This is a genomic window from Bacillus massilinigeriensis, from assembly GCF_900111815.1.
Lineage (GTDB): Bacteria > Bacillota > Bacilli > Bacillales > Cytobacillaceae > Mesobacillus_C > Mesobacillus_C mediterraneensis.
Genome location: NZ_LT630004.1, coordinates 113,920 through 493,966 on the forward strand (window position 1 = coordinate 113,920; position 380,047 = coordinate 493,966).

At 43.3% G+C, this 380,047-nt stretch carries 376 protein-coding genes, 4 tRNA genes, 3 rRNA genes, 1 other RNA gene, 14 pseudogenes, 6 riboswitches and 2 other annotated features (1 of these 406 cut by a window edge); of the genes and pseudogenes, 287 read left to right on the plus strand and 111 right to left on the minus strand.

Going from position 1 to position 380,047, the window contains the following annotated elements; genetic code table 11:
• The 6 genes and pseudogenes from arsC to BQ5796_RS00645 form a co-directional block, all read left to right on the plus strand.
• Positions 1-175, plus strand: partial view of an arsenate reductase (thioredoxin) gene (arsC, locus tag BQ5796_RS00620; RefSeq protein ID WP_071458499.1) — the 3' portion only. 242 nt of this gene lie to the left of the window's left edge; 175 of the gene's 417 nt are visible here — the last part of the coding sequence; its start codon lies off the left edge, out of view; it ends in the stop codon at positions 173-175.
• 182 nt (positions 176-357) lie between these two features.
• On the plus strand, positions 358-681 hold the full coding sequence (locus BQ5796_RS00625) for a nitrous oxide-stimulated promoter family protein (protein ID WP_071458500.1): 324 nt from the start codon (positions 358-360) through the stop codon (positions 679-681).
• Positions 682-899: 218 nt separating this feature from the next.
• Positions 900-2,342: an N-acetylglucosamine-specific PTS transporter subunit IIBC gene (gene nagE / locus BQ5796_RS00630; RefSeq protein WP_071458501.1), complete on the plus strand. Its 1,443-nt coding sequence runs from the start codon at positions 900-902 to the stop codon at positions 2,340-2,342.
• Positions 2,343-2,445: 103 nt separating this feature from the next.
• Complete coding sequence (locus BQ5796_RS00635; RefSeq protein WP_071458502.1) at positions 2,446-3,153, plus strand: DNA alkylation repair protein; 708 nt, start codon at positions 2,446-2,448, stop codon at positions 3,151-3,153.
• 297 nt (positions 3,154-3,450) lie between these two features.
• Positions 3,451-3,654, plus strand: a complete 204-nt coding sequence (locus BQ5796_RS00640; RefSeq protein WP_071458503.1) for a ChaB family protein — start codon at positions 3,451-3,453, stop codon at positions 3,652-3,654.
• Between the two features lie 310 nt (positions 3,655-3,964).
• Positions 3,965-4,421, plus strand: a pseudogene (locus tag BQ5796_RS00645) (ASCH domain-containing protein).
• A gap of 115 nt (positions 4,422-4,536) precedes the next feature.
• On the opposite strand, the gene proC reads toward BQ5796_RS00645, so the two are convergent.
• Complete coding sequence (proC, locus tag BQ5796_RS00650; RefSeq protein ID WP_071458505.1) at positions 4,537-5,343, minus strand: pyrroline-5-carboxylate reductase; 807 nt, start codon at positions 5,341-5,343, stop codon at positions 4,537-4,539.
• 132 nt (positions 5,344-5,475) lie between these two features.
• Between proC and BQ5796_RS00655 the strand changes: the two genes are divergently transcribed.
• The 8 genes from BQ5796_RS00655 (at position 5,476) to BQ5796_RS00690 (ending at position 14,708) form a co-directional block, all read left to right on the plus strand.
• Positions 5,476-5,889, plus strand: a complete 414-nt coding sequence (locus BQ5796_RS00655) for a YbaN family protein (RefSeq protein WP_071458506.1) — start codon at positions 5,476-5,478, stop codon at positions 5,887-5,889.
• Between the two features lie 537 nt (positions 5,890-6,426).
• Positions 6,427-7,023, plus strand: coding sequence for a CalY family protein (locus BQ5796_RS00660; protein WP_071458507.1), 597 nt, complete (start codon positions 6,427-6,429; stop codon positions 7,021-7,023).
• A 137-nt stretch (positions 7,024-7,160) separates the two neighbouring features.
• Positions 7,161-7,964 (plus strand): amyloid fiber anchoring/assembly protein TapA, encoded by an 804-nt coding sequence (gene tapA / locus BQ5796_RS00665; RefSeq protein WP_071458508.1) that lies wholly within the window; start codon positions 7,161-7,163, stop codon positions 7,962-7,964.
• A gap of 6 nt (positions 7,965-7,970) precedes the next feature.
• The gene (gene sipW, locus BQ5796_RS00670; protein WP_071458509.1) at positions 7,971-8,546 is read left to right on the plus strand and encodes a signal peptidase I SipW; all 576 of its coding nucleotides are present in this window, start codon (positions 7,971-7,973) and stop codon (positions 8,544-8,546) included.
• A 30-nt stretch (positions 8,547-8,576) separates the two neighbouring features.
• Positions 8,577-9,203 (plus strand): LPXTG cell wall anchor domain-containing protein, encoded by a 627-nt coding sequence (locus BQ5796_RS00675; RefSeq protein ID WP_071458510.1) that lies wholly within the window; start codon positions 8,577-8,579, stop codon positions 9,201-9,203.
• Between the two features lie 144 nt (positions 9,204-9,347).
• Positions 9,348-10,868, plus strand: coding sequence for a SulP family inorganic anion transporter (locus BQ5796_RS00680; protein ID WP_428839305.1), 1,521 nt, complete (start codon positions 9,348-9,350; stop codon positions 10,866-10,868).
• A 513-nt stretch (positions 10,869-11,381) separates the two neighbouring features.
• Positions 11,382-13,199, plus strand: coding sequence for an AMP-dependent synthetase/ligase (locus BQ5796_RS00685; protein WP_071458512.1), 1,818 nt, complete (start codon positions 11,382-11,384; stop codon positions 13,197-13,199).
• Positions 13,200-13,478: 279 nt separating this feature from the next.
• Positions 13,479-14,708 (plus strand): ATP-binding protein, encoded by a 1,230-nt coding sequence (locus tag BQ5796_RS00690; protein WP_071458513.1) that lies wholly within the window; start codon positions 13,479-13,481, stop codon positions 14,706-14,708.
• A 158-nt stretch (positions 14,709-14,866) separates the two neighbouring features.
• Here BQ5796_RS00690 and BQ5796_RS00695 read toward each other — a convergent pair whose 3' ends face one another.
• Entirely contained in the window at positions 14,867-15,928 is a 1,062-nt protein-coding gene (locus tag BQ5796_RS00695; RefSeq protein ID WP_071458514.1) for a M20 family metallopeptidase, read from the minus strand.
• A 304-nt stretch (positions 15,929-16,232) separates the two neighbouring features.
• On the opposite strand from BQ5796_RS00695, the gene BQ5796_RS00700 reads away from it, so the two are divergent.
• Complete coding sequence (locus BQ5796_RS00700; RefSeq protein WP_083413151.1) at positions 16,233-18,266, plus strand: bifunctional 2',3'-cyclic-nucleotide 2'-phosphodiesterase/3'-nucleotidase; 2,034 nt, start codon at positions 16,233-16,235, stop codon at positions 18,264-18,266.
• 661 nt (positions 18,267-18,927) lie between these two features.
• On the opposite strand, the gene BQ5796_RS00705 is transcribed toward BQ5796_RS00700, so the two are convergent.
• Together BQ5796_RS00705 and BQ5796_RS17210 are read right to left on the minus strand one after the other, a co-directional pair.
• Positions 18,928-19,356, minus strand: coding sequence for a DUF3139 domain-containing protein (locus BQ5796_RS00705; RefSeq protein ID WP_071458515.1), 429 nt, complete (start codon positions 19,354-19,356; stop codon positions 18,928-18,930).
• A gap of 55 nt (positions 19,357-19,411) precedes the next feature.
• Positions 19,412-19,540 (minus strand): 5'-nucleotidase C-terminal domain-containing protein, encoded by a 129-nt coding sequence (locus BQ5796_RS17210; protein ID WP_083413004.1) that lies wholly within the window; start codon positions 19,538-19,540, stop codon positions 19,412-19,414.
• 498 nt (positions 19,541-20,038) lie between these two features.
• Between BQ5796_RS17210 and BQ5796_RS00710 the strand changes: the two genes are divergently transcribed.
• On the plus strand, positions 20,039-22,465 hold the full coding sequence (locus BQ5796_RS00710; protein ID WP_074033850.1) for an immune inhibitor A domain-containing protein: 2,427 nt from the start codon (positions 20,039-20,041) through the stop codon (positions 22,463-22,465).
• A gap of 131 nt (positions 22,466-22,596) precedes the next feature.
• On the opposite strand, the gene BQ5796_RS17930 is transcribed toward BQ5796_RS00710, so the two are convergent.
• Positions 22,597-22,839, minus strand: a complete 243-nt coding sequence (locus BQ5796_RS17930; RefSeq protein ID WP_141769915.1) for a hypothetical protein — start codon at positions 22,837-22,839, stop codon at positions 22,597-22,599.
• 102 nt (positions 22,840-22,941) lie between these two features.
• A complete protein-coding gene (locus tag BQ5796_RS18005; protein ID WP_159430966.1) occupies positions 22,942-23,163 on the minus strand; it encodes a hypothetical protein in 222 nt (73 codons plus the stop codon).
• 287 nt (positions 23,164-23,450) lie between these two features.
• Here BQ5796_RS18005 and BQ5796_RS00715 point away from each other — a divergent pair, with 287 nt between their 5' ends.
• The 3 genes from BQ5796_RS00715 (at position 23,451) to BQ5796_RS00720 (ending at position 25,596) form a co-directional block, all read left to right on the plus strand.
• Positions 23,451-24,593 carry a DEAD/DEAH box helicase gene (locus BQ5796_RS00715; protein WP_071458517.1) on the plus strand — a complete coding sequence of 381 codons (1,143 nt, stop codon included), beginning with the start codon at positions 23,451-23,453 and terminating at the stop codon, positions 24,591-24,593.
• Between the two features lie 64 nt (positions 24,594-24,657).
• Complete coding sequence (locus BQ5796_RS18630) at positions 24,658-24,792, plus strand: hypothetical protein (RefSeq protein WP_282956846.1); 135 nt, start codon at positions 24,658-24,660, stop codon at positions 24,790-24,792.
• Positions 24,793-24,879: 87 nt separating this feature from the next.
• Complete coding sequence (locus BQ5796_RS00720; protein ID WP_234969283.1) at positions 24,880-25,596, plus strand: CBS domain-containing protein; 717 nt, start codon at positions 24,880-24,882, stop codon at positions 25,594-25,596.
• A 33-nt stretch (positions 25,597-25,629) separates the two neighbouring features.
• On the opposite strand, the gene BQ5796_RS00725 is transcribed toward BQ5796_RS00720, so the two are convergent.
• The 3 genes from BQ5796_RS00725 to bioD are packed head-to-tail and all read right to left on the minus strand — an operon-like array spanning position 25,630 to position 28,266.
• Complete coding sequence (locus tag BQ5796_RS00725; protein ID WP_200792853.1) at positions 25,630-26,211, minus strand: biotin transporter BioY; 582 nt, start codon at positions 26,209-26,211, stop codon at positions 25,630-25,632.
• Complete coding sequence (gene bioA, locus BQ5796_RS00730) at positions 26,204-27,586, minus strand: adenosylmethionine--8-amino-7-oxononanoate transaminase (protein ID WP_071458518.1); 1,383 nt, start codon at positions 27,584-27,586, stop codon at positions 26,204-26,206. Before bioA ends, BQ5796_RS00725 begins: the two co-directional genes overlap by 8 nt.
• Positions 27,583-28,266 (minus strand): dethiobiotin synthase, encoded by a 684-nt coding sequence (gene bioD / locus BQ5796_RS00735; protein WP_071458519.1) that lies wholly within the window; start codon positions 28,264-28,266, stop codon positions 27,583-27,585. The genes bioA and bioD overlap by 4 nt, the downstream gene beginning before the upstream one ends.
• A 139-nt stretch (positions 28,267-28,405) precedes the next feature.
• Here bioD and BQ5796_RS00740 point away from each other — a divergent pair, with 139 nt between their 5' ends.
• From BQ5796_RS00740 to BQ5796_RS00775, 8 genes are all read left to right on the plus strand, one after another.
• Entirely contained in the window at positions 28,406-29,575 is a 1,170-nt protein-coding gene (locus BQ5796_RS00740; protein WP_071458520.1) for a trans-sulfuration enzyme family protein, read from the plus strand.
• An 82-nt stretch (positions 29,576-29,657) separates the two neighbouring features.
• On the plus strand, positions 29,658-30,323 hold the full coding sequence (locus tag BQ5796_RS00745) for a YflT domain-containing protein (RefSeq protein ID WP_234969284.1): 666 nt from the start codon (positions 29,658-29,660) through the stop codon (positions 30,321-30,323).
• A 526-nt stretch (positions 30,324-30,849) separates the two neighbouring features.
• On the plus strand, positions 30,850-31,455 hold the full coding sequence (gene safA / locus BQ5796_RS00750) for a SafA/ExsA family spore coat assembly protein (RefSeq protein ID WP_071458521.1): 606 nt from the start codon (positions 30,850-30,852) through the stop codon (positions 31,453-31,455).
• 260 nt (positions 31,456-31,715) lie between these two features.
• Positions 31,716-32,060 carry a lmo0954 family membrane protein gene (locus tag BQ5796_RS00755; RefSeq protein ID WP_071458522.1) on the plus strand — a complete coding sequence of 115 codons (345 nt, stop codon included), beginning with the start codon at positions 31,716-31,718 and terminating at the stop codon, positions 32,058-32,060.
• Positions 32,061-32,081: 21 nt separating this feature from the next.
• Positions 32,082-32,729: a PspA/IM30 family protein gene (locus tag BQ5796_RS00760; RefSeq protein WP_071458523.1), complete on the plus strand. Its 648-nt coding sequence runs from the start codon at positions 32,082-32,084 to the stop codon at positions 32,727-32,729.
• 121 nt (positions 32,730-32,850) lie between these two features.
• Positions 32,851-33,582 carry a cell wall-active antibiotics response protein LiaF gene (gene liaF / locus BQ5796_RS00765; RefSeq protein ID WP_071458524.1) on the plus strand — a complete coding sequence of 244 codons (732 nt, stop codon included), beginning with the start codon at positions 32,851-32,853 and terminating at the stop codon, positions 33,580-33,582.
• Positions 33,579-34,628, plus strand: a complete 1,050-nt coding sequence (locus tag BQ5796_RS00770; protein WP_071458525.1) for a sensor histidine kinase — start codon at positions 33,579-33,581, stop codon at positions 34,626-34,628. The genes liaF and BQ5796_RS00770 overlap by 4 nt, the downstream gene beginning before the upstream one ends.
• Complete coding sequence (locus BQ5796_RS00775; RefSeq protein ID WP_071458526.1) at positions 34,621-35,253, plus strand: response regulator transcription factor; 633 nt, start codon at positions 34,621-34,623, stop codon at positions 35,251-35,253. Before BQ5796_RS00770 ends, BQ5796_RS00775 begins: the two co-directional genes overlap by 8 nt.
• 189 nt (positions 35,254-35,442) lie before the next feature.
• On the opposite strand, the gene BQ5796_RS00780 is transcribed toward BQ5796_RS00775, so the two are convergent.
• On the minus strand, positions 35,443-35,652 hold the full coding sequence (locus BQ5796_RS00780; RefSeq protein ID WP_071458527.1) for a hypothetical protein: 210 nt from the start codon (positions 35,650-35,652) through the stop codon (positions 35,443-35,445).
• 480 nt (positions 35,653-36,132) lie between these two features.
• On the opposite strand from BQ5796_RS00780, the gene BQ5796_RS00785 reads away from it, so the two are divergent.
• Positions 36,133-37,452, plus strand: a complete 1,320-nt coding sequence (locus BQ5796_RS00785; RefSeq protein ID WP_071458528.1) for an oligosaccharide flippase family protein — start codon at positions 36,133-36,135, stop codon at positions 37,450-37,452.
• 88 nt (positions 37,453-37,540) lie between these two features.
• The gene (locus tag BQ5796_RS00790; protein ID WP_071458529.1) at positions 37,541-38,005 is read left to right on the plus strand and encodes a DUF1284 domain-containing protein; all 465 of its coding nucleotides are present in this window, start codon (positions 37,541-37,543) and stop codon (positions 38,003-38,005) included.
• Between the two features lie 2 nt (positions 38,006-38,007).
• On the opposite strand, the gene BQ5796_RS17215 is transcribed toward BQ5796_RS00790, so the two are convergent.
• From BQ5796_RS17215 to BQ5796_RS18770, 4 genes and pseudogenes are all read right to left on the minus strand, one after another.
• Positions 38,008-38,181: a TrkA C-terminal domain-containing protein gene (locus BQ5796_RS17215; RefSeq protein WP_083413005.1), complete on the minus strand. Its 174-nt coding sequence runs from the start codon at positions 38,179-38,181 to the stop codon at positions 38,008-38,010.
• Between the two features lie 117 nt (positions 38,182-38,298).
• A protein-coding gene (locus tag BQ5796_RS17220; protein WP_097677971.1) for an IS1182 family transposase occupies positions 38,299-39,650 on the minus strand; the annotation gives its coding sequence in 2 pieces (ribosomal slippage) (positions 38,299-39,086 and positions 39,086-39,650; 1,353 coding nt in all).
• Positions 39,651-39,684: 34 nt separating this feature from the next.
• A complete protein-coding gene (locus BQ5796_RS00805; RefSeq protein ID WP_071458532.1) occupies positions 39,685-40,296 on the minus strand; it encodes a hypothetical protein in 612 nt (203 codons plus the stop codon).
• Positions 40,297-40,357: 61 nt separating this feature from the next.
• A pseudogene (locus BQ5796_RS18770) lies at positions 40,358-40,471 on the minus strand (hypothetical protein); the annotation flags it as partial.
• Positions 40,472-40,811: 340 nt separating this feature from the next.
• Here BQ5796_RS18770 and BQ5796_RS00815 point away from each other — a divergent pair.
• On the plus strand, positions 40,812-41,750 hold the full coding sequence (locus BQ5796_RS00815; RefSeq protein ID WP_071461088.1) for a magnesium transporter CorA family protein: 939 nt from the start codon (positions 40,812-40,814) through the stop codon (positions 41,748-41,750).
• Positions 41,751-42,390: 640 nt separating this feature from the next.
• Here the strand turns inward: BQ5796_RS00815 and BQ5796_RS00825 are convergent.
• The 7 genes from BQ5796_RS00825 to BQ5796_RS00860 form a co-directional block, all read right to left on the minus strand.
• Complete coding sequence (locus tag BQ5796_RS00825; protein WP_071458535.1) at positions 42,391-42,723, minus strand: DUF3243 domain-containing protein; 333 nt, start codon at positions 42,721-42,723, stop codon at positions 42,391-42,393.
• Between the two features lie 372 nt (positions 42,724-43,095).
• Positions 43,096-43,731, minus strand: a complete 636-nt coding sequence (locus tag BQ5796_RS00835; protein ID WP_071458537.1) for a Bax inhibitor-1/YccA family protein — start codon at positions 43,729-43,731, stop codon at positions 43,096-43,098.
• A 259-nt stretch (positions 43,732-43,990) separates the two neighbouring features.
• Positions 43,991-44,377 (minus strand): large conductance mechanosensitive channel protein MscL, encoded by a 387-nt coding sequence (mscL, locus tag BQ5796_RS00840; RefSeq protein WP_071458538.1) that lies wholly within the window; start codon positions 44,375-44,377, stop codon positions 43,991-43,993.
• Between the two features lie 86 nt (positions 44,378-44,463).
• Entirely contained in the window at positions 44,464-44,736 is a 273-nt protein-coding gene (locus BQ5796_RS00845; RefSeq protein WP_071458539.1) for an acylphosphatase, read from the minus strand.
• A gap of 150 nt (positions 44,737-44,886) precedes the next feature.
• Positions 44,887-46,119 carry an aminopeptidase gene (locus BQ5796_RS00850; protein ID WP_071458540.1) on the minus strand — a complete coding sequence of 411 codons (1,233 nt, stop codon included), beginning with the start codon at positions 46,117-46,119 and terminating at the stop codon, positions 44,887-44,889.
• A gap of 56 nt (positions 46,120-46,175) precedes the next feature.
• Positions 46,176-47,444, minus strand: coding sequence for an MDR family MFS transporter (locus BQ5796_RS00855; RefSeq protein ID WP_071458541.1), 1,269 nt, complete (start codon positions 47,442-47,444; stop codon positions 46,176-46,178).
• A gap of 359 nt (positions 47,445-47,803) precedes the next feature.
• Positions 47,804-49,897, minus strand: coding sequence for a DNA topoisomerase III (locus BQ5796_RS00860; RefSeq protein ID WP_071458542.1), 2,094 nt, complete (start codon positions 49,895-49,897; stop codon positions 47,804-47,806).
• A 257-nt stretch (positions 49,898-50,154) separates the two neighbouring features.
• On the opposite strand from BQ5796_RS00860, the pseudogene BQ5796_RS17610 reads away from it, so the two are divergent.
• Both BQ5796_RS17610 and BQ5796_RS17615 read left to right on the plus strand, forming a co-directional pair.
• A pseudogene (locus BQ5796_RS17610) lies at positions 50,155-50,586 on the plus strand (NUDIX hydrolase); the annotation flags it as partial.
• A 165-nt stretch (positions 50,587-50,751) separates the two neighbouring features.
• Positions 50,752-51,069 (plus strand): annotated as a pseudogene (locus BQ5796_RS17615) (GNAT family N-acetyltransferase); the annotation flags it as partial.
• A gap of 123 nt (positions 51,070-51,192) precedes the next feature.
• Here the strand turns inward: BQ5796_RS17615 and BQ5796_RS18230 are convergent.
• Positions 51,193-51,354: a hypothetical protein gene (locus BQ5796_RS18230; protein ID WP_200792854.1), complete on the minus strand. Its 162-nt coding sequence runs from the start codon at positions 51,352-51,354 to the stop codon at positions 51,193-51,195.
• Positions 51,355-51,500: 146 nt separating this feature from the next.
• On the opposite strand from BQ5796_RS18230, the gene BQ5796_RS00875 reads away from it, so the two are divergent.
• The 8 genes from BQ5796_RS00875 to BQ5796_RS17620 all read left to right on the plus strand — a co-directional run bounded on the left by BQ5796_RS00875 (position 51,501) and on the right by BQ5796_RS17620 (position 58,769).
• Positions 51,501-52,112 carry a peroxiredoxin gene (locus BQ5796_RS00875; protein ID WP_428839281.1) on the plus strand — a complete coding sequence of 204 codons (612 nt, stop codon included), beginning with the start codon at positions 51,501-51,503 and terminating at the stop codon, positions 52,110-52,112.
• 237 nt (positions 52,113-52,349) lie between these two features.
• Positions 52,350-53,702 carry a cytochrome ubiquinol oxidase subunit I gene (locus tag BQ5796_RS00880; RefSeq protein WP_071458545.1) on the plus strand — a complete coding sequence of 451 codons (1,353 nt, stop codon included), beginning with the start codon at positions 52,350-52,352 and terminating at the stop codon, positions 53,700-53,702.
• Complete coding sequence (cydB, locus tag BQ5796_RS00885; RefSeq protein ID WP_071458546.1) at positions 53,692-54,720, plus strand: cytochrome d ubiquinol oxidase subunit II; 1,029 nt, start codon at positions 53,692-53,694, stop codon at positions 54,718-54,720. Before BQ5796_RS00880 ends, cydB begins: the two co-directional genes overlap by 11 nt.
• A 121-nt stretch (positions 54,721-54,841) precedes the next feature.
• Complete coding sequence (locus BQ5796_RS00890) at positions 54,842-55,216, plus strand: DnaJ family domain-containing protein (protein WP_071458547.1); 375 nt, start codon at positions 54,842-54,844, stop codon at positions 55,214-55,216.
• A 429-nt stretch (positions 55,217-55,645) separates the two neighbouring features.
• Positions 55,646-56,440, plus strand: coding sequence for a flagellar motor stator protein MotA (motA, locus tag BQ5796_RS00900; RefSeq protein ID WP_071458549.1), 795 nt, complete (start codon positions 55,646-55,648; stop codon positions 56,438-56,440).
• The gene (motB, locus tag BQ5796_RS00905) at positions 56,433-57,188 is read left to right on the plus strand and encodes a flagellar motor protein MotB (RefSeq protein WP_071458550.1); all 756 of its coding nucleotides are present in this window, start codon (positions 56,433-56,435) and stop codon (positions 57,186-57,188) included. The genes motA and motB overlap by 8 nt, the downstream gene beginning before the upstream one ends.
• A gap of 211 nt (positions 57,189-57,399) precedes the next feature.
• Positions 57,400-57,738, plus strand: coding sequence for a DsrE family protein (locus BQ5796_RS00910; RefSeq protein WP_071458551.1), 339 nt, complete (start codon positions 57,400-57,402; stop codon positions 57,736-57,738).
• A gap of 772 nt (positions 57,739-58,510) precedes the next feature.
• A riboswitch (cyclic di-GMP riboswitch) is annotated at positions 58,511-58,595 on the plus strand.
• Positions 58,596-58,625: 30 nt separating this feature from the next.
• Positions 58,626-58,769 carry an anti-repressor SinI family protein gene (locus tag BQ5796_RS17620; protein ID WP_083413009.1) on the plus strand — a complete coding sequence of 48 codons (144 nt, stop codon included), beginning with the start codon at positions 58,626-58,628 and terminating at the stop codon, positions 58,767-58,769.
• Positions 58,770-58,812: 43 nt separating this feature from the next.
• On the opposite strand, the gene BQ5796_RS00920 is transcribed toward BQ5796_RS17620, so the two are convergent.
• Both BQ5796_RS00920 and BQ5796_RS00925 read right to left on the minus strand, forming a co-directional pair.
• Complete coding sequence (locus BQ5796_RS00920; protein ID WP_071458553.1) at positions 58,813-59,139, minus strand: helix-turn-helix domain-containing protein; 327 nt, start codon at positions 59,137-59,139, stop codon at positions 58,813-58,815.
• 141 nt (positions 59,140-59,280) lie between these two features.
• Entirely contained in the window at positions 59,281-59,589 is a 309-nt protein-coding gene (locus BQ5796_RS00925; RefSeq protein WP_234969286.1) for a late competence development ComFB family protein, read from the minus strand.
• Positions 59,590-59,781: 192 nt separating this feature from the next.
• On the opposite strand from BQ5796_RS00925, the gene BQ5796_RS00930 reads away from it, so the two are divergent.
• Positions 59,782-60,297 (plus strand): type 1 glutamine amidotransferase domain-containing protein, encoded by a 516-nt coding sequence (locus tag BQ5796_RS00930; protein WP_071458555.1) that lies wholly within the window; start codon positions 59,782-59,784, stop codon positions 60,295-60,297.
• Positions 60,298-60,462: 165 nt separating this feature from the next.
• Positions 60,463-61,221 carry a type I methionyl aminopeptidase gene (gene map / locus BQ5796_RS00935; protein WP_071458556.1) on the plus strand — a complete coding sequence of 253 codons (759 nt, stop codon included), beginning with the start codon at positions 60,463-60,465 and terminating at the stop codon, positions 61,219-61,221.
• Positions 61,222-61,471: 250 nt separating this feature from the next.
• Here map and BQ5796_RS00940 read toward each other — a convergent pair whose 3' ends face one another.
• Positions 61,472-61,696 (minus strand): DUF1128 domain-containing protein, encoded by a 225-nt coding sequence (locus BQ5796_RS00940; RefSeq protein ID WP_071461090.1) that lies wholly within the window; start codon positions 61,694-61,696, stop codon positions 61,472-61,474.
• Positions 61,697-61,913: 217 nt separating this feature from the next.
• Between BQ5796_RS00940 and BQ5796_RS00945 the strand changes: the two genes are divergently transcribed.
• From BQ5796_RS00945 to BQ5796_RS00970, 7 genes and pseudogenes are all read left to right on the plus strand, one after another.
• Positions 61,914-62,381, plus strand: coding sequence for a low molecular weight protein-tyrosine-phosphatase (locus BQ5796_RS00945; RefSeq protein ID WP_071458557.1), 468 nt, complete (start codon positions 61,914-61,916; stop codon positions 62,379-62,381).
• 23 nt (positions 62,382-62,404) lie between these two features.
• Positions 62,405-62,758 carry a YtxH domain-containing protein gene (locus BQ5796_RS00950; RefSeq protein ID WP_071458558.1) on the plus strand — a complete coding sequence of 118 codons (354 nt, stop codon included), beginning with the start codon at positions 62,405-62,407 and terminating at the stop codon, positions 62,756-62,758.
• A 25-nt stretch (positions 62,759-62,783) separates the two neighbouring features.
• A complete protein-coding gene (locus BQ5796_RS00955; RefSeq protein ID WP_071458559.1) occupies positions 62,784-63,602 on the plus strand; it encodes a YihY/virulence factor BrkB family protein in 819 nt (272 codons plus the stop codon).
• A 134-nt stretch (positions 63,603-63,736) separates the two neighbouring features.
• Positions 63,737-64,303: a dihydrofolate reductase family protein gene (locus tag BQ5796_RS00960; protein WP_071458560.1), complete on the plus strand. Its 567-nt coding sequence runs from the start codon at positions 63,737-63,739 to the stop codon at positions 64,301-64,303.
• A gap of 48 nt (positions 64,304-64,351) precedes the next feature.
• Positions 64,352-64,619: pseudogene (locus tag BQ5796_RS17230) on the plus strand (2-thiouracil desulfurase family protein); the annotation flags it as partial.
• Between the two features lie 175 nt (positions 64,620-64,794).
• Positions 64,795-65,010 (plus strand): helix-turn-helix transcriptional regulator, encoded by a 216-nt coding sequence (locus BQ5796_RS00965; RefSeq protein ID WP_071458561.1) that lies wholly within the window; start codon positions 64,795-64,797, stop codon positions 65,008-65,010.
• Positions 65,001-65,423, plus strand: a complete 423-nt coding sequence (locus BQ5796_RS00970) for a hypothetical protein (protein ID WP_083413010.1) — start codon at positions 65,001-65,003, stop codon at positions 65,421-65,423. The genes BQ5796_RS00965 and BQ5796_RS00970 overlap by 10 nt, the downstream gene beginning before the upstream one ends.
• A gap of 148 nt (positions 65,424-65,571) precedes the next feature.
• Here the strand turns inward: BQ5796_RS00970 and BQ5796_RS00975 are convergent, their stop codons facing one another.
• The 3 genes from BQ5796_RS00975 to BQ5796_RS00985 all read right to left on the minus strand — a co-directional run bounded on the left by BQ5796_RS00975 (position 65,572) and on the right by BQ5796_RS00985 (position 70,012).
• Positions 65,572-66,402 (minus strand): STAS domain-containing protein, encoded by an 831-nt coding sequence (locus BQ5796_RS00975; RefSeq protein WP_071458562.1) that lies wholly within the window; start codon positions 66,400-66,402, stop codon positions 65,572-65,574.
• Positions 66,403-66,635: 233 nt separating this feature from the next.
• On the minus strand, positions 66,636-68,546 hold the full coding sequence (locus BQ5796_RS00980; protein WP_071458563.1) for a heavy metal translocating P-type ATPase: 1,911 nt from the start codon (positions 68,544-68,546) through the stop codon (positions 66,636-66,638).
• A gap of 278 nt (positions 68,547-68,824) precedes the next feature.
• On the minus strand, positions 68,825-70,012 hold the full coding sequence (locus tag BQ5796_RS00985; protein ID WP_071458564.1) for an MFS transporter: 1,188 nt from the start codon (positions 70,010-70,012) through the stop codon (positions 68,825-68,827).
• A 189-nt stretch (positions 70,013-70,201) separates the two neighbouring features.
• Between BQ5796_RS00985 and BQ5796_RS00990 the strand changes: the two genes are divergently transcribed.
• The 11 genes from BQ5796_RS00990 (at position 70,202) to pdaA (ending at position 81,105) form a co-directional block, all read left to right on the plus strand.
• A complete protein-coding gene (locus tag BQ5796_RS00990; protein WP_071461092.1) occupies positions 70,202-70,600 on the plus strand; it encodes an OsmC family protein in 399 nt (132 codons plus the stop codon).
• A gap of 18 nt (positions 70,601-70,618) precedes the next feature.
• Positions 70,619-71,677 carry a calcium/proton exchanger gene (gene cax, locus BQ5796_RS00995; RefSeq protein WP_071458565.1) on the plus strand — a complete coding sequence of 353 codons (1,059 nt, stop codon included), beginning with the start codon at positions 70,619-70,621 and terminating at the stop codon, positions 71,675-71,677.
• A 69-nt stretch (positions 71,678-71,746) separates the two neighbouring features.
• A complete protein-coding gene (locus BQ5796_RS01000) occupies positions 71,747-72,364 on the plus strand; it encodes a YczE/YyaS/YitT family protein (RefSeq protein ID WP_071458566.1) in 618 nt (205 codons plus the stop codon).
• Between the two features lie 80 nt (positions 72,365-72,444).
• Positions 72,445-73,239 (plus strand): YfkD famly protein, encoded by a 795-nt coding sequence (locus BQ5796_RS01005; RefSeq protein ID WP_071458567.1) that lies wholly within the window; start codon positions 72,445-72,447, stop codon positions 73,237-73,239.
• Positions 73,240-73,349: 110 nt separating this feature from the next.
• Entirely contained in the window at positions 73,350-74,066 is a 717-nt protein-coding gene (locus BQ5796_RS18235; protein ID WP_071458568.1) for a YtxH domain-containing protein, read from the plus strand.
• 103 nt (positions 74,067-74,169) lie between these two features.
• Positions 74,170-75,855 carry a gamma-glutamyltransferase gene (gene ggt / locus BQ5796_RS01015; RefSeq protein ID WP_071458569.1) on the plus strand — a complete coding sequence of 562 codons (1,686 nt, stop codon included), beginning with the start codon at positions 74,170-74,172 and terminating at the stop codon, positions 75,853-75,855.
• Positions 75,856-75,986: 131 nt separating this feature from the next.
• Positions 75,987-76,190: an SE1561 family protein gene (locus BQ5796_RS01020; protein ID WP_428839282.1), complete on the plus strand. Its 204-nt coding sequence runs from the start codon at positions 75,987-75,989 to the stop codon at positions 76,188-76,190.
• Between the two features lie 176 nt (positions 76,191-76,366).
• The gene (locus tag BQ5796_RS01025) at positions 76,367-77,329 is read left to right on the plus strand and encodes an NAD(P)H-dependent flavin oxidoreductase (protein WP_071458570.1); all 963 of its coding nucleotides are present in this window, start codon (positions 76,367-76,369) and stop codon (positions 77,327-77,329) included.
• Positions 77,330-77,487: 158 nt separating this feature from the next.
• Positions 77,488-77,781: a hypothetical protein gene (locus BQ5796_RS01030; RefSeq protein WP_071458571.1), complete on the plus strand. Its 294-nt coding sequence runs from the start codon at positions 77,488-77,490 to the stop codon at positions 77,779-77,781.
• A gap of 232 nt (positions 77,782-78,013) precedes the next feature.
• Positions 78,014-79,576 (plus strand): fumarate hydratase, encoded by a 1,563-nt coding sequence (locus BQ5796_RS01035; protein ID WP_071458572.1) that lies wholly within the window; start codon positions 78,014-78,016, stop codon positions 79,574-79,576.
• Between the two features lie 722 nt (positions 79,577-80,298).
• A complete protein-coding gene (gene pdaA, locus BQ5796_RS01040) occupies positions 80,299-81,105 on the plus strand; it encodes a delta-lactam-biosynthetic de-N-acetylase (protein WP_071458573.1) in 807 nt (268 codons plus the stop codon).
• An 86-nt stretch (positions 81,106-81,191) separates the two neighbouring features.
• Here the strand turns inward: pdaA and dsdA are convergent.
• A pseudogene (dsdA, locus tag BQ5796_RS01045) lies at positions 81,192-82,452 on the minus strand (D-serine ammonia-lyase).
• A 112-nt stretch (positions 82,453-82,564) separates the two neighbouring features.
• Here dsdA and BQ5796_RS01050 point away from each other — a divergent pair.
• The 3 genes from BQ5796_RS01050 to BQ5796_RS01060 all read left to right on the plus strand — a co-directional run bounded on the left by BQ5796_RS01050 (position 82,565) and on the right by BQ5796_RS01060 (position 85,542).
• A complete protein-coding gene (locus BQ5796_RS01050) occupies positions 82,565-83,431 on the plus strand; it encodes a DNA-3-methyladenine glycosylase family protein (RefSeq protein ID WP_071458574.1) in 867 nt (288 codons plus the stop codon).
• 78 nt (positions 83,432-83,509) lie between these two features.
• Positions 83,510-84,874 (plus strand): 23S rRNA (uracil(1939)-C(5))-methyltransferase RlmD, encoded by a 1,365-nt coding sequence (gene rlmD, locus BQ5796_RS01055; RefSeq protein ID WP_097678011.1) that lies wholly within the window; start codon positions 83,510-83,512, stop codon positions 84,872-84,874.
• 155 nt (positions 84,875-85,029) lie between these two features.
• Entirely contained in the window at positions 85,030-85,542 is a 513-nt protein-coding gene (locus BQ5796_RS01060; protein ID WP_071458576.1) for an AAA family ATPase, read from the plus strand.
• Here BQ5796_RS01060 and BQ5796_RS01065 read toward each other — a convergent pair.
• On the minus strand, positions 85,505-86,866 hold the full coding sequence (locus BQ5796_RS01065) for an IS4 family transposase (RefSeq protein ID WP_071458495.1): 1,362 nt from the start codon (positions 86,864-86,866) through the stop codon (positions 85,505-85,507). The two genes, BQ5796_RS01060 and BQ5796_RS01065, sit on opposite strands and share 38 nt — an antisense overlap.
• 161 nt (positions 86,867-87,027) lie before the next feature.
• On the opposite strand from BQ5796_RS01065, the gene BQ5796_RS17235 reads away from it, so the two are divergent.
• From BQ5796_RS17235 to tnpB (BQ5796_RS18775), 6 genes are all read left to right on the plus strand, one after another.
• Positions 87,028-87,618, plus strand: coding sequence for a ParA family protein (locus tag BQ5796_RS17235; RefSeq protein WP_074033855.1), 591 nt, complete (start codon positions 87,028-87,030; stop codon positions 87,616-87,618).
• The gene (locus BQ5796_RS01075) at positions 87,599-88,030 is read left to right on the plus strand and encodes a hypothetical protein (RefSeq protein ID WP_071458578.1); all 432 of its coding nucleotides are present in this window, start codon (positions 87,599-87,601) and stop codon (positions 88,028-88,030) included. The genes BQ5796_RS17235 and BQ5796_RS01075 overlap by 20 nt, the downstream gene beginning before the upstream one ends.
• Complete coding sequence (locus tag BQ5796_RS01080; protein WP_071458579.1) at positions 88,030-88,791, plus strand: hypothetical protein; 762 nt, start codon at positions 88,030-88,032, stop codon at positions 88,789-88,791. Before BQ5796_RS01075 ends, BQ5796_RS01080 begins: the two co-directional genes overlap by 1 nt.
• A 57-nt stretch (positions 88,792-88,848) precedes the next feature.
• Positions 88,849-89,394, plus strand: a complete 546-nt coding sequence (locus tag BQ5796_RS01085) for a hypothetical protein (RefSeq protein WP_141769917.1) — start codon at positions 88,849-88,851, stop codon at positions 89,392-89,394.
• 486 nt (positions 89,395-89,880) lie between these two features.
• Positions 89,881-90,075: a hypothetical protein gene (locus tag BQ5796_RS01090; RefSeq protein ID WP_071458581.1), complete on the plus strand. Its 195-nt coding sequence runs from the start codon at positions 89,881-89,883 to the stop codon at positions 90,073-90,075.
• 17 nt (positions 90,076-90,092) lie between these two features.
• Entirely contained in the window at positions 90,093-90,215 is a 123-nt protein-coding gene (gene tnpB / locus BQ5796_RS18775; protein ID WP_428839306.1) for an IS66 family insertion sequence element accessory protein TnpB, read from the plus strand.
• A gap of 18 nt (positions 90,216-90,233) precedes the next feature.
• Here tnpB (BQ5796_RS18775) and BQ5796_RS18335 read toward each other — a convergent pair.
• Together BQ5796_RS18335 and istA are read right to left on the minus strand one after the other, a co-directional pair.
• Positions 90,234-90,470: pseudogene (locus tag BQ5796_RS18335) on the minus strand (ATP-binding protein); the annotation flags it as partial.
• Positions 90,407-91,372 (minus strand): annotated as a pseudogene (istA, locus tag BQ5796_RS01095) (IS21 family transposase); the annotation flags it as partial. The pseudogenes BQ5796_RS18335 and istA, both read right to left, overlap by 64 nt.
• Before the next feature lie 151 nt (positions 91,373-91,523).
• Here istA and tnpB (BQ5796_RS17250) point away from each other — a divergent pair.
• The 5 genes from tnpB (BQ5796_RS17250) (at position 91,524) to BQ5796_RS01115 (ending at position 94,209) form a co-directional block, all read left to right on the plus strand.
• The gene (gene tnpB, locus BQ5796_RS17250; protein ID WP_074033861.1) at positions 91,524-91,787 is read left to right on the plus strand and encodes an IS66 family insertion sequence element accessory protein TnpB; all 264 of its coding nucleotides are present in this window, start codon (positions 91,524-91,526) and stop codon (positions 91,785-91,787) included.
• 81 nt (positions 91,788-91,868) lie between these two features.
• A complete protein-coding gene (gene tnpC, locus BQ5796_RS01105) occupies positions 91,869-93,455 on the plus strand; it encodes an IS66 family transposase (RefSeq protein ID WP_234969287.1) in 1,587 nt (528 codons plus the stop codon).
• 69 nt (positions 93,456-93,524) lie between these two features.
• Positions 93,525-93,665 (plus strand): hypothetical protein, encoded by a 141-nt coding sequence (locus BQ5796_RS18010; RefSeq protein WP_159430967.1) that lies wholly within the window; start codon positions 93,525-93,527, stop codon positions 93,663-93,665.
• Between the two features lie 38 nt (positions 93,666-93,703).
• Positions 93,704-93,943 carry a hypothetical protein gene (locus tag BQ5796_RS01110; RefSeq protein WP_071458584.1) on the plus strand — a complete coding sequence of 80 codons (240 nt, stop codon included), beginning with the start codon at positions 93,704-93,706 and terminating at the stop codon, positions 93,941-93,943.
• Positions 93,940-94,209: a hypothetical protein gene (locus BQ5796_RS01115; protein ID WP_071458585.1), complete on the plus strand. Its 270-nt coding sequence runs from the start codon at positions 93,940-93,942 to the stop codon at positions 94,207-94,209. Before BQ5796_RS01110 ends, BQ5796_RS01115 begins: the two co-directional genes overlap by 4 nt.
• A 180-nt stretch (positions 94,210-94,389) precedes the next feature.
• On the opposite strand, the gene BQ5796_RS01120 is transcribed toward BQ5796_RS01115, so the two are convergent.
• Positions 94,390-95,238 carry a nuclease-related domain-containing protein gene (locus BQ5796_RS01120; protein WP_071458586.1) on the minus strand — a complete coding sequence of 283 codons (849 nt, stop codon included), beginning with the start codon at positions 95,236-95,238 and terminating at the stop codon, positions 94,390-94,392.
• Between the two features lie 136 nt (positions 95,239-95,374).
• The gene (locus tag BQ5796_RS01125; RefSeq protein WP_071458587.1) at positions 95,375-96,592 is read right to left on the minus strand and encodes an ISL3 family transposase; all 1,218 of its coding nucleotides are present in this window, start codon (positions 96,590-96,592) and stop codon (positions 95,375-95,377) included.
• A gap of 120 nt (positions 96,593-96,712) precedes the next feature.
• Between BQ5796_RS01125 and BQ5796_RS01130 the strand changes: the two are divergent.
• The 5 genes and pseudogenes from BQ5796_RS01130 to BQ5796_RS01150 form a co-directional block, all read left to right on the plus strand.
• A pseudogene (locus BQ5796_RS01130) lies at positions 96,713-97,081 on the plus strand (FCD domain-containing protein); the annotation flags it as partial.
• 6 nt (positions 97,082-97,087) lie between these two features.
• Positions 97,088-98,059, plus strand: coding sequence for a DMT family transporter (locus BQ5796_RS01135; RefSeq protein ID WP_071458588.1), 972 nt, complete (start codon positions 97,088-97,090; stop codon positions 98,057-98,059).
• Between the two features lie 290 nt (positions 98,060-98,349).
• Positions 98,350-98,508 (plus strand): IS66 family insertion sequence element accessory protein TnpB, encoded by a 159-nt coding sequence (gene tnpB, locus BQ5796_RS18780; RefSeq protein ID WP_071458589.1) that lies wholly within the window; start codon positions 98,350-98,352, stop codon positions 98,506-98,508.
• 135 nt (positions 98,509-98,643) lie between these two features.
• Complete coding sequence (locus BQ5796_RS01145; RefSeq protein WP_071458590.1) at positions 98,644-99,426, plus strand: class I SAM-dependent methyltransferase; 783 nt, start codon at positions 98,644-98,646, stop codon at positions 99,424-99,426.
• A 144-nt stretch (positions 99,427-99,570) separates the two neighbouring features.
• Positions 99,571-100,086 carry an anti sigma factor C-terminal domain-containing protein gene (locus BQ5796_RS01150; protein ID WP_083413014.1) on the plus strand — a complete coding sequence of 172 codons (516 nt, stop codon included), beginning with the start codon at positions 99,571-99,573 and terminating at the stop codon, positions 100,084-100,086.
• A gap of 134 nt (positions 100,087-100,220) precedes the next feature.
• Here BQ5796_RS01150 and BQ5796_RS01155 read toward each other — a convergent pair whose 3' ends face one another.
• On the minus strand, positions 100,221-100,430 hold the full coding sequence (locus BQ5796_RS01155) for a hypothetical protein (protein WP_141769918.1): 210 nt from the start codon (positions 100,428-100,430) through the stop codon (positions 100,221-100,223).
• Positions 100,431-101,192: 762 nt separating this feature from the next.
• Between BQ5796_RS01155 and BQ5796_RS01160 the strand changes: the two genes are divergently transcribed.
• The 3 genes and pseudogenes from BQ5796_RS01160 to BQ5796_RS01165 all read left to right on the plus strand — a co-directional run bounded on the left by BQ5796_RS01160 (position 101,193) and on the right by BQ5796_RS01165 (position 102,227).
• Positions 101,193-101,831, plus strand: coding sequence for a Vat family streptogramin A O-acetyltransferase (locus BQ5796_RS01160; RefSeq protein ID WP_071458592.1), 639 nt, complete (start codon positions 101,193-101,195; stop codon positions 101,829-101,831).
• A 29-nt stretch (positions 101,832-101,860) separates the two neighbouring features.
• A pseudogene (locus BQ5796_RS18785) lies at positions 101,861-101,953 on the plus strand (hypothetical protein); the annotation flags it as partial.
• Positions 101,954-102,032: 79 nt separating this feature from the next.
• Positions 102,033-102,227, plus strand: a complete 195-nt coding sequence (locus tag BQ5796_RS01165) for a hypothetical protein (protein WP_071458593.1) — start codon at positions 102,033-102,035, stop codon at positions 102,225-102,227.
• A 988-nt stretch (positions 102,228-103,215) separates the two neighbouring features.
• Here the strand turns inward: BQ5796_RS01165 and BQ5796_RS01170 are convergent.
• A complete protein-coding gene (locus tag BQ5796_RS01170; RefSeq protein ID WP_071458594.1) occupies positions 103,216-104,091 on the minus strand; it encodes a LysR family transcriptional regulator in 876 nt (291 codons plus the stop codon).
• 213 nt (positions 104,092-104,304) lie between these two features.
• On the opposite strand from BQ5796_RS01170, the gene BQ5796_RS01175 reads away from it, so the two are divergent.
• From BQ5796_RS01175 to BQ5796_RS01205, 6 genes are all read left to right on the plus strand, one after another.
• A complete protein-coding gene (locus BQ5796_RS01175; RefSeq protein ID WP_071458595.1) occupies positions 104,305-105,441 on the plus strand; it encodes an MFS transporter in 1,137 nt (378 codons plus the stop codon).
• Positions 105,442-105,625: 184 nt separating this feature from the next.
• The gene (locus tag BQ5796_RS01180) at positions 105,626-106,174 is read left to right on the plus strand and encodes a GNAT family N-acetyltransferase (RefSeq protein WP_071458596.1); all 549 of its coding nucleotides are present in this window, start codon (positions 105,626-105,628) and stop codon (positions 106,172-106,174) included.
• Between the two features lie 286 nt (positions 106,175-106,460).
• Complete coding sequence (locus BQ5796_RS01185; RefSeq protein WP_071458597.1) at positions 106,461-107,441, plus strand: tRNA dihydrouridine synthase; 981 nt, start codon at positions 106,461-106,463, stop codon at positions 107,439-107,441.
• Between the two features lie 299 nt (positions 107,442-107,740).
• Complete coding sequence (locus BQ5796_RS01190) at positions 107,741-108,277, plus strand: DUF3916 domain-containing protein (protein ID WP_071458598.1); 537 nt, start codon at positions 107,741-107,743, stop codon at positions 108,275-108,277.
• A gap of 443 nt (positions 108,278-108,720) precedes the next feature.
• Positions 108,721-109,638, plus strand: coding sequence for a DUF5655 domain-containing protein (locus BQ5796_RS01200; RefSeq protein ID WP_071458600.1), 918 nt, complete (start codon positions 108,721-108,723; stop codon positions 109,636-109,638).
• Positions 109,639-109,668: 30 nt separating this feature from the next.
• A complete protein-coding gene (locus BQ5796_RS01205; RefSeq protein WP_071461095.1) occupies positions 109,669-110,013 on the plus strand; it encodes a hypothetical protein in 345 nt (114 codons plus the stop codon).
• 170 nt (positions 110,014-110,183) lie between these two features.
• On the opposite strand, the gene BQ5796_RS01210 is transcribed toward BQ5796_RS01205, so the two are convergent.
• The gene (locus tag BQ5796_RS01210; RefSeq protein WP_071458601.1) at positions 110,184-110,486 is read right to left on the minus strand and encodes a hypothetical protein; all 303 of its coding nucleotides are present in this window, start codon (positions 110,484-110,486) and stop codon (positions 110,184-110,186) included.
• A 376-nt stretch (positions 110,487-110,862) separates the two neighbouring features.
• The gene (locus BQ5796_RS01215) at positions 110,863-111,156 is read right to left on the minus strand and encodes a hypothetical protein (protein WP_071458602.1); all 294 of its coding nucleotides are present in this window, start codon (positions 111,154-111,156) and stop codon (positions 110,863-110,865) included.
• A 68-nt stretch (positions 111,157-111,224) separates the two neighbouring features.
• Here BQ5796_RS01215 and BQ5796_RS01220 point away from each other — a divergent pair, with 68 nt between their 5' ends.
• Together BQ5796_RS01220 and BQ5796_RS01225 are read left to right on the plus strand one after the other, a co-directional pair.
• Entirely contained in the window at positions 111,225-111,878 is a 654-nt protein-coding gene (locus BQ5796_RS01220) for a Tle-like phospholipase domain-containing protein (RefSeq protein ID WP_071458603.1), read from the plus strand.
• Positions 111,879-111,927: 49 nt separating this feature from the next.
• Positions 111,928-112,605, plus strand: a complete 678-nt coding sequence (locus tag BQ5796_RS01225; protein ID WP_071458604.1) for a DUF6431 domain-containing protein — start codon at positions 111,928-111,930, stop codon at positions 112,603-112,605.
• Between the two features lie 1,343 nt (positions 112,606-113,948).
• On the opposite strand, the gene BQ5796_RS01240 is transcribed toward BQ5796_RS01225, so the two are convergent.
• Together BQ5796_RS01240 and BQ5796_RS01245 are read right to left on the minus strand one after the other, a co-directional pair.
• Positions 113,949-114,254, minus strand: a complete 306-nt coding sequence (locus BQ5796_RS01240) for a hypothetical protein (protein WP_071458607.1) — start codon at positions 114,252-114,254, stop codon at positions 113,949-113,951.
• Positions 114,251-115,300 (minus strand): alpha/beta hydrolase family protein, encoded by a 1,050-nt coding sequence (locus tag BQ5796_RS01245; RefSeq protein ID WP_071458608.1) that lies wholly within the window; start codon positions 115,298-115,300, stop codon positions 114,251-114,253. The genes BQ5796_RS01240 and BQ5796_RS01245 overlap by 4 nt, the downstream gene beginning before the upstream one ends.
• A 68-nt stretch (positions 115,301-115,368) precedes the next feature.
• Here BQ5796_RS01245 and BQ5796_RS01250 point away from each other — a divergent pair, with 68 nt between their 5' ends.
• Positions 115,369-115,674 (plus strand): hypothetical protein, encoded by a 306-nt coding sequence (locus tag BQ5796_RS01250; RefSeq protein ID WP_071458609.1) that lies wholly within the window; start codon positions 115,369-115,371, stop codon positions 115,672-115,674.
• Positions 115,675-115,821: 147 nt separating this feature from the next.
• Here the strand turns inward: BQ5796_RS01250 and BQ5796_RS01255 are convergent, their stop codons facing one another.
• Positions 115,822-116,025, minus strand: coding sequence for a hypothetical protein (locus BQ5796_RS01255; RefSeq protein ID WP_200792855.1), 204 nt, complete (start codon positions 116,023-116,025; stop codon positions 115,822-115,824).
• Positions 116,026-116,087: 62 nt separating this feature from the next.
• On the opposite strand from BQ5796_RS01255, the gene BQ5796_RS01260 reads away from it, so the two are divergent.
• Together BQ5796_RS01260 and BQ5796_RS01265 are read left to right on the plus strand one after the other, a co-directional pair.
• Positions 116,088-116,294 carry a hypothetical protein gene (locus BQ5796_RS01260; RefSeq protein ID WP_071458610.1) on the plus strand — a complete coding sequence of 69 codons (207 nt, stop codon included), beginning with the start codon at positions 116,088-116,090 and terminating at the stop codon, positions 116,292-116,294.
• Between the two features lie 219 nt (positions 116,295-116,513).
• A complete protein-coding gene (locus BQ5796_RS01265; protein ID WP_071458611.1) occupies positions 116,514-117,521 on the plus strand; it encodes an IS1595 family transposase in 1,008 nt (335 codons plus the stop codon).
• Between the two features lie 27 nt (positions 117,522-117,548).
• On the opposite strand, the gene BQ5796_RS01270 is transcribed toward BQ5796_RS01265, so the two are convergent.
• Together BQ5796_RS01270 and BQ5796_RS01275 are read right to left on the minus strand one after the other, a co-directional pair.
• Positions 117,549-117,749 carry a hypothetical protein gene (locus tag BQ5796_RS01270; protein WP_071458612.1) on the minus strand — a complete coding sequence of 67 codons (201 nt, stop codon included), beginning with the start codon at positions 117,747-117,749 and terminating at the stop codon, positions 117,549-117,551.
• A gap of 110 nt (positions 117,750-117,859) precedes the next feature.
• A complete protein-coding gene (locus BQ5796_RS01275; protein ID WP_071458613.1) occupies positions 117,860-118,429 on the minus strand; it encodes an AAA family ATPase in 570 nt (189 codons plus the stop codon).
• Positions 118,430-118,751: 322 nt separating this feature from the next.
• Here BQ5796_RS01275 and BQ5796_RS01280 point away from each other — a divergent pair, with 322 nt between their 5' ends.
• From BQ5796_RS01280 to BQ5796_RS01290, 4 genes and pseudogenes are all read left to right on the plus strand, one after another.
• Positions 118,752-119,003, plus strand: coding sequence for a hypothetical protein (locus BQ5796_RS01280; protein WP_200792856.1), 252 nt, complete (start codon positions 118,752-118,754; stop codon positions 119,001-119,003).
• Between the two features lie 114 nt (positions 119,004-119,117).
• A pseudogene (locus BQ5796_RS17900) lies at positions 119,118-119,316 on the plus strand (IS1595 family transposase); the annotation flags it as partial.
• 165 nt (positions 119,317-119,481) lie between these two features.
• Entirely contained in the window at positions 119,482-120,033 is a 552-nt protein-coding gene (locus BQ5796_RS01285; protein WP_083413016.1) for a hypothetical protein, read from the plus strand.
• Positions 120,034-120,115: 82 nt separating this feature from the next.
• A complete protein-coding gene (locus tag BQ5796_RS01290; protein ID WP_071458614.1) occupies positions 120,116-120,436 on the plus strand; it encodes a hypothetical protein in 321 nt (106 codons plus the stop codon).
• 173 nt (positions 120,437-120,609) lie between these two features.
• Here the strand turns inward: BQ5796_RS01290 and BQ5796_RS01295 are convergent, their stop codons facing one another.
• Positions 120,610-120,909, minus strand: a complete 300-nt coding sequence (locus tag BQ5796_RS01295; protein ID WP_071458615.1) for a hypothetical protein — start codon at positions 120,907-120,909, stop codon at positions 120,610-120,612.
• A 328-nt stretch (positions 120,910-121,237) separates the two neighbouring features.
• Between BQ5796_RS01295 and BQ5796_RS01305 the strand changes: the two genes are divergently transcribed.
• Positions 121,238-122,358 (plus strand): IS3 family transposase gene (locus tag BQ5796_RS01305; protein ID WP_200792857.1). Its coding sequence is split into 2 segments (ribosomal slippage): positions 121,238-121,487 and positions 121,487-122,358, totalling 1,122 coding nucleotides; the frame shifts between segments, so codons are not numbered across the junction.
• 218 nt (positions 122,359-122,576) lie between these two features.
• Here the strand turns inward: BQ5796_RS01305 and BQ5796_RS01310 are convergent.
• Both BQ5796_RS01310 and BQ5796_RS01315 read right to left on the minus strand, forming a co-directional pair.
• A complete protein-coding gene (locus BQ5796_RS01310) occupies positions 122,577-122,882 on the minus strand; it encodes a hypothetical protein (RefSeq protein ID WP_071458618.1) in 306 nt (101 codons plus the stop codon).
• Positions 122,879-123,928, minus strand: coding sequence for an alpha/beta hydrolase family protein (locus tag BQ5796_RS01315; RefSeq protein WP_071458619.1), 1,050 nt, complete (start codon positions 123,926-123,928; stop codon positions 122,879-122,881). Before BQ5796_RS01315 ends, BQ5796_RS01310 begins: the two co-directional genes overlap by 4 nt.
• A gap of 68 nt (positions 123,929-123,996) precedes the next feature.
• Between BQ5796_RS01315 and BQ5796_RS01320 the strand changes: the two genes are divergently transcribed.
• Entirely contained in the window at positions 123,997-124,296 is a 300-nt protein-coding gene (locus BQ5796_RS01320) for a hypothetical protein (protein ID WP_071458620.1), read from the plus strand.
• 197 nt (positions 124,297-124,493) lie between these two features.
• Here BQ5796_RS01320 and BQ5796_RS01325 read toward each other — a convergent pair whose 3' ends face one another.
• Together BQ5796_RS01325 and BQ5796_RS01330 are read right to left on the minus strand one after the other, a co-directional pair.
• Complete coding sequence (locus BQ5796_RS01325; protein WP_071458621.1) at positions 124,494-124,682, minus strand: hypothetical protein; 189 nt, start codon at positions 124,680-124,682, stop codon at positions 124,494-124,496.
• A gap of 394 nt (positions 124,683-125,076) precedes the next feature.
• The gene (locus BQ5796_RS01330; protein ID WP_071458622.1) at positions 125,077-125,652 is read right to left on the minus strand and encodes an AAA family ATPase; all 576 of its coding nucleotides are present in this window, start codon (positions 125,650-125,652) and stop codon (positions 125,077-125,079) included.
• 135 nt (positions 125,653-125,787) lie between these two features.
• On the opposite strand from BQ5796_RS01330, the gene BQ5796_RS01335 reads away from it, so the two are divergent.
• Positions 125,788-126,117, plus strand: coding sequence for a YnfA family protein (locus BQ5796_RS01335; protein WP_071461097.1), 330 nt, complete (start codon positions 125,788-125,790; stop codon positions 126,115-126,117).
• An 85-nt stretch (positions 126,118-126,202) separates the two neighbouring features.
• Here BQ5796_RS01335 and BQ5796_RS01340 read toward each other — a convergent pair whose 3' ends face one another.
• Entirely contained in the window at positions 126,203-126,394 is a 192-nt protein-coding gene (locus BQ5796_RS01340) for a hypothetical protein (protein ID WP_071458623.1), read from the minus strand.
• A gap of 353 nt (positions 126,395-126,747) precedes the next feature.
• Between BQ5796_RS01340 and BQ5796_RS01345 the strand changes: the two genes are divergently transcribed.
• Positions 126,748-126,954, plus strand: a complete 207-nt coding sequence (locus tag BQ5796_RS01345; RefSeq protein ID WP_071458624.1) for a hypothetical protein — start codon at positions 126,748-126,750, stop codon at positions 126,952-126,954.
• 24 nt (positions 126,955-126,978) lie between these two features.
• Positions 126,979-128,658: an SWIM zinc finger family protein gene (locus BQ5796_RS01350; protein WP_071458625.1), complete on the plus strand. Its 1,680-nt coding sequence runs from the start codon at positions 126,979-126,981 to the stop codon at positions 128,656-128,658.
• Positions 128,659-128,819: 161 nt separating this feature from the next.
• On the opposite strand, the gene BQ5796_RS01355 is transcribed toward BQ5796_RS01350, so the two are convergent.
• From BQ5796_RS01355 to BQ5796_RS01370, 4 genes are all read right to left on the minus strand, one after another.
• Positions 128,820-129,122: a hypothetical protein gene (locus tag BQ5796_RS01355; RefSeq protein ID WP_071458626.1), complete on the minus strand. Its 303-nt coding sequence runs from the start codon at positions 129,120-129,122 to the stop codon at positions 128,820-128,822.
• Positions 129,123-129,506: 384 nt separating this feature from the next.
• On the minus strand, positions 129,507-129,797 hold the full coding sequence (locus BQ5796_RS01360; protein ID WP_071458627.1) for a hypothetical protein: 291 nt from the start codon (positions 129,795-129,797) through the stop codon (positions 129,507-129,509).
• Positions 129,798-130,597: 800 nt separating this feature from the next.
• Complete coding sequence (locus BQ5796_RS01365) at positions 130,598-130,822, minus strand: hypothetical protein (RefSeq protein ID WP_071458628.1); 225 nt, start codon at positions 130,820-130,822, stop codon at positions 130,598-130,600.
• Positions 130,823-131,207: 385 nt separating this feature from the next.
• Positions 131,208-131,507: a hypothetical protein gene (locus BQ5796_RS01370; protein WP_071458629.1), complete on the minus strand. Its 300-nt coding sequence runs from the start codon at positions 131,505-131,507 to the stop codon at positions 131,208-131,210.
• A gap of 122 nt (positions 131,508-131,629) precedes the next feature.
• On the opposite strand from BQ5796_RS01370, the gene BQ5796_RS01375 reads away from it, so the two are divergent.
• From BQ5796_RS01375 to BQ5796_RS01430, 13 genes and pseudogenes are all read left to right on the plus strand, one after another.
• Positions 131,630-132,622, plus strand: coding sequence for an alpha/beta hydrolase family protein (locus BQ5796_RS01375; protein ID WP_159430968.1), 993 nt, complete (start codon positions 131,630-131,632; stop codon positions 132,620-132,622).
• Entirely contained in the window at positions 132,619-132,939 is a 321-nt protein-coding gene (locus tag BQ5796_RS01380) for a WXG100 family type VII secretion target (RefSeq protein ID WP_071458631.1), read from the plus strand. The genes BQ5796_RS01375 and BQ5796_RS01380 overlap by 4 nt, the downstream gene beginning before the upstream one ends.
• 397 nt (positions 132,940-133,336) lie before the next feature.
• The gene (locus BQ5796_RS01385; RefSeq protein WP_071458632.1) at positions 133,337-133,966 is read left to right on the plus strand and encodes a TetR/AcrR family transcriptional regulator; all 630 of its coding nucleotides are present in this window, start codon (positions 133,337-133,339) and stop codon (positions 133,964-133,966) included.
• Between the two features lie 25 nt (positions 133,967-133,991).
• On the plus strand, positions 133,992-136,202 hold the full coding sequence (locus BQ5796_RS01390) for an ABC transporter ATP-binding protein (protein ID WP_097678013.1): 2,211 nt from the start codon (positions 133,992-133,994) through the stop codon (positions 136,200-136,202).
• A complete protein-coding gene (locus BQ5796_RS01395; protein ID WP_071458634.1) occupies positions 136,199-138,079 on the plus strand; it encodes an ABC transporter ATP-binding protein in 1,881 nt (626 codons plus the stop codon). The genes BQ5796_RS01390 and BQ5796_RS01395 overlap by 4 nt, the downstream gene beginning before the upstream one ends.
• Before the next feature lie 144 nt (positions 138,080-138,223).
• Positions 138,224-138,712 (plus strand): hypothetical protein, encoded by a 489-nt coding sequence (locus tag BQ5796_RS01400; protein WP_071458635.1) that lies wholly within the window; start codon positions 138,224-138,226, stop codon positions 138,710-138,712.
• Between the two features lie 110 nt (positions 138,713-138,822).
• Positions 138,823-138,957, plus strand: coding sequence for a putative holin-like toxin (locus tag BQ5796_RS18635; protein WP_282956847.1), 135 nt, complete (start codon positions 138,823-138,825; stop codon positions 138,955-138,957).
• A gap of 582 nt (positions 138,958-139,539) precedes the next feature.
• A pseudogene (locus BQ5796_RS01405) lies at positions 139,540-140,297 on the plus strand (methyltransferase domain-containing protein).
• A 154-nt stretch (positions 140,298-140,451) separates the two neighbouring features.
• Positions 140,452-141,540 carry a hypothetical protein gene (locus BQ5796_RS01410; protein WP_071458636.1) on the plus strand — a complete coding sequence of 363 codons (1,089 nt, stop codon included), beginning with the start codon at positions 140,452-140,454 and terminating at the stop codon, positions 141,538-141,540.
• Positions 141,541-142,029: 489 nt separating this feature from the next.
• Positions 142,030-142,404, plus strand: coding sequence for a sigma-70 family RNA polymerase sigma factor (locus tag BQ5796_RS17630; protein WP_083413017.1), 375 nt, complete (start codon positions 142,030-142,032; stop codon positions 142,402-142,404).
• On the plus strand, positions 142,398-142,592 hold the full coding sequence (locus tag BQ5796_RS18790; protein ID WP_428839307.1) for a sigma factor-like helix-turn-helix DNA-binding protein: 195 nt from the start codon (positions 142,398-142,400) through the stop codon (positions 142,590-142,592). Before BQ5796_RS17630 ends, BQ5796_RS18790 begins: the two co-directional genes overlap by 7 nt.
• A gap of 211 nt (positions 142,593-142,803) precedes the next feature.
• Entirely contained in the window at positions 142,804-143,643 is an 840-nt protein-coding gene (locus BQ5796_RS01425) for a DUF4030 domain-containing protein (protein WP_071458638.1), read from the plus strand.
• A gap of 443 nt (positions 143,644-144,086) precedes the next feature.
• The gene (locus tag BQ5796_RS01430) at positions 144,087-144,644 is read left to right on the plus strand and encodes a GNAT family N-acetyltransferase (protein ID WP_071458639.1); all 558 of its coding nucleotides are present in this window, start codon (positions 144,087-144,089) and stop codon (positions 144,642-144,644) included.
• A 706-nt stretch (positions 144,645-145,350) separates the two neighbouring features.
• Here BQ5796_RS01430 and BQ5796_RS01440 read toward each other — a convergent pair.
• Complete coding sequence (locus tag BQ5796_RS01440; protein WP_071458641.1) at positions 145,351-145,857, minus strand: 2'-5' RNA ligase family protein; 507 nt, start codon at positions 145,855-145,857, stop codon at positions 145,351-145,353.
• Between the two features lie 291 nt (positions 145,858-146,148).
• On the opposite strand from BQ5796_RS01440, the gene BQ5796_RS01445 reads away from it, so the two are divergent.
• The 7 genes from BQ5796_RS01445 (at position 146,149) to BQ5796_RS01475 (ending at position 151,061) form a co-directional block, all read left to right on the plus strand.
• Positions 146,149-146,475, plus strand: coding sequence for an NUDIX domain-containing protein (locus BQ5796_RS01445; RefSeq protein ID WP_234969288.1), 327 nt, complete (start codon positions 146,149-146,151; stop codon positions 146,473-146,475).
• A gap of 466 nt (positions 146,476-146,941) precedes the next feature.
• Positions 146,942-147,202 (plus strand): hypothetical protein, encoded by a 261-nt coding sequence (locus BQ5796_RS01450; protein ID WP_071458642.1) that lies wholly within the window; start codon positions 146,942-146,944, stop codon positions 147,200-147,202.
• Positions 147,199-147,531 carry a retropepsin-like aspartic protease gene (locus BQ5796_RS01455; protein WP_071458643.1) on the plus strand — a complete coding sequence of 111 codons (333 nt, stop codon included), beginning with the start codon at positions 147,199-147,201 and terminating at the stop codon, positions 147,529-147,531. Before BQ5796_RS01450 ends, BQ5796_RS01455 begins: the two co-directional genes overlap by 4 nt.
• Positions 147,532-147,625: 94 nt before the next feature.
• The gene (locus tag BQ5796_RS01460; RefSeq protein WP_071458644.1) at positions 147,626-148,516 is read left to right on the plus strand and encodes an aminoglycoside phosphotransferase family protein; all 891 of its coding nucleotides are present in this window, start codon (positions 147,626-147,628) and stop codon (positions 148,514-148,516) included.
• A 138-nt stretch (positions 148,517-148,654) separates the two neighbouring features.
• On the plus strand, positions 148,655-149,194 hold the full coding sequence (locus BQ5796_RS01465) for a sigma-70 family RNA polymerase sigma factor (protein ID WP_234969289.1): 540 nt from the start codon (positions 148,655-148,657) through the stop codon (positions 149,192-149,194).
• On the plus strand, positions 149,187-150,605 hold the full coding sequence (locus tag BQ5796_RS01470) for a DUF4179 domain-containing protein (protein WP_071458645.1): 1,419 nt from the start codon (positions 149,187-149,189) through the stop codon (positions 150,603-150,605). Before BQ5796_RS01465 ends, BQ5796_RS01470 begins: the two co-directional genes overlap by 8 nt.
• Before the next feature lie 75 nt (positions 150,606-150,680).
• Complete coding sequence (locus BQ5796_RS01475) at positions 150,681-151,061, plus strand: YkvA family protein (protein WP_071458646.1); 381 nt, start codon at positions 150,681-150,683, stop codon at positions 151,059-151,061.
• Positions 151,062-151,091: 30 nt separating this feature from the next.
• On the opposite strand, the gene BQ5796_RS01480 is transcribed toward BQ5796_RS01475, so the two are convergent.
• Complete coding sequence (locus BQ5796_RS01480) at positions 151,092-151,811, minus strand: nucleotidyltransferase domain-containing protein (protein ID WP_071458647.1); 720 nt, start codon at positions 151,809-151,811, stop codon at positions 151,092-151,094.
• Positions 151,812-151,864: 53 nt separating this feature from the next.
• The gene (locus BQ5796_RS01485; RefSeq protein WP_071458648.1) at positions 151,865-153,457 is read right to left on the minus strand and encodes a putative polysaccharide biosynthesis protein; all 1,593 of its coding nucleotides are present in this window, start codon (positions 153,455-153,457) and stop codon (positions 151,865-151,867) included.
• A gap of 539 nt (positions 153,458-153,996) precedes the next feature.
• Between BQ5796_RS01485 and BQ5796_RS01490 the strand changes: the two genes are divergently transcribed.
• From BQ5796_RS01490 to BQ5796_RS01500, 3 genes are all read left to right on the plus strand, one after another.
• Positions 153,997-154,434, plus strand: coding sequence for a hypothetical protein (locus BQ5796_RS01490; protein WP_071458649.1), 438 nt, complete (start codon positions 153,997-153,999; stop codon positions 154,432-154,434).
• Between the two features lie 260 nt (positions 154,435-154,694).
• Complete coding sequence (locus BQ5796_RS01495) at positions 154,695-155,816, plus strand: YibE/F family protein (RefSeq protein WP_071461099.1); 1,122 nt, start codon at positions 154,695-154,697, stop codon at positions 155,814-155,816.
• On the plus strand, positions 155,813-156,589 hold the full coding sequence (locus BQ5796_RS01500) for a YibE/F family protein (RefSeq protein WP_071458650.1): 777 nt from the start codon (positions 155,813-155,815) through the stop codon (positions 156,587-156,589). The genes BQ5796_RS01495 and BQ5796_RS01500 overlap by 4 nt, the downstream gene beginning before the upstream one ends.
• Before the next feature lie 172 nt (positions 156,590-156,761).
• Here BQ5796_RS01500 and norA read toward each other — a convergent pair whose 3' ends face one another.
• Positions 156,762-157,961, minus strand: coding sequence for a multidrug efflux MFS transporter NorA (gene norA / locus BQ5796_RS01505; RefSeq protein ID WP_071458651.1), 1,200 nt, complete (start codon positions 157,959-157,961; stop codon positions 156,762-156,764).
• 34 nt (positions 157,962-157,995) lie between these two features.
• Positions 157,996-158,577 carry a TetR/AcrR family transcriptional regulator gene (locus BQ5796_RS01510; RefSeq protein WP_071458652.1) on the minus strand — a complete coding sequence of 194 codons (582 nt, stop codon included), beginning with the start codon at positions 158,575-158,577 and terminating at the stop codon, positions 157,996-157,998.
• A gap of 174 nt (positions 158,578-158,751) precedes the next feature.
• Between BQ5796_RS01510 and BQ5796_RS01515 the strand changes: the two genes are divergently transcribed.
• The 3 genes from BQ5796_RS01515 (at position 158,752) to murB (ending at position 162,236) form a co-directional block, all read left to right on the plus strand.
• Positions 158,752-159,195: an OsmC family protein gene (locus BQ5796_RS01515; protein WP_071458653.1), complete on the plus strand. Its 444-nt coding sequence runs from the start codon at positions 158,752-158,754 to the stop codon at positions 159,193-159,195.
• A 368-nt stretch (positions 159,196-159,563) separates the two neighbouring features.
• Positions 159,564-161,069, plus strand: a complete 1,506-nt coding sequence (locus BQ5796_RS01520; RefSeq protein ID WP_071458654.1) for a malate:quinone oxidoreductase — start codon at positions 159,564-159,566, stop codon at positions 161,067-161,069.
• A 291-nt stretch (positions 161,070-161,360) separates the two neighbouring features.
• Entirely contained in the window at positions 161,361-162,236 is an 876-nt protein-coding gene (murB, locus tag BQ5796_RS01525; protein WP_071461100.1) for a UDP-N-acetylmuramate dehydrogenase, read from the plus strand.
• Between the two features lie 30 nt (positions 162,237-162,266).
• Here murB and BQ5796_RS01530 read toward each other — a convergent pair whose 3' ends face one another.
• Positions 162,267-163,064 (minus strand): GNAT family N-acetyltransferase, encoded by a 798-nt coding sequence (locus BQ5796_RS01530; protein ID WP_071458655.1) that lies wholly within the window; start codon positions 163,062-163,064, stop codon positions 162,267-162,269.
• A gap of 167 nt (positions 163,065-163,231) precedes the next feature.
• Between BQ5796_RS01530 and BQ5796_RS01535 the strand changes: the two genes are divergently transcribed.
• The 3 genes from BQ5796_RS01535 (at position 163,232) to BQ5796_RS01545 (ending at position 164,677) form a co-directional block, all read left to right on the plus strand.
• On the plus strand, positions 163,232-163,564 hold the full coding sequence (locus BQ5796_RS01535) for a rhodanese-like domain-containing protein (protein WP_071458656.1): 333 nt from the start codon (positions 163,232-163,234) through the stop codon (positions 163,562-163,564).
• Between the two features lie 15 nt (positions 163,565-163,579).
• Positions 163,580-164,071 (plus strand): YehS family protein, encoded by a 492-nt coding sequence (locus BQ5796_RS01540; protein ID WP_071458657.1) that lies wholly within the window; start codon positions 163,580-163,582, stop codon positions 164,069-164,071.
• A gap of 150 nt (positions 164,072-164,221) precedes the next feature.
• On the plus strand, positions 164,222-164,677 hold the full coding sequence (locus tag BQ5796_RS01545; RefSeq protein ID WP_071458658.1) for a YhfM domain-containing protein: 456 nt from the start codon (positions 164,222-164,224) through the stop codon (positions 164,675-164,677).
• A gap of 219 nt (positions 164,678-164,896) precedes the next feature.
• Here the strand turns inward: BQ5796_RS01545 and cobT are convergent, their stop codons facing one another.
• The gene (cobT, locus tag BQ5796_RS01550) at positions 164,897-165,985 is read right to left on the minus strand and encodes a nicotinate-nucleotide--dimethylbenzimidazole phosphoribosyltransferase (RefSeq protein ID WP_071458659.1); all 1,089 of its coding nucleotides are present in this window, start codon (positions 165,983-165,985) and stop codon (positions 164,897-164,899) included.
• 80 nt (positions 165,986-166,065) lie between these two features.
• Positions 166,066-166,232, minus strand: a riboswitch (cobalamin riboswitch).
• 87 nt (positions 166,233-166,319) lie between these two features.
• Entirely contained in the window at positions 166,320-166,622 is a 303-nt protein-coding gene (locus BQ5796_RS01555; protein WP_071458660.1) for an RsiV family protein, read from the minus strand.
• Positions 166,623-166,837: 215 nt separating this feature from the next.
• Here BQ5796_RS01555 and BQ5796_RS01560 point away from each other — a divergent pair, with 215 nt between their 5' ends.
• Complete coding sequence (locus BQ5796_RS01560) at positions 166,838-167,374, plus strand: glycerol-3-phosphate acyltransferase (protein WP_200792892.1); 537 nt, start codon at positions 166,838-166,840, stop codon at positions 167,372-167,374.
• 9 nt (positions 167,375-167,383) lie between these two features.
• Positions 167,384-168,943, plus strand: coding sequence for an aminotransferase class V-fold PLP-dependent enzyme (locus BQ5796_RS01565; protein ID WP_071458662.1), 1,560 nt, complete (start codon positions 167,384-167,386; stop codon positions 168,941-168,943).
• 21 nt (positions 168,944-168,964) lie between these two features.
• Here BQ5796_RS01565 and BQ5796_RS01570 read toward each other — a convergent pair whose 3' ends face one another.
• Positions 168,965-170,206 carry an MFS transporter gene (locus tag BQ5796_RS01570; RefSeq protein WP_071458663.1) on the minus strand — a complete coding sequence of 414 codons (1,242 nt, stop codon included), beginning with the start codon at positions 170,204-170,206 and terminating at the stop codon, positions 168,965-168,967.
• Between the two features lie 511 nt (positions 170,207-170,717).
• Between BQ5796_RS01570 and BQ5796_RS01575 the strand changes: the two genes are divergently transcribed.
• The 7 genes from BQ5796_RS01575 (at position 170,718) to BQ5796_RS01605 (ending at position 177,727) form a co-directional block, all read left to right on the plus strand.
• The gene (locus BQ5796_RS01575; RefSeq protein ID WP_071461101.1) at positions 170,718-171,785 is read left to right on the plus strand and encodes a nitric oxide synthase oxygenase; all 1,068 of its coding nucleotides are present in this window, start codon (positions 170,718-170,720) and stop codon (positions 171,783-171,785) included.
• Between the two features lie 160 nt (positions 171,786-171,945).
• Positions 171,946-172,302 carry a nuclear transport factor 2 family protein gene (locus tag BQ5796_RS01580; protein ID WP_071458664.1) on the plus strand — a complete coding sequence of 119 codons (357 nt, stop codon included), beginning with the start codon at positions 171,946-171,948 and terminating at the stop codon, positions 172,300-172,302.
• A complete protein-coding gene (locus BQ5796_RS01585) occupies positions 172,299-172,862 on the plus strand; it encodes a histidine phosphatase family protein (protein WP_071458665.1) in 564 nt (187 codons plus the stop codon). Before BQ5796_RS01580 ends, BQ5796_RS01585 begins: the two co-directional genes overlap by 4 nt.
• Positions 172,863-172,934: 72 nt before the next feature.
• The gene (locus BQ5796_RS01590; protein WP_071458666.1) at positions 172,935-173,612 is read left to right on the plus strand and encodes a response regulator transcription factor; all 678 of its coding nucleotides are present in this window, start codon (positions 172,935-172,937) and stop codon (positions 173,610-173,612) included.
• A complete protein-coding gene (locus tag BQ5796_RS01595; protein WP_071458667.1) occupies positions 173,609-174,988 on the plus strand; it encodes a HAMP domain-containing sensor histidine kinase in 1,380 nt (459 codons plus the stop codon). Before BQ5796_RS01590 ends, BQ5796_RS01595 begins: the two co-directional genes overlap by 4 nt.
• A gap of 102 nt (positions 174,989-175,090) precedes the next feature.
• A complete protein-coding gene (locus tag BQ5796_RS01600; protein ID WP_071458668.1) occupies positions 175,091-175,480 on the plus strand; it encodes a hypothetical protein in 390 nt (129 codons plus the stop codon).
• Positions 175,481-175,540: 60 nt separating this feature from the next.
• On the plus strand, positions 175,541-177,727 hold the full coding sequence (locus BQ5796_RS01605; protein WP_071458669.1) for an MMPL family transporter: 2,187 nt from the start codon (positions 175,541-175,543) through the stop codon (positions 177,725-177,727).
• Between the two features lie 496 nt (positions 177,728-178,223).
• Here BQ5796_RS01605 and BQ5796_RS18795 read toward each other — a convergent pair whose 3' ends face one another.
• Together BQ5796_RS18795 and BQ5796_RS18800 are read right to left on the minus strand one after the other, a co-directional pair.
• A complete protein-coding gene (locus tag BQ5796_RS18795) occupies positions 178,224-179,171 on the minus strand; it encodes a methyl-accepting chemotaxis protein (RefSeq protein WP_428839308.1) in 948 nt (315 codons plus the stop codon).
• Positions 179,166-180,212, minus strand: a pseudogene (locus BQ5796_RS18800) (HAMP domain-containing protein); the annotation flags it as partial. The gene BQ5796_RS18795 and the pseudogene BQ5796_RS18800, both read right to left, overlap by 6 nt.
• A 234-nt stretch (positions 180,213-180,446) precedes the next feature.
• Here BQ5796_RS18800 and BQ5796_RS01615 point away from each other — a divergent pair.
• Positions 180,447-181,610 carry an SEC-C metal-binding domain-containing protein gene (locus BQ5796_RS01615; RefSeq protein WP_071458671.1) on the plus strand — a complete coding sequence of 388 codons (1,164 nt, stop codon included), beginning with the start codon at positions 180,447-180,449 and terminating at the stop codon, positions 181,608-181,610.
• A gap of 7 nt (positions 181,611-181,617) precedes the next feature.
• A pseudogene (locus BQ5796_RS18350) lies at positions 181,618-181,716 on the plus strand (peptide-methionine (R)-S-oxide reductase MsrB); the annotation flags it as partial.
• 70 nt (positions 181,717-181,786) lie between these two features.
• On the opposite strand, the gene BQ5796_RS01620 reads toward BQ5796_RS18350, so the two are convergent.
• Entirely contained in the window at positions 181,787-182,704 is a 918-nt protein-coding gene (locus tag BQ5796_RS01620; RefSeq protein WP_071458672.1) for a TetR/AcrR family transcriptional regulator, read from the minus strand.
• A 190-nt stretch (positions 182,705-182,894) separates the two neighbouring features.
• Here BQ5796_RS01620 and BQ5796_RS01625 point away from each other — a divergent pair, with 190 nt between their 5' ends.
• Entirely contained in the window at positions 182,895-184,409 is a 1,515-nt protein-coding gene (locus BQ5796_RS01625; RefSeq protein ID WP_071458673.1) for a DHA2 family efflux MFS transporter permease subunit, read from the plus strand.
• A gap of 107 nt (positions 184,410-184,516) precedes the next feature.
• Positions 184,517-185,128 carry a methyltransferase domain-containing protein gene (locus BQ5796_RS01630; RefSeq protein WP_071458674.1) on the plus strand — a complete coding sequence of 204 codons (612 nt, stop codon included), beginning with the start codon at positions 184,517-184,519 and terminating at the stop codon, positions 185,126-185,128.
• 411 nt (positions 185,129-185,539) lie between these two features.
• Here BQ5796_RS01630 and BQ5796_RS01635 read toward each other — a convergent pair whose 3' ends face one another.
• Complete coding sequence (locus BQ5796_RS01635) at positions 185,540-187,225, minus strand: methyl-accepting chemotaxis protein (protein WP_071458675.1); 1,686 nt, start codon at positions 187,223-187,225, stop codon at positions 185,540-185,542.
• 108 nt (positions 187,226-187,333) lie between these two features.
• Positions 187,334-188,101, minus strand: coding sequence for a MerR family transcriptional regulator (locus BQ5796_RS01640; protein ID WP_071458676.1), 768 nt, complete (start codon positions 188,099-188,101; stop codon positions 187,334-187,336).
• A 156-nt stretch (positions 188,102-188,257) separates the two neighbouring features.
• Between BQ5796_RS01640 and BQ5796_RS01645 the strand changes: the two genes are divergently transcribed.
• The 3 genes from BQ5796_RS01645 to BQ5796_RS01655 are packed head-to-tail and all read left to right on the plus strand — an operon-like array spanning position 188,258 to position 190,582.
• The gene (locus BQ5796_RS01645; RefSeq protein ID WP_071461102.1) at positions 188,258-188,500 is read left to right on the plus strand and encodes a FeoA family protein; all 243 of its coding nucleotides are present in this window, start codon (positions 188,258-188,260) and stop codon (positions 188,498-188,500) included.
• Positions 188,497-189,231, plus strand: coding sequence for a FeoB small GTPase domain-containing protein (locus BQ5796_RS01650; RefSeq protein ID WP_071458677.1), 735 nt, complete (start codon positions 188,497-188,499; stop codon positions 189,229-189,231). The genes BQ5796_RS01645 and BQ5796_RS01650 overlap by 4 nt, the downstream gene beginning before the upstream one ends.
• Complete coding sequence (locus BQ5796_RS01655; protein ID WP_083413022.1) at positions 189,185-190,582, plus strand: nucleoside recognition domain-containing protein; 1,398 nt, start codon at positions 189,185-189,187, stop codon at positions 190,580-190,582. The genes BQ5796_RS01650 and BQ5796_RS01655 overlap by 47 nt, the downstream gene beginning before the upstream one ends.
• A 41-nt stretch (positions 190,583-190,623) precedes the next feature.
• On the opposite strand, the gene BQ5796_RS01660 is transcribed toward BQ5796_RS01655, so the two are convergent.
• The gene (locus tag BQ5796_RS01660; RefSeq protein WP_071458678.1) at positions 190,624-191,454 is read right to left on the minus strand and encodes an undecaprenyl-diphosphate phosphatase; all 831 of its coding nucleotides are present in this window, start codon (positions 191,452-191,454) and stop codon (positions 190,624-190,626) included.
• A gap of 290 nt (positions 191,455-191,744) precedes the next feature.
• Between BQ5796_RS01660 and BQ5796_RS01665 the strand changes: the two genes are divergently transcribed.
• The gene (locus BQ5796_RS01665) at positions 191,745-192,662 is read left to right on the plus strand and encodes a DUF1002 domain-containing protein (RefSeq protein ID WP_428839309.1); all 918 of its coding nucleotides are present in this window, start codon (positions 191,745-191,747) and stop codon (positions 192,660-192,662) included.
• 160 nt (positions 192,663-192,822) lie between these two features.
• Here BQ5796_RS01665 and adhE read toward each other — a convergent pair whose 3' ends face one another.
• Together adhE and BQ5796_RS01675 are read right to left on the minus strand one after the other, a co-directional pair.
• On the minus strand, positions 192,823-195,426 hold the full coding sequence (gene adhE / locus BQ5796_RS01670; RefSeq protein ID WP_071458680.1) for a bifunctional acetaldehyde-CoA/alcohol dehydrogenase: 2,604 nt from the start codon (positions 195,424-195,426) through the stop codon (positions 192,823-192,825).
• A gap of 62 nt (positions 195,427-195,488) precedes the next feature.
• Positions 195,489-195,716 (minus strand): hypothetical protein, encoded by a 228-nt coding sequence (locus tag BQ5796_RS01675; RefSeq protein ID WP_071458681.1) that lies wholly within the window; start codon positions 195,714-195,716, stop codon positions 195,489-195,491.
• A gap of 303 nt (positions 195,717-196,019) precedes the next feature.
• On the opposite strand from BQ5796_RS01675, the gene BQ5796_RS01680 reads away from it, so the two are divergent.
• The 3 genes from BQ5796_RS01680 to BQ5796_RS01690 all read left to right on the plus strand — a co-directional run bounded on the left by BQ5796_RS01680 (position 196,020) and on the right by BQ5796_RS01690 (position 198,586).
• Positions 196,020-196,565, plus strand: a complete 546-nt coding sequence (locus BQ5796_RS01680; protein WP_071458682.1) for an NfeD family protein — start codon at positions 196,020-196,022, stop codon at positions 196,563-196,565.
• Positions 196,562-198,118 (plus strand): flotillin lipid rafts scaffold protein FloT, encoded by a 1,557-nt coding sequence (gene floT, locus BQ5796_RS01685; protein WP_071458683.1) that lies wholly within the window; start codon positions 196,562-196,564, stop codon positions 198,116-198,118. Before BQ5796_RS01680 ends, floT begins: the two co-directional genes overlap by 4 nt.
• Before the next feature lie 168 nt (positions 198,119-198,286).
• Positions 198,287-198,586 (plus strand): hypothetical protein, encoded by a 300-nt coding sequence (locus BQ5796_RS01690; protein WP_428839310.1) that lies wholly within the window; start codon positions 198,287-198,289, stop codon positions 198,584-198,586.
• A 30-nt stretch (positions 198,587-198,616) separates the two neighbouring features.
• On the opposite strand, the gene BQ5796_RS01695 is transcribed toward BQ5796_RS01690, so the two are convergent.
• Positions 198,617-199,108, minus strand: a complete 492-nt coding sequence (locus BQ5796_RS01695; protein WP_071458684.1) for a QueT transporter family protein — start codon at positions 199,106-199,108, stop codon at positions 198,617-198,619.
• A 7-nt stretch (positions 199,109-199,115) separates the two neighbouring features.
• Positions 199,116-199,160, minus strand: a riboswitch (PreQ1 riboswitch).
• Positions 199,161-199,603: 443 nt separating this feature from the next.
• Between BQ5796_RS01695 and BQ5796_RS17905 the strand changes: the two genes are divergently transcribed.
• The 6 genes from BQ5796_RS17905 (at position 199,604) to BQ5796_RS01720 (ending at position 204,776) form a co-directional block, all read left to right on the plus strand.
• A complete protein-coding gene (locus tag BQ5796_RS17905) occupies positions 199,604-199,732 on the plus strand; it encodes an FbpB family small basic protein (protein ID WP_099421380.1) in 129 nt (42 codons plus the stop codon).
• A gap of 34 nt (positions 199,733-199,766) precedes the next feature.
• Positions 199,767-200,207, plus strand: coding sequence for a sporulation protein (locus BQ5796_RS01700; protein ID WP_071458685.1), 441 nt, complete (start codon positions 199,767-199,769; stop codon positions 200,205-200,207).
• Entirely contained in the window at positions 200,191-200,475 is a 285-nt protein-coding gene (locus BQ5796_RS01705; RefSeq protein ID WP_071458686.1) for a YkvA family protein, read from the plus strand. The genes BQ5796_RS01700 and BQ5796_RS01705 overlap by 17 nt, the downstream gene beginning before the upstream one ends.
• Positions 200,476-200,589: 114 nt before the next feature.
• A riboswitch (cobalamin riboswitch) is annotated at positions 200,590-200,789 on the plus strand.
• Positions 200,790-201,046: 257 nt separating this feature from the next.
• A complete protein-coding gene (locus BQ5796_RS01710) occupies positions 201,047-203,233 on the plus strand; it encodes a ribonucleoside-diphosphate reductase subunit alpha (RefSeq protein ID WP_428839311.1) in 2,187 nt (728 codons plus the stop codon).
• A gap of 34 nt (positions 203,234-203,267) precedes the next feature.
• Positions 203,268-204,314 carry a ribonucleotide-diphosphate reductase subunit beta gene (locus tag BQ5796_RS01715; RefSeq protein WP_071458688.1) on the plus strand — a complete coding sequence of 349 codons (1,047 nt, stop codon included), beginning with the start codon at positions 203,268-203,270 and terminating at the stop codon, positions 204,312-204,314.
• A complete protein-coding gene (locus tag BQ5796_RS01720) occupies positions 204,315-204,776 on the plus strand; it encodes a flavodoxin domain-containing protein (RefSeq protein ID WP_071458689.1) in 462 nt (153 codons plus the stop codon).
• A 476-nt stretch (positions 204,777-205,252) separates the two neighbouring features.
• Here the strand turns inward: BQ5796_RS01720 and BQ5796_RS01725 are convergent, their stop codons facing one another.
• A complete protein-coding gene (locus BQ5796_RS01725) occupies positions 205,253-206,458 on the minus strand; it encodes an MFS transporter (protein ID WP_071458690.1) in 1,206 nt (401 codons plus the stop codon).
• A 298-nt stretch (positions 206,459-206,756) separates the two neighbouring features.
• On the minus strand, positions 206,757-208,484 hold the full coding sequence (locus BQ5796_RS01730; RefSeq protein WP_071458691.1) for a hypothetical protein: 1,728 nt from the start codon (positions 208,482-208,484) through the stop codon (positions 206,757-206,759).
• 288 nt (positions 208,485-208,772) lie between these two features.
• On the opposite strand from BQ5796_RS01730, the gene BQ5796_RS01735 reads away from it, so the two are divergent.
• Complete coding sequence (locus BQ5796_RS01735; RefSeq protein ID WP_071458692.1) at positions 208,773-209,558, plus strand: arylamine N-acetyltransferase family protein; 786 nt, start codon at positions 208,773-208,775, stop codon at positions 209,556-209,558.
• Between the two features lie 120 nt (positions 209,559-209,678).
• Here BQ5796_RS01735 and BQ5796_RS01740 read toward each other — a convergent pair whose 3' ends face one another.
• Positions 209,679-210,191, minus strand: coding sequence for a hypothetical protein (locus BQ5796_RS01740; RefSeq protein ID WP_071458693.1), 513 nt, complete (start codon positions 210,189-210,191; stop codon positions 209,679-209,681).
• 371 nt (positions 210,192-210,562) lie between these two features.
• Between BQ5796_RS01740 and BQ5796_RS01745 the strand changes: the two genes are divergently transcribed.
• On the plus strand, positions 210,563-212,347 hold the full coding sequence (locus BQ5796_RS01745) for an alpha/beta hydrolase family protein (RefSeq protein WP_071458694.1): 1,785 nt from the start codon (positions 210,563-210,565) through the stop codon (positions 212,345-212,347).
• A 59-nt stretch (positions 212,348-212,406) separates the two neighbouring features.
• On the opposite strand, the gene trhA is transcribed toward BQ5796_RS01745, so the two are convergent.
• Positions 212,407-213,054, minus strand: a complete 648-nt coding sequence (gene trhA, locus BQ5796_RS01750) for a PAQR family membrane homeostasis protein TrhA (RefSeq protein WP_071458695.1) — start codon at positions 213,052-213,054, stop codon at positions 212,407-212,409.
• A gap of 140 nt (positions 213,055-213,194) precedes the next feature.
• Between trhA and BQ5796_RS01755 the strand changes: the two genes are divergently transcribed.
• The 5 genes from BQ5796_RS01755 to BQ5796_RS01775 all read left to right on the plus strand — a co-directional run bounded on the left by BQ5796_RS01755 (position 213,195) and on the right by BQ5796_RS01775 (position 217,120).
• Entirely contained in the window at positions 213,195-213,764 is a 570-nt protein-coding gene (locus BQ5796_RS01755) for a DUF1836 domain-containing protein (protein ID WP_071458696.1), read from the plus strand.
• Between the two features lie 325 nt (positions 213,765-214,089).
• Complete coding sequence (gene alaP, locus BQ5796_RS01760; protein WP_071458697.1) at positions 214,090-215,487, plus strand: alanine permease AlaP; 1,398 nt, start codon at positions 214,090-214,092, stop codon at positions 215,485-215,487.
• A gap of 381 nt (positions 215,488-215,868) precedes the next feature.
• A complete protein-coding gene (locus BQ5796_RS01765) occupies positions 215,869-216,099 on the plus strand; it encodes an excisionase family DNA-binding protein (RefSeq protein ID WP_071458698.1) in 231 nt (76 codons plus the stop codon).
• Positions 216,100-216,240: 141 nt separating this feature from the next.
• Entirely contained in the window at positions 216,241-216,732 is a 492-nt protein-coding gene (locus BQ5796_RS01770) for a flavodoxin domain-containing protein (protein ID WP_071458699.1), read from the plus strand.
• A gap of 151 nt (positions 216,733-216,883) precedes the next feature.
• Positions 216,884-217,120: a hypothetical protein gene (locus BQ5796_RS01775; protein ID WP_071458700.1), complete on the plus strand. Its 237-nt coding sequence runs from the start codon at positions 216,884-216,886 to the stop codon at positions 217,118-217,120.
• A gap of 138 nt (positions 217,121-217,258) precedes the next feature.
• Here BQ5796_RS01775 and BQ5796_RS01780 read toward each other — a convergent pair whose 3' ends face one another.
• The gene (locus BQ5796_RS01780) at positions 217,259-218,929 is read right to left on the minus strand and encodes a PAS domain-containing sensor histidine kinase (RefSeq protein WP_071458701.1); all 1,671 of its coding nucleotides are present in this window, start codon (positions 218,927-218,929) and stop codon (positions 217,259-217,261) included.
• 304 nt (positions 218,930-219,233) lie between these two features.
• Here BQ5796_RS01780 and BQ5796_RS01785 point away from each other — a divergent pair, with 304 nt between their 5' ends.
• The 3 genes from BQ5796_RS01785 to BQ5796_RS01795 are packed head-to-tail and all read left to right on the plus strand — an operon-like array spanning position 219,234 to position 221,418.
• A complete protein-coding gene (locus BQ5796_RS01785; RefSeq protein ID WP_071458702.1) occupies positions 219,234-220,049 on the plus strand; it encodes a transporter substrate-binding domain-containing protein in 816 nt (271 codons plus the stop codon).
• Positions 220,049-220,699 carry an amino acid ABC transporter permease gene (locus tag BQ5796_RS01790; RefSeq protein ID WP_071458703.1) on the plus strand — a complete coding sequence of 217 codons (651 nt, stop codon included), beginning with the start codon at positions 220,049-220,051 and terminating at the stop codon, positions 220,697-220,699. The genes BQ5796_RS01785 and BQ5796_RS01790 overlap by 1 nt, the downstream gene beginning before the upstream one ends.
• Positions 220,696-221,418, plus strand: a complete 723-nt coding sequence (locus BQ5796_RS01795; protein WP_071458704.1) for an amino acid ABC transporter ATP-binding protein — start codon at positions 220,696-220,698, stop codon at positions 221,416-221,418. Before BQ5796_RS01790 ends, BQ5796_RS01795 begins: the two co-directional genes overlap by 4 nt.
• Positions 221,419-221,490: 72 nt before the next feature.
• Here BQ5796_RS01795 and BQ5796_RS01800 read toward each other — a convergent pair whose 3' ends face one another.
• A complete protein-coding gene (locus BQ5796_RS01800) occupies positions 221,491-223,146 on the minus strand; it encodes a glutamine--tRNA ligase/YqeY domain fusion protein (RefSeq protein WP_071458705.1) in 1,656 nt (551 codons plus the stop codon).
• 225 nt (positions 223,147-223,371) lie between these two features.
• Between BQ5796_RS01800 and BQ5796_RS01805 the strand changes: the two genes are divergently transcribed.
• Positions 223,372-224,517 (plus strand): acyl-CoA dehydrogenase family protein, encoded by a 1,146-nt coding sequence (locus BQ5796_RS01805; protein WP_071458706.1) that lies wholly within the window; start codon positions 223,372-223,374, stop codon positions 224,515-224,517.
• 499 nt (positions 224,518-225,016) lie between these two features.
• Here BQ5796_RS01805 and BQ5796_RS01810 read toward each other — a convergent pair whose 3' ends face one another.
• Positions 225,017-226,672 (minus strand): M20/M25/M40 family metallo-hydrolase, encoded by a 1,656-nt coding sequence (locus BQ5796_RS01810; RefSeq protein WP_071458707.1) that lies wholly within the window; start codon positions 226,670-226,672, stop codon positions 225,017-225,019.
• 384 nt (positions 226,673-227,056) lie between these two features.
• Between BQ5796_RS01810 and BQ5796_RS01820 the strand changes: the two genes are divergently transcribed.
• The 8 genes from BQ5796_RS01820 (at position 227,057) to BQ5796_RS01855 (ending at position 236,060) form a co-directional block, all read left to right on the plus strand.
• Entirely contained in the window at positions 227,057-227,815 is a 759-nt protein-coding gene (locus tag BQ5796_RS01820) for a threonine/serine exporter family protein (RefSeq protein WP_071458709.1), read from the plus strand.
• Between the two features lie 13 nt (positions 227,816-227,828).
• The gene (locus BQ5796_RS01825) at positions 227,829-228,269 is read left to right on the plus strand and encodes a threonine/serine exporter family protein (RefSeq protein ID WP_071458710.1); all 441 of its coding nucleotides are present in this window, start codon (positions 227,829-227,831) and stop codon (positions 228,267-228,269) included.
• Between the two features lie 245 nt (positions 228,270-228,514).
• Positions 228,515-229,687 (plus strand): MFS transporter, encoded by a 1,173-nt coding sequence (locus BQ5796_RS01830; RefSeq protein ID WP_071458711.1) that lies wholly within the window; start codon positions 228,515-228,517, stop codon positions 229,685-229,687.
• Positions 229,668-231,803: a formate dehydrogenase subunit alpha gene (fdhF, locus tag BQ5796_RS01835; protein ID WP_071458712.1), complete on the plus strand. Its 2,136-nt coding sequence runs from the start codon at positions 229,668-229,670 to the stop codon at positions 231,801-231,803. The genes BQ5796_RS01830 and fdhF overlap by 20 nt, the downstream gene beginning before the upstream one ends.
• A gap of 6 nt (positions 231,804-231,809) precedes the next feature.
• The gene (locus BQ5796_RS01840; protein WP_071458713.1) at positions 231,810-232,355 is read left to right on the plus strand and encodes a 4Fe-4S dicluster domain-containing protein; all 546 of its coding nucleotides are present in this window, start codon (positions 231,810-231,812) and stop codon (positions 232,353-232,355) included.
• Positions 232,356-232,391: 36 nt separating this feature from the next.
• A complete protein-coding gene (locus BQ5796_RS01845; RefSeq protein ID WP_071458714.1) occupies positions 232,392-232,919 on the plus strand; it encodes a Rieske 2Fe-2S domain-containing protein in 528 nt (175 codons plus the stop codon).
• Entirely contained in the window at positions 232,912-233,109 is a 198-nt protein-coding gene (locus tag BQ5796_RS01850; RefSeq protein WP_071458715.1) for a hypothetical protein, read from the plus strand. The genes BQ5796_RS01845 and BQ5796_RS01850 overlap by 8 nt, the downstream gene beginning before the upstream one ends.
• A gap of 209 nt (positions 233,110-233,318) precedes the next feature.
• Positions 233,319-236,060 (plus strand): dynamin family protein, encoded by a 2,742-nt coding sequence (locus BQ5796_RS01855; RefSeq protein ID WP_071458716.1) that lies wholly within the window; start codon positions 233,319-233,321, stop codon positions 236,058-236,060.
• 53 nt (positions 236,061-236,113) lie between these two features.
• Here the strand turns inward: BQ5796_RS01855 and BQ5796_RS01860 are convergent, their stop codons facing one another.
• Complete coding sequence (locus tag BQ5796_RS01860) at positions 236,114-236,896, minus strand: formate/nitrite transporter family protein (RefSeq protein WP_071458717.1); 783 nt, start codon at positions 236,894-236,896, stop codon at positions 236,114-236,116.
• A 195-nt stretch (positions 236,897-237,091) separates the two neighbouring features.
• Here BQ5796_RS01860 and galE point away from each other — a divergent pair, with 195 nt between their 5' ends.
• Positions 237,092-238,078, plus strand: a complete 987-nt coding sequence (gene galE / locus BQ5796_RS01865) for a UDP-glucose 4-epimerase GalE (protein ID WP_071458718.1) — start codon at positions 237,092-237,094, stop codon at positions 238,076-238,078.
• A 186-nt stretch (positions 238,079-238,264) separates the two neighbouring features.
• Here galE and BQ5796_RS01870 read toward each other — a convergent pair whose 3' ends face one another.
• Positions 238,265-238,681 (minus strand): hypothetical protein, encoded by a 417-nt coding sequence (locus BQ5796_RS01870; protein ID WP_071458719.1) that lies wholly within the window; start codon positions 238,679-238,681, stop codon positions 238,265-238,267.
• A gap of 260 nt (positions 238,682-238,941) precedes the next feature.
• Between BQ5796_RS01870 and BQ5796_RS01875 the strand changes: the two genes are divergently transcribed.
• On the plus strand, positions 238,942-240,132 hold the full coding sequence (locus tag BQ5796_RS01875; RefSeq protein WP_071458720.1) for a M14 family metallopeptidase: 1,191 nt from the start codon (positions 238,942-238,944) through the stop codon (positions 240,130-240,132).
• 40 nt (positions 240,133-240,172) lie between these two features.
• Here BQ5796_RS01875 and BQ5796_RS01880 read toward each other — a convergent pair whose 3' ends face one another.
• Together BQ5796_RS01880 and BQ5796_RS01885 are read right to left on the minus strand one after the other, a co-directional pair.
• Positions 240,173-240,505: a PqqD family protein gene (locus BQ5796_RS01880; RefSeq protein ID WP_071458721.1), complete on the minus strand. Its 333-nt coding sequence runs from the start codon at positions 240,503-240,505 to the stop codon at positions 240,173-240,175.
• Entirely contained in the window at positions 240,495-242,387 is a 1,893-nt protein-coding gene (locus BQ5796_RS01885; RefSeq protein ID WP_071458722.1) for an OPT family oligopeptide transporter, read from the minus strand. Before BQ5796_RS01885 ends, BQ5796_RS01880 begins: the two co-directional genes overlap by 11 nt.
• A 518-nt stretch (positions 242,388-242,905) precedes the next feature.
• Between BQ5796_RS01885 and BQ5796_RS01890 the strand changes: the two genes are divergently transcribed.
• Positions 242,906-244,429, plus strand: coding sequence for an amino acid permease (locus BQ5796_RS01890; protein WP_083413025.1), 1,524 nt, complete (start codon positions 242,906-242,908; stop codon positions 244,427-244,429).
• Positions 244,430-244,460: 31 nt separating this feature from the next.
• On the opposite strand, the gene BQ5796_RS18355 is transcribed toward BQ5796_RS01890, so the two are convergent.
• The 4 genes from BQ5796_RS18355 to BQ5796_RS01905 form a co-directional block, all read right to left on the minus strand.
• Positions 244,461-244,637: a sulfurtransferase TusA family protein gene (locus tag BQ5796_RS18355; protein WP_282956869.1), complete on the minus strand. Its 177-nt coding sequence runs from the start codon at positions 244,635-244,637 to the stop codon at positions 244,461-244,463.
• A 72-nt stretch (positions 244,638-244,709) separates the two neighbouring features.
• Positions 244,710-245,936 (minus strand): selenium metabolism membrane protein YedE/FdhT, encoded by a 1,227-nt coding sequence (gene yedE / locus BQ5796_RS01895; RefSeq protein ID WP_071458723.1) that lies wholly within the window; start codon positions 245,934-245,936, stop codon positions 244,710-244,712.
• Between the two features lie 150 nt (positions 245,937-246,086).
• Complete coding sequence (locus BQ5796_RS01900) at positions 246,087-246,446, minus strand: hypothetical protein (RefSeq protein WP_071458724.1); 360 nt, start codon at positions 246,444-246,446, stop codon at positions 246,087-246,089.
• 378 nt (positions 246,447-246,824) lie between these two features.
• Positions 246,825-247,193, minus strand: a complete 369-nt coding sequence (locus tag BQ5796_RS01905; RefSeq protein ID WP_071458725.1) for an HsmA family protein — start codon at positions 247,191-247,193, stop codon at positions 246,825-246,827.
• A 356-nt stretch (positions 247,194-247,549) separates the two neighbouring features.
• On the opposite strand from BQ5796_RS01905, the gene BQ5796_RS01910 reads away from it, so the two are divergent.
• The 5 genes from BQ5796_RS01910 to BQ5796_RS01930 all read left to right on the plus strand — a co-directional run bounded on the left by BQ5796_RS01910 (position 247,550) and on the right by BQ5796_RS01930 (position 253,829).
• Entirely contained in the window at positions 247,550-247,834 is a 285-nt protein-coding gene (locus BQ5796_RS01910) for an autorepressor SdpR family transcription factor (RefSeq protein WP_071458726.1), read from the plus strand.
• A complete protein-coding gene (locus BQ5796_RS01915; protein ID WP_071458727.1) occupies positions 247,834-248,466 on the plus strand; it encodes an SdpI family protein in 633 nt (210 codons plus the stop codon). The genes BQ5796_RS01910 and BQ5796_RS01915 overlap by 1 nt, the downstream gene beginning before the upstream one ends.
• A gap of 159 nt (positions 248,467-248,625) precedes the next feature.
• Positions 248,626-250,356 (plus strand): ABC transporter ATP-binding protein, encoded by a 1,731-nt coding sequence (locus BQ5796_RS01920; protein WP_071458728.1) that lies wholly within the window; start codon positions 248,626-248,628, stop codon positions 250,354-250,356.
• Entirely contained in the window at positions 250,353-252,143 is a 1,791-nt protein-coding gene (locus BQ5796_RS01925; RefSeq protein ID WP_071458729.1) for an ABC transporter ATP-binding protein, read from the plus strand. Before BQ5796_RS01920 ends, BQ5796_RS01925 begins: the two co-directional genes overlap by 4 nt.
• 96 nt (positions 252,144-252,239) lie before the next feature.
• Positions 252,240-252,352, plus strand: a riboswitch (SAM riboswitch).
• A gap of 65 nt (positions 252,353-252,417) precedes the next feature.
• Positions 252,418-252,529: riboswitch (SAM riboswitch) on the plus strand.
• A gap of 88 nt (positions 252,530-252,617) precedes the next feature.
• Positions 252,618-253,829, plus strand: coding sequence for a homoserine dehydrogenase (locus tag BQ5796_RS01930; RefSeq protein ID WP_071458730.1), 1,212 nt, complete (start codon positions 252,618-252,620; stop codon positions 253,827-253,829).
• A gap of 2,014 nt (positions 253,830-255,843) precedes the next feature.
• On the opposite strand, the gene BQ5796_RS01940 is transcribed toward BQ5796_RS01930, so the two are convergent.
• Together BQ5796_RS01940 and BQ5796_RS01945 are read right to left on the minus strand one after the other, a co-directional pair.
• Complete coding sequence (locus BQ5796_RS01940) at positions 255,844-256,767, minus strand: response regulator (RefSeq protein WP_071458732.1); 924 nt, start codon at positions 256,765-256,767, stop codon at positions 255,844-255,846.
• A 5-nt stretch (positions 256,768-256,772) separates the two neighbouring features.
• Entirely contained in the window at positions 256,773-258,041 is a 1,269-nt protein-coding gene (locus BQ5796_RS01945; RefSeq protein ID WP_071458733.1) for a sensor histidine kinase, read from the minus strand.
• 409 nt (positions 258,042-258,450) lie between these two features.
• On the opposite strand from BQ5796_RS01945, the gene BQ5796_RS01950 reads away from it, so the two are divergent.
• The 5 genes from BQ5796_RS01950 (at position 258,451) to sdhB (ending at position 264,505) form a co-directional block, all read left to right on the plus strand.
• On the plus strand, positions 258,451-259,764 hold the full coding sequence (locus tag BQ5796_RS01950) for an anaerobic C4-dicarboxylate transporter family protein (protein WP_071458734.1): 1,314 nt from the start codon (positions 258,451-258,453) through the stop codon (positions 259,762-259,764).
• 96 nt (positions 259,765-259,860) lie between these two features.
• Positions 259,861-261,309 carry an aspartate ammonia-lyase gene (gene aspA, locus BQ5796_RS01955; protein WP_071458735.1) on the plus strand — a complete coding sequence of 483 codons (1,449 nt, stop codon included), beginning with the start codon at positions 259,861-259,863 and terminating at the stop codon, positions 261,307-261,309.
• A gap of 33 nt (positions 261,310-261,342) precedes the next feature.
• Positions 261,343-261,957 carry a succinate dehydrogenase cytochrome b558 subunit gene (locus tag BQ5796_RS01960; RefSeq protein WP_071458736.1) on the plus strand — a complete coding sequence of 205 codons (615 nt, stop codon included), beginning with the start codon at positions 261,343-261,345 and terminating at the stop codon, positions 261,955-261,957.
• A gap of 23 nt (positions 261,958-261,980) precedes the next feature.
• On the plus strand, positions 261,981-263,744 hold the full coding sequence (gene sdhA / locus BQ5796_RS01965) for a succinate dehydrogenase flavoprotein subunit (RefSeq protein WP_071458737.1): 1,764 nt from the start codon (positions 261,981-261,983) through the stop codon (positions 263,742-263,744).
• A gap of 2 nt (positions 263,745-263,746) precedes the next feature.
• Positions 263,747-264,505, plus strand: coding sequence for a succinate dehydrogenase iron-sulfur subunit (sdhB, locus tag BQ5796_RS01970; protein WP_071458738.1), 759 nt, complete (start codon positions 263,747-263,749; stop codon positions 264,503-264,505).
• 621 nt (positions 264,506-265,126) lie between these two features.
• Here sdhB and BQ5796_RS01975 read toward each other — a convergent pair.
• The 4 genes from BQ5796_RS01975 to BQ5796_RS01985 all read right to left on the minus strand — a co-directional run bounded on the left by BQ5796_RS01975 (position 265,127) and on the right by BQ5796_RS01985 (position 267,405).
• Positions 265,127-265,378, minus strand: a complete 252-nt coding sequence (locus tag BQ5796_RS01975; protein ID WP_071458739.1) for an alpha/beta-type small acid-soluble spore protein — start codon at positions 265,376-265,378, stop codon at positions 265,127-265,129.
• 624 nt (positions 265,379-266,002) lie between these two features.
• Positions 266,003-266,179: a YfhD family protein gene (locus BQ5796_RS01980; RefSeq protein ID WP_071458740.1), complete on the minus strand. Its 177-nt coding sequence runs from the start codon at positions 266,177-266,179 to the stop codon at positions 266,003-266,005.
• 113 nt (positions 266,180-266,292) lie between these two features.
• Complete coding sequence (locus tag BQ5796_RS17265; protein WP_074033871.1) at positions 266,293-266,418, minus strand: YfhE family protein; 126 nt, start codon at positions 266,416-266,418, stop codon at positions 266,293-266,295.
• A gap of 69 nt (positions 266,419-266,487) precedes the next feature.
• Entirely contained in the window at positions 266,488-267,405 is a 918-nt protein-coding gene (locus BQ5796_RS01985; RefSeq protein WP_071458741.1) for a TIGR01777 family oxidoreductase, read from the minus strand.
• Between the two features lie 96 nt (positions 267,406-267,501).
• Between BQ5796_RS01985 and recX the strand changes: the two genes are divergently transcribed.
• Positions 267,502-268,314, plus strand: coding sequence for a recombination regulator RecX (gene recX / locus BQ5796_RS01990; protein WP_071458742.1), 813 nt, complete (start codon positions 267,502-267,504; stop codon positions 268,312-268,314).
• Between the two features lie 234 nt (positions 268,315-268,548).
• Here the strand turns inward: recX and BQ5796_RS01995 are convergent, their stop codons facing one another.
• Positions 268,549-269,223 carry an SDR family NAD(P)-dependent oxidoreductase gene (locus BQ5796_RS01995; protein WP_071458743.1) on the minus strand — a complete coding sequence of 225 codons (675 nt, stop codon included), beginning with the start codon at positions 269,221-269,223 and terminating at the stop codon, positions 268,549-268,551.
• 88 nt (positions 269,224-269,311) lie between these two features.
• On the opposite strand from BQ5796_RS01995, the gene BQ5796_RS02000 reads away from it, so the two are divergent.
• Entirely contained in the window at positions 269,312-269,647 is a 336-nt protein-coding gene (locus BQ5796_RS02000) for a YfhH family protein (RefSeq protein WP_071458744.1), read from the plus strand.
• A 33-nt stretch (positions 269,648-269,680) separates the two neighbouring features.
• Here the strand turns inward: BQ5796_RS02000 and BQ5796_RS02005 are convergent, their stop codons facing one another.
• Positions 269,681-269,857 (minus strand): small, acid-soluble spore protein K, encoded by a 177-nt coding sequence (locus BQ5796_RS02005; RefSeq protein WP_071458745.1) that lies wholly within the window; start codon positions 269,855-269,857, stop codon positions 269,681-269,683.
• A 119-nt stretch (positions 269,858-269,976) separates the two neighbouring features.
• Here BQ5796_RS02005 and BQ5796_RS02010 point away from each other — a divergent pair, with 119 nt between their 5' ends.
• A complete protein-coding gene (locus BQ5796_RS02010; protein WP_071458746.1) occupies positions 269,977-270,246 on the plus strand; it encodes a YfhJ family protein in 270 nt (89 codons plus the stop codon).
• A gap of 42 nt (positions 270,247-270,288) precedes the next feature.
• Here BQ5796_RS02010 and BQ5796_RS02015 read toward each other — a convergent pair whose 3' ends face one another.
• Positions 270,289-271,269 (minus strand): metal-dependent hydrolase, encoded by a 981-nt coding sequence (locus tag BQ5796_RS02015; RefSeq protein ID WP_071458747.1) that lies wholly within the window; start codon positions 271,267-271,269, stop codon positions 270,289-270,291.
• A 169-nt stretch (positions 271,270-271,438) separates the two neighbouring features.
• Here BQ5796_RS02015 and mutY point away from each other — a divergent pair, with 169 nt between their 5' ends.
• Positions 271,439-272,530, plus strand: coding sequence for an A/G-specific adenine glycosylase (gene mutY, locus BQ5796_RS02020; protein ID WP_071461106.1), 1,092 nt, complete (start codon positions 271,439-271,441; stop codon positions 272,528-272,530).
• A 216-nt stretch (positions 272,531-272,746) separates the two neighbouring features.
• Here mutY and BQ5796_RS02025 read toward each other — a convergent pair whose 3' ends face one another.
• Positions 272,747-272,971, minus strand: coding sequence for a hypothetical protein (locus BQ5796_RS02025; RefSeq protein WP_071461107.1), 225 nt, complete (start codon positions 272,969-272,971; stop codon positions 272,747-272,749).
• A 111-nt stretch (positions 272,972-273,082) separates the two neighbouring features.
• Here BQ5796_RS02025 and fabL point away from each other — a divergent pair, with 111 nt between their 5' ends.
• From fabL to nikC, 10 genes are all read left to right on the plus strand, one after another.
• A complete protein-coding gene (fabL, locus tag BQ5796_RS02030; RefSeq protein WP_071458748.1) occupies positions 273,083-273,829 on the plus strand; it encodes an enoyl-[acyl-carrier-protein] reductase FabL in 747 nt (248 codons plus the stop codon).
• Positions 273,830-273,904: 75 nt separating this feature from the next.
• Positions 273,905-274,081: a gamma-type small acid-soluble spore protein gene (locus BQ5796_RS02035; protein WP_071458749.1), complete on the plus strand. Its 177-nt coding sequence runs from the start codon at positions 273,905-273,907 to the stop codon at positions 274,079-274,081.
• Between the two features lie 153 nt (positions 274,082-274,234).
• Positions 274,235-274,489: a YgaB family protein gene (locus BQ5796_RS02040; RefSeq protein ID WP_071458750.1), complete on the plus strand. Its 255-nt coding sequence runs from the start codon at positions 274,235-274,237 to the stop codon at positions 274,487-274,489.
• A gap of 204 nt (positions 274,490-274,693) precedes the next feature.
• Complete coding sequence (ntdP, locus tag BQ5796_RS02045; RefSeq protein WP_071458751.1) at positions 274,694-275,224, plus strand: nucleoside tri-diphosphate phosphatase; 531 nt, start codon at positions 274,694-274,696, stop codon at positions 275,222-275,224.
• A gap of 94 nt (positions 275,225-275,318) precedes the next feature.
• Entirely contained in the window at positions 275,319-277,070 is a 1,752-nt protein-coding gene (locus tag BQ5796_RS02050; RefSeq protein WP_071458752.1) for an ABC transporter ATP-binding protein, read from the plus strand.
• Between the two features lie 308 nt (positions 277,071-277,378).
• Complete coding sequence (locus tag BQ5796_RS02055; protein ID WP_071458753.1) at positions 277,379-278,371, plus strand: ABC transporter ATP-binding protein; 993 nt, start codon at positions 277,379-277,381, stop codon at positions 278,369-278,371.
• On the plus strand, positions 278,364-279,332 hold the full coding sequence (locus BQ5796_RS02060; protein WP_071458754.1) for an ABC transporter ATP-binding protein: 969 nt from the start codon (positions 278,364-278,366) through the stop codon (positions 279,330-279,332). Before BQ5796_RS02055 ends, BQ5796_RS02060 begins: the two co-directional genes overlap by 8 nt.
• Before the next feature lie 94 nt (positions 279,333-279,426).
• Positions 279,427-281,010: an ABC transporter substrate-binding protein gene (locus tag BQ5796_RS02065; RefSeq protein WP_071458755.1), complete on the plus strand. Its 1,584-nt coding sequence runs from the start codon at positions 279,427-279,429 to the stop codon at positions 281,008-281,010.
• Positions 281,011-281,090: 80 nt separating this feature from the next.
• Positions 281,091-282,095 carry an ABC transporter permease gene (locus tag BQ5796_RS02070; protein WP_071458756.1) on the plus strand — a complete coding sequence of 335 codons (1,005 nt, stop codon included), beginning with the start codon at positions 281,091-281,093 and terminating at the stop codon, positions 282,093-282,095.
• Between the two features lie 11 nt (positions 282,096-282,106).
• Positions 282,107-283,006, plus strand: coding sequence for a nickel transporter permease (gene nikC / locus BQ5796_RS02075; RefSeq protein ID WP_071458757.1), 900 nt, complete (start codon positions 282,107-282,109; stop codon positions 283,004-283,006).
• Positions 283,007-283,997: 991 nt separating this feature from the next.
• On the opposite strand, the gene BQ5796_RS02080 is transcribed toward nikC, so the two are convergent.
• Both BQ5796_RS02080 and BQ5796_RS02085 read right to left on the minus strand, forming a co-directional pair.
• The gene (locus BQ5796_RS02080; protein ID WP_071458758.1) at positions 283,998-285,080 is read right to left on the minus strand and encodes an FUSC family protein; all 1,083 of its coding nucleotides are present in this window, start codon (positions 285,078-285,080) and stop codon (positions 283,998-284,000) included.
• A 378-nt stretch (positions 285,081-285,458) separates the two neighbouring features.
• Positions 285,459-289,919: a glutamate synthase-related protein gene (locus tag BQ5796_RS02085; RefSeq protein ID WP_071458759.1), complete on the minus strand. Its 4,461-nt coding sequence runs from the start codon at positions 289,917-289,919 to the stop codon at positions 285,459-285,461.
• Between the two features lie 122 nt (positions 289,920-290,041).
• On the opposite strand from BQ5796_RS02085, the gene BQ5796_RS02090 reads away from it, so the two are divergent.
• Complete coding sequence (locus BQ5796_RS02090; protein ID WP_141769919.1) at positions 290,042-290,221, plus strand: hypothetical protein; 180 nt, start codon at positions 290,042-290,044, stop codon at positions 290,219-290,221.
• Between the two features lie 12 nt (positions 290,222-290,233).
• Here BQ5796_RS02090 and BQ5796_RS02095 read toward each other — a convergent pair whose 3' ends face one another.
• Positions 290,234-291,529: a glutamate-1-semialdehyde 2,1-aminomutase gene (locus tag BQ5796_RS02095; protein WP_071458761.1), complete on the minus strand. Its 1,296-nt coding sequence runs from the start codon at positions 291,527-291,529 to the stop codon at positions 290,234-290,236.
• A gap of 148 nt (positions 291,530-291,677) precedes the next feature.
• Here BQ5796_RS02095 and BQ5796_RS02100 point away from each other — a divergent pair, with 148 nt between their 5' ends.
• The 4 genes from BQ5796_RS02100 (at position 291,678) to BQ5796_RS02115 (ending at position 294,759) form a co-directional block, all read left to right on the plus strand.
• Positions 291,678-292,682, plus strand: a complete 1,005-nt coding sequence (locus BQ5796_RS02100; RefSeq protein ID WP_071458762.1) for an ABC transporter ATP-binding protein — start codon at positions 291,678-291,680, stop codon at positions 292,680-292,682.
• Positions 292,682-293,473, plus strand: coding sequence for an ABC transporter permease (locus BQ5796_RS02105; RefSeq protein ID WP_071458763.1), 792 nt, complete (start codon positions 292,682-292,684; stop codon positions 293,471-293,473). The genes BQ5796_RS02100 and BQ5796_RS02105 overlap by 1 nt, the downstream gene beginning before the upstream one ends.
• Before the next feature lie 3 nt (positions 293,474-293,476).
• A complete protein-coding gene (locus BQ5796_RS02110) occupies positions 293,477-294,262 on the plus strand; it encodes an ABC transporter permease (RefSeq protein WP_071458764.1) in 786 nt (261 codons plus the stop codon).
• A gap of 92 nt (positions 294,263-294,354) precedes the next feature.
• Positions 294,355-294,759, plus strand: coding sequence for a potassium channel family protein (locus tag BQ5796_RS02115; RefSeq protein ID WP_071458765.1), 405 nt, complete (start codon positions 294,355-294,357; stop codon positions 294,757-294,759).
• Between the two features lie 142 nt (positions 294,760-294,901).
• Here BQ5796_RS02115 and BQ5796_RS02120 read toward each other — a convergent pair whose 3' ends face one another.
• Positions 294,902-295,453: a hypothetical protein gene (locus BQ5796_RS02120; protein ID WP_071458766.1), complete on the minus strand. Its 552-nt coding sequence runs from the start codon at positions 295,451-295,453 to the stop codon at positions 294,902-294,904.
• A gap of 311 nt (positions 295,454-295,764) precedes the next feature.
• Here BQ5796_RS02120 and bcp point away from each other — a divergent pair, with 311 nt between their 5' ends.
• From bcp to perR, 4 genes are all read left to right on the plus strand, one after another.
• Entirely contained in the window at positions 295,765-296,226 is a 462-nt protein-coding gene (bcp, locus tag BQ5796_RS02125) for a thioredoxin-dependent thiol peroxidase (RefSeq protein WP_428839283.1), read from the plus strand.
• 205 nt (positions 296,227-296,431) lie between these two features.
• Positions 296,432-297,268 carry a D-2-hydroxyacid dehydrogenase gene (locus BQ5796_RS02130; protein ID WP_428839284.1) on the plus strand — a complete coding sequence of 279 codons (837 nt, stop codon included), beginning with the start codon at positions 296,432-296,434 and terminating at the stop codon, positions 297,266-297,268.
• 107 nt (positions 297,269-297,375) lie between these two features.
• Positions 297,376-297,924 carry a cob(I)yrinic acid a,c-diamide adenosyltransferase gene (locus BQ5796_RS02135; protein WP_071458768.1) on the plus strand — a complete coding sequence of 183 codons (549 nt, stop codon included), beginning with the start codon at positions 297,376-297,378 and terminating at the stop codon, positions 297,922-297,924.
• Positions 297,925-298,040: 116 nt separating this feature from the next.
• Positions 298,041-298,478, plus strand: coding sequence for a peroxide-responsive transcriptional repressor PerR (gene perR, locus BQ5796_RS02140; RefSeq protein ID WP_071458769.1), 438 nt, complete (start codon positions 298,041-298,043; stop codon positions 298,476-298,478).
• A 252-nt stretch (positions 298,479-298,730) separates the two neighbouring features.
• On the opposite strand, the gene BQ5796_RS02145 is transcribed toward perR, so the two are convergent.
• A complete protein-coding gene (locus tag BQ5796_RS02145) occupies positions 298,731-299,081 on the minus strand; it encodes a YgzB family protein (RefSeq protein WP_071458770.1) in 351 nt (116 codons plus the stop codon).
• A 149-nt stretch (positions 299,082-299,230) separates the two neighbouring features.
• Between BQ5796_RS02145 and BQ5796_RS02150 the strand changes: the two genes are divergently transcribed.
• Both BQ5796_RS02150 and BQ5796_RS02160 read left to right on the plus strand, forming a co-directional pair.
• Positions 299,231-300,106, plus strand: a complete 876-nt coding sequence (locus BQ5796_RS02150) for a nucleotidyltransferase-like protein (RefSeq protein WP_071458771.1) — start codon at positions 299,231-299,233, stop codon at positions 300,104-300,106.
• 271 nt (positions 300,107-300,377) lie between these two features.
• Positions 300,378-300,844 (plus strand) — a sequence feature (most likely nonfunctional fraction of RNA operon).
• Between the two features lie 176 nt (positions 300,845-301,020).
• Complete coding sequence (locus tag BQ5796_RS02160; protein ID WP_071458772.1) at positions 301,021-301,236, plus strand: hypothetical protein; 216 nt, start codon at positions 301,021-301,023, stop codon at positions 301,234-301,236.
• A gap of 645 nt (positions 301,237-301,881) precedes the next feature.
• Here the strand turns inward: BQ5796_RS02160 and BQ5796_RS18640 are convergent.
• Together BQ5796_RS18640 and BQ5796_RS02165 are read right to left on the minus strand one after the other, a co-directional pair.
• Positions 301,882-302,010, minus strand: coding sequence for a hypothetical protein (locus BQ5796_RS18640; RefSeq protein WP_282956849.1), 129 nt, complete (start codon positions 302,008-302,010; stop codon positions 301,882-301,884).
• A gap of 85 nt (positions 302,011-302,095) precedes the next feature.
• Positions 302,096-303,067 (minus strand): YaaC family protein, encoded by a 972-nt coding sequence (locus BQ5796_RS02165; RefSeq protein ID WP_234969291.1) that lies wholly within the window; start codon positions 303,065-303,067, stop codon positions 302,096-302,098.
• A gap of 111 nt (positions 303,068-303,178) precedes the next feature.
• On the opposite strand from BQ5796_RS02165, the gene guaB reads away from it, so the two are divergent.
• From guaB to BQ5796_RS02195, 6 genes are all read left to right on the plus strand, one after another.
• Positions 303,179-304,645 carry an IMP dehydrogenase gene (gene guaB / locus BQ5796_RS02170; protein ID WP_071458774.1) on the plus strand — a complete coding sequence of 489 codons (1,467 nt, stop codon included), beginning with the start codon at positions 303,179-303,181 and terminating at the stop codon, positions 304,643-304,645.
• 204 nt (positions 304,646-304,849) lie between these two features.
• On the plus strand, positions 304,850-306,127 hold the full coding sequence (locus BQ5796_RS02175; RefSeq protein WP_083413156.1) for a D-alanyl-D-alanine carboxypeptidase family protein: 1,278 nt from the start codon (positions 304,850-304,852) through the stop codon (positions 306,125-306,127).
• A 160-nt stretch (positions 306,128-306,287) separates the two neighbouring features.
• Entirely contained in the window at positions 306,288-307,169 is an 882-nt protein-coding gene (gene pdxS, locus BQ5796_RS02180; RefSeq protein ID WP_071461108.1) for a pyridoxal 5'-phosphate synthase lyase subunit PdxS, read from the plus strand.
• A gap of 12 nt (positions 307,170-307,181) precedes the next feature.
• Complete coding sequence (gene pdxT / locus BQ5796_RS02185; RefSeq protein WP_071458776.1) at positions 307,182-307,772, plus strand: pyridoxal 5'-phosphate synthase glutaminase subunit PdxT; 591 nt, start codon at positions 307,182-307,184, stop codon at positions 307,770-307,772.
• A 55-nt stretch (positions 307,773-307,827) separates the two neighbouring features.
• Positions 307,828-308,051, plus strand: a binding site (T-box leader).
• Between the two features lie 52 nt (positions 308,052-308,103).
• The gene (gene serS, locus BQ5796_RS02190) at positions 308,104-309,387 is read left to right on the plus strand and encodes a serine--tRNA ligase (protein ID WP_071458777.1); all 1,284 of its coding nucleotides are present in this window, start codon (positions 308,104-308,106) and stop codon (positions 309,385-309,387) included.
• Positions 309,388-309,555: 168 nt separating this feature from the next.
• Positions 309,556-309,648, plus strand: a tRNA-Ser gene (locus BQ5796_RS02195).
• A gap of 118 nt (positions 309,649-309,766) precedes the next feature.
• Here the strand turns inward: BQ5796_RS02195 and BQ5796_RS02200 are convergent.
• The 4 genes from BQ5796_RS02200 to BQ5796_RS02215 all read right to left on the minus strand — a co-directional run bounded on the left by BQ5796_RS02200 (position 309,767) and on the right by BQ5796_RS02215 (position 313,225).
• The gene (locus BQ5796_RS02200; RefSeq protein ID WP_071458778.1) at positions 309,767-310,438 is read right to left on the minus strand and encodes a deoxynucleoside kinase; all 672 of its coding nucleotides are present in this window, start codon (positions 310,436-310,438) and stop codon (positions 309,767-309,769) included.
• Positions 310,435-311,076: a deoxynucleoside kinase gene (locus tag BQ5796_RS02205; protein ID WP_071461109.1), complete on the minus strand. Its 642-nt coding sequence runs from the start codon at positions 311,074-311,076 to the stop codon at positions 310,435-310,437. Before BQ5796_RS02205 ends, BQ5796_RS02200 begins: the two co-directional genes overlap by 4 nt.
• 245 nt (positions 311,077-311,321) lie before the next feature.
• A complete protein-coding gene (locus tag BQ5796_RS02210; protein WP_071458779.1) occupies positions 311,322-312,608 on the minus strand; it encodes a glycoside hydrolase family 18 protein in 1,287 nt (428 codons plus the stop codon).
• 56 nt (positions 312,609-312,664) lie between these two features.
• Positions 312,665-313,225 carry a cysteine hydrolase family protein gene (locus BQ5796_RS02215; protein WP_071458780.1) on the minus strand — a complete coding sequence of 187 codons (561 nt, stop codon included), beginning with the start codon at positions 313,223-313,225 and terminating at the stop codon, positions 312,665-312,667.
• A 78-nt stretch (positions 313,226-313,303) separates the two neighbouring features.
• Here BQ5796_RS02215 and tadA point away from each other — a divergent pair, with 78 nt between their 5' ends.
• The 12 genes from tadA to BQ5796_RS02280 all read left to right on the plus strand — a co-directional run bounded on the left by tadA (position 313,304) and on the right by BQ5796_RS02280 (position 325,081).
• Positions 313,304-313,810, plus strand: coding sequence for a tRNA adenosine(34) deaminase TadA (tadA, locus tag BQ5796_RS02220; RefSeq protein ID WP_071461110.1), 507 nt, complete (start codon positions 313,304-313,306; stop codon positions 313,808-313,810).
• A 92-nt stretch (positions 313,811-313,902) separates the two neighbouring features.
• Positions 313,903-314,167, plus strand: an RNA gene (gene ffs / locus BQ5796_RS02225) — signal recognition particle sRNA large type.
• 149 nt (positions 314,168-314,316) lie between these two features.
• The gene (gene dnaX, locus BQ5796_RS02230) at positions 314,317-316,002 is read left to right on the plus strand and encodes a DNA polymerase III subunit gamma/tau (protein WP_071458781.1); all 1,686 of its coding nucleotides are present in this window, start codon (positions 314,317-314,319) and stop codon (positions 316,000-316,002) included.
• Positions 316,003-316,021: 19 nt separating this feature from the next.
• The gene (locus BQ5796_RS02235; RefSeq protein WP_071461111.1) at positions 316,022-316,345 is read left to right on the plus strand and encodes a YbaB/EbfC family nucleoid-associated protein; all 324 of its coding nucleotides are present in this window, start codon (positions 316,022-316,024) and stop codon (positions 316,343-316,345) included.
• A 69-nt stretch (positions 316,346-316,414) separates the two neighbouring features.
• Positions 316,415-317,011, plus strand: a complete 597-nt coding sequence (recR, locus tag BQ5796_RS02240) for a recombination mediator RecR (protein WP_071458782.1) — start codon at positions 316,415-316,417, stop codon at positions 317,009-317,011.
• 19 nt (positions 317,012-317,030) lie between these two features.
• A complete protein-coding gene (locus BQ5796_RS02245) occupies positions 317,031-317,255 on the plus strand; it encodes a YaaL family protein (RefSeq protein WP_071458783.1) in 225 nt (74 codons plus the stop codon).
• A gap of 93 nt (positions 317,256-317,348) precedes the next feature.
• On the plus strand, positions 317,349-317,612 hold the full coding sequence (locus tag BQ5796_RS02250) for a pro-sigmaK processing inhibitor BofA family protein (RefSeq protein ID WP_071458784.1): 264 nt from the start codon (positions 317,349-317,351) through the stop codon (positions 317,610-317,612).
• Positions 317,613-318,040: 428 nt separating this feature from the next.
• A 16S ribosomal RNA gene (locus BQ5796_RS02255) occupies positions 318,041-319,590 on the plus strand.
• 112 nt (positions 319,591-319,702) lie between these two features.
• Positions 319,703-319,779: transfer RNA gene (locus BQ5796_RS02260), tRNA-Ile, on the plus strand.
• A 122-nt stretch (positions 319,780-319,901) separates the two neighbouring features.
• Positions 319,902-322,837: ribosomal RNA gene (locus tag BQ5796_RS02265) — 23S ribosomal RNA — on the plus strand.
• A gap of 114 nt (positions 322,838-322,951) precedes the next feature.
• A 5S ribosomal RNA gene (gene rrf / locus BQ5796_RS02270) occupies positions 322,952-323,067 on the plus strand.
• The 16S, 23S and 5S rRNA genes sit together here with 1 tRNA gene alongside, the layout of an rRNA operon.
• Before the next feature lie 1,798 nt (positions 323,068-324,865).
• Complete coding sequence (locus BQ5796_RS02280) at positions 324,866-325,081, plus strand: hypothetical protein (RefSeq protein ID WP_071458786.1); 216 nt, start codon at positions 324,866-324,868, stop codon at positions 325,079-325,081.
• 158 nt (positions 325,082-325,239) lie between these two features.
• On the opposite strand, the gene BQ5796_RS02285 is transcribed toward BQ5796_RS02280, so the two are convergent.
• Complete coding sequence (locus BQ5796_RS02285; RefSeq protein WP_071458787.1) at positions 325,240-325,443, minus strand: sigma factor G inhibitor Gin; 204 nt, start codon at positions 325,441-325,443, stop codon at positions 325,240-325,242.
• 281 nt (positions 325,444-325,724) lie between these two features.
• Here BQ5796_RS02285 and BQ5796_RS02290 point away from each other — a divergent pair, with 281 nt between their 5' ends.
• From BQ5796_RS02290 to rsmI, 10 genes are all read left to right on the plus strand, one after another.
• Complete coding sequence (locus BQ5796_RS02290) at positions 325,725-327,152, plus strand: aminotransferase class I/II-fold pyridoxal phosphate-dependent enzyme (protein WP_071461112.1); 1,428 nt, start codon at positions 325,725-325,727, stop codon at positions 327,150-327,152.
• 23 nt (positions 327,153-327,175) lie between these two features.
• A complete protein-coding gene (gene tmk, locus BQ5796_RS02295) occupies positions 327,176-327,817 on the plus strand; it encodes a dTMP kinase (RefSeq protein ID WP_071458788.1) in 642 nt (213 codons plus the stop codon).
• 138 nt (positions 327,818-327,955) lie between these two features.
• On the plus strand, positions 327,956-328,285 hold the full coding sequence (locus tag BQ5796_RS02300; protein WP_071458789.1) for a cyclic-di-AMP receptor: 330 nt from the start codon (positions 327,956-327,958) through the stop codon (positions 328,283-328,285).
• A 19-nt stretch (positions 328,286-328,304) separates the two neighbouring features.
• The gene (locus BQ5796_RS02305; RefSeq protein WP_071458790.1) at positions 328,305-328,745 is read left to right on the plus strand and encodes a YaaR family protein; all 441 of its coding nucleotides are present in this window, start codon (positions 328,305-328,307) and stop codon (positions 328,743-328,745) included.
• A 46-nt stretch (positions 328,746-328,791) separates the two neighbouring features.
• Complete coding sequence (gene holB, locus BQ5796_RS02310) at positions 328,792-329,799, plus strand: DNA polymerase III subunit delta' (protein ID WP_071458791.1); 1,008 nt, start codon at positions 328,792-328,794, stop codon at positions 329,797-329,799.
• Positions 329,792-330,622, plus strand: a complete 831-nt coding sequence (locus tag BQ5796_RS02315; RefSeq protein WP_071458792.1) for a PSP1 domain-containing protein — start codon at positions 329,792-329,794, stop codon at positions 330,620-330,622. The genes holB and BQ5796_RS02315 overlap by 8 nt, the downstream gene beginning before the upstream one ends.
• Before the next feature lie 13 nt (positions 330,623-330,635).
• On the plus strand, positions 330,636-331,001 hold the full coding sequence (gene yabA / locus BQ5796_RS02320; RefSeq protein WP_071458793.1) for a DNA replication initiation control protein YabA: 366 nt from the start codon (positions 330,636-330,638) through the stop codon (positions 330,999-331,001).
• A 54-nt stretch (positions 331,002-331,055) separates the two neighbouring features.
• Positions 331,056-331,793 carry a tRNA1(Val) (adenine(37)-N6)-methyltransferase gene (locus BQ5796_RS02325; RefSeq protein ID WP_071458794.1) on the plus strand — a complete coding sequence of 246 codons (738 nt, stop codon included), beginning with the start codon at positions 331,056-331,058 and terminating at the stop codon, positions 331,791-331,793.
• Positions 331,786-332,079, plus strand: coding sequence for a GIY-YIG nuclease family protein (locus BQ5796_RS02330; protein ID WP_071458795.1), 294 nt, complete (start codon positions 331,786-331,788; stop codon positions 332,077-332,079). Before BQ5796_RS02325 ends, BQ5796_RS02330 begins: the two co-directional genes overlap by 8 nt.
• The gene (gene rsmI / locus BQ5796_RS02335; RefSeq protein ID WP_071458796.1) at positions 332,057-332,932 is read left to right on the plus strand and encodes a 16S rRNA (cytidine(1402)-2'-O)-methyltransferase; all 876 of its coding nucleotides are present in this window, start codon (positions 332,057-332,059) and stop codon (positions 332,930-332,932) included. The genes BQ5796_RS02330 and rsmI overlap by 23 nt, the downstream gene beginning before the upstream one ends.
• Positions 332,933-332,979: 47 nt before the next feature.
• Here the strand turns inward: rsmI and abrB are convergent, their stop codons facing one another.
• Positions 332,980-333,264 carry a transition state genes transcriptional regulator AbrB gene (abrB, locus tag BQ5796_RS02340; protein ID WP_071458797.1) on the minus strand — a complete coding sequence of 95 codons (285 nt, stop codon included), beginning with the start codon at positions 333,262-333,264 and terminating at the stop codon, positions 332,980-332,982.
• Positions 333,265-333,680: 416 nt separating this feature from the next.
• On the opposite strand from abrB, the gene metG reads away from it, so the two are divergent.
• The 26 genes from metG (at position 333,681) to BQ5796_RS02470 (ending at position 358,877) form a co-directional block, all read left to right on the plus strand.
• Positions 333,681-335,627 carry a methionine--tRNA ligase gene (gene metG / locus BQ5796_RS02345; protein WP_346190270.1) on the plus strand — a complete coding sequence of 649 codons (1,947 nt, stop codon included), beginning with the start codon at positions 333,681-333,683 and terminating at the stop codon, positions 335,625-335,627.
• A 255-nt stretch (positions 335,628-335,882) separates the two neighbouring features.
• Entirely contained in the window at positions 335,883-336,650 is a 768-nt protein-coding gene (locus tag BQ5796_RS02350; RefSeq protein ID WP_071458799.1) for a TatD family hydrolase, read from the plus strand.
• A 237-nt stretch (positions 336,651-336,887) separates the two neighbouring features.
• Positions 336,888-338,081, plus strand: a complete 1,194-nt coding sequence (locus tag BQ5796_RS02355) for a resuscitation-promoting factor (RefSeq protein ID WP_071458800.1) — start codon at positions 336,888-336,890, stop codon at positions 338,079-338,081.
• Between the two features lie 194 nt (positions 338,082-338,275).
• Positions 338,276-338,836, plus strand: coding sequence for a ribonuclease M5 (gene rnmV / locus BQ5796_RS02360; protein WP_071458801.1), 561 nt, complete (start codon positions 338,276-338,278; stop codon positions 338,834-338,836).
• Positions 338,829-339,722, plus strand: a complete 894-nt coding sequence (gene rsmA, locus BQ5796_RS02365; RefSeq protein ID WP_071458802.1) for a 16S rRNA (adenine(1518)-N(6)/adenine(1519)-N(6))-dimethyltransferase RsmA — start codon at positions 338,829-338,831, stop codon at positions 339,720-339,722. Before rnmV ends, rsmA begins: the two co-directional genes overlap by 8 nt.
• 134 nt (positions 339,723-339,856) lie before the next feature.
• Complete coding sequence (gene yabG, locus BQ5796_RS02370) at positions 339,857-340,729, plus strand: sporulation peptidase YabG (RefSeq protein ID WP_071458803.1); 873 nt, start codon at positions 339,857-339,859, stop codon at positions 340,727-340,729.
• Between the two features lie 329 nt (positions 340,730-341,058).
• Positions 341,059-341,322, plus strand: a complete 264-nt coding sequence (veg, locus tag BQ5796_RS02375; RefSeq protein WP_071458804.1) for a biofilm formation stimulator Veg — start codon at positions 341,059-341,061, stop codon at positions 341,320-341,322.
• Between the two features lie 142 nt (positions 341,323-341,464).
• Positions 341,465-341,644, plus strand: coding sequence for a small, acid-soluble spore protein, alpha/beta type (locus BQ5796_RS02380; RefSeq protein ID WP_071458805.1), 180 nt, complete (start codon positions 341,465-341,467; stop codon positions 341,642-341,644).
• Positions 341,645-341,859: 215 nt separating this feature from the next.
• Complete coding sequence (gene ispE, locus BQ5796_RS02385) at positions 341,860-342,729, plus strand: 4-(cytidine 5'-diphospho)-2-C-methyl-D-erythritol kinase (protein ID WP_071458806.1); 870 nt, start codon at positions 341,860-341,862, stop codon at positions 342,727-342,729.
• A 56-nt stretch (positions 342,730-342,785) separates the two neighbouring features.
• Entirely contained in the window at positions 342,786-343,607 is an 822-nt protein-coding gene (purR, locus tag BQ5796_RS02390; RefSeq protein ID WP_071458807.1) for a pur operon repressor, read from the plus strand.
• A 20-nt stretch (positions 343,608-343,627) separates the two neighbouring features.
• Positions 343,628-344,002 (plus strand): RidA family protein, encoded by a 375-nt coding sequence (locus BQ5796_RS02395; protein ID WP_071458808.1) that lies wholly within the window; start codon positions 343,628-343,630, stop codon positions 344,000-344,002.
• Between the two features lie 259 nt (positions 344,003-344,261).
• Positions 344,262-344,552, plus strand: coding sequence for a septation regulator SpoVG (spoVG, locus tag BQ5796_RS02400; protein WP_071458809.1), 291 nt, complete (start codon positions 344,262-344,264; stop codon positions 344,550-344,552).
• Positions 344,553-344,779: 227 nt separating this feature from the next.
• Positions 344,780-346,153, plus strand: coding sequence for a bifunctional UDP-N-acetylglucosamine diphosphorylase/glucosamine-1-phosphate N-acetyltransferase GlmU (glmU, locus tag BQ5796_RS02405; RefSeq protein ID WP_071458810.1), 1,374 nt, complete (start codon positions 344,780-344,782; stop codon positions 346,151-346,153).
• A gap of 16 nt (positions 346,154-346,169) precedes the next feature.
• Positions 346,170-347,126 carry a ribose-phosphate diphosphokinase gene (locus BQ5796_RS02410; RefSeq protein WP_071458811.1) on the plus strand — a complete coding sequence of 319 codons (957 nt, stop codon included), beginning with the start codon at positions 346,170-346,172 and terminating at the stop codon, positions 347,124-347,126.
• A gap of 140 nt (positions 347,127-347,266) precedes the next feature.
• On the plus strand, positions 347,267-347,902 hold the full coding sequence (locus BQ5796_RS02415; RefSeq protein WP_071458812.1) for a 50S ribosomal protein L25/general stress protein Ctc: 636 nt from the start codon (positions 347,267-347,269) through the stop codon (positions 347,900-347,902).
• Positions 347,903-347,967: 65 nt separating this feature from the next.
• Complete coding sequence (gene pth, locus BQ5796_RS02420) at positions 347,968-348,534, plus strand: aminoacyl-tRNA hydrolase (protein ID WP_071458813.1); 567 nt, start codon at positions 347,968-347,970, stop codon at positions 348,532-348,534.
• Positions 348,535-348,625: 91 nt separating this feature from the next.
• Positions 348,626-348,856, plus strand: coding sequence for an anti-sigma-F factor Fin (gene fin, locus BQ5796_RS02425; RefSeq protein ID WP_071458814.1), 231 nt, complete (start codon positions 348,626-348,628; stop codon positions 348,854-348,856).
• A gap of 110 nt (positions 348,857-348,966) precedes the next feature.
• A complete protein-coding gene (mfd, locus tag BQ5796_RS02430; protein ID WP_071458815.1) occupies positions 348,967-352,506 on the plus strand; it encodes a transcription-repair coupling factor in 3,540 nt (1,179 codons plus the stop codon).
• Positions 352,507-352,750: 244 nt separating this feature from the next.
• Entirely contained in the window at positions 352,751-353,287 is a 537-nt protein-coding gene (gene spoVT / locus BQ5796_RS02435; RefSeq protein WP_071458816.1) for a stage V sporulation protein T, read from the plus strand.
• A 264-nt stretch (positions 353,288-353,551) separates the two neighbouring features.
• On the plus strand, positions 353,552-355,174 hold the full coding sequence (locus tag BQ5796_RS02440; RefSeq protein ID WP_071458817.1) for a putative polysaccharide biosynthesis protein: 1,623 nt from the start codon (positions 353,552-353,554) through the stop codon (positions 355,172-355,174).
• Entirely contained in the window at positions 355,171-356,637 is a 1,467-nt protein-coding gene (yabN, locus tag BQ5796_RS02445; RefSeq protein WP_071458818.1) for a bifunctional methyltransferase/pyrophosphohydrolase YabN, read from the plus strand. Before BQ5796_RS02440 ends, yabN begins: the two co-directional genes overlap by 4 nt.
• 21 nt (positions 356,638-356,658) lie before the next feature.
• Positions 356,659-356,925, plus strand: a complete 267-nt coding sequence (locus BQ5796_RS02450) for an RNA-binding S4 domain-containing protein (RefSeq protein ID WP_071458819.1) — start codon at positions 356,659-356,661, stop codon at positions 356,923-356,925.
• Between the two features lie 86 nt (positions 356,926-357,011).
• Positions 357,012-357,314: a sporulation protein YabP gene (yabP, locus tag BQ5796_RS02455; RefSeq protein WP_071458820.1), complete on the plus strand. Its 303-nt coding sequence runs from the start codon at positions 357,012-357,014 to the stop codon at positions 357,312-357,314.
• A gap of 47 nt (positions 357,315-357,361) precedes the next feature.
• Complete coding sequence (gene yabQ / locus BQ5796_RS18805) at positions 357,362-357,943, plus strand: spore cortex biosynthesis protein YabQ (RefSeq protein WP_428839312.1); 582 nt, start codon at positions 357,362-357,364, stop codon at positions 357,941-357,943.
• A 15-nt stretch (positions 357,944-357,958) separates the two neighbouring features.
• Positions 357,959-358,351: a septum formation initiator family protein gene (locus BQ5796_RS02465; RefSeq protein ID WP_071458822.1), complete on the plus strand. Its 393-nt coding sequence runs from the start codon at positions 357,959-357,961 to the stop codon at positions 358,349-358,351.
• A gap of 85 nt (positions 358,352-358,436) precedes the next feature.
• Entirely contained in the window at positions 358,437-358,877 is a 441-nt protein-coding gene (locus tag BQ5796_RS02470) for a S1 domain-containing RNA-binding protein (protein ID WP_071458823.1), read from the plus strand.
• Between the two features lie 144 nt (positions 358,878-359,021).
• On the opposite strand, the gene BQ5796_RS02475 is transcribed toward BQ5796_RS02470, so the two are convergent.
• Together BQ5796_RS02475 and BQ5796_RS02480 are read right to left on the minus strand one after the other, a co-directional pair.
• Positions 359,022-359,093, minus strand: a tRNA-Glu gene (locus BQ5796_RS02475).
• A gap of 43 nt (positions 359,094-359,136) precedes the next feature.
• Positions 359,137-359,210, minus strand: a tRNA-Met gene (locus BQ5796_RS02480).
• A gap of 249 nt (positions 359,211-359,459) precedes the next feature.
• On the opposite strand from BQ5796_RS02480, the gene spoIIE reads away from it, so the two are divergent.
• The 19 genes from spoIIE to lysS all read left to right on the plus strand — a co-directional run bounded on the left by spoIIE (position 359,460) and on the right by lysS (position 379,393).
• Positions 359,460-361,934 (plus strand): stage II sporulation protein E, encoded by a 2,475-nt coding sequence (gene spoIIE / locus BQ5796_RS02485; protein ID WP_071458824.1) that lies wholly within the window; start codon positions 359,460-359,462, stop codon positions 361,932-361,934.
• Between the two features lie 147 nt (positions 361,935-362,081).
• Positions 362,082-362,819: a VWA domain-containing protein gene (locus BQ5796_RS02490; protein WP_071458825.1), complete on the plus strand. Its 738-nt coding sequence runs from the start codon at positions 362,082-362,084 to the stop codon at positions 362,817-362,819.
• On the plus strand, positions 362,788-363,885 hold the full coding sequence (locus tag BQ5796_RS02495) for a protein kinase domain-containing protein (RefSeq protein WP_071458826.1): 1,098 nt from the start codon (positions 362,788-362,790) through the stop codon (positions 363,883-363,885). The genes BQ5796_RS02490 and BQ5796_RS02495 overlap by 32 nt, the downstream gene beginning before the upstream one ends.
• 261 nt (positions 363,886-364,146) lie before the next feature.
• On the plus strand, positions 364,147-365,580 hold the full coding sequence (gene tilS / locus BQ5796_RS02500) for a tRNA lysidine(34) synthetase TilS (protein ID WP_071458827.1): 1,434 nt from the start codon (positions 364,147-364,149) through the stop codon (positions 365,578-365,580).
• Entirely contained in the window at positions 365,561-366,109 is a 549-nt protein-coding gene (hpt, locus tag BQ5796_RS02505) for a hypoxanthine phosphoribosyltransferase (RefSeq protein ID WP_071461113.1), read from the plus strand. Before tilS ends, hpt begins: the two co-directional genes overlap by 20 nt.
• A 115-nt stretch (positions 366,110-366,224) precedes the next feature.
• The gene (ftsH, locus tag BQ5796_RS02510) at positions 366,225-368,186 is read left to right on the plus strand and encodes an ATP-dependent zinc metalloprotease FtsH (protein ID WP_071458828.1); all 1,962 of its coding nucleotides are present in this window, start codon (positions 366,225-366,227) and stop codon (positions 368,184-368,186) included.
• 155 nt (positions 368,187-368,341) lie between these two features.
• The gene (locus BQ5796_RS02515) at positions 368,342-369,109 is read left to right on the plus strand and encodes a type III pantothenate kinase (RefSeq protein ID WP_071458829.1); all 768 of its coding nucleotides are present in this window, start codon (positions 368,342-368,344) and stop codon (positions 369,107-369,109) included.
• A 21-nt stretch (positions 369,110-369,130) separates the two neighbouring features.
• Entirely contained in the window at positions 369,131-370,009 is an 879-nt protein-coding gene (hslO, locus tag BQ5796_RS02520; protein ID WP_071458830.1) for an Hsp33 family molecular chaperone HslO, read from the plus strand.
• 15 nt (positions 370,010-370,024) lie between these two features.
• Positions 370,025-370,183 (plus strand): hypothetical protein, encoded by a 159-nt coding sequence (locus BQ5796_RS18015; protein WP_159430969.1) that lies wholly within the window; start codon positions 370,025-370,027, stop codon positions 370,181-370,183.
• A 158-nt stretch (positions 370,184-370,341) separates the two neighbouring features.
• Complete coding sequence (gene cysK / locus BQ5796_RS02525; protein WP_071458831.1) at positions 370,342-371,268, plus strand: cysteine synthase A; 927 nt, start codon at positions 370,342-370,344, stop codon at positions 371,266-371,268.
• Positions 371,269-371,821: 553 nt separating this feature from the next.
• Entirely contained in the window at positions 371,822-373,279 is a 1,458-nt protein-coding gene (locus BQ5796_RS02530; protein WP_141769920.1) for an anthranilate synthase component I family protein, read from the plus strand.
• Entirely contained in the window at positions 373,276-373,863 is a 588-nt protein-coding gene (gene pabA, locus BQ5796_RS02535; RefSeq protein ID WP_071458833.1) for an aminodeoxychorismate/anthranilate synthase component II, read from the plus strand. Before BQ5796_RS02530 ends, pabA begins: the two co-directional genes overlap by 4 nt.
• 14 nt (positions 373,864-373,877) lie before the next feature.
• On the plus strand, positions 373,878-374,747 hold the full coding sequence (pabC, locus tag BQ5796_RS02540) for an aminodeoxychorismate lyase (protein WP_071458834.1): 870 nt from the start codon (positions 373,878-373,880) through the stop codon (positions 374,745-374,747).
• A gap of 5 nt (positions 374,748-374,752) precedes the next feature.
• Complete coding sequence (gene folP, locus BQ5796_RS02545) at positions 374,753-375,598, plus strand: dihydropteroate synthase (protein ID WP_071458835.1); 846 nt, start codon at positions 374,753-374,755, stop codon at positions 375,596-375,598.
• Positions 375,591-375,953, plus strand: coding sequence for a dihydroneopterin aldolase (gene folB, locus BQ5796_RS02550; protein ID WP_071458836.1), 363 nt, complete (start codon positions 375,591-375,593; stop codon positions 375,951-375,953). The genes folP and folB overlap by 8 nt, the downstream gene beginning before the upstream one ends.
• Positions 375,953-376,468 (plus strand): 2-amino-4-hydroxy-6-hydroxymethyldihydropteridine diphosphokinase, encoded by a 516-nt coding sequence (gene folK / locus BQ5796_RS02555; protein ID WP_071461114.1) that lies wholly within the window; start codon positions 375,953-375,955, stop codon positions 376,466-376,468. Before folB ends, folK begins: the two co-directional genes overlap by 1 nt.
• A complete protein-coding gene (locus tag BQ5796_RS02560) occupies positions 376,420-376,647 on the plus strand; it encodes a helix-turn-helix domain-containing protein (protein ID WP_071458837.1) in 228 nt (75 codons plus the stop codon). Before folK ends, BQ5796_RS02560 begins: the two co-directional genes overlap by 49 nt.
• Before the next feature lie 26 nt (positions 376,648-376,673).
• Entirely contained in the window at positions 376,674-377,666 is a 993-nt protein-coding gene (gene dusB / locus BQ5796_RS02565) for a tRNA dihydrouridine synthase DusB (RefSeq protein ID WP_071458838.1), read from the plus strand.
• Positions 377,667-377,908: 242 nt separating this feature from the next.
• The gene (gene lysS / locus BQ5796_RS02570) at positions 377,909-379,393 is read left to right on the plus strand and encodes a lysine--tRNA ligase (RefSeq protein WP_071458839.1); all 1,485 of its coding nucleotides are present in this window, start codon (positions 377,909-377,911) and stop codon (positions 379,391-379,393) included.
• Positions 379,394-380,047 lie beyond the last annotated feature (654 nt).

Genomic DNA, 380,047 nt, shown 5'->3' on the forward strand with positions numbered 1-380,047 from the left:
CGGCCATGCGGATGACCATTGTCCCGCAACACCGCCGCATGTAAAAAGAGTGCACTGGGGCTTTGATGACCCAGCGAAAGCTGAGGGCACAGAAGAAGAAAAATGGAGCTTTTTCCGGCGAGTAAGAGATGAAATCGGCGAGCGGATTCGACTATTTGCGGAAACAGGAGAGTGAAACCAGCCCTTTGTTTGGCGTTTGGGAAGAGCTTGTGCGGAAAAATCATATTACAAAGATGGAAAAAAGGTTGGAATATAAAGAGTGTCATGCCAGCTCTTAAACTTCACCTTGTTGTAACATTTTTAATATTGCCTCATACAAGGACGATGTTACAATCAACTTGAAAAGAGGGATGTAACATGGGACGCGCTAAGAGGGAACCTAATGATGGTCCTGTTATCAGAAAGGAAAAAGAAATGGTTTCGAAAATGATTGACCTTTACTGCAGGAAGAAGCATCACTCCGCAGCATTGTGCCAGGAGTGCAGCCAGCTGAAGGAATACGCGCATCTTCGCCTGTCGCTTTGCCGTTTTGGGGAAGAAAAGACAGCATGCTCGAATTGTTCTGTCCATTGCTATAAGCCCGTTTTTCGGGAAAAAATGAAATCGGTCATGCGTTATTCCGGCCCGTGGATGCTGCTGTATCATCCTATTTACTCCATCAAACACTTGCTGAACAAATAAAATGTTTAATATCGGGGACAGCAAATCAAGATATTAGAAGCATTGTCTGTCTCCCTTAATCACTATAAATATGAAATCGCTTTCCCGCTGCTTTTCAAAATAGTATTGTCCTATTCGTTTTCTTAAGCAAAAATGTCAGCAAGGGGGCCGGATTGTAAAGATTGTGCCAGTGTCGCTGTCCAAAGGGTTAGAAATTAAATGTATGGGGGAATGCCATTATGATGAAGTTTCTTCAAAACCTTGGCCGATCGCTAATGCTTCCGGTCGCCGTTCTTCCAGCCGCTGCCGTTCTTATGGGAATCGGTTACTGGATCGATCCTTCTGGCTGGGGCGGAGGCAATGCGGCAGCTGCTTTCTTAATCAAGGCCGGCAGTTCCATCATTGACAATATGGGGATGCTTTTCGCACTTGGTGTCGCGCTTGGGATGTCAAAGGAAAAGGACGGCTCTGCCGCACTGAGCGGACTTCTCGCATTCCTTGTTGTGACAACATTGCTGTCGCCAGCATCTGTTGCGATGCTGCAAGGTGTGGATGTGGAAAGTGTAAATCCTGGTTTTACAAAAATAGAAAACCAATTTATCGGTATTTTATCGGGTATCATTGCTGCTGCGATGTACAATCGTTTCAGCCATGTGAAGTTACCGGATGCACTGGCGTTCTTCAGCGGAAAGCGGCTCGTTCCGATTATGACATCTGTAGCGATGATGCTCATTTCCGTTGCGTTGTTCTTTATCTGGCCAGCGGTATTCAGCTCGCTTGTATCGTTCGGGGAAGCGATCAGTAAGCTGGGAGCGGTTGGCGCAGGTCTTTACGGTTTCTTCAACCGGCTGTTAATCCCGACAGGACTCCATCACGCTTTAAACTCTGTTTTCTGGTTTGACGTTGCCGGCATTAACGACATCGGAAACTTCTGGAGCGGAAAAGGGGTAAAAGGAGTTACCGGAATGTACCAGGCTGGCTTTTTCCCGATCATGATGTTCGGATTGCCTGCTGCTGCGCTAGCGATGTACCATACAGCGAAGGATAAACGGAAGAAGCAGGTATACTCTCTTATGCTCGCAGCAGGAATTGCCGCATTTTTCACAGGGGTAACAGAGCCGCTTGAATTCGCCTTCATGTTCGCAGCGCCGCTTCTCTATGTGGTTCACGCTGTTCTGACAGGGATTTCTCTCTGTATTGCGGCAACCTTCCATTGGACAGCGGGATTCGGCTTCAGCGCTGGCTTTGTTGACTTGTTCTTGAGCTCAAGGCTTCCGCTTGCAAACGAGCCGTATATGCTGATTGTTCAAGGCCTTGTATTTGCGGTTATTTACTACTTCATATTCCGCTTCTTGATTATCCGCTTCAATCTTGCGACACCAGGCCGTGAAAAAGAAGAAGAGGGCGCAGTAGAAGAAAACGTGGAAAAGGGCGATAACAAATACGCTGCGATGGCTGCGAAGATTTATGACGGCCTCGGCGGTGATGAAAACGTAACAGCAGTCGATTACTGTGCGACAAGGCTTCGCGTCGAAGTGAAAAGTATGGACGGGGTCGATCAGCAAAAAATCAAGAGTACTGGCGTTCCTGGCATCAATGTCGTCGGAGCGAACAATATCCAAGTCATCATTGGACCACATGTTCAATTTGTGGCGGATGAAGTGGAAAAACTTCGCAAATAATGGGAGGAGCAGCGCAATGTAATCGGTGCTGCTCCTTTTTATTGCATAAGAGGAGCTGAGGCACTTTCGTTTATAAAAGTCATTCAGAAGGAAGGGTTAATCGATGGATTTAAATACAGTTATGCAGGAGCTTGAGGCTCTCGGCAAGGAGCGGACGAAGAAAATGTACATATCAAACGGCGCCCGCGAGCCGCTTTTTGGCGTTGCTACAGGCGCAATGAAGCCAATCGCTAAAAAAATCAAGAAAAATCAGCCTTTGGCAGAGGAGCTATACGCAACAGGAAACTACGATGCCATGTACTTTGCAGGCATTATAGCAGATCCTGAATCTATGGCCGAGACAGATTTTGACCGCTGGATGGATGCAGCTTATTTTTACATGCTGTCAGATTATGTGGTGGCTGTTACATTAGCTGAAACTGATATTGCACAGAAAGTTGCAGATAAATGGATTGAAAGCGGGGAAGAGCTGCGAATGTCAGGGGGCTGGAGCTGCTACTGCTGGCTTTTGGGTAATCGCCCGGACGCTGAATTTTCAAAAGAGAAGCTATCCAAAATGCTGGAAAAAGTAAAAGGCGCCATCCATGATTCTCCAGAACGTACGAAATCCGCCATGAATAATTTTGTTACCACGGTTGGTGTATCCTATTTGCCCCTCCATGAAAAGGCGCTAGAGACCGCAACAACGATAGGGCCTGTAGAAGTGAAGCGCGACAAAAAGAAAAGCAGTTTCCTGCGGGCATCAGAAAATATCCAGAAGGAGGCTGATAGAGGGAGGATTGGCTTTAAACGGAAATATGTTAGATGTTGAGCGATCCGTAGTATGGGCTGTACGGGACAAGGACCCTGTCCATTTGTCCCTGGCCCATGTTATATATTGAGGAATTTAGGAAACATGTGTGTGTTCATACTGCCAAGAAGAGCGTCTCGCATAGTAAGCAAAGATGGACGTGCAAAAGTTCATATGGCAGTGAGTTTGAAAAAGAGTTTTAATGGCGGGCAGTTGAGTGTTATTTCTGCACATGGGGCTATATTTCCAGGAATTATGCGTTTCAAAACTGTATAATCAGGAAAATACTCAAATGAACATGTGTAGGGAGGAAACGCTATGCCATATGATAAACTAAGTGATCTGCCGGATTCTGTCAAAGACAATTTGCCTCATCACGCACAGGAAATCTTTAAAGAAGCATTCAACTCTGCAAGCGAAGAGTATGATGAGGAAGAGACTGCCTTTAAGGTTGCCTGGAGTGCAGTGAAGAAAAAGTATGAAAAAAATGAAGATGATAAATGGGTGGAGAAGGAAGGTTAGCCAGGAGTTTTATTGAGTTGTAAGAAAAGTTATCCCAGCCAGGGCGCCGCTGAAATATCTAAAATGATAAGAGGCAGTTGAAAGTTCATTCATTTGGACTCTTAACTGCCTTTTTCCTTGTCTTCTTCCTTGTTTTTTCGGTTTCTATAATATTTGTTGGGGTTCTTACACAATTTGAACATAAAAAATGCACGTAACCATCCAATCTTTTATTCTTGAGTTGCTGAAAAATAAGTATGAATGAGAGGTACGTGCATAATTTTAGCTAGTTTTAAAGAAGTACTTATTGCTTTTAAAGGGGGAGAAAAATTTGAATGAAGCGTCGAAAGTATATTGGGATAGATATTGGGATTCTCAAAGTAAAGAGAAACCCAAAAAAGTAGATGCATGGCAATTCGGAGCAAGTCCAGATTATTTGGATCAATTAGTTATAGATGGAGTAAAAACAGCTACTTGTTCAGGACCGATTTTTTATGGAATGGAAAACGAGCCAATGCCTTCCGTTGGAGATTACAGCATTATTTTGAATAGTAAAGATGAGCCTTTGGCGATTATTAAAACAGTAGATGTGCAGATCATGCCATTGAATAAAGTTCCAGAGGAGTTCGCTATTGCAGAAGGTGAAGGAGATATAACTTACCAATACTGGAGAGAAACCCATGAAAAGTTCTTTTCTGAAGAATTAAGTGCTGTCGGACTTGAATATTCGGAAGAAATGATGCTCGTTTTTATAACGATTTAAATTGGTGAATGTAAGAAATAAGTAAAAAACGCTTGGAATTATTCCGAGCGTTTTTGAATGCGATATAGTTGCTGCTTAAACGTATGAATATGGTTCGTCTTATAATTAAAATGGACCACCAATCACCGATGTATATTACCCTACTCGTCCATCTTTTTCGCTTTGCTGATTGCTGCCCCGAGTCCCTTGATGACGGCTGAGCGGAAGCCGTTTTCCTCGAGTGCTGCCACTGCTTTGATTGTTGACCCGCCGGGAGAGCAGACATGGTCCTTGAGTTCTCCAGGATGCATGCCTGTCTCCAGCACCATTTTTGCCGCTCCGAGAAGCGCCTGCGATGCCAGCATATATGCCTGTTTGCGAGGAAGGCCATGGAGGACGGCGCCGTCGGCAAGCGCCTCGATAAAGAGGAATGCGTAGGCAGGCGACGAACCGCTTACTCCGCTGACTGCATCTATCATGCTTTCTTCCACAAGTTCTGTACGGCCGAATGCTTCGAAAAGACTTATCAGCTCGTCTTTTTCCTTCTCCGTGATTTCGCTGTTAACGCTGAATGCTGTCATACCTTCTCCAACCAGAATGGGAGTGTTAGGCATCGCCCTCACAAGTTTGACTTTCCGACCGAACCGGAGTTCATTTCGAGCAATTGTCTGTCCGCCTGCAATCATGATGATGATGGAATCTTCCTTAATAATGTCTTTGATTTCCTCTATTACTGTCTCATACACCTCTGGTTTGACAGACAGGAACAGAAAGTCACTCTGTTGTGCAACCATTTTATTATCTTGTGTTATTTCAATTTTGAAAGCTTGTTGCATTTTTTCCAGGTTCTCACGCGTTCGGTTCGATGCGATAATTTCGTTTCCGCTTGCAAATCTTGAACGGACGATACCGCCAATCATCGCCATTGCCATGTTGCCGCATCCGATAAAGCCGATTTTTCGTGTCATGGAAAGACATCCTTTCTATGTACAAAAGTAACTCTTGCCGCGATTATAACATGCATCCAGCTTTTGACGGCTGAAAAAAATGCTTATTCTATTAAAAGAATCGTGAAAGTGTAGTAAAATATAGGCTGATGGATGACAAAGGAGTGGAACACTATTATAAATTTAGCGAAAATCGTTTATGTCTCCCTCGGTTTTCTTTTTATGGGGCTCGGAATTGTTGGGATTGTCGTCCCGCTGCTTCCGACAACACCGCTGTTACTGTTGGCATCGTTCTTTTTTGCTAAGGGGTCGAAGCGGTTTGAAATATGGTTTAAAGGAACTGGTGTATATAAAAAGTATTTGGAAAGCTTTGTGAGGGATAGGGCGATGACGCGTCGCCAGAAGATTACAATCTCCCTGATTTCCGATACGATGATGGCTATTCCTTTTATTATGAACGATAATTTAATGTTGAGGCTCACATTGCTTCTCATCGTTGCCTACAAATATTATTATTTCATTACGAAAATTAGAACGATAACGCCAAATCTAAAACCGCAGCCGTAACATGGCTGTGGTTTTTTAACGAAATAAAGTGTTAAAGCGTGCCTGACCCCCGGCGCTGTACAGTGTTAAAGAGAGGATGGGTAACCGATTACACGTTCAATTTTCTCATGCTGGATGCTGTTCCAATTATGATATCTACGGTAATTCCCCATTTATCTCCGGTAAACCACAAAACATCTGCAGTAGATTCCATGTAGTCCTATATTAGCTTTAATCTGTAAACCAAAAACAGCTCACCAACCATTTCTTTTAGAAAGCATAACATCACTTGAACGAAGCGAATTTTGGAGAATTAATCAGATTAATGTCACTTCTCGCTGCGGTGGCTTATAAAGAACAAAAAATTCTTTTTAAAGAACGAAATAGAGAGAAAACAGAAGTAAACAGGAGCATTTTCACAATAAGTATTCTTTATATAGAAAATATGCCTGATTTGCCCGTTTTCAAAAAAGAACAATACGTACTATAATCACGTTGTAGGGTTCGTTTTAAAGAACGAGTCTGAAAAACTGACCAGGGAAAGAGGAGGAAACGAATATGAGTCTTAAAAAGAAATTGGGCATGGGAGCTGCATCAGCTGCGCTAGGTCTTACATTAATTGGTGGAGGTACATACGCATTCTTCAGCGACAGCGTGGAAACAAGCGCGAACTTCCAAGCGGGTACACTCGACTTGAACGCGAATCCAACAACGATTATTGATGTGAAAGACATCAAGCCTGGCGATACAATGACACGTTCGTTCGAGCTTGTTAACGGAGGCAGCCTCGACATTGCAGAAATCCTATTGAAAACAGACTATACTGTAACGGATGCAAAAGGTGACAATACCGTCGAAGACTTCGGCGAGCACATTAAAGTAAACTTCCTCTATAACTGGGACAAAACTGAAGGGGTTATCTGGTCTACAACGCTTGCAGACTTGAAGAATATGACTCCCGATGCATTAAAAAATGAAATCTTCATTCCTTGGTTGGATGAGAAGGGTGGAAACCTTGAAGCAGGTACTTCTGACGAGTTATTCGTTCAATATGAGTTCGTTGAAAACGACCAAGATCAAAACGTCTTCCAAGGGGACAAGCTTGAGCTAAAGTGGACTTTCGAAGGCAAGCAAGGCGCTGGCGAAGAGAAGTAATAGACAACAACAGCGGGAGGGCGGAGTTTTGCCGCCCTCTTTCTTCCATGAATGATGTTCTTCACGTTTTATAAAAAAGGTTTATAACAGGTGAAGAGGATTATTCCTTCTTATACCATGCCAAGGAGATGAGGGGTGTGCGTCAAGCTCAGGACGGTAGGATCAAGAAATTTGGCAGAAAAAATCAGCCGGTGAAAATTGCAGCCCGGCTCCTCGGAATCGGCTATGGGCTATTTTTTACGCTTGTTTTGCTATCAGGCAACACGCTAGCCTTTTTCCATGATGCTTCGGAAGTGTCAGGCAGCATTACGGCAGGCACATGGCAGGAGGAGTGGGACAAGAGTTCGCTAAAGTTTATCAACGGATCACACGAGCAAACGGTGAACAGCTGCCCGCCTGCAGAAATAGCGGTTGAGGTGAACAACGGCGGCAGTGATATGAAGGGCCAGACAGAATACGAGGTGTACTTTGCGCCAAGCGGGAATCCGAAAAAAGGAACAAAAGTGGGAGAAGGGAAAATTGAACCGATTCTCTCAGGGAAGACTGCTTTGCTGAAGTTCCAGGCAACGAAGGCAGGCAATTATAAATTTAAAGCGTATCAGCGCCCAGGTCATGCTAATAAGTACGAATCAAGAGGAGAGCTTTGGAGCGAAACCGTAACGGTTAAGTGTCAGAAAATTGCTCCTCTGAAGGAAGAGAAGCAACAGCCTGAGGCGGAGAATCCGACATCTCCACAACCTGCACAAGAAACGAAACCGGAACAAGGTGCAACTCGTGACGGCGAGCAACAACAGCCTGAAAAAGGTTCAGAACCGCCAAGTGTCGAGCAGCCTGTAAAAGAAGCGCAGCCTCCGGCAGGGCAGGAGCCTGAAACAACCAAAAGCCAGCAAATAACATGGAGCACAAAAGAAGAAGCTCGGGCAGCAGAGAAAGGGAGGTAAAGTGATATGAATTTTAAAACGGTGGGAAAAGTGTTGAACCATCTTGTCACAGTCGTTTTGTTTGCCATCATGGCGGTGCTGATCTTTGTCGTTGTTTCCACTAAGCTGTCAGGCGGGGAGCCGCAGATTTTTGGATACCAGATAAAGAGCGTTCTTTCCGGTTCGATGGAGCCGGGAGTCAAGACAGGTTCAGTGATTGCTGTGAAGCCAGGTGGAGATATGAAGAGGTTTAAAAAAGGCGATGTGATCACTTTCAGGGCGGAAGGCAACAAACTCATCACCCACAGAATTACGAAGGTAGTGGAAAGCGGCGGAGAGATCATGTATCGCACGAAAGGTGATAACAATAAAAAGGAAGACAGCGAACTAGTCCTTTCGAGCAATGTAGTGGCTGAGTATACAGGACACACCCTCCCTTACGCAGGATACTTCATTGATTATGCCAAATCGAAAAATGGCAGCGCCCTGCTGCTTATTCTTCCAGGCGTCCTGCTCCTTTGCTATTCTTTTTTCACTATCTGGCAGGCAGTTTCTCAGCTGGAAAAAAAGCATGCTGCAAGCGGTGTGGAAAAAACGGTTTAACATGCTGTAAATAGACGGAGGGGGATTGGGGTGCGGTTATTTAATCAGAAAGCACTTGCTGCATGCTGTGCATTACTGCTCCTGCTAGCGGCGGTCCTGTCCACTGGGAGTACAGCAGCAACGCCGGACAGCCAGGAAATCGATATTTCTACGGATGCGGGAAAAGTACTGTTTGACCTTGGTAATATCAAGCCAGGCGATTGGGCGGAGCGTGACATCACACTGATGAACACCGGGCGCCAAGACTCCACTTACATCACCTCAGTAGAACTCGAATCCGGATCGCAGAAGCTGTACGATAACCTTGTGCTCAAGGTGTATGGCAAGGGCGGAAAGGTGTTTGAAGGGACGCTTGGCGAGTTTAAGAAATTAAATCCTCGAATGGTGAAAAGCAGAGAAGCAGAGAATCTCATCCTCAAAATGGAGATGCCTTGGGAGCTAGGGAATGAATACCAAGGCTTGGGCTGTAATGTTGCAATCAAGTTTAATGTAGAAGGCACGATGGGCGGAATGCTGCCACAGGACGGAATGAAACTTCCGAACACAGCGACAGGAATTTTTAATATGCTGGCAGCCGGAATATTGTTTAGCCTTGGTGGAGGTGCCATGTACCTTTACTATCTTCGAAGGAAAAAACAAGCGATTAGCCTCCTATAAAAATTAGTCTGGCCAGGCGGCCGGGCTTTTCTTTTTCCAGGAAAGCGGAAAAATCCATAAAACGTTCATTTCTCGCTGTTGAATCGCGAGGGTAGCGGCATTATAATTGAATCTGTTATTTTATAGGAAAGAAGGCGCATGGAAATGATTCAAATGCTCAGGCGTGAGCTGCTCGCGGGGATTACCGTTTCTGTAGTGGCCCTCCCGCTTGCATTGGCGTTCGGTATCCAGGCTGCCGGCGGTTCGCAAGGTGCCATCATTGGGTTGTATGGCGCGATTATTACAGGTTTCTTCGCCGCGCTGTTCGGTGGGACGAAGGGGCAGGTGACAGGCCCGACAGGCCCCATTACGGTTATTTTCACGGGAATTGTCGCGAGCCATGGATTAGAATATGCTTTTCTTGCCGCTTTTTTAGGCGGGCTTATACAAATTGCTTTCGGACTATTGAAGGCGGGCAATTATCTTAAATTTATTCCGCTTCCTGTTGTAAGCGGGTTCATGAACGGTATTGCTATCATCATCATCGTGGGCCAGCTCAATCATGTTACGGGAAGTTTTTTCATTGTGATGATCACGATTGTGTTCATGCTTTTTTCGATGAAGGTGATCAAGACGATTCCGGCTAGTCTCATGGCATTGATTGCCGGTACGGCGGCGGTATTTTTCCTCGAGAAGATCATGCCGTCGATTTCTTTTCAGCTTCCATTCATCAAGGAATTTGTTCTATTCGGTGATGTGGCGAAAATCGGCGAGATTCCGAAAGGCTTGCCGGAGTTCCATATGCCGGTCATGGACCTCACTGCGATTGCCTCGATCCTGCCTGCTGCTTTGAGCATTGCGGTGCTTGGTTCAATCGATTCGCTGCTGACTTCTGTCGTAATGGATAATATTACGGGCACGAAGCACAAAAGTAATAAGGAGCTGATTGGACAGGGTATCGGAAATGCGCTTGCGGGGCTGTTTGGCGCCATGCCCGGTGCCGGGGCGACTGTTCGGTCCGTTGTCAACATCAGAAGCGGCGGTTCGACGATGCTGTCCGCCATGGTGCATAGTGTGGCGTTATTGCTGTTCATGATGGTTCTTGGTTCGTTCGCCAGCCAAATTCCGCTGGCGGTGCTTGCGGGAATTCTGATAATTACAGGAATGACGATGTTTGATTACGAAAGCTTCAGAATCCTGAAGGACGAGCCGCGTTCGGATGCGGCGCTGATGCTTGTTACGATGGTTTTGACAGTCGCGGTCGATCTGATGGTGGCAGTTGGTGTCGGTGTCGTAATGAGTGCCTTCATCTTCATGAAGCGGATGAGCGAAGAAGGTTTCCGGATTGGCGGCGGCCGAGAAGACGGCTTGAAGGTGTTCGAGCTGGAGGGACCACTCTACTTCGGATGTACGGATAGGCTGGCTGCAGCGATCAATGGCGCAGTGTCCGAGAAGGCGATTGCGGTCAGCTTGGAAAAAGTCGATTATATCGATGCATCCGGCGCTGCTGTCCTGCTGCAGCTGCATGGGCAGCTTGCTCAAAAGGACCGAAAGCTGTTCGTGTTCGGCGCTTCTGGCGAAGTAGCGGGTAGCCTTGCGAAGATGAAAATCTTAGAGCGGCTCGGCAAAAGCTATTTTCCCGGACGGAGCGAGCTCCAAGAATATTGGAAAGAGAGAATCGTATAGGCACAGTATGCTGCTGGTTCGTGAAGCCATTAAGCCGCACTCCTTATTGACTTAAATGAGGAGTGTGGCTTTTTTTGTTTTGACCGTAGAAGGTGATTGCTGTTCAGTCGCTATAATTTTCTGGACGGAATTCAAGGTAATATTCTATTTTCCGTTTCGGCTAGTTTATTGTCCAACCCGTTCTGTTTGTTGTCCTAAAATCACCTTATTTTGCCTTAACCACCCTATTTATTTGTGAAACAAATTAGAGCATCCTATTTTTGTCCAGCCCGCCATTCAAAATACAATGTTGGAATTGCGGTAGTATCAAGACGAAAATAGGAATGTCTCCGTATGTCCCAACCATAAATATATATAAAGGAGCAACGGTGCCTGACCCCCGGCGGGGCGGAGCGATACCGCGTTAACAAGACCCCCCCCTAAAGCGTGCCTGACCCCCGGCGCGTTAATGCGTCACCGCGCCGGGGGTCAGGCACGCTACAGGAAGTTAATTCTTTAATGGGGTGGTGCGTAATGATTAGGAATAATTTGCTTGCTGCTGTTTACCATTCTGTTTCAAGGTTTGCTGATAAAGATGCTTTGAGGTGGAAGGAAGATGGCGTTTATATCGGCATGAGCTACAAAATAATGTGGGAGAATATCCGCCACTTGGCAGCTGGGCTTGCACGCCTTGGTATCGCTAATGATGATAAAGTAGCCATCCTTTCCGAAAACCGTCCGCAATGGCCAATAGCAGATTTAGCCATTCAGAGTCTTGGTGGAGTTACTGTCCCTGTCTATCCTTCCCTTCCCGCTGATCAAGTGGAAGCAATCCTGCAGAATGCAGAGGTCAAAGCCATCTTCGTGGAAGACGAGCACCAGCTGGGGAAGGTGCGAGAGACAGCACAAGAAGGTCTCCATGCCATTGTGATCAATACATCTGCTGCTTTCTCCTATCAAGACAAGTCATTGCCATTATCTGAACTCATTTTTGCAGGCAAGAGCCACCCGCTCTCGTCATGGGAGGAAGGGTGGAAATCGATTGACAGCGACCACCTGGCAACGATCATCCATACTTCCGGGACGACAGGCAAGCCGAAAGGGGCAATGTTGACCCATGGCAATTTTCTCTCCAATATCAACGCCATCCAGTTTTGGTGTATAGAAGCAGGACCGAGTGATACCTTTCTCAGCTATTTGCCGCTCTCCCACGTCCTTGAACGAATGGCTGGGCAGTTCACGCCGCTTTCACTGGGAGCGACCATTGCCTACGCAGAGAGCATTGAAAAGATTCCAACAAACCTGCTCGAAGTAAAGCCTACCATCATGACAACGGTTCCGCGTCTTCTCGAAAAAGTATACGCCAACATTCAAGGCCAAATCAGAACGAGCAGCCTTTTAAAAAAGAAGTTGTTCCACTGGGCGGTCACTGCCGGAATGGACCGCTATGACTTTCTTTCAAATACAAGAATAGACGAACTGATATTGAAAGGCTTGCCAAAGCGGCTCGCACGAAAATACGCGCTTGCAGATCGGATTGTATTTAGCAAAGTGAAAGCTAATCTCGGCGGGAGGCTCCGCGCGCTTGTCTCGGGCGGTGCCGCTTTGAATCCGGAAATAGCCTCGCTTTTCTGGTCGATGGGCATCCCGGTGCTGGAAGGATACGGGCTGACCGAAACTTCCCCCGTCATTGCCTTGAACCCTGCGGTAAGCCCTAAAGTGGGAACAGTAGGACGGGTGCTCGCCAATTTAAATATCAAGATTGCAGAGGATGGAGAAATTCTCGTCAAAGGTCCGAGCATCATGAAAGGCTATTATCGCAATCCTGAAGCGACCGCGGAAGCATTTGCCGACGACTGGTTCCGGACAGGGGACATCGGAAGCTTAAGCGTTGACGGCTACCTGACAATCGTTGACCGGAAAAAACGCCTCCTCATTCTCTCGACAGGAAAAAATATTGCTCCTCAGCATATTGAGAATGCGATGAACCAAAGCAGTTATATTGAAAATAGCGTAGTGGTCGGCCATGGGGAAAAGTACATCATTGCCGTCTTGTCGCCAGATGGGGAAAGCTTGCGCGAATGGGCCCGAAAACAGGGAATAGAGGCGCAAGGCAGAGCGGAACTTATTTCAAATCCACTAGTCAAAAGGATGCTAGAAAAAGAAGTGAAATCGCTTACATCAAAGCTTGCTTCCTTCGAACAGCCGAAAAATATCATCATCGCTCCTGATCAATGGACAGTAGAGAATGGCTTCATCACCCCAAGCCTGAAGGTAAAGAGCCACCTTGTGGAAAATCATTATAAAGCGAGCATCGCTGCTGCCTATGAAGAGAGGAGTTTACAGCTATGACGGAACGAGCAGAGTAACGATGCTCCGTGAGTGACTTTTAAGGGTAAATCGTCCCGGGTACTTCATTATGGGTCATTTACCCTGTCTCAATCTAATAATCGTAAAAAAATGACAAAATAACTGGTTATTTTGTATGATATAGTAGTCGGAGGTCATTCCAAAAACAGCCATCTCAAAAAGATTTTTCAAGGAAAGTGGCAATATCGAACATTTCCCAATAGGAATTCTGGTATAATCAGGGTGAAGAAAGCCTTTTCACACCAAAGGAGTACATAAAAAGTGAACCCGTATGAAAAAGATACATTATTAAGCTATGAGGAAGTAAAAACGACCAAATTCTTTCTCTGGATCTTTTATTTTTTACTATATTTCTATGATACCTTTCACTATTTTCTTGTTCCTTATTACAGCAAAATGGAATATGGATTGCCAAGGGACGGAATAGGCATATACTATCACGTTTTTCTCACTGCGCTGCTTCCTGTGGCTACGTTTCTTTTTATCAAAAACAAAGTGTATATCATTAAATACCTCTATATCTTTGCCTTTATCCTGATTGATGCCGTAAACATCATGATGATTTATTATGGCACGGATAAGCAATTTACAGCATGGCATATTGAAGAAGCTTTCTTCATCCTGTTTTGTCCTATATTTTTAAATAAAAAGTATTATTGGGTAGTTTCAGTGGGCCTGATTGCGAAGTATATTTTCACAGGGTTGATTCTCGATAGTACTGCTGTTGCACTCCCCTTATTCCTAATCCTCTTTCTCTCTTTCATTTCCTGGGTGTTTCTGAGTCGCTCTATTTCGTATATGAACACGCTAATTACGGTGAACGAAAACATGCGCAGGCAGGAAAAGCTCGCCGTAATTGGAGGAATGGCAACAGCGATCGCTCATGAAATCAAGAACCCTCTTTCCACGCTAAAAGGGTTCACCCAGCTGCAAAAAGAACAGGAAAAGGATAGTGATAGTTTCTATTCGATCATGCTGAAAGAAATTGATAGGATCAATGCCATCCTGAATGACCTGCTTTTCTTAGGGAAGCCAAGTCATTTGCAAAAAACAGAAACGAGTATGGAGAATATCCTCAAATACGTAATTTCTGCCATGAAATTTCAGACGGGTGGGAAGGCTATCGATTTCACCCTAGATATACCTAGCGATATGCCCAAAATCAATTGTGATGAAAACCAGATGAAACAAGTGTTCATCAATTTGATTAAAAACTCTATTGAAGCCATTCCAGTAAAAGGAAGCATCAGCGTATCCGCAGCATTGTACGGAAAAAAAATGAAGATCACGATACAGGACAGCGGAGACGGAATACCAAAGGATGAACTCTCTCGTTTATTCGATCCCTTTTTTACTACGAAGGAAGATGGCACAGGCCTCGGTCTCATTGTTACGAAGAAAATTATCGAAGAGCACCAAGGTGAGATTTGCTTTGAAAGCGAGGAAGGACGAGGGACGACAGCAGTAATCACGCTTAACGTCAGAGAATAATCTGCTAAAAGAAACTAATTTCGCCGGAACAAAAATCAAGTAGAAAATCAACTAGCCCCCTTAGCGATAGAAGGGGGCTTTTTGCCTTTAGGACGTTAACAACAATCGAATCAAAGGTTTTGTGAACACAGTGAAACCGGTTTTTTTGCCTCTAAGGATTAAAAACCTCTCACAAAGTCTTCTAGCATTCTTGCATAAATTTCAACCGATTCCATTTCTACATATTCATCGTCTCCGTGCCAGTTCAAACCGCTTGGACCGAATTCGATGGCGGGGATTCCTTTTGATGCGAAAAAGTGGGTGTCTGCGGAGCCGTGCTGCCCAAAGTAAGTGACGGGTGCCCCTGAATGTTTTTGAATTACGCTGTCGAGTATTCGAACATAGCGATTATCCCGCTTTGTGGCCACAGGAGGACCGGCTACTTTTACCGTGACTTTGCCGCCGGCAATCTCGGAAATCTGCGCAGCGATTTCCTCTTGGTCCTGGCCTGGGAGGTAACGGATATCAAAGGAAAGCTGGCAATAATCGGGGACTTTATTATACACATCGCCGCCGTTTATTTTTGCAAGATTGACAGAGGGATAAGGATAGAATTCCGACCGCTCTTTTAAAAAGGGAAGCTGGCAGATTTGATCATACAGCCGCCATGCTTTCACGATCGCATTTTCTCCCTCCCATGGGCGGCTCCCGTGCGCCGCTTTTCCATCCACTTCAATATCGATGTGGAGGACGCCTTTTGCTTGAAGCGCAACGCCAAGCTGGGTCGGCTCCGAACAAATGACGAAATCACCGACATGCCCGTTCTCTACGAGATAGCCAGTGCCATGAAAGCCCCCGATTTCCTCATCCGATACGATTTGCAGCTGGACCCGGGCACCGAGAGGCTCAGCCATCAGGCGTGACATAGCGTACATCATCGCTGCTACTCCCGCTTTCATATCTGCTGCACCCCGCGCGTATAGCCTTCCGTCTTTTTCAGTGGGAAGAAATTGCGTTTCCTTGCCGCTGACCACATCCACATGGCCATTGAAGATAATCCTTTCCGGCCCATTGCCAATTTCGCACAGCAGCATCCGAAATCCATTGTTTTCTAAGGACGTAACGTTAAATCCGTGATCTTCCAGCCATGACGCACAAAAGTTGACCGCGTGATTCGCTCCTTGTTTTGTCGAACTGTTGATGAGCAAAAGTTCCTTCAGCAAGTTTTTTAAAGAATCCATGGACGAAGCCTCCTGAAAAATTTCTATACTACCGTACTTACCACAACTGCCTTTTAATCAATCTTTCCTAGCCTATTCTTGTCCATTAGTACTATATTGTATTTTCCTTGTTTATCATGATGGAAAAATGTTTAGCAGGTAATTGCAATTTTAACAAAAATTTACGAAAATTAATGATTATCATCCTATTAAAAATGAGTATTTTAGACATATAATCTTGATATATTGCCAAAATAACCAAAGGGAGCTGATACTCTTGAGGAAGCCTTTTCGTAAAATAGGAAAATCGGTTGTGGCAACGACGATGGCGCTTTCCGTCTTCTCCGCTCCGCTGTCATGGAAGATTGTGTCGGCAGCAAAGCCGGATAAGCCGGGGAAGCATGAAGTCGAGCTGCGCATTCTCGGCACAACGGATATTCATACGCATTTATATCATTATGATTATTACAAGGATGCCACAACGCTTGAATTTGGCCTTGCAAAAACCGCGACGCTCGTCAAGAAAGCTCGTGCAGAAAAAGCAGGCGAGAACACCTTGCTATTCGACAATGGCGACTTGATTCAAGGCAATCCGCTCGGCGATTATAAAGCGAAGGTAGATCCGCTTAAGGAGGGGGAGATGCATCCTGTTTTCAAAGCGATGGAAACAATGGACTATGATGCTGCTACTCCCGGAAACCACGAATTCAACTACGGATTGGATTACTTGGAAGAAGTGCTTGACGATGCGCCAATGCCGTACGTCAATGCAAATGTTTACAAAGATGATCATGATGGAAACCCGCAAAACGATGAGCATTTTTTCAAGCCATACCAAATCATGAAAAAGAAAGTCAAAGATGGCAACGGAAAAACGCAGGTAATCAAAGTTGGCGTCATTGGGGCGGTTACTCCGCAAATTACCCAATGGGACAAGGCAAACCTTGACGGCAAGGTAATCACGAAAGATATCGTGAAGTCAGTGGAAGCGCAAATTCCAAAAATGAAGGAAGAGGGCGCTGATCTTATCGTCGCGCTTGCGCATACTGGAATTGGCGATGAAGCAGCTGTTGAAATGGAAGAGAACGCAGCATACGATTTGACAAAGGTAGAAGGAATCGATGCGATCATCTCAGGCCATAGCCATCTGATCTTCCCTGGTGATTTCAAAGGGCTTCCAGGTGTCGATACAGCAAATGGAACCATCAACGGAGTTCCTGTTGTCATGCCAGGCAACTGGGGCAATCACCTTGGCGTCATCGATCTTTCCTTGAAAAAAGTGAAAGGAAAGTGGGCTGTCCAGTCTGCCAAATCGCAGCTTCGAGCCATTTACGACAAGGCTGCGAAGATTAGCCTTGCGGATCCAGACCCAGAAGTGCTGAAAGCAGTTAAAGAAGATCATGAAGGAACCGTGAAGTATGTCCGCCAGCCTGTCGGAACAACGACTGCCGACATTCATAGCTATTTTGCGCTCGTCCAGGACGATCCTTCGATTCAGATCGTGACAAATGCGCAAAAATGGTATGTGGAAAACAAAGTGAAGGGCACTGCGGATGAAAATCTGCCAATCCTTTCTGCCGGTGCGCCATTCAAGGCAGGAGGCCGAAACGGTGCCAGCTATTATACGTATATTCCTGAGGGAACGATTGCCATCAAAAATGTTTCCGACCTCTACCTGTATCCGAACACTGTTTCGACAGTAAAAGTGAAGGGTGCCGATGTGAAAGAATGGCTGGAAATGTCCGCAGGCCAATTCAACCAAATAAAGCCGGGCGAAGCAGGCGAGCAGCAGCTTATCAACAATGCTTTCCCTACTTACAACTATGACGTCATCGATGGTGTTACTTACGAAATCGATGTGACCCAGCCGGCAAAATACGATACGACCGGAAAAGTGGTCAATGCTGAAGCAAACCGCGTCAAAAATCTGCAGTACGATGGCAAACCGATTGATCCAAACAAAGAATTCCTTGTTGTGACGAACAATTACCGTGCAAGCGGCCAGTTCCCTGGTGTCCGCAACAACACAGGCGTGGAAATGTACCCTGATGAAAACCGCCAGGCAATCATCGATTATATTTCTGCGGAAGGAACGATTGATCCATCAGCAGACAGCAACTGGAAGTTCTCTCCTGTAAGCGGTAGCGCGAACGTTGTGTTTGAGTCTTCTCCAGATGCTAAAAATGCAATTGGCGAAGGTAGCCCGATTCAATATGTAGGCCCTAGTGCAAATAGCTTTGCAAAGTATTCTTATAAACTGCCAGCGCTAAAAAACTTTGAACTTCAGCTGCTTGGCATCAACGATTTTCACGGACAAGTGGATATGTACAACCAAGACCTTAATGCTGGCGACGTTTGAGGTTAGGAATTGATTCCTTATTCGCCGTCACAGGGAACCCTTGCGTAGCAAGGGTTCTTTCTACTTATTCAATCTTAAGTTTTTAGAATATAATTTACTGGGGGTAAGGGTAAGTCCGATTGATATATTTTTCAGTTGGCAGTCATTTTTACATAAGTGGCATTAAGTCATAATGTATACAAAAATGTTAAGGAAAAAAGAAATTTACCTTCCTGGGGGCACTCACCCGTTAAAAGTAGTACGATTCTCAGTAGCTGTTCTTTACTTATTGTCTTTATTCGAATTCGTTTAAGTTTCATTCATTACTTCTGTCTGTTTTAATTATTCAAATATCTTCATAACCTTTTTATCCTAAAAATCCGATAAGCCCCTCTCCGATTAGGATGAGGGGCTTATTTCTCATGTGCATTTTCCAAATTTCTTAGTCCAATGCTGCCTAAGCAGATATTTCTTAATATTTTCCTTCTGTGAAGCAACCTGTTGTTTTTGTAATAGAAGAGCATGTTATTCTAAGAATCTACTATTTGTAAAAGCTATACGGAGCAAAGCATACCCAATGGTAATTCACTTTTCATTTAATAACTATTAAGCTAGAGAATAATGAAATATAACTTAATATACCTAGGTAGGCTTACCTTTCGTGAACCCAGAAGGAATGGCATTAGCTAATATGTAAACCAAAAGAAGAAAGGGGGGCGTTGGGAAAAAAGAGATCCGGAATTTCCCGAAACCTTTTTTGATTGTATTTCTGATTTTCAGTTAGTGGAGGGTATTTCAACTTTAATTCGCCAGGTCCAATTTCACCCTCCGAAAAACCTATTAATGCGACATCTCCTGATTTCCATGCGTATTCATAAATAATACCGGGATCGTCTTTCAATTCTACTCGCTCCAGATAACCGCCTGACTTGTAATCTTTCATAGTTTCTTTTTTCGCGATATTTTCTTCAGAAATACCTTGTTTTTCCATGTATTGATCGATAGCTTTCTCGGCTAAATACTTTTGAACAGGAAATACATAAATAAGAAATACGACAAGCACAGCGACTACAATTGTTATAAAGGTGTACGCTTTTTTCTTTTTAGACACATTAACCCCTACTTGTTTTAATATTTATAAATTTCTGAAATATTAATCTTCCAATTCAAGTCACTTTCAGGCCAGAGATTGGCATGATGCGGACTTTGCTGCCCCATTGCTGTTCGAGGAGCGTCTTGATATCGGAGCCTTTGACGTCTATTTTCACAAGGTTGTTTCCAAAAGGCTGAACCATGTATGCATGAAGACGGACACGTAGAATAGGTGGCGGCGGAGATGGCTACTCAGTTCTTGCAGGAATCCCTGACAAGACTGTCGACGTTGTTGACCTCGAAGCGCTTGTCCGCTACATCAAGGATAAAGGTGTCGTAAATCCCAAAATCGAAGGACGCGTTACAAAACTGTAAAAAATAGCAAAAAAGGAGCAGCCGTGCTAGAAGGCTGCTCTTTTTTGCTTTGAAGTGGTAAATAAGGTATAGGGAAAAAATAGTAAAATGGAATCAAATTTAAAATGTTGAAAGATTTTTTTCGCTGAAAACGTGGAGTTTAATAGCCGATAGAACTAGTTTTCCTCTCTTATAACTCTATCTATAGTTTAATAGTCTTGCCAAAAATACCGGTTTATAAGCGAAAACGCATGATAACTTTATATTAAAAATATTTACAATATTAAATAAAAGATGATATAATCAGTATCAGATTCTTCTGAAAATTTTAGAATCAAATTAGTGATATGGGGGGTATTTTTTTGAAGAAGAAGAGCAGTTTGAAGGTTTTTTCCAGCATCGCTGCTAGTGCTGTCGTAGCATCTTCCCTATTTACCGGGACTTTCGCCGCAGCACAGCAGGAGGCGAAACCTGAAGCGGTAAAGCCTGTGGCAGAATCAGCACCGATTGACTTGAACATTGTCGACCAGGATCGCCTTGCGAACGCACTAAAAGAGAGAGGGCTTATCAAGGAAAGCGCAACGCAGGCAGAAGTGGCGAAAGCAGTCCAAAAGTACCTCGACAAGAAGCAGGGGGAAAAGCCTGGTGTTCATCATGAAGAATCACATGCGAAGGGATTGACGAAAGAGCAGAAGCACTTCGACAAAAAAGCGAAGGATTTCCTATCGAAGCAAAAAGAGAAATTCAGAAAGCAGCTCGATAAAGGACATAAAAACTTCAAAAAAGGGAAACCAACAGGCCCTGCAAAAGTAGGTGCAGCAAAGGATGCAGGCTATAACGGTGCTGTGCGCGAAGACAAAGTGCTTGTCTTGCTCGTCGAGTATGCGGATTTCCCTCATAACAATATCGAGAAGCGAGATGGCTATATGTGGGCGGATGACTTCAACCGCGAGCATTACCAGAAGATGCTTTTCGGCGATGAGGAGTTCACTCTGTTTAACGGGGAAAAAGTACCGACTTTCAAGCAGTACTTTGAAGAGCAGTCTGGCGGCAGCTACACTGTTTCAGGTGAAGTTTCCGAATGGCTGAAGGTACCAGGTAAAGCGGCTGACTACGGTGCGGACAACCCTGCTGGCGGCCATGACAACGCTCCTGGAATCAAGGGAGCGCGCGGCCTTGTCAAGGATGCGTTAAACGCAGCTGTAGCATCTGGCATGAATCTAGCAGACTATGACCATTTTGATCAATACGATATCGATGGCGACGGCAATCAAAACGAAGCGGACGGCCTTGTTGACCACTTGATGATCCTCCACTCCGGTGTTGGACAGGAAGCTGGCGGCGGCAAGCTTGGTGACAATGCGGTATGGTCCCACCGCTGGACAGTAGGAAACGCGCCATATCGCATTCCTGGCACAACCTCATCTGTTCCTAATTGGGGCGGACAAATGGCAGCATTCGACTACACCGTTGAGCCAGAAGATGGCGCAGTTGGCGTATTCGCACACGAATTCGGGCATGATTTAGGCCTTCCGGATGAGTATGACACGCAATACTCTGGCCACGGTGAGCCTGTAGCTTCTTGGTCCATCATGTCTGGTGGAAGCTGGAACGGTAAAATTGCTGGAACAGAACCAACAAGCTTCTCTCCAATGAATAAAGATTACTTCCAAAAAGTAATGGGCGGCAACTGGGCGAACATCTTGGAAGTAGATTATAAGGATATCGATAAGAAGGGAATTGCGACTGTCATCGACCAGAGCGTGACAAAGTCCAAGAACCCTGGCATGGTAAAAGTCAACCTTCCTGGCAAGGAAGTCAAGGGAATCCAGACTCCTTTCGGAAGCAAGTACTATTACAGTGAGAAGGGTGACGATCTTCATACAACCCTTTCGACTCCAGAATTCGATTTGACAAACGCAACGAGCGCGAGCTTCGAATACAAAGCGAATTACGAAGTAGAATTCGACTATGACTATGTGAACGTCTCCGCAGTGACTGCTGACGGTCAAAAAGTTGTAATCGACAAGATCGGTGATAAAAACGTAGCAGGCGGAATGGATACTACAAAAGGACAATGGGCTGATCAAAAGTATGACCTGAGCCAATTTGCCGGCAAGAAAGTGAAGCTTGTTTTTGAATACGTAACAGATGGCGGACTTGCGCCAGAAGGTTTCGCAATGGACGAGCTGAAGCTAGTTGTTGACGGCAAGGAAGTCTTTGCTGACGGTGCAGAAGGCGCTGCTAGTGTTAAGCTTGATGGCTTCATTCAAACAAACGGCACCTTCCTGAAGGACCACTACTACTACATCGAGTGGAGAAACTATGCAGGCTCCGATAAAGCCCTTGAGTTCGCTCGCGGTGTGAAATACAACACTGGTATGGTCGTATGGTACGGCGATGAAAGCTTTGCGGATAACTGGACAGGCGTCCACCCTGGCGAAGGCTTCATTGGTGTCGTCGATTCCCATCCACAAGCAATTGTCGGAAAAATGGCTAATGGCACGCCAACGATCAACCAAAGCACAAGGTACCAAATTGCAGACGCAGCATTCTCTTATGACAAGTCTCCAGCATGGTACATTGAAAACTCTACTCGCGGAACGTATGACTACAAAGGACTTCCAGGTGTCACATCCTTTGACGATTCCCGCACGTACATGAACGAACTCATTCCTGATGCAGGCCGCAAAGTGCCGAACTATGGATTGAAGTTCCAAGTAATTGGCGAAGCGAAGGACAACTCTGCAGGAGCAGTCTGGATCCGCAAATAAGATTGTTAAAGGAAGCATTAGGCTTATTTGCCTGGTGCTTCTTTTTTGAGTGCGAGGGGAGTGCGAAATAATTATATAGAAGCCATAACCCTACATGAAGTTCCCCAACACACCAATCCCGCACAAAACCCTTAAAAATTGTCATTTTCATTGGTTTTTTCGTTGGAGGGATAGCGTTTTTGATGATGGGAGCCGATGTTGTTTAAAAGATTGTTACTGTAACCGGTTACACACTCGGATTTAGCCATGCTTGAGGCTATTGCTGGGAGTCTATCAACGGTAAACAGCGATCTATCAACGGTAAACAGCGATTTATCAACGGTAAATGCCGATTTATCAACGGTAACGCGTCCTATATCAACGGTAAATCGCATTTTATCTACAGTAGCTAGGTGACAGATCTCATTTCAGGATTATTATGGTAAAACCATAACCCTACATGAAGTTCCCCAACACACCAATCCCGCACAAAACCCTTAAAAATTGTCATTTTCATTGGTTTTTTCGTTGGAGGGATAGCGTTTTTGATTATGGGAGCCGATGTTGTTTAAAAGATTGTTACTGTAACCGGTTACCCACTCGGATTTAACCATGCTTGAGGCTATCGCTGGAAGTCTATCAACGGTAAACAGCGATTTATCAACGGTAAATGCCGATTTATCAACGGTAACGCGTCCTATATCAACGGTAAATCGCATTTTATCTACAGTAGCTAGGTGACAGATCTCATTTCAGGATTATTATGGTAAAACCATAACCCTACATGAAGTTCCCCAACACACCAATCCCGCACAAAACCCTTAAAAATTGTCATTTTCATTGGTTTTTTCGTTGAATGGGAGCATGTTAAAAACAAATTCTGCACGCTAACCCAACTTTTGCGCTCGATCTAATCTGGCGCCCTCCTCTTCGGACGCAGGCGCGCTGGACTTATCGCCTTGTTTTCGATACTATTCAATAAGAGATGAACTGAAGGAGAATACCCATGAATCAGAATCTAATAAATGAGTTGAAACCCTTTTTACAAAGCGCTTGGGAGAAGGCTGGTTTCACAGCGCTTACTTCCGTACAGTCGGAAGCGATTCCGCTGATCCTCGAAGGGCGCAACTTGGCCGCTGAGTCGCCGACAGGGACGGGCAAGACACTTGCCTACTTACTGCCGGTGCTTTCGCGAATCGACGTGGCGAAGAAAAATCCTCAAGTTGTCATTTTGGCACCTTCGCAGGAGCTGGCGATGCAGATTCTTTCGGAGGTCCATAAGTGGACGGAAGGAAGCGGTATCACTTCCACTTCCCTCATTGGCGGAGCGAACCTGAAGCGCCAGATCGAAAAGCTGAAGAAAAGCCCGCAAGTCATTGTCGGCACACCAGGAAGAACGAATGAGCTGATAAGCCAGAAAAAATTAAAGATGCATGAAGTGCGCATGGTAGTGCTCGATGAAGGCGATCAGCTGCTTGTACCGGAGCATCGTGCAACGGTTGAAAAAATCGTCAAGTCCACGCTTGCGAGCCATCGCCAAGTGGTGCTCGTTTCGGCAACGCTTCCGAAGCATACGGAGCAGGTTGCAAGTGAGATAATGGATGAGCCGGATATCCTGCGAATCAAGAAGGATGAAACGATCGATTCCGCTATCGTGGAGCACGGTTACTTTTTCCGAGATCCGCGCGAAAAAATCAAGGTGCTTGAAAAAATGTCGCGACTCGATGAGGCGAAGGTTCTCGTTTTCATGAAGGATATCGGCAATTTGACAGTCGCAGCGGAGAAGCTGCAGTTCAATGGGATTCAGGTTCGAATCTTGCATAGTGACCTTAACAAGCAGCAGCGTGCCAATAATCTCAAGCAATTTCGGGAAGGGGGAACCGAAATGCTGCTTGTGACGGATGTGGCAGCCCGCGGACTTGATATTAAGGGAGTCACGCATGTCGTTCATTATGACTTCCCGCGCAGTCTGGAGCAGTACGTCCATCGCTCAGGCAGAACAGGTCGTTTCGGCGCAGAGGGAACAGTCCTCTCTATTGTGAATGAACGCGAACTCCGCGACTTGAAAAAATATTGCAAAGAACTTGGCAAAACGCCTTCAGAGAAGGAATTTTACAAGGGGAAACTGATTCCTGCTGAAGAAAGGTAACAGCGTATATTTCCCTGATGTCTGCACATACTACCTCTGTAGCCTTCATAAAGGAGGAGTGGTCATGGGTAGACAGAAATTGGGCAACGCAAACGCTCAGCGAAACAACAACAAGAAAAAAGGCCATCGCACAAGTGAAGAACTCGTTGAATTCACAACAGGGCAAAAAGAAAAGAAAGTGAACAACCCGATTGACTAATATTCCAAGTCCCCCTCTCTTAATGGGGGATTTTTTGGTTTTATAATGGGTATAGATTATTCACAATGGGATATGGAGGAAACAACCGTGGAGAAAAGGAACGTCAGGGACTTGTCAAGCCAGTTTGAAGCGGCTTTTAACCGGATTCATAAGGCACTGAAGGAAATGGTGAAGAAATCGGAGAATAATTCCTTTGTTGAACTGCTTTATACCGGGTATAAAAGCAATTCACTTATCAGGAAATATAAGAATGAACTGCATCAGTTCGCAAAACTGCGCAATGCCATTGTCCATGAAAAAATTGATATCGATTACTATATCGCTGAGCCGCACAAAGAAGTGGTCGATCGGATTGGAGAAATCGCTTTCCACTTTGAAAAGCCCCAGCTTGCTGTTTCCATCGCCACCTCGCCTGTTTTTTATTATTATGAGGATAGTTACCTAAAAGATGTGCTAAAGATAATCAACAAATTCGAGTTCACAAGATTTCCCGTCTATGACCGGGACGGGGAATACACGGCGCTCTTGACATCAACCGAAATCATTCAGTGGATGGCAAAGCAGATTACAAGCACGTCGATCACCATTGAGAATGTAAAGGTGTCCGAGCTATTATCGAATAAAAAGAACTATTACGTCCGCTTTGTGGCAGAGAATGCCACGCTGTTCGAAGTGGAGGAATTATTCGAGGAATACCATACACGGGATAAGAAACTGCAGGCTGTCATTATTACGAAAAAAGGGAAGCCGAATGAAAAGGCGAAGGGCATCATCACGCCTTGGGATTTACTCGATAACGACTGATGGAAAAAGCCGCGCGAAAAAGCGCGGCTTTCTTTACATATTTTGCGAAAGAGTGGGACTCTGGGTTCGGTTTTTTCGGAAAACAGGGTAGAGACGTTTTGCCAAATAACCGGCAGAAACAGCGAGCAGGATGTCGCCAGGGAGACTGTATACGAATCCAATCATCAGGACATGAGAAAGGCTTGCAGGGGCATTCATCCATGTGTTCAATGCCATGTACAAGTACGGTACGCCGCAGGCATAGACAACGAGAAGCCCCAGCATATTCGCGATGATAAAAGCATTAGCTTTCGGGTCCTTTATTTTTTCTAAAAAGAAACCGACAGTGTAGGCCCCTAGGATAAAGCCAATCAAATAGCCGAAGGTCGGCTGAAAGATGTAGCCGAATCCTGCGCCGTTCGTAAAAACCGGAATGCCTGCAAGGCCGATTCCGACATAGAGCAGTTGGCTAGCGCTTCCTTTTTTGCTGCCTAACAGGCTGCCGGCAAGATAGGTGAACAGAATTTGCAATGTGAACGGCACATATGGAAGCGGAATTTTGATAAACGCGCCTACGGCTGTCATTGCAGCAAAAAGAGAAACAGCGGATAGCGTTGCGGCAGGCATTCTATTCATGGATCAGCACCTCCTTTTTATCGTGCGTCTCCTGGAAAAATGATTGTACGGATTCGTAAGCAGTATGTATCATTTTCTCGATCTCCTTTTTCGTAATGACATAGGGCGGCATGAAGTAGAGCACATTGCCGAGCGGCCTTAAGAGCAGTCCTTTCTCCAACGCAATCTTATAAATTTTGTAGCCAATACGATCTTCTGATGGAAAGGGTTCTTTAGTAGCCTTGTCCATTACCAGTTCCAACGCCCCTACCATACCAGTCTGCCTGTATTCCCCGACAAGTGGATGTTGCGAAAAAACCTGCTCGGCAAGCGTTTTCATATAAGCGCTTTTTTCGAGATTACTTTCCAATACATTCTCCTCTTCAAAAATGTTCAATACCTCGAGTGCGACGCGGCATGCTAACGGATTTCCTGTATAGCTATGCGAATGGAGGAATGCTTTTCCTGTTCCGTAATCATCATAGAAGGCTTGATATACTCTATCATTGGTCAGCACGACCGAGAGAGGAAGATACCCGCCTGTCAGTCCTTTTGATAAGCACATAAAGTCAGGGGTGATCCCCGCCTGCTCGCAAGCGAACATCGTCCCGGTGCGGCCGAAACCAACCGCAATTTCATCAGCAATGAGATGGACATCATAAGCTTTGCAGAGCTCCCGCAGCTTTTTTAAATAGGCAGGAGGATACATTTTCATCCCGGCAGCAGCCTGAATCAACGGCTCGATGATGACAGCACTTAGTTCTTCATGATGGCGTGCGAGCTGTTCTTCCATAAAAGCAATGCACGGCGCGCTGCAGCTTTCTTGTTTTTCACTGAAAGGGCAGCGATAGCAATCTGGTCCTTGCGCTCTAATCGTATCGAGCAAGAGCGGCTGAAAAACTTCATTGTAAAGGGAGACGCCTCCAACCGAAAGGGCGCCGATCGTTTCACCATGATAAGCATCGGTCAGCGCGAGGAAGCGTTTTTTAGACGTTTTTCCCGTTTGCTGGTGGTATTGAAAGCTCATCTTTAAGGCGACTTCAATTGCGGCGGAGCCATTATCGGCAAAAAAGACTTTGTTCAAGTTGCCTGGAGTGATGCTTGCCAGCTTTTCAGCAAGGAGGACTGCAGGTTCATGTGTGAAGTTGGCAAAAATAACATGCTCAAGCATTGTAGATTGCCGGGAGAGCGCAGTGCTGATGCGATCGTTTGCATGGCCGAATAAATTGACCCACCAGGAGGAAACCGCATCTATGTATGATTTGCCGTTTTCATCATAAAGGTAAATGCCTTTTCCCTTTTTGATGACAATGGGAGGAAATTCCTCGTAATCTTTCATTTGCGAGCAGGGGTGCCACACATGGTTAAAATCTCTCTGTTGCATATCTGTTTTCATAGAGTTATCAACCTTTCGAAAAATTCAACTTGCAGGTTTTTTAATTCTGTCAGATCCGCTAGTTTTGGAATGACGGTGAATGGCAAAGAAGTAAGATTCTGTATCGTTTCGATATTGTTTTTTTCAAGCTCAGTTCCTTCAAATTGGTTGAAGACGATTCCAATGACAGGGATGTCCATGTTTTTTAGCGCCTTGAGCGATAGCACCGTATGGTTGATGGTTCCAAGGCCTGTACGGACGACGAGGACGCAAGGCAAGTTGGATTCTTTAATTAAAGAAATAAAATGATAGCCTTGCTTGGCGTCGAGCGGAACATACAGACCGCCAGCCCCCTCGCAAATGACATGGTCATAATGAGAGAGATTCTGCTGTAATTGCTCTAAAATGATATTTTTGTCAATCGTTTGTCCTTCAAGCATGGCAGCATAGTGCGGGGAGGCGGGTTCTTTGAAGGAATAGGTGTTAGTGTTGTTTTCATTAAGTTCTGCCATGCTGAAAGTTTGATAGAATGCAGTGTCTTCATAGTATGAGGTGTCACCTTCTGTGATGATGCCTGTCTGGACAGGCTTGTATGGAAGAACGGAATACCCTTTTGCTTGAAGTGTGCGCATAAAAAGGGCGGTGACAATCGTTTTTCCAACGCCTGTGTCACTTCCGACAATCCAGAAGTGGTTAGCCATAGATTTTTCCTCCTTGAATATATGTTAACTAATTATATAATAGGTTAACACATTTTAGCTGCGCTTGTAAAATTGATTGACGGAGTTTTCAGATTATTATATACTCTATCAATCAAATTTTTTTAGGCAGGTGGGAAGGTTGGAACAAAAATTCGAGACGACCGTACTTCATGGCACGAAGAAAAATCAAGGAAATATTAAGAGCAAGACGATGCCGATATACCAGACATCTGCTTTTTCGTTCGGAGGTTTAGAGGAGCTGGAAGGGTATTATCATGGGGAGGGCAACTACCTTTATTCTCGTGTTGGCAACCCGAATACGGATGAGTTGGGAACGGCTGTCGCTGTGTTAGAAGGGGCACCTGTGGGTGTTGCTGCTTCATCAGGATTGTCTGCGATCCTTGCGGGAATTCTTGCAGTAGCCAAAAGCGGCGATCATATCGTAGCGGCTGCTGATGTGTATGGCGGCAGTTATTTTATGCTGGAGTCGGAATTGAGGGATTTGGGTGTCGAGACGACGTTCGTGCCTTTCGGGGATCTGGGAAATGTGGAAAAGGCGATTCGACCGAATACAAAGCTGTTGTATACAGAGTCGATTACGAATCCGTTTCTTCGCGTGGAGAATATCGAAGGCGTTGTGGCGATTGCGAAGGAGCACGGTTTGTACACGATGGTCGATAATACGTTCGCGACACCGTATCACTGCAAGCCATTTTTAACTGGTGTGGATCTTGTAGCGCATAGTGCTACAAAGTATATCGGAGGGCACAGTGACGTGACAGCGGGTGTTATCGTCGGTGAAGAGTCGCTGATGGCGAAGGTGCGGTCAAGGGTTGTGAACATGGGCAGTAATCTGAGTCCTTTTGAGGCATGGCTTGCGTGCAGAGGTTTAAAGACGCTGGCGCTTAGAATGAAGGCGCAGTCTGGAAATGCGTGCAAGCTAGCGGAAGCGCTGCGGGAAAACGAAGGCGTGGAAGAGGTTTATTACCCCTTCGGGGAAGTTGGGGCGGATGCTGGCGATGGTGCTCGCGATTGCGGTGGTTATGGTGCAGTAGTGACTATTAGGCTTGCTGGCGCGGTGAATGTGGATAGATTTTTTTCATCGTTACAATGGGTGAAGATTGTGCCAACGCTTGCAGGCGTGGAAACTTCCGTTTCTCATCCTTTGACTACATCGCATAGAGCGCTTCCTAAAGAGGCGCAGGAGGCTTTGGGAATCACGAACGCGGTGGTCAGAATATCAGTCGGGATTGAGGATAGCGGGGACATTGTTCGAGTATTTGAAAGTGCGATTCGGGCAGGGCTTTGATTTTTCATCATGTTTAGACTTACATGAGGCGGGTAGTTTTACATATGAAGATGACAACAACCCGTCTAAAGGAGGAATAAATATGAATTTGAAAATGAATGAACATGAAAAGCACCTTGTTGGAGTTTACAATAATGAGCGCGATGCGATTGACGCAATTGAAGACCTGAAGAGACAGGGCTACAGCACGGAGGATATTTCCGTCATTGGCCGTAATGATGATGATGTGGAAGATATCAACGATGCCACTGGTACAAAAACGGAGGAAGGCTTAGCTGCTGGAGCGGCTGCAGGTGGCGCGCTCGGCGGCATTGCCGGATTGCTTGCAGGTATCGGTGCATTAGCGATTCCTGGAATCGGGCCAATCGTGGCTGCGGGTCCTATCGCTGCAACTTTGACTGGAGCTGCAGTTGGCGCAGGCGCAGGCGGACTTGCGGGAGCGCTGATCGGAATGGGCATTCCGGAAGAAGAAGCAGACCGTTATGAAGGCTATGTGAAGGAAGGCAAGATTCTTGTTGTGGTAGAGCGTCGTGATGACTTGCGTGGGCGCGGGTCTTATGATGCAGACGCAAATGCGAACCTCACTGGAGGGACGATGACTTCTAACATGCCAAATGACGGTATCAGGGGCGACGCAAACGCACCAAGTGCTGGCGGTGTGTCCATGACGGACGGCGATATTGCTGAACCGCCACTCACATCCAACAACCCAGCAAATCCAAGAGTCACCGGCCGCAAAGACTTCTAATGAAGCACCGTGGTAAAGCACAACACCGTGGTAAAGCACAACACCGTGCCTGACCCCCGGTCTGGTAAAGAGGTAAAGTGCGAAAGCGTGCCTGACCCCCAACGCGGTAAAGAGGTAAAGTAAAGAAGTTTCCTGAAGGAACGTTCCTTTCCTCATTTGGTGAAGGTTGTATATAATTCTTTCGGACAGACTTTCGTTTGTCCACATGGAGGAATCCATCAAGTGCAAAAGAGCTGTGGATCACTTATTCCACAGCTCTTTTGCTGTTGTTTTGTATTATATAGCATAGCGTGCTGGGGTAATTTGGTAAAGGGGAAAAGCGTGCCTGACCCCCGGCGCGTTGAAGAGGTAAAGTAAAAAAGCGTGCCTGACCCCCTTGTGCGGTTATGTCTACGTTGATAAATGATGGCATCGTAGGGAGTAAAAGAGATTTATTATCACAGTGATGAGATTATTATGGTATTTATTGGTTGTTGAATAAAATTTAGCATTTTTCTCATCCTAATTTGGGAGGAGGATTGAGAAAATGTTGAAAAAGATGTTTTTTACCTTGGCTGTTTTGTTGTTGCTTCCTACCATTTCCTTTGCACAGCAGGTTTATACAGTACAGCCGGGAGATACAATGTGGAAAATTTCTGTAAGGTATGAGGTAGGGCTTTCGGAAATTATTAATGCAAATAGGCAAATTAGGAATCCCGCTCTAATTTATCCAGGGCAAAAGTTGACGATACCTGAAGTCAGTGCATCTAAAAATGTGGAATATCAGGTGATTCAGCTGACAAATCAGGAGAGAGCTAAGAATGGACTCAAGCCGCTAGCTGCAGATTGGCAAGTATCCAGAGTTGCAAGGTACAAATCTATTGATATGAGGGATAAAAATTATTTCTCCCATACGAGCCCGACATATGGCAGCCCTTTTAATATGATGAAGAACTTTGGAATCAACTACAGAAGCGCTGGAGAAAACATTGCTGCTGGTCAACGGACACCTCAAGAGGTAGTAAGGGCCTGGATGAACAGTCCAGGGCACCGTGCCAACATTCTCAATGCGAACTATACGCATATTGGTGTAGGATATGCTTCAGGCGGCTCTTACGGGCACTATTGGACTCAAATGTTTATCTCGAAATAAACTGCTACAGGAAGAGGCCGGCGAAATCGCCGGCCTCTTCGCTATTTTTGTTGCTTTACCGCACTACTACACCGGGGGTCAGGCACGCAGCACCAGAGCACCGCACCACCGCACCGGGGGTCAGGCACGCTTTATTTAAGTAAAGCGCCATTTGGTCCTATGGGGAATCGGTCGCAGGTCTTAGTGTGAAATCAAGCGTGGGGTCGTTATGGCTTTTTTGGCCGCGGGGTATGATGGAATCAAGAAAGGAGGGAGCGAACATGAAAAAATTTGGTTTGCTGGTAGCAGGAGGTATCGCGGCCATTGTCTTGATCGCCAACATCGGCTCGCTAATCGGGTTGGCCATCAGCATCGTATTAATGTACCTTGTGCTGAAACAGTTCCTGAAAGCGGGCAGCACCTTCAAAAAAGTCATGTGGGCCATCCTCGGTCTGGTCATCCTGTCAACAGCCATCGGCAACGTACCCGCATTTTTTGGCCTGGCGGGAGCAGCGGTACTCTATCTCGTCTATAAAAAATGGTCTGAGCCGAAAACATTCGATTTTAAAGAAGACAACGATCCGTTCGACAATTTTGAAAAGCAATGGGCTGAACTAAACAAGTAAAAGAAAAAGGAGAGGATAGACATGAACAACTTCATTAACCGTATGAAAAATATCGTTATGGCAGATCTTCACGAGGCTTTGGAAAAAAAGGAAAAACAAAACCCGATTGGTCTTCTTAATCAGTATTTGCGCGATTGCGAACGGGAAACAGATAAGGTGAAAAAGCTGATTGAACGCCATCGCCAGCTTCACGTACAGTTCGAAAAGGAACTCAAACTTGCAGCTAACATGGCTGAAAAACGCAAACGTCAAGCAGACATTGCCGCAGCGGCTGGTGAGGCACAGCTCCAATCCTTCGCCACCTTAGAGCAAGCACAGTATGAACAAAGAACGGAGCGTCTGCGCGCGTCGCTTTCAGAGGTGAAAGCCCAGATTTCCGAATTGGAGCAAAAATACGAAGAAATGAAGCACAAGTTAAAAGATATGCATATCAGAAGGCTTGAGTTAATGGGAAAAGAAAATGCTACAAAGGCAAATCGCAGGATGGACATGGTGATTCATACTGATAAATATGAAGAAACCGCCGGCTCCAGATTTGCTGAAATCGACGAATACCTCGAACGGCTTGAACAGGAAGCGGACCGAAACTATATGCACTCCACCATCGACAGCCGCATCGCCCAGCTCGAAAAAGAACAAAAAAATCAGGAAACCCATACTATTTCCTAAACACAACGTGGTATCCTAAAGAGAGGCGCAGAAATTCTTCCGCGCCTCTTGAATCATTCAAAAAATTGCCGGATCCTTCATAGAGCTATGACAGCAATCAAGAAAGAAAGCGGGGATGGACATGCTTAAAAATAAAAAAGACTATATAGGCTGGATTGTGATTATCAGCATTGTTCTTCTGCTGCTTGAGATTGCTTTCTTTAACCAAGGACTGATTTTCTCCCTTCCTATTTCCGGTGCAATGGCTTATTTTGGTTGGAAAAAGATGCCTCGCAAGTTCGGAAAGCTGCTATTTTGGATCGGGCTGCTTATTTTAGCAAGCAGCATCCTCGGCATGATGATATTTCGATTTTTCCTGTTCGCTTTCCTTTTATATTTAATTATCGAATTTGCCCAATCAAAGAAAAATCCGCAAAAGATCACACCAGTATTCATACAGCCAAAAGAAGAATCGTCACAAACAACAATCGTGGTAAAAAAGCCGCTTTTTCAAAACCAGTTGTTTGGACACCAACAGACACAAAGCCATGTTTATGAATGGAACGATATCAACATTTTTACTGGTATCGGTGACAGCATTATTGATTTTAGTTATACAGTCCTGCCAAAGGGTGAATCGGTTGTCTATATCCGTAGCCTCATTGGAAGCATTAAAGTTTTTATCCCATATGATATAGAAGTATGCATCAGCCAAGCAACACTTGCAGGCTCGATCGATGCGCTCGACCATCATGATGGAAAAATTTTTAACCAGAATCGCCTTCTTAAGACTCCTGATTATGATGGAGCTCCACAGAGGATTAAGATTGTAACATCCATGATAGTTGGGGACTTAGAGGTGAAAAGGATATGAATAGCATTTTGCGGCAGGCTATCGGCGGAATATTCGTAAGCGTCCTGTTCCTCCTTTTTCTGACGGGAACCTATATCTATGTTTTTCCGCTAAAAACCATCGGTGATTTATGGGAACAGGAGGTGTTCGATATTCCCTTTATCCTGTTCACCGCCTCCGTCAGCATCATGATTGGATTGCTGCACGGGTTGTTTTCAGGCTTTTTCCATTACCGACAGTACCAAAAAATTGACCAATGGCTTTTTAGTCTGGAAGAAGGAAAATCTTCACATCAGGAAGATGTCGCTATGCTTCAGGAAGTAACCAACATATTTGAGCGGATTGGCAGGCTCCAGAAGCAAATCTCTGATAAAGCGAAGCTCTCTCAGCGCCTCGCAACGGAAAAAGCGGAGGAGCAGGAGGTGAGAATCCAGGAAATCATTTCACAGGAGCGGAATCGGCTGGCACGCGAGCTGCATGATTCCGTGAGCCAGCAGCTTTTTGCGGCTTCGATGATGATGTCTGCGATCAACGAGCAAAATGAAGGAGGGGAGGATAACCTTCAAGCAAAACAGCTTAAAATGGTGGAAGAGATGGTTCAGCAGTCTCAGCTTGAAATGAGGGCGCTCTTATTGCATCTCCGCCCAGCGGCGCTCAAGGGAAAGAGCCTGCAGGAGGGAATGGATGATCTGTTGATGGAGCTGCAGCAAAAGGTATCTATGAAGATTTCCTGGAAAGTGGAATCCTTCCCGCTAGATAAAGGTGTGGAGGATCACCTTTTTCGCATATTGCAGGAAGGTGTATCAAATACATTGCGACATTCCAAAGCAGATGAGCTGGACGTCCTCCTTGTAAAAAGGGATGACCTGGTGATATTGCGCGTCACAGATGATGGTGTCGGTTTCGAGCCGGAAAACGGGAAAGCGGGCTCTTATGGTTTACAGAATATGTACGAACGTGCTGGAGAAATAGGCGGCACGCTGAAGATTGTCAGTGTGAAAAACAAAGGCACCAAGCTTGAGGTAAAGGTGCCTATCTTGCATACAGCAGGTGATAAAAATGATTAAAGTGGTTTTTGTCGATGATCATGAGATGGTTCGTATCGGCGTATCTTCCTATTTATCTGCCCAGCCTGATATTGAAGTGATTGGGGAAGCGGACAATGGACGGACCGGTGTGGAAATGGCTTTAAAATTAAGACCGGATATTATTCTGATGGATCTTGTCATGAAAGAAATGGACGGAATTGAGGCGACGAGGCGAATTATCGAGGAGTGGCCTGAAGCAAAGATTATCGTCGTGACAAGCTTTTTGGATGATGAAAAAGTATACCCCGCACTTGAGGCTGGCGCGACAAGCTATATGCTGAAAACTTCTAAGGCGAGTGAAATTGCTAATGCCATTAGAACGACCTATCATGGTCAGCCTGTACTCGAGCCGGAAGTGACCGGGAAAATGATGCGAAAGATGCGGAAGAGGAATGAAATGCTCCCGCACGAAGAACTGACAGAACGTGAAATGGAAGTCCTGCTGCTGATTGCGGAGGGAAAGGCGAATCAGGAAATCGCCGACGAGCTGTTCATCGCACTGAAAACAGTGAAAACCCATGTCAGCAACATCCTGAGCAAGCTGAACGTACAAGACCGTACCCAAGCCGTCATTTACGCATTCAAGCACAGACTGGCCAAATAAAGGCAAGCGTGCCTGACCCCCGGCGTGGTGAAGCAATAAAGCAACGCAGCGTTCCTGACCCCCGGCGCGGTGATAGGATAAAGCGCCATGGGGTCATTGCTTCTAACCATTCCTTGCTTTATTACATCACCACACTGCAACACAAAACACTGTACCATCCCGATTACCTATAAAAACCCCCGGGCTTTCTTAAGTTAATCGCCTCATCCGGGGGTCGTACTTGTCTAGGCGCACAAGCATTTCGCTTAGCGCTATATTGATTACTTCTCGTTCCTTAAATTCTTGCACCAGCTCGGATTTGAATTTAGTTTCCGTTATAGTTTGCTGTTTATTTAAATGCTCCTTTATTTGGTCGCACATCCAGAGCTGATAATCAGAAAGCGTTAAACATTTATGCATGCAACCCACTCCTTTATTCTCCCATTACCCGCTTAAATGCCTGTCATAAACAGTTTATGAAAATGATAACACTTCCAATTATCGGGAGTTGTAGGGTGCATTTGGACAGCAAAATTCTAACCTATTTCCATCTTCATACCATTCACGGCCCGAAAGTAATTCCGAACTCAACCAGACTGAACTCAACCAAACTGAACTCAACCGAACTGAACTCAACCGAACTGAACTCAACCAAACTGAACTCAACCAAACTGAACTCAACCGAACTGAACTCAACCCAACCGAACCTCTATCCATCACCCACTGCACTACTCCCAAAACCCTTGCCCACACCTGTCCTTCGCCACATCCAGCGCGGCCACAGCCAGCGCGCCTACATCCTCCCCAATCCAACTAACCATTCCCCACACTTATTAATATTTCCCCAGGTTGTCTCATAGATATAGAAAAGCACTGCAAGACACACAAAGGGGAGCGTTTATGAAAAATTTACTGAAAGGGATGGCAGTCTTGGTTCTCGCAATGTTCCTTGGCGAGTGTGCCGAGTTCTTGATCAATATGATCCTGGCAAGGGAGCTTGGCGAAAGCGGAATCGGCCAGTATATGACTATCCTTCCATCCATTTTCCTAATCATGATGCTGGCGAGCTTCGAATTGCCCGCATCGCTTTCTAAGCTTGTAGCCGAACGCGACAAAAAATATCATCGCAGTCTCATTAAACACGCTTTCCGCATGACGGTCATATTCAGCATTTGCCTGCTTATCATTGCTGCGATGACTATTCCATTCATTCCAGTGTTCCGCGAATCCCATCCAATTTTGAAATATATCGTGCTGCTGCTCATTCCACTAGTGTCCTTTTCTGCAATTGCCCGAGGCTACTTCATGGGCAGAGAGCACACTGGAAAAATTGCAGTCTCGCATCTTATGCGGCGCATCGTCCAAATGCTTTTGCTCGCCTCTGTGTACCAAGTGCTCGACTTCGAAAGGCCGGTCGCGCTGCTCATTGCCTTTTGTACGCTTGCCGCAAGCGAAGTAGCTGTTTTCCTTTATTTCGTTTATGCATTTATTATTTCCTATCAGGAAATCAAACGCATGACTGGCGAGCGTTTGTCAGCAGGCGATGTAAGGCGGAGCCTGGCTTCTGTTTCGATACCTTCCACTGCATTAAGACTTTTCCATGCTCTAGCACATGCAGCACAGCCTTTCCTGATAAAATGGGCGCTCATCAAGTCGGGCGTACCGATGGACACCGCGACAGAGCAATTCGGCATGGTGGCGGGGGTCGCCATGACCATTGGCACTTTCCCGGCCTTCATTGCCCATTCCTTCATGGTTGTCCTCATCCCGGCAGTGGCTAAAATGCAGGCAGGCGCTAACCGCTTGCAGCTCAACCAATTGCTCCAGCAAGTCATGCTATTGACAGCGCTATACGGTATACCTGCTGTTGCAGCTGTCTACTTTTTCGCTGGTCCGCTTACTTCCCTGTTTTTCCACTCCGACGATGCAGCCTACTACGTGCAGCTCCTTTGGCCGTACTTTTTGCTTCATTATTTCATCATTCCCATGCAGGCCTTTCTCATCGGTCTCGGGCTCGTTAAGGATGCTTTCTACCACACCTTCTGGACGACAGCCATTACTTTTTTGATTATTTTCTTTCTTGGCTCCAGACCTGAATGGCAGATGTCCGGCATCATTATCGGAATGAATGCTGGAACAGTCCTGCTCGCGATGATGCACTATCTCACCATTTGTAAAAAAATCGGGGTGTCTTGGACGCTCATGCAGCTGGAAAAATAGGATTCAAAAATACTCACGAAAAAGGATTTTGCCACCGAGTGGCGAATGTTATCTTAATGACTAAATGACTAAGAACAGGGGGGAAACGATGGATAAAGTTTTGCGCGGCCATCACCTCTTATGTGTACACGGCTTCAGGGGAATGGGCTACAGCCCAGCTTTTATTGAAAAAATGGCTTCCATCGTCAAGGATATTAGAGACGAGAAAAAGGATTTTTTTATCACGACTGTCGAAGCTTTCGACGATGCATGCATGGCGTGCCCGCATAAAGGTGCTGCTGAATGCGAGGCGGGGGAGGGGGCCAACGAACATGTGCTGGGCATGGACGCCAAGGTGCTGCGCCATTTGGGACTGCAGCATGGCCAACAATACCTGAAGTCGGACATATTAAAACTCACCGCCGAAAAGGTCGTCCCGGATGACCTCGACACTCTTTGCGCCAACTGCTCATGGCTCTCCTACGGTGTCTGCAAAGAAGGAATCGCCAATTTAAGAAAAAAAGATATCGATGAACCGAAAAAAAAGCCTGCACTGCAGACTTCTAAAAAATAAATTTAATAAGGATTTTCATCATCCCCGACCTGCTGCCGAAGGATTTCTTCAGGAAAAATGGCTCTGATTTGTTCCGTATTACCGTACACAACAGCTCTATCCCCGGGATGGAGCTCTGTGTCGTAAGCATTTTTCCGCACTTTTACGTCTCCGCGCCGAATGAAAAGGACGTTTATGTCCTCAGCTTGTGGAGAAAGGCACCTTTATTTCTTCCACAAGCTTTTTTATTTTAATTCCATTTAGCTTTTTTACTGTTTAATATCTCCTTTTCATAAAAAAACAAAGATCGCCACTCACTTTCCTAGCCTTGCTAGGTGTGTGACGATCTTTTTTATATTCTGGCACGCTGCAGTGAGTAGGACCTGCTCACTCGCATTGTGCAATCCCCGTAACCGGCAATAGCGAAGCCCATGCAGTTCTTTTGAATCTGCGAAGCTTCGCTCTACTTTTTCTTTTCTGAACTTATAAAGCATCTTTCCAGAGAGGGAGAGCCTGTTTTGACGAACCTTCTCCTTGAATTCTTCCCACACATGGCGCGTAACGATCTTTTGTGTATTCCTTGATCGGGTACACTCCTTTAGGAGGGGGCATTCGGAACATCTCTTTGGATCTGACTTATATTCACGGTAACCTTCTCTTGTCGTTGTACGATAAACTAACTCCTGTCCATTTGGACAAATGTAAACATCTTTCTCTTTATGATAGGTAAACTTCCATTTAGGAAAAAGTCCTTTTGTCGGCTGGTATCTACGATGGGCGATCACTCCAAAAACCTTACGGTCATGAAGTCCTTTACAAATTGGATTTGTTAAATATCCTGAGTCGAGTGCCACTGCTTCTACCTTAAATCCAAAACGATCCATCTGACGGTCAAGCCTAGAAAGATAAGGGACAGAGTCATGGACATTTCCCGGAGTAACATAAGCATCAGTAATGATATTGAACTTCATATCGGTTGTTCGATGATCAAGATAACAGAACATCTCCTGCTTATTTTCCCTGGACATGAAGCCACAATCTGGATCGGTTGTGCTTTTTCGAATTTGTTTGGTCTCTGTCACCTCCTCTCTTTCTTTTAGTGCTTTTTTCCGTGTTGGAATCTATCCTCTTCCACAGCTCTATTGAGTTCTTCTATGTATTCCCGAGTCTCCACTTCGACTTCTTCCCGTGTAAACTTGTGCTTATTGGCATTCGCTTTAAGGTGAGTAGAGTCAGTAAACAGAACTCTTCCACCAACCATTTTATGATTCATGGCTAACAGGACAATCTCATCAAAAATTTCTTGAAAGATATTCGTATCTTTAAAACGGGTTCTTCTATTCCAACTGATGGTCGAGTGGTCCGGCACAGGATCATTGAGCTTCAAGCCAAGAAACCATCGATAGGCTACATTTGTTTGCACTTCCCGTTCTAATCGGCGTTCCGAACGGATGCCATAAAAATAACCAATAAACATCATTTTAAATAGAACTAGTGGATCCGAAGGACGCCCGGTACTCTCGGAATAATAAGGACGCAATTTCTCCCCGATAAAAGAAAAGTCTATGTACTGGTCCACCTTTCTTAAAAAGTGATCCTGGGGAACCAAATCCTCAATTAAAACAAATTCTGCTTCTCCTTGTAATTCCCTTTTCGGTTTGAACATCGCATCCACCATCCTAAGTGTCATATTAATAATATTATATCAAATTAACGCGGTGAATGAATAAAGAAATCGGATAAAAATTAGGCTGTCGAGAGTTTCTCGACAGCCTGAGGACGTTTATGTCCTGATTTTCTTCAATGAGCTTCCGGAACGTTTTACCGGCAAGGTCGGATTTTTCCGGAATGGACAGCTCGGCAATTTCATCCTTCTCACTAAAAAGAATCACATCGGAAACAGGGAGATCGGCAATATTATAATTTTTCTTCAGTTCCCCTTTCAAATGCTTCCCAAGCTTTTTTTTCACAAAAGGAGTTTTCATAAACAGGGTGATAACCAGAAGCGCCGCGGCGATATAGCCGATTTCCGTGGCGAAAAAGTTATCTGATAAGAGGGAAGAAATCGCGGAAATAATGACAGCGAGGGAAAAAGCGCCGAATAGGATAAGGAAGGCACCAAGCCGCCTTCTGAATGGATGGTCAATGATTAATTCCGACTCGCCTGTCGTAAATCCCGTACCTGTCAGCATGGAAATCACCTGGAATCTTGCCACATGATGGTCAAGACCTGTCGCGATGAAAAGAATGACATTTATTTCGATTACGGCGAAGACAATTCCAAGGTAAATGAGGATAAATAAAAAGCCCATAAAATTTCCTCCATTTCATCAAGACAAAAGAAGCCCGGGGAGGAACCCCAAGGCTGGAAGGTTATTTTTGCTGAAGATTTTCATTGTAATAGTTAACGCCGTACATCGAACCTTCGCTGACCATTTTGTTGTCTTCTACATCATGCGGATCCGGGTTGCCTGCTTTTTGGACAGGAAGGACATCTTCTTTTCCTCTCGATTTCATCGTCATGACTTTGTCTTTGGCGTTTGTAGCCACCTTTTTCAACTTTTCCACGTTTTCCTTTGGCTTCATAGCCATCCATACTGCTGCAGCGCCAACACCGAGAAGTACATATGGTTTCATTGATTTTGCTTGCATCGTTTAGTCCTCCTTTTATGTTTGCCCGATATTCAGGTATATTTCGTTCCACTTGCTGTACATTAAATTTACCCTAAAGCGGGGGAAGAGAAACATGAACCTTTAAAAAAGTAAATGTTAGCAACTCCATCTTCAGGGGAATAGAAGAAGAAATTAATGAAAAGTAGTGAGGGACATGAATACATTTAATGAAGGCAAGTGGAAATGGTATCAAGTATCAATCAATAATATCGACGAAATCATACCTTTGACGCAAAAACATCCAGGATGCGGCATGTGGGTCAAAGAAATGGAACATAAAAAATCCAACTCTATTAGAGTGGATGCCAGGACGGAAGGGGAAGAGTTCATCTGGGGCTCGCTTGTGTACCAGCAGGATGTTGAAAGCCGGGAAGACTACAATCTGTTTCATTTTTATCTGACGAAGGAGTTTTTTGTCACCGTTGATTTTAAGCCTCCGCTTCTTGCACAAAGCGATTTTGAAGAAGTGAAAAAGCAGATGGACCACGCAGATAATGCGGTGGAAGGTTTTTTTGTGCTGATTGGGGAAATATTGAACGACTATCTTAATCGAATCGACTTGTTCGAGGACAGGCTGCACGATCTTCTCTGGAAAGTAAAAAAACAAAACAATCTTAAAATCCTTGAGCGCATTTATGATAATCGGCATGAACTTCTCATATGGAAAAACTTGATGATTCCCATCACTGAATTGAAGTTTGCCATGGAAGAAGCCTTTGGCGATGAAATCAAAGAAGGCCCGGAGTTCAAGCGGGCGACACGGAGAATGACAAGAGGAAGAATTGTCATCCAAGAATATCAGCAGGAAATTGATACATTGATTGACCTGGAGGAAGTTGTTTCCTCGCATAGAGGAAATGAAATCATGAAGACGTTGACCGTCATGACAATCATGTTCACGCCAGTCATGGCATGGGGCGCGCTTTGGGGAATGAACTTCAAAATCATGCCGGAGCTTGGCTGGAAATATGGCTATTTGTACGCGCTTATCCTTATTATCGTGTCCACTCTTGGCCTGTATGTTTACCTGAAAATGAAAGGCTGGATGGGGGATATTCTGAAAGGGAAAAAGAAAAATTCGTTCTTTGAATAAAAAAATCGCTTGGAGTGGGTGACTTAGATGATAGATGTGCATGTGGATTTCCATTCTAAGCGCTTCCTCTTCCGCGGGTGGCCCGTTGGAAAGCATGAACGGATGCGTTTGGCGGTGTCTTCCCTGTCCCATGCTCCCGCAGAAGTCTCCGGGCTTCCTGATGAGATAAATCGGAAATTCTGGTCTGATTTTACCGTTTTTTTCAGTGTGTACACTCCTGCCAATTCCCAGCCCGGTCTTCATCGCCCAAAACCTTAAAAATTGTCATTTTGCAATGTTTTTCTCAGGAAAAAGTAGACATTTAAGAGCAGGTAGCCGCTATTTTGCATAAGAATGTCCTCTGTAATTGGTTTCATCATTACAAAATGCAAAGTATCATACACCTGCAAAGACGGTATCTACCGTAATGGCCCGGTTATCTACGGTAAACCTCAATTTATCTACGGTAAATGCCTTTTTATCTACGGTAATCGGAGAAATATCTACAGTAGCATACATTAAATTCCAGATAACACGATGAAAGGCCTCCGCTCAAAAGGGCGGAGGCTTTATTAGTTTCCTAACCTATAAGCAAGGTTGTCCTATTTTTCTTTATTTGAAAAATTTCACAAGCATGATTGCAGGGATATGCCATTTTTCGTTATTCAGCCAGTTTCACAAGCATGTGTGCAAGCTTGTGCTGTTCTTCTTCGGTGCCGACTTTCCATAGCTCTCGCAGAAGCTGTTCTTCGCGGTTGCGCGGCTCTACTTTTTCAGCGAGATAGTCAGCGATTTTTTGTGCGGCAGACGCAAGCTGCTCTTCGTTGAGGCCTGCTGTCTTTCCGAGCTGGATTCGCTTATGAAGATACGATTTAAACTCTTCGAAGTTGCCGAGAATATCGTCCGCACGTGAACTATCCATTCTATCCATTGTTTCTTCTACTTTATTTGTATTCACTGCTCCGTTTTTCTCTATCATATGATCTTTTTCCATTGTTTTCTCCTCCTTTGATTTACCGTTATGTCTATTAAATAGCCCACTATCAGCAAGCTTAAACAAGCGGCAGCACATCGGAGGAAATGAAAGAAGGTACAGGCCGCTTGGCCCGTACCTTCTTTCAGTCCGCTATTTTCTAACGGTCAGGGAGAGGGGAGTGTGACACTTGGATGAACCGATTCTAAATATATCGGTTCAGGACGAGCGTCCCTTTTGCCATTTCGGCAAAACTCCCTCCGTTCGCAATGCCAATGACAGAGTCAGAAGTCGCTATGTTCTTCAACTTGAACCAGTCCCTTCATGTTATATTGGCCTTGCACTTTTTCTTTACCCGGCTGTGAAAAAATAAACCGTTGTAAAACTTGGAAATCAATCGTCGCTTGAAAGAATACCAAAGATTCGTAGCAGGCTGATGAACAAGTTGATGAAATCTAGATACAGGTTAAGCGCCATTAGCGGCACTTCTTCCGCACTGACACCATAGCGCTTCATCATGTTGAAATCATAGAGTACATAGCCGCTGAATACGAGAACGCCAACGAAAGAGAATGCGAGCATGCCCGATGATGAAAGCGGCATGAACAGATTGAAAATCGAAATAGCAATCAGCGCTAGAAGTGCTGCAAGCAGGAATCCGCGCATGAAGCTGAAGTCACGCTTTGTTTTAGTCGCATATACGGCAATGCCGGAAAAAACGACGGTCGTGGTGCCGAGTGCCATCAAGACAACATTGGCTCCAGAAGCTGCGGTGTAATAGGCAATAATCGGGTAGGTTGTGATGCCGGAAATAAAGGTAAATACATACAGGAATGTATAGCCTATGCTCTTTTTCCTGCGGAGGAAAAACGCCCCGATTAGCATGGCCATCTCTAAGATGGCGAGTGGCATGAAGAGTGCAGGAGGAATGAAAATGCCGCATGCCATTCCGATGAAAGAGATAGCGAGCGATAAGGCGAACGTTCTGATGACCGACGGCATAAAGGGATTTTCAGCGTGTGAGTACATGTAATGGACCACCTCTTGATGGTTAGTGTTATATAATACGGTCCCGAACGGAAAGGGTTTCAACTTTTTACTATGCCTGCTGGTTTTACTTTTCATATCCGGAAAAAGCAGGACGCGTAGGAAAGATCGAAAGCCGGCCACCTGAAAGACATGAAACAGCTGATTATCATTACCGGCATCCTGATTACCGCCCTGGCTGTCAGCTTCGGGTTTGAGACGTATATGAATGCATTGCAAGGCACCCGGTTAGGTTATCTCCTTATGTTGTCTCTTTTATTTCTTTTTCCTTGAGAAGGTCGCGGATTTCCCTTAACAAATCTTCTTTCACATCAGCGCGGATTTCCTCTTGTACTTCTTCTTTATGCCTGAAAGAGCTGATCAAGCGGATAAAAAGAAAAATTGAAAATGAAATAATGAAAAAATTAAAGATGTTTTGAAAGAATAACCCATACTTAATTTCTGCCTTCATAAAGGTGTACGAAAGGCCGGAAACATTGATGCCTCCGAGTAGGATGCCGACAAGCGGCATGATGATGTCATTGACAAGCGATGTGACGATTTTTCCGAACGCACCGCCGATGATGACACCGACAGCCAGGTCCAGCACATTCCCTTTAAGTGCAAACTTTTTAAAATCATTCCACATTGATAATTCCTCCTAGTAGTGTTTGCAAGGTTGTTAAAGTATTATCCGGAGGTTCAAAAAATTGAAGGCAGTAAATTAGCCTTCAATCAGTATTTAATGGTGAACGATTGCCAATCATCATGGTGTTCGCATTCGTGGTATTCGAGACGATCAACTCTCGAAAATGGATTACCCCTGCGGAGCTCCTCCATATACTGCTCCAAATCAGCTTTAGTCCCCGTTGCTACAATTTTGACAGCATCGTCTCCCTGGTTCATAACCCAGCCGTTAATGCCATATTGGATGGCTTTCATTTGGGCGTAGTACCTGTAGCCTACTCCTTGAACTTTTCCTGATACAAGAATCTGTAACTGAATCAAGATGTCGCCTCCAGAATCTTTTCGGTAAGAAATTGTACCTATTTGTTTTCATTATATCAACAAAGAATATGTGCGTATAGTTGAAAATCCCGCCATGAATGGTAAAAAGGCAGCTGTCATCCAGCTGCCCCCTTGAAGATAGCTTCCATTTTAGAATGCCCAGTTTCCGTTCCGGAATACAGGCTCTTCTTTTCCGTCAGCCGTGATGCCATCAATGTCCATCTCTGCCGACCCGATCATGAAATCAACGTGGGTGATGCTTATATTCAAGCCGTGCTGCTCCAGCTCTTCTTTTGACATTTTCTTTCCGCCCTCAAGACAAAAAGCGTAAGAGCTTCCGATTGCCAGATGGTTGGAGGCATTTTCATCGAAAAGCGTGTTGAAAAATAGGATGTTTGATTCAGAAATAGGCGAATGATAAGGTACAAGTGCTACTTCACCGAGGTAATGGGATCCTTCATCCGTCTCCACAAGGCGCTTCAGGATTTCTTCGCCTTCCTCTGCGCGGACATCGGTAATTCGGCCATTTTCAAACGTCAGGACGAAGCGGTCAATAATGTTGCCGCCATAGCTGAGAGGCTTCGTGCTGGAAACATGTCCGTTCACGCCATTTTTCAGCGGAACGGTGAAAACTTCTTCTGTTGGCATGTTCGCCATGAATTCATGGCCCTTTTCATTAACGCTGCCTGCTCCAACCCATATATGCTTTTCCGGCAGTTCAATCGTCAAGTCAGTCCCAGGTGCGCGGTAGTGAAGCTTTTTATAGCGCCTGCTGTTGAGATAATCCACTTTTTCATGAAGGGTGCTGTCATGCTTTTTCCACTCTTCCACAGGGTTTTCTTTATCAGCGCGTACCGCTTTGAAAATCGCTTCCCATAAAAGGCGCATGCTTTCATCTGCTGAAGCATCCGGGAATACTTTTTGCGCCCAGCTTTCAGAAGGAGCTGCGATGACGGTCCAGCTCACTTTGTCTGACTGTATGTATTGGCGAAATTGTTCTAATGCAGTGCCTGTGGCTTTTTGATTGTTGGAAATACGCTCAGGGTCGATTCCTTTCAAAAGGTCAGGGCCTGAAGAGACGACCGACATGAAGGCAGCGCCCTGTTCGGCAAGATCGACAATTTCTTTTGCGCGGAACTCTGGGTACTCATGGAAAACCTCATCAGGTGCAAGCTCATATTTCAGGCGGGTAACACTATCATCGTTCCAGTTGACAATGACATTCTTTGCTCCAATTTCATACGCTTTTTTAACAATAAGACGCACAAGCTTCTGAGCATCAAGAGTAGCGTTGACAACGAGCGTCTGGCCTTTCTGAACATTGACGCCGACTTTCACGGCAAGGTCGGCATACTTTTCAAGTTGCGTTTGGAATTCACTCATATACATTCTCCTTTTCTGAATCTTCTTATATATTCTATCTGCTATTGGGAAGGTCTTCAAGCAACTGAAGAAATTTTTTGTTTTTCATGCATCTGGAACATAACCCAATACAATACGGCGCTAAAGAGCGCAAGAATGGCAAGGATGATAAACGTCCAGCTGTAGCCAATCCATACTGTCAGCGGGATGGAAATCGGCGCGATCGTCCTTCCAAGCGTATAGCGAAGGCTTGCGGCCGCAAAATACTGCCCACGCATATGCTCAGGGGCAAGGCTTGAAATGAAGCTTTGCTGCATGCCTGCCGTCATCAGCTCGGCAAGGGTGAAGAGGCCCATTGCCGCAATTAATCCCCAAATCCAGGATGTTTGGCCAAACAGGATGATAGAAGCAGCATAAATAACGGACGATAAGATAAACACGTTGCGCTCCCGATACTTCGTCATCCACTTCGTTACACTAACAGTCAGCAGTGCAACAAAAAATCCATTTTCAGAGAGAAGGAGTCCGAATGCCTGCTCTCCACCGAGCGAGAAGGAGAAGTTGCCGAATTCGAACAGCGTCTGGCTTACGACTTTTTCCTTCGTATAGACAGGGATGAGGAGGTCTAACTGCATGAATGTCTGTGCAACGAGAACTCCTGCAAGGATAAACAGCAGGAATACCCTGTCTTTCACAATGACTTTATAGTCGGAAATCTGTTCCTTCATGAAGGAATACCATTTCTCTTGTTTCTTTTTTACCTGAGAAGGCTTCGGCAGCGTTTCCCTTGTATATTGCCAGAGAACGGCAGCAAGGAGAACGCAGATGATTCCCACTGCGACAAGGAGTTCAAAGCGGTATTTCACGTAAAAAATAGCGCCAAGAATCGGGCCAATGACAACCGCAATATTGATGGACGTGTAAAAAACGGCAAACACGCTGCTCCGATCTTTTTCCTCGACAACATCGGCAATCATCGCCTGGCTGGCAGGCCAGTAAATCGATCCGAAAATTCCGACAATCGCGAATGCAATAAAGCCAGTAATCGGAGACGTGAACCATGGCGATACGGCAAGCGCGAAAACGAGGAAAGCAGCACCCTGCCCAAAGGCGGAGATCACCATCATCCGTTTGCGCCCGAAAGTATCCGCAAAATATCCGCCCATCAGGTTCGCGGCAACGGAAAAAACTTGCGAGAATATCAACAGAAGCCCAGCGCGCCCTTTCCCAAAGCTCTCGGCAAAATAAATCGTCAAAAACGGGAAGAACATCCAAAAAGTAATGTTCATCAAAGCTTCTCCGAAAAGACGTACTTTTAAATTCCGATCCCAATCACGTATCCGCATCGCAGCCCCTCCTCGCCCCTTCGATTTCAGTAATCCTATCATACTATCTTACAGGAAAAACTTACAAGTATATTCTTTAGGGTTTCGAAACTTTCTTAGAGGTGGGCTGGTGTTGGAGGGTTGAGGTTAGGCGTAAGAATGTGATGGTAGAGGAGAATGGTGATTAGTTTGGAAAAGTGCTACAGAGCGGAATGTGGGAAAATGCTTGAAAGGGAGAGATGGGGGCACTGAGGGGTGGCTGGGAGCAGGGCAGGGGAGATGATTATTTGGGCAGGCGGTTTCATTCATAAGAAGGATGGATCGTTTTTGGCTAGAAAATCAAACCCGCTTCCTAATATGGAGCGGGTTTGATGGTTTCCTTACTCTTTTTTCTCGAGTGCGGCTTTCAGCAGGTCTCCAAGGCTGTTGCCGAAGGATTCTTGGCTTGGACTGTATTTTTGCTTGAGCTTGCGCTCTTCGTGCTTCGATACGGTCTTTTTGCGTTCTTCGGCCTTCTCGACGATATTGCAGCGCCTGCATTGGAAGTAGGTGCCTGCTTTGCCGTTATGAATTTCCATCTTTTTATGACATTGCGGGCAGCGTCTGTTGGATAGCTTTGGATCTTTATGTTTGCGGAAGCTGCAGTCTATGCTGGAACAAACGAGGATTTTGCCCTCTTTTGTTTTCCGTTCTTTCAGGAATTCGCCGCATTCCGGACATTTTGATCCTGTAAGGTTATGGGCCCGATACGATTTGTCGCTTGCTTTGATTTCCGAGACAAGCTGGTCTGTCTGCTTGCGGATTTTTGCTTTGAAGGCTTTCGGGTTACCTTTGCCGCGGGCGATTTCCTCGAGTTCTTTTTCCCATTTAGCTGTTAGCTCTGGTGAAGTAAGTTCATCGTTTACCAGATCAATTAGCTGTTTCCCTTTTTTAGTAGGGTATAGGCGGCTGTTTTGGCGCTCGACGGCTTCTGCGGATATTAGTTTTTCAATAATATCGGCTCTTGTGGCTGGCGTTCCGAGTCCGTACTTTTCCATTCTTCCAAGTATATCTGCTTCGGTATAGCGGTTTGGCGGCTCTGTCAGTTTTTTGCTGACAGTGACAGAGCTGATGTTGAACGCTTTGCCCTTGGTTAGGTTGCCTAGATTTTGATGCTTGCTGCTGTCATCATCCTTGCCCAATACTGTTTTAAACCCTTGCTCTACTATATTGGTTTCTCTTGCGCTAAGCGTTTCGCCGGCAATGTCAAATCGGGCTTGGATTGTTTCATATTCGTAAGCCGGATAGAATAGGGCAAGAAAGCGGCGAACAATCAGATCATACAGTTTGCGCTCATCATTCTCGAGCTTTCCTAAATTTAAGTGCTGTTCTGTTGGAATGATGGCGTGGTGGTCTGATACTTTTTCATTGTTGAAGACCCTTCGGGCCAGGACCTTGCCTTTATTGGCAAGCGCAGGTCTAGCCTCGTCTTTGTAGCCGGATGAAATGGCTTGGAGGCGGTCATTCATCGTTGCTTCCATATCTTTTGTGAGATAGCGTGAATCAGTCCGAGGGTAGGTGACAAGCTTGTGCTGCTCATAGAGACCCTGGAGGACGTTAAGCGTTTTTTTAGCTGAAAAGCCGAACCGTTTGTTCGCATCTCGCTGAAGCTCTGTCAGGTCATAAGGCAGCGGCTGGGGCTCGCTTTTCTTTTTGCGTGCTACCTCTGTTAATATTGCTTTTTGGCCTTCGAGCTTACCTTTTATTTTTTCAGCTGTCTCAGCAGAGAAGATTCTTTTTTCGCCGTTCTTTTCCCACTCAGCTGACAGGATACCAACAGAAGCTTGAATGGTGAAGTATTCTTTCGGGACGAAGGAAGAGATTTCTTTTTCCCGTTCGATCATCATGGCAAGTGTCGGAGTCTGGACGCGTCCGGCAGAGAGCGGGTCTTTGTACTTGGTCGTAAGCGCGCGGGAAACGTTCAGGCCGATGAGCCAGTCTGCTTCTGCGCGGCATACAGCGGATTCATAAAGATCGTCAAACTGTTTTCCGGGTTTAAGAGACTTAAAGCCGTCCTTGATTGCTTTATCGGTTTGGGAGGAAATCCAAAGACGTTTGATTGGCTTGTTGCATTTCGCCTTCTCGAGAATCCAGCGGGCTACTAATTCGCCTTCGCGACCGGCGTCAGTGGCGATAATGATGTCTTTAATATCTTTCCTTTTTGTCAGGTTTTCAATTGCTTTGTATTGCGCAGTGGTTTGCCTAATGACTTTGAGTCCCATTCTATCCGGAATGATCGGAAGGTCTTCGAGTCTCCAGGTGGTATATTTGGAGTCGTAGTGCTCCGGCATTTTGAGCTCGATCAGGTGGCCAAGCGCCCATGTGACAATATGGTTGTTTCCTTCAATATAACTTTTATTTTTTTGATTGCAGCCGAGGACTCTCGCAAGTTCGCGGGCGACGCTCGGTTTTTCTGCAAGGACTAATGATTTCATGCTTGCTCCTTTCAATAACAGCGGTTTTGCTCTCCGCTTACTAGTATAATGGAAAAGAAGCCGAATTTGTATTCCTGCACCCCGCTAAAGCGTGCCTGACCCCCGGCACGTTAGTGTGGTACTGCTTTAACGAATTACTCAGCCGGGGGTCAGGCACGCGTCAATGGAGTAAAGCGTTAATGCAAAGTTGCCGATTAGCAAATGAGTATGGGCATCCCGGGCTGGCACACTAGTAAATAGGAATGGGGGAGACACTTATGGGAGATTACATACAGGAGATTAGAAGTCTTATTGGGACAAGACCATTTATCCTGGCTGGCTCTGCACTAATAGTGATAGATAGGGAGGGCAGGATTCTTCTTCAGCAACGTGCGGACACTGGGAACTGGGGATTGCCTGGCGGCGCAATGGAACCAGGGGAGAACCTTGAAGAAACAGCAAAGCGAGAGCTTTTCGAGGAAACAGGCTTAATAGCAAAGGAATTAAAGTTTCTTGATTTATTATCGGGAGGAGAATACTTCTTTCGTTATCCAAACGGAGATGAAATCTATAATTGCATTGCGCTATATGGGGTTGTCGATTGGGAAGGGGATCTTGTCATTAATGATGATGAAAGCCTTAGACTCCAATTCTTTTTTCAAGAAGAATTACCGTTACTTAAGGGAAATCCCAAGATGATATTGGCCAAACTGCCTCAATATCATCTGCTTCCTGAAATGAAACAGTTTTCGATAAAGGATATCATGAATGCTGCAAGGGTGCTCGTTATCCAACGGGCGGCATACAGACTGGAAGCAGAGCTTATTGGCACAGATGAAATTCCTCCACTGAAAGAGAGCTTGGAAGATTTGCAGGGGTGCGGGCAAACGTTCATAGGATACTATAATCAAGGCGAGTTGGCAGGCGTTCTTTCTTATAAGAAGGAAGAAGGAACAATTGACATTCATCGGTTAGTTGTTGCTCCGGCACACTTTCGGAAAGGTATTGCACGCAAGCTGTTGGGATGGTTGGAGAATCAGGAGACTGATGCTGAACTGTTTACTGTCAGTACAGGAAGAGACAATGAGCCCGCCGTATGCCTGTACAAAAGCTTAGGCTATGTGTTGGAAAGAGAATCAATCGTAGGGCCGGGGATCAAATTGGTCCACTTCACCAAGCTAAAGCGTGCCTGACCCCCGGTGCGTTAATTCGGTGAAGTGTGCCTGACCCCCAGCGCGGTGAAACAGCAGTGCGTTAGTGGCTCACATTATTGCGGTACAACTGCCCTTCACCGCGCCCCAAACCCCACCGTCTTACTATTTCTCTTCTTCTTCCACTCTGTTTTTGAAGGCTTCCTGAACGACGAGAAATTCTTCGTCTTCCTGGGCTTCTGTTGTTCGCCCCTCAACGATGGTCCCTTTAGGGAATTCGCCTGGGTGGCCTTTCTTTTTATGGTTGAAACCTGTTCCGCGTGACATGTCTCTACCTCCTTTCGCTCGAAAATAGCATTCCCGCAATCGATGTTGACTATCAATAAAATCCATGTCCGTCCTTCACCTTCATGAAAGTTGCCGCTGCACTTGCATAGTAATAAGTATGGAATTTGTGAAAGGAGAATGAGCACATGGGATTTCTGAACGAAAATCAGCGGAACATGGCAAGACAGCCTTTTTACGCTTCAATAGGGGATAGGGCGCCATTGTTCCAGGCTCAAGCCGTTTCAGGTGATAATATGCTGACAAGGCTGCAGCTCGCTGATTATAAAGGCAAGTGGCTGATCCTGTTTTTTTATCCGAGCAATTTTACCTTTGTATGACCTACCGAGCTGGCGGCGGTCGCCGCTATTTATCCGCAAATTCGATCGGAAGGTGCCGAAGTGCTGGCCATCAGCACTGACAGCATTTATGCCCATGCAGTTTTTAAAAAAACATCCCCGTCACTCAGGAATGTTACCTACCCGCTTGTCAGCGACAGGAACCAGGAAATCAGCCGTTCATACCGTGTGCTGGACGAAAAAGCCGGTGCATCTTTAAGGGCATCTGTTATCATTTGTCCTGATCAAATCATTCAAGCGAAACTTATCTATCCTGGTGGCATCGGCAGGAACGTCCCAGAGCATCTCAGGCTGCTTCAAGCCTTTCGTTATGAAAAAGAAACAGGAAAAGGCATTCCAGCAAACTGGGTTCCTGGCCAACCAGGAATAGAGAAAAAAGCCATAGACATTGGAAAAATATAAAAAACAAAAGCCCTATTTTCTTTCGGAAGGAAAAGGGCTTTTTTTCTATTTTCGAGGAAAAAATAAGGGGAGCACGGACCTAAAAAGAAATGCTGTGAAGATTAGGTGACAATAATCACCGGTAAAAATAATTTTGTCACATACTTGCCCTAAATATTTTCTAATTAGCACACAAAATTTTCTTAGAATAGCATTGAGAGTAATTATGGAGAAATATTTAATTAGGAGGAGAACAAGATGGATGAGGTCCTCATACTGAGCAGGATCCAATTTGCGGTAACAGTTGTCTACCATTTCTTGTTTGTACCGCTCACAATAGGGTTAGTTATTTTAGTCGCAGTGATGGAAACTAGATTCGCAAAAACCGGTGACCGGATGTACCGGAAAATGGCTGATTTTTGGGGTAAACTTTTTACCATAAACTTTGTATTAGGGGTCATCACCGGTATCACGATGGAATTCCAGTTTGGAACCAACTGGTCAGAGTATTCGAAGTACATGGGTGATATTTTCGGCTCGCCGTTAGCAATTGAAGCGTTGCTTGCCTTCTTCCTGGAATCCACTTTCTTCGGCATCTGGCTGTTCGGAAAAGATAAGATATCTCCAAAACTCCGTGCGTTTTCCATGTGGATGGTTGCGCTAGGTACGAATATTTCCGCACTATGGATCATCACAGCGAACGGCTTCATGCAAAATCCTGTAGGCTATGTTATCAGAGACGGCAGGGCTGAACTTGAGAGCTTCACAGCATTGATTACGAACCCGTACGCATGGCATATGTTCTTCCATACAGTCATCTCCTGCTATATCGTAGGCTCGTTCTTTGTTATGGCAGTAAGTGCTTACCATTTGCTTCGTAAGAACGAAACACCATTCTTTAAAAAATCATTCAAATATGGCCTTATCATGGCTGTGTTTGCGGCAACTGCAACACCGTTTATCGGTCACCAGTCCGGCGTGTTTGCAACAAAAATCCAGCCGGCTAAAGGCGCGGCGCTTGAAGCTGTCTGGGAAACACAAGAGAAAATGCCATTCCATATTGTTCAGTTCCCGGATGCTGAAAACGAAAAGAATTCCATCGAAGGGCTCAGCATTCCGCGGATTGGAAGCTTCCTTTACACAAACAGTTTTGATGGAAAAGTCACAGGCTTGAAAGATATACCTGCTGACGAACGCCCGAATGTTCCGCTTGTATTCTATTCGTTCAGAATCATGGTTGCACTGGGGATATTCTTCCTTTTGGCGTCATGGTTCGGCGTATACCTTTACCGGAAAAACAAGCTGGAAAACTCCAGAAGATATTTAAAAATGATGCTATACTCTGTACTGCTGCCATACGTTGCCATTAATGTAGGCTGGATTGTCGCAGAAGCAGGACGGCAGCCATGGGCAGTATACGGTCTGATGAAAACAGCAGAAGGCGTTTCGCCAATAAGTCTGTCACAAATTATCTTCTCGCTCGGTTCGCTCGTGCTGTTCTATACGATATTGCTTGTTGCGGATGTTTACTTGCTAATGAAATTTGCAAGAAAAGGTCCTGGTACAGAGCTTGCGACAGGCACAGAAGGAGGAGTCAAGCATGTCTCATGATACGCTTGCTATTATCTGGTTTGGCCTATGGGGCCTGATCTGGACAGTTTATTTTATTCTTGACGGCTATTCGCTCGGAACAGGTATGCTGTTTCCGTTCATCGCAAAGAACCGGCAGGAACGGAATCAGATTCAAGAGGCGATTGGTCCTTTCTGGGGCGGCAACGAAGTCTGGCTCATCACTGCAGGCGGTGCAACCTTTGCAGCTTTCCCTGCCGTGTATGCGGATATGTTCTCGTTCCTTTATACTCCCTTGTTCCTTGTATTGATCGCACTATTCCTCAGGGCTGCTGGCCTTGAGTTCATGCACAAAGATGATAATCCGACGTGGCAGGCTGCCTGCAAGTGGGCTTTCACTATCGGTAGCTTCCTGATTTCACTGCTTTTCGGTGTGACTTTCGCGAACCTTTACCGTGGTCTCTTGATTGGGAAGGAAGGATATGAAGGCAACCTGCTTAGCCTGTTGAACCCTTATGGCCTTCTTGGAGGACTGCTGTTTGTCGCATTGTTCCTGCTCTCAGGTTCCCTTTGGATTCAGCTGAAGACAGCAGGAGACACAGCAAAAAGAGCGGCGAAGCTATCGCGCCCAATTGCAGGAGTTGCTGCAGCACTGTTGGCGCTATTCTTTCTTGCGACAGCAAACCGTACGCCGCTTACAGATAATTATGCTGACTATCCGATACTTTGGATTGTCCCATTCATTGCACTATTAGCAATGCTTGCAGCAGTACGATTCGTTTTCCGCAAGAAAATTGGATTAGCTTTTACCGCAGTCTGCATCACTATTTTTGCAAAAATGGCTTTCGGCTTCATCGGGATGTTCCCGAACATGCTCCCGTCGAAAATCGACAATGCCTACAGTATCAACCTGTTTGACGCTGCTGGCAGCAAGCTCAACCTTACCATCATGTTCGCAGTTGCTGTCATTTTCGTACCGATTGTTCTCGGCTACCAGCTTTGGAGCTATAGGATATTTAAGGATAAGATCCTGAAAGAAAGTGCCAAAGGATATCAATAACTTGTAACTTGTAAAGCTGTCGCCTAAGTCGGCAGCTTTTGTTTTCCATGAAATCTCCTAGTTCCAGCGGCCATTTTGAAATATAATAATAGTAACAATACATGAAAAGGGGGAAGATGGTTTGGATTTTTCGCTTGTCATTGCAGAGGATAGAATCAGAAAAGCGTATGAGAACGGTGAATTTGAACATCTGCCAGGGTTCGGCAAGCCGCTCGAACCGGATGAACTGGCATCGGTTCCCGAAGAATTGCGCATGGCCTATCGAATGTTGAAAAACGCGGGTTATTCTCTGGAAGAAAATGCATTACGGCAGGAAATGATGTCAATCGAAGACTTGATTAGAAGCGGTGTGGACGGGGAAGAAGCCGAGTCGCTGCGAAAGGAACTGAACGAAAAGCTTGTGCGGTACAATGCCCTAATTTCGAAAAGAGGAATTAGAACCAATTCTTCCATCTTTAAAAACTATCAGCAGAAAGTCGAAAAGAAGTTATTGTAATTATCCGAGCGAGTAAGCTTGGTTTTTTTATGGATTTATTTTCCGCAAACAAGGCAGCTGTTGATAAGGCTTTACCCAATGTATTAGCGGATTATTCCAGTTATTGTCTGATCCGAATTTTATTGTCCAACCATTTCGTTTTATTATCCACGTCCCGATGTTTATCGTCCAATCCAACCAGTTTATTGTCCGAACGAAATCCTTCCGCAATCTTATTGTCCAAACGGGAATCGCCACCGTCTGATTATTCAGCTCGTTTCCCAAACTGGGTCCATCCACCATCCACTTTTCTGCTATCTCCGTCTTTTGTCCTATTTATTAGGGAATCCGGTCAATTTTTCTCTGCAATTCTAAAGGTTTCTTGGATTATGTCGAAATAAAAAATGACAGTAAGATTGTGTGAGCTTGATGCAGACAGGAGAGTCATACATGGACAAAACATCTATCATTGGGATAATCCTTGGAATTGTGGCAGTTGGAGTTGGAATGTTTTTGAAAGGGGTCAGTCCAAATGCGCTGCTCAATCCGGCGGCATTTCTTATCATTATTGTTGGTACGATAGCCGCAGTGACGATTGCATTCCCATCGAATGAATTAAAAAAGGTGCCAAAGCTGTTTGGTGTGCTTTTTAAAGAGCAAGAAAAAGTGGATACAGTAGAGCTTATCAGAATGTTTTCCGATTGGGCACAGCTTGCGCGGAAAGAAGGCCTGCTTGCACTTGAAAGTAAAGCGGGAGAAATTGACAACGATTTTCTCCGGAATGGTCTCACGCTTGCGGTTGACGGACAAAGTGCGGATTACATACGCGATGTTCTGTCAGAAGAGATTGAAGCAATGGAGGAGCGGCATCTATCAGGGGCACATATCTTCACGCAGGCAGGAACGTATGCGCCGACACTTGGGGTGCTAGGGGCAGTAGTTGGTTTGATTGCCGCTCTCGGAAATATGGACAATACGGACGAACTGGGTCATGCCATCAGCGCAGCGTTTGTAGCGACGCTTTTGGGAATTTTCACAGGCTATGTATTGTGGCACCCTTTTGCGAACAAGCTGAAGCGAAAATCGAAGCAGGAGGCACAGGTGAAATATATGATGGTAGAAGGCATTCTTTCCATCCTAGAGGGAGAAGCGCCAAGGGTGATTGAGCAGAAGCTTGCCTCATACCTGCCGGCTGGAGAACGTGCGAGAATCTTAGAGAAAAGCGGCGTGACACAGGATGAGTAGGCGGAAGAAAAAAGCTCACCATGAAGAGCATACGGACGAGTCATGGCTCATTCCGTACGCAGATTTGCTGACGCTCCTGCTCGCTTTGTTCATCGTGCTTTTTGCGATGAGCTCCGTCGACGCTCGTAAGTTTCAATCTCTTTCTAAGACGTTCAATGAAGTGTTCGATGGGGGTTCGGGCGTGTTTCAATACCAGAGCCCGATGCCGGAAGGGCAAATGGCTTCTCCAGAGGAAGAGAAAGAAGACCAGGAGAAAAACGATAAAGAAGCGATAGCAAGAGAACAGCGTGAATTGCAGGCGCTGCAGAAGAGAGTGAATGCTTATATCAAGAAAAAGAACCTCTCCAACAAGCTTGCGACGTCGCTGACGGATGAAGGTCTTCTTGTTACAATACGGGATAATGTCCTATTCGCATCAGGGAAGGCGGAAGTGCGACCAGAAGATGTCATGACAGCGAATGAAATTGCAGAACTCCTTGTCATGGATCCGCCGAGGAACATCATCATCAGCGGCCATACGGACAATGTCCCTATTCGGAATTCAAATTTCGAGTCGAACTGGGAACTTAGCGTCATGAGGGCAGTCGAGTTCATGAAGATTATTTTAAAAAATGATAAGCTGAATCCCCAGTGGTTCAGCGCTAAAGGTTTCGGGGAGTTTAAGCCAATTGCGACCAATGAAACACCTGAAGGAAAAGCGAAGAACCGGAGGGTTGAAATTCTAATCCTTCCGCGGATAAGTGAATAATCAGCCGGACCACTGATGGTCCGGCTTTTTCGTAGTGTAAAAATATTTTCAAACCGTTCCGAATAATTGCCTATCCTCGATAAGTGTTAGAGGCATGACAAGGCTAAAATAATATGTAACCATTCGTCTCACCAAGCGTTGTACCGCTAGAGAAGTTCTGCGGAAAAATGGTAATATGAGAAAAACATAACCATTACAACGAGGTGAAAAAATGAAAAACAAAGTGATTTTACTTGCATCAGATCAGCTGGGTAAAGGGGAAAAAGAACTGGGAGAAGGTGTCTTAGAAACGTTCTTTACGATTTTGAAGCAAAAGGAAGAGCTGCCGGCAGCTGTGTTTTGCATGAACAGGGGAGTGTTTACATTATCAGAGCAATCATTCGTCTCTCTCCAGCTAAAGGAACTAGAAGAGAAGGGCGTGGATGTCTTTGCTTGTAAAACATGCGTCGATTATTATGAACTCGGAGGCCAGCTAGTCGCAGGAAAAATCAGCGGCATGGATCGATTTATTGATCTTGCATCAGAATATGAAGTGTTAACATTATCTTAAATTTTTGTGAGACTGCAGATTCTGCAGTCTTATTTTTATCTTCTCCCGACGTGCAGTCAATCTAAGATCATTCAGACCTTAAAAATGGTTCGTTCGGTTTGACACTCATTCGGGAAATGATGAAATAGCCTCGCTTTAACATGGAACTTACATTCATTATATCGAACAAAAAAGTTCTTTAAAAAATACAAAATAGTAAGGGAATTGAAGGAATAGTTAGATAAAGAAGAGAAATCGTTCTTTAAAGCGAAAATTTGGCGATTTCTCAACTTTTTCAGTTTGGCTGGAATAAAATATAATTTTAGACAGGAGGTAATTTTTACAAAAAAGTTATTCGTAAGGGGAGATGGGGGAAATGTATCGCAAGAACTGTTGCAAGTGCGGCAGGCCTTCTTATAGCAGCTGCGAACATGGAGAATGGCTGTGCCCTACCTGTGGAAATGATTTAACGAAGTATCCTCATTTCGATGGCCATGTTTTGGAGAAATTGAAGGCAGATTCGAAAAAGTCGAGCCTATCTTATAAAACAAGTGCTATGAAAAAAAAAAGAATAAAAGATTCTCTGTTAGTTGAGTTTCCAGAAAAAATAAACTGAATATACCATCATTCGACAAATTTCTCGCAAAAATCAATGTATTGATAGAAACGCTTACAAATTTATACATTTTAGCTAATAAAGCAACAAAAAAATATGAAGATTTCATGACAAAATACTACAAGATGCTTACCGAGAACCAGTTACAATAAGATTGGGAAAAGGAAATAGCACTATTGCAGATAAGGGCAAACCTGTCGAAAGGCAGTGACGCAAAATCACGGGTCTACGGGATTCTTCCTATGATAGCCGGATTGCCTGGAATACGACGCGGTATTTTGGGGGGAGAAAGGTGAACGCTAATACAAAAGTTGCTGCCCTTGACTCAGAGTGGATGCAACTAATCCAGGAAGCATTGGAGCTCGGGATAAAAACAGAAGAGATCCGTGAATTCTTGAACAGCAACAGCACAATGGCAGTCGTGCTGGAGAAGTGACATACATAACTAAAAATGAAAAGCAGCTCATGCCTGAGCTGCTTTATTTATTATGCTGGCTGATTCGCCATTTATTAAATTCAAGAAATTCCCGAAATTGATCTTTGCTGATGCCAGAGTCCATTGCTTCGCGGACAAGAGACACCCAGTCAGGATCCACCTTAGCAGTATCAGGTTTATCGTGAATAAGATAGTCCACCGGTATATCTAAAACAGAAGAAATTTTTTCCAGAAATTGAATGGATGGATTGGTCTGAAGGTTCCGTTCAAGCGAGCTTAAATAAGACTTCGCCACACCTGCCTGTTCGGCGAGTTCTGAAAGCGACATCTTTCTCTCTTGGCGCATCATTTTGACTCTATCTCCGATCATGAAGTTCACGCACCTTTTTAACGTATAGGTTTATCATAGCAGATAAAATGCTAGAGTTCCATAAAACGAATGATGATAAGATAAAAATGAAACCATCTTACTAGCCATATTCCCTTTCAAATGAGCCGTTGGGTCTCTTCATCAATCGTTTGATGAAAAGTGCTTTGGGTACTTACCCACATGATGGATTGCGTTGATGATGCGCTTATTGATCCAAGTAAGATTTTCTTTTGTATTGAGTTGTTCAAAGATCATTCGCCGACCGTCAGCAGTTGTAACATAGTGGCTCGGCAAGTTATTCAAACTGATGGCGATGATATCATTCCGGCACTTGGCGCAGCTGCAAAAGGTCTGGTAATCAGGACTTGCCATCAGCACATGAACAAGCGTCGTTACCATTTCCTCCATTACATTGGTATAACCTTTTTCCATGTTTAGCCTTCTTTCCATGATGTCTATCTATATTATAGAGAAGATTAGAACAGCTTATAGCTGGAAATGGACATAACTTTAAAAATAAGTATATAGTCCTTTATATTATGTAATCTAATCCATTTTTTCCAACCGAAAGAAAATACGTTTACTTGAAGTTAGATGTGGGAAACGGATAAATAGAGACTTTTGAAAGGGAGTGGAAGTTTTATGAGTAAGAAAATTGCCTGTGTCATTACAAACCTTTTCGAGGACTCGGAATATTTAGAGCCTTCAAGAGCATTTATGGAGGCCGGCCATGAAGTAGTTTCAATTGAAAAGGAAAAGGGCAAGGAAGTAACTGGTAAAAATGGAAAGGTAACAACAAAGGTTGATGCCGGAATTGATGAAGTCAATGCGGGAGATTTTGATGCGCTGTTTATTCCTGGAGGATTTTCACCTGACCAGCTGCGCGCGGATGACCGTTTTGTTGATTTTGCAAAAGCGTTCATGGATGCGAAAAAGCCAGTGTTCGCCATCTGCCATGGACCGCAGCTTCTCATCACTGCCAAGGCATTGGAAGGAAGAACAGCAACAGGATATCAATCCATTCGCGTCGATATGGAATATGCAGGCGTGAATTTTAAGGATGAAGCTGCTGTTGTATGCGGAAACCAGCTTGTTACAAGCCGTACGCCGGAAGATATCCCGGCTTTCAACAGAGAAGCATTGAAACTGCTTCAATAGTCTTCCTGCATGCAGTAATATCGTATGGTAAAATAGAAAGTGTTAAGCCCTTTGCAGGCTTCTGCAAAGGGTTTTTTCCGTTTAAGCAAGTGCGGTTTTGAAAATACCGCATATATAAAATAGGGAATCATAATTACGGAAATATTTTTTCGGGGAGATGGAATGATGATTGTATTGAAATCAGCACGTGAAATCGAAAAAATGAAAGAAGCAGGAAAGCTGTTGGCTTCCATCCATAAAGAAATCCGCAATATGATCAATCCCGGTATTACGACATGGGAAATTGACCAGTTTGTGGACGGATATTTGAAAAAACACGGCGCGACAGCGGAACAAAAAGGCTACAGAGGATATGAGTACGCGACTTGTGCAAGCATCAACGATGAAGTATGCCATGGTTTCCCACGCAAGAAACCGTTAAAATCAGGCGATATTGTGACAATTGATATGGTTGTCAACCTTAACGGGGCGCTTGCGGATTCCGCTTGGTCTTATGCAGTTGGCGACGTGACAGAAAAGACGCAAAGGCTCTTGGATGTAACGAAAGAAGCGTTGTATGAAGGAATTAAGGCATCCGTACCGGGGAATCGGATCGGCGACATTGGCCATGCGATTCAGACTTATGTGGAATCCAAGGGATTTTCAGTTGTGCGCGAATTCATTGGCCACGGCATTGGCGCTGTCATTCATGAAAAGCCCGATGTGCCGCATTTCGGCCTGCCGGGAAAAGGCGCCCGCATCAAGGAAGGCATGGTGTTCACGATTGAGCCGATGGTCAATATCGGGGAATGGCCTACGAAGATGGATGACAATGGCTGGACTGCCCGTACGGTGGACGGAACCTTGTCCGCGCAATACGAACATACCATTGCGATCACAAAAGACGGCCCAGTTATCTTGACAGACCAGGACGAAAATTCCTAACAAGATCGTATAAGCATCAGACATCCATTCCCGATGTCTGATGCGCTAACAATGGGGATATCGAGCTGAGAGCTCTCCCTTACAAAAAGATATAATTTATGAGATGAGCCATCCTGTTTAAAACATAGGATGGATTTTTTTAAACGGTAATTGAAATATTTATGAATATTTTGTTATTATATGGTGATGTTCACTTAATAAATGATAAAAGCGTGGTAAAATATCACCACGCTTTTGTGTTTTTGCTTTTTTATGCTTTTTTCAGGCTGCCGAGTTCTTCTACGATTGCCTGCATTTCATTGATGCTGAAGTTGTCCTTTTTCATGATTAGCTCATAAATATCTTTCAACTCTTCATACATCTCTTCATCGAAGTGGGAAGACTTGATTGCCCCCATATTAAGTACATTCAGTTTTTCTTTAATTTTTTCAATCATGTATTCCACATTTTCAGGAGTTTTCTTCGATAAGTCCATTCCAGTCATCCTTTCGCCATCCCAGCAAGATTTTTAGTAGGGCATTTTCCTGCAAAGCATTATAATGTAAATAGTGATAATGTTAACCTCATCTTTCCATGATAAAGTGCGATTGTCAATTGCAAATTGTGCCTTGATGTACATACTGTAAAAAAAATTTGCCTGGGCTGCATGATGATACGAATATCGTGGAAAATGAGTGAAGAGGGGTGAAAGCATGAAAAAAGTAATTTTTGTCTGCCTCGGGAACATTTGCCGTTCGCCTATGGCTGAAGCCATGTTCCGCGAGCTGGTCAGAAAAAAAGGACTGGAAGATAAGATTATCGTCGATTCGGCAGGAACGGGTAACTGGCATGAGGGGTGCCCGCCGCATGAAGGGACAAGAAAGATACTCGACACATACGGTGTTGACGGAGCAGGACTAATTGCAAGGCAAATAAGGAAACAGGATCTTGAGGACTTTGACTACATCATTGGTATGGATAGTGAGAACGTGAAGAATATTAAGAATCTGGGACGTCTGCCCGAAAGCGCGGTTGTCGCAAGACTTCTCGATTTCGTGGAGGACAGCAAAACAAAGGACGTCCCCGATCCGTACTTCACCGGAGATTTTAATGAAACGTACGATCTTGTGAAACGAGGCTGCGAGGCATTGCTTCGGGAAGTGGAATCGAAACTGCAATAACTTTTTTCAAGGAGGAGGATATTATGGCAAACTCAAGCAAATTTTGGACATGGATGGGGATTGGCGCAGCAATCGGGGCAGGTTTAAGCTTATTTGACAAAAACACACGTGATGCTGTGAAGGATGACATGGTGAAAGTGACTGGAACCGCGCTGTATATCGTCAGGAATCCAAAAGGCTTCGCGTATGATGTCAAAGCCTCTGTCAATCAGGTTCGGTCAGCAGTAGAGCAGGTTGCGGACGATGTGGCATTCATCGCAGAAAAAGTCGATGAAATCAAAGAAGTTCCGCCGCAAGTAGCAGATATCATGAAAGAGACAAAAGAAGCACTAGGAAAGATCAATTCAAAGGCAAACCTCTTTGAACAAGAGGTATAGTCTGTAGCGAGGGGAGCGAGGGAAAATGGTGGTGAATCTTTCTTTTTTCCGGAGGATGTGGAGCAGGATCCAGGAGGATGAAGTCCCTGCGCTTGCTGCGCAATTGGCTTATTTCCTTCTTCTATCCCTGTTTCCGCTGCTCATTTTCCTCTTCTCCTTGCTTTCTTATTTGCCTTTCGAGAATCAAGATTTGCTTGCGTTTATCGGAAGCTATTTCCCTGCGGACACGGCGGATTTCATTCAAGGTAATCTAACGGTAGTAATGGGCAAGGATTTCACGATTTTGTCCTTTGGTGCTCTTGCTACGCTATGGACGGCATCGAAAGGAATCGATGCGGTCATCCGTGCATTCAATAAAGCTTACCGCGTCAAAGAGACGCGGTCGTACATAAAGGAACGCCTTATGTCAATGGTTGCGACTGTCGCAATGATTTTTGTCTTTCTCTTGGCATTAATGCTTCCGGTTTTCGGAAAGCATATTGGCGAAATCACCTTCGCGCATTTTGGAATGAAAAAAGAGTTCCTCGAAGGATGGAATACGCTAAGATGGCTTGTTAGTTTTTCCGTGTTGTTTCTTGTGTTCACGAATCTGTATTGGATTGCTCCGAATAAAAAGCTGACATGCATCAGCGTTGTTCCAGGTGCGTTATTTTCAACCGTCGGCTGGGTGTCCGCCTCATGGCTGTTCTCTTTCTATGTGGAGAACTACGGCCAGTACGCTGAGCTTTACGGAAAGATTGCCACCATCATCATCTTGCTGCTATGGCTTTATCTCACCGCCTACATCATCATTCTCGGCGGCGAAGTAAACGCCTATTTTAGCGAAAAGCAAGAAGGATGCTAAAGACGTTGGAACGTTTGGAGACGATAGCCGCATAAAATTCGTAAAATTGTTCTGCTTTCCTTGTAATCTCAATGTTACCTTAACCTTTTTGTGGCCGTGACGCTAAATATGAAAAATCGTCGGGAGGATAAGACATGGTCAAGCACGATAGAAAGAGAAAAGTACTTTTAGATTTAGCAGTTTCTTTAGACGGATTTATCGAAGGTCCTAATGGAGAAACAGACTGGTGCATAATGGATTCTGATATGGACTTCAAAGGTTTCTTAAACAGAATTGATACGATTTTATATGGAAGAAAAAGTTACGATATATGGGGGAATTATAACCCTGTAACTAAAGCGTCTGAAACAGAAAAAGAAATCTGGGAATTAGTCCATAGTAAGAAGAAATATGTATTTTCCAAAACACAAAAAGGCTCTAAGGATCATGTTACATTTATAAATGAAAATATTGTGGATGAAATAAGAGAATTAAAGAATAAGCCAGGCCGTGATATTTGGCTTTATGGCGGGGCAAGCCTAATTACGGCTTTTGTAAATCTCGGGCTTGTCGATGAATTCAGATTATCCGTTCACCCTATCGTTTTAGGAGCAGGGAAACCACTGTTTATTGATATGAAGCAAAGGGTGAATCTGAAACTCGTTGAAAATAAAAGTTTTTCCTCCGGTGTCGTTCAACTGTGTTATCATCTTGAAGATTAGGACTGCTAAATTTCGTTGTGTGCTTATGAATGGGAAGGTTAGATAAAATTGATACTAGTAAGTTCCTGTTTAGCTGGATTAGAGGTAAGATATAACGCTACTCATTGTTTAAACAATGAGATAAGTCAATTGATAGAACAGAAAAAGGCAGTAGCTGTTTGTCCTGAATTACTTGGGGGTTTTTCTACACCAAGAGAACCTGCTGAAATAATTGGCGGTGACGGAACAGACGTCCTAGAAGGCAGAGCTAAAGGGCGCCCAGAGCACATTGAGGAAAGCTCAAGAATACAATGCTGCCGCAGTCGTGCTAAAGGAAGAAGGTTGTTAAAACATAGATTATTATATAGCTAGTGGTAAGTAATTATAAAAGGCTAAGAGAATACTATAAAATAAAAGACCAAATAACTGTAAAGAAATCTTTACAGTTATTTGGTCTTTTGTTATCATTTTATATGTAAAGATATCTTTACTTTTATTTGGAGGGCTAAGTAATGAGGGTGATTAATTATATTCGTGAAATCCGCCAACAAAAGGGGATAACGCAAATGAAAATGGCGGAGGACCTACAAGTTACCCGTCAAACGATAAATGCCATCGAAAAAAATAAGTATAATCCCAGTCTGGAATTAGCCTTAAAAATAATAGCCTATTTTGATATGCCGATTAATGAAATCTTTGTTTTAGAGGAGGATGACAAATGGATGTAAATGACAGAAAAAAGTGGGGAAAGATTTTAGAAAAGTGGACTCCATTCTTTATAATAGCTTGTACTTTTACAGGTGTGGCTTTGGGTTCATTTCTTGTTTACATTTATCAAGGCGAATTTCCGTATGAAGTGCTTGCAGGTGGTTTGGCAGCAACTATCATTATGATAGTATTGGAAGTGATTAAACGGAAACGCAAAAAAGATAACTTGCCTGATGTGGATGAACGAGTCATTCGAAACTTTTTTCGTTTTTTTGCTTACACGTCGCATATTTTCTTAGCCATTATTTTCATAGCTTTAGCAGTTTTTACAATGATGGGAAAGGAGACAATTTCCATTTTATATCTATGGATCTTTTTCTTTTCCTATATTTGGGTTACGGGAATAGGTGTTCTCATTATGAAGCGAAGGTAATAGTTCGTAATAATAAGTTGAAGGTCTATCCCGTCTTCACCTGCACGACTGTTCTAAAAGTTTTTTAAATGTTTGTGGACAAATCGTGGGTGTTTTTGGAGGTTACAATAAACTCAGAACAAAGAAAAAAGACCGTCAGAGACGGTTATCATCCTAATGAAAGATACTTCTTCAGTGTTTCTTGCAATGTGCCTCTCGTTTCGGCGTCTTTATCAAAACGGATGCCTGCATGCACCATTCTTTTTACAAGGTCTGGGCGCATGCCGGTTAGGATGGTTTTGCAGCCCATCATGTATACTCCAGCCAGGACCTTTTCAAAATAATCTATGACGTCTCTTTCCATTTGAGCCAGCCCGGAAAGGTCCATAATAAGCGTCTGGAATCTAGTTTTTGCAATTTCGTTTAGGACTTTTTCTTGGATAATTCGAATTCTGTATTCGTCAATGGAACCTATTAAAGGCAGAACAGAAACATTCGTACTAACCGGAATGATTGGCACAGATAAATGTTCAACCGTTTGTCTCTGTTTTAAAAGCATTTCATCTTTATAGCTGGAATAGTTCAGGAAGAAACTATTAAGAAATTGATCAATTTGTTCATTTACAATTTTTTCAAGTTGGTAAAACTCTGATCGATCTGCTGTTATCCTCTTTTCTTCATCAAGAGAATAAATAAATTGCCATAACGTTCTTCTGATTGCTTGCACCCATTCTAATTTTAATGAAAGGGTCAAGGAGTGTTCGGCCCAAGCAATGCCTTCCTGCTCTGCAAAAGAAACTAGCTCTTTTTCGTTTTGATCGAGCACATAAAAGACAAGCTTCCTTGCGTTTTTCAGCAGATCAATATTCCCCGTTCTTAAAATATCATTTATTTTAACTGAAACATTAACGGCTTCTGAGAGCAGCTTGTTATTAAACTTTTCCCCATTTTCGTTGATGAAAATTTCAATCTCATCCCTAAGGATCCCGATTGCAGACATCTCTTTTCACACCCTTCTAGTCCTAAACCATAAGAACCAATTTATTTTACCCTTTTGTTAAATATATTAAACTTATATTAATAATATTATTTTACTCATGGTTCTGTTAATTTCAATGATTTTGACTTGCGTGCAGGAGGCTGTGAACCTATTCTCTTTCAGCATTAGGCTGAATGTGATGGCTTTTCTTTTTTTGATTTTTATTTTGTCATGGGACTTTTTGCTCTGCCAGATTACTTCAACAACCTCAAACTATTGAGAATGACAAGAATGGTGCTGCCTTCGTGTCCGATGACCCCGAATGGGAGGTCGAGGAACTGAAGGAAGTTGGAGGCGATCAGGAACATGATGATGAGAATCGAGAAGACGATATTTTGCTTCACGATTCTGTTCATCCGCTTCGACAGGTTGATCGCTTCCGCAATCTTCGGCAAATCGTTTTTCATCAAGACGATGTCAGCTGTTTCAAGTGCAACGTCGGTTCCTTCGCCCATTGCGATTCCGACGTTTGCGGTTGCGAGGGCGGGTGCGTCGTTGATTCCGTCTCCGACCATTGCTACTGTACCGTAGGTTGTGATGAGCTCTTTTAATTGTTCTACTTTCGTTTCAGGCAAGCACTCTGCAATATAGGAGTTCACATGGCTTTCATCCGAAATTGCCTTGGCTGTTTTTTCGCTGTCGCCAGTCAGCATGACAGTGGTGATGCCTTGCGATTTCAGAAGGTCGATGGCTTGCTTCGTTTCCTCGCGCACAACGTCTTTCAGCGCAATGACTGCGGCCACTTCTCCGTTGCGCTCTACAAAAACGGTTGTTTTTCCTTCACTTGCAAGCTTCATGGCAGCTCCCTCGGCAAAACGTTCGCCTTCTTCTCTGCCGACAAAGGCGATCTTGCCGATTTTCCAGTCCTCGCCTGCATAATGGGCCTTCACACCCCAGCCTGGAACATCCTCAATGCTTTCAGGGTGGACGAGTTCCTTGCCAAGCGTTTCTTTCGCATAGTTGACGATCGAGTTGGCCAGCGGGTGGTTCGAGTGGCTTTCAATAGAAGCAACTTTTAAAAGAACATCGTCGCGGGAAAGGCCTTCTTTCACAATGATATCGGTCACTTCCGGCTTTCCTTTTGTCAGGGTGCCAGTCTTGTCAAATGCAATCGCCTTTAAAGAAGACAGATTTTCAAGGTGGACGCCGCCTTTAAAAAGAATGCCGTGGCGCGCGCCATTTGAAATGGCCGATAGCGTTGCCGGCATGATGGACGCAACTAGCGCGCACGGGGAGGCAACAACTAGCAAGATCATCGCTCTGTAAAATGTCTCGTTCCAGCTCCAGCCGAGAAGGTAGTGTGGCAAAAACATCATGAGTACGACGACCGCCAACACGACTTTTACATAAGTCCCTTCGAATTTTTCAATAAAAAGCTGGGATGGAGATTTTTCACTCTGGGCCGATTGCACAAGCTCAATGATCTTTTGGAACAACGTGTCGCTGCTTGGCTTTGTGATTTCCACCGTCATCGAACCAGTAAGGTTGACGGTGCTTGCAAAAACATTATCTCCCTGCATTTTCGCAGAAGGCATCGATTCACCGGTGATGGCAGCTTCGTCAATCGTCGTTTGCCCCTTGGCAATCCTGCCATCTGACGGAATCCGTTCTCCCGGCTTTACGAGGATAGTATCACCAACGACAAGCTCAGTCACATGTACGCGTTCTTCTCTCCCATTAGTGATGCGGATGGCTTCTTCCGGCTGCAGCTCCATCAAGGAGGAAATTTCCTTGTGGCTCTTGTTCAGCGTATAAGTTTCCAATGCTCCACTCATCGCAAAAATAAAAATAAGGATGGCGCCTTCCGTCCAGTAGCCGATAACGGCAGAACCGAGAGCGGCAAGGATCATGAGAAGCTCGACATTCAGTTCCTTGTTCTCAATTGTATCTTCAATGCCTTCCTTCGCTTTCGCAAAGCCCCCGATAACGTAGGCCATAATGAAAAGGGCGATGGCGATCGACTCGCCTCCCGTTTTGCTGATCATCCAGCCTGCTGCAATCAAGACACCGCTAAAGCTTGCGGCGATAAGCTCGGCATGAGGTTTCCATTTATCTAACAGGCTGGTAGGTTCAACTTGTTTCTTTATTAGCACATTTTCACTCATCTTTTTCTCCTCCTTTTGGTGATCTTATTGAGAAGAAGAATCACCATCATTACCCTTAAAAAACACGAAAGCTGTCATCTAGGTCGATGACAGCAGTATTTCTTTGGTTAGCTATTGATTTGGTTTTATCTTATCATGGTGTGTGCTTTTTTTGAAGTAAAAAGCACTATGATAATAGAGTTTTCATGAGTTGTTTTTACAGTAAACGGATATTGGTCGAATCAGCAAAAATCTTGGTCGAATATACCCCGAGAGTTGATATTATATCCCGCTAAAAATCAACGCTCTGAGGTTATTCCAGCCTCACTCGGGGCGGTATTCTCCCGGAAAGACAGCAGCGCGATAAATATAATCAGCAGCATGCCGCTAATGACATAGAAAAAGCTTGCACCTTTCAGGTTTTCGATTGCGAGTCCGCCGACGAAAGGGCCTGCGATGCTGCCGAGGCTGAAGAAGATCCCGCACATCAAGTTGCCTGCTGGAAGCAGTTCTCTCGGTACGAGGCTTGCCATGTAGCTGATTCCAAGCGAAAAAGTAGAACCGACCACCATACCCGCCGCCAGGAAGCAGATAAACAGCAGCGTTGCAGATGCTTCGGCAAATGCCGCGAAAGTGAAAATAACGAAGCCTAACAGGGTAACGGCGGTAAGCACTCGTTTCCGGCCATAGCGATCGCTCATCATTCCGAGCGGCAGCTGCGAAATCAAACTTCCTCCTGCAAATGCAGGGAGGATGATGCTGACGGCTGAGACATCAATTCCAATCCTTAACGCATAGACAGGGAAATTGCCGTTGAGCGATGCTTCGAGAAAGCCGTAGCCAAACGTCGGCAGGAAAGCAACCCATGCGTATTTGAACACTTTGCCGAACCTCCGGAAAGTCCCAAAGAAAGAGCTTTGCTCCATGTCGTGTTCAGGAAATTCATTTTTCAAGAGCCAGACGAAGAACCAGGCGATAAGGCTGATACATGCGGAAACAATGAATGGAAGCGACTCGTTAATTTTTACAAGCGATGCGAGCATTGGCCCAGCGGTGAAGCCAAGCCCGAAGAATAACCCGTAAAGCGCAATGTTGCGGCCGAGCCTTTCTTTTGCCGAAAAAGAAGTAATCCACGTTTGTGTTCCAAAATGAAGCATATGGTCGCCTATTCCGATTAATAGTCTCAAAAGGAACCAGAACCAGAACGACTTCCATAATGGAAACAGCGCAAGCGCTCCAGCGACCATCAAGCCTCCTGCGAGGATGACCGGCTTATAGCCGAAGCGGCGCAGCGGCGCTTCCATCAAAGGAGAAGCAAGCAAGATTCCGATATACAGCCCTGTTGCATGAAATCCGTTCATCGAGGAAGAAACGCCGTCTTGTTCAAAAATAATGGCGATAAGCGGCAGCAGCATGCCTTGGGAAAAACCAGAAATGGATACGATGGCGACGAGTATCCAAAAGCGGTATTTTTGAGTATTTTCCATGATTCGTTCTCCTGACATAATCATATGCTTAAATCGTATCGGGAATAAGAAGGGCTGGCAAGGGAAAGGAATGTTTTTTTAGTTTAAATCAGGGAAAAAATAGTGTAATCTCATTATGTAGCTGTATAAGGCACTTTTTACCAAGTGCCTGCTAAAAAAACTGCATATTTTGAAGGGGAGAAGGAAGCAGTGAAGTTTGAAATGAAGGAGGAAGAAGGCTTTTACGCAGAGCTGGAGCATGGGAGGCTTGATGTTTCAGGTAATCCGGAGCATGGCTATCGGCCATTGGAGTTACTGGTGTCTTCTGCAGCGGTTTGCAGCGGCAGTGTCCTTAGGACAGTCATGGAAAAAATGCGCATTCCTTTTAAGAAGATCAGTGTCACAGGCGAGGCTGTTAGAAGCGATGGAGCGGGTTCACTAATTGAGGGAATCGATCTGCATTTCGTGATTGAAGGCAAAGACCTTCAGCGGAAAAAAGTAGAAAAGGCGCTCACCATTGCTGCGAGAAATTGCCCGATTGTCCAATCGCTGCATGGCGGGATTCCTGTCGGCAAGACATTTGAAATTGTTGAAGATCTACATTTATAAAAAGAAAGGAAAAAAGACATGGCGAATAAAATTTTTATGATGATGACTTTCATCGGTGTGCCGCTTTCGGTTATTGGCACGCTAATGCATTGGTCCAGCATTCTTTTGTTTACCATTTACTGCCTGACCATTATTGCATTATCAAGCTTTATGGGGAGGGCAACAGAAAGCCTTGCGATCGTGGCAGGTCCAAGGATTGGCGGCTTGTTGAACGCGACTTTCGGAAACGCGGTTGAACTTATCATTTCCATATTTGCGTTGAAGGCAGGATTAGTCGGCGTTGTCCTAGCTTCCTTAACAGGTTCTGTGCTAGGAAACCTGCTGCTTGTCGCAGGGCTGTCGTTTTTCGTTGGCGGCATTCGATTCAAGCGCCAGTCTTTCAATGTATTCGATGCCCGTCACAACTCGGGACTGCTTGTTTTTGCTGTCATCGTGGCATTCGTCATACCGGAGGTTTTCTCCAATGATATGAATAATCAAGAAACACTTTCCATGAGTGTGGGTATTTCTATCATTCTGATGGCGCTCTATCTTGCAGCGTTATTTTTCAAGCTTGTTACTCACCGAGGCGTCTACCAGCACCCGGAAAGCGAGGAACAGCATGAGGAAGAAGAGCCGGAGTGGAGCAAGGGAAAATCACTCGCTATTTTGGGTGCTGCAACATTGGCTGTTGCCTATGTATCGGAAAATCTTGTTCATACTTTTGAAGCTGTTGGGGAATCATTTGGCTGGACGGAGCTCTTTATCGGAGTCATTATCGTTGCAATCGTCGGTAATGCGGCGGAGCATGCTTCCGCTATCCTGATGGCATATAAAAACAAAATGGATGTGGCAGTGGAAATCGCTGTTGGTTCAACGCTTCAAATTGCGATGTTCGTTGCGCCGCTTCTTGTTTTGATATCGCTGCTCTTTGAAAAGAGTATGCCGCTTGTATTCACGCTTCCTGAACTCATTGCAATGGTGACGGCCGTATTTTTGACCATCGTCATATCCAATGATGGAGAGACAAACTGGTTTGAAGGCCTCACAATGCTTGCAGCGTATACGATTATGGGCATCGGCTTCTACCTGTTATAATCGAATGTAAATTTAACGACCCTGTGCCTTTTTGGGACAGGGTCAATTTGTCTGGATGGAGGGATTGTTTTGCAGCTGTTTTATCGAACGGCATTTTTCGTTGCAGGTTTGGCGCTGCTGGCGCTTGGAATCAGCCTTAGCATCATTTCGGAATTAGGGTCAGGAGCGTGGGATGCGCTTAATGTCGGCCTATCAAAAACAGTCGGATTCACGACGGGAAACTGGGTTATCATGGTTGGCGTAATCCTCATCGCAGTCAACAGCTTTTTATTAAAAAGAAGACCCGAGGTATTAGCAATCATTACATTATTTTTAATCGGATTTCTCATTGATTTCTGGATGATGAAAGTGCTGGATGGAATCGATCCTTCCACATTCGGAGAGAGGATCGGAATCTTCGCTGTGTCGCTTCTTATAATGGGAGCTGGATTGGCGATTTATATAACAGCAAAATTTCCGCTAAGTCCAATAGATAATTTAATGATTGCCTTAAAGGAGAGACTCGGAGTGAGCCTTGGGGTCGCGAAAACGATTGGAGAAGCAACAGCGTTCGTTGGTGCATTGCTGCTCGGCGGGCCAATCGGTCTTGGAACCATCATTGTCACCTTCGGAATTGGACCGCTAATCTCCTTATTTATCCCTTACACAGAAAGGCTATTGGCGGCATTATCTGCAAAACAAAGCTAATTTTAAAATAACAAGCATAATCCTTAATGACTCCGAAAAAACTATCACCATGAGCATCAAGGTGGAAAGGAGTCTTCATCATGAAAAAACATACAGCCGTCCTGATATGCCTAATTCTTCTATCACTTGCGGCAATTTTTCCAACCATGGCAGCGGAAAAGACAAAACTTCCGGTTCCGCAATCTGTCATGAATATAACAAAGGAAAACACATACCATAACCGTTCAGGAGACTCTCCTGAACTCCAGCCAAGCGAGCTGACGCAAAAGCTGCTCGACAACTCGAAAGTCAGTATTGAAAACTCTGAGCTCATCAAGCTGCTCAATGAAACATCGGTAAACAGCACCCCATTCGCGCTTGGATATCGGGCAATTGTCTATCTTGGAGAGTGGCCGTTGAATTATCAGTCAGCGGAAACAGCACCAAACTGGAAATTCCAAAAAATCAATACGAATTATTTTGACAACAGGGGCGGAGACCAATTATACAAAATGCACTATGTGCAGGAACAACAAGCCGCTGTCAAAGGCGGTCTTACTGCAAAAGTGCCAAGGGCGGAAAGCGTCCAGAACATGATTCTTTCGCAAGCGGTGAAAAAGACGGGCTTGCCGCTGGAGAACGATGCGACTGTTGGCGCAGGCACGAAGTTGGACCAGCTTTACCATGTCCCGCCTAGCTCACTTGGCTACTTGTATGCCTATGTGCCTGCCATCCATGAAAAGGGGAAAGTCACATATGGTGAAGTATATTTGATGCTGAAAGGCAATAAAAAATTCCTTGTCGTCAAAAACGTGGCATCCCAGGAGATTGGTGCCTGGATTCCCCTTAAAAACCATGTTTCCTTTGAATTCCTGCAAAGCAAGGTTCCGCGATGATTTATATGTGGTAAATTTTTCTGCTTGACAAATATCCGTTTAGTACTGGATTCATCCGGGAAACAAAACAACATGAAACCATTACGAGAAACCTTAAGGAGGAAAAAATAATGTCACAAAATATTTTGCCTAATGACTCCCAACATTCGTACAACCAATCGGAAACGTATTACGACGGTTCCATGGGACGCAACTCCAACAACAACAGCAAGCTTCTACGCGGCATCATCATTGGCGGTGTGGTCGGAGGAATGGTTGCAATGCTTGACTCTACCACAAGGAATAAAATCAAGTATACGGCAATGAACGTAAAGGACACGTCCATGGACATGATCAGTGAAGTAAAGAACAATCCTGGAGAAGTAAAAGATCAAATGGTGAACTCTTTCAAAGAGGCTTCCAATGTATTGAAGGAAGCGATTGCTGACGCCCAAAATTTGTACGAGCGCCTGAACAATGACATGTTCGGCAAAATGGGTGATGTAAAAGAATTGACGAGCAATGCGATGGATACAGCGATGGAAGCAAAAGAAGGTATCAAGAATATCGGATCTAAAGTAAAAGAAGCAGGTTCTACAATGATGGAAAACCCTGTTGCTCAAACAGCTGGTGCTAATAGCAGTTCTTCTTCCAGCGCTGCAAGCAGCTATGCGACAGGAAGCACGACTACGAACGCATCAAGTGGTTTCGGCAGTGCAGCTTCCGGAAACGCAGGTCTTGGTATGACGAACGGCCAAGGTGCAGACCGTGTAACAGACACACCTAATTCCTATACAACCGGAAATACAAAATCTGTTTCACCTAAGAACAAGAAGCACAACCGATAAAACATAGGAAACCAGCCCCTCGCCTGCGGGCTGGTTTTGTTTTGCTCTTCCCATGTATGGGTACTTAAACATTACCCATACTAAAATGTTGGAGGAAATTACAATGGCCAATGGAAAAGATATCATAACACGTTCAGATAAGAGCCTTTTTGAAAGAGAGACGGCAACAGGGAAAAAAGGAATGGTAGCCACAGCACACCCCGTTGCTTCCGATATAGGAAGAGAAATTTTAGAGAGGGGCGGGAATGCGGTGGACGCGGCTGTCGCCATTCAATTCGCTTTGAACTTGGGAGAGCCGATGATGACTGGAATCGGCGGCAGCGGTTTTTTTATGGTGCATGACAGCAAATCAAAGGAAACAAAAATTTATGACGGGCATACGAGAGCGCCGAAAAAGGCATATGCCGAAATGTTCCTTGATGAAAATGGCGAAGTTATTCCATTTCGCGATCGTTCAACACGCGCGACAGCTGTGGGAGTGCCGGGGATTCTTGCTGCAATGGAACATGCCCTCGAAAAACATGGAACGATGAAACTGGCAGACTTGATTGAGCCGTCCATCCGGGCTGCGGAAAAAGGTGTAAAAGTAAATTGGGTAATGGACCAAAGCTTGAAGAATTTCGAATACCGTCTTGGCGACCATGCGAGGGAACTGTTCATGCCGAAGGGGAAGTGTCTTTGCGATGGCGAAACGTACTTTAAGGATGACCTGATAAAAACGTATCGAATCCTGCAAAAAGAAGGAATTCGAGCTTTTTACGAAGGGGAAATTGCCGAAGCTATTGTGGATACGCTAAAGGAGTTAGGCGGCTTCATGGAGCTCGAGGATCTTCGCAATTACAAAGTGACGATTGACGAGCCAGTATGGGGAGATTATCGAGGCTATAAGCTTGCTTCTTCTAATATGCCAAGCTCTGGCGGTACGATCGTTCTCTACATTCTGAAGCTTCTCGAAGGCTTTGATATGAGCCGATACGATGCGAAATCCTGGGAAAAATATTACTTGTTTGCGGAAGCGATGCGGGTAGCGTTTTCTGATAAAATTGCTTTTTCCGGCGATCCGGAAAACGCGCCTGTTCCTGTTAAGGGAATGCTTCATGAAAAGTATTTGGAGGAGCGACGCAAGCTGATCAACTTTGAATCGCGAAATCCTGATATCGACTTCGGCAATCCTTGGGCTTACGATGGAGGAAAAGAAATTAAGGTCGTTCGCCAGCCATACGAACCAGAACGGGACAGAAGCGAAACGACGCATTTCACTGTTGTCGACCAATGGGGAAATATAGTTGCCTGCACTTCAACGGTTGAGCATCCTTTCGGTTCCGGTATCATGGTGAAAGGTCACGGATTTGTCCTGAACAATGAGCTGACCGATTTTGATGCGATTCCGGGCGGGTTGAATGAACCAGGTCCAGGAAGGCGTCCTGTCAGCTGTAAATCTCCGACCATTGTCTTTAAGGATGGAGAGCCAGTTTTGACGCTTGGATCACCTGGTGGCCCAACAATTGTTGGCTCCGTATTCCAGACGCTCGTGAATGTGCTCGACTTTGGAATGGATTTGAAAGAAGCGATTGAAGAACCGCGAATTTTCAATAGCACTGGCCCGCTGATCGGCTGGGAGAAGGGAATCAGTATGGAAGCAAAAGGGAAGCTGGAGGAAATGGGATTTTCCTTTATTGAAGCGGCGTTTCCAATCGGGAACGTCCAGGGAATCGCGATTGATCGGGAGAACGGAATTTTGAAGGGTGCGTCAGATTCCAGCCGAGAAGGAAAAGCTGCAGGAATTTGAGTTTTTAGAAAAGGCGGCGCAGGCTGCCTTTTTTCCTGGAGAAAAGGCCATAATAAGAAAGGATATTTCTTCATCAAACGTTTGATTAATATTGCAGGATACGTGAGTTTTCGGTAGGATGAATAACGAGTATGAAAGGAGCGAGACATTTGGGAAGCCCGATTAAAGATTCAAACAACCAGGTTGTTTTTTTGAAACACAGGCTGAACGCATTCATGGATTTGCTTGATGCAATCGATCCAGAAGAAGCTGATTTAGACGATATTGACCGCATGATTGAAATCGTGGAAGAAATGGACGCAAAATGCCGCGAATTCCGCAACCGCGAAGAATAAGTGGAGAACACCGCGAGTCCCGATATATGGGCTGGCGGTTTTTTCTTGCCAAAAAATAATTATTACTAGAATTTAATAATAGATTTTAGTACCAGGTAACAAATGTCACAGATTAATTTTTTTCGAGCGTGTAAAATGAAAAAGAAAAAGTTTAAAAAAGAAAAGGGGAATGTAGGATGAAGCTGCCACAATTGAGAATTGGCCAAATGGCTCCGGAATATCCAATTATTCAAGGAGGGATGGGGATCGGCATTTCCTTAAGCGGGCTAGCTTCATCCGTTGCTGCCGCTGGGGGAATTGGGATTATTTCAGGAACGGGAATCACCGTTGAGGAGCTGCGCCATCATATCCGCAAGGCTCGGGAACTTTCGGGTGGAAAAGGCTATATCGGTGTCAATGTTCTTTTTGCCATGAACGATTTTGCAGAGAAAATGAAGGCTGCGATTGATGAGAAGGCAGATTTCATTATCTCTGGTGCCGGCATTTCACGGGATATGTACGCATGGGGAAAAGAAGCAGGAGTACCAGTGCTTTCCATCGTTTCAACGGCAAAGCTCGCAAGGCTTTCCGAAAGGCTCGGAGCCTCTGCAATTGTGGTAGAAGGCTTCGAAGCTGGTGGACATCTTGGCACAGACAGGCCGATGATGGATATCCTGCCGGAAGTAGTCGAAGCTGTCAGCATCCCTGTCATTGCAGCAGGGGGAATCATGACAGGTGCGGATTTGGCAAAGGCATTGAGCATGGGCGCGTCGGGCGTACAAATGGGAACACGCTTTGTCGCAAGCGAAGAATGCGATGCGCCGCTCACCTTTAAACAAAAATATGTGGACGCAACACCGGAAGACCTTGTACTTGTGAAGACAACGGTTGGACTGCACGGACGTGCCATCCGCAACACCTTCATCGATATCATTGAAAAAGAAGGAAAATACAAGGTGGACCGCTGCCATAAGTGCTTGAAGAATTGCTCTTACCGTTTCTGCACGCTTGATTCGCTGTTCCGTTCACTCAAAGGGGACGTAGAAAAAGGCTTGGTGTTCGCAGGTGCGCGTGTTGGAGAGATCAAAGAGATACTCCCAGTGAAAAAAATCATTGAAAGAATTGTCGACGAGTACAGGCTAGCTGTCGCACTCGGCTGAAAATAGTATTATTGTGGCCGCCAATGGAGAAGTTGGCGGTTTTTTTATTGAAGTTTAGTATCTGTATTTTACAAATCAGTTATTGTATAATAACCCCTGTTCTGTAAAATTACCTAAATTATAGAAGCTTCTTTTTTAGGAAAGGAGATGAAATTATATTGTTCGCTAATACAAGTGATTTTGCTTATTTACCTGAGTATTTAACCTTATACTTATTTCTTTTAGTTTTAGCTTTAGCTTATATAAGTCTATTAGTTTATACATTCGCGAAATATAAGCATTCAACCGTTGGAAAGCTCCTGTTACTTCTCTCCATGGTGTCTTTCATCATGGCCTGCCTCTATCCAACAGCAAACGGATATTTTATGGATAGCAATCCTGAACATCCACGATTCGCGCCAGCTATCGGTTTTATGGAATTAGTCTTCATGCCTTATCCTTTTGTTTTTTAATCTTTGCCGTTGTTACGGGAAGAAAGCGATAAGAATCTACTGAAAAGTCCTTTTTATAGTGAGGGACTTTTTTCGTTTTCTTAAAAAACCTGCTTTTCTTGTAAACGATTCCATCATATATCTTTTAATACTGTCGCGATAGGAGTATACTTGGAATCGGAAATTGTTATATACTGTTCACAAAAACTGCTTGACGAACAACACGGGGAGATATGAGGAGAGGGGTATACAAATGAATATCGAAAAGTTTCAGGATAGCATATACGAGCTGATTGTTGAAACTTCGACTAACTTGCCAAAGGACGTTAGGCGGGCTATTTTAGCTGCCAAGGGGCGTGAAAATGAGGGGACGCGCTCTGCAATGAGTTTGGCAACGATCACAAAGAATATCCGCATGGCGGATGAAAATGTTTCGCCAATCTGCCAGGATACTGGTCTTCCAACCTTTAAGATCAAGGTGCCTGTTGGCGCGAATACGATTGTGATGAAAAAAGCAATCTATGCGGCGATCGCCCAGGCGACGAAGGATGGGAAGCTCCGTCCGAATTCAGTTGATTCGCTGACTGGGGATAACAGCGGCGACAATCTTGGAATAGGGACACCTGTGATTAAATTTGAACAATGGGAAAATGACTATGTAGACGCTCGTTTGATATTAAAAGGCGGCGGCTGTGAAAATAAAAATATCCAATACAGCCTACCGGCTGAATTGGAAGGTCTCGGACGTGCTGGACGCGACCTTGACGGTATCCGCAAGTGCATTATGCATTCCGTCTATCAGGCACAAGGGCAAGGGTGCAGCGCTGGATTCATTGGTGTTGGAATTGGCGGAGACCGTTCTTCCGGCTACGATTTGGCGAAGGAGCAGCTTTTTCGTTCAGTAGATGACGTGAATCCGAATGCCGATTTGAGGAAGCTTGAAGAATATATTATGGAGCACGCCAATGAACTTGGAATCGGAACAATGGGCTTCGGCGGGGAAACGACGCTTTTGGGCTGCAAAATCGGTGTAATGAACAGGATTCCGGCTAGCTTTTTCGTTTCGGTTGCGTATAATTGCTGGGCTTTCCGCCGCCTTGGTGTAAATATTGCTGCAGACACTGGAGAAATCATGAGCTGGCAATATCAAGAAGGAGAAAAAATCAGCTTTGACGAGAGCGATGTAGAACCGGCAAAAGCGGAAATCGCAGCGGCAGCGGAAGCGCCTGAAGAAAAGGTAGTAACATTGACTGCGCCGATTACCGAGGAGCAAATCCGCTCTCTTAAAGTGGGTGATGTCGTGAAAATTACCGGAATAATGTATACCGGACGCGATGCCATCCATAAATATTTGATGGACAACGATGCGCCTGTCGACTTGAACGGGCAGATCATTTATCATTGCGGTCCTGTCATGCTGAAGGATGATGAGGGGAACTGGAGTGTGAAAGCTGCTGGACCAACGACAAGCATCAGGGAAGAGCCTTACCAAGGCGATATCATGAAGAAGTTTGGTATTCGTGCGGTCATGGGCAAAGGCGGCATGGGCGCGAAGACGCTCCAAGCGCTTGGCGAACACGGCGGCGTCTATTTGAACGCAATCGGCGGGGCAGCCCAATATTACGCAGATTGCATCAAGAGCGTAGAAGGTGTAGATCTCATGCAGTTTGGAATTCCAGAAGCAATGTGGCATTTGAAAGTGGAAGACTTCACAGCCGTTGTCACAATGGATTCCCACGGAAACAGCCTCCATAAGGATATTGAAATGTCATCACTAGAAAAGCTCGCAACCTTTAAAGAGCCAGTATTTAAATAATAGAGATTTGTAAGGGGACAAATTCGATTTAAGGCGAGTTTGTCTTTTTTTAACGCTTTACCGCACCGGGGGTCAGGCACGCTTTAATGATTCACCGCACTGGGGGTCAGGCACGCTTTAATGATTCACCGCACTGGGGGTCAGGCACGCTTTAGTTGAGCGAAGCAAGCTTTAGTCGTTGTTGATTTTCGCACCAACTATCAGGGATGATCTGTTGCTGTATTTACAGATTAAAGATAATATGGAATCAAAGAGGAAGCTACTGTAGATAAATTACTGTTTACCGTAGATAAACGGGGATTTACCGTAGATAAATTGCATTTTACCGTAGATAAATCGCCGTTTACCGTTGATATCCCAATTTGAGACGTATTCAACAAGAGCAGAGTTACGTGTGTAATCGGTTACAGAAGCTCTCTATTCCAAAAAATAATGGCCCCTCATCAAAAGCCATCCTTTATTCCTCAAAAAACCAATCAAAATGACAATTTTTAAGGGTTTGGGGGAGAATTTTGTTTCGTGAACCTACAAATTGATTTCCCTTTATCACTGTACCGCACTGGGGGTCAGGCACGCTTTAGCGATTCACCGTACCGGGGGTCAGGCACGCTTTAGTGCTTTATCACAACATCTCTCCCCCCTTTTTTTTTCCTGTTTATTTTTCTCGTGGTGACAAATAATAAGGGAAATTTCACAAGAAAGTTTTGGAGGAATGAAGAGATATGAGATTGCTTTTATCACTCTTTGCGGCTGTGGCTATCAGCGTTGCCGGCATGGCACCGCTAGCGAGCGGGGCACAATCACACCCCAACAAGCCAATCCATTGGGGATTTAAGAAGGCGAGGGATGGGCAGCCTGCCGACGCTGGAAAGCCGCTTGAAAAGATTCTCGACAAGCATGGCGCAGTATACAAAGGCTCACCAGAGCGTAAAGACATTTACCTCACTTTCGACAATGGCTACGAGAACGGTTATACCGACAAAGTCCTCGATGTGCTGAAAAAAGAGAAAGTTCCTGCCGCCTTTTTCGTCACAGGACATTATCTCGAAAGCGCCGAAGAACAAGTCATCCGGATGGCGGAGGAAGGCCATATCATCGGTAACCACTCTTGGCACCATCCTGATCTGACTCAAACAAGCGACGCGAAACTAAGAAAAGAACTCGAAAGCGTCCGCGAAAAAACGGAAGAACTAACAGGCCAAAAAGGCATGGCTTATCTCCGGCCGCCACGCGGCGTGTTCAGCGAGCGTACGATGGCGCTTGCGAAGGAGCTTGGCTATACCCATGTGTTCTGGTCACTTGCATTTGTCGACTGGAATACAGATTCCCAAAAAGGCTGGCGCTACTCCTACGATAATATCATGAAGCAAATCCACCCAGGTGCAATCCTACTTCTTCATTCTGTCTCAAAAGACAATGCGGATGCATTGGAAAAGGTAATTCGCGATTTAAAGAAGCAAGGTTACACCTTTAAGAGTTTGGACGATTATACGCTCAGAGAAACGCTGAAAGAGCCGATGTTGTACTGACCACTCCGCACGGGGTGGTTTTCTCTTCACCAATAGTTGTATTATTAGAGGAATTTCGAGAGATCAGACGGTATCTCAACCTATAACTAGCCCTTTGCTTTCGCGAGGTATTCTCTTTTCATCTCCTCAGGCACCATGCTGCCGCCCGTTGCCCAAGCGAGATGTGTGGCATTCTTCATTCTGCCACATAGCTTTTGTGCGCGGATGTAATCCTGCCCTTCTTTTTCACGCGTAAGCATAACAGGACCCTTCAGTCCAACAGCAGCGGAAGGCTCAAGGAAAATGCCCTCTGATGTAAAAATCGTACCGAGATGCCGGAATAGAATTCTGTCAGAAACGGTATAGCAGCCGCTCAATAGATGGCCCACCGTTTTGCCGACAAACCCTGATGGTCTGCCAACAGCAAGTCCATCCGCCTCGGTTACATTGTCGAGGCCAATGTCCCCAACGGATATCTTGTCATGCAGTTCTGTCGCAAGTCCAAGCAGCATGCATGGCTCGCCGTAGAGTAGCTTCAGTCCGAATGCGACACCGCCTGGTCCACCTCCTACACCGCAAGGAAGGTAAACAAATAGAGGGTGTTGTTCATCGACAGCGATTCTTGCATCTTCCAGCTGGTTTTTCAGCCGGATTGCTGCCACAGCATAGCCTAGAAATAAGTCACGAGAGTTTTCATCATCGATAAAATACGTGTTTTCATCGAGCGCTGCTTGCTTTCGCCCTTCCTCGACGGCAAGGCTGTAATCATCCTCGTATTCCATCACGGTAACGCCTTTTTCACGAAGAAGCTTCTTTTTCCACTCTTTCGCGTCAGCGGACATATGGACAGTGACAGAGAACCCGAGTGTTGCTCCCATAATGCCGATGCTTAAGCCCAAGATTGCCCGTCGAGCCAACGGCGATGCTATAGTTGGAGAAAAAAGAAGCGAAGGAATCGTCTGTCAGCATGCTATAATCATCGCTTTCCTTTAGGAGGCCATGCTCGAAAGCCAGTGTCTCGGCGTGTTTCAACACTTCATAGATGCCTCCGCGTGCTTTGATGGAGCCGGATATCGGCAGCACATTGTCGCATTTCAGCATCAAGTTGCCGCCAACTTCCTGGATTGGTTTTATCGTTCGAAGCGGAGATTCGATCATCCCGCGGGCAGGTACTGTTTCTGGAAAAACAGCAGCAATGTACGGTGCAAACCGCGCAAGCCTTTTTTCAGCATCAAGGACGTCGTTCATTGTTATCAAACTTTCCGCTTCTTGTTCATATCGCGGATTGCGCCAGAACACTTCCTCCGCGGCTGCAACTTTTTCAAGAAAAGGCCATTTATCAATTAAATCTTTCATTATATTCACCATCCTTATCCCTTACCTGTTTGCCACAGAAGCGTTATTTCCTGCCCCTTTTTCGTAAAAATAGCCACAATCTGCTATAATACGGGAAAATCACTTGAAAAAGGCGGGGAGAAAGATGTGGCAAGAAACTGTAAGCATCCCTGGACCATACAACTTTGATTTAGCTTGTGACAGATTGCAGCTTGATCCGCTGCACGTTGTCGATATTGAAAATAGAACGGTAAAGATACCGGTAATAATTGACGGTCGAAAGCAGGCTGTTGAAGTAAAAGGCATCGGAACGCTGGAAGAGCCTTCGTTCATGATAAGCGGCAGGGAAGAAGCTTTAAAGGAAGCGGCGATTGCAAGAGTGGCGGAAGTTTTCCGCTGGGATGTCGACCTTGCGAAAGTCCATTCCCACTTCATGGCAACCGATTTAGCACCGATTTTTGCCGAGCATTACGGGACGCCGCTTGTGCTCGACTTTGAGCCCCTCGGCTGCCTCATGAAATGCATCATCCATCAACAGCTCAATCTGTCGTTTGCCATGACGCTGACAGAGCGATTTGTCCACACTTACGGGGAAAAAGTGGACGATGTTTGGTTTTATCCTGATGCAGAAACAGTGGCCGCATTGACGGTGGAGGAATTGCGCGAGCTGCAGTTCAGCGGAAGAAAGGCTGAATACGTGATTGGCATCGGGAAGCTGGCAGCGGAAGGCGAACTTGATTTTTCAGAAATGAAAGAGAGGCCGGACGCGGAGATTGAGAAAGCGCTTTTGAAAATCCGCGGTGTTGGCCCATGGACGGTGCAAAACTTCCTGATGTTCGGTCTCGGCCGGCCTAATCTTTTCCCGCTTGCAGACATCGGTATCCAGAACGCCCTGAAAAAGCTGTACAATCTTGAGAAGAAGCCTGGCGTGCCCGAAATGGAGCAGTGGAAGCAGCCGTGGGAACCTTACTTAAGCTACGCCTCGCTTTATTTATGGAGAAGCATTGAATAATATACTGGAGTGAAGAAATTGAACGGAAAAGCTAGAAAGCCTTTTTATAAAAAAGAAGAAAAGAACCAGCCTGTTGTTGTGGAATTGGGCCAAACCTTTCCACTGACGATCAAGCGGCTTGGAATCAACGGAGAAGGCGTCGGCTACTTCAAGCGCCGAGTCGTGTTCGTACCTGGAGCGCTGCCGGGTGAGGAAGTTGTAGCGGAAGTAACAAAAGTGCACCCGAAGTTTGCGGAAGCAAAAATCAAGAAAATCCGCAAAGCTTCTGAGCATCGTGTGAAACCAGTCTGCCCTGTTTATGAGGAATGCGGCGGCTGCCAGCTCCAACATCTTCATTATAGCCAGCAGCTGAAGGAAAAGCGCGATATTGTCATCCAGTCTCTCGAGCGCCATACGAAGCTAGCAGTCGACAAACTCGACATCCGCGAAACGATCGGGATGGACAATCCATGGGGCTATCGAAACAAGAGCCAGTTCCAGGTAGGCGAGAGGGGCGGCAAGATTCTCGCAGGCCTTTACGGCATGAACTCGCATAAGCTCATCAACATCGAGCAGTGCGCCGTCCAGCACCCCGCAACGCTGAAAGCGACCGAAGTGGTGAAGGGAATTCTGCAGAAACATGGCATTACCGTCTATAACGAAAAAAGAGGCAAGGGACTCGTCCGCACCATCGTTGCCCGAACAGGCATCACGAGCGGCGAAGTTCAAATCGTCCTAGTTACAACGAAAAGAGAGCTGCCGAACAAAGAAGAAATTCTTGCGGAAATAAAAGAAACGTTGCCGGAAGTCGTCTCCGTCGTCCAAAATATCAACGGCGAGAAGACATCGCTCATCTTTGGCGAAAGCACAGAAACGCTGCAAGGAAACGACTTCATCCAGGAAACTTTAGGCGACCTGCAATTTGAGCTGTCCGCGCGCACCTTCTTCCAGCTGAACCCGGAACAGACCGTCAAGCTATATAATGAGGCGAAAAAAGCAGCGGCGCTTACCGGTACGGAAAAAGTGCTAGATGCCTATTGTGGTGTCGGAACAATCGGCCTCTGGCTCGCTGACCAGGCAGGGGAAATCCGCGGAATGGACATCATCCCTGAATCCATCGAGGACTCCAAGAAAAACGCTAAGCGCCACGGCATCACCCATGCCAAGTACGTCCCAGGCAAAGCCGAAGAAGTACTCCCAAAATGGGTCAAAAAAGGCTGGAAGCCAGACGTCATCATCGTCGATCCCCCAAGGACCGGCCTCGACAACGCCCTGCTCCAGACCATCCAGCAAGTCCAGCCAGCCAAAATCGTCTACATCAGCTGCAACCCATCCACCCTGGCCAAGGACATCGACGCACTAAGCAAAAAATACAAGCTATCCTACATCCAGCCAGTTGATATGTTTCCGCATACGAGTCATGTGGAGTGTATCTCGCAACTCATTTTAAAGGAAGGCAACTAATCCTTGAGGTTGTTGCCTATTCTTGTTCTTTGAAGGATTTACGAAGTTGTAATGAATACGAATAAGTATGAAAATAAATATATCCTAAATTGCCTATATTGTTATAATTAAGTAAAAAAGTAACTATTATATTATAAATTAAAGGAGAGCTCTTAATGGAAGTAAAGAATGCTGAAGTCATTTCTTTTATAAATTTAAAAGGTGGGGTGGGGAAAACTTCTGCTACAATTAATATTGCGGATGCTTTTTCAAAAGAAGGTAAAGCAGTATTAGTAATAGATATGGACCCTCAATTTAATGCTACGCAAGCATTACTTAACCACCAGTATAGGCACCATAAAAAAAATATCGATCAGGATGTATTAGCAGACGTACATAAGGAACTAATAGAGAAATATAATGAAGTAATTGCAACAAGTACAGCTCAAGAGGAGGATAATGAAGAGGAATTAAATCCTGATGAAGAGTATAAAAGAGAACTTTCTTCACAATTAATTTATAACCGGTTAAAGACCAAAAAAATGACTGTACGTACCTTATTTACATATGAAGGCATAGTGGATGGGTTAGACAATCCATCTTTGATTTATAATTTAAAAGAAAACTTAGACTTGATTCCTGGTAATTTACTCAACTTTCGCAGAGTGAAATCGGCAAATAAGCCTTGATATAACTGGGCAGATTGGCCAACCAAAGTTGTAATTGACATTCAATGTGCTTTTTCATTTTCGTATTGGTCTGCTTCAGGACATCATTAAGAAGCTCGATCAACTGCTGGAGCGCAACTGCCCAATCGAGTTCATTTACTTCATCACAAAATTCATAAAAAAGGCCGCCGAGTGTGCGTTGGTCGGTGTTGCAGCGATTTTGCCACGACAAAACAATATAGCGGGCAAATACTATCGTTGTATGGCTAATTAACCCATCATAGGAACGCCCTTGGAACTCCTTCTGGAGTTTTAACAGCGATTTGGTCGTCTTGAAGAAAACCTCGATGTCCCAACGCATGCCGTAGATCTGGATAATCTCCCGTTCGGTCAAGGTTTTGTCGGTGCTGAGGATGGCCAGCCATTCGCTTCTCTTGTTGCGATTTTGGACGAAGACAATCTTGACGCACGTTCCGTTAGCCATGACACAGTGAATGGAACGAAGAATTCCTTTTTTACCCTGGATAGGTTGCGCCAAACTATACAATTGCTTCAACGAAACCCGTTGTCCACCCGCTAGGTACCGCTGCTTCGTCTCTTTGACCATACCGATTACATCCAATCCCTGTCCTTTAATGGCTTGGACAAGCGGAGGTAAGGTGAACCAGGAGTCCATCAGAACATAGCTTGCATCGATACCATTCGCAAGCGCACGGCGGATCATGTCCGGAATCTGTTCAGGCGCCGTTTGAAGCGCATTCATCCGGCGTTTGTAACCAGACGTACGTTTATCGATGTCCGATGAGATGCCGTTAATCTGTGCTTTCTTGGAACTGAGCAGGGAAAAATCGATTGGCATGAAGGTGGAACCGTCCGACCAGCCGAGCGTTAACATCCGGAACCCTTTGTAGAATTTCATTTTCAATGATGCGTGGTCAAAACAACGGGCAAGTAGTTCAACCTTTTTACTGCGGTTCCGGTCGAACGCCGAATCATCGACAATGAAAACCTTTGGTCGTGTGTGATCGGTCAGACAATCGACCTTCTGGATGGTTGAAGCGCTGAACGACAAAAGGAATCGCTGCCAATTGAATGTTGGCTGATTAAGGAATCGATAAATGGCATCCTTCGCAGGATAACAGTCCGCTTTTTTCGAATTCAGCAGCGCAAACCAATTCTTATGTTGAAAGATTAGGCAGAAGACCAGTTGAAATAAGTACGAACAGGAAAAGCCGAAGGCTTTGGTGATACCAGCCTTCCGAAGATGCCTAAAGATATCTAGCTCGGAAAAAACCGAGCGCAATTCATTCGGGAGTTGATTGTTTGATTGGTTTTGATCTATCATATAGGAGGCACCTCTTCTATTGGTAGTGGTTTTTCGACAATTCTACTTTACCATAGGATGAGGTGTTTTTCTTTTGTCCAATTCAATTGTCAAGGTACCTAATGAATTGCAGAAACACATAATTACGATGCCGGTTGGATCGATTTATATCGGTGCGAAAGTTGAGTAATTTAGATTTATTTGAGACTTTGACCGGCGATACTAGTGGGAAACATAATGTTTTACAAGATCATATAACAGAATATGGGTTGAGAGAATTATACGATTATATATTCATAGATTGTCCTCCCAATTGGACAATATTGACCCAAGCAAGCTTATTTGCATCTGATTACTACATAATCCCAAGTAAAGTTGACCTGTTTTCGAGTATAGGTATTGGACTTTTGGAGAATTTAGTAAACTCAACTTTTTATGAAAAAAAGTCTCCAATATCTACTTTATATAATGTTTATAGAAGAGAGTTAGCACGCCCACATATACAACCATTAGGAGTTATATTTACATTAACACACGAAATAACCATTGAAGGTAAATTGAAAGAAAAATTAAAAAATAATATTCCGCTTGAATTTTTTGAAACGGAAATTCCGTATCATTCTTCAGTTCCCTTAAAGTTTTCTTTATATAACGAGAGTGGAGCAAAACACGACACTTTAAAAAATTCAATCTCAAGAGCAATTTTAGAAATTTATGAAAGGATATCGCTAAGAAAGAAAGAGGTGATAGTATATGAAGGAAGCAGAAAGTAAAAGAAATTTTTTAAATGAGTTCAGCTTAATCAATAAAAATAAGTACACTCCTGAGCAAACTAAAAGTTTATACCTTGGGCTTCTTTTCGAACTAATTTCAAGTAGAGAAGTATTTGAAAAAAATAGAGATTTAGAGAATTTTGTTTTGAAAGTATACAAACAACAATATAATGATTATTTGTTTAGATCAAGACCTTACCTTGCTTCAAGATTACTAAAAGATATTTCCTCAGAATATGACTTTCTGAGAATGTCTGCATCTATAAAATTAATTATTCTATTTCTCAAAGAAAAGGCAAACGAGGATAATATTAAGGTTGTTAGTGATAAAGAAAACAAAAAAAATAGGACTAATATTGAAGCAGATACTATAGGTTGGTTTAATTCAGTAAATAAGGGAAGTAACAAGTAATGAGCGAGTTAAGAAGTATTTTCAAACAAGAATTTATGAAGCTTCAAAATATTGAAGGAATTAAACAATCGTTCATAGCTACTAATGTTGATGAAATAAAAAAAATTTTTGGTTATATTTTTGTGATAAATTACCTGAAAAATAGAGCTGAGACAAAGCGGTATTTTGGTGCTGAATATAATATGACTTTCTCCTTACTTTTAGAATCTACCTTTGCACTTTTAACTGGTCAATGTAGAAGTTCTTTATTATTATTAAGGTCTGCTCAAGAAGCTAATTTTAGGTTTGTCTTAGAGAGAGAAAGGGAACTTATGTTGAGGCAAGATTCAACCTTAAGTTTTGAAAGTTTAGATTTTCGATTTATAGAAACTAAAAGAAAGTTTACAAAGGATTTACAAAATAGCATAGATAGAGGTAAATTCTCTGATTATTACAATTCTATTGAAAGAACCTATACGTTATATAATAAGTTAAGTGGAGTTGTACACTCACAATCAAAAAATATGCCAGTGATGAGTGTTGAATATTTTTCAAGTCTACACAAAGAAACAATTATTGATAAACAAGAGTTCTTTAACTTATTTTCCGCAACTTTAAACGAAATGTTTTTATTAACATTTTTTATGCTAAGAGAAAGTTTGAAAAAGTGGGATAGTTATGTTCTCTTTGATCTGCTAATAATTTTATACGGTAAAAAAAGATCCCAATCACTAATTAAACTTATAAAAACTTTTGAAATAAACAATTTGGAGGTGGAGTGAATAGCTAAAATTCCGATAAAACTAATAGTTGATACAGTTAAAAACCAAGGACCAAAGGTGGGGAAGTTTGTTAAAAACAACTGGAAAGAGATATCAGAGGGAGTGGCTCTAGTAGGTTATGTTGGTAAAAAAGCAATAGATTTTAGACAAAGTAAGAAAGATACAGAACAGTATCAAAGAAAGATTCATTATCGAAAAACTCGGCATGGTCAGTATAAAACTGAAATATTGCTAAACTTGGATAATAAAAAAAGAAATGAGCTTTTTCAAGCTAAATTAGAGGTCGAGCAATTTATTCAGCAAATAAAAGATGAAGAAAGCAAGGAATTAGTTGTGAAAAAGCCGCTACATTCCCAACGAATAAATAATTGGAATGAGGTTCTAACTCAAATTGAGGATAAGATGGCAATGAAGGATTATCAAGAATACTTAATGATATATAATAATCCTAACTATCAAAGTTTGTATTTTGAAGGATTCGAAGGTCAAATAGAAAAATTCAAAAATCTAATAGATAGTCAAAATACTTTTGAACTGTATGAATATCTCCTTACAAGAACAAAAAGAAGTAAGGAGGACATAAAAATAGATTTTTTATTGTAATATACTCCTCTTGCCTGTAGTGCACCCCAAAAGTTATGGGGTGTTTTATCATGGCAAAAATATAGTGATCTATTGCCTTACCCCCGATTTTACTCTTCCCGTTTAAGGTCCAATTCAATGAAATTATCCCTATTCAGTATTGTGCATCTCTTATTTTATGCCCTTTCTCTCTTCGTTGATATAGCAGTTTGCACCATCCCTATCTCCATAGGAGAAAAAATGGTTCATTCATTTGCCTGATTTATCTGGTTTTGACTTACGCCTATTTTTTTGATGAATCACCGTCGAAGTTTTTGAGAATAGAATACTTATATGGAGTTGCAGCCGATGAATACGACAAGGATTGTCTTAATGAGTTACTTGGTATATTCCAATATTCTCTTTCGTTAATGAGGAAGATTGTAAGCCCCCAATCAAACAACGCATATAAGCATGCAGCACCTCCTGGTACGATGAATGTATCCATCTAAGGGAGGTGCTTTTCCTATGCTGCAACAAAAACTTACGATTGTCCCCGTTACATTACATGACGAAAATAACGTTTCCTGCCCATCCACTGTTTCACCAGCTACCACAAGTCACGTTTGCACAATCAAAACGGCTAACGTCGAAATCTCCTTTTCCAACGCTGTGGATCAGCACTTGATACAAACGGTAATGAGGGAGCTGAAACACCTGTGAAATATGACTATACAAGTGTGAAAAATATTTATATCATTTGTGGGAAAACCGATATGCGAAAAGGCATTGACGGACTGGCAACACTGATTCAAGTGTATTTGGCAAGCAAAAAATGTATGAAACGGCAGTTAAAAATGTAGCCACCTGCCAACCGTTTTCTAATTTTGTAATAATGACTCCTTATAGCGATGACTATCTCCATTAAATACCACCAGATGAGAGTGATGGATCAGTCGGTCAATGACTGCTTCCGTTAATATTGGATCTCCAAAGACGTGGTTCCACTGACCGAACTGAAGATTGGTCGTAATAATAATACTCTTGGACTCATAACACATTGAAATAATTTGGAATAATAGTTCTCCACCTTGCTTGTGCNTGGTAATGTGAGGAAGGCGGACTTATCCTCTTCAAAGAGTTCTGAAATCATCTTCTCCTTCTGGTAATGCTTCCTATCACGGTCTTTCTCTGCCATAGCCCATAATTCCTTATTTAGCTCGTCCAGGTTGATGACATGAAGTCCTGGGAGGAGGAAATTATTTCTGATATACTTGACCATTGCTTCCACATGGCCCTTTTCATTTCCACTATTAGGATTGCAGAATTCACACTCGAAACCGTAGTGAAGGACGAAGTTCTGGAACTCGTCCGTTAGTTGCCTTTCACCATTTGGCAAAACTTTCTTAACGGCAGGAGTAAGGTTATCAAACCTAATAGCCTTGGGTACTCCACCCATATGGTGAAATACTCTTTTCATCCCCTCAAGGAAACACTCCTTATTTTGGGATGGGAAAGCCTGAAAATAAAAGCCGTTACTGGAAGGGAAGGACATTACTAGGAACGGTAATACAATTTCTTCTCCTCCATAGATAAATGGAGCTTCACCAAAATCCACTTGGGCGGTTCCTGGAATGGATTTGAGTGGAAGAGCAGCCTCATCCGTCTCGTTAAGGAAGTCTTTTTTTCTTGTGGAAACATAATCCCTGACCGTTCGGTCGGATCCTTTAAATCCATGATGATCTTTCAATAGTTCCCACATTCTCTTGGCTGTTCTACGAAACTTCTTTTTCTTTTTCAGATCCTCCCTAATCCATTCATCTAGTATGGCTTTCACTGGATCTAATACAGGTGCTGTTCTTGTCTGTTTCTTTTTAGGCTTTTCGTTGAAATCTTCCAAGTTCGCATACTTCTTAATTGTCCTTGGATCTTTCCCCATTCTTTTAGCTACATTTGCATATCCGCAACCTTTATTGTTAACTTCATGTCTGATATACTTAATCTCGGCCACAGCCAACATCTCCTTAATACCTCCTGCACGTTTTGTACCCAACAGGAAGTGTATGTGTATTTTGGAATGTTGACAAGTGGCTTTTTTTAATTTGTGCAGTCCCCTCGGGGCCTGCACAAATTAAATGCCATAACCTACATTTTTATGATGCCATAAACAGATTCAAGATTCTTTCGAACTGGATCCGTATGGTGATTCCATTTTCTTATTTGCAGGATGGAGTAAAGATCGCTATAAATGTTTATACTTCGACGGCGATGGCTTCGCCATGCTTTATAAACGATTAGATAACGGTAAACTCCAATGGCCAAAAGATGAACAGGAAGTACGAAATCTTTCGCAACAAGAGCTTCGCTGGCTTCTTGAGGGGTTATCCATCCAGCAGCCAAAGGCAATCCAGCCATCATCAAAGGGATTGTTTTAAATTGAAAAATCCTTCATTTTATATCTTTATGCCGCTGTTCGAACTCGCTATAATAAGAAGAGTGAATAAGAGCGAAAAGTGGTGAATGATGTGACGAAGGCTTCTTCTAAGAATGAAAAACAATTGGAGAGAGTGATTCAATTGCTTGAAGAGCAATTGGCTCATTCCAATCAACAAAACCGAGAACTATCGAAAAAATTGGATCAATCGTTGAAACAGAATGAAGCGTTGACGCAACAACTTCGACACTTTACAAAGCTCTTATATGGCTCGAAAACAGAAAAGTCGAGATATAACATCCCAGAAGGGCAAGCTTCCTTATTTGATGATGACTCGTCTTTTAGCGAATCTGAGCACACAGATGAACAAAGCCAACAGACTATTTCCTATACTGTTGTTCGAACGATTCAGAAGAAAAAACGAAATGATTCATTACGTGATGATATAGAAGTAGAAGCAATTCACTATCATCCAGAAAATACGCAATGTGAGTGTTGCCAGGTACAAATGAGTGAAATTGGCAGCACAATCGTCCGAGAAGAAGCAGAATTTATTCCGGCAAGAATGAAGAAAGTCCAACACATTGAACATGCGTATGAATGTAAAAACTGCAAAGGCGATACATATCAAAAGGCGCAAATTAAACGTGGCAAAGCACCACAACCACCTATTCAACGTAGCATCGCAAGTCCTAGCGTACTTGCCAAAGTCATATATGATAAATTCTCACAATACTTACCCCTTTACCGCCAGGTAAAAGAATGGGATCGTTATGGCCTGAATACCAACGATAAGAACCTTTCAAACTGGGTTATTCGTGCATCACACGATTGGTTATTGCCCATTTATGAACGTATGAAGCATTTAATGATGGCTAAATCCCTTTTACACGTCGATGAAACGTATGGACAAATTCTCTATCGATCTGATGGGAAATCCGGTCAAACCAATGCTTATAATTGGGTGTATCGAAGTGTGCCGTGCCAAGGGGCGCCGATGACTCTCTTTCAAAGTGCGTTGTCACGGGCCCGCTCTGTCCTTGAAAGCTTCACTGAAGGTTTTTCTGGGACCATTATTTGTGATGGCTATTCTGCCTATGGAAAGTTGGAAGGCGTTACCTTCGCAAATTGTTGGGCGCATGTTCGTCGTTATTGGCTGAAAGCAGATAGCAAAAATGGTCAGATTGGCGTGAGTTATTGTGACGATTTATATCGACTCGAAAGGAAATTTAAACGTTTGTCTCCGAGTAAGCGCAGAAAAAAACGCCAGAAATACTCGAAGCCGATTGTAGAGAAATTCCTTGAATGGGTTGAAAAATCGCCATTATACGGAAAAAATGCCCTTGCCATAGCAGCTGAATACACACTGAATAGGGCAAATGGATTCAAAGCATTCCTGTATGATGGACGTATTGAAATTGATAATAACTCCGCGGAAAATGCCATCCGGCCAAACGTGATAGGGAGAAAAAACTGGCTCTTTAGCGTGAGTGAAGCAGGTGCAAAAGCCAATGCCATTTGTTTAAGTATCGCAGAAACAGCCAAAAGTAATGGCGTTGATTTCTACGAATACATAAAGAAGCTTTTCACCGATCTACCGAATCTCGGTATCCATCAAGATCCTGGAATTTTGGATCAGTACTTGCCTTGGCAAAGAAGATACAGCTAGAATGTCGTAAATAAAGCCGTAATTCGATTCAAAGAATCAGAATTTACGGCTATTTGTGATGCGTACCGGATGGTGCGTTCTTTTTTTATAATTTGGGCTTACGACTTAGTTGATTTATTAGGGCATATAGTAGAAGAAAAAGTTGATAGTGAAGAAACAGATGAAAAGAAAAAAGGACTAAGTAAGGGTGAAGGGGAAGGAGGGAAATAAAGATGGGGCAATATCTTCAAATGGGGATTTGTTATTGAATGGAAATTGATAAAAAAAGATTGGACAAGTTAGGGATTACTTATGGAAGATTGACGAATGAGCTAAATAAGGATTTTGACTTATCTTTGTATAATATAAATGAAACACAACATGAAATCATTATTGGAATTAAAGAATCTGTAGTATTAGAACAATTGCAGGAATTTATGCAGTTTCAATATTCGATGTATCCTCAAGAGCAATGGGACACAATTGTTTTGAATCAGCTTCGGAAATGATAGGTGAATTATCATCATTAAAGGAGTTAGTTGAACTGGCAGAAGAGGGGAGATTTCCTTGTTTTCAATTCAATAAGATAGTTGATGAGATGAAGGTTTCCGCTTGGGGGGCGTTGGAAATTAAAATTTTTTTGTTGGTGTTCTTTGTTGAAGGCAAAATATTTATGGAAGGATATAATTCATTCTTGAAATATATTGAAAATAATGTAAGAAAGTCGGGTAGGAAATGGTCAATTACAGGGGCATTTAAATGTTATATTGATTAATATTTCGACTGACACAGAAAAAGATTTTTGTTGTGCTCAAGCCGAACTGGAGTGGCAATGATGGTGACAAGTGCTTCAGAATTCCAGTAATAATTGAGATATGAAATAGAACAGAACTTTTCAATAGAGCAAGATATTGAATCTTAAACTTATTAGGAAGCTGGATTACAGCTTCCTAATTTATAAAGTTTTTTGGTGGTCATAACAATAAACTTTTCCTTGGAATTTTTTGTTGGATAAACAGAATGATTTTACTTTTTCGGACACAGGTTTTTGACATATTACGCACTTGTTTTCGTCAGTTGTCTTATCAATGTTGTTCTTCTTTAATTGTATGCTCCCGATATGTTGTTTTCTAATTGATTCGTCTAAAATATTGGAATTCAAGAGAGAGTTATATATCAGTTCAATATCATCTTCCATTAAAATAGGTTTTTTGTATTGTAATTTAAGTACAGCGACTTTTCTGTTAATAAATTCAGTCAATTCCACATCATAAATTACCAATTGATTAGAATGTATCTTTCGCAATTCTTCTTCAATTTTAAAAGTACATCTCTTTGTAAAAGAAACTATTGAAACAAAGTATTGATGGTATTTCCCATCGATAAAATTTTTAAGTGCTTGAATATGACCATAATTCTGCATTAATGGATTCATCATTTTGAACTTGCCATTAATCAACCAGGCTTTTCTATCCTTTCCTCCATAAATAGTTCCCTGATAATTCTTTGTTTCGATTACAAATAATCCATAGGGAGTAATAATTATATGGTCAATTTGGGAGTATCCTGTTGATGATTTAGGGTTTTTAACTAATAAATCATTCAGGTACATATATTCTTTTGGCATTTGGGATAGTTGAATATCAATTTTGTATTCTCCGAGTTCGCCTTTTCTAACTGCAATTCGTTCATTCTTTATTCCTGTTGCATCAGTGTGTGTCTTTCTCACAGTGTTTGGGGTTTGGTTCATATCCTTATTAGAGTTGTTGCTCTTTTTATTCTTAAATAAAAAATTTAGAAACATAATTTTCCTCATTCCTACTGGGAATAAATTTCTATATATTTATATCGGCATAAATAGAGCCATTTGAATAGGTACTTCGTAAGCCCGAAAAGGGTTCAACGTCAAATGTTGGGGTGAAGTGAATTTTACTTCACCCTTATCCAATATGCGAACCCAATCTTTTAAACTTATGTGTTAACAGTATTTTAGCTCGGAAACGCAGAAAGCTCCTAAAGCCAAAGGCATTTCGTTTCATTACTTTCGTTAAGTTGTTTATTCCTTCTAAGAAGCCGTTGGAATAGTTGTAGCTGAAACTATTTAATATTTCAATCTGCCAATTCTTCAGGGTTTGGGCAGCCTTCTGGAACTCTGGAATTCCAGCCTGATCAATCGCTTCGTATAGCGCATAAAGTGCTTCTTTGGTTTGATGAATGTTCTTTTCGCCATTCTGCTTCGCCTCGTTAAACCAAAGGCAAAACTGTTCTTTCAGTTCATATGCCTTCCTTAATTCAGGTGACATTCCTAAATATCTCTCAAGATACCACTTGTTCTCCTCCGTTAAATGAGAGGATTTTTTATAAAATATATGACGCATCCTTTTGCATTTCTTCCGGTCGTAGTCGTGCCAACTGGATTGAACCCGCCTTCTTACACCATCAAGCGCCCAATAGATGTATCGAACAAAGTGGAACCTGTCCGCCACAATAACTGGCTTCCCAAGCGCTTGTTTGACAGCTGCTTTAAATGACTGGCTCATGTCCATAATGACCACTTCTACTTTCGCACCATACTTTCTGAGGTATTGCTTAATGGTATTCTTATACCGATTGGGAAGGATATCAATTGGTTCCTTTGTGATTCCATTGGCGATGATGAGCTGGTACTTGCCCTCCTTGGTGTCCCCTTTATATTCATCCATGGCAATTACCTTCGGTAGCTCCTTGGAGGCCTCGTTTAAGGTTTCCTTAGCCAATAGATCAAAGCGCCTGACTACAGTGGATGAGGAGGTTCCATACACTTCTGCCGTTTCCTTAAAGGTCTTCCCCTTTATACTGCGAATCTTAACTGCCTGATTTAATTCCATTGACAGGCGTTGGTATCGCTTCACAAAGGGATTCTTCTCCGCAAATCTCTTTCCGCATGGGCATCCATATCGTCTCTTCTTGTAGAACAACAGCGTAAGTCTCTCAAATATCTTTAAATGCTTAATCTTTTGGATTCGGTAATCATGGGTTTTCTTTGTGAGAGTATGACAAGCAGGACATTTATGCGGTTTAAGAGGCATCTCTGCATGAATGCAAAGTCTCCCATCCACTGACTCCATCTTGGTGACCGTTACTTCTTCAAAACCAGGCAAAATTATGTTAGTATTCATTATGCACGTACCTCCAACTCCTACTTGTTTCTCGACAATTCAAGTATAAAAGATTGGATGGTTACGTGCATTTTTTATGTTCAAATTGTGTAAGAACCCCAACAAATATTATAGAACCCTCGACTTGCATGTCCTTTATTAGGGGAAAAGGATATGAAAGAATTAGAGTTTAGTAATAAGACTTTGCAACGTTCCATTGAAGAAGGTGATGTTCTTAGGGCGGTTGAGGCAGATGCAATTTTTCATAAGGTTTTTTTAGATGTGGCTGGGAACCCTGAGATCGTATTTGCATTAGAACGTAGTGTACCAAAAATTCAACGTTTAGAGATTTCACAATTTACTACGATAAAAGGGTTAAATTCAGTTGAGCAGCACAATCGAATTATATTAGCTTGTAAAAATCAAGAATATGAATTAGTCGTCCGTCTCATAGAAGAAAACTGGCTAAGTCTTGGCGAACTATTAATACAACAAAAAGAGCCGAGGTGAGTTCAGTTGCGGCCAATTATAATAGGGATTTGTGCAGCCTTCTTTTTTGCATTTACATTTGTTCTCAATGCATCGATGGAGTTATCAGGTGGTAGTTGGATTTGGAGTGCTTCGCTTCGATATATCTTTATGGTTCCATTTCTTCTATGTATTGTCATCATGAGAAAAAATTTACGACCACTTTTAACTGAAATGAGAAAACAGCCGGGGAAATGGATTTTATGGAGCTTTGTTGGCTTTGGGTTATTCTATGCTCCTTTATGTTTTGCAGCCGCTTATTCACCTGGTTGGCTGATCGCTGGGACATGGCAGATTACGATTATATCAGGTGCTTTACTTGCTCCATTATTTTTTGTAACGATACACACACAGAATGGACCTTTACAGATTAGAGGGAAAATCCCCTTTAAAGGCCTTATTATGTCACTGATCATTCTGTTAGGTATTTTTGTCATGCAAATCGAACATGCCAAGCAGCTTTCTTTAGAAAGTCTATTGCTAGGAGTTGTTCCTATTCTAATTGCATCATTTGCTTATCCTTTAGGAAATCGTAAAATAATGGATGTGTGCGAAGGGCGTTTAGATGCTTATCAACGAGTATTGGGAATGACACTGGCAAGTCTTCCATTTTGGCTTTTACTTTCCTTGTATGGAGTTTATACAGTGGGCTTTCCAAGTAAAGGGCAAAGTGTACAATCTTTATGGGTCGCACTTTCTTCAGGAATCATTGCAACGGTCCTATTTTTCATGGCAACAGATATGGTAAGAGGAAATATGCAAAAGTTAGCAGCAGTTGAAGCAACGCAATCAATGGAAGTGCTTTTTGCATTAGCTGGGGAACTACTATTTCTGTCGATACCAAATCCTTCTCCATTATCTTGCTTCGGTATTGCTATTGTCATTCTTGGTATGATTCTGCATAGTTATGTTTCAAATAGAAAAGTGGAAGAGTATCTTAAACAGTCAGTGAATCTTTAAATTATCCTGCTGATCCGTAAGCCCCCAATCAAAAAAACGCATATAAGCATACAGCACCTCCTGGTATGATGAATGTATCAATATAGGGCAGGTGCTTTTTATGTGCCGCAACAAAACTTACCATTGTCCCCATTACATTACATGCCAAAAATCAAGTTTTCTACCCATCTACTGCTTCATGAACTATTGCAAACACGCATGCATGAACAAAACGGCAAACGTTGGTATCTCTTTCACCAACGGTGTGGATGAGCACATTATCCAAACGTTATGAGGGAGCTTTAACATCGATGATATATGACTATACAACTGTAAAAAGTATTTATATCGTTTGTGGAAAAATAGATATGCGAAAAGGCATTGACGGACTGGCAACACTGATTCAAGATTCTTTCGAAATTGATCCATATGGCGTTTCCAAGTTTTTTGAAAATCTATTCAAATTTTGATTCTTCTAAAAAGTCTTCCAAAAGCCTTATAGAGGTAGGCTCCCAACAATAAATAATCCTCTGACTGGGTGTCTTTTCTAATTATACTAATATTGTTAATATTTTGGTATAATTAGTTAAGGGGGAATTATCATAATGGATACGACACAATTAAACAGTAAAGCATGGGATAAAAAGGTAGAGGAAGGTTCTAGGTACACTCAATCCGTAAGTAGCGAGATTATTGAAAAAACTAAATCTGGTGAATGGGAAATCACTGTAACAACGGAAAAATCAGTCCCTAGAGGTTGGTTTCCGAAGTCAATAGAGGGATTAAAGATACTTTGTTTAGCATCAGGTGGAGGTCAACAAGCTCCAGTTCTTGCTGCAGCTGGGGCAGATGTGACAGTTACTGATATATCTAAGAAGCAATTGGAACAAGATGAAATGGTAGCTGAACGTGATGGATTAACTTTAAAAACAGTACAAGGAGATATGTCTGACCTTAGTGATTTTGAGGATGAATATTTTGATATTGTCGTAAATCCTGTATCAAACTTATTTGTAAAAGATATTCATCCTGTATGGAATGAGGTTTCAAGGGTTCTAAAGGATAAAGGTACTCTTATTTGTGGATTTACAAATCCGTTATTATGGATCTTTGATGACAACCAAGAACGAAAAGGAATTCTTGACGTTAAACACTCCATACCTTCGTCAACATTGGATTATTTGCCAGAAGACGAGGTTCAAGACTACATCAAATCAAGTAAAACAATAGAATATGCACATACTTTAGAAGACCAGATCCAAGGTCAAATTAAAGCTGGTTTTGTTATAACAGGTTTTTATGAAGATGATTTTGGTGGAACAAGGATATTAGACAAGCATATTAAAACATTTATTGCTACAAGAGCTATAAAGTTAAAGGTTGATTAAGAATTTCCTTATGCCATTTAATTGTCCCATTGACATTTGTAGGAGAGAAGCCATATCTGTAGAGCAGTTGAAACGGAGACTGAAAAAATCAACCAACTATAAAGACAACCAATACATTCTGATAAAGCTAACGGTTGGAGAGAAATGATGCTTTTTCATCCAAAGGTTGATTATAAAAAATATAATAATGATGAAGAACTGATTGAAAATATGGAAGGGGATAAAATATATGAGGTGGCTCCTTCCTTTGATAAGCCATATAAGCAAAGTGAACTGCCTCTCACGCAGCTTCAGCCAATGACTTGGTTTTGGCTAAATACATATAACCCTAAACAAATAAACACATTTCAACAAGAAGCAAAGGAATACGATTGGTCCTCGACGTTTATTGGGGAGAGTGATGCATTAGGTTTTTCTACTAACGAGTCCTTCACTTCCAATGTAGATCTCTCCTATGATTATGATGAGTTCCTCAAGCTGTTAAAAACGAGTACGTGCAGTGAGCATAAGAAAGCCTATCAAAAAATGAAAGATACTAAAATTGACGATGTAGAAATATTGGGTGTAATCGTTTATGGAACAAAGGACGAAATCGCAGATATTATGAAAGATCCTATCATTAAATCCTCTTCACTAGGCGGAGTGATTGAGAATTATTAGGCAGTGTAACAATTGTCAGAGGTGGTTGTTTTAGCGGACGATGTTAAAAAGCAAACGACAATGGTGGTGGCGGGAATGCTTTGTCACCGTCATTGTCGTTTTTGGGTACTGTGGACTTACTGTTTAAAGCTGTATTAGTCTTCTGTATAAATAACCTCAAGCTCTGTTTCAATCTGTTCGATTGTTGCAATTGCATCCTCCGCATCTGCTTGTGCTCTACCTAGTTTTTCTGGGATTTCAATTCCATCATTTAGAAAGACGGGTTTAAAACGTTGCAGAATATCTACCTGTGTCTCTATGGAAGATTTTAAATTGAGCAAGGCAGAATTTAATTCTTCTGACATCTCCTGACTAAAGTATTGATTTGTTGATTAAAACAGGGATTTGGTGCCTGATTTCCGGTGTTGTAACGTTTCAGTGCAGTGGGTGTCAGTCACCAAATGAATAATAGGAAGAAATGATAAAAAGCTGACTGCATATAATTATATTTTACCTTTAACGATATAAGCAAAACTCTATCCTATGAGGTGCGAACCCACTAAATATGGGGTGAAAAACAAAAATTTACCCCTTTTGCAAAAGAGTATTGGGTAATTGGATAAAATATAAGTGATGACGCATGTGGAGTGTTGTGTGCAACTAATTTTAAAATAATGTGGGGAATCAAATTATCTTACTGAGATTAAAATATACAATTGTGACTTCTTCTTTCAGTGATGTTGTGAACTTTAAACTAGCGTGTTAAGACAGGGCAAACGTTTTGTAGGGTTTGCCTTTTGTTTTTTGGCGGAATTGGAAAAACGAGAAAATATAGAAAAGAAGGAAAGGAACCAAAGAATGTGTAATTTAGTAATAGATGCAGAATTCCTCTGTGATAAAGAAGGATCGTTGAAATTTTTAATTTAAAATTTAATCTAAATGAGAATCGCAGTATAAAAACTTCCACTTATAGTGTGAGTAATGGAGAATCACCTACTGATTTAACTTATTATTTGTGCGAACAAATTCCCGTCAGTGGCTTCCTTATATTTGACGGATGTGAAGAGTGTGATACTGAAGAAATGGATTAAAAAGTCATATTGAAAAATGAAAGGAGCGGATATCTAATGAAAGGGCCAGATAAAAAGAAACTATATCCAAATGAAAACATGAAAACAGTTTGTTATATAAGTAATTTACCAAAACGACCCAATGTAGAAATTGGAGAATATACCTATTATAGCGATAATAAAAAGTCTCCAGAGAAATTTTACGATAATATAGAGCATCATTATGAATTTCTAGGGGATAAACTTATAATAGGCAAGTTCTGTGCAATTGCAGAGGGTGTTAAGTTTATTATGAATGGCGCAAATCATAGAATGGATGGAATTACTACCTATCCCTTTAACATTTTTGGCTGTGGATGGGAAAAGGTTACTCCTACTATAGAACAACTTCCTTTTAAGGGAGATACTGTGATTGGTAATGATGTCTGGATAGGTCAAAATGTAACTATTATGCCAGGCATTATAATTGGTGATGGTGCGATTATTGCCGCTAATTCAACAGTAGTGAAAAGTGTGGAACCATATACAATATATGGTGGGAATCCAGCTAAATTTATCAAAAAACGCTTTAGTGACGAAAAGATTCAATTCTTGCTAAAGCTTCAATGGTGGAACTGGAGCGAAGAGGAAATATTTAATAATCTTGAAATGTTAACATCCGAAGAGGGGCTAAAGCAATTAATGAAAAATCCTTAGACACGTGGTCTTTCTAGCACGGCACAAAAGGAGACTTAAATCTGGGGGATTTGCTGGAACCTCGATTTAGCTCTAATTATGGCAAGCAAAAGAAGGAAAACTTCATCTTTAGCCTTGTTTGAACAATAGGCATTATATTATTAAGAATAATAGCTTCGAGATTTATCGCTTATAAATTTGAATTTATGAAGGTGGAATAATATGAAAAAAGATGCAAATAAATATTTAGCAATAGGTATACCCCTTGGATTATGCTTTGGTGCTTGTGTGGGAATTATTATAAACATTAGCATGAATAAAAGTAACTTTATATTTGGCATACCTTTAGGAGCCGGATTAGGAATGATTATTGGTATTATTGTTGGTTCTATCTTAGATAGTAATAATAAAAGATAAAATAATTTACATAATATTATGGATGGGAATATTATGTCTCTCTACTAAATCAGTAAAAAAATCTATATCATTTATAAGCTTTTTCTTCTGAGTGGTTTCAACTCAATAACATCTTTTCTCACATCAGGAATTCACATTGGACTTGAGCTTTTTTTGTTGGATTGATAAATCTGATGGAACGGATCTTTATTTATTTTATGGGGAAGTAAAATAAATATCAATACAATGAGGCGGCAGAACGATAATAGGTTATACTCCCCGTCATAATAGGGGGAGGATAGTTTGTCTTGGGAATGATGAAAATAAGGATTTTTTTCATTTTTGTCTCAATGTTAATCTTACTTAGACCTACTCTTTTTTTTTCTTTTCAATGCATGCCCAAGAATAATAAAACATCCAAAACACTAGAGGTACTAACATTGCATAAAAACTCTGACTAGATGGTAACGAAAACACTAATAATAGAAAAATAAGTACAAATGGAGGGAGTAGTACCGCATACTTTTTCCAGTGCATTTAATCGCTCCTTTTTATAACAACATATTAGGTATTCTGGAGGGCTGGTTAGACATTCAAGTCTCAAAGATAAGCCTACTAGCAAAAATAGCCATTAAAAAAAGTTTTCAGAATATAAGTGCCTGATAACTCTTTTTTTAGGGGCTTATTACAACTTAGGAAATACAAAGAATCTAGTTTGTTTTTTTAAAGGAAAGCTATCCTCAAATTTCTTCCCATCTTCTTTCCATTCTATTACTACTTTATATTGGGCATCGTGTGGTGGTTGACTAATGGAAAAAAGCGAGATTGTTTCATTCTGCTTGAGGTGCTTCTTCTCCTTATCTTCGAATGCACTAACCTTGTTATTTATTTTAAATTCGAACTTTGTAAATGCGTGCCTCTAATATTTTAGTTGTAGTTAAAGGCTATATGTTTTAATAAGGGGAAAAATATGATTCTCAGGACAGCACCTGCTTTTTCCGTAAAGACATTAAAATGTGTGATCGGTTTGATCAGGTCTTTTAATATACTGATATAACGTTGACCCAAGATTTTTGTCTCTTGTTATTAAAGATATCGTTCTTTTTCTTCCAAAATCAACAATTGGTAAAGAAAAAAGATTGGGGTGATTGATATTTTTGGCTAATAGTTCGGGTATGATTGTTATCCCGATTCCTGATGCAACGGAGCCATAGATGAAATCACCAAAAGTTACTTCACTTACTATATTTGGTTTGTACCCGATTAACTCTATTTGATGGATAATGTGATTCCTTAAATCGCACGGTGCTTGATGAGTAATGAAAGGCTCTTCACACAGTTCGCGAAGCTTCACACTATTTTTAGATCTATACTTGTGATCTAAAGAAAACAATGCATAGTAAGGTTCTTTAAACAATTCGTAACGCCATAATGAGTCAAGCGTATGTTCAGTCTCTATAAAGACTGCATCAAGTCTTCCTTCCCGTAAAGAGTGTAATAGCTCACTCGAAGTATTTTGAAGCATTAACGAAACTGATCTATCCATGAACTTGAAGCCTTTCATTCTTAACGGTAAATAATAAGTAGCTAAGCTTGGTAAACTGCCAATTGCAACAGGAGTACTTCGACAAAATGTTTGTAAATCTGAACGAATGACAGTTAATTCTGTCATTATAGGCACAATTCTATTGTAGAAATACTGCCCGGCCTCCGTTAAGGTAATACCGGTCGGGGTTCTATGAAACAATCTAACGTTTAAGCTGCTTTCTAGATTTTGAATTTGCTTACTCAAAGCTGGTTGAGAAATGTTATTTACGCTTGCAGCTTTAGAAAAACTTTTTTGTTTTGCAGCCTGCGTAAAGCTTTGAAGCCAATCTAAGTTCATCTTACTCACTCCAATAGTGATAACTTTTTGTTATAACCTTATAAAAATACTGTTCTTCTAGTAGGCTGCAATGCTTGTTATGATTCTAAAAAGAAGTGTGTTTATTATAACATAATGTTATGAGTGGTTTTAACAACGTTTGTTTATATTCTAACTCTAACAAAGGCGGATTTCATAACGAGTGTTTAATGGTCATTACGGGGGGATTTGTTTATGAATAAGGTTCTAATATTATCTTTAGGTATGTTCGCTTTAGGTTTCGATGCTTATATTGTTGCTGGGTTAATTCCAGGCATCAGTGAAACGTATCAAAGAGATATATCACAAGTAGGGTTAGCTGTTAGTGTATTTACATTGTTTTATGCTTTATCAGCACCGCTATTTGCTTCTTTGTTGGCGGGAAAGCCGGTAAAAAAGATACTGTTATACTCCATGCTAGTTTTTACAATAGCGAATAGTATTACTGCCTTTGCTCCGACTTTTACTATTCTTTTAGTATCAAGAGCTATTGCAGGGGCAGCAGCGGGATTGTTTTCACCATTGGCAATATCGGCCTCTTCAGCAATTGTGTCGATGGAGCAAAAGGGGCGAGCTATAGGCTTAACATTAGGAGGGATGAGTATAGGGACAGTGTTAGGTGTTCCTTTAGGTCTTTATGTTTCTAACTTGTTAAATTGGCAAGCATCCATATGGTTATTGGTGATAATTGGAGTTATCACAATGGTTTGTATGCTTGTATATTTACCATCAGTTGAAACGCCCACTCCACCTGCTCTTTATGAACGTTTAAAAATGTTTCTCGATAAAAAAGTAACAGTGACAGTAAGTATAACTTTTTTTGCAAGTATCTCTAGTCTAGGATTATATACATATCTCTCACCATTAATAAAAGAATTTACAGGGACAAGTAATTTGATGATATATCTTTTGGTATGGGGATTGGGTGGATTGTTTGGAAGTTTAACGATTGGTTATTTAATTGATTACTTTAAAAAGCCGAAAACATTAGTTACGGTAATATTATTCATTTTAACAGTGTCTATTATTTGTATTCCAATAGTGATTCATGTGCCGTTGTTGAAATATTTTCCATTTTTTGTGTGGGGTGCAATGGGCTGGGCCTCTCAAGCTCCACAACAACATTTATTAATGTCTTACCAACCTAATAATGGAGGTTCCGCAGTCGCATTAAACAGTTCACTAAATTATTTGGGCAGTTCAGTAGGCGCTACATTAGGTGGTTCAGTGTTAGCTCTTGGATTCGGTACTATATCAATAATATTTTTTGCTCTTATATCTATGTTGTTTTCGATCCTACTACAGTTCTATAGTATTAAAAAATTCAAATGAAAAGAAGGGAGTACTGAAAACTAAATCCATGGCAATCGGTCATGATTAGTATATTTAACTGAGTCTGGTATTAAAAAGGCTGAAGAATTAATGAAAAAGTATCTAAGTAGATGGGGAAATATGAAAAATAGAGTCGGTTTGTTACATACAATGCGTGAGCCATTAAAATTAGGAGGACTCCTAGATGCTAAACGTAGAGATTAGAAGACCGTCAATCGAGGACACTCAACAGCTAAATGATTTTTTTAGAACTGTGATTGTTGATACGTTTACTAAAGAAAGCATAGGGGATAAATTGAGCGATATCAAGGAAGAAATAGAAATTAAGGAAAAATACTTAGTGAGTGATTTTGCAAGCAATGGGGAGAAAAGGCATTTTTTTATTGCTTTATATGGTGACAGAATTATTGGTTCCATTGAATATGGTCCAGTAAGTGACCTTATAAACAAATGTACCAACAATGCTTACAAGGAAATGCTGGAGGTAGGTACACTATTTGTTCATCCTGACTTCCAGAGTAAAGGAATAGGGAATTTGTTATTGCAGACAATTTATCATGCTTTTAAAAATAAAGGGATCGAAGAGTTTTGTTTGGATAGTGGTTATATTAGAGCACAAGGAATCTGGAAAAAGAAATTTGGAGAGCCTGATTATTTGATGAAGGATTATTGGGACAAAGGATATGACCATATGATTTGGAGAATAAAAGTCAGTGATCATATAACAGGATAGGAATACTTGGAGGATGCCCATCCGAACCATGCCTTTATTGCTGCTACATACACTAATCATATGTGGGAAGCTCTTAAAAACCATTTTGCCAATACGGCCTTGAAATCGTAAAATGTACTTTTTGCGATTTCAGGTTTTTTGTCTATTCATCGAGGTAATGCTTCCAATCAATTTGATAAAATGGTCTTAAACATGGTATAAGTTTAAAAGGAGCAAGGGCGTTTTGCTTTTTAAATTTGGGATAAGGTTCGCCGGTAACCCATAGTGAAAGGATTTGGATTTTAATATGAAAGAAAATTTTTGGCGTGATTTACCACGACCTTTTTTTATACTGGCACCAATGGAAGAAGTGACGGATGTTGTGTTTCGCCATGTAGTGAGTGAAGCAGCGAGACCTGATGTATTTTTCACGGAGTTTACAAACAGTGAGAGCTACTGCCATCCTCAGGGAAGGCAAAGCGTTCGCGGTCGTTTGGCTTTTACAGAGGATGAACAGCCGATTGTCGCCCATATTTGGGGAGACAGGCCTGAAAACTTCCGGGAAATGAGTATTGGTATGGCGGAACTTGGGTTTAAGGGTATCGATATTAATATGGGCTGTCCGGTTCCGAACGTGGCGCAGAATGGAAAGGGAAGCGGCCTTATTCGCCGTCCAGAAGTTGCAGCAGAATTAATTCAGGCTGCAAAGGCAGGAGGATTGCCTGTAAGTGTGAAGACAAGGCTTGGCTACAAGGATTTAGACGAAAGGCACGACTGGCTGACACACATATTGAAACAAGACATTGCCAATCTCTCCATTCATCTCCGAACGAGAGAGGAAATGAGTAAAGTAGATGCCCATTGGGAACTGATTCCGGAGATGAAGAAACTTCGTGATGAGATTGCACCAGATACCCTCCTGACGATTAATGGGGATATCATGGACCGTCAAACGGGCATGAAGCTCGCAGAACAATATGGTGTGGATGGCGTCATGATTGGTCGTGGCATTTTCCATAATCCATTCGCCTTTGAAAAAGAGCCGAAAGAACATAGCAGCGAGGAATTGCTCGATCTCTTAGGGCTGCATCTCGATCTCCATGACAAATACTCAGGTTTAGAGCTGCGTTCGTTCAAGGCTCTGCATCGCTTTTTCAAGATATATGTCAAAGGATTTCACGGGGCAAGTGCATTAAGAAATGAATTGATGAACACAGAGTCAACAGATGAAGCGCGTGCATTGCTTGATAGCTTTTCAAAAAATCTTGGTGGGGTTGGGGAGCAGTAGACGGATTGCTATTCTGGCAAAAGTAAAGCATTCCGTGCCCCTAGTAAGTTCATACTAAGCAGTTAATTGGCTGGTGTGCGGAAGAACTGATAGAAAAAAGTTGAATGTACTCCAGTGGTGCTGAACAATTATCAAAAACAAGAACAGTTTAAGGAAGCAGTTGCTAAACTAGCGGCTGGTTCCTTTTTTTACTTACGATTTAGAGGTTGAGGAAGGATTAAGAGACTTTTTATTGAAGTGCTTAGAGAATGGAGCGGTTTAATCGAATAAGCATTCACAAACAAAAGGTGTTGAACTATATGAATCGTTGGAAATTTGATAATGAATCGAAGAAGAAAGTGCGAGGTCTTAGAAGAAGGAAAATAAATTTAATAAATACCTTATATGAGAAGACAGAGCAATTGCCTAACCCTAAAAATGGTAGCCTAGGATATTGGCATATACATTTGCCTTTTGCTCAAGGGCATATAGATTCTAATAAAGCTCCAAACAAATTAAGAAGAGAAATAATGCAAATTTTGATAGATAGGGTTAGCTATTTAATAAATTTAAAGACACCATCGCAGCATCAATATAGAATTTATACGGTAATAAGTCTGCCTAACTTATTTGACTCCCAAATCGGAGTTATCCCTGATAAAAGTTGGTTTAATGGATTTTTTGAAAGAGATAGCCAAGAACAGAAATGGCTGTCTTTGAACTTACAGAGAGACCTTATTAAAGAATGGGAACTTGACCTGCCACCTAATTTAGTAGTAAAAGGGTTTAAAGAAATAATCTCTGATGAGGATTATTACCATGAAGGAGAGATTTGGTTTATAGGGGAGTTGAATTAGATTTTTATCTTCTAGTGTTAATGCCTTTAATTAGAATACAGGATGTGGGGTAAGGTTGAGCTTTTTTATAATGGCATTTTCTTTATAATTTCGACAACTGTATCTGTTTTGATATTATTTAATAAAAACAGCAAATTAATAAGCAGGCTGTCGGCATTTATTTCGAATACGATAATTTTAGGAGTAGTAACCTGGGTTTTATATACTACTGACGAGGAAGCAAAAATGTTTGGCTTTGTGCATCTTGAGTTGGTAATTGCCATTCAATTAATAACTTGGATTAACTGGTTATTACTTGAGGTTATTAAATATAGAAGAACTAAGGCGTGAAGAGGGAAATTTATATACTGTTAATCTATTTTCATAAAAATAATCATCAAGCATTTCTCGTATAACTATAAGTAGCAATTAGTATTATCAAAGATTAGAAAGGCGGTCTCAGAGTGGGGGATATCAAATTATTTCGTATAAATGGCGAGAATGCGGAGGAATTAGCTGGACTTGCTGTGGCTATTGAAAAGTCGCTGCAGAATATAATGGAGCGGCATCTTGAAACATTTCTAGGAATTCGCTTTTTAGCTTCGGAATATAGTACAGGTAAGCGGCATGCTGGCAGGATTGACACGTTGGGAATTGATGAAAATAATTCTCCAGTGATCATCGAATATAAGCGTTCAGTAAACGAGAATGTGATTAATCAGGGTTTGTTTTATTTGGACTGGCTTTTGGATCATAAAGCGGAGTACGAGCTTATGGTGATGCGGAAGTATGGGGGAGAAATTTCTGATTATATTGATTGGAGCAGTCCACGCCTTCTTTGCATTGCCGGGGGATTTACGAAATACGATCAGCATGCGGTTCAACAAATAAATCGTAATATAGAGCTTTATCAATATAAACATTATTCCGATGGATTGATATTATTGGATTTAGTTAATGCCACGACTGCACAAACCATTCACGAGGATGAAGAGACGAGCATTGCAGTGAACAGAAGCACTAAAGCCAAAACAGTGTCATATTACCTTGAGCAAGCTAACACAGAAATGACAGATAGGTATGAAACATTGAAAGCTTATTTGTTAGCTTTGGGCGATGATGTTCAAATAAAAGTGCTCAAACATTATATTGCATTTAAGCGAATTAAGAATTTCGCATGTGTGGAAATACACCCAGGGACAGGGAAGATACTGATGTATCTCAAAGTCCTTCCTGAGACAATCAGTTTGGAACCTGGATTTACACGAGATGTAACCAATATAGGGCATTATGGTACTGGCGACTTAGAAGTAACCATTAGCTCTGATGAGGATATTGAAAAAGCAAAGCCTTATATTCATATGAGTTACGATATCAGTTGATTGAATGAGTGGGAGGGAGAGGTGGAAACCATGCCAAAAGACGACTTTGGGATAATTGATTGTATCGATCATAACCACAATTATATAGATTATGATCCTGAAAAATATAACTGCGTTTCCATTGAATGCGAATATGTTGAAAACTGGTGGAAGCAGCTGCATTTATTAAAAACCTATTTCCACCGCATGAGTAGACCAGAATTTGGTTTAGATCGATGGGGAACAACAATAATCCCACCGGAATCACTGCCTAATTTTTTAATGATTGTCCTCAAAGAACCTAAAATATACTCGGATGATAGCCTTGTTGCATTGGTGGAGAAGATTCGAGAAGCCATAGAGGAAAACAAATACTTGATTCATTATGGGGTATAGGGGCTAATGGACTGAACAGACAAATCAAGTGCTATCCGTTGCCTGAGCGGTGGAAGACACATAGGGAAATACTTTCCTTACATAATAGCTATTCCTATGTATAAAAAAGTCGCCTCGCATTTTGGAAATCAAACTAATATTGCAGTCTATATAAACTGTTGAAAGTCTTTTTATTTATCTACTTTATCTTCAGTATAACTACCCGCTTTATAAAAATCTTCTTCCTCATTATATTCTACGGTAACAGATATTTCTGTATCAGGGTCACTTTCGAGGTATCCATTAACAAAACAAAGTCCCCCTCCTGGAAAATCGGGATATTCAATATCTTGAGGAATAAATGGTTCTTCTTCCATTGATTTCATAAATGTTGTTGCCTCTTTTTTAATCTTCTCTTCTGTCACTTTATCCTCTCCCCCGCATGCTGATAAAATCCCTATAGCCAATAGGGCAATGAGTAATCTTTTTAACATTTTATCCCCTCTTATTTGGAAAATTGAACTAAATAATACTGTAATATACACGTTGCAGGGAATCAAATATGAATAAATCAAGTAGAGATTATGAATGATAGGTATTAATTGGCAAGGAGGCATTCGTTTGGGTCAGTGGAGTCGTAAACAATGTCATCCAGCTGGTCGTCCGCTATTTCTAATATTCGTTTGATGTCATGCTCTAACTCGGATAAAGGCTTTTGTAGGTCTTATACATGAATAGGGTCCTTCAATAAGGTTTTGTTAATTATTTCATAAATTGCCCGAATTGCAGTGTATACAAACTGCTGAAAGTTCTCTTGAAAATAAAAGGAAACATGGTGGTTCTTCGTTTGAGCCACCATGTTTCTTTTTATTATTTATAGATTCCATAACTATCCGCCTTATAAGAGTCCTCTTCTTCATTATAGTCTACAGAAACAGATATTTTTGTTTCTGGGTCACTCTCTAAATATCCCTTGACGAAACAAAATTGCCCTGCAAGAGTGTCGGGGTATTCAATCTCTTGAGGGATAAATGTATCATCTTCCATTTCTTTCATATAAGTTATTGCCTCTTTTTTTATCTTTTCTTCCGTCACTTTATCCTCTCCTCCACATCCAGATAAAATTCCTATAACCAATATGACGGTGAGTAATTTCTTGAACATTTAATCGCCTCTCATTTGGAAAATTCAACTAAATAATAGTATAATATACAATTGGGAGGGAATCAAATATGTACAAATTAAATATAAATAACTCAATTCGAGATTTAGAATATTACATTCTGAGTAAGAGTGCCTATAGTAAAGATATTGTATATGAGAAAAAAGTAAAGATTGATGAAAAAAAAGAAGTTTGGAAACTAATCGATTCAAAAACACACAAATCAGGTCTGCATGCAGTTGCTTATAAAAAAGATAATAATATTGTTATTGCATACAGAGGAACAGATCCGACAAGCGTGAGAGACATCTTTACGGATGGTTATTATATCGCAGGTCAATTTTCTCCATTCAATGGAAGAGAGAACCAATTTGTTGAAGGTCTAAAATTTGCTGAAGAGATAAAGAGGAAGAATCCCAATGCGAATATCTCCTCTACTGGTCATTCTCTCGGAGCTGGGGTTTCCCATTTTTCTTCTGCCATTCTTGGCTTAGACTCTGTTACATTTGCTGGAGCCGCCATTATTAACAGCTTGCCTGATAAGTATAAGGAAGCGGCCAAAGAAGGTAAGTTTGACAACACCCATGTGAACTACATACTGCCAGAAGACCCCGTGGGTGGCGGATACAAGGACCCATGGACAAATAAGAGAAGCTATATAGGAACCACCTATGTTATTGGTGTACGCTGCCATATTCGTTGGCAGTGTTTTTTGTTGTTTTAGGAAAAAATTGTGGCGGCACAATTTTAGAAAATCATGCGACAATAGATTAATGTTAATCATTCCCTGGCGGGAGGAGGGGCAAAAAGGGCCCGAAGAGACAGCGTTCCTTCAGCCTAATTTAGCCAAAACCATGACTAGGATAAAGTATCTTGGTAGAACAATCAGAGAATATTTAAGATATTATCAGGATGTACCACCTCCTTGCGATGAGAACTGTCCTGATTGTAATAGAAAATTATATAAGCATGGCCGGTACTATCGTATGGTTATCACAGGGAAAAAGGCGAGAAGGATTCCGATCTACCGATGGTATTGTCCTGCTTGTGGAAAGACTTTTTCATTATTGCCAGATTTTCTCTTCCGCTACCAAATCCATAGTGGGCAACTTTTACAAAGAGCCTGGCTTTTGCGGTATGTAAAAGGTCGAAGCTATTCTTTTATTCAAACGTACTTCTCGCAAAATGTTTTAGGGGGAGTAAGCTACAAAACTGTTAAACGATGGGATCGGCTTTGGAAGGGCCCGCTCAAGTCTCTTGTCCAATTCCTTCTTTCTTCAACAGTTGAAATTAAGCCATTTGCATTTGAATTTCAAAAAATTAAGCACTTAACAGTGGAACAACTTCTATTATTCCTTCTCCCGTTGGCATGGGAAATTTCTCATCCTACCACCCCCTATCCTTCCTGTGGTTACTTCCAATGGATAAATCAGTTAAGAGAAAAAATATAAACCACTCCATCCTTTATTCCCCATTCCACTCTCCGCCTACTTTCTTTCCGAATCCTGTTTCTCCCCCCTTCGGGGTATAATCCTCCTAAAATATGTATTTAAAACGAACGTTCCCACAGAATTTGGGCTCTCCCTTTTCATTGGTTCCTGTTATTTAATGAAACTTGTAGAAGTTGATTAAAAAGAGGGAGAGTTTTATATGGACGAAAAGCTTAGAAATGACATTGCCTTATACCGCTTTGGTTTGATCGCTGAAATTGTCACCAGAGAGCTCCCAAAAGGAGAACAAGCACAACGGCTTCGTAGCATCGCAGAGGCTGAACATATGAATCCATATGGAGAGATGCAAAAGGTCGGCATCCGTACGCTGGAAAGGTATCTGCAGCTTTATCGCAAGGGAGGGTTTGAGGCATTGAAGCCGGTGAAACGAGGCGGATATGCACCAAGGTCTATCTCAAAAGAGATACTGGAAAAGGCCATTCAATTGAAAAAGGAACGCCCAGAGAGATCGGTCGAACAAATTATCCGCATGATGGAGTTGGCAGCCATTATGCCAAGGGGAAGCATATCCGAAAGCACCCTCTCCAAACAGTTTAGGAAAGCAGGTATAACGAAAAAACGGCTACAACAAACACCTGTAGGCAACCAGTTTCGCCGCTTTGAATTTCCGTATCGCAATGCCTGTTGGCAAGGGGATGTCCAACATACTTTGTNGGGTGATATCATGTCTTTCCTCCACTTCTCTTATCTTTTTATTAAGGTCATCAGCTCGGTCCAGAAGAATTTCTGGCGTAAGCTGAATGCTTCCAGCTTCTACCGAACCCATAAAATGTGGAGAGCGATAATATTCTTTGTTCGTCTTAATATCAGTAAAAATATCGGACACGATGTTCCCGTATTCATCAAACTCAAATTTTTTAATACCATGATACTCATTTATAGCGTCTAATTCACTCTTAGTCCCTTCCCCGAAATTCTCCTGATCATATCTCTTTCCAAGTGCATAAACCGTTCCGATATGTTCTCTACCCCAAGTCTTCCATGAAGTGAAGGGGCCAGCCGACACAGGNATAGAGTGCTTTGAGATTTAGATATACTCATATGAAAGGTGCGTATTCTTGAGGTAGAAAGAATGAGTGCAGCTACATTTATCTCGACCTGCTCACCATCTTTTGTCTCATAAAGAATGTTTTCTTTCCAATCCAATTGTACTTGTTTTCCTGGTGGAGTTTCAAAACGAACCGTCCCCTTTGGGGAAGCTATGCGCTTGTCCTCCGTAATGGTAGCCGATGGGGTTGCCTAAGAATTATTTACTAAATTAGAGCCAAATCATATCAGTTGTTTTACCAAATCCACCACGATGCTTCTTTTTTAGCTTGGTGTATCATTTCGTATTTAGTCACTTCAATTTCCCGTTTCACATCTTCTAAACGCTGAATTTTTTCAGTGTAGTTAGTCATATAATTTTCTGCAGCTCGAAGAAATGCGTCTTTTGATTTACCAGATCGCCAACTTGATAGTGTAGTATCATAGAAAAAATCATCCAGCCGCTCTTTATCTTTTCTTAAGTAATCAATATACCGTTCTATCTTTCCCTCCATTTCAATGAGTTTTGCTTTTTCTTTAAGGTATTTCGCCTCTTTGGTCATTGAAGTTTGTCAGCCTCCACAAAGGTTTTTGCAGCTTCTCTTAATACTTTTACAAAATCAGTCGTATGTTCGCCATACCAATTGATAAACCCATTCATCTCTCTATTGATGAGGCTTTCCACATGCTGTGCTTCCTCTATATGAGAATAAGAAAGTAGTTCCGCACAGGTGGTATCATGTCTTTCCTCCACTTCTCTTATCTTTTTATTAAGGTCATCCGCTCGGTCCAGAAGAATTTCAGGCGTAAGCTGAATGCTTCCAGCTTCTACCGAACCCATAAAATGTGGAGAGCGATAATATTCTTTGTTCGTCTTAATATCAGTAAAAATATCGGACACGATGTTCCCGTATTCATCAAACTCAAATTTTTTAATACCATGATACTCATTTATAGCGTCTAATTCACTCTTAGTCCCTTCCCCGAAATTCTCCTGATCATATCTCTTTCCAAGTGCATAAACCGTTCCGATATGTTCTCTACCCCAAGTCTTCCATGAAGTGAAGGGGCCAGCCGACACAGGATCCCTTGGATCTATGTAAACGGTATGTGTTTTGTCGAACTTTCCATCTTTTGCTGCCTTCTGCAATTCTGGTGGTAAACTGTGCAAAATAGCTGGTCCGCTAAAGGTAACTGAATCTAACCCAAGTACCGCAGAGGCATATTGCGAATCTGCGGAACCGAGAGAGTGACCGGTAGTGGAGATATACATGTTAGGATGATCCTTTTGAATCTTTTTGGCGAACTTAACACTCTCGGTAAATTGGTTTTTCTTTGGCGTTAACCATTCTATATCATTGACAATAAGTGTCAAATCGGACTTCAAATCTTTCCAACTGTCCGGTTGTGTTCCTCTATAAGCTATGATTATATTATTTTCATGCTTATAAGCAACAGCATGCAGTCCGGTGTCTTTGTCATTCTTCACATCAACCAAATTCCATTTTTGAGTTTGGCCATTAATAGGAATTTTAATTTCTTTTTTAGGCTTTTTATATGCATCGTCACTCATACGATGATAGATACTGTCTTGGATTAAATTCTTCATATTTGATTCCCTCCCCATTCTATATTATACTTTTTTTAGATTAAATTTCCAATTTGTGAGGAGATAAAATGGTAAAAAAGTTATTGATTGCCTTAATCATTACATTAACTTTATCAGGATGTGGCGGGGAGGATAAACAAGTGGAGAGTAAGCAAGTGGAGGATAAAATTATAAAAGAAGCAGTAAGGTTCGCAAAGGAAGTTGATAATAAAAAATTTATTCCAGACCACATTGAGTATTCTGACGTCATTGGGGGCGGCAGTTGTGACGTTTATGGATATTATGAAGATGAGCCAAAAAAAGAAATAACTGTCGGTGTTATCTTTGATGAAGATGAGAATCGTTATGAAGGAACAACGATTGGGTCTAATTAATTTTAATCGAAAGATACCTAGTTTAGATGTTCCTTTAATAGAACAATGAATCGTGAAAAAGTTGAAGTGGAAAAAGATTAAAACAAGAAGCAGTTTAAAAAATAGAAAAACCCCAGGATGCTTTATATGAGATTCTGGGGTTTTATATTATATAAGACGTTTTTCCATTTCCTTTTCTAATTCCTGATGGCTGTATATATTTCCTGCTATTTCAAAGTCAATGCCATAATCAAATAGATCGTCATACCCAACGCCCTGTTTATTAGTGACATCATATCTGCCAAACTCTTCGTCAAAAAATATCATTCCAAGATTATCAAACTCCTCGCAATCATAACCACTTTCTGTCAAGTATTCATTCCCATCCAGATACTTAACAAAATGTCTTTGAACCGGATTCTTATGAGGTGAGGATGTTAACAAGTCACTCTCACGGAGAAGAGGTTTCCCATTTTTCCTCTGCCATTCTTGGCTTAGATTTCGTCACATTTGCTGGACGACCTGCCAATATTAACAGCTTGCCTAAGAAATATAAGGAAGAAGCCAAATTTCCTTGGATCGAATTACAGCTTTATTTACGACATTCTAGCTGTATCTTTTTTGACCTGGATAAATACTGATCTAAAAATTTAGGATCTTGATCTATACTGATTATTATCTGAAGTTTCAGGGCTATCCTACTGAAAGGAATGGCCTGTTTTTTATTTATAAGGTTTTAAAAATGCTGCTCTACCTCACCATAAATCTTTTTTCATTTAGGCTGTTTTCGTATAGATTGTTGCTTTCTTGACCATACTATTAAAGGGTTGATATAATGGGGTCTAAGGAGGCGTTTGGGGATGTGGAAAGATGTATATGAGGATTTCAGCGAACTAACCAAATCTGAACAATTAGCGTTGTTTAATGCGATGAAAGAAGACTTGTTTCCAGATGAACCTGATAAAATTACTAAACTACTCAAAACTATTCGTGAAGCCCGTTTTTCTTCTGGTTTAGGTTGTGTTTATTGTGGAAGTACATCTGTGAAGCGGAACGGTAAATATCGTTCAAGACAACGCTATCTGTGTAATGATTGTGGAAAGTCTTTCAATGATATGTCCAATACACCATTTTCAGGCTCACGCTATCCTGAAAAATGGGTGAAATACATTGAACTAATGGTAGAGGGTTATACCCTACCGAAAATCGCTGAAAAACTCCAAATACACATTTCTACTGCCTTTTATTGGAGGCATAAAATCTTGAACGCATTAGGGAGTCTTGGTTTTAATCAACTTCAAGGCATTGTTGAGAGTGACGAAACCTTCTTTCGTGAGTCTATGAAAGGTAAGGAAATCACTCATAGGAAAGCCAAGAAGCGTGGTGAAAAAGACGAAAAAAGAGGGATTTCAAACCTTAAAATTGCTGTTGTAGTGGCACAAGACCGTAACGGTAGTGTGATTGCTCGGAAAGCAGGAACAGGTCGTGTTAAAGCTGAAGAAATAGACACTGTGATAGGTGAGTATATTCACCCATCTGCTTTGTTATGTACAGATACAGCAACTAGTTATAAGAAATTCGCCAAACTAAAAGGGTTACAACACGAAACAGTCAACGAACGCCAAAAACAGCGTGTGAAGAAGGGAATCTACCATATTCAACACGTTAATAACTTTCATAGTCGATTGAAAACTTGGATGGAGCGTTTTCAAGGGGTGGCAACTAAATACCTTGATAACTACCTCTATTGGTTTCGATGGCTTGAACTTAGCAAAAACTTAGCATTTGAAAATCGAGTTGAACAAATGCTTATTTCGGCGTGTCAAAAGTCTAATCACAATACAGTTGAAATGTTAAGAAGTGCATAAAAAGACCTCAATTATTATGAGGTCGATTTATGACTGTTTATCTTTTGATTTTTTTGCAATATAAGATGCACAAAACAGAGCAAATCCAAGGCAAATAAATGATATTGATAGGAGTTGCTCGCTAAAGATAAAAGAACCATTAAATCTATTTATAAACAAGACTAAACCAAGGATAAACAAAATAATACCTAATCCAAAATTCACTTTCCCTAAAACTGTATTATTCATACAGTACACCTCCTTTTCGCTTGAAAACAAGTCTATAATTCATAGTAATCATTATATATACGGTTCAACAACTTATTAGTTTCATTGATAAATTTATGTTTATATACATTTTAACATAAAGAACTATTTTTTATATAATAGCAACAAAGTTTAAAAAAACAGCCTTCATTTATTATGGAATCTACAATTTCATCCATATTTGCATTGTCATTTTTAACTAGATATTTTTCAGGGAATTTATCTGAATTGAAATCTTCAACAATCTGTCTGATTCTATCCTCTCCTACGAATGCTACTCCGCTCCTTTGTGCATCTCTTTTAATAATAAGGTCTGTGTTGCTGCTAACCACAACAACTTTAATGTTGGTTTCAGGGTTATTAATACGTTCCACAACAGAAAACATCTGCTCTTTAGAAAAAACATAATCGACAACCACATTAATTTTCTTTTTTGTAAAATTATTAATCAAGGAAACAATGTTATCCCAAAGTATATTTAAGTAAAACTTATCATGATCGTCACAAGGATGAACCCAGCCCTTTTTCACCATATTGTATAGCGTATCTCCCTCAATATGGACACAAACCCCATTCATATTTTCTGATATTTTTGTTGCCAACGTAGTTTTACCTGACCCTGGAGCGCCGGTTATTAAAATGACAGTAGCTAGCGTATTCAAAAAAATCACATCCTTTACTATGTTATTCTATAAACCATATAAATGGGCCTGCTGTGATATGCACAAAATGGATTATGAGAGTTGTACCTGATAATCCGATTTGAAATTAGAGTAAAAATTGATGATCGTGATGAAAACTTGGGTTTAAATTTGTTCTTTACACATTAAAAATAATTCGTATTTCCTCTCTGAACATTTCGTATGCCGCGATTTCGCCTTGAATATAACCACTTCTGAAATCAACTTCATCTTCTTTAAATTTATCTTTTAACATGATAGCAATTCTTTATTAGTTGATTGAATGAGTGGGAGAGGTGAAACTATGCCAAAAGACGAATTTGGGATAATTGATAGTATCGATCCCGATTACAATTATATAGATTATGATCCTGAAAAATATAACTGTGTGTCCATTGAGTGCGAATATGTTGAAAACTGGTGGAAGCAGCTGCATTTATTAAAAACCTATTACCAACGCATGAGCCGCCCCGACTTCGGCTTAAATCGATGGGGAATCACCATAATCCCACCGGAATCCCTGCCTGGTTTTTTAGATTATACTCACAGAACCTAAAATATACACGGATGACAGCCTTGTTGCATTAGTGGAGAAAATCCGAGAGGCAATAGAGAAAAACAAGTTCATGATTCATTATGGGGTATAGGGGCGAATGGACTGGTAGCACTCCACCGAAGGCTTAAAGGCTGGATACAGCGATTTAACGGAGTGGCGACGTCTGAACAATTATCTTGCGTGGTTTCAAGTGTTAGAGAGTATGCATCATCAGCGAAATGAAGTTACAATGAATGCTGTGATAATAAGAGTGAATGTAATCCCAAATTTAGAAGCATTTAATACACTTAAATTATCTAAGTTTACTGTCTGAAGGTTGTTTCTTTATTCAACTAAAGGGCGTTGAAGAATGAATGTTGCAAAGAAAATTAACTTATACCTACTTTTTCCTATGTATTAGTAATTCATTATTAAATGTTAATAAAAGGGGAAATTTATTTTAACTGAAGCGATTCGAATAGTGGAGGAATAGAGATGAATGACAATGGATAAAACCAATAGGTTCCTCAATTTAGATGTCACGATGATATTATTAATTGCCGTTTTAGTTTTTGATTTGGTTGTTATTATAATGTCTTTCAATAATTATTATTTTTCCTTTGTACTATCCACTAATAATAAGTTGCCCGTTCTACTTACTTTAGTTGCATTTTATCTTTTTGCATTTGCTCAAATGATAGACCGAGTATTCATTATTACGGTCACGATTACAGCATTTCTATTTTTAGGACTCATTTCGGTAACTAACAATTCCTATCACACCATTGGTTCCTCAACAGGTAACGTAAAGGTACTGATAGGATATAGAAATGCCACCTTAGGAGAAACCAACCACTTCTATAATTTTTATTTATATACATCGATTCCTGGTTTGGTGAAAAAAGTGAAAGAACATCATTCTATTCAGACTCGGGGAGTTACCACTGACGACTTAGAAGTGTTGGGAGTAGACGATGCTGAATGGATAGATGACGAGAAAGTAATTTTCCACTCTCCCTATGCAGAAAACACACAAGTTGAATTAAAATAGCAGGTATTAGATTTATTTAAAAAATATTAAGTCTCCTAAAAGGTGCGCAATTTTGGAAAATTAAGGAAATGAGGGTAATAAGTTGGTAAAAAGATATTTATTCTTATTCACTTTCGTCTTACTGGCTGTGATGGTGGGGTGCAGCGAAAAAGAAAGCGAAGATCCAGAGGTCACCAAAAGAGCAAATCAGCTAGCAATAGAGTATATCCAGGAAGAAGAAGGGCGAACATTGGTACCGGATGAAATAGAATTCAGCACCGGTATTGGTGCTAGAGGTTGCTGGGTCACAGGACACTACAAAGATAAGCCATCGGAAGTGGTGTCAGTTGCTATCTCCTATGACAAAGGCGGGAAAGATATGGAAGTGGATTATTTAGGAAGACCGCCTAAAGAAGATAAATAAGACGGGGTAAAAGCAGTGAAAAAGGAAGCCAGCAAATTGGCTTCCTTTTTTCAATGAAACACTTCGTCGATCATGTCTCGTGCATCATCAAGTATTTGGGTAGAGATTTCCTTTCTTCAAAATAAAACTAGGCGATTCATCTGCATGATGTTCCGCCTAGTTTTATTTATCCATCACTCTAATGAATCCCCTGCAACAGAATCTGCATGATAATACTCATCAGCTGGATCGTATGAAACAGACACTGAAATTTCTTTATCTGGATCACTTTCATAGTGACCATAAACAAAGCAAAAACCCCCGCCAGGTGCGTCTGGATATTCAATCCTTTCTGGTATAAATGTTTCTTTTTCGTTTTCTTTCGTGTATCTTACTGCTTCTTTTTTGATTTTTTCTGCTACCACTTTATCCTCTCCCCCGCATGCTGATAAAATTCCTATAACCAATATGCTGATGAGTAATTTTTTGAACATTTAATCGCCTCGCAGTTGGAAAATTCAACTAAATAATAGTGTAAGATACAAGTGGGTGGGAATCAAATATGCAAATTTATGCGAGACTTAGAGTATTACACATTGAGTAATTTCCACATAGAGATATTAAACAAGTCGTCACTCTAATCTTTTATAAAGAAAACATTATACTAAGAATCAAACTTATTTCCTCATTCTTCATAAGAGTTTTCTTGTGTTATTATATACTCTCATTCCGAAAAATCTTTGTATGGATAGGTTACACTTAGTTGGACAGATATTTTAAGGTCAAGTAGACTATTACTAATACATTAGGGGAGAACCTACCATGACCAAAAAAGATCGTCGAACATTTACCGCAGAATTTAAAGAACAAATGGTCCAACTTTATTCGAACGGCAAACCGAGGAAGGATATCATTCGTGAATATGATCTCACCCCTTCTGCTCTTGATAAGTGGGTGAAGCAGAGTCAAACTTCGGGATCCTTTAAAGAAAAAGATAACTTGTCACCAGAGGCACAAGAATTAATTAGGCTACGAAAAGAAAACAAACAACTGCTCATGGAGAATGACATTTTAAAGCAAGCAGCGCTGATACTAGGACGAAAGTAAATGTGATTAAGAACAACCAGCACAAATACTCGATATCAGCATTGTGTAAAGTCCTACAGATTCCAAGAAGCACGTTTTATTACGAGGCAAAAGAGAGGAAATCAGAAGACGATGTTACATCTGCAATCGTGGAGATCTTTCAAAACAGCCGTCAAAACTATAGGACACGCAAGATTAAGGTCGAGCTAAAGAAGCTTGGGCATCAGGTATCCAGACGTCGGATTGGACGGATCATGAAGGATCAGGGGTTGGTTTCATCGTACACAGTAGCCCAATTCAAGCCTCATTCTTCAAAGTGCAACGAGTCTAATCAAAAGAACGAATTAAACCGTGAATTTGATCAAGAAGAAGAGTTAGCGGTTGTCGTAAGCGATTTAACGTATGTAAGAGTCAATCAAAAATGGCATTATATATGTCTCTTTGTCGACCTTTTTAATCGAGAAATGATAGGATTTAGCACAGGTCCAAATAAAGATGCAGCCTTGGTTTATCGTGCCTTCGCGTCCATTCAAAAGGATTTGCGCAAGATTGAATATTTCCATACAGACCGGGGAAGTGAGTTTAAAAACAAGCTGATGGACGAAGCTCTGGAGACATTTGACATTAAGCGATCATTAAGCATGAAGGGCTGTCCGTATGATAACGCAGTAGCTGAGGCAACCTTCAAGATTATAAAAACAGAGTTTGTTAAAGGTAAGCATTTTGCTAGTTTAGAAGATTTAACAAGAGAATTACAAGATTATGTTCACTGGTTTAATCACATTCGAATCCACGGAACATTAGGCTACATAAGCCCAATTGAGTACAAGCAAAAACACCTTAAAAAAATTGTCTAGATTAGTGTTGACATACCAGTATAGAGAAAGGGAGTGTATGTGTTTGTGGATAGACCCCATTAAAAAAGAACAAGAGCTAGAAGGTGAGTAGGGCTCTTGTTCTCATCTATTCTCGAAGTAGGGAACTACTCTTAGAACCTTTATTGATAAGCTAATGGTAGCCGATGGGGTTGCCTAAGAATTATTTACTAAATTAGAGCCATATCATATCAGTTGTTTTACCAAATCCACCACGATGCTTCTTTTTTAGCTTGGTGTATCATTTCGTATTTAGTCACTTCAATTTCCCGTTTCACATCTTCTAAACGCTGAATTTTTTCAGTGTAGTTAGTCATATAATTTTCTGCAGCTCGAAGAAATGCGTCTTTTGATTTACCAGATTGCCAACTTGATAGTGTAGTATCATAGAAAAAATCATCCAGCCGCTCTTTATCTTTTCTTAAGTAATCAATATACCGTTCTATCTTTCCCTCCATTTCAATGAGTTTTGCTTTTTCTTTAAGGTATTTCGCCTCTTTGGTCATTGAAGTTTGTCAGCCTCCACAAAGGTTTTTGCAGCTTCTCTTAATACTTTTACAAAATCAGTCGTATGTTCGCCATACCAATTGATAAACCCATTCATCTCTCTATTGATGAGGCTTTCCACATGCTGTGCTTCCTCTATATGAGAATAAGAAAGTAGTTCCGCACAGGTGGTATCATGTCTTTCCTCCACTTCTCTTATCTTTTTGTTAAGGTCATCCGCTCGGTCCAGAAGAATTTCAGGCGTAAGCTGAATGCTTCCAGCTTCTACCGAACCCATAAAATGTGGAGAGCGATAATATTCTTTGTTCGTCTTAATATCAGTAAAAATATCGGACACGATGTTCCCGTATTCATCAAACTCAAATTTTTTAATACCATGATACTCATTTATAGCGTCTAATTCACTCTTAGTCCCTTCCCCGAAATTCTCCTGATCATATCTCTTTCCAAGTGCATAAACCGTTCCGATATGTTCTCTACCCCAAGTCTTCCATGAAGTGAAGGGGCCAGCCGACACAGGATCCCTTGGATCTATGTAAACGGTATGTGTTTTGTCGAACTTTCCATCTTTTGCTGCCTTCTGCAATTCTGGTGGTAAACTGTGCAAAATAGCTGGTCCGCTAAAGGTAACTGAATCTAACCCAAGTACCGCAGAGGCATATTGCGAATCTGCGGAACCGAGAGAGTGACCGGTAGTGGAGATATACATGTTAGGATGATCCTTTTGAATCTTTTTGGCGAACTTAACACTCTCGGTAAATTGGTTTTTCTTTGGCGTTAACCATTCTATATCATTGACAATAAGTGTCAAATCGGACTTCAAATCTTTCCAACTGTCCGGTTGTGTTCCTCTATAAGCTATGATTATATTATTTTCATGCTTATAAGCAACAGCATGCAGTCCGGTGTCTTTGTCATTCTTCACATCAACCAAATTCCATTTTTGAGTTTGGCCATTAAGTGTAATACTTATATCTTTTTCAGGTTTTCTGTATGAGCGGTTACTCATAATATGATAAATTTCATCTTGAATACTATTCCCCATATTTGCTTCACTCCCCCTTATATATTATACTATATATTGATAATATTTCCAATTGCGAAGGGGATAATATGCTAAAGAAGATGTTGCTGACTACTTTATTAATTACAGGGATACTTTCCGGATGCGGAGGAGGAGAGGAGGATAAAGAAGTGGAAGATAAGATTACAAAAGAAGCAATAGAATATGTAAAGAAAAACGAAGATAAGACATTCATCCCTGATCACCTTGAATATACTGATGCCATTGGAGGAGGCACATGTTGGGTTATAGGTCATTATGAAGATGAACCGAACAAAGAGATCAGCGTGCAGGTTGTTTATGATCAAGAAGAAGATTACTATAAAGCTGATTCAATTGGGTCTAATTAAATCTTAAGATAAGATGGTAGATATCCTATTTTTTATCTATATAAATGATTAAAAGTGTTAATAGCTTTTTACTTAGCGTTCTACTAACACAGGACTGCAGTGTGAAGAATAAAGAAGTGGAAAAAGATTAAAACAAGAAGCAGTTTAAAAAATAGAAAAACCCCAGGATGCTTTATATGAGATTCTGGGGTTTTATATTATATAAGACGTTTTTCCATTTCCTTTTCTAATTCCTGATGGCTGTAAATATTTCCTGCTATTTCAAAGTCAATGCCATAATCAAATAGGTCGTCATACCCAACGCCCTGTTTATTAGTGACATCATATCTACCACATTCTTCGTCAAAAAATATCATTCCAAGATTATCAAACTCCTCGGGAATCATAACCACTTTCTGTCAAGCATTCATTCCCATCCAGATACTTAACAAAATGTCTTTGAACCGGATTCTTATGAGGTGAGGATGTTAACAAGTCACTCTCACGGAGCAGAGGTTTCCCATTTTTCCTCTGCCATTCTTGGCTTAGATTTCGTCACATTTGCTGGACGACCTGCCAATATTAACAGCTTGCCTAAGAAATATAAGGAAGAAGCCAAATTTTCTTGGATCAAATTACAGCTTTATTTACGACATTCTAGCTGTATCTTTTTAGACCTGGATAAATACTGATCTAAAAATTTAGGATCTTAATCTATACTGATTATTATCTGAAGTTCCAAGGCTATCCTAATGAAAGGAATGGCCTATTTTTTGTTAATAAGGTTTTAAAAATGACGCCCTACCGCACCATAAATCTTTTTTCATTTAGAATGGAATCCACAATATCATCCATATTTCCGTTGTCATTTTTAACTAGATATTTTTCAGGGAATTTATCTGAATTGAAATCTTCAACAATCTGTCTGATTCTATCCTCTCCTACGAATGCTACTCCGCTCCTTTGCGCATCTCTTTTAATAATAAGGTCTGTGTTGCTGCTAACTACAACAACTTTAATGTTGGTTTCAGGGTTATTAATACGTTCCACAACAGAAAACATCTGCTCTTTAGAAAAAACATAATCGACAACTACATTAATTTTCTTTTTTGCAAAATTATTAATCAAGGAAACAATGTTATCCCAAAGTATATTTAAGTAAAACTTATCATGATCGTCACAAGGATGAACCCAGCCCTTTTTCACCATATTGTATAGCGTATCTCCCTCAATATGGACACAAACCCCGTTCATGTTTTCAGCTATTCTTGTTGCCAGCGTAGTCTTTCCTGCTCCTGGGGCGCCGGTTATTAAAATGACAGTAGAACTCAAAAAATCACATCCTTTCTTTACTATATATGTTATTCTATAGACCATATAAATTAGCCTGCTGTGATATGTCAATAATTTGGTATGATAAATTAAGAGTAATGGTCCTAATAAAACATTATGGGAGATAATGAAATAACAGAAGAAGCAATAATCTTATTAACGCTTATGGAAAGGAAATACATGATTTATACGATAATCTTATTCATTTTTGCAGGGGTTGCTGAAATTGGCGGAGGATACTTAGTCTGGTTATGGCTGCGGGAAGGCAAACCATACTGGTACGGAATAATCGGAGGGCTAATTTTAGTATTGTACGGGATTATACCTACTCTACAAAAATTCCCTTCGTTCGGTAGAGTATATGCAGCCTATGGCGGCGTATTTATAATTCTTTCAGTTCTTTGGGGGTGGGGTGTTGATAAAAAAACACCTGATACATACGATTGGATTGGAGCATTTATTTGTTTGATTGGAGTTTCTATCATGCTTTGGGGCCCGAGGATGAAGTGACTCAACAGTTCCTAGCAGGAGAGAAAGCCTCCCTGCTATAAGCATTAATATTTCCCTTCCCTAAAATAGTCCTCCAACTGATTGTTTAATCGTTCCAATTGGGCGATTTGAGAATGAGGGAATCCATTTCTTCTGGTCTTTTGGGCACACATCCAGCAGGAACAATGGACTTTTCCTTTAGCGAAGCATCCGGCAAAGCTAGAGCACCATCCAGTTTGCTGCGCAATGTTTGTTTTCCGCTGTATGATCCTTTTTCGATGATGCCGGTAATAGCCACGGCTTCGATTCTTATTATGTGGCTTCATTTGCCATCACACTCCTTGGGATAAGGCTCAGCCTGTAAAATCCCCCAAAGAACAATTAGATTTTACAGGCTGAGTATGATGGCGGTGAATAGGTATATAAAATTCAAGCTAATCACTTCTCTATCGATTGATTTATTTTTCAGCATGTGTTCGGTAAATTTAATTGTAATTAATCTCCTGAGTTGAGCGCAATTGTTAGCTACTCTTCTTTCAATCTTCGAGGACCTTCCTAGTTATATTAAGGCCTGATTTCCCTATTTAACTTTTGCGAAAGTATAGTGAATTGGATATATTTTTAGCATATAGTCCAAAGGAGTTAGTACAGTTGAAAAAGAAAAAGAACAAGAAAAAGAAACGATCAGATTCTACTAATGGTGAGTTAGATATTCTAGAAAGTGACGAATTTTTTTACTGCATCGCAGGATATACTTCGAATGGTGTTCCGTACGGTATCTCTTGGGAACAAGCAAAAGAGGATGGATTGATAGACTGCGAGGAATTAGAGGATGATGCAGAGGATATTCCCTTTTAGTAAAAGAAAAGTGAGGGGTTATAGATGAACATCAACAATTTTGAGAAGTATGTTAGCAAAACCATTTTAGATAGAGGATACGATTATTATATGGCCGGAAACGTGGTTGACACTTACAGCGAGGGAGATAACGAATATTTCTTTGATGTAGAAGGGAGTGAAGACTACGAGGTGGAGGTCAAATTGGACAACAAGGGAGAGATTATTTACTCCGATTGCGATTGTCCCTATGATTTAGGCCCGATATGTAAGCATGAAGTAGCGGCATTTTTTGAGCTGCTTGAAATAATTGGTGGCAAACATAATGAATTAGCTGTGAAAGAGGAAGCGGTGCATCAGCCATCTATCAAAGAAGTATTAAACGCCCTTTCCCGAGAAGAGCTGATAGACATAATGCTAGATTTAACACAAAGTGATAAGACTTTAAAAAATAGTCTGATTCTGAGATATTCAAAAGGTAATGTTACGCAGGAGCTTGAAAGATGCAAAAGGCTTATAGATTCTATTGTAAATAAATACATAAGCAGAAAAGGCTATATCGAATATGGAGATACTTATGATTTTGTATGGGAATTGGATGACGTATTAGTAAAGGCAAGAAATACAGACGATATATTATCCGCTTTGGATATTGCCTTTTTACTGCTGATAGAGGCGGTGGAAGCTTACCAGTATGCGGATGATTCTGGTGGAGCAATAGGTTCTTTGGTATCGGAAACAATAGAGACAATTGGAGAAAAAGTAGCGGAAAGTGCTAATTTGGATTCTAATTTAAGAGAAAAGGTATTCCATAAGCTCTTGGAACAGAGTGAACACAAGGTTTTTGACGGATGGGATGATTATAGAGTTGATCTTCTTAGATTATGTCTGGAATTCGCAGACGTCGAAGGCTTAAGAAATGAGCTTAAAGTGAAAATAGAAAACAGTGTGAGTAAAAACCTCGAGAAGGATAGTTATACGGCGAGGTACTACCAAGAATCGATGCTACGAATCGTGCTTGAAATAATTAATATCTATGGAACAGATGAAGAAGCTGTAGCATTTATTAAGCAGAATTTGCAGTACTCATCTTTTAGAGAGTTACTGTTAGATAAACTTATGAAGGGAGGAAATTACCAGAATGTGATAGAGTTGGCTGAAGAGGGAGAAAAGCAAGATAAAGAATATGCAGGCTTAGTATTAAAATGGAAAGAGATAAAATATCAAGCATATAAGAAGCTTTCTCTTACGGAAGAACAGCGGAAATTGGCAAAAGAACTACTCTTTGACGGGAATTTTGAGTATTATAAAGAACTCCTAGAATTAAACGAAGGGAACAAAACAGAGTTTTATCAGAGCATAAAACAAGAATTAAAAGAGGATAAGGGTTTGCGTAGTCAAAGAGTTTATCTGAAGCTTATTGAACAAGAACAAGATTTGGATGAAATAATGGAGTTTGTAAGGGAAAATCCTAGGAGCATAGAAGACTATGCCAGGATGCTGCAGGAAATGTTCAAAGATGAAGTAATTGAAGTTTATAAAAGGTACATCAAAGGGGTGGCAAGCTCTTCCTCCAATAGAAAGGCCTATCAGGGAGTCTGCGGCGTGATTAAAAGATATGGGAGGATAGCAGGAAAGCAGAATCAGGCTGAGATCATTCACGAACTTACCATTCTGTATAAAAAGAGACCAGCTTTTGTAGATGAACTCAGTAAAATCAAATAAATCATGATGATATGAGGAGCTCTGGCAGCTTCTCTTTTTTTGTAGGGCTACACTACACTCTTCACTATATTTACTATAATAAAACACCCCAAAAGTTAGAATCAAAATTTAACTTTTGGGGTGCATTACATTCTTCGATTGATGAACCATCATGTTTATTTTTATTTATCTACTTTACCTTCAGTATAACTATCCGCATTATAGTAATCTTCTTCCTTATTATAATCTACAATAACAGCTATTTCTGTCTCTGGGTCACTCTCTAAATATCCAACAACAAAACAAAATTCTCCCCCAGTAGCATCGGGATATTCAATATTTTGAGGAATAAATGGGTCATCTTCTGCTTCTTTCATAAACGTTATTGCCGTTTTTTTAATCTTTTCTTCCGTCACTTTATCCTCACCTCCGCATCCAGATAAAATTCCTATAACTAATATGCCGATGAATAATTTCTTGAACATTCTATCTCCTTTCATTTGGAAAATTCAATTAAATAAAAGTGTAATATACAAGTGGGAGGAATCAAATATGAATTACTAATTCTAGATGTAGAATAGCGCAAAATGGGTAGGTTTCATATAAAGATATTATTTAACCAGTCATAATTGATGAGGATATCCCTGGCACGATTCAACTCAAACCTGAAACGCTCCTGGAAGTACAGACGAAATGAAGCACAGAATCAATGGGAGACCTGAACAGAAAGGGTTGTTTGACAACAAAATTTATATCAATTCTTATGTTACTCATACTGTGCAAGTCGTTAAAATTCCTATGCTTCCTTCAAAATAAAATAAAACTAGGCGATTCACCTGCATGATGTTCCGCCTAGTTTTATTTCTCCATTATTCATCTGACATACCATTTGCATGATAATATTCCCTATCTGGATCAAAGGAAACAGTCACAGAAACTTTCTTCTTAGGATCACTTTTATAGTGACCATAAACAAAACAGAAACCCCCTCCAGGTGCGTCCGGATATTCAATTCTTTCTGGGACAAAGGTTTCATCTACAACTTCTTCTGTAAATTCCATTGCTTCTTTTTTGATTTTTTCTTCTACCACTTTATCCTCTCCCCCGCATGCTGATAAAATCCCTATAGCCAGTACAGCGATGAGTAATTTTTTTATCATTTTATCCCCTCTTATTTGGAAAATTCATCTAAATAAAAGTATAATATACGATTGAGAGGAATCAAATATGAATTACTAATTCTAGATGTAGAATAGCGCAAAATTTCATATAAAGATATTATTTAACCAGTCATCATTGATGGGTAAACCCCTGATACGATTCAACTCAAACCTGAAACGTACAGACGAAATAAAGCACAGGATCAATGGGAGACCTGAACAGAAAGGGTTGTTTGACAACAAAAACTATATCGATTCTTATGTTACTCATACTGTGCAAGTCGTTAAAATTCCTATGCTTCCTTCAAAATAAAATAAAACTAGGCGATTCACCTGCATGATGTTCTGCCTAGTTTTATTTCTTCATTAATCATAAGATATAGCGTCTGCTTTATAATAATCTTCATCTGGATTATACGAAACAGACACAGTAATTTCCTTCTTAGGGTCACTTTCATAGTGACCATAAACAAAACAGAACCCCCCTCCAGGTGCGTCAGGATATTCAATCCTTTCTGGGACAAATGTTTCTTTTTCATTTTCCTTCGTGTATCTTACTGCTTCTTTTTTGATTATATGCCGATGAGTAATTTCTTGAACATTTTATCTCCTCGCACTTGGAAAATTAAACTTAATATTGCAGTGTATATAAACAACTGAAAGTTCTCTTCAAAATAATAATAAACATGGTGGCTCTTCGATTGCAGAGCCACCAATATATTCTTATTTATCTACTTTACCTTCAGTATAACTAGTCGCACTATAGTAATCTTCTTCCTCATTATAATCTACAAGAACAGTTATTCTCGTGTCTGGGTCACTTTCGAAATGTCCCACAACAAAACAAAATCCCCCCTCCAGGGGCGTCGATATTTAATATTTTTTGGGATAAATGTTTCATCTTCTGTTTCATTTATATAAGTAATTGCCTCTTTTTTTATCTTATCTTCCGTCACTTTATCCTCTCCTCCGCATCCAGATAAAATTCCTATAACTAATATGCCGATGAGTAATTTCTTAAACATTCTATCTCCTTTTATTTGGAAAATTCAACTAAATAAAAGTGTAATATACAAGTGGGAGTGAATCAAATATGAATTACTAATTCTAGATGTAGAATAGCGCAAAATGGGTAGGTTTCATATAAAGATATTATTTAACCAGTCATAATTGATGGGAAAATCCCCTGCACGACTCAACTCAAACCTGAAACGCTCCTGGAAGTACAGACGAAATGAAGCACAGAATCAATGGGAAATCTGAACAGAAAGGGTTGTTTGACAACAAAAATTATATCGATTCTTATGTTACTCATACTGTGCAAGTGGTTCAAGTTCCTATGCTTCCTTCAAAATAAAATAAAACTAGGCGATTCATCTGCATGATGTTCCGCCTAGTTTTATTTCTCCATCACTCTAATGAATCCCCTGCAACAGAATCTGCATGATAATACTCATCAGCTGGATCATATGAAACAGACACTGAAATTTCTTTATCTGGATCACTTTCATAGTGACCATAAACAAAGCAAAAACCCCCGCCAGGTGCGTCTGGATATTCAATCCTTTCTGGGATAAATGTTTCTTTTTCGTTTTCTTTCGTGTATCTAACTGCTTCTTTTTTGATTTTTTCTTCTACCACTTTATCCTCTCCCCCGCATGCTGATAAAATCCCTATAGCCAGTACAGCGATGAGTAATTTTTTTATCATTATATCCCCTCTTATTTGGAAAATTCATCTAAATAATAGTATAATATACAATTGGGAGGGAATCAAATATGAACAAGTTTCACCATGACGAAGTATATTATACTATGAGTAAGCGGGCTTACATGAAAATAGAAAAAGAAATAGGTATAACCATTGATGGAGAACGCAAAGTCTGGAAATTAGTTGGCTCAAAGAGTAATAAGTGGACTGGCTTTAAAGCCATTGCCTACAAAAACAATAACGATATTATCATTGCCTATAGAGGCACTGATAAGACAAGTGCACCCGATTTATTTACCGACGTTGCCTATATTGTGTTCGAGAAGAACCCAATGAAAGGCATTAATAACCAATTTGCTGAAAGTTTGGAGTTTGGAAAAGAAATAAAGAAGAAATATCCAAACACGAATATATCTTCAACCGGTCATTCCCTTGGCTCTGCAAATTCTCATTTTACCGGCGCGATCCTTGGCTGGAACTCTGTTACTTTTAGTGGTCCTGCTACTATTAATAGTTTGCCTAAAGAATATAGGGAAGCAGCCAAGGCTGGAAAGTTTGATAAAACCCATGTGAATTACATATATACGGATGACCCCGTGGGTGGCGGTTTTTTGAACTCTTGGACTGAAAAAAGACCTTATATAGGAACCACCTATGCCCTTGGTTATAGGTATGAGCATGAGAACTTCGGTGATGGTATTATCGATGAAGCTATGGGTGCTATTAAGAAACACCCTCTTAGCACGTTCAAGTTTGACAAATATGGAAATATCAAAGGAGATATCTTTACAAACTTATCTACTGGAGAAGAAATGTACAAATCTCCCCACTATATGGGTAGTGCTGTTGCTGGAACCATTCAACTCAAACCTGAAGTGATATTGGAACGTGCAGACGAAATGAAGCACAGAATCAATCAGGTGGAACAAAAGCATGAAGAAGTCCGAGCATCACTCCTATCCTTTTCCCATATTAGTGAAGCGGAATATATCGAAGAAAACATTCATCGTGAAATGAACGAATTCATTCGCTGGTATGGGGAGAAAACCACCAGGTTTGAAAATATCTTGCGGGAAACCGCCAAAATATTCGTGGAGGCGGATAAACTTAAATGATCAACCATGATTTAAATGCAGCGGCATACGCACAAGAAAAAGCCCGTTTGGGTAAGATGGTAACCAAAATAGACGGTTATATAAAGAATTTAAGAACAGACAAAGAGAAGCTGGATAGTTTTTTAAGATATGTTATAGAGTCTGCCTGGAGTTCAGGAAAAGCAAAAGATGCATTTACCAATGAATCCGAAGAGTATATGCGTGATTACACCAAAAAGATTCAACGACTAGAGGACCTCAGGTTGGAGATAAAAACATTAGAAGCCCTCATGGAACAGAAACATAGAAGTGAAATGAGAAAATCTGTTAGATTTTAATCACTCCCCCCTCATTGAAATCTCCCTTTTCTTGACATTAATTCAACGACTAATCGACCGTATTGAACTTTAATAAGCACAGGGCTCTCAAATCTTTAAGACCATTAGATCGATAAACTTCGCAACCGATACTCTTATAAGAGATATCGGTTTTTATAGTGGGAAAAAGTGTCTTAGCGTGAAGTTCACGTCAAAATTTTGGCGGTACCCGATTAGAACTTTGCCGCTGTAATCTCCATTTCATATTGCCCCGGAGAGTGTTAAAAATGGAATAGCAAATGTAACAATTTGCGCACAGTGTGACTTTTGCTGTTGCTATATGACACTGTGTCATATATGATTCACTAATCAGGAGTTATGACACTCTGTCACATGAGGAGAGGAAGGAGGTCTCTATATGCCAAAACAAACATTTTTTCACTTGCCCAAAGATAAACAGGAAACCTTAATTCGAGCTGCTAAAAAGGAGTTTTCTCGAGTTCCCTTACATGAAGCGTCTATCGCCAATATCATCAAGGAAGCGGGAATTCCGCGGGGGAGTTTTTACCAATATTTCGAGGGAAAGGAAGATTTGTATTACTTTCTGATCAACAAAATATCAGAGAAAAGTAATGACCGTTTTATTGCGATCTTAGAGGAGAAGAATGGAGATATATTCGAAGCTTTTATAGATTCCTTTCAATTTATGATTCAGAATAACAGAGAACCAGAGGATAAAAACTTTTTTAAAAATGCTTTTTTAAATATGAATTATAAAATGGAAAATATATTAGCGAACAATATTTATGAAGAGAATCGAAAAATCCAGTATTTATCGATGCTCCGCTTAATAAATACGGAAAAGTTAAATTGTCAAAATGAAGAAGAACTTCAACATATTATAAGAATTATGATTTCTGTCACGTTTCATAATCTTATCCAAGTATTCGTAAGAGACTTAATGGATAAAGAGGGTTTAAAAAGGTATGTAGAACAAATGAATCTTTTAAAAAGAGGATTATATAAGGAACAGTGTTCATGCAAATAAGAGGATGGGAAAGGAGCCAATTGACTTGGTAAAGCTAGCAAAGTATTTGAAGCCTTTTTTAACGGGCATATTTTTAGCAATCTTGCTCTTGTTTGTGCAAGCAATCAGTGATTTGAATTTGCCGAACTATATGTCGGATATCGTCAACGTTGGGATACAGCAAAATGGGGTAGAGCATGCAGCCCCTGATGCGATGAGCCAGGAAGGTATGAAGTTGATTTCTACTTTCACGACTGACCATGAGAAACAGACCATTGAAGCGAGCTATTCTTTGGTGTCTCCTTCAGACAAAAAAGCTTACAGCGAAAAATATCCTAAAGCAGATCAGCCTTTTTATGTAAAAAGAGTGCTCAGTAAAGCCGAAACCGAAAAGGTGGATACGGCATTTGGCACAGCGTCTTCGACATTCATTAATGTGCTACGCGAACTGTCACCGCCATCTGATAAGAAAGGTGCTGAAAGTTCCACTAGCTCGATTAGTATGAAAGAGATTTACGGAATGCAGCCTCTTCTCGATTCGTTGCCAGAGGAAACGATTAAATCAGCGCATGATAAAGCGTTGGAAAATGATGTTATGCAAAAACAAAGCGGCATTATGCTGACAAAAGGTTTTTATGATGAACTTGGCGTCGATTTAGGAGCGAAACAAACAAGTTACATTATGAAGATTGGATTCTATATGTTAGCCATCGCACTCGTTGGCGGAATCGCTACCGTTTTGGTTGGATTGCTTTCTTCCAAAATTGCGACAGGCGTAGCCCGCAATCTACGGAAACAAGTGTTTACGAAGGTAGAAAGCTTTTCGAAAAAAGAGTTGGATACATTTTCTACTGCTTCTTTGATCACACGTTGTACGAACGATATTCAACAAGTCCAGCAGCTCATCATGATGGGTGTCCGAATGATTTGCTATGCGCCGATTCTCGGGATAGGCGGCATCATTATGGCTGTCAACAAGTCAGCATCTATGAGTTGGATTATTGCGCTTGCTGTCGCCATTCTTCTTGGATTGATTTTAATTGTGATGGCGATTGCAATGCCGAAGTTCAAATTGATTCAAAAGCTGATCGACAAATTGAATTTGATTTCAAGGGAGAATTTAAGCGGCTTAATGGTTGTACGCTCTTTTGGTACACAAGAGCATGAAAAAGAGCGGTTTGATCTTGCGAACAGTGATTTAACGAGGACGAATTTGTTTGTGAATCGCGTGATGGTGTTTATGATGCCGATGATGATGCTAATTATGAACGGTGTCACGCTGCTAATCGTTTGGGTTGGCGCACATAAAATTGCTGATTCTTCGATGCAAGTCGGGGATATGATGGCATATATGCAGTATGTGATGCAAATATTGTTTTCCTTTATTATGCTGCCGGTCATGTTTATCATGATACCGCGTGCAGCAGTGTCCGCCGGCCGGATTGCGGAAGTGCTCGAAACGAAAGTGTCCATTACCGATCCTGGAAAGCCAAAGTCATTTTCTGAAAAGAACAAAGGCCAGCTTGAATTTAAAAATGTCAGCTTCCGCTATGAAGGAGCCAATGAAGATGCATTGCACGAGGTTTCCTTTCAAGCAAATCCTGGCCAAACAACGGCCATCATTGGCCCGACAGGTTCTGGTAAAACGACGATTGCCAGCTTAGCTCTGCGTTTTTATGACGTAAATGAGGGCGCGATTTTTATCGATGGTGTTGACATTCGAGATGTGAAACAAGCGGAACTCCGGGCCAAAATTGGCTATGCCCCGCAAAAGGGCGTATTGTTATCAGGCACCATCGAGTCCAATCTGAAATACGGAAAAAAGGACGCTGCTGATGAAGAAATGAAGGAAATTACCGAAGTTGCTCAGGCATTAGAGTTCATTTTAGAAAAACCAGAGAAATTTGCGTCTTCCATTTCACAAGGCGGGACCAATGTTTCTGGAGGCCAAAAGCAGCGGCTCACGATTGCGCGTGCTTTGATGAAAAAACCGGATATCTTAATTTTTGACGATAGTTTCTCCGCGTTGGATTTTAAAACAGATTCCATTTTACGTAAAGCATTAAAGGAGCATACGTCAAATGCGACCGTCATCATCGTTGCCCAAAGAGTGAGCACCATCATGAATGCGGAACAAATTCTCGTGCTCGATAAGGGCCGCATTGTCGGGCGCGGAACCCATCGCGAACTGCTGGAAACTTGCCCTGAATACTTTGAAATCGCCTCATCACAGCTGTCGAAGGAGGAACTAGCATGAGCGAAAAGAGAAATAGACAAGATGCTTCTCCTCGCTCCGGTATGCGAGGCGGACCAAATATGATGCAAGGGAAAAAAGCGAAAGATTTTAAAGGAACAATGAAGCAGCTTGCTGCTTATTTACGGGCTTACAGATGGACGATCATCTTCGTATGGGCTCTAGCCATTTTGTCGACGGTGTTCACGATTCTTTCGCCAAAGATTTTAGGAAAAGCGACCGATGAACTTTTCGATGGGGTGATGAACCAAATTGCCGGAACCGGGTCGATTCATTTTGATAAAATCGGCAATATTCTTTTATGGCTCGTCGCATTATACTTGATTAGTGCATTGTTTTCCTATTTACAAGGCTTTGTCATGGCGGGTGTAAGTATGAAAGTGACAAAGCAGCTTCGAACGGATATTAATGAAAAAATTCATAAACTACCGTTCCGTTATTTTGATAAGACAACCCATGGAGAGGTCCTTTCAAGGATTACGAACGATGTTGATACGATCAACACGACACTGAATCAAAGCTTAACGCAGATTATCACATCAATCACTTCGCTGATTGGAATTACGATTATGATGCTCACGATCAGCTGGCAAATGACGTTGGCGGCCATTTGTATTCTCCCGCTGACGATGATTTCGGTTATGGGGATTGTCAAAAAATCGCAGGTTCATTTTAAAAATCAGCAGAAATATTTAGGGCATGTGAACGGTCATGTGGAGGAAATGTTTAGCAGCCATGAAATAGTGAAAGCTTTTAACGCCGAAGAAGAGTCGGAAGCAACGTTTGACGAGTACAATAACACGTTGTATAAATCGGCGTGGAAAGCGAATTTTCTATCAGGGCTCATGATGCCGATTGCGCTGTTCATCGGGAATATTGTCTATGTTGCAATCTGCTTGCTTGGAGGATATTTGGCCGTTAATGGGAAATTGACGGTCGGCGGTATTCAAGCATTCATTCAATACGTACGTAGCTTTACGCAGCCGGTTTCGCAAATCGCAAATATCTCCAATGTGCTTCAGCAAACAGCAGCTGCAGCGGAACGCGTATTTGAATTTCTTGCGGAAGAGGAAGAACAAGCGGATCAGGATAACGCTCTATTGGTTAGTAAAAATAAGGTGGGAAGCGATCGGGAAGTAGTGATTTATGGGAATGTTGAGTTTGATCATGTTTCCTTTAGCTATGAGCCCGAAAAACCTATTATTCGGAACTTTACAGCTAATATTATACCGGGGCAAAAAGTAGCGATTGTCGGACCGACTGGTGCTGGTAAGTCAACGATTATGAAGCTTCTCATGCGCTTTTACGATGTAGATAGCGGGTCGATTATGATCGATGGCCATGATATTCGAGCATTCAAGCGAAACGAGCTTCATTCACTGTTTGGGATTGTGCTGCAAGATACTTGGTTGTTTAACGGTACGATAGCCGATAATATCAGGTACGGTAAGCTCGATGCAAATGACGACGAAGTGAAGGAAGCGGCCATTGCTGCGCAGGTTCACCACTTTGTCAATACACTGCCAGACGGATACGATATGGTGTTGAATGAAGAAGCAGATAATATATCACAAGGCCAAAAGCAGCTGCTGACCATCGCAAGGGCCATTTTAGCAGATCCGAAAATACTCATCTTGGACGAAGCGACAAGCAAAGTCGATACGCGGACAGAAATCCTCATTCAAAGAGCAATGGACAATCTCATGCAAGGCCGCACGAGCTTTGTCATTGCGCACAGACTATCAACCATCCGAAATGCGGATTTGATTTTAGTCATGGATGAAGGAGATATTGTCGAACAAGGTACCCACGACGGGCTCCTTGCCCAAGATGGATTTTATGCAAATCTGTACAAAAGTCAATTTGATACAGCAGTTTAACAATGGAAGACTGTGAAGGAATCTGATGAAAATCAGGTTTCTTTGCAGTCTTTTTTTACGGATTTTTAGATAGAATGGTTTTGAAGAATTGGTATAATATAGTAAGAATAAAGAGTTAGGTCAGGTGTTAAAGGAGTTGGAAAGGTGAAAAAGGTACTATGGATTTTTGTTCTATTATTAGCAATCACAAGCATTGGCGGATATTTCTTTTTAAAAAATAACCCACCATTAGAGGTTAGTATACTCATTATAAGTGATAACCGAAAATCAGTTGTGGTTGGTGTAGGCAATAATGGCTTTCGAGAAGTGAAAATACTCGATGTTTCGGTGAATAATCAGGAAAAGCCTTTAAAAACAAGAATACAAGTCAGTAATGCCGTACAAGGATTCATCATGCCAGAGGATTATAGCAATGAAGATGCGAAAAAATTTGGCTTTACAAAAGTAGATAAGGTAGTCCTAAAAACAGGAACCGCAGCTTCTACTTACATGGAGAAATTAAATAACGGGACAGCGACAAAAGAGGATGAAATATATGGGCTAAGTGTTTGGCATAACGAAGAAGTAAAGGACGTTCATATAACATATAGCTATCTTGGAATTTCCTTTGATAGGCCGGTGAGGATTAACTAGATAGGTGTGTTTAGAAATAGAATTATAAAAGAAAAAGGAACGTTTGTTCGATTTTTAATGCAATAAAATGGCAGAAAAGGTATAATAGAGTTGGGACAGCATAAACGGTAATGGGCAGCGATACATCTCCTAGAAAGGAGGTGACGCTGGTGATTTCAATAGCAGACGCACTAACACTGATGATATCGTTCGCATCATTAGTTGTAGCTATAATCACGGTTTCTTTTTCAAATAGAAAAAAGTAACCCCCTTACCCCCCGACCAAGGTGTGTAATGTTGGTTACTCTTTTCTGAGCTAACGTTGTCACTTGCCGCTGGACGTCGCTGCTCTTTATGCAGTTAGTTGTCCTATTAAAAGAGGTAACTGGTTCCAGCCAGTCCTCTTTTTTTAATGTATGTTGTTCTATCTTTATTATACCTAATTGCCAGTAAAATACAAACTATTCAATAGATAAAGGTGGTGATTTTGCATTCTGTATTTTTCTTGAAGAGATTAAATTTCTGAATAATCAGAGGGCTATAGAAGTAAAGGATGTGCATATAAAGTATCGTTATCTTGGGCTTTCATTTGATAGAACGGTGAAGGTTAATTAGGTAGGGCTTAGTTGAAGATACTAGCCCATTTTATTGTGACAAATGAGGTCATAGGTTATTTATAAAAAAATTGGATATAATTGGTTTGTTTGTTATAATGATAGAAATCGGCATTTTACTAGGAGTTATTAACTATGAGATTGGAAGAACATGAAACATAACAACTTTCTACGTTTATAAGAGGCCCTCCAAAGAGATGTTCGCTGCATCAAAATTATTACTGGGGGATAAGTATGAATGACAAACAGTTTTTCTCTTTGTTAAAACAAGCTGCTGAGCCCTTTGTTGGGTGGGATTTTTCCTTTATTTCTGAAACTGGAAGAATGAAAAGTGAATTGCTTTCATGGTCATATGGAAGTATAGCTGCTTCTCTTATTCCAAATGCAAAATCAATGCTAGATATGGGAACTGGTGGCGGCGAGTTTTTATCAAAATTAAGACCTTTTCCTACGTCAGTTTATGCTACAGAAGGTTACCCGCCTAATGTACCCATCGCCAAAGAACGATTAACACCTCTTGGAGTTAAGGTAATTCAAGTGGATCATGATGAAAATCTTCCATTTGGTACAGGGAGTTTCGAGCTTATCCTGAATCAACATGAGTCCTTTTCATCTAAAGAGGTGAGAAGAATTATCTCGAAAGAAGGTATTTTTCTAACTCAACAAGTTGGTGGACTGGATTGCCGAGAAATTAATGAAAATCTAAAGGTTCCAGTAAATGAAGAATTTATAGATTGGAATTTAAAAGCAGCCCTAAAAAAATACAGGAGAATCATTTTGAGGTTTTGAAGAGTACCGTGGAGTTCCCTATTCAAAGATTTTACGATATTGGAGCATTAGTATATTATCTAAAAGCAATTCCTTGGCAAGTGCCAGGTTTTGAAATAAAAAAATTCGGGGATGCATTGTACTCCATTCATAAGATCATCGAGCAAAAGGGTTATTTTGATGTAAGGCAACATCGATTTATTATTATGGCAAAAGCGATATAGATGTATTTATGGGCTACTCCAGTTAGTGGGTAGCCTGTTTTTAGATAGAAACAAAGGTTTGCGTGTCAATGTGGAGCTTAGCATTTTGGCACGCCTTCTCTTTAAAAGTTATCCGGGAATTGGATAACAACACTAGAAAGGTGACATTAAATTAATGAACAAATTATTTTCTCTATCTTGGTTGTATGCAGTAGTTTGCTTGATTCTTGTCGGATGTAGTGAAACGAGTGAATTGAAGGATGTTACAAATTTTTCAACAGAAAAAAAAGGTGATTATCTATTATTTCATTTAATAGATCCATTCAAAGAAGAAGGCTATATTAGCGAGGTCAAAAATACGGGAGAGGTGGTATACAAGCATATTATTTCAGATAAACATTTCGCACCTTCCGATGTGTTTCAGTATAATGGAAACTTCTTTTTTGCTAGTGGAGCTTATTCCGATGATAGTAAAGTTATGATGTATAGCCCTTTAACCCAAAAATTATCGCTAATTAAAACTAACCAAAAGGAATATATAGAAAAATACTATAATAACGGAAGTTCTGAGTACATAATAACAGTGATGGACAAACATAATAGTAATCATGTTTGTGATATTAAAAAGAATCATTGTGTAAAATTTTCTGATAAGTACACAGCCCAAGATGTAACTACTCTTAATGATGATATTATTGTTGTTGGGGTTGATCAGAATGCAAATGGAAATAAAGAAAATGTAACGATAATTAAAAAACTAAACAAGAATCTGGAATTAATAAAAGAAGTACCTTTAAATCTTCTGCCAAATTATTTTACTTATACAAGTCCTGACCAAAGATTATACTTATTTATGATTAATGGAGATATAGTAAAAATTGATAGTAACTTAAACATCAATAAGTATTCAGTGGATCTATCATCGGTTTCAAAAAATACTACACGAGTAGTTTATAATAAGAATGTAATGATTGATAGGGAGAATATTCTAATCAACCTAGAAATTCAAGAGTCTAAAAAAAACCTTAACCTTCTTGCTAAAATTTCTTTTGAAGATGAAGAGCCAAAAATAGAGATAGTAGAAGACAGTACCAATGAAAGCATCCTAAATGTGGATTCTAAAAGTAACGAAGTTTATACGAGATCTTATATTAACGAGGAAACGGTTATTACTGTTAGAGATACTAAAATATTAAAAGTGAAAAATAAACTTAAATTAGATAATAAGGATCCTATATATTTTGTGGATAATATTAAAAAATGAAATTTTAATTTCTTCATCATTGTTGATGGTTCAGTAAGTTTTCTGGCAGTTAAGTTAGCTAGTATAAATTGTAGTGCACCCCAAAAGTTAGAGTCAAAATATAACTCTTGGGGTGTTTTATTATGGTGAAATATTGTGAACCGTTTAAACTGGGAGCTGTAAAGAAACATCTAGATGGCCCGCTTGGTTTTGAATTTTTGCGGGGATATAATATAAAATCATCTAGCCAGTATTGGGTACAATCATATAAGGAACATGGCACAGAACCAAAAAAAACCAAACTTATACTCTTCAATTCATTCTGGTCATTCGTGATTTACTAAACTTTATGAAATGAACAGGCAATTCGCTGACGGAAACCACTCCTGAATTAAGGCATATACGGATAGCTCATCAGACAAAAATAAAAGTTTAGGATAATTAAAATAATCATGAAACCAACTGCTATAAACTCATGTCTAAAGAAAAGAAGGAAGGGGGTACCATATATTGGAGCAGAGTGAAGAATTAATAATTGATTTTCAAGACAAAGATAAAGCGATTGAGCAGTTAATGGATCTTTATACAAAGAAGGTTTATCTGCTTGCTTATTCTTTTGTGAAAGACAGGGGTTTAGCTGAGGATATTTCACAAGAGGTTTTCCTAAGAGTTTATAAGTATCTTGAAAGCTTTAGAGGAGAGGCTTCATTAGCCTCCTGGATATATCGAATCACAGCTAATACTAGCAAAGATTATTTAAAGAAAAAGAGTCTAAAGCAACTGCTAATAGAAAGCAGCTTCCTTAAAATTTCAAGAGAACGGATAGCGCTGAACATTCCTTCCTTACAGCGGATAGAAATGAACAGCTCTTACAAACCATCTTAACTTTGCCTATAAAATATCGAGAATTAATCGTACTTCATTATTTTTATGATGTAAAAGTAAATGAACTTGCCGAAACGCTTGGTTTGAATACAAATACAGTGAAAACAAGGCTTTCAAGAGGACGGGAAATGCTAAAGCGAAAACTGCAAGGTAAGGAAGGAGATGAATATAAGTGGACAAAGAGCTGAAGAAGGTATTTGAACATTATGAGAAAACCCATTTTAATGATCAAACAGATGTAAGGATAAAAGATAATGTACGAAGAAAATTTGAAATGAAGAGCTAATTAAATATCAAGAGAAGCCGCGATACAGATTCGTAAAAAGAATATTATATGTCTCTGTATCTTGCTTAGTGTTATTAACGCTACTCGTTGGATCAGTATTTGTATCACCGGTAATGGCTAGAGTAGTCGCACAAATTCCTTTTTTAAGTAAAATTCTTGATGAAAAGCCGATTTATGAAGTTGTACAGGAGAAGCTGGAGGATAAAGGCTATAAAGTTACCGGGGTGGGTTATAGTGTCGCTGAGAAGACTTATTCTGTAAAAGTTGAAGGATCAAAGGATTATTACAATAAAGTTAATGAAGAAATTAGAAGAACGGCAGAAGATATCATTTCTTCTAGAGGATATGATGATTTTAAAGTTAAAGTAGAGAAACAGCGGAAAAGTGAACCTATAGTCTTCGTTCCGGCAAATAAAGATATTGAAATTGCTTTTGATGTATTGAGCGAGATTGTGCCGAAGCTGCAGCAGCAAGGCTATAAAATTCATCCGCAATACAGCAGTGGAAATACTAATCCAAACGGAAAAGTTATTAGATTACAATTGCGCATCGAAGACACAGAAAAACGGACAAAAGAAATCGAGAAAGCAATCCTTGAAGGTATTAAAAAGAGGGGTATAAAAAAAGAAGTAACAATCAAATTCCAATCATTTAATGTGAAAGAGAAGGAAATTGAAAATAAGTGGGCCGAAGTATTGCCGGTGATTTGGGAGGGTATGTTAAGTAAAAAAGAGTACAAAACAAAAGGTGTAGGGTATTCCTATAAGAAAGGCGTCATGAACATTTATATCACTACGAAAATAAGAAAATCAGACAGTGACGCAGCCGAACTCGGTAAAAAGATTGAAAAAGAAATTAACGAATTTCTGCAATCGGAGAAGATAAAAGAAACTATTGGGGACAACCCTTATAAAATTATCGTGCAAGATAAGAAAAGTAAAAAAATTAATTAAGAGGCTGCTGCTAATTTGAATGATATTAATAGCTGACACTTTAATATTGATGGGATAATTCGCATCATTTCTAAAATCACGGTTTCTTTTTCGAACAGAAAAAGTAACCCCATCCCCCCCGACCAAGGTGTGTAATGTGGGTTACTCTTTTCTGAGCTAACTTTGTCACTTGCCGCTGGACATCGCTGCTCTTTATACAGTAAGTTGTCCTATTAAAAGAGGTAACTGGTTCCCAGCCAGTCCTCTTTTTTTATGTATGTTGTTCTATCTTTATTATACCTAATTTCCAGTAAAATACAAACTATTCTATTCGGAAGATAGCATGAATAATATACGGGAATACAAATTTTTGAAATAGTATTTGTAATTATGGAAAAATTATAATAATGTATTCCTTATGCTAGAAATTCAACCGGGAAGATAAGAATGTAGGAGGATTCACTATGAAGGTAGAAGAAATATACGGTGATTTGCCGGTACTAGAAACTGAGCGTCTTATTTTAAGAAAAGTTACTTTAGATGATGCGGAGGATATGTTTAAATATGGTTCCAACGAAGAGGTAACAAAGTATGTAACTTGGAACTCCCACAAAACGTTATCTGAAACAAAAGAATATATTAATTTAATACGAAACAATTATGAGCAAGGCCAAGTAGCTCCTTGGGGAATGGAATGCAAAGAAACTGGGGAATTCATCGGAACAATCGACTTTGTCTGGTGGCTGCCAGATTATAGAATAGCTGAAATTGGCTATGTGATATCTCAGGACTATTGGGGAAAGGGTTTAACTACGGAAGCGGCAAGAGAAGTAATGAGATTCGGTTTTGACAACATGGAGTTAATACGTATCCAAGCCAAATGTTTGGTGGAAAATACCGGTTCTGCACGAGTAATGGAAAAAGCGGGAATGACCTTTGAAGGCGTACTTAGGAATGGTATGTTTCTAAAGGGGAAAAGCTGGGATTTAAAGATGTATTCGATTATAGAAGGAGAGATTTGATTAGTATAGATGCATTACCTTGGCTACTAAGTAAATGTTATTCATCAGATTTTTCACATGCAGCATTCCTTTTAGCGGGAATGTTTTTTTATGCTTATAAGGTTGAAATTGGAATAGAAGTGTTGTGATTTCCAAACACAATGCAGGTTTGTTTCATTAGAACAGCGAATAAAAGGGGTAAATGGAGGCGATCAGCAGAGATGATGAACAAAAGGACGATATTTAAAGTTAAAATCAGCTCGTTAATGATTGTTTCCCTGGTGGGAACTATATACTTTGTGAACAGTACAATGTCAAAGGAGTTCCTAGAACAGGTATATTACTGCTTTTTCCTTTACCCATTGGTATTCGCTGCTATGTCAGCTGGCATTCCTGTGTCCTATATGGCGGATCTAATCTTAAAAAAGAAAGGGAATCATCTTATTTATTCGGCAATTGTCCATCTGAGTTTATGTTTTTTGATATTCTTTGTTCCCTATGTGTTGATAAATAAAGAAATAAATACTTTCGTTATCTTTTATTTCCTCATTATTCCGGTGATCTATAGTTTTCTTAATTCCGTTTTTTATAGAAGAAGGATGAAACAGCTACACCAACAAGATGAGCCTAGTCCCATTCGGTAATGATCAAAGAATCCAAATTTAACAAATAAAACTCTCATGAGTACTGGACTCCCAACCCAGTCATGAAAATGAACCTCTTAATATCACGATAAAGAAATAATAAATTCAATAGTTGAATCTCCATTACTCTCAATAATTTCGGAAGCTACTTTGTTAACAACTATATTGAAACATGCTTCAAATGACTCTGTATCGTCAAGTGCGGTTTGAAGCTCAGTCTCATCATTTAATCTCCCAACGGTTAGATGTGGAGTATAAGTAAAACGACGGTTCATAAATCCACTCAATAGACCAGAATATAGCCTTTCATGCAATTCGATAATATTATCGTTTCCCTTCTTTACATTTAAGAATAAGTGTTTATCCAATGTTGCGGTTATCCCTTTCAGTTGAATTGGAAATGGGCATACGTTAACTAAAGTATCCCTTACATGTTGTTCAAGCCTTGATGTCGGAATTTCACTTTCAAACGGAAACACAAGTGTTATGTGTGGTGGCACTAACCCATACAAAGGATCAAACTTTTTTCTCACTTGTTCTATCAGATGCTTATTTTCAAATTCAGGAAATATGTGGATTGCTCTTTGCATGATAACACCTCACCCTGATTGATTTTACGATACTTTTATGACTTTAGCAGTGGTGAAATTGGTTCGTACTGAGGATCTTGCTCCTAAATCAAACTAACTTTCTAATATATTTCCATAATATACTATTAAATACAACCAAAGATTATCAACTGAATTAAGTAAGAAAATAAGGATGACTGTGTAAGTCTATCATCATCCAGTGGGGATGATAAAGCCTTTCCTTTGAAACAATGTATGCTACTATAGTTCCATTTCTGGGCTTTGCACTACTAAATGAAGGAGAATTACATAATGGATATTATTACATTCGGTAAAAAAGAAGAGGATAAAGAATATATATGGAGACCTGCCGTTTACGGTTTAATCTTCAATAGTCAGAAGGATAAGATTGCGATTATACAAACAGGGGATGGGAAGTATTTTCTTCCAGGTGGTGGAATAGAAATTAATGAAATGCACGAGGAATGTTTAAGAAGAGAAGCAATTGAAGAAATGGGAATGGAAATTGAGATAAGGCAATTTGTAGGACGTGCTCAGAGATACTTCTATTCTCCGAATGAGCTCAGACATTATCTTAATGAAGGCTACTTTATTTATGTGATAAGGGCAAACAATTAAGTAAACCAACAGAAGAAGACCATTATTTAAAATGGATGGAGCCAGATCGGGCAGTCGGTTGTTTATTTCACGAACATCAAAGCTGGGCGGTGAATGAGGTAATAAAACGTAAAGTCACGTCTGTTTTTACCATAGTACAGATCGCGTACTAATAGGCGGGGATTTATTTACTTCAAAGGGCGGGAAGCTGAAGCGCCGATTAAGATGTTTACAGCTGATATGAAACAAGCGATAGAAAGCGCACAAATTGTAAAAGATCTCGAGCCTGCGGTTGTAAGCATTTGTCATGGAGAAGATGTTAAGCAGCCGCACACGCAGATTGAAATGTATTTACAGAAATAAAAGCGTTTGTACATAATTGGGGTTATCCCATTTATTTAGGAAAAGGGGCAATGCCCGCCTCTTTTGTATATCTAGAAAATGATATAATATAAAAAACATTAATACTGGACGGAGGCGCATGTGAATGAAATGGTCTGAAGTACGCGAACATTTTCCACAACGGTGTGTCCTAGTAGAAGCAATCAAATCGGAAACAAGAGGAAAAGAAAGAGTCATTGAGGACATGGCAGTTATTGATGAATTTGAAAACGGCAATGCTGCATGGAAAGAATATAAAAAACTCCATGCGGAAAATCAAAGTCGCGAATTATATATATTTCATACAAATAATGACGAGATTAAGGTAATTGAGCAGCCATATATAGGAGTGCGAAGAAGAGTATGAAATTTGCCATGAAGGATCATTTACCCCTAATTTCTGCTGAGATCGAATACAATGGAAAGAAAAAAATATTTAAGAATATGCTACTTGATACTGGCTGCTCTTCAACAATTTTAGATACCGATCTGTGTGAGGAAATTGGGCTAATGCTAGATTTAGAAAAAGCTGTTACCCGAAAGATGTACGGAATTGGCGGTACAGAGATTTGCATTGAACAAGTAGTAAAAAGTATGAATATTGGTGAGTTCCACCTATTTAATTTCACTATACAACTTGGTGATGTCAGAGAAATGCACGGCTTTGACGGCATCATTGGTAGTATTTTTTTTTAGCACATAAATTAATCATCTACTTCAAAAATATGGAGTTGAGAATATGTTAGATTAAGATAAACCCTAATATATACCTTAAGGAGCAACAGCATTCATGACAAAGGAAGAAATGTTGGCAATTATAAAAACTACATTTCCTGATTTGCCTATTGATAAGATACAAGTAAATGATAGTGGCTGGGATCATGATATTTTCATACTAAATAATGAGTTGGTCTTTCGATTTCCTAAATCGAGTGAGTTTTTATCAAAAATAAAGGATGAAGGAAAGATTCTGCAGCTATTGATGGAGATAAAGCCAGCATTACAAGTGCCGCAATATGAGTATGTATATCAAGATGGTTTGTTAAAAGGTGTGAGGTACCCTTACTTGGAGGGAATACCTTTAAGCAAATTGCCTTTAAATGATATAGAAAGTAACCGGGAAAATGCGAAGAGCATCGGAGACTTTTTGAGTAAGCTGCATAGCATTGATGTCGAGAGGTTAGATGATACAAACTTAACAACAATACATACAATGGAATATTGGAAAAGCTTGCATTCGAATGTGCAGAAGGATGTTTTTCCGTATTTGACCAATCAACAGCAAAAAGAAATCGATGAGGTATTTCTAAGGTTTACGGAAACAAAGTCTACCTATAAAAGGACTTTAATCCATGGTGATTTGACGTCCTCGAATATCATTTACAATAAAGCTAGCGGCTGTATCAGCGGAATTATTGACTTCACTGATGCACAAATTGGGGACCCGGCATTCGACTTCGCGGGATTATACTGGGATTTTGGGCGAGATTTTACCGTGGAAGTTTTAAGCTGGTATTCTGGCAGTGAAAATCCAGTGACTTTATTCAATCGGGTAAAGAACTTTTATGGATTGCAGCCCGTTTTTCACGAGTTACTATATTCAATTAAATGTGGAAAAGAAATCAATTGGGAGACTGCTCTTGATAGGTTTTCCTATTTGTATCAATATTCTGAGTCATAGGTAATTTAATACTTGAATTATCCGCAGGAACCGAATATTGGTTTCTGCTTTTTTTTCTTTTGTTGCTTTAAAAAAGTTTATCTTTTTGAAACTTTTATAGGGCAAGCGGACCACTAATTAGTAAAAGGGGGCGAAAAAGTGATCATTAACCAACAAAGGCTAATTAAAAAGGCGATTAAAGGAAATAAAAGCGCCTTTGAAAAGTTGGTCCGGCAACATTATGAGCAGATTTACCGGACGGCTTATCTATATGTGCACAATGAGGAGGATGCATTGGATGTCGTGCAGGAGGCATCGTATCAAGCTTTTCAATCTATCCGTGCCTTAAAACATCCCGAGTTTTTTACTACGTGGCTTACCAAGATTGTCATTCGATGTGCTGGGCAGGTATTAAAGAAAAATAGCAAACTGGTTGTGATGAGTGATGACATGATTTTAAATTTATCCCAGCCGCTAACAGAAAACGAAAGGGATTCTGGGGAACTCCTTTCTGCGATACAACAGCTTAGAGGCTCTTATCGAACGGCTATTATTTATTTTTATTACTACGATTATTCGATTAAGACAATTAGCACTCTGATGGAAGTTCCTGAAGGTACAGTTAAAACCTATTTAAGCAGGGGGAAAGCGGAATTAAAGAAGTTCTACGAAGAGATGGAGGGTGAATGCCATGGATAAAAAGGAACTGAAAACTGCAATAGATAGAATACATGTGCCAAAGGATAAAGTATACGATGCGATTTCAAAAGGGGTGAACAAGAAGGAATTAGATAGCAGAAAGGTTAAGAAGAAAAGGTGGGTTGTTGGTGCTTTGTCGGCTGCTGCTATTCTGGCAATTACGATAGCCTCAGGCTTTGTGCTTCCGGCAATGAATAGCGTATTGGCTAAGGCGCCTTTAATTGGTGGTATTTTTCAGCAGTTCAATGATACAACAGGGCTAGAACTAGCGAATCAGGATGCGGTAACAGAGTTAAATCAAGCAATCACCAAAAATGGCGTAACGGTAAAACTAACAAGTGCTTACTTTGATGGCAGTGTTGTATCCGTTACAGGGTTTGTTGATGAAGGTGTTGAAGAAGGGCATAACGAAAAAGGAGAAGTAAGTTTTGATGTAAACTTTGACCACAATGAGGGAGATAAAGATCCTTGGATTGACGGCATGACCCATGACCTCAGAAAAATAGATAATGGCTATAATTTTCAATGGAAATTACAATATCCTTACAAGTCATTTAAGGCGAATGCTACGCTTCCAATAACAATTCACTCTATCAATGGGATAAAGGGTGAATGGGAATTTGATATTCCTATTAAACAAGAAAAAAATAGTTCTTTTGCAATCAATCACGAGCAAAATTACGAGAATCAACAGGTCAGTATTCGCACGAAAGAGCTTCTTACTGCAAAAGCATCATCTTCCTTTATTTTTGAGACAATTGTAAAGTACAAAGGAGATTATATTTTTCTAAATAAAGCAGTAGACGATAAAGGGAAAGAGTATTGGATTGGGAATTCAACATCGCTCGAAAAATCACAACAAGAAGACAAGTACCATGAATTTGTTAGAAGAGAAATGCAAAAGTTGGATGCGAATATTACTTCCCTTACTTTTTATCCACAGTTAAATATAACAGATGTAAAAGTACAACAGCTATTGGATAAGAACTCATTCCACCTTAAAAGCAGCCGCTTGGATTTAGGACTACAGGTTAATAGCGTATCACAACAAGGAAGTAAGCTTGTTATGGATTATCAATTTACAGGTCTTCAGGATGAACTGAGCAATGATCAATTTCATCAGTTTAAAAACAATTTGCAATATGAATTATTGTTAGTGGATAAAGATTACTTAGATAAGATAGATCCTGATAATCCAGTTCCACCTGTAAACCATAGCATCAGTGAGAATAAAGTGAAGACTATTGATAGAAAGACAGCTCATTTTCAGTCCACTTTTGATTTAATGGGAGAAGAAAAAATAGAAAGCTTTAAACTGGAAAACACAATTCTGCAATTCGACTTTTCTAGCTTTGTCCCTGCGGAAGATTTAAAACCTTTTACCGTTAAGATTAAGAATGAGAATAAATAAACGTTTTATTTGAGTTAACGCATTTTTATGTAATCCTATGTTACAATTTTGTTTAAATAACTAGAGGAGGAATACATGGGAAAAGCAATGGCAGATTTAAAATCGAAAGCAGCAAAAGTGAAACAGGATATTTTTGTGTTGCTAGAAGCATACAAGCATCCCAGAACACCTATAGTTGTTAAAATTTTATCTATCATGATCGTAGCCTATGCATTTAGCCCAGTTGATTTGATTCCTGACTTTATCCCTGTACTCGGTTATTTGGACGATATTATTCTGATTCCCATAGGAATTACGTTAGTGCTGAAATTAATACCAAAAGATGTTCTCCGGGAGTGCCGGGAGTTAGTGGAGAAGTCGGATAAGGTAAAAAAGAAAAACTGGGTTGCGGGAACGATCATCATACTTCTTTGGATTCTCGTTTTGTATTGGATTGCAACACTATTTATTAAATAAAGCTAATGGACCAGCCGCTAATTGATTTTATTAGCGGCTGTTTTTGCCTAATGAAAAGCCTTCGAACAGTCGTCCGCCAAATGGCTGAAGAACCTTATCAACAAAACGGATGATTTTATCTGTTTCATTTGTTTTGTAAAAGGTATCAAATGCTTCAATAAATTCCGTCGCCAATTCTTCGTCATGCTCTACTAAGGAACGGACAACCCATTTGGATGAACCTATCCATTTTCCATTAGTGCGAAGAATGAACTCACTCACTAACTCGCCAAGGTTATTTGCAATAAAAAGCTTTTCCCCTCTATCACGGCAGCCAATTAAATCATCTAAACTATCCGTAATAAAATATCGCTTAAAATCAATAGTTTCCTGATACCACTCTGTTGGCCCCAGTTCCAATAACCTGTTTGCTTCCTGTTTAATTGCCGTTATGATGCCTGTGTCTTTTATTATTGCTCCTTCGCTTACCATCCGCGGCAAACTAGGCCTTGCTCTTTCACAATCACTTTTAAAAAAGGGGCGATAAGAGGTCAAATTGTGGGCAAACAGTTCAATTGGCCAACCCAATTCGATAAGAGATTCGCGATATGCGGAGTGTAAAGATTTATCAAACACAATAATATCTAAATCAGATGTTTCGGTTGCCTGTCCGCGCACAACGCTCCCGGCTAAAATGGCACCATCGCAGTTTGGAAAATGTGTTTCGATAAATTGTGTGGCTGCTTCCATTGGTTGTGGTCTATTATTCATTCCCGTGTCCCCTTTTCCACAAAGATTCTTTGACTAGTAGAGTACTATTTCTATTATTTTCTCAATGTTTTAACTACACTTAGTCTTAAACCTATGCCTAAGTAAAAAAGAACTCCTGCAGCAATGGATAGAAACGAAGTAACTAAAGCACGGGAATATAAACTTACCGATTCTGGCAGCCATAGCTCTGTCAATGTTTCCACACCCCAAACAGCGATCGACATTGCCAAGACTAAGGGGAATATCTGTTTTAATGAATGCAGTAATGGCGATAACTCGTATGCGATGGCTTTTTTAATGAAGTAAATGTTAAAAAAAATTGATAAGAAGAACCCAGCATAAGTAGCTAAAATTGGACCTATTTCTTTTACATAAGGTACGAGTACAAAGTTTAATGCTATTTTTAAAAAGATCCCCAATAGAATTCCTATGATCAATTTCTTCTGTTCGTTAATTCCTTGCATAATCGCGGCGGTTACAGTAAACAGTGCAAAAACAACTGCGGCTAATGCATACCATTGTAAAATGGGCCCGCCTAGCTCAGGACTATTGTTAGACCTGAAAATCATGAGATAAATTGGTTTTCCTAGAATACATAGCCCCATAGCAGCAGGAAGTGTAAAAAACATAAGGATAGTGATGGTTTTTGTAATCTTGTTTCGGACTTCTAGTATTCTGCCGCTGGTGAAATCGGAAGTGATGCCAGGTATTAAAGACAGACTGAATGCTGTAGCCAAAGACACCGGTACCATGACAAGAATTTGCGCCAATCCTATTACTGAGTTAATAGTTTCTGCTTCATTTAATTTGTAGCCTATTGACTGAAACAATTTGTTAATCGTAAAGGTATCAATATTTTGATAGAGAGGAATGGTTAACCCTGTAATCACAAAAGGAATGGCGTATCCCGTTAATTCTTTGAACATTGGTATAACCTTAATCTCTTCGTTATTCGGGCTGCTATCTCTTTGCGTTTGTATTAACTCTCTTCTTTTGAAAAATACGAATAATAAAACGATAAAGCCTGCAACCCCGCCTATAAAGGCAGCAAAGGTTGCGATACCTACTGCATTTGTAACGGTACTATCCAAAATATGAATAGCAACGTATGCTCCAACCAAAATAAAAAGAATCCTGACTACCTGCTCTATCACTGTACTTAACGCAGAAGGACCCATAGATTGGCTCCCCTGAAAGTATCCCCTGAAAATACTCATAGTTGGAATAATGAGTAAAGCAAAGCTGACAAGACGAATGACAAACTGAACATCTTCAATAGAATTGCCTGTTGAATCAGTTGGTTCGATCAGTAGTTCAGCTAAAAATGGCGCTGATAAATATAAAGCAGAGAATGCAAGAAACCCAGTGAAGAGCATCAAACTCATGTCATATTTTAAAAGAGTCAGCCCTACTCTATAGTTGCCTATTTCGTTATACTTCGAAACAAATTTGGAAACGGCAAGAGGAAGGCCTATTGTTGAAATGCTTAACAGAATGGTATACGGACCGTAGGCATATTTGTATAGCGCATAGCCCTCCGTTCCAACGAGAGCGGTGAACGGAATAATATAGACGAACCCCAATATTTTAGATATTAAGCTTGCTGCTGTTAAAAAGAAAGTTCCCCTAATAAATTTGTTCTCCACTAAAACACCTCGATAACTCGCAATCTATTCTCTGACTATTCACTTTTTTAATCACTTTATATTAACATATATAACCATTAATGTTTTAAAATAATTAAATTTTGAACACTACTCCTAGTTAGATGTTATAATGAAAAATGGAATTATTTGAAATTTTACCCATTTTGGAGAGGGAAATATGAATTTAAAGACCGCCTTTTTAGGAACAGAGTAAAACCGATTGTAGTGGCTCAATTAATATCATCGATACTAATGATTATCATTTTGATTTTATCTTTTATTACTCCCTCTGTGGATTTCTCCTTCTCTGGAGGTACACAAATAGTTATTGGAATATCATTTTTTTTATCTGGGATAGAGCAATATATACTAAAGGATAAAAGATCATCTATTTTCTACGTTGTCCTAGCGTTTTTAATGATTTTTGTTGCAGTACAGGCCATGAGTCTATAAAACATTCAATGATGGTTGTCCAGAACACTAGGAGCAGCGTTGATGCAATTTGTTGATGTTCGCCGTGAGAATTGAGGGAAGAAAAAATGATTATTAATAAGAAAATACTATTTATCCCTATCCTATTTATAGGTTCTCTTATTATTTGGATTTTTTATTCTGTTAAGCAACCGCCTAATTGGATAGGACAGTCAGACAATGGCAAGTGGAAAACGAATTTTACAAGCCAATGGAATTCTCCTAAAGGTTATTGGGATGGGGAAATCTACTATAACGATGAGAAGGATACTAAAGTTCAAAAAGTTTCTCTGATAAGAAATGGCACTGTTATTCATGACTGGGATGGCAATGAACCAATTACAAAGGGGGAATCCTTTGAATACCTTACAACAACAGAAACACTGAATAAGGAAGAAGAGTATGTATTAGAGATAGGTTGGAAAGATACTAATGGAATACATAAGGAAGTAGTAACACTGTCTCCAAAACAGAGATATTTTGTGTTACCAAGCTTTTTTATGTGATTCATAAAAGACCAAGTCCCTTTGTGCTCGGACGTTTGTCTGTTTATTACTATAGAAAGAAAAAACGCGGGGTTTGCCAAAATGCCGTGCATTTTTTTGCTGTTGGGCTTTAGTGGGACAAAGTGCTGCTTGACCAAGCTAAAACCTTCTTGTTATCCTTACTTACATGTTAAGTTGGAGTCTAGCTCTAGAGCTAGATATCCGAAAGTGATGCATCCTCTAAAGGGGATAATGGAGGTTTTTCTTTGAATGTTAGAGGGATGAATTTTGATGGAATTACGAACAAAGTTGTCTTTTTGTATTTATTCATAGTGGTGTGCTTTGCAGCCTCTATGTTTTTTGTACAGCATAACCATTCTCTTTATGAGAGGCCTATTGCGGAAATCACAGAAACAAAGCTGATAGATTCATCGGAAACTATTGATATGAAAGATAATAAAGACCATTTGTACAATCAATCAATAGTCGGGGAATTAAAGAATGGAAAGGAAAAGGGGCAAGAGATATTGTTAGAGAATACCTTTTCAGCTTCGGGCACTGTTGATCAAGAATACCGTGTTGGAGACGATGTATTTGTTTTGATAGAAAAAAAGGGAAGCAGTTCCCATCTCTCTGGCAGTATCGTGGAGCTGAAGCGTGATACGTATATTTTATTCGTTGTTTGGGTTTTTATCGTTGTATTGCTGCTTGTCGGGAAAAAACAAGGACTGTTTTCTATTATCAGTCTTGCGGTCAATGCGCTCATTTTATCTTACGGACTTGATATTTATGTTCATTCTGAAAAAATCAGTTTGTTGTTCATCAGCGGCATTAGCATTATTTTATTCACGGTTATTTCCTTGCTGCTTATCAATGGTTCTAATGAGAAAACCTACGCTGCGATTATTGCCACCATTTTAGGCACTTTTGCTTCACTGCTGATTACGTATACCGTGATGTGGCTGTCTTCCGACAATGGACTTCATTATGAGGAAATGCAGTTTTTAACACGTCATTATAAGACGGTTTTCCTAGCGGGATTGTTTATCGGATCGTTAGGTGCGGTTATGGATGTTGCCATTACAATGTCTTCGTCTATCTTCGGTTTGTATGAGGAGAAACCGGATATTTCAATCAAAGCGCTAAAAGCTTCAGGCATGGAAATTGGAAAAGACATTATGGGAACGATGACCAATATTTTGTTTTTTGCCTATGTAAGCGGCTCAATTCCCATTCTTGTTCTATATTTAAAAAATGGGACTCCGTTATTCTATACTCTTTCGATGAACCTTTCATTAGAGCTGGCGCGTGCCCTTGCAGGCGGGATCGGAATCGTGTTAACGATCCCAATAGGTTTGTATATTTCCATTCTGCTTGTTCAACGAAAGAAGGCTAGAGCATGAATGTATTAGTAATTTTAGCTGTCATTTTGTACTTCTTGATGGAATTTATCGGCGGTAAAAAAGGAGCGCGTTCGTTTATTGCGATCTTCCTGAACTTTGGTGTCATTCTAGTAACCGTTCTTGCAATGAAAGAACCTGCTATTGATCCAGTTGTCTTCACTTTGATTGCTTCCGTTGTCATCAGCTGCATCAACCTTTTTTATATTAATGAAGTGAACAGCAAAACAAAAACGGCTTTTCTATCCACGATGATTACTGTTGTCATTTTGCTCTTTTTTATCTTGATTTTATCAGACCGTGCCATGATTCAAGGCTTTGGCAAAGAAGAAACAGAAGAGCTTGGCGCGTTATCAAAGTATGTAGGAGTCGATTTTGTAAAAATTGGTGCTTCTGTCATCATTATGAGCACCATAGGAGCAATTACAGATACAGCGATAGCTATCTCTTCACCGATGAGAGAGCTGTTTCATCACCGCCCATTCGTTACAAGGAAAGAACTGTTCCGCTTTGGAATAAGTATTGGCAAGGATATTTTAGGAACGAGTACGAATACGCTGTTTTTCGCCTTTTTCGGAAGCTACTTAGCACTGCTGCTGCTTTTTAAAGATTTATCGTATTCTTGGGAAGAAATTATTAACTCGAAAATTTTCAGCGCGGAAATGATCACTATCCTTTGTTCCGGAATAGGAGTGGCATTAATCATCCCAATCACTGCTTGGATAAATGCCAGTTATTTAATAAAAAGAAGAGACAAGCAAAAGGTGACAGGTTAACTTCAGGCATACAAGAAAAGGATCCTTAGGGGGGCCTTTTCTTGTGGAAAAACCGATATGTGAAAAGGCCTTTCGGCATAAGGAAAGAAAGGAAAAATAGTTACATTACTCCTTTTGCAATTTCTAGGCAGATTGAATTATTGCCTTCTTAAATCTCACGCCCCAAACTTTATCAATCTTCCGCCACTTTTACAGTGTTTTCCTTCCATGACTCATTTGCTAGGTTCTTCCAGAACAAGGTGAGGACAACTCCAAGCGCTGTAATCATTGCGGCGAAATAGTAGGGGTAGTTCACATCGATATCGAATAACATTCCGCCGATGATGGGGCCGCTGATGTTGGCGAGACTTGTAAACATGGAATTCATCCCTCCGACAAAGCCTTGCTCATCTCCTGCAATGTTGGAGAGATAGGAAGTAACCGCTGGGCGGAATAAGTCGAATCCAACGAACACGATAAAGGTAACGAGCAGGATGGAAAAATAAGCATGAACCGTTGTCATAAGAAAGACCAAGAGTGCTGACAGCAAGAGACTGTAGCGAATGAGTTTAATCTCACCCCAAATGCGGGTCAGCCTATCAAAGAGGATCACTTGGGCAACGGCGCCGACAATCGCGCCGCCTGTGATCACAATGGCAATATCGGCTGGCATGAATTGAAATTTATGATCGACAAACAGGCTAAAGAACGACTCGAATGCCGCTAAGCCAAAGGAGGCGGTGAAAATTAAAAGGAATGCATAGAGATATTTCGGCGCAAGCAGCCTGTTCCAGCCAACTTTGCCTTTTGTGCTATTCTTCTCGCTCTTCTCTTCGACCCGTTCCGGTTCTGTTAGTAAAAGAATCGAAAGTATTCCTGCCAGCGTTCCAAGCCCTCCTGCAAAGAAGAAAGGAATGCGTGTGCCAAAGTCCGCTAGAAAACCGCCGAAGCCTGGTCCGATAATAAATCCAGTGCTAATGGCCGCAGACATATAACCAAGTGCCTTTGGGCGAGTCTCCTTATCTGTAATATCCGCAATAAAGGCTGTCACAGCCGGCATGATAAAGGCCGCACTGATTCCGCCCATGACCCGAGAGATAAATAACGTCTGGACTTCTTTGCCAAGACCGAATAAAAATTCAGAGGCACCGAAAATAAACAGTCCAATCACAATCATTATTTTCCTGCCGAATATATCCGCTGCTTTCCCTGCAAATGGGGAAACGATCAATTGAGCAAACGCAAATGCAGCTGTCAAATAACCAATGGTTTTCCCAGTGAGGCCCAAATCATTCATTAGTGTTGGCAATACTGGAATGACAAGCCCGATTCCCAAAAAGGCAATGAAAAGATTCATTAATAAAAGCCATAGCGTCACTTTATACGTTTTCATTTTTCCACACTCCCCTCATCCATTTCTATTTATTTTAATCTTTTGATAACCCGCGCCAATAAAGATACCAAGAGGAATCTATTCTGCGGTGCAGGCGTTCTGCATTTCCGTATAGCATTTCAACTAGTACGCCATCTAGGAGCCCTAAATAGGCTTCAATAGCTTTTTTCGCATCAATGGAGGCACTGACTTCACCTTCATCCTTTGCATTTTTCATGACTGGAATCAACAGTGCTTCTAATTTATTCAGAAATTGATAGGAGAAATCCGTGATGCTTTCATAAAGGTGAGTTGGCGGGAAAAAGGAGATACGAAGCCAAAATTTTATCGATTCGTCTTGTTCGTACCGCTCTTTATATTGCAATAGAAGGTGGAACAAAAATTCCTCTATGGGCCGTTCTTTGCTGTTTTCTAAAAGTTTGACAACTGATTCTAATTCGTAGGTAAAGACATCCAGGCACACTTGAAGAAAAAGCTCATCTTTCCCCTTGAAGTGAGTGTAGATGGATTGTTTTTTGATGCCGACGTCTTCGGCGATTTTGGCCATCGATGTTCCTTCAAATCCATTCTCCGCAAAGTGTTTCCGCGCAACTTCTTTAATTTGTACTGCCGTCATACTCTCACCCTTCCGACCGATCGTCAGTCAAGCGTAACACTTCCCTCATTTGCCGTCAATTTGGAGTATTTCGCCTATGAAAGCAGCTTGTCACAATTTATCTATGTAAATTTTTCCTGAAAGAGGTATGATGACAATGTGAGGTTAAATACATAGACGAAGGAGTGCTTTCCAATGCCAAAGACTACGTTTCAAGCTACAGCTCACTTACAAGAAGGAATGCAAGTAAAGGCTAAATGCAGAGGGTTTGAAATCACGATTGATGAACCGAAGGAACTTGGTGGGACGGATACAGGAATGAATCCGGTGGAATTGGTTTTGTCAGCACTTGGTGCGTGCCAGGCTATTGTTGCCCGTTGTTTTGCACGGAAATTTAAAATAGAATTTGACGAGTTTTGGGTCGAAGTCGAAGGCGATCTGGATACGGATGGCTTTATGAAGCAAACGGATGTCCGCAGAGGATACAGCGATGTGCGCTATAATATCCACATTAAAACAGATGCTCCTAAAGAGAAGGTAGAAGAGTTTGTAGCATTTATTGAGAAAACTTGTCCGGTAGGCGATACAATCGCCAATCCGGTCAACCTCAAACTGAACGAAATTATCATTGAACAATAAGGAAAAGCCAACCATGAGGGGATAGATCCTCTTTGGTTGGCTTTTTTTATTTCTTATAGACGTACCGCTTTCCTTTGGAAACGTTTGTCAATACTGCTTTTGCCATGTTAATAACCCCCACTCTAGTGGTATAATTCATATGTATTGGCAATGATTGCACTTTCAAGCTTTCTTGCTTTTTTAAGGGCCTCAAATAGTATATAATTATCAGATAATAGTATATAATATATTTGTAAATAATTATTATAAAATAATCATATGGTTATACCGAGACAGAAAAGGTGTGTTCCTAAGTGCCACCTCCTTGTTGGCATCTAAGCAGGAGCATCTACACTTTTTTGCCAATATAGGGGATGAGGAAGGGTATTATGAGCAACCAACAGAATAAAACAGACGTTATCTTAATTGGTGCCGGAATCATGAGCGCGACTTTGGGGTCATTGCTGAAGGAGCTTGCACCACAATGGGAAATGAAGGTTTTCGAGAAACTCGCGGGTGCAGGAGAGGAAAGCTCAAATGAATGGAATAATGCTGGAACGGGACATTCTGCATTGTGCGAGCTTAACTATACTTCCGAAAAACCTGATGGATCTATAGAGGTAAAAAAGGCGATTAATGTAAATGAACAGTTCCAGCTTTCCCGCCAGTTCTGGTCTTACCTTGTGAACAAAGACCTTATCCGCAATCCGAAGGACTTTATTATGCCAATCCCCCATATGAGTTTGGTGGAAGGGGAAAAAGACGTAGCTTTCTTGAAAAAAAGGTTTCAAATGCTTTCAAATCATCCTTTGTTTCAAGGAATGGAGTTCTCCGATGATCCTGAAAAGCTGAAGGAATGGGTGCCGCTTATTATGGAGGGACGTAACTCCAATGAGCCGCTGGCGGCAACAAAAATTGATTCTGGTACGGATGTGAACTTTGGGGCGCTTACTCGCATGCTGTTTGATCACTTGAAGCGTCAAAATGTGGAACTGCATTACAAACATAGCGTTAATGATATCAAGCGGACAAGCGATGGCATGTGGAGATTGAAAGTTCGGAATCTGGACAATGGCCAAACGGAATATCATGAAGCGAAGTTCGTCTTTATCGGAGGCGGGGGCGGCAGTCTTCCGCTGCTGCAGAAAACCGGTATACCGGAGTCCAAGGCCATTGGCGGCTTCCCGGTTAGCGGGCTGTTTTTGGTGTGCAACAATCCGGAAGTGGCGGAGCGCCATCATGCAAAAGTATACGGCAAAGCGAAGGTCGGTGCGCCGCCAATGTCTGTGCCGCATCTTGATACAAGGTATATCGATAACAAGAAAACTCTGTTGTTTGGTCCATTTGCGGGATTTTCACCAAAGTTCTTGAAAACTGGGTCGAACTTCGATTTGCTGTGTTCCATCAAGCCTAATAACTTACTTACCATGCTGGCTGCAGGAGCGAAAGAGATGGCATTGACGAAGTACTTGATCCAGCAAGTGCTGCTATCGAATGAAAAGCGCATGGATGAACTGCGCGAATTCATTCCGAACGCCAAGAGCGAGGATTGGGGTATCGTTGTAGCGGGCCAACGTGTGCAGGTCATCAAAGATACAGAAAAGGGCGGCAAAGGTACACTTCAATTTGGTACAGAAGTAGTCAGCGCTGCGGATGGCTCTATTGCCGCATTGCTCGGAGCATCTCCTGGTGCATCTACTGCCGTCCACGTGATGCTTGAAGTATTGCAAAAATGCTTTCCGGAGGAAATGAAAAAATGGGAGTCGAAAATTAAAGAAATGATTCCTTCTTATGGAATTTCTTTGTCTGACAACCCTGAATTATTAAAAGAAATTCATCAAACTACTGCACAGACGCTTCAACTAAGCGGCAAAGAAATGGCACACAGCAACTAATATAGCGCATAGAGTAAAAAGGACCTTCGATTTGAAGGTTCTTTTTTTGTAGAAAACGTTTATTACGGATTCCTATCTTAGCGGACAAGAAACAAAACCCCTTTTGCTTGTTATATAATATAGGAAAATCTTGATGCGCACGTTCATTCAACATGTTATGGTTAAGGTTGGATAGTTACCTGTTGAAGGAAAAATTATTTTAGAATACAATTTAGTATCTGTTTTTAACAGGCTGTTTTTATAAAAAGGAGCGTATGAATTGTGGATATTTATCAAAGCTTGATTTCTTTTATGGATCAAGATTCTGTAAAAAAAGATGAAATGCTGTGCCAATATACATTCACGAAAACTGGGGGAAAGGGAGATTATGTTGTATTTCCTTCCTCGTACGGACAAGTGGAAAAGGTTTTTAAATATGCTTATTCTAACGATATTCCGTTGACTATTTTAGGAAATGGTTCGAATCTGATCATTCGCGATGGCGGGATAAGAGGAATCGTGCTGTTCCTCACAAGGCTTGATGCGATTACGGTAAAAGGAAATGTGATTACGGCACAAAGCGGCGCGAAAATTATCGATGTCTCTCAAGCAGCATTGGCAGCGGATCTTACTGGCTTGGAGTTTGCCTGTGGTATTCCGGGGTCTGTTGGCGGTGCGATGCATATGAACGCTGGCGCTTATGGTGGGGAGATTTCCACTGTTGTGACAGAAGTATTGGCGCTAGACAGGGAAGGAAAAGTCTTTCGCATGCCTAGGCCGGATATGGATTTAGGGTACCGCAGCAGTATTTTCGCCAAGAAAGGCTATGTTGTCCTTGAAGCGACTTTTGAATTGTCGCCTGGAAATCGTGATGAAATAAAAGCGAAAATGGATGAGCTCACTTTCTTGAGAGAGTCGAAACAGCCGCTTGAATACCCTTCCTGCGGCAGTGTGTTCAAACGGCCCGAAGGACACTTTGCAGGTAAGTTAATTCAGGACAGCGGCCTTCAAGGAAAGCAAATTGGCGGAGCACAGGTTTCTACCAAACATGCAGGCTTTATTGTCAATGTAGGCGGTGCAACAGCTTCAGACTATATGGCACTCATCAAGCATGTGCAGGAAACAGTGATGGAAAAGTTCGGTGTCGCGCTTGAAATGGAAGTGCGGGTAATCGGGGAAGACGAATGAAAGGCGGGGGCAAAGTATCGCCCCCATTTTTCAGGTGGAAAATCCGCAGATTGTATAAACGGCATATTCTTCCGCTGGTTCAAAGCCAAGCTTTTTCGCGACAGCTTGTGATGGGATATTGCTGTTGGTCGTTTCCCATAGTGGGGATAAGCCCTGATCCAGCTGATGGGAAATCAATTGGCAAGCAGCAAGGGTGCCGTAGCCTTTGTTCCGCTCTTGGGTACAGAAAGTATCGAGATCGATAAAATAATGGCCATGGTGAATGAACCCATTGTTTATGCATTGTGAAAGGGTTTGTCCATCTTTCACTAGCGTAAAACCAGTTGTAAGCTGCTTCTCTTCAAGAACAATATCCCGGAAATTTTCTGGAATGATAGGAAGCTTGATTTCCTGAATTTCGATATCATCAGGCATTTCCAAGCTAGCCCTATATTCCTGGAACTTCGCTTCATTTAACGTATAAGTGCATTCCAAGTGCTTGCGGACGGGAGAATTTCCATGAAACTCGTGAAAAAAATCATCCCAAACACTATTGTTGTCGCAGTAAATCTCGAAATATTTTTCCCCTGTTATTTTTAACATGGGGGAGACGATTTCCTCGAGAACTTCCTTCATAAAAGGAAAGTGTTTAGAGGACGGATTTTCACCTGCAATATAAGACCATCTAGATACTGCCCAAGCTAAGGCTATTTCAGGATTTTCTTCATGGTCAACAAAGACTTTCCCTGGGAAACGCCCATGAATCACAGCTTGCGCGGGTATTTGATACTTTTGTTGAAAAAAGGATGCTGCAATTCCAGTATTGTTATCTAATAATTCGATCGTCACGATTAATCCTCCTGTATCTCCCTCATGTGGTAAAATTTAGAGGGTAGGGTTGTTGTATTTTTATTTTAATATACTTACAATATTTTGGATATAGGGAGTATGTAAATAGTTATAATGTTTGTTGGTATCGAGGAAAACGGTGGGTTAAGACATGGAGGGGAAAAACAATGACAGTAAAAAGGATTCTACCAGAAGAATTAAAAAGGAAGATCGATGGTCATGATAAGGTGATGCTTCTTGATGTTAGGGCGGCGGAAAAATATGATCGCTTTCATATAGAAGAGCCTGGTGTGGAAAGCAAAAATATTTTTAAAGAAGAAATTCTCGGTCTATCACAGGAAGCGCTAAGGTCGCTGCCGAAGGATCGGGAAATTATTGTAACGTGCACGACAGGTAATTCGGCCGCAAGATGCGCAGCTGTTCTTTCTGAAAAGGAATATGATGTCGCTGTTCTTGATGGGGGAATTACTGCGTGGAAAGAGTACTTATCGAAGAAATAGCAGGAGGATTTTTTGATGGAAAATAACGATATTTTGATTAGGCTTAGATACGCATTAGATATTAAAAACACGGACATGGTGAAGATTTTTGGTTTAGGCGGGGTGGAAGTATCGAAAGATGAAGTGCTTCAAATGCTGCAAAAGCCGAAAGACTATATGGAAGAGGAAGATGATAGTCTCCTCAAATGCAATGATCGAAAATTGGAGTCTTTCTTGAACGGCTTGATTGTTTTTAAAAGGGGAAAGCAAGATCCGAAGCCGGGGCAGCCGGAATTTCCCCCTCCCTCTAAGGAGAGCGTCAACAATCTCCTTTTTAAGAAAGTAAAGATAGCACTTGCTTTGACGAGCGATGACATCCTTGGCATGATGGAAGACGCTGGGGTGAATATGAGCAAGGGAGAACTCGGCGCTATTTTAAGAAAAGAAGGGCAAAAGAACTATAAAGAGTGCGGAGATAAGTTTGCTCGGAATTTCTTGAAAGGGTTGACGATGAGGTATAGGGAATAGATGGTATTTGGAGAAGGAGCATTCAACAGCCAGCGGTTTGCTAGAGGATGCTCCTTTTTTCTATTTTTGAAACGAGTCCTGCTGTTGTTTCGTCTTATTTTATAATCGAAAATTTTTTTTCAAGTTGTATTGGACGGAGGAGGAGAAGGAATGAAGAAGCTTGCAGTTGCCGCTGTTTTGGGCGTGCTGTTGTTGGCGGGATGTGGGATTGTTGAGAAAAGAACGAAGGAAACGATGGTGCTTTTAGATGAAGAGATATCAGAAGTGAAAATTTCAAAGTCTAAGGGTTTCAATGAGATAAATGAGGATGTGCTTTTTTCATTTAGGGATAAGGAGTCGTTGGCTATTTTTGAACAGGCGATTACCTCAGCTGTGAAGGAGGAGGGAACAGTTGATATTGCACTGTCAGATTTCGATATCGCAGTGGAATACGGGAAGCCAGGGCAGTTTCCGCCGCATGGGATTCATTTATGGCTTGGGGAAGAAGGAGAAAAGTGCATTTTGATGTATGTAACGGATGATAATACAATTTATTCCACAACGCCGAAGATGGCGGGAAAACTAAGAGAGCTGATTCTTTCTCAGAAGGAAAATGGCGAGAATTGATTTTTAAAGCAGCCCCTCATTTGCTGAGGGGCTGTTAGTTTTAAGCGTAAGGAGATCAGACGCCAACAGAAACGGTTTCTGGCAGTGTGCTGCCGCCGTCGATCACGATTTAGAAGAATGGTGCCTGACCCCCGGTGCGGTAGTGCGTTATCTAATTAACGCATCGGGGGTCAGGCACGCTGCATTTTATTACCGCATTAATCCACCGGGGGTCAGGCACTATTGTTTACTAGCTTCAGCCCCTTTTACCGAACCGTCATTAGAGCCGGATACGCCTGCTTGTTCGTATGTCGCCATTTCATTTGCAATCCGTATAGCTGATCTTATAATCGGCAGTACAGTTGCGGTACCGCTGGCTTCACCTAAGCGGAGGTTCAGATTCACGATTGGTTCTAAGCCTAAGAGCTTATTCACAAAAATATGGCCTGGTTCAACTGATTGGTGGGAGGCAATCAGATAGCCGCCGGCTTCAGGAGCAATTCTTACTGCTGTTAACGCAGCAACCGCTGTAATGAACCCATCTACCAACACAGGTATTCGCGCTGCTGCAGCCCCCAACACTACACCAGCAAGTCCCGCTATTTCCAATCCTCCAACTTTCGCCAACACATCGATCGGGTCCTCAGCATCAGGTTGGTTCACTTCGAGCGCGCGTTCAATAACATCCGCTTTTCTTTGTTTTCCCGCAGAATCTAGTCCTGTTCCTGCCCCTACTATTTGGTCAACGCCCATCTGCCCGAATGCTGCAAGCATAGCGGAGCTAGCCGTCGTGTTTCCGATTCCCATCTCACCGAGCGCAAGCAGCCTAGCACCTTGCTTTATCGCTGTTTGTGCTGTCTCGATGCCAGCTTCAATCGCTAGAATTGCTTCTGCTCTCTCCATCGCAGGACCTTGCGCCATATTAGCAGTACCGCTGCGTATTTTTCTATTAATAACATTTGGAAGATGCAGCTCTCCATTTATACCAATATCAACAATCTGGACCGAGCAATTCGCGGCGCGGGACAGAACATTAATCGCTGCACCTCCTGTGACAAAATTTTTCACCATTTGCTTCGTTACTTCAGCAGGAAAGGCAGAAACACCCTCTTCACATACACCATGGTCTGCTGCCATCAAAATGACCATGGCAGGATCGATTTCAGGATGAGGGTTTCCGGTCATTCCGGCTATTTTTATTGCAAGTGATTCTAGCACACCTAAACTTCCCAATGGTTTCGTAAGCGAGTTTAGATGCTGTTCCATTCTTTCTTGTGCTTTTGTGTCTAATCCACTAATCAAACTAACTGTTTCCTTTAACATTTGCATCGCTGCTTCCTCCTTCATGGTAATTCCCGACCACACAAAAAACCCCAGCTTAAATAAGCTGAGGTTTTAGCCATAACCGCATCGTGTACTTCAATTAGGCAGGTCTCCTGACTCCGATTCATCACGTGCTGCGCCTTCCCAGTTTCCCAGTGGCATTGCAGCAGCTCCTCGACTACAGTGGCGGGCTCCGTACGATTTCAATCTTCCCTATTCTCCTATAAAAGGCACCTAATGAAGACTATTAAATTCTTCCCTTTTAGTTAATCACAAATTAATCGAACTGGCAATCCATTGAAAACTGAATTTTTACTGCCGAGTCAGAGTGTTGCCATACTTATTTTAAATACCCCTTGCTGACAAGAATATCGTCAAGCGACTTGGTGTCAATCGTTATTTCCACCACTCCCATATAGCTTGGAGCCACCTCGTATTTATCAAAAACGAGGACAAGCTGATGTTTATTGTTGATATAAAAATTCTGCTCTGGCTTTATCTTTTCAAAGAAATCAATAGGAACATCTTCCGGGTGTTTAGGGTCTTTTATCCAGTAAACTTTATTTGGATCTTCCCTCATTTGAGCAAGCATTATTTTCTTCGCTTCCTTGCTTAGCACTTCTACATAAGCATCACTCTTCATGTCCCTCACCTCCCGATCTATAATCAAGACGAAAAACTATCGGAAAACTTATTTTTTTGCGGAAAGTCTGTCAACTAGGTCCGCTATCAATTTCGGGTACTAAGCAAAGTAAAAAACAAGTAGAATAAAAGCAGAGAAATTATTACCGAAAATTTTTAAAAAAGGTATGATGAAAAATGAATGCATTGATCGTTTCTTATTTGTTTTTTTGTTATATGGCAGGGAACTTGATGGTCGCCTGGTTCGTCGGTAAAAGGAAAGGAATCAATCTGCAGGAGCACGAAAGCGGGAACCTTGGAGCGCGGAATGCGGGGCGCGTTCTCGGGAAAAAGGCTTTTTTGCTAGTGTTTTTGGGTGATGGGCTGAAAGGCGCGATTGCTGTTGCGCTGGGAAGAGCGATAGGCCTGGAAGAATGGGTAGTGGCAAGCGGTGCGGTTTTCGCCATTCTTGGTCATCTTTATCCTTTTTGGCTTAAGTTTCGTGGGGGGCTAGGGATCGCCACATTTATCGGGGCAGGCATCGCGCTCGATCCGATTCTTTTTCTCGGGATGGTGCTTGGGACTGCGATTGGATTGCCGCTGCTGCGGAGCCTGACATTAAGCATGCTCGCTGGCTATGCTTTTTATCTAGGAGGATTCGTGCTCTCGGGCAAAGCGGTGCTCTACAGCCCGATGATGGTTGCCATTATTCTCATCCTGTGGGAACACCGTGATAACCTGCGTAAAGCATGGATTCTTAAACGAAAGAAGTGAGGAAGAAGTATGTACTGGTGCAAGATTGCTAGGACGGATAGGGAATTTGCTGAAATCGCCAAGTTGAATTATGAAACATTTTCAGAGGAGATTCCCCAGCATGAAAAAAATGAGACAGGACTGAGAGTGGACAGGTTTCATGAGGAAAATACTTATATTCTCGTCTATAAAAATACTGTATTTGCTGGAATGGTTGCACTCCGTGACAAGCGGCCTTTCTCTTTAGATGAAAAAATCGGCAGGGTAGAAAATTTTTTGCCGGGAGAGAACACAAGCAAGCTTTGCGAAATTAGGCTGCTCTCTGTGAAAAAGGTATTCAGGACAGGCCGGGTCTTCCGCCGTCTCATGGGCGCTATTTGCCAATTCGCTTACGACAGGGGATACGCTGCAGCAGTCATTTCCGGGACGACAAGGGAGGAAAAGCTGTATAAAGGGATGGGATTCACTCAGTTTGCAGACACAGTAGGCAATGCTGATGCAAGGTTTTTGCCGATGGTGCTGACGAGAGAACGCTTTGAAGACCATTTAAAAAATCGCCTGGGAGGAGAAATAGTTTCTTTCTATCCTGGACCTGTCGAGCAAAAAGATACACTGAAGCATACAGGGTTGTCCCATAGAAGCGATTTCTTTCGCCGGTTGTTCGATAGGGTGAAGAGCAAACTGCTAGTGCTCTCACAAGCAAACAATGTCAGTGTGCTGGTAGGCTCTGGAACGCTTGCAAACGATGTCATGCTTGGCCAATTAAAAACTGGAGGGGAGAAAGGGCTGATTCTCTCGAATGGAGAGTTTGGCGGGCGATTGATTGCTCAAGCCGAACGCTGGGAGCTTAACTATGAAACGATCGAGCAGAAGTGGGGAGTTCCATTTGATGAAAGTGCTATCCGTGAAAGGCTGGATACCGGAACGTTCGGCTGGCTGCTCTTCGTCCATGGAGAAACCTCAACGGGAACCTGCAATAATTTTACAAGGCTTTCAGAAATAGCAGGGGCGTATGGTGTGAAGCTTTGCGCAGACTGTATCAGTACTTTTGGAGCCATGCCGTTTTCCATGAAGGATCTTTATCTCGCCACGACTGCAAGCGGCAAAGCGATTGGCGCTGTCAGCGGGCTAGCATTTGTCTTTTCTCGGGAAAGTGCCAAACCTTCGCGCATTCCGGTCTACTTGGATCTCTATTCCTATCAGACAAAGAGTATTCCTTTTACGATACCTGCTGTGCTTTTAGACAACGTTGCGGAAGCGTTAAGCCGCTATCCCGAAAGGTACTCGGAGCTTCAAAAACGTTACGATTTGCTATGTGAAACAGATATTGTAAAGAATTTAGTACTTGATACTCCGGGATACCCGATGATTGTCACGCTCGAACTGCCTCTGACGCTTTCCGGACTTGGGGAGGATCTGATGCTGAACGGACTATATGTTCACGCGAACAGCAGCTATTTACGAGAGCGGAGCTATATTCAGCTATCCATCATCCAGCCGGGATTCGAATCAGCGCTTGCGGAGCTCGAAGAAATATATCAGCATTATATTGTTGTTTCCAAAAAGGAAAAAGCCGGAGCCCTAATATGAGAGGCTCCAGCTTTTTGGAGATCAGCTTTCTTTTTGCACTTCCTGCGGGACAGCTCCTTTTTTAAAGAGTGGGACCATCGTAAGAATTCCGATTATCATTAGAATGGCTGCTGCTTCAAATATCAGGGTAATCGATATGTTAGACTTCAGCCAGCCTGACAATGACATCGAAATGACAGTCGTTCCAATAAACAGCGGGTTCATGATGCCGTTCACTCTGCCGATAAAGGATTCTTCCGTGTTTTGCAGGATCATTGTATTGATGCCGATATGAATACAAGGCATGAGAAGTCCTGCGAAAAATTCGAAAGCGAGCGTTACTCCAAATACGGTGGACCACCCTATTCCAACAAATCCAATGGCACTCGCAGCCATACCGATGGAAAGCAAGATTTGCGGTGTTGCTTTGCGGGAGAGCGCAAGTGCAACACCTCCGCCCAAAACCATTCCAATCCCGAATGCGGCCATGAGCCATTGCAGGTTTTCCTTTGGAAGTCCAAGCCGTTCGGTGATGATGAATACGCCAAGCGGCTGGGTGAGACCAACACCAAGCCCTGCTGCTGCAAAGCAGGCCCCTAGAAGCGTCAATGGCTTGCTGCTCCACACATAGCGGAAACCTGCTTTCATTTCTTGCACCAATGTTGTGGCAGGACGGCTTTCAGAAGATACTTGATCTGCCGGAAGCAATAGGAGCGCAGCAGCGGACAGCAGGAAAGCTACGCCCATGATGGCGATTGCCGCAAGGATGCCGAACTCCTGATATACAAACGTTCCAATCACCGGTCCGAGAATCATAAAGAGAGCAAATACCGTCTGGTAGACAGACATTCCCATTTGCACAAGCCGTTCCGGCACATGGAGCTTGAACAGCTTCATCCCAGAAGGCTGGGAAAATTGCGAAAGGATAGACGAGAATAGAGTGGCAAAGAATATCACTTTCCAGCTTCCGAAGAATAACGTCAAAAGGACGATAAACACTGAAAGGGCGCTCAACAAGTCACACCAAATCATCGTTTTCTTCGGCCGCCATCTATCGGCAAAAGTCCCTCCGATGAAGGAGAACAGGAAGATTGGCGCATATTCGGCAACGGAAATCATCGATACGGCAATCGGGTTTCCATCCGTTTTTTCGATTACATAAAGCAAAATAGAGTAATTCCTCACCCAAATCCCGATCTGAAGAAAAAAGACGGACAAGAGAATGGTTCTGATTACTTTGTTTTGAAACAAGCTGCCCATGCTTAATTTCTCATCGCTAGACATAAAAAAACCTCCATTCCAATCCGGACAGGAGGCAGCATTATCAGGAAAAACAAGTCAGAACAGGACATCGCGATAGCTGTCCTATTTTATCCGATTTGGCAATCCTAAAGGGCATACTAATCCTATCCAGAAAAAATCGCACAAGTATAGTTACGAATGTTTTTCTAAAACAGGATTAGTTGATCATCGCCCTTTGGTCACCCTTCCATTAATTAGTAACTATATATTACTTGAATAATAGTAAAAATTCAATAAGAATATTAGCCTGTTTCCAAAAATTTCTCCAATCATGACAGGCAGCTGATTGAAAAAGCAAAAATTTAGACCTTGCGAACGAGCCGAGGGTACCATCCAGATTGCGCCTGTAAAGGTAAAAGAGAAATCTTTCCCACCTTCTTTATTAGGAAAAAGGTCTCGGTGACGTATATAATGGATAATGGAGCTATGGGATACATATGTATTATTTTTACTACATCATTGCAGGAGGTGCCTTGATTTGACTGAGACGATCATGCAGGAAGCAGAAAAATTCATCCGCACGGCATATAGAGAGCTGAATAAACCAGAGAAAATGGCAGAGGAGAGAATTTCTGAGATTTCAGCGGAAATTAGCGAGAAAGGGTACTATACTCATACATTTGAAGAGCTTGAACACGGTGCCAGAATGGCGTGGAGGAACAGTAATCGTTGCATTGGAAGGCTGTTTTGGGAAACATTGACGGTATTTGACAAGCGCCATCTTGAAAAAGAAGAAGACATTCGGGACGAGGTATATAAGCATCTCGATTTTGCCGGAAACAAGGGGAAAATCCGTCCGGCTATCACGGTCTTCAGTCAAGCAAAGCCAGATGTGGCGACGATTCGCTTTTGGAATCACCAAATTATCCGCTATGCGGGGTATGAGACAGAGAACGGTGTATTAGGCGATCCGGCTTCGATAGAATTGACCCGCGCCTGCGAAAAGCTGGGCTGGAAAGGTGAAGGGACGCGTTTCGATGTATTGCCGCTTGTCATTCAGATCGGCGATCAAGAGCCGAAGTGGTACGAAATCCCGAAGGAGCATGTGCTAGAAGTGGAACTTCGCCATCCAGAGTACAGCTGGTTTGCTGAAATGGGGTTGAAGTGGTATGCGGTTCCACTCATTTCCGATATGATGCTCGAAATAGGCGGCATCCAGTATAACGCAGCTCCTTTTAACGGCTGGTATATGGCAACCGAAATCGGGGCCCGCAACTTTGCTGATGAATTCCGGTATAATATGCTGCCGGAAGTGGCGGAACGTATGGGGTTAAATGTGAAAAAGAACACATCATTATGGAAGGACCGAGCGATCGTCGAATTAAATGCCAGCGTGCTGCATTCTTTCCACGAGGATCAAGTCGCCATTGTCGACCATCACACAGCAGCAAGCCAATTCAAGGTTTTCGAGGATAAGGAGAAAGAGTGCGGCCGCCACCTCACAGGTGATTGGACATGGCTCATTCCGCCAGTTTCCCCTGCGGCCACACACGTTTTCCATCAAGGCTATGATAACGAAATGCAATCGCCAAACTATATGCACCAACCAAAAGCTTACTAAGGCAAGGAAGAGGTTGTCCAAAATGGGACGCCCCTTTTTTGTTTTTAGATAAGGGAACTTGATTTGCTGCTGGATTTTATCATTTTTCTTTAGTGAAATCACACTTTAAAGGGAATCAGCGGCAAATAAAGAATACTTTTTAAATGAAGGGGGAGGAAAGATGAAAGAATTAGACTGGAATGACCATATTTGCGACTTGGAAAAAGGCTTGCTATCACCTGACGTACGCTGTTCTCCTGAAGCCATCGGTTCCATGCTATCAAAAAATTTCTTTGAATTCGGCAGCTCCGGCAAAGTCATTACGCGGGAGGATTGCGTTGGGGAGAATGGATTGGATGTAAGGGATATGGAATTATATGATTTTGCTGTCCGCTATATTTCAGAAGATGCGGTTCTCGCGACTTACAGGCTGACGGACAGGACTAGAGACAGGGAAACGTTGCGGAGTTCTATTTGGAAAAAGGAAGAAGGCGCATGGCGAATGTTTTTCCATCAGGGGACCATTGCAGCTAGATGAAGATTTCAGTCATTCGGCATGGGAGATCGCTTTGCACGGAAAATCATCCTGTCACTGCGCAAGCGTTCCGAAATTGGGTGGAAAAATACAACAGAATGGGAGTCTTCGAGGAGGCGGAATATAATTCGATTGCCATCAAAGCAATCGAAAATGCCAATTTTATTTTGACTAGTGATTATAAGCGAGCCATCCAATCTGCGAACCTGCTCGGCTGCAGCGGGAATGTGGAGATTCATGCTATTTTTCGCGAAGCGGAGTTGCCGCTGCCTCCACTGAATCGTTTGCGCCTGAAACTTCGCCCTGTCATTTGGTCCGTTCTCTTCCGCTGTCTTTGGCTGCTAGGTGTCCCGGCGTCCTGTGAATCGCTGACGGATGCGCGAGAAAGGGCGGTAAAAGCTGCGGACCTTCTTATCAGCTATGCCGAAGAACACCAGTCTGTTGTACTTGTCGGACACGCTTTTTTTAACAGGCTGATTGGGGTAGAGCTTATGAAAAGAGGATGGAAGGGCCAAAAGCCTGGCAGCAAAAATTGGAGCTGTTCGACCTACCATTACGGGTAGTTTCCTTTACCACGCTTTTTCATGGAATATGGTACATTAAAGAAAATGATAATGTACTGAGGAGATATAGCGATGACTACTATTCTTGTCGCAGATGATGATAAAAATGTGAGATATCTTGTGAATGTAAATATCAGGGAAGAGGGCTACACCGTCCTTCAGGCTGCCAATGGCCGCGAAGCGCTGGACCTGCTTTGCAATCAAAAAGTCGATCTAGCCATCATTGATGTCATGATGCCCGAAATAGATGGATTCCAACTGACGAAAGAAGTGAAATCGCTCTATGGGATCCCGGTGATTCTGCTTACTGCAAAGGGTCAGATCAGCGATAAGGAAACAGGATTCCGTCTTGGCGCGGATGACTATATCGTGAAACCATTCAATCCAAAAGAACTCATTTTTCGCATCCAGGCGATATTGCGAAGGTACAATAAACCGAGCGAATCGGTCGTAAGCATTGGGGATGTAATTATCAACCGGAAAACCTTCGAGGTGGAAGTGGGAAAGCGGACACTACTGTTGCCGTTAAAAGAGTTCGAACTGCTCTACTATATGGCATCCTATCCAAACCAGGTTCTCGAAAGGTCACAAATCATCGATAACGTATGGGGGCTTGATTTTGAAGGGGATGAGAGGACCGTAAATGTCCACGTCAAGCGGCTGCGCGAAAGATTTTCCTCTTTCTCTTCTGACATTTCTATCAAAACGGTTCGAGGGCTTGGCTATATGCTGGAGGCGAAAATGGAATGAAGTCACTCTACTCGCGGTTTGCTCTCACGACGGTTGGAATCATGCTGCTAAGCTTCGTCCTTGGTCTCATGGCGGCAAACAGCTATTACCATAATGCGATCAAGCATCGCAATGATGAAAAAAATACGAAAATTGCAAGGGGATTTGCGGACTATATTGAAGAAGAGCAGCCGAAGAACCTGGAAAAATACTTGGAGAGCGCTGCATCCTCCGGATATCAGATTTATATGGTTAACGCTAAGAACGAAGACAAGTTTTTTGGCGCTGAGTTCCGTCAGTATAACCTGCCGGACAGCTCAAGGAAAAAAGTGTTGAGCGGGGATGTATACCACGGTATGCGCGATTTTCCGAAGCAGCTTTTTGTCACCGGATTTTTCGCAAACGAGCTGACGAACACGGTTGGCGTTTCGTTTCAGTATGACGGAGAGCAGTATGGACTGTTCGTCAGGCCGGATATCAGAATGCTCTTTAACGAAGTGCATAGTCTGCTTGGCTGGATTATTGCGATAATGGCTGTTCTCACCGTTTTCTTTGTACTGATTTCCTCTAAATTTATGGTAAGTCCGATCACTCAGCTGACAGTTGCGACAAAAGAAATTCATGGCGGGAATTTCGATGTGGAGCTCGATATTAACCGGAGCGATGAGATCGGCCAGCTGGCGAAAAGCTTTAAGGAAATGCTGATCAAGCTTGGTCAGCTCGACATTGTACGAAGCGAGTTTGTCTCGAATGTCTCTCACGATATTCAGACACCGCTCCTCAATATCCAAGGCTATACGAAGCTCTTGGAAAAAGGGGATATAACAGAGGAAGAAAGGAAGCACTACTTTCGGGTCATCGGGGAGGAGGCGAGCAGACTTTCCTCGCTCACGCAGCAGCTGCTCGTACTTAAGTCTGTTGATAAAAAGGAAAAAAGCTTCATGCGGCCAGCTGTTTTCAATCTTGCAGAGCAAATCAAGGACCTCTTGCGAAAGTATTTATGGCTATTAGACGAAAAGGGAATTGGAGTGAATTATTCGCTGCCGGATATTGATTTTCACGGTGATCCATCCCTCCTCTACAATGTATGGGAGAACCTGTTGACAAATAGCATGAAGTATAACAAGGAAAACGGAGAGATAGAAATTCTTCTGTCAGATGAAGGAGAATCTATCAAAATTCTGTTCAAGGATACCGGCATCGGTCTCACTGATGAGGAACAGGAGAGAATCTTTGATCGTTTTTATCGCGTGGACCATTCTCGGTCAAAGGTAGAAGGGACAGGATTAGGGCTGTCCATTGCAAAAAGTATCGTAGAAATGCATGAAGGGTCGCTCGATGTGGAAAGTGAGCCTGGCAAAGGATCTATCTTTACAGTACTGCTTCCGAAAATGTAATATTGCGTTCACCTTCCGTTCACTTTTACCTATTATTATAGGATTAAAGGTGGACGGTTTTTTTATTCCGTTCCAACGAAACATAGGGAAGGGGAATTTTTTATGAAGAAATACAGCATCTTACTCATTCGTTTCTCTGCTGTTTTTGCGGCAATCGGGGCGTTCCTCGGTTCGCATATGGCTGGTTCTGGCGGATACGAATTTCGTCCGATTCACGCACATATTCTCGTTGTCGGTTGGTTATCACTATTTTCATGGGGCGTATACTACAGATTGTTTACCATCAAGTCTGCAAAGCTTGCGGGGGCACATGTATGGAGCGGAATTATCGGTTCCATCGGCTTAACTGTCGGCATGTGGTTCCAGAATCTGAAGCCTTTTGGCGTGCCTGATACCTTTGCGCTTGTATTTTATATTGTTGGGGGTTCGGTTCTGCTAGTCAGTTTCGCGCTCTTCCTTGTCACGACTTTCATGATTGAAAAAGAAGACTGATTATTATTCATCTTGGGTAGGGCATATATGCTCTTCCCTTATTTAAGAGGAGGAAAGTGTATGCTTCATGCCATGAAGAAACTAACGATGGCCGCCAGTTCGAAAAAAGGGGCAAAAATCACGCTGGCCATCTGGGTGCTGCTATCTATTCTGTTAGGCGGTTTCGCACCGAGCGCGAAGGAATTCGCAACGAGCATTAACTCGACAGGCTTACCGGAAGATGCCAAGTCCCTTGTTGCGGATAAAAAATTATTCGAGTATTTTCCCGAGGAGAAAGGCACGCCTGCACTGCTTGTTTTTAACAAAAAGACAGCATTATCAGCAGAGGAACTGAAAGTCATCGATGGAATCAGCAAAAAGATCGAGGATGAAGATTTTCCTGCAGTGAAGAAAGTAGTTCCTCTTTACAAAATGCCGCCGATGGCGAAAACTACCTTCCAATCTGATAACAAAACGACTGTTCTCCTACCAGTCAACCTTGAGGATAACTTAGAGCGGGAAGTCATCAATGAGACTGTCAATGATTTAGAGAAGCTAGTAAAGGGAGAGTTAAAGGAAACCGAAGGCATTAGCTTGAATATTACCGGTCCTGCCGGAATTATTTCCGACATGATTGCGATCTTCTCGCGAGCGGACATTGTGCTTTTGCTTGGGACCATTGGGTTAATCTTTGTATTGCTAATTGTGATTTACCGCTCTCCAATTCTTTCTATCGTTCCGCTTCTTGCTGCGGGGATTGTCTACGAAGTGGTGAATAAGACGATCGGCTTGTTCGGCAAGGGAGGAATGGGAATTGAAAGCCAATCCCTTTCCATAATGAGCATTCTCTTATTTGCCGCATTGACGGATTATGCTTTGTTGATTCTTTCGAGATTCAGGGAAGAGCTGCAAAAAGAAGAAGATAAGTACGTAGCAATGAAACGATGCATGGGGGAAGTGACAGAGCCGATATTTTTCAGCGGCGGAACTGTCCTCGCTTCAATGGTTGTACTATTTGCCGCTGTCTTTGAACCATACCGAAATTTTGCACCGGTATTTTCAATTGCGATGGTACTCATTTTGCTTGGTGGTCTAACGTTGCTTCCAGCGCTGTTCGTCCTGCTTGGCAGAAAGGCCTTCTGGCCAATCATTCCGAAGGTTGGAACAGTTGCAAAGAACCGTACAGGCTTCTGGGAAAAATTCGCCAAGGCAATTGTCAGCCGTCCAGGCAGAAGCGCGATGATCGTGTTCATTCCACTATTAGTTCTGGCACTGAACTCTGTGAACATTAAGTACTCGTTCAATTTGATTAAATCGTTCCCTGAAGATATCGAGTCGCAACAAGGATATCATCAGTTAGAGGATAATTTTTCACCAGGAGAGCTTGCTCCAGCAACCGTGGTGATCGAGGGCAAGGAAAAGCTGAATGCCGGTAATATTACGAAGCTTAGGAAAGAATTGCTTGATCATAAAGGTGTCGACAGCGTTACACCGGAGCAAGTCTCTGAAAACGGTCCAATGTTGGATACGTGGCTTTCGAAGGGTGGCACGGAGGCAAAGCTTAGCCTGACCTTTACAGGCAGTCCTTATGAACAGGATGCACTTGATAGCATGGCAAAACTTCGGGATGATTCTGGAAAAATACTGAAAGCCGCTGGACTGGAGGATGCGAAGCTCTACTTCTCCGGCGAGACAGCGAAGCAGCTTGACACCAGGGAAGCCAATGACCGGGATACATGGGTGCTTGTCACATTGATTACGGTGTTGATTACTGTTCTCTTGTTTGTACAGACAAAGTCTTACATTGCACCGCTGTATATGATTGCGACTATCGTTTTCTCGTATTTCACAGCACTTGGGACGGGCTATTTCATTTTTGAGAAGTTCTTTGGGTTTGAAGAAATCAGCTACAGAATCCCGCTGTATTCGTTTATCTTCCTTGTCGCGCTCGGTGTTGATTACAACATCATGCTGATTTCGCGGATTAAGGAAGAGGCAAGGCGCCATCCGATCAAGAAAGCAATTGAAGAAGGACTTGCACACACAGGAGGCGTCATTTCGTCAGCAGGTCTGATCCTTGCAGCAACATTCGGTGTTCTTGTGACCCAGCCAATCATGGAGCTTTATATGTTTGGCGCAACGGTGGCGCTCGGCGTGTTGTTTGATACTTTCCTTATCAGGACAGTCCTAGTTCCAGCTATTATGGTGAAGCTCGGAAAGTATAGCCTATGGCCGCAAGTGGCAAAATCGGAAAAAGGCGAAGGATAATAGGTTTTTTGTGAAAAGCGCCATGCCAACCTGCATGGCGTTTTACGCGTTAAAAAAGGGTCTTCTGAAACCATGTTTAGTGTGAAAATTGCAAGCTGCTTTAGTTCGTGTGCAATAGCTGACCATGGGTTGAATCCAAGATATTTTAGTTCCAGCAAAAAACCTTTGAAAATTGCCAGTTAGATTGGTTTTCTTATGGGGAAGAGAGGGCTTTTGGGGGAAAGAGAGCAGTTTTTGTTAAAAGGTTGTTGATGTAATCGGTCACATACCGATTTGGACCTTGTCAGGGGCAAGTTTGAAAAAGGATGTATACGGTAAATGTCGATATATCTACGGTAATCGCCCATTTATCTACGGTAAATGACTATTTATCTACGGTAATCAGCAATATATCTACAGTAGATGACTGATTTTACCAGATAATCTATTTAATTAGGAATATTCCACTGCCTGCCTATAAATAAAACGCCATGCCAACCTGGCATGGCGTCTACTATTATATTTTAAAACTGCTGATCGAGTTTTGCAGTTCTTCGGCCATGTTGGAAAGAGCTGCTGCAGATGCTGCAATTTCCTGCATGGAAGCGAGCTGCTCTTCTGTTGCAGCAGACACTTCCTGGGTTTCGTGCGCCGTTTTTTGAGAGATTTCATCCATGCCTGCAACCATATCTACTACCTGCTCCGCGCCGTTGTTCATTTCGTTAACGGAAGTGGCAACGTATTGGATTTGCTTGCTTACATCATCGACAAACTCTTGAATTTTCTTGAAAGAGATTCCCGCTTCGTTTACAACGGTGATTCCTTTTTCTACTTCGCCTGTTCCTTTCCCCATTGCATCCACAGCTGCTTCTGTTTCTGCTTGAATGGAGGATATTAAGCTTCTGATCGTCTCTGTAGCTTTTGCGGATTGTTCCGCAAGCTTGCGGACTTCATCGGCTACGACAGCAAATCCCTTGCCTTGCTCGCCAGCCCTCGCAGCTTCAATGGCCGCATTCAAAGCAAGCAGGTTGGTCTGTCCGGCAATTTCGGAAATGACATCTGTTATTTTGCTGATTTCTCGTGACCTTTCGCCAAGTGTATGAACAACACCACCAAGATCATTCACCGTGTTGTGGATGTTTGTCATCTGCTGGATCGAAAGCGAAATAGCACCTTCTCCGACTTTTACCGTTTCTGCTGCTTCCCGTGATGTGTTGGCGACATTTTCCGTGCTTTCAAGGATAGACAGCATGCCTGATGACATTTCCTGCACGACATTGGCACTATTGCCTGCCATTTCCGTCTGCTGCTCGGTTCCTGAAGCGACATGCTGGATAGCGGATGCCACCTGCTCCGTTGCGGAATTGTTTTGTTCAGCGCTTGCGTTAAGCTGTTCGGATGAAGCGGCCAGCACATGCGATTTTTCGCTGACTTGCCTTATAAGCGTGCGTAGTGAGTCAATCATTGCGTTAAAACTGTTTCCAAGCTGACCGATTTCATCCTTGCGGCCATTGTCGTATTTTTGGGTAAGATCGCCGTTGCTCACTTTATCCGTTAACTCGCCTAAAGCCTTCAATGGCTTTGTGATCGAAAGAATCGTTCCATATGAAACGACGGCACCGATTACGATAAAAATCGCGACTACAATCAAGGTGGTATAAAGGATAGGCTGTGCCTGCTCTCTTGCCTCTGTGACATCCATCGTACCGACAATTTTCCAGTCAGTAGTTTGGTTGGTCACGAATATGAGTTTTTTCTCCTTTCCATTCTGCTTGTAGGAATATACCGCTTTATCCTTTGCAAGAAGAGAGGAGGTAAACACGCTGCTTTTCTTTCCGGCAGGCTCTGTCGGATGAACAACATAGTTTCCTTTAAAACTAACAATTTCAGGATATCCTAACTTGCCAATCTTGATCCTGTTCGTTGCATCCTTCAGTGCATCCATGCTGAGATCGATGGCGACAACCCCTGAGCCGTCCTCCAATGTTTGGGCAACGGTAACTAGAACCGTTCCGGTCGATGCGGCAATATAAGGCTCGGTGACTACCGTCTTTCCCTTGTTCTCCATCGCTAAGATATACCATGGGCGCTGGGTCGGGTCGTAGCTTGCATCATATTTTTTTGCTGGTGCGCGAAGCATTTCTCTTTTGTCGGAGCCGGCATAGATAGCAACGATCTCAGGGTGCAAAGCGAAATACTCCTCGAGAGAATCTAAAATAACTTTACTATTTTTTGCATCAAAATTGCTTTTAGAGATTTTATGTGCAAAGTAGTTTGTATCCGCCATTTTCGGTTTCAAACTATCCTCAAGAATTCTGTCGAGGACTTTTACACTTTCTGTTGCACTTGTTAGTGTGGTTTTCTCTATTTCTGTCACAGCTTTGTGATAGGACATGTATCCGACTGTTAATGTAGGAATAATTAGAAGGGCTAACAAGGAAAGGATGAGCTTCCTCCTGATGGTCATCGTAAATCGGAATCTTTTGCTAGAGTTGCTTCTCTTCATCTCTGATCCTGCCTTTCAAGTAAGTTATGGTACATCTAATATTTAATCCTATTCTTATATCGTAGTTTGCGGTTGAAATTATAGAGTACGGAAAAAATATAATTTTAAGTTTTGTATTTTCTTTGAACTATTTACGCTAATAGATTTTTTTCCAAAGACAAGGATGAGTGCTCAAGGGTTTAATTTTTCCTGAAAAAGAAGTAAGATAGTTTTTGTTGAAGGGAGAAGGATCAGATGAATATTGGTAGAAACGAAGAATGCTATTGCGGCAGCGGCAAGAAGTACAAAAAATGCTGCATGAAAAAGAAGGATTCGCTTGATTCCATCATGTTTTCAGAGCTTGAACAGTTACAGGTGCAACTGTTTAATTACATAGGTAAGAACAATCCTGACAGGATTATCTCCATGCTTGCAGAAGAGCTTCCGCTTGATACGACGGATAGCCAGCTAAAGCAAAATGTCACCTTCCTGCTTGCTATCTGGTTTATTTTCCATAAGCCGTATGAAACGAAGACGCTTGCAGAGAAGTTCATTGAGGAAAAGAGGAATGATGGAAGCATCCGTCCATCTGTGCTCGAACAGCTTGAAAAATGGAGCAGCACTGTTCCAAGTTTTTCTGAAGTGACAAACGTGATCGATACTGAATGGATTGAAGTCGAGGATATCGAGACGAAAGAAAAGAAAAAGGTCAGGATGCCGTTCATGAATTACGAAATGGAAAAGGGCATTATCCTCTTCGGCTTTTTGCTTCCATACGGCAATTCTTACAGCTATATGCGTTTTGCCTTGGACTTCGTTCCGGAAGAGACACCGAACATGCTGCCGGCAATAATGCAGCTGTACAAAAACAGTGGCAAACAGCACATGAGCGAGTTTTTAATGGAACAATATCCTGAGGTAATCAAGGTAATGATTTTGGAGGAACCGCCTGCTGAGCTGCCAGCAGAGGAAGCGACAGAAATGAATGAAACGGCAGAAGACAGCACATCGGAAATGACAGAAGAATGGTCCGTCGAAAAAGAAGCATCCGCTGAACAGGCAGCCACATACCGGCCACGGGAAAATCCTGTATACGGAGAAATTCCCGGATTGCTCTTCTCCGAGGAAAAACAAGAAGGCGGACTTTCAGCAAGGATGATGGAAGAGGCGGAAAATATGTGGCGCGCCTACTGTGCCAAAGCAGCACCAATCATTAGAAAACCGGAAATCTATGCTGCAGGACTGCACTATTTGATGGAAAGCAATGTGCCAGGAACAAATGCCAACACCCAGAAGGGATTGGCAGCAACTTATGGTGTGAGCGCCGCGTCGCTTTCTAAAGCATACAGGGCTATGGAGTCCGAGCTTTCGGAAGAACTGGAGCAGCTGAAAGAGACATTCTGCGCAGGCATAAGATAACTTAAGAGGGAGGTGCTGGTGCATCAATTCCGCAGCAATGAGATTCGTGCCAAAAGCCAAGCTGGAGGAAGAAGGGTATGGAGAATACCTCCCTCTTTTTGAATGATACATGTAAAAACCCCGACTTTTTTGGAAAAAGATTCGGGGTTTTTTTTCGTAATGGAGGGGTACAACGCTTATGACAGTGTCTGCTCTCTATCTTTGTCTTCTATTGCCTGATAAAAATCCGAAATAAGTTTCCGAAGTTCTTTCAGGCTGCTATCTTCACCGAATATTCCGTCTTCCTGAAGTGAGTCAAGTGCGGTTTCGACAAGGAACTTTCTTGGATGCTTTGAATGAATCAGCTCGTCCTGAATGAAGTCGAGCAGTTCATTTTCTTTTGCCTGCATCGGATGATGAATGCATTTTTGCTTCAGCTGCAAGACAGTATGATGGATATCCTGCTGCAACGTCTGCAGACAATTATTGTTATTTGGCAGCCATTGCTCGAGGGCAGCAGGCACGATGAGCTGTTCACCGGAAGCAGCAACCTCTTCCACCAGTTTTACAATCCGACTGATGCAGTAGCGGACAATCTTGCGGTAATCTGCTTTCCCGCCGTATGCCATCGAATTGTATTTAAGCTGGTGCTGCAATATGCCCTGGAATATAATAGCGGCATCAAGCAGATATGGCCGCTTCTCGCTTCCGAAAATATCGAGGAAGCGCTGATAAATCCAGCGGATCATAAGCAAATGGCCTTTTCGGATGAACTGGTTTAAATCAGGATCATTCGAGAAGATAACTTCTTCAAATAGGGTGATGATTTTATTTTTTCTGTTCGTTTCCAGATGAAGTTCCAGCTGCTCGGCAAAAATCATGATATCACTATGGTCGCGGCCAATGAGCAAGTCATTGCGCTCTTGGACAAGCTGCTTGTAAATTTTCCGAAAAAGTTCCCTCAGCAGTTCATTCTTTGACGAAAAATAATTATAAAAGGTTCCTTTCGAAATTCCGCTATAATCGAGGATATCCTGAATCGAAGTCGCTTGGAAACCTTTCTCGACAAAAAGCTGATGAGCCATATTGATTACATGGTTTTTTCTGTCATTCATAAAAATCACCTTTTAATAAATTGGACTGTGAGTCTAATTATAATCCTATAGTATATTCAGTAAATATACAAACCTGAATAAATCAAGGTTTTCATATTGAATAAAATGAACTGATGGTATATGATTGACTTTGTGTATAACGAGAGTATAAAATAATGGACTATGAGTATATAGAAGGGGGATTTCTTCCATGGAACAAAACGCGCAGAAGGAAGTCCGGCCTCCATACGGTGTCATCGCCATATTGATGGTCGGTGCTTTCATTGCATTTTTAAATAATACATTATTAAATATTGCGCTGCCTTCCATCATGGAAGACTTGAAGGTGGGGCCATCTATCGTTCAATGGCTGACGACAGGATTCATGCTCGTGAACGGTATCCTGATCCCGACGACAGCTTTCCTGATTCAAAAATATTCTGTCCGGTACTTGTTCCTGGCAGCGATGTTGCTGTTTACAATCGGTACGGTACTTGCGGGCAGTGCGGATGTCTTTGCGGTCTTGCTCTCCGGCAGGATGCTCCAGGCTTCCGGATCGGCGATACTGATGCCTGTGTTGATGAACGTCATGCTAGTGAGCTTCCCTGTTGAAAAGCGCGGTGTGGCAATGGGATTCTTCGGTCTCATACTTATGTTTGCGCCTGCGATCGGCCCGACGCTCTCAGGATGGATCATTGAACATTATGATTGGAGAATGCTGTTCCATTTCGTTACTCCAATTGCAATTCTTGTCCTTTTGATCGGTTTCCTTAAGCTTAAGGATAAAAAAGAAAAGCAGGATCTCAAGCTAGATTTGATTTCGCTCCTAATGTCAAGCATCGCTTTTGGCGGAATTCTCTACGGCTTCAGCTCAGCCGGAAGCAAAGGATGGGGAAGCTTCCAAGTTTATGGAACAATTATCCTTGGGTCCATCTTCCTTGTTCTTTTTATCATTCGCCAGTTGAATGAAAGGCTTCCAATGCTGAACTTCAAAGTATATAAGTACCCAATGTTCGCTCTTTCTTCCGCCATTTCAATGGTCGTGAACATGGCATTGTTTTCGGGGATGCTTTTATTGCCAATTTACACGCAGAACCTGAGAGGAATAACGCCGATGGATGCAGGGCTATTAATGCTCCCGGGAGCCGTTCTGATGGCGGTTATGTCACCAGTGACAGGGCGGCTCTTCGATAAATTTGGCGGCAGGATTCTTGCTGTGACCGGGCTTGCTATTTTGGTAATTACGTCATTTGAATTCAGCAGGCTAACACTTGAAACAAGCTACATGCACCTTATCTTGATTTACTCGATTCGAAGCTTCGGGATGTCGATGGTGCTGATGCCAGTGTCGACTAACGGGCTCAACCAGCTCCCTGCAAGATTGTACCCGCATGGTACGGCAATGAACAATACGATGAATCAGGTATCCGGAGCGATTGGAACGGCGCTCTTAGTTTCTCTCATGACAACAAGGACGTCAACTCATATTGAAGAGATGACAAAGTCTGCGATGGCAGCAGCGGGAACGCAGCCGTCAGCAGCCTCGATGGCGGAAATGAAACAGCAAATCGTCATGAAGGCTACGCTTGAAGGTATCAACGAAGCATTCCTTGTAGCAACAGGAATCGCTGCGGTTGCTTTCATCCTGGCATTCTTCATCAAGAGAGTGAACCAGGCGTCGGAGCCTGCAGTGGAAAATAGCATGCGCAAAGCATCCGGAGAATAAGTAGAGGCTGTTGTAGCAGCATAGCTGCTGGCAGCCTCTTTTTTCTGTATACATGCTTGTGTTTTCATGAAATGATGGAAGCAAAGAAATATGAATGGAGGACGATGATGGAGGAACATCAATATGATGAGCTTTTGAATATCTTTACCGAGGATAGTCAGGACGGATTTTACTCTTCTTATCATTACCATCGCTATGAGGCAACCCCATATGCTGATTTGGAGGTATTATTTGAACAGCATAGGTTCAAGGAAAGCGACTGTGTCGTGGACTTTGGCTGTGGAAAGGGACGGCTTCCGTTTATGATTCACCACCGTTTCGGCTCGACGGTGACCGGTGTGGAAATGAATGAGGATTTTTGCCATGATGCAAGAGAAAACCTTCAAGGGTACTTAGAAAAGTGCAAAGGCGGGGAAGAAAAAATCCAATTTTGTTGTGAATTTGCCGAGGATTATGCCATCAGGCGTGAAGATAATGTTTTTTATTTTTTTAACCCATTCTCTGTTCAGATTTTTACAAAGGTAGTCAACAATATCCTCATTTCTCTCGAGGAAGCGTCGCGGGAAGTACAGCTGATCCTTTATTTTCCTTCGGAGGATTATATTTATTATTTGGAATCGCAAACATCCTTCAACCTGGTTCGGGAGGTGGGGCTGCCTGCCCTAAATGCAGCGAATGGTAACGAGCGTTTCCTGATATATAAGCTGGAGTATTGTTAAACCTTCCTTTTTGCGCAGGTTGAATGGAGAAATGGAATCGTTTGGAAGCTACTGTAGATAAAATGCTGTTTACCGTAGATATATAGTCAATTACCGTTGATATATCAGCGTTTACCGTAGATTAATGGAGCGTTACCGGGGATAACTTGTTTATGAAGGTCTCCAGCAAGGTCATAAAGCGCTATATAACTGGTAATAGAAGCATCTTTATTAAAAACAAGACTCTTTTCCTCAAAATGTCCTTATTTCTCACAAAAAAAAACAATGATAATGACAATTTTTAATGTTTTGAAATGAAAATAGAGTTTTGCAGGCGTTACAACTATATCCTTTTTCGAGTAATATCGCGTAAGGCAAACTTAAAGGGTTTGTAGTTTTAGAATATAAAAAAAGCAAGGCCCATGGCCTTGCTTAAACTTTAAACCTGCCAATTACACCATTTACTTCTTCTGCAAGAAGGGAAAGGGAATGAGCGGATTTTTCGATTTCTTCTGATGATGCTAAATGTTCTTGCATAGCTGCAGATACTGATTCCGCGTCGTCAGATGTTTCGGCAGTCATTGCCGAGATATCATCTACCGAGGATGTAATCTGTTCAAAACCGGTATTGATATGCTGGACGGTCGCAGCGATGTTTTGAATAGAAGAGGAGACGTCTTCTATGGATGTGAGAATGGTGCTGAATTTCTCCGATGCCTCTCTTGTCACTTCCTTTCCAGACGAAACATCCGACTCCACTGAACGAATGGAAGTTTCGGAAACTTTCATTTCCTGTTGGATCTTTGCGACAATGTTATTGATTTGATTTGCAGCAGTGGCTGATTGTTCAGCAAGCTTCCGGACTTCTTCTGCAACAACTGCAAAACCTTTACCATGTTCTCCTGCACGTGCTGCCTCGATTGCTGCGTTAAGCGACAAAAGATTCGTCTGTGAAGCAATATCATTGATAAGCAATGTAATGGTACTGATTTTTCCAGCAGCATCAGCAAGAGATTGAATCCCTCCGACAGTACCTGCAACAGATTCACTAATGGATTCCATCTGATTTACCATTGTTTGGACAGAGCTGACACCTTTTTCCGCCTCTTCTTTTACACTCTCCGCGACACCTGCAAGGCTAACCGTGTTGCCGGTAATTTCACCAAGACCCTCAAGCGCCTGTTTTAAGGATTGGAGGCTATCATCTGCCATGGAACGTTGTTTATTGCTTTTAACCGAAATATCCTGAATCTGAACCGAAACATGCTCGGATGCAGACTTTGCCTGATGGGCGCTTGCTGAAAATTGTTCTGAGGCTGCAGCAACCTGTTCCGCAGAAGACTGGACGTTAAAAACAATATCCCGGATGGAGGCTAAAAATACGTTGAAGGATTGCGAAAGCTGGCCAAGCTCATCCTTGCTCTGTACAGGTATTTTCATTGTTAAGTCTGCTTCGCCATGAGCGATTTCACCCATTTTGGCATTCAGGTTTTTCAAAGGCACGGTAATGGAACGTATGGTGAGAAAGCCAAATCCAGCGGCGATTAGGGAAACCGCAACAGTCATGATAAAAAACAAAGCAATAGTGTTTTCCATTTCGTCGCTATAATTTTTGTTATCTGCATCTATTTCTGCAGCAAGTTCTTCAGTAAATTTATTTACAGCAGGATCAACTGACTCCTTTCGGATAGTGCGCTCTTCACCGAAATGAATGGCAAGGGCGGCCTTGTTGTCACTTTCATATAGGGAAATAACCTTCTCGCTGGCTGCTTCATATTGTTCAAAGCTTTTCTTGATAACTGCTATTTTTTCCTTCTGTTCAGAGCCTACTGCCTTGTTTTGGAGGTTAGCGATAGAGTCGTTTATTTTCTTTTTCTTGGTGGCAATCCCTTGGACAAATTCTGAGTTTTTGCTAATGAGCAATCCTCTTTCGTCGTTAGACAAGCCAGCCAAGAGGAACTGTACTTCCTTCACTTCAATTTGAAGCTCGCGGTCGTTACCTAATTCTTTGTAGGCGCCGTACATGCTTTTAAATTCAAGAATAGAATAAAACCCTAGGAATAAAATCGATGCAGTTAGCATCCCAAGCAATATAAGAAGTTTGTTTCGTATGGACATAATTTTCACCCTTTATTTTGATTTGATACTTGTAATATCGGTGGAAAAAGTACAATCTTTACCAAAGAAAAAAAGCAGCATCCACTGATATTTGGATGCTGCCTTTTTCTATTCCATTTGCCCTGTGAACTGCAGGATAGCATCGCGCAAAAATTCTGCTGAGCCTGGTTGATCTTTATCGTAGTATGCTTTGAATCGTTCGTCTCCCACATAGATGCGAGCGAGACCGGCATGCGCTTCTTTCGTGTACTTTTTCCAATAGCAACAAATCCAATCCTTATGCAAGCTAGCAGCCTTTTGCGCAAGCGGACTTGCAGGATTCCCTGTTTTGAATGCTTCAGTCAGAGTGCTTTTTATTTCAGCTTCAAGCTGTGCTGCTTTTTCAAAATTCTCCTGGGACATTCCGAGCAGTTTATTATTGGCCTCGTTGATTGTATTTTCTCCGTACTTTGCGCGAATTTCTTCACCATACTTTTCTTCGTTATCCTCAACTAACTTCTGTTTGAAGCCTTCAAATTTTTCCTCATCTGACATGGTCTTTATTCTCCCTTCCTTGTAACATATCGTTTTCTCTACATTGGCAATCAAAAGGTCGAGCTTGGCTCTTTTTAAGAGCAGCTGCTCCCGATGCTCCTCTAGTGCTTTTCGGCTGTCAAAGGCAGGAGAGGACAGGATATCATTGATTCTGTCGAGGCTAAAACCTAATTCCCGATAAAACATTATTTGCTGCAGCCTATCTACCTCATTCTGACCGTACATCCGGTATCCAGAGGAGTTGATCCTAGCGGGCTTGAGCAACCCAATCTCATCGTAATATCTTAATGTCCGTGAACTGATGCCAGCGATTTGCGCCATTTTTTGAATACTATATTCCAATTTTTCACCTCCCGATACATTCACTTTACAGGTTAACGCAGCGTCAAGGTCAAGGATTTTTTTTACGTATTGATTGACAATTTCATCGGAAAAATCATAGAATAAGAAAAAGTTGCATAAGGTAAACAAAAGTGGTGGGAGGAAATAAAAGTGGAGATGGTTAAAATAATTTTTCTCTCTGAGGGCATAGAAGGGGATAAGATCAGAATCAGCAAGCTTCATCTTGAAGGGGTGATGCAAAGACGGCTGCTTGACCTCGGCTTTGTCCCTGGAAGGGTTGTTGAAGTTGTGCGCAAAAGCCCGCTTGGAGACCCAATTGCCTTTCGGGTAAGCCAGACATGCATTGCATTGAGAAAAGAAGAGAGCAGGAAGATTGAAGGGGAGCTGATGGAACCATGACTGGTACTTATCGAATTGCGCTTGCCGGAAATCCGAATACGGGAAAAAGCACACTGTTCAATCTGCTGACAGGGCTGAAGCAGCATACGGGGAACTGGGCAGGAAAAACCGTGGATATGAAAGCAGGCTACTTTTCACATAAACACAAGGAATATGAGATTATCGATCTTCCAGGAACGTATTCTCTTTATTCTAACTCGATAGATGAAGAAGTAGCGCGGAACTATATTGTGTTCGAAAAGCCTGATATTACGATTGTTGTGCTTGATGCGACGTCGCTGGAACGCAATCTTAACCTTGCCCTCCAAGTTCTGGAGATGACGGATAGGGTGATTATTGCCATCAATTTGATGGATGAAGCCGATAAGCGGGGGATCGTGATACATGAACAAATTTTAATGAAAAGGCTGGGCGTTCCTGTCATCAAGATTTCATCCCGGAACCGCACAGGCATTGAAATGCTTTTAGATACAATTGACAGGTTCGTTTCCGGGGCAATCACAACAGAGCCGCTAAAAGTTGTGTATGATGCGGTAACGGAAGAAAAGATTGTCTCACTTGCGGAAAAAGCAGAAAGGATTTTCCAAGGAGAGCTGCCGGCAAGATGGATTGCGCTGCGATTGCTTGATGGGGATGAAAGGCTGATGGCTGAAATAGCGAAACGATTCGCAGGGAGGGTGGAAGATGGAGTACGAACAGGGCAAGGCGCAGTCGCTGAAAGGTCTTTTTAATGATGCTGGGAGCCTTTCTACCCCCGATCTTAGGGAACATATTGTTGAAGAACTTTACAGGAAGAGCGGAGAACTAGCGCAAGCTGGTGTTACTTTTACGAAGAGTACGCGAGATGAGAAAACCGAAAAGCTCGATCGTATTTTCACATCGAAGATTTTTGGCTTTCCAATCATGCTCTTGCTGTTAGGGATTGTCTTTTATGTGACGATTGCTGGAGCGAATGTTCCTTCTGCAATGCTCGCCAATTTCTTTGGGGTTCTAGAAGGATATATTACGATGGGTTTTGAAAAAGTCGGGGCTCCTGATTGGCTGCATGGCATCCTTGTTCTTGGACTTTATAGAGGGACGTCATGGGTGATCAGCGTGATGCTCCCGCCAATGGCGATTTTCTTCCCGATCTTTGCGCTGCTTGAAAACTACGGCTATTTACCGCGTGTCGCTTTCAATATGGACCGTCTTTTTAAAATAGTTGGAGCGCATGGGAAACAGTCGCTGACAATGGCGATGGGGTTTGGCTGCAATGCGGCTGCTGTAATGTCGACAAGGATTATTGAGTCTCCCCGTGAGCGAATGCTTGCGATTTTGACGAATAATTTTGTCCCATGCAATGGTAGATGGGGGACGCTGATAGTTCTTGCTTCGCTGTTTCTCGCAGGGAGCTTTGCTGGTGGAGCACGGTTGTTTATAGCGACAAGCGTAATCGTCGGGCTGGTGCTCTTTGGAATTATCATGACGTTTGCGGTTTCATGGGCTTTGTCCAAAACGCTCTTAAAGGGCGTGCCGACGCATTACACATTAGAATTGCCGCCATACCGAAGGCCAAAGGTTGTAGATGTAGTGATTCGCTCCTCGCTGAACCAAACTCTATCGGTTCTAATTCGGGCGGTGAAGGTTGCGGCACCTGCAGGAGTGTTAACATGGGTGCTCGCAAATATCATGGTAGGGGATACGAGCATTCTTTTGCATATCGTCGGATTTCTTGATCCATTTGGAAAAATGCTCGGACTTGATGGTTATATCCTAATGGCTTTCCTTCTAGGGTTGCCGGCAAATGAAGTGGTGCTGCCAATTCTTCTGATGGGATACTTGTCAACAGGTGCAATGGTGGATATGGACGGAATCAGCGGCCTGAAGCGGATATTAATTGAGCATGGCTGGACATGGGTGACCGCCTTGAACATGATGCTTTTCTCGCTATTGCATTATCCTTGCGGTACAACAATGGTGAACATTTACAAGGAAACAAAAAGCTTGAAATGGACGTTTTTATCTTTTTTGATTCCAACTGTCATCGCGATTGCAGTAACTTTTGCTGTTGCCCGGATTGCTGGCGGCTTTGGGATCCTATAAGAATAAATAGAGCTGCACCTTTGCGGGTGCAGCTTCTTTAGTTAAAGAACGTATACTACATAGATAAGGACTGCGAGGACAATCCGATAGATGGCAAACGGTACGAGCTTGATTTTGTTGATCAGCTTCAAGAAGAAGCGAATGGAAATTAGTGCAAATACGAACGCTGAGATGAAGCCAACGATGAAAAATGGCAGAGCATCAAGCGTGAAGTACTTCCAGCTATTCAATAGAGAGAGAAAGCTCGCGCCAGCCATTATTGGCACTGCCATGATAAAAGTGAAGTCTGCTGCTGCTCGGTGGCTCATTCCGAAAAGCACGCCTGCAGAAATGGTTGAACCTGATCGGGAGAATCCCGGCCAGAGGGACAGGCACTGGAAAAGACCAACTGTAAGTGCTTGTTTATAAGTGATCTGGTCCACTGTTTCGGTTCTTGGATTTTTGCTGCCGAAAAAATCGGCAATAAGCATCAGGACAGCTCCAATGACTAGTCCAATCAACACCGTGTTAAGCGTGAAGAGATGTTCGTCGATATGATCATCGAAGAGCACTCCTAGTATGCCTGCAGGGATGAGGCCGACTAGGACTTGTGTTAATTTTAGCTTAGGTCCTGTTGAAGCAGCCGAGCGTTTGCCAATATGAAGCAAGTCCATGAACTTCTGCCAGAAAATAATGACGACGGCCAGGATAGATCCAAGCTGAATGACGATTTTAAAAGTGTTTGCGATACCTTCTTTACCAAGGAATTCTTTCGATTTTAGCCACATATCATCGACTATAATCATATGTCCTGTTGACGATACTGGGGCAAATTCTGTCAGTCCTTCTACCATCCCGAGAATGATAGCTTTCAATAGTATGAGGAAATCCATTATGTTTATATACTCCTTTTTTCTTCAGTTTCGTCGATAGTTGTTTTTACCACAGATTCGATTGTAACATAGGGAAAGAGAGAATGAGGAGCAATATCACGTTTTTTTGTTGAATTTATTGGTAAAATATAGGGTGATGAAACTCTCAAGGCGATTTTATCGTATTAATTGGGGTAGAAGGCTGCACGGAGAAAAAGAGGAATCATTGGACTAATAGGATAGAATATAGGGAAGAGAGAATTTAGTGCCAAGTATTCGATTATTTTGAAAAGGAGCAAAAGAGAATGAATATGAAAATTGGATTAAAAGCGTCTATTGCTGCTGTTATGCTGTCGCTGACTGTTTTTTCAGGAGGCATCGGGAAAGCCAACGCATCTAGCAATGATCAGGAGAGCATCAACGAGAAGTATGGCCCTCCGATTGTGGTGTATGGGGCTGCATTGTCAACGTCACAAAAGGAAGATGTGCGCAAGCTTCTGAAAGTGACGGAGGGAAGCACAGTGAAGGAGATCACCGTGACGGGAGCGGACCTTGTTAAATATATTAAAGGTGACCCAAACTCCAATATGTACTCTTCCGCGAGGATTACCCGGAAGGATACTGGCGAAGGAATCGTCATCAAGCAAGTGACGCCTGAAAATATTACGGAAGTGACGGATGAGATGTATGCCAATGCGCTTGTGACTGCAGGCGTGAAGGATGCGTATGTGGAAGTTGCTTCACCGCTGAAGGTAAGCGGCCATTCTGCGCTGGTAGGTATGTACAAGGCCTATGATGCGGGGAAAGGGGATTCGCTTGATCCGGCACGGACAGAAGTGGCAAACGAGGAGCTGAGCCTCGCGACAGACCTTGCAAAGAAGGAAGGCATGGACCAAGAGAAAGTAAGCCAGCTGTTGACGGAGATCAAGCAGGAAATTGCTAATCAGAACCCTGCTACAAAGGAAGAGATTGAACAAATTGTGGACGAGAAGCTGAAGACGCTCGAAATCAAGCTAAGTCCTGAAGACAGGCAGCTGCTAATCAATCTATTCGACAAGATGCGCGGCCTTAACATCAACTTCGATAACGCGAAAGATCAGCTTGACAACCTATCCAAGGATATTAAGAACCAAATTGAAAAGGCAGTGAGTGACAACAAAGGATTCCTAGACTCCGTCTCCAACTTCTTCAAAGACCTCATCGACGGAATCAAAAGCCTATTCTCCTAAGGAAAGGCAGCTCTTGTAGAAGGGCAGTAATGGTGCCTGACCCCCGGTGCGGTGAAGCGTCACTATAGTGCAGCGTGCCTGACCCCCACCACGGTGAAGCGCAAAAGAAGAAGGTCCCCGGCGAGGGGACCTTCTTCTTTTGCATTATTTTCAAACTATCTTAAACTCCTTTATAAGCGAGGCGGTAGATTTCAGCTAATTCGGTTACAAGCGGCAGCTTTGGATTTGCTGTTGTGCACTGGTCTTCAAATGCACGTTCTGCAAGCCAGTCGACTTTCGCTTCGAATGCTGCTTTTTCCACTCCGTTTGCCTTGATGCTCATTGGAATGTCGAGTTCCTTCGCAAGCTTAATGATTGCTTGAACGAGGCTTTCCACTCCTTCTTCCACAGTAGCTGCTGGAAGTCCTAGTACGCGAGCGATTTCAGCATAGCGCTGGTCTGCAACAAAATTTTCGTATTTAGGGAAAGCGGTGAACTTCTTCGGTTTAGTCGCATTGTATCGGATAACGTGCGGCAGAAGAATCGTATTGGAACGTCCATGTGCGATATGGAATTCGGCTCCAAGCTTATGTGCAAGGCTGTGGTTGATGCCAAGGAACGCATTTGCGAACGCCATCCCAGCCATTGTTGAGGCATTGTGCATTTTCTCGCGTGCCAGTTCGTCGCTGCCATTGCGATAAGCTCTCGGCAAGTATTCGAATACAAGCTGAATTGCTTTCATTGCAAGTCCGTCCGTATAATCGTTTGCCATACAGCTTACATACGCTTCGATTGCATGTGTAAGCACATCCATCCCTGTATCCGCAGTAACGCCTTTTGGAACCGTCATGACAAACTGCGGGTCAATGATCGCAACGTTTGGAGTCAGCTCGTAATCTGCCAGCGGATATTTGATATTCGCTGTCTTATCTGTGATGACAGAGAAGGAAGTGACTTCAGAACCTGTGCCGGATGTTGTCGGAATCGCTACGAACTGAGCCTTGCTGCCAAGCTTCGGATATTTGACAATCCTCTTTCTGATATCAAGGAACTTTTGCTTCAATCCGTGGAAATCTGCATCAGGATGCTCATAGAAAAGCCACATTCCTTTGGCAGCATCCATTGCGGAGCCCCCGCCGAGCGCGATAATCACGTCAGGCTCGAAGCTTTTCATCATTTCTGCGCCTTTCATGACTGTTTCGATGCTTGGATCCGGTTCTACCTCTGAAAAAATCTCACAGTGAACATAATCCGGACGCTTCCTCAAATAGTAGAGCACTTTATCCACATACCCAAGCTTCACCATTCCTGGATCTGTTACAATCATTGCCCTTGAGATGTTAGGCATTTTTGCAAGGTACTGTGTAGAATTCTTTTCAAAATAAATCTTGGAAGGTACTTTGAACCACTGCATATTATTATTCCTTCTCGCAACTTTTTTAACATTGACCAAATGGATGGAGCCGACATTCGTTGAAACAGAGTTTCCGCCGTAAGTACCGCAGCCTAGCGTCAGTGATGGCATGTAGGCATTATAAATGTCGCCGATTGCGCCTTGGGAAGAAGGAGCGTTAACAATGATGCGTCCTGCTTTCATCCTTAATCCGAACTCCCTGATCGCACTGTCATCTGTAGAATGGATGACAGCAGAGTGGCCGAGTCCGCCAAACTCTAACATTTCTTCCGCTCTTGTAAGACCTTCAGCAAATGAATTCGCTTTATAGCAAGCAAGAACTGGGCTCAACTTCTCGCGGGAAAGTGGATATTGTGGTCCGACGCCTTTTAGCTCAGCGATCAGGATTTTTGTTTGTTCAGGTACGGATACACCTGCCATCTCGGCGATTTTTGCTGCAGGCATCCCGACGATATCAGCGTTGACCGCGCAGGATTTCTCGTTGATGACAAGCTTCTCGACTTTCTTCGTTTCTTCTTTATTAAGGAAGTAGCAGCCATTGCGAATCAACTCTTCTTTTGCTTCGTCATAAATTTCTTTATCAAGGATGACTGCCTGTTCAGATGCACAAATCATTCCATTGTCAAATGTCTTGGATAAAATAAGATCATTTACAGCGCGCTTCACTTTTGCTGTTTTTTCGATATAGCATGGTACGTTACCAGGTCCGACGCCTAATGCTGGTTTACCAGAGCTATACGCCGATTTCACCATGCCGGCCCCGCCTGTTGCAAGGATAAGCGAAATGCCTTCGTGATTCATTAGTCCTTGAGTTGCTTGGAGTGAAGGCTTTTCAATCCATTGAATACAATTTTCTGGAGCACCTGCGGCGATTGCAGCATCGCGAAGGATTCTCGCAGCTTCACTGCTGCATTTTTGTGCAGATGGGTGGAAAGCGAAAATGATTGGGTTTCTTGTTTTAATGCTGATCAGTGCTTTGAACATAGTCGTAGAGGTAGGGTTGGTAACAGGTGTAACCCCTGCAATTACTCCGACAGGCTCCGCGATTTCCAGGACGCCTTCATGTTCATTTTCATTTACAATGCCAACTGTTTTATCGTACTTAATGTTGTGGTAGACATATTCAGTTGCAAACATATTTTTGATGATTTTATCCTCGTAGACGCCGCGCTTTGTTTCCGTTACGGCAAGCTTTGCAAGCGGCATATGCTGATCGAGACCGGCAAGCGCCATTTGGCGAACGATTTCATCAATTTGTTCCTGGTTGCAATTCCTTAATTCCTTCAACGCTTTCAACCCGTTGTCGACAAGGCCATCAATCATTTTAGAAATGTGCTCATTTTCAGCTATTACTTTTTTATCCACAGCCATTGCAATCCCTCCAAATTCAAAAAACACTATATGTGAATTTTTTCACAAATATAACAAAAAATTTACTCGCAAACAGGATTTCTTGGAATTTTATCGAATAAGATGTCATTCGATACAGTGGAGCATTTTTTTACTATGATGACAAAGTTAACTGTCCAGATGACGGCTGGTATTTCTTCATCATCTTTGAAGAGCATCGCTTCAAACTCATCACCAACTGTTTCTTCAAAAGTTTCAAGGTTATAAGTTTCAGTATCAGTAGAGAAGGATTTCCATTCACAGAGAATCATTTTTTATCACTCCTTGTTTTCCTTTTCTGATTTCATGATAGCATACGAAAGGAATAATAGTTTGTGAAATATTGAACAAAGTTTGGCGCTTTTTAAAGCGCTTTCAATCAGGACTTTTTTTTCCTTATATAACAAAGAAAGATTATATTAATATACTTATTTCTCCTGATGAAACCAATTATTATAGAATATATAGCAAACTATGAAACTTATTTACATTTTTTTCGTATATCTTAATTGTAAGGGAAAATCGGAAGGGTGGTAGGAATGGGGGAAAAAGTACAAGGAAAAGGGGGATGAAGGATGGAGTTGTTCGGGGTGCCGATTGAGACGCTATACTTGTACGGTTTGTTTATTTCGGGAGCAATAACAGTATTATATTTGTTTTTCGGCGATATTTTAAATGGAATTGAGACGATCTTTAGTCCTGTCCTTATCTTTTCCTTCATGACGATTTTTTCAGCGGGAGGATACATAGCAGAAATGGTGACCGTTTACCCTAGCGTCCCGATTGCCGTAGGTGCTGCATTGTTGGCACTTATCCTTGTCACGATGCTGAATGTTTTTGTCCTTGCACCAATAGCGGGTGCTGAAGAATCGCTTGTCTACAAGGAAAGCGATCTTTGCGGCAAGACTGGTATAGTTATCACCTCCATTCCAGCGGATGGTCTTGGAGAAGTGCTGATTGAGAGTGTCAGTGGAAGGATCGCCAAGCCTGCCGCAAGCTTTACTGGGAAGGAAATCCCTTATGGGCAAAAAGTACTCGTGATCAATGTGGAGAACGGAGTGCTTCAAGTAAGTTTATATGAAGAAATGCAGCATTATATTGAAGGGGGAACAAAATTATGAGTATGGTTTGGATGGCAGCAGGCTTTGCACTTTTTATTATTTTAGCACTTATTGGCGTATTCATTGCAAAATATAAGACAGCTGGTCCTGATGAAGCTTTGATTGTGACAGGAAGCTTCCTTGGCAATAAAAATGTTCATACCGATGATTCTAATAATAAAGTAAAAATCATTAGGGGCGGTGGTGCATTTATATTTCCAGTATTCCAACAGGCTCGCCCGCTTAGCCTTCTGTCAAGCAAGCTGGAGGTAACCACTCCAGAGGTTTATACAGAGCAGGGAGTTCCGGTTATGGCGGATGGAACTGCTATCATCAAGATTGGCGGCAGCATCAGTGAAATTGCAACAGCAGCGGAACAATTCCTTGGAAAAAAGAAGGAAGACCGTGAGAATGAAGCGCGTGAAGTTCTTGAGGGCCATTTGCGTTCGATTCTCGGTTCGATGACAGTAGAGGAAATCTATAAGAATCGCGATAAGTTTTCTCAGGAGGTACAGCGTGTTGCTTCCCAAGACCTTGCTAAAATGGGGCTAACCATCGTTTCTTTTACCATTAAAGATGTTCGCGATAAAAACGGCTACCTTGATTCTCTCGGGAAGCCGCGAATTGCTCAAGTAAAGCGTGATGCAGATATCGCTTCAGCCGAAGCGGATAAAGAAACACGCATAAAAAAAGCAGAAGCAGATAAAGAAGCAAAGAAAGCGGAGTATGAGCGTGCGACGGAGGTTGCCGAGGCTGAAAAAACCAACAAGCTGAAGGTGGCTGAATTCCGCCGCGAGCAAGAAAGCGCGAAGGCCCGCGCTGACCAGGCGTACGATCTCGAAACAGCAAGAGCGAAGCAGGATGTGACAGAGCAGGAAATGCAGGTGCGGATTATTGAGCGCCAAAAGCAAATTGAGCTTGAGGAGAAAGAAATTCTTCGTCGCGAGCGTCAGTACGATTCTGAAGTGAAGAAAAAAGCAGATGCTGATCGCTACGCTGTGGAGCAGGCAGCTGCTGCACATAAGGCGAAGCAAATGGCAGAGGCAGACGCAAACAAATACCAAGTAGAAGCGATGGCAAAGGCCGAAGCAGAACGCGTCCGAATGGACGGTCTTGCGAAAGCGGAAGCACAGCAGGCTCAGGGGCATGCGGAAGCGGAAATTATTCGCCTAAAAGGTATTGCTGAAGCAGAAGCAAAAGAAAAGATCGCTCAGGCATTTGAACAATTCGGTCAAGCAGCAGTTATGGATATGATTTTGAAGATGCTTCCAGAGTATGCGAAGCAAGTGGCAGCTCCAATGGCTAATATAGACAAAATTACTGTCGTCGATACTGGGGGCGGAGATGGTGCTAACAGCGGCGCTAACCGGGTGACCGGCTATGCCACTAACCTGATGGCAGGATTGCAGGAATCGTTGAAGGCCTCTTCCGGTATTAACGTGAAAGAATTGATTGAGAACTTCTCTGGAAAAGGAAACGTACGACAAAGCATCGACCAGTTGACGTCGGAGCTTGCAGGGGCGCAAGTGGAAATGGCTCCTGCAGGAGAACAGCAAGCTGGTGAAAATAAATAAGAAGCGAAAACAGGTGCGTGCAGAAATGCATGTATCTGTTTTTTTATGACAAAATGAAATTTTTCTTGTATTTATAGGTATTCACCCAGTCCCCATCTTAGGCATTTGCATATTCTTTATTGAGATTAGAAAATGGGGAGGAGCTTTGACATGAATAATGGTATGGAAATGTGGAACCAAGGTGAAGAAATGATGATGGATGACGAGAGAATTAGACCGTTTGGCTTCGGAAGACCATTCGGATTTGGGTTTGGAAGACCATTTGGGTTTGGGTTTGGAAGACCATTCGGCTGGGGATTCGGCAGGCCATTCGGATTCCGTCCATGGGGATATGGAAGGCCATTCGGCTGGGGAGGTCCGTTCGTCGGCGGTGTGCTAGGAGGACTTGTCGGCAGTGCCTTGTTCAATCCGTATTATGGTGGTTACGGATATCCTTATGCACCTTATAACCCATATTATTACTATTGATCAAAAAAGCAGAAGCCAGGGGCTTCTGCTTTACTTTTCTATCAGTTTTTCCAGGTCTATCCGTTTGTGGATTGCATACATAACAGGTACGCCGATTACCATAACAATAAATTCACCTGCTGCCACTACTGCCCAAGTCTCCATGAAAGGAAGATGAGCAACAATGTTCAACTCCCAAGCAATCAGGAACATGGTAAAGGTGAAAACAATGGTGTTTACCACCATTCGTGCAAGGATATTCTTGATGAATTTCCCGGTTATAATGGTGATGAACAGAGCGACTGCAGACTGCCCGACCCCAAAATAAAGATCCATGACTCCATTCGGAGAGAAAAATAAGTTGGCTAGAAACACGCCAACAATGATACCGTAGAAGTATTTTTTGTTAAATACGACAAGGTGGTTGAACATTTCAGGAATCCTAAGCTGAATCTGCTGGAAAGCCAAGGGCTGGATCAATGCACACATGGCAATATAAAGCGCCGCAATGATGCCATTGCGGACAATCATTCTATTATTCATCTCATCTATCTCCTTAGTTTTTTATCGTGGGAGGTTCTCGAACCACGTGGGTCATTTGCCCGAAGAATAATTATAGACCACTTCCAGCTGTAGCACAACAGGAAAATCATTGGAAAGAGGGGGACAGGCACGCTTTAGCGTAGCAAAGCGTGCCTGTCCCCCAGTGTGGTAGTGTGGTAAAGCGGTTCACCCATCTCCTTTTGAGAAGCTATTCCTTGACAAACTCAGGTTTTTTCAGTATGTTATGAATATAAACTTAACTAGTTCTCCTAAAGGGGAGTAGCTTTTACAGTAATGTCGTCATTTCGGAGGAAACTCTCCCGGCGTTACTGGCAACGAATGTTGTTAGCAAGACCTTTACCATCCGGTATAGGTCTTTTCTGCATTTAAAAGACCTTTGCCGGTTTGAGGCAAAGGTTTTTTTCAATCGGAGCAAAAAAGCTCCTGCCGCCAGTGCCTCTCAAGAACTAAATCTATTTTTAGGGGGAGATTTTGATGAAAAAGAAAAAATCAACAATGGCGGAACTAACCCAAAAATACCGTGAAGAGCTTCTGAGAGATAAAGATCAACTCGCAAAAATAGAAATACGGCTAGATGAAAAACTCTGCCGAACGGGGAAATAGGAGAACAAAATGTTTAGACAAAGGAGATATATTGATGCTTTTAAGAAAATATATGGCTCTTATGGGAATAGGAGCAGCAAAAATTGATCTAGTTTTAGAAAAAGAAAGCTATCAGCCTGGTGAGTTGGTTAAAGGTTACTTTCTTCTACATGGCGGAACGGTGGAGCAGGAGTTGAAGCGAATTGACTGCGACCTGGTAGCCAAAAATGCATCATCCGAAATGGAAAAAGTCCTTAATTCGATTACAATTTTAAGTTCTTCGAAAATCGATGCTGGTGAAAATGGAAAAATTCCAGTGTCCTTTAGGCTGCCAGAGGTTTTGTACGAGGGCGAAAATCAGTCAGGCTATTATACTTTTAAGACGAAGCTAACCTTTACAAAAGGGGCGGAAAGCCACGACCTTGACGTCATCCGAATTGTCCAGCCTTACACCGATTTGAACAAGGAGGAAAATCAAGTTGAGGAAACTTTTTAAACGCTTGAAATTTGTCCTTAAGTTTTGGCGATTTCTCCCGTTTGTAAAAGATTTTTTCCTATCGAAAGAAGTTGCCGCCAATAGGAAAATGATCAGCATTCTGCTGATGGTGGCCTACGCCTTGTTCCCGTTTGATATCATCCCGGATTTCCTAGCATTTTTCGGAGTTGTAGACGATATTATTGTAGCGGGCTTCATTCTTGAAAGAATGGTAAAGATGGCGCCGGAAGACTTGAGGGAGAAACATGGATTGGCAGAATTGCTATAAGTGATTTTCCAGTTTTCCCGCTTTAAAACTTGAAAAGCCTCTTTGAATATATTAGTATGTAAACATATCCAATAACTATATATTGTTGCTGAAACTTTCAATACAACTATATATCGTGTTGCCTTAAGAAAAGATGCCATTATGGCTTAATAGGGAATCCGGTGGAAAGCCGGAACTGCCCCCGCAACTGTATGTGCTGACGACTTGAATATACCACTGTACAACATGCTTGATTTAATCAGGTGTCTGTACGGGAAGGGTTCATGGCAGGATGACGCACGAGTCAGGAGACCTGTCTTTCTTAAACTGTTTCAACTTCTTCGGGGACTAGGAAGATGGAGCGAAGGCGGCAGGAGATTATGCCATTGCGTGCTTGATCTTTTGCTGCTCTCGTCCTGTTTTCCGTCCGGTTCTCCGGGCGGCTTTTTTTTTACCCGCAAGTTCATTGACATTAAAGGAGGCACTCCCAATGGGTCCTGAAACGGAAACGACTGTAAAAAATATCATCGAATTAGCAGAAGGTGCTTGTGCAGCGCATGGATTGGATGCAAAGGAAATCACGAGTAAAATTATGGCGCTTCGCGGTACGGATGCTGAAGCGCTCCAGCAGGCGACTGTCTTGGCCTTGAATAAAATTGCAATGGACGAGCCTGAATGGACATTTGTCGCTGCACGGCTCCAGCTTGAGACACTATACAGGGAAGCAGCTTCTCATCGATGCTACGATCATACAAGGAAGTATGGTGATTTTTACAGCCTTATCAGCACGCTTATCGAAAAAGGTATTTATTCTGAGAAGCTCTTTGGTGCTTATTCTGAAGCAGAAATCCGCGAACTGGCGGAAACAATCGATCCAGAATGCGATCTGCTTTTTAATTACATAGGATTGTTTATGCTTGCGGATCGGTACCTTGCGAAAGACCATGACCGCAAAGTGTACGAGCTGCCGCAGGAAAGATTCATGATCATCGCGATGGCGTTAATGATGGATGAAAAAACAGAATCAAGGCTTTCCTTAGTAAAAGAAGCCTATTGGGCGCTTAGCCGACTGTATATGACGGTAGCGACCCCGACACTTGCAAATGCGGGTAAAAGCTATGGACAACTTTCGTCCTGCTTCATCGATACGGTTGCAGATTCTCTCGACGGTATTTATCTGAACAATTGGGATATCGCCAGATTAAGCAAAGATGGTGGGGGAATTGGAATTTATTATGGTAAAGTCAGGGCACTAGGCTCGGATATCAAGGGTTTTAGAGGGATGTCATCCGGAGTGGTCCCTTGGATCCGCCTTCTGAATGATACGGCAGTCAGCGTGGATCAGCTTGGCCAGCGCCAAGGAGCGGTAGCCATTTATCTCGATTTGTTCCATAAAGACATTATGAACGGTTTCCTTGATTTAAAGACGAACAACGGGGATGAACGTCGCAAGGCCCACGATATTTTTACAGGAGTGTCTGTGCCGGATCTTTTTATGGAAAAATTACTGGAAGTCGATGAATCCGGGCGCAGCATTGGGGAGTGGCATACCTTCTGTCCACATCAAGTGAAACAGCTTATGGGATGGAAGGATGACAAGGGTAATGCACTTGGCCTGGAGGATTTTTACGATGAAAGCGATCGCAAATACTTTACGGAAAAGTATGAAGAGGCTGTAGCTAACCCGCTTCTGCCGCGAAAGACGTATCGGGCAATGGACATCATGGCAAGAATCATGGTTGCCCAGCTGGAGACGGGAACGCCGTATATGTTTTACCGGGATGAAGTAAACCGGCAAAATCCGAACAAGCATGTTGCTGGTGAAGGGCGGACATCGATCTATTGCAGCAATCTGTGCACGGAGATTGCACAAAATATGTCAGCGACCGAGATTGTGAAAGAGTACGAGGATGAAGATGGAAATCTAGTCATAGTAAGGAAGCCTGGCGATTTCGTTGTCTGCAATCTTAGCTCTATCAATCTAGCGAGAGCTGTACCTGCAGGTGTCCTCGATCGAGTTGTGCGGGTAGCGATGCGGCTTCTTGATAATGTGATTGATATCAATACGATTTCGGTTGGACAGGCTCAGAGGACGAATCGAAAATATCGCGCAGTTGGACTTGGTACCTTTGGCTGGCACCATTTGCTTGCACTCAAAGGAGTTGCTTGGGAAAGTGATGAGGCTGTAGAGCTTGCTGATGGAGTGTACGAGGATATTGCTTTTTATGCGATAAAAGCTTCTATGGAGCTTGCAAAAGAAAAGGGGAGTTACAGTGCATTTGAAGGATCGGAATGGCAGACAGGTCGTTATTTTGAGCGGAGAAAATACGATTCTGATCGCTGGAAAGAGCTAAAGGGAGCTGTGCGGGAGAGCGGCATTCGCAATGGCTGGATGATGGCTGTCGCCCCGAATTCGTCAACGGCAAAAATCGGGGGATCTACTGATGGAATCGATCCGCTGTATTCTGTGGAATACGCAGAGGAAAAGAAAAACTTTAAGTTCAAAGTGACGGCTCCTGATTTGAACCATATTACGTACAATTTTTACCGGAGGGCTCGTCATGAACTTGATCAAACATGGAGCATCAGGCAGAATGCAGCAAGGCAGAGGCATATTGACCAAGGCGTGAGCTTCAATCTTTACGTTAAGCACAGTATCAAAGCGAAGGAACTGCTGAATCTTCATTTGGAGGCTTGGAGGCAGAAGTTGAAAACGACCTATTATGTGAGAAGCACTTCTCAGGCGGAAATCGAGGAATGTGAATCCTGCCACAGCTAATGAGGTGTGGGAACATTGACAACAGGAGGAGAAAATGGATATTCAAATACCGATGAAAAAAATCAAGCTGCTGAATCCTGCGCACCCGAACAAATCGACAGGCATCATCAATGGCAGGTCCTCCGGCCTGCTGAATTGGAATGATATCGCTTATCCGCAGATGTATGATCTCTATCAAACGTTGCTTTCGAATTTTTGGAAGGCGCAGGAAATTAACATGCAGGATGATATCAAACAATGGGATTCCCTTACGGAGACGGAGCAGGATGTATTTTTGCGCATCAATACCCAACTCGCTTCGCTTGATAGCTTGCAGACACCGACGATGAGCCAAGTTGCAGATTATGTCACGGATTCGAGCTTTAAGGCGATTTTTGCAGTGATTTCGCAGCAGGAGGCTGTCCATAACGAGTCGTATTCGTATATTCTTAGCTCGTTGGTTCCATTGAGCGAACAAAACGCGCGCTTTGATCAAGCAAAGAACGACCCTGTGGTGCAGAAGCGGAATGCGCTGATTCTGGAGGCATATGAGGCTTTTCGACAGCATCCTTCTGCTTCGAATCTTTTCCGGCTAGGAGTGAATTCGGTCAATCTCGAGGGGATTTACTTTTATGCTGGGTTTGCGTTTTTTTATCATCTTGCACGGCAGCAGAAGATGCTGAAAACGAGCACGATGATTAGCTATATTCAACGAGATGAGATGCAACATGCATTTTTAGTTTCGCAGTTTATCAGGATTTTATTGACGGAGAATCCAGAATTGAATACGGACGAGAATCTTCAATATATATACGACTCGGTGCATGAAGCGGTGGAATTGGAGAAGGAGTGGGCAGGGATTATCCTGAAGGATATTCAGGGAATCGATTTGGACGAGTTTGGGTTGTATGTAGAGTATCTTGCGAATAAGCGTCTTCGCCAGCTTGGGTTGGGTAATCTCTATGAGGAGAGAGACAACCCGATGCCGTGGATTCATGTGTTCAGCGATGAAATGATCAATGAAACTAAGTCGGATTTCTTTGAGCAAAAGTCAAGAACGTATACGAAGGTTACCCAGTCTAATGGATTTGATGAGCTGTAAATGAAGGCAGTGGTGATTTTTGCCTCGATTACCGGGAATACGCGCGAAGTGGCAGAAATACTTGCGGGGTTTCTGCGAGGATCTGGTGTGGAGGTTGTTGCATTAAAAGCTGCCGAGTTTCGTTGGGGGGACTTGGAGAGCTGCGATATTGCAGTTGTGGCTTCTTACACTTGGGGAGATGGCGAGCTTCCGCTGGAAATGGAGAGTGTGTTTCGTGCTTTCGAAGAGCAGAATGTCGGGAGTGTTGTAACGGGGATTGCAGGAACGGGAGACAGCTTCTATCCGTATTTTTGCGGTGCTGTCGATCGATTTCGGGACATGCTATATGTGCATACGGATCTTGCTGCAACATTGAAAATCGAGTTGGCCCCGCAGGAAAGGGACATAGAGCGCTGCAGGAAATTTGTGGAGACCCTTCTGGCGAGAGTAAGGAGAAGGTGTAAGGAGAAAGCTGAAAAGTAAAGGTGGAAGTGGGAGAAATGTTGCCAAGTAAAGTGGTGCCTTTGAAGTGGTGCCTGACCCCCAGTGAGGTGAAGGGGTAAAGCAGTGCAGCGAAGCGTCAGCGGAGCGGAAATGAAAGAGCGCGAGTCAATATGCTCGCGCTTTTTGCTACTATCCTCTCTTTTTGAAGCTCCTGCATTTTTATAGAGAAGACAATCTCTTAAACGGTACCCTTGTTGATTTATATAGAGGTGCTGCTGTTTTGCTCAGGGAAATTAAACATTGATGGGAATACCTTTCTGATATATTGAATTGTTCAACGAACTTTTGATATCGAATCCACCTAGGCACTGTATGATAGCCTCGCGCTTTTGCAACAGGCATAGGATAAGACCTGCATCAAGGTCGCAATATTGTCCTTATTTCATGAGAATTTCCAGTATACAGTTAGTTGGATTCTCAATCATCATATTTTTCATCAAAAAACGCCGGATTTCTCATCCGAAGTTTTGATGTACCTTTGCGCTTTCTCTCATCTTGGAAGACTTTATAAAAAAGATTCCCGTCATGATGATAGAAAGGCAACCAAAGAGGACGCACATAAGCTGTAATCCTACGCTATCCAGTAAAAAGCCTGTCAGCAATAAAACGACTTGAAAGGTCACTCGGTCCAGCATATTCCGAAATGAAAAGAAGCGTCCGTGAAATTCTTTTGGCACTTTTGTTTGAAAAATGGTTGCAGCAGTTGGAAAGAAGCATCCGACTGAAAATCCAAATAGAGCGAAGGATACGATGGTGATAACCGATTTATCAGCAAAGTAAAGAAGGAGTTGCGAAATACCTATAACGAGTGAACTTGTAAAAAGTACTTGATAGGAAGAGAAACGGCTGCTTATTTTTTTTACAATAAAGGCTCCTGTCATAAAAGCAATTCCTTCTGCTGTGTAAATCCATCCTTTGATAACAGCGCTATCTTGCAGCTCGCTTATATTGATTACCATTAGGTTAAAACCGCCAATAAAAAGAAGCGGGATTAGTGTCAGTATGAGGGTCATGAAAACAATGGGAAGTGTCTTGATGACAGGGAAAACTTCTTTGAAGCTTGCTTTGGATCGATGAATGCTCGTTGGCGACTGTTTTTCCTTTTCCTCAAATTCCAAGAAAAATGTGAAAATAAAGAGGATGATATAAGCTGCAAATGAAAGGATGTATAGCATGGATAAAGGAATGATGATGAGCAACATGCCCGCCAGCGCTGTCCCGAGTATACGGGAAAGGGTAGAGACATTCATATGTATGCCATTGAGCTGGAGCAGGTCTTTTTCGCTAACGATGAGAGGGATTGCCGCTTGCAGTGCAGGAAAGTAAAAAGCAGCAGAAATCTGTAGGCAAATTAGGAATATAAGCATCCACCATACGGAACCTGAGTGGATAGCAAACAGCATGAAGAGGACGGATCCCGCTCGGAGTAATCCTGCCGCAAGCATGACAAACTTCTTGCTCAGTTGATCTGTAAATCTGCCAGCTGCTGGGCCTACTGCAATCCCTGCTACTAATCCTGATGCCAATAAGAGTGATTTAAGGAAATCCGAAGGGACTTTTTCCTGCATGAATTCAAGATTACCAATGATGCCAAGCCATAGCCCAAGACCAGCAACAAACTCGCCGGATAGTAAAATCCAAACATTTTTATTTTTCCACATTACGTATCCTCGCTATTCCTTTTTGATTACTTATTAAAATATCATAATATTCACTTGATTGTAATACTTCGATACACTAAATATTTAAAAAATAAGGAATAAATTTGTGGCGGTGATGGCAGTACTCATTTAGGGTGCCTATAGTGGTGCCTGACCCCCAGTGCGGTGAAGAAGTAAAGCATCAGCGAGCCGAAGCGTGCCTGACCCCCAGTGCGGTGAAGAAGTAAAGCACCTGTTGCTCTCCCAGTAAGCAGTAGAAGGGAGAGCGGCAGGCGCCGTATCGTTAATAAATCACATATTATAATCCTTCAATCTCAAGCTTTTTAACTGGAAGAAAATCTTCACCAGTATCCATGTAGACAACCTTTATCTTATCTGCTTCTTTGAGATAGATAGCCAATGGTTCCCTTTCAGAAGAAACGCTATAGCTATGACCATTATCCAACAGGAAGGAGATAACGGTATAGTCACCGGATTTTTCTTTATACACGCGTTTTACTGTTCCGGTAACCTTCTTTTCATCTGAATGTGAACTTCTATCAACACTGCCTCCGCCCCTTTGAAGTGCGATCCTGTAAAGACGAAGCGCTTCATTTGGAGTATTTCCGTATGCAGAAATCTCTTGGTTTGCTGCTGATACAATAAAATAGTTCTGTAGGAATCCATTTGAATCGAGAACTGGTGTTAGCCAGCTGGCCTCTCCGTAGAAGTTGTAGAGGACCGGCATTTTTCCTTGCCATTTCTTCTCGATAAATTTTTTCTCAATGATTTGTAATGTCCCTTGCGAATCCATATAGGCTTCTTGGGGGTTGCCGGAATAATAAGTAGCCTTCCCGCTTCGAGCATTTGTTAGCGAATATCCCAGCATGGAATCTACGCCTTCCTTTGGACTCGTAAAATCAGTAAAATAATACATTTCGCCCTCAGGAGAAAAAATAGGCGTTACATTTGCTTCTGTTCCTTCATCAGAAGGAAGTTTTACATCCGACTTTCCGAATAAGCTGTTCCAAAAACCGTGAACATAATTACCAAAGTAACTGTTTTGGAGACTCACAGCTTCTGGGGAAACAGCGCCATCGATGAAAGCAGGAACCTTATCAATTGTATAGGCTAGAGTTTTTCCATTAACCGCATCTACCATAACAAGGCCTGTTGTTTTGAAACCATTTCGTCCAGAAATGTATTTACCATAGGTTCTGATAAAATAGGGCTTTCCTTTTTCATCGATTTCAAGCTGTGTTTCACCATTAAAAATGGCGGTAGGATATTCATTTCTGATATGCCGCTCAATATTTTTATTGAAGTAAGACGAAGGAGTGTAAGTCATTTCTTTTTTAATAAACTTAGGGTTAGCGGTTGAATCAGTCGCGCTTAAAATAAAGTAACCCGGTGTTTTATTGCCTTTCACCCATTTGAAGAAACCAGAAAACTCTACAGGGGCAACATAGACATAATCACCGTCTACCTTTTGAATTTGAAGGTTGCCTAATTCATAGTAGCTTGTATTTGGGACTTGCCCGAAGGCTTTCTTCATTTTATTTCTTGCGAATTGAGGCGGGACACTTGCGGGCGTTTCTTTCTCGTCAAATACCTTTATTTCCACCTTTTGTTCCATCTTTGCACTATCGTATTTTTCGTTTGCATTAAAGATTGGTGCTGTTAGGAAATAAACCGCTATAGCAAAGAAACAGATAGAAATAAAGAACTTTACCTTTCTTTCGCTGCCTGTGGAAAAAAGCACTCCCGCTATGGACATGAGCAGTGCCGGAAGCCATAGCGAGGAAGAGTTACGATCAAGATTTGTAATATAAAAGACAGCTAGTGTAATGATCATAAATATTACTGCAACTGTCACTAGACCTTGGCCTGCAAGCTTGAAGCTGCTATTTTGCTTGCTGCTATCCGCAGTTGCGCCTTGCTGTTTTTTGATCACCTTTAGATTCCTTGGTTTCCCGCTTGACAAAGGAACCAGTAGGAGAGCGGCTACAAGACCGCAAATTAGCGAAAATAATAGTAAACTATTCATTAAATATCCCTTCCATCCTTTTCATTAATTAAACAATACTACGAAAACCAGTGGCAGAAAGTTTCATTTTGTACATTAATGTCCTGAAGCGTGCCTGACCCCCGATGCGGTGAAGTGCTAAAGTGGTATGGGTCCTAGTCTTTCTAGATGGTTTTGTTCATTAATTAAGCTATGCTTAGTATATAGATGGCATTAATGAAAAACTGTTTTATGAATTAATCTTTATATATCATGAATATACGGTATAGATGGGATAGTAGATAATTTACTTGTACAGGAGTGAGGCGTATGAGAGGAATAGATAAAGTTTTTCGAGAAAGAATTGGGTTTCCCCAGGATGTAAAAGTAAATTTTAGTACTATAAGTGAGCTTCTGGAATGTATAGCGAAAACAATTCCGTTCGAAAACCTTTGCGTTATCAGGGGAGAAGTGCCTGCAATAAGTGAGCAAAGCATTATAGATAAAATCCTGGTTCGGCAAGAAGGCGGGCTATGTTACGAATTGAATGCTCTTTTGTATATGTTTTTAAAAGAAAACGGTCTTGATGCAAAGCTTGTCGGAGGAGCGGTGTATCATAAGGATGACGGTCAATTTAGTCCGACAGGAAGGACGCATGTGGCCATCCTTCTTTCATGGGAAAAAGAGCATTTTCTTGTGGACACAGGGTTCGGCGGAAACTTGCCGCTGGTGCCGGTACCGCTAAATGGTGAGGTAGTTCAGTCGCGAAATGGAAGATTCAGGATTATCCAGGAAGAAAGCAAGTATGGGGATTATTGCTTGGAAATAAAATTAAATAAAGGGAAAGAGGGATGGAGAAAAGGGTATGCTTTCAGATGTAATAAAACTAATTTTACTTGGGAAGAACTGAGAGAAATACAGAGAGTTATAATAATCCATCCTGAATCACCATTTAATAAGCGCCCACTGCTTACGAAATTTACAGAGAAAGGAAACGTTGTATTGACAGAGGATAGTTTCGTAGAATGGAACGGCGAACAAGTCAGCAGAAAGCAGCTAAGCCAAGAGGAGTACCGCAGCCTTGTAAAAGAGTATTTTAATATTGTACTAGAATAAAGCGTGCCTGACCCCCAGCGCGGTGAAGCAGTAAAGGGGTGCCAAGACAGATTGTCCAAAGCACCCTTTTCTCTGTTCAACCGGAGCAAGTCCGCTCAACCGGTCTCAATCAGCGTGTTATCAGCCAACTTCCTTTGATAGGAGAGGCTTGTTCATTTTAGCGCTCTCGAATACTTTTCCGAGTTTTTCTTCGCCCTTCAGGAAGGTTTCGTTTGCTGCATCAAGAGATGGAGCGTCTTTTTTCAATTCTTCCGCTTTTGCTTTGTAGGAAGCGGAGAACTCATCAATAGCAGCTTCCAGGTCTGCCTTTTGGTCTTTCAGGTCTGCAGGAACTTCAAGCTTATCTAATGCTGAAGAAACAGCTGCCGCCGATTCAGCCGCTTTTGTCTTCATATCAGGAGTTTGCTCCTCTGGTGCAGCGTTTTCGAATGCATTCAAATCTGCATCAGCGTCATTGATTGTTTTCGATATTTCCATTGAAAGTTTATAAAGTGATTTCTTTACATTGTCTCCTGATGCTTTGCTCTCTTCTTTTGTTCCTTCTGACGCTTTTTCCCCTTTCTCGCCTCCGGAACAGGCTGTAAGGCCGATTGCAAAAACAAGTGCAGTAGCCAGTAACCAAAACTTTTTCATGCGTAAATGTCCTCCCTTTTCTATGTATATACCGCCTTAGTGTGTCCCCATATAAATGAACACAGAAGGCAGCTACTATATTATAAAATTTGTTTCAAATAATTTCAACTTTTTAAAAATGAAAGAATATAACATTATCAATTAAGCTGAAACCCTTGATATATATGGCTTTATCTCAACCTGAAGTAATAAAAAATAATGTTGGACTATTCGAAATTATTATACATCTATTTCTAACTTAATGTAAGTTTATGAAAATATTCCAGTATCTCTCCGCTTTTTCATACCGCTATTTTTCCTAAAGTTCTGCATCTCCCTTAACAAGCTTCCATATATTGAGTATGAATGAAGAACAAGGGGGGCGGCAGCCTATGAAAAGAGAATATAATTATTTTCAGGAGCCGACAGCAAGTAATCCGGCTTATGCACCCGATGGTAAAAAACTTCGATTTATTGCTGACTATGATGGCCAGCCGCAAATATGGGAACTAGACGGGGAAGGGGGAAAGCCGGTAAAAATAACTTTCTCAAAAGAACGGATTACATTATTTAAATTTATCGGCAACAGCGGGATGGCGATTCTAGGAATGGATGCGGATGGGGACGAAAAGCAGCAGCTTTTTCTCCTGAAGCAGGGAGCCGAACCCTTGCCTCTGACGGATGATCCTCAGCATGTACATCATTATGGAGGCGCTTCACCTGATGGACGATGGATTGCCTGGTCCAGCAACAGAAGGAATCCAGCCTTTTTCGATATTTATATTCAAAATCTTGCTAGTCTTCAGCATTACCCTGTTTTCATTGGTGACGGAACATATGAATCTATTGCCTGGTCTTTAGATGGGAAGGAGCTTATCTTGCGGCATACCAATTCCCCGCAGGATCATGATATCGGAGTCTTGAATATCTCCACAGGTAAGGTGAGATGGTTGACGCTCCACAAGGGGGAAGCGGGATTTAAAAGCGTCCACTTTAGCAGGGATGCTTCGAAGCTTTATCTTTTAACGAATATAGGGAGAGAGTTTTACGGTCTCGCTTCCTTAAGCCTCGCTTCCGGGGAAGTTTCGTGGTTATGTCGGGACCCTTGGGATTATGAGGGACTTGTGATGAACAAGGAAAAAACAAAGCTTGCTTTCAGTGTAAATGAGGGCGGGGTGTCTCGCGGCGTTATTGCAGATCTTTTATCGGGCAGGTTTTACACATGGGATACACCAGTGGGTGTAATTTCTGACCTTTCTTTTTCTTCAGATGGGAAAAAACTTGCGTATGCATTCAGCGGACCAGGGTTTCCTCAGGAAATATGGCGGTTAAAACTATCAGAAGCAACCCCAGATAGGTTAACCGATTTTGGGGAATTAGGAGAGGACGTAAGAAAGGAACTGGAACATGAGATGATTTCCTATCGGACATTTGATGGTATGGAAGTGCCTGCTTTTCTTTACAGGCCATCGTCAATTATACAGGAGCCACTCCCGGCTGTTATTTACCTTCATGGCGGTCCAGAGAGCCAGTCTCGGGCTTCCTATTCCTCCTTCGTTACTTATCTTGTTCGGAAAGGATACGTCGTTTGTGCGCCAAATTTCCGAGGAAGTACAGGTTACGGGAAAAGTTACACTCATCTAGATGACGGGAGGAAACGGATGAATGCTGTAAGTGACATTGTTTTCCTTGCTGAATGGCTGAAATCCGAAGGTAGCACCGATCCTGCGAGGATTTCCTTGTTGGGTGGGAGCTATGGGGGGTTCCTAGTACTCGCAGCCCTCACGCATTATCCGCAACTTTGGGCTTCGGGTATCAGCATTGTTGGAATATCGAGTATCAGAAGCTTTTTGGAGAATACGAGTCCTTGGAGGCGAAGGCACCGGGAAGCTGAATATGGAACGGTTGAACGTGATGGGGATTTCTTTGACAGGATTGATCCTGTGCACCATACAGATAGAATTCGGTCCCCTTTAATGCTGATTCACGGTGCGAATGATCCTAGGGTTCCTATTGGGGAATCGGAACAGATGGCGGCCAAGCTGAGAGCGAGGCATCACCCTGTTACTTACATCCGATTCGAAGACGAAGGACACTCTTTGCTGAAAATGAAAAATAAAGTTACCGCTTATAGTAAAATGGGAGCCTTTCTTGAACGGATTAACGGATTACAGTAAAGAAGCGTGCCTGACCCCCAGCGCTTTAAAGCGCTGGGGGTCAGGCACGCTTCAGTTAGTTAAAGGACGTAGAGATAGACGCTAAGGAAATGAGCAAGGCTTCCGAGCAGAATGAAGACATGGAAGATTTCATGGTAGCCGATATGCTTCATTTCCATGAATCTTGGCTTAATCGCATAAATCATTCCGCCAATCGTATAAAGTACGCCGCCCGAAACGAGCAGAGCCATACCTCCTGCCGAAAGGCTGTTAGAAAGTGGGGAAGCTGCAAAAACAATCATCCATCCCATTGCAATATATAGAGCGGTAGACAGCCAACGCGGCGATTCGAACCAGACTAGTTTAAAGACAACGCCTGCAACAGCAGCTGCTAGAATGACAGAAAAAAGAATCCAGCCAGTTTTACCGTTTAATGTAATTAGGCAAAAGGGAGCGTATGTTCCAGCAATCAAAATATAAATCATGGAGTGATCAAGTCTTCGAAGAAAATGAATCACTTTATCCCTCGCAACTGCCATATGGTATGTTGCAGAAGCGCTGTATAACATCATCAGACTTACACCGAAAATAACCACTGCAGTCATTACCTCCTCAGATGGGGAAACATATGCTGCTTTCGCCACCATCATCAAAAGACCTGCAAACGAGAGTATAGCACCAGCCAAATGAGTAAAACCATTAATAGGTTCCCGGACAAATTGATTCATCGAAACACTCCTTATATAACATCATGTAGTTTTAGTAACTACATAATAATATACGCTTATACTATCATGTCGTCAACATTTACCTTTCATGGTAATCAAGCTATAATAAGGTCAACAATTTAAAGTGGGAGATAAATAATATGGAAATAGAGCATGTATTGAACAATCTTGGCTCTGACAAGAAAATAAATCTTGAAGACATTCCAGACATTGATCTCTATATGGATCAAGTTATTCAGCTTTTTAAGAATGCCTATAAGGATACAAGACGCAACGAAAAGGACAAGTTGTTGACTAAAACAATGATCAACAACTATGCGAAGGGAAAGCTGTTTTTCCCGATAAAAAATAAAAAATACACAAAAGAGCATGTCATGTTGGTCAGTTTGATCTACCAATTGAAGGGAACATTGTCCATTAACGAAATCAAAGAGTCATTGAATGGAATAAATGAAAAGGTAATGACGGACGAGCTTAATCTTGCAGATTTTTACCAAAGCACCTTAGACCTTATGGACCAAAATGTTCTCGCGTTTACTGAAGAGGCTAAAGAGATTGCAATCGCAGCAGAAAGTAAACCTTCCGCGAAGGATGATAATTATCTTGAAGAAATATTGATCCTCGTAAGCCTTGCTCATAAAAGCAATTTATACAGACGCGCAGCGGAAAGATTAGCTGATAAAATTGCCGTAAAAAAATTTTCAAAATAAAACCTTATGGAGGAAGCGAGTTTCAGCTCTCCTCTTTAAGGTTTTTTTGTTGGTGGTCTAAGTTCCTATTACAAGCGCTTTAAAAAACATTATATTAATGGTTGGAATATTTTATTCAAAAATAATTATTTGTGAAAATTTTCTTATTTTACAATAACGATAAAAGTGGTACAATGTTTTGTGCGTCATTTTTTAGAGGGGAAATTGCCTTGTCGTTTGGGCAAAGTCCTAAAATTTGAAGATGAAAAGTTATTATAATTGTAATATTAAGAAAATTAAATTAATATTTCTAAAGTGGAAATTGTTTGACAGGAGGAGATCTACCATGAAGAACAACAGCGAAAACCAGCTTCAAAGAGGGCTGGAGGAGAGACATATCACGCTTATGTCTTTAGGAGCGGCCATTGGGGTCGGCCTCTTCCTCGGTGCGGGCAAAGCAATACGGATGGCAGGGCCAGGCATCATGCTTGCATATGCATTCAGCGGGCTCATTATTTTCTTCATCATGAGGGCCCTCGGGGAGATGGCTATTCATAAGCCTGTTGCAGGGTCATTTAGTAAATATGCACGCGACTATTTAGGACCGCTAGCCGGATATGTAACTGGATGGAACTACTGGTTTCTCTGGGTTGTTACTTGCATGGCCGAAATCACAGCTGTCGGCATTTATATGGAATTCTGGTTCCCTGATGTGGCGCGCTGGGTTTGGGCATTGGCCGCACTTGTGATTATGACATCTGTTAACTTTCTTGCTGTAAAAGCATATGGAGAGCTCGAGTTCTGGTTCGCTCTCATCAAAATTGTTACCATCATCGCCATGATCATCAGTGGACTGGGAATGATTATTTTTGGATTTGGCAACGGCGGTATTCCAACAGGAATTGAAAACCTTTGGAACAATGGCGGATTTTTCCCGAATGGAATAAAAGGTGTTCTGCTATCGCTTCAAATGGTTATGTTCGCCTACCTTGGAATCGAAATGCTTGGCGTAACCGCCGGTGAAGTGAAGAATCCTGAGAAAAACCTTGCGAGAGCAATTGATACAGTCTTTTACCGTATACTGATTTTTTATGTCGGCGCATTGTTTGTCATCATGTCGATTTATCCGTGGGAGGAAATTGGCACGAAAGGCAGCCCGTTTGTTATGACGTTTGAGCAGCTCGGCGTACCTGCAGCTGCAGGAATTATCAACTTTGTCGTCCTAACTGCTGCATTGTCTTCGTGCAATAGCGGGATTTTCAGCACAGGGCGAATGCTTTTCAACTTAGCGCAGCATGGGGAAGCCCCTCAGCCGTTTGGAAAAGTAACAAAAGGCGGTGTTCCAGGATTTGCAGTACTTGCATCAGCTGGTGCACTTCTTGTCGGTGTTGTTCTCAACTATCTCGTTCCAGAAGAAGCTTTTGCCTGGGTAACGAGCATCGCGACTTTCGGTGCAATCTGGACATGGGGGATCATTCTCCTATCCCAGTTGAAATATCGGAAAAGCTTAAAACCAAACGAAGTGAAAAACTTGAAGTATAAGCTTCCGCTGTACCCGTTATCTTCGTACTTGTCCCTTGCATTCCTAGCATTCGTTATCGTCCTGATGGCTATCAGCACGAACACTAGGATTGCTGTCATTGTTGGCCCACTCTGGATTGGGATCCTAACGTTCGTGTACTATGCGAAAGGCTTCCACAAACGCTATCCAGGTGAATCAGATATCGATGAAAAAGCTGTTTAAAAGGAGAAATCCTTTTAATGGTGCAAGCATAAAGCAGATTTAATCTTGATGATTGGAGCAGAGACGCAAACCTCAAGCGAGAGCAGCTGAACATAGAAGGCCACTCAGGGGGCAGGAGCGTCCCAACGACTCGCAAAAAGCGAAGCGCATGGAGCGGAAAAACAATAAACCCTTTTAGGGATGTTGAAATATTTTCTAAAATAATCTGTCCTCAACCAGAGGCCTCCTCATAAAAGGGGGCCTTTCGTTGTGCTTCCCGAACAGATGGGCAAGCTGACAATAGCATTAAGCTAGAGTCTTTAGCTTCTAACGCTGTCCAGCCTGTAAAAAAGGAAAAGGATAGGTTACAATGAAAGAAAAACAGCAAGAGGATGATCTTTTTTGTATTTAACAGTGAAAGAAACAGCTGAATTCCTTTCGGCAACGGAGGCGAATATTGAAAGGCTCATTCGCCAAGGCAGGATTCGCGCCATTCATGACGGTGAACAGTATTTGATTTACAAAGAGCAATTCAATACACACCTCAAACAAATGGAAAAATACTGGAAGTTGATGGAAGAATATGATAGCGAGCCAATTCCAGAGGATATTGATATAAAAGACGAAGATTGATAGAAAGGCATGCTGCCAAAGCGATGGCAGCATGCCTTTTCACATTGAAGTTTGAAAAAAATGGGCGTACACTAGAAATAGAAGGAAATACAACAATGATGTTCACCCTGCTCCATTTATATGAAATGGGAGGGAAAGAAAATGGCTACGCTCATTGCCTATGCCAGCAAGTATGGCTGTACGAGGAAGGCTGCCGGATTGTTATGGGGGAAGCTGGATGGAAGAACAGACATGGTGAACCTTGTTAGAGAGAAAAAGGTTGACTTGTCACAATATGAAAAAGTCATTCTGTGCGGCTCGATTTATGAAGGAAGGATTCAGCGGAAGGTCAAGAAGTTTACCGAAAAACATCTCGATGAACTGCTGCAAAAAAAAGTAGGGCTTTTCATTTGCTGCATGAAAAGCGGGGAGGCAGCACAAGCCGAGTTGGAGCATGCTTTTCCGAAAGACTTACTGGAACACGCAGTAATCAGTGATTTTTTCGGCGGAGAATTGTCGCTATATGATATGAACTTGATTGACAAATTCCTCATTAAGGTTATTTCTAAGAGGGATGACAGACTTACGCACGATACGAGTAATTTGTCGCTGGAAAAAATCCAACACTTCGCCGAAGTAATGGACTCTGTATAAAGACACCTCATTTATTACTAAGGCTTCCGGAACGCGGATGACCGGAAGCCTGTTTAATTCCTTTCTTTAATGAATGTTGTGTAAAATATGGTGTTATTATCACTATATTTCTAGTTAATATATAATTTAGGAAAAGTCAATGGGGTCATAGGTGGGTGGATGGAACGCGGTCCGTTTTAGTGTAGAAGAATTGATGTATTATTTTTTTGAAAAAGGAATGCTTGAACAAGGGCTTGGTTTCAAGCAAAATTACTTAGTAACGGGCAGCGTTAAGAAGAATTTACGCTGCGGCCTGTTAACAAGGAAACGCTCGACAGTATTGCCGCAGGGAAAGAGGCCTTTCGTATATATGATTATAATACTATTAAAAGGACGCAGAAAAACTTAAATTCAATGGAGTTTTTCTGCGTTCTTTTTTAGGATGTACAGATTAATGATCTACTGTAACTATTTTAGAGTGACCGTATATATATTGCTGTTTGCCGATCCGCACCTCCTTTTGTCATAAAAGAAGCGCTCCCTTCCATCAGGGAGCGCTTTTGCAAGGTTCACGGGGAGCCTGTTGGATATTAGCGTTATTTTTTGGAAGTTCCACCACGACTTCTGTCCCTTCGCCGGGATTGGAGGAGAAACGGATCTTTCCGTTATGCGCTTCGACAATCTTGAAACTGACTGTGAGGCCTAGTCCGGTTCCTTTTTCCTTTGATGAGTAGAAAGGTTCGCCGATTCGTCCCAGCATTTCTTTGGATATGCCGCAACCGTTATCCTTCACCGTTACCATCACTTTTCCGGTGCCGGAATCACAGACGTAGACATTTACAATGCCGCCATTTGGGGAAGCCTCAATCGCATTTTTAATGAGATTGATAAAAAGCTGTTTGAGTTGATTTGGTTCACACTCGAGAACAACTTTTCTATCCAGAAAGACAAAATGCAGTTCGACATTATACAAGCTTGCTTCAGTTTTTAATAGGGAAGTGACATCTGACAGAATGGTTTGGATATCAGCTTCTTTATGCTCTATTTGCTGCGGTTTTGCAAGCATAAGCAGTTCTCCGACAATATGATTGATCCGTTCCAGTTCTCCGAGCATGATATTATAATAATTTTGATGACTGCTGTCCTCCGTGCTGAGAAGCTGAACAAAACCTTTAAGCGAAGTCAGTGGATTGCGAATTTCATGCGCAACACTGGCAGAAAGCTCGCCTACAACCGACAGCTTTTCCGTACGGCGGAGCGTCTCTTCCGTTCTTTTTATTTCCGTAATGTTTTTTCCGTATCCAATGATACCCTCTATTTTGCCATTGACGATGATTGGGACGGAAGTACAGTGGAGCAAAACCGGCTTGTTATGCTTATCCAAAACTTGGATTTCTGATATATTCGGCTCTTTATTGCTGATGACAGATGCAAGTGCAGACAGTATTTGCTGCTTGCATTGCCCTTGGACAAGCTGTGCTACATGCTTGCCGATTGTTTCATCCACATGGAAGCCTGTAACAGACTCAAACTGTGGATTTAGGTTTGTAATATAGCCGTTTAAGTCAATCATATAGACAATTTCCGGATTGTAATCAAAAAGAGATTTGTAGCGTTCCTGATTAGCTTTCAGCATCCGGTGCATTTCTTTTCTTTCGGTGATATCCCTGCCTATGATGACAAGGCCCTCCCTGCTTCCGTCGCTTTTATAAAGCGGGACTTTCACCGTTTCAAATGTCTTCATGGAGCCATCCGACATTGGAATCATTTCTTCTGAATGTGTGACCTTGCCGTTTTTCCAAGCAATTTCGTCCGTCTTCTCACAGCCTGCAAATGCTTCTTGATAACGCTTACTGAACTGGCCAAGTTCGCTGTCCTTCTTCCCGCGATAATCAATACCCTGGAGCTGGAAAAGCTCCAATCCATATTGATTGGCTTCGATCCATCGCCCTTCACCATCCTTGAATGTTACGAAATCAAACATCGAATTGATCAAGGTAGCGAGACGCTTTTCATCCTCCCGCGAAGCATAAAGCTGTTCCTTTTTCTTCAAGGAAAAGGAGAAGAATAACCCGGCAACAAGAACATAAAAGGCTTCCTTCAAATGGTTAATGAGGTGGATATAATTTTCAGGTATGTGGTTTTCCAAAATGTAATTGCTTCCGACGATCCATAAGGCACTTGAAACGATAAAAATGATAATTGGCTTCTTCTTCATGAATCCTTTAAGCTCCGTTCTTTTTCAGGTACATATCGTCCTAGTATGCTTAGAATGAGATTAATTTAATACGTTATGGATATTGGAAATAGATTTATCTCTTCATATACTAGCACAAATCGTCTTGTAAAAAATGATAACTTCGTGTGATTTTTGAAAAAATACTATCGTCATTTCCATTGCTGTATCTTGAAAACTATAAAAGACAAGTGAAGAACAAAGATATTTTTTTAAAAAAAGATAGAATATTTTAAAGATTCAACTTTTATAATGATAGTAAGAAAATTAGACGAGGGGGAAGAGAATGAAAAAGATTCCGGGATTCATGCTTAAAATGCTCATGGTATTCCTTGCAGTGCTTTCGGGATGCGGAACGAAAGGGACGGACGGGGAAGCGGAAACAGCCGCTGGAAAGAAGACGCTGAGGGCAGTGACGGATGCGGCATATGCACCATTCGAATATATGGACAAGGGAAAGATTGTCGGTTTTGATATCGATATCGTGAAAGCAGCTGCAAAGGAAGCTGGCTACTCAGTAAAGGTAGATCATGTCGGCTGGGATCCTATCTTTGTGGAAATTGAGAAAAAACGTGCGGATATTGCAATATCATCGATTACAATTAACGATGACAGAAAGAAATCATATGATTTTTCCGTTCCATACTTCTTGTCCACGAATAAAATTCTTGTGCCGGAAGGAAGCAGCATAAAGGGTGCAGATGACTTGAAGGGCAAGGTCGTTGCTGTGCAAAATGGAACGACTGGCCAAGCGGCAATGGATGCGTTGTTAGGCAAAAATAATAGCAATATTAAAAAATTCGAGAATAATAATCTAGCCATTATGGAATTGATCAAAGGTGGTGCGGCTGCAGTTGTGGCAGACAACGCAGTGATTGAAGAATATGCAAAGAACAATCCGGACAAGAAGCTGAAGGTAATCAGTGATGATACATTTGACTTTGAGTTTTACGGAATAATGTTTCCTAAGGGCAGCGAAATCAAGGCTGATTTTGACCAAGCATTAAAGAAGCTTATGGAGAACGGGGAGTATTCCAGGATTTATAAAGAGCGTTTCGGTACAGAACCAGACATTGCTAAGCTAAAAGCGGAGGCAAAATAATGGACATCGGAATTATTATGGAATATACCCCCTTTCTCTTGAAGGGGACGCTTGTTACAATCCTTCTCTCGCTTGCGGGAATTGCGATTGGAACAGTGCTTGGACTTGGTATCGGGCTAGGAAGGATGATGAAGAACAAGCTGCTTTCTCTTCCATTTCGCCTTTATATTACTTTTTTCAGGGGAACGCCATTATTTGTACAGATACTCTTAATCCACTTCGGTGTTGTTCCGCTCTACAATGGGGAAACGAATGGTATCGCGGCTGCCATTCTTGCGCTATCGCTGAATGCAGCTGCCTATATTGCGGAAATTTTTCGGGCAGGCATTCAGTCACTTGATGGCGGCCAAATGGAGGCTGCACGTTCGTTAGGAATGAGTCACATTCAGGCAATGCGTCATGTCATTTTGCCGCAGGCATTTACAAGGATGATTCCGCCGCTTGGGAACGAGTTCATCGTCCTTCTTAAAGAATCATCGCTTGCTTCTATCGTGACAGCACCTGAAATTATGTACTGGGCGAGAGCAATGAACGGGCAATATTATAAAGTATGGGAGCCTTATTTAACCGCTGCGCTCATATACCTTGTGTTGACCATCTCGCTGAGCTTCCTGTTGAGCAGGCTTGAAGGGAGGCTAAAGACGGCATGATAAAAATCAAGGGTTTGAAGAAGTCATTTGGGGAAAATCATGTGTTGAAGGATGTCAATTTAACAATCGAACCGCAGGAAGTGGTTGTAGTCATCGGGCCATCAGGATCAGGGAAGTCAACGCTCCTCCGGTGTATCAACCTGCTGGAAGCAAGCAGTGGCGGGCACATTTTTATTGAAGGAAAGGATATCACAGACAAGAAGAATGATATTAACAAAATGCGGTCCGAAGTCGGGATGGTGTTCCAGCAGTTCAATCTGTTTCCTCATAAGACGGTGATGGAGAACATTATGCTCGCCCCGATGAAGGTGAAGAAAATCTCCAAACAAGCCGCAAGGGAAAAGGGAATGGAGCTTCTGTCAAAAGTCGGGCTTCGGGAAAAAGCGAATGCATATCCTAATTCTTTATCAGGTGGGCAAAAACAGCGAGTGGCGATTGCGAGGGCCTTAGCGATGGAACCGAGAATCATGCTTTTCGATGAGCCAACATCCGCGCTAGATCCAGAAGTAGTCGGGGAAGTACTCGAAGTCATGAAGCAGCTTGCCAGAGAAGGCATGACAATGGTGGTTGTTACGCATGAAATGGGATTTGCCAAAGAAGTGGGCGACAGGGTCATCTTTATGGATGGGGGATATATTGTGGAAGAAAACGCGCCATCCGAGCTATTCTTAAAGCCGGTACATGACAGAACTCAAGCTTTCTTAAGTAAAATCCTTTAACATGATAAAGTGTGCCTGACCCCCATCGCTTTAAAGCGATGGGGGTCAGGCACACTTCTTTGTTGCATTGCGTTAAAGTTTGAATGAGCTTTTCAGTGAAACGCTTCGGTTGAAGACGAGCTTGCCGTCAATGGAGTGCTTTGGATCGACATTGAAGTAACCATGCCGGAAGAATTGGAATTTGTCTTGCGGTTTTGCTGCCTCCATGTTCGGCTCAACGAAGCCATTTTCGATAATGAGAGAATCCTTATTAACAAAGTCGAGGAACGTCTTATCTTCGCTGCCTTCTTCTTTAAGGTCTTCGTCTCTAATAAGCGGCTCGTACAGGCGGAACTCCGCTGGTACGGCCAGCGACGCTTCCACCCAGTGAAGAGTACCTTTTACTTTCCGGCCAGTGAAACCTGTACCGCTTTTCGTTTCAGGGTCATACGTACAGTGAAGTTCCACAACATTCCCTGCTTCATCCTTGATCACTTCATTGCACTTGATGAAGTAAGCGTGTTTCAGGCGCACTTCATTGCCAGGGAACAGACGGAAGTATTTCTTTGGCGGATTCTCCATGAAATCATCCTGCTCAACGTAAATCTCACGGGAAAACGGAATCTTCCGCATGCCCATTTCCGGATTTTCCGGATTAATTTCTGCATCCAGCCATTCTACTTCGCCCTCAGGATAGTTAGTAATAATGACTTTTAATGGTTTTAAGACCGCCATTGTACGCGGAGCTTTTAATTTAAGGTCTTCACGGACGAAATGCTCCAGCATTTGTTCATCAACAGTCGAGAATCCTTTTGATACACCGGCTGCTTTGACAAATTCCTGGATTGCTTCAGGAGTGTATCCTTTTCGACGGAGCCCGGAAACCGTTGGTAGGCGAGGGTCGTCCCAGCCATCAACATAGCCTTCTTCCACGAGCTGCTTCAATTTTCGTTTGCTCATTACTGTATTTGTTAAATTCAATCGGCCAAATTCGATTTGGCGCGGAGTGGATTCCATCTCACAGTTCGACACAACCCAATCGTAGAGCGGACGCTGATCCTCGAACTCCGTTGTGCAAAGGGAGTGTGTTACACCTTCAATTGCATCTTCAAGCGGGTGGGCGAAAGCATACATTGGATAGATGCACCATCTATCACCTGTATTATGGTGTGTCACATGTGCAATTCGGTAAATGACAGGATCCCGGAGGTTAATGTTCGGAGAAGCCATGTCAATTTTAGCGCGGAGCACTTTTTCACCGTTCGCAAATTCCCCTTTACGCATACGCTCAAATAAATCAAGATTTTCCTCTACGGTTCTGTCGCGATAAGGGCTCTCTTTTCCCGGTTCGCTTAGCGTCCCACGGTATTCCCGAATTTCTTCTGCAGAAAGGTCATCGACATAGGCAAGTCCTTTATTGATAAGCAAGACAGCTTTTTCATACATTACATCAAAGTAGTCTGATGCGAAAAACAAATTGTCCCATTGGAAGCCTAGCCATTCCACGTCTTCCTTGATGCTGTCGACGTATTCTTTATCTTCTTTCACCGGATTCGTATCATCAAACCGAAGATTTGTCCTACCGCCAAACTCATCTGCAAGCCCGAAATTAATGACGATTGACTTTGCATGTCCAATATGAAGGTAGCCATTTGGTTCAGGAGGGAATCTTGTTACAATTTCTTTATGTTTTCCTGACTCAAGATCATCCTTCATGATCGTCTTAATAAAATTTGAATTCTCTTCCAAGATATCTCAGCCTTTCGTTACTTTTTTTTATGTAATAGCCTAATATTATATCCATTATACATTTCCAACGCTCTATATACTAATAAGAAATGGGAAGAAAAACAAGAGAGTGCTTTGTGAAAACTCTTTTCCCGATGGCCCCTGCTCCCATTACTGATATAATAGTTAACAGATGGGAATGCAGGGTATAAATCAACATAAATGCCGCAGGAAAGTAGGGGTACTATGGATGTTGAAAATTTGAAGACGAGTGAAGAAAGATTAGAACTTGCAGGGAAGCTTGCTGAGAAGTTCAAAGAGCGCTCCCAATATAATCCTTGTTCAAATGGTCATTTTCCTTTCGAAAATATTGCTGAGTTAAAAGAGACTGGCTATACATCATGGACGGTGCCGAAAAGGTATGGAGGGAAGGATATTACGCTTTTCGAACTGGTCCGCCTCCAGGAAAAGATTGCAGAGGGCGATGGCCCTACTGCTCTTTCCATTGGCTGGCATCTTGGCATCGTGAAGAACCTTGATGAAAAGAAGCTATGGAAAGAAGAATTGTACGGAAAGATCTGCGAGGAAATTATGAAGGGTTCCTTGCTCAACGGAGCCGCTACCGAACGGGCAACGGGAAGTCCGACAAGGGGAGGCAGACCGGAAACAATCGCGAGGAAAACAGATAAGGGTTGGCAGCTTAATGGAAGAAAGACGTACACGACCATGTCACCAGTTCTCGACTATTTTATTGTCAGTGCATCAGTGGAACCTGGGTGTGAGATTGGAAATTTCCTTGTACCACGGGCGGCTAAGGGAGTGAGCATTGAGGAAACTTGGGACTGCATTGCGATGAGTGAGACAGGCAGCCATGACCTCATATTGGAAGATGTTATAATTCCTGAGGAATACTATGTTGAGACATTCACACCCGGAAAAAAAGGAGCGAACGGCTGGCTCCTCCATATACCTGCGTGCTATCTCGGTATTGCAGAAGCAGCGAAAGATTACGCTGTGAATTTTGCGAAAGCATACCGTCCCAACAGTATTGAAGGAACGATCATCGAGTTGCCTGCCGTCAGGAAAAAAATTGGCGAAATGGAGCTAGAGCTGATGCGTTCCCGCTATTTCCTCTATGCTGTCGCCAAACAGTGGGATGATAGCGAGGAAAAGGATAGGAAGAAAATGGCGCCACAACTTGGTGCTGCAAAAATGACCGTTACCAATGCTGCAATTAACGTTCTCGACCTTGCCATGAGAGTGGTCGGGGCGAAAAGCCTGTCCGCGAGCAATCCGCTTCAGAAGTATTACCGCGATGTACGCGCAGGACTGCATAATCCGCCAATGGACGATATGACGATTGAACTGTTGGCAAAACGTGCGGAAACGTAAAATGAAGGGGGATCCTATTGGGTTTCCTGTTGTATTTTTAGGTGGAGTCAGTTTCCTTTTTATAGAAAAAATTCTTTATCATGTCAAGTACTGTAGATAAAACATCGGTTACCGTAGATAAATGGTGATTTACCGTAGATAAATTGCCGATTACCGTAGATAAACGGACAGTTACCGTAGATATCCTTATCCAAGAGGCTTCAGGAGGCGGTTTGAAATCATGTGTAATCGGTCCGATTAGCTCGCTTTTTCAAGAAACAGCTCCACAGCACCCAAAATTCGCCCTTTATCCTCAAAAAATCAAATTAAAATGACAATTTTCAGGGTTTCTGGGGCGAGGACTGGTGAGATCGTTAATGGGAGGTGTTTTCCACCTTTATCCTAATTTCGAATAGTTTTTAGTAATCGCAATGAAAAGGGAAACTGCAAGCTTCAAGATGCGTTGTGAAAAAGGAACCCATCTCGGGCTCCCCAGTTTCTTGCCTGTTGTTCCTCCGCTCTACCCTTCGAGCACATATTTCAGCACAAGGTTAGCGAGATTTGGCACGATTTCAAGCGAATAGTGCATCTCCATTCTTTCGTACTTTTTATGCGCATCCATTCCGTATGGCCCTAGGTTGATGACTGGGACATTGAGCGCACGGACTGCATCGTAATCTACTGTTAGCTTCGAGCCCCACGCTGGGTTGTTTTCTGCCGCAGCGGCAAGGGAAGTCTCATCATCACTGATGGCCACAAAGCTCATGTCAGATATATATGGGAAAAAGTCTTTAATCACAATCGGTTTGCTGTAGGAAGGCTGAATCTCTTTGACCGAACGATCGAGCGCGGCTATCAGCTTCGCTTCTCTCTTGTTTTTCCCGGTAATTTCCACACGGGGAGAATAAAGTGACGAGTAGAACAAAATGATTGCGGGACTTTTATCTGGCAGCCATTTCCACGCTTCCTCCACTACCCTTGCTGAGTACATTCTCGCATCAAGACTATCATCAAGCAGAAGGCTTTCTTTGAAGCTTTCCATGCTGTCCTTATATTCCTTTCCATATGCCGCAAAAAGAGTTTCCTCCATTTCAGCGAATGTAAGAATTCTGGGCTTCCATTGTATTTCCCGAGGCACATCGCCAGCACGCTCACAAAAGCGATGGTAACGTTCCCGATACAGACTAAGAGCATTCCGGAAAGCTATCTCCGCCTGGTCTTTCAATAATAGCAGAACGTCTGCCGGCGACCAGGAATATACGAAAAAATTATAATACACGTATGCAGCCAGCGCAGTCTGTACCGTATAGACAGGCTTTAAGTCTGTCTGTTTCAAGGAGACGGGAGGATGCGTCACTTCTCCGAGCGCCTCATTGCAGAGCTCTGGATTATAATCAATTTGCCTTGTCAATTCGGCCGCGATAAGATTTGGATCAAGTCCCTCAAAACAGCTTCCTACATGGGTTTCCGCTCCTGTGATAAAAAAGGAAGGAAGAAGCTTGCCGACGGTCCCTTTGTAAATATAGCGGTTCTCATCTCCTGCATGCCTTGGAGCGACAAAATCGGAATTGATGGCAGCAGTATAATCAAATTTATGCTCCTGTTTCCAAAGCTTCAAATCATTCAGTGCGGAAAGGATGCCATTTGAACTATCTTCCTCATCGCATTCAGCAAGAAAAACGAGATTCCCTTCGAGTTCATTGGGATGCTCCGAATAATACTTGAGCAAATAAAGATTGCTTGCAACACCGCTTTTCATGTCGAGCGCGCCCCTGCCGAACATCCACTCTCCGGACTCTGCATGTTTGCGGACGAGATCCGGCAGCGGCTCCTGTTTCAACGCTTTCAAAAGTTCATCCGGCTTGCAAGCAAGATCTGCATGCTGGGTGAAGTCGTCTATACCGACAGTATCAATATGACCGATCAAAATGACCGTATCATTTTTCCCGCCCTCCTTTGTCCCTTTGACAAATGCTAGGACATTGTAGCGGTCAAGGCGATCTGCTATTGTTGGAGATTTGACGAGATAGGATGGATGTTGTTTAAAATACGGGAAAGAAGAGATGAGCGAATGCAGGACATGGGCAATCTCCTTTTCTCCATACGTATTTACAATACTCTCAATCTGGACAAGCTGCTTTGTGAAAAAAAGGACTTCATCGCGGCATTTCAGCATACTATTATCCCCTTTTACAATAAGTAAAGAACTTTTAATCATTATATTCAAAACCTTTTGAAATTTATAGTATTAAAAATAAAAAGGATATAACTCGCTAAAACGTCCAAATAGTGGAATGGGTGAGAGTGCCGCGCTATCCCCCCCGAAAAATTCTTTCTTTAGGTTATTCATCCGAAAAACGGGGTATCTAAAGGAGTTATAAAAATGTGAAAGAGTTGGGCAATATGCAGGAGTCTGAAAAGGATAAAGGCAGGTTTTTGCACTTTGCTTCAGTAGAAAAATTCTTTTTCATGAAGGAAAATGGAAATAGGATTGATACTTTTAGAGTGATGGATTACACTGAATCGAAGAGAAAAAATTCCTTATGCAGAGAGGATATCAATGGACAATCAAAAACAGTTATATGACATCATGGATGCATGTCTCCTTGCAGGGAAAGTCATGCTTCAGAGCGGGGCGGAAACCTTTCGGGTGGAGGACACAATGGTACGAATGGCATCGGCTCTCGGGGCCGGCGAGACATACAGCTATGTGACCCCTACTGTTATCATGTTTTCTGCATCCGGGAGAGGAGAAGCGACGACAAGGCTGATTAGAATTTCTGCGCGGACAACTGACCTAAAGAAGGTAGCGATGGTCAACAGTGTATCGAGAAAAATCAGCACGGGTGAGTTGAATTTGTCAGATGCATGGATAGAGCTCAAAGAAATCGAAGCAGCTCGCTTAACTTATTCGCTCTTTTATCAAGTGTTCGCTGCCGCAATTGCAAGCGGGTGCTTTACCGTTATGTTCAAAGGAAGCTGGATGGATTTTCTTCCTTCCGTTGCGGCAGGAGGCGCAGGATTTTTTAGTGCAATATATTTACACAGGTTTGTGCCAATAAAGTTCTTTTCTGAATTCCTGGCTTCAGCAATGATCGGATTAATATCCTTTGCTTTTATAAAATCAGGGTTAGGGCAAGAACTAGATAAAATCATTATTGGTTCTGTTATGCCGCTTGTTCCGGGGTTACTCATCACGAATGCGGTGCGCGACCTGATGGCCGGTCACCTTGTTTCCGGAATTTCAAAAGGTGCCGAAGCCTTCTTAACGGCATTTGCCATAGGTTCAGGCATCGCAGTTGTATTATCATTATTGTAATAGGGGTGGCCTGATGGTTTATTTTTCACAGCTGATCACAAGCTTCGTTGCTTCGGCTGCTTTTGGTGTCATGTTCAACGCTCCAAAGGAATCGCTCGTGAAGTGCGGTGTTTCCGGGATGCTTGGCTGGATGCTGTATTTTATTCTGGAATCCAACGGTTACGGTACCATTCTGGCAACGCTGGCAGCGTCCTTTTTGATTGCTGTCATTAGTCAGGTGATGGCTAAAATGTACCGGACACCGATTATTATTTTTAGTGTTGCTGGCATTATTCCTCTAGTACCAGGAGGGCTTTCATACGATGCTATGCGCCATTTCGTCGAAAAGGATTACATGGGTACAGTGACACTTGCTGCAAAAGCATCGATGATTTCGGGAGCGCTAGCAGTTGGTCTTGTTTTCTCCGAAGTGTTCAACCAAATCATTTGGCGGTCAGGAAAGACGCATAAATGATAAATACTGCTGGATTATGACAAAAACAGCATCGTAATTACATTATTTCTCGGGAAATAATGACAAGATAAAACGATGACAAAGACAGCCACGCTGGTTATCAGCGTGGTTTTTTCTGTTTTATATAAAATGGTTGCGATGTGACGTACTTCACATACGGTGTTTTTTCAGTCGAATACAATCAAGATAAGATATCGCGATGACAAACAATTCAAGGGATACCTTGATAGGCAGGGGGAACCGAAATGGAAAGGCTTGAAAGGTCTTTTTATTCCAAAACCAGCATGTATTCATTCTTTGTTATTCTAGGTTTGCTTTTATCAATGATGGTGGCGACAGATCGCTTTATCCATATGGACATGGCGCTCATCGGATATGCTATTGCATCAATTATTTTCGCCATTGGATTGACAATTCGTATGAGCTTCTGGTTCTACAGGACAGCAACGAACAGGGTGGCGAAAAGGAGTTTGAAAAACCTTTTCACAAAAGAACGACTGATAAGAAATGTTAGGTCGATTGCCATTACCTTTGTCGACAACATCCTGTTGCAGAAGTTCATCTTCAAGCGCGGCTTATATCGCGGGATTCAGCATTTAATGATTTCCTGGGGCTGTTTAATCTCATTTGCCATTACTTTCGGGCTGACATTTGGCTGGATGCGTTTTGACTTAATAGATTCTGAAACTTATCAAATTGTGGTTTTTAATATACCGACATTGAAAATGGCAGCACACGGGGTTTTTGCCGAAATAGTGTACAACGGCCTTAATCTTGGGGCAATCATGGTGCTGATTGGCGTGTCGATGGCGTTAGCGCGAAGGCTGACAAATTATGATGTAAAAGTCACCCAGCGATTCGAATTCGATATGCTGCCGCTTTTTATCCTGCTGGCAGTGACAGGTACCGGCTTGATTCTCACAGTGCTCTATACTTTCTTCGACGGCTGGATGCATCATTATATGTCTCTTATCCATCAAGTTACCGTCGTGATTATGCTCATTTATTTTCCGTTCGGAAAGCTGTTTCACGTACCGATTAGACCGCTTGCGGCAGCTGTTCCAATGAACTATCAGGAAGTGGCAAAAATAGATAGCAGAAATTGCAAAAGCTGCGGGGAGGCATACAGCAATGACGATCAGATTGCAGATGTTCAGGCAATACTTGGGGCGCAAGAATTTGACTTGAAGCTTAATGATGGAACGCTGCTTTCCGATTATTGTCCAAGATGCCGCCGCCGGATGCGCGCGCTGAAGGTAATGAATATGGAAGCGCCACAGGGTGACCCATACGGCCCTGTCAACACGAATAATGGGATTCATCTACCCGGTTTTGGTCAAAAACGTTCGGAAAGCTTTTATGTATCAACAGAGAAGAAGCAAGCAAAGGAGGAGAACAATGAGCCAGTTTCTCGTTAAAGACGGAGTGAAGAACCAGATTCGCAAGGGAGAAAAACTTGTAACGACACATTGCTGCTATTGCGGAATGCAGTGCGGCATGCATATAAGGGTAAACGAAAAAACAAACAAAGTCGTCGGGGTAGAGCCACGTTACGACTGGGTGCTGACAAGGGGGAAAATGTGTCCGAAAGGTGTGACGGCATACCAGACAATCGATCATCCTGATAGGATAAAACGCCCGCTCATTAAAAAGAATGGGAAATTCATCGAATCCTCATGGGAAGAAGCGCTCGATCTCATTCAAAGCAAGTTCCTTGGCTTGCAGAATCAGTATGGAAAAGATTCTATTGGTGTGTATGGCGGGGTATCGATGACAAATGAAAAATGCTATCTTGTTGGGAAATATGCCCGCGTAGGACTTGGCACACGTTATATCGATTACAATGGCAGGTACTGTATGAGCTCTGCTGCCGGGGGATTTAATAAGACGCTGGGGATGGATAGGGGATCGACGCTTCCATGGACCGAGCTTGAGCATACGGACTGCTTTTTCATGGCAGGTTCCAATACAGCAGAATGTCATCCGACAAGCATTCAATGGTTCTGGAAGGCGAAAGACAAAGGAGCAAAGCTGATTGTTGCAGACCCGCGGGAAACAGCGACGGCAAGGGTTGCCGATGTCCATCTCGATCTTTTGCCAGGAACCGATTCTGCGCTTGCAAACGGCATCATGCATCTGTTAATTGAACATGATTATGTTGACCATGGATACATCGCATCCCGCTGCAATAATTACGCAGAGCTAAAAGAGATGACTGCAAAGTTCACGCCAGCGTATACATCAGAAATTACAGGAGTTTCAGAGGAAAAGCTTATCAAGGCAGCGCATATTTTCGGTCAGTCTCCTCGCTCAGTCGTAATGTTCGCGAGGGGAGCAGAGCAGCAGACAAAAGGTGTGGACAACGTCAGCCTTTATACGTCAATGGCACTCTTGCGGGGTCAGATCGGTAAGTTTGCGTCAGGAGTCGCGACTTTTACAGGACAGGGAAATGGGCAAGGCGGCCGGGAACATGGACAGAAAGCGGATGCTCTTCCAGGATACCGCAAAATTGCGAATCCCAAAGACAGGGAGTATATCGCAAAGGTGTGGGGTATTGAGGAAAAAGAAATGCCACAGGAAGGCGTCTCTGCCTATGAAATGTTCCACCTGATGGAAGCGAAAAAAATAAGGGCCCTCCATGTGATCTGCTCCAATCCCGTTGTTTCGTCGCCGAATATCAACTATGTTCAAAAAGCGCTGGAAAGTCTCGACTTTCTTGTTGTTAATGACTTCTTTCTTTCCGAAACTGCGGAGCTTGCGGATGTTGTTCTCCCGGCAGTGACTTGGGCAGAAGACGAGGGGACAACAACGAATATTGAAGGAAGAGTAATTCGGATTCGCAAGGTGGTAGAGCCGCTTGGGGAATCGAAGCCAGACTGGGAAATCATGCAGTTGATTGCAGAAAGAATGGGAAAAGGCGAGTTCTTTCCATATAAAGAGCCGAGAGAAATATTTGACGAGCTAAGGATTGCGTCCAAGGGCGGTAAGGCCGATTATTACGGGATTACTTACGAGAAAATTGACGATCAGGAAGGTGTTTTCTGGCCTGTGCCGGAAGAGAATCATCTTGGAACTCCGTATGTATTCACGGAACGATTTGCAACCGAAGATGGAAAGGCAAACCTCGCAGTATGTGATTGGAAGGAACCAGGAGAAGTGACGAACAGCAATTACCCATTATGGCTGACAACAGGTCGTGTGGTCTTCCATTATCTTTCCGGAAACCAAACGCGAAGGGTCGGATTTTTGATGGAAAAATGTCCTGAACCATTTGTTGAAATTCATCCAGAACTTGCTGGGGAATATGGCATTGCGGACGGGGAAAGAGTCAAGCTGTCCACTCCACGCGGGGTAATGGAACTTCCTGCAAAAATCACGAAGGCCATCCGAAAAGACACACTATTCGTTCCCTACCATTGGGGCAAGGAAATGTCAGCGAACCAACTTACAAGTCCTGCGCTTGATCCATTCTCACGTATGCCTGAATTCAAAGTATGTGCCGTTAAGCTTGAAAAGCTTTCTAATAGGAGGTAGAGAAAGATGAATAAAATCATGTACCTTGAATTCGAACGCTGCATCGGCTGCAGGGCATGTCAGGCTGCATGCCGTGAGTGCGGTGATCATGACGCGAAGGAAAGGAACTATGTAGATTATATTGATTTCACTGAGTCAAGGCAGACGTTCCCGATGATATGTATGCAGTGTAAAGATCCGGCCTGTGCCAGAGTCTGTCCGGCTAATGCTATCCAAATTACCGAAGAAGGCGTCGTTCTCTCCGCTATGGAAGAGAAATGCATCGGCTGCCGAAACTGTACATTCGGCTGTCCATTCGGCATTCCGAAATTCGATTTTGAAAAAAACAAAATGTATAAATGCGATATGTGTTATGACAGGACAAGGGAAGGAATCTCCCCAATGTGTGCGTCCGTCTGCCCGAGCGATGCAATCCGGTTTATCGATTTTGATGAAATGCAAGAGCTCAGGAGACGCAGAGTGCAGATGAACCTGATTGAAGGAAAGAAGCCAATGGAAGGCAACAAGTGGGAATACGTTCCGGAGTTTTTTGGGGTTTACAGCGATTCTTAACCAATGACATCTGAAAAGAAAGGCAGGGGAACAATCATGCCAAAAGAGAACAAGAACAATAACCATCACGATGATAAGGATATGATGAAGCTGGTCGATAACCTCAACCGGAAAGAGGATGCAAGCCTTAACAGAAGGGCTTTCCTAAAGGCATCCTTTGGGGCGACAGTAGCCATCGGGATTGCATCTGCACCGTTCAGCGCATTGTCCTATTTCAAGGGAGATGGTGAGAACGATCATTTAGTGGAAATCGCCAATGTCGATGAACTTGGAGTCGGAGAATCGAAGACGTTTAGCTATCCTACGAGTGAAAACCCGGCTATTCTTGTCCGGACGCCTGATGATCGTTTCGTAGCCTATAATAATAAATGTACGCATCTTCAATGTCCTGTTTTTTACGAAGTCAAGGAAAATATTTTGCTTTGTCCTTGCCATAAAGGGTATTTCGATGTCGCTAACGGCCACCCGATGGCGGGCCCCCCACAGCGTGAGCTTCCAAAAATACTTCTCGAAGTGAAGAACGGTAAAATTTTCGCTATCGGGAGGGAAGTAAGGCATGGATAGAAAAAATATCGCATTCTTCTCCATCTTTCTTTTTCTTGCGGTTAACGTTGTTTCGCTCTCTAATGTGATAGAAGGTTATTACGGCGAAGAGTCAGGTAGAGTCTATCTTTTTACAGCTATTGCCTTAATATCCACGCTAATGGCTACCATCGCATTTTTTATCTGGAGAAAAGAAGAATATCGCAAATGAAAGGGCAGCGGGTAAGTTTTACCGCTGCCCTTTCTCTTCGTTACAAAAACATCTTTTTTGTAGTGGAAATGAAATTGAAATGAAATAATCGTCTCCTTGAAGTTTGCTAGAATACAAGAATAAGGTTTACAGTAATGAATAAGAGGAATATAAAAATTTTAGATCATTATAATTAAATATAGTAAAAATAGATGTTCGGAGGATTTCAAATGACGATTGAAGAACAGTTGATTAGAAAGAATTATTATGAAATGTTCCTGGAGGGAAAGGAAGCGGAAAATCCGGTACAAGTTCTTGGGGAAGTTTATTTGAAGGATCATGTCAGCCATCCGGAAAATTTGCCGAGTATTCGTTTTGCGCAGGGAGAAGTCTATTTTCAATACAAAGACTTTGAAGCTGCAATTTATAAATGGGAAAACATTGCGAATGATTTAGAGCCTTGGGCGAAAAAGAATATGGCCGATGCTTACTTCGAACTTGGGTTCCTGGAGTCAGCGGAAGAGCTGTATTTGTCGATTGCAACTGATAGCGAAGTGTTGAAAATTGAAACGGGCTTGCAGCTCTTAGCGTTATACATGGAACAGGGTAGAACGGACAGAGCAGTCGAAGTAATTAAGGAAACAGTTGCGTTGAATCCTGATTATCCAGGGGTAACAAAAATTGCCAAGGCATTCTTTGAGTCGAAGGAAGACTGGGGAAATGCAGTGGATCTTGCCGCAGCAGAAGGGATGCGAACACACTCTCCGGATTGGTTCGATACATTGATTGACTATATTAATCATGGCCATACAAAGCCTTTACAGCCGGATTATTTTAACAATGTAATGGTGGGGCTGTTCGAAACAGATCCTGCGAGATTCGAAAGCCTTGTTGTTTCCTTATGGAAAAGCTATAGAGAGGAAGCTTCTTATTTGCAGTGGATGAAAAACTTCAATGAAATTTTCCTCGGAATGGAAACAGTCAGCAGGCATCAGTGGAGTGATCTTTCAGCGATTTACAAGGAATCGTATTCGGACCTTATGGGCGGGAGATTGCTTATTAAGGAGTTGAAGCCGCTTATTCCTTCCCACTTGACGAATTGGCTGAAGATAGCTGATACATCATCAAAACTATGTGCTTCCTCAGCTGCCATGGCCTGGAGTGAGATGTTCCCGTCCAGTCTTGGAAACGAAACGGTCCGATTGGCGGAGGAAATGGTTTTGGCGGCTGCGAAATATCCACATGCCATGGAGGACAGCTTGAAGCTTTTTGACCGTATAGGTGCGTGGGCAAAAAAGAATGGTGTCTCTGTGGATAACAGGTTAAAGTGGCTGATTGATAGCATTGCAAGCAGCGAAAACCGGACAGTCCTTTTGGCTGGTGTGGCGGGAAGCGGGAAGGCATCCTTCCTCAACACGGTATTAAGCGAGGAATTGATGACAAGCCAAACCTCTTCGGTTGTTGCTTTTCAGTATGGTGTAGAGCCGGAAATTCTCGATATTTCCGAAAGTGTTAGCGAGCAGATTGCCAGCTACGAAGATTTCCAGGAGGCGGTAGGCTTGCGCAGGCAAAATCATAAGAGCGAAACAATCATTGATTTCCGCGCTCCTATCGAATTTCTTCGTGAGAACAGTTTGGAATTGATTGATGTCCCAGATTTTAATCGTAATAATGCTGAATATCATCCAATTCTCCGATATTTGCCGTTTGCCGACTGCCTGCTGTTTGTCCTTCATGCCGAGGATCCGTTTACAGCAAAGGAAGAAGAAGTACTTCAGTCTATTGTGAGTCAGCATTCGGAAAAGCCTATCCACTTCCTCTTGCATGGTCTTCAAGGGATGTACAGCGAGCAGGAAAGCAGAGCGGTTCAAGATGAAGTGCTTTCAAGGATTAAAGCAATTCTTCCAGAAGCAAGGCTGTTTGCTTTTTCAGGAGGAAAGCTGGATGAACTCGGCTCCTTCCTCGATGCTATAATTATGAAGGGTGGAGAGACCGCTAGGGTCACAAAAATTCATCATTACATTCGCATGACAATCTCCTATCTCTTGAACAAGAGGTTAGAGATGGAGAATAAGCTTGTGGAGACAATTCGCTGGAACGAAGAAATGACCGCCAAGCTGAATGGAGCGATTAACCAAGTCCATGACCTGGAAGAGGAGAAATCCAGTGGAATCAAGAAGGCCTTCAGGAAAGCGAAAGAGGATACAAGGGCGGAGATTATCGAGAAAGTTCCCGATATTCTCAAAGGCTGTTCTGATATGGTGACAGAAAAAAGTGATTTCAGCAAAATCCATATTGAACTTAACGAGGAAATGAATAAAAGGGTGAAAGAATTCCTTGAGGATACAATCCTTCAGAAATTCTATCTGCGCTTGCAGGATTGGTCCAGGTATGCCAAATCTGAATTTGAACAAGGTCAAGCTTATCTTGATGAAATGGCGGAAGGATTCAATACGATGTATGGTGAGGAAAAATTAAGCCTCACTTGCGACTTCAAAGTACTGGAAGACTGGGAGCGAGATGCAGACAGGTTGACAAGCGGGATTGCGGTGGAAAAACAGAATATCCTGCTTCGATCGACTCCATCGCAAATTCTGTTGAAAGGTGCGGGTAAGCTGCTCAGTGTCCTTCCACAGAACAATTCGATGCTGTTCAACAAATACAAGTCGTACCTTGAAACGGAGGATTTCTCTGAGACAGCTTCGGCCATCGCCGATAAATTCCTGCAGCAGTTCGGGATTTTTGAAAAATCGCTGCCAAGGGATGTTAATCTGTTTTTCCGTGAGGCATTGAAAGAGCTGGAAGGTGCTGTCAAAGAGAGCAATGGAGATATAGCTGTCAGCAAGGAAGAACTTGCAAAGCTGCGCCATGAACCTGAAGTATACAAGGATCCGCTGACATTGTTTGAAACGAAACTCCGTCAGTATGAATGGATGTCTGCAGCTGGCAGGACAGCTGTATATAATAGTTAAGTTAGCAGAACCCCCTATTGTGACTAATAGGGGGCTCTTAAGTTGGACAGCATTTATTCGTCTTTTTCAAAAAACGGGTCGTTCGCGTAGTGGTACATCCATGCCATCATCAGGCCTCCGCCAAGAAGATTGCCAATGGTAACTGGAATGAGATTGTGCATGACATCCATAAAGTTGATTGATTCAGGATATAGGACAATAGCTATGGCGAATGTACACATATTGGCGATGCTGTGTTCATACCCAGAGATAAAAAAGCAGAAGACGAACAGAATCATCGAAAACATTTTCGGTCCATCCCCTTTTAATGACATCGGGATGAAGAAGGCAAGGCAAACAAGCCAATTACAGAGGATCGCGCGGAAGAACAGTTCGCTCGTTGAGGCGTCTACCTTTTTCTCGACTACTTTCAGGAGAAAAGAGTTGACATTCTGCGAGTCAAACAGCCCTGTGGTGTAGATTAAGAACGCGAATGCTGCTGCACCGATGATGTTGCCTATGTAGCTTAAGCTCCAAAGTCTGCCGACAGTGCTCCAGGCCATTTTTTTCCGCAATGCTGCAAAGGTGTAATAAAAAGTATTGCCTGTAAACAAATCTCCCCCGCCGTATGCGATTAGAATGATGGCGCTGCCAAAAGTCAGGGCAGCCATCGGATAGGCGAGAGGGGAATGTACTAGATAAAAATAATTGCCCGTCTTGAATGCGACGATTACTCCAAAGCCGATAAACATGGAAGCAAGAACCGCTCTTGAGAGGTATCTTGTTTTGCTTTGGGTGTATATTTTGTGTTTTTTCATGGCGAGCTTGACGACCTCGCGCAACGCTTCTACTTCCACTATTCTTCACCAGCCTTTTTTATAGAATTGGTAAGTAGAGAAAGGGTTATGCATCATGAATGGAAATGCAGAAAAATAGTTAATATTCATTTACCCTGAATGAGAAGGATTGTGCTAAACTGAGAGTTGGTATATTTTTCTTTCTATTTAGAGTGCAGAATTTTTTCATAAACCAATGGTAAGGAGGATTTTCCCTTGGCTATTTTAATAACAGGTGGTGCAGGTTATATTGGAAGCCATACTGCAGCTGAGCTAATTTCACGCGGAGAGGAAGTTATCATCCTCGACAATTTGCGGACAGGGCATCGCGGTGCGGTAAAAGGCGGGGAGTTTTACGAGGGAGACTTAATGGATAGGTCTCTTCTTGACAGAGTTTTTTCAGAGAAGGAAGTAGAAGCGGTCATTCATTTTGCGGCAAGTTCTCTCGTTGGCGAGAGCGTGAACAAGCCTTTAGATTATTACCAGAACAACCTTGTTGCATCGCATCAGCTTGTATCTGCCATGGTTGATCATGGCGTGAGTAAAATTGTTTTTTCATCAACAGCGGCAACCTATGGTGAACCGGATCGTATTCCTATCGAGGAAAAGGATGCCACGGTTCCGACCAATCCTTATGGTGACACGAAGCTTGCTATGGAAAAAATGTTCCGCTGGTGTGACAGCGCGCATGGAATAAAGTCGATTTCACTGCGCTATTTCAATGCAGCAGGTGCGCATCCTGATGGCATGATTGGAGAGGATCACCATCCCGAGACGCACTTGATTCCGATTATTCTCCAAGTGGCGCTAGGACAAAGAGAGACGATCGGCATCTTTGGGAATGATTACCCGACTGAGGACGGAACTTGCATTCGAGACTACATACATGTCATGGATTTGGCTAATGCCCATTACCTTGCACTCGAGCACTTACGGAAGCATGAAGAGAGCGATGTGTTCAACCTTGGAAACGGGAAAGGTTTTTCCGTCAAGGAAGTCATTGAAACGGCGAGAGAAGTTACTGGTCACAGCATTCCAGAGGTTATCAGCCAAAGGCGTGCCGGAGACCCAGCAGTACTTGTTGCTGCTTCCGAAAAGGCACGCTCGGTACTAGGGTGGGAGCCCCGCTACGATGATTTAAAAACGATCATCGAAACAGCCTGGAATTGGCATAGAGCAAATCCGGATGGGTATGAAGATTAAAGCACGATTATCAGTGGATTTAAGTGGTTGATCGGATTAATTGTAAAAAACTTTACCACGGTAGAGCGGTCACGCAACGGGGGACAGGCACGCACCAGTGGAGCAAAGCATCACCGCAACGGGGGACAGGCACGCTTCGGTTGGGTAAAGAGCCCCGCCATCGGCGGGGCTCTTTATAATGTGTATTTATTTTAGAAAGTAGGAGACTCTTGGTGCGGGGAGGGTAATTTCGAGCGTTAATCGTGAAGTGCCTGATGCGGAACATATATGGTTTTCCAGCACAATCAGTATTTTACTCTCATTTGGAAAGGAAATTGCTCGATCATAGCACTCCCAGCCTTCCCAATAGCCCAACTTGCATTCATAGTTGCTTAGCATAAGCGTATGATCGGGCACATTCGCGAATGCAAATTCGCCATGCTGGATTTCATGCCACTCGGTGATAAATCCGAAAGTCACACCTGCCTTACATTGTTCATAACCGTGGCAAGCGATATGCTCAAGGATTTGATACAGTTCAGCTTTATCCAAATATCTAATACTACATGTTTTTATACCGGACAATTCTTCAAGCAGTTCTTTCCTTTTGGTTAGTCCCAACATAGGTTCCGCCCTCCTCAAAGGGAAAATGTTAACGCTTTCCGCTATTATTATACCAATGCTGAAAAAAGAATGAGGAAAACAGATAAATATTCACCATTTTGTAAAAATTTCGAATATGTAAAGTGTATAGTCACTGTACTACTGAGAATTTCTTGCGTAAAATCGGAGCGGGAAAATTAACGATCCCCTTCATTCTTAATATTTTAGCTCCTTCATGCATATGTATTACAAATGCATTCAACCTGAACAGGGGGACCGTGATGGATATCATTGTAAGGCGCGGAGACTCATTGTGGCAATACAGCAACCTTTTTAATATGAGTCTGCAGCTAATTGCCGGCTCGAACAGAGGAGTTAATCCAACAGCTCTTAGAATCGGGCAGAGGATCAAACTGCCCGGATTTGTGGCGGTCGATTACAAAGTACAACATGGTGATACATTATGGCAGATTGCAGCGAAAAATAGGTTGCCTACCGATGCACTGCTGCTTGTGAACCCTGAGTTAAGTTCGTTCAATCTACTGGCAGGACAGAATTTAAAGATTCCCCAAAGGATTACATGGAGACTGGTTAACGCAAAAAAGCCTTACGATCATAGTGCGATGATGTATGATCTTGAAAGATTAGAGAGGGTGTATCCATTTATCTCCATTAACCACGCAGGAACGTCCGTGCTCGGCAAAGCGATACCGGAGGTCCTAATCGGTACTGGGGAGAAAAGGGTTCATGCCAACGCTTCTTTCCATGGAAATGAGTGGATTACCACAGCGATTGGAATGACCTTTTTAAACGATTATTTGCTGTCGTTGACAAACAAGACGTTGCTGAAGGGCAGGGCAACAGAGGAATTGTACAGCAGTACGACATATTCTTTCGTACCAATGGTGAACCCTGATGGTGTCGGACTTGTACTAAATGGGCCGCCGACGGATGAACCATATCGGACAAATGTAGTGAAACTGAACGAAGGAAGCACAAACTTTTCAGGCTGGAAAGCGAATATTCGCGGAGTGGATTTGAACGACCAATTTCCTGCCCAATGGGAGCGTGAAAAAAATAGGATTAATGTGTCGCTTGGACCAAGAGATTATGGGGGAGAAAGACCGCTGTCAGAGCCGGAAGCAGTTGCGATTGCAAACTTGACGAGACAGCGTGATTTTTCCCGGGTGCTTGCCTTCCATACCCAAGGAAAGGAGATTTACTGGGGATATGAAAACATGGAACCTCCAGAGTCGGAAAGACTTGTCTTGGAGTTCAGCAATGTTAGCGGCTATAAAGCAGTCCGTACAGTTGACAGCTATGCCGGCTTCAAAGACTGGTTTATCCAGGATTGGAGAAGGCCTGGCTTTACCGTAGAGCTTGGCAGAGGGACGAACCCGCTTCCTATTTCACAATTTGATGAAATTTACAATGAGTCGCTAGAGATTTTCCTAGCATCGCTGTACATGTAAAAAGACCCTGCCGGCTTATGAACATGCTGGCAGAGTCTTTTTATTTCCACTTCAGCCACTCATTGGCTTCCAGGATTTCAAGAAATTTAGCGAGCCGGGGAACTGTTGGCTCAGCCTCTTCTCCGAAAGCGGACTGAAGTTCTGAAACGATTTCCTCAACAGATTTTTGCCCGGTCAGCCGTTCAGCGACAAAAGCACCAAATTTGTCGAGTTTGATTTTCCTCTTATCAGGCTGCTTCAGGAATCGGATGGAAAGTCTTTCAATCAGGTTAATTCTTTGAACAATGAGACAGTGATCCTCGTAGCGAACATGATTTGGAAAGAGAGGAACCAGCAATAGCAGGTTCCTCTCTTTTTTTCGTTTATTTCGCATTGAGTTTTTTCCCTTTGATGGAAATGTACCAAACCGACAATGCTAAAGCTAGGAAAATCAAGAAAGGCAACAGATTGCTTGCGGTTGCAGTAGTTTCCGGGATGCTAACGCCAGCGTAGATTAGAATCGCAATGATGACTCCGACGAGAGACTCGCCGGCAATCAGGCCTGATGCATACAATGTGCCGCGATCAACACGTTCTTTGCGCTCTTCAGAAGATTTCGCACTGCGATCCACGAAGTAGCGGACAAATCCGCCAATCATGATTGGCGAACTGACATGGACAGGAAGGTAGATACCAACAGCAACGACAAGCGTATTCAAACCGAAGAATTCAAGCGTAATCGCAATTGCTGCGCCAATAAAAATTAGATTCCATGGCAGATCTCCACCAAGCACGCCCTCCGCAAGAATTTTCATCAATGCTGCTTTCGGGGCAGGAAGAGCTGCAGATCCCATTGTATAGGCTTTGTCCATCAAGATCAGGATGAAACCAATGACAAGACCTGAAGCGACAACGCCAATCATCATGGCAACTTGCTGCTTCCAAGGTGTTCCGCCGACAATGTATCCTGTTTTCAAATCCTGTGATACATCGCCCGCAACAGCAAGGGCAGTACAGATAATCGCAGCTACAGTCAGGGCAGCTACCATTCCGTCCATGCCTGTGAAGCCAGTCGCTTTATAGACAAGTGTAACGATAAGCAATGTAGCAATCGTCATGCCGGAAACAGGGGACGAAGAACTTCCCACAATTCCGACAATCCTGGATGCAACGGAAACAAACAAGAAACCGAAAATGGCAATGGCAATTGCACCAATGAAGCCTACTTCTGTAATTGGAGCAAATGCGATAACCAGGATGGTAATCATGGTTCCTGTAATAACATACTTTGTCGGCATGTCCATTTCGGTACGAATGGGAGCAGGCTTCATTTGGCCTTTGTTTGCCCTGACACCGCGGAAAGTGGCAGCAGCTGAACTCATCAGAGTAGGAAGGGTTTTTGCAAGGGTGATCAATCCGCCAACTGCAACGGCACCAGCACCGATATAGCGGATATAGCTATCCCAGATACCCCATGCATCCAATTCTCCAATTGGAACATCCGCCGGGAAAATAGGCGTCCCGTTAGCTGCCCCGAAGAAGGAGATGGCAGGCACGAGAACTACCCATGCTAACAATCCTCCGCCGAGCATTTCACCTGCAACCTTAGGGCCGATGATATAGCCAACCCCCAACAGTGCAGGCAAAGCATCAAGACCAACGACTGCATTCTTGAAATTAGTGACGCTTGTTTCGACTTCAGTCTTGAAGAGTTTGAAACCATCGCCAAGCGCTTTTACACCGGCACCTACAAGCAATCCTATTCCGATTAGCTTTGCATTTGCTCCTCCCTCTTCACCGGATTTCAAAACCTCTGCACAAGCAGTTCCTTCTGGGTAAGGAAGCGTTTCGTGTTCGCGAACGATGAGGAGGTGGCGAAGCGGAACCATCATGAATACTCCTAGAAATCCACCTGTTAATACAATAAAAATAATAAGTGCTTGTGATACATCGACATCCCAAAGGAATAACGCAGGGATGGTGAATACCGCTCCAGCGCCAACCGCTTCACCCGCGGTTGTCATTGTCTGGACGATATTGTTTTCCAGGATGGAGTTTCTCCTAAACAGGCCGCGGAGAATAGCCATGGAAATGACCGCCGCAGGGATGGATGCAGAAACGGTCAAACCGATTCGCAAGCCAAGATACGCGTTTGCTGCACCGAATACTATTGCTAAGATGATACCTAGTATAAGGGCAGTAATAGTCATTTCCGGTAATGACTTCAAAGCGGGCACGTAGGGGACAAATTTTTTCTGTTTCGAATTGTCTGACATTTTTTCACCGCCTAGGTCTATTTCTAAAAAAAAGCACATGTAGGATTATAGCACTTTTTGTCAGATAGTCTATAGGTAAATTCCGATTTTTTATAAAAAAGCGTATATTCCAACTGGAAAAAATAAAGCCTGGTTAGCGATAAACCAGGCTTCTAAGTGGTCTGTTTATTTTTCAAATATAGCATTTGAAAGGAGGCGGAACAGGTAATCCGTGTGGTCGCGGAAGCCTGCTTCAAGTCCAATCATTATTACGTCTTTATCGTTCACCGCAGTCGCATTGAAGGACCCTTAGGACACGAACTGCCTCAAGTCCCCATAGGTCTGGGAGGCTTCTTTTGTCCTAATTTCTTCAAAAAATTTCAGTCAAAATGTTAGTAAATGAGAAAAATCGGGTAGTTAACAGTTACCTTTGCAAAGGCTGTCTGACAGATTGAAAGAAAAGCAACCCGACAGTTTCCTAAAAAGACATCTCAAGAAACACTTATGACACCATATGAAAAATAAGGGAGAGGGAAAGAATGAAAGAAGCTCATATAGGGCAGCCTTCCGTTAAACCAGCGTTAGGTGCCATCAGCAAAAAGCGGACCCCAGTCGCAGCAGAAGGACTGAAGCGGAAGCTAGGCTCAAGGCACTTATCGATGATTGCCATTGGCGGTAGTATTGGAACAGGATTGTTTGTCGCAAGCGGAGCATCGATTTATGCCGCAGGACCAGGGGGTGCGCTTGTTGCTTACGGCGTTATTGGCTTCATGGTCTATCTGTTAATGACAAGCCTTGGGGAAATGGGAACATATATGCCGGTAACCGGCTCATTCAGTACTTATGCAACAAAATTCGTCGATCCTGCATTCGGTTTTGCAATTGGCTGGATATACTGGTTTAGCTGGGCAGTCACACTTGCGCTCGAAATATCAGCAGGAGCAATTTTAATGAAATATTGGCTTCCAGATTCACCTTCCATACTGTGGAGCGCACTGTTCCTAGGCATTATATTCGGACTTAACTTCTTATCTGTTAAACAGTATGGAGAGGCAGAATACTGGTTTTCATTGATCAAGGTTATTACCATCATCGCTTTTATTATCATCGGACTATTGATGATTTTCGGAATTATGTCGGGGAGTGCTACAGGCTTTGAAAACTTCACAAAAGGCAGCGCTCCGTTCAACGGCGGTCTCTTGTCGATTATTGGAATTTTTATGGTTGCCGGATTTTCCTTTCAAGGAACGGAAATCGTCGGTATTGTTGCAGGAGAAAGCAAGAACCCGAAGGAAAACGTTCCGAAAGCAATCAGGCAAGTATTCTGGAGAATTCTTCTATTCTATATGTTTTCGCTTTTCATCATTGCAATGATTATCCCATTTACTGATTCAAGATTATTAAGTGACGATATTGAAAAAGTAGCAATGAGTCCATTCACCCTTGTATTTGAGCGAGCAGGCATCGCATTCGCGGCATCTGTTATGAATGCCGTCATCCTGACTTCTGTTCTTAGCGCAGGTAATTCGGGGCTGTACGCTTCTACAAGGATGCTTTGGGTGATGGCAAAAGAAGGACAAGCACCAGCATTCTTGAAAAAAGTAAACAAAAAAGGCATTCCGATGTATGCCCTTATTGGAACGACTGCATTTGGCTTGCTTGCATTCCTAAGCTCTGTTTTCGGGGAAGGTAAAGTGTTCATGTGGCTGTTAAACACCTCAGGTCTTGCCGGTTTCCTTGCCTGGATCGGAATCGCGGTAAGTCATTATCGATTCCGTAAAGGATTTTTGGCACAAGGACTTGATTTGAATAAGCTATCCTATAAGGCAAAATGGTACCCGCTCGGACCATTGTTTGCAGGAGCGCTGTGTATCTTCATTGTCCTTGGGCAAAACTATGAAGCCTTCCTTGGCGATAAAATCGACTGGCAAAGCATTCTTGTTACTTATATTGGTATCCCGGTCTTTCTGGCACTTTGGTTAGGCTATAAAAAATGGAACAAGACAAAGATCGTCCCGCTTAAGGAAATGGATCTTCGCCAAACGGGCACTATCAAAGAATAAAGGCGTCCAAACGGACGCCTTATATTATTCCTTATTTAGGAACACGAATGTAAATATAAAAATCAGGTCCTACTTTTTCAGGTTCGGTGACCAGCTCGTAGCCGTGTTTTTTAGCTTCCTCCGGTACACTCCGGCACGAATTTGCTCCAACGATGATTTGCAGCAGTTCGCCTGCTTTCATTTCCTTCAGCGCATCCAGCGCATAAATGACTGGGTACGGTCAAGGCTCGCCGCGTAAATCTAATGTATAGTTCACGTTGCCGATTACTTGTGACAATGATTACGCCTCCTTTGTTTGTGTTGCTAAGCTAGCATCCTCTATATTTTTTCCAGAAGTATAACGGAATTTTTTCTCCCGCCAGTCTGCGAGCAAATACCAGCCTGCTAACATGGCCATTGTTCCAATGAGCGCCGGGATTGGGCCCCATGCCTCTATCAGGTTTACTTTTGGCCAGCCTTCCACAAGGGTGCGGAAGATGCCGAGATGATCCCATCCGTACGCGAGCACGGTTGCTCCGACAATGTTGCCTGCACCAACGACCCAGAAAAGTATCTGACCTTCCATTGCGCGGTACATCATCCCAGTTTCACAGCCTCCTGCAAGCACGATGCCGAATCCAAACAGGATACCGCCAATTAATGTGCTTGGTGCCGCTATTTTGATAATGGAAACTGCCCCATTTTGAATGTAAAAGAAAGTAACAATGACACTGAACATCATCCCTGCAGCAATGGCCTTTGCCATAACAGCCCGTCCTGAAATCCACAAATCGCGGAAAGCGGAAGTAAAGCAGATTTGACCTCGTTCAATCAGTATTCCAAACAATGCACCTGCAATACAGGCAATGGCCAAAAGTGGTTTGCCTGCAATGAAAAAGTATGCGACCAGAACTGCGTAAGCTGCTGCCATTCCGTATCCAATGATTGGCTGAAGCTTGGAATTTGCCATTTTTTCCATGTTTGCTGGACGGAGCGCTCCTTTACTCATGTTTGGCTTTCCGCGCCACCATTTTGTGTTGATGACCTTTACACCAAAGTAAGTTCCGATTGCAGTCGCAACCATAAAAATCCATGCGTGGAAAGAAAACTGCGGCACGCCGGTAAAGAAAGCAGCAAGGTTGCAGCCGAGTGCAAGTCTTGCCCCAAATCCAGCAATGATTCCTCCCGCAAAGCCTTGAATCAGCCGACGTTTTTGTTTAGGCAGCCGAAATTGGAAACTGTTGCTGATCAGCACAGTAATCAGTGCTCCAAGGAGCATTCCGATGACAATCCAGCCGTCTGTCCGTTGTAATGGCGACCCTTCCATTCCGACTAGCTGGAAATAAGCCCAGTCAGTTACATCGACGCCGGCCAATTGAAGAAGATGGCCGCCAATCCTGGTGAATTCGCCGGTAACAGCCCAGACTGTTCCGGTGAGCCCGAAATATAACGCGCTGGCAAGTCCTGCAATGCTGATGGCAATGAAGGGATTCCAGTAGTCTTTGAAGATTTTTTGATATAAATTCACTGTATTTCTGCAACTCCCTGTATGAAAGTATAAAACCAATAACCCATTATTACATAGGAGCTACACACCAGCAATCGCTTTTCTCAATGCAATCAATTGATTTTATAACTATGAAAAAACGCATCCTTTTTATAAGATGCGCCTTTTCCTTTATGTCAGCCTTCTTTGACGGGCCATATTCCACATTCGAGCCTTCTGTTTTTGCTCGAGTTTTGTTACCGGTTTTGCTTTTACTAGTTGCTTGAATACCGATGCTGTCTGCTTGACGGAAAAGATTACCGTATTTACAGCTCGTTTTTTCTTGCTAAAGTCTGCAGCTAATTTCTGCTGGTTGGCTGTCAGCTTGTCCGTTTCTGTTTTAATCGTGTCCGTTTTTACCGCCATTCTTGTCGAGAGTTCATTTAGTACATGGAGCGATGGCTTTGCTTTTTTATATACCTGGAATGCGGTATATCCCAAGTACCCGAGAGAACCGACAATCAAAGCAAGACTTAAATAAACGATAATCACTCGTGAGTCCTCCTTTAAGTTATATTTATCTTTCTTTTACCCTACCGCCAGGAAAAAATAACGAAAAAAGAGAGAAGGTTGTTTCCAGGTATATCTTTATTAGCTTTCCTACTCATCATGAGTCACTCTATTCAATATTATTAATTATCCTTTTTTACTTTAGACAAAGAATAAATATATTTAATAAATATTACACATGGATAGAAAATGGTGGAAAACTGGAGAAAAAAGGATCATGTTAGCGAGACGCTTTTTAGAACTTAGGAGTATTTTCGCCGCATGATAATATAGCGAGACGATCAGGCTGGATGAAGCCGAGATTAAAATGAAAAAGGCGTGTAAAGGATGATTCCCTTTCACGCCTTTAATATTATCCTTTTATTGTGTCATTCCGAAAATGGCACCCGAAATGAAAGGAACAAGCCAAATTGCCCAAACGATAATGCTGAACCTGTGAAAAGCTGCTTTCATCGCGTCGTCTTTTTTCCATATAACAACCGTTGCCCAAACAGCGTGACCTAACATTAGGAGGATAGCTAGCATTCCAGTAATTGCATGGAAATTAAGTCCAAATTCCTGTCCTGCAATTTTTCCCATTGCGGTTGTGCCGATTGTATCAAACAAGAGACCTGTCCAAAAGATGCCAACATGCCATTTCTTTAAAGTCTGCTGTCTTTTTTCTGCAAAAACCCCGATTGTATAGAAAACTAATGCCAAATTTATTGCAATAATTGCAAGGATTAACATGATAAATTCCTCATTTCATTCATTATTGTTGTTAAGTACAATATAAAGGCTGAATATGAACGCAAAATGAACGAGAAATAACAAAATAATTATCAGAATAAACTAAATGTAAATCCCTCTATAGAATAGAAGTATGAGTGACGCTAAGGATGAGTGAGCTAAATAATCTATTAACAGCTGTGAATAGCAAAGCCGCCATGACTGCGTGGCTCAGTGCACTGAAGCAATATCAACTGGATACCATACATCATTATAAAAAAAGAGAAAACTCTCTTGAAAAGAGAAGGAATTTAGTTTAATATTTAGTTAAATAACTAAATAATGATTCCTAGTATTCCTGAAAGGGGGATTTGTCCGTGAATGATACATTTAAAGCGCTCTCAGACCCAACCAGAAGAAAAATACTTGATTTGCTGAAAGATAAAGACATGTCCGCAGGGGAAATTGCCGATCACTTTACGATGTCCAAACCAAGTATATCGCAGCACTTGAAGCTTCTGAAGCATGCTGGCCTCATCATGGATGAAAAGCACGGCCAGTACATCATTTATTCCCTCAATACAACCGTCTTTCAAGACTTGGTATCATGGGCTTTTAGCTTTACCGAACCGAAAAATGAAGTAAAGGGAGAGGAAAAATAATGAAAAAGCACGCTTTTCCGCTTATTCTGATTGGACTCACTGCATTAGTATGGATTTTTGCCTATCCGAAACTTCCGGACCAAATTCCAGGGCATTGGGGTCTCAACGGAGAGGTGGACCGTTACGATTCTAAATTTGTTTCCATGCTAAGCCAATTGGGAATATTGGTATTGCTTTATGTCACGATGGCATTTTTGCCAAAAATAGATCCAAGGAAAGCGAATTATCGTTTTTTCTCGAAAAGCTATAGCATCATCATGAATGCATTGCTTGCTATCTTCTTTGCTATTAATATGCTAGTAATTCTTAGTGCCTTGGGTACGTCTATACCGATATCTGAGCTGGCACCTACTGTACTTGGAGTTGTTTTTATCATGATGGGCAACTATTTTCAACAAGTCCGCTCCAACTTCTTTATCGGAATCAGGACGCCGTGGACACTGAGCAGCGAAGATGTTTGGAAAAAGACTCACAGATTAAGCGGCAAGCTGTTCTTTGCCGGCGGTATTCTCCTCATTCTCGTCACCTTTCTCCCAGATAAGATGGAAAGTATCGCTTTGTTCAGCATCATTTCAGTTATGCTAATCGTTCCATACGTGTATTCATACCTGTTATTCAGTAAGGAAAAATAAATATTATAAGGGTATCAAGTTTGATGTCTAATCCTCCCACTAGGAGGATTTTTTTCATGGTCGAAGAATGAGCACATTCAAATTTTCTCTATATTGGTAGTATAATACGATTAAGATATCATTTCGGTTTACGAATAACTACTGGAAGGGAGGCTGACAATGAAAGAGAAAGTAATATCGTACATGAAACCGTATCGCCTCCCAATAGGGGTTGCGCTTATATTAATGCTTGTTGAATTAGCCGTTGAATTGACGCAGCCACTCCTTATGGCTCGAATCATTGATGAAGGAATCATGAAAAACGATCTTAGGGCTGTCGTGGCACTTGGCGGGGAAATGCTTGGATTATCGTTGCTGGCTTTCGTTTCAGGGCTTTCCAACAGTTTTGTTGCTGCATATGCAAGCCAAAATTTTGGATATGATCTTCGGAACAATCTTTTTGAAAAAATTCAGGGATTTTTATTTGCGGATTTTAATCGATATCCCTCTTCCTCGCTCATAACAAGAATCACGAATGACGTGAACCAGCTCCAAAGTACTCTTTTCATGTGTCTCCGGATTGCTATGAGGGCACCGCTTCTTGTCATAGGAGGTGTGACGATGGCGTTGCTTGTCAATGCAAGACTTGCAATGGTCTATCTTGTCATTATTCCTGTCCTTTTGGTCTTCCTTATTGCGATTATGAATCGGTCATCCGCTCTTTTCGGGAAAGTTCAAGCTGCTCTTGACAAGGTTAACAGGGTTTTGCGGGAAAACTTAGCGGGGATGAAGCTGATTAAATCCTATGCCCGCGGTGACCATGAACGGAGCAGATTCAAGAAGGCGAATTCTAACCTTACGGAACGGACTGCATCTGCTCTTCGTCTGACAGAAACAGCAGTACCTATATTAATTTTTGTAATGAATCTTGCTATTCTTGCGATCCTCTGGTTCGGAAACATGGATATCAAGAGCGGGAAAACAACGGTCGGAGAAACGGTGGCAATCGTTAACTATGCAGCAAGAATCACGACTGCGTTTTCTATGTTTTCCTTCATCATCACGGTTCTTTCCCGAGCGAAGGCATCCTCTGGGAGAGCAAATGAAATACTGTCATACCCTTCACACGAAGATGGTGGCAATGACACAATATCTCGTGAGAATAATAAGGGGAGCAAAATCGAGTTTCAGCATATTGGATTTAAATATAGTGAAGAGACACCTGAGATTCTGCATGACATTACTTTCACTGCATGGCCTGGGGAAAGGGTTGCGATAATGGGGGCGACGGGGTCGGGAAAATCGTCGCTTATCCAGCTCATTCCAAAGCTTTATGAGCCGAATACCGGCAGCATTCTGATCGATGACAAAAATATCAAGCACCTCCGTACAGATTCCTTGCGTCGGCAGATTGGTTACGTACCTCAGGAGGCGCTCCTTTTCACAGGAACCATTAAGGAGAATTTAGCTTGGGGAAAAGAGGATGCGTCTCTCAAGGAGATGGCCGAAGCTGTCGAAGATGCTCAAATCCGAGACACAATCGAAGCGTTGCCGAATCAATACGATACACTTCTTGGGCAAAAAGGAGTCAATCTTTCCGGAGGACAAAAACAGCGTCTTTCGATTGCACGTGCTCTAGTGAAAAAAGCGGGCATCCTTCTTCTTGATGACAGTACGAGCGCACTCGATTTGCAGACAGAAGCGAAACTGTTGAAAGCTCTTGAGAAATATAAAGTTACAACGCTTATTGTTACCCAAAAAATAAGTACGGCAAAAGAAGCCGACAGAATCCTTCTATTGGTTGATGGCCGAATTATCGCGCAAGGTTCTCACGAAGAGTTGCTAGAGTGTTCTCCGCTCTATAGGGAAATCTATGCATCACAGTTCGAGGAAACGGGGGTGGAGAGTTGAGAAATCCCCAGAGAGCAGTTAAAGCGGAACGTCCTCCTCACTTTGCAGGTACAGTAAAAAGAATCTGGAGCTACCTTTCCGCCCGAAAAGGGCTCCTGGCAGCAGTGCTTTTGATGGTGGTTGCTAGCTCCATATTAGGCCTCCTTGGTCCATTTATCATCGGAAAGGCGATAGATAACTACCTTACTTCCAAAAACTCAGCACGATTTGAATGGGTTCTTATTTGGCTTGCAGGAGTTTATTTCTTTTATTCCCTTTCCGTTTGGCTCCAAAATTTTTGGATGATCGGTATTTCTCAAGAAACCGTTGGGCGTATGCGGTCTGACCTTTTTGGCCAACTACACAACCTGCCGATTGCTTTTTACGATAAGCGCCAGTACGGGGAATTAATGAGCAGGGTGACCAATGATATTGAGAATGTGAGCTCTACACTGAACAGCTCTGTCATACAAATCTTCTCAAGCGTGCTTACGCTCGTTGGTACGCTTGCAGTGATGCTGTATTTAAGCCCGTTGCTGACGCTTGTCACAATGGCGATTGTTCCGCTCATGTTCGCAGGCATGAAGTGGATTACTTCTCGGACTAGTAAGCTTTATCGAGAACAGCAGAGGAATCTTGGAGAACTGAATGGCTTCATAGAAGAAAGTATTTCCGGCCACAAAATCATCAAATCTTTTTCTGAGGAAAAAAAAGTGATAAGAGAGTTCCAAGAGAAGAACAAAAAATTGAAGAAAGCAGGCTACTGGGCTCAAGTATATACAGGTTTTATTCCAAAGCTCATGAACGTGCTGAACAACTCGAGCTTTGCCCTCGTGGCGCTTGCAGGCGGCTTTTTTGCCTTGAAAGGGATGGTGACGGTTGGAACAATAGTCACCTTCACGGAATATGCCAGGCAGTTTACCCGTCCTTTGAATGACCTTTCGAACCAATTCAACACACTTCTCTCTGCTGTAGCCGGAGCCGATCGGGTATTTGATATTCTTGATGAAAGAAAAGAAGATTTCAAGGAAGGAGGAGCCAATGATTCTTCTAAGCTAATTGGTGAGGTAGAGTTCTCGCATGTTTCTTTTTCGTATGAAAAAGGTGGCGACACTGTTCAGGAATTGAACTTCAGGGCAGCGCCAGGGGAAAAAGTCGCGCTTGTAGGACCTACTGGTGCCGGGAAATCGACGATTATCAACCTTATTTCCCGCCTATACGAGCCAGACGAAGGAAAAATTCTCTTTGATGGCCAGGATGCGGCAGAAATCCGGAGGGAGAGTATTCGCAAACAAATGGGTTTCGTACTGCAGGACTCCTTCCTGTTTGAAGATAGCATTAGGGAGAATATCCGATACGGCCGCCTCGATGCATCTGATAAAGAAGTGGAGGAAGCGGCGCGTACTGCGAATGCCCATGCTTTTATCAGCAAGCTGCCGGAAGGCTATGATACAGTGCTTTCAGCGGAAGGGTCGGGTATCAGTCAAGGCCAGAAACAGCTTCTATCGATTGCCAGAGCTATTTTAGCAAAACCCGCAATCCTGATTCTAGATGAAGCGACAAGCAGCATTGACACGATTACAGAGCTGAAAATCAAAGAGGCATTATCCCGGCTGATGGAGGGAAGGACGACCTTCATGATTGCCCACAGGCTCAATACGATCCGCCAGGCAGATCAGATTCTTGTAGTTGACCAAGGCAGAATTATCGAACGTGGCAATCATCAGCAGCTTTTAAAGCAGAAGGGATTTTACTATACGCTCTCTGAAAAACAGTTCAAAAAACCTGCAGTTAAGGCGGGGATGTAATTTCAATGAAATGTAAATATTCAAAAGTGTTTGACACTGCTGTGTTTCTGTTATAAAATCAAAAACAATTAAAACGGATGAAACCAGCATATTATACTCTTATCGAGAGCGGCGGAGGGACTAGGCCCTGTGAAGCCCGGCAACCTTCAAGGAGAATATCCTTGAAAAGGTGCTAATTCCTGCAGGTATTTTTACCTGAAAGATAAGAGAGGTGCCGAAAAGGCCTTCTCTTCATGAGGAGGCCTTTTCTTTTACAAAAAAGAAAATAAGTAATCTCTTATCGAGAGCGGCGGAGGGACTAGGCCCGATGATGCCCGGCAACCTTCAGGGAAGATTTCTCTGAAAAAGGTGCCAATTCCTGCAGGCACTTGCCTGACAGATAAGAGGAGGTTCATATGTGCCCTCTTCTTATGAAGGGGGCGCTTTTTTTAAAAGACAATTGGTGGAGAAATTAAAAGGGAGAGGGATGGGAAGATGAAAACAATCAAAATTGCATTATTAGGATTCGGAACAGTTGGGGAGGGTGTCTACAATACTATTCATACACATCAAAATCAGCTTGCCTCTATTTTGGATAGGAAAGTGGAGGTTGCAGCTGTTTTGATTAAGGATAAGCGGAAAGATAGGGGCATTGGGGGGCATGTGCTTGTGACCGATGACTTTGAGGAAATTCTTGCATTGCAAGACTTGGATATTGTGGTAGAGGCGATTGTCGGAAAGGAACCCGCCTTCTCCTACGTTAAGCAAGCAATAGATAAAGGCTGCCATGTTATCACGGCGAACAAGGAAATGTTTGCATCCCATGGGACGGAATTGAAACAGCTTGCAGGGCGTCACGGTGTCACAGTGGGATTCGAAGCGACTGTTGCGGGGGGTGTTCCGGTCATCCAGACTGTTCAGCATCTTTTGAATGTCAATCAAGTGAAGAAATTGGAGGGCATCTTAAACGGAACATCCAATTACATTTTAAGCGAAATGAGAAGCAGCGGGCAGTCTTTTGAGGAGGCCTTAAGGGCTGCACAGGAAAAAGGGTACGCGGAGGCTGATCCGACAAATGACGTTGAAGGTTATGATGCATTTTTTAAATTGATGATTTTAAGTGAGATTGCCTTTGGTGAAAAACCAGCATGGGAAGACATTCCTCGTGAAGGAATCACAGCAATCACGGGTGAGCAAATTACAGCTGCTGAAAATCTCGGTCTCCGTTTCAAACTAATCGCATCAATTGAAAAAGTTGGAGACCGGATCGTTGGCTTCGTTCGGCCAACTCTCGTTTCGGAGAACCATCCTTTGTACAACATCGAAGGAGTAGAGAATTCTGTCAGCATCGAAGGGGATATTGTCGGACGAATCACCCTCCAAGGACCTGGAGCCGGGATGTACCCAACTGCTAGTGCAGTGATAGAGGATGTGATTCATTGTTACCGGGCTGAACCGGTTTTGCCGCATGTTGATAAACAGGGAATCTTGAATGACCGTGCTCGAAAAGGACAAGGCAGAAGCTGGCTCATTATGCCAGCAGGAGATGCAGCAGCCCGACAAGGTGCCAGCGGCAAACAAGAAGAGCCGTGTTTTATTGTGGGGGATGAAGCGACTATTACCCAATGGAAGCAAGAGCATCAAGGAGCAAGCTTCTTTGAGGTATTAGGGATAAAAGAGGAAAGGCTGCAGGAGGAAAAGGTGTAGGGAAGAGGTACGCGAAAATTCTTTGACTAAAGTGAGAATTTAAGTTTCCTTATTTTAAAAGGGGCTGTCTTAATAAGTCATTTCTTTATATAGAAGCTTGATCGGCGCATCTAACTATAGCAGACTAGTTGATGCGCCAGATTGAGATGTTATTTGAAAATTTATATCCGTCATCAATCACATTTCCTTTCCAAACCCTTAAAAATTGTCATTTTGACCTAGATTATTCACCGATATATATAAAATCCCACAGAAAAGCCGACTTGTTGGCTTTTCTGTGGGATTCTCTTTTTCACTTAAAAGATGAAAAAAGAATCCATTTCTGTTATGGTTATTGCGACTAAACACCAACCAACTAGAAAGGATTCTTCTAATGGCTACTTTATCGCAAAACACNGATTTATTTTCTTTATAAAAATATAAGGTTTTTGGAGAAAAGGTAAGGATTTTAGGGAAAAGGTAAGGATTTTTGAAAAAATCCGTATATGTAATCGATTACATAGTGCTCCATGCTGTGGTTTGAAGCCTCTTGAAATAGGCTATCTACGGTAATCGTCCATTTATCTACGGTAAACAGCGATTTATCAACGGTAAATTTCAGTATATCTACGGTAAACGTAAATTTATCTACGGTAGATTCCAGTAGGGATACAATTATTCCTTTTAATGGAAGTTAAGGACCGCAATTTATGCCCCGGGAGGAGAATTGCCACTTCTTACGCAAGAAGGACCTCCAGGCCGTACAGCGCTAAACGGGCGCTTCCGCTTTTCTATTGTCCGGCTTCAGCGCCCAGCGCTTATCGTCCTTCGGCTTTCTCCCTACGATAAGTCAACATCAATTCGCTATCGCTCATCGTGTTTCCTTTATCTCGATCGAAACCCTCCAGGCCGTACAGCGCTAAACGGGCGCTTCCGCTTTTCTATTGTCCAGCTTCAGCGCCCAGCGCTTATCGTCCTTCGGCTTTCTCCCTACGATAAGTCAACATCAATTCGCTATCGCTCATCGTGTTTCCTTTATCTCGATCGAAACCCTCCAGGCCGTACAGCGCTAAACGGGCGCTTCCGCTTTTCTATTGTCCAGCTTCAGCGCCCAGCGCTTATCGTCCTTCGGCTTTCTCCCTATGATAAGTCAACATCGATTCGCTATCGCTCATCGTGTTTCCTTTATCTCGATCGAAACCCTCCAGGCCGTACAGCGCTGAACGGGCGCTTCCGCTTTTCTATTGTCCAGCTTCAGCGCCCAGCGCTTATCGTCCTTCGGCTTTCTCCCTACGATAAGTCAACATCGATTCGCTATCGCTCATCGTGTTTCCTTTATCTCGATCGAAACCCTCCAGGCCGTACAGCGCTAAACGGGCGCTTCCGCTTTTCTATTGTCCAGCTTCAGCGCCCAGCGCTTATCGTCCTTCGGCTTTCTCCCTACGATAAGTCAACATCGATTCGCTATCGCTCATCGTGTTTCCTTTATCTCGATCGAAACCCTCCAGGCCGTACAGCGCTAAACGGGCGCTTCCGCTTTTCTATTGTCCAGCTTCAGCGCCCAGCGCTTATCGTCCTTCGGCTTTCTCCCTACGATAAGTCAACATCGATTCGCTATCGCTCATCGTGTTTCCTTTATCTCGATCGAAACCCTCCAGGCCGTACAGCGCTAAACGGGCGCTTCCGCTTTTCTATTGTCCAGCTTCAGCGCCCAGCGCTTATCGTCCTTCGGCTTTCTCCCTACGATAAGTCAACATCGATTCGCTATCGCTCATCGTGTTTCCTTTATCTCGATCGAAACCCTCCAGGCCGTACAGCGCTAAACGGGCGCTTCCGCTTTTCTATTGTCCAGCTTCAGCGCCCAGCGCTTATCGTCCTTCGGCTTTCTCCCTACGATAAGTCAACATCGATTCGCTATCGCTCATCGTGTTTCCTNCGATAAGTCAACATCAATTCGCTATCGCTCATCGTGTTTCCTTTATCTCGATCGAAACCCTCCAGGCCGTACAGCGCTAAACGGGCGCTTCCGCTTTTCTTATTCCTGTAAGCTTTTGGCTTCCATGTAGAGGGCTTGGATGAATTTTCGGATATTGATTCGGGAGTGTGCGGTTGGCATATCTCCTTTGTTCTCGAGCTCCATCATCTTCATCCTAATCTGTGAATAATCGAAAAACTTGGACGAATAGTTTTCAAATTTAGGGTTGGTGAAATCCGTAAGTCCTAGGGAAGCGATATGCTCCAACGCCTGGTGTATGGCTCGGCGAATTCGCTGTTCTCCTGCCTTTGTTTCTTTTTTGACATCAGCCGGAAGGACATTAGGCCCGTACCGCTTTTCCACAATTTTTTCATAGAGATCCTTAAGTGTAGGTGTTTCCCTTACATTATCTTTCTCTAGCTGCTGCATGATAGACAGCATATCGAGTAAGTCTTTCGTGCCGCTTTCCGCAAGGATGCCGAGCTCGAGAAGCACGGTTTTGCCTGCGGAGACAATCGAATTTGTACTCCGCTTTTCTTTTCTGGCAGGTGATAGATCCTTGTTGAAGGTTCCAAGCACATTCAGTGATTGCTGAATGTTCACGATGGATTTTTCCAGCATAAGATGCTCACATACTTTTTTCAAAACGCTAACGACCTCTAGCCGGTTGATTGGTTTTGTGATGTAGTACTCGACACCGAGCGAGTATGCCTCACCAATCATGTCTTTTGTCTCTACTTGAGAAACCATGATAATTTTTCCCTTGAAAGATGGTGCAATTTCTCTCACCGTTTCAATTCCGTCTCTATTTGGCATTAACAGGTCGATCAGCAAGATGTCTATCCCGGTATTTTCTAGCTCATCTGCATATACCTCTGACCCATCATCGGCTTCTCCTTTAATTATCCCCAATTCTTCTTCTTCGATAATATTTGCAAGCATTGCCCTGATGGGTGCAGAGTCATCTACGATAAAAAAATTCAATGGTTTCATCCTCTCTCTATTAAGCATTCCACAGGAAGTTCAATATGAAAAATAGTGTTAAAAGGTACGTTTCCTTCTATTAATTCAATTTTTCCATCATGGCTTTCGATCACATTTTTTATATAGGAAAGACCAATTCCGTTTGAAGCGATACCATCTTGGTTGAATTTGGTAGTAAATCCAGGTTCAAAAATGAGCGGCTTGTTTCGAGTATTAATTCCTGGACCTGAGTCTTTTACAGTTAGGATTAATAAGTTCCCTTTAAGCTCTGCTTCCATTCGGATAATTCCACTTCCCTTAATGGCTTCCACAGCATTGGAGACAAGGTTGTTGATAATAGAGAGAAGCAAAAAGGTATGGAAGCGTTCCGTTATATTTTTTAAGTCTATTTCAAAAGAAATATCTTTCCCTAGCAATTGAGCATAACTTTCATTGGAGGTAACGATGACATCAACAATTTCTCGCATAAATAAAAAATCGCTGAGGTTCTCTTTTGTCATTAGCTTGGACAGGCCGGCATAAATCCGCTGGCTGTCTTTTTTTGTCTCATGCATTGCTCCTGCAATCCGGAGCGCAGCCCGTGCATATTCTCCATTTCCATCCTCCCTCAACCCTCTGTAAAGGGAATAGCAATCACTCGTTAGCTGCTCGGCGTTTTTCATCATTTTTCTTAACTGAATCATTTCGACATAAAGATTTGATATGAGCATGAGCATTTTTTCATTCCGAATGCGCTGTTCCCGTTCCGCTGCCCTTGCTTCGCGAATGACAGTAATATTGAAGAAACCGAGCACAAAAAAGCTTCGGATAATAGCAATTCCGCTAATAGTGACAAGTGTCTTGATGGAAAAAGAAACATGGATGAACAGGGATCTAGCTGTAAGTTCCATGATGCTAGCTAAAATCTCGATGATGACACCAAGCATGCCGAGGAGCAGAGGGTTATCATAGTGTTTTTTTAACTGAAAATACTGAAACATCCAAGCGAAAGATAAATAATAGAAGAAAACCGGAAAATGCATTTCAAAACTATCCTGCAGCGCGACGTCAGAAATATAGACACTGCTAAGGATACGAAAGGCCACTACTGAAACTCCAACAAGGAAACCGGATAGTAAAGGGTGGATCTTCCGTGACCATAATAAAAAGAAGAAAAAAACCGGAGTTCCGAGACTGACCCTCAAAATTCCTTCAAGAGGGTAGAATTTCATTTCACCAGCCAGCGGTACTGCCAGCATCATGGCAAGATAGGTCAATATCTTTTGGGGCACCATTTTCACCGCTTTCTTGAGGTTAAATGTTGTATGCGGGCGTGGAGCCCTTGCTGTTTTTCATTATAAAGGTTTTGCTGAAAATCACGAGACCGATTTATGACAACTTTATTAAGTTCACTACATATTTTGTCTGTTCTTGTAGTTTTCGGTAGGCAGCCTGTTACTCTTTAACTGTAGCCGGGACCATGCTTCCTGTAAAGTCATATCTGGTCTCTAGGTTATTTTCACCCCCCCAATTGACCTTGAGGGAGTGGAAGCATGCAATAAACACTTGTGAATAGATTCACAATATTATTATGGGAGGCAGGTGGCAGGAGCCCGTTCCGTGAAAAGGGCATCTATTACCGGTTAATGCAAGTTTTACTGCAATTTTATTTTCCTAAAAATTTACCCGTTTGGAGGTAAGGACATGTTTTGGATTCAATTTATCATCGTGCTCGCCTGTATCTTTATTGGGGCGCGCTTAGGCGGTGTAGGTCTTGGTGTCATGGGTGGTGTTGGTCTAGCAATCCTCGTATTCGTTTTTCATCTTCAGCCAACCTCTGCTCCAATTGATGTTATGCTCATGATTTTGGCCGTTATCACAGCAGCTGGTGCGTTGCAGGCTGCAGGCGGCATGGATTATCTCGTTTTTGTAGCAGAAAAAGCTTTGAGGAGAAATCCTAAGTGGATTACATTCATCGCTCCTATCGTAACTTATGTTTTCACTTTCTGTGCAGGTACTGGCCACGTTGCCTACTCTGTCCTGCCAGTTATCGCAGAAGTTTCCCGTGAATCTGGCGTCCGTCCTGAACGCCCGATGTCTATCGCGGTTATCGCTTCTCAACAGGCAATCACAGCGAGCCCGATTTCAGCGGCAACTGTTGCATTGCTAGCGCTTTTGGCGGATTTCAAAATCAGCTTGCTTGATATCATGCTAATCTGTGTACCTTCTACATTCATCGCTTGTATGATCGCTGCATTCGTTGCAAGCAAAACAGGTAAAGAGCTTAATATGGATGAAGATTACTTGAAACGTCTTGAAGAAGGTCTTGCTCCTATTAAAAAGGACAAGAAAGCTTTCAGTCCTAAACCAGGTTCTAAGCTTTCCGTTATGCTTTTCCTTCTTGCAGCAGTATTGGTTGTTATACTTGGCTCTTTCGAAGCACTTCGCCCGGGATGGGAAATCGAAGGCGTATTCACAAGAATGACAATGCCTGTAGCAATTGAAATCGTCATGCTGACAATCGCAGCATTGATTATGATTTTCTGTAAACCAAATGTTGAAGAAATCGTATCCGGCAGTGTGTTTAAAGCTGGTGCTGCAGCAGTAGTTGCCATCTTCGGTATCGCTTGGATGGGAGATACTTTCTTCCAAGGAAACATGGAATTAATCTCTGGCTCTATCTCTGATCTTGTTACAACAGCTCCTTGGCTGTTCGCAATCGCGCTGTTTGCACTATCTATTCTGCTTTACAGCCAGGCTGCAACTGTTCGTACATTAATGCCACTTGGAATTTCACTTGGAATCAATCCTGCACTATTGATTGCAATGTTCCCGGCAGTAAACGGATATTTCTTCATTCCAAACTATCCAACAGTTGTTGCTGCAATCAACTTTGACCGTACAGGTACAACTAAGATTGGTAAGTATGTTTTGAACCACAGCTTCATGGTACCAGGCCTGATCGCAAGTGTCGGCGCCGTTATTATCGGCATCCTCTTGAGCATGGTCGTACTATAAAAAAATGTTAACAAGCCTTACCAGGCTTGAAAATAAAAGGGGCAACCGTTCTTAGCCGGACGGTTGTCATCATTGAAAATTGGGAGATGACTGAAAATGGCTGAACAATTCCGTATCGAAAAAGATTTCTTGGGTGAAAAAGAAGTACCGTTGAATGCGTACTATGGTGTTCAAACAATGCGCGCAATTGAGAACTTCCCAATCACCGGGTATCGGATTGATGAAGCTCTAATCAAAGCAATGGCTATCGTGAAGAAAGCAGCAGCGCTTGCTAACGCTGAGATTGGTCAGCTTGACCGCAAAGTCGCTGAAGCAATCAGCACTGCAGCGGAAGAAGTAATCAATGGTAAGCTTCATGACCAATTTATCGTTGACCCTATTCAGGGCGGTGCAGGAACATCAATCAACATGAATACAAACGAGGTTATCGCTAACCGTGCGCTTGAGTTGATCGGCGAACAAAAAGGCAACTACAAAGTAATTAGCCCGAATTCCCATGTTAACATGGCACAGTCTACTAATGATTCTTTCCCTACTGCCATCCACTTGTCTAGCCTTATGACATTGGAAGCACTGATCGATGCAATGGAAGAGCTTCATGGCGAATTTATGGCAAAAGCAATGGAATTTGACGGGGTTATTAAAATGGGTCGGACTCATTTACAGGATGCTGTTCCTGTACGCCTTGGCCAAGAATTTAAAGCATATGCACGCGTTTTGAGAAGAGACATCAAGAGAATTAGTGCAACAAGAGATCACCTCTATGAAGTGAACATGGGAGCAACAGCAGTCGGAACAGGTCTGAATGCAGATCCGGAATATATCAAGAAAGCTGTTGGATACCTTGCAGAGTTCAGCGGTTTCCCATTAACCGGTGCTGAAAACCTTGTTGATGGAACACAAAATACAGACTGCTATATTGAAGTTTCTGCAGCGCTTAAAGTATGTATGCTGAATATGTCTAAAATTGCGAACGACCTTCGCATGATGACTTCTGGTCCACGTTGTGGTTATGGAGAAATCAACCTGCCAGCTCGTCAGCCAGGATCTTCTATCATGCCAGGAAAAGTAAACCCTGTTATGGCAGAAGTATTAAACCAAAGCGCATTCCAAGTTGTTGGTAATGATTTGACAATCAGCATGGCTTCAGAAGCAGGACAATTTGAACTGAATGTTATGGAACCAGTTATTGTCTTCAACCTTCTTCAGTCTATTAAGATCATGACAAACGTCTTCAATGTATTCCGTGAGCATTGCCTAAAAGGTATTACTGCAAATGAAGAAAGAATGGCTGCATATGTTAACAACAGCGTTGGTGTTATCACAGCAATCAACCCACACGTTGGATATGAAACAGCTGCATCTATTGCAAGGGAAGCAATCCTTAGCAACAGACCTGTAAGAGAAATCGTCCTTGAGCGTGGAGTGCTGACATCAGAAGAGCTTGACACCATTCTTAATCCGTTTGAAATGACTCACCCAGGAATCGCAGGAAAAGAATTGCTGGATGCGAAAAAACAGCAAAAAGAACCTGTACTAGTATAATATTGCATCATCAGAAGGAGGCACTAACACATTATGGAGCGGGGAAAAAATCAGCATCTTTATCGTAAACTTCATTCCCTGTCAGGAATCATCCCAGTTGGGGTGTTCCTGACAGTCCACTTGTTCGTCAATTTTACAGTCACTTGGGGAATGGATGCTTACAACACGGCAGCAAACGTGATGGTTCATCTGCCGTTTAAGTATTTTCTTGAAGCATTCATCATTTTCATCCCACTTTATTTCCATGCTATCTATGGAATGTACATTGCTTTTCAGTCGAAGAACAATGTCGGCAGCTATGGCTATGCACGCAACTGGAAGTTCTTCCTTCAGCGTTTAACCGGAGTCATTACGTTCATCTTTGTAACATGGCATATTTGGGAAACAAAAGTTCAAGTTGAATTCTTTGGCGCAGAGGCTAATTACCATTTGATGGCCGGCATCGTTGACAACCCGATTTCTTTAGCACTTTACATCGTAGGGATTGTAGGTTCTGTATACCATTTTGCAAACGGCATCTGGACATTCTTGATTACTTGGGGAATCACCGTTTCACCTAAGTCTCAGAAGTTCTTTGCTATTGTCACATTTGGAATCTTTGTCGTACTATCCATCATTGGTGTACGAGCAATCCTTGGATTTGCATGATAGCTGGATAGGAGGACATCATTATGAGCAAAGGCAAAATTGTTATTGTCGGCGGCGGACTTGCGGGTCTAATGGCAGCAATCAAGATCGCTGAAAAGGGAACAAAAGTAGATCTATTTTCAATTGTTCCTGTTAAACGTTCGCACTCTGTTTGTGCGCAAGGCGGAATTAACGGGGCAGTTAATACAAAAGGGGAGAATGACTCGCCATGGGAACACTTTGATGATTCCGTCTACGGCGGCGACTTCCTGGCAAACCAGCCTCAAGTAAAAGCAATGTGCGAGGCTGCACCAAAAATCATTCATATGTTTGACCGTATGGGTGTAATGTTCAACCGTACACCAGAAGGTCTTCTTGACTTCCGTCGCTTTGGTGGCACTCAGCATCACCGTACTGCTTTTGCTGGTGCAACAACAGGCCAGCAGCTGCTTTACGCATTGGATGAACAAGTAAGGAAATACGAAGTGGCCGGTCTTGTTACAAAGTATGAAGGCTGGGAATTCGTTTCTGCAGTTCTTGATGATGAAGGCACTTGCCGCGGTATCACAGCACAGAATCTTAAATCAATGGAAATCAAGGCATTCCCTGCAGATGCAGTAATCATTGCAACAGGTGGTCCTGGTCTTATTTTCGGTAAATCAACTAACTCAACAATTAACACAGGTTATGCGGCAGCAAGGCTATATCAACAAGGTGCAGTTTACGCGAACGGTGAGTTCATCCAGATTCACCCAACTGCCATTCCAGGTGATGACAAAAACCGTCTGATGAGTGAATCAGCACGCGGTGAAGGTGGCCGTGTATGGACTTACAAAGACGGCAAGCCTTGGTACTTCCTAGAAGAGAAATATCCGGCTTACGGAAACCTCGTTCCACGGGACATTGCAACACGTGAAATATTTGATGTTTGTGTGAACCAAAAACTTGGTATCGATGGTGAAAACAAAGTTTATCTTGATCTTTCCCATATCGATGCAAAACAGCTTGATATTAAGCTTGGCGGTATTATGGAGATCTATGAAAAATTCATGGGTGATGATCCGCGTAAAGTTCCAATGAAAATTTTCCCTGCTGTTCACTATTCCATGGGCGGACTGTGGGTAGACCTTGAGCAACAGACAAACATTCCTGGCCTTTTTGCTGCAGGTGAGTGCGATTACTCCCAGCATGGTGCGAACCGTCTCGGTGCCAACTCACTTCTCTCTGCTGTTTACGGCGGTATGGTTGCTGGTCCTTCAGCGCTTAACTATGTCAATGGTCTTGAAACTTCTGCAGATTCTATGCCTGCTGCCCTTTTTGAAAAGCAGCTTGAAGAAGATCTTAACAAATATCAATCTATCCTTTCCATGGATGGCAATGAAAACGCGTATGTGCTTCATAAAGAGCTAGGCGAAATGATGACAGCAAATGCTACAGTTGTTCGTGAAAACGCGAAGCTGAAAATGACTTATGACAAACTAGAAGACTTCGTACAAAGATTCAAGCGCATCAACATCGAAGACACTGCAAAGTGGAGCAACTCCAGCGCTTCGTTCGTTCGTCAGCTTGAAGGAATGATCAACCTGGCGCATGTCATCACGCTTGGTGCATATAACCGCAACGAGAGCCGTGGAGCACACTATAAGCCTGAGTTCCCTGACCGGAATGACGAAGAGTGGCTGAAGACAACAATGGCACGTTACAATGCCAAGACGAACAAGCCTGAGCTTTCCTATGAAGAAGTAGATGTCTCTTTGATTGCACCGCGGAAACGGGATTACACTAAGGCGAAGAAAGGAGCCAAGTAATTATGGCAGGAGATAGCAAGAAAATACACTTGATTATTACAAGGCAGAAGGATGCAAATTCTCAGCCGTATCAGGAAGAGTTCTTGGTTCCTTACCGCTCGAATATGAACATTATCTCTGCTCTGATGGAAATTCAGAAGAACCCTGTAAACGCACAGGGCAAAGAATCAACTCCAGTTATCTGGGAATCTGTTTGCCTGGAAGAAGTATGTGGAGCGTGCTCTATGGTCATCAACGGCAAGCCTCGACAGGCTTGTTCCTCGCTGATTGATCAGCTTCAACAGCCAATCAAGATTGCACCGCTTAGCACTTTCCCGGTTGTGCGTGACCTTATGGTCGATAGGCAGCGTATGTTTGACTCTCTGAAAAAAGTAAAAGCATGGGTTCCGATTGATGGTACCTATGACCTAGGTGCCGGCCCAAGAATGCCTGAAAATACCCGTCAGTGGGCATATGAACTTTCCAAGTGCATGACTTGCGGCTGCTGCCTTGAGGCTTGCCCGAACGTAAACGACCATTCTCCGTTCATGGGACCTGCGCCGCTGTCACAAGTTCGACTATTTAATGCGCATCCAACAGGTGCAATGCACAAGGATGAGCGACTAGATGCGATCATGGGAGAAGGCGGAATCACTACTTGCGGTAACTCGCAAAACTGTGTGGAAGTTTGTCCAAAAGGTATTCCATTGACAACATCAATAGCTCACTTGAATCGTCAAGTAACACTTCACTCTTTCAAAAACTTCTTTGGAAATTTCTAAGAGAGAAGAAAATCGAAACAAAGAACAAGTATGGCTGGAGATATGGAGGCTCTCATTCTCCAATCAATAAAATTTGCGATCTAGAATATAAAGTGCCCATTACCAAGGTGCCTGGCTTTCGTATACCGAGAGTCAGGCACTTTTTTACATTACCGCACTGGGGGTCAGGCACCCTTTATTGCATTACCACACTGGGGGTCAGGCACCCTTTATTGCATTAACGCTATGCTAGAGTAATAGAGTTAATGATGTTTAGTATTATTGGTTTTGAAGTGGAAGTGATGGATTAATAAAAAAGCGAACCGAGTGGATTCGGTTCGCTCTTAGAAGCATATGCGTGTAACTTGCAACATTACAAGATTTATCTATAGAATCTGTTCTGTATAAACTGCCGCGGTACATTTATTCCACTTGGTGATTTTGTAACCTAAACGACGTAAGCCCTACCTCTCTTACATCCTTACGGCTCCGAAGCCGATCCAGTGTGAATAAGTTTGAAGAAAATATGATAAGCAGAACGCCATAAAGTTTATGATTCAGTGTTTGTTCCAAGTTACATTGTAGGAGCAACTTTTCAATTATACCTATTTCAGGTGGTTCTGTCAACCTGATTTTAAGATTTTATTTATTTTTCATTTTCTCCTGCGCCATTTTTATCATTTCACGTACCATCCCGCCTCCAATCCTGCCGCCTATTTTTCCAGCTTGTTCTGAGGTTAATTGACCGTTGTATCCTTGCTTTAAAGGTATTCCAGCTTCTTTCGCAGCTTCAAATTTTGCATTATTAGGATTGGATGTCCCCGCAACTTTCGCTTTTAACTGATCTAGGGATTCCCTAGCTTGAGGTACAAGAATCTTATTTCTTCTTGCCATAATTACGCCTCCTTTCCTTTATGTTGCCCGAATTGAAGAGGGATATTTTCATCAACTTCCTAAAGAGCATAATGAAGGACTTATCAAAGGTGTTATCAACAAGCAAATCATTGTATCTTACAGGGGAGAGAGGCATCTATTCACACTATCAACAGGAATAGAACTTAATTTTATCCACAATAACAGTTTTGACTGGAACCCAGTAGAGAGAAAGGGTTTTGTGAATATATCTACATTATCCACATGCGTGTGGATAAGTAAGTTATCTACTTCTGTTGAAAGCTGAGATGGTGGTTTATCAAAAATTATGTGAAAATTATGTGAAAGTCATTGTGTAATTGAAGAATATCAGCTATATTTAAGACAAGGAAAGTTAGTGAAAATATTCACAATCTAACAATCCCCTCTCCCATTAGTAAATGAAATACCCCTCCCCTAAAAAACAGGAAGAGCAGGATTTATTTAAACCTGCTCTTCCTGTTTTATTTTAAATACACAATGTGTGCTTTGCACTAAAGCACTAAAGTGTGCCTGACCCCCAGTGCGTTAAACCACTAAAGCGTGACTGACCCCCAGCGCGGTGATGTGGTGAGGGGGGCCATGACATTTTTGCTTCTAGTGCTGTTATTCTTTTACGCGCTCGTCTGCGGCTTTTGAGCGGGCCATGGCTTCTAGGTCAGCATGGTCGGCTAAATCGCGGTCAAATTCGACATCGCGGCCGTCTGTCTTCATGTTCTTTGGCGTTTGCGGAAGTGACGCTGAGTTCTTATCTCGGTTTCGATGTCCTCGAGAACGTGGCATGTACAGTTCCCCTTTCGATTTTAAATGCCTTCTTCGAGATAAACAAAGGCGCAAGGGAAGCCCTTGCACCATTATTTTGCCTTAAAATGCAGTGTGTATGATTGGAAATCTATTCACTGATCCCGTTTGGGAGCCCTAAATCCACCGGCTTTGTCCGCCATTTTAAACTCACGGCTATACGTCACTTCCTGCATGCTTGTCAGCGTGTGTCTCTGCTTCTCTTTTTTCTTCTTGTCCATTCTAATCATCCTTCCCGTTTAAATGATTACTTTATCCATTATTTCCAGGAAGAATGGGAATAAACAGAGCTAATGGTAAAAAATATCGGACAATGCTTTTTTTAGCTCGGGATATTGAAAAGAAAAGCCGTTACGTTCTAGCTTTTCAGGAAGTGCTTTTTGTCCCTCAAGGACTAGGATGCTCATTTCTCCAAGCACAGTCTTTATTGCAAAGGAAGGAGCAGGCAGCCAATGCGGTCTTCCAAGAACATCGGCTAGCACTTTTCCGAATTCTTTTATCCTAACAGGCTGCGGAGCGGTGAAATTAACCGGACCGGAAAGCTCCCCAGTTTCAATGGCAAACGTAATGCCCCTGACAACATCTTTTATATCTATCCATGACAGCCACTGTGTCCCCTTTCCAACGGTTCCTCCTGCAAATAGCCGGTAAGGTAAGGCCATTCGCGGCAATGCGCCCTCTTCTTTGTCCAAAATGACTCCGAATCTGCATAATACTGTCCTGATGCCGCTGCCAGCTTTAAGAGCCGCAGCTTCCCACTTCTTTGTCGTATTCGCCAAAAAATCACTCCCAAAGTCACTGTCCTCTTCCGTAAATGTTTTTGCGTGAGAAGTGTCATATATGCCGACTGCAGAAGCATTTATTAACACCTTTGGCTTAACTGCCATTGACGAAATGATCCTTCCAATCTCTGCAGCTGATTGGAGCCTGCTCTCGACAATCTGCTTTTTATATTCCTCTGTCCAACGTTTGCTGATGGAGGCTCCGGCAAGGTTTACGATTGCGTCTACACCTTCGAGCTCTTTCTCAGGTTTATCACTTTCATTAAGCCAGCGGATGAAAGTGATGTGATCATCCTTGCCAAAAGCACCTTCCGCCTGCTCCGGATCTTTTCGCGACAGAACAATTGCTTCATGGCCTTGTTCTGATAAATACCGGCAGAGCGCCTTTCCAACAAGCCCTGTTCCTCCCGTGACAGCCACCTTCATCCAAGATACCTCCCAGATTTATGTCTTATCATTATTTTACACACATTCTGCCGGAAAACCTTTTTTCAATATGTTACATTTAGGAGGGGTGATAGAATGCCGACAATAGCAAAAATCGCAGTTCAAAAGCATAACAAAGAGCGTTATAGCATATTTATTGAATCTGCAAAAGGAGAGGAATACGCCTTTTCTGTAGATGAGAGCACTTTAATACGATACGGCTTAAAAAAAGGGATGGAACTAAGTGACCTCCCGCTTGCGGACATCATGTTCCAGGAAGATGTGCAGAAAGCCTATAATCACGCAGTTCACTATTTATCCCATCGCATGCGCTCGGAAAAAGAGGTTCGTGAATATCTGAAAAAAAAAGAAATAGCAGATACTGTCATGGATGCTGCTATCAATAAATTGTACGAATTTCGTTTTTTAGATGATAGAGAATTTGCGCTCGCCTATACAAGGACGCAAATGAACACAACAGATAAAGGACCGAATACGATTAGAAGAGAGCTAAAAGAAAAGGGAATTGAAGGGGAAATGTCAGAAGAAGCGCTTGCGGAGTTTAAGAAAGAACTTCAAATAGAAAAAGCTGCCAAGCTTGGAAACAAACTAGCTGCCAAAAACATGAAAGACTCCACTAGGGTGTTAAAGCAGAAGATTGAGCTTCATCTCCAGCGAAAAGGATACCCTTTTAATATTATTGCAATTGCACGAAAGGAAATAAAGATAGGCAAGCAAGAAGACGAGATGTCGGCACTCACCATCCAAGGGGAGAAATTAAAGCGAAAATACCATAAGCTTGAAGGTTTTCTGTTAAGGCAAAAAATCAAGCAAGGCCTTTACCAAAAAGGATTCCCGCTTGATTTAATTGATCGCTATATTGATGAAATGGAGGATGGGTGGAAGTAGCCATCATCATTCACAGCATTATCCACTCACATTTATTTTTAGTAAAAAGGGAAGATAATTTTTGTTTTAGGCATTTCACTTTTCCAAGGATGGACCGGGAAGCCCCCTTGGCCGTTGGTGCCTCTCAGGGGGTCTTCCCTAAGGCCGCGCTCCCGCCGGAGTATTCGCCTCTTACCTGCATCATATGATTGATTTACTTCATCTAATTACATATAACGAATTAACGAAAGAGGGTTATGATTTTTTAGATTCAATGATAATCTCTTCCTTATCAAGTTCATTGACAATCATTTCCGCCACTTCACGCGGAGAACGGAAGCTTGTTGGGTCAACATGGTTGCTCCCTTCCCAGAATGGTGTGTTCATCCCGCCCATATATGCTGCGACAAAGCGGATGCCTGTGCCTGCGTACTCTTTTTGCATGCTTTCCGTAAAACCTCGCAGTGCAAATTTTCCTGCACAGTAGACTGCTTCATTTTTCTTTCCCCGTAGTCCTGCTGTTGAAATGATGTTGAGGATTAATCCTTCCTCTTTTTTCTCAAGATAGGGAAGAAGAGCTTTTGTCATGGTAAGAGGGCCATAGACATTTGTTTTGAAGCTGTCTTCCAGTTCTTTGTCCGTTGATTCTGTAAAAGGACCGAATATTCCGATGCCAGCATTGTTTACGAGTCCATATAGATCGTATGCTTTGTTAAGTACCATCATTTTCTCTTTAATATCATCAGGATTTCGGACATCAAGCAAAAGGCTAGAAGCACTACCGCCAGCTTCCTCGATTTGTTCTAGTACTGCTTTTAGCTTGTCTCCATGCCTGCCAGCCAAGACGATGTGGAAGTCCTCCTGTGCAAGCAGCAATGCGAGTTCTTTACCGAGCCCAGAGCCTCCACCGGTGATTATGATTGTTTTCATTTTGTTGTCCTCCTTATTGGAATGCCTTCTTTATTTATAGCTTAAAATTGAGTATGATGAAACATAGAAGAATCAGGGAGTGAAAAAAATGTCACATGAAAAACGCTACAGTCAGTACACAGAGTACGAATTACAGCAGGAGATTGCCACGTTGCGGGAAAAGGCGAGAAAGGCTGAGCAAATGGGAATGGTGAACGAGCTAGCAGTGCTTGAACGCAAAGCTGCAATGGCGAAAGCATATCTGCTCAACCCAGAAGACTTCAAGCCAGGGGAACTATTCGAAATCGAAGGAGATCCAGGAGCTTACTTCAAAATAGATTATATAAATGGCGTTTTTGCATGGGGGTATAGACTTGGAGGTGCAAGGGAGGAAGAAGCACTTCCTATCAGCCTTTTGAAAAAATTAGCGCCAGACCAGGAATGAATGTAATCTATCGGCCTGGCGCAAACCTAAGGTCTATTTTTTCGGAATGGCGCTGTCGTCTTCACGGTGAGATGAAGCAAACATTCTTTCCTGCGGATGGGTATTGATTGTTCCATCAGCCCTTTTCGATGCATACTGCGATTTGGCACGTGGCTGGCCTTCCAGCCTGTTGCCGTTCATTTCGGGAAAATCCTTGGCTTTATTCCGCATGCTCTGCCTCCTCGGTGCGATAGTCTAGCGTGAAAATTACACGCTCCTATAGTATCCGTTAGAGCACAGTACATTATCACTTTTAAGCCAGTAAAAAAAATACCATGGAGGTAACAAAAGTGAACGATTATAAAGAGAATCTTGTTGAATTGCTGCTTGAAAAAAACAACGAGATCTCCCGTGGGCAAGCATTGACATGGGTAGAACTTTTATGGGATGACTTCGAAACAACTTCGGCTAAAGCAGGTAGGGAATACCTTGGAAGCGAAATGACCGAAAAAGTTGTCCGCCAATGGATAGAGCATTATGGAGACAAGCTCCATGAATTTGTTGCAAGAAATCCTAAATATAAAAAATACCTTGAGCAGGATGAGAAAAATCTTCTTTAGAAAACGATGCCCACAGGAGGCATCGTTTTTTTCCTGCGAGCATCATCCTGGCAAGAAATTCAGTTTTTTTCGCAGCTTTTCTTCGCTGTATATCCAGCCGGTATAGGAGCTCATGATGTGAAGGTCCTTATCCAGGTGGACGACTGCTACAAAAGGATAGTGGCCGTTGCTTCGATAGCGGAGATCGATGAATTTGACCTCGTAATGGTCATGATATTCATCAAGTACCCACCTGTATACCGGTGAAAATGAAAGGAAGGCTGATAGATTCTCGTCCTTTTTTGCTGCTTTCAATACAGGCGTTTCTGGGACAGGAACTCGGTCGAATTGGTCAATGATATTCACATTATCGCGATGCGCTCTCCCTACGAAAAACTGGTGTCTGTTCATGACGGCTACTCTCCATTGATGGTAGCGCATTGTTGGCGCAATGATAATTTCTGTTGCGTCTGGAATCATTTCCCTCACTATGCCCATTAACTTCCGTTTGTATAGATAGCGGTTGATGTAATAAGAGACGAGCACAGCATAGACAGCAAGGAAAGTATAGCCGGGATTAGCGCCGAACAACCATAATAGCAATCCTGCGACATGGAGTCCAAAGATGAACGGATCAAATGTGTTGATGATTCCAAGAGCTACCCACTTTGGTGAAAATGGCCGCAGCGCCTGTGTTCCATATGCGTTAAAAATATCCACGAATACGTGGAGGAATACTGCCAGCTGCGCCCACATCCACAAATGGAGAGGATTTGCGTCTGGGCTGAAAAGCAGGATGACGACTGTTATAAGCAGCGGCCAAAGGATAACAGCCGGCACCGAGTGCGTCATCCCCCGATGATTCCGGATATACACTGCATTATTTCTCAATTTAAGAACGGTATCAATATCGGGAATTTGCGATCCGATAATCGTTGCGGCAAGGACACTTGAAGCTGTCACTGGACTGCTTGCAACGACGGGGTCGAGTGTTGCAAGACCTCCTAATGCGAGTCCCATAACGACGTGTGTTCCGGTATCCAATGGAAAACCCCCCTTCTCGGGTTATGAATGTAGATGGAAATGTTTTATTCCTTGCCAATGTAAAAAATTTGGTTTACGGTAGGTACAAAAAGCGGAATCGTTACTATAATATATTCCCTATTTTGCAGTATGTTTAACATATGGAGGAGCAAAAGTGAAGAACCAAGAGATGGAAATAGTTGAAGATATCGATATCAAGGCCTTTCAAAAAGATTTGATAGACTGGTTTTCAAGGGAGCAAAGGGACCTCCCTTGGAGAAAGGACCAGGATCCATATAAAGTTTGGGTATCAGAGGTCATGCTGCAGCAAACGAAAGTAGATACCGTCATTCCTTATTTTACTCGCTTTTTAGAACAATTTCCATCAATCGATGCCCTTGCAGGAGCGGATGAAGAAAAAGTGCTGAAGGCATGGGAAGGTCTAGGCTACTACTCAAGGGTAAGAAATCTCCAGGCAGCTGTTCGCGAAGTTAAGGAAAGGTATGGAGGTAAAGTTCCTGATACCCCGGAAGCCATTTCGACATTAAAGGGAGTTGGCCCATATACTGCTGGTGCGGTGCTTAGCATTGCATATGGAAAGCCCGAGCCAGCTGTAGATGGAAACGTTATGCGCGTGCTCTCAAGGATCCTGCTCATTTACGAAGATATTGCAAAACCTTCTGCGCGAAAGACGTTTGAAAGAGCTGTCCGCCAATTGATTGACCATGGCAATCCTTCCTATTTCAATCAGGCGCTGATGGAGCTTGGCGCGCTTATTTGCACACCAACATCCCCATCTTGTCTACTATGCCCTGTTAATAGCCATTGTGAAGCGTATGAGCAAGGTGCCGCACAAGAGCTTCCTGTCAAGTCGAAAAAGAAGAAGCAAAAAACGGTGGAACTCGCAGCAGCTCTACTTCATGATGAGGAAGGCAGGCTCCTTATTCGAAAAAGGCCTGCTACTGGCTTGTTGGGAAATTTATGGGAGTTTCCTAATACGGAGGTGAGCGCCTCTTATCCGGGTGAGCGTGGTCAGCTCCAAGATTATCTTGGTGGGGAATATAAGTCAGCCCCAACGCTCTCGAGGCTTCCGGAAGACATTCAGCATGTGTTTACTCATTTAATCTGGAATATACGGGTTTTTGCCGGGTGTTTGGTGGAGCCGTTTGAACTAGGAGACAATTGCAAGCTTGTTTCTCGAGCACAATTAGCAGAGTATGCTATGCCTGTATCGCATCAAAAAATTCTTAAGCTGTATGATGAGTGGAGGAAAACGCCGTAAAACCTATCATGAGGCCACTGAAAAAGTCCTTTAAATCTATCTGCTAAAGTCCCTCTTGAATTCGGATCAAGGAGATTCATACTAAGCAGGGTGTACGGACGCTCTTTGGCCGAGGAGCGCCTGTGGGCTTTCACCTTTCACGCTGATCCCGCAGGGTTCTCACGCTTCCGCTCCAATCAATATATAGAAAGAGGATATGTCGGCTTTATTCCTTCTTCAATCATACGTTGGTGTTGTTCCGTGGGTATAGTCAGCCTCATTTCGACCCATTCCGCCGCGGCTCTCGATCTCCTCGACAATCTGTCTATGAAGGGATTGGCCTTCCGCATTCAAATATGGCACTACCTGCTGCATTGACTTGTGAAAGAATGCGAGTTCGCTGTCTCTCCATTCGCTTCTTGGCATCATCGTCAGTTCCGTTAAGTCTCGTCCTACATACACTGCAATCATCCTTTCCCTATGCTTGACATTTACTATTGTGGTGCTCTTCATTGTCTTATATACCAATAAAAGCTACAATGTAACCACCAACTTCAGAAAGGAAAAAAGTCTATGCAAAAAGTGGCACTTGTAACTGGAAGCAGCAGAGGAATTGGAAGAAGGATCGCTCTCCGTCTTGCTAATGAAGGATATGACATTGTCATCAACTATGCACGAAGTAAAAAGGGAGCGCTTGAAACAGCAGAAGAAGTAGAAAAGCTTGGGAGAAAAGCACTCGTCGTAAAAGCAAATGTTGGGGACGTAACTAAAATCAAAGCAATGTTCGAACAGATTAGAGAGGAGTTTGGACGCCTCGATATTTTTGTCAACAATGCGGCTTCTGGAGTGCTTCGCCCTGCGATGGAACTGGAGGAATCTCACTGGGATTGGACAATGAACATCAACAGCAAGGCGTTGCTCTTCTGCGCCCAGGAAGCGGCGAAATTAATGGAAGAAGCCGGTGGCGGAAAAATTGTGAGCATTAGCTCTCTTGGCTCTATTCGCTACTTGGAAAATTATACAACAGTAGGTGTGTCAAAAGCGGCCCTTGAAGCGCTGACAAGGTATTTGGCGGTGGAATTGGCACCAAAGAACATCAGTGTTAATGCCGTTTCTGGCGGGGCAGTGGATACGGAGGCTTTGCTTCATTTTCCGAACCGCGAGGAGCTTTTAGAGGAAGCAAGGAGCAAAACACCTGCAGGAAGAATGGTTGAAATGGAAGACATCGTAAATGCCGTTATGTTCCTGCTCGGTGAAGAATCCGGCATGATTTGCGGTCAGACTATCATCGTCGATGGCGGTATTTCTCTTCTTGTTTAAATGAATAAATTGGAAAAATAAAAGCGAATATCATCCCTTGACTTGGTTACATTAATAGTCGTGGAGGTGATAACAATGGCAAAAAGATCAAACCAAACTCAATCTGGTACAAACATTCAGGAAGTGCGTCAGCAAAATGCTCAAGCTTCCCAAGGCGGCCAATTTGGCACTGAGTTCGCTAGCGAAACCAATGCTCAAGAAGTAAGGCGTCAAAACCAGCAAGCTGAGTCTAATAAGTCACAAAACAGCTAATTATCACATCACCACAAAGCGTCCTCCTTTGGGAGGGCGTTTTTATTTGTAAGTTTCGACAAAGGTTTTCACCCCTCAACAGAACTAGTCAAAGGTTTTTTTTATACGGAGGAGAAATACATACAGTGAAAAAAAAGACAGGCGGTGGAGAGCGTGGATCAGTTCAATGACTTGGTTTCTGTCCAAATGAGGACGATGGAGAAGCTTATATACCTCCAATCGGAAATAGAACGCTGCCAGCAGGTGGAGGAGCAACTCCTTGCACTCAGAGAAGAAGCAAAACTAGAGGAAGTCAGAACGGATATCGATAAGATGAAAGCCGAGTTACTGGATATCCATAGACAATTCGAAGAGCAGACAGATGAAGTGATTCGCTCCTATCAGGAATTGAGTTTTTCAGCCCGTTAAAAGGGCAGCGGACAGAAAATATCCATATTTTACAGGGCTGCGTTGACGAAAAACGCGGCTCTTTTGTTTTAAATTCTCGCTTTAACCGTTATAATAATAAAAAATGGAAAAGCTATGCGGTCTTTTGGTTTATGAAATTTTTTCAGATTACTAAACAGCGACAGGTTTCAAAAGCTTGTGGTCAGGAAAGTAGGGGAGAAAACGATGGGCGTACCCGTTGAAGGTGAATCCGTACAAATACATAGCTATAAACATAATGGGCACATCCATAGAGTTTGGGAGCAGACAACTGTACTGAAAGGAACTCAGAGCCTCGTCATCGGCGGAAACGACCGTACTGTCGTTACAGAGTCAGACGGGAGAACATGGATAACGCGGGAACCTGCAATCTGCTATTTCCACGCAGAGCACTGGTTTAATGTTATTGGGATGATTAGGGAAGATGGCGTTTACTATTACTGCAATATTAGCTCTCCTTTCATTTTCGATGGGAAAGCGTTGAAATATATTGATTACGATCTTGATATTAAGATTTTTCCCGATATGACCTTCAACCTGCTGGATGAAGATGAATATGAGCGCCACCGCAGGGAAATGCAATACCCGGAAGTTATTGACCAGATCCTTAAGTATAATGTGGAAAAGCTGATCCATTGGATTAGACAGCGAAAAGGTCCGTTTGCTCCAGACTTTATCGATATTTGGTATGAGCGCTATTTGACTTATAGGCGTTGATTAAGCTATGTTAAAAGAATTGCCTGTTGAAACATTTCAACAGGTTTTTATTTGTAGGCAAGCATGTCTTTCCAGGGAAATGAGGAGAGTTATTTTGGGGAGCATCTACAGGTATCTGGAATTCGTAAAACCTTACAAATGGCAAATTGCCGGAACGGTCGTTATCGGAATACTGAAATTTGCCATTCCATTGCTGATACCACTTTTGATTAAATATGTTGTTGATGATGTCATCGGCAATGACGATTTGACGGATCCAGAAAAAGTGAACAAACTTCTCGGCGTCATGGGGGTAATGATTGTTGTTTTCGTTGTAGTGCGCCCGCCTGTCGAATACTATCGCCAATATTTCGCCCAATGGACGGCGAGCAGGATTCTCTATGACATCAGGGACAGGCTCTTCACCCATCTTCAAAAGCTCAGCTTCAAGTATTATTCGAAGACGAGGGCAGGGGAAGTGATTTCACGGGTCATCAATGATGTCGAGCAGACAAAGGCTTTTGTTATCACTGGACTGATGAATCTTTGGCTTGATGCTGCGACCATCGTGATCGCGGTTGGAATTATGTTTACGATGAATATAAAGCTGACCATCGTATCTCTAGTGCTTTTTCCTTTTTACGCTTTTTCCATCCGCTATTTCTTCGGGAATTTACGGAGACTGACTCGCACTCGTTCCCAGGCCCTTGCAGAAGTACAGAGCTATTTGCATGAACGGGTGGCAGGAATGCCGGTTATTAAGAGTTTTGCTATCGAAGAAGAGGAGCAGGGGCGTTTTGCCAAGCATAACAGCAATTTTTTAAGAAAAGCATTGGATCATACGAGCTGGAATGCCAAGGCATTCGCGGTGGTCAATACGATCACAGATATAGCGCCGCTCATCGTCATTGGATATTCCGCTTATGAGGTCATTCATGGAAATCTCACAATTGGGACGATGGTGGCTTTCATCGCTTATATTGACAAGCTGTACAATCCTCTTAGGAGAATGGTTAATTCGTCAACGACCATTACGCAATCCATTGCGTCAATGGACAGAGTGTTTGAATTGATGGATGAAAAATATGATATTGAAGATTCACCGGATGCAGTTGAACTGACTAGCTTTAAGGGGAATATCGCTTTTCGCGGCGTTAGCTTTGCATATGAAGAAGGGGGGGCTTCCGTCCTTGAAAATATCAATCTACAAGTCAGTCGAGGCGAGACGACAGCATTTGTGGGAATGAGCGGCGGAGGGAAATCTTCTCTAGTAAGCCTTATACCAAGGTTTTATGATGTCACGGATGGAAGTATCGAATTAGACGGACAGGATATACGAACGTTAAAAATCCAGTCTCTACGCAATAAAATCGGTATTGTATTGCAGGATAACATTCTCTTCAGCGAGTCTGTTAAAATGAATATCCTCCTCGGAAAACCGGATGCTACAGACGAAGAAGTAATCGAAGCAGCAAAGGCAGCCAATGCCCATGAATTTATCCTTTCCCTTCCGGAAGGCTATGAAACGAAAGTGGGCGAACGGGGTGTGCGTCTGTCAGGTGGGCAGCGGCAGAGAATTGCGATTGCTAGAGTCTTTTTAAAGAACCCGCCAATTTTGATTCTTGATGAAGCAACCTCGGCACTAGATCTTGAAAGCGAACACGCCATCCAAGAATCCCTTGAGACGCTGGCAAGAGACAGAACGACCTTCATTGTTGCCCACCGACTCTCGACCATCACTCATGCTGACAGAATCGTCTTGATTGAGCATGGAAAAATTGTTGAAATAGGAACCCATGAAGAACTCATGGCCCAAAGTGGCAGTTATTATAATCTTTTTCAAGTACAGGAGTTAGGGAAAGAGTAGCAGTGCAGATACAGTGAAAATGGGAGAAAAAATGGGATAACCAATCAAATAAAGAAGAAAGTGTTTTCCGGGTTTTTCGAGTTTACTTGAATTCCGGCAGGTAACAAATTCCGTCTCAAAAATAGGGAAAGAACATACTTGAACAACAGCAGGAACCGGAGCAGCTAACGCTTCGGTTCTTTTTATTGCGCAATATTATTTTAAACATTTAAAATAATCTGAAAAATATCTAGACGATTAGTTATCTTTCCATTAAAATAAAGAAGAACATTGTCCCAGTATATGTAAGCATAGAAAGGAGTCATAGAGTGTTAAATACTCCCGTTTTGGATGTTAAACAACTGAAAACTTCTTTTTTAGGAGATAGCGGGGAAATCCCGGCTGTCGATGATGTCAGCTTTTCTGTGAATAAAGGAGAAATCCTGGGGATTGTAGGAGAATCGGGCTGTGGAAAGAGCGTCACTTCCCTGTCCATTATGAAGTTGATCCCCCAGCCACCAGGAAAAATTGTTGGAGGAGAGATATTACTCGACGGCGAGAACCTTGTTACTGCTGAAGAAAAGCGGATGAGGAAAATCCGGGGAAATGATATTGCGATGATTTTCCAGGAACCAATGACTTCCCTTAATCCGTTGTTTACGATTGGTGACCAGCTTATGGAGGCGCTGTTGATACATAAGAAAATGGATAAAAAATCAGCGCGCAGCCAAGCCCAGGAAATGCTGAAGCTAGTCGGTCTAGCGAGGGTAGAAAAAATGATGAAGGAATATCCGCACCAGCTTTCAGGAGGAATGAGGCAGCGCGTGATGATTGCAATGGCGCTTTCCTGTCACCCGAAGGTATTGATTGCAGACGAACCGACAACAGCGCTTGATGTGACAATCCAAGCGCAAATCCTCTCGCTGATGAGGGATTTGAATAAAAAACTCGATACGGCCATCATCATGATTACCCATGATCTTGGCGTAGTAGCGGAATTATGCCAGCGGGTGATTGTCATGTATTCCGGCAAGGTAGTCGAGGAAGGGACAGTGGAGGACATTTTCAATGAGCCGGCACACCCTTACACTTTAGGCCTATTAAAATCTCTTCCTGATATCAGGGGAGGTAAGGAAAGGCTGTACTCGATTCCCGGGAACGTTCCAAAGCCAGGGTCCATCACGAAAGGATGCCGATTTGCAGCGAGATGCGAATTTGCCTTCGAGAGATGCTCAAGTGATCATCCTGAGCTTTATAGAAAAAGAGATAACCATACTGTTCGCTGTTTTCTGCATGAACCGGGAGGGGTTAGCCATGAGTGATGTCCTTTTAGAAGTGGAAGGGCTGAAAAAGTACTTTCCGTTGACTGGCGGTCTTTTAGGAAAAAAAACAGGAGATGTTAAAGCGGTAGACGGTGTCAGTTTTACGCTGAAAAAAGGGGAAACTTTGGGACTAGTAGGCGAGTCAGGTTGCGGGAAGTCGACTACTGGCAGGATGCTGATGCGGTTACTCGAGCCGACAGAAGGGACTGTCCGTTTTGATGGGAAGGAGCTTGTCAATCTTAACGCAAACGAAATGCGCCGAACCCGAAAAGATATGCAGATGGTATTTCAGGACCCTTTTGCATCGCTTAACCCGAGGCATACTGTCGAACAAATTCTTGAAGAGCCGCTGATTGTGCATGGCATCGGGACAAAAGCCGAACGCAAGCAAAGAGTCCGGGAAATGTTGGAGGTTGTCGGTCTTAGCTCCTATCATGCCAAACGTTATCCTCATCAGTTCAGCGGCGGACAGAGACAGAGGGTTGGGATTGCAAGAGCGCTGATGACAAACCCGAAGCTCATCATCGCGGATGAACCGGTATCTGCGCTCGATGTCTCGATTCAATCGCAAGTCTTAAACCTGCTGGAAGACTTGCAGGAAGAATTTCAATTGACATACGTCTTCATTGCTCATGATCTTGGAGTCGTTCGCCATATAAGCGATAGAGTGGGAGTCATGTATCTCGGCAGGCTTGTTGAAATAACGGAAGCTGATCGTCTTTATGAAAAACCGCTCCATCCTTATACAAAAGCGCTGCTAAGTGCAGTTCCGGTACCTGATCCGAATGTGAAGCGAATGCGGGAACTGTTAACAGGTGACATGCCAAGCCCTGAGAATCCGCCGCAAGGCTGTGCGTTCCATACAAGGTGCAAGGAATGTATGGCAGTTTGTGAAATAGAAAGGCCGGCATTAAAGGAAATTGCAGCGGGTCACTTTGCGGCGTGCCATCTTTATCCATAATCTTGACAGGAATGGAAAAGGGCATGGCCGCATAGATGATATACAAGGAGTTAGTCTCCGAACTAAGCAATCATAAAAACAGAGGGGGAAAACAATGAAAAAGAAATACGGTCTTTTGCTGATCGCATTCGTCTTGCTGCTGTCGCTGGGCATGGCAGGTTGCGGCAAGTCATCTTCCGGGGGAACAGAAGGCGGGGGAAATAGTGGAGGCGGGACGCTTGTCTTTGCTCGTGGGGGAGATTCAGAATCGCTTGATCCTGCGGTAACAACGGAAGGTGAATCTTTTAAAGTAACAGAAAATATATATGAAACCTTGATTAACTTCGGAGAGCAGGATACAGAAATTGAGCCTGGTTTAGCTGAGAGCTGGAAAGAGTCAGATGATGGACTGAAGCATACGCTGAAGCTAAAAAAAGGCGTCAAGTTCCATGATGGCACTGATTTTAACGCTGAGGCAGTTGTGTTTAACTTTGAACGCTGGAAAGCCGGAAACAAAGAGCGTTTTTATTATTATAATTCCCAATTTGGCGATGTTATGAAAGAAGTGAAAGCAGTGGATGAGCATACTGTTGAATTCACGCTGAACCGTGTGCTTGCACCTTTTTACAAAAATCTTGCAATGTCTCCATTCGCAATTGCAAGCCCTGAAGCAATCAAAAAACATGGCGATAAGTTTGCTGAGAATCCGACAGGAACAGGACCATTCAAATTCAAAGAGTGGAAGCGCAATGACAAAGTGACAATTGTGAAAAACGAGAACTATTGGAAAAAGGGCCTTCCAAAGCTGGACTCTGTCATTTTCCGCGTCATCCCTGAGAATTCAGCTCGACTAAATGCGCTGAATACTGGTGAAGTAGACTTGATCGATGGAGTAAACTTCAGCGATGTAGATAGCATTAAAAAGAACGATAAGCTGCAGGCATTCTTCCGTCCATCTCTTAATGTGGCATACCTTGGCCTCAATAACGAGCGCGGACCGCTAAAAGATAAAAAGGTTCGTCAGGCATTGAACTATGCTGTCGACAAAAAAGCGCTCATCGATGCTTTCTATGCGGGAGCAGCAGAGGCAGCGGTTAACCCAATGCCAGAAACGGTTGCGGGCTATAATGACGCTGTGAAAGATTATGAGTACGATCCGGAAAAAGCGAAGCAGTTACTGAAGGAAGCAGGCTACGAGAAAGGCTTTGAAATCGAGCTGTGGGCAATGCCTGTTGCCCGTCCTTATATGCCTGATGGCAAAAAGGTTGCTGAAGCAATTCAATCAAACTTTGAAAAAGTGGGCGTAAAGTCCAAGATCGTGAGCTTCGAATGGCCGACATACCTTGAAAAAGCGAGAAAAGGCGAAGCGGATACGTTCCTCTTAGGCTGGACTGGCGATAATGGCGATGCAGATAATTTCCTTTATGTTCTGCTTGATGAGGATAGCATCGGAAGCAACAACTATACGTATTATAAGAACCCTAAAGTCCATGAACTTTTTACAAAGGCTCAATCAACAAACGATCAAAGTGAACGCGAAAAGCTTTATAAGGAAGCACAGGAAATCATCAAGGATGATGCACCATGGATTCCGCTTGTCCACTCCAAGCCTGCGCTTGCTGGAAAGGCTGAAATCAAAGGCTTTAAACCGCATCCAACAGGATCTGACCTATTATCGAACGTTGAAATGAAAAAATAATGACTTCATGGAGAAGGGAGGTCAATCATTGGCTCCCTTTTCCTCTGAAAGCTATTGAGACAGCTTAAAGGAGTGAAAGCATGCTCGCATATTCCGTAAGAAGGGTTTTTTCCCTTGTCCCAGTACTGCTCGGGCTTTCCCTCGTTGTATTTTTCATGATCAGGGCAATTCCGGGTGACCCTGCCCAAGTTATTCTTGGTCAGCTTGCGACAAAGGAGGCAATTGCCGAACTTTCAAAAGATCTCGGTCTCGACGAACCGTGGTACATCCAATATTTTCAGTATCTTGGGGGGCTTGTGACAGGGGATCTTGGTGAATCACTAAGGACGAAGACTGCAATTTCGGCAGAAATTTGGCCTTATTTAGCTGCAACGATTGAACTTTCTTTTTTCGCGATGCTCATAGCGATTTTGGTTGGCGTGAACGCAGGTATTGTCAGCGCTTGGTTCCAAAATTCCTGGTTTGACTACACTGCTATGATCCTTGCGCTAGTTGGAGTATCCGTTCCTATCTTCTGGCTTGGACTGATGGAACAGTGGGTGTTTTCCTATAATTTAGAGTGGCTTCCAACATCGGGAAGGGATGATGTCAGGAATCCGGTTGAGGCGTTTACCCATCTGTATGTGATTGATACGCTGCTGCAAGGAAGGTTTGACCAGTTTGTAGATGTCCTGAAGCATCTAGTGCTTCCTGCTATCGCGCTTGCGACCATTCCAATGGCCATCATCGCAAGGATTACTCGTTCTACGATGCTTGAAGTAATGCGTTCTGATTTCATTCGGACGGCAAGGGCGAAAGGGATGAGCATGTTCTGGGTGGTGTACAAGCATTCTTTGAAAAATGCTGTCATCCCTGTATTAACTGTTATTGGTTTGCAAACAGGGTTGCTCTTAGGAGGAGCTATCTTGACGGAAACGATTTTCAGCTGGCCGGGAATCGGCCGATATATTTATGAAGCAATAGGGTACAGGGATTATCCTGTCATCCAGTCCGGCATTTTAATTGTTGCACTTATTTTTGTTTTGATTAATCTCGTTGTCGATTTATTGTACGCAGCAATCGATCCGCGGATTAAATATCGCTAGGGGGTAGCAGCATGGAAATCTTGACACAGAAACAGCCGCAGCAATTCCAGGCTGTTGCGGAGGAAAAAGCGCTTTCCCCTTGGCGGGAAGCGTGGAGAAGCTTCCGGAAGAATAAGCTTGCTCTCGCTGGAAGCATCATTGTCCTGGTGTTTATATTGATTGGGATATTTGCTCCGCTTATCGCACCGAACGGTATTAATGAACAGGCGATGGCAAAACGTCTCCAGGCTCCTTCTTCAGAGCATTGGTTCGGGACGGATGATTTCGGCCGAGATATTCTTTCGCGAGTTGTCTATGGTGCGCGAATCTCCCTTTGGGTAGGCTTCTTTTCTGTCGTTGCATCGATGGCGGTGGGGTGTTTGCTTGGTATTGTTGCTGGCTACTATGGGAAGTGGATTGATAGTGTGATTAGCAGAATTTTTGATATCATGCTCGCATTCCCAAGCATTCTTCTGGCAATCGCAATTGTGGCAGTACTCGGCCCATCCCTGCAAAATGCCTTGATCGCAATTGCTGTCATCAACGTACCGAACTTCGGCAGGCTGATACGAGCAAGGGTATTAAGCGTGAAAGAAGAGGAGTATATCGTGGCTGCTCGGGCAATCGGGATGAAGGACAGCAGGATTCTGTTCCGCCATGTACTGCCGAACAGTATTGCACCAATCATTGTCCAAGGAACACTTGCTATCGCGACTGCAATCATCGAAGCTGCGGCCCTTGGTTTTCTCGGGCTCGGCGCAGAGGCTCCGAATCCTGAATGGGGAAAAATGCTTTCCGATGCCAAGCAGTTCATGATTGAAGCGCCATGGACAATGGTATTTCCTGGACTTGCAATCATGCTGACGGTCCTAGGTTTCAATCTGATGGGTGATGGATTAAGGGATGCCTTTGATCCGCGGATGAAGAACTAATAAAAAAGCGTCCATTAGGGCGCTTTTTTATTTGGTTAAAGCTGAAGAAGTTTGCTTGTGCTACCCTTGTTGATTTCCGTTGATGCTACCACAAGGCCAACAACAGCTCGAGAGCAACGAAAACAGACCTCTCAGCCTCATAAAAACTAAATCAAAATGACAATTTTTAAGGTTTTGTGCGGGAAGGAAGCTTGGTGGAGGATCCCTTGGGGTGCGGGAGTGTTTCCAGTAAAAACCTTAAATGGTTCTGATATGATAGCTACTGTTGATAAAACGTGAGTTACCGTAGATAAATGGCGGTTTACCGTAGATAAACTGCCGATTACCGTAGAAAAAATGACATTTACCGTAGATAAGCTTATCAGAGAGACTTCAGGAGGAGCACGAAACCCTTGTGTAATCGGTTCCACACTAGCTTCCGTTCCAACAACAGCTCGAGAGCAACGAAAACAGACCTCTCAGCCTCAAAAACTAAATCAAAATGACAATTTTTAAGGTTTTGTGCGGGAATGGAGTTTGGTGGAGGATCCCTTGGAGTGAGGGAGTGTTTCCAGTAAAAACCTTAAATGGTTCTGATATGATAGCTACTGTTGATAAAACTTGAGTTACCGTAGATAAATGGCGGTTTACTGTAGATAAACTGCCGATTACCGTAGAAAAAATGACATTTACCGTAGATAAGCTTATCAGAGAGACTTCAGGAGGAGCACGAAACCCTTGTGTAATCGGTTCCACACTAGCTTCCGTTCCAACAATAGCTCCAGAGCAACGACCCTTCAGCCTCAAAAACTAAATCAAAATGACAATTTTTAAGGTTTTGTGCGGGAATGGAGTTTGGTGGAGGATCCCTTGGAGTGAGGGTTCGTTTCGAGTTAAATTCTCAAATCGTCTAATATGATAGCTACTTGACGAAATCATCTCATTTTACCTCATAAAAATAATAAAAAACCAATCTTCTTTCCAGTGATGACAGGAAAAAAGATTGGTTCAATTATATTTCTCTTTCAGTTTCAATTTTTACTTCGCGGTCGTCCTTGTGGAACGAAAGGAAACTAGTTACAAGGGTATCAAGGTGCTCGACTTGCTCTGCGTATTCCATGATAACTGAGACGAGCTGCATGACATGGTAGAGAATGGCCCTGTCCGTATCAGCCAATTTTTTCTGCTGTTCGAGGAACAGATTGAACAGTTCTTTTTTATCAAGGCAAGGTTGCCCATCCATACAAATTGCTTCAGGCCTGACTTTCCCGATGAATTTCAGCATCACTTGTTCATGGTGGTGGACAAGCACATCAAGCTGTTGCTGGAGAACTTCCTGGAAGCTCTCGGGAATATGCGAGTACTCATTTTCATACCGATGCAGGCGCTTTAAGGTTTCGAGCGCTTTTTTCGTTGTGGTGATCATCTGTCTGTAGACAACGAGTCTGCGGGCTTTTGCAATGCTGTTCTTTTTGAAATATTCCCGCTCTTCCTTGTATAGCATGTAGATTTGATCAAGCTTGAAGGTTGCTTCCTTTAGCGATTCGATATCTCCCTTAAGGGGTTGGTGCTCGGAAGCGTGTCTTGTACAAATCCGAATCCACCGGGTAATTTCTTCTGTAAGAATAGCGTTGCGGTTGTAAAGCTTGCTTTCATACTTTGGAGGCAGAAAGACAAGATTGACGATGAATGCTGATACAACCCCGAGAATGATAGTGGAAAAACGGATAATGGCGAACTCGATAAACTCTCCGCCCGGCGTTTCCATGATGGCAATCAATGTAACGAGGGAGAGGGAGATGGTATTTTCGAGCCTTAGTTTCAAGTTCAAGGTGATGACAATGATTGCGGCCAGCCCGACGATGAAAAAATTATTTCCGAGTGTCAGCACGAAAGCCGTTGCGATTAAAGCGCCGATCAGATTGCCTTGTATTTGTTCGATGATGGATAAATAAGAACGGTAAATTGTAGGCTGAACGGCAAATATTGCAGCAATACCTGCAAAAACGGGAGACGGGAAATTTAGAATGTCTGCCAAGAAAAGCGAAAGGATGATCGCAATTCCTGTTTTGAAGATCCTCGCTCCAAGTTTCATAAGAGATGATTCCTTTCTTTTTTAGAAAAATGGTAAAAAGCATGTGCGCGCTTTTTTCATTCACTTATTTTATGCAAGTTAAACAATACTGTACTATACAAAAATCCTGAGCGAAGTTCAAGTCATCATTATAGCAAGAATTCTGTCCCTTCAAAAGGAGGAAGGTGAAAAAGTTATGTATTTTATAGGGCGGTACTCTTTATTGTTAGCTTGGGAGCGTAGACACTCCGCTATCTGTTCTAGTTCCTATTTTCTCTTTTGCTCTTTTATTTCCAATCAAACCACTGTATTATCCAAACTTCAAAATGCAATAATCTTTAACATTAAAAGGGGCGCCCAATAATCGAATAATCGACTTATTGGGCACCCCTTCATTCATCATTCCGTTGATACGGATGGATCTGCCTGTTCTTTCACTGGTACTACTTGCAGGAAATGTTCTTGCGGCTTTTGCAGAAGGGCATTTAGGCTCGATGCTTCTTCTTCCTGTCCGCTTGTTTTTAGCTTTTTGATATAGCTCATTAAAAGTTCAGTTACGTCGCCAATTCCCTTTTGGGAGAGGGGCTCAAGTGCGACATGGGCACCTTTCGCGATGCGCCTCTGCAATGCTTCTTTTGATAAGCCCATTTCAGGCTGAAGCCTTAAATAGACAACACCGCCAGTCATTCCTGCACATATCCATGGGCCAGGATCTCCAAGTACAAGACCTCTGCCGTTAGTCATATATTCAAATGCAAACCCTTTAATATTGGAGAAGGAACCAATGCTTCCTTCTTCTTTTTCAGGAAGCGGTTTGCTTAGGAGCCCTCCGATAATCATATCTGCCCCGGATAAGCGAATCCCTGCACGGGCGTCCGCATTCCCTTGAACGATGAGTAGTCCTTTTTGTGCTCCGTAGCCAAATCCTTTTCCGACAGAACCGTTATAGTAATTTCCGTCCTTGCCTTTTGCCTTTAGGATTACGATTTTGCCGCCAAAGGAGGTTTTGCCTACGCCGTCTTGTCCTCCGCCATCTACTTCAATGGAAATTCCCTCTGAATTGTAGGCGCCGAGACCATTTCCGAGAATAGAGTCGCGGTACTGAAGTGTGACAGGTGACAGTTTTTTGTAAGAACCATCAAGGCGGCCACGGACTCGGTGGCAGGAAACTCTGCTTGCGAGGACTCGCTGCTGGGACGTGATCTTTTCGAATTCACGTGATTGGTGCAGTTCTTCCACCGCTGCATCCAAATACTCAGCGCCTGCTGCCATGACCATCGGAACTTCTTCAGCCGCTGCCGCTGCCTCTTTTGCCGTGAACTGTCCAATTTCGAGCGGCTTTAGGAGATAAGCGAGATCCATTAAATCGTGCCCTTTTACTTGTAAAAGGAGATCGGAACGCCCAACTGCATCTTGAAGGTTTTGAATGCCTGCTGCGGCTGCGAGCACGCGCAGCTCGTTTCCAAAAGCAGTGAACAAGTTGATGATTCCCTGAACAGCCTTGTCAAATTCTCTTGGAACAAATCGGCGCAAGCCGTGCTCTTTTGCTTTTGCTTCCGAATCGATTTGCGTAGCGATACCAACATGGCATGTATCAAGATGGCAGCCTCGGCAGGTCGTACAGCCGATGGCAAGCATCGCTAGCGTCCCGAAGCCTACGCGATTGGCTCCAAGCAGCATAACTTTCAAAACGTCATTGGCACTCTTTAGTCCGCCATCTGCCCACAGTTCTACCGTGTCGCGGATACCTGCTTCAAGCAGCGCGTTATGTGCAGCCTTGACTCCGATTTCTACTGGAAGTCCAACATGCTGGAGTGCGTGAATTCTAGCCGCACCTGTGCCGCCATCAAACCCGCTGAGTGTGATGATGTCTGCTCCTGCTTTTGCAATACCGACAGCAATGGTGCCAATATTCGGTACAACAGGAACTTTGACTGCCACTTTTGCCTTATCGTTCGCTGTTTTTAATTCTGTAATCATTTGAGCGAGGTCTTCAATCGAATAAATGTCATGGTTGTTCGATGGCGATATTAAATCGGAACCAATCGTCGCATTCCGTGCTTCGGCAATCTTAGCCGTAACCTTGGACCCTGGCAGGTGACCGCCTTCTCCAGGCTTGGCGCCTTGGCCAATTTTAATTTCGAGCAGATTGGAGGAGTTCAAAAGTTCAGCATTCACTCCGAACCGGCCTGAGGCAATTTGCTGGCCTCGGGTGCGCGGATATTTGCCGAGCATATCCTTCAGCTCTCCGCCTTCTCCGTTCATTGAAATCATATTTAATCTATCAGCACCCTCAGCGTATGCCCTGAATGCTGTTTCATTCTGGGAACCGAATGACATGGAAGCGATAACGAAAGGCAAATCGTGCTCACCGACACCGATATTTACTAGGCTTGGATGGAGTACAGAACCGCTCTCTTTCACTTTTGCAAGATGCCTGATTGTCGTTGGGTTGATCTCCTCTTGTTCAGAGATTTTTTCCTTATAGGCATTGTAGTCGCCTGTCGCTGCTACCTCGCCAATTGCTTTCCAAATACGTGGGAACAAGTGGAAGGTTTTTCCGATTCGCTCTTTCTCATTTTTGTAGTCGTTAGCCCTCGCTATTGCATCATCTTTCATCAAGGAAAAATTATAGCTTAGTTCAGGACTACCAAAAAAGTTGACGATCTGCAGTACGTCTGCTACATCACTGTTCAAACCAACGGCTGAAAAAAGCCTGCCATAACCGCGCAGTTCGTGTATCCCGATAGTTGAGATGACTTTCTCAAGTCCTTTTGTCAAAGCACTGTACAGGTTGAGGAGCGGCTGATTCGCACCGTCCAGTACGGTTAAAAACATATAATATGGACTGACAGCATTTGCACCAAGACCGAGAAGCGTGATGATGTCATGGAGCGAGCGCACTGCTGCGGAACGGACAAGAAGGGAGCAATCCCGCCTGAATCCTGCTTTGACAAGCGCACTGTCAACCGCAGATGTGACTAGATGAGGATCTAGCCAATACTTGTTTTCTTGGTGAGCGAAAGCATCATCGAGAATGATGAGACTTTTTCCTTCCTCCACTGCAGTCACAGCCTCGGAAGCAAGTCTATCGAGCGCTTCAGGAATACTTTCTCCGCCGCTAAATGCTGTTTCAATATGCGCTGCAAGCTTTTGTCCGCGGAATAGTTCAACAACCTGGTCATAGCTTGGCTGATTTGTTGTCGAAGAGCATTCATACCCAGCCTTTCCTTCCATGAGCAAAGGCGTAAGAAGCTCGACAACGGTGCTGCCAGCCTCGGCTGAAAATAAATCTGGCCGTTTCCCGAGAATCGTGCGGGTCGAGAAATGTTCTGTTTCCCTGTCTCTGTCGATAGCAGGATTGGTTACAACCGCAACGCTCTCTTTGATGAAATCGGCAATGTTCCGTCTCTCTGGATTCAAGGCTGCCAGAGGTGCATCATGACCGAGCGAGCGTATTGGCTCCACGCCTTTTTCCGCCATTTGCTCAATCAGCTGGATGTGGTCGCGCTCCCAGCCAAATGCTTTATATTGACCGTTATGAATTTTTTCGGGATATCTCATTGTCACAGTTTTTACTAGTGTAGGAGTATTCAAACGATGTCTTGTCTGTTCAAGCGATACTTTCTTGCTATATCTGTTATATACTTCGTTTTGAAATTCGCGATGATGATAGACTCTAATATTGTCTCCATCCCATTTTAGACCAACTTTTTCCCCAGGTGATAGAGGCTTCGGTTCTCCCGTATAATCTTCAGAAGGAATGATTCCAGGCTCTGAGGAAAAGAGGTAAGAGTTTTCAATATCAACCATCCACACAGGGCGGAGACCAAGAGCATCGACACTGAATACTGCCTCGTCCCCGAAACGGGAAATGATTCCAGCAGGTCCTTGAGCAAAATGACCCCAAGCTTCACGCATATACGTGTACATGTCCTGCAGATGTTCTGGATATACTTTCATCTCGCTGATAATGGGCGGAAATAAGAGATCCATTGCTTCAAAGAGGGAGTAGCCATGCCTGCAAATAAAGGTTTCAATCGTCCTGCTCAGATCCTGGGAATCGCTGCCTTCGCTAACGAGGGGAATTCCTGCCATTCTTGCTTCATCTCGAAGCCTTGTAATCGTATTGATTTCACCATTATGTCCGAGTATGCTGAAAGGCTGAACCCGGAAAAAGCTCGAGAGTGTATTTGTCGAATAGCGGTTATGACCTAGAGTCATTGTTGAAGCAACGAGCGGGTCTGCCAAGTCATGATAGTATTTTGGTAAAATATCGCCCGCTCCCATTACTTTGTATACAGCATGGTGCTGACTAAGCGATGCTACATGCACGTGAAGATTTTTTTCCATGTCTACGATGGCTTCGAAAATAGAAGAAGAAAGATTTTTTCCTTGTGCCAGGCAAGCAAATTGCCAAAATACAGGGTTTTCCTGGATAGCAATTGGACCAAGCGCAGAAGAATCTGTTACTTTATCAGTCTCGAAAAATATATTCATTCCGTGTTTTGCCAGTTTTTCCGTCAGCTCAACCTTTACTTCTTTCGCGTCTGCCTCCTTTGAAAGAAAGACATGGCCTACGACAAAATCATCTTTTTCCGCTGCAGAAGAGTCAAGTCCAGCCGCGGTGAGCTTCTTTTTCCATAGTGCACGGGGGATATCGATATGAATGCCGACACCGTCTCCTTCGCCGTTGATGAAGCCAGCTCTATGGTTCATCGTGACGAGTCCATCTATGCAATGATAGATATTCTCCCGTGTGGGAATCTTTCTTTTTTCAATACATGCTACAATACCGCAGGCGTCATGCTCCTCTTTATGAAAATCTTTGAAAAGGGATGGGCTGTATGGCTGTGTCATAGTTTCCGGCTTGCAAAGGAAGCTCCTTTTTAGCCGATTCACCTCCTATAGATTTAGTAATTGGTAAAAAAGATTGCCGGCTTTAGCCGGTTAGGGGCAATACATCGAGGGGGTAGATGATTTTGCAGAATAATAAGCAAATTTTATCATATGAATTTTCAGAAATCAATTATTTATACATTATTTCGGATATGGAAAGGTTAGGGGGAGATGAGGTTGGAAAAACGAATCCTTGTTATGTAAACGCTTTCTGGAGTATGCAAAAAGAAAAAGGAAGCTATGAAAGCTTCCTTTTTGAATAGAAATATGAATAATTATTCATTCATCAATGCATAAAAAGCACTGTCCACTGCATGTAGCGTTGCTTCGATATCTTCTTCGCTGTGGGCAATAGTCACAAACCATGCTTCATATTTCGATGGAGCGAGGTTGATGCCTTGTGCGAGCATAAGCTGGAAGAAGCGCGCGAACATTTCTCCATCTGTGTTTTCAGCCTGTTCGTAATTGATTACTTTTTCGTTTGTAAAGTAAAGGGTGAGTGCGCCTTTCAGCCTGTTGATGGTGATGGGGACGCCATGTTTTTCTGCTGATGCAAGGATCCCCTTCTCAAGCATTGCTCCAAGCTTGTCAAGGTATTCATACACACCATCCTGCTTCAGCACTTCAAGGCAGGCGATACCTGCAAGAATGGAAGCAGGGTTGCCTGCCATCGTACCAGCCTGATATGCTGGTCCTAGCGGGGCGACTTTTTCCATGATTTCTACTTTGCCGCCATAGGCGCCAATCGGCAGTCCGCCGCCAATGATTTTTCCAAGAGCAGTAAGGTCAGGCTGGATGCCAAGTAGATCTTGCGCTCCGCCGTACATAAACCGGAAAGCTGTGATGACTTCATCATAGATAACTAATGCTCCTGCTTCATGCGTCAAATCATTTACTGCCTGGAGAAACCCTGGTTCTGGCTCGACAATCCCGAAGTTGCCGACGATTGGTTCCACGAGGACAGCGGCTACTTCGCTTCCCCATTTATCTAGAGCTTCCTTGAATGGTTCAATGTTATTGAAAGGAACAGTAATCACTTCCTGTGCGATGCTCTTTGGCACGCCGGCAGAATCAGGAGTCCCAAGCGTGGCAGGGCCAGAGCCCGCGGCGACAAGAACAAGGTCGGAGTGGCCGTGGTAACAGCCTGCGAACTTGATGATCTTGTCTCGGCCTGTATAGGCGCGTGCTACCCTGATTGTTGTCATGACAGCTTCCGTTCCGGAGTTGACGAACCGCACTTTATCAAGATTTGGCATTGCTTCCTTTAGCATTTTTGCGAACTTCACTTCATGTGGAGTAGGGGTTCCGTAAAGCACGCCAGTCTCTGCCGCTTTTTTGATCGCTTCGGTGATGTGAGGATGAGCGTGACCTGTAATGATTGGCCCGTAGGCTGCAAGATAATCAATATACTGATTTCCATCTACATCCCAGAAATATGGCCCTTGAGCCCTTTCCATCACAGTCGGTGCGCCCCCGCCTACTGCCTTGTATGCCCGGGAAGGACTGTTAACGCCTCCGACGATGTGCTGCAATGCTTCCTTATGTATTCTTTCTGAATTTTGTCTTTCCACTTTCATCCTCCTAATATCCTTTATCTATTTAATATATTTACACAGTGGGATAATTATTGCGAGTTTTTTGGAGGCCGAAGATTTGAGTTAATATGGCTGTTTGGTTAAACTATTTTGTTAGGTAAGAGATTAGGCAGGGGGAAAGTTAATGAATGCCATCGAAGTGAAAGATTTAAGGAAAGAGTTCAAGGCGTACTCCAGCCGGGCTGGATTAAAGGGCGCGTTTCGCGACCTTTTTACAAGGAATTATAAAATCGTGCCCGCTGTGAATGATATCAGTTTTACGGTGAAGCAAGGTGAAATGGTTGGTTATATCGGCGAGAATGGCGCCGGGAAGTCAACAACGATAAAAATGCTGACAGGCATCCTTACCCCGACATCAGGCGAAATCATTGTGAATGGAATGGATCCGCATAAGGAGAGGGAGAAATTCGTCCGTACGGTTGGTGTTGTGTTCGGGCAGCGTTCGCAGCTTTGGTGGGACATCGCTGTACAGGAATCTTTCCGGCTCCTGAAAAAAGTGTATAAGGTTTCTGATGCAGATTATAACAGCCACATGGACCATGTCATCAAGACGCTCGATATTGAACCGCTGCTTGATAGGCCTGTGCGGAAGCTTTCACTTGGCCAGCGAATGCGCTGTGAACTTGCTGCCGCACTGATCCACAATCCGCCTCTACTGTTTCTTGATGAGCCGACGATTGGGCTGGATGTGCTTGTAAAGCTAAAGATTCGCGACTTTCTCAAGGAAATCAATGAAAAATATAATACAACCATACTGTTGACGACACATGATTTAACGGATATCGAAGCGTTGTGCGAGCGCGTTGTCATGCTTGATGAAGGGAACATCATTTATGATGGCAGCCTAAGAAGGATGAAGGAAAAGTGGGCGGAAGGACGCGAAATACAGTTTGAGTTCTTGGAAAGCCCGGAGCTTGCCAGGCTTGAAGCTATCACGAAAGGACTTCCTGTTAAGTGGGAGAAAGACGAAAAAAGCCAGGTTTTTAAAACTGTGACAGGAGATGACGACGAACTAGTATCTCAAATTATTGCAGCAACGGTAGCTTCGCTGAAAGTAAAAGATGTGAAGATCAATGAGCCATCGACAGAGGAAATTGTCCGGAATATATATGAAAGAGGGATGGTGTAATGGGCAAGTATCTCGAGATGATTAGGATTCGCTTCTTGATGATGCTTGCATACAGGACAAACTATTACACAGGCATCTTGATCTACAGCATTAACATCGGGGCTTATTATTTTCTCTGGAACGCGATCTATTCAGGAAAAAGTGAAATCGAAGGTCTTTCAGCAGTGCAGATGACCACATATGTCGCTGTTTCCTGGATGGCTAGGGCTTTTTACTTCAATAACATTGACAGGGAAATGGCGATGGAGATAAAAGAAGGTAAGGTTGCCGTTGAATTGATTCGCCCTTATAGCTATATGGTGATGAAGACGATGCAAGGTCTTGGGGAAGGAATTTTCCGGCTGTTTTTCTTCTCCCTGCCAGGAATGGTGATTGTCGCATTGATTTTTCCAATGGAGTTTTCTGGGGATGCTGCAACATGGGGGCTGTTTGGGCTGTCCATCCTGCTCAGTTTTATGATTAACACCCAGTTGAACCTGCTGACGGGAATTACCACATTCTTTCTTTATAATAATGCCGGTCTTATCAGGGCAAAAAGAGTCATCATTGAACTGTTGTCAGGACTTCTCCTCCCGATCAGCTTTTTCCCGCTTTGGGCTCAAGATGTGATGAGGTTTCTTCCTTTCCAAGGGATCAGCTATATTCCGAGCATGATATTTACAGAGGGTTTCACTGGTCAGGAGGCATTGCAAGGAATATTTACTCAGGCAGTTTGGGTAATTCTCCTCGTATTTCCGGTTAGGCTGCTCTGGATTGCTGCGAAAAAACGTCTTGTCATACAAGGAGGGTAAGATATGTTTTATGTCACCATGTTTTTTCAGTATATCGGCCAATATATGAAAACGAGGCTGGAGTATCGCACGGACCTTGTTGTTGAAATTTTTTCAGACTTACTCTCGCAAGCAATCAACCTAGTCTTCATTCTAGTAGTCTTTGGCCATACCGATCTCCTTAACGGATGGACGAGGGATGAGATCATTTTTATATACGGATTTTTCCTCGTTCCTTACGCACTGTTTTCTGCTTTCTTCAATATTTGGGATTTCAACGAACGCTATATTGTGAAGGGAGAACTGGATAGGATTTTGACACGGCCCGTCCACAGCCTGTTTCAAGTAATTCTTGAGCGGATGGAACTCGAATCGTTGTTTGGGGCTTGTACTGGTTTGATTGTCATGTTCTATGCGGGAAGCAGGCTCGGCCTTGAATTAAGCTGGTATGATCCAATTTTATTTCTTCTTTTTGTTCTTGGAGGTGCCCTTGTTTATGCAGGTATTTTTGTCATGCTTGCCTGCATCTCCTTCTGGGCGGATGCAAGAACCTCCATCATGCCAATGATGTACAATATTGGCAATTACGGACGATATCCTGTTGATATTTATAATAAGGCAATCCGCTTCATTCTTACATGGATCCTGCCTTTTGCTTTCGTCGGCGTCTATCCTGCTGCCTTTTTCCTTGGCAGAGAAGAGTGGTACAGCTACTCCTTCCTGACGCCAGTTATTGGGCTGCTTTTTTTCTTTTTATCTGTTCTTGTATGGAATAAGGGAGTGCAAAAGTACAGCGGTGCAGGAAATTAATCCTCTTGTTAACGAACCCTCAGCAGGCTCGCCTGCATACTATTTTGTGAAAAAACGTATAGATGTAATAGCTAGAGGAAAGAGGGTTCAACATGCTGAGCTATGCGCTGATCGCCATCATCGTCCTGTGCATTGTCATGAGCATCAGGACTTTGTTTATCCCGAATCGGATAAAAGGAAAGAAGCTGTCCTTCGAAAATTTTATTGTACTTGCAAGTATATATTTAACTGTGATGGTTGGCTTCGGGCTTATTTATTTCCTTATGGAGTCACGCGGATTTCAGATGCTTTTGGAAGGAGCGGCGATAAAGAGTACCACGCAGCTTGAGAGATTAGGAACAAGTTTGTATTTCAGCGCAGTAACGCTTTTTTCCGTAGGGTATGGCGATATTTCTCCAGTCGGTGCAGGGAGGCTGCTTGCAGTAGCAGAAGCGCTGATTGGATATACAATTCCCGCGGCATTTGTTGCAAGAACAGTAATTGACAGGGAGCGCTGACACAATGAGGCCAATAGAGTTACTATTGGGTGAAACAATAAGTTTTGCAATCGTTCAGTTGTTTCAAGAGAGGCTATTGCAAGTGAAAGAGCCTGAAATATACACAGAACTCCAGTGTATTTTAGGCTCTTTATTAATCCGCTTAATGATAATATTCCTGCTCTTTTGCCTTTCTCGGAAAAACTGTATAACTAAAACTAATGATAAAATCGATAACGAGAACTGTTGACCATAACTGTAACAAACGAAACATGGCTTCAGTCTGCTTAGCGTTATCAATATATATAATAATAGCTCCGAGAATAGCTGCGCCGATAAACCATGCCAATAAATGCCTATACCAACCCACGCGTTCCTTCCTAGCAAGCGCTATGCCGTACTTTTTCTTTTTGGGAGGTTTGGATGCATTAGCAAATCGATAAGCGAATTGGCTATCTGCCCATTTTTTCATTTTATGACCATAAGCAGCGCTGAAACCAATATACATTGCGGCTATTCCGTGTACACTGGTAGCTATAGCTCCATTTTTCAAATCGATTACGGTTGCAATGAGCAGTACAAGATCTACAATTGGTGTGCAAATGAGCAAAAAAGCTCCGGTTTTCCTCTTTTTGAGAGTATACCGTGCAAACAGACCTGCTAAAACAAATATCCAAAATCCTATCTCACAGCTTATTATTAACCACCCAATCAAAACACCACTCCCTCTGGATACATTTACTGAAAAAAATATCTACATCCCAGATTTCCTTATTTTACATTTTATGTGGATATCCTCTTTCAAACAACAATTTTTCTAAAAGGAGCCCAATAAAAGACGCCTACTTATTTAATATAGTGCCAGTATGTCTTATTAAACACGTTTTAAGACATAGGGGACTTTCTTGCAAGTCTTAACAAAAAATATTAATGTAAGAAAGTGAACGACTTTTCATTTGAATTTATGCTTCTTGAAAAACGCAATTGCACTTAAGTATTTGTGAAAAATAAGGAGGTAAGGATATTTTGGATTCTAAAATATTAGCACCTGATTTTAATCTACCAGCAAGTAATGGACAAAAAGTTAAACTATCCGATTTTCGAGGGAAAAACGTTGTGCTTTATTTTTACCCGAAAGACATGACACCAGGATGTACGACAGAGGCTTGTGACTTTCGTGATAACCAGGAGGAATTTGCAGGAGTGGATGCGGTAATCCTTGGAGTAAGCCCCGACCCGCTGGCGCGTCATGAAAAATTCATTGAAAAATACGGCCTTCCGTTCCTGCTGCTTTCCGATGAAGACAATAAGGCTGCAGAAGCTTACGGTGTCTGGAAGCTGAAGAAGAACTTCGGGAAAGAATACATGGGGATTGAGCGGTCGACCTTCATTATCGACAAAGAAGGAAAGCTTGCCAAAGAATACCGCAAAGTGAAGGTCAAGGGCCACGTGGAGGAAGTGCTCGGTTTCATCAAGGAAAATCTGTAAAGGGAAAGCCCATTTATACATAATGAAGGCATATGTCCACTCCTTTTGTAGCAGCGTGAATATGTTGTATTAGGGCATACCTCCTCAGACAGTTTTCACGGATTCCTAGCGGGTCCGTTTTTTTTTTTAGAAAAAGCTCTAAGTTGTTCAATTGAAAGAAAATTTAATAAAATATAAACATATCTTTTATTGAGGAGTGGAGCAATTGAAAATTTCTTTTTCGCTGCTTCCGAATGAAACGCTTCAGAAGGAAATAACCGAAGCATTCCCCGATGATTCTTTTTATTTTTCAAAAGGAATCTCAGAGGAGTTTTACGAATCGGAAGTGTTTGTGACATATGGAGAAGATTTGACACCAGAACATATTGAAAATGCAGCGAAGTTGAAATGGATTATGGTCATGTCTGCCGGCTTAGAAAAAATGCCATTTCAAGCATGCAGGGATAAGGGCATTATCGTTACCAATTCGAAAGGAGTATTTCGGATACCTATGGCGGAGTATACGCTTGGGGTGATGCTTCAGCATGTAAAGGCAGCAGAACAGCTGCGGAAGAATGCAGCGGAAGGAAAATGGGACCGGAAAGTCAGAATGGGGGAGCTCTACGGAAAAACAGTCCTTATTCTTGGAGCAGGAGCGATTGGCGGTGAAATCGCCCGGCTGGCAAAAGCTTTTGGAATGAAGACAGTTGGTGTTAATAGAAGTGGACGGAGCGTGGATTATATTGATCGAATAACAACAATGGAAAATCATGTAAAATTTATGGCTGATGCTGATTTCGTTGTTTCGGTTCTTCCCAGCACTCCTGAAACAAAATATCTCTTATCTGAATTCTCGCTGCAAAAAATGAAGAGAGAGGCAGTGTTCATCAATATTGGACGGGGAGATGTTGTGCAGGAAGAAATATTGCTGAAGGCGCTGGAAGAAAAACGGTTTATCCATGCCTATCTTGATGTATTCGAGAAAGAGCCTTTGCCAAAGGACCATCCTCTCTGGAGAATGGAAAATGTAACAGTGACACCGCATCTTTCAGGCATAACATAAAACTATTTGCCGCGGGCTTTTGAAATTTTCGAACGCAATTTGTATAAATATAGAAACAATCAAGCTAACCTAGAAAATATTGTTGATTTGGAGAGGGGCTATTAAACTTGAAAATTTATACGAAGTCGGGCGATAAAGGGACAACTTCCCTTGTTTACGGAGTAAGGGTAAATAAAAACGACCTTCGAGTAGAGGCATACGGAACATGTGATGAAGCCAATTCGATGATTGGCCTTGCCATGAGCAGGCTGGAGGCAGAAGTATTTCCAGGTAAAGCAGAAATCCAGGGTTTTTTTCATAAAATTCAAACAGCCTTGTTTCATGTCGGGGCAGAGCTCGCGACCCCTGAAGGAAAAGAGGTTAAATGGCAGCTAAAGAGAGAAAATATTGAAGAACTGGAAAGTATGATTGATAAATGGGACGCTGAGCTTCCGCCGCTCATGAACTTCATCCTTCCAGGAGGGCATGAAGCTGGCGCAGCACTGCATGTGGCTAGGACTATCACAAGGCGGGCGGAACGAAATGCTGTTGCTATTGGAGAGGTGAATCCGCTTGTTCTTTCGTATCTAAATCGATTATCCGACCTCTTGTTTGTGGCTGCGCGCTTCATCAACCATAAGCTGAAAGCCCCCGAGCATACACTTCATGCAGATTGAGGTTGTTCATACAACCGTCAATAATGCTTGGCTCAAATCGTTGACAAAACAATGATGTACTTAGTACACTATTTATAAATATTACAAGGTAAGAATAATAAAAAGGAATGAGGTGCATGGCGGTGGTAGAAAATCAGCTGAAGGAAGCCCTAAATGCCCTGAAGGACACAGGTGTCCGCATTACCCCGCAGCGTCATGCGATACTTGAATATTTAATAAACTCGATGTCACATCCAACAGCCGATGAAATTTACAAAGCGCTTGAGGGAAAATTTCCAAACATGAGTGTGGCAACAGTTTACAATAATCTCCGAGTATTTCGTGAAGTGGGACTTGTGAAGGAGTTGACATACGGAGATTCCTCTAGCAGGTTCGACTTCGTAACGACAGAGCACTACCATGTGATCTGTGAAGACTGCGGAAAAATCGTTGACTTTCATTACCCCGGCCTTGACGAAGTCGAACACCTTGCTTCGCATGTGACCGGCTTTAAAGTAGGTAACCACAGAATGGAAATATACGGTACATGCCCGGACTGTACAGAAAAGCAGTAAGGATAGAAAAGCGGAAGCGCCCGTTCAGCGGCGTACGGCCTGGAGGTCCTTCGACTGAGGTAAAGGAAACACGATGAGCGAAGCGAATTGATGTTGACTTACCATAGGGAGAAGACCGAAGGCCGCTAGCCACTGGGCGCCGTAGCTGGACAAAAGAAAAGCGGAAGCGCCCGTTCAGCGCAAAAAAAGCCTGGCTGAAAGATTTTTTCTTTCAGCCAGGCTTTTTTTACTGAAAACTTGAATCCGCAGAGTTTATTTACTCTTTTTACGGTTATACTTTTCATCGAACTCTTTGCCTTCGAGTTCAGGATCCAAAGTGAGCGGCTCGTTGCAATACATACACATATCAACACGTCCAAGTATTTTTGTAGCCTTCCCGCAGTTTGGACAGACAACTTGGGTGGTTTTAGTAGAAAGCATTCCAATCCAGAAATAGACAACCGTACTAGCGATAATGAACAGTAAGCCGAACAGCATGAAAACCATCATGACTGCAGGATGATTACGGAAATAAATGCCCCCATACATCACGATGAAGCCGATGAAAATCAAGCTTAGGGCAAAAGTTCTTATCTTATTTATTTTACTTGAATACTTCGCCATGCCTTTTCCCCCCCTAGAGAATAATTTTATCATATCATCTCAAGAGGAATAAATCATAGAAAAACAGCCGGCAAAAAGTCATTTTTATGCAGGACTTTCTCTAATGTTGTCGAAAACTTACTTCTATAAAAAAATGGGGGGAATTCAGCATGGAGGATATCCTTCGCCCTATCTACCAAGAAAGAGCGAGTCAGCCAAACACAATTGGTGTGCTCATCATTGAAAAAAAGCAAAAAGCTTTTCCGACAACAGATACTTTCGACGCTATCTTATTAATTATTGTCAAAGAAGCAGAACAGCCGGTTTTCTTCAAACACTATTCCTATAATAAGAAAAAGGCAGCTATGTATATCGTTGCGGAAAATCAATTGCTTGACTGGATTCTTTTAGGCAGTAACAGAAAGATTTTTGATTGGCTTTATAACGGAAAAGTAATGTTTGACCGGAATGAGTATATCGGAAACTTAAGAGAGGAACTGAGGGAGTTTCCTTTCCATGGACGAAAGCTTAAAATCGGCATTGAATTTGCGAGACTTATACGAAGATATACAGATGGGAAAGCTTTTTTTGATCAACTTCAGTATCTTGATGCCTATAACCATGTGGTTCACTCGCTACATCATTTAGCGAGACTCGCAGTCATTGAAAACGGTTTTCATCCGGAAGTGACTGTATGGCAGCAAGTAAAGCAAATTGAACCAGAAATCTATAAGCTTTACGAAGAACTCGTTATCAGTAACGAAAGTTTGGAAAAAAGACTTGAGCTATTATTCCTTGCCAGTGAGTTTTTAATTCGGTCAAGGATACAAATTGGTGCAGCACACATTTTAGAAATCATGGAAGAAAAGGATTACTGGTCTTTCAATGAAATGATGGAAGAAAAAGAATTGGCTCCATACTCGGTAGACCTTTCCATCTTATTGGAATATTTGATTGAGCAAAACCTGATTACTACGGAGCTTGTTGAAACAAAAAGTCCTGGGCTTTACCATCGCTACTATCGTGTTTCGAAAAAACTATCGTAAAAAAACAAAAAAAGTATTGACCTTTTTTTGACTGCTTGATATATTAATAACCGTCGCTGCAAAACAAATGAGATTTGCGGCAGACGGTTTCGTGAAAATGGTGTTGACAAGTAAAGCGCCAGATGTTATATTAATAAAGTCGCTTCGGCGGCGGAAACGAAAATTGCTCTTTGAAAACTAAACAAACAAGCGTCAACAAACAATAATATGATGGTCACTGACCATCAGCCAACGTTTTATTTGATGAGCTAATCACTCACTCTTTTATGGAGAGTTTGATCCTGGCTCAGGACGAACGCTGGCGGCGTGCCTAATACATGCAAGTCGAGCGGACAGAAGGGAGCTTGCTCCCGGAAGTCAGCGGCGGACGGGTGAGTAACACGTGGGCAACCTGCCTGTAAGACTGGGATAACTTCGGGAAACCGGAGCTAATACCGGATAATCCTTTCCTTCACATGTAGGGAAGCTGAAAGACGGTTTCGGCTGTCACTTACAGATGGGCCCGCGGCGCATTAGCTAGTTGGTGAGGTAACGGCTCACCAAGGCAACGATGCGTAGCCGACCTGAGAGGGTGATCGGCCACACTGGGACTGAGACACGGCCCAGACTCCTACGGGAGGCAGCAGTAGGCGATGGCGAGAAGGTCACACCCGTTCCCATACCGAACACGGAAGTTAAGCTTCTCAGCGCCGATGGTAGTTGGGGGTTTCCCCCTGTGAGAGTAGGACGCTGCCAGGCAATCAAAGAACAGCTCAGTCGGGCTGTTCTTTTTTGTGTTTGAGATCACGATGATTTGTTCCCGTTTTCCCGTAAACAGCTCGCAACCCATCAGTTAGTCCTGAATCATTAGAACAACAAACTGTAAGCGACACTTTTAACCACCCCGATACCGGAAAGAGGCGCAGGAACAGCGTTTGGTTGATTTATCGAAGAAGTTGGGTGATTTCTCCCGCAAGATGAGCGATTTCTCGCCAAAGTTGGCTGATTCTGCGCATAACTTGAGTGATAACCTTCCCGATGTGAGTGATTCCGCCCCTCAGGCCTCCCGATTACCCTTGAAAGAGTACCTGCAAGCGACATTTTTAAGCAACCCCATACCGGAAAGAGGCGCAGGAACAGCGTTTGGTTGATTTACCGAGGAAGTTGGTTGATTTTTTCCGCAACGTGAGCGATTTCTCCCCAAAGTTGGTTGATTCTGCGCACAACTTGGTTGAATCCGCCCCCGATGTGAGTGATTCCGCCCCTCAGGCCTCCCGATTACCCTTGAAAGAGTAACTACAAGCGACATTTTTAAGCACCCCGATACCAAAAAAACGCAGGAACACCGTTTGGTTGATTTATCGAAGAAGTTGGTTGATTTCTTCCGCAACGTGAGCGATTTCTCCCCAAAGTTGGTTGATTCTGCGCACAACTTGGTTGATTCCGCTCCCCAGGCCCCCCACTCGCCCTAAAAAGAGTAACTGCAAGCGACACTTTTAACCACCCCGATACCGGAAAAAGGCGCAGGAACAGCGTTTGGTTGATTTATCGAAGAAGTTGGTTGATTTCTTCCGCAAGATGAGCGATTTCTCGCCAAAGTTGGTTGATTTTGCGCCTAACTTGGTTGATAACGCCCCCGATGTGAGTGATTCCGCCCCTAGGCCTCCCGATTACCCTTGAAAGAGTACCTGCAAGCGACACTTTTTAATCACACTACTACTAATTGCGACGCAGGAGTCACGTTTGATACATTCAAAGCCCCTTCCGAATGGTGAATCGGAAGGGGCTTTGAATTATTAGTTGTTTTTATTAGATCTGGACATTGATTTAAATTGGTTTTTAATTTTTTCGCGGGACTCTCTATTTCTTAGGAGATATGCTGTTCCTAATGCTACGGTTGTCATCATCATTTTTTTGCGATCCATCATTATTCCTCCTCATTCTTAAATGTCCTTACCTTTTAGTAAATTCCCTAAGCGACTGGAATTAAACTGGATAGTAATGCCTGCTCTATTCGGAAGATATGCGTTCTGGGTTGAGCAACCTTGATATTAAGTATGGCCCTTTTTCAAGGGAAAGATCCAGAAATAATTGGATGAAGGGATAATCATCACTTGCCATTGTCCGAATTAATTCACTCCACCACTCTGTTTCATACCTTGCAATCATGCCTAAATTGTAAAGCAGCAGGTAATGCAGGAGTAGTTCCGGCATAAGGAGAAACGGTTCCTTTATAAGCGGGATGGCGTAGCATTCCTCGTGCAGGTCATACTTTAATGGAAGTGGATCTTTCCAATCAGGAACGTCGAGAGTGAAATGAAGATTATCATCGCTTCCATCTTGGTGGAATTGTACAGGCACTGCAGATTTTGCTGTATAGAAGGCTTGAAACCGACCTTCTGTCATATGGTAGGAATCCAAAACAGCGTTAGGAATCGTAAATCTTGTTCCTTTTTTTTTCAGGGAAATAAAGGTATGTTTTCCTTTCAATTTTGCAAAAAGAGAAGAAAGCTCCGGAATGTTTTGAAGTAGTTCTGCCATTGAAACCTTTTCGCCCTCCAATTGTTTCATGTGAAACAATTTCTCTGCCATAAAAGGAAAGAGTCCGTGCTTTTGAAATTTTACTTCGTCTTCGAAAAAACTGTAATGCTGTTTTTTGCGCTTTCTGGCTGATACTCCGTGAGCGAGCACGGACGTTGTTTCCGGGTAGTATGGTTCAACAGTCAGAATGCATGCCTTGATTAAATGAATCAGCCCGTAATACAGCAGGATCGGCTTTAAAGGGAGCGGTGATTGAGCCGCTTGGCTGTAATACATTTTTCCATGTTCGAGATAATACATGAATGGATAGCAGTTCTGGTAACTTAGTTGTGCAACATTTTGGATGCCGAGTCGCAGGTAAGATTTTTTTAAATAATTCTGTGAGTATTCTCCAGAAAAAAAGAAAGAAAAGCGGTTCCAATTAGGATATGATAAAGACAAAAGACAACCCTCCAAGTTATTTGAATACTCAAACATTTTTAACTTCCTTGACAGTATTTTGTCCAATTGATAACCTACTAATAATATTTTCATGTAAGGGAGCCATTTGTTATGTGGGAAAGTAAATTTGTAAAAGAAGGTTTAACGTTCGATGACGTCCTGCTTATTCCTGCCAAGTCGGAAGTACTGCCGCGGGATGTCAGCTTGAAAGTGGAATTGACAGATAAGATTACTTTGAACCTCCCGATTATCAGCGCCGGGATGGACACGGTCACAGAAGCGGAAATGGCAATTGCCATGGCAAGGCAAGGCGGTCTTGGAATCATCCACAAGAATATGTCTATTGAACAGCAGGCCGATCAGGTTGACAAAGTAAAGCGTTCCGAAAGCGGCGTCATCAGCGACCCATTTTTCCTCACACCGGAACATCAAGTATTTGATGCAGAACACCTTATGGGTAAATTCCGTATTTCCGGAGTTCCGATTGTGAATAATGAAAGTGAGCAGAAGCTAGTCGGAATCATCACAAACCGTGACATGCGTTTCATTCAGGATTATTCAATCCTGATCTCCGATGTCATGACAAAGGAAAACCTCGTTACTGCACCAGTGGGAACGACTCTTCTTGAAGCAGAGAAAATCCTGCAGCGTTATAAAATTGAAAAGCTCCCATTAGTAAATGATGAAGGTGTGCTAAAAGGCCTTATCACAATCAAAGATATCGAAAAGGTTATTGAATTCCCGAACTCTTCCAAAGATAGTCAGGGACGCCTTTTGGTCGGCGGTGCAGTCGGTGTTACAGTTGATACGATGAAAAGGGTGGAAAAGCTTGTCGAGTCGCATGTCGATGTTATCGTTGTGGACACTGCACACGGACATTCAAAAGGAGTGCTCGATACAGTTAGGGAAATTCGCAATGCATACCCTGAGCTTGCTATTATCGCAGGAAACGTTGCGACAGCAGATGCAACCCGCGAACTGATTGAAGCTGGCGCGGATATCGTAAAAGTCGGAATCGGACCTGGCTCTATCTGTACGACAAGAGTGGTTGCAGGGGTAGGTGTTCCGCAAATCACTGCGATTTACGACTGTGCGACAGAAGCGAGAAAGCTCGGAAAAGCAATCATCGCAGATGGCGGAATCAAGTACTCAGGTGATATGGTCAAAGCGCTTGCAGCAGGGGGACATGCCGTCATGCTCGGAAGCTTGCTCGCAGGAACATCCGAAAGTCCTGGGGAAACGGAAATCTATCAAGGACGACGCTTCAAAGTATATAGGGGAATGGGCTCTGTTGCTGCAATGGAAAAAGGTTCAAAAGACCGTTATTTCCAAGAGGATAATAAGAAGTTTGTTCCGGAAGGCATTGAAGGCCGCTTGCCTTATAAAGGACCACTCGCGGATACCATCTATCAGCTTGTTGGCGGTATCAGGGCAGGAATGGGCTACTGCGGAACAGCAACACTTCGCGATCTTCGTGAAAATGCTCAATTCGTCCGGATGACTGGTGCAGGACTCAGGGAAAGCCACCCTCATGATGTCCAAATTACTAAAGAAGCACCTAATTATTCCACACACTGATACGGTTTTCCTATTTCAGGGATTTCCTGATTTTACAACGGGTAGAGAGACTATTCTCTACCCGTTTTTTTTGTTATACTAAACGAGGCGCAATTTGGTAACCGTGCAATCTAGCATGTTTTTAATAGATAGATAAGAGAATGCGGAGGGAAATTAGCTTTGAATCTTTACAGACGATTATTTTTGTTACTTACTGTCTTTTTGATGTGCAGTGCGGCAAGTCTCACAGGATTTACCGGAAAAGCGAGAGCTGCAGAGGATGAACTGGGCATCAATGCTGAAGCGGCTATTCTGATCGATGCGGATACAGGAAAGATTTTATATGAAAAGAATTCAGATGTTATTCTTGGAGTTGCCTCCATGTCCAAGATGATGACAGAATATCTTGTCCTGGAAGCAATTGATAAAGGTAAAATCAAATGGGATCAAAAAGTGAAAATCAATGAATATGTCCACAAACTGTCTGCTGCTCCTGGTCTTTCTAACATCGGTCTCACTCAAGGCGAAGATTATACAATAAAAGAGCTTTACCAAGGAATGGCGATATTCTCTTCTAATGCTTCATCCGTTGCACTCGCTGAAGCTGTGGCAGGAACAGAAAAGAATTTCGTTGCTCTCATGAACAAAAAGGCAAAGGAACTCGGCTTGAAAGACTATAAATTTGTCAATTCTACTGGTCTGAACAACAGCGAGCTTCTCGGCAAGGTTGCTGCAGGCGGTCCTGAAGAGGAAAACGTTATGTCTGCAAAAGCAACTGCTAAGCTTGCGTACAGGCTCCTTAAAGACCATCCGGAAGTTCTTGAAACTGCGAGCACACCGAAGCTGAAGTTCAAGGATGGACGCGAGTACCCGAACTTTAACTGGATGCTTCCAACATTAACTTTCGCCTATGAAGGCGTTGATGGTTTGAAAACTGGATCCACTGATTTTGCGGGCTACTGCTTTACGGCTACTGCTAAAAAAGGTGATAAGCGTTTCATTTCTGTTGTGATGAAAGCGGAGTCGAAGAACAGCCGTTTCTCTGAGACTAGAAAAATTCTGGACTATGCTTTTAACAGTTTCACGAAAGAAACACTTGTGAAAAAGAACAAGCAGATTAAAGGTCATAAATCGCTTCCAGTCGTAAAAGGAAAAGAAGACAAGGTTAAGATCCATACGGATAAAGAGCTGGCGATGATGATTAAAAATGGCGAAAAAGATCAATATAAAACGAAGCTTGTCATCGATAAAAAGAAATTAAACGAAGATGGGGAGCTGACAGCGCCTATCAAAAAAGGCGAAAAGGTTGGCTACCTGACCGTGATTGATGAAAATGGAAACCGAGCAACCTTCGTTAATGATAAAAATAAAAGCGGCGTTGACGTTATTGCCGCGGAGAGTGTGGAAAAAGCAAATTGGTTCGTTCTTTCCATGCGTGGTGTAGGCGGATTCTTCAGTGATTTGTTCAGCAGTGCTGCTTCTGGCATTAAAGGGTTGTTTTAAAAATTCAGTCTCCTGCCTTGACAGGAGGCTTTTTTTATTGTTTATTTGCAATAAGGGAAAAGACAATCCCGACAATTAGAGTGCGTTTTTTTCGTTAACAGCTAAAAGGATGATGCCATCCTTGAAGAGAGAGATAGTATCCATTGGAGGGGAAAAAGGAATGAAAACTGGTACAGATAGAGTTAAACGGGGTATGGCTGAAATGCAAAAAGGCGGCGTCATCATGGACGTTGTCAATGCAGAGCAAGCGAAAATTGCGGAGGAAGCCGGTGCTGTAGCGGTAATGGCGCTTGAGCGCGTTCCATCCGATATCCGTGCTGCAGGCGGGGTTGCCAGAATGGCTGACCCAAGAATCATGGAAGAAGTCATGGGTGCGGTTACCATTCCTGTAATGGCAAAAGCGCGCATTGGTCATATTGTTGAAGCAAGGGTTCTTGAAGCAATGGGAGTAGATTATATCGATGAGAGTGAAGTCCTTACTCCTGCTGACGAAGAATATCATTTGAATAAGAGGGAATTCACAGTTCCTTTTGTCTGCGGGTGCCGTGATCTTGGAGAAGCAGCACGCCGTATCGCTGAAGGCGCGTCCATGCTCCGCACAAAAGGAGAGCCGGGAACTGGTAATATTGTCGAGGCAGTTCGCCACATGCGCAAAGTAAACGCTCAAGTTCGCAAGATCGTTGGCATGGATGAAGCAGAACTCATGACAGAAGCAAAGCTCCTTGGCGCGCCATTTGAAGTGCTATTGGAAATCAGGAAGCACGGCCGCCTGCCAGTCGTTAACTTTGCAGCAGGTGGAGTTGCTACTCCTGCGGATGCTGCCCTGATGATGGAACTGGGAGCCGATGGTGTGTTTGTAGGCTCAGGTATTTTTAAGTCGGAAAATCCTGCGAAGTTCGCTAAAGCAATCGTTGAAGCAACAACGCATTATCAAGATTATGAGCTAATTGCACATCTTTCTAAAGACCTTGGTGCAGCGATGAAAGGGCTAGAGATCTCTTCCCTGGCTCCTGAAGAGCGCATGCAGGACAGAGGCTGGTAAGGAGATACCATCATGGCAAAAATCGGAGTATTAGGCCTCCAAGGGGCAGTGCGCGAGCATGTATGCGCAATCGAGGCATCGGGTTCGGAAGCGGTGATTGTTAAGCATCCGGAGCAGCTGGAAGCCTTAGATGGCTTGATTATTCCCGGCGGCGAAAGCACAACAATGAGAAAGTTGATAGATAAATACCAGTTCATGCCAGCTTTGAAGCAGTTTGCAGATCAAGGGAAACCTATGTTCGGGACATGCGCCGGACTGATTCTGCTTGCAAAGCGTGTGGAAGGTTACGATGAACCGCATATAGGCGTCATGGATGTCACGGTTGAACGCAATTCCTTCGGTCGCCAGCGTGAAAGCTTTGAAGCGGATCTTCCCATCGACGGAGTCGCGGAAGAGTTTACAGCGGTATTCATTCGTGCACCGCATATTGTCGCGGCAGGTGAGAATGTCAAGGTATTAGCCAAGCATGAGGGCAGGATTGTCGCTGCAAGAGATGGGCAATTTCTCGGCTGCTCCTTCCACCCAGAACTGACGGACGACCACCGCTTGACAGACTATTTTATCGGCATGGTGAAGGAAGCACGTGAAAAAAATCTTGTATAAATCTGTTGCACCCGTGAAACACTTGTAGTAAATTATTAGTATATAATCACATGATGAAAAAGCAGTGAGAGGAAGCAGTAGCTTGGTTTTGTTCTAAAAGAGAGCCGGTGGTTGGTGGAAACCGGCGGACAAGCCAGTGAATCCATCCTTGAGCAAAGCATGGAAAGCCGTTTCGGTGATTAATTGCTTTCGGCTTCAAGCCGTTATCTTGCAAAGAGGAAAGCGGAGGATTATTGCTTTCAATCAGGGTGGCAACGCGGGTTAACTCTCGTCCCTTTTACAGGGACGGGAGTTTTTTGCATTTTATTTTAAAAAACAGGAGGAATGGACCATGCTTGATGCTAAGTATTTAAGAGCCAATTTTAATGATGTAAAAAAGAAGCTGCAGCACAGGGGTGAAGACCTCACTGATTTTGACAAATTTGAGGAGCTCGACATCAGACGCCGTGATTTGATTGTGGAGACAGAAAAACTTAAAAGCAGACGAAATGAAGTAACCCAGCAAATCGCTATCTTGAAAAAAGAAAAAAAGGATGCCGATGAACTGATCAAGGAAATGCGCGAGGTCGGAGATACAATCAAAAGATTCGACGATGAGCTGCGCCAAGTGGAAGAAACGCTCGACAATCTACTGCTGAGCATTCCAAACATCCCTCATGAAAGCGTTCCGGTTGGCGAAACAGAAGATGATAACGTAGAAATCAGGAAGTGGGGAGAAGTTAGAGATTTTGGCTTTGAAGCGAAGCCGCATTGGGAAGTTGCAGAAGGCCTGAAAATCGTTGATTTTGAAAGAGCGGGAAAAGTAACCGGAAGCCGTTTTGTTTTTTACAAAGGGCTCGGAGCACGGCTGGAGCGTGCGTTGATGTCATTTATGCTCGATTTGCATGTGGAAGAGCACGGATACACAGAAGTACTTCCGCCATATATGGTCAACCGCGCAAGCATGACAGGGACAGGACAGCTTCCGAAATTTGAAGAAGATGCTTTCTTAATTGAGAGTGAAGATTACTTCTTGATTCCAACAGCGGAAGTTCCGGTAACAAACATGCACCGCGATGAAATACTTGGCGGTGAAGAACTGCCAATCAAATATGCAGCATACAGTGCTTGTTTCCGTTCTGAAGCAGGATCTGCAGGACGTGATACTCGCGGTCTAATCCGTCAGCATCAGTTCAACAAAGTGGAGCTAGTGAAATTCGTTAAACCAGAAGATTCTTACGACGAGCTGGAAAAGCTGACTGCAGATGCAGAAAAAGTGCTGCAGCTCTTACGTCTTCCGTACAGAGTTCTCAGCATGTGTACTGCTGACCTTGGTTTCACTGCTGCGAAAAAGTATGATATCGAAGTATGGATTCCAAGCTATGGTACGTACAGGGAAATTTCTTCTTGTTCTAACTTTGAAGCATTCCAAGCGCGCCGTGCGAACATCCGCTTCCGCCGCGAGCTGAAAGCAAAGCCGGAGCACGTTCATACATTGAACGGATCAGGACTTGCAATCGGCCGGACGGTTGCCGCAATCCTTGAAAATTACCAGCAGGAAGACGGAAGTGTCGTCATTCCGGAAGTACTTCGCCCATATATGGGAAACAAAGAAGTCATCCAACCAGGTCAATAAAAAAATTAGCGCCCATCTTTTATTGGGCGCTGATTTTTTACCTGTTTTCGGGCGGAAATTTGCTTGGGTTTAATGGCTTTTTAGATGTTATTATCATTCGTGATAAATTTTTTCAAAAAGCATTTGACATCACATTATTTGCCGTGTTATATTATTACCTGTCAACACGGAGGAATACCCAAGTCTGGCTGAAGGGATCGGTCTTGAAAACCGACAGGCGGGTCAAACCGCGCGGGGGTTCGAATCCCTCTTCCTCCTCCATTTTTCATTTCATGATTCGCGCAGCATACAAACTGGAGATTGTATGATACATACCGTTACCATTTGGTAACGGTATTTTTTATGCAAAAAACCGCATGTTGATCATGCGGCTTACATTTTAATTACTTTTTAAAGAACGAGCCTTGTTGATAAAAAAGCCGATTCGTTCCACGATTTGATCCACTGATGCCTCATTGCCGACAATATCATAATCATTGATATTCAATCGAAGCACAGGGCATGCATTGAATTCATCAATCCATCTTTCATAGCGTGCATGCATCTCTTCCCAATAGGAAATGGGTGTTTGCTGCTCCATTGCGCGGCCACGAAGATGAATGCGGGCAATAATATCATCGAGGGAGCCTTCAAGGTAGATTAAAAGGTCAGGATGCGGGAAATATGGTGTCATGACCATTGCATCGAAAAGGCTTCTGTATGTCTCATAATCTGTTGGAGACATGGTTCCTTTCTCGTAATGCATTCTCGCGAAAATCCCTGTATCTTCATAGATGGAACGATCCTGAATAAAGCCGCCGCCATACTCGAACATGCGCTTTTGTTCTTTAAATCGTTCAGCTAGAAAGTATACTTGGAGATGGAAACTCCAGCGGTTAAAGTCGCTGTAGAACTTGTCCAGATAAGGATTAGAATCAACCTTTTCAAAAGAAGTACGGAACTTCAGTGCCTTGGCGATGGCGTTGGTCATGGTTGATTTGCCGACCCCGACGGTGCCGGCGATGGTGATCACAGAGTTTGTGGGAATGTCGTATTTGTTCCTTAAATTCATGGTTGCATGCTCCTTTTGGATAATCGTCCCGACAGTTCAGAAATAATGGTATGGAGGTCTTCAGGGTGACGGACGAAATCGAGATGATCGCCGTTGAACCGCAGTACCTCGACATTCGGATGGTCTGATTCAAACTGCGTGACTGACTGCTCGTAATCAAGCGAAAGCTGCTTTAGGTACAGGGGGCTGATATTCTTTTCCACTTCCCGTCCGCGCTTTTTTATTCTGCTGAGCAGTGTATCGAGACTTGCGTGGAGATAGATAATGACATTTGGTCTTGGCATGCCCTCCGTCAAGATATCGTAGATGCTACGGTATTTTTGGTATTCCTCTTCGCCCAGCGTCCTCTTTGCAAAAATCAGGTTTTTGAATATATGGTAATCCGCCACAACGGCCTGCTGCCTGCTGATATACTGTTCCTTAATATCTCCAAGCTGCTTGTAACGGTTGCAGAGAAAAAACATCTCTGTCTGGAAGCTCCATTCCTCGATGTTCTCATAAAACTTTCCCAGGAACGGATTTTCGTCCACGATCTCTTTTAAAAGAGCGAAGCTGTAATGCTCCGAAATGGCCTTGGCCAGTGACGTCTTGCCAACGCCAATCGGCCCTTCCACCGTGATGAAAGGTGTCCTCCTCACAGCAAGTCCTCCTTTTGTTTCTGTCGCATTCTCATAAGGATGTAATCCCCAATGCATCATTTTATCATAATAATATAGGGAAAGGATATCGACATTTTTGGCAAAAAACAAACTCCATTTTCACATGGTTGTTTGTTGATTTCCAATTGAGAAGCTTCAAAAGAATCTAAGACAAAAAGGGTTTCGGATTGCAGCGTCCGAACCCCTTTGTTTACAGTATAGTGACCGGTAAGGCTGTTTTTTATTTAGGCACGCTTTGTGACATTAAAGTTTTCCGTAATAAGCAGCCAGTTTTGCGGGAAGGAGAGACCAAGCTTCCAATAACTCATGCCCCTTAGCCTTAATTCCTTAATGAGATCAAACTTAGCTTGAATGGAGCGTGCATCCTCAAACCAGACTTCATGCTGTTTGCCTGCAGCGTCTTGATAGCGAAAGAAAGGTGCTTGGGCTTTCGTATTATATTGGATCGGCACATTATAGCGGTCTGCCAGGGCGATGGCCTGCTGTGGGCTAACTGCCTTTGCAACGGTTCCCTGGACGAACGGCAATGTCCAATCGTAGCCATAGAGGTTTTGACCCATCATAATTTTATTTGATGGAATCTCTGTAACAGCATATTGAAGCACATTCCTGACAGGATCGATTGGTGAAACGGCCATTGCCGGGCCCCCAGAGTAGCCCCATTCGTAGGTCATGATGACGACAAAGTCAACGATTTCCCCGTGTGCCCGGTAATCATGCGCCTCATACCATTTTCCTTTCTGTCCTGCACTGGTCTTAGGAGCGAGAGCGGTAGAAATCAGCCAGCCTTCCCTCCTGAATCGGTCACGAGCCCTGCGAAGGAAGCGGTTATAGGCTTCGCGGTCTTCTGGGCGCAAATATTCAAAATCAAAATGGATATCCGTGAATCCATACTTTTTAGCAGTTGCAACGATTGTATTCAGGAATTTTTCTTGGATGGGCATGTTATTGAGGAGAATGCGGCCAAGTTCATCGCTGAACTGGTCGTTCTCCTGGTTGGTAATGACCATCATCAGCGTATTTTTGTTGGCTCGGGCGATTGCAGGGAAATTGTTTAGCAGCGGTTCCTTCAGCGTCCCATCTCTCCGTGCCTGAAAGCTGAACGGAGCAAGATAGGTCAAATAAGGCGCCGCTTCACGGGCGCTAGTTTCTAAGGCTGGGGCAACGGTGCGTCCTCTCGGTTCCACGTAGGCGTTGAACTCTGCAGGTATTTTTCGGCGAGGAGGAATATAAAGTCTTTGCCCTATCTGCAGAGATTGGGAAACGGAAATCCGATTGATTCTGGCAAGCTCAGCGGCTGTAGTTCCGTATCTTCTGGCGATTGCATAAAGACTATCACCTTGGCGGACAAAATAGAAGCTTCCGACAATCGGGATAACAAGTGCCTGGCCGACGACAAGCTCATTCGGATCCGGCAGCTGATTCGCCTCCGAAATGTCTCCAGCTGTCGAACCATAAACCCTTGCAATCCCGGTAATCGTTTCGTTTGGCTTTACAACATGTATCTGCATGTTCTCCCTCCTAAACGCAGCTTGCGTAACACCAGTTTATGAGAGTGAAAGCATCCTTATGCCCCTAATTCCGTAAGGTCTATTTCCGTTGATGCTCTTGTATCCGCTCCCAATACGTCTACCATCATCATGAGGGCATACTCATCGTCATGGTCCGTATTTGAAGCAATACAATCACTTGGAATCGACAGTTCATACTCGCGCATATATGCATCATTTGCTGTAAATAGGACGCATATATTTCCAGCCACGCCCGTCAGAATCAACTTTTCTACTCCTAGTTGCTGAAGAAGTGTATGTAGGGCGGTTCCGTAAAAAGCAGAGTGCTTCGGCTTGATGAGAAAGAAATCTTCCTCTCCAGGCCCAATTCTGTCGATGATAGTCCTGCTCCTTTCATTTCGACAGTAGTCCATTATTTTTTCGAAATCGGCCTGCCATAGATTATAATGGTCATTAATATAGATGACGGGCCAATTTTTATCACGAAACGATTTCCGGAGGGAAAGAATTGGTTCTGTGATTTTCTCTGCTTTTTTCGCAAGAGAATCTCCATATATGAAATCAAAAGTATTGATCATATCGATGATAAGAAGAGCAGTTTTATTTTCTTTGTTCAAAGCGATCGACTCCTTTCCCTTATTTTTAGACAGAGAAAAAAAGATTAAACTAGTTTTTGGAGGAAGGTGAAAGAAAAAATGCTGGAAGATGAAAGGTTCATGCGAGAAGCAATCATAGAAGCAGAGAAAGCCCGCGTGCTTGGCGAAGTGCCGATCGGAGCGGTCATCGTTCTCGATGGGCAAGTTATTTCGCGGGGCCATAATTTACGGGAGACAAACCAGCGATCCACCGCTCATGCCGAAATTCTTGCAATTGAAGAGGCATGCCGGAAAATCGGTTCCTGGCGACTTGAGGACACGGAGTTATTCGTTACGCTGGAGCCGTGTCCGATGTGCGCGGGGGCAATCATGCTTTCTAGAGTGAAGCGGGTTGTCTATGGAGCTAGTGATCCGAAAGGCGGATGCGCTGGGACGTTGATGGATATTTTGCGCGATGAGCGGTTCAATCATCAAAGTGAAGTTGTGCCTGGTGTTTTGGAAGAGCGTTGCGGCAGGATGCTTTCCGACTTTTTTCGGGAATTGAGAGAAGAGAAAAAGCAAGATAGAAAAAGACAGAAGGAACAACAGGAAAAAGAATTACAATAATTTACAGCCCATTAACGTTGCTTTTTCCTGGCGAAATTAGTATACTGATTATGCGTCATTAAATGGCGCCTAAAACATTGGTTTCAATTTTGCCGTGCTAGGTGGGGAGGTAGCGGTGCTCTGTACTCGCAATCCGCTCTAGCGAGACTGAATCCCTTCCCGAGGCTGGTTTGTTGTAGGGTCCGCCTCAAGTAAGTGGTGTTGACGCCCGGGTCCTGCGCAATGGGAATCCATGAACCATGTCAGGTCCGGAAGGAAGCAGCATTAAGTGGACGCTCCCATGTGCCGCAGGGCAGCCTGGGCCGAGCTAACTGCTTGAGCAGCGCTTATGACAACCAGTCGACGGGAGGTGCACGGCAGTTAAATATTATAATCTTTAACCCATCCTTACTTAGGGTGGGTTTTTGGTATGCAAAAATGGATAGGATTCACTGTAATTGTTTTTGTAAAAATAAAATGCATTACGGTATAATAGGATAGATAACTTATGGAAGGGAGCGGTGTCATTGGCTTATCAAGCGTTATATCGTGTCTGGCGCCCGCAGCGCTTTTTCGATGTGGTCGGCCAGGAACATGTGACGACGACACTGCAAAATGCTCTGCTTCAACAAAAGATCTCGCATGCTTATCTTTTTTCCGGCCCCCGTGGAACGGGAAAGACAACCGCAGCCAAAATATTATCGAAGGCAGTCAACTGCGAAAAAGCTCCGGTCAGCGAGCCATGCAACGAATGTGCTGCATGCCGGGGAATCACGGATGGGTCTATTTCTGACGTCATTGAAATCGATGCTGCCTCGAACAATGGAGTCGAAGAAATTCGGGACATTCGCGATAAAGTAAAATATGCGCCCAACTCGGTGAAATATAAAGTCTATATTGTGGATGAAGTTCATATGCTGTCCATTGGCGCTTTCAATGCTCTTCTTAAAACGCTGGAGGAGCCGCCAAAGCATGTTATCTTTATCCTTGCCACAACGGAACCGCACAAGATTCCACTGACCATTATTTCCCGGACTCAGAGGTTTGACTTTAAACGGATTACCCCGCAGGCAATCGTCGGAAGAATGAAGCTTATCGCGGACGAGACTGAAGTGCAATATGAAGATAATGCCATGCATGTCATTGCTCGAGCTGCAGATGGCGGGATGCGTGACGCCTTAAGTCTCCTTGACCAAGCCATTTCCTTCAGTCAGGAAAGGGTGACTGTTGACGATGCGCTGACTGTAACAGGGGCTGTCTCACAGGAATTTCTCACAAGGCTTGCAACAGCCGTCCACGGTAATAATGCCGCAACTGCGCTTGATGCACTTGAGAATTTACTTATGCAAGGAAAGGAACCAGCGCGGTTTATTGAGGATTTTATCTATTACTACCGGGATATGCTTCTTCATAAAGCAGCGCCGGAAATGGAAGATTCTCTCGAGCGTGTACTCATCGATGAGGGTTTTAAGAAGCTCGCAAATGAGATGGACCATGGACGAATATATGAGATCATTGATATATTGAATAAAGCACAACAGGATATGCGATGGACCAACCATCCTCGTATTTTTCTCGAAGTAGCTATTGTAAAGCTTTGTCAGCCTGAAACGGGACCAACTATAGGACGGGAAGACAACAGTGCGCTGCTGCAGCGGATCACCGACCTGGAAGACAAGCTTAGTAAGCTCGCATCTAATGGTATACCGGCGCAGGAATCGCAAGCTGCTGCCCAGCCTAAGCCTCAGAGGGTTAACCGCAAAGGCTTCCAGGCCCCGGCCGGACAAATCAAGGAAGTTTTGAAGCATGCTACAAAGCCTGATCTCCAAGCCGTTAAGAGTAAATGGGGAGATTTGCTCAACATGCTGGTAGGAAGGCAAATGCGCTCTCAGGCAGCGCTGCTCAACGAGGCGGAGCCTGTTGCTTCTTCCTCGGAGTCTGTCGTGGTAAAATTCAAGTACGAGATTCACTGCCAAATGGCGATGGAAAATGCCAAGTTTATAGAAGTAACAGGAGACCTTCTTAGAGAGCTGACCGGAAAAAGGCTTCAGGTTATCGGGGTTCCCGAGGATCAGTGGCATAGTATCCGGGAAAGCTTCCTAAGCTCCCAACGGAACGGTGCTTCCGGCGGGGAAGGTGCAGGAAAAGAGGATCCTCTTGTAGCGGAAGCAAAAAAGCTGTTTGGTGACGAACTAGTGGAAATTAACGATTAAATTGGAGGTAAGTTAAATGATGCGTGGTGGAATGGGTAATATGCAAAATATGATGAAGCAAATGCAAAAGATGCAAAAGAAAATGGCAGAAGCTCAAGAAGAGCTTGGCGAGAAGAAAATTGAGGGAACAGCTGGAGGCGGCATGGTCACTGTCATTATGACAGGTCATAAGGAAGTAGTCGATGTTGTAATCAAGCCAGAAGCAGTGGATCCTGATGATGTGGAAATGCTTCAAGACCTCGTTCTTGCTGCAACGAACGATGCACTGAAAAAAACGGAAGAACTGACGAACCAAACGATGGGTCAATTTACAAAAGGAATGAACCTTCCGGGCATGTTCTGATTCAATGCCCCGGCACGTCCGGGGCAGAAGCAGACAGACTTCTTGGAATGTTCCAGGAGGGAAAAATAAATGCATTATCCTGAACCAATAACGAAACTGATCGACAGCTTCATGAAACTGCCAGGCATAGGACCGAAAACGGCGGCCCGTCTGGCTTTTTTTGTCCTCAGCATGAAGGAGGAAACAGTGCTGGACTTTGCGAAGGCGCTCGTTAACGCAAAGCGGAACCTCAGCTACTGCTCTGTATGTGGTCATATAACGGACCAGGATCCTTGCTATATTTGTGAGGATCAGCGGAGAGACAGAAGAGTGATTTGTGTTGTTCAAGATCCGAAAGACGTCATCGCAATGGAAAAAATGAGAGAGTACAATGGCCTTTATCATGTCCTTCATGGAGCTATATCTCCGATGGATGGTATTGGGCCGGAGGACATCAATATCCCCGACCTCTTGAAACGCCTTCAGGATGAAACGGTAGAGGAAGTCATCCTTGCCACGAATCCGAATATCGAAGGAGAGGCAACGGCAATGTATATTTCCAGGCTTCTTAAGCCGGCGGGAATTCGCATCACAAGAATTGCACATGGTCTGCCTGTTGGCGGAGATTTGGAATATGCGGACGAAGTTACGCTCTCAAAAGCAATGGAAGGCCGCAGGGAAGTATAGACGAAGCGGAGGAAACAACATGTTTTTCAGCAGGAAGAAAAAGCTTAGAAAAGAGTTTGACGAAAAGCTGCTGAACCAGCTCGAAATATTGAAGCATGATTGGAACAACCAACGTACTCTTATGGAGAAGAGCTTTGACCCATCCGATGAATTCATTGCTGAAGCAAAACTTGCTGAGGCCAAATATTTTTATCTTTTTAAGGAAGCGAAAGAACGGAAGGTCAGCCTGAAAAAAATAAACTAAGTTTTAATTGAGGTGCCGCCAGGATACGGTTCTTTTTCGCGAAGCTTGGCCATACACTAAAGTACAAGTTTTCTGCGAAGGGAGTACCATGAAATGGATCCTGTAGTCATCATTTCGATTATTGGCGGCCTCATTCTTATCCTTTTAGTTGCAGGGGCTCCAATGAAACCACTTAGGCTGGCGGGCCAAAGTATCATAAAAATTATGATTGGAGCATTGTTCTTATTCTTCCTGAATGCATTTGGAGCAAACTATGGCATTCATGTGCCAATCAACTTTGTTACAGCAACAGTATCCGGCATTCTTGGAATTCCTGGGCTTTGCGCGCTCGTAGCTATACAAACGTGGATTATATAATAAAACAATTAGTCTCGGACTTCTGCCTATTATCGCAGCTTAGACTGTATTCAAACCGTGAGTTTGAGTACAGTCTTTTATTTTTCAGCTCTAATTCCATCATATTTTCGGTATGGCTATCTATGCCTTTTTGGTCGCAGTATTCCTACCGCTTTATTTATATATTAGAATTGCTGTGTCGAAATGTTTTTGTTTATTGTTGACTTTCTAAATAAGTTCATGATATGATAGGTTTCGTCGCTGCTAATGACGGCAACGATGATGGTGATAAAAAATGTTGACAAGCTGTTGTCATTATGTTAAATTAATAAAGTCGCCTCGGGCGATATTGCTCTTTGAAAACTAAACAAACAAGCGTCAACAAACAATAATATGATGGTCACTGACCATCAGCCAACGTTTTATTTGATGAGCTAATCACTCACTCTTTTATGGAGAGTTTGATCCTGGCTCAGGACGAACGCTGGCGGCGTGCCTAATACATGCAAGTCGAGCGGACAGAAGGGAGCTTGCTCCCGGAAGTCAGCGGCGGACGGGTGAGTAACACGTGGGCAACCTGCCTGTAAGACTGGGATAACTTCGGGAAACCGGAGCTAATACCGGATAATCCTTTCCTTCACATGAAGGGAAGCTGAAAGACGGTTTCGGCTGTCACTTACAGATGGGCCCGCGGCGCATTAGCTAGTTGGTGAGGTAACGGCTCACCAAGGCAACGATGCGTAGCCGACCTGAGAGGGTGATCGGCCACACTGGGACTGAGACACGGCCCAGACTCCTACGGGAGGCAGCAGTAGGGAATCTTCCGCAATGGACGAAAGTCTGACGGAGCAACGCCGCGTGAGCGAAGAAGGCCTTCGGGTCGTAAAGCTCTGTTGTCAGGGAAGAACAAGTATCGGAGTAACTGCCGGTACCTTGACGGTACCTGACCAGAAAGCCACGGCTAACTACGTGCCAGCAGCCGCGGTAATACGTAGGTGGCAAGCGTTGTCCGGAATTATTGGGCGTAAAGCGCGCGCAGGCGGTCCTTTAAGTCTGATGTGAAAGCCCACGGCTCAACCGTGGAGGGTCATTGGAAACTGGGGGACTTGAGTGCAGAAGAGGAGAGTGGAATTCCACGTGTAGCGGTGAAATGCGTAGAGATGTGGAGGAACACCAGTGGCGAAGGCGACTCTCTGGTCTGTAACTGACGCTGAGGCGCGAAAGCGTGGGGAGCGAACAGGATTAGATACCCTGGTAGTCCACGCCGTAAACGATGAGTGCTAAGTGTTAGGGGGTTTCCGCCCCTTAGTGCTGCAGCAAACGCATTAAGCACTCCGCCTGGGGAGTACGGCCGCAAGGCTGAAACTCAAAGGAATTGACGGGGGCCCGCACAAGCGGTGGAGCATGTGGTTTAATTCGAAGCAACGCGAAGAACCTTACCAGGTCTTGACATCCTCTGACAATCCTGGAGACAGGACGTTCCCCTTCGGGGGACAGAGTGACAGGTGGTGCATGGTTGTCGTCAGCTCGTGTCGTGAGATGTTGGGTTAAGTCCCGCAACGAGCGCAACCCTTGATCTTAGTTGCCAGCATTCAGTTGGGCACTCTAAGGTGACTGCCGGTGACAAACCGGAGGAAGGTGGGGATGACGTCAAATCATCATGCCCCTTATGACCTGGGCTACACACGTGCTACAATGGATAGAACAAAGGGCAGCGAAGCCGCGAGGTGAAGCCAATCCCATAAATCTATTCTCAGTTCGGATTGCAGGCTGCAACTCGCCTGCATGAAGCCGGAATCGCTAGTAATCGCGGATCAGCATGCCGCGGTGAATACGTTCCCGGGCCTTGTACACACCGCCCGTCACACCACGAGAGTTTGTAACACCCGAAGTCGGTGGGGTAACCTTTTGGAGCCAGCCGCCTAAGGTGGGACAGATGATTGGGGTGAAGTCGTAACAAGGTAGCCGTATCGGAAGGTGCGGCTGGATCACCTCCTTTCTAAGGATATAGTCTTTTAGGACTATCGGAATGCGAACCTTCGGGTTCGTAAGTTGACTGCTTGTTTGTTTAGTTTTGAGGGAGCAATAACTCTCTATATTTTCCTGTTTGTGGGCCTATAGCTCAGCTGGTTAGAGCGCACGCCTGATAAGCGTGAGGTCGATGGTTCGAGTCCATTTAGGCCCACCATCCCATAAACGGGGCCTTAGCTCAGCTGGGAGAGCGCCTGCTTTGCACGNGTACTTTTCGTACGTGAGGATTTTCAGAGAGCGCGGCTGACGAAGAGATTCGACGCTGATGATACACCGAATGGTTAAGTTAGAAAGGGCGCACGGTGGATGCCTTGGCACTAGGAGCCGATGAAGGACGGGACTAACACCGATATGCTTCGGGGAGCTGTAAGCAAGCTTTGATCCGGAGATTTCCGAATGGGGAAACCCACTGTTCGTAATGGAACAGTATCCATATCTGAATACATAGGGTATGGAAGGCAGACCCGGGGAACTGAAACATCTAAGTACCCGGAGGAAGAGAAAGCAAACGCGATTCCCTGAGTAGCGGCGAGCGAAACGGGATTAGCCCAAACCAGAAGGCTTGCCTTCTGGGGTTGTAGGACACTCAACATGGAGTTACAAAGGAACGGGGTAGATGAAGCGGTCTGGAAAGGCCGGCCAGAGAAGGTAAAAGCCCTGTATTCGAAACTTCGTTCCCTCCTGAGTGGATCCTGAGTACGGCGGGACACGTGAAATCCCGTCGGAAGCAGGGAGGACCATCTCCCAAGGCTAAATACTCCCTAGTGACCGATAGTGAACCAGTACCGTGAGGGAAAGGTGAAAAGCACCCCGGAAGGGGAGTGAAAGAGATCCTGAAACCGTGTGCCTACAAGTAGTCAGAGCCCGTTCATGGGTGATGGCGTGCCTTTTGTAGAATGAACCGGCGAGTTACGATCCCATGCAAGGTTAAGCTGAGAAGGCGGAGCCGCAGCGAAAGCGAGTCTGAATAGGGCGATTTAAGTATGTGGTTGTAGACCCGAAACCAGGTGATCTACCCATGTCCAGGGTGAAGGTAGGGTAACACCTACTGGAGGCCCGAACCCACGCACGTTGAAAAGTGCGGGGATGAGGTGTGGGTAGCGGAGAAATTCCAATCGAACCTGGAGATAGCTGGTTCTCTCCGAAATAGCTTTAGGGCTAGCCTCACGTTGTAAGAGTCTTGGAGGTAGAGCACTGTTTGGACTAGGGGCCCTCATCGGGTTACCGAATTCAGACAAACTCCGAATGCCAAAGACTTATCCGTGGGAGTCAGACTGCGAGTGATAAGATCCGTAGTCAAAAGGGAAACAGCCCAGACCACCAGCTAAGGTCCCAAAGTATACGTTAAGTGGAAAAGGATGTGGAGTTGCTTAGACAACCAGGATGTTGGCTTAGAAGCAGCCACCATTTAAAGAGTGCGTAATAGCTCACTGGTCGAGTGACTCTGCGCCGAAAATGTACCGGGGCTAAACGTATCACCGAAGCTGTGGGTGGACACCGTTGGTGTCCGCGGTAGGAGAGCGTTCTAAGGGCGTTGAAGCAAGACCGGAAGGACTTGTGGAGCGCTTAGAAGTGAGAATGCCGGTATGAGTAGCGAAAGATGGGTGAGAATCCCATCCACCGAATGCCTAAGGTTTCCTGAGGAAGGCTCGTCCTCTCAGGGTTAGTCGGGACCTAAGCCGAGGCCGAAAGGCGTAGGCGATGGACAACAGGTTGATATTCCTGTACCACCTAGTGATCGTTTGAGTGAAGGGGGGACGCAGGAGGATAGGGTAAGCGCGCTGCTGGATTAGCGCGTCCAAGCAGTTAGGCTGCAAGTGAGGCAAATCCCACTTGCGTGAAGGCTGAGCTGTGATGGCAAGGAGAATTTATTCTTCGGAGTTCCTGATTCCACACTGCCAAGAAAAGCCTCTAGCGAGATCGCGGGTGCCCGTACCGCAAACCGACACAGGTAGGCGAGGAGAGAATCCTAAGGTGAGCGAGAGAACTCTCGTTAAGGAACTCGGCAAAATGACCCCGTAACTTCGGGAGAAGGGGTGCTTTTTAGGGTGAATAGCCCGGAAAAGCCGCAGTGAATAGGCCCAGGCGACTGTTTAGCAAAAACACAGGTCTCTGCGAAGCCGCAAGGCGAAGTATAGGGGCTGACGCCTGCCCGGTGCTGGAAGGTTAAGAGGAGGGGTTAGCTCACGCGAAGCTCTGAATCGAAGCCCCAGTAAACGGCGGCCGTAACTATAACGGTCCTAAGGTAGCGAAATTCCTTGTCGGGTAAGTTCCGACCCGCACGAAAGGCGTAACGATCTGGGCACTGTCTCAACGAGAGACTCGGTGAAATTATAGTACCTGTGAAGATGCAGGTTACCCGCGACAGGACGGAAAGACCCCGTGGAGCTTTACTGCAGCCTGATATTGAATTTTGGTACAGCTTGTACAGGATAGGTAGGAGCCTTGGAAACCGGAGCGCCAGCTTCGGTGGAGGCGTCGGTGGGATACTACCCTGGCTGTATTGAAATTCTAACCCTCGCCCCTTATCGGGGCGGGAGACAGTGTCAGGCGGGCAGTTTGACTGGGGCGGTCGCCTCCTAAAATGTAACGGAGGCGCCCAAAGGTTCCCTCAGAATGGTTGGAAATCATTCGCAGAGTGTAAAGGCACAAGGGAGCTTGACTGCGAGACCTACAAGTCGAGCAGGGACGAAAGTCGGGCTTAGTGATCCGGTGGTTCCGCATGGAAGGGCCATCGCTCAACGGATAAAAGCTACCCCGGGGATAACAGGCTTATCTCCCCCAAGAGTCCACATCGACGGGGAGGTTTGGCACCTCGATGTCGGCTCATCGCATCCTGGGGCTGTAGTCGGTCCCAAGGGTTGGGCTGTTCGCCCATTAAAGCGGTACGCGAGCTGGGTTCAGAACGTCGTGAGACAGTTCGGTCCCTATCCGTCGTGGGCGCAGGAAATTTGAGAGGAGCTGTCCTTAGTACGAGAGGACCGGGATGGACGCACCGCTGGTGTACCAGTTGTTCTGCCAAGAGCATCGCTGGGTAGCTATGTGCGGACGGGATAAGTGCTGAAAGCATCTAAGCATGAAGCCCCCCTCAAGATGAGATTTCCCATAGCGTAAGCTAGTAAGATCCCTGAAAGATGATCAGGTTGATAGGTCAGAGGTGGAAGCGCGGTGACGTGTGGAGCTGACTGATACTAATCGATCGAGGACTTAACCAAAAAAGAAAAGCGGAGGCGAAGAGCCGAAGCTGGACAATTAGGCATACTCATTCTTCTTTACCTTCTGAAACATACATTATCCAGTTTTGAGGGAACAATCCTCAAACCAAATAGTCTGGCGGCGATGGCGAGAAGGTCACACCCGTTCCCATACCGAACACGGAAGTTAAGCTTCTCAGCGCCGATGGTAGTTGGGGGTTTCCCCCTGTGAGAGTAGGACGCTGCCAGGCAATCAAAGAACAGCTCAGTCGGGCTGTTCTTTTTTGTGTTTGAGATCACGATGATTTGTTCCCGTTTTCCCGTAAACAGCTCGCAACCCATCAGTTAGTCCTGAATCATTAGAACAACAAACTGCAAGCGACACTTTTAATCACCCCGATACCGGAAAAAGGCGCAGGGACATCGTTTGGTTGATTTATCGAAGAAGTTGGGTGATTTCTTCCGCAACATGAGCGATTTCTCCCCAAAGTTGGTTGATTCTGCGCATAACTTGAGTGATAACCTTCCCGATGTGGGTGATTCCGCCCCCCAGGCCACCCGCTCGCCCTAAAAAGAGTACCTGCAAGCGACTTTTTTAATCACCCCGATACCGGAAAGAGGCGCAGGAACGGCGTTTGGTTGATTTATCGCAGAAGTTGGTTGATTTCTTCCGCAACGTGAGCGATTTCTCCTCAAAGTTGGTTGATTCTGCGCTCAACTTGAGTGATAACCTTCCCGATGTGAGTGATTCCGCCCCCCAGGCCACCCGATTACCCTTGAAAGAGTAACTGCAAGCGACACTTTTAACCACCCCGATACCGGAAAGAGGCGCAGGAACGCCGTTTGGTTGATTTATCGAAGAAGTTGGTTGATTTCTTCCGCAAGATGAGCGATTTCTCCCCAAAGTTGGCTGATTCTGCGCCTAACTTGGTTGATAACGCCCCCCAGGCCACCCGATTACCCTTGAAAGAGTAACTGCAAGCGACACTTTTAATCACCCCGATACCGAAAAAAGGTGCAGGAACAGCATTTGGTTGATTTATCGAAGAAGTTGGTTGATTTTTTCCGCAAGATGAGCGATTTCTCGCCAAAGTTGGCTGATTCTGCGCTCAACTTGAGTGATAACTCTTCCAATGTGAGTGATTCCGCCCCCCAGGCCTCCCGATTACCCTTAAAAGAGTAACTGCAAGCGACGCTTTTAACCACCCCGATACCGGAAAAAGGCGCAGGAACAGCGTTTGGTTGATTTATCGAAGAAGTTGGTTGATTTCTTCCGCAAGATGAGCGATTTCTCGCCAAAGTTGGTTGATTCTGCGCTCAACTTGAGTGATAACCTTCCCGATGTGGGTGATTCCGCCCCCCAGACATTCCGCTCGCCCTAAAAAGAGTAACTGCAAGCGACACTTTTAACCACCCCGATACCGGAAAGAGGCGCAGGAACGCCGTTTGGTTGATTTATCGCAGAAGTTGGTTGATTTCTCCCGCAAGATGAGCGATTTCTCCCCAAAGTTGGTTGATTCTCCGCTCAACTTGGTTGATAACTCTTCCAATGTGAGTGATTCCGCCCCCCAGGCCACCCGCTCGCCCTAAAAAGAGTACCTGCAAGCGACTTTTTTAATCACCCCGATACTGGAAAAAGGCGCAGGAACAGCGTTTGGTTGATTTATCGCAGAAGTTGGTTGATTTCGTCCGCAACATGAGCGATTTCTTCTCAAAGTTGGTTGATTCTGCGCACAACTTGGTTGATTCCGTCCCCCAGGCCACCTGTTCGCCCTAAAAAGAGTAACTGCAAGCGACACTTTTAACCACCCCGATACCGGAAAAAGGCGCAGGAACAGCGTTTGGTTGATTTATCGCAGAAGTTGGTTGATTTCGTCCGCAACGTGAGCGATATCTCCTCAAAGTTGGTTGATTCTGCGCACAACTTGAGTGATAACCTTCCCGATGTGAGTGATTCCGCCCCCCAGGCCGCCCGATTACCCTTGAAAGAGTACCTGCAAGCGACACTTTTAACCACCCCGATACCGGAAAGAGGCGCAGGGACGGCGTTTGGTTGATTTATCGCAGAAGTTGGTTGATTTCTTCCGCAAGATGAGCGATTTCTCCCCAAAGTTGGTTGATTCTGCGCATAACTTGAGTGATAACCTTCCCGATGTGAGTGAATCCGCCCCCCAGGCCACCCGATTACCCTTAAAAGAGTACCTGCAAGCGACGCTTTTAACCACCCCGATACCGGAAAAAGGCGCAGGAACGCCGTTTGGTTGATTTATCGAAGAAGTTGGTTGATTTCTTCCGCAAGATGAGCGATTTCTCCCCAAAGTTGGCTGATTCTGCGCCTAACTTGGTTGATAACGCCCCCGGTGTGAGTGAATCCGCCCCCCAACTCAGTTGTTTACTAGAAAAAAAGAAGCCCCATTAGGACTTCAGGAGTAAATCTCAGGTTTGGTGATTTTTCTTAGCTGGTGGACAAAGTATTTATAGTTTGGATCGCTTGTTTCTGTTCGTATCATGGACCTTTCACATTCCGTGCAGATAAATGAAGTGTACAGATGTAAGCCTGCTGCCTTTGTTTGACCGCATACCACACAGTTTTCCCCGTATTGCTTGTTTTCAAGTTTGTAGTCCATTTTCCTCCACCTCCATACACTTATTCTGCCCGGCAAAATTCTTTTTATACTAATATTTCGAATAGTCGCGGCCAGAGTTTACTTGATTCCTATTGTATGTGAACCAGCGTCCATCATTGTATGTCTATCGAAAAATGATTGATCATACAGGCTTCGGACTAAACGAAGTAAAAATAAGTTAGATTTAAAAGCCACTTGTCATGGGATCCCTATGCCGGCTTGAGGCAAATTTGGTAAAATAGACAGGTATCAATTTTATACCGGGAAGAATGGTGAACGTATTGGATCAAAAAAGAACACCATTATACGACTGCATTGTAAAGCATGCAGCAGGGGCTCCGGTTTCATTCCATGTGCCAGGCCATAAATATGGTGAAATTATTCCTGATAGAGCCCAGAAGTATTTCAGGGAGTTGCTCAAGATGGATGCAACCGAACTGACAGGATTGGATGATCTCCATTCGCCAGAAGGACCTATCCTGGAAGCGCAGGGACTCCTAAAAAGGCTCTACGGGACGGAGCAAAGCTATTTCCTTGTGAATGGGTCTACGGCGGGGAATCTTGCAATGATCCTTGCGACTGTAAAGGAAAATGATATTGTGCTTGTTCAACGTAATTCACATAAATCGATTATGAATGGGATTAGAATGGCAAAAGCGCATCCGGTCTTTTTGAGTCCGGAAACGCAGCATGGGGGAACGGTGGCTGGAGGAGTAGCACTGCAGACGGTGGAAGCCGCTCTGGAGAAATATCCTGAAGCGAAAGCCATTATCCTCACCTATCCGAACTATTATGGAATGGTAAATGATCTTGGTGCCATCGTCACGACCGCGCATGCACGAAAAATACCAGTGCTTGTCGATGAAGCACACGGCGTACATTTCACGCTGGGTCAGCCTTTTCCGGCATCTGCCGTTAGCCTTGGTGCCGATTGCATTGTGCAGTCAGCACATAAAACGCTGCCCGCAATGACAATGGGTGCCTACCTTCATATTACCAGTAAGAGAATTTCAATAACGGCAGTCGAGTCATGGCTTCAAACGCTGCAGTCGAGCAGTCCATCCTATCCTATTATGGCATCGCTCGACCTTGCAAGGAGTTATTTAGGGACTTATACTCAGAGAGACTTAGAGGAACTGATTCAAAGGATCAGCAAGTTTCGAATGGAAGCTGCCGATGTGAAAGGACTCGAAGTTCTTCCGCTTGATGGCGGTGATCCCTTGAAGCTGACGATTAAGCCAAACGGTGGACAGTCTGGGTATGAATTGCAAGCACGGCTTGAGGAAGAAGGCATATATGGCGAGCTCGCCGATCCTTATCATGTCCTTCTCGTCCTTCCGCTTTTGAAAAAAGAAAATCGATGGAGATTTGCGGAAGCAATCGAGAAAATACGTGCTGCCGCTACAAAGCTAAATCCAGCAAGCAAGGTGCAGCAGCTACAGCCATTTCAGCAAAAACCGTTTATTTCCATGGCTATTCCGTATCAAGAAATGGAAGAGATGGAGAAAACAGCAGTGGCTCTAGAAGAAGCAGAGGGAGAGGTTTGCGCCGAAATGGTCATTCCCTACCCGCCGGGTATACCGCTTCTCATGCCGGGTATAAGAATAGGAAGGGAAGAGCTTGCCCAGCTTCGTCTTCTGCTGGATAACGGTGCGAAAATCCAGGGAGGGAGCCTTCTAGGAAAAGGATTGCTTACTATTTTTAAATGATGCAGAGCTTTGGAGGTTTTTACATGAAAAAAGGTTATTTCATTTCCGTAGAAGGTCCCGAGGGAGCAGGGAAAACAACGATTATCACCATGCTTGCCGAACGGTTTTCCGAGGAAGGAAAAGAAGTTGTTTTCACGAGGGAACCTGGTGGCATTGATATATCGGAACAAATTCGAAGTGTCATCCTGAATAAGGATAACACGAAGATGGACGCGCGAACGGAAGCGCTTCTCTATGCAGCAGCTAGAAGACAGCATCTTGTTGAGAAGGTCATTCCTGCACTTAGCGATGGCAAAATAGTTCTTTGTGATCGATTCATCGATAGTTCACTTGCCTACCAAGGATATGCAAGAGGCTTAGGCATTGAGGAAGTGTATTCTATTAATAAGTTTGCAATTGAAGATACGATGCCGGATTTGACGCTTTATTTTGATCTCGATCCCGCAGTAGGACTGGAGAGAATCAACAAACACAGCGGACGCGAGGTCAATCGGCTCGATTTAGAGCATCTTGATTTTCACACAAGAGTGAGGGAAGGATACCTTCTGCTTGCGGACAGGTTTTCTTCAAGAATCACTGTTATAGACGCCTTGCGGCCGATTGGAGACGTACTGGAAGACGCGGTGAAAGTGATGGAAGCTTTCCTGAAAAAAATGGTGCCTTAAAGCCCTGCCTTTAAGGCTTTTTTACAACAATATGGAAGTCGGTGGAAGTTGCTGTTTTAGCGCTGTGTGACCAATCAATAGCTGTTATAATAGAATTAATAACAAACGGTATTATTAAAAAATGGAGGGGGAAATGGAATGAAATTGATCATGGCAGTCGTTCAGGATCAGGATTCAAACCGTCTGTCCAATGCGCTTGTTGATCATAATTTCCGCGCAACCAAATTGGCAAGCACAGGGGGATTCTTGAAGTCGGGGAATACTACGTTCATTATTGGGGTGGAGGATGTCAGAGTCGAAAAGGCTCTGCAGATTATTCGGGACAGCTGTAAGTCTAGAGAACAGCTTGTTGCACCGGTATCTCCTATGGGGGGAAATGCCGATTCTTATGTCCCATACCCTGTGGAAGTGGAAGTTGGCGGTGCAACCGTGTTTGTCCTTCCTGTTGAGCAATTTCACCAATTTTAACAGTTAGGAATGTGGAAGGATGAAAATTAACAAGGATATCCGGCTTGGGATGGGCAATGTCAGGCAGGAACAAAAACAGTTGCCTGCTGGTGGAATGAAGTTCCATGAACTTGTCCAACGGCAGGAGCATAAAATGCAGGTAACGCAAATCCAGCAGCTTTTGGGGGCAATTAATGCTGCTGGAGAAAGGCTTGCCAAGTCTCGCAATTTTCGAGATATGGCTAAATTCAAAGCGCTTGTGAAGCAGTTTGTCCAGGAAACAGTTGATTTCGGCATGGAGTTGAATCAGTCGCATAGCTGGAACCAGTTTGGCGAGGGAAGACCGCTAAAGACGGTCAGAACGATTGATGACAAACTGGTAGAACTTGCCGAAGCCCTTCTTGGAAAAGAAGCGGAAACGATTGATATTTTAGATAAAATTGGCGAGATTAAAGGACTTCTTATCAATTTATATACATGAAATGCAGGAAACTGCCACATTTTACGAATGTTAGAGAGTGATGGGTTTGGCTAGGACATGGGATGAAATGGAACGGGTGCAGCCCGCGGCGTTGAAGATGGTGAAGAACAGCATATTAAAAGGCAGGGTTGCCCATGCGTATTTGCTGGAAGGAAGCAGGGGGACAGGTAAAAGGGAGATTGGTCTCCTTATGGCAAAGAGCATGTTCTGTCTAACGCTTGTGGACGGCTATAAACCATGCGAAGTTTGCTTGAACTGCAAAAGAATCAGCCATGGAAATCATCCTGATATCCATTTGGTCGAGCCGGATGGGCTTTCCATCAAAAAGGGGCAAATTCAGCTTTTGCAGGAGGAATTTGCCAAAACGGGTGTTGAGTCGCAAAAGAAGCTATACACGATTGTCCATGCAGACAAGATGACAGTCAACGCAGCAAACAGCCTTCTGAAATTTCTCGAAGAGCCGTATCCTGGAACGATGGCCATCCTTATTACAGAGCAGCTTCAGCAAATCCTGCCGACCATCCTCTCCAGGTGTCAGGTAATCCCGATGCGGCCACTTTCACCGGAGCTTCTGGAGAAAAAGTTAGAGGCAGCGGGCATCGATGCAAATAAAGCGAGATTGGTGGCACAATTGACGAACAATCTGGAAGAAGCGTTGGAATGGAGCCGTGATGATTGGTTTGCACAAGCCCAAAAAATAGTGGTAGAATTATATGAAGTGCTGAAAAAAAGTCCGCTCGAAGCGATGACAATGCTTCAAGAGGATTGGTTCGGACACTTTAAGGAAAAAGGGCAAATTGATCGTGGTTTGGATCTATTACTTCTTTTTTTGAAAGATTTACTATATATCCAGCTTGGCACAACAGAGAAAATTGTCAATTTGGGTGAACGCTCGCGGCTCGAACAGCACGCGCTGCAGACATCCGGACGGCGTCTAACCGGACAAATGGCAGCGATCCTCGATTCAAAAAGGAAACTGCAGGCCAATATGAATCCCCAGCTACTGATGGAAGAGCTGGTGCTAAAAATGCAGGAGGGATCTTCATTTGTATGATGTAGTAGGTATCCGCTTCAAAAAAGCGGGGAAGATATATTACTTTGATCCTGCAGATCTCCCAATCGAAAAAGATGATTTCGTAATTGTGGAAACAGTGAGGGGCGTCGAATACGGACGCGCTGTCACAAGCCGCAAAAAGGTGGGCGAGAATGACGTTGTTCTTCCGCTTAAAAAAGTCGTCAGGATTGCGGATCACAAGGATCGTCTCATTGTGGAGGAAAATAAGGCAGCTGCACAGGAAGCTTATAAGATCTGCCTTGAAAAAGTGAACGAGCATCGGCTGGAAATGAAGCTTGTCGATGTAGAATATACGTTTGACCGCAACAAAGTCATCTTTTATTTTACTGCGGATGGAAGGGTCGATTTTCGCGAACTCGTTAAGGACTTGGCTTCGATTTTCCGGACAAGGATTGAGCTTAGGCAAATTGGCGTAAGGGATGAAGCCAAGATGCTCGGCGGGATAGGACCGTGTGGCAGAATGCTTTGCTGCTCGACGTTCTTGGGAGATTTCGATCCGGTTTCGATTAAGATGGCCAAAGACCAGAATCTGTCTCTTAATCCTACGAAGATTTCCGGACTTTGCGGACGGCTCATGTGCTGCTTGAAATACGAAAACGATGAGTATGAGACAGCCAAGGAGCAGCTTCCGGATATCGGCGAAATAATCGCAACTCCAAACGGTCCTGGTAAAGTTGTGGGGCTGAACATTTTGGAACGGATTATGCAGGTTGAAATGACGGGCCAGGAGCGAGTGCTGGAATACACGCTTGAAGAAGTGCTGAAAGAAGGCGCCGTTTCGATACAATCATCCACGGATTAATGAGGTGGAAAAGGTGGATAAAAAGGAAATTTTCGACTCAGTCAGCAATATGGAATCGCAAATTGGCAACTTGTATCGACAACTAGGCGAATTCAAAGAGCACTTAGCAGAGATTTTGGAAGAGAATAATACGTTAAAAATTGAAAATGAACATTTAAGACGCCGTCTGGAACAAACTGCAGAAGTGAAAGATGGAAAAAGCAAGACGAGGAGCGGGAAAGGAAAAGCAAAAGGCAAGAGCCCTGTAGACATTGGGGAAGGATATGATAATCTTGCCCGCCTGTACCAGGAAGGCTTCCACATTTGCAACCTTCATTTCGGCAGTCCAAGAAAAGAAGGGGATTGCCTGTTTTGTTTGTCTTTTCTCAATAAAAAGTAAAACGAAGCCTTCCCCAAATAGGGGAGGCTATTTTTCCATTTTCGGAGGTAGTACATGGTCAACCTGAAAGATGATGAAAGGCTCGATTGCCTGTTAGCGGAAAACCTGAGGATTATTCAGAGCCCCTCCGTGTTTGCTTTTTCGCTTGACGCCGTGCTGCTATCAAAGTTTGTGTATGTTCCGATTCAAAAAGGCAGTCTCATCGACCTTTGCAGCGGGAACGGTGTCATTCCTCTATTTCTTAGCACGAGGACTAAAGGGACAATCACAGGTGTGGAGATTCAGGAACGGCTCTATGATATGGCAAAACGGAGCATTTCCTACAACGGACTGGAAGGACAAATCAACATGGTCAATGGCGACATCAGGAATTTGCCGAGGGAACTAGGCCATAGCAAATATGATGTGGTTACATGCAATCCGCCATACTTCCCTACACCGCAAAAAAAGGAACAGAACGAGAATGAGCACCTCGCAATTGCCAGGCATGAAATTCTCTGCACCCTTGATGATGCAGTAAAGGCATCAAGCCAGCTCGCTAAGCAGGGCGGAAAGGTTGCATTTGTGCACAGGCCAGGACGCTTGATTGACATTATTGAAACAATGAGGAAATACAGGATAGAACCGAAGCGCATCCAGTTTGTCTACCCAAAGACAGGAAAGGAAGCGAATACCCTCTTGATAGAAGGCATCAAGGATGGAAAACCCGACTTGAAGATACTCAATCCACTTGTTGTATATAAAGAAAACGATGAGTATACGGATGAAATGAAGGAAATCCTGTATGAGTGAAGCCGAGCAGAAGCATTATTTCTACGTGCTCCTTTGCCGTGACCGCAGTCTGTATGCTGGCTATACGAATGATCTCCCAAGACGCCTGAAACTACATAATGAAGGCAAGGGAGCGAAATATACAAGAGGGCGAGGACCTGTGACCCTTTTATACAGCAAAGAGTATGAAGATAAGAGTGAAGCGATGAAGGCAGAATATGCTTTTAAACAGCTCACCCGGAAAAAGAAAGAGGACTTTTTAATGAAAGAGACGGAGGGCCAATATGCAGCAGCAAAAGAGCTTTGAGCGCGAACAAGAAAAAGGGATACTTTATCTTGTACCCACGCCGATTGGAAACCTTGAAGATATGAGCTATAGGGCTGTAAGGCTTTTGAAGGAAGTAGATTTAATCGCTGCCGAAGATACAAGGAATACAAAAAAGCTCTGCAATTATTTCGAAATTTCCACACATGTTGCGAGTTACCACGAGCATAACAAGGAAACAAGCGGCGAGAAAATCATCGAACGCATTCGGCAGGGTGAAAAAGTTGCGCTCGTCAGCGATGCAGGAATGCCGACAATTTCTGACCCTGGTTATGAACTAGTTGTAGCAGCAATAAAGGAAGGACTGACGGTTGTACCCCTGCCTGGTGCGAATGCAGCTCTTACTGCCTTGATTGCCTCGGGAATAAAGACTCAGCCTTTTTTCTTCTACGGCTTTCTTCAGCGCGGCAAGAAGGAAAAGCGGAAGGAGCTTAATATCTTAGCAAAACAGGAAGCAACATTGATTTTTTATGAGGCTCCTCACAGGCTGAAGGAAACGCTGGTTTTGATGGAAGAAGCGTTTGGACAGAGAAAGATTGTGTTATGCCGGGAATTGACGAAAAAGTTCGAGGAATTTATCCGGGGTACGATTGCGGAAGCAAGGAGCTGGGCGGAGGCAGGAGAAGCTAGGGGTGAATTTGTTTTAATCGTGGAAGGAGCCAGTCCTCAGCAGCAGGATGAAGAAGAAAACTGGTGGAAAGAAATGACACTAAAAGGGCATGTCGAACATTATATAGTGACGGAAAGTCTGCCATCAAAGGAAGCCATTAAGAAGGCAGCGAAGGACAGAAATATGAATAAACGGGATGTTTACCAAGCGTACCACGTAGAATAGAAAAAAGCTTCTCCCATACGGGGGAAGCTTTCACTATATTATTATGATTACTTTGCAGGTTCGAAAGAATTTTGAATCTCTTGTAGAAGCTGCTCTGCGCCTTCACGGCTCAGGATCAGTTTACCGCCTGCAAGTGTGATGTTGTCATCAGAAACTTCGCCAGTGATGTGGCAAGTCATGTTAGGCTTGTACTTTTTCAGGATGATTTTGTCATCATCCACATAGATTTCAAGGGCGTCCTTTTCAGCGATACCCAAAGTCCTTCTCAATTCGATTGGAATTACCACGCGGCCAAGCTCGTCAACTTTACGTACGATACCAGTAGATTTCATATTATCATTCTCCTCCCATGGGTGTTTTGCATCATTCGTCATATTTCGACATTTATTTTTATATTTTTAATAATACCAGCCATTCCCATATACGTCAATAATTTTATTTTCTTTTTTTTAAAAAATTTTTAAGGTTGGCTAAAACCTTGATATTACAAGGGTTGATACGGTTTTTTTTTCAACTCGCAAGGCAATATCAGGTAATTTACTGGAAAAACATTTTTGCGCTGAAAGGATTATTCAAGACCCGAAATATTTATCGACAAGAATCTACAGATTTTTGTCGAAGGAGGAATTTCACTTTGTAAAGTTGCGTTATTTAGCATTATTAGGTATATTTTGAGGATAATGAAGTATTGATATTTCAGTGTTTTCGGCTGCTTAACAGCAGTCGGTGCCATAATAAGGAGGAAAGCATGATGGAGGAAAAGTTGAAAACCTTTTATCTCACCACACCAATTTATTATCCCAGCGGCAACCTGCACATCGGCCATGCCTACACGACAGTAGCAGGCGATGCAATGGCTAGGTATAAAAGACTTCGTGGGTATGATGTCATGTATTTGACTGGAACGGATGAGCATGGTCAAAAGATTCAACGAAACGCAGAGAAAAAAGGTGTGACGCCACAGCAGTATGTAGATGAAATTGTAGGGGGAATCCAGGAGCTTTGGAAAAAGCTCGACATTTCCTATGATGATTTTATCCGCACGACGGAAGATAGGCATAAAGCTATCGTCCAGAAAATATTTGCCCGCCTGTTGGAACAGGGAGATATTTACCTTGATCAATATGAAGGCTGGTACTGTACGCCATGTGAGTCCTTTTATACTGACCGCCAGCTCAAGGATGACAATTGTCCTGACTGCGGTCGTTCTGTAGAACTTGTCAAGGAGGAATCGTACTTCTTCAGGATGAGCAAGTATGCAGACAGGCTTCTTCAGTTCTATGAAGAGAATCCTGAGTTTATCCAACCGGAATCTAGAAAAAATGAGATGATTAACAACTTTATTAAGCCAGGATTAGAGGATCTCGCTGTTTCCCGCACTACTTTTGATTGGGGAATCAAGGTGCCGGGAGATCCGAAGCATGTCATCTATGTTTGGATTGATGCATTGTCAAACTATATCACAGCGCTTGGCTATGGAACGGAGGACGATTCAAAGTATTTGAATTACTGGCCTGCGGATGTCCATATCGTTGGAAAAGAAATCGTCCGTTTTCATACGATTTACTGGCCGATTATGCTGATGGCCCTCGACCTGCCGTTGCCGAAAAAGGTATTTGCACACGGCTGGCTTTTGATGAAGGACGGAAAGATGTCCAAGTCGAAAGGAAATGTTGTTGATCCAGTTATGCTCATCGACCGCTACGGTCTTGATGCGCTTCGCTATTACTTGCTTCGCGAAGTACCGTTCGGTTCAGATGGTGTTTTCACACCTGAAGGCTTCGTGGAGAGAATCAACTTTGACCTTGCCAATGACCTTGGCAACCTTCTGAATCGAACCGTTGCGATGATCAACAAGTATTGTGGAGGAGAAATTCCGAAATACAAAGGATCTGAAGGCGAGTTTGAACATTTGCTTCTTGAAATGAACAAACAAACGGCAGAAAAGTATGAAGAAGCGATGGAGAAAATGGAGTTCTCAATTGCCATTTCTTCCATTTGGCAGCTTGTCAGCCGGACCAATAAGTACATTGATGAAAAGCAGCCGTGGGTGTTGGTAAAATCGGAGGACATGAAAGAAGAACTCGATAACGTAATGGTCCATCTCGCGGAGTCGCTGCGCCGCATTGCGATTCTGCTTCGTCCATTCTTGACTAGGACACCGGAAAAAATTTTTAGTCAGCTTAACATCACGGATGAAAAGCTAAAGGGATGGGAAGGTCTTGAAACCTTCGGAATGATTCCAGAAGGCATAAAAGTCCATCAAGGGGAGCCAATATTCCCTCGTCTGGAAATCGAAGAGGAAGTAGCCTACATCAAGGAGCAGATGCAAGGAACGCTCCCGGTGAAAGAAGAAAAACCTGAGTCATTGCCGGAAATCACCATCGATGACTTTATGAAAGTGGAGCTTAGGGTTGCGGAAGTCATGGAAGCTGAGCCGGTGAAGAAAACTGACAAACTGCTGAAGCTTCAGCTGAACCTCGGGTACGAAAAGCGCCAAGTCGTTTCAGGGATTGCCCAGCATTACAAACCGGAAGAACTCATCGGCAAACGTGTTATTTGCGTTACCAATTTGAAGTCTGTAAAGCTAAGAGGCGAACTGTCACAAGGCATGATTCTCGCGGGTTCGAAGGATGGAAAATTGGCAATGGCATCAGTGGCGGAATCGCTTCCGCTTGGCGCAAGGGTCAAATAAGCTTAAAAAGATATCAAGCGATACAGCATAGAAATGTTTCACGTGTAACAATAGCGGGTAACATTTCTATGTTTTTCTTTATAGGTCCATGTACCCGGTTCGGTGTCTGATCAGCCGAATAGTTGCTGGTATTCCTCCTATCCGGTTACACTCGAGGGGCAGGATCACCTCTGCAATGGGGAGTTTGCAGGAAAAACGACATAAAAAGATAGAACCGTAAGAACTATATAGTAAAGCATAAAGGAGCAGTGAAAAATGCTTTTTGATACACACGTCCATTTAAATGCAGATCAATTCCATGAAGACTTAACAGAAGTGATTGACAGGGCGAGAGACGAAGGAATTGAATATATGGTAGTTGTGGGATTTGACCGGCCGACGATTAAAAAAGCAATCAGCCTAGCAGAGGAATATGATTTCTTATATGCAAGTGTTGGCTGGCATCCTGTAGATGCGGTGGATATGAAAGAGGAAGACTTAGAGTGGCTAAGGGAGCTTTCTGCCCATCCAAAAGTTGTGGCGCTAGGAGAAATGGGTCTTGACTATTATTGGGACAAGTCTCCGAAAGAGATCCAGCAAGAGGTTTTCCGCAAGCAGATTAGACTTGCTAAAGAAGTTGGCCTTCCGATCATCATTCATAATCGCGAAGCAACTTCCGATATCGTTGAAATCCTTAGAGAAGAAAAGGCTTCAGAGGTTGGCGGAATCATGCACTGTTTCAGCGGCAGCCCAGAAACAGCAGTGCAATGTCTGGAAATGAACTTTTACATTTCCCTCGGAGGTCCAGTCACATTTAAAAATGCTAAAAAACCGAAGGAAGTTGCCGAAATAGTACCGCTTGATAAGCTGCTAATCGAGACGGATTGTCCGTACCTTGCTCCACATCCTTACAGGGGAAAAAGAAATGAACCTGCATATGTGAAGCTTGTTGCAGAGCAAATTGCACAAATAAAGGGTCTATCTTTCGAAGAGGTAGCAGAGGAAACAACGAGAAATGCGAAAAAAGTTTTCGGCATAAATTGATAAAGGATGCTGTCGATTTATCAGCCGGGTTGTCCAAAATCTTCTCTTTCATACTTGTTCTATGAGGGTACCTTGTCGCATAGGATAACCGTGTCGAGAACTCCTGCTTTCTTTTCTCAGAAAGTTCTTGCATAATATGGTTGCGTTCTAACGAAAGGAGGGTTTGGTTGACATATCGGCAGCATTATTTATATAATCACTCGAGTAAAGGAGGCGTTTTTCATAGCAAACTTAAATATGAAAAACATGTTTTCCCAATCTTTGAGTAGAAAGAAGCTGGCGATCCTTTCTGCTAGTTTTCTAGTGTTTGTTGCAACGCTTGGTTTCTTCTTGTATGAAGGCACTAAGAAGACAGTTGCACTGACACTGGATGGCCAAGACAAAATAGTAAAGACACACGCGGATACCGTTCAGGATATATTTAATGAACTAAACATCTCTCTTGGCAAAGAAGATTACTTATCGCATCATGCGAAGACAAAGATACGGGAAAACTTGGAAATTGTGTGGAAACCTGCAAAGCCGATTATGGTAAAGCAGGGAGAAGGAAAGCGTACGTACTGGTCTCATGCTGACACTGTCGGCGAGTTCCTCAAGGAACAGAAGATCATGTTAGGGAAATTTGACAAAGTCAGTCCCAACCCGGATGCAAAATTGAAAAAGCATGATAGCATTGCGATCCAAAGGGCTTTTCCGCTTAAGCTTATCGTTGGCGGGAAGGAACAGGAAGTCTGGTCAACTTCGACTACGGTCGCTGACTTTTTATCACAGCAAGGGGTTAAACTAAGCAAGTTGGATCGAGTTGAACCCACACTTAAAGAGACAGTCACAAAAAATGCCGTGATTAATGTCGTGAGAATTGAAAAAGTCACCGATGTAGTGGAAGAACCTATCAAGTTTGCCGTTGTCACGAAAAATGACAGCAATCTGGACCGAGGGCAGCAAAGAGTTATGACAGAAGGCAGAGAAGGCCTCGTATCCAAAAAGTATGAGGTCGTCCTGGAGAACGGCAAGGAAGTATCAAGAGAACTTATCAGCGAGAAGAAGATGAAAGAAAAACAGGATAAAGTGCTCGCTATGGGAACAAGGGTTATTGCCCAACAAGTCTCAAGGGGCCAATCCGAACCCGCGCCACAAGGCGGTGGCAAGGAGTTTTATGTATCTTCTACAGCCTATACTGCTGATTGCAATGGCTGTTCTGGATTTACCGCAACAGGCTATAACCTGAGGGCAAATCCGAATGCTAAGGTCATTGCTGTCGACCCGAGCGTGATTCCGCTTGGTACGAAGGTTTATGTCGAGGGCTATGGCTATGCAGTTGCAGCCGACAAAGGGTCTGCAATCAAAGGTTATAAAATCGATGTGTTTTTCCCTTCGAAATCCGACGCTTACCGATGGGGATCGAAACGAGTAAAAATCAGAGTGCTCTAATGATGTTTCTTCAAGCAGGGGAATTTTCCCCTGTTTTTTCTTTTCCTCGCTTCATGAGCGTGTTTTTATCCTTCCTTCATTTACGGTATAATAAACATGCTCAAAACCCATTTCGAAAAAAGGACTTATATATTATATAGACGTTTATATTTCATTTATGTTTCAAATTTTTCAAAAAAAAAAACGGAGGATTTATGAAAATAAAAGAGGTAATCGTGGTCGAAGGAAAAGATGACACAAAAGCCATCCTAAGGGCAATTAATGCTGATACCATCGAAACGAACGGCTCCGCCATTAATGCTGCAACAATTGAAATGATCAAAAGGGCTCAGAAATCCAGAGGAGTCATCATCTTCACTGATCCTGACTATCCCGGTGAGAAAATTCGCAAGACCATTGCTGCGGAGGTTCCCGGGTGCAGGCATGCATTCATTGAGAAGGACCAGGGGCAGCCAAAGAACGGCAGGGGAGTCGGTGTGGAACACGCTTCTCCTGAGACGATTAGGCAAGCGCTTAAAGGAGCGGTGATGATGAATGATTCCGCCTGTGAGCGCATTACGATGGATGACCTGGTGGATGCAGGGCTCATTGCAGGGCTTGGGGCGAAAGGAAGGCGGGAAAAGTTAGGCAGGCTATTGAAGATAGGCTATACAAATGGCAAGCAGCTCCATAAGCGGCTGATGATGTTCGAAGTCAGTGAAGCGGAGTTCGCGGCGGCTATGGAACAGATCAGACTGGAGGAAGAACATGCATAAAGATATCGCTACACCGGTACGGACAAAAGAGATTCTTGAAAAATACGGTTTTTCTTTTAAAAAAAGTCTTGGCCAAAATTTCTTAATCGACACAAATATCCTTAGAAGAATTGTGGATCATGCAAACCTTACTGAAAATAGTGCTGCCATCGAGATTGGACCGGGAATTGGTGCATTGACGGAACAGCTTGCAAAACGGACCAGGAAAGTCATCGCATTTGAAATTGACCAGCGCCTCCTCCCGATCCTCGCCGATACGCTATCCCCTTATGACAACGTGAAAGTAATCCATGAGGATATTTTGAAAGCGGACGTCATGCAGGTATTGAAGGAGGAAGGCGAAGAAAATGGCGATCTGATGGTTGTCGCGAACCTTCCGTACTATGTTACGACGCCAATTATTATGAAGCTGTTGGAGGAAAAACTTCCAATACGCGGCATTGTGGGAATGCTTCAGAAGGAAGTTGCAGATAGGATTGCGGCAAAACCTGGAACAAAGGAATATGGCTCGCTGTCTATCGCCATTCAGTACTACTGTGTAGCTGAGACGGTAATGATTGTACCGAAGACGGTCTTCATTCCACAGCCTAATGTAGATTCTGCAGTTATTAGACTGACGATGAGAGAAGAACCCGCTGTAAAAGTCATCAGCGAAGACTTTTTCTTTCAAGTTACAAGGTTCAGCTTTGCCCAGCGGAGGAAGACAATCTTAAATAATCTGACAAGCCAGCTTCCTGATGGTAAGGCAAGGAAGGAAGCAATTATTGCAGCGCTTAAGGCAACGGGAATTCAAGAATCGCGGCGGGGTGAGACGCTCTCGATTGAAGAATTTGCCCGTCTCAGCGATGCGTTGTACCCTGTATTCTCAGCAAAAGAAAAACAATAGCTAAATATCAATAAGCCGGCAGTGTTTCGCAGCCGGCTTTTTCGCGCTCCTATCACCTATTTTTTCATCCTTGCATAGCCTATGGAAGGAAAAAATTTTCTGATGCCCGGCGGCGGGCGGTTTGGGGTGAGACGGTGAATATCGGAAAAATGGATGTTGTCGGGAGACTTTCCTATAACTGCGATATCGTATTTCGAGTAATTGATATAAAGGTGGAAGGCGGAAAGAAGATTGCCATTCTATACGGCGAGGATTACAGGCTTTGTGCAGATGCACCATACGAAGATCTGGTGAGGCTAGATCCAGAAAGAGTGCGGCGGATTGCGAATGAATGCCGGTCGCAGGAAGAGCAGTCCTTCCGGCTGTTTCGCCAGGATGTGCACCTTTTGCTTCAGAAGCAGGAATACGAAGCGACCGAAGGCTACAGCAAGTCGGGTGGTTACTTTCAGATTCCCGGGAGGGTCCTTCACCTAGACGGCGACAGCAACTACTTGAAAAAGTGCCTGACATTGTATGAACGGGTAGGCGTTCCTGTCTATGGCATCCATTGCAGTGAGCGGGAGATGCCAACGAGAATCGGCGAACTCATCGATGTCTACAGGCCTGATATCCTTGTTATCACTGGACACGATGCGTACTCCAAGTCAAAGGGTACCCCTGAAGATATCAAGGCATACAGGCATTCCTGGCATTTTAGTCAGGCAGTCAAAGCGGCAAGAAGAAAGGTTCCGAACCTTGATCAGCTTGTCATTTTTGCCGGTGCGTGCCAGTCACACTTCGAATCGCTGATCAATGCTGGGGCAAACTTTGCGAGTTCTCCAACAAGGGTGAATATCCATGCACTTGACCCTGTCTACATTGTTTCTAAAATCAGCTTTACGCCTTTCATGGAAAGAGTCAACGTGTGGGAGGTGCTTCGGAACACCCTGACAGGCGATAAGGGGCTTGGGGGAGTGGAGACAAAAGGTGTACTTAGAACAGGAATGCCTTACCATAAGAAAGAGTAGGGATAAGCGGCTGTCCTGATGCTGGATCATGAAAAAAGCCCGCTTAAAATAATTGAGAATGAAGGGGCAGTATTTGAAATCTGAGAAACTGATTTCATACTGCCCCCTTCCTATTTATGGCTCGTATTACGTAAATTAAGATGCCGAAAAAGAATTGGGTTTAGGTTACATATTTTTGCAGAAGAAGGGAAACCATAAAAATGTTGAAAAACAGAAGAAAAAAACGAAGAAAAAATATTGACAATTATTTTTATGTACTGATATAATTTATGTTTTTATTTGACGAAGTTGTGTTAGTATGTTATACTTGACATAGTGAGGTGGACCGAATGCCAAAAACATTATCGGATATCAAAAAAGCTCTTGATTCAAATTTAGGAAAAAGACTTTTGCTGAAAGCGAACGGTGGACGCAGGAAGACGATTGAACGTTCCGGCGTTTTGGCTGAAACTTATCCTTCTGTCTTTGTAATTGAACTGGACCAGGATGAAAATGCGTTTGAGCGTGTATCGTACAGCTACGCGGATGTTTTGACGGAGACGGTACAAATTACTTTCTATGAAGATGCAGCAGGAAACATCGTCCTTAGTTAAGAGGGATTGATTTAATTGGCAGTGGACAAGCGTTTGCTGCTTTTTAATTTGTCCGGCAAAAAAATGCTGGTACCAAACATGAATGCCACAGGCAGTTTTATTTCATAATAAGACTGCCGCTTTGCTTTTAGGAGGGATTCCTGTGGGCAGAAAAAGGGGAGTCATGTCTGAAGGCTTTAAAGAGGAGCTTGCAAAAGAACTTGGATTCTACGATGTGGTCCAGCGTGAAGGCTGGGGCGGCATCCGTGCAAGGGATGCAGGGAACATGGTCAAGCGAGCGATTGAAATCGCTGAGCAGCAGCTGATGGAACAGAAGCGCTGACCTAGGAGGCTTCACTGGACTTTCTTTAAAAGCAACAGCATTACCGAATAAAAATAAGCAAATGCGGCAAGCCGGAGCAATCGCTCCGGCATTATTTTATTCATCGCAAGCTATATAGCGATTCTTTCACCGTAAACCGTCTGCCGCTCGCATTTTTGTGGTAAAATAGGACAAAAACTGGCATCGTTGAAATTTGCCCAAAGTAGGTGAAAGAATTGAAGCTTTCAGTCAAAGCTCCGGCTAAAATAAATTTATCGCTTGATGTCTTATATAAAAGGCCCGATGGCTATCATGAAGTAGAAATGGTCATGACAACCATTGATCTGGCGGATCGTGTCGAGCTAGCGCTTCTCGAGTCCAATAAAGTCCAAATTAATTCAGAAAACCGGTACGTGCCCGATGACCAAAGAAACCTCGCCTTTCAGGCAGCCATGCTCCTAAAGGAAAGATTTGGGGTGAAAATGGGCGTCTCCATTACGATTGATAAAATTATCCCTGTGGCTGCGGGACTAGCAGGAGGGAGCAGTGATGCAGCAGCGACGCTTAGAGGATTGAATAAACTCTGGAACCTAGGTTTATCCATGGATGAGCTGGCCGAACTAGGGGCTGAACTTGGTTCGGATGTTTCTTTTTGTGTGTACGGAGGAACGGCCCTTGCAACAGGAAGAGGGGAAAAAATCGAGCATCTTCCTTCGCCGCCAACATGCTGGGTTGTCCTTGCCAAGCCGTTCATAGGGGTTTCCACTGCTGAGATTTACCGGAGGCTGAATATCGAAAAAATCAGTCACCCTGACACGAAGGAAATGATCGCCGCAATTGAGATGGATGATTTCAGCAGGATGTGCAGAAGCGTTGGAAATGTTCTGGAGGGTGTTACCCTGACACTGCATCCGGAAGTGGCTCAAATTAAAGAACAGATGCAGCGGTTCGGTGCGGATGCTGTTCTGATGAGCGGCAGCGGTCCTACTGTCTTCGGTCTTATGGAACACGATTCCAGAATGCATCGTGTATACAATGGTCTAAGGGGCTTTTGTGACCAAGTATTTGCTGTCAGGATGATTGGAGAAAAGCATAGTCTTGATTAAACCCGGATATTAGTGTTATATTTAGTTTAGAATATTCGGGCTTTGGGGGTTCGCTAATGAAATTTCGGCGCAGTGAACGATTGATCGACATGACAAATTACCTGATGGATCACCCGAAGGAACTTGTTCCTCTGACATATTTTGCTGAGAAATACGGTTCGGCCAAGTCATCTATCAGCGAAGATCTCGGGATTATCAAGGAAACTTTCGAGCAGAGAGGAATCGGGATTCTCCAGACCGTACCAGGCGCAGCGGGAGGAGTAAAGTTCCATGTACATGCATCGGATGAGGAAGCAAAAGAATTGATTAAGGAATTGGTTGAAATAATGGAAAGCCCTGAGCGGCTGCTGCCGGGCGGCTATCTCTACATGAATGACATCCTCGGCGATCCATCGATTGTTAAAAGAGTAGGAAGGGTGATTGCTTCCGCATACGCAGGGCCGGCCATTGATTTCGTTATGACAGTTGCAACGAAAGGAATCCCGATTGCTTATGCTGTTGCAGGCTTACTCAATGTGCCAGTTGTCATTGTCAGAAGGGATCCAAAAGTAACGGAAGGCTCCACTGTCAGCATTAATTATGTTTCTGGTTCATCGAAGAGGATTCAAACAATGGTCCTATCCAAACGAAGCCTTCCTCAAGGATCAAGAGTGCTTATCGTCGATGACTTTATGAAAGCAGGCGGCACTGTTAACGGAATGGTGAATATGCTTGAGGAGTTCAACGCGCGTGTCGCGGGGATTGCAGTCCTTGTTGAGTCGGAAAATATTGAGGAACGTCTAATTGATGATTACTTATCGCTTGTCCGCTTGTCAGATGTCGATGTCAAGGATAGGAAGATCACCGTCAGTGAAGGGAATTACTTTTCAAGAAAATAATAACCTTAGGGGTGGAAAGAATGGAAAGAATTCATACAAACTCAGCACCAGCGGCAATCGGGCCTTATTCACAAGGTATTGTCGTCAACAATTTGTTTTTCAGTTCTGGTCAAATATCCCTTACGCCAGCAGGAGATATGGTAGGAGGCGGTATTAAGGAACAGGCACATCAAGTACTGAAAAATCTTTCGGCGGTCTTAGAGGCTGCTGGAGCTTCACTTGAAACGGTTGTGAAAACAACTGTATTCATCAAAAATATGGATGAATTCGCTAAATTAAATGAAGTATACGCAGAGTACTTTGGTTCGCATAAGCCGGCGCGCTCTACCGTGGAAGTCAGCGGGCTGCCCAATGGTGCTCTTGTGGAAATTGAAGCAGTAGCGCTCGTAAAATAAACGAGCGTTCTTTTTTTTTAGTTGCGGACGATAGCCTGCAGACTTTGGATTTTCAAATTAAGTTCTAGAAGGACAATAGTGGATGTTACTGTAGATAAACAAGCCATTGCCGTTTTATTGTTAAATACGTGCTAGAATAGGCAATTTGGTACAAGTTCACCAAATTGCCAAAAAATTTTCCCGACCTTAGCAGGAAAACCATTTTCTTTGTGGAATTAATTATCATAGATTCTATCTATTCGCAAAGGTGGTGAATAAAATGGAAGTAACTGACGTAAGGCTGCGTCGGGTGAATACAGATGGACGGATGAGAGCCATTGCTTCCATTACCCTTGATAATGAATTCGTGGTTCACGATATTCGTGTCATTGATGGAAATAACGGTTTGTTTGTTGCAATGCCGAGCAAACGGACACCAGACGGTGAGTTTAGGGATATTGCCCATCCAATCAATTCTGGTACACGTGGCAAAATCCAAGAAGTAGTCTTGGCAGAGTATCATCGTTTAGGTGAACTTGATGTGGAATTTGAAGAAGCCGGCGCATCATAGAGAGAAAAAGACATTCAAGGGGGGCCTACTTCAAAAGTAAGGCTCTTTTTTTTATACCCCGCTCGTTCTCCAAATAAACCTCACTTTTTATTTTTTTTCAGATAAAAGCGTCACGTCACGTTTAAAGCATAATTGTTAAATGTTTCACATGGCTATCATTTGTTGAAATGAAACGTTATTTAGGATATATTCTTTATGGATAAAAAGGTAATATTGGAGGCCTGCTGATGTCTAATCGTTATGCAATCATCTTAGCAGCCGGACAAGGGACAAGAATGAAGTCGAAGCTATACAAAGTTCTTCACCCAGTGTGCGGCAAGCCGATGGTTGAGCATGTAATTGACCAAGTAAGAAGTCTTGAGATAAAGGAAACTGTCACCATCGTAGGCCACGGCGCTGAAAAGGTCAAGGCAACGCTTGGTGAAAAAAGTGAGTATGCTCTGCAGGAAGAACAGCTTGGAACAGCGCATGCAGTTCTGCAGTCTAAGGACATCCTTGGCGGCAAAGAAGGACTCACCCTTATCGTATGCGGCGATACCCCGCTGATCACTGCTGACACTATGGAAGCGCTTTTTCAGCATCACGAAGAGCACAATGCCAAAGCCACTGTTTTGACTGCGCGCACGGATAATCCAACGGGATATGGCCGAATTGTACGGAATGATGCTGGGCTAGTTGAAAAAATTGTTGAGCACAAGGATGCAACCGAAGAAGAACGGAAAATCGGTGAAATCAACACGGGCACTTACTGCTTTGACAACAAATCGCTTTTTGAAGCACTTGCAGATGTATCGAATGATAATGTGCAAGGAGAGTATTATTTGCCAGATGTCATCGAGATTCTCAAAAAGCAGGGCGAAATCGTTTCAGCATATGTGACGAAAGACTTTGACGAAACGATGGGTGTCAATGACCGAGTCGCCCTAGCGGAAGCAGAGCGCCTCATGAGGAAAAGAATCAATGAGAAGCATATGAGAAACGGCGTGACCATCATTGATCCGGCAGGTACTTATATTGATGCGGATTCTATTATCGGAAGAGATACGGTCATCCAACCTGGAACCGTCATTTCTGGAGGAGCAAGAATTGGTGAAGAATGCCTTATTGGACCGAATTCTGAAATCAGCAACTCTGCTGTCGGGGACCGGACGGTAATTCGGCAATCGGCAGTGTTTGACAGCAGTGTCGGCAATAATGTGGCTATCGGACCATTCGCGCACATTCGCCCGCAATCGCAAATCTTTGATGATGTGAAAATCGGGAACTTTGTTGAAATCAAAAAGGCTGTGTTTGGCAAAGGAAGCAAGGCATCGCACCTCAGCTATATTGGAGATGCGGAAGTAGGCAGCGATGTAAATATCGGCTGCGGTTCCATTACCGTTAATTATGACGGCAAAAATAAATACCTGACCAAGATTGAAGACGGTGTTTTCATTGGCTGCAACTCTAACCTCGTCGCACCAGTAACGGTAGGAAAAGGAGCATATGTAGCAGCAGGCTCCACGGTAACGGACGACGTTCCTGGGGAAGCGCTTGCTATTGCTCGAGCTCGCCAGGTGAACAAAGAGAATTATGTCGAAAGAATGAATGTACGGAAATAAAACTTGGAGGTTCATGATGTCAAACCAGTATTTAGACCCTAATTTAAAAGTATTTAGCCTGAACTCAAACCCGGGGCTTGCAGAAGAAATAGCGAAAGTAATTGGTGTGGAGCTCGGAAAGTGCTCCGTTTCCCGCTTCAGCGATGGCGAAATCCAAATCAATATCGAAGAAAGCATCCGCGGCGGCGATGTATTTGTCATTCAATCTACAAGCTCTGCTGTTAATGAGCATATCATGGAGCTGTTAATCATGATTGACGCTTTGAAACGTGCATCTGCAAAAACGATCAATATCGTTATGCCGTACTATGGCTATGCCCGCCAGGATCGCAAGGCTCGCGCGCGTGAACCAATCACTGCAAAGCTCGTAGCAAACCTATTGGAAACTGCAGGAGCAACACGTGTGATTACTCTTGACCTCCATGCACCGCAAATCCAAGGATTCTTCGATATTCCTATCGATCACCTGATGGGTGTGCCAATTTTGGCTGAGTATTTCAAGGAAAAAATGCGCGGGGAAGACATTGTCATTGTATCGCCAGACCACGGCGGAGTAACAAGAGCTCGTAAGATGGCAGAACGCCTGAAGGCACCAATTGCTATCATCGATAAGCGTCGCCCAAGGCCAAATGTTGCTGAAGTAATGAATATTGTCGGCAACATCGAAGGCAAGGTTGCTATTTTGATCGATGATATTATCGATACAGCTGGAACCATCACGCTAGCTGCAAATGCGCTAGTCGAGAACGGCGCGCTTGAAGTTTATGCATGCTGCTCGCACCCAGTACTTTCAGGACCTGCTATCGAACGTATCGAGCAGTCTAAGATTAAGGAATTGGTCGTTACAAATACGATTGCGCTAGAAGATGAAAAGCGCATCGGAAAAGTTGTCGAATTATCAGTAGCTCCTCTTATCGGGGAAGCAATCATTCGTGTTCACGAAGAGCAGTCTGTCAGCACTTTGTTCGATTAAATTATTGTTCCAAGGCTTGCTTATAAGCAAGCCTTGAACTGCAAACAATACTGTAGGAATCGTTTGCGGGTTTAAATCTTCCCGTTTTAGGGCATTTTTTATAAAGAGCCATCATTCAATATATGGAAGGGGATCTTTATATGAGCTCAGTATTGAATGCAAATGAACGAACAGATTTAAGAAAATCCGGTTCACGGAAGCTTAGGAGAGAAGGGCAAATACCTGCTGTTGTGTATGGAAGGAAAGTGGAAAGCAAACCTGTCTATGTGGATGGTTCTGAATTCCAGAAAACGATCCGTGAGGTTGGCCGAAATGGAGTTATTTCCCTTAGCCTTGACGGCAACGGCCAGAATGTCATTCTGAGTGATTATCAGGAAGATGCAATCAATGGTGCGATTTTGCATGCGGACTTCCTTGCAGTGGACATGTCCACTGAAGTAAGCGCGAATGTTAGGATTAACCTAATAGGTACAGCTGCGGGAGTGAAGGATGGCGGTGTCCTGCAGCAGCCAATCCATGAGCTTTCCATTACAGCGACACCGAATAATATCCCTCAGACTATCGATGTGGATATTACAGGGCTGCAGGTAGGGGAGAACCTTACTGTCGCAGACATAAAGCAAGGCAATGCTAATTTTGAGATACAGGATGACGAGGAGCAAGTGATACTATCCATCCTCCCTCCGAAACAGGAAGAAGAAATCAACAGCGGGGAACAACAAGAATCAGGCACCCCGGAGAATGAAGAGGGCAGGGAAACAAAAGCTAGCGAGTAAAAGAAAAATGGACGTAACCTCCGGTTACGTCTTTTGATGTAGAAGCAAAGGTGGAGATTCTTACAATGAAATTGATCGTGGGATTGGGAAATCCGGGGAAGCAATACGAACGTACACGCCACAATATCGGATTTGAAGTGGTAGATGAAGTATCCCGCCGTTTCAATATTCCTCTGAATCAGGCAAAATTCAAAGGGGTGTTTGGAGCAGGAATCTTGAACGGGGAGAAGGTAATCTTATTAAAACCTCTTACCTATATGAATCTGTCAGGGGAATCCATTCGCCCGCTGATGGATTACTATGATATTCCTCCTGAGGATTTGCTTGTCATCTATGATGATCTGGATTTGCCTACTGGGAGAATCAGGCTCCGTGAAAAAGGCGGAGCAGGCGGACACAACGGCATTAAATCAACTATCGCCCATGTTGGCACTCAAGAGTTCAAACGGATCCGCGTCGGAATCAGCAGGCCGCAGAACGGTATGGCAGTCGTGGATTATGTGCTTGGAAGGTTCACTCCTGAGGAACAGGCAGGAATGCAGGAAGCAGCCAAAAAGAGTGCTAAAGCGTGCGAGCTATGGCTAAATGAACCGTTCCTTAAAGTGATGAACGAATTCAACCAGCAGTCATAACCATTGAGCTTTCACATATGATATGCTAGATGAATAAGTTTCTCCCAAAAGGCCAATAATAAGGCTAATAGAATGAACGGGAGGGACAGGCATGGCAATCCACTATCATTGCCGCCACTGCGGAGTGAAAATCGGCTCATTGGAGAACATCTCCTATGACAGTGGCTCTCTTGGCATCGACAAGCTCACGGATGCTGAGCGGCAAGAAATGGTTTCGTATGAAGGAAGCGGGGATATTCATATAAAGTCAATCTGTGAAGATTGCCAGGAAGCGTTGGACAGAAATCCGGACTTCCATGAGCATGATTACCTGATTCACTGAAAAGCTTTGGACATTGCCATCCAAAGCATTTTTCTGTTTTTTAATGGAACGAAAGTGTTGGGTAAAAAAGACCCATATCGCATAATTTATAGAAAAAGGGAGAGGTTGGGATGCAGGGACTTAAAGCTCTGTTTAGTCGGCAGGATGACGTCAATTCGGTCGTCGCTGGAGTGAACGGGGGATTGAAAGAACAGCTTGTCGCGGGCCTTGCGGGCTCAGCCCGGACCGTCTTTTTAGCATCGGTGCTCGAACAGGCGGACAGGCCGGCGCTTGTGGTCACACATAACCTGCTGCAGGCTCAGAAGCTATATGATGATATAGCCAATCTAGCAGGGGAAGAACGAGTCTTCCTTTATCCGGCGAATGAACTGATTGCAGCGGAACTGAGTATATCCTCCCCGGAACTGAGAGCGCAGCGCATCGATGTGCTGAATCAGCTGATGGCCAAAGGAAAAGGGATTGTTATTGCACCAGTAGCGGGTGTTAGGAAACTGCTTCCACCGAAGGATTTATGGTCTCGTTTTCAGCTTCATTTTTCCGTTGGCGACGAGATTGATTTAGAGGAAGTGCTGAGGAAGTTTGTCAGCATGGGATATTCAAGGGTTCCCATGGTTTCTTCGCCGGGAGAATTCAGCGTTAGGGGCGGAATCATTGACATTTATCCGCTCACTGCTGCTGAGCCGCTGCGAATTGAGTTATTCGATACGGATATTGACTCCATCCGTTCATTTTCTCTTGAAGATCAGCGTTCAACAGGAAAGCTGATGGAAGTTTCTATCGGTCCTGCAACCGAGAACCCAGTGGAACAGGAGGATATGAAAAGGCTTGGTGAAAAGCTTGAGACTGGATTAGCTGGAAGCTTGAAAAGGCTGAAGGATGAAAAGGCGAGGAACCTGCTCGCCCAGAACATCGGACATGAACTCGAGCAGCTTCGAAGCGGACAGAAGCCTGAGCAGCTATTCAAATACTTGTCGCTGGCATACGAAAAGCCTCAAAGTTTGCTAGATTACTTGCCCGAGAAGGGTGTCGTATTCATTGATGAGCCTGGAAGGGTTCAGGAAATGACGGAAACCTTAGGCAAGGAAGAAGCAGAATGGCAAACAAGTCTGCTAGCTGAAGGCCAGATTTTGCATGATTTAAAGGTATCGCATAGCCTGTCTAGTCTTATTGGTCAAGGGAATCGCCCTGTTATCTATTTGTCTCTTTTTCTGAGGCATGTGATGAACACGAGTCCCCAGAATATCGTGAATGTTTCCTGCAAGCCAATGCAGAGTTTCCACGGCCAGATGAACCTGTTGAAGGGTGAACTTGAGCGTTGGAAAAAAGGCGGCTATACAGTTGTTTTTCTCGGTGCAGATAACGAACGGACAGGAAAGCTGGAAAGAGTGCTGGAAGATTACGAAATGACGGCTGTGAAGATGGAGGAGAACAAGCCTCTGCTCCAAGGGCATTCCCAAATACTTCAAGGCAGCCTGAATACTGGTTTCGAGATGCCAATCCAAAAGCTTGCAGTTATTACGGAAGAAGAGTTATTTAATAAAAAGTCTAAAAAGACGCCTCGCCGTCAAAAGCTGTCCAATGCGGAGCGAATTAAAAGCTATTCCGAGCTGAAGGCAGGGGACTATGTTGTCCATGTCAACCACGGAATCGGGAAGTATCTAGGAATTGAGACACTTATCATCAATGGCATCCATAAGGATTATCTTCACATTCGCTATCAGGGGACAGATAAGCTTTACGTTCCTGTCGAGCAAATTAACCTAGTGCAAAAGTATGTCGGTTCGGAAGGGAAAGAACCGAAAATTTACAAGCTTGGCGGCAGTGACTGGAAACGTGTGAAGAGCAAGGTCCATTCTTCCGTACAAAACATAGCAGACGATTTGATCAAGCTGTATGCTGAAAGAGAAGCAAGCGTAGGGTATGCTTTTTCACCGGATGGCGATATGCAGCGTGAATTTGAGATTTCTTTTCCATACCAGGAGACAGAGGATCAAATCAGGTCCATCCATGAAATCAAAAAGGATATGGAAAAACAGCGGCCAATGGACCGTCTTCTATGCGGAGATGTCGGTTATGGGAAGACCGAGGTGGCGATCAGGGCTGCCTTCAAGGCGATTGCAGACGGAAAGCAAGTAGCTTTCCTTGTTCCAACCACCATCCTTGCACAGCAGCATTATGAAACCATGAGGGAAAGATTCCAGGATTATCCTATCAATATTGGCCTTCTTAGCCGCTTTAAAACGAGGAAGCAGCAGAATGAAACGATCAAAGGATTGAAAGCCGGCAGCGTGGATATTGTGGTAGGAACGCATCGCATCCTGTCGAAGGATATCAGCTACCGGGATCTTGGCCTTCTCATCATTGATGAAGAGCAACGTTTCGGTGTGACGCATAAAGAAAAAATTAAGCAGCTGAAAACAAATGTGGACGTTTTGACACTGACGGCAACACCGATTCCGCGCACGCTTCATATGTCCATGCTTGGAGTGCGCGACCTTTCTGTTATCGAGACACCACCGGAAAATCGCTTTCCTGTCCAGACGTATGTGATGGAGTATAACGGAGGCCTTGTCCGCGAAGCAATTGAGCGGGAGCTTGCACGCGACGGGCAGGTATATTTTCTCTATAACCGCGTCGAGGATATCGAGCGGAAGGCAGAGGAAATTTCGATGCTCGTCCCTGATGCGAGGGTCACGTATGCGCATGGAAAAATGACAGAGAATGAGCTGGAATCCGTAATGCTGGGGTTCCTGGAAGGAGAATTCGATGTCCTTGTCAGCACAACGATCATTGAGACAGGTGTTGATATTCCGAATGTTAACACGCTGATTGTTAATGATGCAGACAAGATGGGCTTGTCCCAGCTCTATCAGCTCAGGGGGCGTGTTGGCCGCTCAAACAGGGTTGCCTATGCATACTTCACCTATCGAAAGGATAAAGTCTTGACGGAAGTGGCGGAAAAACGGCTGCAGTCTATCAAGGAATTCACTGAACTCGGATCTGGTTTTAAAATCGCGATGCGCGATTTATCCATCCGTGGAGCAGGAAACCTCCTCGGTGCCGAACAGCATGGATTCATTGATTCTGTAGGTTTTGATTTGTATTCCCAAATGCTCAAGGAAGCAATCGAAGAGCGCAAGGATCTTCGCGATCAAGCACCAAAAAGGCAGCAAGTGGAAATTGATCTTGAGGTGGACGCATATATACCGGACAGCTACATTCCAGACGGTCATCAAAAAATCGAAATGTACAAACGCTTCCGCGGCATTTCCGGGTTCCCTGATATCGATGACCTAAAAGAGGAAATGACAGACCGTTTCGGAGATTATCCAGGAGAAGTAGGAAATCTGTTCAAGGTGGCAGAATTAAAAATGTTTGCGGAAACTGCTGGGGTAGAATCAATCAAGCAGTCTAAGCAGGAAGTTATCATCCTTGTTTCAGAGGATGGCAGCAGCAGGATAGACGGGCAAAAGATTTTTAAATTGACGAGCGTGCACAGGAGAGCGATTTCCATAGGTATGGAAGGAAAAAAACTGAAAATGGCGATCCATACAAAAGGCATAGAACAAGAAAAATGGCTTAACCTCGTATTCGATATGGTAAAAGGCCTGCATGATTCTGTTGAGGAACCGAAGAACAGCGTATCTTGAGAATGTAATACAACTGTAAAACTGGAAAAGGTTTCATGTATAGGAAAACAGGGTAATTCAAACACAAAGGTTCTTACTGGAAGGTTTAACCGTTTTTGGCATGAATATCTCCCCTCAGAAAAAATATTTGCAGGTGTATAGAAATTTCCATATGAAAGATACTAAGTTCAAACTTGGCAGGGGCTGTGAATAAAGGCTCCACGGCTCCCGTCATTAATCACCAGATGAAAGTGAGGCAACGTTGATGAAAGCAACAGGTATTGTTCGTCGAATCGATGATTTAGGTCGGGTGGTTATTCCGAAAGAAATCCGGAGAACGCTTCGCATTCGCGAAGGAGATCCGCTTGAAATTTTTGTGGACAGGGATGGAGAAGTCATCCTGAAGAAGTATTCGCCAATCAGTGAGTTGGGTGATTTCGCCAGAGAATATGCAGAAGCACTTTATGACAGCCTTGGAAATCCGGTTCTTATTTGCGATAGGGATACATACATTGCAATGGCCGGTGGTTCCAAGAAAGATTATATGAATAAAAACATCAGTGATCTTGTCGAAAAGACAATGGAGGACCGTGGCTCCGTCATCGTAGACCAGCAGAGTACCATCGCGCTTGTTGAAGGAGCCGATGAAACAGTTTCCGCTTATACCATTGGGCCGATCATTGCAAACGGCGACCCGATTGGCGCAGTTATCATCTTCTCTAAAGAAGGCTCCCTCGGCGATGTCGAGCAAAAAGCAGTAGAAACAGCTGCAGGTTTCTTAGCAAGGCAAATGGAGCAGTAAGAAATGTGGAAGTGGTCAAGAACGATTTGAGACCACTGAAAATCTATAGGGAGTTAGAACTTTTTCTTACTCCACCAAAAAGTCATTCTTCTTTCCGGTTTCTGATAGAAGAATGACTTTTTATTTTATCTACCGAGTGGTATTCGCGCAAAGTGAAGCATCCAATTTAACAAAGAAACTCCCTTTATTTGGATTTATCGCCGGGGAAAGCAAGGATTCTTTATGTTATAATACTTGGGATGCTAGGATGGAAGGAGCTGGGCGATGAAGCCCGTTACAGAATCTAATGAACTTTTAAAGGGTGCGATGATCCTTACGCTGGCGGCATTGGCGACCAAAATTTTGAGCGCCGTCTATCGCGTACCTTTCCAAAATATCGTTGGGGATGTTGGTTTTTATATTTATCAGCAGGTGTATCCTTTTTACGGTGCGCTCCTTGTGCTCTCTACTTATGGGTTCCCTGTTGTTGTTTCGAAAGTATATGCCGAGAAACAGGCGGTGGGGGACAGTGACGGGGCGTTAAGATTTATCGGCGCATCGATTAAAATTATTTTTGCTTTTGGACTAATGCTTGCTCTGTTTTTCTATATAGGCTCGGACGGGCTTGCCGACGGAATGGGCGACCATCATCTCGGGCTGCTATTTCGCGTTTTAGCTGCAGCATGTGTATTCCTCCCGCTTATCTCCGTCATGCGGGGCTATTACCAAGGGAATGGGAATATGGTGCCGACGGCAGTCTCACAAGTGGGTGAACAATTCGTTAGGGTTGCCACAATCCTTGTGCTGTCAGCCTACTTTGTCCATAATGGATACTCACTTTACTATGCGGGTAGCGGAGCGGTGTTTGGCTCGGTAACCGGCGGAGCAGTCGCTGCGATGATCCTCGGCGCCTTTTTCTTGAAGAAAAACAGAAGTATGCCGTTAAGCGGACTAATGAAAAAAAGCTCCCCCAGAGAAATTCGTGAGGCTGCAAAATTGCTTGCTATTCAAGGGCTTGCGGTCAGCGTTGGCGGGATGCTTCTTATTTTGATGCAGATGGCTGATTCCTTTAATATGTATAATCTGTTGCTGAGTTTTGGTTTAACAGGAGAGGAAGCGAAAGCTGCGAAAGGGGTTTTTGACAGAGGACAGCCATTGATTCAGCTAGGGACCGTTGTGGCAACCTCTATCAGCCTTTCACTCATTCCGGCCATTTCAGCGGCAGTGCAAAAACAAAAGCTGGAAACAGTGAAGGCTAACACAAAGCTTGCTTTAGGGACAAGCCTTCTAGTTGGGGTAGGCGCTGCTGCCGGCCTTTTTTGTATCATAAAGCCGGTTAATATCATGCTTTTTGAAAATGATAACGGTTCGGCTGTTCTTGGCGTACTTTGTTTTGCCATTCTTTTTGGCTCCATGATCATCACGATTAATGGAATACTTCAAGGAATGGGATATTCGTTATTCACGGCATTTGTGATAGCGGGCGGTTTTTGTTTAAAGTATATGTTAAATATGTTATTCATTCCCATCAACGGAACAATGGGGGCTGCAGTGGCGACAGCAGGGGCGATGCTTGCTGTGTTTGCCGTGCTTGCAGCAAGGCTGGAGAAGCTGATGGGAGGCAGGCTCCTGCTGCCGAGCTTCATTGGAAGAGTTATCGCGGCTGCCATCCTGATGGGATTGTTCCTGCGCTTGTACTTGTACGCAACAGATTTCTTTTACCGCCTGGCGGATGAAAGGTTGGCCGCAGCTGCACAGTCACTTAGTGCGGTAGCATTTGGCGGGCTGCTATATTTAGCGGCTGCCGCAAAAATAGGGGCGCTGACAGAAGAGTCCTTGCTAGCGCTTCCGTTTGGCAGCAGGCTGTCGTTTCTATTCTCGACTAATAAAGGAGAAGGCAGAAAATGAAAAAGAAAATTACTGTAATCGGCCTTGGTGCCGGTGATTTGGCCCAAATGCCGTTTGGTGTATATAAGTTGCTGATAAAGAGCAGCACAAAAACCTTCCTTCGGACAAAAGAACATCCAGCAATTGCAGAGCTGCATGCGGAAGGCTACCATTTCGAATCATTTGACTCGATATATGAAAAACACAGCAGCTTCTCAGAAGTGTATGAAGAAATCGCCGAAACGCTGCTTGCTAATGCGGAAAACGAACCGATCGTCTACGCGGTTCCTGGACACCCGCTTGTCGCAGAATTCACGGTTCAGCTTCTTCTTGAACGCGGGCCAAAGCTGGAAATCGAAATTGAAATCGGCGGGGGCCAAAGCTTCCTTGACGCTATGTTTCAATCGCTCAAAATCGATCCGGTGGAAGGCTTCCAGCTGCTCGATGGAACAGCGCTTGAAATAGAGGATTTCAACCCTCGCGCGCATACGGTCATCGGCCAAGTTTACGACCGTTTTGTTGCTTCTGATGTGAAGTTATCCTTAATGGAGAAGCTTCCGGATGATCATGAGGTTGTCATTGTAACGGCGGCCGGAAGCAGCAGGGAGAGCATTCGGAAGGTTGCTTTATACGAGCTGGACAGAGAGACAGAGGTGGATAACCTAACATCCGTCTATGTTCCGCCGGTTGCAAAGGACCAGTTTTTACACAGGGAGTTTAGCACGCTCCGGAAGATTATTCGCACCCTTCGAGGGCCGGAAGGGTGTCCATGGGACCGGAAACAAACGCATGTTTCACTGAAAAAATACTTAATTGAAGAAGCGTACGAACTGATTGATGCAATTGATTCAGGCGATATTGATAACATGATCGAGGAGCTTGGGGACGTACTGCTTCAAGTGATGCTCCATTCTCAAATCGGTGATGATGACGGTTACTTCTCTATTGAAGACGTGATCGAGTCGATTTCCGAAAAAATGGTGCGTAGGCATCCGCATGTTTTTGGTAATGTTTCTGTGGAGAACGAAGAAGAGGTACTGAAGAATTGGGAGGAAATTAAAGCAGAGGAAAAAGGAGATACAAAGAAGTCCCTGCTTGATGGTGTCGGTAAAGGCCTTCCAAGGACGCTTGCAGCCTACGAGCTGCAGAAAGAAGCTGCAAAGACGGGATTTGATTGGCCAGATATTGCTCCAGTGCTCGACAAGCTTCAGGAAGAAGTTAGCGAGTTCAATGAAGAAGCCTCAAAAGGAGACAATCCTGCTGCTTTGGAGCTGGAGTATGGTGATATGCTGTTTGTTCTCGTTAACCTTGGCCGTCATTATGGCATTAATCCGGAAGAAGCTCTGAATAAAGCGAACCGCAAGTTTGTCCAACGCTTTGCTCATATTGAAAAAAGAGTACGGGAAAGCGGCAAAGATTTCCATGATTTTTCCCTCGAAGAGCTTGATACTTTTTGGGATGAAGCAAAAAAACTAGGATTTTAGCAAATTGGAGGTTTCATTTTTATGAGATTGGATAAATTTTTAAAGGTGTCTAGATTAATTAAAAGAAGAACGCTGGCTAAAGAAGTTTCTGACCAAGGGCGCATCAGTGTGAATGGGGTGACTGCGAAGGCCGGTACTACTATAAAGGCAGGCGATGAGCTTGTTATTCGCTTCGGGCAGAAGCATGTGACTGTACGGATCGAAAGGTTGCAGGAAAATTCCCGGAAAGAGGAAGCGGCTGAAATGTACACAATTTTAAAAGAAGAGCGTATCACAGAACAAGAGTAATAAAGAGAGCTTTCAAGGCTTGTTCTATTTTCTATCCGCAGACCATATACATGTACAAATCGTGCATAGATTGCGGGGGATAAGCAATGAGCCAATATTATGATTCAAATGTGCAGAAAAACAGTGTCCCTGACCATGATGTCATCATGAGGGGACGAAGAACGCTGGAAATCAGCGGCGTAAAGCAAGTAGAGAGCTTTGATAACGAAGAATTCTTGTTGGAAACAGTGATGGGATTTTTGGCAATCAAAGGTCAAAATTTAACAATGAAAAATCTTGATGTCGATAAAGGGATTGTTTCAATTAAAGGAAAAATATTTGACCTGGTCTATCTGGATGACCAGCATGGGGAGAAGGCTAAAGGATTCTTTAGCAAACTGTTCCGATGAGTTTGTCTGCCCAGTTTCTAACCATGATTGCCATGATCGGGATGGGGATGTTTTTCGGGGCAACGTTTGATACTTATAACCGTTTTTTGAAGCGCAGAAAGCGGAGCGCCTGGATCGTCTTCATCAACGATATCCTCTTTTGGGTAGCCCAGGGGCTCTTGATCTTTTATGTGCTTCTTTCCATTAATCAAGGAGAATTGCGCTTCTATGTCTTTGTTGCGCTTTTTTGCGGCTTTTCGGCATATCAAGCGCTGTTCAAGCGGACTTTTCTTAAAGTGCTCGACATGTTGATCTCCATGATCATCTCTCTTTATCGCTTTATTGTCAGGCTTCTGCAATTATTGATCGTTCAGCCGTTTAAGGCAATGTCACTTTTATTGGTTTCTGCAGTTCTTTTGACAGGAAGAGGTATTGTTTCATTGCTGAAATTCCTGTTATCTGTAGTTTTATCGTGTTTAAAGCTGATATGGAGGCCGGTATTAGGACTTTTAAGGATAATTTGGAACGTTTTGCCGAAAGGGTTTCAAATATATACCAAGAAGTTATATAATAAAATAGGAAGATGGATAAAAAAGCTAAATAACTTCTTGCACATGACGATAATAAAGATAAAAAAGTATAAAAAATGAGGAGGACTGCGAGGAATGAGTGCCATTAGGAAGAAAGGCGTCGCCACAATCGATAATCAGTATACACAACAACGCGAAACAGCCGGAATTGCCGAAACCAGGAGGCGGAAGCTATTAATCAGGCGCCTCGCAGTCTTCACTGCGTTCGCACTGGTCGTTTCCTATATGATGATCTCTATGATGCTTTCCCAAACCTCTGCACTTGCCCAAAAGCAAGCAGAGAAGGAAAAGCTGGACAAGAAGATGGAAGAGCTGAAAAAGCAGGAAGAAGAGCTGAAAGAAGAAGTGGTCAAGCTCAATGACGATGAATACATAGCCAAGCTAGCCCGACGAGATTATTTCCTTTCTGAGGACGGAGAAATCATCTTTAATCTCCCAAAGGATGAAAAGGAAAAAAAATCCGAATAGTCGGCTTATTGACACTGTTTTTTCGTATTGGGTATAATATACTTTAAAGTTGATTTTTTATTCTTTAAGGAGGAAATATTTTTTTATGTCAATTGAAGTAGGCAGCAAGTTACAGGGCAAGGTAACAGGGATTACAAATTTCGGAGCTTTTGTGGAGCTGCCGGGTGGTTCGACGGGCCTTGTCCATATCAGTGAAGTGGCCGACAATTATGTAAAGGATATCAATGACCATCTGAAAGTCGGCGATATGGTAGAAGTGAAGGTTATCAATGTAGAGAAAGACGGCAAGATTGGTTTGTCTATCAAGAAGGCAGTCGACCGTCCGGCTAGACCAGAGAGATCCGAATCAAAGCCATACTCACAGCGCCCACGCCATGGTGGCAGGCAGAATGACAGCAGGAACGCCCGCCCTGAAAATTTCGAAAGCAAAATGGCGAAATTCCTCAAGGACAGTGAAGACCGTTTGTCTTCTCTGAAGCGTAATACAGAATCAAAACGTGGCGGCAGAGGGGCTAGAAGAGGGTAACTTGTTGCTGAATTCTATATATGGAAGCAGGCCGATCGTACGGCTTGCTTTTTTTTTGGAAAGCAAGAGCATCCTTTCAATTCTATTTAAGAGAAAACGAGATGAGAAAAAGCACCGGCAAATTGCCGGTGCTTTTATTTGGTATGACCCCTACGGGATTCGAACCCGTGTTACCGCCGTGAAAGGGCGGTGTCTTAACCGCTTGACCAAGGGGCCGATAAGCCTGTCCTATTATGACAAGCACTTTGATATTGTCTGATAGCGGCGGAGGGGATCGAACCCCCGACCTTACGGGTATGAACCGTACGCTCTAGCCAGCTGAGCTACACCGCCAAAGTACTAACCTCATTTGAGGCACAAGAAATATATTACCCAGATAATGATTTTCTGTCAACATTATTTTCAATAAAGAGAGCTTTTTTTCGTTTTTTTTGTTATCAAAAGGAGAATACCTCGTTGTATCAGGGTGAAAGGTGAAAACCGTCGAAAGAAACTTCGTTGCTTGTCTGAACTTTTGACAAAATTCTGAAAAACTAACATTTATAATGACTCCAATGATAAATAAACGGGGAGAGTGAAACGATGCAAAATGCGGAGAGGAATATGATGAACCCGACTGGGGACCTTAATCTGGTGAAGCCTAAGCTTGATTTAGTCACCTTCTATGAAAGAATGCAGGCTAAAATGGAGAGTGTCCTCCTAAAGAAAGGCTATATATTTCTATTTATCGGTTTTTTGCTTGGACGGGCCCTCATCCTAGGAAAGCTTGCACCATTTGCCTTGCCTTTTTTTGGAGCAGTATATTTTCTGAAAAAGGATCGAGCACCGATTGCTTTATTTGGCCTTGTTGGAGGAGCGGCAACTCTAGGCCTCTTGAAGGCAGCAGCAGCATTTGGAAGTATTGCTCTATTCCTTGTATTGTTCCGGAGTTTGGGAAAACTGGTGAAGAACGAGCTCAGGGCATTACCATTCTACGTTTTTGCAGCAATTTTAATAGAAAAGATGTTGGAGATGGTCATCGTTTCCCGGGGAGTGTCCATTTACGGGGCAGCAATGGCAGGAATTGAGTCAGGATTAGCGCTTGTTTTAACCCTTATTTTCCTTCAAAGCATACCTCTGTTAACAGCGGGCAAGCGAAAGCAGAGTCTGAAAACAGAGGAAATCGTTTGTTTGATCATTATGCTTGCTTCTGTAATGACCGGGACGATCGGTTGGTCTTTATATGATCTTTCCGTTGAACATATCACGTCAAGGTACCTCGTCTTGCTTTTTTCCTTCGTGGCTGGAGCAACTGTCGGCTCCACTGTGGGTGTTGTGACGGGCCTCATCCTGAGCCTTGCTAATGTTACCAGCTTCTATCATATGAGTCTATTAGCCTTTTCTGGACTGCTAGGCGGCTTGCTGAAGGAAGGCAAGAAGCCGGGAGTTGCGGTTGGCCTTCTTATAGCGACTCTCTTGATCGGCATGTATGGAGAGGCAGGGGAGGCTCTGAATAAAACGCTGATGGAATCGGGTGCCGCCGTAATTATTTTCTTGCTGACTCCTAGTGCGCTGACGTCCAGAATTGCTAAACATATACCCGGAACACCGGAGTATTCGGCGGAACAGCAGCAGTATATGAGAAAAATGAGGGATGTTACGGCAAGGAGGGTTTCACAGTTTTCAAATGTATTCCAAGCGCTTTCGCAAAGCTTTTCTTCTATTGATGACCAGGATGAACATGAAGAGTCTGACAGGGGGATCGATTATTTCCTAAGCAATGTGACGGAAAAGACATGCCAAACATGTTTTAAAAAGGACCATTGCTGGGTGAGGAGCTTTAATACAACCTATGACTATATGGCGGATATTATGCACGAAATGGACAATAACGGAGGGAATGTGTCTACAAAGCTGACGCGGGATTGGGAGAAACACTGCACACGCTCTAAGAAAGTTTTCGAAGTGATGCAGCAGCAGCTTACTTTTTTTCAGGCGAACCGGAAGCTGAAGCGGCAAGTGCAGGAGAGCAGGAAAATCGTTGCGGAGCAGCTATTGGGCGTTTCAGAGGTGATGGGCGACTTTGCAAAGGAAATCCAGCGGGAACGGGAAAACCACCATAAGCAGGAGGAATTGATTTTTGGAGCGCTACAGGATTTTGGCATTGCGATTGAGCAAGTGGAGATTTATAGCCTTTCTCAGGGCAGCGTGGACATTGATATGACGATTCCGTACTGCAGGGGTCACGGTGAGTGCGAGAAGCTGATTGCACCAATGCTATCCGATATTCTTGGTGAAACCATCCTTGTGAACTCGGAACGTTGTTCCACGTTTCCAAATGGTTTCTGCCAGGTCACCTTTAAGTCGGCAAAGGCTTTTGTTGTCCAGACAGGCGTTGCCCATGCGGCAAAGGATGGTGATCTTGTCTCAGGGGACAGCTATTCTACCATCGAGCTTGGTGGTGGGAAGTATGCGATTGCAATCAGCGACGGGATGGGAAATGGTGAACGCGCCCACAGCGAAAGCCAGGAGACCCTTATGCTTTTGCAGCAAATTCTTCAGTCGGGCATCGAAGAAAAGGTTGCGATCAAGTCGGTGAATTCAATCCTGTCACTGAGAACAACGGACGAGATTTTCTCCACTCTCGACCTTGCAGTAATCGATTTGCAGAATGCCTATTCGAGGTTTCTCAAAATCGGCTCGACCCCAAGCTTTATCAAACGTGGAAATAAAACGATTAAAATCCAGGCGAGCAATCTGCCAATGGGAATTTTGCAGGATGTGGAAGTAGACGTTGTGAGTGAACAGCTAAAGGCAGGAGACCTGCTAATCATGATGAGTGACGGTGTGTTTGAAGGACCAAAGCATGTCGAAAACTATGATTTGTGGATGAAGAGGAAAATTCAAGAACTTCAGACAAATGACCCGCAATCAATTGCCGATCTTATCATGGAAGAAGTTATTCGCTCCCGCTCCAATATGATTGAAGATGATATGACCGTCGTGGTTGCGAAGATTGAACATAATATCCCAAAATGGGCATCCATCCCCGTGCCAAAGCAAGCAAAACAAGCTTAAGCCATGAGCGGCAGGGAGATCACCGCATTAACGCACCGCTCCCCCAAAGCGTGCCTGACCCCCGGCGCGTTAAAGTGTCAAAATGTATATTTCTTCCCCTTTCCGTCGAGAATGGTAACAAATTTAGCCATTTGAAAGGGGATTACCATGAAGACGGGAACGCTGAAGCAAATTTTGCTTATTACTGACGGTTGTTCAAACAAGGGAGAAGATCCAGTTGCAATGGCTGCGCTTGCCAGTGAGCAAGGCATTACGGTGAATGTGATAGGTGTTATGGAGCAGGATGCTATTGACGATAAAGGTCTAACGGAAATAGAATCCATCGCCGCGGCTGGCGGAGGTGTCAGCCAGGTAGTCTATTCCCAGCAGCTGTCGCAGACAGTCCAGATGGTCACAAGAAAAGCAATGACACAGACGTTACAAGGTGTCGTAAACAGTGAGCTGAAGCAAATACTTGGAAAGTCTAAAACGATGGAAGACCTGCCTCCTGAACAGCGAGGAGAAATCATGGAGGTTGTGGATGAGCTTGGTGAAACAGTGGAACTGGAAGTTATGATTCTAGTCGATACGAGTGCAAGTATGAAGCATAAGCTTCCAACGGTTAAAGAGGCATTATTGGACCTGAGCCTCAGCCTTAACGCAAGGTCAGGTGAGAACAGCTTTTCTGTTTTAGTATTTCCCGGGAAAAGGGCGGAGACGGAAAAACTTCTGGACTGGACGCCGCGACTGGAAAAACTCGCTTCCATCTTCCCAAAGCTAACAACTGGCGGAATAACACCAACTGGGCCGGCGATTCGTGAAGCAGCAGCTTCCTTCCGCCAAAAACGCTCACTAAGGAGTCTGCTTTCCAGTGATGATGAACAATCCTTCGAAGAATCCGTATAAAATTGAGCAGGGGACAATTATTTGCGGGAAATGGCACAAGCATACATATGTCATCATTCACGAGCTTGGATCCGGAGCGAATGGAACCGTCTATCTCGCAGGAACCGCCGGTGGCCGTACTGCTTTGAAAATTAGCCATGACCCATTGACCATCACATCGGAAGTCAATGTACTGAAGTCATTTGCTAAGGTCCAGGGATCTGCCCTTGGGCCTTCTTTGCTTGATGTGGACGATTGGGAAACACCCGAAGGGAGAATCTCTTTCTATGCAATGGAGTACATTTCCGGTCCGGGCTTCCTGGAATTTCTGGAGCAAAAAGGCATCGATTGGCTAGATGTGCTCTTGCTTCAATTGTTAAAAGATTTGCAAGTTCTTCATAAGAATGGCTGGATATTTGGTGATCTAAAACCGGAAAATCTTATTGTAACAGGGCCGCCAGCTCGAATAAGATGTATCGATACAGGCGGAACAACCCCAAAAGGGCGGGCAATCAAAGAGTTTACTGAATTTTTCGACAGGGGATACTGGGGTCTTGGCGGCAGGAAAGCGGATGAACAGTATGATTTGTTTGCTGTGGCTATGATTATAATCAACGCAGCCTATCCAAAGCGTTTCAGCCGGAAAGAAGGCGGGAAAGCCCAGTTGCTGGGTGCAGTGAACAGCTGCTCTATACTGACAAAATACAGCAACGTCATTGAATGCGCGCTGTCTGGAAGCTACCGATCAGCTGAAGAAATGCGAAAGGGCGTTCTTGGAGTCATCCAGCCGTCCCGGCAAAGCGGCCACCATCATACCAAGAATCAAAGCACATCCTCTTCCAAGAAGCGTCATCAGCAGAAAGGAAGCGCTGGTACCGGAACAGCCGCATTTCCAGGAAATTCTGCACGGAGAGGATCTCCTTTAAAGCATACCGCGGCCACACAACCAATCAAGGCAACAAGGACAACGAGATCAGCCCAGCATACTTCGGATAAAAAAAAGAAAAGCGGCTTGCTCGAGACTGCAGTTATCCTTGCAATTGTGTCAATTCTATATTTTTTTTATCTATACAGCCAGCTTGTATGAAATTTGAAACTTTTCCGCGATTATTCCGTATAGATAGAACAAGGCCAAATTTTGAAGGTTTTGTTAAGCCGGCCTTCAGCCTTTGAAAAAATAGCTCTGTTAGTGGTAAGCTACTGAATATTGACTAGCGAACGGTGAAATAATTAGCAACGCTACAAAATATGCGCTTCACTACCAGACGTCTAACACTAGTACGGCGAAATGGTTAACTGCCAACCGCTCAGGGTATAGGTGAAATCAAAGCAAAGGGAAGGCCTTTCGATGTTAGAAGAAAAAGTACAATCATTTTTAAAAAAACATGAATTTAAGCTCAATGGAAGATCGATAGCGGTCGGAGTATCAGGAGGACCGGATTCACTCGCTCTGCTCCACTATCTTTGGACCTTAAGGAATCGGCTTGAACTGCGCCTTGTTGCAGTCCATGTCGACCATATGTTCAGAGGGGAAGAGTCCTATCAGGAAGGGCTGTTCGTCCGCAATTTCTGTGAGGAACGGGACATTCCATTCGAAATGGAAAGAATGGACGTACCTGCCCATATGAAAGCGACAGGTTTAAGCTCTCAGCAAGCAGCAAGGGAACTGAGGTACCGTGTCTATCGAAAGGTAATGGATAGCCACAGGCTTCAATGCCTGGCGCTTGGGCATCACGGCGACGACCAACTCGAAACGGTACTGATGAGACTGACTCGCGGAAGTTCGGGAAAGGCCAGGGCGGGCATACCGTTTTCCCGAAATTTCTCCGGTGGAGTGCTTGTCAGGCCATTTCTGTGCCTCACAAAAGAAGAAATTGAGACTTACTGCCGTAAGAACAACCTTGATCCAAGAAGGGATCCTAGCAATAATAAAGAGGTTTATGGCAGGAACCGATTCCGGCACAGAGTGCTTCCTTTCTTAAAAAATGAAAATCCGAAAGTCCATGAGCACGTTCAGAGATTTAGTGAGGAAACTTTGGAAGATGAAGAATACCTAGCCCAATTAACCGCAGAGAAGTTGAATAAAGTGGTCGAGAAACAAAAAGGAAAGATTTCACTTCTTATCCCTTCTTTCCTTGCAATGCCAATGCCTTTACAAAGAAGAGGGATTAAACTAATATTAAACTATCTTTATGAAGAGAAACCTTCTTCTCTTTCCGCTTCGCATATCGATGAAATCTTTTCCATCATCTGCAGTCAAAAACCTTCGGGTTCACTTGATTTCCCAAAAGGGCTTAAGGTGAAAAGATCTTACCATAAATGCCATTTTATACTTTCTGAAGCGAAGAGTGAATGTCTGCCGTACCGCTACAGCCTTGATGGTCCTGGAAGCATTGTTCTGCCAACAGGTGAAGCGATTGAAGCGAGGGAAATAGACACCTTCTCCCCACAAAAAGGTGCATATTCCATGACGTTGGACGCTTCAGAAATCGTGTGGCCCCTAATTATCAGAACACGAAAGTCAGGCGACAGGATGACATTACATGGTATGTGCGGAACGAAAAAGATAAAAGATATTTTTATTAACGAAAAAATCCCTCTCACCGAAAGGGATGAATGGCCAGTTGTCACGGACGGAAACGGCCGCATCCTATGGCTGCCGGGCCTGAAAAAATCAAGTTTTGCAGCAAAGACCGGCCGTGATAGCGGGAAATATATGCAACTTTTCTATACTAAGCAGATTTCTTCCAGGGGGCGCAACAATCATGAAACAAGACATTGAAAAAGTACTTTTTTCTGAAGAAGAGATTCAGGCAAAAACGAAGGAACTCGCAGCACAGCTTACAGAGGAATACAAAGACCGCTTTCCACTAGCAATTGGTGTGCTGAAAGGCGCGTTGCCGTTCATGGGTGACCTGCTAAAGCGAATCGATACCCATCTTGAAATGGATTTTATGGATGTATCGAGCTACGGCAAGTCAACGGTTTCTTCTGGGGAGGTCAAAATTCTAAAGGATCTTGACACTTCTGTTGAAGGAAGGGATATCCTTATTATCGAGGATATCATCGACAGTGGCCTTACTTTAAGCTATCTCGTCGAACTGTTCCGCTATCGAAAGGCAAAAACGATTAAGATTGTTACATTGCTTGACAAGCCAACAGGCAGAAAATCGGATATTTCGGCTGATTACGTCGGATTTATTGTTCCAGACGAATTCGTTGTCGGCTATGGATTGGATTATGCGGAACGTTACCGCAACCTTCCATACATCGGCATACTGAAGCCGGAAGTTTATACGAAAAGCGAATAGCTTCCAAGAGCACATACCGATTCTATCTAGCGCTGGGCAAGGTCAATTCCTTGAATAACCATAAATTACTATGTTACTATTTACTATAGTTTTCTACCGTGGGAGGAGGTAAGGGATGAATCGGATCTTCCGTAATACCATCTTTTATTTATTAATATTCTTAGTCATTATTGGTGTAGTAAGCTTCTTTAACGGCAATAATGAGCCAACGAAGCATATCACCTATGATAAATTCGTCACTCATATCGAGAATGGCGATTTCAAGTCCATGACCATACAGCCTGAACGCGGCGTGTACGAGGTCAGAGGACAGCTCAAGGGAGACAAAAAAGAAAATTTTTTCCTTACCTATGTACTTAACAGCGAAAAGCAAGTCAACCAGATTCAAGATGCAGCGAAAGCGGCGAAGGTGGAAATCCTTCCAGCAAAAGAAACAAACGGATGGATTGCTTTCATCACCTCCATTATTCCGTTCATCATTATTTTCATTTTGTTCTTCTTCCTGATGAATCAAGCACAGGGCGGCGGCAGCAGAGTGATGAACTTTGGAAAGAGCAAAGCGAAGCTCTATAACGATGAGAAGAAAAAAGTCCGCTTCAAGGACGTTGCAGGCGCAGACGAGGAAAAGCAAGAGCTTGTCGAAGTGGTCGAATTCCTTAAAGACCCTCGAAAGTTTGCCGAACTAGGCGCTCGTATCCCTAAAGGCATCTTGCTTGTAGGACCTCCAGGAACAGGTAAAACCCTTCTTGCGAGAGCTGCAGCAGGCGAAGCAGGCGTACCGTTTTTCTCCATCAGCGGTTCCGACTTTGTGGAAATGTTCGTGGGTGTGGGTGCATCCCGTGTTCGTGATTTGTTCGAAACAGCGAAAAAGAATGCACCATGTATCATTTTCATCGATGAAATTGATGCAGTCGGCCGCCAGCGGGGCGCCGGTCTTGGCGGAGGCCATGATGAGCGGGAGCAGACGCTGAACCAGCTTCTTGTTGAAATGGATGGTTTCGGTGCGAACGAAGGCATCATCATCGTAGCAGCAACAAACAGGCCGGATATCCTGGACCCGGCACTTCTGCGTCCTGGACGTTTCGACCGCCAGATTACAGTAGACCGTCCGGATGTAAATGGACGCGAAGCGGTGCTGAAAGTCCATGCTAGAAACAAGCCGCTTGATGATTCTGTTAACCTGAAAAGCATTGCACAGCGTACACCTGGATTCTCAGGGGCGGATTTGGAGAACCTTCTCAATGAAGCAGCACTTGTTGCAGCCCGCTTAAACAAGAAGAAAATCCAGATGTCCGATATCGATGAGGCGACAGATCGTGTCATTGCGGGACCAGCCAAGAAAAGCCGTGTTATTTCGGAAAAAGAACGAAACATCGTGGCATTCCACGAAGGCGGCCACACAGTTATTGGACTTGTATTGGATGAAGCAGATATTGTTCACAAGGTAACGATTGTACCGCGTGGGCAGGCTGGCGGATATGCGGTCATGCTTCCAAAAGAGGACCGCTACTTCATGACAAAGCCGGAGCTTCTTGATAAAATTACCGGCCTTCTCGGCGGTCGTGTAGCGGAGGAAATTGTCTTCGGTGAAGTGAGCACGGGTGCCCACAACGACTTCCAGCGTGCTACCGGCATTGCAAGGAGGATGGTAACTGAATTTGGGATGAGTGACAAACTTGGACCATTGCAGTTTGGCCAAAGTCAAGGGCAGGTTTTCCTTGGCCGCGATTTCAACAATGAACAGAATTATTCTGATGCTATCGCTTATGAAATCGACCTTGAAATCCAACGGATCATCAAGGAATGCTATGAAAGAGCAAGGCAGATTCTCACTGAAAATCGCGACAAGCTTGATATAATTGCAACAACCCTTCTGGAAGTGGAAACATTGGATGCCGATCAAATTAAGCATCTGGTGGAAACAGGAAAGCTTCCGGAAAAGAACGCTCCGATTCGTCAGGACGATGATGTCAAAGTGACTATCAACTCCAAGAAGGACGAAGCGACAGGTGAAGGAGAAATTACAGAAGTTCGTGGGAATTCTCCTGCTGATGTCAATGAAGATGACCAGAAATAACAATGTGAAGGGCGCTCCCATAAAGGGCGCCCTTTGTTGCGCCTTGCTCTTGTTATTCATCGCGGAAGCACCTTGCGCATTTCTTCCGCTTTTCTTTTACATTGTGTTATGATGTTTGCATGCAGTTTTGAAAATATAATAGAGTGGTGAGGAACTTGATTTTTGTATTTGATGTAGGGAATACGAATATAGTTTTAGGGGTATACGAACAAGACGAACTAAAGCATCACTGGAGGATCGAAACGAACCGCCATCGCAGCGAAGATGAATACGGAATGGTCATCAAATCCCTTTTCAATCATGTCGGCCTTTCTTTTTCCGATATTGATGGTATTATCATATCCTCGGTAGTGCCTCCGATTATGTTCGCCCTGGAAAGAATGTGCCAGAAATATTTCCAAGTGAAGCCACTCGTGGTGGGACCTGGGATTAAGACAGGCCTCAATATAAAATACGAAAATCCGCGCGAAGTGGGTGCTGATAGAATCGTAAATGCGGTTGCAGCTATCCATGAGTATGGCAGCCCGCTCATTATTGTGGACTTCGGAACAGCGACAACCTATTGCTACATCAACGAACAGAAGCAATATATGGGTGGCGCTATTGCACCAGGCATCGGCATTTCCACTGAAGCGCTTTATTCGCGTGCCGCAAAGCTGCCACGTATTGAAATCACCCGTCCGGATGATGTCATTGGAAAAAACACTATCTCTGCCATGGAGTCGGGGATTGTCTACGGCTATGTTGGCCAGGTAGAAGGACTAGTGCAGCGCATGAAGGATATTAGTAAAACGGAACCAACAGTCATTGCAACTGGCGGACTTGCATCCTTGATTGCAACAGAGTCAAAAATTATTGATATAGTTGATCCATTTTTAACATTGAAGGGTCTTCAGCTCATTTATAGACGCAATAGTGACTAAACAAAGGAAGGGAGCAGCAGGATGAATGACTATTTAGTAAAAGCACTGGCTTATGAGGGCTATGTTAGAGCGTTTGCAATAAAAAGCACAGAGACGGTCAGTGAGGCGCAGCGACGCCATTACACATGGCCTGTTGCCACAGCGGCCCTTGGAAGGACAATGACAGCTGCAGCCATGATGGGCGCAATGCAAAAAGGCGAGGAAAAGCTGACAGTAAAGGTAGAGGGCGGGGGTCCGCTCGGTTTGATCCTCGTGGACAGCAATGCAAAAGGCGAAGTACGGGGATATGTATCCAATCCTCATGTCCATTTTGACTTGAACGAGCATGGAAAGCTTGATGTGCGCAAGGGAGTTGGCACGACAGGTTCCCTTACGATTGTAAAGGATCTTGGACTTCGGGACTTTTTTACCGGACAAGTGCCTATTGTCTCAGGTGAACTTGGCGAAGACTTCACTTACTACTTTGCGACTTCGGAACAAGTGCCATCCTCAGTTGGGGTAGGTGTGCTCGTCAATCCGGACAATACGGTGAAAGCAGCAGGGGGCTTCATTCTCCAGCTCATGCCTGGCGCTGATGATGCTGTCATCACAGAAATAGAGAATCGCCTCAAACAAATTCCGCCTGTATCGAAGCTGATAGAAAAAGGCCTGACTCCAGAAGAAATTCTCGATGAGGTTCTTGGCAAAGGGAATGTAAAGGTGCTCGATAGAATGCCTGTTAGTTTTAAGTGTACATGCTCAAAGGCTCGTTTTGGTGATGCGATTGTCAGCCTTGGCGCTTCAGAAATTCAGGATATGATCGAACAGGATGGACAAGCAGAAGCAAATTGCCATTTTTGCGGTCAGAAATATGTCTTTACAAAAGAAGAGTTGGAAGAGCTGAAGAAAGACGCTAAATAACCGGGGGAAAGCATATTGGGGAATAAACGCCTTCTAATGGTGCTTGTCTGCTCTGTCATTCTTAACATTGCGGCATTGTTTTTTCTGTTTGTGATCCTAGAGGAACTGGACTCGCCTATTTCGGCAAGGCAGTTCTGGAGTGAAATAAAAGTAACTTTTCCCGATGAAGAGTAAGAAGGTGCAGTCCTAATTGGACTGTGCTTTTTTGTTTGGATAAGAAAGGGAAAGGATAGAGGAGAGTATGGCAATTGAATTTCATTGACAATAGGAGAAAAGACTGTTAAATTTTTATTAAAACCAACAAAAATACTCGGAAATAAGGGGTGGAAGGAATGGAACACATCGCAAACTCTGTAACGGAGTTGATCGGCAGGACGCCGATTGTCAAATTGAATCGGATGACAGATGAAAACAGTGCAGATGTTTATTTGAAGCTCGAATACATGAACCCGGGAAGCAGCGTCAAAGACCGGATTGCTCTCGCAATGATTGAAGCTGCAGAAGAGGCTGGGAAGCTGAATCCTGGAGATACTCTGATTGAACCGACAAGCGGCAATACGGGTATTGGCCTTGCTATGGTGGCAGCGGCAAAAGGATACAAAGCAATCCTTGTCATGCCGGAAACGATGAGCATGGAGCGCCGCAACTTGCTGCGTGCCTATGGTGCAGAGCTCGTTCTCACACCTGGGCCGGATGGAATGGGAGGCGCTATCAGGAAGGCAGAAGAACTCGCAGTGGAGCATGGGTATTTCATGCCGCAGCAGTTCAAGAATGAAGCCAACCCCACTGTCCATGAAAAAACAACAGGTCCAGAAATCGTAAGTGTGATGGGCGGACAGCTAGATGCGTTTATTGCTGGAATTGGAACAGGCGGAACCATTACAGGAACCGGAAAAGTGCTTCGTGATCATTATAAGGACATCAAGCTGATTGCCGTCGAACCTGCTGATTCTCCTGTCCTTTCCGGAGGCAAACCAGGTCCGCATAAAATCCAAGGTATCGGTGCCGGCTTTGTGCCTGACGTCCTTGATACAAAAATGTACGACGAAATCATTAAAGTGCAAAACGAACAGGCTTTTGATTACGCCCGCCGTGCGGCGAAGGAAGAAGGAATCCTTGGCGGCATCTCCTCGGGAGCAGCTATATATGCTGCATTGGAAACAGCGAAGAAGCTTGGAAAAGGCAAGAAAGTGTTAGCGATCATCCCAAGTAACGGCGAACGCTATCTCAGCACGCCACTTTACCAATTCGAGGATTAGAAATAGATTATTAAAAAAGCAGCTCATTAATTGGGCTGTTTTTTGCTGCTTTGGCGGTGAACCCGGATGCCAAGAAAGCGCGCAAGGAGTGCGTTTGGTTGATTTCTAAGGAAAGATGGTTGATATCTGTCCGAAGTTGGTTGATATCGTGAGGAAGTTGGCTGATAACTCGGCTGACTTGGTTGATAAAGCGTGAAACCTGGTTGATTCCGTCATTTCAGGATAGAGAGGGTGCTGTGCGATCAACTCCAGCGCCTCTTTTTACGAACCAGGATGCCAAGAAAGCGCGCAGGGAGTGCGTTTGGTTGATTTCTAAGGAAAGATGGTTGATATCGGTCCGAAGTTGGTTGATATCGTGAGGAAGTTGGTTGATAACTCGGCTGACTTGGTTGATAAAGCGTGAAACATGGTTGATTTCCGACCTCTAGATACCAAATCGCCTTTCATCACGTTAAAAACCGAAACCATTTGCTTCCCTTCTGTATCGCATCCAACATATCCCTCGGCAAAAACTGCACATAGAGAGTGAAAAGCATACGATTTATCGTGTAAAATGGAAAATAGAGAAATCAAGGGGTGTGTTTGCTTGGGGAAGTATAATATTTATCATGAAAAAGTGGTTTATGATGCCGAAAGGTTTTTTCAATCGTATTGTCATATAGCGAAAAATTATCACGAGCATGTGCTGCTTGAAAGCGGGCGGGGAGGCAGGTACAGCATTGCGGCTTTTGGGCCGGCGGCTGTCCTGAAAGGGAAGGAAGGCGTGTTAACAGTTGACGGTCTTCCGCTTGAACAAGACCTGCCATCAGCACCAAAAAGCATGCTTCAAAGTATTAAGAAATGGATGGACCGGTATACTGTCGAAGAGGTACCGGGATTACCTGATTTTCAGGGAGGCGCAATTGGATATATAGGCTATGACTACGCAAGACATATCGAAGAGCTGCCAACCCTGGCAGAAGACGACCTCCAATTGCCTGACGTCTTGCTGTTTGTTTTTCACGAAGTGTTTGTATACGACCACATAGAAGAAAAGCTAGTGCTCATGGTTCTCTACCCGGATGGGGAAAAAACAGCTGCCATCGAAGCCGCCAATATTTGGAGGGAAAAGTGGGAAGCCCTCTATCCGGCGATGGAGAAAAAGTGTACTGCCTCGAACTCTTTCGATGATTCACTGGAAGTGTCCATGACGGAAAAGGAATTCATTGACGCTGTGCATCGCATCCAAGCATATATTTCTTCAGGTGACGTTTTTCAAGTGAATTTGTCTGTACGCCAGTCTAGACCGCTTGTTGCAGATGCCATTGAGGTATACCGAGAACTCAGGCGACTGAACCCTTCTCCTTATATGGCGTTCATTCAGACAGAAGACTACCAGATTGTTTCCGGTTCTCCGGAGCTTCTCGTAAAGAAAAAAAGAAACATCGTCAGCACAAGGCCTATTGCTGGTACCAGATCTAGAGGACGAGATGAAGCAGAAGATACAAGACTTGCAGCAGAGCTGATTTCGAATGAAAAAGAACGGGCGGAGCATGTCATGCTTGTTGATCTGGAGCGGAATGACCTTGGACGAGTCTCTCGATATGGAACAGTGGAAGTTGACGAATTTATGGTGATTGAAAAGTATTCGCATGTTATGCATATTGTTTCCAACGTAAAAGGGGAGCTTGCCGAGGGAAAAAGCTGGCCGGATATCATTCATGCAGCGTTTCCGGGAGGGACCATCACCGGTGCGCCAAAAGTCCGGACAATGGAAATCATTGAAGAATTAGAGCCTGTCCGGAGGGGAATCTATACAGGATCAATTGGATGGATTGGTTACAATGGGGATATGGAAATGAACATTGTCATTAGGACAATGCTTTGTATGGATGGAAAAGCCCACGTTCAAGCAGGGGCAGGTATCGTGATAGATTCTATCGCGGTTAACGAATATCTTGAATCGCTGAAAAAGGGGAAAGCCCTTTGGAGTGCAAAAAACGCAGCTGAGAGAGAAGGTGGAACACAATGATACTCATGATCGACAATTATGATTCTTTTACCTATAACCTCGTCCAATATCTTGGTGAGATGGGCGAACAGCTGGTAGTCGCAAGGAACGATCAAATTTCTATTGCTGAAATCGAAAGGCTTGCTCCAAGCATCCTGATGATTTCGCCAGGTCCTTGCAGTCCTGATGAAGCAGGTATCAGCCTTGAGGCTATCCGGCACTTTGCCGGGGAAATACCTCTTTTTGGCGTATGTCTCGGGCACCAGGCAATTGCACAGGTATTTGGTGGAGATATCGTGAGGGCGGATAGGCTGATGCATGGAAAGACTTCAGCGGTGTACCATGACGGAAAAACGATTTTTGAAAAGATGGACAACCCTTTCCCTGCGGCTCGCTATCACAGCCTGATTGTGAAGAGAGAGACGATTCCGGATGTGCTGGAAATCTCCGCTTGGACAGAAGAAGGGGAAATTATGGCATTACGACATAAGGAGCTTGCGGTGGAATGTGTCCAGTTCCACCCGGAATCCATTTTGACGCTCCCTGGCAAGCAGCTGCTGCGGAATTTCATCCGCAAGCACTCCCTTCAGCCACAAGTGCTCTAAGGAGTGATCAACCTATGCTGATGTTTTTAAACGGAAGGATTGTGGAGGAGAAGGAGGCAAGCATTTCTCCGTTGGATCATGGCTTCCTGTACGGACTTGGCCTTTTTGAAACCTTCCGCATATATAACCGACACGCTTTTCTGTTGGATGACCATCTTCGGAGACTGAATGAGGGCCTTCGAATGATAGGTATCGATGGATGCTATAGCCGAAAAGAAATCCTCGATGCGCTTCATACTCTTCTTAAAGCGAATAGATTGGACGATGCGTATGTCAGGTTAAATGTAACAGCTGGAATACACGGGGTGGGTCTTCGAGATAAGCTGTATACTAACCCAAATCTGCTCATTTTTATGAAGCCGGTTGATCCTGATCCTCCTCTTTCAGAAAAAACTGCGGCTATCCTGAAGCTGAAAAGGAATACGCCTGAAGGGGAACAGAGGCTGAAATCCCATCATTACTTAAACAATGTGCTGGCAAAACAAGAAATGAAGGGCTCTAATTCGGCTGAAGGGATTTTTCTGACAGCAGAAGGATATGTTGCGGAAGGAATCGTCTCCAATCTTTTTTGGCAAAAAGGGGGAGTGCTTTTTACCCCGTCAGTCAAAACAGGTATCTTAAACGGAATTACTCGCCAATTTGTCATGAAGCTTGCAAAGGATGCGGGATTTGAGGTAAGAGAAGGGTTCTTTTTACCGGAAGAGATACAATCCGCGGAGGAAGTTTTTTTAACAAATTCCATTCAAGAGATTACTGCTGTCGCAAACTTTGATGGATTGGAGCTGCCGGGGAAAGTCGGACATACCGTGAAAATACTTCATCGCATGTACGCTGCTTTGAGGGAACAGATTTGGAGCAAGGACGAAATTTTTACTGGAGGATGAGCTGGATGGCTGGAAGTAACAGCGGAGTGCTGACTGCGGGTCCGTACCGCCTTGAATATCATAAAAAGACAATCGTAATGGGTATCCTTAATGCTACGCCGGATTCTTTTTCGGATGGCGGAAAATATAGCAGAATGGATGCAGCGCTTGCACATGCAGCGAAAATGGCAGAGGATGGGGCGGACATTATCGATATCGGCGGCGAATCGACCCGCCCTGGGTCCAAGGAAGTCTCAGTAGAGGAAGAATTAGAAAGGGTAGTCCCTGTCATTGAAGCAATCTCCCGGAGAATTGACCTCCCTATTTCCATCGACACATATAAGGCGGAAGTGGCTCGGCAAGCGGTGGATGCAGGGGCGACAATTATTAATGATGTTTGGGGAGCAAAGAAGGACAAGTCTATGGCTAGTGTGGCGGCGGAGACTGGCATGCCGATCATCCTGATGCATAACCGTGAGGGAAGGGGTTATCAGCAGTTTATGCGGGATGCACTAAATGATCTCTATGAAAGCATCGCTATTGCAAGAGAAGCTGGCGTAAAGGATGAAAATATCGTGCTTGATCCAGGAATCGGCTTTGCGAAGAACCTCGATGAAAATCTTGAGATGATGCAAAAACTGGATACGCTTGTTGCGTTGGGGTATCCTGTGCTACTTGCCACTTCAAGAAAGTCAATGATAGGAAAAGTGCTTGATCTTCCTGTGGAAGAGCGGATGGAGGGGACTGGTGCTACGGTATGCTTTGGAATCCAGAAAGGGTGCCAGATCATTAGAGTCCACGATGTAAAAGAAATGGTGCGGATGGCCAAAATGATGGATGCTCTTATGGGGAAGGGGAAAGAAAATGGATAAAATATATGTAAACGGAATGCAATTTTACGGTTACCACGGGGTTTTCCCGGAAGAGACAAAGCTTGGCCAGCGTTTTGCCGTTGACTTGGCGGTGGAAGCTGACCTCTCCAAAGCTGGTAAAAGCGACCGCTTAGAAGATTCCATTAACTATGCTGACCTTTATGAAACGTGCCGGGAAGTAGTAGAAGGAAAGCCGTTAAAGCTTGTTGAAGCGGTTGCGGAAAAAATAACGGCAGCCGTGCTCGCCCGATTCCCGCTTGCTGCAGCGTGCACCGTAAAAGTGATCAAGCCTGATCCTCCTATCCCTGGACATTATCATTCCGTTCAGGTGGAGATCAGAAGGAGCAGGCTATGATAGAAAACACGAGTTTTATTGCACTTGGCTCAAACATGGGTGACCGTTTTTATAATCTGGAACAAGCCGTCCGACATCTCGACAGCAATGAAAAAATAGAAGTGGTAAATGTTTCATCTGTTTACGAAACGGATCCTGTCGGCTATGAAGAACAGGCGCCTTTCCTTAACATGGTTGTAGAAGTACGGACAGATCTCGATCCTTTTTTGCTACTTGAGACATGCCATAAAATCGAGCAGTCACTTGGGAGGAAAAGGGAATTAAGGTGGGGTCCGAGGACGGTAGACCTTGACATTCTGCTCTATAATCAAGAAGATATTGAGACAGATACACTTATTGTCCCGCACCCTAGAATGTGGGAAAGGGCTTTTGTATTAGTCCCGCTTAGCGAAATTAACCAGTCAGCAAGAGTGCCAATACCAGCGGGTCCATTTGAAACCATGTATGATCAAGAAGGAGTTCGAATATGGAAGCAGAAAAATGGGGAAGACGTATTCGCGCTTTTCGAAAGCTGAAAGGCTATACCCAGGAAAGTTTCGCGAAGGAACTCGGAGTTTCCGTCTCTGTGCTTGGAGAGATTGAACGAGGAAACAGGGTTCCGACAGATGCTTTTGCTCAGAAAGTGGCTTCAATGCTTGACGTCAGTATCGATGAACTCGCACCAAAGGACGACAGCTGCCAATGGTCAAGATAAAGAATAAACAGAGAAGGAGGTAAACGATGCTAAAAATTGGCGATATTGAAATGAAGAACCCTGTCGTTCTTGCTCCAATGGCCGGTGTATGCAACTCAGCTTTTAGGTTGACGGTCAAGGAATTCGGAGCAGGCCTTGTATGCGCGGAAATGGTCAGCGACAAGGGAATTGTCTTTCAAAACGAAAAGACAATGGATATGCTTTTTATCGACGAGCGGGAGAAACCGCTTAGCCTCCAGATTTTCGGGGGAGAAAAGAAGACGTTAGTGGAAGCGGCTAAGTTTGTCGACCGTAACTCGAATGCCGATATTATCGACATCAATATGGGCTGCCCTGTACCGAAAATCACTAAATGTGATGCAGGAGCAAAGTGGCTGCTCGACCCTGATAAGATTTATGAAATGGTTTCGGCAGTGGTCGACGCTGTCGAAAAGCCTGTCACTGTAAAGATGCGGATGGGCTGGGATGAAGACCATATTTACGCGGTGAAAAATGCCCAGGCGGTTGAACGGGCTGGAGGAAAGGCTGTAGCTCTTCATGGGCGCACCCGGATGCAGATGTATGAAGGTACAGCCAATTGGGATATCATTCGCGAAGTGAAACAATCTGTTGGAATTCCGGTCATTGGAAACGGAGACGTGAAAACGCCACAGGATGCAAAAAGAATGCTGGATGAAACAGGCGTTGATGGCGTGATGATCGGCCGGGCAGCCCTTGGGGATCCTTGGATGATCTATCGTACCGTTCGGTATTTGGAAACCGGAGAATTGCTTGGTGAACCTTCAGCGCGTGAAAAGATCGATGTTTGTATTCTTCACCTCGATAGGCTGATTGGATTGAAAAATGAACATATTGCTGTCAGAGAAATGAGGAAGCATGCAGCTTGGTACTTGAAAGGAATCAGGGGTAATGCCCGTGTCCGCAACGCAGTGAATGAGTGTACGACAAGAGAGCAGCTTGCTAATCTTTTAAACGGATTTGTGGAAGAAATCTCCGCACAAGAATCCTTTGCTGGATGACGTTGACATTCGATGTATGATTCTCTATAATACTTTTCATATTTACTTAGACTGCCAGTCTGAATTCTGGCAGTTTTTTATTGTTCTGGAGGAAGCTGCCGGGACTTCGTCAAAAATTGCGCTTGAATGATGGGCATGTATGTATTTCACCTAGACTCATTTATCTTTTTTTGTGTAAAATAAAAGGTATATCCAATTTAGCGGCATATATAAAAATTTCTATTATTACTGGAGTGAATCCGATGAGTCATGAAGAATTAAACGATCAACTGCAAGTGAGACGGGAGAAAATGGAGGCTTTTAGAGAGAAAGGCCTTGACCCGTTCGGCAAGCGTTTTGAAAGAACCCATATGACTCGGGAGCTTGTAGCCGAGTATGGAGAATTAGAAAAAGAAGAAATTGAGGAAAAGAACGTAGCTGTGAAGATTGCAGGACGTATCATGACAAAACGCGGCAAGGGAAAAGCCGGTTTTGCGCATATCAAAGATCTTTCAGGACAACTCCAAATCTACGTCCGTCATGATAGTGTAGGCGAAGAGCAGTACGCTATTTTCAATGATAGTGATCTTGGTGATTTAATCGGGGTCGAAGGTACGTTGTTCAAGACGAAGGTTGGAGAACTATCCATTAAAGTCAGTGAATTTGTCTTCCTGTCAAAAGCGCTTCGCCCGCTGCCGGACAAGTTCCACGGTCTTAAAGATGTAGAACAGCGTTACCGCCAGCGTTATCTTGATTTGATTGTGAATGATGAAAGCCGTGAAACCTTCATCAAACGGAGCAAGATCATTCAGTCGATGCGCCGTTATCTTGATGACCACGGCTACCTTGAAGTAGAAACGCCAATGATGCATGCTATCGCCGGTGGTGCATCTGCACGTCCGTTCATCACTCATCACAACGCGCTGGATATGACGCTTTACATGCGAATTGCTATCGAATTACATCTCAAGCGCCTTATTGTTGGCGGTCTTGAAAAAGTATATGAGATCGGTCGAGTGTTCAGGAACGAGGGAGTGTCCACACGACACAATCCGGAATTCACGATGATTGAATTATATGAAGCATATGCGGATTTCCATGACATCATGGCACTGACAGAAAACCTCGTTGCGCATATCGCTCAAGAAGTATGCGGCAGCACTATCATCCGTTACGGTGAGTATGAAATCGATTTGAAGCCTCAATGGAAGAGACTTCATATGGTCGATGCCATCAGAGAATATACTGGCGTTGATTTCTGGAAAGAAATGAGCGTGGAAGAAGCTCGCCAGCTTGCGAAGGAACATGGCGTCGAAATTACTGAGCATATGCTTTACGGTCATATCGTTAACGAATTCTTTGAACAAAAAGTAGAAGAGAAGCTCATTCAGCCAACCTTCATCTATGGTCATCCGGTAGAAGTATCTCCGCTGGCTAAGAAGAATGATGAGGATCCAAGGTTTACGGACCGCTTTGAGCTATTCATTGTAGCAAGGGAACATGCTAACGCGTTCACTGAATTGAACGATCCAATTGACCAAAAGGAACGTTTTGAAGCACAGTTGAAAGAAAAAGAGCAGGGCAATGATGAAGCACACGATATGGATGAAGACTATATCGAAGCACTAGAGTACGGTATGCCGCCAACAGGAGGCCTTGGCATCGGAATTGACCGCCTTGTTATGCTGTTAACCGATTCACCTTCTATTCGTGACGTACTGCTATTCCCACAAATGCGCCAACGCTAAAAGGCAAAAACAAAGCGCGGGGTTTGGGTGACTTAAAGGATAGAGTTTGTTAAATGGTCCGGTTGATTTTCACTCCAGGATGCCTCGCTTTCCGGCGCGGCGTACGAGCTCTCCTTCTCTTTAGTCACTCAATTGTTAACCAATATCTTTAATCAACTCTAGAAAGGTCAGATCATTATTTTTAAAGGGATCTGGCCTTTTTGTTAGTTTTTTTGGATAGATCAGCCTATTCACATAAACTTGTTGAAGGCAAACTTGCTTTAAAAAAATGAGTTGCGTGAAAAGTTTTACTTTACATTTCCGTTAAAAAACTGTTAAAAACATATTGCCACATTGGTATTACGGTGGTATATTAATATCTGTTGCTGCGAGTCACCAAGATAGCAGCTACTTTAGAGAAAAAAGAACATAAAAAACTTATTGACATCAGCTTTATATGCTGGTAGTATATAAGAGTTGCTTCTTTTAAAGGGAACCAACGAACTTGCTCTTTGAAAACTAAACAAACAAGCGTCAACAAACAATAATATGATGGTCACTGACCATCAGCCAACGTTTTATTTGATGAGCTAATCACTCACTCTTTTATGGAGAGTTTGATCCTGGCTCAGGACGAACGCTGGCGGCGTGCCTAATACATGCAAGTCGAGCGGA

What these genes read in the sequence shown, in the direction of transcription:
- mscL (WP_071458538.1), bottom strand. Translation starts at nt 44,377, where the DNA reads ATGTGGAATGATTTTAAAAAGTTTGCACTTAAAGGGAATGTGCTGGAC.
- BQ5796_RS02560 (WP_071458837.1), top strand. Translation starts at nt 376,420, where the DNA reads ATGGAAGCAGAAAAATGGGGAAGACGTATTCGCGCTTTTCGAAAGCTG.
- BQ5796_RS00880 (WP_071458545.1), top strand. Translation starts at nt 52,350, where the DNA reads ATGGATGAGGTCCTCATACTGAGCAGGATCCAATTTGCGGTAACAGTT.
- BQ5796_RS02100 (WP_071458762.1), top strand. Translation starts at nt 291,678, where the DNA reads ATGAATGCCATCGAAGTGAAAGATTTAAGGAAAGAGTTCAAGGCGTAC.
- fabL (WP_071458748.1), top strand. Translation starts at nt 273,083, where the DNA reads ATGCAAAAAGTGGCACTTGTAACTGGAAGCAGCAGAGGAATTGGAAGA.
- BQ5796_RS01145 (WP_071458590.1), top strand. Translation starts at nt 98,644, where the DNA reads ATGGATACGACACAATTAAACAGTAAAGCATGGGATAAAAAGGTAGAG.
- BQ5796_RS01830 (WP_071458711.1), top strand. Translation starts at nt 228,515, where the DNA reads ATGGAAAGGCTTGAAAGGTCTTTTTATTCCAAAACCAGCATGTATTCA.
- BQ5796_RS01320 (WP_071458620.1), top strand. Translation starts at nt 123,997, where the DNA reads ATGCTAAAGAAGATGTTGCTGACTACTTTATTAATTACAGGGATACTT.
- BQ5796_RS01490 (WP_071458649.1), top strand. Translation starts at nt 153,997, where the DNA reads ATGATTATTAATAAGAAAATACTATTTATCCCTATCCTATTTATAGGT.
- tmk (WP_071458788.1), top strand. Translation starts at nt 327,176, where the DNA reads ATGAAAAAAGGTTATTTCATTTCCGTAGAAGGTCCCGAGGGAGCAGGG.
- folP (WP_071458835.1), top strand. Translation starts at nt 374,753, where the DNA reads ATGGCTGGAAGTAACAGCGGAGTGCTGACTGCGGGTCCGTACCGCCTT.
- BQ5796_RS00855 (WP_071458541.1), bottom strand. Translation starts at nt 47,444, where the DNA reads ATGCGGATACGTGATTGGGATCGGAATTTAAAAGTACGTCTTTTCGGA.
- fdhF (WP_071458712.1), top strand. Translation starts at nt 229,668, where the DNA reads ATGAGCCAGTTTCTCGTTAAAGACGGAGTGAAGAACCAGATTCGCAAG.
- BQ5796_RS00805 (WP_071458532.1), bottom strand. Translation starts at nt 40,296, where the DNA reads ATGGGCTTTTTATTTATCCTCATTTACCTTGGAATTGTCTTCGCCGTA.
- BQ5796_RS01315 (WP_071458619.1), bottom strand. Translation starts at nt 123,928, where the DNA reads ATGGGGAATAGTATTCAAGATGAAATTTATCATATTATGAGTAACCGC.
- BQ5796_RS02060 (WP_071458754.1), top strand. Translation starts at nt 278,364, where the DNA reads ATGAGTGATGTCCTTTTAGAAGTGGAAGGGCTGAAAAAGTACTTTCCG.
- BQ5796_RS01890 (WP_083413025.1), top strand. Translation starts at nt 242,906, where the DNA reads ATGAAAGAAGCTCATATAGGGCAGCCTTCCGTTAAACCAGCGTTAGGT.
- BQ5796_RS01455 (WP_071458643.1), top strand. Translation starts at nt 147,199, where the DNA reads ATGAAATTTGCCATGAAGGATCATTTACCCCTAATTTCTGCTGAGATC.
- BQ5796_RS01500 (WP_071458650.1), top strand. Translation starts at nt 155,813, where the DNA reads ATGAATGTATTAGTAATTTTAGCTGTCATTTTGTACTTCTTGATGGAA.
- BQ5796_RS01785 (WP_071458702.1), top strand. Translation starts at nt 219,234, where the DNA reads ATGAAAAAGATTCCGGGATTCATGCTTAAAATGCTCATGGTATTCCTT.
- BQ5796_RS01980 (WP_071458740.1), bottom strand. Translation starts at nt 266,179, where the DNA reads ATGCCACGTTCTCGAGGACATCGAAACCGAGATAAGAACTCAGCGTCA.
- tnpB (WP_071458589.1), top strand. Translation starts at nt 98,350, where the DNA reads ATGATATATGACTATACAACTGTAAAAAGTATTTATATCGTTTGTGGA.
- BQ5796_RS00680 (WP_428839305.1), top strand. Translation starts at nt 9,348, where the DNA reads ATGATTCAAATGCTCAGGCGTGAGCTGCTCGCGGGGATTACCGTTTCT.
- BQ5796_RS02150 (WP_071458771.1), top strand. Translation starts at nt 299,231, where the DNA reads ATGGAGGATATCCTTCGCCCTATCTACCAAGAAAGAGCGAGTCAGCCA.
- BQ5796_RS00930 (WP_071458555.1), top strand. Translation starts at nt 59,782, where the DNA reads ATGAGTAAGAAAATTGCCTGTGTCATTACAAACCTTTTCGAGGACTCG.
- BQ5796_RS01905 (WP_071458725.1), bottom strand. Translation starts at nt 247,193, where the DNA reads ATGTTAATCCTTGCAATTATTGCAATAAATTTGGCATTAGTTTTCTAT.
- BQ5796_RS01475 (WP_071458646.1), top strand. Translation starts at nt 150,681, where the DNA reads ATGGGAAAAGCAATGGCAGATTTAAAATCGAAAGCAGCAAAAGTGAAA.
- BQ5796_RS02325 (WP_071458794.1), top strand. Translation starts at nt 331,056, where the DNA reads ATGGTCAACCTGAAAGATGATGAAAGGCTCGATTGCCTGTTAGCGGAA.
- BQ5796_RS01215 (WP_071458602.1), bottom strand. Translation starts at nt 111,156, where the DNA reads ATGTTCAAGAAATTACTCACCGTCATATTGGTTATAGGAATTTTATCT.
- BQ5796_RS01150 (WP_083413014.1), top strand. Translation starts at nt 99,571, where the DNA reads ATGATGCTTTTTCATCCAAAGGTTGATTATAAAAAATATAATAATGAT.
- aspA (WP_071458735.1), top strand. Translation starts at nt 259,861, where the DNA reads ATGGCTGAACAATTCCGTATCGAAAAAGATTTCTTGGGTGAAAAAGAA.
- BQ5796_RS02145 (WP_071458770.1), bottom strand. Translation starts at nt 299,081, where the DNA reads ATGGCGAAGTATTCAAGTAAAATAAATAAGATAAGAACTTTTGCCCTA.
- map (WP_071458556.1), top strand. Translation starts at nt 60,463, where the DNA reads ATGATTGTATTGAAATCAGCACGTGAAATCGAAAAAATGAAAGAAGCA.
- BQ5796_RS01625 (WP_071458673.1), top strand. Translation starts at nt 182,895, where the DNA reads ATGGAACAAAACGCGCAGAAGGAAGTCCGGCCTCCATACGGTGTCATC.
- BQ5796_RS01075 (WP_071458578.1), top strand. Translation starts at nt 87,599, where the DNA reads ATGAAGGAAGCAGAAAGTAAAAGAAATTTTTTAAATGAGTTCAGCTTA.
- BQ5796_RS02395 (WP_071458808.1), top strand. Translation starts at nt 343,628, where the DNA reads ATGGAAAGAATTCATACAAACTCAGCACCAGCGGCAATCGGGCCTTAT.
- BQ5796_RS01450 (WP_071458642.1), top strand. Translation starts at nt 146,942, where the DNA reads ATGAAATGGTCTGAAGTACGCGAACATTTTCCACAACGGTGTGTCCTA.
- BQ5796_RS02415 (WP_071458812.1), top strand. Translation starts at nt 347,267, where the DNA reads ATGAGCTCAGTATTGAATGCAAATGAACGAACAGATTTAAGAAAATCC.
- BQ5796_RS01755 (WP_071458696.1), top strand. Translation starts at nt 213,195, where the DNA reads ATGGAAATAGAGCATGTATTGAACAATCTTGGCTCTGACAAGAAAATA.
- BQ5796_RS02085 (WP_071458759.1), bottom strand. Translation starts at nt 289,919, where the DNA reads ATGACACAGCCATACAGCCCATCCCTTTTCAAAGATTTTCATAAAGAG.
- BQ5796_RS00970 (WP_083413010.1), top strand. Translation starts at nt 65,001, where the DNA reads ATGGATGTAAATGACAGAAAAAAGTGGGGAAAGATTTTAGAAAAGTGG.
- BQ5796_RS01335 (WP_071461097.1), top strand. Translation starts at nt 125,788, where the DNA reads ATGATTTATACGATAATCTTATTCATTTTTGCAGGGGTTGCTGAAATT.
- ntdP (WP_071458751.1), top strand. Translation starts at nt 274,694, where the DNA reads ATGGGCGTACCCGTTGAAGGTGAATCCGTACAAATACATAGCTATAAA.
- tadA (WP_071461110.1), top strand. Translation starts at nt 313,304, where the DNA reads ATGCTGGAAGATGAAAGGTTCATGCGAGAAGCAATCATAGAAGCAGAG.
- BQ5796_RS01440 (WP_071458641.1), bottom strand. Translation starts at nt 145,857, where the DNA reads ATGCAAAGAGCAATCCACATATTTCCTGAATTTGAAAATAAGCATCTG.
- BQ5796_RS01170 (WP_071458594.1), bottom strand. Translation starts at nt 104,091, where the DNA reads ATGAACTTAGATTGGCTTCAAAGCTTTACGCAGGCTGCAAAACAAAAA.
- BQ5796_RS01695 (WP_071458684.1), bottom strand. Translation starts at nt 199,108, where the DNA reads ATGAATAATAGAATGATTGTCCGCAATGGCATCATTGCGGCGCTTTAT.
- BQ5796_RS01090 (WP_071458581.1), top strand. Translation starts at nt 89,881, where the DNA reads ATGCTGCAACAAAAACTTACGATTGTCCCCGTTACATTACATGACGAA.
- BQ5796_RS02235 (WP_071461111.1), top strand. Translation starts at nt 316,022, where the DNA reads ATGCGTGGTGGAATGGGTAATATGCAAAATATGATGAAGCAAATGCAA.
- BQ5796_RS02300 (WP_071458789.1), top strand. Translation starts at nt 327,956, where the DNA reads ATGAAATTGATCATGGCAGTCGTTCAGGATCAGGATTCAAACCGTCTG.
- BQ5796_RS00950 (WP_071458558.1), top strand. Translation starts at nt 62,405, where the DNA reads ATGGCAAACTCAAGCAAATTTTGGACATGGATGGGGATTGGCGCAGCA.
- BQ5796_RS01120 (WP_071458586.1), bottom strand. Translation starts at nt 95,238, where the DNA reads ATGTTTCTAAATTTTTTATTTAAGAATAAAAAGAGCAACAACTCTAAT.
- BQ5796_RS00775 (WP_071458526.1), top strand. Translation starts at nt 34,621, where the DNA reads ATGATTAAAGTGGTTTTTGTCGATGATCATGAGATGGTTCGTATCGGC.
- BQ5796_RS01745 (WP_071458694.1), top strand. Translation starts at nt 210,563, where the DNA reads ATGAAAAGAGAATATAATTATTTTCAGGAGCCGACAGCAAGTAATCCG.
- BQ5796_RS00835 (WP_071458537.1), bottom strand. Translation starts at nt 43,731, where the DNA reads ATGTACTCACACGCTGAAAATCCCTTTATGCCGTCGGTCATCAGAACG.
- BQ5796_RS01730 (WP_071458691.1), bottom strand. Translation starts at nt 208,484, where the DNA reads ATGAATAGTTTACTATTATTTTCGCTAATTTGCGGTCTTGTAGCCGCT.
- BQ5796_RS01960 (WP_071458736.1), top strand. Translation starts at nt 261,343, where the DNA reads ATGGAGCGGGGAAAAAATCAGCATCTTTATCGTAAACTTCATTCCCTG.
- BQ5796_RS01605 (WP_071458669.1), top strand. Translation starts at nt 175,541, where the DNA reads ATGCTTCATGCCATGAAGAAACTAACGATGGCCGCCAGTTCGAAAAAA.
- BQ5796_RS01365 (WP_071458628.1), bottom strand. Translation starts at nt 130,822, where the DNA reads ATGTTTAAGAAATTACTCATCGGCATATTAGTTATAGGAATTTTATCT.
- BQ5796_RS01060 (WP_071458576.1), top strand. Translation starts at nt 85,030, where the DNA reads ATGGAAGTAAAGAATGCTGAAGTCATTTCTTTTATAAATTTAAAAGGT.
- BQ5796_RS00955 (WP_071458559.1), top strand. Translation starts at nt 62,784, where the DNA reads ATGGTGGTGAATCTTTCTTTTTTCCGGAGGATGTGGAGCAGGATCCAG.
- BQ5796_RS01425 (WP_071458638.1), top strand. Translation starts at nt 142,804, where the DNA reads ATGGCTAGAGTAGTCGCACAAATTCCTTTTTTAAGTAAAATTCTTGAT.
- mutY (WP_071461106.1), top strand. Translation starts at nt 271,439, where the DNA reads ATGGAAATAGTTGAAGATATCGATATCAAGGCCTTTCAAAAAGATTTG.
- BQ5796_RS01225 (WP_071458604.1), top strand. Translation starts at nt 111,928, where the DNA reads ATGTTAATCATTCCCTGGCGGGAGGAGGGGCAAAAAGGGCCCGAAGAG.
- BQ5796_RS01460 (WP_071458644.1), top strand. Translation starts at nt 147,626, where the DNA reads ATGACAAAGGAAGAAATGTTGGCAATTATAAAAACTACATTTCCTGAT.
- BQ5796_RS01355 (WP_071458626.1), bottom strand. Translation starts at nt 129,122, where the DNA reads ATGTTCAAGAAATTATTCATCGGCATATTAGTTATAGGAATTTTATCT.
- BQ5796_RS00700 (WP_083413151.1), top strand. Translation starts at nt 16,233, where the DNA reads ATGGCGCTTTCCGTCTTCTCCGCTCCGCTGTCATGGAAGATTGTGTCG.
- ggt (WP_071458569.1), top strand. Translation starts at nt 74,170, where the DNA reads ATGGCCAATGGAAAAGATATCATAACACGTTCAGATAAGAGCCTTTTT.
- BQ5796_RS01560 (WP_200792892.1), top strand. Translation starts at nt 166,838, where the DNA reads ATGGCAGGGAACTTGATGGTCGCCTGGTTCGTCGGTAAAAGGAAAGGA.
- BQ5796_RS02495 (WP_071458826.1), top strand. Translation starts at nt 362,788, where the DNA reads ATGATGAACAATCCTTCGAAGAATCCGTATAAAATTGAGCAGGGGACA.
- BQ5796_RS01310 (WP_071458618.1), bottom strand. Translation starts at nt 122,882, where the DNA reads ATGACCAAAGAGGCGAAATACCTTAAAGAAAAAGCAAAACTCATTGAA.
- BQ5796_RS01495 (WP_071461099.1), top strand. Translation starts at nt 154,695, where the DNA reads ATGAATTTTGATGGAATTACGAACAAAGTTGTCTTTTTGTATTTATTC.
- BQ5796_RS00635 (WP_071458502.1), top strand. Translation starts at nt 2,446, where the DNA reads ATGGATTTAAATACAGTTATGCAGGAGCTTGAGGCTCTCGGCAAGGAG.
- BQ5796_RS02440 (WP_071458817.1), top strand. Translation starts at nt 353,552, where the DNA reads ATGAAGCCCGTTACAGAATCTAATGAACTTTTAAAGGGTGCGATGATC.
- BQ5796_RS01735 (WP_071458692.1), top strand. Translation starts at nt 208,773, where the DNA reads ATGAGAGGAATAGATAAAGTTTTTCGAGAAAGAATTGGGTTTCCCCAG.
- BQ5796_RS00975 (WP_071458562.1), bottom strand. Translation starts at nt 66,402, where the DNA reads ATGTCTGCAATCGGGATCCTTAGGGATGAGATTGAAATTTTCATCAAC.
- perR (WP_071458769.1), top strand. Translation starts at nt 298,041, where the DNA reads ATGGCGGTGGTAGAAAATCAGCTGAAGGAAGCCCTAAATGCCCTGAAG.
- BQ5796_RS01520 (WP_071458654.1), top strand. Translation starts at nt 159,564, where the DNA reads ATGAGCAACCAACAGAATAAAACAGACGTTATCTTAATTGGTGCCGGA.
- BQ5796_RS00725 (WP_200792853.1), bottom strand. Translation starts at nt 26,211, where the DNA reads ATGAATAGAATGCCTGCCGCAACGCTATCCGCTGTTTCTCTTTTTGCT.
- BQ5796_RS01005 (WP_071458567.1), top strand. Translation starts at nt 72,445, where the DNA reads ATGAAAAAACATACAGCCGTCCTGATATGCCTAATTCTTCTATCACTT.
- BQ5796_RS00695 (WP_071458514.1), bottom strand. Translation starts at nt 15,928, where the DNA reads ATGGATTCTTTAAAAAACTTGCTGAAGGAACTTTTGCTCATCAACAGT.
- BQ5796_RS00715 (WP_071458517.1), top strand. Translation starts at nt 23,451, where the DNA reads ATGAATCAGAATCTAATAAATGAGTTGAAACCCTTTTTACAAAGCGCT.
- spoVG (WP_071458809.1), top strand. Translation starts at nt 344,262, where the DNA reads ATGGAAGTAACTGACGTAAGGCTGCGTCGGGTGAATACAGATGGACGG.
- BQ5796_RS01975 (WP_071458739.1), bottom strand. Translation starts at nt 265,378, where the DNA reads ATGGCAAGAAGAAATAAGATTCTTGTACCTCAAGCTAGGGAATCCCTA.
- BQ5796_RS01805 (WP_071458706.1), top strand. Translation starts at nt 223,372, where the DNA reads ATGGATGTTGAAAATTTGAAGACGAGTGAAGAAAGATTAGAACTTGCA.
- alaP (WP_071458697.1), top strand. Translation starts at nt 214,090, where the DNA reads ATGAAGAACAACAGCGAAAACCAGCTTCAAAGAGGGCTGGAGGAGAGA.
- BQ5796_RS18640 (WP_282956849.1), bottom strand. Translation starts at nt 302,010, where the DNA reads ATGGATCGCAAAAAAATGATGATGACAACCGTAGCATTAGGAACAGCA.
- BQ5796_RS00625 (WP_071458500.1), top strand. Translation starts at nt 358, where the DNA reads ATGGGACGCGCTAAGAGGGAACCTAATGATGGTCCTGTTATCAGAAAG.
- BQ5796_RS01380 (WP_071458631.1), top strand. Translation starts at nt 132,619, where the DNA reads ATGATCAACCATGATTTAAATGCAGCGGCATACGCACAAGAAAAAGCC.
- BQ5796_RS02005 (WP_071458745.1), bottom strand. Translation starts at nt 269,857, where the DNA reads ATGCGGAATAAAGCCAAGGATTTTCCCGAAATGAACGGCAACAGGCTG.
- BQ5796_RS01545 (WP_071458658.1), top strand. Translation starts at nt 164,222, where the DNA reads ATGAAGAAGCTTGCAGTTGCCGCTGTTTTGGGCGTGCTGTTGTTGGCG.
- bioD (WP_071458519.1), bottom strand. Translation starts at nt 28,266, where the DNA reads ATGGCTAACCACTTCTGGATTGTCGGAAGTGACACAGGCGTTGGAAAA.
- BQ5796_RS00925 (WP_234969286.1), bottom strand. Translation starts at nt 59,589, where the DNA reads ATGGAAAGAAGGCTAAACATGGAAAAAGGTTATACCAATGTAATGGAG.
- BQ5796_RS01395 (WP_071458634.1), top strand. Translation starts at nt 136,199, where the DNA reads ATGAGCGAAAAGAGAAATAGACAAGATGCTTCTCCTCGCTCCGGTATG.
- cax (WP_071458565.1), top strand. Translation starts at nt 70,619, where the DNA reads ATGGCGAATAAAATTTTTATGATGATGACTTTCATCGGTGTGCCGCTT.
- BQ5796_RS00770 (WP_071458525.1), top strand. Translation starts at nt 33,579, where the DNA reads ATGAATAGCATTTTGCGGCAGGCTATCGGCGGAATATTCGTAAGCGTC.
- BQ5796_RS01175 (WP_071458595.1), top strand. Translation starts at nt 104,305, where the DNA reads ATGAATAAGGTTCTAATATTATCTTTAGGTATGTTCGCTTTAGGTTTC.
- BQ5796_RS00850 (WP_071458540.1), bottom strand. Translation starts at nt 46,119, where the DNA reads ATGAGTGAATTCCAAACGCAACTTGAAAAGTATGCCGACCTTGCCGTG.
- BQ5796_RS17265 (WP_074033871.1), bottom strand. Translation starts at nt 266,418, where the DNA reads ATGGACAAGAAGAAAAAAGAGAAGCAGAGACACACGCTGACAAGCATG.
- folB (WP_071458836.1), top strand. Translation starts at nt 375,591, where the DNA reads ATGGATAAAATATATGTAAACGGAATGCAATTTTACGGTTACCACGGG.
- BQ5796_RS00985 (WP_071458564.1), bottom strand. Translation starts at nt 70,012, where the DNA reads ATGGAAAATACTCAAAAATACCGCTTTTGGATACTCGTCGCCATCGTA.
- BQ5796_RS00815 (WP_071461088.1), top strand. Translation starts at nt 40,812, where the DNA reads ATGAATACATTTAATGAAGGCAAGTGGAAATGGTATCAAGTATCAATC.
- BQ5796_RS17930 (WP_141769915.1), bottom strand. Translation starts at nt 22,839, where the DNA reads ATGCGATTTACCGTTGATATAGGACGCGTTACCGTTGATAAATCGGCA.
- motA (WP_071458549.1), top strand. Translation starts at nt 55,646, where the DNA reads ATGGACAAAACATCTATCATTGGGATAATCCTTGGAATTGTGGCAGTT.
- BQ5796_RS01825 (WP_071458710.1), top strand. Translation starts at nt 227,829, where the DNA reads ATGGTTTATTTTTCACAGCTGATCACAAGCTTCGTTGCTTCGGCTGCT.
- BQ5796_RS00745 (WP_234969284.1), top strand. Translation starts at nt 29,658, where the DNA reads ATGAATTTGAAAATGAATGAACATGAAAAGCACCTTGTTGGAGTTTAC.
- BQ5796_RS01220 (WP_071458603.1), top strand. Translation starts at nt 111,225, where the DNA reads ATGTACAAATTAAATATAAATAACTCAATTCGAGATTTAGAATATTAC.
- proC (WP_071458505.1), bottom strand. Translation starts at nt 5,343, where the DNA reads ATGACACGAAAAATCGGCTTTATCGGATGCGGCAACATGGCAATGGCG.
- BQ5796_RS01270 (WP_071458612.1), bottom strand. Translation starts at nt 117,749, where the DNA reads ATGAATAATACAGTTTTAGGGAAAGTGAATTTTGGATTAGGTATTATT.
- BQ5796_RS02450 (WP_071458819.1), top strand. Translation starts at nt 356,659, where the DNA reads ATGAGATTGGATAAATTTTTAAAGGTGTCTAGATTAATTAAAAGAAGA.
- veg (WP_071458804.1), top strand. Translation starts at nt 341,059, where the DNA reads ATGCCAAAAACATTATCGGATATCAAAAAAGCTCTTGATTCAAATTTA.
- BQ5796_RS01250 (WP_071458609.1), top strand. Translation starts at nt 115,369, where the DNA reads ATGGTAAAAAAGTTATTGATTGCCTTAATCATTACATTAACTTTATCA.
- BQ5796_RS18635 (WP_282956847.1), top strand. Translation starts at nt 138,823, where the DNA reads ATGGGCAGCGATACATCTCCTAGAAAGGAGGTGACGCTGGTGATTTCA.
- BQ5796_RS02115 (WP_071458765.1), top strand. Translation starts at nt 294,355, where the DNA reads ATGCTGAGCTATGCGCTGATCGCCATCATCGTCCTGTGCATTGTCATG.
- BQ5796_RS00940 (WP_071461090.1), bottom strand. Translation starts at nt 61,696, where the DNA reads ATGGACTTATCGAAGAAAACTCCTGAAAATGTGGAATACATGATTGAA.
- fin (WP_071458814.1), top strand. Translation starts at nt 348,626, where the DNA reads ATGGCAATCCACTATCATTGCCGCCACTGCGGAGTGAAAATCGGCTCA.
- BQ5796_RS18235 (WP_071458568.1), top strand. Translation starts at nt 73,350, where the DNA reads ATGTCACAAAATATTTTGCCTAATGACTCCCAACATTCGTACAACCAA.
- BQ5796_RS01025 (WP_071458570.1), top strand. Translation starts at nt 76,367, where the DNA reads ATGAAGCTGCCACAATTGAGAATTGGCCAAATGGCTCCGGAATATCCA.
- BQ5796_RS01600 (WP_071458668.1), top strand. Translation starts at nt 175,091, where the DNA reads ATGAAGAAATACAGCATCTTACTCATTCGTTTCTCTGCTGTTTTTGCG.
- BQ5796_RS01570 (WP_071458663.1), bottom strand. Translation starts at nt 170,206, where the DNA reads ATGTCTAGCGATGAGAAATTAAGCATGGGCAGCTTGTTTCAAAACAAA.
- rsmA (WP_071458802.1), top strand. Translation starts at nt 338,829, where the DNA reads ATGCATAAAGATATCGCTACACCGGTACGGACAAAAGAGATTCTTGAA.
- yabQ (WP_428839312.1), top strand. Translation starts at nt 357,362, where the DNA reads ATGTTTTTCGGGGCAACGTTTGATACTTATAACCGTTTTTTGAAGCGC.
- mfd (WP_071458815.1), top strand. Translation starts at nt 348,967, where the DNA reads ATGCAGGGACTTAAAGCTCTGTTTAGTCGGCAGGATGACGTCAATTCG.
- BQ5796_RS18630 (WP_282956846.1), top strand. Translation starts at nt 24,658, where the DNA reads ATGGGTAGACAGAAATTGGGCAACGCAAACGCTCAGCGAAACAACAAC.
- BQ5796_RS01280 (WP_200792856.1), top strand. Translation starts at nt 118,752, where the DNA reads ATGCCAAAAGACGAATTTGGGATAATTGATAGTATCGATCCCGATTAC.
- serS (WP_071458777.1), top strand. Translation starts at nt 308,104, where the DNA reads ATGCTTGATGCTAAGTATTTAAGAGCCAATTTTAATGATGTAAAAAAG.
- BQ5796_RS01555 (WP_071458660.1), bottom strand. Translation starts at nt 166,622, where the DNA reads ATGAAGAGTGATGCTTATGTAGAAGTGCTAAGCAAGGAAGCGAAGAAA.
- adhE (WP_071458680.1), bottom strand. Translation starts at nt 195,426, where the DNA reads ATGGCTGTGGATAAAAAAGTAATAGCTGAAAATGAGCACATTTCTAAA.
- yabN (WP_071458818.1), top strand. Translation starts at nt 355,171, where the DNA reads ATGAAAAAGAAAATTACTGTAATCGGCCTTGGTGCCGGTGATTTGGCC.
- BQ5796_RS01210 (WP_071458601.1), bottom strand. Translation starts at nt 110,486, where the DNA reads ATGTTAAAAAGATTACTCATTGCCCTATTGGCTATAGGGATTTTATCA.
- BQ5796_RS01985 (WP_071458741.1), bottom strand. Translation starts at nt 267,405, where the DNA reads ATGAAGGTGGCTGTCACGGGAGGAACAGGGCTTGTTGGAAAGGCGCTC.
- BQ5796_RS01585 (WP_071458665.1), top strand. Translation starts at nt 172,299, where the DNA reads ATGAAGATTTCAGTCATTCGGCATGGGAGATCGCTTTGCACGGAAAAT.
- glmU (WP_071458810.1), top strand. Translation starts at nt 344,780, where the DNA reads ATGTCTAATCGTTATGCAATCATCTTAGCAGCCGGACAAGGGACAAGA.
- BQ5796_RS01540 (WP_071458657.1), top strand. Translation starts at nt 163,580, where the DNA reads ATGGAAAATAACGATATTTTGATTAGGCTTAGATACGCATTAGATATT.
- abrB (WP_071458797.1), bottom strand. Translation starts at nt 333,264, where the DNA reads ATGAAATCTACTGGTATCGTACGTAAAGTTGACGAGCTTGGCCGCGTG.
- BQ5796_RS00945 (WP_071458557.1), top strand. Translation starts at nt 61,914, where the DNA reads ATGAAAAAAGTAATTTTTGTCTGCCTCGGGAACATTTGCCGTTCGCCT.
- BQ5796_RS01470 (WP_071458645.1), top strand. Translation starts at nt 149,187, where the DNA reads ATGGATAAAAAGGAACTGAAAACTGCAATAGATAGAATACATGTGCCA.
- BQ5796_RS01915 (WP_071458727.1), top strand. Translation starts at nt 247,834, where the DNA reads ATGAAAAAGCACGCTTTTCCGCTTATTCTGATTGGACTCACTGCATTA.
- pdxT (WP_071458776.1), top strand. Translation starts at nt 307,182, where the DNA reads ATGGCAAAAATCGGAGTATTAGGCCTCCAAGGGGCAGTGCGCGAGCAT.
- BQ5796_RS01180 (WP_071458596.1), top strand. Translation starts at nt 105,626, where the DNA reads ATGCTAAACGTAGAGATTAGAAGACCGTCAATCGAGGACACTCAACAG.
- BQ5796_RS01790 (WP_071458703.1), top strand. Translation starts at nt 220,049, where the DNA reads ATGGACATCGGAATTATTATGGAATATACCCCCTTTCTCTTGAAGGGG.
- BQ5796_RS01110 (WP_071458584.1), top strand. Translation starts at nt 93,704, where the DNA reads ATGGAAATTGATAAAAAAAGATTGGACAAGTTAGGGATTACTTATGGA.
- BQ5796_RS02470 (WP_071458823.1), top strand. Translation starts at nt 358,437, where the DNA reads ATGTCAATTGAAGTAGGCAGCAAGTTACAGGGCAAGGTAACAGGGATT.
- BQ5796_RS01370 (WP_071458629.1), bottom strand. Translation starts at nt 131,507, where the DNA reads ATGATAAAAAAATTACTCATCGCTGTACTGGCTATAGGGATTTTATCA.
- lysS (WP_071458839.1), top strand. Translation starts at nt 377,909, where the DNA reads ATGAGTCATGAAGAATTAAACGATCAACTGCAAGTGAGACGGGAGAAA.
- BQ5796_RS01265 (WP_071458611.1), top strand. Translation starts at nt 116,514, where the DNA reads ATGTGGAAAGATGTATATGAGGATTTCAGCGAACTAACCAAATCTGAA.
- BQ5796_RS02070 (WP_071458756.1), top strand. Translation starts at nt 281,091, where the DNA reads ATGCTCGCATATTCCGTAAGAAGGGTTTTTTCCCTTGTCCCAGTACTG.
- BQ5796_RS01645 (WP_071461102.1), top strand. Translation starts at nt 188,258, where the DNA reads ATGGTTAAAATAATTTTTCTCTCTGAGGGCATAGAAGGGGATAAGATC.
- ftsH (WP_071458828.1), top strand. Translation starts at nt 366,225, where the DNA reads ATGAATCGGATCTTCCGTAATACCATCTTTTATTTATTAATATTCTTA.
- bioA (WP_071458518.1), bottom strand. Translation starts at nt 27,586, where the DNA reads ATGAAAACAGATATGCAACAGAGAGATTTTAACCATGTGTGGCACCCC.
- BQ5796_RS01930 (WP_071458730.1), top strand. Translation starts at nt 252,618, where the DNA reads ATGAAAACAATCAAAATTGCATTATTAGGATTCGGAACAGTTGGGGAG.
- BQ5796_RS01535 (WP_071458656.1), top strand. Translation starts at nt 163,232, where the DNA reads ATGACAGTAAAAAGGATTCTACCAGAAGAATTAAAAAGGAAGATCGAT.
- BQ5796_RS01375 (WP_159430968.1), top strand. Translation starts at nt 131,630, where the DNA reads ATGAAAATAGAAAAAGAAATAGGTATAACCATTGATGGAGAACGCAAA.
- floT (WP_071458683.1), top strand. Translation starts at nt 196,562, where the DNA reads ATGAGTATGGTTTGGATGGCAGCAGGCTTTGCACTTTTTATTATTTTA.
- BQ5796_RS02350 (WP_071458799.1), top strand. Translation starts at nt 335,883, where the DNA reads ATGCTTTTTGATACACACGTCCATTTAAATGCAGATCAATTCCATGAA.
- BQ5796_RS01190 (WP_071458598.1), top strand. Translation starts at nt 107,741, where the DNA reads ATGAATCGTTGGAAATTTGATAATGAATCGAAGAAGAAAGTGCGAGGT.
- murB (WP_071461100.1), top strand. Translation starts at nt 161,361, where the DNA reads ATGGATCAAGATTCTGTAAAAAAAGATGAAATGCTGTGCCAATATACA.
- metG (WP_346190270.1), top strand. Translation starts at nt 333,681, where the DNA reads ATGATGGAGGAAAAGTTGAAAACCTTTTATCTCACCACACCAATTTAT.
- BQ5796_RS02105 (WP_071458763.1), top strand. Translation starts at nt 292,682, where the DNA reads ATGGGCAAGTATCTCGAGATGATTAGGATTCGCTTCTTGATGATGCTT.
- BQ5796_RS01410 (WP_071458636.1), top strand. Translation starts at nt 140,452, where the DNA reads ATGAACAAATTATTTTCTCTATCTTGGTTGTATGCAGTAGTTTGCTTG.
- BQ5796_RS01820 (WP_071458709.1), top strand. Translation starts at nt 227,057, where the DNA reads ATGGACAATCAAAAACAGTTATATGACATCATGGATGCATGTCTCCTT.
- BQ5796_RS01725 (WP_071458690.1), bottom strand. Translation starts at nt 206,458, where the DNA reads ATGTGGAAAAATAAAAATGTTTGGATTTTACTATCCGGCGAGTTTGTT.
- BQ5796_RS01635 (WP_071458675.1), bottom strand. Translation starts at nt 187,225, where the DNA reads ATGTCCATACGAAACAAACTTCTTATATTGCTTGGGATGCTAACTGCA.
- BQ5796_RS02305 (WP_071458790.1), top strand. Translation starts at nt 328,305, where the DNA reads ATGAAAATTAACAAGGATATCCGGCTTGGGATGGGCAATGTCAGGCAG.
- BQ5796_RS01285 (WP_083413016.1), top strand. Translation starts at nt 119,482, where the DNA reads ATGACAATGGATAAAACCAATAGGTTCCTCAATTTAGATGTCACGATG.
- BQ5796_RS01840 (WP_071458713.1), top strand. Translation starts at nt 231,810, where the DNA reads ATGAATAAAATCATGTACCTTGAATTCGAACGCTGCATCGGCTGCAGG.
- BQ5796_RS01880 (WP_071458721.1), bottom strand. Translation starts at nt 240,505, where the DNA reads ATGCGAAATAAACGAAAAAAAGAGAGGAACCTGCTATTGCTGGTTCCT.
- pdxS (WP_071461108.1), top strand. Translation starts at nt 306,288, where the DNA reads ATGAAAACTGGTACAGATAGAGTTAAACGGGGTATGGCTGAAATGCAA.
- recX (WP_071458742.1), top strand. Translation starts at nt 267,502, where the DNA reads ATGCCGACAATAGCAAAAATCGCAGTTCAAAAGCATAACAAAGAGCGT.
- BQ5796_RS01350 (WP_071458625.1), top strand. Translation starts at nt 126,979, where the DNA reads ATGAACATCAACAATTTTGAGAAGTATGTTAGCAAAACCATTTTAGAT.
- sdhB (WP_071458738.1), top strand. Translation starts at nt 263,747, where the DNA reads ATGGCAGGAGATAGCAAGAAAATACACTTGATTATTACAAGGCAGAAG.
- BQ5796_RS02250 (WP_071458784.1), top strand. Translation starts at nt 317,349, where the DNA reads ATGGATCCTGTAGTCATCATTTCGATTATTGGCGGCCTCATTCTTATC.
- BQ5796_RS00980 (WP_071458563.1), bottom strand. Translation starts at nt 68,546, where the DNA reads ATGAGTGAAAATGTGCTAATAAAGAAACAAGTTGAACCTACCAGCCTG.
- BQ5796_RS01515 (WP_071458653.1), top strand. Translation starts at nt 158,752, where the DNA reads ATGCCAAAGACTACGTTTCAAGCTACAGCTCACTTACAAGAAGGAATG.
- BQ5796_RS01160 (WP_071458592.1), top strand. Translation starts at nt 101,193, where the DNA reads ATGAAAGGGCCAGATAAAAAGAAACTATATCCAAATGAAAACATGAAA.
- BQ5796_RS01650 (WP_071458677.1), top strand. Translation starts at nt 188,497, where the DNA reads ATGACTGGTACTTATCGAATTGCGCTTGCCGGAAATCCGAATACGGGA.
- safA (WP_071458521.1), top strand. Translation starts at nt 30,850, where the DNA reads ATGTTGAAAAAGATGTTTTTTACCTTGGCTGTTTTGTTGTTGCTTCCT.
- liaF (WP_071458524.1), top strand. Translation starts at nt 32,851, where the DNA reads ATGCTTAAAAATAAAAAAGACTATATAGGCTGGATTGTGATTATCAGC.
- BQ5796_RS00825 (WP_071458535.1), bottom strand. Translation starts at nt 42,723, where the DNA reads ATGGAAAAAGATCATATGATAGAGAAAAACGGAGCAGTGAATACAAAT.
- spoVT (WP_071458816.1), top strand. Translation starts at nt 352,751, where the DNA reads ATGAAAGCAACAGGTATTGTTCGTCGAATCGATGATTTAGGTCGGGTG.
- BQ5796_RS02000 (WP_071458744.1), top strand. Translation starts at nt 269,312, where the DNA reads ATGTCACATGAAAAACGCTACAGTCAGTACACAGAGTACGAATTACAG.
- BQ5796_RS01445 (WP_234969288.1), top strand. Translation starts at nt 146,149, where the DNA reads ATGGATATTATTACATTCGGTAAAAAAGAAGAGGATAAAGAATATATA.
- BQ5796_RS02355 (WP_071458800.1), top strand. Translation starts at nt 336,888, where the DNA reads ATGAAAAACATGTTTTCCCAATCTTTGAGTAGAAAGAAGCTGGCGATC.
- pth (WP_071458813.1), top strand. Translation starts at nt 347,968, where the DNA reads ATGAAATTGATCGTGGGATTGGGAAATCCGGGGAAGCAATACGAACGT.
- BQ5796_RS01080 (WP_071458579.1), top strand. Translation starts at nt 88,030, where the DNA reads ATGAGCGAGTTAAGAAGTATTTTCAAACAAGAATTTATGAAGCTTCAA.
- BQ5796_RS01710 (WP_428839311.1), top strand. Translation starts at nt 201,047, where the DNA reads ATGGCGCTTCGCGGTACGGATGCTGAAGCGCTCCAGCAGGCGACTGTC.
- BQ5796_RS01945 (WP_071458733.1), bottom strand. Translation starts at nt 258,041, where the DNA reads ATGGTGCCCCAAAAGATATTGACCTATCTTGCCATGATGCTGGCAGTA.
- BQ5796_RS00655 (WP_071458506.1), top strand. Translation starts at nt 5,476, where the DNA reads ATGACAAAGGAGTGGAACACTATTATAAATTTAGCGAAAATCGTTTAT.
- sdhA (WP_071458737.1), top strand. Translation starts at nt 261,981, where the DNA reads ATGAGCAAAGGCAAAATTGTTATTGTCGGCGGCGGACTTGCGGGTCTA.
- BQ5796_RS00780 (WP_071458527.1), bottom strand. Translation starts at nt 35,652, where the DNA reads ATGCATAAATGTTTAACGCTTTCTGATTATCAGCTCTGGATGTGCGAC.
- BQ5796_RS00790 (WP_071458529.1), top strand. Translation starts at nt 37,541, where the DNA reads ATGGATAAAGTTTTGCGCGGCCATCACCTCTTATGTGTACACGGCTTC.
- BQ5796_RS01795 (WP_071458704.1), top strand. Translation starts at nt 220,696, where the DNA reads ATGATAAAAATCAAGGGTTTGAAGAAGTCATTTGGGGAAAATCATGTG.
- BQ5796_RS01780 (WP_071458701.1), bottom strand. Translation starts at nt 218,929, where the DNA reads ATGAAGAAGAAGCCAATTATCATTTTTATCGTTTCAAGTGCCTTATGG.
- BQ5796_RS00710 (WP_074033850.1), top strand. Translation starts at nt 20,039, where the DNA reads ATGGGGGGTATTTTTTTGAAGAAGAAGAGCAGTTTGAAGGTTTTTTCC.
- BQ5796_RS01565 (WP_071458662.1), top strand. Translation starts at nt 167,384, where the DNA reads ATGTACTGGTGCAAGATTGCTAGGACGGATAGGGAATTTGCTGAAATC.
- BQ5796_RS01590 (WP_071458666.1), top strand. Translation starts at nt 172,935, where the DNA reads ATGACTACTATTCTTGTCGCAGATGATGATAAAAATGTGAGATATCTT.
- BQ5796_RS01740 (WP_071458693.1), bottom strand. Translation starts at nt 210,191, where the DNA reads ATGAAAAAGTTTTGGTTACTGGCTACTGCACTTGTTTTTGCAATCGGC.
- BQ5796_RS01720 (WP_071458689.1), top strand. Translation starts at nt 204,315, where the DNA reads ATGAAGGCAGTGGTGATTTTTGCCTCGATTACCGGGAATACGCGCGAA.
- motB (WP_071458550.1), top strand. Translation starts at nt 56,433, where the DNA reads ATGAGTAGGCGGAAGAAAAAAGCTCACCATGAAGAGCATACGGACGAG.
- BQ5796_RS02210 (WP_071458779.1), bottom strand. Translation starts at nt 312,608, where the DNA reads ATGCAGATACATGTTGTAAAGCCAAACGAAACGATTACCGGGATTGCA.
- BQ5796_RS18005 (WP_159430966.1), bottom strand. Translation starts at nt 23,163, where the DNA reads ATGCGATTTACCGTTGATATAGGACGCGTTACCGTTGATAAATCGGCA.
- BQ5796_RS01850 (WP_071458715.1), top strand. Translation starts at nt 232,912, where the DNA reads ATGGATAGAAAAAATATCGCATTCTTCTCCATCTTTCTTTTTCTTGCG.
- BQ5796_RS00910 (WP_071458551.1), top strand. Translation starts at nt 57,400, where the DNA reads ATGAAAAACAAAGTGATTTTACTTGCATCAGATCAGCTGGGTAAAGGG.
- BQ5796_RS01575 (WP_071461101.1), top strand. Translation starts at nt 170,718, where the DNA reads ATGCAGGAAGCAGAAAAATTCATCCGCACGGCATATAGAGAGCTGAAT.
- BQ5796_RS00640 (WP_071458503.1), top strand. Translation starts at nt 3,451, where the DNA reads ATGCCATATGATAAACTAAGTGATCTGCCGGATTCTGTCAAAGACAAT.
- nagE (WP_071458501.1), top strand. Translation starts at nt 900, where the DNA reads ATGATGAAGTTTCTTCAAAACCTTGGCCGATCGCTAATGCTTCCGGTC.
- BQ5796_RS02530 (WP_141769920.1), top strand. Translation starts at nt 371,822, where the DNA reads ATGGAAAATAGAGAAATCAAGGGGTGTGTTTGCTTGGGGAAGTATAAT.
- guaB (WP_071458774.1), top strand. Translation starts at nt 303,179, where the DNA reads ATGTGGGAAAGTAAATTTGTAAAAGAAGGTTTAACGTTCGATGACGTC.
- BQ5796_RS00755 (WP_071458522.1), top strand. Translation starts at nt 31,716, where the DNA reads ATGAAAAAATTTGGTTTGCTGGTAGCAGGAGGTATCGCGGCCATTGTC.
- BQ5796_RS01360 (WP_071458627.1), bottom strand. Translation starts at nt 129,797, where the DNA reads ATGATAAAAAAATTACTCATCGCTGTACTGGCTATAGGGATTTTATCA.
- BQ5796_RS02285 (WP_071458787.1), bottom strand. Translation starts at nt 325,443, where the DNA reads ATGGACTACAAACTTGAAAACAAGCAATACGGGGAAAACTGTGTGGTA.
- BQ5796_RS01385 (WP_071458632.1), top strand. Translation starts at nt 133,337, where the DNA reads ATGCCAAAACAAACATTTTTTCACTTGCCCAAAGATAAACAGGAAACC.
- BQ5796_RS01050 (WP_071458574.1), top strand. Translation starts at nt 82,565, where the DNA reads ATGTGGCAAGAAACTGTAAGCATCCCTGGACCATACAACTTTGATTTA.
- pdaA (WP_071458573.1), top strand. Translation starts at nt 80,299, where the DNA reads ATGAGATTGCTTTTATCACTCTTTGCGGCTGTGGCTATCAGCGTTGCC.
- dusB (WP_071458838.1), top strand. Translation starts at nt 376,674, where the DNA reads ATGCTAAAAATTGGCGATATTGAAATGAAGAACCCTGTCGTTCTTGCT.
- yabP (WP_071458820.1), top strand. Translation starts at nt 357,012, where the DNA reads ATGAGCCAATATTATGATTCAAATGTGCAGAAAAACAGTGTCCCTGAC.
- BQ5796_RS17210 (WP_083413004.1), bottom strand. Translation starts at nt 19,540, where the DNA reads ATGGTTCAGCCTTTTGGAAACAACCTTGTGAAAATAGACGTCAAAGGC.
- BQ5796_RS02110 (WP_071458764.1), top strand. Translation starts at nt 293,477, where the DNA reads ATGTTTTATGTCACCATGTTTTTTCAGTATATCGGCCAATATATGAAA.
- BQ5796_RS01855 (WP_071458716.1), top strand. Translation starts at nt 233,319, where the DNA reads ATGACGATTGAAGAACAGTTGATTAGAAAGAATTATTATGAAATGTTC.
- BQ5796_RS02465 (WP_071458822.1), top strand. Translation starts at nt 357,959, where the DNA reads ATGAGTGCCATTAGGAAGAAAGGCGTCGCCACAATCGATAATCAGTAT.
- rsmI (WP_071458796.1), top strand. Translation starts at nt 332,057, where the DNA reads ATGCAGCAGCAAAAGAGCTTTGAGCGCGAACAAGAAAAAGGGATACTT.
- BQ5796_RS00920 (WP_071458553.1), bottom strand. Translation starts at nt 59,139, where the DNA reads ATGATCGGAGATAGAGTCAAAATGATGCGCCAAGAGAGAAAGATGTCG.
- BQ5796_RS02330 (WP_071458795.1), top strand. Translation starts at nt 331,786, where the DNA reads ATGAGTGAAGCCGAGCAGAAGCATTATTTCTACGTGCTCCTTTGCCGT.
- tilS (WP_071458827.1), top strand. Translation starts at nt 364,147, where the DNA reads ATGTTAGAAGAAAAAGTACAATCATTTTTAAAAAAACATGAATTTAAG.
- BQ5796_RS01665 (WP_428839309.1), top strand. Translation starts at nt 191,745, where the DNA reads ATGAAAATTGGATTAAAAGCGTCTATTGCTGCTGTTATGCTGTCGCTG.
- BQ5796_RS01245 (WP_071458608.1), bottom strand. Translation starts at nt 115,300, where the DNA reads ATGAAGAATTTAATCCAAGACAGTATCTATCATCGTATGAGTGACGAT.
- BQ5796_RS00685 (WP_071458512.1), top strand. Translation starts at nt 11,382, where the DNA reads ATGATTAGGAATAATTTGCTTGCTGCTGTTTACCATTCTGTTTCAAGG.
- BQ5796_RS18230 (WP_200792854.1), bottom strand. Translation starts at nt 51,354, where the DNA reads ATGTCACGCGGAACAGGTTTCAACCATAAAAAGAAAGGCCACCCAGGC.
- BQ5796_RS00860 (WP_071458542.1), bottom strand. Translation starts at nt 49,897, where the DNA reads ATGAAATCATTAGTCCTTGCAGAAAAACCGAGCGTCGCCCGCGAACTT.
- BQ5796_RS01655 (WP_083413022.1), top strand. Translation starts at nt 189,185, where the DNA reads ATGGAGTACGAACAGGGCAAGGCGCAGTCGCTGAAAGGTCTTTTTAAT.
- sipW (WP_071458509.1), top strand. Translation starts at nt 7,971, where the DNA reads ATGAATTTTAAAACGGTGGGAAAAGTGTTGAACCATCTTGTCACAGTC.
- BQ5796_RS01950 (WP_071458734.1), top strand. Translation starts at nt 258,451, where the DNA reads ATGTTTTGGATTCAATTTATCATCGTGCTCGCCTGTATCTTTATTGGG.
- cydB (WP_071458546.1), top strand. Translation starts at nt 53,692, where the DNA reads ATGTCTCATGATACGCTTGCTATTATCTGGTTTGGCCTATGGGGCCTG.
- BQ5796_RS01185 (WP_071458597.1), top strand. Translation starts at nt 106,461, where the DNA reads ATGAAAGAAAATTTTTGGCGTGATTTACCACGACCTTTTTTTATACTG.
- BQ5796_RS01330 (WP_071458622.1), bottom strand. Translation starts at nt 125,652, where the DNA reads ATGGTCTATAGAATAACATATATAGTAAAGAAAGGATGTGATTTTTTG.
- BQ5796_RS01155 (WP_141769918.1), bottom strand. Translation starts at nt 100,430, where the DNA reads ATGTCAGAAGAATTAAATTCTGCCTTGCTCAATTTAAAATCTTCCATA.
- BQ5796_RS01675 (WP_071458681.1), bottom strand. Translation starts at nt 195,716, where the DNA reads ATGATTCTCTGTGAATGGAAATCCTTCTCTACTGATACTGAAACTTAT.
- BQ5796_RS01700 (WP_071458685.1), top strand. Translation starts at nt 199,767, where the DNA reads ATGCTTTTAAGAAAATATATGGCTCTTATGGGAATAGGAGCAGCAAAA.
- BQ5796_RS01875 (WP_071458720.1), top strand. Translation starts at nt 238,942, where the DNA reads ATGGATATCATTGTAAGGCGCGGAGACTCATTGTGGCAATACAGCAAC.
- BQ5796_RS01870 (WP_071458719.1), bottom strand. Translation starts at nt 238,681, where the DNA reads ATGTTGGGACTAACCAAAAGGAAAGAACTGCTTGAAGAATTGTCCGGT.
- BQ5796_RS02035 (WP_071458749.1), top strand. Translation starts at nt 273,905, where the DNA reads ATGGCAAAAAGATCAAACCAAACTCAATCTGGTACAAACATTCAGGAA.
- BQ5796_RS01115 (WP_071458585.1), top strand. Translation starts at nt 93,940, where the DNA reads ATGATAGGTGAATTATCATCATTAAAGGAGTTAGTTGAACTGGCAGAA.
- BQ5796_RS18010 (WP_159430967.1), top strand. Translation starts at nt 93,525, where the DNA reads ATGGTGCGTTCTTTTTTTATAATTTGGGCTTACGACTTAGTTGATTTA.
- BQ5796_RS01680 (WP_071458682.1), top strand. Translation starts at nt 196,020, where the DNA reads ATGGAGTTGTTCGGGGTGCCGATTGAGACGCTATACTTGTACGGTTTG.
- BQ5796_RS01325 (WP_071458621.1), bottom strand. Translation starts at nt 124,682, where the DNA reads ATGATTCCCGAGGAGTTTGATAATCTTGGAATGATATTTTTTGACGAA.
- purR (WP_071458807.1), top strand. Translation starts at nt 342,786, where the DNA reads ATGAAATTTCGGCGCAGTGAACGATTGATCGACATGACAAATTACCTG.
- BQ5796_RS00660 (WP_071458507.1), top strand. Translation starts at nt 6,427, where the DNA reads ATGAGTCTTAAAAAGAAATTGGGCATGGGAGCTGCATCAGCTGCGCTA.
- recR (WP_071458782.1), top strand. Translation starts at nt 316,415, where the DNA reads ATGCATTATCCTGAACCAATAACGAAACTGATCGACAGCTTCATGAAA.
- BQ5796_RS01260 (WP_071458610.1), top strand. Translation starts at nt 116,088, where the DNA reads ATGTTAACAAGTCACTCTCACGGAGAAGAGGTTTCCCATTTTTCCTCT.
- BQ5796_RS01020 (WP_428839282.1), top strand. Translation starts at nt 75,987, where the DNA reads ATGAAAGGAGCGAGACATTTGGGAAGCCCGATTAAAGATTCAAACAAC.
- BQ5796_RS01615 (WP_071458671.1), top strand. Translation starts at nt 180,447, where the DNA reads ATGAATATTGGTAGAAACGAAGAATGCTATTGCGGCAGCGGCAAGAAG.
- BQ5796_RS01430 (WP_071458639.1), top strand. Translation starts at nt 144,087, where the DNA reads ATGAAGGTAGAAGAAATATACGGTGATTTGCCGGTACTAGAAACTGAG.
- BQ5796_RS02080 (WP_071458758.1), bottom strand. Translation starts at nt 285,080, where the DNA reads ATGAAACTTGGAGCGAGGATCTTCAAAACAGGAATTGCGATCATCCTT.
- BQ5796_RS01885 (WP_071458722.1), bottom strand. Translation starts at nt 242,387, where the DNA reads ATGTCAGACAATTCGAAACAGAAAAAATTTGTCCCCTACGTGCCCGCT.
- pabA (WP_071458833.1), top strand. Translation starts at nt 373,276, where the DNA reads ATGATACTCATGATCGACAATTATGATTCTTTTACCTATAACCTCGTC.
- BQ5796_RS01620 (WP_071458672.1), bottom strand. Translation starts at nt 182,704, where the DNA reads ATGAATGACAGAAAAAACCATGTAATCAATATGGCTCATCAGCTTTTT.
- cysK (WP_071458831.1), top strand. Translation starts at nt 370,342, where the DNA reads ATGGAACACATCGCAAACTCTGTAACGGAGTTGATCGGCAGGACGCCG.
- BQ5796_RS01580 (WP_071458664.1), top strand. Translation starts at nt 171,946, where the DNA reads ATGAAAGAATTAGACTGGAATGACCATATTTGCGACTTGGAAAAAGGC.
- BQ5796_RS01035 (WP_071458572.1), top strand. Translation starts at nt 78,014, where the DNA reads ATGAATATCGAAAAGTTTCAGGATAGCATATACGAGCTGATTGTTGAA.
- BQ5796_RS01845 (WP_071458714.1), top strand. Translation starts at nt 232,392, where the DNA reads ATGCCAAAAGAGAACAAGAACAATAACCATCACGATGATAAGGATATG.
- norA (WP_071458651.1), bottom strand. Translation starts at nt 157,961, where the DNA reads ATGAAAACGTATAAAGTGACGCTATGGCTTTTATTAATGAATCTTTTC.
- BQ5796_RS01480 (WP_071458647.1), bottom strand. Translation starts at nt 151,811, where the DNA reads ATGAATAATAGACCACAACCAATGGAAGCAGCCACACAATTTATCGAA.
- BQ5796_RS02245 (WP_071458783.1), top strand. Translation starts at nt 317,031, where the DNA reads ATGTTTTTCAGCAGGAAGAAAAAGCTTAGAAAAGAGTTTGACGAAAAG.
- nikC (WP_071458757.1), top strand. Translation starts at nt 282,107, where the DNA reads ATGGAAATCTTGACACAGAAACAGCCGCAGCAATTCCAGGCTGTTGCG.
- BQ5796_RS01205 (WP_071461095.1), top strand. Translation starts at nt 109,669, where the DNA reads ATGCCAAAAGACGACTTTGGGATAATTGATTGTATCGATCATAACCAC.
- BQ5796_RS01715 (WP_071458688.1), top strand. Translation starts at nt 203,268, where the DNA reads ATGGATATTCAAATACCGATGAAAAAAATCAAGCTGCTGAATCCTGCG.
- BQ5796_RS01240 (WP_071458607.1), bottom strand. Translation starts at nt 114,254, where the DNA reads ATGACCAAAGAGGCGAAATACCTTAAAGAAAAAGCAAAACTCATTGAA.
- BQ5796_RS02490 (WP_071458825.1), top strand. Translation starts at nt 362,082, where the DNA reads ATGAAGACGGGAACGCTGAAGCAAATTTTGCTTATTACTGACGGTTGT.
- BQ5796_RS17905 (WP_099421380.1), top strand. Translation starts at nt 199,604, where the DNA reads ATGAAAAAGAAAAAATCAACAATGGCGGAACTAACCCAAAAATACCGT.
- BQ5796_RS01065 (WP_071458495.1), bottom strand. Translation starts at nt 86,866, where the DNA reads ATGATAGATCAAAACCAATCAAACAATCAACTCCCGAATGAATTGCGC.
- BQ5796_RS01920 (WP_071458728.1), top strand. Translation starts at nt 248,626, where the DNA reads ATGAAAGAGAAAGTAATATCGTACATGAAACCGTATCGCCTCCCAATA.
- trhA (WP_071458695.1), bottom strand. Translation starts at nt 213,054, where the DNA reads ATGAATCAATTTGTCCGGGAACCTATTAATGGTTTTACTCATTTGGCT.
- BQ5796_RS18795 (WP_428839308.1), bottom strand. Translation starts at nt 179,171, where the DNA reads ATGATTGACTCACTACGCACGCTTATAAGGCAAGTCAGCGAAAAATCG.
- BQ5796_RS02065 (WP_071458755.1), top strand. Translation starts at nt 279,427, where the DNA reads ATGAAAAAGAAATACGGTCTTTTGCTGATCGCATTCGTCTTGCTGCTG.
- BQ5796_RS01810 (WP_071458707.1), bottom strand. Translation starts at nt 226,672, where the DNA reads ATGCTGAAATGCCGCGATGAAGTCCTTTTTTTCACAAAGCAGCTTGTC.
- BQ5796_RS00760 (WP_071458523.1), top strand. Translation starts at nt 32,082, where the DNA reads ATGAACAACTTCATTAACCGTATGAAAAATATCGTTATGGCAGATCTT.
- BQ5796_RS01690 (WP_428839310.1), top strand. Translation starts at nt 198,287, where the DNA reads ATGTGGAACCAAGGTGAAGAAATGATGATGGATGACGAGAGAATTAGA.
- BQ5796_RS01995 (WP_071458743.1), bottom strand. Translation starts at nt 269,223, where the DNA reads ATGAAAACAATCATAATCACCGGTGGAGGCTCTGGGCTCGGTAAAGAA.
- BQ5796_RS01165 (WP_071458593.1), top strand. Translation starts at nt 102,033, where the DNA reads ATGAAAAAAGATGCAAATAAATATTTAGCAATAGGTATACCCCTTGGA.
- pabC (WP_071458834.1), top strand. Translation starts at nt 373,878, where the DNA reads ATGCTGATGTTTTTAAACGGAAGGATTGTGGAGGAGAAGGAGGCAAGC.
- BQ5796_RS01630 (WP_071458674.1), top strand. Translation starts at nt 184,517, where the DNA reads ATGGAGGAACATCAATATGATGAGCTTTTGAATATCTTTACCGAGGAT.
- BQ5796_RS00965 (WP_071458561.1), top strand. Translation starts at nt 64,795, where the DNA reads ATGAGGGTGATTAATTATATTCGTGAAATCCGCCAACAAAAGGGGATA.
- rnmV (WP_071458801.1), top strand. Translation starts at nt 338,276, where the DNA reads ATGAAAATAAAAGAGGTAATCGTGGTCGAAGGAAAAGATGACACAAAA.
- BQ5796_RS01770 (WP_071458699.1), top strand. Translation starts at nt 216,241, where the DNA reads ATGGCTACGCTCATTGCCTATGCCAGCAAGTATGGCTGTACGAGGAAG.
- BQ5796_RS01660 (WP_071458678.1), bottom strand. Translation starts at nt 191,454, where the DNA reads ATGGATTTCCTCATACTATTGAAAGCTATCATTCTCGGGATGGTAGAA.
- BQ5796_RS01595 (WP_071458667.1), top strand. Translation starts at nt 173,609, where the DNA reads ATGAAGTCACTCTACTCGCGGTTTGCTCTCACGACGGTTGGAATCATG.
- hslO (WP_071458830.1), top strand. Translation starts at nt 369,131, where the DNA reads ATGAATGACTATTTAGTAAAAGCACTGGCTTATGAGGGCTATGTTAGA.
- BQ5796_RS01125 (WP_071458587.1), bottom strand. Translation starts at nt 96,592, where the DNA reads ATGAATACTAACATAATTTTGCCTGGTTTTGAAGAAGTAACGGTCACC.
- BQ5796_RS02200 (WP_071458778.1), bottom strand. Translation starts at nt 310,438, where the DNA reads ATGAATTTAAGGAACAAATACGACATTCCCACAAACTCTGTGATCACC.
- BQ5796_RS01295 (WP_071458615.1), bottom strand. Translation starts at nt 120,909, where the DNA reads ATGTTCAAAAAATTACTCATCAGCATATTGGTTATAGGAATTTTATCA.
- spoIIE (WP_071458824.1), top strand. Translation starts at nt 359,460, where the DNA reads ATGCAAAATGCGGAGAGGAATATGATGAACCCGACTGGGGACCTTAAT.
- BQ5796_RS02410 (WP_071458811.1), top strand. Translation starts at nt 346,170, where the DNA reads ATGTCAAACCAGTATTTAGACCCTAATTTAAAAGTATTTAGCCTGAAC.
- BQ5796_RS00785 (WP_071458528.1), top strand. Translation starts at nt 36,133, where the DNA reads ATGAAAAATTTACTGAAAGGGATGGCAGTCTTGGTTCTCGCAATGTTC.
- BQ5796_RS00960 (WP_071458560.1), top strand. Translation starts at nt 63,737, where the DNA reads ATGGTCAAGCACGATAGAAAGAGAAAAGTACTTTTAGATTTAGCAGTT.
- BQ5796_RS02175 (WP_083413156.1), top strand. Translation starts at nt 304,850, where the DNA reads ATGTGCAGTGCGGCAAGTCTCACAGGATTTACCGGAAAAGCGAGAGCT.
- cobT (WP_071458659.1), bottom strand. Translation starts at nt 165,985, where the DNA reads ATGCAAATGTTAAAGGAAACAGTTAGTTTGATTAGTGGATTAGACACA.
- BQ5796_RS01510 (WP_071458652.1), bottom strand. Translation starts at nt 158,577, where the DNA reads ATGACGGCAGTACAAATTAAAGAAGTTGCGCGGAAACACTTTGCGGAG.